The sequence below is a fragment of the Pseudomonas fluorescens genome (assembly GCF_001307275.1).
Taxonomy (GTDB): Bacteria; Pseudomonadota; Gammaproteobacteria; order Pseudomonadales; family Pseudomonadaceae; genus Aquipseudomonas; species Aquipseudomonas fluorescens_AA.
Map to the genome: position 1 here is coordinate 2,472,501 of NZ_CP012831.1, position 456,800 is coordinate 2,929,300.

At 61.2% G+C, this 456,800-nt stretch carries 408 protein-coding genes and 6 pseudogenes (1 of these 414 only partly in view); 227 read left to right on the forward strand and 187 right to left on the reverse strand.

All coding sequences use genetic code 11. From position 1 onward, the window contains the following. Positions 1-43: 43 nt before the first annotated feature. A complete protein-coding gene (locus AO356_RS10860; protein WP_060739786.1) occupies positions 44-1,264 on the reverse strand; it encodes a CaiB/BaiF CoA transferase family protein in 1,221 nt (406 codons plus the stop codon). Between the two features lie 13 nt (positions 1,265-1,277). Then, positions 1,278-2,459, reverse strand: a complete 1,182-nt coding sequence (locus tag AO356_RS10865; RefSeq protein ID WP_014335919.1) for an acyl-CoA dehydrogenase — start codon at positions 2,457-2,459, stop codon at positions 1,278-1,280. A 156-nt stretch (positions 2,460-2,615) separates the two neighbouring features. Between AO356_RS10865 and AO356_RS10870 the strand changes: the two genes are divergently transcribed. The 10 genes from AO356_RS10870 to AO356_RS10920 all read left to right on the forward strand — a co-directional run bounded on the left by AO356_RS10870 (position 2,616) and on the right by AO356_RS10920 (position 12,431). Next, on the forward strand, positions 2,616-3,512 hold the full coding sequence (locus AO356_RS10870; RefSeq protein ID WP_060739787.1) for a LysR family transcriptional regulator: 897 nt from the start codon (positions 2,616-2,618) through the stop codon (positions 3,510-3,512). A gap of 434 nt (positions 3,513-3,946) precedes the next feature. Continuing rightward, positions 3,947-5,068 (forward strand): Re/Si-specific NAD(P)(+) transhydrogenase subunit alpha, encoded by a 1,122-nt coding sequence (locus AO356_RS10875; protein WP_060739788.1) that lies wholly within the window; start codon positions 3,947-3,949, stop codon positions 5,066-5,068. A gap of 15 nt (positions 5,069-5,083) precedes the next feature. Continuing rightward, positions 5,084-5,407 (forward strand): NAD(P) transhydrogenase subunit alpha, encoded by a 324-nt coding sequence (locus AO356_RS10880; protein ID WP_003187010.1) that lies wholly within the window; start codon positions 5,084-5,086, stop codon positions 5,405-5,407. Continuing rightward, positions 5,407-6,843, forward strand: a complete 1,437-nt coding sequence (locus AO356_RS10885) for an NAD(P)(+) transhydrogenase (Re/Si-specific) subunit beta (RefSeq protein ID WP_025216189.1) — start codon at positions 5,407-5,409, stop codon at positions 6,841-6,843. Before AO356_RS10880 ends, AO356_RS10885 begins: the two co-directional genes overlap by 1 nt. A 198-nt stretch (positions 6,844-7,041) precedes the next feature. Further along, positions 7,042-8,535, forward strand: coding sequence for an acetyl-CoA hydrolase/transferase family protein (locus AO356_RS10890; protein ID WP_060739789.1), 1,494 nt, complete (start codon positions 7,042-7,044; stop codon positions 8,533-8,535). 319 nt (positions 8,536-8,854) lie between these two features. Continuing rightward, positions 8,855-9,070, forward strand: coding sequence for a DUF1127 domain-containing protein (locus tag AO356_RS10895; protein WP_003187014.1), 216 nt, complete (start codon positions 8,855-8,857; stop codon positions 9,068-9,070). 322 nt (positions 9,071-9,392) lie between these two features. Beyond that, positions 9,393-9,710, forward strand: a complete 318-nt coding sequence (locus AO356_RS10905; protein WP_003196441.1) for a DUF2388 domain-containing protein — start codon at positions 9,393-9,395, stop codon at positions 9,708-9,710. Positions 9,711-9,816: 106 nt separating this feature from the next. Then, entirely contained in the window at positions 9,817-10,125 is a 309-nt protein-coding gene (locus AO356_RS10910; protein WP_060739791.1) for a DUF2388 domain-containing protein, read from the forward strand. 27 nt (positions 10,126-10,152) lie between these two features. Continuing rightward, positions 10,153-10,473 carry a DUF2388 domain-containing protein gene (locus AO356_RS10915; RefSeq protein WP_003187020.1) on the forward strand — a complete coding sequence of 107 codons (321 nt, stop codon included), beginning with the start codon at positions 10,153-10,155 and terminating at the stop codon, positions 10,471-10,473. Further along, a complete protein-coding gene (locus AO356_RS10920; RefSeq protein WP_060739792.1) occupies positions 10,470-12,431 on the forward strand; it encodes a DUF4105 domain-containing protein in 1,962 nt (653 codons plus the stop codon). Before AO356_RS10915 ends, AO356_RS10920 begins: the two co-directional genes overlap by 4 nt. A gap of 99 nt (positions 12,432-12,530) precedes the next feature. On the opposite strand, the gene trpA is transcribed toward AO356_RS10920, so the two are convergent. Together trpA and trpB are read right to left on the reverse strand one after the other, a co-directional pair. Next, a complete protein-coding gene (gene trpA / locus AO356_RS10925) occupies positions 12,531-13,343 on the reverse strand; it encodes a tryptophan synthase subunit alpha (protein ID WP_060739793.1) in 813 nt (270 codons plus the stop codon). Beyond that, positions 13,343-14,575 (reverse strand): tryptophan synthase subunit beta, encoded by a 1,233-nt coding sequence (trpB, locus tag AO356_RS10930; RefSeq protein WP_053127073.1) that lies wholly within the window; start codon positions 14,573-14,575, stop codon positions 13,343-13,345. The genes trpA and trpB overlap by 1 nt, the downstream gene beginning before the upstream one ends. A 112-nt stretch (positions 14,576-14,687) precedes the next feature. Here trpB and AO356_RS10935 point away from each other — a divergent pair, with 112 nt between their 5' ends. After that, a complete protein-coding gene (locus tag AO356_RS10935) occupies positions 14,688-15,605 on the forward strand; it encodes a LysR family transcriptional regulator (RefSeq protein WP_060739794.1) in 918 nt (305 codons plus the stop codon). Here the strand turns inward: AO356_RS10935 and AO356_RS10940 are convergent. Next, positions 15,578-15,904, reverse strand: a complete 327-nt coding sequence (locus tag AO356_RS10940; RefSeq protein WP_025211165.1) for a DUF883 family protein — start codon at positions 15,902-15,904, stop codon at positions 15,578-15,580. The genes AO356_RS10935 and AO356_RS10940 overlap by 28 nt on opposite strands. Positions 15,905-16,060: 156 nt before the next feature. Here AO356_RS10940 and AO356_RS10945 point away from each other — a divergent pair, with 156 nt between their 5' ends. Beyond that, the gene (locus AO356_RS10945) at positions 16,061-16,276 is read left to right on the forward strand and encodes a dodecin (protein WP_003177209.1); all 216 of its coding nucleotides are present in this window, start codon (positions 16,061-16,063) and stop codon (positions 16,274-16,276) included. A gap of 116 nt (positions 16,277-16,392) precedes the next feature. Continuing rightward, complete coding sequence (locus AO356_RS10950) at positions 16,393-16,614, forward strand: DUF1161 domain-containing protein (protein ID WP_060739795.1); 222 nt, start codon at positions 16,393-16,395, stop codon at positions 16,612-16,614. Positions 16,615-16,668: 54 nt separating this feature from the next. On the opposite strand, the gene AO356_RS10955 is transcribed toward AO356_RS10950, so the two are convergent. Next, positions 16,669-17,670 carry an LLM class flavin-dependent oxidoreductase gene (locus AO356_RS10955; RefSeq protein WP_060739796.1) on the reverse strand — a complete coding sequence of 334 codons (1,002 nt, stop codon included), beginning with the start codon at positions 17,668-17,670 and terminating at the stop codon, positions 16,669-16,671. Positions 17,671-17,908: 238 nt separating this feature from the next. On the opposite strand from AO356_RS10955, the gene AO356_RS10960 reads away from it, so the two are divergent. Then, the gene (locus tag AO356_RS10960; RefSeq protein ID WP_060739797.1) at positions 17,909-18,340 is read left to right on the forward strand and encodes an OsmC family protein; all 432 of its coding nucleotides are present in this window, start codon (positions 17,909-17,911) and stop codon (positions 18,338-18,340) included. Positions 18,341-18,486: 146 nt separating this feature from the next. Further along, on the forward strand, positions 18,487-18,720 hold the full coding sequence (locus tag AO356_RS10965; RefSeq protein WP_060739798.1) for a DUF1161 domain-containing protein: 234 nt from the start codon (positions 18,487-18,489) through the stop codon (positions 18,718-18,720). A gap of 6 nt (positions 18,721-18,726) precedes the next feature. On the opposite strand, the gene AO356_RS10970 is transcribed toward AO356_RS10965, so the two are convergent. Together AO356_RS10970 and AO356_RS10975 are read right to left on the reverse strand one after the other, a co-directional pair. Then, a complete protein-coding gene (locus AO356_RS10970; protein ID WP_060739799.1) occupies positions 18,727-19,152 on the reverse strand; it encodes a hypothetical protein in 426 nt (141 codons plus the stop codon). A gap of 40 nt (positions 19,153-19,192) precedes the next feature. Then, positions 19,193-19,606 carry a hypothetical protein gene (locus AO356_RS10975; RefSeq protein ID WP_060739800.1) on the reverse strand — a complete coding sequence of 138 codons (414 nt, stop codon included), beginning with the start codon at positions 19,604-19,606 and terminating at the stop codon, positions 19,193-19,195. Between the two features lie 57 nt (positions 19,607-19,663). Here AO356_RS10975 and AO356_RS10980 point away from each other — a divergent pair, with 57 nt between their 5' ends. Further along, on the forward strand, positions 19,664-20,755 hold the full coding sequence (locus tag AO356_RS10980) for an aminopeptidase (protein ID WP_060739801.1): 1,092 nt from the start codon (positions 19,664-19,666) through the stop codon (positions 20,753-20,755). A gap of 277 nt (positions 20,756-21,032) precedes the next feature. On the opposite strand, the gene AO356_RS10985 is transcribed toward AO356_RS10980, so the two are convergent. From AO356_RS10985 to AO356_RS10995, 3 genes are all read right to left on the reverse strand, one after another. Then, positions 21,033-21,308, reverse strand: coding sequence for an HU family DNA-binding protein (locus AO356_RS10985; protein WP_060739802.1), 276 nt, complete (start codon positions 21,306-21,308; stop codon positions 21,033-21,035). A 191-nt stretch (positions 21,309-21,499) separates the two neighbouring features. After that, the gene (locus tag AO356_RS10990) at positions 21,500-22,648 is read right to left on the reverse strand and encodes an NAD(P)/FAD-dependent oxidoreductase (protein WP_060739803.1); all 1,149 of its coding nucleotides are present in this window, start codon (positions 22,646-22,648) and stop codon (positions 21,500-21,502) included. Positions 22,649-22,672: 24 nt separating this feature from the next. Then, positions 22,673-22,840 carry a rubredoxin gene (locus tag AO356_RS10995; RefSeq protein WP_003177199.1) on the reverse strand — a complete coding sequence of 56 codons (168 nt, stop codon included), beginning with the start codon at positions 22,838-22,840 and terminating at the stop codon, positions 22,673-22,675. 176 nt (positions 22,841-23,016) lie between these two features. On the opposite strand from AO356_RS10995, the gene AO356_RS11000 reads away from it, so the two are divergent. Beyond that, positions 23,017-23,580, forward strand: a complete 564-nt coding sequence (locus AO356_RS11000) for a chorismate--pyruvate lyase family protein (RefSeq protein WP_060743098.1) — start codon at positions 23,017-23,019, stop codon at positions 23,578-23,580. Then, positions 23,580-24,470, forward strand: a complete 891-nt coding sequence (gene ubiA / locus AO356_RS11005; RefSeq protein WP_060739804.1) for a 4-hydroxybenzoate octaprenyltransferase — start codon at positions 23,580-23,582, stop codon at positions 24,468-24,470. Before AO356_RS11000 ends, ubiA begins: the two co-directional genes overlap by 1 nt. Positions 24,471-24,622: 152 nt before the next feature. Here the strand turns inward: ubiA and AO356_RS11010 are convergent, their stop codons facing one another. Continuing rightward, a complete protein-coding gene (locus tag AO356_RS11010) occupies positions 24,623-25,003 on the reverse strand; it encodes a hypothetical protein (protein WP_060739805.1) in 381 nt (126 codons plus the stop codon). Positions 25,004-25,155: 152 nt separating this feature from the next. Between AO356_RS11010 and phoB the strand changes: the two genes are divergently transcribed. The 3 genes from phoB to AO356_RS11025 all read left to right on the forward strand — a co-directional run bounded on the left by phoB (position 25,156) and on the right by AO356_RS11025 (position 28,666). Beyond that, entirely contained in the window at positions 25,156-25,845 is a 690-nt protein-coding gene (gene phoB / locus AO356_RS11015; protein ID WP_003177195.1) for a phosphate regulon transcriptional regulator PhoB, read from the forward strand. Between the two features lie 80 nt (positions 25,846-25,925). Further along, positions 25,926-27,212, forward strand: a complete 1,287-nt coding sequence (phoR, locus tag AO356_RS11020) for a phosphate regulon sensor histidine kinase PhoR (RefSeq protein ID WP_219734551.1) — start codon at positions 25,926-25,928, stop codon at positions 27,210-27,212. Positions 27,213-27,325: 113 nt separating this feature from the next. Then, on the forward strand, positions 27,326-28,666 hold the full coding sequence (locus tag AO356_RS11025; RefSeq protein WP_014335895.1) for a hemolysin family protein: 1,341 nt from the start codon (positions 27,326-27,328) through the stop codon (positions 28,664-28,666). A gap of 270 nt (positions 28,667-28,936) precedes the next feature. On the opposite strand, the gene AO356_RS11030 is transcribed toward AO356_RS11025, so the two are convergent. From AO356_RS11030 to AO356_RS11065, 8 genes are all read right to left on the reverse strand, one after another. Beyond that, on the reverse strand, positions 28,937-29,833 hold the full coding sequence (locus AO356_RS11030) for a peptidoglycan DD-metalloendopeptidase family protein (protein ID WP_060739807.1): 897 nt from the start codon (positions 29,831-29,833) through the stop codon (positions 28,937-28,939). A 219-nt stretch (positions 29,834-30,052) separates the two neighbouring features. Beyond that, positions 30,053-31,006, reverse strand: a complete 954-nt coding sequence (locus AO356_RS11035) for a response regulator (protein ID WP_060739808.1) — start codon at positions 31,004-31,006, stop codon at positions 30,053-30,055. A 169-nt stretch (positions 31,007-31,175) separates the two neighbouring features. Next, positions 31,176-31,937: a phosphate signaling complex protein PhoU gene (gene phoU / locus AO356_RS11040; protein ID WP_060739809.1), complete on the reverse strand. Its 762-nt coding sequence runs from the start codon at positions 31,935-31,937 to the stop codon at positions 31,176-31,178. A 97-nt stretch (positions 31,938-32,034) separates the two neighbouring features. Next, positions 32,035-32,868: a phosphate ABC transporter ATP-binding protein PstB gene (gene pstB / locus AO356_RS11045; RefSeq protein ID WP_058544183.1), complete on the reverse strand. Its 834-nt coding sequence runs from the start codon at positions 32,866-32,868 to the stop codon at positions 32,035-32,037. A gap of 156 nt (positions 32,869-33,024) precedes the next feature. Then, positions 33,025-34,695 carry a phosphate ABC transporter permease PstA gene (gene pstA, locus AO356_RS11050; RefSeq protein ID WP_060739810.1) on the reverse strand — a complete coding sequence of 557 codons (1,671 nt, stop codon included), beginning with the start codon at positions 34,693-34,695 and terminating at the stop codon, positions 33,025-33,027. A 15-nt stretch (positions 34,696-34,710) separates the two neighbouring features. After that, on the reverse strand, positions 34,711-36,744 hold the full coding sequence (locus tag AO356_RS11055; protein WP_177431712.1) for an ABC transporter permease subunit: 2,034 nt from the start codon (positions 36,742-36,744) through the stop codon (positions 34,711-34,713). A 473-nt stretch (positions 36,745-37,217) separates the two neighbouring features. Further along, a complete protein-coding gene (locus AO356_RS11060; protein ID WP_053127032.1) occupies positions 37,218-38,216 on the reverse strand; it encodes a phosphate ABC transporter substrate-binding protein PstS in 999 nt (332 codons plus the stop codon). Positions 38,217-38,453: 237 nt separating this feature from the next. After that, positions 38,454-39,752, reverse strand: a complete 1,299-nt coding sequence (locus tag AO356_RS11065) for an MFS transporter (RefSeq protein ID WP_060739812.1) — start codon at positions 39,750-39,752, stop codon at positions 38,454-38,456. A 375-nt stretch (positions 39,753-40,127) separates the two neighbouring features. On the opposite strand from AO356_RS11065, the gene AO356_RS11070 reads away from it, so the two are divergent. Beyond that, positions 40,128-40,532: an acyl-CoA thioesterase gene (locus AO356_RS11070; RefSeq protein WP_003177184.1), complete on the forward strand. Its 405-nt coding sequence runs from the start codon at positions 40,128-40,130 to the stop codon at positions 40,530-40,532. A 57-nt stretch (positions 40,533-40,589) separates the two neighbouring features. After that, complete coding sequence (locus tag AO356_RS11075; protein WP_060743099.1) at positions 40,590-41,489, forward strand: D-hexose-6-phosphate mutarotase; 900 nt, start codon at positions 40,590-40,592, stop codon at positions 41,487-41,489. Between the two features lie 121 nt (positions 41,490-41,610). On the opposite strand, the gene AO356_RS11080 is transcribed toward AO356_RS11075, so the two are convergent. From AO356_RS11080 to AO356_RS11100, 5 genes are all read right to left on the reverse strand, one after another. Then, a complete protein-coding gene (locus AO356_RS11080; RefSeq protein ID WP_013691991.1) occupies positions 41,611-42,147 on the reverse strand; it encodes a DUF3299 domain-containing protein in 537 nt (178 codons plus the stop codon). Between the two features lie 89 nt (positions 42,148-42,236). Then, a complete protein-coding gene (locus tag AO356_RS11085) occupies positions 42,237-42,482 on the reverse strand; it encodes a GlsB/YeaQ/YmgE family stress response membrane protein (protein WP_003187057.1) in 246 nt (81 codons plus the stop codon). Positions 42,483-42,585: 103 nt separating this feature from the next. Next, entirely contained in the window at positions 42,586-43,671 is a 1,086-nt protein-coding gene (locus tag AO356_RS11090) for a 5-(carboxyamino)imidazole ribonucleotide synthase (protein ID WP_060739813.1), read from the reverse strand. 12 nt (positions 43,672-43,683) lie between these two features. Next, positions 43,684-44,175 (reverse strand): 5-(carboxyamino)imidazole ribonucleotide mutase, encoded by a 492-nt coding sequence (gene purE / locus AO356_RS11095; RefSeq protein ID WP_003196369.1) that lies wholly within the window; start codon positions 44,173-44,175, stop codon positions 43,684-43,686. Positions 44,176-44,508: 333 nt separating this feature from the next. Continuing rightward, positions 44,509-45,426: a LysR substrate-binding domain-containing protein gene (locus AO356_RS11100; protein ID WP_060739814.1), complete on the reverse strand. Its 918-nt coding sequence runs from the start codon at positions 45,424-45,426 to the stop codon at positions 44,509-44,511. Positions 45,427-45,606: 180 nt separating this feature from the next. On the opposite strand from AO356_RS11100, the gene aspA reads away from it, so the two are divergent. The 4 genes from aspA to AO356_RS11120 all read left to right on the forward strand — a co-directional run bounded on the left by aspA (position 45,607) and on the right by AO356_RS11120 (position 51,286). Continuing rightward, positions 45,607-47,031, forward strand: a complete 1,425-nt coding sequence (aspA, locus tag AO356_RS11105; RefSeq protein ID WP_003196363.1) for an aspartate ammonia-lyase — start codon at positions 45,607-45,609, stop codon at positions 47,029-47,031. A gap of 487 nt (positions 47,032-47,518) precedes the next feature. Then, positions 47,519-48,970: an alanine/glycine:cation symporter family protein gene (locus tag AO356_RS11110; RefSeq protein ID WP_060739815.1), complete on the forward strand. Its 1,452-nt coding sequence runs from the start codon at positions 47,519-47,521 to the stop codon at positions 48,968-48,970. Between the two features lie 135 nt (positions 48,971-49,105). Further along, positions 49,106-50,110: an asparaginase gene (locus AO356_RS11115; RefSeq protein WP_060739816.1), complete on the forward strand. Its 1,005-nt coding sequence runs from the start codon at positions 49,106-49,108 to the stop codon at positions 50,108-50,110. A 183-nt stretch (positions 50,111-50,293) separates the two neighbouring features. Continuing rightward, positions 50,294-51,286, forward strand: coding sequence for an AraC family transcriptional regulator (locus AO356_RS11120; protein ID WP_060739817.1), 993 nt, complete (start codon positions 50,294-50,296; stop codon positions 51,284-51,286). Between the two features lie 184 nt (positions 51,287-51,470). Here the strand turns inward: AO356_RS11120 and AO356_RS11125 are convergent, their stop codons facing one another. After that, complete coding sequence (locus AO356_RS11125) at positions 51,471-52,121, reverse strand: HAD family hydrolase (RefSeq protein ID WP_060739818.1); 651 nt, start codon at positions 52,119-52,121, stop codon at positions 51,471-51,473. Between the two features lie 80 nt (positions 52,122-52,201). Next, entirely contained in the window at positions 52,202-52,747 is a 546-nt protein-coding gene (locus AO356_RS11130) for a gamma carbonic anhydrase family protein (protein WP_060739819.1), read from the reverse strand. 72 nt (positions 52,748-52,819) lie between these two features. On the opposite strand from AO356_RS11130, the gene prlC reads away from it, so the two are divergent. The 3 genes from prlC (at position 52,820) to AO356_RS11145 (ending at position 57,341) form a co-directional block, all read left to right on the forward strand. Then, complete coding sequence (prlC, locus tag AO356_RS11135) at positions 52,820-54,898, forward strand: oligopeptidase A (protein ID WP_162491244.1); 2,079 nt, start codon at positions 52,820-52,822, stop codon at positions 54,896-54,898. Beyond that, the gene (locus AO356_RS11140; protein WP_060739820.1) at positions 54,895-55,173 is read left to right on the forward strand and encodes a YheV family putative zinc ribbon protein; all 279 of its coding nucleotides are present in this window, start codon (positions 54,895-54,897) and stop codon (positions 55,171-55,173) included. Before prlC ends, AO356_RS11140 begins: the two co-directional genes overlap by 4 nt. Positions 55,174-55,289: 116 nt before the next feature. After that, positions 55,290-57,341 carry a M3 family metallopeptidase gene (locus AO356_RS11145; protein WP_081015345.1) on the forward strand — a complete coding sequence of 684 codons (2,052 nt, stop codon included), beginning with the start codon at positions 55,290-55,292 and terminating at the stop codon, positions 57,339-57,341. Here AO356_RS11145 and AO356_RS11150 read toward each other — a convergent pair. Continuing rightward, positions 57,283-57,963, reverse strand: coding sequence for a tyrosine-protein phosphatase (locus AO356_RS11150; RefSeq protein WP_060739821.1), 681 nt, complete (start codon positions 57,961-57,963; stop codon positions 57,283-57,285). The genes AO356_RS11145 and AO356_RS11150 overlap by 59 nt on opposite strands. A gap of 182 nt (positions 57,964-58,145) precedes the next feature. Between AO356_RS11150 and AO356_RS11155 the strand changes: the two genes are divergently transcribed. From AO356_RS11155 to AO356_RS11165, 3 genes are all read left to right on the forward strand, one after another. Beyond that, positions 58,146-59,204, forward strand: a complete 1,059-nt coding sequence (locus AO356_RS11155; protein WP_060739822.1) for a PA0069 family radical SAM protein — start codon at positions 58,146-58,148, stop codon at positions 59,202-59,204. A gap of 205 nt (positions 59,205-59,409) precedes the next feature. Then, complete coding sequence (locus AO356_RS11160) at positions 59,410-60,141, forward strand: carbonic anhydrase (RefSeq protein ID WP_060739823.1); 732 nt, start codon at positions 59,410-59,412, stop codon at positions 60,139-60,141. Positions 60,142-60,233: 92 nt separating this feature from the next. After that, complete coding sequence (locus AO356_RS11165) at positions 60,234-61,763, forward strand: SulP family inorganic anion transporter (protein ID WP_060739824.1); 1,530 nt, start codon at positions 60,234-60,236, stop codon at positions 61,761-61,763. Positions 61,764-61,890: 127 nt separating this feature from the next. Here AO356_RS11165 and AO356_RS11170 read toward each other — a convergent pair whose 3' ends face one another. Next, complete coding sequence (locus tag AO356_RS11170) at positions 61,891-62,541, reverse strand: hypothetical protein (protein WP_060739825.1); 651 nt, start codon at positions 62,539-62,541, stop codon at positions 61,891-61,893. A 373-nt stretch (positions 62,542-62,914) separates the two neighbouring features. On the opposite strand from AO356_RS11170, the gene coxB reads away from it, so the two are divergent. The 4 genes from coxB (at position 62,915) to AO356_RS11190 (ending at position 67,302) form a co-directional block, all read left to right on the forward strand. Then, positions 62,915-64,042 (forward strand): cytochrome c oxidase subunit II, encoded by a 1,128-nt coding sequence (coxB, locus tag AO356_RS11175; protein ID WP_060739826.1) that lies wholly within the window; start codon positions 62,915-62,917, stop codon positions 64,040-64,042. 82 nt (positions 64,043-64,124) lie between these two features. Next, positions 64,125-65,717, forward strand: coding sequence for a cytochrome c oxidase subunit I (ctaD, locus tag AO356_RS11180; protein WP_060739827.1), 1,593 nt, complete (start codon positions 64,125-64,127; stop codon positions 65,715-65,717). Positions 65,718-65,838: 121 nt separating this feature from the next. Further along, the gene (locus AO356_RS11185; protein ID WP_060739828.1) at positions 65,839-66,390 is read left to right on the forward strand and encodes a cytochrome c oxidase assembly protein; all 552 of its coding nucleotides are present in this window, start codon (positions 65,839-65,841) and stop codon (positions 66,388-66,390) included. Positions 66,391-66,414: 24 nt separating this feature from the next. Beyond that, positions 66,415-67,302 carry a cytochrome c oxidase subunit 3 gene (locus tag AO356_RS11190; RefSeq protein WP_060739829.1) on the forward strand — a complete coding sequence of 296 codons (888 nt, stop codon included), beginning with the start codon at positions 66,415-66,417 and terminating at the stop codon, positions 67,300-67,302. A gap of 8 nt (positions 67,303-67,310) precedes the next feature. On the opposite strand, the gene AO356_RS11195 is transcribed toward AO356_RS11190, so the two are convergent. After that, positions 67,311-67,514 (reverse strand): twin transmembrane helix small protein, encoded by a 204-nt coding sequence (locus tag AO356_RS11195; RefSeq protein ID WP_060739830.1) that lies wholly within the window; start codon positions 67,512-67,514, stop codon positions 67,311-67,313. Positions 67,515-67,584: 70 nt separating this feature from the next. Between AO356_RS11195 and AO356_RS11200 the strand changes: the two genes are divergently transcribed. The 10 genes from AO356_RS11200 to AO356_RS11245 all read left to right on the forward strand — a co-directional run bounded on the left by AO356_RS11200 (position 67,585) and on the right by AO356_RS11245 (position 74,456). Then, positions 67,585-68,322: an SURF1 family protein gene (locus AO356_RS11200; protein WP_060739831.1), complete on the forward strand. Its 738-nt coding sequence runs from the start codon at positions 67,585-67,587 to the stop codon at positions 68,320-68,322. Beyond that, the gene (locus tag AO356_RS11205) at positions 68,288-68,881 is read left to right on the forward strand and encodes a hypothetical protein (protein ID WP_060743101.1); all 594 of its coding nucleotides are present in this window, start codon (positions 68,288-68,290) and stop codon (positions 68,879-68,881) included. The genes AO356_RS11200 and AO356_RS11205 overlap by 35 nt, the downstream gene beginning before the upstream one ends. Before the next feature lie 10 nt (positions 68,882-68,891). Beyond that, complete coding sequence (locus tag AO356_RS11210) at positions 68,892-69,971, forward strand: COX15/CtaA family protein (RefSeq protein ID WP_060739832.1); 1,080 nt, start codon at positions 68,892-68,894, stop codon at positions 69,969-69,971. After that, positions 69,959-70,858, forward strand: coding sequence for a heme o synthase (cyoE, locus tag AO356_RS11215; RefSeq protein ID WP_060739833.1), 900 nt, complete (start codon positions 69,959-69,961; stop codon positions 70,856-70,858). Before AO356_RS11210 ends, cyoE begins: the two co-directional genes overlap by 13 nt. Then, positions 70,855-71,490 (forward strand): SCO family protein, encoded by a 636-nt coding sequence (locus tag AO356_RS11220; protein WP_060739834.1) that lies wholly within the window; start codon positions 70,855-70,857, stop codon positions 71,488-71,490. The genes cyoE and AO356_RS11220 overlap by 4 nt, the downstream gene beginning before the upstream one ends. Before the next feature lie 62 nt (positions 71,491-71,552). After that, positions 71,553-72,086 (forward strand): hypothetical protein, encoded by a 534-nt coding sequence (locus AO356_RS32710; protein ID WP_160320215.1) that lies wholly within the window; start codon positions 71,553-71,555, stop codon positions 72,084-72,086. 351 nt (positions 72,087-72,437) lie between these two features. Further along, positions 72,438-72,941, forward strand: coding sequence for a hypothetical protein (locus AO356_RS32715; protein WP_160320216.1), 504 nt, complete (start codon positions 72,438-72,440; stop codon positions 72,939-72,941). Between the two features lie 83 nt (positions 72,942-73,024). Continuing rightward, positions 73,025-73,387 carry a DUF6124 family protein gene (locus AO356_RS11235; protein ID WP_060739837.1) on the forward strand — a complete coding sequence of 121 codons (363 nt, stop codon included), beginning with the start codon at positions 73,025-73,027 and terminating at the stop codon, positions 73,385-73,387. Positions 73,388-73,947: 560 nt separating this feature from the next. Beyond that, positions 73,948-74,130 (forward strand): hypothetical protein, encoded by a 183-nt coding sequence (locus AO356_RS11240; RefSeq protein ID WP_060739838.1) that lies wholly within the window; start codon positions 73,948-73,950, stop codon positions 74,128-74,130. A gap of 74 nt (positions 74,131-74,204) precedes the next feature. Then, complete coding sequence (locus tag AO356_RS11245) at positions 74,205-74,456, forward strand: hypothetical protein (protein ID WP_060739839.1); 252 nt, start codon at positions 74,205-74,207, stop codon at positions 74,454-74,456. Positions 74,457-74,546: 90 nt separating this feature from the next. On the opposite strand, the gene AO356_RS30835 is transcribed toward AO356_RS11245, so the two are convergent. Then, entirely contained in the window at positions 74,547-75,182 is a 636-nt protein-coding gene (locus AO356_RS30835; protein ID WP_203225779.1) for a hypothetical protein, read from the reverse strand. A gap of 1,282 nt (positions 75,183-76,464) precedes the next feature. After that, complete coding sequence (locus AO356_RS11255) at positions 76,465-77,304, reverse strand: SDR family oxidoreductase (protein WP_060739841.1); 840 nt, start codon at positions 77,302-77,304, stop codon at positions 76,465-76,467. 86 nt (positions 77,305-77,390) lie between these two features. On the opposite strand from AO356_RS11255, the gene AO356_RS11260 reads away from it, so the two are divergent. Beyond that, the gene (locus AO356_RS11260) at positions 77,391-77,801 is read left to right on the forward strand and encodes a winged helix-turn-helix transcriptional regulator (protein WP_060739842.1); all 411 of its coding nucleotides are present in this window, start codon (positions 77,391-77,393) and stop codon (positions 77,799-77,801) included. Positions 77,802-77,877: 76 nt separating this feature from the next. Here AO356_RS11260 and AO356_RS33370 read toward each other — a convergent pair. Further along, a pseudogene (locus AO356_RS33370) lies at positions 77,878-78,000 on the reverse strand (hypothetical protein); the annotation flags it as partial. Positions 78,001-78,428: 428 nt separating this feature from the next. Here AO356_RS33370 and AO356_RS11265 point away from each other — a divergent pair. The 3 genes from AO356_RS11265 to AO356_RS11275 all read left to right on the forward strand — a co-directional run bounded on the left by AO356_RS11265 (position 78,429) and on the right by AO356_RS11275 (position 81,776). Further along, the gene (locus AO356_RS11265; RefSeq protein WP_060739843.1) at positions 78,429-79,403 is read left to right on the forward strand and encodes an aKG-HExxH-type peptide beta-hydroxylase; all 975 of its coding nucleotides are present in this window, start codon (positions 78,429-78,431) and stop codon (positions 79,401-79,403) included. A gap of 3 nt (positions 79,404-79,406) precedes the next feature. Beyond that, positions 79,407-80,315: a DMT family transporter gene (locus AO356_RS11270; RefSeq protein ID WP_060739844.1), complete on the forward strand. Its 909-nt coding sequence runs from the start codon at positions 79,407-79,409 to the stop codon at positions 80,313-80,315. Between the two features lie 288 nt (positions 80,316-80,603). Further along, entirely contained in the window at positions 80,604-81,776 is a 1,173-nt protein-coding gene (locus AO356_RS11275; protein ID WP_060739845.1) for a hypothetical protein, read from the forward strand. 157 nt (positions 81,777-81,933) lie between these two features. Here the strand turns inward: AO356_RS11275 and AO356_RS11280 are convergent, their stop codons facing one another. From AO356_RS11280 to def, 5 genes are all read right to left on the reverse strand, one after another. Continuing rightward, positions 81,934-82,245, reverse strand: a complete 312-nt coding sequence (locus AO356_RS11280; protein WP_060739846.1) for a tetratricopeptide repeat protein — start codon at positions 82,243-82,245, stop codon at positions 81,934-81,936. A gap of 177 nt (positions 82,246-82,422) precedes the next feature. Then, on the reverse strand, positions 82,423-83,796 hold the full coding sequence (gene trkA / locus AO356_RS11285) for a Trk system potassium transporter TrkA (RefSeq protein ID WP_060739847.1): 1,374 nt from the start codon (positions 83,794-83,796) through the stop codon (positions 82,423-82,425). Positions 83,797-83,820: 24 nt separating this feature from the next. Then, positions 83,821-85,131: a 16S rRNA (cytosine(967)-C(5))-methyltransferase RsmB gene (gene rsmB, locus AO356_RS11290; RefSeq protein WP_060739848.1), complete on the reverse strand. Its 1,311-nt coding sequence runs from the start codon at positions 85,129-85,131 to the stop codon at positions 83,821-83,823. Continuing rightward, a complete protein-coding gene (gene fmt, locus AO356_RS11295) occupies positions 85,128-86,087 on the reverse strand; it encodes a methionyl-tRNA formyltransferase (protein ID WP_060739849.1) in 960 nt (319 codons plus the stop codon). Before fmt ends, rsmB begins: the two co-directional genes overlap by 4 nt. A 70-nt stretch (positions 86,088-86,157) precedes the next feature. Further along, positions 86,158-86,664: a peptide deformylase gene (gene def / locus AO356_RS11300; RefSeq protein ID WP_003196300.1), complete on the reverse strand. Its 507-nt coding sequence runs from the start codon at positions 86,662-86,664 to the stop codon at positions 86,158-86,160. Positions 86,665-86,834: 170 nt separating this feature from the next. Between def and AO356_RS11305 the strand changes: the two genes are divergently transcribed. The 3 genes from AO356_RS11305 to AO356_RS11315 all read left to right on the forward strand — a co-directional run bounded on the left by AO356_RS11305 (position 86,835) and on the right by AO356_RS11315 (position 89,654). After that, positions 86,835-87,860: a LysM peptidoglycan-binding domain-containing protein gene (locus tag AO356_RS11305; RefSeq protein WP_060739850.1), complete on the forward strand. Its 1,026-nt coding sequence runs from the start codon at positions 86,835-86,837 to the stop codon at positions 87,858-87,860. An 80-nt stretch (positions 87,861-87,940) separates the two neighbouring features. Next, on the forward strand, positions 87,941-89,035 hold the full coding sequence (gene dprA, locus AO356_RS11310) for a DNA-processing protein DprA (RefSeq protein WP_060739851.1): 1,095 nt from the start codon (positions 87,941-87,943) through the stop codon (positions 89,033-89,035). Between the two features lie 61 nt (positions 89,036-89,096). Continuing rightward, positions 89,097-89,654 (forward strand): L-threonylcarbamoyladenylate synthase, encoded by a 558-nt coding sequence (locus AO356_RS11315; protein ID WP_060739852.1) that lies wholly within the window; start codon positions 89,097-89,099, stop codon positions 89,652-89,654. A gap of 423 nt (positions 89,655-90,077) precedes the next feature. On the opposite strand, the gene AO356_RS11320 is transcribed toward AO356_RS11315, so the two are convergent. After that, positions 90,078-91,055, reverse strand: a complete 978-nt coding sequence (locus AO356_RS11320) for a quinone oxidoreductase family protein (RefSeq protein WP_060739853.1) — start codon at positions 91,053-91,055, stop codon at positions 90,078-90,080. 163 nt (positions 91,056-91,218) lie between these two features. Here AO356_RS11320 and hemF point away from each other — a divergent pair, with 163 nt between their 5' ends. Together hemF and aroE are read left to right on the forward strand one after the other, a co-directional pair. Continuing rightward, a complete protein-coding gene (gene hemF, locus AO356_RS11325) occupies positions 91,219-92,133 on the forward strand; it encodes an oxygen-dependent coproporphyrinogen oxidase (RefSeq protein ID WP_060739854.1) in 915 nt (304 codons plus the stop codon). 13 nt (positions 92,134-92,146) lie between these two features. Beyond that, positions 92,147-92,968: a shikimate dehydrogenase gene (gene aroE, locus AO356_RS11330; protein WP_060739855.1), complete on the forward strand. Its 822-nt coding sequence runs from the start codon at positions 92,147-92,149 to the stop codon at positions 92,966-92,968. Between the two features lie 112 nt (positions 92,969-93,080). On the opposite strand, the gene AO356_RS11335 is transcribed toward aroE, so the two are convergent. The 3 genes from AO356_RS11335 to betC form a co-directional block, all read right to left on the reverse strand. Next, complete coding sequence (locus AO356_RS11335; protein ID WP_060739856.1) at positions 93,081-94,649, reverse strand: SulP family inorganic anion transporter; 1,569 nt, start codon at positions 94,647-94,649, stop codon at positions 93,081-93,083. 208 nt (positions 94,650-94,857) lie between these two features. Further along, entirely contained in the window at positions 94,858-95,778 is a 921-nt protein-coding gene (gene choX / locus AO356_RS11340) for a choline ABC transporter substrate-binding protein (RefSeq protein ID WP_060739857.1), read from the reverse strand. Positions 95,779-95,793: 15 nt separating this feature from the next. After that, the gene (gene betC, locus AO356_RS11345; protein WP_060739858.1) at positions 95,794-97,308 is read right to left on the reverse strand and encodes a choline-sulfatase; all 1,515 of its coding nucleotides are present in this window, start codon (positions 97,306-97,308) and stop codon (positions 95,794-95,796) included. Positions 97,309-97,422: 114 nt separating this feature from the next. Here betC and AO356_RS11350 point away from each other — a divergent pair, with 114 nt between their 5' ends. After that, positions 97,423-98,373: a choline sulfate utilization transcriptional regulator gene (locus AO356_RS11350; protein WP_060739859.1), complete on the forward strand. Its 951-nt coding sequence runs from the start codon at positions 97,423-97,425 to the stop codon at positions 98,371-98,373. An 84-nt stretch (positions 98,374-98,457) separates the two neighbouring features. Here AO356_RS11350 and AO356_RS11355 read toward each other — a convergent pair whose 3' ends face one another. After that, positions 98,458-99,117: an NAD(P)-dependent oxidoreductase gene (locus tag AO356_RS11355; RefSeq protein ID WP_060739860.1), complete on the reverse strand. Its 660-nt coding sequence runs from the start codon at positions 99,115-99,117 to the stop codon at positions 98,458-98,460. Between the two features lie 84 nt (positions 99,118-99,201). Here AO356_RS11355 and AO356_RS11360 point away from each other — a divergent pair, with 84 nt between their 5' ends. The 10 genes from AO356_RS11360 (at position 99,202) to AO356_RS11405 (ending at position 110,573) form a co-directional block, all read left to right on the forward strand. Continuing rightward, positions 99,202-99,540 carry a DOPA 4,5-dioxygenase family protein gene (locus tag AO356_RS11360; RefSeq protein ID WP_060739861.1) on the forward strand — a complete coding sequence of 113 codons (339 nt, stop codon included), beginning with the start codon at positions 99,202-99,204 and terminating at the stop codon, positions 99,538-99,540. A gap of 383 nt (positions 99,541-99,923) precedes the next feature. Continuing rightward, positions 99,924-101,231, forward strand: coding sequence for a CitMHS family transporter (locus AO356_RS11365; protein WP_060739862.1), 1,308 nt, complete (start codon positions 99,924-99,926; stop codon positions 101,229-101,231). Positions 101,232-101,306: 75 nt separating this feature from the next. Further along, positions 101,307-102,074: a TerC family protein gene (locus AO356_RS11370; protein ID WP_060739863.1), complete on the forward strand. Its 768-nt coding sequence runs from the start codon at positions 101,307-101,309 to the stop codon at positions 102,072-102,074. Between the two features lie 324 nt (positions 102,075-102,398). Continuing rightward, positions 102,399-104,057 carry a Na/Pi cotransporter family protein gene (locus AO356_RS11375; protein WP_060739864.1) on the forward strand — a complete coding sequence of 553 codons (1,659 nt, stop codon included), beginning with the start codon at positions 102,399-102,401 and terminating at the stop codon, positions 104,055-104,057. Positions 104,058-104,242: 185 nt separating this feature from the next. Beyond that, positions 104,243-105,634: a M16 family metallopeptidase gene (locus tag AO356_RS11380; protein WP_060739865.1), complete on the forward strand. Its 1,392-nt coding sequence runs from the start codon at positions 104,243-104,245 to the stop codon at positions 105,632-105,634. Positions 105,635-105,977: 343 nt separating this feature from the next. Then, complete coding sequence (locus AO356_RS11385; RefSeq protein WP_060739866.1) at positions 105,978-107,003, forward strand: DUF5924 family protein; 1,026 nt, start codon at positions 105,978-105,980, stop codon at positions 107,001-107,003. A 52-nt stretch (positions 107,004-107,055) separates the two neighbouring features. Continuing rightward, positions 107,056-108,204: an ABC transporter permease gene (locus AO356_RS11390; protein WP_060739867.1), complete on the forward strand. Its 1,149-nt coding sequence runs from the start codon at positions 107,056-107,058 to the stop codon at positions 108,202-108,204. After that, a complete protein-coding gene (locus AO356_RS11395) occupies positions 108,201-109,004 on the forward strand; it encodes an ABC transporter ATP-binding protein (RefSeq protein WP_060739868.1) in 804 nt (267 codons plus the stop codon). The genes AO356_RS11390 and AO356_RS11395 overlap by 4 nt, the downstream gene beginning before the upstream one ends. Position 109,005: 1 nt before the next feature. Next, positions 109,006-109,944 (forward strand): MlaD family protein, encoded by a 939-nt coding sequence (locus AO356_RS11400; RefSeq protein WP_060739869.1) that lies wholly within the window; start codon positions 109,006-109,008, stop codon positions 109,942-109,944. Next, a complete protein-coding gene (locus tag AO356_RS11405) occupies positions 109,941-110,573 on the forward strand; it encodes an ABC-type transport auxiliary lipoprotein family protein (protein ID WP_060739870.1) in 633 nt (210 codons plus the stop codon). The genes AO356_RS11400 and AO356_RS11405 overlap by 4 nt, the downstream gene beginning before the upstream one ends. Positions 110,574-110,578: 5 nt before the next feature. Here AO356_RS11405 and AO356_RS11410 read toward each other — a convergent pair whose 3' ends face one another. From AO356_RS11410 to AO356_RS11425, 5 genes are all read right to left on the reverse strand, one after another. Beyond that, a complete protein-coding gene (locus tag AO356_RS11410; RefSeq protein ID WP_060739871.1) occupies positions 110,579-111,808 on the reverse strand; it encodes a nucleoside recognition domain-containing protein in 1,230 nt (409 codons plus the stop codon). Positions 111,809-112,123: 315 nt separating this feature from the next. Continuing rightward, positions 112,124-113,455: a glutamate/aspartate:proton symporter GltP gene (gene gltP, locus AO356_RS11415; protein WP_060739872.1), complete on the reverse strand. Its 1,332-nt coding sequence runs from the start codon at positions 113,453-113,455 to the stop codon at positions 112,124-112,126. A gap of 702 nt (positions 113,456-114,157) precedes the next feature. After that, a complete protein-coding gene (locus tag AO356_RS11420) occupies positions 114,158-114,622 on the reverse strand; it encodes an inhibitor of vertebrate lysozyme family protein (protein WP_060739873.1) in 465 nt (154 codons plus the stop codon). Between the two features lie 2 nt (positions 114,623-114,624). After that, positions 114,625-114,789: a DUF1328 domain-containing protein gene (locus AO356_RS30845; protein ID WP_003177151.1), complete on the reverse strand. Its 165-nt coding sequence runs from the start codon at positions 114,787-114,789 to the stop codon at positions 114,625-114,627. Between the two features lie 80 nt (positions 114,790-114,869). After that, the gene (locus AO356_RS11425) at positions 114,870-115,154 is read right to left on the reverse strand and encodes a hypothetical protein (protein WP_060739874.1); all 285 of its coding nucleotides are present in this window, start codon (positions 115,152-115,154) and stop codon (positions 114,870-114,872) included. A 435-nt stretch (positions 115,155-115,589) separates the two neighbouring features. On the opposite strand from AO356_RS11425, the gene algB reads away from it, so the two are divergent. Together algB and AO356_RS11435 are read left to right on the forward strand one after the other, a co-directional pair. Further along, a complete protein-coding gene (gene algB, locus AO356_RS11430) occupies positions 115,590-116,936 on the forward strand; it encodes a sigma-54-dependent response regulator transcription factor AlgB (protein WP_053126909.1) in 1,347 nt (448 codons plus the stop codon). Between the two features lie 10 nt (positions 116,937-116,946). Beyond that, positions 116,947-118,737, forward strand: a complete 1,791-nt coding sequence (locus AO356_RS11435) for an ATP-binding protein (protein WP_060739875.1) — start codon at positions 116,947-116,949, stop codon at positions 118,735-118,737. A 19-nt stretch (positions 118,738-118,756) separates the two neighbouring features. On the opposite strand, the gene AO356_RS11440 is transcribed toward AO356_RS11435, so the two are convergent. The 7 genes from AO356_RS11440 to AO356_RS11470 all read right to left on the reverse strand — a co-directional run bounded on the left by AO356_RS11440 (position 118,757) and on the right by AO356_RS11470 (position 126,083). After that, positions 118,757-120,370, reverse strand: a complete 1,614-nt coding sequence (locus AO356_RS11440) for an EAL domain-containing protein (RefSeq protein WP_060743102.1) — start codon at positions 120,368-120,370, stop codon at positions 118,757-118,759. A 75-nt stretch (positions 120,371-120,445) separates the two neighbouring features. Further along, entirely contained in the window at positions 120,446-121,225 is a 780-nt protein-coding gene (locus AO356_RS11445; protein ID WP_060739876.1) for an N-acetylmuramoyl-L-alanine amidase, read from the reverse strand. Between the two features lie 103 nt (positions 121,226-121,328). Next, the gene (locus AO356_RS11450; RefSeq protein ID WP_060739877.1) at positions 121,329-123,416 is read right to left on the reverse strand and encodes a GGDEF domain-containing protein; all 2,088 of its coding nucleotides are present in this window, start codon (positions 123,414-123,416) and stop codon (positions 121,329-121,331) included. Next, positions 123,413-124,291: an endonuclease/exonuclease/phosphatase family protein gene (locus AO356_RS11455; RefSeq protein WP_060739878.1), complete on the reverse strand. Its 879-nt coding sequence runs from the start codon at positions 124,289-124,291 to the stop codon at positions 123,413-123,415. The genes AO356_RS11450 and AO356_RS11455 overlap by 4 nt, the downstream gene beginning before the upstream one ends. A gap of 15 nt (positions 124,292-124,306) precedes the next feature. Beyond that, positions 124,307-124,948: a thiol:disulfide interchange protein DsbA/DsbL gene (locus AO356_RS11460; RefSeq protein ID WP_060739879.1), complete on the reverse strand. Its 642-nt coding sequence runs from the start codon at positions 124,946-124,948 to the stop codon at positions 124,307-124,309. A gap of 186 nt (positions 124,949-125,134) precedes the next feature. Then, complete coding sequence (locus tag AO356_RS11465) at positions 125,135-125,746, reverse strand: c-type cytochrome (RefSeq protein WP_060739880.1); 612 nt, start codon at positions 125,744-125,746, stop codon at positions 125,135-125,137. A 46-nt stretch (positions 125,747-125,792) separates the two neighbouring features. Further along, complete coding sequence (locus tag AO356_RS11470) at positions 125,793-126,083, reverse strand: c-type cytochrome (protein WP_003196231.1); 291 nt, start codon at positions 126,081-126,083, stop codon at positions 125,793-125,795. 191 nt (positions 126,084-126,274) lie between these two features. Here AO356_RS11470 and yihA point away from each other — a divergent pair, with 191 nt between their 5' ends. Continuing rightward, complete coding sequence (yihA, locus tag AO356_RS11475; RefSeq protein WP_003196227.1) at positions 126,275-126,916, forward strand: ribosome biogenesis GTP-binding protein YihA/YsxC; 642 nt, start codon at positions 126,275-126,277, stop codon at positions 126,914-126,916. 436 nt (positions 126,917-127,352) lie between these two features. Here yihA and polA read toward each other — a convergent pair whose 3' ends face one another. Beyond that, positions 127,353-130,121: a DNA polymerase I gene (gene polA / locus AO356_RS11480; protein WP_060739881.1), complete on the reverse strand. Its 2,769-nt coding sequence runs from the start codon at positions 130,119-130,121 to the stop codon at positions 127,353-127,355. Between the two features lie 74 nt (positions 130,122-130,195). On the opposite strand from polA, the gene AO356_RS11485 reads away from it, so the two are divergent. Next, positions 130,196-130,483 carry a DUF2782 domain-containing protein gene (locus tag AO356_RS11485; protein WP_060739882.1) on the forward strand — a complete coding sequence of 96 codons (288 nt, stop codon included), beginning with the start codon at positions 130,196-130,198 and terminating at the stop codon, positions 130,481-130,483. A gap of 59 nt (positions 130,484-130,542) precedes the next feature. Further along, positions 130,543-131,493, forward strand: a complete 951-nt coding sequence (locus AO356_RS11490) for a homoserine kinase (RefSeq protein ID WP_060739883.1) — start codon at positions 130,543-130,545, stop codon at positions 131,491-131,493. A gap of 163 nt (positions 131,494-131,656) precedes the next feature. Here the strand turns inward: AO356_RS11490 and znuA are convergent, their stop codons facing one another. After that, on the reverse strand, positions 131,657-132,598 hold the full coding sequence (znuA, locus tag AO356_RS11495) for a zinc ABC transporter substrate-binding protein ZnuA (RefSeq protein WP_060739884.1): 942 nt from the start codon (positions 132,596-132,598) through the stop codon (positions 131,657-131,659). Positions 132,599-132,664: 66 nt separating this feature from the next. On the opposite strand from znuA, the gene zur reads away from it, so the two are divergent. The 4 genes from zur to AO356_RS11515 are packed head-to-tail and all read left to right on the forward strand — an operon-like array spanning position 132,665 to position 135,461. Beyond that, a complete protein-coding gene (zur, locus tag AO356_RS11500) occupies positions 132,665-133,147 on the forward strand; it encodes a zinc uptake transcriptional repressor Zur (protein ID WP_060739885.1) in 483 nt (160 codons plus the stop codon). Then, positions 133,147-133,929, forward strand: coding sequence for a zinc ABC transporter ATP-binding protein ZnuC (gene znuC, locus AO356_RS11505; protein WP_060739886.1), 783 nt, complete (start codon positions 133,147-133,149; stop codon positions 133,927-133,929). Before zur ends, znuC begins: the two co-directional genes overlap by 1 nt. After that, the gene (gene znuB / locus AO356_RS11510) at positions 133,922-134,710 is read left to right on the forward strand and encodes a zinc ABC transporter permease subunit ZnuB (RefSeq protein WP_003196213.1); all 789 of its coding nucleotides are present in this window, start codon (positions 133,922-133,924) and stop codon (positions 134,708-134,710) included. Before znuC ends, znuB begins: the two co-directional genes overlap by 8 nt. 37 nt (positions 134,711-134,747) lie before the next feature. Then, positions 134,748-135,461 carry a PA5502 family lipoprotein gene (locus AO356_RS11515; RefSeq protein ID WP_060739887.1) on the forward strand — a complete coding sequence of 238 codons (714 nt, stop codon included), beginning with the start codon at positions 134,748-134,750 and terminating at the stop codon, positions 135,459-135,461. A gap of 169 nt (positions 135,462-135,630) precedes the next feature. Here AO356_RS11515 and katE read toward each other — a convergent pair whose 3' ends face one another. Next, complete coding sequence (gene katE, locus AO356_RS11520; protein WP_060739888.1) at positions 135,631-137,769, reverse strand: catalase HPII; 2,139 nt, start codon at positions 137,767-137,769, stop codon at positions 135,631-135,633. Between the two features lie 262 nt (positions 137,770-138,031). Here katE and AO356_RS11525 point away from each other — a divergent pair, with 262 nt between their 5' ends. From AO356_RS11525 to AO356_RS11540, 4 genes are all read left to right on the forward strand, one after another. Further along, positions 138,032-139,039 carry a methionine ABC transporter ATP-binding protein gene (locus AO356_RS11525; RefSeq protein ID WP_060739889.1) on the forward strand — a complete coding sequence of 336 codons (1,008 nt, stop codon included), beginning with the start codon at positions 138,032-138,034 and terminating at the stop codon, positions 139,037-139,039. Next, on the forward strand, positions 139,039-139,713 hold the full coding sequence (locus AO356_RS11530) for a methionine ABC transporter permease (RefSeq protein WP_003196204.1): 675 nt from the start codon (positions 139,039-139,041) through the stop codon (positions 139,711-139,713). The genes AO356_RS11525 and AO356_RS11530 overlap by 1 nt, the downstream gene beginning before the upstream one ends. A 79-nt stretch (positions 139,714-139,792) precedes the next feature. Then, positions 139,793-140,566, forward strand: coding sequence for a MetQ/NlpA family ABC transporter substrate-binding protein (locus AO356_RS11535; RefSeq protein WP_060739890.1), 774 nt, complete (start codon positions 139,793-139,795; stop codon positions 140,564-140,566). A 249-nt stretch (positions 140,567-140,815) separates the two neighbouring features. Next, positions 140,816-141,187, forward strand: a complete 372-nt coding sequence (locus AO356_RS11540; protein ID WP_081015347.1) for a DUF3800 domain-containing protein — start codon at positions 140,816-140,818, stop codon at positions 141,185-141,187. Positions 141,188-141,280: 93 nt separating this feature from the next. Here the strand turns inward: AO356_RS11540 and AO356_RS11545 are convergent, their stop codons facing one another. Continuing rightward, positions 141,281-141,640 carry a DUF6124 family protein gene (locus AO356_RS11545; RefSeq protein WP_060739891.1) on the reverse strand — a complete coding sequence of 120 codons (360 nt, stop codon included), beginning with the start codon at positions 141,638-141,640 and terminating at the stop codon, positions 141,281-141,283. A 637-nt stretch (positions 141,641-142,277) separates the two neighbouring features. Here AO356_RS11545 and AO356_RS11550 point away from each other — a divergent pair. Then, positions 142,278-142,652, forward strand: coding sequence for a lysozyme inhibitor LprI family protein (locus AO356_RS11550; protein ID WP_081015348.1), 375 nt, complete (start codon positions 142,278-142,280; stop codon positions 142,650-142,652). A gap of 228 nt (positions 142,653-142,880) precedes the next feature. Here the strand turns inward: AO356_RS11550 and AO356_RS11555 are convergent, their stop codons facing one another. Beyond that, positions 142,881-143,576, reverse strand: a complete 696-nt coding sequence (locus AO356_RS11555; RefSeq protein WP_060739892.1) for a glutathione S-transferase — start codon at positions 143,574-143,576, stop codon at positions 142,881-142,883. Between the two features lie 150 nt (positions 143,577-143,726). On the opposite strand from AO356_RS11555, the gene AO356_RS11560 reads away from it, so the two are divergent. The 4 genes and pseudogenes from AO356_RS11560 to AO356_RS11575 form a co-directional block, all read left to right on the forward strand. Continuing rightward, positions 143,727-144,290, forward strand: a complete 564-nt coding sequence (locus tag AO356_RS11560) for a TetR/AcrR family transcriptional regulator (protein ID WP_060739893.1) — start codon at positions 143,727-143,729, stop codon at positions 144,288-144,290. A gap of 186 nt (positions 144,291-144,476) precedes the next feature. Next, positions 144,477-145,601 (forward strand): sensor domain-containing diguanylate cyclase, encoded by a 1,125-nt coding sequence (locus AO356_RS11565; protein WP_060739894.1) that lies wholly within the window; start codon positions 144,477-144,479, stop codon positions 145,599-145,601. Between the two features lie 404 nt (positions 145,602-146,005). Beyond that, complete coding sequence (locus AO356_RS11570) at positions 146,006-146,425, forward strand: organic hydroperoxide resistance protein (RefSeq protein ID WP_003196182.1); 420 nt, start codon at positions 146,006-146,008, stop codon at positions 146,423-146,425. A 31-nt stretch (positions 146,426-146,456) separates the two neighbouring features. Next, a pseudogene (locus AO356_RS11575) lies at positions 146,457-146,741 on the forward strand (hypothetical protein); the annotation flags it as partial. A gap of 121 nt (positions 146,742-146,862) precedes the next feature. Here the strand turns inward: AO356_RS11575 and AO356_RS11580 are convergent. Continuing rightward, complete coding sequence (locus AO356_RS11580) at positions 146,863-147,651, reverse strand: SDR family NAD(P)-dependent oxidoreductase (protein WP_060739896.1); 789 nt, start codon at positions 147,649-147,651, stop codon at positions 146,863-146,865. Positions 147,652-147,922: 271 nt separating this feature from the next. Further along, a complete protein-coding gene (locus tag AO356_RS11585) occupies positions 147,923-148,648 on the reverse strand; it encodes a hypothetical protein (RefSeq protein WP_060739897.1) in 726 nt (241 codons plus the stop codon). A gap of 329 nt (positions 148,649-148,977) precedes the next feature. On the opposite strand from AO356_RS11585, the gene AO356_RS33030 reads away from it, so the two are divergent. Both AO356_RS33030 and AO356_RS11595 read left to right on the forward strand, forming a co-directional pair. Next, a complete protein-coding gene (locus tag AO356_RS33030; RefSeq protein WP_060738273.1) occupies positions 148,978-149,283 on the forward strand; it encodes an IS3 family transposase in 306 nt (101 codons plus the stop codon). Further along, positions 149,280-150,116, forward strand: coding sequence for an IS3 family transposase (locus AO356_RS11595; protein WP_060738274.1), 837 nt, complete (start codon positions 149,280-149,282; stop codon positions 150,114-150,116). The genes AO356_RS33030 and AO356_RS11595 overlap by 4 nt, the downstream gene beginning before the upstream one ends. A 134-nt stretch (positions 150,117-150,250) precedes the next feature. Here AO356_RS11595 and AO356_RS11600 read toward each other — a convergent pair whose 3' ends face one another. Both AO356_RS11600 and AO356_RS11605 read right to left on the reverse strand, forming a co-directional pair. Next, on the reverse strand, positions 150,251-151,138 hold the full coding sequence (locus AO356_RS11600) for a lysophospholipid acyltransferase (protein ID WP_060739898.1): 888 nt from the start codon (positions 151,136-151,138) through the stop codon (positions 150,251-150,253). Positions 151,139-151,181: 43 nt separating this feature from the next. Beyond that, complete coding sequence (locus tag AO356_RS11605) at positions 151,182-151,739, reverse strand: DNA-3-methyladenine glycosylase I (RefSeq protein ID WP_060739899.1); 558 nt, start codon at positions 151,737-151,739, stop codon at positions 151,182-151,184. 81 nt (positions 151,740-151,820) lie between these two features. On the opposite strand from AO356_RS11605, the gene glyQ reads away from it, so the two are divergent. The 4 genes from glyQ (at position 151,821) to AO356_RS11625 (ending at position 156,222) form a co-directional block, all read left to right on the forward strand. After that, positions 151,821-152,774, forward strand: coding sequence for a glycine--tRNA ligase subunit alpha (glyQ, locus tag AO356_RS11610; protein WP_003177094.1), 954 nt, complete (start codon positions 151,821-151,823; stop codon positions 152,772-152,774). Continuing rightward, entirely contained in the window at positions 152,771-154,825 is a 2,055-nt protein-coding gene (gene glyS, locus AO356_RS11615; RefSeq protein WP_060739900.1) for a glycine--tRNA ligase subunit beta, read from the forward strand. Before glyQ ends, glyS begins: the two co-directional genes overlap by 4 nt. A gap of 3 nt (positions 154,826-154,828) precedes the next feature. Next, complete coding sequence (gene gmhB, locus AO356_RS11620) at positions 154,829-155,362, forward strand: D-glycero-beta-D-manno-heptose 1,7-bisphosphate 7-phosphatase (RefSeq protein WP_060739901.1); 534 nt, start codon at positions 154,829-154,831, stop codon at positions 155,360-155,362. An 80-nt stretch (positions 155,363-155,442) separates the two neighbouring features. Next, positions 155,443-156,222: a lysophospholipid acyltransferase family protein gene (locus AO356_RS11625; RefSeq protein WP_060739902.1), complete on the forward strand. Its 780-nt coding sequence runs from the start codon at positions 155,443-155,445 to the stop codon at positions 156,220-156,222. A 190-nt stretch (positions 156,223-156,412) separates the two neighbouring features. On the opposite strand, the gene AO356_RS11630 is transcribed toward AO356_RS11625, so the two are convergent. After that, the gene (locus AO356_RS11630) at positions 156,413-157,930 is read right to left on the reverse strand and encodes a sensor histidine kinase (protein ID WP_060739903.1); all 1,518 of its coding nucleotides are present in this window, start codon (positions 157,928-157,930) and stop codon (positions 156,413-156,415) included. Positions 157,931-158,163: 233 nt separating this feature from the next. Between AO356_RS11630 and AO356_RS11635 the strand changes: the two genes are divergently transcribed. Then, positions 158,164-158,898 (forward strand): response regulator transcription factor, encoded by a 735-nt coding sequence (locus tag AO356_RS11635; RefSeq protein WP_060739904.1) that lies wholly within the window; start codon positions 158,164-158,166, stop codon positions 158,896-158,898. A gap of 128 nt (positions 158,899-159,026) precedes the next feature. Here the strand turns inward: AO356_RS11635 and gabP are convergent, their stop codons facing one another. The 5 genes from gabP to dnaA all read right to left on the reverse strand — a co-directional run bounded on the left by gabP (position 159,027) and on the right by dnaA (position 166,941). Then, entirely contained in the window at positions 159,027-160,421 is a 1,395-nt protein-coding gene (gabP, locus tag AO356_RS11640; RefSeq protein WP_060739905.1) for a GABA permease, read from the reverse strand. Between the two features lie 303 nt (positions 160,422-160,724). Next, positions 160,725-163,142: a DNA topoisomerase (ATP-hydrolyzing) subunit B gene (gene gyrB / locus AO356_RS11645; protein WP_060739906.1), complete on the reverse strand. Its 2,418-nt coding sequence runs from the start codon at positions 163,140-163,142 to the stop codon at positions 160,725-160,727. 5 nt (positions 163,143-163,147) lie between these two features. Beyond that, positions 163,148-164,251, reverse strand: coding sequence for a DNA replication/repair protein RecF (gene recF, locus AO356_RS11650; RefSeq protein ID WP_003196148.1), 1,104 nt, complete (start codon positions 164,249-164,251; stop codon positions 163,148-163,150). Positions 164,252-164,271: 20 nt separating this feature from the next. After that, the gene (gene dnaN, locus AO356_RS11655) at positions 164,272-165,375 is read right to left on the reverse strand and encodes a DNA polymerase III subunit beta (protein ID WP_003196145.1); all 1,104 of its coding nucleotides are present in this window, start codon (positions 165,373-165,375) and stop codon (positions 164,272-164,274) included. Positions 165,376-165,414: 39 nt separating this feature from the next. Beyond that, positions 165,415-166,941 carry a chromosomal replication initiator protein DnaA gene (gene dnaA, locus AO356_RS11660; protein WP_060739907.1) on the reverse strand — a complete coding sequence of 509 codons (1,527 nt, stop codon included), beginning with the start codon at positions 166,939-166,941 and terminating at the stop codon, positions 165,415-165,417. A 567-nt stretch (positions 166,942-167,508) separates the two neighbouring features. On the opposite strand from dnaA, the gene rpmH reads away from it, so the two are divergent. From rpmH to AO356_RS11765, 23 genes are all read left to right on the forward strand, one after another. After that, the gene (rpmH, locus tag AO356_RS30850) at positions 167,509-167,643 is read left to right on the forward strand and encodes a 50S ribosomal protein L34 (protein WP_003213577.1); all 135 of its coding nucleotides are present in this window, start codon (positions 167,509-167,511) and stop codon (positions 167,641-167,643) included. 16 nt (positions 167,644-167,659) lie between these two features. Continuing rightward, the gene (gene rnpA / locus AO356_RS11665) at positions 167,660-168,061 is read left to right on the forward strand and encodes a ribonuclease P protein component (protein WP_060743105.1); all 402 of its coding nucleotides are present in this window, start codon (positions 167,660-167,662) and stop codon (positions 168,059-168,061) included. Next, positions 168,054-168,299, forward strand: coding sequence for a membrane protein insertion efficiency factor YidD (gene yidD, locus AO356_RS30855; RefSeq protein WP_010465488.1), 246 nt, complete (start codon positions 168,054-168,056; stop codon positions 168,297-168,299). The genes rnpA and yidD overlap by 8 nt, the downstream gene beginning before the upstream one ends. A 2-nt stretch (positions 168,300-168,301) precedes the next feature. Further along, complete coding sequence (gene yidC / locus AO356_RS11670; protein ID WP_060739908.1) at positions 168,302-169,984, forward strand: membrane protein insertase YidC; 1,683 nt, start codon at positions 168,302-168,304, stop codon at positions 169,982-169,984. A gap of 79 nt (positions 169,985-170,063) precedes the next feature. Beyond that, a complete protein-coding gene (gene mnmE, locus AO356_RS11675) occupies positions 170,064-171,434 on the forward strand; it encodes a tRNA uridine-5-carboxymethylaminomethyl(34) synthesis GTPase MnmE (RefSeq protein ID WP_060739909.1) in 1,371 nt (456 codons plus the stop codon). Between the two features lie 566 nt (positions 171,435-172,000). Beyond that, positions 172,001-173,899 (forward strand): tRNA uridine-5-carboxymethylaminomethyl(34) synthesis enzyme MnmG, encoded by a 1,899-nt coding sequence (mnmG, locus tag AO356_RS11680; RefSeq protein WP_060739910.1) that lies wholly within the window; start codon positions 172,001-172,003, stop codon positions 173,897-173,899. 5 nt (positions 173,900-173,904) lie between these two features. Next, entirely contained in the window at positions 173,905-174,540 is a 636-nt protein-coding gene (rsmG, locus tag AO356_RS11685; RefSeq protein WP_170842301.1) for a 16S rRNA (guanine(527)-N(7))-methyltransferase RsmG, read from the forward strand. Positions 174,541-174,558: 18 nt separating this feature from the next. Continuing rightward, positions 174,559-175,356: a ParA family protein gene (locus tag AO356_RS11690; RefSeq protein ID WP_003207100.1), complete on the forward strand. Its 798-nt coding sequence runs from the start codon at positions 174,559-174,561 to the stop codon at positions 175,354-175,356. A 9-nt stretch (positions 175,357-175,365) separates the two neighbouring features. Next, positions 175,366-176,238, forward strand: a complete 873-nt coding sequence (locus AO356_RS11695; protein ID WP_060739912.1) for a ParB/RepB/Spo0J family partition protein — start codon at positions 175,366-175,368, stop codon at positions 176,236-176,238. A gap of 148 nt (positions 176,239-176,386) precedes the next feature. Beyond that, the gene (locus AO356_RS11700) at positions 176,387-176,794 is read left to right on the forward strand and encodes a F0F1 ATP synthase subunit I (protein ID WP_053126821.1); all 408 of its coding nucleotides are present in this window, start codon (positions 176,387-176,389) and stop codon (positions 176,792-176,794) included. 16 nt (positions 176,795-176,810) lie between these two features. After that, positions 176,811-177,680 (forward strand): F0F1 ATP synthase subunit A, encoded by an 870-nt coding sequence (gene atpB / locus AO356_RS11705; RefSeq protein ID WP_039593180.1) that lies wholly within the window; start codon positions 176,811-176,813, stop codon positions 177,678-177,680. A 131-nt stretch (positions 177,681-177,811) separates the two neighbouring features. Continuing rightward, entirely contained in the window at positions 177,812-178,069 is a 258-nt protein-coding gene (atpE, locus tag AO356_RS11710) for a F0F1 ATP synthase subunit C (RefSeq protein ID WP_003097235.1), read from the forward strand. A 58-nt stretch (positions 178,070-178,127) separates the two neighbouring features. Continuing rightward, complete coding sequence (locus tag AO356_RS11715) at positions 178,128-178,598, forward strand: F0F1 ATP synthase subunit B (protein WP_047230097.1); 471 nt, start codon at positions 178,128-178,130, stop codon at positions 178,596-178,598. Between the two features lie 12 nt (positions 178,599-178,610). Next, positions 178,611-179,147: a F0F1 ATP synthase subunit delta gene (locus AO356_RS11720; protein ID WP_060739913.1), complete on the forward strand. Its 537-nt coding sequence runs from the start codon at positions 178,611-178,613 to the stop codon at positions 179,145-179,147. 21 nt (positions 179,148-179,168) lie between these two features. Then, the gene (gene atpA / locus AO356_RS11725; RefSeq protein ID WP_053126819.1) at positions 179,169-180,713 is read left to right on the forward strand and encodes a F0F1 ATP synthase subunit alpha; all 1,545 of its coding nucleotides are present in this window, start codon (positions 179,169-179,171) and stop codon (positions 180,711-180,713) included. Between the two features lie 50 nt (positions 180,714-180,763). Beyond that, entirely contained in the window at positions 180,764-181,624 is an 861-nt protein-coding gene (gene atpG / locus AO356_RS11730; protein ID WP_060739914.1) for a F0F1 ATP synthase subunit gamma, read from the forward strand. A 27-nt stretch (positions 181,625-181,651) separates the two neighbouring features. Continuing rightward, a complete protein-coding gene (gene atpD / locus AO356_RS11735; RefSeq protein WP_003187186.1) occupies positions 181,652-183,028 on the forward strand; it encodes a F0F1 ATP synthase subunit beta in 1,377 nt (458 codons plus the stop codon). A gap of 45 nt (positions 183,029-183,073) precedes the next feature. Continuing rightward, on the forward strand, positions 183,074-183,499 hold the full coding sequence (locus AO356_RS11740) for a F0F1 ATP synthase subunit epsilon (RefSeq protein WP_060739915.1): 426 nt from the start codon (positions 183,074-183,076) through the stop codon (positions 183,497-183,499). 114 nt (positions 183,500-183,613) lie between these two features. Continuing rightward, a complete protein-coding gene (glmU, locus tag AO356_RS11745; protein WP_060739916.1) occupies positions 183,614-184,981 on the forward strand; it encodes a bifunctional UDP-N-acetylglucosamine diphosphorylase/glucosamine-1-phosphate N-acetyltransferase GlmU in 1,368 nt (455 codons plus the stop codon). 206 nt (positions 184,982-185,187) lie between these two features. Then, entirely contained in the window at positions 185,188-185,964 is a 777-nt protein-coding gene (locus tag AO356_RS11750; protein WP_060739917.1) for a DeoR/GlpR family DNA-binding transcription regulator, read from the forward strand. Between the two features lies 1 nt (position 185,965). Further along, positions 185,966-187,798, forward strand: coding sequence for a glutamine--fructose-6-phosphate transaminase (isomerizing) (gene glmS, locus AO356_RS11755; RefSeq protein ID WP_060739918.1), 1,833 nt, complete (start codon positions 185,966-185,968; stop codon positions 187,796-187,798). A 327-nt stretch (positions 187,799-188,125) separates the two neighbouring features. After that, on the forward strand, positions 188,126-188,584 hold the full coding sequence (locus AO356_RS11760) for a helix-turn-helix domain-containing protein (protein WP_060739919.1): 459 nt from the start codon (positions 188,126-188,128) through the stop codon (positions 188,582-188,584). Next, positions 188,577-189,833: a type II toxin-antitoxin system HipA family toxin gene (locus AO356_RS11765; protein WP_060739920.1), complete on the forward strand. Its 1,257-nt coding sequence runs from the start codon at positions 188,577-188,579 to the stop codon at positions 189,831-189,833. The genes AO356_RS11760 and AO356_RS11765 overlap by 8 nt, the downstream gene beginning before the upstream one ends. A 3-nt stretch (positions 189,834-189,836) precedes the next feature. On the opposite strand, the gene AO356_RS11770 is transcribed toward AO356_RS11765, so the two are convergent. Beyond that, positions 189,837-190,544 (reverse strand): NUDIX hydrolase, encoded by a 708-nt coding sequence (locus AO356_RS11770; protein WP_060739921.1) that lies wholly within the window; start codon positions 190,542-190,544, stop codon positions 189,837-189,839. Continuing rightward, a complete protein-coding gene (locus AO356_RS11775) occupies positions 190,534-191,091 on the reverse strand; it encodes an adenylyltransferase/cytidyltransferase family protein (RefSeq protein WP_060739922.1) in 558 nt (185 codons plus the stop codon). Before AO356_RS11775 ends, AO356_RS11770 begins: the two co-directional genes overlap by 11 nt. Before the next feature lie 182 nt (positions 191,092-191,273). Between AO356_RS11775 and AO356_RS11780 the strand changes: the two genes are divergently transcribed. The 3 genes from AO356_RS11780 to nadE are packed head-to-tail and all read left to right on the forward strand — an operon-like array spanning position 191,274 to position 193,992. Then, positions 191,274-191,921, forward strand: coding sequence for a nicotinamidase (locus AO356_RS11780; protein WP_060739923.1), 648 nt, complete (start codon positions 191,274-191,276; stop codon positions 191,919-191,921). A gap of 9 nt (positions 191,922-191,930) precedes the next feature. After that, positions 191,931-193,160 carry a nicotinate phosphoribosyltransferase gene (pncB, locus tag AO356_RS11785; protein ID WP_060739924.1) on the forward strand — a complete coding sequence of 410 codons (1,230 nt, stop codon included), beginning with the start codon at positions 191,931-191,933 and terminating at the stop codon, positions 193,158-193,160. Between the two features lies 1 nt (position 193,161). Further along, positions 193,162-193,992, forward strand: a complete 831-nt coding sequence (gene nadE, locus AO356_RS11790; RefSeq protein WP_060739925.1) for an ammonia-dependent NAD(+) synthetase — start codon at positions 193,162-193,164, stop codon at positions 193,990-193,992. Positions 193,993-194,054: 62 nt separating this feature from the next. Here the strand turns inward: nadE and AO356_RS11795 are convergent, their stop codons facing one another. After that, the gene (locus tag AO356_RS11795) at positions 194,055-195,944 is read right to left on the reverse strand and encodes a methyl-accepting chemotaxis protein (protein WP_060739926.1); all 1,890 of its coding nucleotides are present in this window, start codon (positions 195,942-195,944) and stop codon (positions 194,055-194,057) included. Between the two features lie 187 nt (positions 195,945-196,131). On the opposite strand from AO356_RS11795, the gene nudK reads away from it, so the two are divergent. Beyond that, a complete protein-coding gene (gene nudK, locus AO356_RS11800) occupies positions 196,132-196,728 on the forward strand; it encodes a GDP-mannose pyrophosphatase NudK (protein WP_060739927.1) in 597 nt (198 codons plus the stop codon). Between the two features lie 13 nt (positions 196,729-196,741). Here the strand turns inward: nudK and AO356_RS11805 are convergent, their stop codons facing one another. Next, positions 196,742-198,955: an LTA synthase family protein gene (locus AO356_RS11805; RefSeq protein ID WP_203225780.1), complete on the reverse strand. Its 2,214-nt coding sequence runs from the start codon at positions 198,953-198,955 to the stop codon at positions 196,742-196,744. A 335-nt stretch (positions 198,956-199,290) separates the two neighbouring features. Between AO356_RS11805 and AO356_RS11810 the strand changes: the two genes are divergently transcribed. Together AO356_RS11810 and AO356_RS11815 are read left to right on the forward strand one after the other, a co-directional pair. Further along, on the forward strand, positions 199,291-200,193 hold the full coding sequence (locus AO356_RS11810; protein WP_060739929.1) for a LysR family transcriptional regulator: 903 nt from the start codon (positions 199,291-199,293) through the stop codon (positions 200,191-200,193). 125 nt (positions 200,194-200,318) lie between these two features. Next, entirely contained in the window at positions 200,319-200,945 is a 627-nt protein-coding gene (locus tag AO356_RS11815; RefSeq protein ID WP_060739930.1) for a glutathione S-transferase family protein, read from the forward strand. 154 nt (positions 200,946-201,099) lie between these two features. Here AO356_RS11815 and AO356_RS11820 read toward each other — a convergent pair whose 3' ends face one another. Genes AO356_RS11820 through AO356_RS11855 form a run of 8 tightly spaced genes read right to left on the reverse strand, consistent with a single transcriptional unit; the run spans position 201,100 to position 210,103 of the window. Beyond that, positions 201,100-202,230, reverse strand: coding sequence for a glycosyltransferase family 4 protein (locus AO356_RS11820; protein ID WP_060739931.1), 1,131 nt, complete (start codon positions 202,228-202,230; stop codon positions 201,100-201,102). Further along, entirely contained in the window at positions 202,231-203,361 is a 1,131-nt protein-coding gene (locus AO356_RS11825; RefSeq protein ID WP_060739932.1) for a glycosyltransferase family 4 protein, read from the reverse strand. Further along, positions 203,352-204,719: a glycosyltransferase family 4 protein gene (locus AO356_RS11830; RefSeq protein WP_060739933.1), complete on the reverse strand. Its 1,368-nt coding sequence runs from the start codon at positions 204,717-204,719 to the stop codon at positions 203,352-203,354. The genes AO356_RS11825 and AO356_RS11830 overlap by 10 nt, the downstream gene beginning before the upstream one ends. Beyond that, positions 204,716-205,981, reverse strand: a complete 1,266-nt coding sequence (locus AO356_RS11835) for an ABC transporter ATP-binding protein (RefSeq protein ID WP_060739934.1) — start codon at positions 205,979-205,981, stop codon at positions 204,716-204,718. The genes AO356_RS11830 and AO356_RS11835 overlap by 4 nt, the downstream gene beginning before the upstream one ends. After that, positions 205,981-206,778, reverse strand: coding sequence for an ABC transporter permease (locus AO356_RS11840; RefSeq protein WP_060739935.1), 798 nt, complete (start codon positions 206,776-206,778; stop codon positions 205,981-205,983). The genes AO356_RS11835 and AO356_RS11840 overlap by 1 nt, the downstream gene beginning before the upstream one ends. Then, positions 206,778-208,220: a mannose-1-phosphate guanylyltransferase/mannose-6-phosphate isomerase gene (locus tag AO356_RS11845; RefSeq protein WP_060739936.1), complete on the reverse strand. Its 1,443-nt coding sequence runs from the start codon at positions 208,218-208,220 to the stop codon at positions 206,778-206,780. Before AO356_RS11845 ends, AO356_RS11840 begins: the two co-directional genes overlap by 1 nt. Positions 208,221-208,223: 3 nt before the next feature. After that, positions 208,224-209,192, reverse strand: coding sequence for a GDP-mannose 4,6-dehydratase (gene gmd, locus AO356_RS11850; protein ID WP_060739937.1), 969 nt, complete (start codon positions 209,190-209,192; stop codon positions 208,224-208,226). Further along, the gene (locus AO356_RS11855; RefSeq protein ID WP_060739938.1) at positions 209,189-210,103 is read right to left on the reverse strand and encodes a GDP-mannose 4,6-dehydratase; all 915 of its coding nucleotides are present in this window, start codon (positions 210,101-210,103) and stop codon (positions 209,189-209,191) included. The genes gmd and AO356_RS11855 overlap by 4 nt, the downstream gene beginning before the upstream one ends. A gap of 426 nt (positions 210,104-210,529) precedes the next feature. Between AO356_RS11855 and AO356_RS11860 the strand changes: the two genes are divergently transcribed. The 7 genes from AO356_RS11860 to AO356_RS11890 all read left to right on the forward strand — a co-directional run bounded on the left by AO356_RS11860 (position 210,530) and on the right by AO356_RS11890 (position 219,774). Then, positions 210,530-212,149, forward strand: a complete 1,620-nt coding sequence (locus AO356_RS11860) for a glycosyltransferase (protein ID WP_060739939.1) — start codon at positions 210,530-210,532, stop codon at positions 212,147-212,149. Next, positions 212,143-213,435, forward strand: a complete 1,293-nt coding sequence (locus tag AO356_RS11865; protein WP_060739940.1) for a glycosyltransferase — start codon at positions 212,143-212,145, stop codon at positions 213,433-213,435. Before AO356_RS11860 ends, AO356_RS11865 begins: the two co-directional genes overlap by 7 nt. Then, on the forward strand, positions 213,432-214,301 hold the full coding sequence (locus AO356_RS11870) for a class I SAM-dependent methyltransferase (protein WP_060739941.1): 870 nt from the start codon (positions 213,432-213,434) through the stop codon (positions 214,299-214,301). The genes AO356_RS11865 and AO356_RS11870 overlap by 4 nt, the downstream gene beginning before the upstream one ends. After that, a complete protein-coding gene (locus AO356_RS11875) occupies positions 214,298-215,452 on the forward strand; it encodes an acyltransferase family protein (protein ID WP_060739942.1) in 1,155 nt (384 codons plus the stop codon). The genes AO356_RS11870 and AO356_RS11875 overlap by 4 nt, the downstream gene beginning before the upstream one ends. Further along, the gene (locus tag AO356_RS11880; RefSeq protein WP_060739943.1) at positions 215,446-216,270 is read left to right on the forward strand and encodes a class I SAM-dependent methyltransferase; all 825 of its coding nucleotides are present in this window, start codon (positions 215,446-215,448) and stop codon (positions 216,268-216,270) included. The genes AO356_RS11875 and AO356_RS11880 overlap by 7 nt, the downstream gene beginning before the upstream one ends. A 173-nt stretch (positions 216,271-216,443) precedes the next feature. Beyond that, positions 216,444-217,637 carry a DUF3142 domain-containing protein gene (locus AO356_RS11885; protein WP_060739944.1) on the forward strand — a complete coding sequence of 398 codons (1,194 nt, stop codon included), beginning with the start codon at positions 216,444-216,446 and terminating at the stop codon, positions 217,635-217,637. Next, a complete protein-coding gene (locus tag AO356_RS11890; protein WP_060739945.1) occupies positions 217,624-219,774 on the forward strand; it encodes a hypothetical protein in 2,151 nt (716 codons plus the stop codon). The genes AO356_RS11885 and AO356_RS11890 overlap by 14 nt, the downstream gene beginning before the upstream one ends. Before the next feature lie 182 nt (positions 219,775-219,956). Here the strand turns inward: AO356_RS11890 and lpdA are convergent, their stop codons facing one another. Next, entirely contained in the window at positions 219,957-221,357 is a 1,401-nt protein-coding gene (gene lpdA, locus AO356_RS11895) for a dihydrolipoyl dehydrogenase (protein ID WP_060739946.1), read from the reverse strand. Between the two features lie 221 nt (positions 221,358-221,578). On the opposite strand from lpdA, the gene AO356_RS11900 reads away from it, so the two are divergent. From AO356_RS11900 to cfaB, 5 genes are all read left to right on the forward strand, one after another. Beyond that, entirely contained in the window at positions 221,579-223,540 is a 1,962-nt protein-coding gene (locus tag AO356_RS11900; RefSeq protein WP_060739947.1) for a protease modulator HflK, read from the forward strand. Then, entirely contained in the window at positions 223,537-224,568 is a 1,032-nt protein-coding gene (gene hflC, locus AO356_RS11905) for a protease modulator HflC (RefSeq protein WP_060739948.1), read from the forward strand. The genes AO356_RS11900 and hflC overlap by 4 nt, the downstream gene beginning before the upstream one ends. Then, positions 224,565-225,617, forward strand: a complete 1,053-nt coding sequence (hflK, locus tag AO356_RS11910; RefSeq protein WP_060739949.1) for a protease modulator HflK — start codon at positions 224,565-224,567, stop codon at positions 225,615-225,617. The genes hflC and hflK overlap by 4 nt, the downstream gene beginning before the upstream one ends. Next, positions 225,614-227,533 (forward strand): heavy metal translocating P-type ATPase, encoded by a 1,920-nt coding sequence (locus AO356_RS11915; RefSeq protein WP_060739950.1) that lies wholly within the window; start codon positions 225,614-225,616, stop codon positions 227,531-227,533. The genes hflK and AO356_RS11915 overlap by 4 nt, the downstream gene beginning before the upstream one ends. Before the next feature lie 181 nt (positions 227,534-227,714). Continuing rightward, positions 227,715-228,902 (forward strand): C17 cyclopropane fatty acid synthase CfaB, encoded by a 1,188-nt coding sequence (gene cfaB, locus AO356_RS11920; protein ID WP_060739951.1) that lies wholly within the window; start codon positions 227,715-227,717, stop codon positions 228,900-228,902. Here cfaB and cls read toward each other — a convergent pair. After that, positions 228,899-230,338 (reverse strand): cardiolipin synthase, encoded by a 1,440-nt coding sequence (cls, locus tag AO356_RS11925; RefSeq protein ID WP_060739952.1) that lies wholly within the window; start codon positions 230,336-230,338, stop codon positions 228,899-228,901. The two genes, cfaB and cls, sit on opposite strands and share 4 nt — an antisense overlap. A gap of 141 nt (positions 230,339-230,479) precedes the next feature. Here cls and AO356_RS11930 point away from each other — a divergent pair, with 141 nt between their 5' ends. Then, complete coding sequence (locus tag AO356_RS11930; protein ID WP_060739953.1) at positions 230,480-231,001, forward strand: DUF3617 domain-containing protein; 522 nt, start codon at positions 230,480-230,482, stop codon at positions 230,999-231,001. 120 nt (positions 231,002-231,121) lie between these two features. Here the strand turns inward: AO356_RS11930 and AO356_RS11935 are convergent, their stop codons facing one another. The 5 genes from AO356_RS11935 to AO356_RS30865 form a co-directional block, all read right to left on the reverse strand. Continuing rightward, positions 231,122-231,997 (reverse strand): metal ABC transporter substrate-binding protein, encoded by an 876-nt coding sequence (locus AO356_RS11935; protein ID WP_060739954.1) that lies wholly within the window; start codon positions 231,995-231,997, stop codon positions 231,122-231,124. Positions 231,998-232,008: 11 nt separating this feature from the next. Continuing rightward, a complete protein-coding gene (locus AO356_RS11940; protein WP_060739955.1) occupies positions 232,009-232,875 on the reverse strand; it encodes a metal ABC transporter permease in 867 nt (288 codons plus the stop codon). Beyond that, positions 232,875-233,543 (reverse strand): metal ABC transporter ATP-binding protein, encoded by a 669-nt coding sequence (locus AO356_RS11945; protein WP_060739956.1) that lies wholly within the window; start codon positions 233,541-233,543, stop codon positions 232,875-232,877. Before AO356_RS11945 ends, AO356_RS11940 begins: the two co-directional genes overlap by 1 nt. Next, positions 233,540-234,436 (reverse strand): GTP cyclohydrolase FolE2, encoded by an 897-nt coding sequence (gene folE2 / locus AO356_RS11950; RefSeq protein WP_060739957.1) that lies wholly within the window; start codon positions 234,434-234,436, stop codon positions 233,540-233,542. Before folE2 ends, AO356_RS11945 begins: the two co-directional genes overlap by 4 nt. A 115-nt stretch (positions 234,437-234,551) precedes the next feature. Next, positions 234,552-234,944: a glutamine synthetase gene (locus AO356_RS30865; protein ID WP_081015350.1), complete on the reverse strand. Its 393-nt coding sequence runs from the start codon at positions 234,942-234,944 to the stop codon at positions 234,552-234,554. A 127-nt stretch (positions 234,945-235,071) separates the two neighbouring features. On the opposite strand from AO356_RS30865, the gene zigA reads away from it, so the two are divergent. Further along, entirely contained in the window at positions 235,072-236,280 is a 1,209-nt protein-coding gene (gene zigA, locus AO356_RS11955) for a zinc metallochaperone GTPase ZigA (protein ID WP_060739958.1), read from the forward strand. Then, the gene (locus tag AO356_RS11960) at positions 236,280-236,930 is read left to right on the forward strand and encodes a DUF1826 domain-containing protein (RefSeq protein ID WP_060739959.1); all 651 of its coding nucleotides are present in this window, start codon (positions 236,280-236,282) and stop codon (positions 236,928-236,930) included. The genes zigA and AO356_RS11960 overlap by 1 nt, the downstream gene beginning before the upstream one ends. On the opposite strand, the gene AO356_RS11965 is transcribed toward AO356_RS11960, so the two are convergent. After that, entirely contained in the window at positions 236,927-237,280 is a 354-nt protein-coding gene (locus AO356_RS11965) for a hypothetical protein (protein WP_060739960.1), read from the reverse strand. The genes AO356_RS11960 and AO356_RS11965 overlap by 4 nt on opposite strands. Positions 237,281-237,307: 27 nt before the next feature. Between AO356_RS11965 and AO356_RS11970 the strand changes: the two genes are divergently transcribed. After that, a complete protein-coding gene (locus tag AO356_RS11970; protein WP_060739961.1) occupies positions 237,308-238,273 on the forward strand; it encodes a CobW family GTP-binding protein in 966 nt (321 codons plus the stop codon). Between the two features lie 12 nt (positions 238,274-238,285). On the opposite strand, the gene AO356_RS11975 is transcribed toward AO356_RS11970, so the two are convergent. Beyond that, complete coding sequence (locus tag AO356_RS11975; protein ID WP_060739962.1) at positions 238,286-238,708, reverse strand: DUF3301 domain-containing protein; 423 nt, start codon at positions 238,706-238,708, stop codon at positions 238,286-238,288. A gap of 119 nt (positions 238,709-238,827) precedes the next feature. Between AO356_RS11975 and pdxY the strand changes: the two genes are divergently transcribed. Then, positions 238,828-239,700, forward strand: a complete 873-nt coding sequence (gene pdxY, locus AO356_RS11980; RefSeq protein ID WP_060739963.1) for a pyridoxal kinase PdxY — start codon at positions 238,828-238,830, stop codon at positions 239,698-239,700. A gap of 122 nt (positions 239,701-239,822) precedes the next feature. Here pdxY and AO356_RS11985 read toward each other — a convergent pair whose 3' ends face one another. Next, complete coding sequence (locus tag AO356_RS11985) at positions 239,823-240,308, reverse strand: acyl-CoA thioesterase (RefSeq protein ID WP_060739964.1); 486 nt, start codon at positions 240,306-240,308, stop codon at positions 239,823-239,825. A gap of 279 nt (positions 240,309-240,587) precedes the next feature. Between AO356_RS11985 and AO356_RS11990 the strand changes: the two genes are divergently transcribed. Continuing rightward, a complete protein-coding gene (locus tag AO356_RS11990) occupies positions 240,588-242,351 on the forward strand; it encodes a cation:proton antiporter (RefSeq protein ID WP_060739965.1) in 1,764 nt (587 codons plus the stop codon). Between the two features lie 13 nt (positions 242,352-242,364). Here the strand turns inward: AO356_RS11990 and AO356_RS11995 are convergent, their stop codons facing one another. From AO356_RS11995 to uvrD, 3 genes are all read right to left on the reverse strand, one after another. After that, positions 242,365-242,772 carry an SMI1/KNR4 family protein gene (locus AO356_RS11995; protein ID WP_003187120.1) on the reverse strand — a complete coding sequence of 136 codons (408 nt, stop codon included), beginning with the start codon at positions 242,770-242,772 and terminating at the stop codon, positions 242,365-242,367. Positions 242,773-242,912: 140 nt separating this feature from the next. After that, positions 242,913-243,788, reverse strand: coding sequence for a Tim44 domain-containing protein (locus AO356_RS12000; protein WP_060739966.1), 876 nt, complete (start codon positions 243,786-243,788; stop codon positions 242,913-242,915). 235 nt (positions 243,789-244,023) lie between these two features. After that, positions 244,024-246,207, reverse strand: coding sequence for a DNA helicase II (gene uvrD, locus AO356_RS12005; protein WP_060739967.1), 2,184 nt, complete (start codon positions 246,205-246,207; stop codon positions 244,024-244,026). Positions 246,208-246,469: 262 nt separating this feature from the next. Here uvrD and AO356_RS12010 point away from each other — a divergent pair, with 262 nt between their 5' ends. Then, positions 246,470-249,343 carry a putative bifunctional diguanylate cyclase/phosphodiesterase gene (locus tag AO356_RS12010; RefSeq protein WP_060739968.1) on the forward strand — a complete coding sequence of 958 codons (2,874 nt, stop codon included), beginning with the start codon at positions 246,470-246,472 and terminating at the stop codon, positions 249,341-249,343. 68 nt (positions 249,344-249,411) lie between these two features. On the opposite strand, the gene AO356_RS12015 is transcribed toward AO356_RS12010, so the two are convergent. Then, on the reverse strand, positions 249,412-249,726 hold the full coding sequence (locus tag AO356_RS12015) for a hypothetical protein (RefSeq protein WP_060739969.1): 315 nt from the start codon (positions 249,724-249,726) through the stop codon (positions 249,412-249,414). 423 nt (positions 249,727-250,149) lie between these two features. Here AO356_RS12015 and hexR point away from each other — a divergent pair, with 423 nt between their 5' ends. Together hexR and AO356_RS12025 are read left to right on the forward strand one after the other, a co-directional pair. Beyond that, positions 250,150-251,016 (forward strand): transcriptional regulator HexR, encoded by an 867-nt coding sequence (hexR, locus tag AO356_RS12020; protein WP_003187110.1) that lies wholly within the window; start codon positions 250,150-250,152, stop codon positions 251,014-251,016. 249 nt (positions 251,017-251,265) lie between these two features. Then, on the forward strand, positions 251,266-251,475 hold the full coding sequence (locus AO356_RS12025; RefSeq protein ID WP_060739970.1) for a PA3496 family putative envelope integrity protein: 210 nt from the start codon (positions 251,266-251,268) through the stop codon (positions 251,473-251,475). Here the strand turns inward: AO356_RS12025 and AO356_RS12030 are convergent. Further along, complete coding sequence (locus AO356_RS12030; RefSeq protein ID WP_060739971.1) at positions 251,417-252,379, reverse strand: LysR family transcriptional regulator; 963 nt, start codon at positions 252,377-252,379, stop codon at positions 251,417-251,419. The two genes, AO356_RS12025 and AO356_RS12030, sit on opposite strands and share 59 nt — an antisense overlap. A 187-nt stretch (positions 252,380-252,566) precedes the next feature. Here AO356_RS12030 and AO356_RS12035 point away from each other — a divergent pair, with 187 nt between their 5' ends. Together AO356_RS12035 and oadA are read left to right on the forward strand one after the other, a co-directional pair. Then, entirely contained in the window at positions 252,567-253,982 is a 1,416-nt protein-coding gene (locus AO356_RS12035) for an acetyl-CoA carboxylase biotin carboxylase subunit (protein ID WP_025216234.1), read from the forward strand. A 13-nt stretch (positions 253,983-253,995) separates the two neighbouring features. After that, positions 253,996-255,804 carry a sodium-extruding oxaloacetate decarboxylase subunit alpha gene (gene oadA, locus AO356_RS12040; protein ID WP_060739972.1) on the forward strand — a complete coding sequence of 603 codons (1,809 nt, stop codon included), beginning with the start codon at positions 253,996-253,998 and terminating at the stop codon, positions 255,802-255,804. Between the two features lie 146 nt (positions 255,805-255,950). On the opposite strand, the gene AO356_RS12045 is transcribed toward oadA, so the two are convergent. From AO356_RS12045 to AO356_RS12055, 3 genes are all read right to left on the reverse strand, one after another. Beyond that, entirely contained in the window at positions 255,951-258,071 is a 2,121-nt protein-coding gene (locus AO356_RS12045) for an autotransporter outer membrane beta-barrel domain-containing protein (RefSeq protein ID WP_060739973.1), read from the reverse strand. Between the two features lie 421 nt (positions 258,072-258,492). After that, on the reverse strand, positions 258,493-259,326 hold the full coding sequence (locus AO356_RS12050) for an amino acid ABC transporter permease (RefSeq protein WP_060739974.1): 834 nt from the start codon (positions 259,324-259,326) through the stop codon (positions 258,493-258,495). Continuing rightward, the gene (locus AO356_RS12055) at positions 259,323-260,144 is read right to left on the reverse strand and encodes an ABC transporter substrate-binding protein (RefSeq protein WP_060739975.1); all 822 of its coding nucleotides are present in this window, start codon (positions 260,142-260,144) and stop codon (positions 259,323-259,325) included. The genes AO356_RS12050 and AO356_RS12055 overlap by 4 nt, the downstream gene beginning before the upstream one ends. Before the next feature lie 113 nt (positions 260,145-260,257). On the opposite strand from AO356_RS12055, the gene AO356_RS12060 reads away from it, so the two are divergent. Next, on the forward strand, positions 260,258-261,157 hold the full coding sequence (locus tag AO356_RS12060; protein ID WP_060739976.1) for a homocysteine S-methyltransferase family protein: 900 nt from the start codon (positions 260,258-260,260) through the stop codon (positions 261,155-261,157). Between the two features lie 283 nt (positions 261,158-261,440). Next, entirely contained in the window at positions 261,441-266,393 is a 4,953-nt protein-coding gene (locus tag AO356_RS33035; RefSeq protein ID WP_237140811.1) for an OTU domain-containing protein, read from the forward strand. Between the two features lie 60 nt (positions 266,394-266,453). Here AO356_RS33035 and AO356_RS12070 read toward each other — a convergent pair whose 3' ends face one another. The 3 genes from AO356_RS12070 to AO356_RS12080 are packed head-to-tail and all read right to left on the reverse strand — an operon-like array spanning position 266,454 to position 268,226. Beyond that, positions 266,454-267,125: a GNAT family N-acetyltransferase gene (locus AO356_RS12070; RefSeq protein WP_060739977.1), complete on the reverse strand. Its 672-nt coding sequence runs from the start codon at positions 267,123-267,125 to the stop codon at positions 266,454-266,456. A 10-nt stretch (positions 267,126-267,135) separates the two neighbouring features. Then, positions 267,136-267,582: a GNAT family N-acetyltransferase gene (locus AO356_RS12075; protein WP_060739978.1), complete on the reverse strand. Its 447-nt coding sequence runs from the start codon at positions 267,580-267,582 to the stop codon at positions 267,136-267,138. A gap of 2 nt (positions 267,583-267,584) precedes the next feature. Next, positions 267,585-268,226 carry an FMN-binding negative transcriptional regulator gene (locus AO356_RS12080; protein ID WP_060739979.1) on the reverse strand — a complete coding sequence of 214 codons (642 nt, stop codon included), beginning with the start codon at positions 268,224-268,226 and terminating at the stop codon, positions 267,585-267,587. A 100-nt stretch (positions 268,227-268,326) separates the two neighbouring features. On the opposite strand from AO356_RS12080, the gene AO356_RS12085 reads away from it, so the two are divergent. Next, positions 268,327-269,871 carry a PLP-dependent aminotransferase family protein gene (locus AO356_RS12085; protein ID WP_060739980.1) on the forward strand — a complete coding sequence of 515 codons (1,545 nt, stop codon included), beginning with the start codon at positions 268,327-268,329 and terminating at the stop codon, positions 269,869-269,871. Between the two features lie 219 nt (positions 269,872-270,090). On the opposite strand, the gene AO356_RS12090 is transcribed toward AO356_RS12085, so the two are convergent. The 10 genes from AO356_RS12090 to AO356_RS12135 all read right to left on the reverse strand — a co-directional run bounded on the left by AO356_RS12090 (position 270,091) and on the right by AO356_RS12135 (position 285,773). After that, positions 270,091-274,704: a dermonecrotic toxin domain-containing protein gene (locus AO356_RS12090; protein WP_060739981.1), complete on the reverse strand. Its 4,614-nt coding sequence runs from the start codon at positions 274,702-274,704 to the stop codon at positions 270,091-270,093. A gap of 245 nt (positions 274,705-274,949) precedes the next feature. After that, the gene (locus AO356_RS12095; protein ID WP_060739982.1) at positions 274,950-276,050 is read right to left on the reverse strand and encodes a polyamine ABC transporter substrate-binding protein; all 1,101 of its coding nucleotides are present in this window, start codon (positions 276,048-276,050) and stop codon (positions 274,950-274,952) included. 11 nt (positions 276,051-276,061) lie between these two features. Then, entirely contained in the window at positions 276,062-277,093 is a 1,032-nt protein-coding gene (locus AO356_RS12100) for a histone deacetylase family protein (RefSeq protein WP_060739983.1), read from the reverse strand. Positions 277,094-277,281: 188 nt separating this feature from the next. Further along, positions 277,282-277,869 (reverse strand): hypothetical protein, encoded by a 588-nt coding sequence (locus AO356_RS12105; RefSeq protein WP_060739984.1) that lies wholly within the window; start codon positions 277,867-277,869, stop codon positions 277,282-277,284. Between the two features lie 64 nt (positions 277,870-277,933). Then, a complete protein-coding gene (locus tag AO356_RS12110) occupies positions 277,934-278,962 on the reverse strand; it encodes a hypothetical protein (protein ID WP_060739985.1) in 1,029 nt (342 codons plus the stop codon). Between the two features lie 73 nt (positions 278,963-279,035). Continuing rightward, positions 279,036-279,599: a hypothetical protein gene (locus tag AO356_RS12115; protein ID WP_060739986.1), complete on the reverse strand. Its 564-nt coding sequence runs from the start codon at positions 279,597-279,599 to the stop codon at positions 279,036-279,038. Between the two features lie 315 nt (positions 279,600-279,914). Then, positions 279,915-282,092, reverse strand: coding sequence for a lipase family protein (locus AO356_RS12120; protein WP_060739987.1), 2,178 nt, complete (start codon positions 282,090-282,092; stop codon positions 279,915-279,917). A gap of 11 nt (positions 282,093-282,103) precedes the next feature. After that, the gene (locus AO356_RS12125) at positions 282,104-282,877 is read right to left on the reverse strand and encodes a hypothetical protein (RefSeq protein ID WP_060739988.1); all 774 of its coding nucleotides are present in this window, start codon (positions 282,875-282,877) and stop codon (positions 282,104-282,106) included. Then, positions 282,874-283,728: a DUF4123 domain-containing protein gene (locus tag AO356_RS12130; RefSeq protein WP_060739989.1), complete on the reverse strand. Its 855-nt coding sequence runs from the start codon at positions 283,726-283,728 to the stop codon at positions 282,874-282,876. The genes AO356_RS12125 and AO356_RS12130 overlap by 4 nt, the downstream gene beginning before the upstream one ends. Then, positions 283,725-285,773 (reverse strand): type VI secretion system tip protein VgrG, encoded by a 2,049-nt coding sequence (locus AO356_RS12135; protein WP_060739990.1) that lies wholly within the window; start codon positions 285,771-285,773, stop codon positions 283,725-283,727. Before AO356_RS12135 ends, AO356_RS12130 begins: the two co-directional genes overlap by 4 nt. 447 nt (positions 285,774-286,220) lie before the next feature. On the opposite strand from AO356_RS12135, the gene tssA (AO356_RS12140) reads away from it, so the two are divergent. From tssA (AO356_RS12140) to AO356_RS12215, 16 genes and pseudogenes are all read left to right on the forward strand, one after another. Further along, positions 286,221-287,777 carry a type VI secretion system protein TssA gene (gene tssA, locus AO356_RS12140; RefSeq protein ID WP_060739991.1) on the forward strand — a complete coding sequence of 519 codons (1,557 nt, stop codon included), beginning with the start codon at positions 286,221-286,223 and terminating at the stop codon, positions 287,775-287,777. 32 nt (positions 287,778-287,809) lie between these two features. After that, positions 287,810-288,313, forward strand: a complete 504-nt coding sequence (tssB, locus tag AO356_RS12145; protein WP_060739992.1) for a type VI secretion system contractile sheath small subunit — start codon at positions 287,810-287,812, stop codon at positions 288,311-288,313. A 25-nt stretch (positions 288,314-288,338) separates the two neighbouring features. Beyond that, entirely contained in the window at positions 288,339-289,814 is a 1,476-nt protein-coding gene (gene tssC / locus AO356_RS12150; RefSeq protein ID WP_060739993.1) for a type VI secretion system contractile sheath large subunit, read from the forward strand. A 6-nt stretch (positions 289,815-289,820) separates the two neighbouring features. After that, positions 289,821-290,234, forward strand: a complete 414-nt coding sequence (gene tssE, locus AO356_RS12155) for a type VI secretion system baseplate subunit TssE (protein ID WP_060739994.1) — start codon at positions 289,821-289,823, stop codon at positions 290,232-290,234. Then, complete coding sequence (gene tssF, locus AO356_RS12160) at positions 290,234-292,021, forward strand: type VI secretion system baseplate subunit TssF (protein WP_060739995.1); 1,788 nt, start codon at positions 290,234-290,236, stop codon at positions 292,019-292,021. Before tssE (AO356_RS12155) ends, tssF (AO356_RS12160) begins: the two co-directional genes overlap by 1 nt. Then, positions 291,985-292,989 carry a type VI secretion system baseplate subunit TssG gene (gene tssG / locus AO356_RS12165; RefSeq protein WP_060739996.1) on the forward strand — a complete coding sequence of 335 codons (1,005 nt, stop codon included), beginning with the start codon at positions 291,985-291,987 and terminating at the stop codon, positions 292,987-292,989. The genes tssF (AO356_RS12160) and tssG (AO356_RS12165) overlap by 37 nt, the downstream gene beginning before the upstream one ends. An 11-nt stretch (positions 292,990-293,000) precedes the next feature. After that, positions 293,001-295,586, forward strand: coding sequence for a type VI secretion system ATPase TssH (tssH, locus tag AO356_RS12170; protein ID WP_060739997.1), 2,586 nt, complete (start codon positions 293,001-293,003; stop codon positions 295,584-295,586). 10 nt (positions 295,587-295,596) lie between these two features. Continuing rightward, positions 295,597-297,114 (forward strand): sigma-54 interaction domain-containing protein, encoded by a 1,518-nt coding sequence (locus AO356_RS12175; RefSeq protein WP_060739998.1) that lies wholly within the window; start codon positions 295,597-295,599, stop codon positions 297,112-297,114. Between the two features lie 62 nt (positions 297,115-297,176). Next, the gene (locus AO356_RS33040; RefSeq protein WP_060739999.1) at positions 297,177-297,317 is read left to right on the forward strand and encodes a hypothetical protein; all 141 of its coding nucleotides are present in this window, start codon (positions 297,177-297,179) and stop codon (positions 297,315-297,317) included. A gap of 20 nt (positions 297,318-297,337) precedes the next feature. Further along, positions 297,338-298,117: pseudogene (gene tagH / locus AO356_RS12185) on the forward strand (type VI secretion system-associated FHA domain protein TagH); the annotation flags it as partial. A gap of 59 nt (positions 298,118-298,176) precedes the next feature. Then, a complete protein-coding gene (gene tssJ, locus AO356_RS12190) occupies positions 298,177-298,680 on the forward strand; it encodes a type VI secretion system lipoprotein TssJ (RefSeq protein ID WP_060740001.1) in 504 nt (167 codons plus the stop codon). Next, positions 298,677-300,008 carry a type VI secretion system baseplate subunit TssK gene (gene tssK, locus AO356_RS12195; RefSeq protein ID WP_060740002.1) on the forward strand — a complete coding sequence of 444 codons (1,332 nt, stop codon included), beginning with the start codon at positions 298,677-298,679 and terminating at the stop codon, positions 300,006-300,008. Before tssJ (AO356_RS12190) ends, tssK (AO356_RS12195) begins: the two co-directional genes overlap by 4 nt. 5 nt (positions 300,009-300,013) lie before the next feature. After that, positions 300,014-300,877, forward strand: a complete 864-nt coding sequence (gene icmH / locus AO356_RS12200; RefSeq protein WP_060740003.1) for a type IVB secretion system protein IcmH/DotU — start codon at positions 300,014-300,016, stop codon at positions 300,875-300,877. A gap of 13 nt (positions 300,878-300,890) precedes the next feature. After that, positions 300,891-304,364: a type VI secretion system membrane subunit TssM gene (tssM, locus tag AO356_RS12205; RefSeq protein WP_060740004.1), complete on the forward strand. Its 3,474-nt coding sequence runs from the start codon at positions 300,891-300,893 to the stop codon at positions 304,362-304,364. Beyond that, entirely contained in the window at positions 304,361-305,089 is a 729-nt protein-coding gene (locus AO356_RS12210; protein WP_060740005.1) for a PP2C family protein-serine/threonine phosphatase, read from the forward strand. The genes tssM (AO356_RS12205) and AO356_RS12210 overlap by 4 nt, the downstream gene beginning before the upstream one ends. Further along, on the forward strand, positions 305,086-306,018 hold the full coding sequence (locus tag AO356_RS12215; protein ID WP_060740006.1) for a serine/threonine-protein kinase: 933 nt from the start codon (positions 305,086-305,088) through the stop codon (positions 306,016-306,018). The genes AO356_RS12210 and AO356_RS12215 overlap by 4 nt, the downstream gene beginning before the upstream one ends. 528 nt (positions 306,019-306,546) lie before the next feature. Here AO356_RS12215 and AO356_RS12220 read toward each other — a convergent pair. The 18 genes from AO356_RS12220 to tssA (AO356_RS12305) all read right to left on the reverse strand — a co-directional run bounded on the left by AO356_RS12220 (position 306,547) and on the right by tssA (AO356_RS12305) (position 332,181). Then, complete coding sequence (locus AO356_RS12220; RefSeq protein ID WP_060740007.1) at positions 306,547-307,752, reverse strand: hypothetical protein; 1,206 nt, start codon at positions 307,750-307,752, stop codon at positions 306,547-306,549. 181 nt (positions 307,753-307,933) lie between these two features. Further along, positions 307,934-308,950: a hypothetical protein gene (locus AO356_RS12225; protein ID WP_060740008.1), complete on the reverse strand. Its 1,017-nt coding sequence runs from the start codon at positions 308,948-308,950 to the stop codon at positions 307,934-307,936. A gap of 128 nt (positions 308,951-309,078) precedes the next feature. Continuing rightward, positions 309,079-309,549 (reverse strand): hypothetical protein, encoded by a 471-nt coding sequence (locus AO356_RS12230; RefSeq protein ID WP_060740009.1) that lies wholly within the window; start codon positions 309,547-309,549, stop codon positions 309,079-309,081. Continuing rightward, positions 309,550-313,959 carry an RHS repeat-associated core domain-containing protein gene (locus AO356_RS12235; RefSeq protein ID WP_237140812.1) on the reverse strand — a complete coding sequence of 1,470 codons (4,410 nt, stop codon included), beginning with the start codon at positions 313,957-313,959 and terminating at the stop codon, positions 309,550-309,552. A gap of 82 nt (positions 313,960-314,041) precedes the next feature. Continuing rightward, positions 314,042-314,320 carry a hypothetical protein gene (locus AO356_RS12240; protein WP_060740010.1) on the reverse strand — a complete coding sequence of 93 codons (279 nt, stop codon included), beginning with the start codon at positions 314,318-314,320 and terminating at the stop codon, positions 314,042-314,044. Between the two features lies 1 nt (position 314,321). Beyond that, on the reverse strand, positions 314,322-318,761 hold the full coding sequence (locus AO356_RS12245; RefSeq protein ID WP_060740011.1) for an RHS repeat-associated core domain-containing protein: 4,440 nt from the start codon (positions 318,759-318,761) through the stop codon (positions 314,322-314,324). Between the two features lie 12 nt (positions 318,762-318,773). Continuing rightward, entirely contained in the window at positions 318,774-319,208 is a 435-nt protein-coding gene (locus tag AO356_RS12250; protein ID WP_060740012.1) for a DcrB-related protein, read from the reverse strand. Positions 319,209-319,226: 18 nt separating this feature from the next. Next, positions 319,227-321,164, reverse strand: a complete 1,938-nt coding sequence (tssI, locus tag AO356_RS12255; RefSeq protein ID WP_060740013.1) for a type VI secretion system tip protein TssI/VgrG — start codon at positions 321,162-321,164, stop codon at positions 319,227-319,229. A 158-nt stretch (positions 321,165-321,322) separates the two neighbouring features. Next, the gene (tssH, locus tag AO356_RS12260) at positions 321,323-324,001 is read right to left on the reverse strand and encodes a type VI secretion system ATPase TssH (RefSeq protein WP_060740014.1); all 2,679 of its coding nucleotides are present in this window, start codon (positions 323,999-324,001) and stop codon (positions 321,323-321,325) included. Then, positions 323,994-325,046: a type VI secretion system baseplate subunit TssG gene (tssG, locus tag AO356_RS12265; RefSeq protein WP_060740015.1), complete on the reverse strand. Its 1,053-nt coding sequence runs from the start codon at positions 325,044-325,046 to the stop codon at positions 323,994-323,996. Before tssG (AO356_RS12265) ends, tssH (AO356_RS12260) begins: the two co-directional genes overlap by 8 nt. Continuing rightward, on the reverse strand, positions 325,010-326,869 hold the full coding sequence (tssF, locus tag AO356_RS12270) for a type VI secretion system baseplate subunit TssF (RefSeq protein ID WP_060740016.1): 1,860 nt from the start codon (positions 326,867-326,869) through the stop codon (positions 325,010-325,012). Before tssF (AO356_RS12270) ends, tssG (AO356_RS12265) begins: the two co-directional genes overlap by 37 nt. Beyond that, a complete protein-coding gene (tssE, locus tag AO356_RS12275) occupies positions 326,866-327,378 on the reverse strand; it encodes a type VI secretion system baseplate subunit TssE (protein WP_058542707.1) in 513 nt (170 codons plus the stop codon). The genes tssF (AO356_RS12270) and tssE (AO356_RS12275) overlap by 4 nt, the downstream gene beginning before the upstream one ends. Then, on the reverse strand, positions 327,372-327,797 hold the full coding sequence (locus tag AO356_RS12280) for a hypothetical protein (protein WP_060740017.1): 426 nt from the start codon (positions 327,795-327,797) through the stop codon (positions 327,372-327,374). Before AO356_RS12280 ends, tssE (AO356_RS12275) begins: the two co-directional genes overlap by 7 nt. After that, entirely contained in the window at positions 327,797-328,252 is a 456-nt protein-coding gene (locus AO356_RS12285) for a type VI secretion system amidase effector protein Tae4 (protein ID WP_060740018.1), read from the reverse strand. Before AO356_RS12285 ends, AO356_RS12280 begins: the two co-directional genes overlap by 1 nt. Positions 328,253-328,333: 81 nt before the next feature. Beyond that, a complete protein-coding gene (locus AO356_RS12290) occupies positions 328,334-328,822 on the reverse strand; it encodes an Hcp family type VI secretion system effector (RefSeq protein ID WP_025216165.1) in 489 nt (162 codons plus the stop codon). Between the two features lie 228 nt (positions 328,823-329,050). Next, positions 329,051-330,547: a type VI secretion system contractile sheath large subunit gene (tssC, locus tag AO356_RS12295; protein ID WP_060740019.1), complete on the reverse strand. Its 1,497-nt coding sequence runs from the start codon at positions 330,545-330,547 to the stop codon at positions 329,051-329,053. Between the two features lie 2 nt (positions 330,548-330,549). Beyond that, a complete protein-coding gene (tssB, locus tag AO356_RS12300; protein WP_003206923.1) occupies positions 330,550-331,056 on the reverse strand; it encodes a type VI secretion system contractile sheath small subunit in 507 nt (168 codons plus the stop codon). An 81-nt stretch (positions 331,057-331,137) separates the two neighbouring features. Continuing rightward, complete coding sequence (gene tssA / locus AO356_RS12305; protein WP_060740020.1) at positions 331,138-332,181, reverse strand: type VI secretion system protein TssA; 1,044 nt, start codon at positions 332,179-332,181, stop codon at positions 331,138-331,140. Between the two features lie 415 nt (positions 332,182-332,596). On the opposite strand from tssA (AO356_RS12305), the gene tagH (AO356_RS12310) reads away from it, so the two are divergent. The 12 genes from tagH (AO356_RS12310) to tagQ all read left to right on the forward strand — a co-directional run bounded on the left by tagH (AO356_RS12310) (position 332,597) and on the right by tagQ (position 349,999). After that, a complete protein-coding gene (gene tagH, locus AO356_RS12310; RefSeq protein WP_060740021.1) occupies positions 332,597-334,114 on the forward strand; it encodes a type VI secretion system-associated FHA domain protein TagH in 1,518 nt (505 codons plus the stop codon). Positions 334,115-334,182: 68 nt separating this feature from the next. Then, complete coding sequence (gene tssJ / locus AO356_RS12315) at positions 334,183-334,689, forward strand: type VI secretion system lipoprotein TssJ (RefSeq protein WP_060740022.1); 507 nt, start codon at positions 334,183-334,185, stop codon at positions 334,687-334,689. A gap of 15 nt (positions 334,690-334,704) precedes the next feature. Beyond that, complete coding sequence (gene tssK / locus AO356_RS12320; RefSeq protein ID WP_060740023.1) at positions 334,705-336,039, forward strand: type VI secretion system baseplate subunit TssK; 1,335 nt, start codon at positions 334,705-334,707, stop codon at positions 336,037-336,039. 6 nt (positions 336,040-336,045) lie between these two features. After that, on the forward strand, positions 336,046-337,359 hold the full coding sequence (locus tag AO356_RS12325; protein WP_060740024.1) for a DotU family type VI secretion system protein: 1,314 nt from the start codon (positions 336,046-336,048) through the stop codon (positions 337,357-337,359). Beyond that, on the forward strand, positions 337,356-340,856 hold the full coding sequence (gene tssM, locus AO356_RS12330) for a type VI secretion system membrane subunit TssM (protein ID WP_060740025.1): 3,501 nt from the start codon (positions 337,356-337,358) through the stop codon (positions 340,854-340,856). Before AO356_RS12325 ends, tssM (AO356_RS12330) begins: the two co-directional genes overlap by 4 nt. After that, positions 340,853-341,506, forward strand: coding sequence for a type VI secretion system-associated protein TagF (gene tagF / locus AO356_RS12335; protein WP_060740026.1), 654 nt, complete (start codon positions 340,853-340,855; stop codon positions 341,504-341,506). Before tssM (AO356_RS12330) ends, tagF begins: the two co-directional genes overlap by 4 nt. Next, entirely contained in the window at positions 341,507-342,238 is a 732-nt protein-coding gene (locus tag AO356_RS12340; protein ID WP_060740027.1) for a PP2C family protein-serine/threonine phosphatase, read from the forward strand. Beyond that, complete coding sequence (locus AO356_RS12345; RefSeq protein WP_060740028.1) at positions 342,235-345,339, forward strand: serine/threonine-protein kinase; 3,105 nt, start codon at positions 342,235-342,237, stop codon at positions 345,337-345,339. Before AO356_RS12340 ends, AO356_RS12345 begins: the two co-directional genes overlap by 4 nt. Then, a complete protein-coding gene (locus tag AO356_RS12350) occupies positions 345,339-346,055 on the forward strand; it encodes an ABC transporter ATP-binding protein (RefSeq protein WP_060740029.1) in 717 nt (238 codons plus the stop codon). The genes AO356_RS12345 and AO356_RS12350 overlap by 1 nt, the downstream gene beginning before the upstream one ends. Continuing rightward, positions 346,055-347,251: an ABC transporter permease gene (locus tag AO356_RS12355; protein WP_060740030.1), complete on the forward strand. Its 1,197-nt coding sequence runs from the start codon at positions 346,055-346,057 to the stop codon at positions 347,249-347,251. The genes AO356_RS12350 and AO356_RS12355 overlap by 1 nt, the downstream gene beginning before the upstream one ends. After that, the gene (locus AO356_RS12360) at positions 347,244-348,971 is read left to right on the forward strand and encodes a formylglycine-generating enzyme family protein (protein WP_060740031.1); all 1,728 of its coding nucleotides are present in this window, start codon (positions 347,244-347,246) and stop codon (positions 348,969-348,971) included. Before AO356_RS12355 ends, AO356_RS12360 begins: the two co-directional genes overlap by 8 nt. Before the next feature lie 86 nt (positions 348,972-349,057). Beyond that, entirely contained in the window at positions 349,058-349,999 is a 942-nt protein-coding gene (gene tagQ / locus AO356_RS12365) for a type VI secretion system-associated lipoprotein TagQ (RefSeq protein ID WP_060740032.1), read from the forward strand. Between the two features lie 1,097 nt (positions 350,000-351,096). Here tagQ and AO356_RS12370 read toward each other — a convergent pair. Beyond that, positions 351,097-351,480: a DUF6124 family protein gene (locus AO356_RS12370; RefSeq protein WP_060740033.1), complete on the reverse strand. Its 384-nt coding sequence runs from the start codon at positions 351,478-351,480 to the stop codon at positions 351,097-351,099. Positions 351,481-352,004: 524 nt separating this feature from the next. Here AO356_RS12370 and AO356_RS12375 point away from each other — a divergent pair. From AO356_RS12375 to AO356_RS12385, 3 genes are all read left to right on the forward strand, one after another. Continuing rightward, a complete protein-coding gene (locus AO356_RS12375; RefSeq protein ID WP_060740034.1) occupies positions 352,005-352,388 on the forward strand; it encodes a hypothetical protein in 384 nt (127 codons plus the stop codon). A gap of 142 nt (positions 352,389-352,530) precedes the next feature. Next, positions 352,531-353,895 carry a delta-60 repeat domain-containing protein gene (locus AO356_RS12380; RefSeq protein ID WP_060740035.1) on the forward strand — a complete coding sequence of 455 codons (1,365 nt, stop codon included), beginning with the start codon at positions 352,531-352,533 and terminating at the stop codon, positions 353,893-353,895. A gap of 224 nt (positions 353,896-354,119) precedes the next feature. After that, the gene (locus AO356_RS12385; RefSeq protein WP_060740036.1) at positions 354,120-355,427 is read left to right on the forward strand and encodes a hypothetical protein; all 1,308 of its coding nucleotides are present in this window, start codon (positions 354,120-354,122) and stop codon (positions 355,425-355,427) included. Positions 355,428-355,495: 68 nt separating this feature from the next. Here AO356_RS12385 and AO356_RS12390 read toward each other — a convergent pair whose 3' ends face one another. From AO356_RS12390 to exbB, 6 genes are all read right to left on the reverse strand, one after another. Next, positions 355,496-356,893, reverse strand: coding sequence for an aminoacyl-tRNA deacylase and HDOD domain-containing protein (locus tag AO356_RS12390; protein WP_060740037.1), 1,398 nt, complete (start codon positions 356,891-356,893; stop codon positions 355,496-355,498). 79 nt (positions 356,894-356,972) lie between these two features. Then, entirely contained in the window at positions 356,973-359,048 is a 2,076-nt protein-coding gene (gene recG, locus AO356_RS12395) for an ATP-dependent DNA helicase RecG (protein ID WP_060740038.1), read from the reverse strand. Between the two features lie 9 nt (positions 359,049-359,057). Then, positions 359,058-359,978, reverse strand: a complete 921-nt coding sequence (locus AO356_RS12400; RefSeq protein WP_053126577.1) for a hydrogen peroxide-inducible genes activator — start codon at positions 359,976-359,978, stop codon at positions 359,058-359,060. A 312-nt stretch (positions 359,979-360,290) separates the two neighbouring features. Beyond that, a complete protein-coding gene (locus AO356_RS12405; RefSeq protein ID WP_060740039.1) occupies positions 360,291-361,049 on the reverse strand; it encodes an energy transducer TonB in 759 nt (252 codons plus the stop codon). After that, a complete protein-coding gene (gene exbD / locus AO356_RS12410) occupies positions 361,046-361,474 on the reverse strand; it encodes a TonB system transport protein ExbD (protein ID WP_060740040.1) in 429 nt (142 codons plus the stop codon). Before exbD ends, AO356_RS12405 begins: the two co-directional genes overlap by 4 nt. A 6-nt stretch (positions 361,475-361,480) precedes the next feature. Continuing rightward, a complete protein-coding gene (exbB, locus tag AO356_RS12415) occupies positions 361,481-362,452 on the reverse strand; it encodes a tonB-system energizer ExbB (protein WP_060743107.1) in 972 nt (323 codons plus the stop codon). A gap of 187 nt (positions 362,453-362,639) precedes the next feature. Here exbB and AO356_RS12420 point away from each other — a divergent pair, with 187 nt between their 5' ends. Continuing rightward, positions 362,640-363,497: an SDR family oxidoreductase gene (locus AO356_RS12420; protein ID WP_060740041.1), complete on the forward strand. Its 858-nt coding sequence runs from the start codon at positions 362,640-362,642 to the stop codon at positions 363,495-363,497. A gap of 142 nt (positions 363,498-363,639) precedes the next feature. Here the strand turns inward: AO356_RS12420 and argJ are convergent, their stop codons facing one another. Genes argJ through AO356_RS12455 form a run of 7 tightly spaced genes read right to left on the reverse strand, consistent with a single transcriptional unit; the run spans position 363,640 to position 370,932 of the window. After that, entirely contained in the window at positions 363,640-364,797 is a 1,158-nt protein-coding gene (argJ, locus tag AO356_RS12425; RefSeq protein ID WP_060740042.1) for a bifunctional glutamate N-acetyltransferase/amino-acid acetyltransferase ArgJ, read from the reverse strand. Further along, entirely contained in the window at positions 364,794-366,251 is a 1,458-nt protein-coding gene (locus AO356_RS12430) for a class I adenylate-forming enzyme family protein (RefSeq protein WP_060740043.1), read from the reverse strand. The genes argJ and AO356_RS12430 overlap by 4 nt, the downstream gene beginning before the upstream one ends. Before the next feature lie 19 nt (positions 366,252-366,270). Continuing rightward, on the reverse strand, positions 366,271-367,098 hold the full coding sequence (locus tag AO356_RS12435; RefSeq protein WP_060740044.1) for a GNAT family N-acetyltransferase: 828 nt from the start codon (positions 367,096-367,098) through the stop codon (positions 366,271-366,273). A gap of 15 nt (positions 367,099-367,113) precedes the next feature. Further along, entirely contained in the window at positions 367,114-367,857 is a 744-nt protein-coding gene (locus AO356_RS12440) for an NRDE family protein (RefSeq protein WP_060740045.1), read from the reverse strand. A gap of 2 nt (positions 367,858-367,859) precedes the next feature. Further along, positions 367,860-368,723 carry a TauD/TfdA dioxygenase family protein gene (locus AO356_RS12445; protein ID WP_060740046.1) on the reverse strand — a complete coding sequence of 288 codons (864 nt, stop codon included), beginning with the start codon at positions 368,721-368,723 and terminating at the stop codon, positions 367,860-367,862. Positions 368,724-368,734: 11 nt separating this feature from the next. Continuing rightward, positions 368,735-370,123 (reverse strand): asparagine synthase C-terminal domain-containing protein, encoded by a 1,389-nt coding sequence (locus AO356_RS12450; protein WP_060740047.1) that lies wholly within the window; start codon positions 370,121-370,123, stop codon positions 368,735-368,737. Then, positions 370,120-370,932, reverse strand: coding sequence for an enoyl-CoA hydratase/isomerase family protein (locus AO356_RS12455; RefSeq protein WP_060740048.1), 813 nt, complete (start codon positions 370,930-370,932; stop codon positions 370,120-370,122). The genes AO356_RS12450 and AO356_RS12455 overlap by 4 nt, the downstream gene beginning before the upstream one ends. A 220-nt stretch (positions 370,933-371,152) precedes the next feature. On the opposite strand from AO356_RS12455, the gene gntB reads away from it, so the two are divergent. From gntB to AO356_RS12470, 3 genes are all read left to right on the forward strand, one after another. Then, positions 371,153-372,127, forward strand: coding sequence for a guanitoxin biosynthesis L-arginine gamma (S) hydroxylase (gntB, locus tag AO356_RS12460; protein WP_060740049.1), 975 nt, complete (start codon positions 371,153-371,155; stop codon positions 372,125-372,127). Continuing rightward, positions 372,117-373,016, forward strand: coding sequence for a DMT family transporter (locus tag AO356_RS12465; protein ID WP_060740050.1), 900 nt, complete (start codon positions 372,117-372,119; stop codon positions 373,014-373,016). Before gntB ends, AO356_RS12465 begins: the two co-directional genes overlap by 11 nt. Before the next feature lie 143 nt (positions 373,017-373,159). Next, positions 373,160-373,876, forward strand: a complete 717-nt coding sequence (locus AO356_RS12470) for a helix-turn-helix transcriptional regulator (protein ID WP_060740051.1) — start codon at positions 373,160-373,162, stop codon at positions 373,874-373,876. Positions 373,877-373,879: 3 nt separating this feature from the next. Here AO356_RS12470 and AO356_RS12475 read toward each other — a convergent pair whose 3' ends face one another. Beyond that, positions 373,880-374,110 carry a hypothetical protein gene (locus AO356_RS12475; protein WP_060740052.1) on the reverse strand — a complete coding sequence of 77 codons (231 nt, stop codon included), beginning with the start codon at positions 374,108-374,110 and terminating at the stop codon, positions 373,880-373,882. Positions 374,111-374,246: 136 nt separating this feature from the next. Here AO356_RS12475 and AO356_RS12480 point away from each other — a divergent pair, with 136 nt between their 5' ends. Next, a complete protein-coding gene (locus tag AO356_RS12480; RefSeq protein ID WP_060740053.1) occupies positions 374,247-374,873 on the forward strand; it encodes an acyl-homoserine-lactone synthase in 627 nt (208 codons plus the stop codon). Between the two features lie 266 nt (positions 374,874-375,139). On the opposite strand, the gene AO356_RS12485 is transcribed toward AO356_RS12480, so the two are convergent. The 6 genes from AO356_RS12485 to AO356_RS12510 all read right to left on the reverse strand — a co-directional run bounded on the left by AO356_RS12485 (position 375,140) and on the right by AO356_RS12510 (position 380,443). Beyond that, complete coding sequence (locus tag AO356_RS12485; RefSeq protein WP_060740054.1) at positions 375,140-375,880, reverse strand: hypothetical protein; 741 nt, start codon at positions 375,878-375,880, stop codon at positions 375,140-375,142. Positions 375,881-375,935: 55 nt separating this feature from the next. Further along, a complete protein-coding gene (locus AO356_RS12490) occupies positions 375,936-376,316 on the reverse strand; it encodes a RidA family protein (RefSeq protein ID WP_014340863.1) in 381 nt (126 codons plus the stop codon). 35 nt (positions 376,317-376,351) lie between these two features. Next, the gene (gene spoT / locus AO356_RS12495) at positions 376,352-378,457 is read right to left on the reverse strand and encodes a bifunctional GTP diphosphokinase/guanosine-3',5'-bis pyrophosphate 3'-pyrophosphohydrolase (protein ID WP_053126562.1); all 2,106 of its coding nucleotides are present in this window, start codon (positions 378,455-378,457) and stop codon (positions 376,352-376,354) included. 60 nt (positions 378,458-378,517) lie between these two features. After that, complete coding sequence (rpoZ, locus tag AO356_RS12500; RefSeq protein ID WP_003177259.1) at positions 378,518-378,781, reverse strand: DNA-directed RNA polymerase subunit omega; 264 nt, start codon at positions 378,779-378,781, stop codon at positions 378,518-378,520. A 167-nt stretch (positions 378,782-378,948) separates the two neighbouring features. Next, positions 378,949-379,569, reverse strand: a complete 621-nt coding sequence (gene gmk, locus AO356_RS12505) for a guanylate kinase (protein ID WP_053126561.1) — start codon at positions 379,567-379,569, stop codon at positions 378,949-378,951. A gap of 10 nt (positions 379,570-379,579) precedes the next feature. Next, positions 379,580-380,443 (reverse strand): YicC/YloC family endoribonuclease, encoded by an 864-nt coding sequence (locus AO356_RS12510; RefSeq protein WP_060740055.1) that lies wholly within the window; start codon positions 380,441-380,443, stop codon positions 379,580-379,582. Between the two features lie 275 nt (positions 380,444-380,718). Here AO356_RS12510 and rph point away from each other — a divergent pair, with 275 nt between their 5' ends. The 3 genes from rph to gltS all read left to right on the forward strand — a co-directional run bounded on the left by rph (position 380,719) and on the right by gltS (position 383,416). Next, the gene (gene rph, locus AO356_RS12515; protein ID WP_060740056.1) at positions 380,719-381,441 is read left to right on the forward strand and encodes a ribonuclease PH; all 723 of its coding nucleotides are present in this window, start codon (positions 380,719-380,721) and stop codon (positions 381,439-381,441) included. A gap of 34 nt (positions 381,442-381,475) precedes the next feature. Then, positions 381,476-381,844: a DUF4870 domain-containing protein gene (locus AO356_RS12520; protein WP_060740057.1), complete on the forward strand. Its 369-nt coding sequence runs from the start codon at positions 381,476-381,478 to the stop codon at positions 381,842-381,844. A 363-nt stretch (positions 381,845-382,207) separates the two neighbouring features. Next, positions 382,208-383,416, forward strand: a complete 1,209-nt coding sequence (gene gltS / locus AO356_RS12525) for a sodium/glutamate symporter (RefSeq protein ID WP_060740058.1) — start codon at positions 382,208-382,210, stop codon at positions 383,414-383,416. A 95-nt stretch (positions 383,417-383,511) separates the two neighbouring features. Here gltS and AO356_RS12530 read toward each other — a convergent pair whose 3' ends face one another. Then, complete coding sequence (locus tag AO356_RS12530; protein ID WP_013694557.1) at positions 383,512-384,291, reverse strand: exodeoxyribonuclease III; 780 nt, start codon at positions 384,289-384,291, stop codon at positions 383,512-383,514. An 82-nt stretch (positions 384,292-384,373) separates the two neighbouring features. On the opposite strand from AO356_RS12530, the gene pyrE reads away from it, so the two are divergent. Next, positions 384,374-385,018, forward strand: coding sequence for an orotate phosphoribosyltransferase (pyrE, locus tag AO356_RS12535; RefSeq protein ID WP_060740059.1), 645 nt, complete (start codon positions 384,374-384,376; stop codon positions 385,016-385,018). Positions 385,019-385,190: 172 nt separating this feature from the next. Here the strand turns inward: pyrE and argB are convergent, their stop codons facing one another. The 4 genes and pseudogenes from argB to coaBC all read right to left on the reverse strand — a co-directional run bounded on the left by argB (position 385,191) and on the right by coaBC (position 389,449). Next, positions 385,191-386,096, reverse strand: coding sequence for an acetylglutamate kinase (gene argB, locus AO356_RS12540; protein ID WP_025216133.1), 906 nt, complete (start codon positions 386,094-386,096; stop codon positions 385,191-385,193). Between the two features lie 27 nt (positions 386,097-386,123). Then, positions 386,124-387,527, reverse strand: a pseudogene (locus AO356_RS12545) (phosphomannomutase/phosphoglucomutase); the annotation flags it as partial. 252 nt (positions 387,528-387,779) lie between these two features. After that, positions 387,780-388,235: a dUTP diphosphatase gene (gene dut, locus AO356_RS12550; protein WP_053126549.1), complete on the reverse strand. Its 456-nt coding sequence runs from the start codon at positions 388,233-388,235 to the stop codon at positions 387,780-387,782. A 5-nt stretch (positions 388,236-388,240) separates the two neighbouring features. Then, positions 388,241-389,449, reverse strand: a complete 1,209-nt coding sequence (gene coaBC, locus AO356_RS12555; RefSeq protein ID WP_003206865.1) for a bifunctional phosphopantothenoylcysteine decarboxylase/phosphopantothenate--cysteine ligase CoaBC — start codon at positions 389,447-389,449, stop codon at positions 388,241-388,243. A gap of 144 nt (positions 389,450-389,593) precedes the next feature. Here coaBC and radC point away from each other — a divergent pair, with 144 nt between their 5' ends. Then, positions 389,594-390,268, forward strand: coding sequence for a RadC family protein (gene radC / locus AO356_RS12560; protein WP_060740061.1), 675 nt, complete (start codon positions 389,594-389,596; stop codon positions 390,266-390,268). Between the two features lie 141 nt (positions 390,269-390,409). On the opposite strand, the gene AO356_RS12565 is transcribed toward radC, so the two are convergent. After that, entirely contained in the window at positions 390,410-391,996 is a 1,587-nt protein-coding gene (locus tag AO356_RS12565; RefSeq protein WP_060740062.1) for an ABC transporter substrate-binding protein, read from the reverse strand. Positions 391,997-392,433: 437 nt separating this feature from the next. On the opposite strand from AO356_RS12565, the gene rpmB reads away from it, so the two are divergent. After that, positions 392,434-392,667 (forward strand): 50S ribosomal protein L28, encoded by a 234-nt coding sequence (rpmB, locus tag AO356_RS12570; RefSeq protein WP_003177273.1) that lies wholly within the window; start codon positions 392,434-392,436, stop codon positions 392,665-392,667. A gap of 11 nt (positions 392,668-392,678) precedes the next feature. Continuing rightward, a complete protein-coding gene (rpmG, locus tag AO356_RS12575) occupies positions 392,679-392,834 on the forward strand; it encodes a 50S ribosomal protein L33 (RefSeq protein WP_003177274.1) in 156 nt (51 codons plus the stop codon). An 88-nt stretch (positions 392,835-392,922) separates the two neighbouring features. Here the strand turns inward: rpmG and AO356_RS12580 are convergent, their stop codons facing one another. The 3 genes from AO356_RS12580 to AO356_RS12590 all read right to left on the reverse strand — a co-directional run bounded on the left by AO356_RS12580 (position 392,923) and on the right by AO356_RS12590 (position 394,025). Then, the gene (locus AO356_RS12580; protein ID WP_060740063.1) at positions 392,923-393,141 is read right to left on the reverse strand and encodes a peptidase inhibitor; all 219 of its coding nucleotides are present in this window, start codon (positions 393,139-393,141) and stop codon (positions 392,923-392,925) included. Between the two features lie 232 nt (positions 393,142-393,373). After that, on the reverse strand, positions 393,374-393,577 hold the full coding sequence (locus tag AO356_RS12585) for a hypothetical protein (RefSeq protein WP_060740064.1): 204 nt from the start codon (positions 393,575-393,577) through the stop codon (positions 393,374-393,376). Between the two features lie 85 nt (positions 393,578-393,662). Further along, entirely contained in the window at positions 393,663-394,025 is a 363-nt protein-coding gene (locus AO356_RS12590; RefSeq protein WP_060740065.1) for a cupin domain-containing protein, read from the reverse strand. A gap of 234 nt (positions 394,026-394,259) precedes the next feature. Here AO356_RS12590 and AO356_RS12595 point away from each other — a divergent pair, with 234 nt between their 5' ends. Beyond that, entirely contained in the window at positions 394,260-395,753 is a 1,494-nt protein-coding gene (locus AO356_RS12595; RefSeq protein ID WP_060740066.1) for an aldehyde dehydrogenase, read from the forward strand. A gap of 324 nt (positions 395,754-396,077) precedes the next feature. Further along, positions 396,078-397,220 carry an MFS transporter gene (locus tag AO356_RS12600; protein ID WP_060740067.1) on the forward strand — a complete coding sequence of 381 codons (1,143 nt, stop codon included), beginning with the start codon at positions 396,078-396,080 and terminating at the stop codon, positions 397,218-397,220. Positions 397,221-397,257: 37 nt separating this feature from the next. Here the strand turns inward: AO356_RS12600 and AO356_RS12605 are convergent, their stop codons facing one another. Then, positions 397,258-398,823 carry a phospholipase D family protein gene (locus AO356_RS12605; RefSeq protein ID WP_060740068.1) on the reverse strand — a complete coding sequence of 522 codons (1,566 nt, stop codon included), beginning with the start codon at positions 398,821-398,823 and terminating at the stop codon, positions 397,258-397,260. A gap of 61 nt (positions 398,824-398,884) precedes the next feature. Then, a complete protein-coding gene (locus AO356_RS12610; protein ID WP_060740069.1) occupies positions 398,885-400,318 on the reverse strand; it encodes a PLP-dependent aminotransferase family protein in 1,434 nt (477 codons plus the stop codon). A 179-nt stretch (positions 400,319-400,497) separates the two neighbouring features. Between AO356_RS12610 and AO356_RS12615 the strand changes: the two genes are divergently transcribed. Then, positions 400,498-400,743, forward strand: coding sequence for a DUF1127 domain-containing protein (locus AO356_RS12615; RefSeq protein WP_060740070.1), 246 nt, complete (start codon positions 400,498-400,500; stop codon positions 400,741-400,743). Between the two features lie 113 nt (positions 400,744-400,856). Here the strand turns inward: AO356_RS12615 and AO356_RS12620 are convergent, their stop codons facing one another. Then, positions 400,857-402,170: an NAD(P)/FAD-dependent oxidoreductase gene (locus tag AO356_RS12620; RefSeq protein WP_060740071.1), complete on the reverse strand. Its 1,314-nt coding sequence runs from the start codon at positions 402,168-402,170 to the stop codon at positions 400,857-400,859. A gap of 145 nt (positions 402,171-402,315) precedes the next feature. On the opposite strand from AO356_RS12620, the gene AO356_RS12625 reads away from it, so the two are divergent. Beyond that, positions 402,316-402,669, forward strand: a complete 354-nt coding sequence (locus AO356_RS12625) for a YkgJ family cysteine cluster protein (RefSeq protein WP_018602566.1) — start codon at positions 402,316-402,318, stop codon at positions 402,667-402,669. Between the two features lie 134 nt (positions 402,670-402,803). Here AO356_RS12625 and AO356_RS12630 read toward each other — a convergent pair whose 3' ends face one another. After that, a complete protein-coding gene (locus AO356_RS12630; protein ID WP_003206849.1) occupies positions 402,804-403,292 on the reverse strand; it encodes an Lrp/AsnC ligand binding domain-containing protein in 489 nt (162 codons plus the stop codon). Between the two features lie 156 nt (positions 403,293-403,448). On the opposite strand from AO356_RS12630, the gene dadA reads away from it, so the two are divergent. From dadA to AO356_RS12660, 6 genes are all read left to right on the forward strand, one after another. Next, positions 403,449-404,753 (forward strand): D-amino acid dehydrogenase, encoded by a 1,305-nt coding sequence (gene dadA, locus AO356_RS12635; RefSeq protein ID WP_060743108.1) that lies wholly within the window; start codon positions 403,449-403,451, stop codon positions 404,751-404,753. Beyond that, positions 404,725-405,078: a RidA family protein gene (locus AO356_RS12640; protein ID WP_060740072.1), complete on the forward strand. Its 354-nt coding sequence runs from the start codon at positions 404,725-404,727 to the stop codon at positions 405,076-405,078. The genes dadA and AO356_RS12640 overlap by 29 nt, the downstream gene beginning before the upstream one ends. A gap of 94 nt (positions 405,079-405,172) precedes the next feature. Then, on the forward strand, positions 405,173-406,246 hold the full coding sequence (alr, locus tag AO356_RS12645; RefSeq protein ID WP_060740073.1) for an alanine racemase: 1,074 nt from the start codon (positions 405,173-405,175) through the stop codon (positions 406,244-406,246). Positions 406,247-406,374: 128 nt separating this feature from the next. After that, on the forward strand, positions 406,375-406,923 hold the full coding sequence (locus AO356_RS12650; protein ID WP_003206841.1) for a cupin domain-containing protein: 549 nt from the start codon (positions 406,375-406,377) through the stop codon (positions 406,921-406,923). Positions 406,924-407,106: 183 nt separating this feature from the next. Continuing rightward, a complete protein-coding gene (locus AO356_RS12655; protein WP_060740074.1) occupies positions 407,107-407,529 on the forward strand; it encodes a c-type cytochrome in 423 nt (140 codons plus the stop codon). Positions 407,530-407,664: 135 nt separating this feature from the next. Next, a complete protein-coding gene (locus tag AO356_RS12660; protein WP_060740075.1) occupies positions 407,665-409,599 on the forward strand; it encodes an acetyl-CoA hydrolase/transferase C-terminal domain-containing protein in 1,935 nt (644 codons plus the stop codon). 108 nt (positions 409,600-409,707) lie between these two features. Here AO356_RS12660 and AO356_RS12665 read toward each other — a convergent pair whose 3' ends face one another. Together AO356_RS12665 and rep are read right to left on the reverse strand one after the other, a co-directional pair. Next, the gene (locus AO356_RS12665; protein WP_014340844.1) at positions 409,708-410,280 is read right to left on the reverse strand and encodes a xanthine phosphoribosyltransferase; all 573 of its coding nucleotides are present in this window, start codon (positions 410,278-410,280) and stop codon (positions 409,708-409,710) included. A 58-nt stretch (positions 410,281-410,338) separates the two neighbouring features. Continuing rightward, a complete protein-coding gene (rep, locus tag AO356_RS12670; protein WP_060740076.1) occupies positions 410,339-412,348 on the reverse strand; it encodes a DNA helicase Rep in 2,010 nt (669 codons plus the stop codon). 272 nt (positions 412,349-412,620) lie between these two features. On the opposite strand from rep, the gene AO356_RS12675 reads away from it, so the two are divergent. Beyond that, positions 412,621-414,294 carry a putative bifunctional diguanylate cyclase/phosphodiesterase gene (locus tag AO356_RS12675; protein WP_060740077.1) on the forward strand — a complete coding sequence of 558 codons (1,674 nt, stop codon included), beginning with the start codon at positions 412,621-412,623 and terminating at the stop codon, positions 414,292-414,294. A 111-nt stretch (positions 414,295-414,405) separates the two neighbouring features. On the opposite strand, the gene AO356_RS12680 is transcribed toward AO356_RS12675, so the two are convergent. After that, the gene (locus AO356_RS12680; RefSeq protein ID WP_081015468.1) at positions 414,406-415,800 is read right to left on the reverse strand and encodes a NorM family multidrug efflux MATE transporter; all 1,395 of its coding nucleotides are present in this window, start codon (positions 415,798-415,800) and stop codon (positions 414,406-414,408) included. A gap of 158 nt (positions 415,801-415,958) precedes the next feature. On the opposite strand from AO356_RS12680, the gene AO356_RS12685 reads away from it, so the two are divergent. From AO356_RS12685 to AO356_RS12695, 4 genes and pseudogenes are all read left to right on the forward strand, one after another. After that, complete coding sequence (locus tag AO356_RS12685; protein ID WP_060740079.1) at positions 415,959-416,879, forward strand: LysR substrate-binding domain-containing protein; 921 nt, start codon at positions 415,959-415,961, stop codon at positions 416,877-416,879. Positions 416,880-417,224: 345 nt separating this feature from the next. Further along, positions 417,225-418,139 (forward strand): annotated as a pseudogene (locus tag AO356_RS33375) (Cache 3/Cache 2 fusion domain-containing protein); the annotation flags it as partial. A 180-nt stretch (positions 418,140-418,319) separates the two neighbouring features. After that, a complete protein-coding gene (locus tag AO356_RS33380; RefSeq protein WP_404942927.1) occupies positions 418,320-419,042 on the forward strand; it encodes a methyl-accepting chemotaxis protein in 723 nt (240 codons plus the stop codon). 505 nt (positions 419,043-419,547) lie between these two features. Continuing rightward, positions 419,548-420,762 (forward strand): aldose 1-epimerase family protein, encoded by a 1,215-nt coding sequence (locus AO356_RS12695; protein ID WP_060740081.1) that lies wholly within the window; start codon positions 419,548-419,550, stop codon positions 420,760-420,762. Positions 420,763-420,768: 6 nt separating this feature from the next. Here the strand turns inward: AO356_RS12695 and AO356_RS12700 are convergent, their stop codons facing one another. Further along, positions 420,769-422,262 (reverse strand): YifB family Mg chelatase-like AAA ATPase, encoded by a 1,494-nt coding sequence (locus AO356_RS12700; protein ID WP_060740082.1) that lies wholly within the window; start codon positions 422,260-422,262, stop codon positions 420,769-420,771. A 259-nt stretch (positions 422,263-422,521) separates the two neighbouring features. On the opposite strand from AO356_RS12700, the gene AO356_RS12705 reads away from it, so the two are divergent. Beyond that, positions 422,522-423,799 carry a sensor histidine kinase gene (locus AO356_RS12705; protein ID WP_060740083.1) on the forward strand — a complete coding sequence of 426 codons (1,278 nt, stop codon included), beginning with the start codon at positions 422,522-422,524 and terminating at the stop codon, positions 423,797-423,799. An 18-nt stretch (positions 423,800-423,817) separates the two neighbouring features. Here the strand turns inward: AO356_RS12705 and AO356_RS12710 are convergent, their stop codons facing one another. Further along, positions 423,818-424,078, reverse strand: coding sequence for an accessory factor UbiK family protein (locus tag AO356_RS12710; RefSeq protein ID WP_060740084.1), 261 nt, complete (start codon positions 424,076-424,078; stop codon positions 423,818-423,820). A gap of 415 nt (positions 424,079-424,493) precedes the next feature. Here AO356_RS12710 and glnK point away from each other — a divergent pair, with 415 nt between their 5' ends. From glnK to sutA, 4 genes are all read left to right on the forward strand, one after another. Further along, a complete protein-coding gene (gene glnK, locus AO356_RS12715) occupies positions 424,494-424,832 on the forward strand; it encodes a P-II family nitrogen regulator (protein WP_002555808.1) in 339 nt (112 codons plus the stop codon). A 33-nt stretch (positions 424,833-424,865) separates the two neighbouring features. Then, positions 424,866-426,200, forward strand: coding sequence for an ammonium transporter (locus AO356_RS12720; RefSeq protein ID WP_060740085.1), 1,335 nt, complete (start codon positions 424,866-424,868; stop codon positions 426,198-426,200). Positions 426,201-426,412: 212 nt separating this feature from the next. After that, positions 426,413-426,838: a secondary thiamine-phosphate synthase enzyme YjbQ gene (locus AO356_RS12725; RefSeq protein WP_060743109.1), complete on the forward strand. Its 426-nt coding sequence runs from the start codon at positions 426,413-426,415 to the stop codon at positions 426,836-426,838. A gap of 102 nt (positions 426,839-426,940) precedes the next feature. Continuing rightward, positions 426,941-427,264, forward strand: coding sequence for a transcriptional regulator SutA (gene sutA, locus AO356_RS12730; RefSeq protein ID WP_060740086.1), 324 nt, complete (start codon positions 426,941-426,943; stop codon positions 427,262-427,264). A gap of 338 nt (positions 427,265-427,602) precedes the next feature. Here sutA and AO356_RS12735 read toward each other — a convergent pair whose 3' ends face one another. From AO356_RS12735 to lptM, 6 genes are read right to left on the reverse strand one after another with little or no spacing between them, the layout of a single operon-like run. Further along, entirely contained in the window at positions 427,603-428,307 is a 705-nt protein-coding gene (locus AO356_RS12735) for an HAD family hydrolase (protein ID WP_060740087.1), read from the reverse strand. Beyond that, positions 428,304-429,203, reverse strand: a complete 900-nt coding sequence (xerC, locus tag AO356_RS12740) for a tyrosine recombinase XerC (RefSeq protein ID WP_060740088.1) — start codon at positions 429,201-429,203, stop codon at positions 428,304-428,306. The genes AO356_RS12735 and xerC overlap by 4 nt, the downstream gene beginning before the upstream one ends. A gap of 2 nt (positions 429,204-429,205) precedes the next feature. Further along, entirely contained in the window at positions 429,206-429,928 is a 723-nt protein-coding gene (locus tag AO356_RS12745; RefSeq protein ID WP_060740089.1) for a DUF484 family protein, read from the reverse strand. Between the two features lie 13 nt (positions 429,929-429,941). Continuing rightward, positions 429,942-430,772: a diaminopimelate epimerase gene (dapF, locus tag AO356_RS12750; RefSeq protein WP_060740090.1), complete on the reverse strand. Its 831-nt coding sequence runs from the start codon at positions 430,770-430,772 to the stop codon at positions 429,942-429,944. Between the two features lie 4 nt (positions 430,773-430,776). After that, positions 430,777-432,024, reverse strand: a complete 1,248-nt coding sequence (gene lysA / locus AO356_RS12755; RefSeq protein WP_060740091.1) for a diaminopimelate decarboxylase — start codon at positions 432,022-432,024, stop codon at positions 430,777-430,779. A gap of 9 nt (positions 432,025-432,033) precedes the next feature. Next, positions 432,034-432,204, reverse strand: coding sequence for an LPS translocon maturation chaperone LptM (lptM, locus tag AO356_RS30890; RefSeq protein WP_072406122.1), 171 nt, complete (start codon positions 432,202-432,204; stop codon positions 432,034-432,036). Between the two features lie 185 nt (positions 432,205-432,389). On the opposite strand from lptM, the gene cyaY reads away from it, so the two are divergent. The 3 genes from cyaY (at position 432,390) to rnk (ending at position 433,646) form a co-directional block, all read left to right on the forward strand. Continuing rightward, positions 432,390-432,722 carry an iron donor protein CyaY gene (cyaY, locus tag AO356_RS12760; protein ID WP_060740092.1) on the forward strand — a complete coding sequence of 111 codons (333 nt, stop codon included), beginning with the start codon at positions 432,390-432,392 and terminating at the stop codon, positions 432,720-432,722. Positions 432,723-432,726: 4 nt separating this feature from the next. Continuing rightward, positions 432,727-432,945, forward strand: coding sequence for a DUF1289 domain-containing protein (locus AO356_RS12765; RefSeq protein WP_060740093.1), 219 nt, complete (start codon positions 432,727-432,729; stop codon positions 432,943-432,945). A 290-nt stretch (positions 432,946-433,235) separates the two neighbouring features. Continuing rightward, positions 433,236-433,646: a nucleoside diphosphate kinase regulator gene (rnk, locus tag AO356_RS12770; RefSeq protein ID WP_060740094.1), complete on the forward strand. Its 411-nt coding sequence runs from the start codon at positions 433,236-433,238 to the stop codon at positions 433,644-433,646. A 13-nt stretch (positions 433,647-433,659) separates the two neighbouring features. Here the strand turns inward: rnk and AO356_RS12775 are convergent, their stop codons facing one another. The 3 genes from AO356_RS12775 to AO356_RS12785 form a co-directional block, all read right to left on the reverse strand. After that, the gene (locus AO356_RS12775; RefSeq protein WP_060740095.1) at positions 433,660-436,500 is read right to left on the reverse strand and encodes a class I adenylate cyclase; all 2,841 of its coding nucleotides are present in this window, start codon (positions 436,498-436,500) and stop codon (positions 433,660-433,662) included. Positions 436,501-436,668: 168 nt separating this feature from the next. Further along, the gene (locus tag AO356_RS12780; RefSeq protein ID WP_060740096.1) at positions 436,669-436,917 is read right to left on the reverse strand and encodes a TIGR02647 family protein; all 249 of its coding nucleotides are present in this window, start codon (positions 436,915-436,917) and stop codon (positions 436,669-436,671) included. Between the two features lie 237 nt (positions 436,918-437,154). Then, positions 437,155-437,439, reverse strand: coding sequence for a hypothetical protein (locus AO356_RS12785; protein WP_060740097.1), 285 nt, complete (start codon positions 437,437-437,439; stop codon positions 437,155-437,157). A gap of 124 nt (positions 437,440-437,563) precedes the next feature. Here AO356_RS12785 and AO356_RS12790 point away from each other — a divergent pair, with 124 nt between their 5' ends. Continuing rightward, complete coding sequence (locus AO356_RS12790; protein WP_060740098.1) at positions 437,564-438,223, forward strand: glutathione S-transferase family protein; 660 nt, start codon at positions 437,564-437,566, stop codon at positions 438,221-438,223. Positions 438,224-438,354: 131 nt separating this feature from the next. Here the strand turns inward: AO356_RS12790 and argH are convergent, their stop codons facing one another. Together argH and AO356_RS32720 are read right to left on the reverse strand one after the other, a co-directional pair. Next, positions 438,355-439,749, reverse strand: coding sequence for an argininosuccinate lyase (gene argH, locus AO356_RS12795; RefSeq protein ID WP_060740099.1), 1,395 nt, complete (start codon positions 439,747-439,749; stop codon positions 438,355-438,357). A gap of 36 nt (positions 439,750-439,785) precedes the next feature. Next, positions 439,786-439,962 carry a hypothetical protein gene (locus AO356_RS32720; protein ID WP_158249665.1) on the reverse strand — a complete coding sequence of 59 codons (177 nt, stop codon included), beginning with the start codon at positions 439,960-439,962 and terminating at the stop codon, positions 439,786-439,788. A 249-nt stretch (positions 439,963-440,211) separates the two neighbouring features. Between AO356_RS32720 and AO356_RS12800 the strand changes: the two genes are divergently transcribed. The 7 genes and pseudogenes from AO356_RS12800 to AO356_RS12825 all read left to right on the forward strand — a co-directional run bounded on the left by AO356_RS12800 (position 440,212) and on the right by AO356_RS12825 (position 446,676). Further along, positions 440,212-440,958 carry a LytR/AlgR family response regulator transcription factor gene (locus AO356_RS12800; protein ID WP_060740100.1) on the forward strand — a complete coding sequence of 249 codons (747 nt, stop codon included), beginning with the start codon at positions 440,212-440,214 and terminating at the stop codon, positions 440,956-440,958. A gap of 138 nt (positions 440,959-441,096) precedes the next feature. Then, a complete protein-coding gene (gene hemC / locus AO356_RS12805; RefSeq protein WP_060740101.1) occupies positions 441,097-442,038 on the forward strand; it encodes a hydroxymethylbilane synthase in 942 nt (313 codons plus the stop codon). Beyond that, positions 442,035-442,733: pseudogene (locus tag AO356_RS33045) on the forward strand (uroporphyrinogen-III synthase); the annotation flags it as partial. The gene hemC and the pseudogene AO356_RS33045, both read left to right, overlap by 4 nt. Positions 442,734-442,817: 84 nt before the next feature. Then, positions 442,818-443,951 (forward strand): uroporphyrinogen-III C-methyltransferase, encoded by a 1,134-nt coding sequence (locus tag AO356_RS33050; protein ID WP_060743110.1) that lies wholly within the window; start codon positions 442,818-442,820, stop codon positions 443,949-443,951. Further along, on the forward strand, positions 443,948-445,195 hold the full coding sequence (locus AO356_RS12815) for a heme biosynthesis protein HemY (RefSeq protein ID WP_060740102.1): 1,248 nt from the start codon (positions 443,948-443,950) through the stop codon (positions 445,193-445,195). The genes AO356_RS33050 and AO356_RS12815 overlap by 4 nt, the downstream gene beginning before the upstream one ends. Before the next feature lie 304 nt (positions 445,196-445,499). Beyond that, positions 445,500-446,042 (forward strand): disulfide bond formation protein B, encoded by a 543-nt coding sequence (locus tag AO356_RS12820; RefSeq protein ID WP_060740103.1) that lies wholly within the window; start codon positions 445,500-445,502, stop codon positions 446,040-446,042. A 175-nt stretch (positions 446,043-446,217) separates the two neighbouring features. Next, positions 446,218-446,676, forward strand: coding sequence for an Rsd/AlgQ family anti-sigma factor (locus AO356_RS12825; RefSeq protein WP_060740104.1), 459 nt, complete (start codon positions 446,218-446,220; stop codon positions 446,674-446,676). A gap of 70 nt (positions 446,677-446,746) precedes the next feature. On the opposite strand, the gene AO356_RS12830 is transcribed toward AO356_RS12825, so the two are convergent. Continuing rightward, on the reverse strand, positions 446,747-447,412 hold the full coding sequence (locus AO356_RS12830) for an FKBP-type peptidyl-prolyl cis-trans isomerase (protein WP_060740105.1): 666 nt from the start codon (positions 447,410-447,412) through the stop codon (positions 446,747-446,749). 191 nt (positions 447,413-447,603) lie between these two features. Between AO356_RS12830 and AO356_RS12835 the strand changes: the two genes are divergently transcribed. Continuing rightward, the gene (locus tag AO356_RS12835; protein ID WP_060740106.1) at positions 447,604-448,809 is read left to right on the forward strand and encodes an AlgP family protein; all 1,206 of its coding nucleotides are present in this window, start codon (positions 447,604-447,606) and stop codon (positions 448,807-448,809) included. On the opposite strand, the gene AO356_RS12840 is transcribed toward AO356_RS12835, so the two are convergent. Next, the gene (locus AO356_RS12840; protein ID WP_060740107.1) at positions 448,806-449,270 is read right to left on the reverse strand and encodes a TIGR02444 family protein; all 465 of its coding nucleotides are present in this window, start codon (positions 449,268-449,270) and stop codon (positions 448,806-448,808) included. The two genes, AO356_RS12835 and AO356_RS12840, sit on opposite strands and share 4 nt — an antisense overlap. Before the next feature lie 50 nt (positions 449,271-449,320). Here AO356_RS12840 and AO356_RS12845 point away from each other — a divergent pair, with 50 nt between their 5' ends. The 3 genes from AO356_RS12845 to rhtB all read left to right on the forward strand — a co-directional run bounded on the left by AO356_RS12845 (position 449,321) and on the right by rhtB (position 452,546). Continuing rightward, positions 449,321-451,231 (forward strand): ATP-binding cassette domain-containing protein, encoded by a 1,911-nt coding sequence (locus AO356_RS12845; RefSeq protein ID WP_060740108.1) that lies wholly within the window; start codon positions 449,321-449,323, stop codon positions 451,229-451,231. Next, complete coding sequence (locus AO356_RS12850; protein ID WP_060740109.1) at positions 451,231-451,812, forward strand: mechanosensitive ion channel family protein; 582 nt, start codon at positions 451,231-451,233, stop codon at positions 451,810-451,812. The genes AO356_RS12845 and AO356_RS12850 overlap by 1 nt, the downstream gene beginning before the upstream one ends. A gap of 101 nt (positions 451,813-451,913) precedes the next feature. Beyond that, positions 451,914-452,546, forward strand: a complete 633-nt coding sequence (gene rhtB / locus AO356_RS12855) for a homoserine/homoserine lactone efflux protein (protein WP_060740110.1) — start codon at positions 451,914-451,916, stop codon at positions 452,544-452,546. 84 nt (positions 452,547-452,630) lie between these two features. On the opposite strand, the gene AO356_RS12860 is transcribed toward rhtB, so the two are convergent. The 4 genes from AO356_RS12860 to AO356_RS12875 all read right to left on the reverse strand — a co-directional run bounded on the left by AO356_RS12860 (position 452,631) and on the right by AO356_RS12875 (position 455,904). Next, on the reverse strand, positions 452,631-453,374 hold the full coding sequence (locus tag AO356_RS12860; RefSeq protein ID WP_060740111.1) for a hypothetical protein: 744 nt from the start codon (positions 453,372-453,374) through the stop codon (positions 452,631-452,633). Between the two features lie 3 nt (positions 453,375-453,377). Continuing rightward, positions 453,378-453,965, reverse strand: coding sequence for a penicillin-binding protein activator LpoB (lpoB, locus tag AO356_RS12865; protein ID WP_003177333.1), 588 nt, complete (start codon positions 453,963-453,965; stop codon positions 453,378-453,380). 154 nt (positions 453,966-454,119) lie between these two features. Next, positions 454,120-454,491, reverse strand: a complete 372-nt coding sequence (locus AO356_RS12870) for a YcfL family protein (protein ID WP_003206754.1) — start codon at positions 454,489-454,491, stop codon at positions 454,120-454,122. A gap of 18 nt (positions 454,492-454,509) precedes the next feature. Next, positions 454,510-455,904, reverse strand: coding sequence for a COG3014 family protein (locus AO356_RS12875; protein WP_060743111.1), 1,395 nt, complete (start codon positions 455,902-455,904; stop codon positions 454,510-454,512). Between the two features lie 144 nt (positions 455,905-456,048). Between AO356_RS12875 and AO356_RS32725 the strand changes: the two genes are divergently transcribed. Together AO356_RS32725 and AO356_RS12880 are read left to right on the forward strand one after the other, a co-directional pair. Continuing rightward, a complete protein-coding gene (locus AO356_RS32725; protein ID WP_160320217.1) occupies positions 456,049-456,210 on the forward strand; it encodes a hypothetical protein in 162 nt (53 codons plus the stop codon). Positions 456,211-456,219: 9 nt separating this feature from the next. Next, positions 456,220-456,800: the 5' portion of an FTR1 family protein gene (locus tag AO356_RS12880; protein ID WP_060740112.1), read on the forward strand. 1,318 nt of this gene lie beyond the right edge of the window; 581 of the gene's 1,899 nt are visible here — the first part of the coding sequence; the start codon lies at positions 456,220-456,222; the stop codon falls past the right edge of the window.

Genomic DNA, 456,800 nt, shown 5'->3' on the forward strand with positions numbered 1-456,800 from the left:
CGCTTTTGCCCTTTAACACGCTCCTCTATATAGAAGAGAAGACTCACAGCACCCCAGCCTCTCTGAACGCCATCACCGCAGCCTCGTCCAACCCCAACACTCGCTGCAGCACCTCCAACGTATGCTCTCCTAATAAAGGAGGCGCATTGCGATACTCCACTGGCGTCTCGGACAGTCGAATCGGACTGGCCACCTGCGGCACTTTACCCGCCAGCAGGTGAGGCAATTCCATCGCCAACCCACGAGCCTGTACCTGAGGATCGGCAAACACCTGGGCCAGGTCGTTGATAGGCCCACACGGCACACCCGCCTGCTCCAACTGAGTCACCCATTCAGCGGTGGTCTTGAACACCGTCGCCTGGCGAATCAACGGAATCAGCACCGCCCGGTTCGCCACCCGCACCTTGTTAGTGGCAAAACGCGGATCATCAGCCCACTGCGGTTGACCGGCAACCTCAGCGAACTTTCGGAACTGGCCGTCATTACCCACCGTCAGGATGAAATCGCCATCCGCCGTCGGAAAATCCTGATAAGGCACGATATTCGGATGAGCATTACCCAAACGCTTCGGCGCATTGCCCGTGGTCAGGTAGTTCATCGCCTGGTTGGCCAGGCAAGCCACTTGAACATCCAGCAGGGCCATATCGATGTGCTGACCGCCGCCGACATGATCACGGTGGGCCAACGCCGCCAGAATGGCAGCGGTCGAATACAGCCCCGTGAGGATGTCCGTCAACGCGACCCCTACCTTCACCGGACCCGCACCCTCATCGCCCTCAGGGCGACCGGTCAGGCTCATCAAGCCCCCCAGCCCCTGAATCATGAAGTCATACCCGGCGCGCTTGGCATAAGGGCCGGTCTGGCCAAACCCGGTTATCGAGCAATAGATCAATTGCGGATTGATCGCCTTTAGCGAGTCATAGTCCAAGCCATACGCCGCCAGGCCGCCCACCTTGAAGTTCTCGATCAGGATGTCGGACTTGGCTGCCAGCTCTCGCACCAGCCGCTGCCCCTCTGGCCGCGTGAAGTCGATGGTCACCGACTGCTTGTTGCGATTGGCTGAAAGATAATAAGCGGCCTCGGTCGTGTTCTCGCCTCGGGCATCCTTCAGGAAGGGCGGCCCCCAGGCGCGGGTATCGTCGCCATTGCCGGGACGCTCGACCTTGATGACATCAGCCCCCAGGTCCGCCAGGATCTGTCCGGCCCAAGGCCCGGCCAATACCCTCGATAAATCCAATACCCGCAGATGCGAAAGCGCGCCCATGACCGTTCTCCTATTAGTAGAACGCCTGGATACCGGTTTGCGCACGCCCCAAAATCAGCGCATGCACATCGTGCGTGCCTTCATAGGTGTTCACGACTTCCAGATTCACCAGATGACGCGCGATGCCGAACTCATCGGAAATACCGTTGCCGCCCAGCATGTCCCGCGCCATGCGGGCAATATCCAGGGACTTGCCGCAGGAGTTGCGCTTCATGATCGAGGTAATCTCGACCGCCGCCGTGCCCTCGTCTTTCATACGCCCCAGACGCAGGCATCCCTGCAGGGCCAGCGTGATTTCAGTCTGCATATCGGCCAGTTTCTTCTGGATCAACTGATTCGCAGCGAGCGGGCGACCAAACTGCTGGCGGTCCAGCGTGTACTGGCGTGCGGTATGCCAGCAGAATTCGGCCGCTCCCAAGGCGCCCCAGGAGATGCCGTAGCGTGCCGAGTTCAGACAAGTAAACGGGCCTTTCAGGCCACGGACATCCGGGAAGATGTTCTCTTCCGGAACGAATACGTTGTCCATGACGATTTCGCCAGTGATTGAGGCGCGCAGCCCGACCTTGCCATGAATGGCCGGCGCACTCAGCCCCTTCCAGCCTTTTTCGAGAACGAAGCCGCGGATGTCACCGGCGTCGTCCTTGCCCCAGACGACAAATACGTCAGCGATCGGGCTGTTGGTGATCCACATCTTGCTGCCCGTCAGGCTGTAGCCGCCTTCCACTTTGCGCGCACGAGTGATCATCGCACCCGGGTCGGAACCATGGTTCGGCTCAGTCAGACCAAAGCAGCCGATCCATTCACCCGACGCCAGCTTCGGCAAATACTTCTGTTTCTGCGCCTCAGTCCCGAATTCGTTGATCGGCACCATGACCAGCGAGGATTGCACGCTCATCATCGAGCGATAACCGGAATCGACCCGTTCGACCTCACGAGCGATCAGGCCATAGCTGACGTAGTTCAACCCACTGCCGCCGTACTGTTCAGGAATGGTTGCCCCCAGCAGGCCGACTTCACCCATCTCGCGGAAAATCGCCGGGTCGGTTTTCTCATGACGGAACGCTTCCAGCACTCGCGGGGCGAGCTTCTGCTGGGCAAACTGCTCGGCAGTGTCGCGAATCATGCGTTCTTCTTCGGTGAGCTGCTGATCCAGCAACAACGGATCGATCCAGTTGAAGCTCGCTTTACCGGCCATGAAAGAGTCCTCGCCAATTAAATGAAAATCGTGGATTGATCCTAGGCGCGGTTTCCTACAAGGGCAAACGAGGATTACGCACTAACCTGTGCTAATTTCTCACTCCGTAAACGCCATTAACCCCGTTTACACAGTTATTGAGTGAGGCTTACGTACATGCGTCGTAAAATCCCCAGCACCGCCGCCCTGGTCAGTTTCGAGGCTGCCGCGCGCCATGAAAGCTTTACCAAGGCGGCGCAGGAGCTTTCTCTCACGCAAGGCGCTATCTGCCGACAGATCGCCAGCCTGGAGGACTTCCTCAGCGTGGAGCTTTTCCGACGCTCGCGCCGCGGCGTCAAACTGACCGAAGCAGGTCTTTCCTACAGCCGACGCGTTGCCACCCAACTGGATGCCGTCGAGCGCGACACACTTTCAGTGATGGGGCACACCGGTGCGAACGTGATCGAACTGGCCGTGGTTCCGACCTTCGGCACCCAATGGTTGCTGCCACGCCTCAAGGACTTCCAGCAGCAGCACCCGGAAGTCACCGTCAACCTGACCAACCGCACGCGCCCCTTTCTCTTTGCCGATACGGAATTTGATGCCGCCATCTATTTTGGCGATGCGGACTGGTCCGGTACCGAATCCCACAAGCTGATGGGCGAAAATCCGATGCCTGTATGCAGCCCCGCCTTGCTAGACGGTCGCAAGGGCCTGACACCAGAGGAAATCGCCGAACTGCCCTTGCTCCAGCAGACCACTCGTCCATATGCGTGGCGCCAGTGGTTCAACGCCCAGAACCTGAATATTGCGCGAGACCTGACAGGGCCGCGTTATGAACTATTCTCCATGCTCGCCCAAGCGGCTATGCACGACATGGGTATCGCGCTGATTCCGCCCTTTTTGATTCAACGCGAACTGGCAGAGAAACGACTGGTCGTGGCCAACCGTAACGCGCTGTCGAGCATCAAGGCCTACTACCTGATGATTCCGGAGCGAAAAGTCGAATCCGCCTCCCTTCGGGCTTTTCGTGACTGGCTCGTGAAACAAGCCGACAACTATCTTCTTGATTAATAAGAAAAAAACAAAAACTGACTTAGGTAGTAAACTAACAGAAGTCGCTACAGATATAAGTTTATGTCGCATTCAGTCAATCTGTTATCAAGCCCGTGCAGTAGTCTCCAAAGCGTCTAAATACATGGCTTCGAGCCATATCACGCAACGCATCAGCGCTTATTCATCTGGCCGATGGGAAAAATTGTCAATTTGAACCTGAATCCTTGGAAAGCACGGCCCACAAGGGCTGCCGATCGATAATCGCGACATTCGGTCACAGGGTGACTTGTAGTTAATTTTCCGTCACCCGTCATAATCTCTTGAAGGGCTGAATTTTCGCCTGCAAAATGCCGCGCCCCGCCTGGTTTGGTGGGACCGTGCTGATCGGCCGCCCCAGCCGCACCATCCGAAGTGCCTGGGTTTACTCAATAAGATCACGCAGGAGATTTGACGTGCACATTGGTGTTCCCCTCGAAACCCAAACGGGTGAAACACGGGTTGCTGCTACCCCGGAAACCATCAAGAAGTTGATCGGCCAAGGCCATAAAGTCACTGTTCAAAGCGGCGCCGGTATCAAGGCCAGCGTTATCGACAGTGCCTATGAGGCAGCGGGCGCAACCATTGGCAGCGCCAGTGATGCATTCGGGGCCGAGCTGATCCTCAAGGTGGTGGCTCCCAGCGACAGCGAACTGACGCTGATCAAGAGCGGCACCGTTCTGGTGGGCATGCTCAATCCGTTCAACAACGAAACCATCGCCAAGCTGGCCGAGTGCGGCATTACCGCTTTCGCCCTTGAGGCCGCGCCACGCACTTCCCGAGCCCAGAGCCTGGATGTGCTGTCGTCTCAAGCGAACATCGCCGGTTACAAAGCCGTGTTGCTGGCCGCCCATTACTATCCGCGCTTCATGCCGATGCTGATGACTGCCGCGGGTACCGTGAAAGCGGCGCGCGTGCTGATTCTCGGCGCGGGCGTGGCCGGGTTGCAGGCGATCGCCACGGCCAAGCGCCTGGGCGCGGTGATCGAGGCTTCGGATGTGCGTCCGGCGGTCAAGGAGCAAATCGAGTCCCTCGGCGCGAAGTTCGTCGATGTGCCTTACGAGACCGACGAAGAGCGCGAGTGCGCCGTCGGCGTCGGCGGTTACGCCCGGCCGATGCCGGCCAGCTGGATGCAACGCCAGGCCCAAGCCGTGCACGAGCGCGCCAAACAGGCTGACATCGTCATTACCACCGCATTGATTCCGGGCCGCAAGGCACCGACGTTGCTGAGTGCCGAAACCGTCGCGCAGATGAAACCCGGCTCGGTGGTCATCGACCTCGCGGCAGCCCAGGGTGGTAACTGCCCGCTGACCGTGGCTGATCAGGTCGTGATCGAGAATGGCGTGACCATTTGCGGCCCGACCAACCTGGCCGGCGAAGTCGCAGCCGACGCGTCGGCGCTGTATGCCCGTAACCTGCTGGACTTCCTGAAGCTGGTCTTCACCAAGGAAGGTCAGTTCGACGTGAACCTGGAAGACGACATCGTCGCCGCGTGCCTGATGTGCCGCGACGGCCAAGTCATCCGCAAAAACGCCTAAGCAGGGATTCAGACAATGGAAGAGCTTATCTCCCCCGGTATCTACAACCTGATCATCTTCGTGCTGGCGATTTATGTCGGTTACCACGTGGTCTGGAACGTAACGCCCGCGCTGCACACACCGTTGATGGCGGTGACCAACGCCATTTCGGCGATCGTGATCGTCGGCGCCATGCTCGCCGCCGCGCTGACCGTGACGCCGCTGGGCAAGACCATGGGCACCCTCGCCGTGGCCCTGGCCGCGGTGAACGTCTTCGGTGGCTTCCTCGTGACGCGCCGCATGCTTGAGATGTTCAAGAAAAAAGCCCCGAAAGCCGTAAAAGAAGAGGCGCCCAAGTAATGAGCATGAACCTGGTAACGACGCTCTATCTGATCGCGTCGATCTGCTTCATCCAGGCCCTCAAAGGCCTGTCGCACCCCACCACCTCCCGCCGAGGCAACCTGTTCGGCATGCTCGGCATGGCGCTGGCGGTGCTGACCACTGTGGGCCTCATCTACAAACTGGGGGCCGAACTGGCGACCGCCGGCATCGGCTACGTGATCGTCGGCCTGCTGGTCGGCGGTACCGCCGGCTCGATCATGGCCAAGCGCGTCGAAATGACCAAGATGCCGGAACTGGTGGCGTTCATGCACAGCATGATCGGCCTGGCGGCGGTGTTCATTGCCATCGCGGCTGTCGTCGAGCCGCAGTCCCTGGGTATCGTCAAGCAATTGGGTGATTCGATTCCAGCCGGTAACCGTCTGGAGCTGTTCCTCGGCGCAGCCATTGGTGCAATCACCTTCTCCGGTTCGGTGATCGCATTCGGCAAGCTCTCGGGCAAGTACAAGTTCCGTCTGTTCCAGGGCGCACCAGTACAGTTTGGTGGCCAGCACAAGCTCAACCTGATCCTGGGCCTTGCCACGCTGGGCCTGGGCCTGATGTTCATGTTCACCGGCAACCTCGGCGCGTTCGCCTTGATGCTGGCCCTGGCCTTTGTCCTGGGCGTGCTGATCATCATCCCGATCGGCGGCGCGGACATGCCGGTAGTGGTGTCGATGCTCAACAGCTATTCCGGTTGGGCCGCAGCGGGTATCGGCTTCTCGCTGAACAACTCGATGCTGATCATTGCCGGCTCGCTGGTGGGCTCGAGCGGTGCGATCCTCTCGTACATCATGTGCAAGGCGATGAACCGTTCGTTCTTCAACGTGCTGCTCGGTGGTTTCGGCAATACCGCAGATGCTGCTGGCCCGGCTGGCTCCAAAGAAGCCCGTCCGGTGAAATCCGGCTCGGCTGACGACGCGACTTTCCTGCTGACCAACGCCGATACCGTGATCATCGTGCCGGGCTATGGCCTGGCGGTGGCCCGGGCGCAGCACGCGCTGAAAGAACTGACCGAGAAGCTGACCCATCGCGGCGTGACCGTTAAATACGCGATCCACCCGGTGGCCGGTCGCATGCCTGGACACATGAACGTCCTGCTGGCCGAGGCCGAAGTGCCTTACGACCAGGTGTTCGAAATGGAAGACATCAACTCCGAGTTCGGCCAGGCCGACGTGGTGCTGGTGCTGGGCGCCAACGACGTGGTAAACCCGGCGGCGAAGAACGATCCGAAGTCGCCGATTGCCGGCATGCCGATCCTCGAAGCGTTCAAGGCCAAGACCATCATCGTCAACAAACGCTCGATGGCCAGCGGCTATGCGGGCCTGGACAACGAGCTGTTCTATCTCGACAAGACCATGATGGTGTTCGGTGACGCCAAGAAGGTCATCGAAGACATGGTCAAAGCGGTGGAATAACCTCGCCGCTTCACCCAAAACGCCCCGACCTGTCGGGGCGTTTTGATTTGTATCAAGGCAAAATGTTACCGATCCGGTAATGATGTTTTGCCTGAGACCCTCGTAATAGACGCCTGAAATGCGACCTTTGTAGCGGGTCGGGCACAGCGCTAATTCACTAGACTGCGCATCTTGCTTTCCAGCCCGAGATAACCACCTATGTACCGTGATCGCATCCGCTTGCCTTCGTTATTGAATAAAGTGATGAGCGCTGCCGAAGCAGCCTTGTTGATTCAGGACGGCATGACCGTCGGCATGAGCGGCTTTACCCGCGCCGGAGAAGCGAAAGCAGTGCCCCATGCCCTGGCTGAACGCGCCAAGGTCACCCCGCTGAAAATAAGCCTGATGACCGGTGCAAGCCTGGGCAATGACCTCGACAAGGAGCTCACCGAAGCCGGCGTACTGGCGCGACGCATGCCGTTCCAGGTCGACAGCACGCTGCGCAAGGCGATCAACGCAGGCAAGGTGATGTTCATCGATCAACATCTCTCGGAAACGGTCGAGCAACTGCGCAACGGCCAGCTCAAACTGCCCGATATTGCCGTGATCGAAGCCGTGGCCATTACCGAGCAGGGACATATCGTACCCACCACATCGGTGGGTAATTCAGCCAGCTTCGCCATTTTCGCCCGACAAGTGATCGTCGAGATCAACCTGGCTCACAACCCGAATCTGGAAGGGCTGCACGACATCTATATCCCGACCTATCGCCCCACCCGTACACCCATTCCCCTGGTGAAAGTCGACGACCGTATTGGCAGCCCCGCCATTGCGATCCCGCCGGAAAAAATCGCCGCCATTGTCATTACCAACCAAGGCGACTCGCCTTCGACCGTCGCGCCACCGGACAGCGACACCCAGGCCATTGCCGATCACCTGATCGATTTCTTCAAGCAGGAGGTTTCGGCCGGACGCATGACCAACAAGCTCGGGCCGTTGCAGGCTGGTATCGGCAACATCGCCAATGCCGTGATGTGCGGGCTGATCGATTCCCCGTTCGAAGACCTGACCATGTATTCCGAGGTTTTGCAGGACTCGACATTTGACCTCATCGACGCCGGCAAGCTGAGTTTCGCCTCCGGCAGCTCGATCACGCTGTCGGATCGACGTAATGCCGATGTGTTTGGCAACCTGGAAAGGTACAAGGACAAGCTGGTCCTGCGCCCACAAGAGATCTCCAACCATCCCGAGGTCGTGCGTCGCCTGGGCATCATTGCTATCAACACCGCACTGGAGTTCGACTTGTACGGCAACGTCAATTCCACCCATGTCTGCGGCACGCGGATGATGAATGGCATCGGCGGCTCGGGGGATTTCGCCCGCAATGCCCACCTGGCGATTTTCGTCACCAAGTCGATTGCCAAGGGTGGGGCCATTTCCAGCGTCGTGCCGATGGTCAGCCATGTGGACCATACCGAACATGACGTCGACATCCTGGTCACCGAGATCGGTCTGGCCGACCTGCGGGGCCTGGCGCCAAGGGAACGCGCGCGAGTGATCATCGACAATTGCGTGCACCCCACCTACCACCAAGCCTTGAATGAGTATTTCGACGCCGCGTGCGCCTTGGGCGGACATACCCCGCATATCCTGCGCGATGCACTGAGTTGGCACCTGAACCTCGAAGAAACCGGGCGCATGTTGGCCGTCTGATACAGCTGGATCACCGTTATCGCAAATACAGTTTTGGTTGAAGACCGTCATTCAAGCCTTATCCGTCAAAAACTGTACTGCTGTACCGGTATTTTCTTACAGTCTTTTCCCACAAAGCTACCCCCAACACGCAAAAATGCACCAACATCGTGCAGACAGGTACAGTTGCCTCAATATTGACCAGTACACCGCTCTTTAACAGTTAACTGGTCTCTCACAATACAGGTGAACTGTATCTAGAGAGACTGGCCAAACGAGAGGATCATGGGCACCAGTCAAACCACTACCTAATCCCGCCACAAGCGGAAGGATGTCAACCATGGAACGTACACTCAGTTCCGAGCTGTTTTTCGAAGACAAAGCTGAAAAAAACCAGGCTTCCCTGCCTCTTCGCGTTATCGCCAACCTGATGTTGTGGCAGCGCCGCATCGCCAGCCGTCACCAACTGGCTCGTCTGGATTCGCGCCTGCTGGCTGATGCCGGTATCAGCGAAGCACAACGCTACGAAGAGCTGAGCAAGCCGTTCTGGCGCTAACTCAGCGTCGCTGGCCCTGACCCACCGGGTCCACCGCCAGCACCGAATTGAACACACAAGACCCGTCGCGGGTAACCGCGACGGGTCTTGTCGTTTCGGGGGCCTGATTTTGACGAGAGCCTTGGAGACATAACAGTTTAAACAAGATATAAAACACACCAGTACAGTACGTCGACCCCATGCAGTCAATGAGCACCGCAAGGGCTGTCAGCCAACGCGTTCCTGTCCTAATATCGAGGCGAACGTGGCGAAGCGAGTCGAGCATGCGTCTCCTCTTCCAGCTACACGCACCTGCATCACCCATCATTCAAGGAGTTTCATCATGATCCGTCTTCGCCTGCTCAGCGCAGTTGCCCTGCTGGCCGTAGCCGCCCACTCCAACGCCAGCAGCTTCATCGTCACCACCGACTCCATCGTCGGAGCACTCAAGGCCACCTCCGACGTGACCTCCGATGCAACCTCATCCCTGCGTGACAACAAGATCGTTCAAGCCGCCCGTGATGACGCCGCCAGCTTCGTCGCCAGCGAAGGCGCCATCCGTGGTGTGAAACTGGAAAGCGCCCTGGATTACATCCGCCAGCAGGCACCACAGCTCAACGCCACCGATGCGCAATTGGCCCAGGCCATCCTGGTGATCTGACGCAACATGAAACATCGGGCGCCAAATGGTGTTCCGATGTTTCAGCGCTGGCTCTGGCCCGCAGGTTTGCGCTAGCCTTCAAACTCGCCATCAACCGTCGAGTCCCATGCGTTTCTACTCAGATCTGTTCATCGCGTCTTTCTTCATCGTTTTTTGCTGGTCTGCTCCGGCCCATGCCTTCGATGTGTCCACCCAGCAAGTGGTGGTCAGCGGCTATGCCACGAGCATGGTGACCTCCGCGCCCTTCGACCATAAACTGATCGTCGCCGCTCACGATGACGCTGCGGCATTCGTCGCCAGCGACGGGCAACTGCGAGGAGCACAACTGGAATCGGCCCTGGATTACCTGCGCCGGGCCCAGCCAAAACTTCACGTCAGCGACCTTGAACTGGCACAGGCAATTCTCGTCCAATAGTTATCCTCATTTTTCCGGAGTCGTTCCATGCGTAGCCCGCTGATTGCTGCCGCCTTAGGCCTGCTGGTGTTGGCCGATGTGGCCCAGGCACATACCCTGGTAGCCACCAGTAACATCATCGTTCGCGCTTCCCAGCGCACGATCGATTTCACTTCCGACACCACCACGTCCATCCGTGATTCGAAAATCGTCCGCGAAGCCCATGACGATGCGGCCAGTTTTGTCGCCAGCAATGGTGAAATTCGTGGCGCTCATCTCGAGGCCGCCTTCGACACCTTGCGCACCCGCGTGCCGGAAGCCCGCGACGCCAGTGACCAGGTTCTCGCCGAAGCCATCCTCGCATTGTGAGGCGGTTCGCCGCCTGGCTGGCGGCCGGGGTCTTGCTGCTCACGGGCAGCATGGCCCAGGCCGGCCTGCAATTGCACCTCAACGTCGAAGGCCTGAGCCCGGCGCAACAGCAGGCCAGCCAGGCACTGCTCGATGAAGCCATGCAGGCCCTGCCGCCGCGCTTCATCGAGCGGCTGGACCGGCGCATCGATGTCGGCTGGACCGACCAGATGCCGGCCAATGCCTACGGCCAGGCCTCGCTGGTGTCGCAACTGGACCTCAATAGCAACCTGCTCGACAGCCTTGTCGACGGCAGCGCCGCGACGCAAAAGACCCATCGCCCCCACGGCACCGTGCGCCGGGAAATGCTCGCCACGGTCCTGCACGAACTGACCCACATCTATGATCGCTCGCGTCTATGGCCAGAGACCGAACGCGCACTGATCCAGCGTTGCACTCGACGCAACAGCAGCGCCGGGTTGATCGGTCTTCCCGATGAATGCCGGGGCCAGAACGACCGCCGTTTCACCCTCAGCGATGATCCTCGCTTGTTGGACCTCGCCGGCTGGCCACAATACGTCGGCCGTCGCGGCGAACGGGAACAGCACAACCGCCAGGTCGCCCGCAGCCCGGATCTCTATGAAACGAGCAGCCCCAAGGAGTTCGTCGCGGTCAACATGGAGTACTTCCTCCTGGACTCCAGCTATGCCTGCCGACGCCCCGCCCTGTATCGCTATTACCAGGAACACTTCGGTTGGGCCCCCGCCGCCAAGGACACCTGCGCCCAATCGTTCGCCTTCCTCAACGCCGGAAACGATTTCGCCAAGACACCGCTGGGCAAGGTCGATCCGGAACGGGTCTATGCCATCGATTACCTGCTGGCCGAGGCCAATCAGAACTGGGTGAGCCGCTGGGGCCACAGCATGCTCCGGCTGGTGATCTGCGCACCGGGCCGCCCACGTGGCCCGGACTGCCGACTGGATCTGGACCAACACCTGGTGCTGTCATACCGCGCCTTCGTGGGCGATGTGCAGTTGTCGAGCTGGGACGGGCTGGTCGGCAAATACCCGTCGCGCCTGTTCGTATTGCCGTTGGCCCAGGTGATCGACGAATACACCAAGACCGAGCTGCGCAGCCTGGCATCGGTGCCGCTGAACCTGTCACGCACCGAGATCGAGGAAACGGTCGAGCACGCCGCCGAAATGCACTGGAGCTACGACGGCAACTATTACTTCCTGTCCAATAACTGCGCCGTGGAGAGCTTGAAACTGTTGCGCAGCGGCAGCAATAACGAGCAACTCAAGGGCCTGGACAGCATCATGCCCAACGGCCTGCTGGAGGTACTCAAGGGCCGGGGCCTGGCGGATACCAGCGTGCTGGATGATCCCAAGGAAGCCTTGCGGCTGGGCTACCGCTTCGACTCATTCCGCGAGCGGTACCAGGCGATGTTCGATGTGCTGAAGAAGTATCTGCCGATCAAGCAACAAACGGTGGAAGACTGGCTGGCCCTCGACGCCGCCGAACGCCGGGTCTGGTTCGAACAGGCCGACCTGCGCACCAGCGCGGCGTTGTTGCTGCTGGAACAGGCCAGTTATCGCCGGCAATTGTTGTTGGCGCAGGATGAAGTCAAACAGCGCTACCTGGGTGCCCGTGAATTGCAGAACGGCGGGATGGAAAGGGCCAATGCGACGCTGCAGCAGATCCTCGCCAACAGCGGTTTCCTGAGCCGTCCGGCCGAACTGTTGGGCAGCAGTGGCTACGGCTTGCCGCAACCCAGCGAATGGCAACGCTTGGAATCGGAAAGCAGCTTACGGCAGAAACAACTGCAAACGCTGACAGGCGATCTGGACAAGGAAGTCCGGGCATTGCTCGAACCGAGCCGCGCGGCTGAAATTGCGGCGAGCGAGGCCAATGTGAAAGAGATTGGCGAGCATTTGCGCAAGCTGCACAAGGCCGGGGGCGGGTTGGAGCTGCCTTGACCCTGCAAAGAGCAGCGCCAAGACTGCTCCAGGTGGAATAAAAAAAGGGTTCAGAACCCCGTTCTGAACCCTTTTTTCGTGGCTGTCAGCTGAATCAAATCAGCTGAGACGCGCCTTGCGCACACCATCGGCCAGGGCGGCACACAAGCTCAACACCCCATCAATTGCCTGTTCCGATGTTTCGGCGCTGGCGATATGGTCGATCAGCGCCGAGCCCACCACCACCCCATCAGCCAATCGTGCGATGGCGGCAGCCTGCTCCGGCGTACGAATACCGAAACCAATGCTGATGGGCAGATCGGTATGGCGACGCAGACGCGCCACGGCCTCTTCCACATGCTCCAGCGTCGCGGCACCGGCCCCGGTCACGCCCGCCACCGACACGTAGTACACAAACCCCGAACTGCCGTTAAGCACCGTCGGCAAGCGCACATCGTCGGTGGTCGGCGTCGTCAGGCGGATGAAGTCCAAGCCAGCCGCCTGGGCCGGTTCGCACAGTTCGCTGTTGTGCTCGGGCGGCATGTCCACAACGATCAGGCCATCGACACCGCAATCCAGCGCTTCGTCAATGAAACGTTGCACGCCATAACGGTGGATCGGGTTGAAGTAGCCCATCAGCACCAGCGGCGTCTCGGTATTGTCCTGACGGAACTCGCGAACCATCTGCAGGGTTTTCGCCAGGTTCTGCTGGGCGCCCAAGGCACGAATATTCGCTAACTGGATCGCCGGGCCGTCGGCCATCGGGTCGGTGAACGGCATGCCCAACTCGATCACGTCGGCACCGGCCGCCGGCAGCCCCTTGAGAATCGCCAGCGACGTGTCGTAGTTCGGGTCGCCGGCCGTGACGAAAGTGACCAGGGCGGCGCGGTTCTGTTCCTTGAGTTCGGCAAAACGGGTTTGCAGGCGGCTCATCAGTGTTTCTCCTGCTGGGACTGTTCCATGTGGTGCATCACGGTTTGCATGTCTTTGTCGCCACGGCCGGACAGGTTGACCACCATCAGGTGATCTTTCGGCAAGTTGGGTGCGCGTTTGAACACTTCCGCCAGGGCGTGGGCGCTTTCCAGTGCAGGAATGATCCCTTCCAGGCGACAGCATTTGTGAAAGGCTTCCAGGGCTTCGGCGTCGGTCACCGAGGTGTACTGGACGCGACCAATGTCGTGCAACCAGGCATGTTCAGGGCCGATACCGGGGTAGTCGAGACCTGCGGAAATCGAATGGGCATCGATGATCTGGCCGTCGTCGTCCTGCAACAGGAAGGTGCGGTTGCCGTGCAGTACACCCGGAACGCCGCCGTTCAGGCTCGCCGCGTGCTTGCCGGTCTCGATGCCATAACCGGCGGCTTCGACGCCGATGATCTCGACACTCTTGTCGTCCAGGAACGGGTGGAACAGGCCCATGGCGTTGGAGCCACCGCCGATGCACGCCACCAGGCTATCCGGCAGGCGACCTTCCTGGGCTTGCAGTTGATCGCGGGTTTCCTTGCCGATCACGGCCTGGAAGTCGCGCACCATGGCCGGATACGGATGCGGGCCTGCCACAGTGCCGATCAGGTAGAACGTGCTGTCGACGTTGGTGACCCAGTCGCGCAGGGCCTCGTTCATGGCGTCCTTCAGCGTGCCGGTACCGGCGACCACCGGGATCACTTCGGCACCCAGCAGCTTCATGCGGAACACGTTGGCCTGCTGACGCTCGATGTCGGTGGTGCCCATGTAGATCACGCAATCCAGACCGAAACGCGCGGCCACGGTGGCGGTGGCCACGCCGTGCATGCCGGCGCCGGTCTCGGCGATGATGCGTTTTTTGCCCATGCGCCGCGCCAGCAGGATCTGGCCGATGCAGTTGTTGATCTTGTGCGCGCCGGTGTGGTTCAGCTCTTCACGCTTGAGATAGATCTTGGCGCCGCCGCAGTATTCGGTCAGGCGCTCGGCGAAGTAGAGCGGGCTTGGGCGACCGACGTAGTCGCGCTGGAAGTAGGCCAATTCCTCAATGAAGGCCGGATCTTCCTTCGCCACTTCGTATTCACGGGCCAGATCAAGGATCAGCGGCATCAGGGTCTCGGCCACATAGCGGCCGCCGAATGCACCGAACAGGCCGTTGGCGTCGGGGCCGCTGCGCAGGTTGAAAGGGGTCGTAGGCTGGGTCATCGGGCGCTCCAGGCAAATGCGTTGAAAGACTATGAGGTTCACTCTACCCCTGACATCCCCCAGTGAAAACCGATAAGATCGCCACAACCTGTCAGGAAAACTCACAGATAAAATGAGCCATGATCTTCCCCCGCTCAACGCCTTGCGCGCCTTCGAGGCTACCGCCCGCCTGAATAGCGTAAGCCAGGCGGCCGAACAGCTGCATGTCACCCATGGGGCCGTGAGTCGACAGCTGAAGGTGCTGGAAGAGCATTTGGGCGTCAGCTTGTTCATCAAGGACGGGCGCGGCCTTAAACTCACAGATGCAGGCATGCGCCTGCGGGACGTCAGCGCCGATGCGTTCGAGCGGTTGCGCGGCGTTTGCGCGGAGCTGATGCAAAGTACGGCAGATGCCCCGTTTGTCCTGGGCTGCTCGGGAAGCCTGCTGGCGCGCTGGTTCATTCCCCGCCTGGGCAGGCTCAACGCCGACCTGCCGGATTTGCGCCTGCACCTGTCCGCCGGCGAAGGCGACCTGGACCCCAGGCGACCGGGGCTGGACGCCTTGCTGGTCTTCGCCGAGCCGCCGTGGCCGGCCGATATGCAGGTGTACGAACTGGCGAGCGAGCGGATCGGCCCCGTGATGAGCCCCCACTACGCCGGATTCGCCCGCTTGCAAGCCGCACCGGCCAACGCGCTGCTGGACGAGCCGTTGCTGCACACCACGTCCCGCCCCCAGGCCTGGCCGACCTGGGCACGACAAAACGCCCTGGAACCCCAGGCCCTGAAGTTCGGGCAAGGATTCGAGCATTTGTATTATTTGCTGGAGGCCGCCGTCGCGGGGTTAGGCGTGGCGATCGCGCCCGAGCCGCTGGTGGCCGAGGACGTACGCGCCGGTCGCCTGGTCGCGCCATGGGGCTTCGATGAAACCGCGGCGCGACTGGCGTTGTGGCTGCCCAAGCGCGCCGCAGACGGGCGCGCTCGGCAATTGGCCCAGTGGCTCAGGCATGAGCTGAGCCAACCGACTCAGTCACCGCGCTTGCACAGCAGGTAAGCAGCCAGCAGACCCAGTGCACCGACTGCGACACCGGCCGTGGTCCATGGGTGTTCCTGCGCGTAGTCGCGTGTGGCGATCCCGGTTTCACGGGTTTTCACCTTGACCTCTTCATAGGCATCGCTGAGCAGATGACGAGAATGTTTCAGCGCGCTCTCGGCATTGGCCTTGAGCGACTTGAGGGTCTTACGCGACTCGTCAGAGGCGTCGTCCTTCAGGCTTTCCAACGACTTGAGCAGACTCTCGATCTCCGCTTCCATGCTTTGCAACGAGGCTTTGCGTAACGAATTGCTGGCCATGGTGGCTCTCTCCTGCAGTGGTTGAGTGGCGTGTGTGAATTGGGACTCCAGTCGTTTCTGAAAGTGCAGTAAATCTGAACTTCAGCGCGCGAACGACGACACACGTAAGGCGAAAAATCGCTGCTAGGCTGTTAAACACAACCAAGGAGAATCCCCATGAGTGATCACCACACTTACAAAAAAGTCGAGCTGGTCGGCTCGTCTCCCACCAGCATTGAAGACGCCATCAACAATGCCTTGGCCGAGGCCAGCAAAAGCCTCAAGCATCTGGAATGGTTCGAAGTCACGGAAACCCGCGGCCACATCGAAAATGGCCGGGCCGCGCACTTTCAAGTGACCATCAAAGTCGGGTTCCGGATAGCCAATAGCTGAGGTTCTTTTGAACTTGCACGCTGGCGGAGTGCCATAGGGAGTGGCGATGCGCTATGGTCTGCGCATGACGTTTTTCCAATACCTGCCCTATTTGATCCGACCAAGGAGTGCGAGCGATGAAAAAGTTGATGGTGGCCCTGGGTTTGCTGAGCCTTGCCGGTGGTGCGTTTGCGGCCGGTAAGCCCTGCGAAGAGCTGAAAAGCGAGATCGCAGCGAAGCTGGACGCCAAGGGCGTGTCAGGTTATTCGCTGGAAATCGTCGATAAAGGCACAGCGACTGACGGAAAAGTCGTCGGCAAATGTGAGGGCGGTGCGAAAGAAATCATCTATAAAAAATGATTCTTTTCGAACATCAAAGCCGACGCATCGCGTCGGCTTTTTCATGGGCGTCATTCAGCCTTTCATGACCTGCGCCAGCAACTCGTAGGAGTGCAAGCGATCGGCGTGTTCGTACAGGTCACTGGTGAAAATCAGCTCATCGGCCTGGGTTTGCTCGATCAATACCTGCAGCTTGGCGCGAATCTTCTGCGGACTGCCGACCATGGCCAGGCCCAGGAAATCGCCAACCGCCTCTTTCTCATGGGGCAGCCAGAGACCGTTCATGGTTTCCACCGGCGGACGCTGCACCAGGCTCTGGCCACGCATCAGCGCCAGGATCCGCTGATACACCGACGTCGCCAAGTAGTCGGCCTGTTCATCGGTATCCGCCGCGACCAGCGGCACGCCGAGCATCACATAAGGCTTGTCGAGCACCGCTGACGGTTTGAAGTGGTTACGGTAGATGCGAATCGCCTCGTGCATGAAGCGTGGTGCGAAATGGGAGGCGAATGCGTAGGGCAAACCGCGCTCACCGGCCAATTGCGCACTGAACAGGCTCGAACCCAGCAGCCATACCGGCACGTTGGTCCCGGTGCCGGGCATGGCGATGATGCGTTGATCCGGGGTGCGCGGGCCGAGATAGCGCATCAGCTCGGCCACGTCCTCGGGGAAATCGTCCGCACTGCCGGAACGCTCGCGACGCAGCGCCCGCGCGGTCATCTGGTCGGATCCTGGCGCACGTCCCAGGCCCAAATCGATTCGACCCGGGTAGAGGCTCTCCAGCGTGCCGAACTGCTCGGCAATGATCAACGGCGCATGATTGGGCAGCATGACGCCCCCGGAGCCGACGCGAATGGTCGAAGTGCCCCCCGCCAGATAGCCCAGCAGCACTGCCGTCGCCGAACTGGCGATACCGTCCATGTTGTGGTGTTCGGCCACCCAGAAGCGGGTATAGCCGTACTTTTCCACGTGCTGCGCCAGATCCAGCGAGTTGCGCAAGGACTGGGCGGCATTGCCATCGGCGCGGACAGGCACCAGGTCGAGGGTTGAGAATTTCACGTCGGACAGCTGTTTCATGGGCCGGGATCTCCAACGGCGTTCCGGGCTTTTCCTACGGGCAAAAGCCTGCCGTTTCTATAGGTGTGTTCCATGCAATGTGGGCATATACCCGAGTTTCAATAGCAGCGACGAAATTTCCTACTAAATTCGTCGGCTAATCGACAGGGTGAACTTTTACAGGCGGTCTATCCTCACAACCCAGACAGCTAAAAAACACACAGGCGCGGCTTTCGCGCCGACTCTTCAGGAGGCAGACATGGCTATCATCAAGAAAGCATCGGCTCATTGGGAAGGTGACCTGAAAACCGGTATCGGCTCCATCTCCACGGAAACCGGTGTGTTGCGCGAAGCGCCGTATGGCTTCAAGGCACGATTCGAAGGCGGCAAAGGGACCAACCCCGAGGAGTTGATCGGCGCGGCCCATGCTGGCTGCTTTTCCATGGCCTTTTCGATGATCCTCGGCGATGCCGGGCTCAAGGCCGACAGCATCGACACCAACGCCGAAGTGACCCTGGACCAGGTCGAGGGCGGTTTTGCGATCACGGCGGTCAAGCTGGTGCTCAAGGCGAAAATCCCCGGTGCCAGCCAGGCGCAATTCGATGAGCTGAGCAAGAAGGCCAAGGAAGGGTGTCCGGTTTCCAAGGTGCTGAACGCCAACATCACCCTGGATGCGACGCTGGTGAGCTGACGCATGCAAGGATCGCAGCCTTTGCAGCGTTGGCGAAGGCTGCGTTTTTTGAATGCGGTCGAGCTGTTTACCCTGGCGCAATTATGGTCGAATGAAGCCGCAGTTTCAGCGCACAGGCAGTGCGCGCTGCCATGAGGAATTCGAACATGAAACGATCAGCCCTGGTGGTCATCGGCTGCGCATTCGCGACATCAGCCCTTGCCGCCCCCAAATCCTGTGAAGAGCTGAAAGCGGAAATCGAAGCGAAGATCCAGGCCAATAACGTATCGTCCTACACGCTGGAAATCGTCACGAATGACGAAGTCCACGACCAGAACATGGTGGTGGGCACTTGCGAAAACGGCACGAAGAAAATCATTTACCAGAAGAACGACCGCTAGGGCGTCCTACGGAACACAGTTGACTTGTCGCTCTTCGGCCACGATTTGACGCTTGGCATCATAGAGCCGGGCGCTGGGTGTGAATGCCAGGTTGCGAGCCTCCAGCCGATAGCGTTGGCCGGCCTCGAAATGGTCGTAACGCACGAGCATGTAGCACAGCCGTTCTTGCGGTTCGGCTTGCATGCCCAGGCCACCGCCACTGAACACTTCGAAGTCGAAGCGCACTTTCAATTCGTGGCTGCCCGGCGAAACCTGAAAGATCCGTCCGTCTCGCAATCGCTGGCCGTCCAGGCTTTCAGCCATCAGCATTTTTCCGCCCGGCATGGGGGTCGCGAAATCAACCCACGCCATGTTCGGGTCGACCTGGGGCAGCGGGCTCGTTGCACAACCGCTCATGGAGACCAGGGCCAGTAACAGCAAGGATAAGCGCATCGTGAGTTTCCTTAAAACCGGACACTGAGCATAGCGCCAATCACGTTTGTTGGCAGCCCGCCGGCGTACCTTGCCCCACCACTTTGCGCTGCTGATCGTACAGCTTGGCCCACGGTCGGAAACCAATGCTGCCGGCCTGCAGCTGGTAACGTTGGCCGGCGTTGAAGTCCTTGAATTTCAGGTTCAACCGGCAATCGCGCCACAGCGGCTCGGCATCCGGGCCGATGTTGCCGGGCTCGACGGCAAATTGATAACGCACCGTCAGCTCATGGCTGCCGGGTTGCACTTCGAAATAACGCCGGTCAATGGACATCTTGTCATCGACTTCCAGCGCTTGTAGCGCGGTGTCCTGCTGGTTCCCCAGGTCGATCCACGCCTGGGAGGGATCAGGATCAGGCAAACCGGCGCAACCGGTCAGCAGCAACAGGCCACTCGTCAGCATCAACACGCGCATAGCGAAGCTCCAGGCAAGCGAGATAGTCTGTGGGCAGACTTCCCAGGGTGATTCCAATTGATCAGGCCGCGTTCAAGCCATCGGTTACTCGACCGTGTTTTCCAGATTTTGTTTCCAGGCCTCCTGCTTTTGTTACTGAACGGTTGCAGTAGCGTCGGTTACTACAGCCAGCTCGTCGGCGGACAGCTGCGGTTGTTGCAAGCCCGAGAGCCTATCGACCAAGTCATCGCCGACCCCGCTCGCGATCCCCAACTCAAGGCGCACCTGGCCCAGGCGCGCGAGGCACGGACGTTTGCCAGCGATCACCTGCATTTACCGGACAATCGAAGCTATCGCCTGTATGCGGATATAGGCCGGCCATTCGTCGTCTGGAATGTCTTTGCCACGCCAGAATTTTCCCTGGCGCCGCAGAATCATTGTTTCCCCATTGCCGGTTGCGTGGCTTATCGCGGTTATTACAGCCAGGGCGCCGCCCGTGGCGAGGCCGCGTTGCAGCGCTTGCAGGGCATGGACGTGGCAATTGGCGGTGTGGAGGCCTATTCGACGCTGGGCTGGTTCAACGATCCGATCCTGAGCTCGATGATGCACTGGGGCGACGAACGCCTGGCGACGCTGATCTTTCATGAACTGGCGCACCAGCGGTTTTATGTAAAGGACGACACCGAATTCAATGAGTCCTTCGCCACCTTCGTTGAACAGGAAGGCACCCGGCAATGGCGTGCCAGTCGTGGGTTGGCGCCGGATAACGGCAAGCAGGTGCGCCAGCGCGACCAGTTCATCCAACTGGTCCTCGACACCCGCCAGCGCCTGGAAACCCTCTACGCCCAGCCCCTGACAGCCGAACAGATGCGCCAACGCAAAGCTGAGGAGTTCGAGCGCCTGCGTGCGGACTATGTGCAAATGCGCGACACCCAGTGGGCGGGCGACAAACGCTATGACGCCTGGGTCTACGCGCCACTGAACAATGCGCGACTATTGCCGTTCGGGCTGTATGACCAGTGGGTGCCGGCATTTGCGGCGCTGTTCAGGCGCGAGGGCGGTGATTGGGTTGCCTTTTATGCTGCGGTGGAAAAGCTGGGCGAATTGCCGATCGAAGCGCGCAAGGCGGCCTTGAAGGTATTGGCGCAGCCGAAGACTTCCGCTGACTAGGCGGACGTCATCGCGAGCAAGCTCGCTCCCACACTTGTTCGTCGTTATGCATGCCATCAGGCTTGACGCCGTTCCTACGTGGGAGCGAGCTTGCTCGCGATGACGACAGTACCGACACCATTGAAGCAAGCTGACTCACCGCTATCGCGAGCAAGCTCGCTCCCACATTGGATGCCTGGCTACAGCCAGCAACCCCGCACAAAAAAGGGCATACCGACTCATCGATATGCCCTTTTGATTGCCGCTTTCTTCCCCCCGGCCGAGGTACTCGTAGCGATTATGGGTTGACGCTTTCTTTCAAGGACTTGCCTGGTTTGAAGGCAACGGTGTTGCTGGCCTTGATCTTCACCGGCTCACCGGTCTGTGGGTTTTTGCCAGTGCGGGCGCCGCGGTGGCGTTGCAGGAAAGTGCCGAAGCCCACCAGGGTAACGCTGTCCTTGCGGTGCAGGGCGCCGGTGATTTCTTCCAGGACGGCGTTGAGGACGCGGTTGGCTTGTTCTTTGGTGAGGTCTGCTTTTTCCGCGATAGCGGCGGCGAGTTCTGGTTTACGCATGAATGAAGCCCCTTTGACGGTTTTTTTGTTGTTATGTCCGTGCTGCTCTCTTTGGAACAGCCCCTAAGGCGCCGCAGGCTCTACTCTGCGGCAGACGGAAGTGAGGATGGCACGGTGCCGAAAACGGCGCCAGTGTCCGGGCGACCTTTGTGGGACCAAAAGTAGGGTTTTTGCGACAGAACGACCAGTATTTACGCCAGCAGGGCTGGAAGCTCCTTGTTCAGCGCCAGTTTCTCCATCACCGCCGTGCCTGTCAGGGCATAACCCAACAGGTTGCCTTGAGCGTCGCGGCACAGCGCCTTGATGTCCGCCCCCTGCCCCTCGACGCTCCACACGCCCTCGCGGCCTCGCGGTGGCGGCGACACCACCAAGGGGCACACCGGGGTTTTTACGGTAATCGGCATGGGGCCGTAGCTGACGGCAGTCGGGTTGCCGGCCAGGGTTTGGGCCAGGGCCCTGGCGCAACTCATCAGCGGCATGACATACAGCAGGTTCAAGCCGTCGACCTCGGCGCAGTCGCCCAGGGCGTAGATATTGGCGTGAGAGGTCTTCAGGTGACGGTCGACCACGACACCACGGTTGACCACCAGGCCGGCCGCGGCTGCCAGGTCGATACGGGGACGCAGGCCGATGGCCGAGACCACCAGGTCGCAGGCAATCACCTGGCCGTCGGACAGATGCGCCTCCAGACCGTCGGCGACCTTCTGCAAGCGGTTGAGCACAGGGCCCAAGTGGAAGCGCGCACCGAGGCTTTCCAGCCCGGCCTGGACCGCTGCCGCGGCGGCCGGGTGCAGCAGCGTCGGCATGACTTGCTCGCACGGCGCCACCAGTTGTACTTCGTAGCCACCCAGGCTCAGGTCGTTGGCGAACTCGCAGCCAATCAGGCCGGCACCCAGCAACAACACCCGACGCTTGCCGGCCGCCGCGGCCCTGAAGCGTGCGTAGTCTTCCAGGTCGTTGATGGGGAAGATCAGGTCCGCGCCATCGCCCTGTACCGGCACGCGCACGGTTTCGGCGCCCCAGGCCAGGATCAGGTCGCGGTAGTTCACCGCCTCTTCGCCGATCCATAGCCGTTTGTGGCCCGGATCGATGCCGCTGATGCGGGTATGGGTGCGCACTTCGGCCTTGAGTTGCTCGGCCATGGCCCCCGGCTCGGCCATGCTCAGGCCGTCGGCGTCTTTGTTCTTGCCAAAGCCTGTGGAGAGCATCGGCTTGGAATACGAGCGACCGTCGTCCGCAGTGATCAGCAGCAACGGGGTTTCGCTGTCGAGCTTGCGAAACTCCCGGGCCAGGTTATAACCGGCCAGGCCTGTACCGACGATGACGACAGGTGCGCTCATGTTGCTCTCCATTTGATGAAACGATCAGTTGATTTCGATCATTTCGAAATCCATTTTGCCGACGCCGCAGTCCGGGCACAGCCAGTCTGCCGGTACATCCTCCCAGCGGGTGCCGGGCGCGATGCCATCGTCAGGCCAGCCGTCAGCTTCGTTGTAGATCAGGCCGCAGACGATACATTGCCACTTCTTCATTCCAATACTTCCTCAAGATGTCAGGCCTTGGCCGGTATTTTCCGGCTCAGGGCCGTTTTGTACTGATCGGTTGCGACAGATGCAAGCACGATCAGCAGGGCAGCCGGCCGGGCCCGTCAAAACCCGCGACCGACATGGTAAGCTCGCGGCCTCATTTGCTGCCATTCAAGACCTCTGTGCCGCATACAAATTCGATATTTCCTACACTCCAATGGCTGCCCCAGCACCTGCTGTCGCCCCGCCCCGATGCGGGTGTGCTCGATTGGCTGTTCGACGAAGGCTCCCTGACCCGGCGCCTCACGCGCCTGTCGGACGGCCATTTCAGCGTGACGCCGCTGTTCGAAGGCTGGCAGCCGTTACGCGCCGACGAATGTGCCGCCCTGGACCTGGCCGAGGGCAGCGAGGGCTGGGTACGCGAAGTGTATCTGCGCGGCCGCGACCAGCCTTGGGTGTTCGCCCGCAGTGTGGCGGCGCGCAGCGCCTTGCAGGGTGACGGGTTGCAGATGGACGAACTGGGCAGCCGCTCCCTGGGCGAATTGCTGTTTTGCGACCAGGCGTTCCAGCGCCGGGCCATCGAGGTTTGCCATTACCCCGAGGCCGGGTTGCCGGAAGACGTCCGCGCCAGCGGGCTGTGGGGTCGCCGTTCACGTTTCGATCGCGGTGCGTTGAGCGTGCTGGTGGCGGAAATCTTCCTGCCACGCTTGTGGACCGTCGCCCGCGCCTATTCGGAGAATTTCTGATGTACGTGCAACTGCTCAAATCCTTGAATCGCCTGAATCCACGGGCGTGGGACTTCGTGCAACTGACCCGTATGGACAAGCCCATCGGCATCTACCTGCTGCTGTGGCCGACGCTGTGGGCGTTGTGGATTGCCGGTGAAGGCTCGCCGTCCATCGCCAACGTGGTGATTTTCGTCCTCGGCGTGGTGCTGACCCGCGCCGGCGGCTGTGTGATCAATGACTGGGCCGACCGCAAGGTCGACGGCCACGTCAAACGCACCGAGCAGCGCCCGCTGGTGAGCGGCAAGATCAGTTCGAAAGAAGCGCTGGTGTTCTTCGCCGTGCTGATGAGCGTGAGCTTCCTGCTGGTGCTGTGCACCAATGCACCGACCATCCTGTTGTCCCTCGGGGGCCTGGCGCTGGCGTTCAGCTACCCGTTCATGAAGCGCTATACCTACTACCCGCAAGTGGTGCTGGGCGCGGCATTCTCCTGGGGCATGCCGATGGCGTTCACTGCCGAAACCGGACATCTGCCGGCGGCCGCGTGGTTGCTGTACATCGCCAACCTGCTGTGGACGGTGGGCTACGACACCTATTACGCCATGACCGACCGGGACGATGACCTGCGCATCGGCGTGAAGTCCACGGCGATCCTGTTTGGCGATGCCGATCGGGTGATCATCCTGACGCTGCAAGGCCTGGCCTTGGCTTGCCTGCTGCTGGCCGGATCGAAATTCCAGCTGGGCGGCTGGTTCCACCTGGGGCTGGTGGCCGCTGCCGCATGCTTCGCCTGGGAATTCTGGTACACCCGTGGCAGGGACCGGATGCGTTGCTTCCAGGCGTTCCTGCACAACCACTGGGCCGGGTTGGCGATTTTCGTGGGGATTGTGCTGGATTACGCGTTGCGCTGAGACCGCCGGTCCAACACTGAACCTTGGGTCATGAAAGGCTTTGTGGCGAGGGAGCTTGCTCCCGCTCGGTTGCGCAGCGACCGCAAGATTTTGGGACTGCTTCGCAGCCCAGCGGGAGCAAGCTCCCTCGCCACAAAAGCGTTTCGGGGTGGTCAGTCGGGCTTGGCGATATGCCAAACGCCGCCTTTCCCATCACCTTTCTTGTCGCCCGCCTTCTCGTCGTCGGCATAGGTGTACAGCGGATCGCCATCATAGGCCCATTGCGAAGCTCCATCGTCACGGGTGATAACGGTCCATTCTCCCGAAGGAGTGGCGGTACTTTCAGCCTTAAGCGGCGGCCACTTGACCGCGCATTCGCCATTACACGCAGACTTGCCATCCTTGTCCTTGTCAAATGTGTACAGCGTCATGCCTTTGTGATCGGTGAACATGCCGTCTTTTTCCATCGCCGGTTCAGCCGCGAACGCCCAGGTCGGCAGCGCCAGTGCAGCCGTGACCGCCAGAACCTTGATGGATTGGGTGAAGTAAGTCATGGAAACCTTCTTTTGTGGTTGTCAGGATTCGGACTGAAAAGCTTAGTCCAGGATCCCCCTTGCTGCCGGGCCAGGAAATAACTGTCACACGACTGCAATAATTCCGTTATCTAATGCGGCGCAAGACAGTTAAATGACAAGAGGATTACCCCATGGTTGGCAGGAGCATTCTGATCGTCGACGACGAGGCACCCATCCGCGAGATGATCGCCGTTGCGTTGGAGATGGCCGGCTATGACTGCATGGAAGCAGAAAACTCTCAACAGGCCCACGCCATCATCGTCGACCGCAAGCCCGACCTGATCCTGCTGGACTGGATGCTTCCCGGCACGTCAGGTATCGAACTGGCGCGACGCCTCAAGCGCGACGAGCTGACCGGGGATATCCCGATCATCATGCTCACCGCCAAGGGCGAAGAGGACAACAAGATCCAGGGCCTGGAAGTCGGCGCCGACGACTACATCACCAAGCCGTTTTCCCCACGGGAACTGGTAGCGCGCCTGAAAGCCGTGCTGCGCCGCGCCGGGCCGACCGATGGCGAAGCGCCGATTGAAGTCGGTGGCCTGCTGCTCGACCCGATCAGCCACCGCGTGACCATCGACGGCAAACCCGCCGAGATGGGGCCGACCGAATACCGCCTGCTGCAATTCTTCATGACTCACCAGGAACGTGCCTACACCCGCGGCCAATTGTTGGATCAGGTCTGGGGCGGCAACGTCTACGTCGAGGAACGCACCGTGGACGTGCACATCCGGCGCTTGCGCAAGGCCCTCGGCGATGCTTATGAAAATCTGGTACAAACCGTGCGCGGCACCGGTTATCGTTTTTCGACCAAGGCCTGATCCGAGCCCTTACCGCCCGACAAGCTGACAAGGACGCGCGTCACGTGAATCAAAACTGGCATGGCACCCTGATTCGCCACATGTTGTTGCTGGTGACCGGTTGTTTGCTGATCGGCCTGATCAGCGGTTATTACGGCTGGAGCCTGGCTGCCGGGCTGGGGCTTTACCTGGCCTGGACCCTCAAGCAATTGCTGCGCCTGCATGAATGGCTGCGCCTGCACCAACCCGACGAAGCCCCGCCCGACGGCTATGGCCTGTGGGGTGAGGTGTTCGACAGCATCTACCACCTGCAACGGCGCGACCAGCGCGTTCGCGGCCGCCTGCAGGCGGTGATCGACCGGGTCCAGGAGTCCACCGCCGCGCTGAAAGACGCGGTGATCATGCTCGACAGCGACGGCAACCTGGAGTGGTGGAACCGCGCCGCCGAGACCCTGTTGGGCCTCAAGACGCCCCAGGACAGCGGCCAGCCGGTGACCAACCTGGTGCGTCATCCGCGCTTCAAGGAATATTTCGAGCAAGCCAACTACGCCGAGCCGCTGGAAATCCCTTCGCCCACCAACGATCGGTTGCGCATCCAGTTGTACATCACCCGCTACGGCAACAACGAGCACCTGATGCTGGTGCGCGATGTCACGCGGATCCATCAGCTGGAACAGATGCGCAAGGATTTCATCGCCAACGTATCCCATGAACTGCGTACGCCATTGACGGTGATCTGCGGTTACCTGGAAACCCTGCTCGACAACGTCGAGGAGGTGAACCCGCGCTGGACCCGGGCCTTGCAGCAGATGCACCAGCAAAGCGGGCGCATGCAGACCCTGCTCAACGACTTGTTGCTGCTGGCGAAGCTCGAAGCCACCGACTACCCGTCGGACAACCAGCCAGTGCCCATCGACGACCTGCTGCAAACCATTGCCGAAGATGCGCAGGAACTGTCCGGCCCCAAGCAGCAGACCATTACCCTGGAAGCCGACCCGGCCGTGCAGCTCAAAGGCAGCGAGGCGGAACTGCGCAGTGCGTTTTCCAACCTGGTGTTCAACGCGGTCAAGTACACACCGGAGCAAGGTCGGATCCATGTGCGCTGGTGGGGCGATGAGCAAGGCGCGCACCTGAGCGTGCGCGATTCGGGCATCGGTATCGACAGCAAGCACCTGCCGCGCCTGACCGAACGCTTCTACCGCGTCGACTCCAGCCGCAACTCCAACACGGGGGGCACCGGGCTGGGCCTGGCCATCGTCAAACACGTCCTGCTGCGCCATCGTGCCCGCATGGAAATCAGCAGCGTACCCGGCCATGGCAGCACCTTTACCTGCCATTTCGCCCCGGCCCAGGTGGTTCGCGCACGCCTCGCCCGCCCCGCTGATTGAGCACGCCCCCTAGGCAATCGCCGAGTCAGCCGCTACATTGACTGGCTTGCGCCTGCCTTTTCGGGCGCCCATTTCCAATTCCTACGACTATTCGGAACCCGCAAAACCCCATCATGGACCCTTCCCCTGGCTTGTCCCTCGTTACACTCTTCGCCGAATTCGGCATGATTCTTTTCGCTCTGATCCTGGTTTTGCTCAACGGCTTTTTCGTTGCGGCCGAATTCGCCATGGTCAAGCTGCGCTCGACCCGGGTCGAAGCCATTGCCGAGCAGAACGGCTGGCGCGGGCACATCCTGCGCACCGTCCACAGCCAGCTCGACGCTTACCTGTCGGCATGCCAACTGGGTATCACCCTGGCGTCCCTGGGACTGGGCTGGGTCGGCGAGCCGGCGTTCGCCCACATCCTCGAACCGTTGCTGGGCGCGGTCGGAGTACAGTCGCCAGAAGTGATCAAGGGCGTGTCGTTCTTCACCGCATTCTTCATCATTTCGTACCTGCACATCGTGGTCGGTGAACTGGCGCCCAAATCCTGGGCCATCCGCAAACCCGAGCTGCTGTCGCTGTGGACCGCCGTGCCGCTGTACCTGTTCTACTGGGCCATGTACCCGGCGATCTACCTGCTCAACGCCAGCGCCAACGCCATCTTGCGCATCGCCGGCCAAGGCGAGCCCGGGCCCCATCACGAACACCATTACAGCCGCGAAGAACTGAAACTGATCCTGCACTCCAGCCGTGGCCAGGACCCGAGCGACCAGGGCATGCGCGTGCTGGCCTCGGCCGTGGAGATGGGCGAGCTGGAGGTGGTGGACTGGGCCAACTCCCGGGAAGACCTGGTGACACTGGAATTCAACGCGCCGCTCAAGGAAATCCTGGCGATGTTCCGTCGCCACAAGTTCAGCCGTTATCCGGTGTACGACAGCGAGCGCCAGGAGTTCGTCGGCCTGCTGCACATCAAGGACCTGCTGCTGGAACTGGCGGCCCTGGATCACATTCCCGAGTCGTTCAACCTGGCCGAACTGACCCGGCCGCTGGAGCGAGTGTCGCGGCACATGCCGCTGTCGCAGTTGCTGGAGCAGTTCCGCAAGGGCGGCTCGCACTTCGCCTTGGTCGAGGAAGCCGACGGCAATATCATCGGCTACCTGACCATGGAAGACGTGTTGGAAGTGCTGGTGGGCGACATCCAGGACGAACACCGCAAGGCCGAACGCGGCATCCTGGCCTACCAGCCGGGCAAGCTGCTGGTACGCGGCGACACACCACTGTTCAAGGTCGAGCGCCTGCTGGGGATCGACCTGGACCACATCGAAGCCGAAACCCTGGCCGGCCTGGTCTATGAAACCCTCAAGCGCGTGCCAGAAGAGGAAGAAGTGCTGGAAGTCGAAGGCCTGCGGATCATCATCAAGAAGATGAAAGGACCGAAGATCATCCTGGCGAAGGTGTTGATGCTCGATTGAGTCGTTGACAGAAGGTCGGCGGTGCTGCCTTCGCGAGCAAGCTCGCTCCCACAGGGGATCGCATTTCGGTCTGGAACAGCCAGCCTCTATGGCGAGGGAGCTTGCTCCCGCTGGGTCTGTAGGAGCTGACGAGCGAAGCGAGGCTGCGATCTTTCCACTGCCCGTTGAGTCTGGAGCGAAAGATCAAAAGATCGCAGGCTTCGCCAGCTCCTACAAAGCCGAGCGGGAGCAAGCTCCCTCGCCACAAAAGCGCCTTGGCTTGTGCAGAGGCTACTGCTTGCCCAACGCAAAGTTGGGCAAGTCGCCCACCGGCTGATTGAACTGGTAGGGAATCGACACCAACCCCAACCCGGTATTGCGCTGCACCACGAAATGCAGGTGCGGGCCTGAGCTGTTGCCGGTGTTGCCCGACAACGCCAGCGGCGTGCCCACCCCGACCCGCTGCCCTTCCCGTACGCTCACCGAGCCCTTCTGCAGGTGCAGATAGACACCCATGGTGCCGTCATCGTGCAGCACTCGCACGAAGTTGCCCGCGGGATCGTCCCCGCGGCCGGTCTGCTCGTTTTCGGTCTTGATGACCACGCCGCCCCGCGCGGCGATGATCGGCGTACCCACGGGCATGGCGATGTCCATGGCGTAGCGGTTCTTCGGGCCGTAATGGCTGTATTGGCCGTTGGCCCCCTGGCTCAACCGGAAAGGCCCGCCGCGCCAAGGCAGCGGGTACCGATAGGCCTCGGCGGCGCCTGCAGGGTCGCCCAGGGAATATTCGAACCTTGGGGTATACACCAGCGGCCTGCCGGGCCGGGTGGCCGTGAGCAGCGCCAGGCGCAGGTTGCTGCGCGCCGGCAGCACCCGACGAATCGGCCGGCTCGGCGCCCCGCTGACATTGCGCAGCCCGGCGAAACTCAACTCGATCTCCACCGGCGCGTACAGATCGTTGCGCACGAACACCGCGTCCGCGCCGTTCTGCTTCTTGATATCCAGAAACACCTGCCGCTCCAGACGTTCGACCATGCGGTCGCGGAACACGAACACCTGGGCGCCCTTGCTGGGGCGGTCGCTATAGGACACCACACCATTGGCATCGGTGGATTTGTAGATCGTCATGGCCACGGCCGAGGTGGAGGCCAGGACAAGACCACAGGCAAACAGCAGGGGCACGAGCATGGGCAAAGGTTCTGTCGAAAATGAAGGCCTGCACAGCAGCCTAGCAGCTGGGATGGACCAGCGTAGTCGACGGATGTTTCAAAATTGGATCAGCGATCGGTGTTGGATCTTATGGCCCCATCGCGAGCAAGCTCGCTCCCACACGGGATCTTCAGTATTCACTGGATCGAGTGTGGGAGCGAGCTTGCTCGCGATAGCGGACTCAAAGTCGCCGCCGGATCAGGCACCCGGCACGAAATGTTTCTGCGCCGTGCCGCGAGCGATCAGGCGGGAGATGTAGTCGAGTTTCTGCGGGTCTTTGTCGACGAAGCGGAACGTCAGTTGCAGCCATTCGCTGTCGGGGGTCTGCTCATGGGCGACGATGGCATGCAGGTAGCCGTTGAGACGGGCCGTTTCGGCGTTGTCGCCCTGTTCCATGTCCAGCACTGCGCTTTCGAGCACTTGTGGCAGGGTGTCGGTGCGCTTGACCACCAGCAGCGCTTCCTTGAGGCTCAAGGCCTTGATCACGCATTGCTGGGTGCCGCTGGACAGGCGCAACTGGCCTTGGCCACGGTTGGTCGTCGAAGCGGCGGCTACCGGCGCCTTGACCGGTGGGCTGTTGAGCAGTCCACGGGCCGGGGCAGCAGCGGCTGCGGGAGCGGGAGCGGCCGCCGGCTTGGCAAACGGATTCGCCGCTGGCGCCGAAGCAACAGCCGCAACCGGCGCCTTATTGCCCGTCAGGGCGCTGAGGGAATCATTACCGAACGCCGAGTTCATCTTGGTCGGGGCACTGTTCATCAGCGTGTCGAGCTTGCCGACCTTGTGCAGGGCCTGCTTGACCTTGGTCAGCAACTGTTCGTTGGTGAACGGCTTGCTGACGTAGCCGGAAACGCCGGCCTGGATCGCCTGGACCACGTTTTCCTTGTCGCCGCGGCTGGTGACCATCACGAAGGGCATGCCCTTGAGGGTGTCCTGCTGGCGGCACCAGGTCAGCAGTTCGAGGCCGGACATTTCCGGCATTTCCCAATCGCACAGCACCAGATCGAATGCCTCGCGAGCCAGCAGGGCCTGGGCTTTCTTGCCGTTCACCGCGTCTTCGATACGCACGCCCGGGAAGTAGTTGCGCAGGCACTTCTTCACCAGGTCACGAATGAACGAAGCATCGTCCACGACCAACACACTGACCTTACTCATCCAGATACACCTCTAAAAAATCCCGGCAAGCATACCGCTTTTACTGATGGCATATTGCCAAAAAAACCGTCAGTCACGCCGGGACTTTTCGTTCGCGGGGTGCTGCTTTCGATTAAAAAAAACCCAAAAAAAAGCCCGACCAAAAGGCCGGGCGCTTTTCTTGGCAATCTTACTTATCGTCAGTTTCGCCCGGAACATTAGCGGTTTCGGACGGGGTGCCCTGAACTTCTTCCTTCATCCGCTTGAGCCCCAAATGGCGCACATCGGTACCGCGCACCAGGTAGATGACAAGTTCCGAGATGTTGCGCGCATGATCGCCGATACGCTCCAGAGAACGCAGCACCCAGATAATGCTCAACACCCGGGAAATGGAGCGCGGGTCTTCCATCATGTAGGTCGCCAGCTCGCGCAGGGCGGTCTTGTATTCGCGGTCGATGATCTTGTCGTACTGGGCCACCGACAACGCCAGGTCGGCGTCGAAGCGGGCGAAGGCGTCCAGTGCGTCGCGGACCATGTTGCGCACCTGGTCGCCGATGTGGCGAACCTCGACGTAGCCGCGCGGCGCCTCGCCTTCTTCGCATAACTGAATGGCACGACGGGCGATCTTGGTGGCTTCGTCGCCGATCCGCTCAAGATCGATCACCGACTTGGAGATGCTGATGATCAGACGCAGGTCGGACGCAGCCGGCTGACGACGGGCCAGGATCCGCAGGCACTCCTCGTCGATGTTGCGCTCCATCTGGTTGATCTGGTCATCGATTTCGCGCACCTGCTGGGCCAGGCCGGAGTCGGCCTCGATCAGTGCGGTCACCGCGTCGTTGACCTGTTTTTCCACCAGCCCGCCCATGGCCAGCAAGTGACTGCGCACTTCCTCCAGCTCGGCGTTGAACTGTGCGGAAATATGGTGAGTAAGGCCTTCCTTCGAAATCATCTTGTTCGCTCCGCGAAAGTTGCAAGCTTCAAGCTGCAAGCTTCAAGCAGTTAAATGTTGATCCTGATAGCGCAGTGCGGCTATGCAGTTGCCTCGACTAGCCGTAGCGACCGGTGATGTAGTCTTCGGTCTGTTTCTTCGCCGGATTGGTGAACAGCGTATCGGTATCGCCGAATTCCACCAGTTTGCCCATGTACATGAACGCGGTGTAGTCGGAAACCCGCGCCGCCTGTTGCATGTTGTGGGTCACGATGACGATGGTGAACTTGGACTTGAGCTCGTAGATCAGCTCTTCGACTTTCAGCGTCGAGATCGGGTCGAGGGCCGAGCAGGGTTCGTCGAGCAGCAGCACTTCCGGTTCCACGGCGATGGTGCGGGCGATCACCAGACGTTGCTGCTGGCCGCCGGACAGACCGAGGGCCGACTCATGCAGACGGTCCTTGACCTCGTCCCACAGCGCGGCGCCCTTGAGGGCCCATTCCACGGCTTCGTCGAGGATGCGCTTCTTGTTGATGCCCTGGATGCGCAAGCCGTAGACCACGTTCTCGTAGATGGTTTTCGGGAACGGGTTCGGCTTCTGGAACACCATGCCGACGCGACGGCGCAGCTCGGCCACGTCTTCGCCCTTGCGGTAGATGTTGTTGCCGTAGAGGTTGATTTCACCTTCGACGCGGCAGCCGTCCACCAGGTCGTTCATGCGATTGAAGGTGCGCAGCAAGGTTGACTTGCCGCAACCCGATGGACCGATGAACGCGGTGACGCGCTGTTTCGGGATATTCAGGCTGACGTCATACAGCGCCTGCTTCTCGCCGTAGAACAGGCTCAGGCCGGGTACTTCGATGGCGACGGTTTCCTGCGCCAGATCCAGGCTCTGCTTGTCGCGGCCCAGGGCCGACATGTTGATGCCGTGTGTATGTGCTTCGTGTTGCATGGGAGGCTCCCTGTGCTAACAAATTCGGTTCGGAACGCCTGTGTGGCGGCCCCATGAAATTCCAGTGAACGCCGATCAGTGTGGGAGCGAGCTTGCTCGCGAAGGGGCCCTCGAGGCCGCCAGAAGCTTCGCGAGCAAGCTCGCTCCCACAGACCATCAACTATCCAGTGCCTTGTACTTCTCGCGCAGGTGGTTACGGATCCACACGGCCGACAGGTTGAGCGTGGCGATCACCAGCACCAGCAGCAGCGCCGTGGCATAGACCAGCGGTCGCGCCGCTTCAACGTTCGGGCTCTGGAAACCGACGTCATAGATATGGAAGCCCAGGTGCATGATCTTCTGGTCCAGGTGCAGGTACGGGTAGTTGCCGTCCAGCGGCAGCGACGGGGCCAGTTTCACCACGCCCACCAGCATCAACGGCGCCACTTCACCGGCGGCGCGGGCCACGGCGAGGATCATGCCGGTCATCATTGCCGGGCTGGCCATGGGCAGGACGATTTTCCACAGGGTCTCGGCCTTGGTCGCACCGAGGGCCAGGGAACCTTCGCGCACGGTACGCGGGATCCGCGCCAGGCCTTCTTCGGTGGCCACGATCACCACCGGCACCGCTAGCAGCGCCAGGGTCAAGGACGCCCAGAGCAGGCCCGGGGTGCCGAAGGTCGGTGCCGGCAAGGCTTCGGGGAAGAACAAGCGATCGACCGAACCACCCAGCACGTAGACGAAGAAGCCCAGGCCGAACACGCCGTAAACAATGGCCGGAACGCCCGCGAGGTTGTTCACCGCGATGCGGATCAGGCGGGTCATCGGGCCCTGGCGGGCGTACTCACGCAGGTAGACCGCCGCCAGCACGCCGAACGGCGTCACGATCATCGCCATGATCAGGGTCATCATCACGGTGCCGAAAATCGCCGGGAAGATGCCGCCTTCGGTGTTGGCTTCACGGGGGTCATCGCTGAGGAATTCCCAGACCTTGCTGAAGTAGAAACCCAGCTTGGTGAACGTGCCCATGCCGTTTGGCTGGTAGGCGTGCACCACTTTGCCGATTTCGATCTCCACTTCCTTGCCGTTGGCATCGCGGGCCGTCAGGCTGTCGCGGTTGAACTGCGCGTGCAGGTCGGCCAGGCGCGCTTCGATGTCCTTGTAGCGGGCGTTGAGTTCGGCGCGCTCGCTTTCCAGGTCGGCCTGGGCCGAAGCATCGAGCTTGCCGTCCAGCTCCAGCTTGCGACCGTGCAGGCGGATACGCTCCAGACCGGCGTTGATGGCGCCGATGTCGACTTTTTCCAGGGTCTTGAGTTCGGCGGCCAACTGATTGACCCGCTGTACGCGAGCCTGCAGTTGCGGCCAGGCAGCCTCGCCTTCGGCGATGACCTTACCGCCTTCCTTGACGTTGACCAGGTAACCGTAGAAGTTGCCCCACTCACGACGCTCGATGGCCATCAGTTCCGGCGGCGTGGTCTGGTTGGTCAGCCAATCGCCGACGATCCAGGTGAAGTCAGTGCCGTTCAGGTCTCGGTTGCCGACCTTGATCAGTTCGCGGGTCATGAACTCGGGGCCTTCATCCGGCACCGGCAGGCCGGCGCTTTTCAGGCGCTCGCGAGGTACTTCTTCTTTCTGCACGACTTCGCCGACCACCAGGTGCGCAGGCATGCCCGGCACGTTGTAGTTGGCGTGGATCAGGTCTGCCGGCCAGAAGTGGCCCAGGCCGCGCACAGCGATCACCGCCAGCAGGCCAATGGTCATGATGACCGCGATGGACACCGCGCCACCGCTGATCCAGACGCCGGGGGCGCCGCTCTTGAACCATCCTTTCAGGGAGTTCTGTTTCACAGACTTCTACCTTTCTTAAAGCGACGAATATTTCTTGCGCAGACGCTGACGGATCAGCTCGGCGAGGGTGTTCATGACGAAGGTGAACAACAGCAACACCAGGGCCGACAGGAACAGCACGCGGTAGTGGCTGCCGCCGACTTCCGACTCGGGCATCTCCACCGCCACGTTGGCCGCCAGGGTGCGCAGGCCTTCGAACAGGTTCATTTCCATGACCGGCGTGTTACCGGTGGCCATCAGCACGATCATGGTCTCGCCCACCGCACGGCCCATGCCGATCATCAGCGCCGAGAAGATGCCCGGGCTGGCCGTGAGGATCACCACGCGGGTCATGGTCTGCCACGGCGTGGCACCCAGGGCCAGGGAGCCCAGGGTCAGGCCGCGCGGCACACTGAACACGGCGTCTTCGGCGATGGAATAGATGTTCGGGATCACCGCGAAGCCCATCGCCAGGCCCACCACCAGGGCGTTGCGCTGGTCGTAGGTGATGCCCAGGTCATGGGAGATCCACATGCGCATGTCGCCGCCGAAGAACCAGGCCTCCATGTACGGGCTCATGTACAGCGAGAGCCAGCCCACGAACAGGATCACCGGGATCAACAGGGCGCTTTCCCAACCCTCGGGCACTCTCAAGCGAATGGATTCCGGCAGGCGGCTGAAGGCGAAACCGGTGACCAGGATGCCGATCGGCAGCAACATCAACAGGCTGAAGATACCCGGCAGGTGCCCTTCGACATACGGCGCCAGGAACAGGCCGGCGAAGAAACCGAGGATCACCGTCGGCATCGCCTCCATCAGCTCGATCACCGGCTTGACCTTGCGGCGCATGCCCGGGGCCATGAAGTAGGCGGTGTAGATCGCTGCGGCAACCGCCAGCGGCGCGGCCAGCAGCATCGCGTAGAACGCCGCCTTCAGGGTACCGAAGGTCAGCGGCGAGAGGCTCAGCTTGGGTTCGAAGTCGGTGTTGGCGGCGGTCGATTGCCAGACATACTTAGGTTCGTCGTAGTTTTCGTACCAGACCTTGCTCCACAACGCGCTCCACGACACTTCCGGGTGCGGGTTGTCCAGCGTCAACGGTTGCAGCTTGCCGCCCTGTTCAACGATCAGGCGGTTGGCCCGTGGCGACATGCCGAACAGACCCTGGCCGTCGACCACCTGGTCCACCAGCAGGGTGCGGTGGGCGGTGCTGTGGAACACGCCGAGCTTGCCGGCGGCGTCGAGCGCCACGAAACCCTTGCGACGTTCTTCGGCGCTGATCTCGACGATGGGCGCGCTACCCATCTGGAAGGTTCGAATCTGCTTGAAGCGCAGCTCACCGTCCGGATCCCGGGCCATGAACCATTGGGCCAGGCCGCCCTTGGAGTCGCCGATGATCAGCGAGATCCCGCCCACCAACTGGGTGGCGGCGGTGACTTGGGCGTCGGCGTTTTCCAGCAGTTTGTAACGGCCGTTGAGGCTCTTGTCCCGCAGGCTGAACACATCGGCCTGGGCACGTCCGTTGACCACATACAGCCATTGCTGGCGCGGGTCGACGAAGATGTTCTTCACCGGCTCGGTCATCTGCGGCAGGTCGATACGCGTCTGCTCGCTGGTGACTTCACCGGTCATCATGTTTTCTTCGCTGGTGAGCGACAGCACTTGCAGCTGGGCGCCGCTGGAGCCGGCCAACAGCAGGGTCGAATCCGTGGCGTTGAGGCTGACATGCTCCAGGGCCGCGCCCTGTTCGTTCAAGGCCATCGGCGTCTCGCCGTAAGGGTATTCGACGGCGGGCGAGATGGTTTTCTTGCCGTCCGGGTAGGTGACCTTATAAGTGTGACGGAACACCAAGGCCTGGCCGTTGGAGAGACCGATCGCCACCAATGGGCTGCCGGGCTGGTCCTCGCCAATGGCGGTCACGCTGGCACCGGCCGGGATCGGCAGGTCGACACGGCGCAGTTCGGCGCCACTGCTAACGTCGAAAAACAGCGCCTGGCCCTTGTCGGAAACCCGCATGGCGACCTGGTTCTGTTCTTCGATAGAGATCATCAGCGGTTTGCCGGCGTCTTGCATCCAGGCCGGGGTGATCGAGTCCTTGGCGGTCAGGTCCGCGCCCTGGAACAGGGGCAGCACCACGTAGGCCAGGAAGAAGAAAATCAGCGTAATGGCCGCCAGGACGGCGAGGCCGCCGACCAGCACGTACCAGCGGGTCAGGCGATCCTTGAGCGCGCGGATGCGACGCTTGCGTTGCAACTCAGGCGTATTGAAATCAATGCGCTTGGGAGGGGAAGTCGTAGTCATTGTGGAGTTGGCCAGATCATTCATGCGCACACCCTAGCGATCCTGTATGACAGAAAGATGACAGTGAAGTGACGCAACAAATCCGCCGCCAGCTAGAAGCGGCAGCGGACGGAAAATTCGTGTCTGTGGGAGCGGGCTTGCTCACGAAGGGGCCAGCGCATTCGACATGGATGCCGACTGATCCACCGCATTCGCGAGCAAGCCCGCTCCCACAGAGAGCCCGGGCGTTGGCCCGGGCTCAGGTATTACTGCTTGGCGACGTTGCCGCCTTCCTGCAGACCCAGGTCAGCCAGTGCCTTGGCGGCGACTTTGGCAGGTACCGGGATGTAGCCGTCCTTGACCACGACTTCCTGGCCTTGCTTGGACAGGATCAGCTTCACGAACTCGGCTTCCAGCGGGGCCAGAGGCTTGTTCGGCGCCTTGTTGACGTAGACGTAGAGGAAACGCGACAGCGGGTACTTGCCGTTCAGGGCGTTTTCTTCGGTGTCTTCAATGAACTCGCCGCCTTCTTTCTTGGCCAGAGCAACGGTTTTCACGCTGGCGGTCTTGTAGCCGATACCCGAGTAGCCGATGCCGTTAAGCGAGCTGCTGATCGACTGCACAACCGAAGCCGAACCCGGCTGTTCGTTGACGTTTGGCTTGTAGTCGCCTTTGCACAAGGCTTCTTCCTTGAAGTAGCCGTAGGTGCCGGACACCGAGTTGCGACCGAACAGTTGGACCGGCTTGTTGGCCAGGTCGCCGGTCACGCCCAGGTCGCCCCAGGTCTTGACGTCAGCCTTGGCGCCGCAGAGGCGAGTCGAGGAAAAAATGGCGTCGACCTGAGCCATGGTCAGGTGCTTGATCGGGTTGTCCTTGTGCACGAATACGGCCAGGGCGTCCACGGCAACCGGAATAGCGGTTGGCTTGTAGCCGTACTTCTGTTCGAAGGCCTGCAGTTCGTTGTCCTTCATCTTGCGGCTCATCGGGCCCAGGTTGGCGGTGCCTTCGGTGAGCGCGGGCGGCGCGGTGGAGGAACCGGCGGCCTGAATCTGGATGTTTACGTTCGGGTATTCTTTCTTGTAGTTCTCGGCCCACAAGGTCATCAGGTTGGCCAGGGTATCGGAGCCGACGCTGGAGAGGTTGCCCGACACACCAGTGGTCTTGGTGTAGCTCGGGATCGCAGGGTCAACAGCGGCAACCGCGTTGGCAGTCGCAACGCCAGCAGCGACAAAAGTCATTGCCGCCATCAAACGCTTCAGTTTCATGCCTTACTCCTAGCAGAGAGGTGTGTTAAGTCGGCCAAGTATTGGTAAGCCGTGTGAACACTCTATGGCTGAAATATGACAATTGGATGAAAGGCCAGCATTGAGTTTTACAGGATGATTCATGCCGGCCCAATCGCGAGCAAGCTCGCTCCCACAGTGGATTTGCGGTGAACGCAGCCCTCTGTGGGAGCGAGCTTGCTCGCGATGAAGCCCGTGCAGTCAGCGAAAGATTCGGACCTAGCGCCCCTTCTTCCAGAGATAACCGCCCACAGCAATCCCGATACCGCAGATCACCGCCACGTAATAGGCCGGTCCCAGCGGGCTTTCCTTGAGCAGCAGGGTAACGATCATCGGGGTCAGGCCGCCGAAGATGGCGTACGCCAGGTTGTAGGAGAACGACAGGCCGCTGAAGCGCACCACGGCCGGGAACGCCTTGACCATGACGTAAGGCACCGCGCCGATGGTGCCCACCAGCAGGCCGCTCAGCGCATAGAGCGGGAATAGCCAGTCGGGGTGGTCGAACAGGCTGTGATAAAAGGTCCAGGAGGTGATCAGCAGCAACGCGCTACCGAAGACAAATACCCGCCCGGCGCCGAAGCGGTCGGCCAGCACGCCGGAGCCAATGCAACCAAAGCTCAGGAACACGATCGCCAGGCTGTTGGCCTGCAACGCGGTGGTCGGGCTGAAGTGGTAAACGGTCTGCAACACCGTCGGGGTCATCAGGATGATCACAATGATGCCGGCCGACAGCAGCCAGGTCAGCAGCATCGAAATCGCGATGGCGCCGCGATGATCGCGCAGCACGGCCCGCAGCGGTATTTCCTCGGCCAGGGCCTTGCGCAGTTGCAGCTCGGCGAACACCGGGGTTTCGTGGAGCCAGCGGCGCAGGTACACCGAAAACAGACCGAACACACCGCCCAGCAGGAACGGGATCCGCCAGGCGTAATCCGCCACTTCCACCGGCGTATAAAGGCTGTTGATGGCTGTGGCGACCAGCGACCCCAACAAGATCCCCGCCGTCAGGCCGCAGGTCAGGGTGCCGCAGGCGTAGCCGATGTGGCGCGCCGGAACATGTTCAGAAACGAAGACCCAGGCCCCCGGCACTTCCCCGCCGATGGCCGCGCCCTGGATCACCCGCATCAGCAACAGCAGGATGGGCGCCCACATGCCGATCTGCGCATAGGTGGGCAACAGGCCCATGATCAGGGTCGGCACAGCCATCATGAAAATGCTCAGGGTGAACATTTTCTTGCGCCCCAGCAGGTCGCCGAAGTGGGCCATGATGATCCCGCCCAGCGGCCGGGCCAGGTAACCGGCGGCAAAAATGCCGAAGGTCTGCATCAGGCGCAGCCACTCAGGCATTTCGGCAGGAAAGAACAATTTGCCGACCACGGTGGCAAAGAACACGAAGATGATGAAATCGTAGAACTCCAGCGCACCGCCCAAAGCTGAAAGCGACAGGGTCTTGTAATCGTTGCGGGTCAGTGGACGTGCTGGTTGTGCGGGCGTCGCCGTGCTCGAAGGCGCAGTGGTCATGGCAAGGGCTTCTCTTATAGTCAATTCTGCAACCCTGGCAATACGGGTTAGGGCCTGGGCAGGTCCGGCACGATAGCAAATTGTTCGAAAAAGCACATAGAGGCGCGTATTTGATAGTCGAAATCAGAACCGAGTGGTCGTCTCGACGTCTATCGCCCGATATACTCGCAACCTTGCAGTACCCTGTAAGGGGTTGCTGTGCGAAAACGTCGTTGGTGGCGTAATACCAGAACCAGCCGGTTTCGCAGAGTTTCCCTTTGGCACGCCTTTACGAAAAACGTGACGAACGCAGTATGTTCGGGCTGAATCGTTTTTTTCAAAGACGGCTATTCACCTGAAGTACCAGACAGCGTTACGGGTCAGAGGCCCCCCGGCATGATAGAGCTCGAACAAGAAGATCCAATCCCGCAAGGCGACCTGGCCCTGCAAATCACCGCGCTCCCTCGCGAGACTAACGGCTTCGGCGATATTTTCGGTGGCTGGCTGGTGTCCCAGATGGACCTGGCCGGCACCGCCATGGCCAGCAAAGTGGCCGGCGGACGCGTGGCCACCGTGGCGATCGATCGCATGGCGTTCCTGGTGCCGGTGGCGGTGGGTGCGCAGCTTTCCTTTTATACCCAGGCGCTGGAAATCGGCCGCAGCTCGATCCAGATGATGGTCGAGGTCTGGAGCGACGACCCGCTGTCCAGTGAATGGCGCAAGGTGACCGAGGCGGTCTTTGTCTTTGTCGCCATCGACGGCAGCGGTCGTACCCGCTCGGTTCCGCCGCGCGCCCGTTAAACACGGCGGCCGTTTTGCGGTCCATTGCAGTCCCTGTTCCCGAGCGAGATTTGCAACATGCCTACGCCCAACGTCGAAGCGGTCAAACTGGATGAACTGAACGCCTGGCGCATCCGTCACGGTCAGGCCGAGTTGCTGGTAGCCCAGCAAGGCGCGCACATCCTCAGTTATCAAGTGGACGGCCAGCCGCCACTGATCTGGCTCAACGACCAGGCCACGTTCAAGACCGGCAAGAGCATCCGCGCGGGCGTGCCGGTGTGCTGGCCGTGGTTCGGCAACCTGACGCGCAACCCCGACAGCGTACAGGCCATGCGTGTGAGCGACGCCCCCGCCACGGCCCACGGCCTGGTGCGGGCGATGGATTGGGAATTGAAGGGCATCGAAGCCGAAGGCGAAAGCCTCAAGGTGGAGTTCGTGCTGCCCTACCCCGAGAATGGCCTTGCGGGCTGGCCTCACCAGGTGGACCTGACGCTGACCATCGTGATGGACGAGCAGCTGCACATCCGCCTCACCAGCCATAACCGTGGCAGCGAAACCGTCAGCCTCAGCCAGGCGCTGCACAGCTACTTCGCCGTGAGCGACGTACGCAACGTGCGGGTCGAAGGGGTGGATGGCTTGAGCTACATCGAGACCCTGGACGACTGGAATACCCACACCCAGGCCGGCGACCTGACATTTGCCAGCGAGACCGACCGCATCTACCTCGACACCCCGCCGACGCTCAGCATCATTGACCCGCACTGGGAACGACGGATCGAACTGAGCAGCAGCGGTTCGCGCTCGGCGGTGATCTGGAACCCCTGGACCGAACGCGCCAAGGCCTTCAGCGACATGGCCGACGATGGCTGGCAGCGCATGTTGTGCATCGAGACGGCGAATGTGATGGACGACGTGGTGACGTTGTTGCCACAGGCCAGCCATACCCTTGGCGTGAGCATCTGCAGCAAGCCCCTCTAAACCCCACCACAAAAACCACTGTGGGAGCGAGCTTGCTCGCGATAGCGGACGGACAGTCAACCTCAGCGTCGACTGACACACCGCCATCGCGAGCAAGCTCGCTCCCACATTGGGTTTCGCCCTACAAATCCGCTTCCTGCACCACCCTCACCTTCTCCGCCTCCAGCGCATACGCCGCGCTCGCCAGGTCGTTGTCGACCTTTTCGATCTTCAGCGTGCCCGTCACCCAGAGCGGCGTGTAGATGTCGTCCAGCTTCAGGCCCTTGGGATAGCGCACCAGCACCAATTGGTTAGGCGGCGGTGGCGGGACGTGGATGCAGGCGCCAGGGTAGGGCACCAGGAAAAACAGCGTGCTGCGGCCCTTGGCGTCGGTTTCCAGCGGCACCGGGTAACCGCCGATGCGGATGTGCTTGTCGTTCATCGCCGCCACGGTCTTGGTCGAATACATCACCGCCGGCAAGCCCTTGCTTTGTTTCAGGCCGCCTTTTTCAGTGAAGGTGCCGTTGGCTTCCGGGGAGTTGTGGTCGATCTCGGGCATGGCCTCGAGGGCTTTCTGGTCCGACTTGGGCATCAGTTCGAGCCAGTCGGTTTCCGGCAGCTCGGCGGCATGGGCCAGGCCACTGCCCAGCAGAAGAAGGGTCAATACTAGACGGCGCATGAAAGGGCTCGGCAATGAATGAAAAGTGAAACGCCGAGCATTCTAGCCCCCTCGGCTCGCCACGCGGAGAGGGCCTTGCTGCATTTGGATCAGTTTCTTTTGATCAGGCCGTAGATCACCAGCAACACGATCGCGCCCACCAGGGCACCGATGAAACCTGCGCCTTGGCCGGCCTGGTAGATGCCCAGGGCCTGGCCGCCGTAAGTGGCCGCCAACGAACCGCCGATACCGAGCAGGATGGTCATGATCCAGCCCATGCTGTCATCGCCCGGTTTCAGGAAGCGCGCCAGCAGGCCAACGATCAAGCCGATAAAGATGGTTCCGATGATACCCATGGCATTTCCCCTCTCATTGAGTCGCTAAGCCAAAGCCCGGTCAGGCTTTGGCACTTAGCCATGAGAAAGATTAGCCGACGAATGGTTCCACCGCCGTTCCAGATTATTGTTCGGCGATCAGCGTCTCGACCTTGATGATCTGCTGGGCCAGCGTGGCCCGGTCAGCGCAGCGCAAGTTGGCGTGACCGACCTTGCGCCCGACCTTGAACGCCTTGCCATAGTGATGCAAATGGCAGTCGGCAATCGCCAGGACCTTGTCGCTGTCCGGGACCTTGCCGATGAAATTGAGCATCGCGCTTTCACCGACCTTGGCGGTCGACCCCAGTGGCAGCCCGGCCACCGCCCGCAGGTGGTTTTCGAACTGGCTGCACTCGGCGCCTTCGGTGGTCCAGTGCCCGGAGTTGTGTACCCGCGGTGCGATTTCGTTGGCCTTGAGGCCGCCGTCCACTTCGAAGAACTCGAACGCCATCACGCCGACATAGTCCAGTTGCTTGAGCACCCGGCTGGAGTAGTCCTCGGCCAGGGCCTGCAGCGGATGATCGGTGCTGGCGACGGACAGCTTGAGGATGCCGTCCTTGTGGGTGTTGTGCACCAACGGATAGAAGCGGATTTCACCGTCGCGGGCACGCACGGCGATCAGCGAGACTTCCCCGGTGAACGGCACGAAACCTTCCAGCAGGCAGGCCACGCTGCCAAGCTCGGCAAATGTACCGACCACGTCTTCAGGCTTGCGCAGGACTTTCTGGCCCTTGCCGTCGTAACCCAGGGTACGGGTCTTGAGCACGGCGGGCAGGCCGATGGCGGCGACAGCGGCGTCCAGGTCGGCCTGGGACTGAATGTCGGCGAAAGCCGGCGTGGGGATGCCCAGGTCCTTGAACATGTTCTTTTCGAACCAGCGGTCACGGGCGATCCGCAAGGCTTCGGCGCTCGGGTAGACCGGGACGAACTGGGACAGGAAGGCCACGGTTTCGGCCGGGACGCTTTCGAATTCGAAGGTCACCAGATCGACTTCATCGGCCAATTGGCGCAGGTGATCCTGGTCGCCGTAGTCGGCCCGCAGGTGTTCACCCAGCGCCGCGGCACAGGCGTCAGGCGCCGGGTCCAGGAAAGCGAAGTTCATCCCCAGCGGCGTACCTGCCAGAGCCAACATGCGACCCAACTGGCCGCCACCGATTACACCGATCTTCATTCGTCAACAACCTCAGGCAATGCGTGGGTCTGGATTGTCCAGGACGCTGTCTGTCTGCTCAGCGCGGAATTTTTTCAGCACGGTATGAAACTGTGGGTGCTTGGCGCCCAGGATGCTCGCCGACAGCAGGGCCGCGTTGATCGCGCCGGCCTTGCCGATGGCCAGGGTCGCGACCGGGATACCGGCCGGCATCTGCACGATCGACAGCAACGAGTCGACGCCCGAGAGCATCGACGACTGGACCGGCACGCCCAGCACCGGCAGGTGGGTCTTGGCCGCGCACATGCCCGGCAGGTGGGCCGCGCCACCGGCACCGGCGATGATCACCTCGATGCCACGTGCCTCGGCCTCTTCGGCGTACTGGAACAGCAGGTCCGGGGTACGGTGGGCGGAGACCACTTTCACCTCGTAAGGGATGCCGAGCTTTTCCAGCATATCGGCGGTGTGGCTAAGGGTGGACCAATCGGACTTGGAGCCCATGATCACGCCAACCAGTGCACTCATCGTCGTGCCTCTTCTCTCTGGGCGCCCGCAGGCGCGTCAAAAAACAACAAGCCACGCAGGAAACCGGCGTGGCTTGTTGTACGAATTATGGCCGGGCGAACCGACCGAAGGCCGGGCAGTATACCGAAAACGGTGCGTTAAACGCACTTTCGCCGACCATCTGTCATTTGGGGTGAGGTGGCGGTTTTATTGACTCGCAGGTCAGCGAGGGAACAACCTAAATCCCTGTGGGAGCGAGCTTGCTCGCGATAGCGGTAGGTCAGTCTATGCAACTGTGAATGTCAGGTCGTCATCGCGAGCAAGCTCGCTCCCACAAGGGGGTCCGCGTTGTTTTCAGGATCCGATGGCGCCCTGCGCCGCACCGCCTTCGAGCTTGCGCCACAGCAACCGCACATTGGCCTTGCGCACCAGGGCGCAGCGGTACAGGCGGATCTCCAACGGCACGTGCCATTGCGTGCCACCACAGATCACCAGTTCGCCCCGGGCCAGTTCGGCGCGTACGCTCAGGTGCGGTACCCAGGCGATGCCCAGGCCTTCCAGGGCCATGCTTTTCAGGCTGTCGGCCATGGCCGTTTCGTAGATCGTGGTGAATCGCAGCGCCCGCTGGCGCAACAACTGGTTGACCGAGCGCCCGAGGAACGCCCCGGCGCTGTAGGCCAGCAGCGGCACGCTGGCCTCGCCTTCAAGGTCGAACAGCGGGTTGCCGTTGGCATCGGCGGCGCACACTGGGAGCATTTCGGTCTGGCCCAGGTGCAGCGACGGGAAGATCTCCGGGTCCATCTGCATGGCCGAATCCGGATCGTAGAAGGCCAGCATCAAATCGCAGCCACCTTCACGCAGGGCGTGGACAGCGTCGCCGACGTTGGTCGCCACCAGCCGCGTGGCGATGTTCATCCCTTCGTTGCGCAGTTGCGCGATCCAGCGGGGGAAGAAGCCCAGCGCCAGGGAGTGGGCGGCGGCCACTTGGATGACTTCGCCCTGCCCGCCTTCCAGGTGATGCAAATGGCGCAGCACTTCGCCCAATTGCTCCACCACGGTACGTGCCGTCACCAGGAACAACTGCCCCGCCGCCGTCAGCTCGACGGGCGTACGGGAACGGTTGACCAGGGTCAGCCCCAGCGCAGCCTCAAGGCTGCGAATTCGCCGGCTGAATGCCGGTTGCGTCACGAAACGCCGCTCGGCCGCCTGGGAGAAACTGCGGGTCGCGGCCAGGGCACTGAAGTCCTCGAGCCATTTGCTTTCAAGATTCATCACGTCCTCCCCTACACGCACCAAAACAGGTCACACGTTCGCCGCACCGTCGGCGTCACACCGGCATTATGCCGAATATGCATAGGCCAGTGTTTAACAGCATTGGCCCTATTTTTTCCCAGAGCCTAGGATCCACAGCGTTCCGGCTCAGACCGGGTCCTTATCGAGATGATTTCCGTCATGTCCTCCGCTGCATCATTCCGCACAGAAAAAGACCTGCTTGGCGTACTCGAAGTACCAGCGCAAGCGTATTACGGCATCCAGACCCTACGAGCGGTAAACAACTTCCGTCTCTCCGGTGTCCCGATCTCGCATTACCCCAAGCTGGTGGTCGGTCTGGCAATGGTCAAACAGGCCGCCGCTGACGCCAACCGCGAACTGGGGCAGCTCAGCGAAGCCAAGCACGCCGCCATCAGCGAAGCCTGTGCACGATTGATCCGCGGCGACTTCCACGAAGAATTCGTGGTGGACATGATCCAGGGCGGCGCCGGCACGTCGACCAACATGAATGCCAACGAAGTCATCGCCAACATCGCGCTGGAGGCCATGGGCCACCAGAAAGGCGAGTACCAGTACCTGCACCCCAACAACGACGTGAACATGGCGCAGTCCACCAACGACGCCTACCCGACCGCGATCCGCCTGGGCCTGCTGCTGGGTCACGACGCGTTGCTGGCCAGCCTCGACAGCCTGATCCAGGCGTTCGCGGCCAAGGGTGAAGAATTCAGCCACGTCCTGAAAATGGGCCGCACCCAGTTGCAGGATGCTGTGCCGATGACTCTCGGCCAGGAATTCCGCGCCTTCGCCACCACCCTGAGCGAAGACCTGGCACGCCTGAAAACCCTGGCGCCTGAACTGCTCACCGAAGTGAACCTGGGTGGCACCGCCATCGGCACTGGCATCAACGCCGATCCGCGCTACCAGGCCCTGGCCGTGCAGCGCCTGGCGACCATCAGCGGCCAGCCGCTGGTTCCGGCCGCCGACCTGATCGAAGCCACCTCCGACATGGGCGCCTTCGTGCTGTTCTCTGGCATGCTCAAGCGCACCGCGGTCAAGCTGTCGAAGATCTGCAACGACCTGCGCCTGCTGTCCAGCGGCCCACGCACCGGCATCAACGAAATCAACCTGCCGGCCCGCCAACCAGGCAGCTCGATCATGCCCGGCAAGGTCAACCCGGTGATCCCGGAAGCGGTCAACCAGGTGGCATTCCAAATCATCGGCAACGACCTGGCCCTGACCATCGCGGCCGAAGGCGGCCAACTGCAACTGAACGTGATGGAGCCGCTGATCGCCTTTAAGATCTTCGACTCGATCCGCCTGCTGCAACGGGCCATGGACATGCTGCGCGAGCACTGCATCGTCGGCATCACCGCCAACGAAGCGCGCTGCCGTGAACTGGTCGAGCACTCGATCGGCCTGGTCACCGCCCTGAACCCGTACATCGGCTATGAAAACGCCACCCGCATCGCCCGTGTTGCCCTGGAAAGTGGCCGCGGCGTGCTGGAACTGGTGCGCGAAGAAGGCTTGCTCGACGACGCCATGCTCGACGACATCCTGCGCCCGGAAAACATGATTGCTCCGCGTCTGGTCCCGCTCAAAGCGTGATCGACACGGCCACCGCTCACCAGGTCGAGGGACTAGACACCTCTCACCTTTTGAGGGCTTGGGGATCTTCCCCAAGCCCTTTTTTTAATGGATAGCAGCCAGGGATGACCGAACCTGTGGGAAGGAACCTGCTCGCGATAAACGACGACGCGCTGCCCGTTGTAAACCGTGTCGCCAGCCAACGCGAGCAGGCTCGCCCCACAAGAACCTGACCGTAAGGCCAGGTGTTTCAAAGGGTCCGCTTCGTCGGACGCACCACAACTGTGCAGACGGGCACCGCACTGATAGGTATAGTGCCGCCCCTCTTCGCATGAGCGGTCGTCCGCAACGAGACCCTTAAACATGCGAAAACCGAACTAATAACAAACCCGCGAAAATGGACCGGGACGAAACTTCGCCTCACCTGTCGGGCCGCGCGCCGACCGATGTAACGCGATATTTCCAAATGGCCAGCATTTGCTTAAACAAAAAACAGCGAGGAATACTCATGCTCGAAGTCATCAACGACTTCCTATCAGGGAAAGTGCTGATCGTGCTCATTGTCGGGCTCGGTGGCTACTTCACGATCCGCTCGCGTTTCGTCCAGTTCCGTCACTTCTTCCACATGTTCACGGTGTTCCGTGACAGCCTGAAAAGCAGCACCGACCAGCTCAGTTCCTTCCAGGCCCTGATGCTCAGCCTGGCCGGTCGTGTCGGCGCGGGCAACATCGCCGGTGTCGGCATCGCCGTGACCCTCGGTGGGCCTGGTGCGGTGTTCTGGATGTGGGTAACCGCCCTGGTCGGTATGTCCAGCAGCTTCTTCGAGTGCTCCCTCGGCCAGCTCTACAAGCGCTGCGACTCCGAAGGCCAGTACCGTGGCGGCCCGTCCTATTACATCCAGCACGGCCTGCAGAAACGCTGGTTGGGCATGATCATGGCGTTCCTGCTGCTGGTCACCTTCGGCTTCGCCTTCAACGGCCTGCAAGCCCACGCAGTGACCCACTCCCTGAACAACGCTTTCGGCTTCGACACCACCTACACCGGCCTTGGCCTGGCGGTGCTGCTGGGCCTGGTGTTCATCGGCGGAATCAAGCGCATCGCCAAGGTTGCCGACCTGCTGGTACCGGTCAAGACCCTGGCGTACATCGCCGTGACCCTCTACGTGATCGTGCTGCAGTTCGAACATGTACCGGGCATGCTGGTGACTATCGTCAAGAGCGCCTTCGGTCTGGACCAGGCCTTCGGCGGCCTGATCGGCAGCGCCATCGTCATGGGCGTCAAGCGTGGCGTGTTCGCCAACGAAGCCGGCCTGGGCAGTGCGCCTAACGTCGCCGCCGTCGCGTCGGTCGAGCACCCGGTCGCCCAGGGCGTAGTCCAGGCGTTCAGCGTGTTCCTGGACACCTTCGTGATCTGCACCTGCACCGCGTTGCTGATCCTGCTGTCGGGCTTCTACACCCCGGGCTTCGAAGGCGACGGCATTGCCCTGACCCAGAACTCCCTGGCGGCCGTCGTGGGTGACTGGGGCCGGATATTCATCTCCGTGGCCCTGTCGTTGTTCGTGTTCACCTCGATCCTCTACAACTACTACCTGGGCGAGAACAACCTGCGTTTCATGATCGGTGACAATCGCAAGGCCCTGATGGGCTACCGCGCGCTGGTCCTGGCCCTGATTTTCTGGGGTGCCATCGAAAACCTCGGCACCGTGTTCGCTTTCGCCGACATCACCATGACCCTGCTGGCGTTCGTGAACCTGATCGCGCTGTTCCTGCTGTTCAAGGTCGGCATGCGCATCCTGCGCGACTACGATGACCAGCGTTCGGCCGGCATCAAGGTTCCGGTGTTCGACTCCAGCAAGTTCCCGGACCTGGATCTGGACCGCAAGGCCTGGCCTGCCAACCCATCGGCGCCCGTTGCCCAGCCTGACGCCGCTTCGGCTGGCGTGACCGCAGCGCAACGCTGATCGGTAACAAGCTGCCTGGAAAAAACCGGACGCATCCCCTGCGTCCGGCGTGACACAACCTAAGGTCGGCGTCATGCTCGGCCTTATGTTGTGGCAGCGAAGTAACGCTGCCGTTTTCGTCCTCGGAGAACAACCATGAACCCCTCGACCTACCCTGCCGCCCAGCACGTCATGGTGCTCTACACCGGCGGCACCATCGGCATGCAGGCCAGTGCCCACGGCCTGGCCCCGGCATCCGGTTTCGAAGCGCGGATGCGCGATTACCTGCACAGCCAACCCGAACTCGTCGTGCCGCAATGGCGCTTCCGGGAAATGTCGCCGTTGATCGACAGCGCCAACATGACCCCGGCCTATTGGCAGCAACTGCGCGAAGCGGTGGTCGATGCCGTGGACGTGCAGGGCTGCGACAGCGTACTGATCCTGCACGGCACCGACACCCTGGCCTACAGCGCCGCAGCGATGAGCTTCCAACTGCTGGGCCTGCATGCGCGGGTCTGCTTCACCGGCTCGATGCTGCCCGCCGGCGTGACCGACAGCGACGCCTGGGAAAACCTCAGCGGCGCCCTGGTCGCCCTCGGCCAGGGCCTGGCGCCGGGCGTGCACTTGTACTTCCACGGTGAGCTGCTGGCACCAACCCGTTGCGCGAAGGTGCGCAGCTTCGGTCGTCATCCGTTCAAGCGCCTGGAACGCCAGGGCGGCGGCACCCCGGCGCCGACCCTGCCAACGCAGTTGAACTACAACCAGCCCAAGCAACTGACGAACATCGCGGCGCTGCCGCTGTTTCCCGGCATCAGTGCGCAGATCCTCGATGGCCTGCTGGGCAGCGGTATCCAGGGCCTGGTGCTGGAATGCTACGGCAGCGGCACCGGGCCGAGCGACAACCCGGCCTTCCTCGCCAGCCTCGAGCGGGCGCGGGACAGCGGCGTGGTGGTCGTGGCGGTGACCCAATGCCACGAAGGTGGCGTCGAGCTGGATGTGTATGAAGCCGGTAGCCGCTTGCGCGGTGTCGGCGTGCTATCCGGCGGCGGCATGACCCGCGAGGCCGCGCTCGGCAAGTTACAGGCGCTGATTGGCGCCGGCCTGCCGGTGGAAGAGGTTCGGCGGCTGGTAGAGCTGGATCTGTGTGGCGAGCTTATCTGACACCGGCAATCCCTGTGGGAGCGAGCTTGCTCGCGATAGCGGGCTGACAGTCGACTTCAGCGGCGACTGACACACCGCCATCGCGAGCAAGCTCGCTCCCACATTGGGTATTGTATTGAGCTTCCTATTTTCATCCGGCATATAACTTGCTCCGTTTCCAGCTTCCCCAGGCTGGAAACGGACATGCTTCATTCCCACCTCACCACCCTCAACGCCGTCTCGCTGGTACTGAGCACCTTTAAAAGCGAAGGCTTGCCCAGTGATGCCTTGTTGGCCGGCAGCGGCATCAGCGCGGCGGACCTGAGCCGGGCCGATACGCGTATCACCACCAACCAGGAGATGCAGGTCTGCGCCAACGCCGTGGCTCTCAAGCGCGACATCGGCCTGGAATTGGGCCTGCGCATGCACGTTTCGTCCTACGGCATGCTCGGCTATGCCCTGCTCACCAGTGCCACCTTAGGTGACGCTTTGCGCTTGGCACTGTGCTATCCGGCGCTGTTGGGAACACTCTACGAGCTGAATCTGGACGACGATGGCGAGCACATCTGGTTCAGCGCCAGCGATTATCGGGAGAACCCGGCCCTGGCGGTGTTCAATGCCGAGTTCTGCATGGTTTCGCTGAAGGTGATCTGCAATGACCTCCTCGGCCATGCACTGCCGTTGCACGCCGCACGCTTCGAACACCCGGCGCCCGATTACCAGGCGCGCTACACCGCGCTCTTCGACTGCTCGGTGCGCTTCGACAGCATCGATAACGCTTTCGCCTTCGACCGTCACTGGCTCGAGCAACCCTTGCCCCTGGCCGACCCCATCACCCATCACGCCATGGCCGAACGCTGTCGCCGGCAGAACACCGAATTCACCGGACGCCAAGCCTGGCTGGGACGGATCCGCCAATTGCTCGACGCCCAACTGGACGCCGCCCCCGGCCTGGAAGGCCTGGCCGAACAGATGAATTGCTCGGCGCGCACCTTGCGCCGCCACCTCAAGGACCTGGGCTGCAGCTACCAGGAGCTGCTGGACGAACTGCGCTTCGAGCGGGCCAAGCAGATGCTCTGCGAGGACCAATTGCCGATCTATCGAATCGCCGAACGACTGGGCTTCAGCGAAACCGCCAGCTTCCGCCATGCCTTCGTGCGCTGGAGCGGCGTGGCACCCAGCCAGTTCAGGGCCTGAATCAGCGCGTTCGTATACAGCGAGCCCCGTTTGGACCGGGACACGGCTACACCTTGAGGCCGGGGGTGTCTGTGCTGACGCCATCGCGAGCAAGCTCGCTCCCACAGGGGTTGGGGCTGCTCGCAACATTTGTGAACACTGGCAATCCTCTGTGGGAGCGAGCTTGCTCGCGATGGCGACCCGGTCAGCGCCGCAAAAACGCCTGATGCAACGCTTCCACCGTCTGGAAGTGATACGCCGGGCGCTCGGTGCTGAGTTCTTCGTGGCTGCCAAACCCATACCCGACCGCTGCCGCATCCAGGCCATTGCTGTGGGCACCGATCAGGTCGTGTTTGCGGTCGCCGATCATCAGGGTGCTGGCCGGGTCGAGGCCTTCTTCGGCCAGCAGGTGGGCGATCAGCTCGACCTTGTTGGTACGGGTGCCGTCCAGTTCGCTGCCGTAGATCACCTTGAAATGCCGGGCGAAGTCGAAGTGGCGGGCGATTTCCCGGGCGAAGACCCAGGGTTTGGACGTGGCGATGTACAACTGGCGCCCTTGGCCGCCCAAGGTTTCCAGCAGCGGCATCACGCCGTCGAAGACACGGTTCTCATAAAGGCCGGTGACCTTGAACCGCTCACGATAGAAATTCACCGCCTCCCAGGCCTTCGCTTCGTCGAAGTCATAGAACTGCATGAAGGCCTGCAACAGCGGCGGGCCGATGAAGTGCTCGAGGCGGGTGAGGTCGGGCTCGTCGATGCCCAATTTGCTCAGGGCGAACTGGATCGAACGGGTGATGCCCTCGCGCGGGTCGGTGAGGGTGCCGTCGAGGTCGAAGAGTACGGTTTGGTAATGCATGGCAGTTCCTGGGGAATATCACTGACAAGCGGGAGCAAGCTCCCTCGCCACGATGAATGAGGGGATGGCAGGCGACCCCATCAGGCCTGGTCGTAACCTTCGGCCAGATGCAGGTCCTTGAGCTTCACGTAGTTCGCCGCGCTGTAGGTGAAAAACGCGCGTTCCTTGTCTGTCAGCGGCCGGACCTGTTTCACCGGGCTGCCCACGTACAAAAAGCCGCTTTCCAGGCGCTTGCCCGGCGGTACCAGGCTGCCGGCGCCGATGATCACGTCATCTTCCACCACCGCGCCGTCCATGACGATGCTGCCCATGCCGATCAGGATCCGGCTGCCCACCGAACAACCATGGAGCATGACTTTGTGGGCAATGGTCACGTCGTCACCGATCAGCAACGGGAAGCCATCCGGATTGAAGGGCCCGGCGTGGGTGATGTGCAGCACACAACCATCCTGGACGCTGGTACGCGCACCGATACGGATGCGGTGCATGTCGCCGCGAATGACCGTCAGCGGCCAGACGGAGCTGTCTTCGCCGATTTCGACGTCGCCGATCACCACCGCGGTGCTGTCGACAAAAGCGCCACGGGCTAGCCGCGGGCTGTGGTTCTGGTACGTGCGAAGGGTCACGATAGGCTCTCTCTTATCCGGTGATAGGCGCTGCTAGCTGCGGTGAGCGCCGATTGTAATTAAGATGGGCCAATGTTTCTTCCAGCCAAGGTGTCGACCGTGAGCGTGAACAACCCTCTTTTGCAGCCCTATGACCTGCCGCCATTCTCGGCGATCCGTGCCGAGCACGTGCAACCGGCCATCGAGCAGATCCTGGCTGATAACCGTGCGGCCATTGCCGAAATCCTCAAGACCCAAGTCCAGCAGCCTACCTGGGCCGGCCTGGTTTTGGCGATGGACGAGCTCAATGATCGCCTGGGCGCCGCCTGGAGCCCGGTCAGTCATTTGAACGCCGTGCGCAACAGCCCGGAACTGCGCGAAGCCTACGAGGCCTGCCTGCCGGCGCTGAGTGCCTACTCCACCGAACTGGGCCAGAACCGCGAACTGTTCCAGGCCTTCGAAGCCTTGGCGAACAGCCCGGAAGCCGCCGGCTTCGACGTGGCGCAGAAAACCATCCTCGAACATTCCCTTCGTGATTTCCGCCTGTCGGGTATCGACCTGCCGCCCGAGCAGCAGAAGCGCTACGCCGAGGTGCAGAGCAAACTGTCCGAGCTGGGCAGCCGCTTCTCCAACCAACTGCTGGACGCGACCCAGGCCTGGACCAAGCACGTCACTGACGAAGCCGCCCTCGCCGGCCTGACCGATTCGGCCAAGGCACAAATGGCCGCGGCCGCCCAGGCCAAGGAGCTGGACGGCTGGCTGATCAACCTGGAATTCCCCAGCTACTACGCGGTGATGACCTACGCCGAAGACCGCGCCCTGCGCGAAGAGGTCTACGCCGCCTACTGCACCCGCGCCTCGGACCAGGGCCCGAATGCCGGCCAGAACGACAACGGCCCGGTGATGGAACAGATCCTCGACCTGCGCCAGGAGCTGGCCCAATTGCTCGGTTTCGCCAACTTCGCCGAGTTGAGCCTGGCGACCAAGATGGCCGAGTCCAGCGATCAGGTCCTCAGTTTCCTGCGTGACCTGGCCAAGCGCAGCAAGCCGTTCGCCGCCCAGGACCTGGAACAGCTCAAGGCCTATGCCGCCGAACAGGGCTGCCCCGACCTGCAAAGCTGGGACAGCGGCTTCTACGGTGAAAAACTGCGCCAGCAGCGTTACAGCGTGGCCCAGGAAGCCCTGCGCGCCTATTTCCCGATCGACAAGGTGCTGAGCGGCCTGTTCGCCATCGTCCAGCGTCTCTATGGCATCGAGATCGCCGAACTGAAAGGCTTCGACAGCTGGCACCCAGACGTGCGCCTGTTCGAAATCAAGGAGAACGGCCAGCACGTCGGCCGCTTCTTCTTCGACCTCTATGCCCGCGCCAACAAGCGTGGCGGCGCCTGGATGGACGGTGCCCGCGACCGTCGTCGCACCTTCGAAGGCGTCCTGCAAAGCCCCGTCGCGAACCTGGTGTGCAACTTCACCCCGGCCGACAGCGGCAAGCCGGCGCTGCTGACCCACGATGAAGTCACCACCCTGTTCCACGAGTTCGGCCATGGCCTGCACCACCTGCTGACCCGCGTCGAACACGCTGGCGTGTCCGGCATCAACGGCGTGGCCTGGGATGCGGTGGAACTGCCGAGCCAGTTCATGGAGAACTGGTGCTGGGAACCCGAAGGCCTGGCGCTGATTTCCGGCCACTACGAAACCGGCGAACCACTGCCCCAGGACCTGCTGGAAAAAATGCTCGCGGCGAAAAACTTCCAGTCCGGCCTGATGATGGTCCGTCAGCTGGAGTTCTCGCTGTTCGACTTCGAGCTGCACGCCACCCACGGCGATGGCCGCAGCGTGCTGCAAGTGCTCGAAGGCGTGCGCGACGAGGTGTCGGTCATGCGCCCACCGGCCTACAACCGCTTCCCCAACAGCTTCGCCCACATCTTCGCCGGCGGGTACGCCGCGGGCTATTACAGCTACAAGTGGGCGGAAGTGCTGTCGGCCGATGCCTTCTCCAAGTTCGAAGAGGACGGCGTGCTCAACGCCGACACCGGGCGTGCCTTCCGTGAGGCGATCCTGGCCCGTGGCGGCTCCCAGGAACCGATGGTGCTGTTCGTCGACTTCCGTGGCCGTGAGCCATCGATTGACGCACTCTTGCGCCATAGCGGCCTGAGTGAGGACGCGGCAGCATGAGTGAAGGGCCTGTGATTACCAAACGACGCTTCATCGCCGGGGCGGTCTGCCCGGCGTGCAGTGAGCCGGACAAGTTGATGATGTGGAACGAAGACGGCGTGCCGCACCGCGAATGCGTGGCCTGCGGTTATGCCGACACGCTCAACGAGCAAGGCCTGTCGGTGCCCAAGGAATTGGGCACCCGTGTGAACACCCCGGCGCCCAAGGTGCCGGACGCCAAGGTCCAGGCGGTGCAGTTTTTCCCCAACCCCAAGTTGAAGAAAAAGACCGACTGACATCTGCGGCATCACCTTCCGGGCCGCCCGGCCCGGAAGCGATACATATTTACCGCCGGGCCCGGGCCCTTCCTTTACAGACTGTCCAGCCAGTACAGACTGACAGGAAGGTTCCCATGCTCGACGCTGACAATCCGCTGTTGCAGGCCTATGACCTGCCCCCGTTTGCCCACATCCGGGCCCGGCATTTCTCCCCGGCCCTGGACCGGATCCTGGTGGAAAGTCGCGCTCAAGTGGCCGACATCATCAAGACCCAGACCCCCTTTCCCACCTGGGATGACCTGGTGCTGGCCATGGACGAAATCCATGGGCGCCTGGAGAGTTTCGGCTACCTGCTGCATCTCCTGACCACGACCAGGCCAGGAGCGGCCTGGGCGCAGGCTTCCCTGGAATGCACTGAGCGGCTGCATGACTTCCAGGTTGAACTCAAACAACACCCCACGCTGTTCACGCTTTACCAGCGCTTGGCAGATAGCCAGATCGCCGAGCATTTCACCCCGGCTCGCAAACGGGTCCTGAAGAAAATCCTCGGCCAGTTTCACCAGAACAGATCGGCAGAACACCTGTCGGCCGACCTGAATCTGTTGAAGTTGCGCATCAACGAGCTCCAGGGGTTGTTCCTGGAAAACCTGCACATGGCCAATCAGGCCTGGAGCAAAGCGTTTGACGATAAAGCCCCGCTGAGCGGCCTGCCGTCGCGCTTCAAACAGCAGATGGCCCAGCGGGCACGCGACGCCGGGCGCACGGGATGGTTGCTGACGCTCAGCGAGGAATCGTTTGGCGTCGTCACTCAATACGCCGACAACCGCGCCCTACGTCAGCAGATGTACGAGGCCTACAGCACACGCGCATCGGATCAGGGCCCCCAGGCGGGCCATTTCGACAACAGCGACATCCTCAGGCAGTTGTTGGAAGACCGTTATCGCTACGCCACCGTCCTGGGCTATGGGGATTTCGCTCAAATGGCGATCGAGCCCGAGCAAGCCGTGTCGACCGAAGAAGTCCTGGCGTTCCTGCGGGCCCAACTCAAACGACAGCACGGCGCTTTCGAGCGGGACGCGCGCCAGCTCAAGGCCTTTGCCACGCAACAGGGTTTCAACGAACTCCAGCCGTGGGACTACCCCTACCTGGCGAATCAACTTCGCCAACAGGCAGCGGGCCTTTCCAAGGAAGCGCTGAGCGTCTGGTTCCCCTTGGAATCCACCTTCGCACAGCTATTGTTGATGGCGACGGAGCTGTTCGGAGTGAGCTTCGCCGAGCGACATGACGTGACGACCTGGCACCCGGAGGTGCGTCTTTTCGAAGTCAGCGAATGGGGAGCGGTCATCGGCTACCTCTATTTCGATCCGTTTGCGGATTCAAGCCGAGACGGTTACCCCCATACCACCACCCTGCGCAGCCGCCGCATCACCGCCGAGGGACGCCCGCGACACCCCATTGCGACGCTGCATGGCTGGCTGCCGCGCGGCGTAGGGGCGGACCCGGTCCTGCTCGATCATCTGCAACTGCGGATTCTTTTCCATGAGTTCGGCCATTGCCTGCAGCATGTCCTGACCCGTGCCGAATACCGTGACCTGTCGGGCATCTCTGGCCTGTCCCGCGATACTGCCGAGTTTGCCGGGGTATTGTTCGAGCAATGGTGCTTCTCCAGGCAATGCCTGATGCGTGTCTCCAGGCACTATCAAACCGGGGCGACGATGCCTGACAAGGTCGCCGATCAACTGCTGACCTTTGCCACCACCCAGGCCAGTTGGGAAACCGCCGTCCTGTTGCGCAACGCGTTATTCGATATGGAGCTGCACCGCACCCACGGCGATGGGCGGACCGTCCAGCAGGTGTTCGATCAAGCCAGTGCGCAGGTGGGGCATTTGCCGGTGTCCGCGAACGAGCGCTGGCCCAATGGCCTGGATTACCTGGTGACCGGCTATGGCGCGCGGATCTACGCCTATGCCTGGTCGAAGGCACTGGCCGCAAAAGTATTCCAGCGATTCCATCGGGACGGGCTGTTCAACCCGGCAACAGGCCGGGCACTGCGCGAAACCGTTTTTGCCCCGGGGGACTTGCGACCGTTGTCCGAATCCATCGCCGCCTTTACCGGCACGCCGCCGATCAATGCTGCGGCAGCGCCACCTGGGGGTCGAGGTGCTGCGCCGGCGTCGTTGAATTGACCCAGCTTTCCAAGGAGCAAAGAGCAAAGACGCTGGTGCTGCAATCGCCGTTCGCCAGCGCCGTGCGGAGTTTGTCGATGTCGGCCTGCATCATGTAGCGCACCCCGTCCTTGAAGTGATGACTGTCACCGAAGCCACCTTCGGTCATTTCATTCAGGGCGTCTTCTTTGCTCCAGCCCTGGACCACCACCCGGTACATGGCGGCCACCAGCCCGGTGCGGTCCGAGCCGTGCTTGCAGTGCATCAGCACCGGCCCCTTGGCTTCGGCCGCCTGGACGGCGCGCAAGGCCCTGAGTATGTCGCTGTCATCGACGTGATTGGTGCGATAGGGCAACTGCACTTGCTCGATGCCGGGGGTGGACAGCCAGCGCTTGTCCGACTCCGGCAGGAAGGTGATGACCGTGCCGATCCTGAGCTTCGTCAGCAAGGGCACTGCCCCGCCGTCCGGCAGGGAACTGCGGTAGAGCGTCGGTGACATCTGGTAGAGGTTGTAGTCCTTTTCCACCGACTGTGCCCATTCAGCGGGCCTCGCCTCAGGGGAATCGGCCGCTTGAGCGGGTACCTCGGCCAGCCCGGTGAACAAGGCCAGGCAGAGCAACGAACGGGAGCAGAACTTGAGCATGCACGGACGACCGAAAATGAAGAAATACGAGAGGCTCAGTCTCGTCTCGCTGCGGTTAAAAGCCTGTGAGGAGAACGTCAAAGCCGTGTGAACGCCGATCCGGTATTTGAGCTGCTGAATGGCACTGGCCTTAATTGAACACAGCGAATACTGTATGTACATACAGCTTTCGGAGTATTCCCATGCCAGCCCCCCTTCCACCGCGCGGCCGCGGCACCGCGACCAACCCGCACAACCGCTTCGCCCCGAGTCGCTCGGTGGCCGAAGATGACGGCTGGTATCAGGAAGTCCCGCAGACCCAGGGCACCGAAGTGCGCATCGAAACGGCGAAGACCATCATTACCCGCAACACCTCGTCCGATATCCCGTTCGACCGCTCGATCAACCCGTACCGAGGCTGCGAGCACGGCTGCATCTACTGCTATGCACGACCCAGCCATGCCTATTGGGACCTGTCGCCGGGGCTTGATTTCGAAACGAAGCTGATCGCCAAGACCAATGCCGCCGATGTGCTGGAAGAGCAATTGTCCCGGCGCGGCTATCAATGCGCACCGATCGCACTGGGGTCCAACACCGATCCCTATCAGCCTATCGAGCGCGAACAACGGATAACACGCCAGATTCTCGAGGTGCTGCTGCGTTATCGGCATCCGGTGACCATTGTCACCAAAGGTTCGCTGATCCTGCGCGACCTGGACCTGCTGACCGAGCTGGCGCAACAACGCCTGGTGCACGTGATGATCAGCCTCACCACCCTGGACGATGAACTCAAGCGCATTCTCGAACCCCGCGCGGCGGCGCCCAAGGCGCGGCTGCGGGCGATCAAGGTCATGCGCGAGGCGGGGATTGCCGTGGGAGTGCTGTGCGCACCGATGATCCCGATGATCAACGACAGCGAGATCGAGAGCCTGCTGGCCGAAGCCCACGCCGCTGGCGCGCAGAATGCCGCCTACGTCATGCTGCGCCTGCCGCTGGAAGTCGCGCCGCTGTTCGAGCAGTGGTTGCAGGCGCATTACCCGCAACGCGCCGCCCACGTGCTGAGCCTGGTGCGCCAGAGCCGCGGTGGCGAACTGTATGACAGCCGCTTCGGTGCGCGGATGCGCGGCGAAGGCCCGTTCGCCGACCTGCTGGCCCAGCGATTCGCCAAGGCACTCAAGCGCCTGGGACTGGAGCGCCGCGACGGATACAATCTTGACTGCGATGCCTTCTGTCCGCCGGGCCGACAGATGTCGTTGATTTGATTAAAGTTGACCCTGGAACGGCGACTGGACATGAACTGCGCCAGCGTTTCGCCACCCCTGAAATCGTTGTCCTAGAGCCTTCGATTTCAGTTTGAGTTAAGTTTCGGCCGCTACCTTGTTCAGCGAGTGACTGACAGGTCGGGGATTACGACCTGGACGTATTTTAACCAGCCACTGGCGTCATACCGTCAAAAGAGGATGAATCATGAGTGACAAGGATAAACAGCCGTTGGCTGCGTCGGCTTCAGCCCAACCCGAGGCGGAAACCGCCGATGCAGCGCTGCAGCATATTGTTGACGGCTTTTTGCATTTCCATCACGAGATCTTTCCGCAACAGGAAGAACTCTTCAAGAAACTCGCCACCGCCCAAGCGCCCCGGGCGATGTTCATCACCTGCGCCGATTCGCGCATCGTGCCCGAATTGATCACCCATAGCTCCCCCGGCGACCTGTTCGTGACCCGTAACGTCGGCAACGTCGTGCCGCCTTATGGACAGATGAACGGCGGTGTCTCCACCGCCATCGAATACGCCGTGCTGGCCCTCGGTGTGCAACACATCATTGTCTGTGGCCATTCCGACTGCGGCGCCATGCGTGCCGTGCTCAACCCCGACACCCTGGAAAAAATGCCCACGGTCAAGGCCTGGCTGCGCCATGCCGAAGTGGCCAAGACCATGGTCCATGACAACTGCCCGTGCGGCGACGAAAAACAGACCATGCCCATCCTCACCGAAGAGAACGTGATCGCGCAGCTGCAGCATTTGCGAACGCATCCCTCGGTAGCGTCGCGCATGGCCAGCGGTCAGTTGTTCATCCATGGCTGGGTGTACAACATCGAGACCAGCGAGATCAAAGCCTTTGATGCGGACCAGGGACGTTTCCTGCCGCTCGATGGCAGCCATCCGATACCGGTGGCGACGCCCAAAGCGCGCTTCTAACCACTCCTAATCATCCTTGCATGGTTCAAGCCTTACCGCTGTTTGCGCGGTAGGGCCTCGCCATGCCTGAAGAAAACTTCGGGAGAGTCGCCATGCGTGCTGCTCAATTAAAAGCTGTACTGCCACGGGAGCTATTGGCTTCGGTGGTTGTGTTTCTGGTGGCCCTGCCTTTGTGCATGGGCATCGCCATCGCCTCTGGCCTGCCACCGGCCAAAGGTTTGATCACCGGCATCATCGGTGGTTTGGTGGTGGGTTTCCTGGCCGGCTCGAAGCTGCAAGTCAGTGGCCCGGCCGCCGGCTTGGCGGTGTTGGTCTTCGAGCTGGTGCGCCAACATGGCGTGGCGATGCTCGGGCCGATCCTGTTGCTGGCCGGTCTGCTGCAATTGTTGGCCGGGCGTTTTCGCCTGGGCTGCTGGTTCCGGGTCACCGCGCCGGCCGTGGTGTACGGCATGCTCGCAGGTATTGGCGTGCTGATCATACTGTCCCAGGTCCATGTGATGCTCGACGCCGCGCCCAAGCCTTCCGGGCTGGATAACCTGGCGGCGTTCCCGGCGGCAGTGGCCCAGGCCTTGCCGTCCTTCGGCTGGCAGGCGGGCCTGCTCGGTCTGTCGACGATTGCGGTGATGTGGCTGTGGGAAAAGTTTCGCCCCCACAGTCTGCGCTTCGTTCCCGGTGCTTTGCTGGGTGTCGGCCTGGCAACCGTCGCCAGCCTGCTGCTGGCCTTGCAGGTCAAGCGGGTGGAAGTGCCGGAGAACATGGCTGAAGCCATTGATTGGCTGCGCCCGGCGGACCTGCTGAACCTGGCCGACCCCACACTGCTGATCGCCGCGTTCGCGGTGGCTTTCATCGCCAGCGCCGAAACCCTGCTGTCAGCGGCCGCTGTCGATCGCATGCACAGCGGTGAACGGGCGGACTTTGACCGGGAACTGTCGGCACAAGGTATCGGCAACATGCTCTGCGGCCTGCTCGGCGCCTTGCCGATGACCGGGGTGATCGTGCGCAGCTCGGCCAACGTCCAGGCCGGGGCCACCACGCGGATGTCGACGATTTTCCACGGCCTGTGGTTGCTGCTCTTCGTCTTGTTGCTGTCCAGCGTGCTGCAAAGCATTCCGGTGGCGAGCCTGGCGGGTGTGCTGGTCTACACCGGTTTCAAACTGGTAGACCTCAAGGCGTTTCGCAGCCTGGGCCGTTATGGCCGGATGCCGATGTTCGTTTACGCCGCGACGGCGTTGGCGATCATCTTCACCGACCTGCTGACCGGTGTGCTGATCGGCTTCGGCCTGACCCTGGCGAAACTGGCCTGGAAAGCCTCACGCCTGAAAATCAGCCTGATCGACCTGCCCCAGGAAGGCGAGATGGAACTGCGCCTGGTCGGAGCCGCCACCTTCCTCAAGGTGCCGGCATTGACCCAGGTACTGGGCACCATACCGACCGGCGCCACCGTGCATGTGCCGCTCAATAACCTGAGCTACATCGACCACTCGTGCCTGGAGTTGCTGGAAGAATGGGGCCGGGCGAATGCCAGCAAGGGGTCGAAGCTGCTGATCGAATCCCGTGGGCTCAAGCGTAGGTTGGAGGGGCGGTTGCGCACGACCGTGGGGGTTGGCGCGGCGTCCGCCTGACACCCAAGAAACCCTGTGGGAGCGAGCTTGCTCGCGATGGCGGTGTATCAGCCAACTGTGATGTTGCTGGTCCAATACAATCGCGAGCAAGCTCGCTCCCACAAAGGTTTTAAGTTGTTCTGATGGATCAAGCCGCCGGCTGATCCAGCTCCAGTCCCACGCCCAGACGACGGGACATGCACGGCCAGCGCTTCCAGGCCGCGCCGGTTTCCGGGCTGCTGAGCTTCTCGCGGTAGGTTTCTACCGACTCCAATGCAAACGTCTCGTCGTTGAGCATCTCATCGAACGTGTGATGGACCACTTCATCGAGTTGATTGGCAAATGCCTCACCGATCAACTGGTGAGCGATCAGATTGGCGACCGTCATGTCCAAGGGGATCAATGGCTGGCCGAAATGCTTGATGTACAGGTCGTTGACCTCTTCGACGAACCGATGGGCCAGGTAGGCTTCGTCCAGGAGGCTGTCGAGCCCGACATGCCCGGCCATGATGGTCGGCGGCTGGAGGAAGTACTGTTCGGCAATCTTCAGTACCGGTTTGATCTGCGACTCGATACCCGCCTCCCTGGCGACATCATTGGCGGCATCCAGCAGGTCGGGGACTTCATCAATGTAGGCGGCGACAAAACGCGCCAGGACGTCGTTGGCGTTCGCGTCCGGCAATTGAATGGCTCGGTGCAGGTTCGGCAGTTGGGCCGTCAACTGACGGCTCAACTGGCCGGTCTCGGCTTCGTGTTGTTGGGCTTTTTGGATCTGCTCGCGCAATGCGGCGGTGTTCATGACAACTCCAGGAAACAAAGGCAAAGAAATAGGGAAGACATAACTTAGCTGGCCCAAAAACACTCCTAAGACCTATTTTTCATAACCGCCTCATCCTTGCTGCGTCGCAGTTATATCGGTTTGCCATCACTCAGGCTCGCATCCTTCTCCATTCGTGGGCTCTAGCGCAAGCCCCGGCTGTTTCAAACGATTTACGCCATCGCGTTGCGAGGTTGCAGGTGCTGTCTATACTCGGGTTGGAATGGAGTTAGCTGATGAACCCGATACATAGGCAGCAAGGCACGGCGGTCGAGTTCGTAGTCTGATGTAGCCGCTCTCCCTTGCCGCAGGCGTTACGCCTACGGGATAACAAGAACGATAAGGGGAACCCGCAATGACGCGACATCCACACGTATGGATGGGCCTCCTGTTGTGGTCGATTTTCAGCCAGGCGCAAGCGGCCTGGACTGTGAATATGGCGCCTGGAGCGACACAGATCAGCAACGCAGTGTTCGACCTGCACATGACCATCTTCTGGATCTGTGTGGTCATCGGCATCATCGTCTTCGGCGCCATGTTCTGGTCGATGATGATGCACCGCCGTTCAACCGGCCAGAATGCCGCGCATTTCCACGAAAACACTCGCGTCGAAATCCTCTGGACCATCGTGCCCTTCGTGATCCTGGTGCTGATGGCGATTCCCGCCACCGCCACCTTGATCAAGATGTACGACTCCAGCGAGTCGGACATCGATATCCAGATCACTGGCTATCAATGGAAGTGGCACTACAAGTACCTGGGCCAGGACGTCGAGTTCTTCAGCAACCTGGCGACCCCCGCCGAACAGATCCATAACCAGAGCGCCAAGGGCGAGCATTACCTGCTGGAGGTCGACAAGCCGCTGGTGCTGCCGGTCGATGCCAAGGTGCGCTTTCTGGTGACCTCCGCCGACGTGATCCACTCCTGGTGGGTGCCGGCCTTCGCGGTCAAGCGCGATGCGATCCCCGGGTTCGTCAACGAAGCCTGGACCCGTGTCGACAAGCCCGGCCTGTACCGCGGCCAATGCGCCGAGCTGTGCGGCAAGGACCACGGTTTCATGCCGATCGTGGTGGAGGTCAAGAGCAAGCCCGACTATGAAAAATGGCTGGGCGAACGCAAGGCCGAAGCCGCGCAGCTCAAAGAGCTGACCAGCAAGGAATGGACGCTCGAAGAACTCAAGGAACGTGGCGACAAGGTCTACCACACCACCTGCGTGGCCTGTCACCAGGCCGAAGGCCAGGGTCTGCCACCGATGTTCCCGGCGCTCAAGGGTTCGAAGATCGCCACCGGGCCCAAGGCTGATCACCTGAGCCTCGTCTTCCACGGCAAGCCCGGCACGTCCATGGCCGCGTTCGGCAAGCAGCTGTCGGAAGTCGATATCGCCGCGGTCGTGACCTATGAACGCAACGCCTGGGGCAACAACAAGGGCGACATGGTTACGCCTAAAGAAGTGCTGGAACTCAAACAGGCGGAAAGCAAATGAGCCGGCCTGACGTGTGTTCCCGTAACCGGTCGGGGCTCATCGCCCCGCGCCGTCCAGCCCACTCGTTCGAAGGAGACAGGACATGAGTGCTGTGATCGATGACCACGGTCATGCCGGTGCCGACCACGCCCACGGCCCCGCCAAGGGCCTGATGCGCTGGGTGCTGACCACCAACCACAAGGATATCGGCACGCTGTACCTGTGGTTCGCTTTCTCAATGTTCCTGCTGGGCGGTTCGTTCGCCATGGTGATCCGCGCCGAGCTGTTCCAGCCCGGCCTGCAGATCGTGCAGCCGGAATTCTTCAACCAGATGACCACCATGCACGGCCTGGTGATGGTCTTCGGCGCGGTGATGCCGGCGTTCGTCGGCCTCGCCAACTGGATGATCCCGCTGATGATCGGCGCGCCGGACATGGCCCTGCCGCGCATGAACAACTTCAGCTTCTGGCTGTTGCCGGCGGCGTTCCTGATGCTGGTGTCAACGCTGTTCACCCCGGGGGGCGGGCCGAACTTCGGCTGGACCTTCTACGCACCACTGTCCACCACCTATGCGCCGGAAAGCGTGACGTTCTTCATCTTCGCCATCCACCTGATGGGCATCAGCTCGATCATGGGCGCGATCAACGTGATCGCCACCATCCTCAACCTGCGAGCCCCCGGCATGACCCTGATGAAAATGCCGCTGTTCGTCTGGACCTGGCTGATCACCGCGTTCCTGCTGATCGCGGTGATGCCGGTGCTGGCCGGCTGCGTGACGATGATGCTGATGGACATCCACTTCGGCACTAGCTTCTTCAGTGCCGCCGGTGGCGGTGACCCGGTGCTGTTCCAGCACGTGTTCTGGTTCTTCGGCCACCCCGAGGTGTACATCATGATCCTGCCGGCCTTCGGTGCCGTCAGCTCGATCATCCCGGCGTTCTCGCGCAAGCCGTTGTTCGGCTACACCTCGATGGTCTACGCCACGGCCGCCATCGCGTTCCTGTCGTTCATCGTCTGGGCGCACCACATGTTCGTGGTCGGCATTCCGCTGGTGGGCGAGCTGTTCTTCATGTACGCCACCCTGCTGATCGCCGTGCCCACCGGGGTGAAGGTGTTCAACTGGGCCAGCACCATGTGGCAAGGCTCGCTGACCTTCGAGACGCCGATGCTGTTTGCCGTGGCGTTCGTGATCCTGTTTTCCATTGGTGGTTTCTCCGGGCTGATGCTGGCCATCGCCCCGGCGGACTTCCAGTACCAGGACACCTACTTCGTGGTCGCGCATTTCCACTATGTGCTGGTGCCCGGCGCGATCTTCGGGATCTTCGCCTCGGCCTACTACTGGCTGCCGAAATGGACCGGCCACATGTACGACGAAACCCTCGGCAAGCTGCACTTCTGGCTGTCGTTCATCGGCATGAACCTGGCGTTCTTCCCGATGCACTTCGTCGGCCTGGCGGGCATGCCCCGGCGGATTCCCGACTACAACCTGCAGTTCGCCGACTTCAACATGGTCTCGTCCATCGGCGCGTTCATGTTCGGCACCACGCAGATCTTCTTCCTGTTCATCGTGATCAAGACCATCCGCGGCGGCCCACCCGCACCGGCCAAGCCTTGGGACGGTGCCGAAGGGCTGGAGTGGAGCGTGCCGTCGCCGGCGCCGTACCACACCTTTACTACGCCGCCGGAAGTGAAATAGATGACACCGGGGCCTTATGTGGGAGCGAGCTTGCTCGCGATGGCAGCGACTCGGTGTGTCAGACACACCGCTATCGCGAGCAAGCTCGCTCCCACAGGGTTCTTGGTAGGGACTGGAAATCATGGCTGATTCGATTTCGCTGAAGAAACTGGTCACCCGCCTGCTGCTGGTGGTGGTGGCCATGTTCATCTTCGGGTTTGCCCTGGTGCCGATCTACGACGTGATGTGCAAGGCGTTCGGCATCAACGGCAAGACCGCCGGGCAGTACGAAGGCGAGCAGACCGTCGATGAGTCGCGCCAGGTTCGCGTGCAGTTCCTGTCGACCAATTCGGTGGACATGCCCTGGGACTTCTACCCCAAGGGCGATCAGTTGGTGGTCCAGCCGGGGGCGGTGAACGAAATGGTCTTTGTCGCCCACAACCCCACCGACCGGCCGATGAGTGCCCAGGCGGTGCCGAGCATCGCACCGAGCACCGCGGCGGCGTATTTCCACAAGACCGAATGTTTTTGTTTTACCCAGCAAGTGCTGCAACCCGGCGAACGCATCGAAATGCCCATGCGCTTCATCGTTGACCGGGACATGCCCAAGGAAGTGAAGCACCTGACGCTGTCCTACACGCTGTTCGATATCACCGCTCGTCATCCACCGGTGGCTTTAAACACTGACCGATAGCGTGCCCGATAAGGAGAACAATAAATGGCAACTCACGAACACTATTACGTTCCGGCCCAGAGCAAATGGCCGATCATCGCCACGGTCGGGATGTTCGTCACGGTGTATGGCCTGGCGACCTGGTTCAACGACCTGAAAGCCGCCCGGCCCGAATCCCACGGCCCGCTGATCTTTTTCGTCGGCGGCCTGCTGGTGGCCTACATGCTGTTCGGCTGGTTCGGCGCGGTGATCAAGGAAAGCCGCGCCGGGCTGTACAGCGCCCAGCTTGACCGCTCGTTCCGCTGGGGCATGAGCTGGTTCATCTTTTCCGAGGTGATGTTTTTCATCGCGTTCTTCGGCGCCCTGTTCTATGTGCGCATGATCTCCGCGCCCGGCCTGGCGGGTGAAGGCACCAAGGGCCTGTCACACATGCTCTGGCCGAGCTTCGAGTTCGCCTGGCCGTTGCTGAACAACCCCGATCCAAAACTCTTCCCGGCGCCCAAGGACGTCATCAGCCCCTGGGGCTTGCCGCTGCTCAACACGGTGCTGCTGGTCAGTTCCAGCGTCACCGTCACCATCGCCCACCATGCCCTGAAAAAAGGCCATCGTGGCGCGTTGAAACTCTGGCTGGCGATCACCGTACTGCTGGGTTGTGCCTTCCTGGGCTTCCAGGCCGAGGAATACATCCACGCGTATAAAGAGCTGGGCCTGACCCTGGGCTCCGGCGTCTATGGCGCGACCTTCTTCATGCTCACCGGCTTCCACGGCGCCCACGTCACCATCGGCACGATCATTTTGTTCGTGATGCTGATGCGGATCATGCGCGGGCACTTCGACAACGAGCACCAGTTCGGCTTCGAGGCGGCGAGCTGGTACTGGCACTTCGTCGATGTGGTGTGGATCGGCCTGTTCATCTTCGTCTACGTGCTCTGAGGCAAACGCTACCAGGGCGCGTGGGACACCAACTGGCCGCTGAAGAAACCCCAGGCGATCAGGCCGACGGTGACGGCGGCCAGGCTGACCCGGATCGCCAGGGCGATGACCAGGCGATTGGAACTGCTGTCGTCCTTGACCAGAAAAAACAGGCCGCTGAACAGGCTGGCAATCGTGGCAATCAGCATCAGGACGATGGCTGCTTTTAGCATCAGGAACACTCCGGGGGGACGCGATGCACGTGAGTATAGCTATCCCGTTCGATGGCTTTCGGACGGCACCATGAAAGGTTTCCGGCCAGGCATCGTGCCGTCTTTGGTGGTGGCCGTGCTGGTGCCGGTGATGGTGTGCCTGGGGTTCTGGCAATTGAGCCGGGGCGAACAGAAGCGTGTGCTCATGGACACTTACGCCGAGCGCCGCGTGGCGCCGCCGTTGGACAGCACCGAGCTGGCGCACACCAGCGACCCGGCCTTTCGAGCGGTCACGCTGCAGGGCCAGTTCGACGCCGAGCACAGCATCCTGCTGGATAACCGCCAACACGACGGCAAGGTCGGCGTCGAATTGCTGCAGCCGTTCCTCGACCACCGCACCGGGCTGTGGCTGCTGGTCAATCGCGGCTGGCTGCCCTGGCCGGACCGGCGCACCCCGCCGGTCTTCGACACGCCGGAACAACCCGTCAACCTCCAGGCCTGGGTTTATGTCGCACCGGGCGCGACGTTCCAGCTCCACCCCGACCCGGCGGGCGCCCCCTGGCCGCGACTGGTCACTGCCATCGAGCCGGACAAGCTCTGGGCCGACCTGGGCCGCAGCGGCTTCGCCTATGAAATGCGCCAACAAAGCGGCCCCGGCGCCTACCGGACCGATTGGCCGGTGGTGGCCATGGGGCCGGAAAAACACCTCGGTTATGCCGTGCAGTGGTTCGCCATGGCGGCGGCCCTGTTCGGCCTTTTTCTTTATCTCGGATGGCACAACGCAGGGAGACACCATGGGAAGCACCATGAATCCAACCAACACGTCTGAGGCGCCCGCGGCACACAACCGTCGCAAGGGCCGCGTGCAATTGCTGCTGATCGTGCTGGGGGTGATCGGCCCGATGATCCTGGCCACCGGCATGTACAAGTTCCAGTTCTGGGTGCCCGACAGCCGCAGCTACCACGGCGAACTGATCGGCACCGGCCAGACCCGCGCCGAGATTGGCGTGCAGGCCGATGAACAGCGCTGGCAGATCCTGGTCACGGCGCCACAGGAATGCTCAGTGGATTGCCGGCAACTGGTGTACCTGGCCCGGCAGGTGCAGATCGGCCTCGGCCGCGACGCCTCCCGCGCCAGCCACGCCTTGGCTATCGCACAACCGCTGGACGCTGAATATGACGGGCAATTGCAGCGCGAATACCCGCAATTGCAACGTTATCCACTGGACCTGCCGGCCTATCAGAAAGGCGCCCAGGGCTCCGGCGGCGCCCAACTGTGGATCATCGACCCCCACAGCAACCTGGTGCTGCGCTACGACGCCCGGGTCAAGGGCAAGGACCTGCTCAACGACCTGCGCCATTTGCTGAAACTGTCGAACATCGGATGAGGGCATCGACATGGCCAAACCTGGATTTCGCCTCGCGCTGTTTGCCACGCTGCTGGCATTGATCGTCGTCCTGCTGGGCGCCTACACCCGGCTGACCCACGCCGGTCTCGGCTGCCCCGACTGGCCCGGTTGCTACGGGTTCATCAGCGTGCCCAAGAGCGAAGCCCAACTGGCCCATGCCGAGTTGCACTTTCCCGACACCCCGGTGGAAGCCCACAAGGGCTGGAACGAGATGGTCCATCGCTACTTCGCCGGGGCCTTGGGCTTGATGATCGTAGCGTTGGCGGCACGGTCCTGGATGAACCGCCACCGCCCGGGCCAACCATTGAAGTTGCCGCTATTTCTGCTGGCGGTGGTCTTCGCGCAAGCGGCATTCGGCATGTGGACCGTGACCCTCAAGCTGTGGCCCCAAGTGGTCACCGGGCATTTGCTGGGCGGCTTCGCGACGTTGAGCCTGTTGTTCCTGCTGACCTTGCGATTATCCGGCGTGCTGCCGGCGCTGACCGTGCCCAAGCGCCTGCAACATTGGGCCACCGCCGGGCTGCTGCTGGTGATCGGCCAGATCGCCCTCGGCGGCTGGGTCAGCTCCAATTACGCCGCCGTGGCCTGCATCGATTTCCCCACCTGCCACGGCCAATGGCTGCCACCGGCCGACTTTGCCAACGGTTTCCACCTGACCCAGCACATCGGCCCCAACTATCTGGGCGGGCAACTGGACAGCGACGCCCGCACCGCCATCCACCTGACCCACCGCATCGGTGCCTTACTGGTGACCGTGGTGCTGCTGGGCCTGGCCTGGCAATTGAAGACCGTCGGCATGACCCGGCTGGCCGGCCTGGTGTTGATCGCACTAGGAGCGCAAATCACCCTGGGCATCAGCAACGTGCTGTTCCATCTGCCGTTGCCGGTGGCCGTCGCCCACAACGCCGGGGGCGCCGCACTGCTGCTGACCCTGGTCTTGGTCAACTATCACGCCCGTACCAGCCTGGTCCGGGTCAAGCATCAAGTCCCGCTGCGCTGGCGGTTCAACCCGCATAAACACGGCGCCAGCCCCCTAACAATAAAAGGAGAGATGCCATGGCAACCTTGACCGGTGAACGCCACAGCCAAGCGATATGGCGCGATTACCTGGAGCTGACCAAGCCGAAAGTGGTGGTGCTGATGCTGATCACCTCGCTGGTGGGCATGTTCCTCGCCACCCGCGCTGGCGTGCCGTGGACGGTGCTGGTGTTCGGCAACCTGGGCATCGCCCTGTGTGCCGGCGGCGCGGCAGCGGTCAACCATGTGGTGGACCGGCGCATCGACGCAGTCATGGCCCGCACCCACAAACGGCCACTGGCCGAAGGGCGGATCTCCCCCGCCGCCGCGCTGACCTTCGCCCTGGCCCTGGCCGTGATCGGCCAAGCCTTGCTGCTAGCCTTCACCAACCCACTGACGGCCTGGCTGACCCTCGCCTCACTCCTGGGTTATGCGGTGGTCTATACCGGCTTCCTCAAGCGCGCAACGCCGCAGAACATCGTCATCGGCGGCCTCGCCGGCGCGGCGCCGCCATTGCTGGGCTGGGTGGCGGCCACCGGGCATGTCAGCGCCGAACCGCTGTTGTTGGTGCTGATCATCTTCGCCTGGACCCCACCGCACTTCTGGGCCCTGGCGATCCACCGCAAAGAGGAATACGCCAAGGCCGACATCCCGATGCTGCCGGTGACCCACGGCGAGCACTACACCAAGATCCATATCCTGCTCTACACCCTGGTGCTGCTGGCGGTGAGCCTGATGCCGTTCGTGATCCATATGAGCGGGATGCTCTATCTTGTCTGCGCGCTCGTACTGGGCGCCAGGTTCCTGCAATGGGCCGTGGTGTTGTACCGTGGCAGTCGGCCGCACGCGGCGATCAATACGTTCAAGTACTCTATCTACTACTTGTTCCTGCTGTTCATCGCCCTGCTTGTAGATCATTACTTACTGTTGAGCCTATGACTCGAACCCAGAAAACCGTCTTCATCCTCGTGGCCGTGATCGCGTTGATCCTCGGCCTGACCATCAACAAGGTGCTGTCCGGCAAAGGCCAGGGCGACCCGACCGCGCTGATCGACGCCGGCATCATCCTGCTGCCCCAGAGCCGCAACCTGCCGGACGTGAAAATGACCGACCAGGACGGCCAGCCCGTAGCGATGGACGGACTGAAAGACAAATGGAGCCTGCTGTTCTTCGGCTACACCTTCTGCCCGGACATCTGCCCCACCACCCTCGCCCAACTGCGCCAGATCAAAAGCGAGTTGCCGAAAGAAGCTGTGGATAAGTTGCAGATCGTACTGGTCAGCGTCGACCCGAACCGCGACACGCCCAAGCAGTTGAAGCAGTACCTGGGGTACTTTGATCCGCAGTTCGTGGGGTTGACGGCTTCATCGGTCGAAGACCTGCAGAAACTGGCGAATGCGGTGAGTATTCCGTTTATTCCGGCGGATACCAGTAAGCCCAATTACACGGTTGATCACAGCGGCAACCTCGCCGTGATCGGGCCGGACGGTACTCAACGTGGGTTTATTCGGGCGCCGTTGAATAATCAGAAGTTGGTGGCGCAGTTGCCGGAGATGCTGAAGCGTAAATAGCGCCTCCAGAGGCACACCGCTCAGCTAAGCCATGCCGATTCCTTGTGGCGAGGAAGTCCCTTGTGGCAATGAAATTGTGGCGAGGGAGCTTGCTCCCGCTGGGCTGCGCAGCAGCCCCCCAAAAGGCTGAATGCGATCTACATGGCACAACGCGGCGGCGGCTCGGTAGATTTAGCTTTGCTCATAGCAAGAACCAAAAAAACCGCCCATGTGGCGGTTTTTTTGTGTCGACAAAAGCTCAGCTTCTGACGCCGGCCATTAGGCCAACGGGTTCAAGCTCCTTACCTTTGGCGAGGCTGACCGACAAGAACTGGCGCTCGATGCTGGACGGGCAACCAGCCAGACGGCGGGCCTCTGCCTGGTACCGGGCAGCAAGCAACGGCTTTGGAGTACGCTTTGAAGTTTTCATGGAAAACTCGGCAATAGAATTGGGGTTGATGTTATGCCTCGTCTACCGCTATGACAAGGCGCCGCTGATCGTCGAAATCGAAGCCCAGATGCCGGTACCACTGGACGGCCCCAGGGTCAGGCTCAAAAATCTCAATCTCGCGAAGCTTCAGCATCCGCGCGTATCGGCTGATCGCGATCAAGACTAAACCGGCAACCTCACCCTTCAAAGGATGAGTAACGTCAGGCTTGCCCTCTAGGAGGACTACCTTGATGGACAAGGTGCTTGATTTTGGAGTCGCAAAGCAAAGTCCACATAGCTCATGGTCATACCACAGAGAAAGGTCAAACGCTTTCCCGTCGCGATTCTTCCAGCCAGGTATATCCTCCCATGGATAAAGTTGGGCCTCTGAGCCCCACAAATAGCATTGATCCAATGCCACTTGCGTTATCGGCTCGTACCTTATCCGTCCAGCATCAATTCCCCTCTCCGCCAGTACCCACGGATCATCCAACAAATACTCTTTGGCGAGTTGCATTGCGGTCGAACGGAACATCTGATGTTTAAAGTCGCTAATACGCGGTCGTTTCATGTGGCGAATACGATGGGAGGTGACGACAAAACGATAGGGCTCGGGGGCGAGGCGCACAATCAGGCCGGTTCCGGTTTAGTTGTAGGTAAAGTCGCAAGGATGTGTGGTCTGGCGGGGGCGTTTGATCCTGCTGCCATTCTCTGTGGGAGCGAGCTTGCTCGCGATGAAAACGACGCGATTCCAGAGAAAACGAACCGCCTGTATCGCCGGCGCGCCATACTCCTACAGCCCCAACCCACACCCCACCACCAACCCACGCATCCTTGCGCCTTTGCCTACAACTACGCCAGAATCCGCCCGCTTGTGCGCCTTGTTCCGGGGCTCTATCGTTTCCTTGCCACTGCCCATCAGTGGTCGGGTTTAGTAGCCCGGTTCACACCTCGGTTGTACAAGTCTCATCAGTCAGGCATTTGCCTGTTCTTGATGGTGGCTGTGCGCATGGCGCCTTCGGGCGCGCCGGTTTTGGTGTGATTCGCCGGTCTACTAACTTGCGCACAGCCGCCACCCTTCCGTTTAGTAGCGAGATGGAGCGGCTCCTTACGAGGATCACACCAATGTTCAAAGCTACTCCGAATCCCCCAGAAGTAGACTCCACCGCACAATCCGCAAAATCCAAAGCCAAGCAGCAAGACGAAACCACCAAACGCGTGCTCGATCACTACTTGCTGCCGAAATCTGAAAAATCTAAAGATGAACCAAAACCGGGGCAGCTATTCACCGTCGTGAAAGGCCTCGATAACGAATGCTTGCTCGCCAACCTCAGTGAGACGCTGGCTTCGGCTGATGCGATGGTGAGTGACCTCGCGTTCGAACTGGATGGATCGCGGCGTCATGTGGCGCTGGGGATTCAGCAGTTGATTGAGCTGGGTTCGTTGTTGGCGAATCGGGTGTTGGATAATGTGGAGCCGAGGCAGTAGATAAAGATTTGCCGATGAAAAAACCCGACGTTTTGCGTCGGGTTTCTTTTTGCCTCCGTCCTCCTAGAGTGGCCGAAAACGGCCGATTCTGTTGAAAAAGTCGGCTTCGAATTCCACGGCAGAAAAGTACGCGCGTGAGATTGAAATCTGAAATTTGGGCAGGCGGTTCAGGACTCGGATTTGACGTAGCAGCGTGCAACAGGGGTGTTTTCATCCATCAATATTCGAGCGTCTTGGGAAAACCGACTTTTTCAACAGAATCGGCAAAAAGCAGACGCTCAGCCGACAGACTACTAGCGGCCAATCCCAGTCTATCTCTCGCTTTAGCTCCGATAAATTAATAGTTACCGTTGCATTCGTTGAGAGCTAAAATTTTTTCCTTCACCGCCAAAATTAAAACTCAAGCCATTGATTTATATAGAGAACGTCTATGTCTTGTGGTTTTTGGCGTCTGAAAAAGAGCTGTATGGGACAGATGGGTGGTTTTCTCACCTGGAAGTGAACCTCCACGCTGGCCTCTGCTGTGTCTACAATGGGCCACTACTCAAGGAGTGACATCAATGGCTATTGAAGATACCCGCAAGCTAATTAAGGTCACCAACGAAGGGCCAGCAAATGCGCTGATCGCCCTGGGTTGGACTCTGCTCGCCGTATGCGTATGTCAGGACGGTACGAGTCAATATGCCGAGTTTCACCTTGGTTGGCAGCAGGAAGGCGAGCCCGCCGAGTTGCCGCGCTACTGATCGAAAGGAATCTCAGCGGGTTGGCTGGTCCACTACGCTGAACTTAAGGCCACACTCAATCACAAGGAATAGCGATGAACCTCGAAAACTACCAAGATCCCGTTAAATTTAAGGCCATTGGTCGTCCGAAGTGCCCAAATCAGGAGTGTAAAAGCACCAACCTAGATGTATCGCTCAGCGAGCATTTGTTTGGTCCGTGCAATGGCCAATACGAAGTGGTCTATTGCGCAGATTGTTTGACATTCCTGAGTGCTCATCCGATAGCAATCATGAACGTGATGACCGGCATCAAGGAAGACGAGAAAATTCCTTACGTTCGAGCGTAATGCAGCGTTAGCAGTTCATGTAAAAAGCCCCACTCGGTGGGGCTTTCTAGTTCCGAGCATATAAAATCAAAATCAGCGCCATTGGCGGAACTATGCTTCGGGAAAGAATGAACGTGCCGGCAATGGTGGAATTGACGGCAACGGTGGCAAGGATGGTGCCGGCATCGTTGGGAAGGGGTTTGGGTAGCGTTTTTGAGTAAAAGGCTTTGTGCCAAGTCCCCAAAGCGAGTCAATGTTTCGGAGATACGTGATCACGCGGTGTTCCTCGGCGCTGATCAAACCGTGTAATTCCGTCTGATGTGGTGATCCAGGTGAACGGTCAAACATACCTACTTCAAGTTCCCAGTTGTCACCATGACCCGGGTTTTCGCAAATTTTCTGTAGCTGCCGTTCATAGGAATTGAGATCGGCATCACTCCCCCAGAAATAAAACTTCGCGGCGACTATTACCGTCAGTGTCCCCTTACGCTCACCAATGAACTGTATTGGTGACAATAAGCCCGCCATATATATGGCTTCGATAGTTTCAATAATCCGAGTATCATGGTCGTCATCCCAAATCACTGCAAAGTCGTGTATTTGAGGAAGCGGGACGGGGGTGCGAGTAACGTCTAGCCATTCTACAGATCGGAATACTGAGTAATGCGTACCGCAGCCCAAGTGCCCGATCGGGCTAGGTTCGTCATAAAGACAGGAGAATAAGGTTGTATAGGTTGGTAGTTGCATGGTTAGTCACTCTGATTTCGTCAGATAAAGTGGAACTCATCCACTGTGAACAAGCTTTCGACTCGCTCACGGCTCACCCAGAACCATAGCATCTTTACTGGGTTAAGCAATCTAGGCACTGCAGAAACAAGGGGACAGATTCTGAGGGATCCCCACAAATCTACTCCAATGCCTGCGCCTCTTGATGTACCTCTGCGCGCAGCGCGTGCTCAAGCCTCTCCTACAGATAAGGGGACGGATTTATTTTAAAATCACACAGTCTGCTCCCTTATCCACCAACCGGACGACAGTCAGAGGATGGCAGGCAGTGGAGCAACTCCCCCGTCATGTAATCAAACCAACAGACGGATCTATCGAAATCGACTGCTTCGATATAGTCGGACAATAATCTAAAACTCTCGGAAAATATCTCCGCGCCAGACACTTGCCAGATTATGTCGCCATCAATGGAGAGGCGAGTAATCTCCAGCTCACCGTGTGAGAGGAGAACTCGATGCTGATTTTCCCAGTAGATACCAAAGCAAGTCGCAGTATCGACCTTAGCGGTCCACAGAGTCTGATCGAGATGCTCTAGCGACAAGCAGGCTACTCGGTCGCCGACTGCTATATAGAGTTTGTCATCGACCGCTGTCGCCGAATGCTCATGGATTGCGGTGCAGCCGCCTCCGGCACCTATCACTAGGATATTTTCACCATTCAGTTTCACCCCATGGACTGACGTGACCGACCCGTCCGTAAGGAGCAACTGGTGCGCATAGGCGTGCGTGTTGTCCGTGGATTTAAACGAGTACGTCGGCTCGTCAATGATCGTGATGAGCCCATATGGGGTTTGGATGTCCATCGGATTGCTGTTTTCTGACCCGTTTGCGATCAGAGTATGCCTCAGGTTTCACCTCGGGACAGAACACCTGCTTCGAGCGCCGCCGTCCTGGTTGGGAGATTAGGGGGCATGAGGCATCGCACCGCTGGCCTAAGGGCATCCCTGAATCCTGATTATCTCTATGCACCAGGATGATCGTATTGACTGTTTTAGGGCTGCTTCGCACCCCAGCGGGGATAAATCCCCTCGCCACAGAGTTTTTGTGTGTCGACTGCTTGGCGTTCGGGCTGCGGACCTTTTATGAGTGCTTCGTACTCAAGCGGGAGCAAGCTCCCTCGCCACGGGCGTCCGAGCCGCTGTCGGGGGCTCAGGTAGCTTTTGTCCTTGGGTCTCATCACGCGCTGCGTGCCGGTTTATCTCGACCGGCACGCGAGTCCATTGTCCCTGCCTTGGTTCGGCTACTTAACCCAAAGACTCCCCAACCGACACAGTCCCCCGCCCAATCAACCGCCCCAACCCCCCACTCTCATCAAACAACGCCCCTTTCGCCGCCGCCGCATCAGAATCCGCCAGCAACGCCGCCAACCCCGCTGGTAACCCCACACTGATCAACACCGCCTCAAACTCAGCCTGCGGCAGGTTCTGATAAACCACTGGCTTGCCGGTTTTCTGGCTGATCAACGCAGCCAGCTCGGTCAAGGTGTAGCTGCTATCCCCCGCCAGTTCATAGACTTTGCCCGCCTGCCCTTCAGTGGTCAGCACCACCGCTGCCGCTTGGGCGTAGTCGGCACGGGGCGCGGAGCTGATTCGGCCCTCGCCGGCGCTGCCGAGCAGGACGCCATGTTCCACGGCGCTCGGTACGTTCGCCAGGTAGTTTTCGCTGTACCAGCCGTTGCGCAGCAATACGTGGGGCACGCCCGAGGCTTTCAAGGCGGCTTCGGTATCGCGATGTTCAGCGGCCAAGCCCAAGGTGGAGGTGTCGGCGTGCAGGACGCTGGTGTAGGCCAGGAGCGTGACACCTGCGGCCTTGGCGGCATCGATCACGGCGCGGTGTTGGGCGACGCGGTTGCCCAGTTCATTGGAGGAGATCAACAGCAGTTTATCGACGCCTTTGAGCGCGGCAGTCAATGTGGCCGGTTGGTTGTAGTCGGCGGTGCGTACCACCACGCCCCGGGCGGCCAGGTCCTGGACTTTGCCGGGGTCTCTGACCAGGGCGACGATTTGCTCGGCTGGCACGCGTTCAAGCAGGGATTGGATAACGAGACGGCCCAGTTGGCCGGAGGCTCCGGTGATGGCGATCATGACAAATACCTTGATGGGAAAAGGAGGTGAAGTCATCCTAGGGCCCTAAGTAACTTTTTGTAAGTACGTACATAAAGGTAAGTATCGTGGACATCACCACCGAAATTTCCGAGCCGTTTAGCGCCGCTGTTCGACGCGGCGATGTACTGAGCGCCGATTGCCCTTCTCGGGAGGTCCTCAAGCACATGACCAGTCGCTGGGGCGTGCTGGTGCTGGTCATTTTGCTGGGCGGGATGCACCGCTTCAGCGAGCTGCGCCGCAAGATCGGCGGGGTCAGCGAGAAGATGCTTTCGCAGACGTTGCAGGAGCTTGAGGCGGATGGGTTGGTCGACCGCAAGTCGTTACCGGTGGTGCCACCGCATGTGGAGTACCGCTTGACGCCGTTGGGTCGGGAGGCGGCTGAGCATCTTGAGGTGATGGTGAATTGGATTGAGGAGAAGATCCCGCAGATTATGGCGGTGCGGCGGGGTCGGTTGGGGGGTGAGGCGCAGGAGTGATTGGGGCTGCTCCGCGACAAGAGACAGGTCTATATTCAAGGGGGGGGCCCCCTTCAATAACATTCGCGTGGATGCTTGCTTGTTTGTCGCCGTGGGCTCGGGCGGCTTCAAGGCCTTGTTCCCAGGCTTGGCGGGCTGCCGGTAGGTCGCCCTGACCTAGGTAGGCCTTATCCAATAGTTTCCATGCCGCCGAATACTTGCATTGAATAATGGGGGAAAATTTATTTCCAGCCAATAACTCCCCCTTTTCATCATTGTCCCCTTTTCATGTCTTCGACGGCCAAGCGACAACCTATATTCCTACAAATTGGATCCAATATAGCAAATGAGTATATGGAGCGAAGAAATAATAGTGTCATTTCTCAAAATGGCTATGTTAGTTTCGCTCTGCCTTGCAATGAAATGCGAATGGCATAACCTTTCAAAAAGATGGAGCTTTTTTATGAAACTCGATATGTCCAAACTGATCGTATCTCAATCCGCACTGAGCCTGACTGCAATGGTTGCGCTGTCGAGCGTAAATAAATCTATCGGCGAATAAATTTCGACGGTGATTTATTAGAAGGACTGCCATATCGCTATGGCGGTCCTTCTTTTTATGGAGAGTCCGTTTCAAGGAGAAATCAATTGAGCATCTTAATCACAAATGAAGAGTATCGCCAAGATTCCTACGCATTGCTCAATCAATACAAAGAGTCGATGACCTACTTGGCAAGCGTGTTTAATGATGACTATCAAAAATCCGACTCTGTAACCAAGCTGCCTTGGAAGTCTTTCGCATTCTACAATAAGTGCATCAAAAGCTTGCAAGCTAATGATGCAGCTTCAGGCTTACATTTTTTTCAAGAAGCCAAGCAAAACGAAAGGCAAGGATCTGAAGGATTCAGGGTTTCTGGATTCTCTGAAAACAACCGAAAAGAAGAAATTGACCTGGTTGTCGATGAAATAAGAGAAGAGGCGTCTGGTAAAATCAGCATTGGTTTCATCGGCGCTGATGTTGTCGAGATCGAGAAAGCCAAATTAATCACAGGAATAGAACTTCTTAAGGCCCAATCGATAGACCTATACAATGAGGCTGAGATCTTAATAGATGAAATAGTCTTGACGGGGCCGGGTGATGAATACCATATCAGATCGGCCAGCAGTTACAATTTATTAGGGCTGGTTTTGATATGGGCCGATGAAGTCCATAGCCCCATCTATTACGCACAACAGGTAGTCCACGAGGCCGCCCATTTAAGACTGTTTTTAAAAAGCACAGACGACAGGTTTGTCTTGAATCCAGAGAGTGAATTATACACAGCGCCATTCAGGCCTGATGCACGTCCCATGCTAGGTATATTTCACGCACTTTTCGTACTGGCTAGAATTGCACTCGCGATGTCTGGCTTGGGAAAAATAGCGCCTGGAAAACTAGCAGAGGAGGCGCTTGAGAAAGGTCGGGTGGCTGAGAAGAGATTTTTCGCGACTGCCGCTCAGATCAAGCGGGACGGGGTGTTGACGCCCATGGGACAACAGATTTTCGATGAGTGCTTGCAGGAAATCACCAAAATATCGCCTTTTCGCAATGTCTATGATGACATGCTAAAAAGTGGATTCTGACCAATGAACAGTTCTAAAAGAATTGCCCCACATGATTACGCATTTTTATTGCTAGTGGCGCTGATCTGGGGCGGGAACTTCGCCCTGATCAAAGTAGGGCTGGAACAAATCAAACCATTCGTGATGACATTCATCAGGTTTTCGCTTTGTGTCTTCCCGTTTGTATTTTTCATGCCAAGACCTAAGATTCCAGCTTATGTACTCGCCGCATATGGAATATTGTTTGGGGGCGGAATATGGGGGTGCGCCAACATTGCCATATATACAGGCACCTCCCCCGGCACGGTATCCCTCATCATTCAGCTCAGCGCATTCATTACATTTATCATTGGCCTGATTGCCTTTAAGGAAAGAGCTTCCAACATCAGTATTATCGCCCTCGCAATATCGCTCTCTGGTCTTTTCTTGATGCTTATCAAAAACAATCAGGGTTCAGGCCCGTTGGGCGTCGCTATCTGCTTGCTCGCAGCTTTCTGCTTTAGCTTGTGTACGTTCATTATTCAAAAGTACAAACCTAAAGACCTGCTGCCATTCATGATTTGGAGCTTATTATTCAGCCTTCCAATTCTATTTATTCTTGCCTTGTACTTTGAAGGGGCCGACGCATTCTATAGCCTGAGGGATGCAATAAACTACAAAGTCATAGTGTCGCTGGTCTCACAGTCTTACGTGACTACTCTGCTGGGCTACTGGATATGGAACTACAATATAAGAAAATATTCCGGATCCACCGTGGCCCCCATAGGCTTGCTGGTTCCATTTTTCGCCATAATCATTTCCTACCTGTTCTTTAGCTACCCGATAAACGGAACAGTCATTCTATCGATAGGCTTGGTTTTCTGCGGCGTCATCTTGTTCAACCTACGACATAGCATTGAGCAGTTGTTCAACAAGACCGCCATACACAGATAACACGACCTTGCTCAGGTTTAAAATTTGCCGCAAGAGCGCATGCACCACTTCAATGCCGGCGCAGCCAAACCGCCCAAAAAAAGTGCGTTTCGTTTGTCATTTAGGAACGCTTTTTTTGCTCGTTGATGCAGTTGCAAAGTTTAACTTTCAAAGCGTCTTAAAAACGGGGTTCTAGCGTGCACAAAAACGCTATGGCCAGCATTTATCACGGCCCAGGCGGTAGTTCACAGCGCTCAAGGATGCCGTTCACTTCCGTCATGCCGAAACGCTTACGATAGGGAAATCATCATGAAGAATTTTTCAAAAGAATTAGCTATTTTTTTAGTCTGCTCAACGGCTTACCGCCTATGTTCCGGGGCACTGGTGGTCTCCCTGACGTGGACCATCCTCAACCAGAACGAAGGTGGTTATTTGCCTTTGGCATTGGCGATTTTTTGCTCCTTCATTCCGGCCTTCATCACGCCGGTGGTTATCAAGCGGCTGTCGGCGCGAATGAACGGCCGGAAAATGAGCAGCTGGTTTACGTTTTGTCTGGCCGGTCTCAGCCTGGTGGTAGGGGCAAGCCGAGACATCACCCTTGCATTGCTAGCCGCCAACCTTTTTGTCTGGCTGGTTTTCATGCTGCTCGAAGCCAGCTTGGATATGTGGTTCACCCAGGTTCAGCGCGGTATGGATGAAGCCTCTGTCAGACGAATCAGTGGTGCCACAACTGCAACCGGTCAAGCGGCCCTGATGATTGGACCGTTGTTGGCAGCCGGCTTGATGCCGATCCTGCCGGGCATGGGGTTCTTTATTTTTCTGGGCGCTGGATTCCTGCTGGTATCAGCGATTTGTTACATCCGCCATGGTCTCTCGGTGGTGGCACAAGAGGCTAGCGAGACAGTTGCGCCAGCCAAGCTTCCACTCACCCTGTTTGTGCCAATGGTGCTGATCTGGCCAATCCTCGGGGCCTTCAACTTCATGCTTCCAGTGTATGTGTCGAGCCATGGCTGGGCGCTATTTGAGCTTGGTGTGCTGGATGCAGTGTTTGGCATGGGGATGGCGTTGGTGGGAGTACTGATCATTCTGAGTAATACCGGTCGCAATCTATCGGTATTTCTCTCGGGGCTGATCGGGCTGGCCGTCATTTCAGCAGCGGTATGGTTTATGGTGCCAGATACCCTAGTGCTCAAGGCTCTAAGCCTGCTGATCCTTGGCATGGCCTTTGGCGGTGCGCGGGTGCATATCCGAGCTGCGATTGCCTACCGCTACAGCGAGGCTGCCGTTGGTGCCTGTGTTAGCCGGGCGAACGCCCTCGCAACGCCGGTCTTGCTGTTAATCCTAAGCCTGCAGCTGGCATTAATCGAGAGCGCGTGGCTGATACCGTTTCTGATGATTACCTTGTCCATTGTTCTATTGCTACAGACATCGGCGACTCGCTTTGCCCAGGGGCACACGAGCCCGGTAACAGCAGGTGCCTGATAGTCCTTATCCGGGGGCAACATAGCCCCTTAATGCCGGAGTTCAGTGTTGGCTGGTTGGCGGGCTGGTCTTGAGAACGTGGTGGGGCTTTTTTGTGAGTGCTTCGCACTCAAGCGGGAGCAAGCTCCCTCGCCACAAAAAGCGGTTTTGTGCGAAGTCAGTGGTGGCGATCCAGCTTTTTGAGGAACACGGTCATTTCTTTTTCCGCCTGCTTGTCGCCGTGGGCGCGGGCAGCTTCGAGGCCTTGTTCCCAGGCTTGACGGGCGGCTGGTAGGTCGCCTTGGCCTTGGTGGGCCTTGCCCAGTAGTTTCCAGGCGGCTGAATACTTGGGGTCGAGTTCGACGCAGCGTTGGAAGTGTTCGGCGGCGCGGGGGAATTCGCCGAGGTCCAGGTAGCCTTTGCCCAGGCCGAAGCGCAGCAGGGCGTTATCCATGCCTTTGGCTAGCATTTTTTCCAGGGAGTCGAGCATGACGGCGTCCTTATCTGTTGTGTCAGGGGTTGATCGGTTGGCTGCTAGAGAGCTATCGCGAGCAAGCTCGCTCCCACAGGGGGTTGGGGTTGCTCACTGCATTTGTGAGCAATGGCGATCCTCTGTGGGAGCGAGCTTGCTCGCGATGAGGCCCTTTCTGTCACTGCACATCCCAGATCAGAAGAAACTCAACCCCACATGGAACAGCTTCTCGACATCGCGAATGTGCTTCTTGTCCACCAGGAACAGGATGACATGGTCGCCGGTCTTGATCGTGGTGTCGTCGTGGGCGATCAGGACTTCTTCGTCGCGGATGATTGCGCCGATGGTTGTGCCGGGTGGCAGGCCGATGTCGCGGATGGCTTTGCCGATCACTTTGCTGGACTTGGCATCGCCGTGGGCAATGGCTTCGATGGCTTCGGCCGCGCCGCGGCGCAGGGAGTGGACGCTGACGATGTCGCCGCGGCGCACGTGGGCGAGCAAGGTGCCGATGGTTGCCAGTTGCGGGCTGATGGCGATGTCGATGTCACCGCCCTGGATCAGGTCGACGTAGGCCGGGTTGTTGATGATGGTCATCACTTTCCTCGCACCCAGGCGCTTGGCCAGTAGCGACGACATGATGTTGGCTTCGTCGTCGTTGGTCAGGGCCAGGAAGATGTCGGCGTCGGCGATGTTTTCTTCCAGCAGCAGGTCGCGGTCGGAGGCGCTGCCTTGCAGCACCACGGTGCTGTCGAGGGTGTCCGAGAGGTAGCGGCAGCGGGCCGGGTTCATCTCGATGATCTTGACCTGATAGCGGCTTTCGATGGCTTCGGCCAGGCGCTCACCGATCTGCCCGCCGCCGGCGATGACGATGCGCTTGTAGTTCTCGTCGAGGCGGCGCATTTCGCTCATGACCGCGCGAATATTCGCCTTGGCGGCGATGAAAAATACTTCGTCGTCGGCTTCGATCACCGTATCGCCCTGGGGCAGGATCGGCCGGTCCCGGCGGAAAATCGCCGCGACCCGGGTCTCCACATTCGGCATGTGCTCGCGCAATTGGCGCAGTTGCTGGCCCACCAGCGGCCCGCCGTAGTAGGCCTTGACCGCCACCAGTTGCGCCTTGCCTTCGGCGAAGTCGATCACCTGCAGGGCGCCAGGATGCTCGATCAGGCGCTTGATGTAGTTGGTCACCACCTGCTCGGGGCTGATCAGCACGTCCACCGGGATCGCTTCGTTGTCGAACAGGTCGGCACGGGTCAGGTAGGCGGCCTCGCGCACCCGGGCGATTTTGGTCGGGGTGTGGAACAGGGTGTGGGCGACCTGGCAGGCGACCATGTTGGTTTCGTCGCTGTTGGTTACGGCCACCAGCATGTCGGCATCGTCGGCACCGGCCTGGCGCAGCACCGTGGGCAACGAGCCCCGGCCTTGTACCGTGCGTATGTCGAGGCGATCGCCAAGGTCGCGCAGGCGTTCGCCGTCGGTGTCGACCACGGTGATGTCGTTGGCCTCGCTGGCCAGATGTTCCGCCAGCGAACCGCCGACCTGCCCTGCGCCGAGGATGATGATTTTCATCCAGTCACTCCTATCGAATCGGTCTTAACCGCGTGCGGCGGCGATCTTGATCAGCTTGGCGTAGTAGAAGCCGTCGTGCCCGCCTTCCTGGGCCAGCAACTGGCGGCCATGGGGCTGCTTCAGGCCGGCCTGGCTGGCGATGTCCAGTTCCCGGGCGCCCGGGGTGCGGGCGAGGAAGGCCTCGATCACTTCGGTGTTCTCGGTGGGCAAGGTCGAACAGGTGGCGTAGAGCAACATGCCGCCCACTTCGAGGGTTTGCCACAGAGCATCGAGCAGTTCGCCTTGCAACGTGGCCAACGCGACGATGTCGTCCGGCTGGCGGGTGAGCTTGATGTCCGGGTGGCGACGGATCACCCCGGTGGCCGAGCACGGCGCGTCCAGCAGGATGCGCTGGAACGGTTTGCCGTCCCACCAGGTTGCGGTGTCGCGGCCGTCGGCGGCGATCAGTTGGGCGTCGAGGCCCAGCCGTTCGAGGTTTTCCTTGACCCGCACCAGGCGCTTGGCCTCCAGGTCCACCGCCACCACGCCGGCCAGCTTCGGCTCGGCCTCGAGGATGTGACAGGTTTTGCCGCCGGGCGCGCAGCAGGCGTCCAGCACCCGTTGCCCGGGCGCCAGCTCCAACAGGTCGGCGGCCAGTTGCGCGGCTTCGTCCTGGACGCTGATCCAGCCTTCGGCGAAGCCCGGCAACGCACGTACGTCACCCGGGGTTTCCAGCACGATGCCGTCGCGGCTGTACTGGCACGGGATGGCCGGGATGCCCGCCTCGCCCAGCAACGCCAGATAGGCATCGCGGGTATGGTGGCGGCGATTGACCCGCAGGATCATCGGCGGGTGGGCGTTGTTGGCCGCGCAGATGGCTTCCCATTGTTCGGGCCAGAAGGCCTTCAGGGATTTCTGCAACCAGCGCGGGTGGGCGGTGCGCACCACCGGGTCGTGTTCCAGCTCGGCCAGCAGGGTTTCGCTTTCCCGTTGGGCACGGCGCAACACGGCATTGAGCAGGGCCTTGGCCCAGGGCTTTTTCAGCTTGTCGGCGCAGCCCACGGTTTCGCCGATGGCAGCGTGGGCAGGGACGCGGGTGTAGAGCAGTTGATAGAGCCCCACCAGCAGCAGCGCTTCGACGTCGGCATCGGCGGCCTTGAACGGCTTCTGCAACAGCTTGGCCGCCAGGGCCGACAGCCGCGGCTGCCAGCGGGCGGTGCCGAACGCCAGGTCCTGGGTGAAACCGCGATCACGGTCTTCCACCTTGTCCAGTTGGGTCGGCAGGGAACTGTTCAGCGAGGCTTTCCCGCTGAGTACCGCGGCAAGGGCCTTGGCGGCGGCCAGACGCGGATTCATGAGGCGTCCGTCGCTTGGCCGAGGACGGTGCCGACGGCAAATTTCTCACGGCGGCTGTTGAACAGGTCGCTGAAGTTCAGCGCCTTGCCACCGGGCAGTTGCAGGCGCGTCAGGCACAGCGCCTGCTCACCGCAGGCAACGACGAGACCGTCCTTGCTGGCGCTGAGGATTTCACCCGGTGCGCCCTTCCCTTCGGCGTAATTGGCCGCCAGCACTTTCAGGGCTTCGCCGTTCAAGGTGCTGTGGCAGATCGGCCACGGGTTGAAGGCCCGCACCAGGCGCTCCAGCTCGATGGCTGGGCGGCTCCAGTCGATACGGGCTTCGTCCTTGTTCAATTTGTGCGCGTAGGTGGCGAGGCTGTCATCCTGCACTTCACCTTCCAGCGTGCCGGCAGCCAGGCCGGCAATGGCCTCGACCACGGCGGGCGGGCCGATGAGCGCGAGGCGGTCGTGCAGGCTGCCACCGGTGTCGTCGGCGCTGATGGGGGTGCTGACCTTGAGCAGCATCGGCCCGGTGTCCAGGCCGGCTTCCATGCGCATCACCGTCACGCCGCTCTCGGCATCGCCGGCTTCCACCGCACGCTGGATCGGCGCGGCACCGCGCCAGCGCGGCAGCAGCGAGGCGTGACTGTTGATGCAGCCCAGGCGCGGGATATCCAGCACCACTTGGGGCAGGATCAGGCCGTAGGCGACCACCACCATCAAGTCCGGCTGCAGCGCGGCCAGTTCGGCCTGGGCCTGCGCGTCGCGCAGGGTCGGCGGCTGCAACACCAGGATGCCGTGTTCCAGGGCAAGCTGCTTGACCGGGCTGGGCATCAGTTTTTGCCCGCGACCGGCCGGCCGGTCCGGCTGGGTGTAGACCGCGACGATGTCGTGGGGGCTGGCCAGCAGGGCCTTGAGGTGTTCGGCGGCAAATTCGGGAGTGCCGGCAAAGACGATGCGCAGGGGCTCAGTCATGGGAAGCTCTCAATTACAAAGCAGTCGCAAAAAGAAAAAGGCTTGCCGCGGCAAGCCTTTGAAGGGGGCATCAAGCATTCTGGCGATGGAGTTTTTCCAGTTTTTTCTTGATCCGGTCACGCTTGAGGGTAGACAGGTAATCCACGAACAGCTTGCCGTTGAGGTGGTCGCACTCGTGCTGGATGCACACCGCCAGCAAGCCTTCGGCGATCAGTTCATACGGCTGGCCGTCACGGTCCAGGGCCTTGATCTTGACCTTCTGCGGACGGTCGACGTTTTCATAGAAGCCTGGCACCGAAAGGCAGCCTTCCTGATACTGGTCCATCTCGTCGGTCAGGGTTTCGAACTCGGGGTTGATGAACACCCGCGGCTCGCTGCGGTCTTCGGAAAGGTCCATCACGACGATACGCTTGTGCACGTTGACCTGGGTCGCGGCGAGGCCGATGCCTGGCGCCTCATACATTGTTTCAAACATGTCATCGACCAACTGACGCACTTCGTCGTCCACTACGGCCACCGGTTTGGCGATCGTGCGCAGGCGCGGGTCCGGAAATTCGAGAATGTTCAAAATGGCCATAAGCTTGATAAATGCACGTGTGAGGTAAAGTCGGGTGGCTGGCCTGGCGTGTCTTGGGATGCAGGCTACCGTTGTAAAACGTTGCCCTTGGGGAAAACAGCTCCGCAGGGCAGCGAGCCACGGGGGCTCTGGCGTTTTACGCGAACGCACATAATAAAGGGATTCACCGCATGAGGAAATCACTACTCGCCCTGCTGCTCCTGGCTTCGGCCGGTATCGCGCATGGGCAAGTGCAACTTCGGGAAGGTTTTCCCCAGCAATACACGGTGGTGACGGGGGACACATTGTGGGACATTTCCGGCAAATACCTGCGCGAGCCGTGGAAATGGCCCGAACTCTGGCAGGCCAACCCGCAGATCGAAAACCCCAACCTGATCTATCCGGGCGATACCCTGTCGCTGGTCTACGTCAACGGCCAGCCGCGCCTGACCCTCAATCGCGGCGCCTCCCGCGGCACCATCAAGCTGTCGCCACGCATTCGCAGTTCGCCGGTGGCCGACGCCATCCCGAGCATTCCGCTGCAAGCCATCAACAGCTTCCTGCTGAGCAACCGCATCGTCGATACGCCTGAGGATTTCGACAAGGCGCCCTACGTCGTCGCCGGCAATGCCGAGCGGGTGCTCAGTGGCATGGGGGATCGGGTCTTCGCCCGTGGCACATTCGACTCGAACCAGTCGGCCTACGGCATCTTCCGCCAGGGCAAGGTCTACACCGACCCCGAGACCAAGGAATTTCTGGGCATCAACGCCGACGACATCGGCGGCGGCGAAGTGGTCGCCACCGAGGGCGATGTCACCACCCTGGCCCTGCAGCGCACCACCCAGGAAGTGCGCCTGGGTGATCGCCTGTTCAGCGGCGAAGAGCGCTCGATCAATTCGACCTTCATGCCCAGCGCGCCAAAATCGGACATCAACGGGTTGATCCTGGACGTGCCCCGGGGCGTGACCCAGATCGGCGCGCTGGACGTGGTCACCCTGAACAAGGGCCGCCGCGATGGGCTGATCGAAGGCAACGTACTGGCGGTGATGAAGACCGGTGAAACCGTGCGCGACCGCATCACTGGCGAGCCGGTGAAAATCCCCGATGAGCGGGCCGGCCTGCTGATGGTGTTCCGCACTTACGACAAGCTCAGCTACGGCTTGGTGCTGTACGCCTCGCGCTCGCTGTCGGTGCTGGACAAGGTCCGTAATCCATAACGGGTCTCACAAGTTACCAACAGAGTTATCCACAGTTTGTTCCCGTTTGTACGGGGCTCATAACGGTCAAGGATGATCGCATGTCATTACCTGAATCTGCTCCGGTTTCCCCTGCGGAACTGGAGGCCCGGCTACGTCTTCACCGCTTGCCGGAACTCGGTCCCAAGCGTTTCATGACCCTGATGGAGGCCTTCGGCTCGGCCTCCAAAGCCATCAGTGCACCGGCCAGCGCCTGGCGAGCACTGGGCCTGCCGATCGCCTGCGCCGAGGCGCGACGCAACCCGGATGTGCGTGACGGCGCCGCCCATGCATTGGCCTGGCTAGAGCGTGCGGGCCAGCATTTACTGATGTGGGACCAACCCGACTACCCGGCGCTGCTGGCACAGATCAGCGACGCGCCACCGCTGCTGTTCGTCGCGGGCGACGCCACCATTCTGGAAAAACCGCAGCTGGCGATGGTCGGCAGTCGCCGGGCATCGCGACCGGGCATGGACACCGCGGCGGCGTTTTCCCGCAGCCTGGCCGGGGCCGGTTTTGTCATCACCAGCGGCCTGGCCTTGGGCATCGATGCGGCGGCCCATCAGGCGGCGCTGGACGTTGGCGGGCGCACCGTCGGCGTGTTGGGCACCGGCCTGGAAAATTTTTATCCACAGCGCAATCGTCGGCTGGCGGACGCGATGATTGCCCAAGGCAGCGCGGTGCTGTCGGAGTTTCCGTTGGACGCGCCGCCTCACGCCAGCAACTTTCCGCGTCGCAACCGGATCATCAGCGGTTTGTCCCTGGGGGTGCTGGTGGTGGAAGCCAGTGTCGCCAGCGGCTCGCTGATCACCGCCCGACTGGCGGCGGAACAGGGCCGCGAGGTGTATGCCATTCCTGGATCGATCCATCACCCCGGCGCCCGGGGCTGCCATCAGCTGATCCGCGACGGTGCGGCGCTGGTGGAAACCGTCGAGCACATCCTTGAAGCGTTGCGCGGTTGGCAGCAGTTGCCGCTGGCCGCGACGCCTGAGCCGGTGACCCATCCGCTGCTGCGCCTGCTGCACGCCGCGCCGCTGAGCAGCGAGGCCTTGGCCGATGCCAGCGGCTGGGGCTTGCCCAAAGTGTTGGCAGCGTTGACCGAGCTGGAAATGGAAGGACGCGCGACCTGTGACAACGGGCGCTGGTTTGCACGCTAGGTTTTATGGGGAAGATCGGTAAACTGCCCACAGCCTTATTTGCGTTGCGGGAGAAACTTTCATGGTCAACAGTTGGCGTGTGCAACAAGCCGCGCGAGAAATTCGCGCCGGGGCGGTGATTGCCTATCCAACCGAAGCGGTCTGGGGCCTGGGTTGTGACCCGTGGAACGAGGAGGCGGTGGAGCGCCTGCTGGCGATCAAGTCGCGGCTGCCCGACAAAGGCCTGATCCTGGTGGCTGACAACATCCACCAGTTCGACTTCCTGTTCGAAGACTTCCCCGAAACCTGGATCGACCGCATGGCCAGCACCTGGCCGGGCCCCAACACCTGGCTGGTGCCGCACCAAAACCTGCTGCCGGAATGGATCACCGGGGTACACGACACCGTCGCGCTGCGGGTCAGCGATCATCCCACCGTGCGCGATTTGTGCTCGTTGGTCGGGCCGCTGGTGTCCACCTCGGCCAACCCCCAAGGGCGCCCGGCGGCGCGCACGCGGATTCGCGTCAAGCAATATTTCCGTGGGCAGATCGATCTGGTGCTCGGCGGCAACCTGGGCGGGCGCAAGAACCCCAGCGTGATTCGTGACCTGGCTACCGGGAAAGTGGTGCGACCGGACTGAGCCCGCCCCCCATTCTGCATCTTGCATAAAACCCCTGTGGGAGCGAGCTTGCTCGCGATGGCGTCAGGTCAGCCAGCATTGATATTGACTGACACACCGCTATCGCGAGCAAGCTCGCTCCCACAGGGATTTGTGGCGAATGCCAGATCTGTGGACACCGCAAAACCTTTGTGGGAGCGAGCTTGCTCGCGATGGCGACAGGTCAGCCAGCATTGATATCGACTGACGCACCGCTATCGCGAGCAAGCTCGCTCCCACAGGAATTTGTGGCGAATGCCAGATCTGTGGACACTGCAAAACCTTTGTGGGAGCGAGCTTGCTCGCGATGGCGTCAGGTCAGCCAGTATTGATATTGACTGACACACCGCTATCGCGAGCAAGCTCGCTCCCACAGGTTCTGCTGGACACCTTCGTCCCTGTAGCTCAAGGCAGGAGAATGGTCGACCCCGTCGTGCGCCGCGCCGACAGCTCGGTCTGGGCCTTGGCCGCTTCCGCCAGTGGATAACGCTGGTTGATGTCCACCGTGAGCTTGCCGCTACTGATCATCCCGAACAGTTCATCGGCCATGCGCTGCAGGTTTTCGGCATTGTTGGCGTACGTCGCCAGGGTCGGGCGAGTGACGTACAGCGAGCCCTTGGCCGAAAGAATCCCCAGGTTCACACCCTCCACCGCACCCGAGGCATTGCCGAAGCTCACCACCAGGCCACGGGGGGCGACGCTGTCCAGGGAGGTCAACCAGGTGTCCTTGCCAACCCCGTCGTACACCACGGGCACCTTCTTGCCGTCAGTCAATTCCAGCACGCGCTGTGCGACGTTTTCCTTGCTGTAGTCGATGGTTTCCCAGGCGCCGTGGGATTTGGCGATGGCGGCTTTTTCCGGCGAACTGACGGTACCGATCAGCTTCACGCCCAAGGCCTTGGCCCACTGGCAGGCCAAGGAGCCCACGCCACCGGCGGCGGCATGGAACAGGATGGTTTCGCCACCCTTGAGCTCATAGGTCTGGCGCAACAGGTATTGCACGGTCAGGCCCTTGAGCATCACGCCGGCGGCCTGTTCGAAACTGATGGATTCGGGCAGATGCACCAGGTTGGCTTCGGGCAACACATGCACATCGCTGTAGGCCCCCAGCGGTCCGCTGCCGTACGCCACCCGGTCACCGACCTTGAACCGCGTGACACCGGGACCGATGGCCTCGACCACGCCCGCACCCTCGGCGCCCAGGCTCGAAGGCAGCGCCGGTGGCGGATAAAGACCGCTGCGGTAGTAGGTGTCGATGAAATTCAGGCCGATTGCCTTGTTGCTGACGCGTACCTGCTGCGGGCCCGGCTCGGCCGGCTGATAGTCGACATACTCGAGTACTTCGGGACCGCCGTGGGAACGGAACTGGATACGTTTGGCCATCTTCACTTTCTCCTTGTCGCAGACTTTTTACCAAGCCTGCTATCGGACTCCTAAGCTTGACCGTCGTCAACTGTGGCGTGGGCAAGTGCGGTGGTATCCTGTGCGCCCATTTGCCACCGGCCCGCTATACGCCGCGTAGCGTAGCCCTGATCAAGGTGACGTCATGTCCACTCGTACCGAGGCCGTGAAAGCCTATCTGCTCGACCTGCAAGACCGAATCTGCGCCGCCCTGGAAGCCGAGGATGGCGGCACGCGCTTCGTCGAAGATGCCTGGGCCCGGCCCGCCGGGGGTGGCGGTCGCACGCGGGTGATCGAAAACGGCACGGTGATCGAAAAGGGCGGTGTCAACTTTTCCCACGTCTTCGGCAGCGGCCTCCCACCCTCGGCCAGCGCCCATCGGCCGGAACTGGCCGGGCGCAGCTTCGAAGCCTTGGGCGTGTCGCTGGTGATCCACCCGCACAACCCCCACGTACCAACCTCCCACGCCAATGTGCGTTTCTTCATCGCCGAAAAGGAAGGCGAAGAGCCGGTCTGGTGGTTTGGCGGCGGCTTCGACCTGACCCCTTACTACGGCGTAGAAGAGGATTGCGTGCATTGGCACCGCGTCGCCGAGCAAGCCTGCGCGCCGTTCGGCCCCGAGGTGTACCCGCGCTACAAGGCCTGGTGCGACAGCTACTTCCACCTCAAGCATCGCAACGAGCCCCGGGGCATCGGCGGCCTGTTTTTCGACGACCTGAACGAGTGGGGTTTCGACACCTGCTTCGCCTTCATTCGCGCCATCGGCGACGCCTACATCGATGCCTACCTGCCCATCGTGCGTCGCCGCAAGCATGACGCGTTCACCGCCAAGCAACGGGAATTCCAGGAATTTCGCCGTGGGCGCTACGTGGAATTCAACCTGGTCTACGACCGCGGCACCCTGTTCGGGCTGCAATCGGGCGGACGTACCGAGTCGATCCTGATGTCCCTGCCGCCGCAAGTACGCTGGGGCTATGACTGGAAAGCCGAGCCGGACAGCGAAGAGGCGCGGCTGACCGAGTACTTCCTGCAGGATCGCGATTGGCTGGCGAAGGCCTGAACGGGGATATTCCATGGATCGCTACGTTGTAATGGGTAACCCGATCGGCCACAGCAAGTCGCCGTTGATCCATCGCCTGTTTGCCGAGCAGACCGGGCAGGTGCTGGACTACACCACGCTGCTGGCACCGCTGGAGGATTTCGCCGGTTGCGCCCGGGCATTTTTCCGCGAGGGGCGTGGTGCGAACGTCACCGTGCCGTTCAAGGAAGACGCCTTCCGCCTGGCCGACACCCTGACCGAGCGGGCCCAGCGGGCCGGGGCGGTCAATACGTTGAGCAAACTGGCCGACGGCCGCCTGTTGGGTGACAACACCGACGGTGCCGGGCTGGTCCGGGACCTGACCGTCAACGCCGGCTTCAGCCTCCAGGGCAAGCGCATCCTGTTGCTAGGGGCCGGCGGCGCGGTGCGCGGCGCGCTGGAGCCGCTGCTGGCCGAAGCGCCGGCCTCGGTGATCATCGCCAACCGCACGGTGGAAAAAGCCGAAGGGCTGGCCAAGTCGTTTGCCGACCTGGGCCCGGTCTCGGCCAGTGGCTTCGATTGGCTGCAAGAGCCGGTGGACCTGATCATCAACGCCACCTCCGCGAGCCTGTCGGGGGATGTACCGCCGATTGCCGCCAGCTTGATCGAGCCCGGCAAGACGGTCTGCTACGACATGATGTATGGCAAGGAACCGACCTCATTCTGCCGTTGGGCCAGCGAACACGGTGCGGCGGTGGCGATGGATGGCTTGGGCATGTTGGCCGAGCAGGCGGGCGAAGCGTTCTACCTGTGGCGCGGGGTACGCCCGGACACCGCGCCGGTGCTGGCCGAGTTGCGCCGCCAATTGGCGCTGTAGGAACTGCGTAGGAGCTGTCGAGTGCAACGAGGCTGCGATCTTGCCCCAGACAATTGAGTCGCACATGAAAGAAGATCGCAGCCTTCGGCAGCTCCTACAGGGTTGAATCAGTTCAATCCTCAAAATGGATCGGGCAATGCTCCGGTCCTTCCAGCTTCAACAACTCCTCCACCACCTGGGGCCGGGCCTTGCGCAAGGTCAGGCTACGCCCCTGGCCACGCAGGCGCCGGGCTTCCTGGTGGAGCATTTCCACCCCGGAATAATCGATGAAGTTGATCTGCTGGGCATCGATGACCACCCGCTGCGCCTGCAGCCGTTGCAGGCGTACTTGCAGGTAATGGCTGGCGCCGAAAAAGATCGAGCCTCCCACCCGCAGGATCTCCGCCTCCCCCTCGCGAAAGTGCTGCACCCGCGGCTGTGAGGTGCGCTTGAGGTAGAAAAACAGCGAAGCCAGTACACCGGCGTAGATGGCGGTTTGCAGTTCCAGCAGCAACGTGGCCAGGCAGGTCAGGCTCATCACCATGAATTCGGCGCGGCTCACGCGGTACAACGCCCGGATACCACGGTGGTCCACCAGCCCCCAGGCGATCAGCAGGATGCTGCCGGCCATGGCCGGAATCGGGATGTGCGCGATCAGTTTCGCCCCGGCGACCGCAAACAACGCCACCCACAAGGCCGAGAACACCCCGGCCAGGGGCGAGCAGGCCCCGGCTTCATAGCTGAGGCCGGAACGGGTGAAGGAACCGGCCGACAAGGATCCGGAGAAAAATCCGCCAACGAGGTTGGAAAGCCCCTGCGCCCTCACCTCCTGATTCGCATCGAGCAATTGCCCGGAACGTACCGACAACGAACGGGCGATGGACAGGCTGGTGACCAGCCCGAGCATGCCCACCGCGACGGCCCCGGGCAGCAAGCGCAGGATCAGTTCCAGGTCCAGCGGCAGCAGCGTGAGCGGCGGCAGGCGCCCGGCGAAGGCGCTGACCAGCGCCACATGCCCGAACATCGCCGGCCACAGCCAGACCACCAGGCTGCTGATGATTAAAGTTATCAACAGGCTCGGCCAGCGCGGCAGCAGGCGCTTGAGCACCACGCCCAGGAGCAGCGTGCCCAATCCCAGCAGCAATGACGGTTTATCCACAGCCTCGATATGGCTGACCAACATCAGCAGGCCCTTCAATGCCGTGGCTTCATTGGGCAAATCGAGGCCCAGCAGGTTCGGCAACTGCCCCAATGCGATCACCACCGCCGCCCCCAGGGTGAAACCCAGCACCACCGAGTGGGAGACGAAATTCACCAGCGCGCCGAAACGCAACAGCCCCAGCAGCCACTGGAAAATCCCCGCCAGGACGGTCAGCAGCAGGATCAAGGTGATGTAGTCCTGGCTGGCGGGCACGGCCAGCGGACTGACGGTGGCATACAGGACGATGGAAATCGCCGCCGTAGGGCCGCAGATCAGGTGCCACGACGAACCCCAGAGGCAGGCGATCAGCACCGGAACGATCGCTGCGTACAAGCCATATTCAGGCGGCAAACCGGCAATCAGGGCGTAGGCAATGGATTGCGGCAACGCGAGAATCGCGCCGCTCAGGCCGACGATCAGGTCGCGGCCGACACTCTGGCGGGTCTGTCGGGGCAGCCAGCTCAGGAACGGAAAGAGTGAATGGCGCGTGGGGATTGCCATGGGGCCTCAAGGATGGGGGAATGGGGCAAGGGTATCAGGACCGGGCACCGTTCTCCCTGTGGCGAGGGGATTTATGTGGGAGCAAAGCTTGCTCGCGAAACAGGCACCTCGGTCTCTGAAAGACCGAGTCGTCTTCATCGCGGGCAAGCCTTGCTCCCACATGGATTTCCTCTCTACAGTGCTCCGCGCCCGCAAAGCAGCGGGGCTGTCAGAGCTTGGCCTTCACCGCCGCCAACGCATCCTTGCCATCCAGGGTCTTCACGCCGTCCAGCCACTTTTCCAGCACTGCCGGGTTGGCCTTGATCCAGGCCTTGGCCGCATCGGCGTTGCTGACTTTGTTGTTCACCACCTCGGCCATGATGCTGTTCTCCATTTCCTGGGTGAAGCTCAGGTTGGTCAGCAGCTTGCCAACGTTCGGGCAGGCCTGTGCATAACCCTTGCGGGTCAGGGTGTAGACGCTGCCGGTGTCGCCGAAGTATTTCTCGCCACCCTTGAGGTAGTGCATTTTCAACTGCACGTTCATCGGGTGCGGCGTCCAGCCGAGGAAGGTCACGAACTTCTGTTTTTTCACCGCCCGGGAGACTTCCGCCAGCATCGCCTGCTCGCTGGACTCCACCAGTTTCCACTCGCCCATGCCGAAGTCATTGGTCTTGATGATTTCTTTCAGGGAGAGGTTGGCCGGGGCGCCGGAACCGATGCCGTAGATCTTCTTGTCGAACTTGTCGGCGAATTTGTTCAGGTCGGCAAAGTTATGCACACCGGCGTCCCAGACGTAGTCCGGGACCGCCAGGGTGAACTCGGTGCCGTCGAGGTTCTTGGCCAGTTGCGTGACATCGCCAGTGGCCACGAACTTGTCATAGAAACCCTGCTGCGCCGGCATCCAGTTACCCAGGAACACATCCACCTGGCCGTCCTTGAGGCCACCGAAGGTGATCGGCACCGCAAGGGTATCGACCTTGGCCTTGTAGCCCATGCCGTCCAACAGGAAACCGGTGATGGCGTTGGTCGCGGCGATGTCACTCCAGCCCGGGTCAGCCATCTTCACGGTCTCGCAGCTCTGCTCGGCCCAGGCCGAAACACTGCTCAACGCCAACAGCCCAGCGGTCAGTACTGTGGATAACTTTTGCATGTGCTTCCCCTTACGTTATTGGTTTTGGCAGGGTTGTGGATAACGGGCCTTGCGCTCCAGATCGTCGAGATCGATGTGGTTACGCATGTACTGCTGGCTGGCGTCCACCAGCGGCTGGTGGTCCCAGCTCTTGAGTTTGCCCAGGGTCAGCGCCTGGGCGACAAAACGGCGGCGGCGCTGGCTGGCGAGCACCTGTTGGTGAATAGCCGGAATATCCCACTTGGCCCGCGCCTCGACGAGAAAATCGGCGAAGAGGGTTTGATGCTCGGGAGATTGGCTGAGATCTTCCAGCTCCTTGGGATCGTTGCGCACGTCGAACAGCAGGCATGGGTCATCTTCGCTGTAGATGAATTTCCACGGGCCACGACGGATCATCATCAAGGGGCTGATGGTGCCTTCGGCCATGTATTCACCGAAAACTTCGTCATGCCCGCCCTGCCCTTGCAGATGCGGCACCAGCGAACGGCCATCCAGTGGCAAGCCGGGTTCCAGGGTACCGCCGGCCAGTTCCACCAGGGTCGGCAGCAGGTCGGCGGTGGACACCGCCGCCCCCACCCGGCCGCTGGCGAACTGCCCCGGCGCGCTGATGAGCAACGGTACGCGGGCAGCCATTTCAAACCAGTGCATTTTGTACCACAGGCCCTTTTCGCCGAGCATGTCTCCATGATCGCCAGAGAAGACGATGATCGTGTCGTCCAGCAGACCGGTATCTTCCAGGGTTTGCAGCAGCTTGCCGACGTTGCTGTCAATGTAGCTGCACGCGCCGAAATAGGCGCGGCGGGCATCACGAATTTTATCCACAGGCAGTGGTTTGTCCCACAGGTCATAGACCTTCAGCAGCCGCTGGGAATGTGGATCGAGGTCCGTTTGCGCCGGGGTCTGCGGCAACGGAATGTCGTTGTCGCCATACAAATCCCAGAACGCCTTGGGAATCGTGTACGGGTCGTGTGGGTGGGTCATCGACACGGTGAGGCAGAACGGCTGGTCACCGTCTTCGCGGATGTGGTCGAACAGGTACTGTTGGGCCTTGAACACCACTTCTTCATCGAAATCCAGCTGGTTGGTGCGCACGCAAGGGCCGGCCTGCAACACCGACGACATGTTGTGGTACCAACTCGGCCGCACGTCCGGCTCGTCCCAGTTCACCGACCAGCCGTAGTCGGCCGGGTAAATGTCGCTGGTCAGGCGCTCTTCGTAGCCGTGCAGTTGGTCGGGACCGCAAAAGTGCATCTTGCCGGACAGCGCCGTGCGATAGCCGAGCCGACGCAGGTAATGGGCGTAGGTCGGCACGTCCGCAGGAAAATCCGCCGCGTTGTCGTAGGCGCCGATCTTGCTGGGCAACTGGCCGCTCACCAACGTGAAACGCGACGGCGCGCACAACGGGCTGTTGCAATAGGCGGCGTCGAACACCACGCCCTCGGCGGCCAGGCGCGACAGGTTCGGCAGCTTGATCGGCGAAGGACCGTAGATCGGCAACATTGGCGCGGCCATTTGATCGGCCATGATGAAAAGAATGTTCTTGCGCTTCATGTATTCGCGGCATTCCATAGTAGACAGTTATGCGATATTGCTGCGATCGAGCATGTAGCCCCCGGGTTTTGGGGTAAAGCCCATGCAGGATAATGACTAGGATAAGCACAGCTTATGTATGACGCCTTGGGTGACCTGTCCCTGGAACTGTTCCGTGCCTTTGAAGCCGCGGCCCGCCAACAAAGCTTTACGGCGGCGGCGATTGAGCTGGGCACCACGCAACCGGCCATCAGCCAGCAGATCAAGCGCCTGGAAGAGCAATTGGGTACACGGTTGTTCGACCGGATCTATCGCGGCATCGAGCTGACCGAGGCCGGGACGATCCTGTTCGAACAAGTGCAGACCGGTTTGCAAAGCATCGATGCCGGGCTGAGCGCGATCACCGCCCAACACCAGCATGAGGTGCTGCAGGTCGCCACGGACTTCGCCTTCGCCGCTTACTGGCTGATGCCGCGCCTGCATCGCTTTCACGCCGCCAACCCCCAGGTGGACGTGAGCCTGGTGACCAGCGAACGCAATCACAACATGTTGCGGACCGATATCGACGTTGCCGTGCTGTTCGGCGACGGTCGCTTCAAACAAGGTGAAAGTCGCTGGCTGTTCAGCGAAGAAGTCTTTCCGGTGTGCAGCCCGCTGCTGCTCAAGGATCGCCCCCTGCCCTTACCCGCCCAGGCCTTGGCGGAATTTCCATTGCTGCACCTGCGCGCGAGCAACAGCAACAGCTGGTTCGACTGGAGCGGCGTATTCCGCGAGCTGGGCATCACGTCGCCGCCCGCCCCCGGGCAATTGCGCTTCGACAACTACACGCTCCTCATCCAGGCGGCGATTGGCGGCCAAGGCGTCGCCATCGGCTGGCGACACCTTGTGGATAACTTATTGGCCCAGGGGCTGCTGTGTCGTCCCATCGCCGAAACAGTGCTGTCGCGGCTGGGGTATTACGTGGTCTTGCCCCAGCGTAAACGACGCGGGGGGTTGATCCGGCTGTTTGTGGACTGGTTGATGGAAGAACAGACCAACAGTGCTGAATCGCTCACGGGGTTGCCGTTGCCTTCAATTGCGGTTTGAGGCCGTGGCGAGCACCATGTTTTTGGGGCTGCTTCGCAGCCCAGCGGGAGCAAGCTCCCTCGCCACGGATGTGGATGTCGACAGCTAGTGGGCGGCGACAAAGCTGACATGCTCGCCCACATGCAGCTTCAGGCGTAGCTCATCGGCGATGCCGACCGCCACGCGGTTGAGCCGCTCCAGGGATTCGGCCAGGCCGGGTTCGAGGCTGGTGCTGACCTGGCTGAAATGCTCGATGCCCAGGCCAGGCGCCGCGTAAGGGGCGTTGACCAAGGTCCATTGCAAGGTGCTGTTCTTGAGGGCGTCGAGCACTTCTTCGGCGGCATGGCGTTGCAAATCGTCGTCGGCCTGCTCTTCGTCGAGCACGGCGAAGTCGCCGATCAGGAACAACCGGGGCACGTTCACCACCTGCATGCCGGCGATCAGTGCATCCACCGCCAGGACTTGCTCCACCGGGCCGGGAATCAAGGTGCGCTCCACTTGTTCGCTGTTCATCGGCAACCCCGGCGCGTTCAACAGGCACACCACGGCGCTGGCGCCGGCAACGCTTTGCTTGACCCGCTCCGGGTCGAAAAGATCGCCGGTCTTGGTCCGCAGGCCCGGGCGTGGAGCCAGGGCGGTAAGATCGTCGAGAATCGCAATGACCTCATGCTGGCGCCGCAGCATTTCAGCCATCAACGCACTGCCGAGGCTGCTCATGGCACCATAGAGCACCACTTTGATGACCGGGGTTTCAGCGTTTTTCATGGCTGTTTTCCTCTTTAACGCGCATGTAAAGGCTCTGACCCGCGGCAAACGGCGAGGGTTCGGCCTCTTTTCCAAGGAGTACAGATGCAGCGGATCAAGGGCTACCACGCCCACGTGTATTTCGACGCCAGCACCCTCGACCAGGCGCGGGCCCTGTGCGAGGAAGCGGCGCAGCTGTTCCCGCTGAAAATGGGCCGTGTCCATCAACGTCCGGTCGGCCCGCACCCGGACTGGAGCTGTCAGTTGGCGTTCGATCCGCAGTACATCGGCGTGGTCCTGCCGTGGCTGGCGCTGAATCGCAAGGGCCTGGTGATTTTCCTGCACCCGGAGACCGGCGATGACCTGACGGACCACACCGAGCATGCGATCTGGATGGGCGCGGTGCGGCCGTTGAATCTTTCAGCGTTTAAAGCAAGCACCTGATTGCTGTTGTGGCGAGGGAGCTTGCTCCCGCTCGGTCGCGCAGCGGCCGCAAAATCCTGGGGCCGCTTCGCAGCCCAGCGGGAGCAAGCTCCCTCGCCACAACAGCAACACAGACCCGCTTGACCAACCATCAGCCATTGCAACGGCGAAAGCTTGCTGAAAGCTAGCGCGATTAGGATCACCTCACTTCCGGCAAAAGACCGGTCGGCCAAAAGCGAGTTTTCAAGGCTCGTTCGGCCCTTTTAACAACAACAATGGTGATTCTGATGTCCGCTGCTACCCGTCCCGCTGCACCCACTCCATCCGTCCCCCTCGTGCTTTGCATTTCGCGCTGACCTGTCCGGTTCGCCTTTCATAGCCGCGCCACGCCTGGAGTATTTCCCATGCTGACTTTCCTTGGCTTCGCCATGGTCATCACGTTCATGTTCCTGATCATGACCAAGCGCCTGTCCGCGCTGATCGCCCTGATCATCATCCCGATCCTGTTCGCCCTGTTCGGAGGCTTCGCGCCGAAGATCGGCCCGATGATGCTCGAAGGCATCACCAAGCTCGCCCCGACCGGGGTGATGCTGATGTTCGCGATTCTGTATTTTGCCCTGATGATCGACTCCGGCCTGTTCGACCCGGCCGTGCGCAAGATCCTCAAGCTGGTCAAGGGCGACCCGTTGAAAGTTTCGGTCGGTACCGCCGTTCTGGCGCTCGTCGTTTCCCTCGATGGTGACGGCGCGACCACTTACATGATCTGCGTGGCCGCGATGTTGCCGCTCTACAGCCGTATCGGCATGAGCCCACGCATCATGGCCGGCCTGATCATCCTCGCCGGTGGCGTGATGAACATGACCCCGTGGGGCGGCCCGACGGCCCGGGCGGCCAGTGCGCTGCATGTGGACCCGTCCGACATCTTCGTGCCGATGATTCCCGCCATGCTGGCCGGCGTCGTGGCGATCCTGGCGATCTCCTACATGTACGGCAAACGCGAACGCGCACGCCTGGGTGAATTGCACCTGGCGGGCGACGAGATCGACCACAGCGAAATCAGCGTGTCCCAGTTCCCCGACGCTCGCCGTCCGAAGCTGATCTGGTTCAACGGCGCGCTGACCCTGGCCCTGATGTGCACCCTGATCGCTGGCCTGTTGCCGCTGCCGGTGCTGTTCATGGTGGCCTTCAGTATCGCGATGATCGTCAACTACCCGTGCCTGCAACAGCAGAAAGACCGCGTCGCAGCGCACGCCGGCAGTGTGTTGGCGGTGGTCGGGCTGATTTTCGCCGCGGGTATCTTCACCGGCATCCTGTCTGGTACCGGCATGGTCGACGCCATGTCCAAGAGCCTGCTGGCGGTCATTCCGGAGTTCCTCGGGCCTTACCTGGCAGTCATCACTGCGCTGGTGAGCATGCCCTTCACCTTCTTCATGTCTAACGATGCATTTTATTACGGGGTGTTACCGGTTTTGGCCGAAGCCGCCAGCCACTACGGCATCACCGCCGTTGAAATGGCCCGTGCCTCCATCGTCGGCCAGCCCGTCCACCTGTTAAGCCCGCTGGTTCCGTCGACCTACCTGCTGGTAGCCTTGGCCGGGATCGAGTTCGGCGATCACCAGCGCTTCACCTTGAAGTGGGCAGTACTGGTTTGCCTGTGCATAATGTTCGCCGCCTTGCTGATGGGGATTTTTCCGCTGTTCAGCACTCTATAAAAGCAACGCTCGCCCTGCCGTGCCGATCTGACAAGAAGGCGCGGCTCGGCCTAACACTCGCTCAAAGGAACTCACATGGAATGGCTGACCAACCCCGAAATCTGGGTTGCCTTCTTTACCTTGACCGCCCTGGAAATCGTCCTGGGCATCGACAACATCATCATGATCTCGATCCTGGTCAGCCGCATGCCCAAGCACATGCAGGCGCGCACCCGGATCTTCGGCCTGGCGCTGGCCATGATCACGCGGATCCTGTTGCTGTTGTCCATCACCTGGGTCATGCGCCTGACGGCGGATTTGTTCGAAGTGTTCGGCCAGGGTATCTCCGGTCGTGACCTGATCCTGTTCTTCGGTGGCCTGTTCCTGCTGTGGAAAAGCTCCCAGGAGATGTACCACGCGCTGGAAGGCGAAGATGAAACCAACGACGAACCTTCGGGCAAGGGCGGCAACTTCATCTACACCATCATCCAGATCGCGATCATCGACATCGTGTTCTCCCTGGACTCGGTCATTACCGCGGTCGGCATGGTCTCCCATGTACCGGTGATGGTTGCCGCCATCGTCGTTGCCGTACTGGTGATGATGCTGGCTTCGGGCACCATCAGCACGTTCATCGACAAGCACCCGTCGCTGAAGATGCTAGCGCTGTCGTTCCTGCTGGTGGTCGGTACCGTGCTGATCGCCGAATCGTTCGACGTGCACGTGCCAAAAGGCTACGTCTACTTCGCCATGGCGTTCTCCCTGGCGGTGGAAGCGGTCAACATCAAGATGCGTACCGCGATTGCACGCAAGCGCAAACAGCAGGATCCGGTGAAACTGCGCAAGGATGTTCCGGGCCAGTAATGGCATCGGGCATTTGAATGAAGGGGCTCTTTGGAGCCCCTTTTTCATGCCCCGAGAAAGGCCGGTGCGCATAACCCTGCGGGAGCGAGCTTGCTCGCGATAGCGGTCTGTCAGCCAAAGAAGATGTTGAATGTCTGGGCCCCATCGCGAGCAAGCTCGCTCCCACAGGGGCTGCGGGTGTTTTTTATGACAGTTTTGTTTCAAACGATTCTTTAGCTGTGCAATGCTGGCGCCCGAACCGTTCGCCAACTACAGCTTAAATACAAGAACGAAGAATGTGGCATCGTCAATTTGTTCCTTTGGGACGCTAACAGGGGGCCTCTCATGCTGACCCTGCTGAATTTGCTCTCCGCCGTGGCCCTGCTGATCTGGGGCACGCATATCGTGCGTACCGGCATCTTGCGGGTCTACGGCTCGAACCTGCGCCATGTCATTGGCCAGAACATGTCCCAGCGCTGGCTGGCGTTTATCGCAGGGATCATGGTCACGGCCATGGTCCAGAGCAGTAACGCCACGGCCATGCTCGTCACCTCGTTCGTCGGCCAGGGCCTGATGGCGTTGACGCCGGCCCTGGCGACCATGCTGGGCGCCGATGTCGGCACCGCGCTGATGGCCCGGGTGCTGACCCTCGACCTGTCGTGGCTGTCGCCGCTGCTGATTTTCCTCGGGGTGATTTTTTTCCTCTCGCGCAAACAGACCCGCGTCGGACAAATGGGCCGGGTCGGCATCGGTCTGGGCCTGATCATCCTGGCCCTGCAATTGATCGTCGAAGCCGCCGCGCCCATCACCCACGCCCAAGGCGTGAAAGTGATCTTCGCCTCACTGACCGGCGATATCCTGCTCGATGCGCTGGTCGGCGCGCTGTTCGCGATGATTTCCTATTCCAGCCTGGCCGCCGTGCTACTGACCGCGACGCTGGCCGGTGCCGCGGTGATCAGCCTGCCGGTGGCCATCGGCCTGGTGATCGGCGCCAACATCGGCAGCGGCGTATTGGCGTTCCTCAGCACCAGCATGCAGAACACCGCCGGACGCCAGGTGGCGCTGGGCAGCCTGCTGTACAAGCTGATCGGGCTGTTGTTGATCATTCCGGTGCTCGATCCGCTGGTGGGCTGGCTCGACAGCCTGGATTTCAGCCCCCAGGAAACGGTGATCGGTTTTCATCTGCTCTACAACACTGTGCGGTGCCTGGTGCTGCTGCCCAGCGTCGGCCCGATGGCCAGGCTCTGTGCCTGGCTGCTGCCGGAACGGCCCGAGACCAACGGCACGGCCAAGCCCCGCCACCTGGACCCCACGGCCCTCGCCACCCCGAGCCTGGCGCTGGCCAACGCGGCCCGTGAAACCCTGCGCATTGGCGACCTGATCGAGAACATGCTCGAAGCCATGCTGGACGTGCTGCGTGGCCAGCAGACCGCGGTGACCCAGGAAGTGCGGCGCATGAGCGATGACGTCGAGGCGCTGTGCAGTGCAATCAAGTTGTACATGGCGCAAATGCCCCGTGAAGACCTCAGCGAACAGGACAGCCGCCGCTGGGCGGAGATCATCGAACTGGCGATCAACCTCAAACTCGCCAGCGACCTGATCGAGCGCATGTTGCGCAAGGTCCAGCAGCAGAAGACCTCGCAGCGCCGCTCCTTTTCCGATGTGGGCCTGGAAGAGTTGGCGGGGCTGCACAGCCACTTGATCGCCAACCTGCGACTGGGGTTGTCGGTATTCCTCAGCGCCGACCGGGAAAGCGCCCGCCAGTTGCTACGTGAGAAACGTCGTTTTCGGGCGCAGGAACGGCGCATGGCCCATGCCCATGTCAGCCGCCTGCAACGCAAAGTCGTCCAAAGCCTGGAGACCAGTTCCCTGCACCTGGAGCTGATTGCCGACATGCGGCGCCTCAATTCGCTGTTTTGCGGCAGCGCCTATGTGGTGCTGGAGACGGCCGAGATCGGTGCGCTGGCGGCGGATGAAATTAGCGACATTACCCATTCGCCTTGAACAACTGGCGCATTGGTCAGTCAGTAACAATGGCCTGGGCCTGAAACCGTTCAGCGGCCCGCCTGCTCCCGTTGTCATGAATACTGCATAGATTCGATAGGGGGAGCGAGCCAACTTCGGGCGCGATCCGCCGATGACGGCCTGCCCAACACCATGGACCTCCACCCAGCCGCCAGGAAGCCCTTATGCGTTGTCTGTTGCTCGCCTTTCTTTTGCTCGGCTCACTGCCCGTGGTTGCCCTGGACCGGTTCCAGGTCGAAGGCTATACGCTGCCCAACGGCATGCAGCTGATGCTCAAGCCCGGCACCGAGCGCGGGCATGTGGCGATCCGGCTGGTGGTCGGCGTGGGCCTGGACGACTTCAGTTGCGCCGACAAGGAACTGCCGCACCTGCTCGAACACCTGCTGTTCAGCGGCGTCGACGACAGTGGTGAAGGCGGCCTGGAAGAGCGCATGCAGGCCTTGGGTGGCGAATGGAATGCCTTCACCAGCAACGCCGACACCACGTTCGTCATCGAGGCGCCGGCGCGCAATCAACGCAAGGTGCTGGACCTGCTGCTGACGCTGTTGACCCGCACCCGTATCGACGAAAAAGCCCTGGAGGCGGCCAAGCGGGTGGTGGAACGCGAAGACGGTGGTCACTACACCCACCTGCAACGCTGGCTCGATCACCAGGACCTGGGCCACAAGGCCAGCAACCAACTGGCGGTCGAGTTGGGCCTGCGCTGCGCGGAGCGGGCCGAGGTCCAGCGCCATACCCTCGCCCGCCTCGAACAAGTGCGCAAGGCCTGGTATGCGCCGAACAACATGACGCTGATCGTGGTCGGGGATCTCGACCGACTGCTGCCCGCCTACCTGGAACGCGCCTTTGGCGAACTCGAGCCGGTGGAACCCAGTGCCCACGAGGCGCTGCCGCAGATCCGCTACAAGGCAGTGACCAAGCGCAACCTGATCCGTGGCCTGGCCGGCGACAGTGCCAAGCTTCACTGGCTGTTCCCGGAACCGGTGCTGGACGAGCAGCATGACGAAACCTTCGACCTGCTCAAGGACTACCTGGATTGGGCACTTTATCGCCAACTGCGCCTGGCCCGCGGCCTGTCCTACGGGCCATGGACCGAGCGCGAAGTATTCGGCGGCGTCGGCTTCTTCAGCCTGAACGCCGACCTGTCCCGCGAAGACCTGCCCGAAGCCGAACAGGCGCTGGAAGAACTGCGCAAGACCTTGCTCAAGGATGGCCTGGACCCCGCCAGTTTCGTGCGCATCAAACGCGCGGCCATCGCCCATCAGTCCTGGGCGGTTCAAGGTAACAGCGCGCTGGCCGATTACTACTGGGGCGCCTTGGGCGATTACGAAGACGGTCGCTTCGCCAACCCGGCCGTGCGCCTGCAGGAGGTGAGCCTGGAACAGGCCAACGTGGCCCTGCGCGAACTGCTCAAGGACCCGGGTTACCTGCGCATCGAGAAGCCTTTGCTCAGTGACGATGAGCTCGTCTGGGGGCTGGGCGGCTTGCTGGGGTTGCTGCTGCTCGGCTTGGTGATGTGGCAGGTACGCCGGCGGGCCCGACCGAAAGCAGACTGAAAGAGCGCATCGCGCCCATCGCGGCCAAGCCTTGCTCCCACAGGTTGGGGGAGTCTTCTGTGGGAGCAAAGCTTGCTCGCGAAAACAGGCCCCTCGATTTCTGAAAGACCGTATCGAGTCCATCATGGGCAAGCCTTGCTCCCACAGGTTGGGGGAGTCTTCCGTGGGAGCAAAGCTTGCTCGCGAAAACAGGCCCCTCGATTTCTGAAAGACCGTATCGCGTCCATCATGGGCAAGCCTTGCTCCCACAGAAAAATCCCTCAGCACAAGAGTGCTCGTCACATCGATGCCCTGGCGATACTCTGTCAGGGATATTTCCTACGACTTACTGTGAAACTACCGAATGCAAAACCTGACGGTCTATATCCAGCGCATCCTTGAATTGATGAAGCGCTATCCAGGGGTCATTGCGCTCGGTGGTTTCATCTCCGGGGTCGGCAGTTTCATGCTGGTGGACCGCCAGCAGGGCCTGGCGACCTGGATCGCCATCATGATGCTGGTGAGCTGGCTCTGGCTGATGGTCGAGAACAGCATGACCCGGCTGTTCACGCGGATTTTCAAACGGGAGATCCCCCAGCCGCTGTTGCGCTACGCCACGCAGATGATTCACCAGGAAAGCCTGTTTTTCGTCCTGCCGTTTTTCTTCATCACCACCACCTGGAACAGCAGCCAACTGATTTTCACCGGCCTGCTGACGATCGCGGCGCTGATCTCGATCACCGATCCGCTGTACTACAAATGGCTGGCGCCACGGCGCTGGGCGTTCCTGGCGTTGCACACGCTGACCCTGTTCGCCGCCCTGCTCACCGCGTTGCCGGTCATCCTGCACCTGACCACCGACCAGAGCTTCAAGCTGGCCCTGGGCATTGCCATGCTGCTGTCGTTCCCGAGCCTGGCCTCGATCTTCCCGATCCGCACCGTACGCAACGCCCTGGCCATTCTGTGTATCACCGTCGGGATTGGTGCCGCCGGCTGGGTGCTGCGCTCCTGGGTGCCGCCAGCGACATTGTGGATGACCGAGGTGGCGATCAGCACCCAACTGGAAGACCGCACCCCCGGGGCCAGCCTCAAGGAAGTCAGCGCCGCCCAGATTCGCGGCAACGGCCTGTACGCCTACACCGCGATCAACGCGCCACGTGGGCTCGACGAGCGGATCTATCACGTCTGGCAGTTCAACGGTAAGGAAGTGGATCGTATCGCCCTGGACATCCATGGCGGGCGCAAGGAAGGCTATCGCGCCTGGACGCACAAACAGAATTTCCCGGACGACCCGACCGGCAAATGGCAGGTGCGGGTGCTGACGGAAAATGGCCAGATGATCGGTGTGCTGCGTTTCAACGTGAGTGCCGCTGCACCCGAAGCAAAATGATGGCGATTGTGCTATCAGGTAGCGCTGTTCAAGCCGAACGAGCATGGAGCTTATGACCCCCAGCCCCCACATGGGCAGTGCCCGACTCGACACGTCCGGCTCGCCGGCGCAGCTGTGGATCAGCGGCGACTGGACGCTGGCCCATTACCCACAGCTCAAGCGCCTGGGCGAATCGCTGCGCGGCCGGTACGACGAAAACACCCGGATCGACCTCAACGGCCTCGGTGCCCTCGACACCGCCGGGGCCTCGTTACTGGTGGAACTGCTGGGCTCCGAACGGCTGGGCAAGACCACCGAACACCCGGACTGCAGTTTGCCGGCAGCCGAGCGCGCGTTGTTGCAGACGGTGTACTGCTCGCTGACGGATTTCTGCGTACCGGACAAAGAACCGAAAGTCAGCGTCGTGACCCAGTTGCTGACGCGCATCGGCCGCGCCGTGGAGAAGGTCTGGCAGGACACCCTGCAATTGCTCGGTTTTGTCGGCCTGATCCTGGAAACCCTGGCCCGCGGGCTGTTTCATCCGCGGCGCTGGCGCATCACGCCAATGGTCGTGCACATCGAGCAGACCGGCCTGGACGCGGCGCCCATCGTGGCCTTGCTGACGTTCCTGGTGGGCGCGGTGGTGGCCTTTCTCGGGGCGACGGTGCTGGCGGATTTCGGCGCCAGTATCTTTACCGTGGACTTGGTGGCGTTCTCGTTCCTGCGGGAATTCGGCGTGTTGCTGACGGCGATTCTCATGGCGGGCCGCACTGCCAGCGCTTTCACCGCGCAGATCGGCTCGATGAAGGCCAACGAAGAAATCGACGCGATCCGCACCCTTGGCCTCGACCCCGTCGAGTTGCTGGTGGTGCCGCGGGTGCTGGCCCTGCTGGTGGCGCTGCCCATGCTGACGTTCGTGGCCATGCTCTCGGGCATCATTGGCGGCGGTGTCGTGTGTGCGCTGTCGCTGGGCATCTCCCCGGCGATGTTCCTGTCACTGCTGCAATCGGACATTGGCGTGCAGCACTTCGTGGTGGGGATGGTCAAGGCGCCGATCTTTGCCTTCCTGATCGCTGCCGTGGGCTGCCTGGAAGGCTTCAAGGTCAGCGGCAGCGCCGAATCGGTCGGGGCCCACACCACCTCCAGCGTGGTGCAGTCGATTTTCGTGGTGATTATGCTGGATGCCGTGGCCGCGCTGTTTTTCATGGAGATGAGCTGGTGAGTCGACCTTCCAGGACGCCCGCCGAGGCGGTGATTCAGGTGCGTGGCCTGTGCAACCGCTTTGGCCGCCAGAGCGTGCATGAAAACCTCGACCTGGACGTCTACAAGGGCGAGATCCTCGCCGTGGTGGGTGGCTCCGGCAGTGGCAAGTCGGTGCTGCTGCGCAGCATCGTCGGCCTGAACCAGCCCAGCGAGGGTTCAGTGCGGGTGTTCGGCCAGGACTTGCCGAGCCTGTCCCAGGAGCAGCGTTCGCGGGTGGAACGGCGCTTTGGCGTGCTGTTCCAGAAAGGCGCGCTGTTTTCATCCCTGACCGTGACAGAAAACGTCGCCCTGCCCCTGATCGAGCACGCCGGCCTCAGTCGGGCCGATGCCGAACACCTGGCGGCGGTGAAACTCGCCCTGGCCGGGCTGCCGCTCTCGGCCGCGGACAAGTACCCCGCCTCGCTGTCCGGCGGCATGATCAAGCGCGCCGCCCTCGCCCGTGCGCTGGCCCTGGACCCGGACATCCTGTTTCTCGACGAACCCACCGCCGGCCTCGACCCCATCGGCGCGGCGGCGTTCGACCAGTTGATCCTGACGCTGCGCGACGCCCTGGGCCTGAGCGTGTTCCTGGTCACCCATGACCTGGACACCCTCTACACCATCACCGACCGGGTGGCAGTGCTGGCGCAGAAAAAAGTGCTGGTGGCCGATGTCATCGACAAGGTGTCGGAAACCGACGACGCCTGGATTCATGAATACTTTCATGGCCCTCGCGGCCGCGCGGCTTTATCCGCCGCTACACAGTCCAACGAGGTTTGACATGGAAACCCGAGCCCATCATGTGCTGATCGGCCTGTTCACCGTCATTGTGGTGGTCAGCGCCCTGCTGTTCGGCCTCTGGCTGGCCAAGTCCAGCGTGGACAGCGAGTTCAAGGATTACGAAGTGGTGTTCAACGAGGCCGTCAGCGGCTTGTCCAGGGGCAGCTCGGTGGAATACAGCGGCATCAAGGTCGGCGACGTGGTGAACCTGCGCCTGGACCCGAACGACCCGCGCCGGGTGCTGGCGCGGGTGCGCTTGAGCGGTGAGACCCCGATCAAGCAAGACACCCAGGCCAAGCTGGCGCTGACTGGCATCACCGGCACCTCGATCATCCAGCTCAGCGGCGGCACGCCCCAGAGCCCGCCATTGACCGGGCACGACGGCGAACCGCCGGTGATCATCGCCGCGCCCTCGCCGATCGCCCGCCTGTTGAACAACAGCGATGACGTGATGACCAGCATCAACCTGCTGCTGCACAACGCCAATGAGGTGTTTTCCTCGGACAACGTCCAGCGCCTGAGCAATACCCTCGATCATCTGGAGCAAACCACCGGGGTCATCGCCGATCAGCGTGGCGATATTCGCCAGGCCATGCAGCAATTGGCGGCCGTCGGCAAACAGGCCAACGCCACGCTGGAACAGACCACGGCGTTGATGCGCAATGCCAATGGGCTGCTCAACGACCAGGGCAAACAGGCCTTCGGCAGTGCCGGCCAGGCCATGGATTCTCTGGCCCGCAGCACCGCGACCCTCGACAAACTGCTGAACGACAACCGCGATTCGCTGAACAACGGCATGCAGGGCCTCAATGCCCTGGCGCCAGCCGTGCGCGAGCTGCGCGAAACACTGAGTGCCCTGCGCGGTATATCCCGACGCCTGGATGCCAACCCCAGCGGCTATTTGCTGGGCAATGACAAGGACAAGGAATTCACGCCATGAAACCGTTCCATCGATTCGTCTGTCCGGGCCTGGTGCTGGCGGGGTTTATCCTGTTGGCCGGTTGTTCGATCCTGCCCAAGGCCGAGCCTTCGGACATCTATCGCCTGCCCGCCGCCCAGGCACCGGCCTCCGCCGGCACGCCGGTGAGCTGGTCGTTGCGCCTGGCCAGCCCGCAGGCCAGCGAAGTGCTCAACAGCCCGAAAATCGCGGTCATTCCCCAAGGCAACCTGTTCAGCAGCTACGCCGCCTCGCGCTGGAGCGACCCCGCCCCGGTATTGGTGCGCAACCGCTTGCTCGACGGCTTTGCCCAGGACGGGCGGGTCCGGCTGTTGAGTGTCGCTGACAGCAACCTGCAAGCCGACCTGGAGCTGGGCGGGCAATTGCAGGCGTTCCAGACCGAGTACCAGGGCAGCGCCGCCAGCGTGGTGGTCCGCCTGGACGCGTTGCTGGTGCGAGGATTCGACCAGCGCATCCTGGCCAGCCGCCGTTTCGAAGTGCGCCAGCCATTGAACGACGTGAAGGTGCCAGCGGTGGTGGACGGCTTCGGCCGGGCCAGCGACCGGCTGACCGCCGAGGTGGTGAACTGGACGTTGGAGCAGGGCCAGCGTTTCGCCACGCCGGCCCCCTGACGGCCTCAGCCAAAGAACCAGTAGCAGACCCCGATCGCCGACAGGACGCCCGCCAGTTCGGCCAACAGCGCGCAACCCACGGCGTGGCGCGCCCGCTGGATGCCGACGGCGCCGAAGTACACCGCCAGCACGTAGAACGTGGTCTCGGTGCTGCCCTGGATAGTCGCCGCTACCAGGGCCGGAAAGCTGTCCACGCCGGAAGTCTTCATGGTCTCGATCAGCATCGCCCGGGCGGCGCTGCCAGAGAACGGCTTGACCATGGCGGTCGGCAAGGCATCGACGAACCGCGTATCCCAGCCGGCCCATTGCACCAGGTGGCGGATGCCGTCCAGGCCGAAATCCAGCGCCCCCGAGGCTCGCAGCACGCCGACGGCGCAAAGCATCGCCACCAGGTACGGCAACAGGTTCTTGGCAACGTCGAACCCTTCTTTCGCGCCTTCGATGAAGGCCTCGTACACCTTGACCTTGCGCAGGGCGCCTACCACCAGAAACATAATGATCAGGCCGAACAGGGTCAGATTACCGAGGATCGATGACAACCCCGCCAGGGCCGTGGCCGAGAGCGTCGCCAGCAACGCCATGAAGCCGCCCAGCAGCAACGCCCCCGGGATCAGATAGGCCAGCACCACCGGGTCCCAGAGGCGCAGGCGCTGCATGAATGCCACGGACAACAACCCCATCAGGGTCGAGCCGCTGGTGGCGATCAGGATTGGCAGGAACACCAGGGTCGGGTCCGGCGCGCCTTGCTGGGCGCGGTACATGAAGATGGTCACCGGCAGCAGCGTCAACGACGAGGCGTTGAGCACCAGGAACAGAATCTGCGCATTGCTGGCGATGGTCGGGCTGGGGTTGAGGTCTTGCAGGGCACGCATGGCCTTGAGGCCGATGGGGGTGGCCGCGTTGTCCAGCCCCAGGCCGTTGGCGGCGAAGTTGAGGGTGATCAGGCCGATCGCCGGATGGCCGGCCGGCACTTCCGGCATCAAGCGCAAGAACAGCGGGCCGAGGGCCTTGGCCAGCCAGTCGACGATGCCGGCCTTTTCGGCGATGCGCAGGAAGCCCAGCCAGAGGGTCAGGGTGCCGAACAGCAGGACCATGACCTCCACCGACAGCTTGGCCATGGCGAAAATACTTTCCACCATGGCCGCGAAGATCCCGGCGTTGCCACCGATCAGCCACTGCGCCAGCGCCGACACGGCTGCCACGATAAAGAAGCCAAGCCACAGGCCATTGAGCATCGGTTAAATCCCCCGGAAGATGCGGCGAATGATAGCGGGGCTGGCAGAAACGACAAACCCCGGATTTCTCCGGGGTTTGCTTGGCACTGCGCAGGGACTGACAGAAGTCCTATGGCAGATCCTGTGGGAGCCGGGGTTGTTCAGAATCTTTGCGCCTGACAAAAATTCCTGTGGGAGCCGAGCTTGCTCGCGATAGCGTCGGATCAGTCAGCATTGATGTTGGCTGACACACCGCAATCGCGAGCAAGCTCGGCTCCCACAATGGCCGGGGTTGTTCAGGCACTTGGCTGCTGGCCCAAACTCCCACAATGGATCTCAATGGCTGGAAGGTTCCCCCGCCGGCAGCGGCTCCTTGCTGCGCCAGTGCGGCAGGGAGTTCCAGTAGCGCTGGCCCTTGGCATCGTCGTACATGCCTTCCCAACGGGCGATGACCAGCACGGCCAGGGCGTTGCCGATGACGTTCAGCGCGGTACGGGCCATGTCCATGATGCGGTCGACACCGGCGATGAAGGCCAGGCCTTCCAGGGGAATACCCACGCTGCCCAGGGTAGCCAGCAGCACCACGAACGACACGCCTGGTACGCCGGCGATGCCTTTGGAGGTGACCATCAGGGTCAGCACCAGCAGCAATTGCTGGCTGATGGACAGGTCGATGCCGTACAGCTGGGCAATGAAGATCGCCGCGATGCTCTGGTACAGCGTCGAACCGTCGAGGTTGAACGAATAACCGGTGGGCACCACGAAACTGCAGATGGCTTTCGGAGCGCCGTAGGCTTCCATCTTCTCGATCACACGCGGCAGCACGGTTTCGGAGCTGGCGGTGGAGTAAGCCAGCACCAGCTCATCCTTGAAGATGCGCATCAGCTTGAGCACCGAGAAGCCGAACAGGCGGGCGATCAGACCCAGCACCACGAAGGCGAAGAAGGCGATAGCGACATAAACCAGGATCACCAGTTTCGCCAGCGGCAGCAGGGATGCGAAGCCGAAGTTGGCAACCGTCACCGCGATCAGGGCGAACACACCGATCGGCGCGTATTGCATGATCATGTGGGTGACCTTGAACATGCTTTCCGACACGCCCTGGAACATCTTCACCAGCGGTTCGCGCAGGTCCGATTGCAGGCTGGACAGACCCAGGCCGAACAATACGGAGAAGAAGATGATCGGCAGCATCTCGCCACGGGCGACCGCTGCGAAGATGTTCGACGGGATCAGGTTGAGAATGGTCTCGATGAACGCATGCTCATGCTGGACTTCAGCGGCGGTGGCCTGGTACTTGGAAATGTCCACCGTGCCCAGGGTGCTCATGTCGATGCCGCTGCCCGGCTGGAAGAAGTTGGCCAATAGCAGGCCGACGACGATGGCGATGGTGGTGACGATTTCAAAGTAAAGGATGGTCTTGAGGCCGATACGCCCGAGCTTCTTGGCATCACCGACCCCGGCAATGCCGACGATCAGCGAGGAAATCACGATCGGGATCACGATCATCTTGATCAGACGGATAAAGATGTCGCCCGCCGGTTGCAGCACATTGCTGATCCACCAGGCCTTTTCGGCACTGAAATGGTTGAGCAGCGCGCCCAATGCAATCCCGAGCACCAGACCGATGAGGATCTGCCAGGCGAGGCTTAGTCGTGCCTTCTTCATATCGTTACCCTTACTTCAGTTGGACTCGGGCAGTGGCACGAACGGCTCGTCGATGACGAAAAACGTTCGCGCCACTGCCCCCGTATAAGGTCACCCCGAGCGCATTAGCGGCTTACTGGCAGGCGAAAAAAGGCGCAACTATTGCGATGCCAGGGGGGCTCGTCTAATGCCGTAAACGCCTACCCCATGCCGAATCGGCATGAGAATTTCCAAACGAAACCCGCATTACAAGCGGTTCGAATGCGACATTTTTGCAGGCATAAGTGCCGTGAACCGGCCATTTCAGCGTAGCTGGGCTTTTTCTTCCAAGCATGAGGATTCGATGAAACGGCAACGGGTCGAGACGCGATCCACGAGAGAAATCGTCTCGCTATTCTCCGATATACGGTCAGGGAAAGGGTAATAAATTGGCGAGAGGAGACAAAATGCCGCATCGCGGCCTGCTTGCGACGCCAGAATCGAGCAACCGCTCTGGCCCACGCAGGGTGCGACACGAAGCTCTACGCAAGTTCGCCAAGCCGGGAGGGCTTTGCGAACTTGCGTCACAGCTTTTTACCTGACCCGGCCCTTTCGCAGGCACCCCTTGTGCCCGTAGGTCACTCCGACGCACATCCGCCAGAACGTCCCAGCCCCTTGGTCATGCACTGGCCCTCCTCGGGCTGTGCAACAGGAAAAAACAGGGCTGCTTTTTCCATTTCAGAATCAGTACCAGTTCGGATCTTTCTTGAGTTGTTCCATTAACAGTTTTTGCATACCGTCATCGGGATTACCGAGAAAACGGTAGTCGGCATGACGGGTCGGCGACTTGTCGGCCGGCAGTCCGGCAGGGACTTCCACCAACATGGCGTAGGCCTCGTCCTTGTCGAAACTGAAGGCGACGATCAGGCGCTTGCTGCGACACGTGGCCTGGGTTTCACACAGCGGTCCCACCAAGTACTTGTCGCCGTCCTCCTCGACAGCATTCATCTGTTCCGAATCGCCTGACAGGTTCATCACCCATTCGGGCAGGCGTTCTTCTTTTTTGACGACATGCTGCCAAGTCTCGCGGTATTGCGGGTCCGCCTCCAGCAACTGGTTGGCGCGCATCTGCCCGTCATTGGCAGCCATTGCCATGGCACTGCCGCCCAACAGCAGGGCGGCGGCCAGTCCTTTGAATGAAACGCTCATGGTCAGCCTCGGCCACGACGGCCAAAGAAGAAGGAAGCGATAAACATCACCAGGAACACGACAAAGAGAATCTTGGCGATGCCCGTGGCGGTGCCTGCGATACCACCGAAGCCCAGTACGGCGGCGATGATGGCAATGATCAGGAAGGTAATTGCCCAGCTCAACATGGTGATTCTCCTTACGCTTTTCTATTTAGTGAGGGTCTCGCGGTGATGGTTCCGGCACAGTGGACGACCGGTACATCGGGTTAAAACACCCAGCGCTCTTCACGCGGCATGTCGGTCACTGGCTGAGCCTGATCGACATCCATCATGCGCATGGAAGCGGAAGCTTCTGCGACGCTGACGGCGGTGAAATGGGTTTGTGGGGCACGGGAAATGGAGACCTGTGGCGCCTCTGGCTGTTGACGTTCGTGCCAAAGCAGCCATTGCTGGCCGATCACGAGCGTGACCAGCAATGCCAGGGCAGCCCATAAGCCCTGCTGGATGTTCAAGGAAGAGAGTCGAAACTGCGCGGCACATTGACGATTCATCCTGAAATTCCTCCCACCCGGGTGTGGTGATCTGGTTGAGGCGCTCTTACGCCACGTTGACCAGAGCATTGCAGCCGGCGTGCCAGGATTTTTTAAGAGCTAAATTCCTTTAAAATCAAATAGTTAATAAATGATTGCGAGACATGGGGAACGCATCCTGCACGATGGCCCATGCGCACGTCGTGCGTATTGCACGAATGGAAGGGAAAAGGCGTAAGGTTGTTTTGGAATTTCCTGTCAGACGCAGCCGTCGGAATCAGCGATGCGAACCGTCCGCACCGTAAGAATCATAAAAAAAGGAACTCAAATCAGTCTTTTAGGAGTCAGACGTCTACAGAGGCAGGTTCGATGGGTAATATCCCCTCAGAATCGACCATGCAACTTGCCCGATTTTTCTGACACTAACCAACATCATTCATTAAGGAGCGTAGGAAAATGGAATCCGCCACTGAGCACCAAGGCCGCATTCTGCTGGTAGACGATGAGTCCGCCATCCTGCGTACGTTCCGTTACTGCCTGGAAGACGAAGGCTATACCGTCGCCACCGCCAACAGCGCCGCCCAGGCCGACACACTCCTGCAACGCCAGGTGTTCGACCTGTGTTTTCTCGACCTGCGCCTGGGGGAGGACAACGGCCTGGATGTCCTGGCACAAATGCGTATCCAGGCGCCCTGGATGCGGGTTGTCATCGTCACCGCCCACTCGGCCGTCGACACCGCAGTCGATGCGATCCAGGCCGGGGCCGCCGACTACCTGGTCAAGCCTTGCAGCCCGGATCAACTGCGCCTGGCCACCGCCAAGCAGTTGGAAGTGCGCCAGCTGTCGGCAAGGCTCGAAGCCCTGGAAGGGGAAGTGCGCAAGCCCAAGGACGGCCTCGATTCCCACAGCCCGGCGATGAAAGTCGTCCTGGAGACCGCCCGCCAGGTCGCCAGCACCGACGCCAACATCCTGATCCTCGGCGAATCCGGTACCGGTAAAGGTGAGCTGGCCCGGGCGATCCATGGCTGGAGCAAGCGGGCGAAAAAGTCCTGCGTCACCATCAATTGCCCGTCGCTGACCGCCGAGTTGATGGAAAGCGAATTGTTCGGCCACAGCCGTGGGGCCTTCACCGGTGCCAGCGAAAGTACCCTGGGACGGGTCAACCAGGCCGACGGCGGCACGCTGTTTCTCGACGAGATCGGCGATTTTCCCCTGACGTTGCAGCCCAAGTTGTTGCGGTTCATCCAGGACAAGGAATATGAGCGGGTAGGGGACCCAGTCACCCGCCGCGCCGACGTGCGGATTCTCGCCGCCACCAACCTCAACCTCGAGGACATGGTGCGCGACGGGCGCTTTCGCGAAGACCTGCTGTATCGCCTGAACGTCATCACCCTGCATCTGCCACCGTTGCGTGAGCGCGCCGAAGACATCCTGACCCTGGCCGACCGCTTCCTGGCCCGCTTCGTCAAGGAATATGCGCGCCCGGCCCGGGGCTTCAGCGACGAGGCTCGCGAAGCGCTGCTAGGTTACCGATGGCCCGGCAACATCCGCGAACTGCGCAACGTGGTCGAGCGCGCCAGCATCATCTGCCCGCAGGAAAAAGTCGAAATCAGTCACCTGGGCATGGCCGAGCAGCCGGTCAACAATGCACCGCGCATCGGTGCCGCACTGAGCCTCGACGAGTTGGAAAAAGCCCACATCGGGGCGGTGCTGGCTACGGCTGACACGCTCGATCAGGCGGCCAAGACCCTGGGTATCGATGCCTCCACCCTGTATCGCAAACGCAAGCAGTACAACCTGTGAGCGACACCTTATGAAACTGGCGATGAAGCTGCGCACACGGCTGTTTCTCAGTATCTCGGCCCTGATCACCGTGGCATTGCTGGGATTGGTGCTTGGCTTGGTCAGCGTCATGCAAATGGCCAATACCCAGGAACAATCGGTACGCGACAACTTCATCCTGTTGGACCTGGGTCTCAAGCTGCGCCAGACCCTCGGCGATCAGCTGATCATCATGCTCGACGACAACCCTGACCTGGCCGCTCTGGAGGCATCCGAGCGGCAATACCTGGCGTTGATCGACCAAGGGATCGCCCACGAAAGAAAGCTGGACAACACGGCCGCCAGCTTCAGCAGGGCCAAGGCCGACTACGTTGAATTTCTCGAGGCCTTCAGCGCGTCTCGCCAGCAACCGAGACAGCTCACGGGCATCAAGGACCTCACCGAAAAATTCAACGTGCTGCGCAATGGACTGATCGAAGGTTATCGCCAGGCCCTGACCAAGATCGGTGAAACCCAGGACCGCGCGCGCGAACGCGCCTTGTGGATTTCCGGGCTGCTGGGGCTGGTGGGGTTTGCGGTCCTGGTCATCGGTTTTATCACGGCCCATGGCCTTGCCCGGCGTTTCGGCGCACCGATCGAGGCGCTGGCCGCGGCGGCGGATGACATCGGCCAGGGCAATTTCGAGGTCACGCTGCCCGTTTCTTCCGCCGCCGAGTTGAATTTGCTGACCCGTCGTTTCGGCGTCATGGCCCAGGCACTGCGCGAACATCAGGCCACCAATGTCGATGAACTGCTCGCCGGCCAGCAGCGTTTGCAAGCGGTGCTCGACAGTATCGACGACGGCTTGCTGATGATCGATCGCCAAGGCCAGCTGGAGCACCTCAACCCGGTGGCCCAGCGTCAATTGGGCTGGGATGAGGCGCGCCTGGGCCAAGGGCTCGGCGAGGCGCTGGGACGCCTGGAACTGGATGAAGAATTGCACCTGGTACTGCGCGGTGGAACCCTGGAGCGGGCGCCGGAAGACCTGACCATCGAGGTCGATGGCGAGTCGCGGGTGCTGACCTACAGCCTCACGCCGGTCAGCCACACCCAGGGCCACATCCTCGGCGCGGTCATGGTGCTGCATGACGTCACCGAACAGCGCGCCTTCGAACGGGTGCGCAGCGAGTTCGTCCTGCGAGCCTCCCATGAGCTGCGCACGCCGGTGACGGGCATGCACATGGCATTCGGCCTGTTGCAGGAGCGCCTGCACTTCCCACCGGAGTCCCGCGAGGCGGACCTGCTCAACACCGTCACGGAAGAAATGCAGCGGCTGATGCAACTGATCAACGACCTGCTGAATTTCTCTCGCTACCAGAACGGCCTGCAAAAGCTGACCCTGGCGCCTTGTTCCATTGACGACCTGTTGGAAGAGGCCCGTCTGCGGTTCGCCGAACAGGCCCAAGCCAAGGGTATCGAGCTGCTCGTGGCGATCCAGGGCCCATTGCCACGGCTGCATGCCGACGCTGCGCAACTGGATCGGGTGCTCGATAACCTGATCGACAACGCCATGCGCCACACCGGCGAAGACGGCCAGATCCGCTTGCAGGCCCGACGCCACGGCGAGCGGGTGATCATCAGTGTCGAAGACAACGGCGAAGGCATTGCCTACGGCCAACAGGGAAGGATCTTCGAGCCTTTCGTCCAGGTCGGACGCAAGAAGGGTGGCGCCGGCCTCGGTCTGGCCCTGTGCAAGGAGATCGTCCAGCTCCACGGTGGCCGCATGGGCGTTTATTCAAGGCCGGGGCAGGGCACGCAGTTCTACATGGCGCTGACGGTTTGAGTGCACGGCCTGGGGCAACCTAGGCTTCATCATCAAGACGGCGCCCACGCAGGCGTCGGCCACGGGTGATCAATTCGATGAGTTGCACCGCGCTGAGGGCATGGGCGAACAGCCAGCCCTGGCCGAACCTCACCCCTTCGCTGCTCAAATAAGAGGCCTGGGCTTCATGCTCGATGCCTTCGGCGATCACCTTGAGCTGCAGCGCGTGGGCCATGCGGATGATGTGCGGGGCCACGCCGCTGCTAGCGGCATCGTGGCCCAAGGCGTCGATGAAGGCCTTGTCGATTTTCAGGCAGTCCACCGGCAGGGTTTGCAGGTAGGCCAGGCTGCAATAACCCGTGCCAAAATCGTCGATCAGCACCTGATGCCCGACGTCGCGCAGCGATTGCAGGTTATCCCGGGCAACCAACACGTCGATCAGCCCGCGCTCGGTCACTTCGAAGGCGATCTGATGCGCCGAGACCCGATGCAATGCCAGCAGGCGAGCGATCACTTCGCCAATACGCGGCACCATCACATCGCAGGCCGCCAGGTTCACCGAGATATACAGTTGTGGATTGGCCCGCAACAGCTGGCCCAATTGATCGAACAGCCGCTGCAGCACGAAATCGGTGATCTGGCGGATCTGCCCGGTGTTCTCGGCCATCGGGATAAACAAGTCCGGGCTGGTCAGGGTGCCGTCCGGTCGTCGCCAGCGCAGCAAGGCTTCGGCACCGACGCAGTTGCGGCTGTCCAGGTCGAAAATCGGCTGGTACAGCACCTGCAATTCACCGCGCCGGATGGCCCCGTGCAGCTCAGCATCCATGGACTGGCGATGGCGCGCCAGCAGAAACACCTGGAAACCAATCCCCAGGCCCAGCACCAGGCTGATGGGCAGCATCCACCAGGCATTGGCCGGGATCTTGAAACCGTTGCGCTGGGCGATCAGCACCAGTTGATATTCCGGGCTGTCGGTGGGCATCCGATAAATCAGCCGGGTCTGCGTCACCTGCAAGGCATTCTGGCTCTTCGGTGGCCAAGGCTCTGTGGGCGGCCAGTATTGTTGGGTGCCCAACACGGGAATGGCCCGCGTGCCATGATCCAGGACCACCAGCAGGCTGCTGCCCGGTGGCAGGTCGACCACGTCGGCCAAATGCCCCCGGGAGGTGGCGACTCGGAAATTGCCACGGCCCAGCATCAACGCAGCGCGGTCTTCGTTGGGTTCGGTGGTGGTATTGAGCCAATAGCTGTAGGTCGGGCCTCGAAGATCGGGCGGACGGGCCACCGACAGCCCGCTTTGGCGCGGACGATTGGAACAGACGCCGCTGCCATCGATGTACACCGCTTCATAAACGAAACGGTAATTGAAGCTGACCTCTCGCAAGGTCGCGATCATGTCATCGTCGCAGCCGCGCAACGGCTGGTTTTGCAGGTCGTCGAGGCTTTCCCGCAATTGCCCGAAAAGCTGTTCCAGCCGTTGCAGGAAGCGCTCGCCCTGGGCATTCATCTGATCACTTTCTCGCTGCTGGATCTGCTGCACGACCACAAACAGACTGCCCGTCAGCAGTAGGAAGGTACTCAGGGCAGCCGCCATCATCGCCAGGAACAGGGGGCGATGGAGCCAGCTCTGTAAGGTTTCGCGGGCAGCCGTCATCATGGGTAATCCGAAAGTTACCAATGAGTTATAGCTTCTGATTTGGATTTGGCCCGATTCGTCGGACGGGCGTCATTATTTTGTCTGGTTGAGCACCTGCAGAATCGCCGCGCTTTGCGGGTCCGGCATGCCATCGAAGCGGGTCGGCCGGTAGTGCATCTGAAACGCGGCCAGCACGTGGTGGGTGGCTACGTCCCATTCGCCGGTCTGGGGCGTCGGGTAGCCCAGACGGGCCAGCTCGGCCTGGAACCAACTGGCAGGCGGTAGCTGTGTTGCGAAGAAAACCTGCTGGCGTGCGACGGCCTGTTCATCCGGCCACACCCCCAGGCCCGCTTGCGCCAGACGCTTCCAGGGGAACAGCGGCCCCGGATCGAGCTTGCGCAGGGGCGCGATGTCGCTGTGGCCGATGATGCTGCGCGGGCTGATCCCGTTGCGCTGGATGATGTCCTTGAGCAAGACGGTCAAGGCCTGGACCTGAGCTTCGCTGTAGGGATACCAGAGGCGCCCGGTGGGCGTGTCGAGGAAACCCGGATTGACGATTTCGATGCCGATGGAACTGGAATTGAGCCAGGTCCGGCCTTCCCATTCACTTTCCCCGGCGTGCCAGGCGCGCCGGCTTTCATCCACCAGCTTGTAGATGGTCGCGTCTTTATCGTCGCCAATCAGGTAATGGGCACTGACTTCGCCATGGGTCAGCAGGGCCAGTGAACGCTCCAGGGACGCCGAGGTGTAATGCACCACCACGAATTGGATGCGGTTGTCATGGTTGACGGAGGGGTGACTGGTGTCGAACCGAGGGCCGCTGGTGCAGCCGGCAAGGATAAATAAAGAAACAATGAGCGAGAAAAATTTCATGGCGGAGGGCATTACGCGCTGGAAGTAATGCAACAGTGTAACGTATCGCCCCGCGATGATCCGGTGCGCGGGACGATATTAAACAAATTGGAACAATTAGCCCTCAGCCCAGCTCCACGCGGTTGCGTCCGGCATTTTTGGCCCGGTAGAGCGCCTGATCGGCTCTTTTAAGTACCAAATCGCTGTGTTCACCTGGCTTGAAAGCCGTCATGCCCACCGATACCGTCACCGTCACCGGTTCGCCCTTGAAATGAAACGGGCAGGCTTCGATGGCCAGACGCAGCGCCTCGGCCAGCTTGGCGCCAGCCGCCAGGGGGGTATCCGGCACCAGCAGGACAAACTCCTCGCCACCAAAACGCGCAATGAAATCGCCGCCACGCAGGCGTTTGCGCAGGACCGAGGCGATCAGCTTCAACACCCGGTCACCGGCCAGATGGCCGTAGTTGTCATTGATGCGCTTGAAATGATCGAGATCGAGCATGGCCAGCAGCAAGCTGTTGCCGTGCTGCTGCCACTGGACGACTTCATGCTCCAGACGCTCGGACCAGGCGGCGCGGTTGGGCAACCCGGTGAGCGGATCGACCAACGCTTTCTGCCGCTGTTCCTCGAGATTTTCCCGCACGACCTGGGCGTCCTGCTCCATCAGCGCGACACGATCGGCCAGGCTTTTGAGGCGCACCGAGACTTCCTGCTCGCGTTGATCACGTTGCCGGCGGTGTTGGTCCATTGTCCCGAGCAAGCCTTCGAGGTGATTCTCAAGCACCTGCTTGAGGCCTTCCAGGTCATCGGCTTGTTGCACGCTGCTTTGCAGGCCATCCACCTGTTCGCGAATCTGGGTGTCCATTTCCCGGGAGGCCGACAGGTTGTCGGCGTGGTCTTCACTGGCGGCCTGCAGGCTGCTCTGGAAGGACTCGAGACGATCATTGAGGCGTTGCAGGTACGCTTCGAATTCATGCTGGCCGGTGTCGGTGATGGCCAGCATCAGCACCGCCAGATCATCGAGGATCGGCAGCAGTTCGTACCAGTTCAAGCCATTTCGCAACCGCTCACCCATGGCCTCGGCTTGTGGTCGATGACGCTCGGGTAAGGTCAGGTCGCCCAACAGGCCCAGCAAAGTGTCTTCGATGTGCTTGGCGACCGAGCTGTAGGACGGTTCCGGCGAATCGGGCAGGGCGTATTGGGCATCAGCCAAATCGGCGGCGGCCAAAGGCTCGTCAGGCTCGGCTTCAACTGGAGGCGGCGAGGGGTCGGGGAGGGTCTGTGACACCTCTTCGGACATCAGCTCGTCGGGATTTTCCAGGGCGGGTGTCGCTACCGGGAGTTCGTCGGCGGCCACCGTCTGCAAGGGGGCGGGCTCGGCGGCTTCGTCCGGCTCGCTGATCGGCTTAGCCACTTCAGCGGCTGGTGCCGGAGCGGACGTCGGCGCAGGTTCGGTCTGCGGGGTAACCTGGCCGACCGGTTCGGGCGTTGCCTCCAGCGTGGGAGCTTGCTCCGCTACCGACGGGACGGTTGCTGGTGCTGGTGCTGGTGCTGGTGCTGGTGCTGGTGCTGGTGCGATGGATGCTGTGTGAACTGCCGGCTCAACGGCGACTGGCAGGGCCGTGTCTGCCAGAGGCGCCACGCTGGCCTGGGCAGGCTCGTGAGGCTGGGGCGTCGCTTCCTCATGGCCTTGGCCACCAAACAGCCGTTGCAGCAATCCGGGGCGGCTCGGTTCGACAGGGGCGTCCAGGGCACTCAGTGCCTTGCCTTGCAAACCGCTCAATTCGCTGAGCAGCAGCGGAATCTCCCGGGCCTGGCCGACCCGCTCTTCCAACTGCTTGGAAAATTTCTTCAGGGGCCGGCTGACTTCCTTCGGCAGCGGCAGGCTTTGCAGCTGGGCCACCAGGGCCGTCAATGCAGTGCTCATCTGCTCGATGCGGGTTTCGCGGCGCTGCTCGGAATCGAGTACGGCTTTCTCCAGACGCGGCAGCAGGGCGGCGAGGCCGGCGTCCATGTCATCGGTGCGCACCACCTCGCGCATCTCTTTCATGCATTGGTCGACGACCCGATCAGTGCCCTCGGCGGCCAGGGTGCTGCGCACCAGGCCACGACGCAGCAAGTCGAGTCGAGCATCCCAACGGCGCTCGAGCTTTTCCTGCTGTTCGATACTCTTGAGGTATTTCTCTCTCCAGCGTTCGGCTTCGTCGCTCATTCATCGGATCCGCGAGGGGCAGTACTCAGCGCGGGGAATGCATCGGCCGTGAGCGAACCCGGCAAACGAATTTCTACCGCGACCGGCAGGTGATCGGAAATGGGTTGGGCCAACACCTCGACACGTTCGAGGGTCAGGGTCGGGCTCAACAGGATATGGTCCAGGCAGCGCTGGGGGCGCCAGCTGGGGAATGTCGCTTCCAGTTGTGGTGCGAGCAGACCGAGATCGCGCAGGGGCGAGGTTTGCAGCAGGTCGGTGGCGTGGGTGTTCATGTCGCCCATCAGTATCTGGTGCTTGTAGCCGCCGATCAGCTCGCGAATGTACGCCAGCTGCATCGTCCGGGTACGCGCCCCGAGTGCCAGGTGCATCATGACCACGACCAGCGCTTCCGGACCTTCGCCAAAACGCGCAAGAATCGCCCCGCGCCCCTTGGGGCCCGGCAGCGGATGGTCCTCGATCGCCCAGGGACGCAAACGACTCAACACGCCATTGCTGTGCTGGCCGAGACGTCCGAGGTTGCGATTGAGTTGTTGGTACCAGTAGGGGAAGGCGCCCAATTGGGCCAGGTGTTCCACCTGATTGACGTAGCCTGACCGCAGGCTCCCGCCGTCGGCCTCTTGCAGGGCCACCAGGTCGAAGTCCTTGAGCAGGTCGCCGATTTTCTGCAGGTTGCCGGCACGCCCGGTGTGCGGCAGCAAATGCTGCCAGCCGCGGGTCAGGTAATGCCGGTAGCGTTCGGTGCTGATGCCCACCTGGATATTGAAGCTGAGCAGCCGCAAGCGGCTGTCGCCAGGCAGGCCCGTGGACGTGACATGGTGCTCGTTGACCCGTGGTTCATGCAGGCCAACGATGCGTTCGGTACTCCAGCGGGCCATGGGCGTGGGCCGCGCTTAGTTGGCGACAGCCTTGGTGGCCGCTCGCTCTTTGGCGATCAGTTGGTCGGCCAGTTGCAGCGCTTGTTCGGCCCCGCCGGCAGAGCCGATGTCAAAGCGATATTTGCCGTTGACGATCATGGTCGGCACGCCCGTGATCTCGTATTTCTTCGCCAGGTCACGGGCCTTCTTGATCTGGCCCTGGATGGCGAAGGAGTCGAAGGTGGCCAGGAACTTGTCCTTGTCCACGCCTTGGGTCGCCAGGAAATCGGCCATGTCTTGTTTGTCGGTCAGCTTCTTGTGTTCTTTCTGGATCGCGTTGAAAACGGCTGCGTGAACCTGGTGCTCGACGCCCATGGCTTCGAGGGTCAGGAACATCTGGCCGTGAGCGTCCCATGGGCCACCGAACATGGCGGGGATGCGAACGAAGTTAACGTCCGACGGCAGTTTCTCGACCCATGGGTTGATAACCGGTTCGAACGCGTAGCAATGCGGGCAGCCGTACCAGAACAACTCCACGACTTCGATCTTGCCAGGCGCTGCCACCGCAACGGGGTTGGTCAATTCGACATAGGGTGCGGCGGGCTTTTCAGCCGCTTGGGCAGTCATGCCGAACAGGCTGGCGGCGACGAGCGCGGCGCTGATGATCAGATTACGCATGCTTTACTCCTGGACAATGAGGGGGCCTCGCAAGACCTGCTTCTAAGACAGACCGTGGCGGGTTCAAGTTCTCTAGTGTAACGGCAGCGGCCACAAAAAAGGGCGGCCAAAGCCACCCTTTTGATGCTCGCATCGACAGATTAATCGAGCGTTAACGTTGCAAGAGGTGTATCCCCCTCAACGGCCTTAGTGCAAGCCCTGAATGTAGGCGGAGACTGCCGCGATATCTTCGTCGCTCAGCTTTTTGGCGATGCTCTGCATGGGCTTGGTGTCGCCATCGTTGGTCCGGCCGCCTTCTTCTTTACGGAAGTCGGCCAGTTGCTTGCCGACGTACTGGGCATGCTGGCCGCCCAGGTGTGGGAAACCGGCAGCCGCGTTGCCTTTGCCATCCGGGGAGTGGCAACCGGTGCAGGCTGGCAAGCCTTTGTCGAGGTTGCCGCCGCGGAACAGCGCTTCACCGCGAGCCACGAGTTTTGGATCGGCGGCGCCGACGCTGCCCTTCTGGCTGGCGAAATAGGCCGCGATGTCCGCCAGGTCCTGATCGCTCAGGTTGGTCAGCAGGCCGGTCATTTCCAGCACCGTGCGCTTGCCGGACTTGATGTCGTGCAGTTGCTTGTTCAGGTAACGCTCGCCCTGGCCCGCCAGTTTCGGAAAGTTGGGCGCCATGCTATTGCCATCCGGGCCGTGGCAGGCCCCGCATACGGCCGCTTTCGCCTGACCGGCAGCGGCATCGCCAGCGGCGTGGGCTACGCCGGATATCCCCAAGGTCAACAGCAGACTCACGATCAGTTTGTTCATCAGCTAATCCAACTACGGCTAAGGGTTAAAGAGTTATGGACCGGGTTTACTCGCTCATCCACTGGATGATGGCTCGGTAATCCTCGGCACTGCAGTCCATGCACAAACCACGCGGCGGCATCGCCTTGAAACCCTGGGTCACGTGTTGCACCAGCGTCTCCATACCTTTCGCCAACCTCGGCGTCCAAGCTTCCTGATCGCCCTTGCGGGGCGCCATGGGGAGTTGGCCGGAATGACAGGCACCACAAACACGGTTGTACACAGCTTCCGGATCCTGTGTAGCCTGAGCGCTGTAAAGCGGCATCAAGACACCGGCAGCTAGCAGCCATTTCGTCATAAAACGACCTTTTCAGGGTTGGGAACGAGCTGCGTTCTAATGCGCAATTTCGGTCGGTCGCTCCCGTGAGCTTCATCCTACGCTGGGACAAAGCGCACACAAAATCTGCGGCATTATATACTGGCGTCACTGAAACGGAAACGACACAGCTTGCCGCGTCCATTCCCGACGCCGCCCACATCGGAAATCCCATGCAACTGAAGAACCCCATCCTTGGCCTGTGCCAACAGTCCACCTTCATGCTCAGCGCCGCCAAAGTCGATCAATGCCCAGACGACGAAGGCTTCGAAGTGGCTTTTGCCGGGCGTTCCAACGCCGGCAAATCCAGCGCGCTGAACACCTTGACCCATGCGAGCCTGGCACGCACCTCGAAAACCCCGGGTCGCACGCAGCTCTTGAACTTCTTCAAGCTAGACGATGAACGGCGTTTGGTCGACCTGCCCGGCTACGGCTACGCGAAAGTACCGATCCCGCTCAAGCAACACTGGCAGCGCCACCTGGAAGCGTACCTGGGCAGCCGCGAGAGTTTGAAAGGCCTGATCCTGATGATGGACATCCGCCATCCGATGACCGACTTCGACCTGTTGATGCTCGATTGGGCGGTCGCCAGCGGCATGCCGATGCACATCCTGCTGACCAAGGCCGACAAGCTCACCTACGGCGCGGCGAAAAATACCTTGCTCAAAGTGCAGTCGGAAATTCGCAAGGGCTGGGGCGACGCGATCACCATCCAACTGTTCTCGGCGCCCAAGCGCATGGGCCTGGAAGAAGCCTACACGGTGCTGGCCGACTGGATGGAATTGGCGGACAAGGGCAGCGAAGAGGCCGAATAAGCCAAATCGCAGGCAAAAAAAACCCCGGACTTCTTATGGGGAGGGGGAAGTTCGGGGTCCAAGTTCCGGACCGCTAGGGCGGGGTCCAGATATCTGCCAACACTTAACACAACATAGGAGCATTGAAGGGCTTCACCAGCCATTCAGAATCTCTGAGTGGCGATTCACGGGTTTAGTTCAGATTATTTTTGGAAATAACCGTAGGAATTTTCCGAGCTAATGAGGCCGCACCTGGGTTTTCGGTGACTCAATGGAGCATGGGTGTCTGGGCCGACGCTATCGCGAGCAAGCTCGCTCCCACAGGGAATGGGTGTTGGGCTCGGTATTCGGCTCGACACAAAACCATTGTGGGAGCGAGCTTGCTCGCGATGACCATATTTCATTCCCCGCAGATTTATCAGCCGCCACAAGAGCCCTCGACCTCAGGGCTTGGGAATCAGTGCGCCTCGTCCCAGTTATTGCCCACACCCACTTCCACCAACAGCGGCACGTCCAGCGTGGCGGCGGTGCTCATGTGCTGGCGGATTTCTTCGCGCACCTGATCGACCAGGTCTTCACGCACTTCCAGCACCAGTTCGTCGTGGACCTGCAGGATGACCTTCGCATCCAGCCCGGACGCCGTCAGCCAGCGGTCCACGGCGACCATGGCTTTCTTGATGATGTCGGCCGCCGTGCCCTGCATCGGCGCGTTGATGGCGGTGCGCTCGGCGCCTTTGCGCAGGGCCGGGTTTTTCGCGTTGATGTCCGGCAGGTACAACCGGCGACCGAAAATGGTTTCGACAAAACCTTGCTCGGCCGCCTGGGCGCGGGTGCGTTCCATGTATGCCAGCACACCCGGGTAGCGAGTGAAGTAACGGTCGATGTAGGCCTGGGACTGCTTGCGATCGACGCCGATCTGCTTGGCCAGGCCGAACGCGCTCATGCCATAGATCAAACCGAAGTTGATCGCCTTGGCGCTGCGGCGCTGGTCATGGGTAACCGCGTCCAAATCGACGCCGAACACCTCGGCCGCCGTGGCCCGGTGCACGTCCAGGTCATTACGAAACGCATGAAGCAACCCTTCGTCCTTGGCCAGGTGCGCCATGATCCGCAGTTCGATTTGCGAATAGTCCGCCGCCAGCAGTTTGTAGCCTTTCGGCGCGACGAACGCCTGGCGGATGCGTCGGCCTTCGGCCGTGCGAATCGGGATGTTCTGCAGGTTCGGGTCGATGGATGACAGGCGCCCGGTCGCGGCGACGGCCTGCTGGTAATTGGTGTGGACACGGCCGGTGCGGCTGTTGATCTGTTCCGGCAGGCGATCGGTGTAGGTGCTCTTGAGCTTGCTCAGGGAGCGGTACTGCATCAGCACCTTAGGCAGCGGGTAATCCTGCTCAGCCAGCTCGGCGAGCACCGCTTCGGCGGTGGACGCCTGGCCCTTGGCGGTTTTGCTGAGCACCGGCAAACCGAGCTTTTCGTACAGGATCACGCCCAATTGCTTCGGCGAACCCAGGTTGAATTCCTCGCCGGCGATGGCAAACGCCTCACGCTCCAGCGCCACCAGTTTTTCGCCCAGCTCGACACTCTGTACGCCCAGCAGGTTGGCATCGACCAACGCCCCCTGGCGCTCGATGCGCGCCAGGACTGGCATCAGCGGCATTTCGATATCGTTGAGCACCGGCCCCAGGCTTGGCGTGGCGGCCAGCTTTTCCTGCAAGGCTTGATGCAGGCGGAAAGTCACGTCGGCGTCTTCGGCGGCGTAAGGGCCGGCCAGTTCCAGGGAGATCTGGTCGAAGGTCAGTTGCTTGACCCCTTTGCCAGCGATGTCCTGGAAATCGGTCTTGCTCTGGCCCAGGTACTTGAGCGCCAGGCTGTCCATGTCGTGGCGGGTCGCGGTGGAGTCCAGCACGTAGGATTCGAGCATGGTGTCGAAGGCAATGCCCTGGACCAGGATGCCGTTGTTCTGATCGCCACCGATGGCGCAGTTGGCCAGGATGTTGGTTTCGAACTTGGCGTGCTGGCCGATCTTGAGCTTGTTCGGGTTTTCCAGCAGCGGTTTGAGCGCCTTGAGCACCGTGTCGCGGTCCAACTGCTCCGGCACGCCCATGTAGGAGTGGGTCAGCGGGATGTAGGCCGCCTCGAAAGGAGCCACGGCGAACGACAAGCCGACCAGTTGCGAATGCTGGGCATCACCGCCGTTGGTTTCGGTGACAAAAGCGAACAGCGGCGCTTTGTCCAGTTTCGCCAGCCACGCCTCGAAGCGCGCCTGATCGAGAATGACCTCGTACTTGGCCTCGGCGGCGCCAGGCTGTTCTTCGGCCACTTCGACGATCTCCTGGCCGGCACGCTTGGCGTCCCGCTGGTTTTCCTCGAACCAGCTCTTGAACTCCAGCAACGTGTACAGCTCGGCCAGCTTCTCGTGATCGGGTGCGCCCATTTGCAGGTCGTCCAGGCCGACATCCAATGGCACGTCGGTCTTGATGGTCGCCAGCTCGTAGGAAAGTAACGCCATTTCCTTGTGCTCTTCGAGCTTGGCGGCCAGGGTCTTGGCGCCACGGATCGGCAAGGTGGCGACGATATCCAGTTGCGCGTACAGCTCGGTCAAGCCGCCATTGACGCCCACCAGCAGGCCGGAAGCGGTCTTCGGTCCGATGCCCGGAACGCCGGGGATGTTGTCGGACGAATCGCCCATCAACGCCAGGTAATCGATGATCTGCTCTGGAGCGACGCCAAACTTCTCCTTCACGCCAGCCACGTCCAGGGCGCTACCGGTCATGGTATTGACCAAGGTAATGTGCCCATCGACCAACTGCGCCATGTCTTTGTCGCCGGTGGAGATCACCACCGGGCGGTCGGCCGCCGCGCTGCTGCGGGCCAGGGTGCCGATCACGTCATCGGCTTCGACGTTGTCCACGCACAGCAGCGGGAAGCCCAGGGCCTTGACGCTGGCATGCAGCGGCTCGATCTGCACGCGCATGTCGTCGGGCATGCTCGGGCGGTTGGCCTTGTATTCGGCGTACAGCGCATCGCGAAATGTCCCACCCTTGGCGTCGAACACCACGGCGAACGGACTGTCCGGATACTGCTTGCGCAGGCTCTTGAGCATGTTCAACACGCCTTTGACCGCACCGGTCGGCAGGCCTTTGGACGTGGTCAGCGGTGGCAGCGCGTGAAAGGCGCGGTACAGATAAGAAGAACCGTCCACCAGGACGAGGGGGGCTTGGCTCATGAGCAGGATCAACCTTTTCGGCGGGTCCGGGGCTAGAATAGCGGGACCGTTGACGACAAAGGGACAAGGTTATCATGCGTACACTAAATCGCCTGTTACTGGCTGGCTTGTTTGCAATCACCCCGTTGGCCGCCATGGCAGCGGATGACGCACCCTCGGCGGACCCGGATGTCACCATCCGCACCGAAGGCGATAAAACCATTCAGGAGTATCGGCAAAACGGATTTTTGTACGCGATCAAGGTCACGCCCAAGAACGGCAAGCCTTATTTCCTGGTACGCGCCGATGGCACTGATGCAAACTTCATCCGCTCGGACCAGCCGGATATGCTGATCCCTTCGTGGAAAATCTTTGAGTGGTAGCCCCACTCTGCACTTCAACCGGCGCCCGCTGAAGGGCGCCCGTACTGGCAGTTTTAACCATGTCTGTGTTCACGCCCCTGGCTCGGCCCGAGCTGGAAACCTTTCTCGCCCCTTACGGGCTTGGCCGTCTGCTTGATTTCCAGGGGATCGCCGCCGGCAGCGAAAACACCAATTTCTTCATCAGCCTGGAGCAGGGCGAATTCGTCCTGACCCTGGTCGAGCGCGGCCCGGTGCAGGAAATGCCGTTCTTCATCGAACTGCTGGACGTGCTGCATGACGCCGACCTGCCGGTGCCTTACGCCTTGCGCACCACCGACGGCGTCGCGCTGCGGGAGCTGGCGGGCAAGCCGGCGCTGTTGCAACCGCGCCTGGCGGGCAAGCACATCAAGCAGGCCAACGCCCAGCACTGCGCCCAGGTCGGGGAGCTGCTGGCGCATCTGCACTTGGCGACCCGCGACAACATGATCAAGCGCAAGACCGATCGTGGCCTGGACTGGATGCAGGAGGAGGGCGCCAAGCTGCTCTCGCACCTGGATACCGCGCCGCGTCAGTTGCTGGAGGCTGCGCTGGATGAAATTTCGTTGAAGAAGGTAGGCATCCTGGCGCTGCCCCGGGCCAACATCCACGCGGACCTGTTCCGCGACAACGCGATGTTCGAGGGCACGCACCTGACCGGGCTGATCGACTTCTACAACGCCTGCTCCGGGCCGATGCTGTATGACGTCGCCATCGCCTTGAACGACTGGTGTTCGGATGACAACGGTGTGCTCGATGGCCCTCGGGCGCGAGCTTTACTGGGTGCCTATGCGGCGCTGCGGCCGTTCACCGCCGCCGAGGCCCAGCTATGGCCAACCATGCTGCGCGTGGCGTGCGTGCGGTTCTGGCTGTCGCGGTTGATCGCCGCCGAGTCGTTCGCCGGGCAGGATGTGTTGATTCACGATCCGATGGAGTTCCAGCAGCGCCTGGCGCAGCGGCAGACGGTTCACGCGTTGCTGCCGTTCGCCCTCTAAGTACCAATAGAAGGCTTTCGCCGAACGCTGCTTTTGTGGCGAGGGAGCTTGCTCCCGCTGGGGTGCGGAGCAGCCCCAAAATCTTGCGGTCGCTGCGCAACCGAGCGGGAGCAAGCTCCCTCGCCACAGGATCCATGTTCGGCAGGAGCGCGCGGGGCTGGGGTCATAGCGACTCCAGGCACCCCGCCAGATCATTCCCCAGCTTCTCCAACAACTGCTCATACCCTTGCGCCGTCGCCGGGGTATAACCGCCCAGTGCATCCAGCTCCGCCAGTTTCACCGGCAACCCGGCCACCAGGGTTTCGGCCAGGCGCGGGCGCAACGGCGGTTCGCTGAAGACGCAGGTCTTGCCCACCGCTTGCAAGCGCGTGCGCATCGCCGCCACATGCTGGGCGCCGGGCTGGACTTCGGCGGCCACGGCGAACACCCCGGCGTGCTTGAGGCCGTAGTTGTCTTCGAAATAGTCGAACGCTTCGTGGAACACGAAATACGGTTTACCCGCGACCCCGGCCAGACGCGTCTTGAGGCGCGCGTCCAAGGCGTCGAGACGCTGGTTGAAACCCGCGAGGTTGCTCTGGTAGCGGGCCGCATTCGCCGGATCCGCCGCGCTCAGGTCGGCCGCCATTTTCGCGGCGATCACCCGCGCATTGTGCGGCGATAGCCACAGGTGGGCATCCACGGTGCCGGGGCGGTGGTCGTGGTCGTGGTCGTGATCGTGCTCATCGCCGTCATGGTCATCGTCCTCGTGGGACGCGCTGTCCTGGGCGAAGTGACGCAACTTGAGCCCCGGCAGCGCCTGCACCGCGACCGACGGCAGCGTACGACCGTTCAACACGCGCGGTAGGAAACCCTCCATGTCCGGCCCAATCCAGTACAGCAGGTCCACCGACTGCACCTTGCGCACGTCCGATGGGCGCAATGCATAGTGATGCGGCGAAGCCCCTGGCGGCAGCAACACTTCCGGGATGGCCACGCCGTCCTGCACGGCGGCGGCAATCAACTGCAACGGCTTGATGCTGGTGAGGACCTTGACCTCGGCCTGGGCCGGGCCAATCAGTAGAAAACTTGCGACAAAAGCGACAAAGAGCGAAAAAAATCGGGACACGATGACCACTCGAAGAGGCGAGAACGGGTAACATAATAACGTCTCTCACTAAACTCGTCGCTGCCCATGCCTATTACGCCCCTTGCCAGTCGTCCCCACGATCACTCCCACTGCGTGCACACCGCGCTGTCCGAGGCCGACGCCATCTGCGCGCGCCAAGGGTTGCGCCTGACCGCCCTGCGTCGGCGCGTGCTGGAATTGGTCTGGCAAAGCCACAAGCCGCTGGGCGCCTACGACATCCTGGCCGTGCTCAGCGAACAGGACGGCCGCCGTGCCGCGCCGCCAACGGTCTATCGGGCGCTGGATTTCCTCTTGGAAAACGGCCTGGTGCATCGCATTTCGTCGCTGAACGCCTTCGTCGGCTGCAACCATCCGGAGCACGCCCACCAAGGCCAGTTCCTGATCTGCCGCGAATGCCACGCCGCCATCGAGCTGGAACAGAAGTCCATCAGCGATGCCATTATCGCCAGCGCCCAGGAGGTCGGCTTCGTGGTCGACACCCAGACCGTCGAGGTGGTCGGTCTCTGCTCCGGCTGCCAGGGGGCCTGATGAGCAATGCGTTGATCCGTCTCGAGCAGGTGGCCGTGACGTTCGCCGGGCAGAACGTGCTGGACAACATTCACCTGAGCGTCGAGCCGGGGCAGATCGTGACCCTGATCGGCCCCAATGGCGCCGGCAAGACCACCCTGGTGCGCGCCGTGTTGGGTTTGCTCAAGCCCGACAGCGGCAGCGTCTGGCGCAAGCCCAGGTTGCGCGTCGGCTACATGCCGCAAAAACTTCACGTCGATCCGACGCTGCCGCTGTCCGTGCTGCGCTTCCTGCGCCTGGTGCCGGGCGTGGACCGCGCACGGGCCTTGGCCGCGCTCAACGAAGTCGGTGCCGAACAGGTGATCGACAGCCCGGTGCAAAGTGTCTCCGGGGGCGAGATGCAACGCGTGCTGCTGGCCCGCGCCCTGCTGCGCGAGCCTGAACTGTTGGTGCTCGACGAGCCGGTACAAGGCGTCGATGTGGCGGGGCAGGCCGAGCTGTACAGCCTGATCACCCGCCTGCGCGACCGTCACGGCTGCGGCGTGCTGATGGTGTCCCACGACCTGCACCTGGTGATGAGCACCACCGACCAGGTGGTCTGCCTCAACCGCCACGTCTGCTGTTCCGGGCACCCTGAGCAGGTCAGTGGCGATCCGGCCTTTGTCGAGCTGTTCGGAAAAAACGCACAAAGCCTGGCGATTTATCACCACCACCATGACCACGCCCATGACCTGCATGGCTCGGTGGTCAGCGCCCCTTCCGCTTCCAATCATGTTCATGGAGATGGCTGCAAGCATGGCTGATTTTCTGTTGTACGCCCTGCTCGCAGGCCTGGCACTCGCCCTGGTCGCCGGCCCCCTGGGTTCGTTCGTGGTCTGGCGGCGCATGGCCTATTTCGGCGACACCTTGTCCCACGCCGCCTTGCTCGGCGTGGCCCTGGGGTTTCTGCTGGATGTCAGCCCGGCGGTAGCAGTGACCGTTGGTTGCCTGTTGCTGGCGGTGGTCCTGGTGACCCTGCAACACCGCCAGCCGCTGGCGTCCGACACGTTGCTGGGCATCCTCGCGCCGAGCACCTTGTCCCTCGGGCTGGTGGTGCTGAGCTTCATGCATGACGTGCGCATCGACCTGATGGCCTATCTGTTCGGCGACCTGCTGGCGATCAGTCCGACGGACCTGTCGTGGATCCTGGGCGGTAGCGCGGCGGTGCTGCTGTTGCTGGTGGCGCTCTGGCGACCATTGCTGGCCGTCACCGTGCACGAAGAGCTGGCCCGGGTCGAAGGCTTGCCTGTACTGGGTTTGCGACTGGCGCTGATGCTGCTGATTGCGGTGGTCATCGCCGTGGCGATGAAAATCGTCGGTGTGTTGCTGATTACGTCATTGCTGATCATCCCGGCGGCTGCGGCACAGCGTCACGCCCGCTCGCCCGAGCAGATGGCGCTCGGCGCGAGCCTGCTGGGCATGCTCGCGGTGTGTGGCGGCCTGGCGCTTTCCTGGTTCAAGGACACCCCGGCCGGCCCGTCGATCGTGGTCAGCGCCGCGGCGTTGTTTCTGCTGAGTTTTGTCCTGCCTCGTCGAGGGGTGTAGACTTGCTCGCTTTTTGCGCAAATAGAGAGTCGCAGGAATGAAGCCGTTCGCCTCCCGTTATCTGCTCCTTGTCGCATTTTCCCTGCTGCTGGGCGCTTGCCAGAGTACACCGCCGGTCACCCAGGCTCCCGATACGCGGGGCCCGGCCATCGCGCAGCTCGAGCAAAGCCTGGCCAGCAATGAGCTGGCCACCGCTGAAGACCAGCTGGCCGCCTTGCAAGCCCAGTCGCCCGAAGACCGGTCGCTGGAACCCTACCAGCGGCAATTGGCCGAGGCGTATTTGCGCCGCAGCCAGATCGACTTGCAAAAAGGCGACGTAAACGCCGCCGCCACCGCCCTGAGCCGTGCCCGGGCGTTGATGCCCAAGGCCCCGGCCCTTACCGGCGAGGTCAACAGCGCCATCGCCGAAGCCCGCAAGGCCGACCTGGAAAAAGCCGAGGCCGACCTCAAGGCCGCCGAAGCCAAACCGGTCGCCAAGGTGATCGACCCGAGCGCCCCCAGCACCACGGTTGCGCTCAACCTCGCCGATATACAGCAAATGCGTCGGCAACTGGATGCCATTGCCGCGGATGTGGTGAATTACCAGTGCGACGTAAGCATTCAGGCGCCGCGCACCGATGATTATCCGTGGTTGGCGACGTTGCTGACCAAGCGGGTCAAGAAACTTGATCCCGGGTTTGATCTGAAGCTGCAGAAGCAGATTGTGCGCAGTGTGCCGGCGCAGATCGTGCTGACTCCGCGCAAACCCTAAAAGCACCGCGGGCAAGCCTTGCTCCCACAGGGCAATTCCCACAGCTCAATGTGTTCCCTGTGAGAGCTGCCCCCATAGGTCAATATCTTCCCTGTGAGAACTGATCTGTGGGAGCAAGGCTTGCCCGCGATAGCGTCCGATCAAGCAACCAAGCTCTTTCAGACACTCATCAAGCCGGAATCGCCTTCGCCTTAGGCTCCCGCGCCCACACCCGATGCTGGGCAATCGCGTCGAAGAACGCCTGGAACTTGCCAGCATCCACGTCAGGAATCAGCCCCGCATCCGCCTCCAGTTTCAACAACACCAGCAACTGCCGCGCTTCGCCATTCAGAGCGATGGCCTTGAGGTGCTTATAGGCTTCCAGCAAGTAATGCAGGGCCACGCCGTCGGTACTCAAGGCCTTGATCGACTCCGCGCCACCCGGCACGAACACCGCATCAAAGGCAATAGACGGCAACCCTTCCATGGACGCATCCACCGGTAGCGTTTTCCCATCAGCGGTGGTCACTGGCGCAGAAGTCGGCCCCAGCACCTTGGCGTGGGCGCCCTTCGCTTTCAAAGCCTTCTTGAGCGCATCGATGATCGCCCCATCGACGCCGTTAGCCACCAGCACGGCCACTTTTCGCGTCTTGATGTCCCCAGACAGCAGGTTCGCCTGACTCAAGGCCGGGGATTGCTTCAGCGAGGGTTTCGGCACATCGACGGTGCCGGCGGTGGGGGCGGGCAGGCCCAGGTTTTTCGCCACCCGCGCGGCCAGTTCCAGATCGATGTTGGCCAGGATCTCGTTGACCTGCCGCGCCCGGATGAACTCACGCTCTACCTTGCCCAGCTCGAAGCTGTAGGCCGCGATGATGTGCTCTTGCTCGTGGGCGCTCATGCTCTTGTAGAACAAGCGCGCCTGGGAGAAATGGTCGGAGAACGACTCACTGCGCTGGCGGATCTTGTAGGCATCGATGCGCTCTGGATAACTTTCGAAGCCGCCATCTTCCGGGCCAGGTGGGGTTTCCTTCGGCCAGCCACCATCGATGGAGTTCGGCTCGTAGGAGGTGCGGCCCTTGTCGATGGTGGTGCGGTGCATCGCATCGCGCTGACCGTTGTGCACAGGCGTGATGGCACGGTTGATCGGCAGCTCATGAAAATTCGGCCCACCGAGTCGGCTGATCTGCGTATCGGTGTAGGAAAACAGCCGACCTTGCAGCAATGGGTCGTTGGAAAAGTCGATGCCCGGCACGATATGCCCGGGGCAGAAGGCAACCTGCTCGACTTCGGCGAAGAAGTTGTCCGGGTTACGGTTCAACACCATCTTGCCCAGGGGTGTGATGGGCACCAGCTCTTCAGGGATGATCTTGGTCGGGTCGAGCAGGTCGAAGTCGAACTTATGCTCGTCTTCCTCGGCAACGATCTGCACGCCGAACTCCCATTCCGGGTAGTCGCCCATCTCGATCGACTCCCAGAGATCGCGACGGTGGTAGTCCGTATCCTTGCCGGCCAGCTTCTGGGCTTCGTCCCAAACCAACGAGCAGGTACCGACTGTTGGCCGCCAATGGAATTTGACGAAGCTGCTTTTGCCTTCGGCGTTGATCATGCGAAAGGTGTGCACACCGAAGCCCTGCATGCTCCGCAGGCTTTTAGGAATGGCCCGGTCGGACATCGCCCAGATCACCATGTGCGCCGATTCCGGCACCAGCGAGACGAAATCCCAAAACGTGTCGTGGGCTGAACCGCCCGTAGGGATTTCATTGTGGGGTTCGGGCTTCACCGCGTGGACGAAGTCGGGAAACTTGATCGCATCCTGGATGAAAAATACCGGCATGTTGTTGCCCACCAGGTCGAAGTTGCCCTCATCGGTGAAGAACTTGACCGCAAAGCCACGAACGTCCCGCACGGTGTCGCCGGAACCCCGTGGACCTTGCACGGTGGAAAAACGCACGAACACCGGGGTTTTCTTGCTCGGGTCCTGTAGGAAACCAGCCTTGGTCAGCGCCGAATGCGCTTCATAGCTCTGGAGGTAGCCATGGGCGCCGGTCCCACGGGCGTGAACGATGCGTTCCGGGATGCGTTCATGGTCAAAATGCGTGATTTTTTCACGCATGATGAAGTCTTCCAGCAGCGACGGGCCCCGGGCGCCGACCCGGAGGGTGTTCTGGTTATCGGCGATCTTCACACCCTGATTGGTGCGCAACGCCTGTTCGGTGGCATCGGAGCGGAACTGTTCCAGGCTTTCGAGCTTGGCGTTGGTGTTGCCGCGATCCAGGGTGTCGGTCCCGGCCAGTTGGCTCTTGTTGGCCGTGGGTTTTTTGGTACTCATCAGGCATAACTCCTCTTTGCGATCCCGGAGGCCAGGACTCTTGAGTTCGATACCGCAGGTTCCGTACCCGGGCATTTTCGAGTGGCTTAATGAGTGACCCATGCCGTTTGGCCGTGTTCCTTTTTTATGGCCTTTGATCGCGTTATTGCCAAATGACTGGTCTGATCGCAAATAAATGCTAAGAACCTCTATACGGACAGGCTAAAATGCGCGCCCGGCTAACCGCTGATCCTTTTCCAACGCGCCCCACAAGGTTCGCTACGTGATCGAGTTTCAAGACGTCCATAAAACCTACCGGGTCGCCGGTAGGGATATCCCCGCCCTGCATCCGACCAGTCTGACGATTGAGAACGGCCAGGTCTTCGGCCTGATTGGCCATTCCGGTGCGGGAAAAAGTACCCTGCTGCGCCTGATCAATCGCCTGGAAGACTCCACTGGCGGCAAGATCATCGTCGACGGCGAAGAAGTCACCGCCCTGGACGCCAGCGGTCTGCGCCGCTTCCGCCAGCAAGTCGGGATGATCTTCCAGCACTTCAACCTGCTGGCGTCCAAGACCGTGGCCGACAACGTGGCGCTGCCACTGACGCTGGCGGGTGAATTGTCCCGCAGCGAAATCGACCAGCGCGTCGCCGAGTTGCTCGCCCGCGTCGGCTTGTCCGACCACGCCAAGAAGTACCCGGCGCAATTGTCCGGCGGCCAGAAGCAGCGCGTCGGCATCGCCCGCGCCCTGGCGACCAAACCCAAGATCCTGCTGTGCGACGAGGCCACCAGCGCCCTCGACCCGCAGACCACCGCCTCGGTCCTGCAACTGCTGGCGGAAATCAACCGCGAGCTGAAACTGACCATCGTACTGATCACCCATGAAATGGACGTGATCCGCCGTGTTTGCGATCAAGTGGCGGTGATGGACGCCGGTGTGATCGTCGAGCAAGGCCCGGTGGCCGAGGTGTTCCTGCACCCCAAGCACCCGACCACCAAGCGTTTCGTCCAGGAGGACGAGCAGATCGACGAAAGCGAACAGCGCGACGATTTTGCCCACGTGCCCGGACGCATCGTGCGTCTGACGTTCCAGGGCGACGCGACCTACGCGCCATTGCTCGGCACCGTCGCCCGGGAAACCGGTGTGGACTACAGCATCCTGGCCGGTCGTATCGACCGCATCAAAGACACCCCCTACGGGCAACTGACCCTCGCCATCACCGGCGGTGACATGGAGGCGGCGTTCGCCCGCTTCACCGCGGCCGATGTCCACATGGAGGTGCTGCGCTAATGGAACTGTTGAGTTCGTTCTTCTCCAACATCGACTGGCTGGAAATCTGGCTGGCCACCGGCGACACCTTCCTGATGCTGTTCGGTTCGCTGCTGTTCACCGTACTGCTCGGCTTGCCACTGGGGGTGTTGCTGTTCCTCTGCAGCCCGCGCCAGTTGCTTGAGGCCCGCGGTGTGTACGCGCTGCTGTCGCTGATCGTGAACATCCTGCGTTCGCTGCCGTTCATCATCCTGTTGATCGTGATGATCCCGTTCACGGTATTGATCACCGGCACCTCCCTGGGCGTGGCCGGCGCGATCCCACCGCTGGTGGTCGGCGCGACACCGTTCTTCGCCCGCCTGGTGGAAACGGCCCTGCGCGAAGTCGACCGCGGCATTATCGAAGCGACCCAGGCCATGGGCGCCACCACGCGGCAGATCATCGTCAATGCCTTGCTGCCGGAAGCCCGTCCAGGCATTTTTGCAGCGATTACGGTGACAGCGATTACGCTGGTGTCCTACACGGCCATGGCCGGTGTGGTCGGCGCCGGTGGCTTGGGCGACCTGGCGATCCGCTTCGGCTACCAGCGTTTCCAGACCGATGTGATGGTGGTCACGGTGGTGTTGCTGCTGGTGCTGGTCCAGGTGCTGCAAACCGTGGGCGACAAACTGGTTGTGCATTTCTCTAGAAAATAAGGCCTCGCGGCCAATAAACCATGAGCCGGCCATTCGCTGGCAGGCGCCGAGAGCAGGCGCCTCACAAGGAGTTAGCTGAATGAAAAAACTACTGGTTGCCTTCGCTGCCGCCGCAGCGTTTTCCGCCCACGCCGCCGACACCCTGACCGTCGCCGCAACGCCGGTGCCGCACGCGGAAATCCTCGAATTCGTCAAACCGGCCCTGGCCAAAGAAGGCGTCGACCTGAAGGTCAAGGTCTTCACCGACTACATCCAGCCGAACGTACAGGTCGCGGAAAAGCGCCTGGACGCCAACTTCTTCCAGCACCAGCCGTACCTGGATGAGTTCAACAAGGCCAAGGGCACAAACCTGGTGAGCGTGGCCGGTGTGCACCTGGAACCCCTGGGCGCGTACTCCAGCAAGTACAAGAAGCTCGACGAACTGCCAGGCGGCGCCAACGTGGTGATCCCGAACGACGCTACCAACGGCGGCCGTGCGTTGTTGCTGCTGGCGAAGGCTGGGGTGATCAAGTTGAAGGATTCGAGCAACATCCTGTCGACCACCAAGGACATCGTTGAGAACCCGAAGGACCTGAAATTCCGTGAGCTGGAAGCGGCGACCATTCCGCGGGTACTGACCCAGGTGGATCTGGCGTTGATCAATACCAACTATGCGTTGGAGGCGAAGCTTGATCCTTCCAAGGATGCTTTGGTTATCGAAGGTAGCGACTCACCGTATGTGAACATCCTGGTGGCTCGTGAGGATGACAAGGACAGTGAGGCGATGAAGAAGCTGGTTGCTGCGCTGCATACGCCGGAAGTGAAGGCTTTTATTCTTGAGAAGTACAAAGGCGCGGTTTTGCCGGCGTTTTGATCTGATCGGGTGGTGAAAAAACGGGGCTGCGTGGGAATGCAGGCCCGTTTTTTTTTGCTCGGAAATATGCGGCGTTAAGGAAAGGCCCTCAAGATCATGGGCATCCATCAACGTGATTGACATAGCGATTGTCCCGCAACAATACTTATCCCAACGCATGAGGGGTGACTCTCGTGCCTACCTTCCGAGGCCCGCTTGAGAGAAATCTCTGCGGGCTTTCGTGTTTCTATGGCAAGGAATCCGGTCACTATGACGCATTACGTCGTGTACCTGGACAAATTCGGGCACGTCGGCCAGTACGTCTCACGTCACCATCCAAGGTACAAAACCCATCCCGCTTTCGGATTTGCTGGCCTGATTCTTCCGGCTACCGAAAGCCACTTGTTCCAAACCATCCAGTGCGCCGACTGGATCTGCGGCCTTATCGGGCGCCTGACAGCCTTGTTGGTTGCACCTGATGAATATCCGGAATTGGAACCGTTCGACAAGTATTTTTCAGATCGTATCGCCAAAGTCACAATGCCCAGCAGCGGCCTAGAACATCAGAAGACCGCTGAGGTACCCGCCGAGCGGGCCGGAGAGGCCATACCCGACGCAACTGGTGCCCTCGCAGGCAACTAATGTCCCTCATGATTGTTGTTCCCTTGAAACAAGCACAAATAAAGCAAACCCGACACGGGTGCCGGATTTGCTTTTTAAGAGGATGCTTACCCGCTATCGCGGATCAACGTTATCCAACACCCGATTCGCTAGCAATGAACTCAATTCGATCAATTGCTGGATACCGAGAGCAATATGACGGCGGGGGCCTTCCAGGTCGAAGGCGAGGTTGCTGACCATCGCGTCGGCTGCCGCCAGGGTTTCGGTGAGGTTTGCGAGAAGGGATTCGTTGTCGGCGTTTTTTGCGACGGTGAAGAGCTGACCCGGTTGGGACGTATCTTCTGATTTTTCCGGTTTTGGTAGCAGGTAGTAATCCAAGGCGCGATTGGTGACTTCGTCGTGCTTTTTGGCCTTGGATTTGGTGTGCGGGGAAGTACGGTCCGCCTCTGGCGGATTCGGTGTAGGTTTGAACATGTACTAAGTCCTATAGGTGAAGCCGCAACCCTCTAGCTACTAAACAAGGGGAGGCAGCTGTACGCAGGTTAGTAGACCGGGGACTTAGCAAGCCGGCGCGCCCGAAGGCGCCCTGCGCACAACCGCCATCAAATACAGGCATGGAGACGCCTGTCTGACGGAGCTAATGCACCTACTAAATACCTCGGGCTACTAAACCCGACCACTGATGGGCAGTGGCAGGGAAACGATAGAACCCGGGGACAAGGCGCACAAGCGGGCGGATTCTGGCGTAGTTGTAGGCAAAGGCGCAAGGTTGGGTAGCCTGGTGGAAGGGTTGGGGTTGGAGGATAAACAGGTTGCGTTTATTACCTGTAGTTCGGGGATAGAGGGGTGCTTGCGAATGGGCGGCGTGGCTGGTGGGGTTGGTCTGTAGGAATGTATTTGGCTGGTTTGGGGGGTAGAGGAAGTGGGGGCAGTCGCTCGGCGGGAGCGATGCAGCCTTTTTCAGCAATCACTTGCTCCCACCCCCCTATCAGCATTTGCCCATTGTTCGGGCCGAATGAACCTTAGGATCTGCTTCATTGTTCAACAACCCTCATGATAAATTCCCCGCCGCGACCTCTAATCAATAGAGGGCATTCAGGGAGAGAAGTAAGTGATCAAGTCTTTGTTGGTTGGGGCATTTCTGGCAATGGCATCAGCATCGGCATCGGCGATGAGTTGCGATAACCCTAGAAACGCCTATGACAGAACCTATTGCGCGTCGCTGAAAATGGTTCAGTCGGATCAGGAAATCAACGAGCAGTACAAGAAGACGATGAGTGCCCTGAACCCGGATCAAAAGAAAAAAGTGAAAGCCGCTCAGATCCAGTGGATCAAAAATCGTGACAGCGCCTGCTCCAACGATGGCCTGCTCTACTTGGACTGTGCCAATGAGAAGACCGAGGCGCGTATCGTCATACTCAAAGCTGTCGAGCGCGAGTGCCGTGCTGCCGGTTGTGACGACGCCAAGCTGTCGCAAGTCGAGTAACCCGTAAACATTGAGCACGTCGGGCTTGCCCTAACGCCAGTCAGTTAAGCCCCGTGGGAGCAAAGCTTGCTCGCGATTGGGGTGAGCCAGTCGACAACGCTTTTGACTGGTCTGCCGCCATCGCGAGCAAGCTTTGCTCCCACTGGTTTGTGTCGTTTTGATCCTTAACTGACTGGCATTAGCCCTTCCCCCTTTTTCATGCCTGGCGCTGGCTAGTCACTCTCAGTGCTACGCAGCGCCACGCTCGACCATGGCACGCCATGTCTGGACGCTGGAGCGCTCCTGCATCCTGGCGTGCCATGCTCGAAGCGCCACGCACTCTTCAGGCACGGGGAGTTGCACCAGCGAGGCGAAGATCATGCCGCCCAGTACCGCAATGTCGGCCATCGAAAACTTGTCGCCCGCCACAAAGGGCCGGTCTTTGAGAAGGTTGTCGAAATAGCGCATGCCCCTGATCGCCTTATCGCGCATCCGGGCGCCCCACTCGGCATTCTGGTACAGCTCGACATCGGGGCCGAGGCCCGGCGTGGCATGGTGGAAGTACGCGCTGACGGCGTCGAGAAACTCGATCTCGGCACGTTTGGTCATCATATGGATGATGCCTTTTTCAACAGGCGTTTCGCCCGTCAACGTCGGATGACCGTCCAGGCTATCCAGGTACTGGGTGATCGCCGTGCACTCCGCGATCCGCGTCCCATCGTCCAGCTCCAGCACGGGCAGTGTCCCGGAGTAATTGATGGCCAGAAACTCGGGTTTCTTGTGCTCGCCGGCCCAGAGATTCACCGGTACGAATTCGATGTTCGGCAGCAATCCTTTTTCCGCCAGCGCAATGCGGACGCGGGCGGGGTAGGGGCCGTTGAACCAATCGTAGATTTTCATCGTAGGAACAGTGGAAACATCAACGCGCTGTTGTGGGGAAGTCATGATTCAAGCACCTGCCTGTCAATTGGTAGGTAAAGATTGAGCCGCCGATTTAGTGCTGTCAATCCCCTACCTGACAATTGGCAGGTAAACGGATCTGCGCGTAGAATCGCCGTTACCTGAGTGAGTCGAATCTCGAAACGAGGCTGCAACGTGAACGAAAATGCTCGAGAAGCCATCTTGGCGGCAGCGAAAGCCGCTGCCCAATTGCACGGTTACAGCGGTATCAATTTCCGTAGCATTGCCGACCAGGTGGGCATCAAGAACGCCAGCATTTACTACCACTTTCCGAGCAAGGCGGGCCTGGCTGCGGCAGTTGCTGAACGCTACTGGCAGGACGCGCTGCGCATGCTTGAAGCGATACGCGCCGCCCATACCGATCCGAAGGCGTGTGTACGGCTGTACCCCTCCATTTTTCGAAAGTCGCTCGAGGACGGCAACAGGCTTTGTCTGTCCAGCTTCATGGCAGCCGAATACGAAGACCTTCCCGATGAAGTGTCGCGAGAGATCAGGGCTTTTGCGGACGTCAACGTGGCGTGGCTCGCCCAGGTACTGGCAGATGCTGGAACAGGTAGCGCAGAAGAATGTGAACGCCGAGCCCGCGCCATTTACACCGCTGTTGCGGGTGCCCAGTTAATCGCGCGGACGCGGGCGGATGTCGGGCTGTTCGATGATCTGATTTTGAGCTACCGGGAAGCAGGGTTGATTCCAGCCTGATCCTGTAAAGCCAGATGATGCCGTTTGGCTGTAGGAATGGTTGGGGCTGCTTCGCAGCCCAGCGGGAGCAAGCTCCCTCGCCACGGGGTTTTGTTCAATTGGGGCCGTGGGTGTAATTCAGTTGTTTGCATTGGTGGCCGGGTGCCACAATCGCCATTTTAGTTGCATCACGATCAGGTGGATCAAATGGATGGCCCAAGATCTCGGAACGGCCAAGCTTTTTTCATAGCCGAGCAGGTGCGAACTGACCGATTGCAGCAACTGTTTCGCCAATCCGTTTCTGCGGTTTTCGGCAGTTACCTGGCTGCCATCATGTTGAGTTGGCTGTGTTGGGATCGGTTTGAGCACAGCGCTATTCTTTGGTGGCTGGGCATCCTGACCGCATCGACGCTGTTGCGTATCGCGATGTTCGTCGCCTATTTTCGCAGCCCCGAAAGTGAGCGTACGCCTCAACGCTGGGAGCGCCGATACTGGGTCACGCTGGTGTTATCCGCCAGCATCTGGGGCGGTGGTGCGTTTGTGGTCATGCCGGCGGACGATCTGTTGTCCCAGGCATTGGTCATGCTCTTTACCGTCGGGATGACCGTCAGCGCGGTGTCCTGCTATTCGGCCTACCGCGATATGACGCTGGTCTCCATTGGCCTGGTGCTGTTTCCATGCACCGTCTGGCTGCTGTTTCAACCGTCCCCGATCCAAGTCGGCATGGCCCTTTCGATCCTGGTGTTCGCGGCATTTGCGGCCCGCGCCACGCACAAAATGTCCCAGGCACTGGAAGTCGCCTTTCGTCTTACCCGTGAAATGGAACAGGCGAACAGCATTTCAACCCGCGCCGCACAAACCGATGAACTGACCGGCCTGAAGAGTCGGCGGGCTTTTTTCGAGCATGCCCAGCAGCTCTATGACGAATGCAAGACCAACCGGTTAGGGTTGTGCGCCGTCATGTTGGACATGGATCACTTCAAGCACATCAACGACACCTATGGCCATCAGGTCGGGGATCAGGTTTTGCGCGAGATGGGGCTGGTCATCAGTTCGTCGTTTCGGGCGACGGACATTCATGGCCGGCTGGGTGGGGAAGAGTTCGCCATTCTGCTTCCGGACACGTCCATCGAGGTTGCTACCCAGATTGCGGAACAGCTCATCGATACGATTGCGGGTTTGATGATCGAGCCTGTTCACTGCATAACCGCCAGCCTTGGCGTCGCGTCTACGGAGGCCTGTAATAAGGATCTTCACAGCTTGATGAACGATGCGGATAAGGCCCTGTATCGAGCGAAAGCGTTGGGGCGTAATCGGGTCGCTGTTGCTTAGTCGGGTTGGCTTTGCATCATTAGCCAGAATTTGATCACCCCCACGCTACATCACATTCCAGAAGCGGAACGCTGAGCGTCCCGTCCCCGGCGGCGTTCCCACGCGGGAGCGTGGGAACGATCGAGAAACCCTGAACGCCCTCTCTTCAAAGGCCTGCAATTACGCAGGCACTGCCCCCTGGCACCTCCTTCTCCTTGGCTCACCTCGCGGCGGGTGATACTGCGCGGCCCCGAAAATAAATTCCTTTTTAGATCAACTGGTTAATTCAAAAGTGATAATTTTTTGAAAATTTATCTTGCGCGCAAAGTATTTGAACGTTAACTTTATCTCAACTGGTTAGCGCACAAACATTTAGCGCAGACCAAACCCGAACTCGATCAGCCCATTCAGCAAGAGGAAACACCATGAACGTTCTCTATACCGCAGTCGCAACCTCCACCGGTGGCCGTGATGGCCGTGCTGTTTCCAGCGACAAGATTCTCGACGTGAAACTGGCCACGCCAAAAGCCTTGGGTGGTGCCGGTGGTGAAGCCACCAACCCTGAGCAACTGTTCGCAGCCGGCTACTCGGCCTGCTTCATCGGCGCACTGAAGTTTGTCGCCAGCCAGAGCAAACGCAGCATTCCTGCCGACGCCTCGATCACGGCACACGTTGGCATCGGCCAGATCCCTGGCGGTTTCGGTCTGGACATCGACCTGCACATCAACCTGCCAGGTCTGGATCAAGCCGATGCCCAAGCGCTGGTCGACGCGGCTCACCAGGTTTGCCCGTACTCCAACGCGACACGCGGCAACGTCGACGTCCGTTTGCACGTCACCGTCTAACTCACTCACATACGAATAAAAGGATCAGGACATGAACACTTTCCACAAGACTCTCGTTGGCTCGCTTCTGGCACTGTCCCTTGGCAATGCGTTCGCGACTTCTTTTGATCAACCCTCGTTTGCTGAAGGTGGTTCGGATCGACTGATCGAAAAACGTGTCGCTGAAGGCGGCTCGGATCGCCTGATCGAAAAACGCGTCGCTGAAGGCGGTTCGGATCGACTCATCGAAAAACGCGTCGCTGAAGGCGGTTCGGATCGGCTCATCGAAAAACGCGTCGCTGAAGGCGGTTCGGATCGCCTGATGGAAAACAGAGTGGGCTGAACCATCCCTTCACCACTCCAACGCCGGTCGAATCAACCCATGTTGCTTCCAAAACAAAAAACGCCGCTTATCTCTCATGAGGAAGCGGCGTTTTTTTTCAACGTGTCGTAGGCCTCTAAACGATGCTATCCACCACACCACCATCGACACGCAGCGCCGCCCCCGTGGTGGCCGAGGCCTGCTCCGAGCTGGCGTAGATGATCATGTTGGCAACTTCCTCGACGCGTGCCGCACGCTGGATGATCGAGGTGCTGCGGTGCTCGTTGACGAAATCCGCCGCGACCTTTTCCAGGCTTTCCCCACTGCGCTCGACGTCTGCCTGGAGCATCTGGGCAACGCCTTCGGAAAGCGTCGGCCCAGGCAGCACCGAGTTCACCGTCACGCCCGTGCCGGCAAGGCGCTTGGCCAAGCCGCGAGCGATGGACAGTTGGGCGGTCTTGGTGAAGCCGTAGTGGATCATGTCGGCGGGAATGTTCACGCCCGATTCCGACGAGATAAACACAATCCGCCCCCAACCGCGCTCGACCATGCCTTGCGCGTAGGCCCTGGAAACACGCACGCCCGACATCACGTTGGTTTCGAAGAAGCGTTGCCATTCGCTGTCCGGTGTTTCGAAGAAATCCTCCTGTTTGAAAATGCCCAGGTTGTTGATGACGATATCGAAGCTGGGATGCTTGGCGACCAATGCCTGGCAGCCTGATTCATTGCTCAGGTCGCCAACGAAACCGACGGCACTTGAAGCAAGGGCGCCCAGGCGCTGCAATGCGTCGTCCACGCTGCTCTGGCGGCGACCGTTGATGACTACATGAGCGCCGGCTTCGAGAAAGCCTTTGGCGGTCGCGAAACCGATACCGCTGGTGGACCCGGTGACCAGGACCTGACGTCCGGTGAAATCGATGTTCATGAGGGGGACTCCTTGATTAATGAACCAGAGGAAGTGCGATATTTCTGACTGGACGGTAGTCCGACGGATTTAGAGATGGCTTTGCCATCCCAACGTCGCCGATATCGCAGGCCCTTAATCATGGACACAATTGAGGCTTTGCGCCTCCTCGTGGTCAATCAACCATCAGGAAGCCGACCGCACGCCAGCTCATAGCCGGTCATGGGGAAGGGCTGCTGCGCAGCCCGGCGGGAGCAAGCTCCCTCGCCACACGGTTCGGTAGAGCCGGCTTTCAGGCCTGCGCGCTGAATCGCTGCGCGGCACGCCGTTCAAGCATCGCGGCTTCCGTCTCTTGGGTCGCCAGTTCGCCTTTGTGCGCCAGTTGGTTGAAAAACAGCCCGTCCGAAAATTCCTGGGGCGGCACCGAGCCGGCGCGCTTGAGCATCGGCGCCAGATCGATGGTGCTGGCGAAGTTTTCCTTGGTCAGACTGTAGCGGCCCAGGTAGCTGCCAGACCAAGGCGAGTCGGCATCCACCATGTCGATGGAGGCGTCGCGGAAGGCGCTGGCTGCGGCTTTCAAATCAGTGGATTCATTGAGCAGATCGGTGAGGCGCTGGGTCTCCGAGGTGCTGAGCTGCCCGGCGGTGTTGAGCACTTTCAGCTTGCCATCGGCCTCGACGGTGAAGCCGTATTTCTTGCTGGCCAAATCCGGGTGGGTTGCCGACAGCGTTGACTGGAATGCCTCGAAGGAGGTTTTCAACGTGTTTTTTGCGCTCTCGGTGATCGCGGCATAGCGAGGAAAATCTGGCGATTGGGATCGACCGACCCAGGTGGTAATGGCCACCAGTGGTTGCTCCACGGTCTGGGTTTCTTCACTGGGGTGGTAGATGGCTGCTGGGCCAGCGCTTGCCAGTTCCTTTACAGAGCCTGTTGGAGGATGAGTGACCAACTTCTGGTCGGAGCGGGTGAGGTGGGTGTTGGCGGGTGCAATAGAGGCAGCGCTAAGGGAGAGTTCCATTTCATCGGTCCATGATTGGCGGATACATCGGGTTATCGACAGCCGGGGACCGAGCTTTAGGAGGGGAGATGGCGTGGGGTGAAGTCAGTTAGTTATGTGGCGGCTGTTAGGGCGCTATCGCGAGCAAGCTCGCTCCCACAGGGATTTATGATGGACGCAATGCCTGTAAACAGCCCGGAAAAACTGTGGGAGCGAGCTTGCTCGCGATAGCGGTGGGTCTGCTTGCATCGATGTTGAGTGTGCCGCCGTCATCGCGAGCAAGCTTGAACTGGCCTAATAATTCCGGACACCTCTTAAGGGCGATATGATTTCGCCAACTTGGAGGTTCCATGAACGAAAGAAAGGTCTATACCCGCGAGTTCAAGCTGCATGCTGCCAGCATGGTGCTTGATGATAACTGCCCGGTACCAGAAGTTTGTGCATCTCTGGACATCGGACCCACCGCTTTACGGCGCTGGGTTGATCAGGTTCGTAAGGAACGCGAGGGCCAGCCAGTTAAAGGCACCAAGGCGATTACTGACGATCAGCGCCAGATCCAGGAGCTAAAAGCCAAGATCAAGCGCATGGAGATGGAAGCTGAAATCCTAAAAAAGGCTACCGCTCTCTTGATGTCGGATCCCGATCGTTTCCGATGATCGCAGAGCTAAGAGAGTCATTTCCGACGGCCGTGGTGTGTCGTGTGTTCGGCGTGAAGCGCAGCAGCTTTTATGAGTGGATTCAGCGGCGATCCAAGCCGCGGATCAGACGTGAAGAACTCAGGCTGAAAGTCGTTGAACTGCACAGTGAAAGTCGCGAAGCCATGGGCTCCAGGATGATCAGCAAGGGCCTGAAATCGCAAAATATTGCAGCGGGAAGAAGCCTGGTCAGAGCGCTGATGAGGGAAGCCAACATTGTCAGTAAACAACGCCAGCCGCATCCATTTAGATCCAAAGGCGTGGAGGCATTTGTCGCGCCTAATCGGCTCAAACGCAACTTCAAACCGACTGCAATCGATCAGGTTTGGTGTGGCGACGTTACCAGCCTGATGGTGGGTAAACGCTGGATTCATCTGGCCATCGTGATCGATTTGTTTGCTCGCAGGGTTATTGGTTGGGCTTTTTCTCTGGTTAATGAGGCCAACCTAGTCAGCAAAGCGCTACGCATGGCGACAGCTGTACGAACGTGTCCTCCAGGGCTGATGTTTCACTCAGACCAAGGATGTCAGTACACCAGTCGCAAGTTTCAAGAAGAACTGACCCGCCACGGCATTGTGCAAAGCATGAGTCATCGGGGACAGTGCTGGGACAACGCTCCAATAGAGCGTTTTTTCGGCACACTGAAGTCAGAGTGGGTACCTCGCAACGGCTACAGCCTGATCGAGGAGGCAAAAACGGACATGGTGCGTTTCTTCATGTACTACAACCGCACCAGGCTCCACAGCTACAACAACTACCTGTCGCCAATAGCCATGGAGCAAAAAGCGGCATAAACACCGTAATCGGTGTCCGGGATTACTTGACCAGTTCAGCTCGGCTCCCACATAGGTACTCCCACATAGGGACTTGGGTGTTCACAGATCCTGCATTCACCACAAATCCCCGGCGCATATGAAGCAACAGATCTTCAGTACCACCGCGCCTCACCCGGCGGGCGCTTCTTGAAACGTTTCATGCTCCACATGTACTGGCTCGGGTAGGCCCGCACGTAGCGCTCCACCACTTGGCTCATGGCCGCGCAGGAGGTTTCAGTGTCGGTGCTGTACATCGCGTCAGGGGCAGCTTCGAGGATGACTTTGTAGCCGGAGCCGTCGGGCAGGCGCAGGGCGTGGAGGAAGACGCCGACCGCTTTGCCGCCAGCGAGCATGTTCGGCACGAACTTGCTGGTCAGGGCCTGGGTAGCGAAGAAGGGTACGAAGATGCCGGCGGATTCGGCCGGTTCCGGGTCGGCGGGGATGCCCACCTGGCCGCCCTTGCGCACTTCCTTGATGACGCTGAGGATGCCTTCCTTGGTCGACGCCGCGACCTTGTTGCCCAACTGGACGCGTTGCTTCTGCAGCAATTCATCCACCGCCTTGAGCTTGGGCGGGCGGTAGAAAATGATCGGTTTGCACTGGCTGCAATAGAAGTGGTTGAGCACTTCCCAATTGCCCAGGTGGCTGGTGATACCCACCACGCCTTTACCGGAGGCCAGGGCTTCTTTCAGCACCTCCAGGCCTTCGACTTCGCGCACCAGGTCGATGGAGCGCTGGGCCGGCCAGATCCAGGCGCAGGCGCTTTCGGTCAGGGATTTGCCGATGTCCTTGAGGCTCTGGCCCACCAGGCGTTCGCGCTCGGCCGGGTCCATCTCGGGAAAGCACTTGGCAAGGTTGATCCGCACCACGTCGCGGGAACGGTTGGGAAATTTCCACATGAGCCAGCCAATCGCCGAGCCCACTGCCTGCACCGCTCGCCAGGGCAGCAGCGCAAACAACCGCAGAGCGCCGACCAGCAAGGCGCCTTTCAACTTATCCACAGGTCACTCCTGAATGTATGGGCCGTGTTGCGAGCCGGCTATTCTAACCGCCGTTTACCAACTCGGCGTAGCGGTCGCAGTCCTGGGTGTGGTCCATGACCATGCCCGAGGCCTGCATCAAGGCGTAGCAAATGGTCGGCCCGACGAAAGTGAACCCGGCTTTTTTCAGGCCTTTGCTCATCGCCAGTGCCTCGGGCGTGATAGCCGGCACTTCGCTGCGGTCCTTGAAATGGTTGATGATGGGTTTGCCGCCCACGAACGACCAGAGGAACGCCACCGGGTCTTCCAGCGCCAGCCAGGCCTGGGCATTGCGACGGGCGGCCTTGAGCTTGAGGCGGTTGCGGATGATGCCCGGGTCGAGCATCAGCTCGTCTATTTCCGCGTCGCTCATCTGCGCCACGCGCTGCACATCGAAGCCGTACAACACTTCCCGGTAGCGCTCGCGTTTGCGCAAAACGGTGATCCAGGACAACCCGGCCTGGAACCCTTCGAGCAAAAGCAACTCGAACAAACCCTGCGCATCGCGCAGCGGCGTGCCCCACTCCTGATCGTGATAAGCCATGTACAACGGATCGTCAGAACACCAAAAGCAGCGTGGCATAAGGCTCCAGGGGGCGTGCGCACGAACGAATCGGGTATACTCCCGCTCTTTAAATCGCAGCCCAAGAAACAGGTGAATTTCGTGAGCCAGCCTACGCCAGCCGTGCGTACCTTCCAAGACTTGATCCTCGCCCTCCAGCAATACTGGGCCGAGCAAGGTTGCGTGGTACTTCAGCCCTACGATATGGAAGTAGGCGCCGGCACTTTCCACACTGCCACGTTTCTGCGTGCCATCGGCCCGGAAACCTGGAACGCCGCTTATGTGCAGCCCAGCCGCCGCCCGACTGACGGCCGCTACGGCGAAAACCCGAACCGCCTGCAGCACTACTACCAGTTCCAGGTGGTCCTGAAGCCGAACCCGGAAAACTTCCAGGAACTGTACCTGGGCTCCCTCAAGCACGTCGGCCTCGACCCACTGGTGCACGACATTCGTTTCGTCGAAGACAACTGGGAGTCGCCAACCCTGGGCGCCTGGGGCCTGGGCTGGGAAGTCTGGCTCAATGGCATGGAAGTGACCCAGTTCACCTACTTCCAGCAAGCGGGCGGCATCGAGTGCTACCCGGTCACCGGCGAGATCACCTACGGCCTGGAACGCCTGGCCATGTACCTGCAGGGCGTGGATTCGGTCTACGACCTGGTATGGGCCGACGGCCCGTTCGGCAAAGTGACCTATGGCGACGTGTTCCACCAGAACGAAGTGGAGCAGTCGACCTACAACTTCGAACACGCCAACGTCGAGAAGCTGTTCGAGCTGTTCGATTTCTACGAGAGCGAAGCCAAGCGCCTGATCGAGCTGGATCAGCCGCTGCCGTTGCCGAGCTATGAAATGGTGTTGAAGGCGTCCCATACCTTCAACCTGCTGGATGCACGCCGGGCGATTTCCGTGACCGCGCGCCAGCAATACATCCTGCGTGTACGCACCCTGGCGCGTTCCGTTGCGCAAGCCTACCTGCTGGCCCGTGCCAAGCTGGGCTTCCCGATGGCGACCCCGGACCTGCGTGATGAAGTGTTGGCTAAGCTGGAGGCTGCACAATGAGTGCTCAAGATTTTCTGGTTGAACTGGGCACCGAAGAACTGCCACCCAAAGCCCTGAACACCCTGGCCGATGCGTTCCTGGCCGGTATCGACAAAGGCCTGCAAGCCGCTGGCCTGAGCTACGAAGCCAAACAGGTGTACGCCGCGCCGCGCCGCCTGGCCGTGCTGATCACCGCCCTGGCGACCCAGCAGCCGGACCGCAGCATCAACCTCGACGGCCCGCCACGCCAGGCCGCGTTCGATGCCGACGGCAACCCGACCCAGGCCGCCCTGGGCTTCGCCAAGAAGTGCGGCGTGGACCTGAGCGAAATCGACCAGAGCGGCCCGAAGCTGCGCTACAGCCAGAGCATCAAGGGCAAGCCGACCGCCAGCCTGTTGCCGACCATCGTCGAAGACTCCCTCAATGACTTGCCGATCCCCAAGCGCATGCGCTGGGCCGCGCGCAAGGAAGAGTTCGTACGTCCAACCCAGTGGCTGGTGATGTTGCTCGGTGACCAGGTCATCGATTGCACGATCCTGGCCCAGAAGGCCGGTCGCGACTCCCGCGGTCACCGCTTCCATCATCCACAGAGCGTGCGCATCACCTCGCCGGCCAACTACCTGGCCGACCTGCGTGCGGCCTACGTACTGGCCGACGCCAACGAGCGGCGCGAGCTGATCAGCAAGCGCACCGAAGAGCTGGCCACCCTGCAGGAAGGCACCGCCATCGTGCCGGCCAACCTGCTGGACGAAGTGACCGCGCTGGTGGAATGGCCAGTGCCGCTGGTGTGCTCGTTCGAGGAACGTTTCCTTGAAGTGCCGCAGGAAGCGCTGATCACCACCATGCAGGACAACCAGAAGTACTTCTGCCTGCTGGACGCCGAAGGCAAGTTGCTGCCGCGCTTCATCACGGTTGCCAACATCGAAAGCACGGACCCGCAGCAGATCATCGCCGGTAACGAAAAAGTCGTTCGCCCGCGCCTGACCGATGCCGAGTTCTTCTTCAAGCAAGACAAGAAACAGCCCCTGGAAAGCTTCAACGAGCGCCTGCGCAACGTGGTGTTCCAGGAAAAACTCGGCAGCGTCTACGACAAGGCCGAGCGCGTTTCGAAACTGGCGGCATTCATCGCCCCACGCATCGGCGGCGACGCCCAGCGCGCGGCCCGTGCCGGCATCCTGTCCAAGTGCGACCTGTCCACCGAAATGGTCGGTGAGTTCCCGGAGATGCAAGGCGTCGCCGGTTACTACTACGCCCTCAACGATGGCGAACCGCAGGACGTGGCCCTGGCGCTGAACGAGCAGTACATGCCCCGCGGTGCCGGCGCTGAACTGCCAACCACCCTGACCGGTGCGGCCGTGGCGATCGCCGACAAGCTCGACACCCTGGTCGGCATCTTCGGCATCGGCATGCTGCCCACCGGCAGCAAAGACCCGTATGCCTTGCGTCGTGCGGCCCTGGGCGTGTTGCGGATCCTGATCGACAAGCAACTGGACCTGGACCTGAACGACGCCGTGGCATTCGCCGTCAACGCGTTCGGCAGCAAGGTCAAGGCTGCCGGCCTGGCCGATGCGGTGCTGGAATTCATCTTCGACCGCCTGCGTGCGCGTTATGAAGATGAAGGCGTCGACGTCGCCACCTACCTGTCGGTGCGAGCCCTGAAACCGGGTTCGGCCCTGGACTTCGACCAGCGCGTACAAGCGGTGCAAGCCTTCCGCAAATTACCGGAAGCCGCCGCACTGGCAGCGGTGAACAAGCGGGTATCGAACCTGCTGGGCAAGGCCGAAGGCAACATCGCGGCCACCGTCGAAGCCAAGTACTTCGACAACGCCAACGAGTTTTCCCTGTACTCGGCGATCCAGCAGGCGGACCAGGCGGTCCAGCCAATGGCGGCGGCGCGTCAGTACAGCGAAACCCTGGCGCGCCTGGCGGCACTGCGCGAGCCGGTGGATGCGTTTTTCGAGGCGGTGATGGTCAACGCCGAAGATGCCAAAGTACGGGCCAACCGTTACGCGCTGCTGGCGCGTCTGCGTGGGCTGTTCCTCGGCGTCGCCGATATTTCGTTGCTGGGGTAACGCTTGAAACTGCTGATTCTCGATCGGGACGGGGTGATCAATCACGACTCCGACGCTTACATCAAATCGGTGGAGGAATGGTTGCCACTGCCCGGTTCGATCGAAGCCATCGCGCAGTTGAGCAAGGCCGGCTGGACGGTGGCGGTCGCCACCAACCAGTCGGGCATTGCCCGCGGTTATTACGACCTCACCGTCCTGGACGCCATGCATGAGCGCCTGCGCGCCCTGGTGGCGGAGCAGGGCGGGGAAGTCGGCTTGATCGTCTATTGCCCGCATGGGCCGGACGACGGCTGCGATTGCCGCAAGCCCAAGCCGGGCATGTTGAAAACCATTGCCGCGCATTACGATGTGGCCTTGGCAGGTGTGTGGTTCGTCGGTGACAGTCTCGGTGACCTGGAAGCGGCCAAGGCCGTCGATTGTCAGCCAGTTTTGGTAAAGACCGGGAAAGGCGAGAAGACTCTGGGCAAGACCCTGCCGGTGGGCACCTTGATTTTTGACGACCTGGCGGCGATTGCCGCTGAACTTATCCACAATTAGAGCTCCCAAGACATCCTGATCAAGGACTGTTCGGGAAGCGCTTGAACAGGCGGGCATTGCCCGCAACGGTAAACGCCGCTATGTCGATATTGCAGGCCATCAGAAGCTTTCTCTTTTACCTGCTGCTGGGCACCAGCTCCTTGCTGTGGTGCACCCTGAGTTTTTTTATCGCGCCCTTCCTGCCGTTCAGGGCGCGCTACCGTTTCATCAACGTGTACTGGTGCCGCTGCGCACTGTGGCTGAGCAAGGTGTTCCTGGGCATCCGCTATGAAGTGAAGGGCGCCGAGAACGTGCCGGACCGGCCCTGCGTGATCCAGTCCAACCATCAAAGCACTTGGGAGACGTTCTTTCTCTCGGCCTATTTCGAGCCGTTGAGCCAGGTCCTCAAGCGTGAGCTGCTGTTCGTACCGTTCTTTGGCTGGGCCATGGCCATGCTGCGCCCGATTGCCATCGATCGCGACAATCCCAAAGTGGCGCTCAAGCAAGTGGCGAAAAAGGGCGACGAACTGCTCAAGGACAACACCTGGGTGCTGATCTTCCCCGAGGGCACCCGTGTTCCTTACGGGACGATTGGCAAGTTTTCCCGCAGCGGTTCCGCATTGGCGGTGAACGCGAACCTGCCGGTGCTGCCGATTGCACACAATGCTGGCAAATTCTGGCCCAAGGCAGGTTGGATCAGAACACCTGGCGTCATCACCGTGGTGATCGGCGCACCGATGTATGCCGAAGGCACTGGGCCCCGCGCCATCGCCGAGCTCAATGACCGCGTACAAGCCTGGAATGAACAGGCACAACGGGAAATGGGCTCGCTTCCTCCAGGCCCTGTCGCGGAAGTCCCCACGGAACAAGCCGCTGTTTGAGATCTGTGGATAACCTGTGTACCGTTTTTTCGAAATCCGTTGTTTTTATGTCGTAAGCCTATGTTTTTCATACATATTTCATAAACACATAAAACCCACGTTCAGGTGCATAAGTTTTTATAGCAGCAAAATATCGTAGCCTTCGGGGGTTGGAAACGTCCTGTAGGAGCTGCCAAAGGCTGCGATCTTTTCAATCTTCCAATAACGGGAAGCGCAGGCTGAAGGTCGTGCCTTTACCCACCACGCTACGACACTCGATTTTCCCCTCGTGATGGTCGACCACGGCCTTGACCATCGATAATCCCAGGCCAATTCCATCGACCCCTTGAGCCGAGGAAAACCGCCGGTACTGACTGAACAGGTCCGGCAGTTCTTCGGCGCTGATGCCCTTGCCTTGGTCGGCGACATTGCAGATCAACCAACCCGAGATGCAATGAACCTGCAGGGAAATACAGGCGTCGGACGGGCTGTACTTGATGGCATTTTCCAGCAGATTGAACAGGGCACGGGTCAATAACGATTGATCCGCCCGCACCATCGCATCTTCATCCTCTATTTCGTGAACCAACCGAATACGCTTTGCCTGGGCGATGGGCAGCGCCTGATCGAGCACGTCCAACACCAGCATGGCGAACAGCGTCGGCTGGAATTGATAGGCCTCGGATTCGGCCTTGGCCAGTTGTACGAAGCCCTCGGTCAGGTCCAGGGCGCGCCGTACCTGGCGCTCGATCTGGTCGAACAGCGGATGATCGCCACCCGCCTGATGCCGCTGCACATCGAGCAGCGCAAGGATCGCCGAGTGAGGGGCGCGCAAGTCATGGGAGAGGAACCGCAGCATGACGCTGCGCTGCTCTTCCGCCTCACGTTCGGCGCTCAGGTCCGTGAGGCTCAGCAACCAGCCAATCGGCGCATCGCCATCCACCGGCAACAGTGCAGCCCGCTCCAGGCGCAAGCTACGCTCGCGAATGTCGCGAAACTCCACCAAGGGCAATGTGGATAACCGGTGATGCGCCCCGTGCTCCAGCCCCGGATAACCCAATTGCCCAAGGTGCTCCAGCACATCGCCGCCCGCCAGGCCATGGCCGAACAGCTCGCGTGCCTTTCGGTTACCCAGCAGCAGCTTGCCTTGGGGATCGCTGATCATGGTTGCCACCGGCAAGTATTCCAAGCCATCGGCAATGAAGCGCCGGGTGTCGCGGGTTCGACTCATGGCTTGTTCCAGGGCCATGATCTGGCCCTGCAAACGGTCGCTGCCGGCGTAGGAGGCGCGACGACGCTCCGGGAAGACCTTGGGCTCCGCGTCCAGGCGTGCCAGCTCCCAACCGAAATAGGCCAACACCACGCTCAGCCGTCGCCAGTTCCAGATCAGGTAGCCGAACATGATCCCCAGCACGCTCGCCACGGGCGACCACCACCACCCCCGCGCACCCAACATGGCGCTGATCAACAGGGCCAGGCTCATACCACCTACCGTTGTCCACAGGGCCAGGCGCGGGCGCAACAGCAGCAAGCCCAATACACAACCCACCAGGCACACCGACAACAACGCGGCGCCTGAATGGTTATCGGTGGATTGACTGCTCAATGACAACAAGGCCGTCAGCGGCAACAGCAGCAGACTTATCCACAACCACTCCCGCACCAACTGTCGAAACAACCGCTGAACCTGGGTGGGTTCACGACTTTCACGGCGACGCTGGTTACTCATAGGCCTCCTGGCCGAACTCAAGGACTGTGGATATCTTCACTGGCCTGCGTAAGTCGACAGGCTTGAAAGCCCACGACTATAACGGACTCGATGGGTGGCGCGCTGCTGCCTTTCCCTCTGTGTCGCGAGCCGGTATTGTCGCAGCCAGCGACAGGTCAATGAATCAGCCACTGGCTGCCTTTCATTGCCACCTGAAGATGTCCGTTACTCTCGAGATCAAGGAATCGCATTCCATGCGTGTCGCCATACTGGACGATGAACCGGCCGAGTTGCGCCGGGTAGAACAGACGCTGCAACAAATCCCCGGCAGAGGCGAGCAAGCCTGGACCCTGCACAGTTTCGAACGTGGGGAAGACTTGTTGCGGCAACTGCGGCGGGAAACCTTCGACTTGTTGATCCTCGACTGGCAACTGCCCGACATCAGCGGGCTTTCCTTGCTGCGCTGGACCCGCGAGCACATGGATTCGCCACCGGCCGCCATCATGCTGACCAGCCGCGACGGCGAGCACGACATCGTCCAGGCCCTCAACGCCGGCGCCGACGACTATGTGAGCAAACCCTTCAGGCCCAACGAGCTCAAGGCCCGGGTCACAGCCGTGCTGCGCCGTCACAACCTGCAACGCGCGCCTGCCAGCGACGTGCTGGTGTTCAACGACCTGGCGTTCGACGACGCCGAACTGACCATCACCCGCGCCGGCATCCCCATCAGCCTGACCGAACGGGAATACCGCCTGGCCCGGTGCCTGTTCGCCAACCTGGGCCGGCCGCTGTCCCGGGAATACTTCTACGAACGCTTCTGGACCCACGAGGAAATGACCTCGTCCCGCCCACTCGACACCCATATCTATCGCCTGCGCAACAAGCTCGGGCTGACGGCGGATCGGGGTTGGCAGTTACTGACGATCTACGGGTATGGGTATCGGTTGGAGAGTGTGCTGGCGGGGAGTGAGGCGTCGGTGGCCAGTTAGGGAACCGACTGCTCATATTGAATGGCATCTGTGGCGAGGGAGCTTGCTCCCGCTGGGCTGCGCAGCAGCCCCTTTTGTGAGCGCTTAGCACCCAAGCGGGAACAAGCTTCCTCGCCACCCAATGGATATCACCCGATCGTCGGTACCGGGCTTCCTGCTTTTACGATCCGCCGACGCTGTATCAGCACGCCGGATATCACCACCAAGACACTCAGCAGACCGGTCGCAAGGATCTCCACGCGATGGGCTTCCTGGAACAGCATGATGGTCAAGGCCCCGACGATGAAGACAATCACCGCGTAGGTCAGGCCGGGAAACAGCCACATGCTGAAAGCGATTTTTTCCCCGCGAGCCATGCGTTGTTTGCGCATACGCAATTGCGAAACCGCAATGACCAGGTACACCAGCAACGCAATGGCGCCAGAGCTGGCCAGCAGGAATTCGAAGACCGCCGCCGGTGCCACGTAGTTGGCGAACACCGCCAAAAAGGCCGCACCGGTCGACAACATCACCGCCCAGTGAGGTGTGCCGCTCTTGTTGGTGCGCTGGGAAACGGCCGGCGCATCACCGCGCTTGCCCAACGAGAACATCATGCGCGAAGCCGTGTACAGCGCCGAGTTCAGGCAACTGGTGACCGCTACCAGGACCACGATATCGACGATCAGCTTGGCATTGGGGATGCCCATGCGCTCCAGCACCGTCTGGTAGGAGCCAACACTGGCCAGGAGCGGGTCGTTCCATGGCACCAGGGCGACGACGATGAAAATGGAGACGAGGTAGAACAAACCAATCCGCCAGATCACCGAGTTGGTTGCCTTGGAAATCTGCTGGCCCGGGTTCTTCGATTCGGCCGCCGCGATGGTCACGATCTCGGTGCCCATGAACGAAAACATGGTGGTCAGGATCGCCCCCAGCACCGCGCCCATGCCATTGGGCAGGAAGCCCTGGGTGTCGAACAGGTGCGAAACACCGCTGACCTGGCTGGTTGGCAGAACACCGAATATCGCCATCAGACCCAGCCCGATGAAGCCGATGATCGCCACCACCTTGACCAGGGCGAACCAGAATTCGAACTCTCCGTAATTCTTCACACTGAACAGGTTGGTGACCGTCAGCAGGAGGGTGATGACCAACGTGAAGACCCAGATCGCCACGTTCGGGAACCAGGCGTGCAGGATCGTTGCGGCAGCGTTGGCCTCCAGTGGAATCACCAGGACCCAGAACCACCAGTAGAGCCAGCCGATGGTGAAGCCCGCCCAATGACCAATCGCCCGGTCCGCATACGTCGAGAAGGAACCCGTGTCCGGCGACGCCACCGCCATTTCCCCCAGCATCCGCATCACCAGCACCACCAAGGCACCCGCGGCAGCGTAGGCCAACAACACGGCTGGACCGGCCGCTGCGATCGCATGGCCGGAGCCGACGAACAGACCGGCGCCAATCACACCGGCTATGGAAAGCATCGTCACATGACGGGGCTTGAGCCCTTGCGCCAGATTATCGGAAGTTTGCGTACCGCTCATTGAGACTACCCTTGGCATTTGGATTTATTCGTACCACCTCGACCCATCGCTTTCTGTAAATTTAAAAAAACGATGTGTAAGTTATTAAACACGCAAGTTTTGCGCCAGGAAATCCAAAGTCCCCGGTATCCGGGGCCTTCATCCAATTCCTAACCCATTGACAATGAAGGCTTTATGCCAGGGTGTTACCCAGTTACACCGTTTTTGACCGATGGGTCTTAGAAGGAGTGGGTATTTTCCAGCGTAAAAAAAAGCCAACGCATGTGCGTTGGCTTTTTTGCTGGAGCAGGTGCTGCAGAAGGATCAGAAATCCAGATTGGACACTGCCAACGCATTGCTCTCGATGAAGTCACGACGAGGCTCGACCGCATCACCCATCAGGGTGTTGAAGATCTGGTCCGCGCCAATGGCGTCTTCGATGGTGACTTTCAGCATCCGGCGCGAGCTTGGGTCCATGGTGGTTTCCCACAGCTGATCCGGGTTCATTTCACCCAGACCTTTGTATCGCTGGATGGTGTGGCGCTTGGTGCTTTCCGCCATCAGCCATTCAAGGGCTTCCTTGAACTCGGTCACGGCTTTCTTGCGCTCACCCCGTTGGATGTACGCACCTTCGTCCAGCAGCGTGCTCAGTTGCGCGCCAAGGGATACGACGGTCTTGTAGTCGTTGCTGCCGAAGAAGTCGCGGTTGAAGGTGACGTAGTTCGACAGGCCGTGGGAGATCAGTTCGACCTCCGGCAGCCAGACGTTACGCTCACGGTCTTCGCGCAGGCTGGCTTTGTAGACCAGGCCGGATTTTTCGACGGTGCGCAGGCGTACTTCGTACTGGGCCAGCCAATCCTGCATCGCTGCGTGATCGGACAGTTGCTCCAGGCTCACGGCTGGCAGGTAGATGAAGTGTTCGGTCAGTTCCTGTGGATACAGGCGCGACAGGCGTTTGAGGGTCTTCATCACCAGGCGGAAGTCGTTGACCAGGCGCTCGAGGGCTTCACCGGAAATACCGGGGGCGTCTTCGTTCAGGTGCAGGCTCGCGTCTTCCAGGGCCGACTGCGTCATGTACTCTTCCATGGCGTCGTCGTCTTTGATGTATTGCTCTTGCTTGCCTTTCTTGACCTTGTACAGCGGCGGCTGGGCGATGTAGATGTAGCCGCGCTCGATCAGCTCCGGCAACTGACGGAAGAAGAATGTCAGCAGCAGGGTGCGGATGTGCGAACCGTCGACGTCAGCATCGGTCATGATGATGATGTTGTGATAGCGCAACTTGTCGATGTTGTACTCTTCGCGGCCAATGCCGCAGCCCAGCGCGGTGATCAAGGTGCCGACTTCCTGGGAGGAAATCATCTTGTCGAAGCGCGCCTTCTCGACGTTGAGGATCTTGCCCTTGAGCGGCAGGATGGCCTGGGTGCGACGGTTGCGGCCCTGCTTGGCGGAACCGCCAGCAGAGTCACCTTCCACCAGGTACAGCTCGGACAGGGCAGGGTCCTTTTCCTGGCAGTCGGCCAGTTTGCCCGGCAGGCCGGCGATATCCAGCGCGCCTTTGCGGCGAGTCATCTCACGGGCCTTGCGCGCGGCTTCACGGGCACGGGCGGCGTCGATCATCTTGCCGACCACCAGCTTGGCTTCGTTCGGGTTCTCCAGCAGGAAGTCGGAGAAATACTTGCCCATTTCCTGTTCGACCGCGGTCTTCACTTCGGAAGACACCAGCTTGTCTTTAGTCTGGGAGCTGAACTTCGGATCCGGTACCTTCACCGAAATGATCGCCGTCAGGCCTTCGCGGGCATCGTCACCGGTGGTGGCGACTTTATGCTTCTTCGCCAGGCCTTCCTGTTCGATGTAGTTGTTCAGGTTACGGGTCAGCGCCGAACGGAAGCCCACCAAGTGGGTACCGCCGTCGCGCTGTGGAATGTTGTTGGTGAAGCACAACAGGTTCTCGTTGAAGCTGTCGTTCCACTGCAGGGCGATTTCCACGCCGATGCCGTCTTCACGCTGGATGTTGAAATGGAACACCTGGTTGACCGCAGTCTTGTTGGTGTTCAGGTACTCAACGAACGCCCGCAGGCCACCTTCGTACTTGAACAGCTCTTCCTTGCCACTGCGCTCATCCTTGAGGACGATGCCGACACCGGAGTTGAGGAAGGACAGTTCGCGAATCCGCTTGGCCAGGATGTCCCAGCTAAAGTGGATGTTCTTGAAGGTTTCGCTCGACGCCTTGAAATGGATCTGGGTGCCGGTGGATTCGCTGTCGCCAACGATCGCCATCGGTGCCTGAGGCACGCCATGGACGTAGGTCTGTTCCCAGATCTTGCCACTGCGGCGTACCGTGAGCACCAGCTGTTCGGACAGCGCGTTCACCACCGATACACCTACGCCGTGCAGACCGCCGGAGACCTTGTAGGAGTTATCGTCGAACTTACCGCCAGCGTGGAGGACGGTCATGATGACCTCGGCGGCGGAAACGCCTTCCTCTTTGTGCACGTCTACCGGGATGCCACGGCCGTTGTCGCGAACGGTGATGGACTCATCCGGGTGGATGATGATGCTGATGTCGTCGCAATGGCCGGCGAGGGCTTCGTCGATGGAGTTGTCGACCACCTCGAACACCATGTGGTGCAGACCGCTGCCATCGTCGGTGTCACCAATGTACATACCGGGACGTTTGCGTACGGCATCCAGGCCTTTCAGCACTTTAATGCTCGTTGAGTCGTACGTATTTTCTTCGCTCAATGCCTTCACTCCCGATGGTCGTGGGTCTGGGTGATACGGCCCTGTTCCACGTGGAACAGGGCGACTGGCGTTTCCGTCTGCCAGCCTTCCCTCAATAATTCGTGGTCTACACAGGTGATGAACACCTGGCAGCGTAAGTCTTCCAGCAAGCGGCACAGCGCGCGGCGGTGGGCTTCGTCCAACTCGGACGGCAAGTCATCCACCAGATAAATACACTGACCGCGCCGGGCCTGGCTGACCAGATGCCCCTGGGCGATACGCAAGGCACACACCACTAGCTTCTGCTGCCCCCGGGACAAGATGTCCGCGGCGTTATGTGCGCCCAATCTGAGGCGCAAGTCAGCGCGTTGTGGTCCAGCCTGGGTATGGCCCATCTGCTGGTCCCGCTGCAGCGAGCCAGCCAGCACGGTGCTCAGTTCCCGGTCCTTGTCCCAGCCTCGGTAATAGCTGAGCGTCAGGCCCTCAAGCTCAACCAGTTCGCTCAAGGTCTGCTCGAAGACCGGTTTCAAGGCTTTGATGTAAGCGCGGCGGTATTCATCGATTTCAGCGCTGGCCTGGCACAGTTCCCTGTCCCAAACCGCTTGCGAAACGGCGTCAAGTGTACCATGTCGCAGCCAAGAGTTTCGCTGGCGCAGCGCCTTCTGCAAGCGCTGCCAAGTCGTCATGAAGCGCGGTTCCACGTGGAACACGCCCCAGTCGAGAAATTGCCGGCGAATCTTCGGCGCGCCTTCCAAAAGGCGGAAGCTGTCCGGATTGATCAGCTGCAACGGCAGGATCTCGGCCAGCTGTGCAGCACTGCGGGCGTTCTGCCCATCGATGCGGATCTGAAACTCCCCTTGCCGGTCCCGCGAGATCCCCAAGGCGCTATGGCCACCTTCCGCCAGTTCCACCTGCCCGAACACCGTGCACGCCAGTTGATCGTACTGGATGACCGGTAACAGCCGGGTGCTGCGGAACGAACGGGCAAGCCCGAGCAGGTGCACGGCTTCCAGCACGCTGGTTTTGCCGCTGCCGTTGGCGCCGTAAAGGATATTGATGCGGGGGGAGGGGGAGAAGGTCACCGGGTGCAGATTGCGCACCGCGGTGACCGAGACGCGACTTAAGGACATCTAGCTTCTGCTGGGCATGATTACAGACGCATCGGCATGACGACGTAAGCCGAATCGTCGTTATCAGACTCTTGCACCAGCGCACTGCTGTTGGAGTCAGACAGGATCAGACGCACTTGCTCGGTGGTCATCACACCCAGCACGTCGAGCAGGTAGCTGACGTTGAAGCCGATTTCCAGGGAGCCACCGTTGTACTCAACGCCTACTTCTTCTTCCGCTTCTTCCTGCTCCGGGTTGTTCGCCTGGATCTTCAACTGCCCGTTGGCCAGTTGCAGACGAATGCCGCGGTACTTCTCGTTGGACAGGATCGCGGTACGGCTGAAGGCTTCGCGCAGGGCCTGGCGATCGCCCAGAACCAGCTTGTCACCGCCTTTTGGCAGCACGCGCTCGTAGTCAGGGAACTTGCCGTCTACCAGCTTCGACGTGAAGGTGAACTCACCGGTGGTGGCGCGGATGTGGTGCTGGCCCAACACGATGCTGACGTTGCCGTCGGGCTCGGTCAGCAGACGGGCCAGCTCCAGGATACCTTTACGCGGCACGATCACCTGGTGGCGATCCGGCTGACCGATATCGGCCTGCATCGAGCACATGGCCAGGCGGTGACCGTCGGTGGCGACGGCGCGGATAACGCCGGCCGACACTTCCAGGAGCATGCCGTTGAGGTAATAACGCACGTCCTGCTGGGCCATGGCGAAACTGGTGCGTTCGATCAGGCGACGCAATTTGCTCTGGTCCAGGCTGCAGGTCAGCGAGCCCGGGCCTTCTTCGACGGTCGGGAAATCGTTGGCGGGCAGTGTGGACAAGGTAAAGCGGCTGCGACCGGCCTTGACCACGAGCTTCTGCTCATCGACCTTGATGTCGATCAGCGCGTCGTTGGGCAGGCTCTTGCAGATGTCCATCAGCTTGCGCGCCGGCACGGTGATGGAACCCGGATCGGCCGGTTCCTCAAGTTGCACACGACCGACCAGCTCGACTTCCAGGTCGGTACCGGTCAGCGACAATTGCTGGCCTTCGACAACCAGCAGCACGTTGGAAAGTACCGGCAAGGTCTGGCGGCGTTCGACGACGCCTGCGACCAGTTGCAGGGGTTTCAACAGGGCTTCGCGTTGAATGGTGAAATGCATGGTCTAGTCCCTTGCCTTAATAAGCTGCGCTGGTGGTCATCAAGTGGTCAGTGTACGCAGCAGGTTCTTGTAGTCCTCGCGGATGTCCGCGTCGGATTCCTTAAGTTCGTTGATCTTGCGGCACGCGTGCAGCACGGTGGTGTGATCGCGTCCGCCAAACACATCGCCGATTTCCGGCAGGCTGTGGTTGGTCAGTTCCTTGGACAGGGCCATGGCCACCTGGCGCGGACGTGCCACCGAACGGGAACGGCGTTTGGACAGCAGGTCGGAGATCTTGATTTTGTAATATTCAGCAACCGTTCGCTGAATGTTATCCACAGAAACCAATTTGTCCTGGAGCGCCAACAGGTCCTTCAAGGATTCGCGAATCAATTCGATGGTGATATCGCGGCCCATGAAGTGCGAATGGGCGATGACCCGCTTGAGGGCACCTTCGAGCTCACGCACGTTCGAGCGGATACGCTGGGCGATGAAGAATGCCGCGTCGTGAGGCAGCTCGACCTTGGCCTGGTCAGCCTTCTTCATCAGGATCGCGACCCGGGTCTCCAGCTCCGGCGGCTCGACGGCCACCGTCAGGCCCCAGCCGAAACGCGACTTGAGGCGTTCCTCGAGGCCTTCGATCTCTTTCGGGTAGCGGTCACTGGTGAGAATGACCTGCTGCCCGCCCTCAAGCAATGCGTTGAAGGTGTGGAAAAACTCTTCCTGGGAACGTTCCTTGCGGGCGAAGAACTGAATGTCGTCGATCAGCAAGGCGTCCACCGAACGGTAGAAACGCTTGAACTCGTTGATGGCATTCAGTTGCAGCGCCTTGACCATGTCGGCCACGAAACGCTCGGAATGCAGGTACACGACCTTGGCATTCGGGTTCTTCTTTAATAGATGGTTGCCCACCGCGTGCATCAAGTGGGTCTTACCCAAGCCAACGCCGCCATAAAGGAAGAGCGGGTTGTAACCGTGCTTGGGGTTGTCCGCGACCTGCCAGGCCGCCGCGCGGGCCAGTTGGTTGGATTTACCTTCGACGAAATTCTCGAAGGTAAAGGTCCGGTTCAGGTAGCTGGTGTGCTTGAGCGCGCCTTCGACCTGGACGGTGCGCTGTTCGGCCCGCACCGGAGCCTGCTGGGAGCTGGCACCGGCCATGGGGTCGAAGCTGTCCCGGGAAGGTTCTTCGCTGACTTCGGCGACTTTTTGCGTGTTGCGTTTGCTCGGGGCAGGCGCGGGCGCCGGGGCGGCATGATTGTTCACAGGAGCCGGGGCAGCCTGCTGGGCCTGTGACGCTGCGGCGGCCAGCGGCGCATTGGGCGCGGCGCGGGGTGCCGAACTGCGTTTGCTGCCTATTAATAAGGACAACGCAGGCGCCATGCCATTGCCATGCTCGTCGAGCAGTTCCATGACCCGGCCCAGGTACTTTTCGTTGACCCAGTCGAGAACGAAACGGTTCGGTGCATAGACACGCAACTCGTCGCCTTCGGCTTCGACCTGTAGTGGACGGATCCAAGTGTTGAATTGTTGGGCAGGCAGCTCATCGCGCAAAAGCTCCACGCACTGCTGCCAAAGTTCCACTGACACGGATATCCCCTAAGTTGAAAGCCGGTGAGGCAAAAACAAGCGGCCATTGTAGCGAGCGGACGTGCACTTATCCACACGCAGGTTGCTCATCGCCCATGATTTATCAATGCGTTAACCGAGAGAAAGACGACCGACGGTCGGTGGATAAGCTCTGTGGATAACCGAGCCTGAGGTCGTTGCACAAGTGGGGGCGAAACTCGGTGGATAACCGCCCTGTGGATAACCAGCCATTCCACCCACAGCTTATCCGACAGCGCAGCACAGGCTGGCCACTGCTTTCCCCTGTAGTTGTCATTCTCTGTACATGGCGGATTATAAGGCCTTGGGATGGTTATCCACAGACAGGTGGCGACCTTGCTTTTATAAGCTTTACAGAAAAGCTTTAAATAATTCCCTTCTTTATTTCTATATCTAGCGCTGTGTGATGAATCCGCCGAAAGCGGCTGGATATCTATTTAAAGGAAACGCTGGTTGGAAATTGACCTAGAGGCTTGCTTTCTCTAGAATCCCCGGTCTCTTAAAACGGGGGCCATTCCGGCCCGTTGTGGACGAACCAGGTAACACGACATGAAACGTACTTTCCAACCAAGCACTATCAAACGCGCTCGTACCCACGGTTTCCGTGCTCGCATGGCTACCAAGAACGGTCGTGCCGTCCTGTCGCGTCGTCGCGCCAAAGGTCGTGCGCGTCTGGCAGTTTGATAATCCGGCACTGGAGGTGAGTCAGGACTTCAGTCGGGAAAAGCGTCTGCTTACACCCCGGCATTTCAAGGCAGTCTTTGACTCCCCTACCGGCAAGGTTCCGGGGAAAAATCTCCTGCTCCTTGCGCGCAGTAACGATCTCGATCACCCCCGACTAGGGCTGGTTATCGGGAAAAAGAGCGTCAAGCTCTCCGTTGAGCGCAATCGCCTCAAACGTCTGATGCGCGAATCGTTTCGCCTGAACCAGGATTCACTGGTTGGATGGGACATCGTTATCGTCGCGCGCAAAGGTTTGGGTGACGTAGAAAACCCCGAATTGATTCAGCATTTCGGCAAGCTCTGGAAACGTCTGGCACGCAACAAGCCAGTACCGGCAGTCAACACCGAAACTGCAGGGGTAGACAGTCCCGATGCGTAAACTGGCACTCGTTCCGATCCAGTTTTATCGCTACGCCATTAGTCCTTTGATGGCCAGTCACTGTCGTTTCTACCCCAGTTGTTCCTGCTACGCGTACGAAGCCATAGAAAATCATGGCCTCCTGCGCGGTGGCTGGCTGACCTTTCGTCGTTTAGGTCGCTGTCATCCGTGGAATCCCGGCGGTTATGACCCGGTTCCGCCTATCCCTACCTCCCGTTCTTCTTCGATGGCCGAGTAATCATGGATATCAAACGCACGATCCTGATCGTCGCCCTGGCAATCGTGTCCTACGTCATGGTCCTTAAATGGAACCAGGACTATGGCCAGGCTGCCCTGCCGACTCAGAATGTTGCAGCCAGCAATACCGCACCGAGCCTGCCGGATGCTCCCGTTGGCAACAACGCTGCCAACAATGACGACATCCCACGCGCGGCAAGCGATACCAGCGCTCCTGCCGAAGCCCCTGTGGCCGCAAGCAAAGATCTCATCCAGGTCAAGACGGACGTGCTCGAGCTGGCAATCGATCCACAAGGTGGTGACGTCGCCCAGCTGAAGCTGCCGCTGTACCCGCGTCGCCAGGATCATCCGGACATCCCGTTCCAGTTGTTCGACAACGGTAACGAGCGCACCTATCTGGCCCAAAGTGGCCTGATTGGTAGCAACGGCCCGGATTCGAACCCGGCCGGTCGCCCGGTCTACTCTGCCGAGAAGAAGACTTATCAACTGGCTGACGGTCAGGACCAATTGGTCGTGGACCTGAAGTTCAGCAAGGACGGCGTCAATTACATCAAGCGTTTCACCCTGAAACGTGGCCTGTATGACGTCACCGTTTCCTACCTGATCGACAACCAGAGCGCCCAGCCTTGGTCCGGTGCGATGTTCGCGCAACTCAAGCGTGACGCCAGCGACGATCCTTCCTCCAGCACGGCCACCGGCACCGCGACTTACCTGGGCGCCGCCCTGTGGACAAGTTCGGAGCCGTACAAGAAAGTGTCCATGAAAGACATGGACAAAGGTCAGCTCAAGGAAACCGTACAAGGTGGCTGGGTTGCCTGGCTGCAGCACTATTTTGTAACGGCCTGGATCCCGCAGAAGGGCGACAGCAACGTTGTCCAGACGCGTAAAGACAGCAAGGGCAACTTCATCATCGGTTACACCGGCCCGACATTGACTGCCGCGCCAGGTGCGAAAGCCGAAACCAGCGCCATTCTGTATGCCGGTCCAAAAAGCCAGGCGGTGCTGAAAGAGTTGTCCCCAGGCCTGGAACTGACCGTGGACTACGGTTTCCTGTGGTTCATTGCCCAACCGATCTTCTGGCTGCTGCAACATATCCACAGCATCGTCGGTAACTGGGGCTGGTCGATCATTTTCTTGACCATGCTGATCAAGGGGATCTTCTTCCCATTGTCGGCCGCCAGTTACAAATCCATGGCGCGCATGCGTGCAGTGGCGCCGAAACTGGCCGCCCTGAAAGAACAGCATGGCGATGACCGGCAGAAAATGTCCCAGGCCATGATGGAGCTGTACAAGAAAGAGAAGATCAACCCGCTGGGTGGATGCTTGCCGATTCTTGTGCAGATGCCAGTGTTCCTGTCGCTGTACTGGGTGTTGCTGGAAAGCGTGGAGATGCGCCAGGCACCGTTCATGCTGTGGATTACCGACCTGTCGATCAAGGATCCGTTCTTCATCCTGCCGATCATCATGGGCGCGACCATGTTCATCCAGCAGCAACTGAACCCGACGCCTCCGGACCCGATGCAGGCGAAGGTCATGAAAATGATGCCAATCATCTTCACCTTCTTCTTCCTGTGGTTCCCGGCGGGTCTTGTGCTGTACTGGGTTGTGAACAACGTGCTGTCCATCACGCAGCAGTGGTACATCACGCGTAAGATCGAAGCGGCGACTAAAAAAGCCGAGGCGTAACTTGCTCTGTGGATAACCACACAAAACGCCCCCTAGTGGGGCGTTTTGCTATCTGCCACTTTTGTCTGGATACCGGTTTATGAGCGCACTGCGTGAAACCATCGCCGCCGTTGCCACCGCCCAAGGTCGCGGCGGTGTCGGCATCGTCCGTATTTCGGGGCCCTTGGCCAGTGCCGCGGCCAAGGCTATCAGCGGTCGTGAACTCAAGCCGCGGTTCGCCCATTACGGCCCGTTTTTCAGTGATGACCAGCAGGTGCTCGACGAAGGGCTGGCCTTGTATTTCCCGGGGCCAAACTCGTTCACCGGCGAAGACGTACTGGAACTGCAGGGACATGGCGGCCCCATCGTGCTGGACATGCTGCTCAAGCGCTGCCTGGAATTGGGTTGTCGACTGGCCCGGCCGGGGGAATTCAGCGAGCGGGCGTTCCTCAACGACAAGCTCGACCTGGCCCAGGCTGAAGCGATCGCCGATTTGATCGAAGCCAGTTCTGCACAGGCTGCACGCAACGCGTTACGTTCCTTGCAGGGAGCGTTTTCCCAGCGTGTGCATAACCTCACCGAGCAATTGATCGGCCTGCGGATCTACGTCGAGGCCGCGATCGACTTCCCGGAAGAGGAAATCGACTTCCTCGCCGATGGCCACGTGCTGAGCATGCTCGATAAAGTGCGCGATGAGTTATCCACAGTACTGCGCGAAGCCGGGCAGGGTGCCTTGTTGCGCGATGGGATGACCGTGGTGATCGCTGGCCGACCGAATGCCGGCAAATCCAGCCTGTTGAATGCCCTGGCCGGCCGCGAGGCGGCGATCGTCACCGAGATCGCCGGCACCACCCGGGACATCCTTCGTGAACATATCCACATCGACGGCATGCCGCTGCACGTGGTGGATACAGCCGGTTTGCGCGACACCGACGATCATGTGGAAAAGATCGGGGTTGAGCGGGCACTGAAAGCTATTGGCGAGGCCGATCGTGTGTTGCTGGTGGTCGATGCCACCGCACCGGAAGCGGACGATCCGTTTGCGTTGTGGCCGGAGTTCCTCGAGGTCCGCCCGGATCCCGCGAAAGTCACCCTGATTCGCAACAAGGCCGACCTGACTGGGGAATCGATTGCCCTGCAAGTCAGCGATGACGGGCACGTGAGCATCAGCCTGAGCGCGAAGTCGGCAGGCGAAGGCCTGGAACTGCTGCGCGAGCACCTCAAAGCCTGCATGGGCTACGAACAGACCTCGGAAAGCAGCTTCAGCGCTCGCCGGCGGCACCTTGAAGCGTTGCGCCATGCCAGTGCCGCCCTGGAACACGGTCGCGCGCAGCTGACCTTGGCGGGGGCTGGTGAGTTGTTGGCCGAAGACCTGCGCCAGGCGCAACAGTCCCTTGGGGAAATTACCGGCGCCTTCAGCTCCGATGACTTGCTGGGGCGGATCTTTTCCAGCTTTTGTATCGGTAAATAGCCCCTCCTTTGCAACCGGGTTTGTCCTCGACAATCTGACGAGCGCAACGCAAACCCGGTTCCCCCTCTCTTTTTTTGAACCGATTGCCCCTGATGGCGGCTTGCCTGTGGGCGCTGATGCGACCCGTAGCGGCGGTTTTCTGTGGATTAAGCCCTGTGAATAACTGCCATTGAGGTCGGTTGATAAGCGGCCTTCAAAACTGAAGATAACCGCCTCTGTGGATAACCACCTCATTCATCCACAGGCTTACACCGGTTATCCAAGCCCCTCAATGCCACATGACCACAGGGTTTTGAATCTCTGTACACAACGTAAATAAAGGCCTACAGAACGTTATCCACAGATAGGTGGGGCAGTAAGAATAAACATAAAAACAAAGATTTTATAAATTTCTTTCTTTTTTATTTTTTTAACCGCGAGTTCTCCACAGCTGGTTAAATTTTGTGCAAAGGGTTCTTTAGAAAGGATGAAGTCCCTATACTTGCCGACCTGGCTCGAAAAACGCCCAGGGCCAGACTCAAAACCTATTTCCGAATTACCTGAATAAAGCAGGCACGAGGTGCGTGGTGGATTTCCCTTCCCGTTTTGAAGTGATCGTCATCGGCGGCGGTCATGCCGGTACCGAGGCAGCACTTGCATCAGCGCGCATGGGAGCAAAAACCCTGTTGCTGACGCATAACGTGGAAACCCTCGGCGCCATGAGCTGCAACCCTGCCATTGGTGGCATTGGCAAAAGCCACCTGGTCAAAGAGATCGATGCCCTTGGGGGCGCGATGGCCATGGCCACCGATAAGGGGGGGATCCAGTTTCGCGTATTGAACAGCCGCAAAGGCCCAGCCGTGCGCGCTACTCGCGCCCAGGCCGACCGCATCCTGTACAAGGCCGCTGTCCGCGAAATCCTGGAAAACCAGCCGAACCTGTGGATATTTCAACAAGCGGCCGATGACCTGATCGTCGAGCAGGATCAGGTACGCGGTGTCGTGACGCAGATGGGCCTGCGTTTCTTCGCCGATTCCGTGGTGTTGACCACCGGGACCTTCCTCGGCGGACTTATCCACATTGGTTTGCAGAACTTTTCCGGCGGGCGCGCGGGTGATCCGCCGTCGATCGCTCTGGCTCACCGTTTGCGTGAGCTGCCATTGCGTGTCGGGCGCTTGAAAACCGGTACGCCACCGCGTATCGACGGTCGGTCTGTGGATTTCTCGGTGATGACCGAGCAGCCTGGCGATACGCCGATCCCGGTAATGTCGTTCATGGGCAACAAGGAACAGCATCCACGGCAAGTCAGTTGCTGGATCACCCACACCAATGCCCGCACCCATGAAATCATTGCGGCGAACCTCGATCGTTCGCCGATGTATTCCGCTGCCGGTGAAATCGAAGGCATCGGCCCACGTTATTGCCCGTCGATCGAAGACAAGATCCATCGCTTTGCCGACAAGGAAAGCCACCAGGTCTTCATTGAGCCGGAAGGCCTGACCACACATGAGCTGTACCCGAACGGGATCTCCACCTCCCTGCCGTTCGATGTGCAACTGCAGATCGTGCAATCGATTCGCGGCATGGAAAACGCCCATATCGTTCGCCCTGGCTACGCCATCGAATACGACTATTTCGATCCGCGTGACCTGAAGTACAGTCTGGAAACCAAAGTCATCGGCGGCCTGTTTTTCGCCGGGCAGATCAACGGCACCACCGGTTACGAAGAGGCCGGCGCCCAAGGGTTGTTGGCCGGTGCCAACGCGGCACTGCGGGCCCAGGGCAAAGACAGCTGGTGCCCGCGCCGCGATGAGGCATACATCGGTGTGCTGGTGGACGACCTGATTACCCTGGGTACCCAGGAACCGTATCGGATGTTCACCTCCCGCGCCGAATATCGCCTGATCCTGCGTGAAGACAACGCCGACCTGCGCCTGACCGAGAAAGGTCGCGAGCTGGGTCTGGTGGATGACGTGCGCTGGGCCGCTTTCTGCACGAAACGCGAGCGTATCGAGCTGGAAGAGCAACGCCTGAAAAGCACCTGGGTTCGTCCCGGTACCGAGCAGGGCGATGCCATCGCGGCGAAATTCGGTACCCCGCTGACCCACGAATACAACCTGCTCAACCTCTTGAGCCGTCCGGAAATCGATTACGCCGGGCTGGTGGAAGTGACCGGCCAGGGCGCGGAAGATCCGCAGGTGGCCGAACAGGTCGAGATCAAGACCAAGTACGCCGGTTACATCGACCGCCAGCAGGATGAAATCGCCCGCCTGCGCGCCAGCGAAGACACCAAGCTGCCTGTGGATATCGATTACACCGGCATTTCCGGGTTGTCGAAAGAAATCCAGAGCAAGCTCGGTGCGACCCGTCCAGAGACCCTGGGCCAGGCCTCGCGCATTCCCGGCGTCACGCCGGCGGCGATTTCCCTGTTGATGATTCATTTGAAAAAACGCGGCGCGGGCCGCCAGTTGGAGCAAAGCGCTTGAGTTCGATGGTCACCTCGCAACACGCTGAAGAATTATCCACAGGTGCCCGTGAACTCGGCGTCAGCCTGAGCGAAGCCCAGCATGCGCAATTGCTGGGATATCTGGCGCTGTTGATCAAATGGAACAAGGCCTACAACCTGACCGCCGTGCGCGATCCGGATGAAATGGTCTCGCGGCATTTGCTCGACAGCCTCAGCGTCATGTCCTTCATCGAAAATGGTCGTTGGCTGGACGTTGGCAGTGGCGGTGGCATGCCGGGAATCCCGCTGGCGATCCTGTTTCCCGACTCGCAAGTGACCTGCCTGGACAGCAACGGCAAGAAAACCCGCTTCCTGACCCAGGTCAAACTCGAACTCAAACTGGATAACCTGCAAGTTATCCACAGCCGCGTCGAAGCGTTCCAGCCTGCCGAGCCGTTCAACGGGATCATTTCCCGGGCGTTCAGCAGCATGGAGAACTTCAGCAACTGGACTCGCCACCTGGGCGACGCCGATACGCGCTGGCTGGCAATGAAGGGCGTTCATCCGGCCGATGAGCTGGTAGCATTGCCGGCAGACTTCCACCTCGATAGCGAACACGCCTTGGCCGTACCCGGTTGCCAAGGCCAACGCCATCTGCTGATACTGCGCCGCACGGCATGATTGGGAACACAAGCAAGAATGGCTAAGGTATTCGCGATAGCGAACCAGAAAGGTGGTGTGGGCAAGACCACCACCTGCATCAACCTCGCAGCATCCCTGGTCGCGACCAAGCGCCGGGTGCTGTTGATCGATCTCGATCCACAGGGCAACGCCACCATGGGCAGCGGTGTGGATAAACATGGCCTGGAAAACTCCATCTACGACGTCCTGATCGGCGAATGCGATCTGGGCCAGGCCATGCACTTCTCCGAACATGGCGGTTATCAACTGCTGCCGGCCAACCGTGACCTGACGGCGGCCGAAGTGGTGCTGCTGGAAATGCAGATGAAGGAAAGCCGCCTGCGCAGCGCCTTGGCGCCGATCCGGGAAAACTACGATTACATCCTGATCGACTGCCCGCCGTCGCTGTCGATGCTGACCCTCAACGCCTTGGTGGCCGCCGATGGGGTCATTATCCCCATGCAGTGCGAGTACTTCGCCCTGGAAGGGTTGAGCGACCTTGTGGATAACATCAAGCGCATCGCCGAACTGTTGAACCCGGACCTGAAGGTCGAAGGGCTGTTGCGGACCATGTACGACCCGCGCCTGAGCCTGATGAACGATGTCTCGGCCCAGCTCAAGGAACATTTCGGCGAGCAGCTCTACGACACCGTCATCCCCCGTAACATCCGTCTGGCCGAAGCGCCGAGCTACGGCATGCCGGCCCTGGCCTACGACAAACAATCCCGTGGTGCGCTGGCTTACCTGGCCCTGGCGGGCGAGATGGTTCGTCGTCAGCGTCGCAACCCACGCACCGCTGCAGCCCAGCCAACTTAAGGAAACCCCATGGCCGTCAAGAAACGAGGTCTCGGACGTGGACTGGATGCACTGCTCAGCGGTCCGACTGTCAGCTCGCTGGAAGAACAGGCCGTACAGGCCGACCAGCGCGAGCTGCAGCACTTGCCCCTGGACCTGATCCAGCGCGGCAAATACCAGCCGCGTCGGGACATGGACCCGCAGGCGCTGGAAGAATTGGCCCAATCGATCAAGAGCCAGGGCGTGATGCAGCCGATCGTGGTCCGGCCGATCGCCAATGGACGCTTCGAGATCATCGCCGGCGAACGTCGCTGGCGCGCCAGCCAGCAGGCCGGCCAGGAAACCATCCCGGCGATGGTCCGCGATGTGCCGGATGAAACGGCCATCGCCATGGCGCTGATCGAGAACATCCAGCGTGAAGACCTCAACCCGATCGAGGAAGCCGTGGCCTTGCAGCGCTTGCAGCAGGAATTCCAGCTGACCCAGCAACAGGTTGCCGAGGCGGTGGGCAAGTCCCGCGTGACCGTGGCCAACCTGCTGCGCCTGATTGCGTTGCCGGAAGTCATCAAGACCATGCTGTCCCATGGCGACCTGGAAATGGGCCATGCCCGTGCATTGCTCGGTTTGCCGGAAAATCAACAGGTTGAAGGGGCGCGACATGTTGTCGCACGGGGGCTCACCGTGCGCCAAACCGAGGCACTGGTTCGCCAGTGGCTCAGTGGCAAACCGGCACCTGTGGAGGCACCCAAGATCGATCCGGATATCGCCCGCCTCGAACAACGCCTGGCCGAGCGCCTGGGCTCTGCGGTGCAGATTCGCCACGGGAAGAAGGGCAAGGGCCAACTGGTGATCGGTTATAACTCCCTCGATGAGTTGCAAGGTGTCCTTGCACACATTCGCTGAAACAATTGCTCTTGTAGCGCGCAGTCGGAAATCACTACCTGACAGTTGAATAGGGGCAGAACCGCCCCTATACTCTGCGCGCATTTTGTCGGCACAAATTATGCCAAGTTATTGAATTATGGCGGCCGACTATTGGAGAGCAAAAGCGATGGAAACCCGCACGCCAAACCGCTTGCCGTTCCATCGTCTGGCAGTTTTCCCGGTTCTGATGGCTCAATTCACCGTCGTACTGATCGCCACATTGGCGCTCTGGCAATGGAAAGGAGTCGTCGCCGGATACTCAGGCCTTTGCGGAGGCCTGATAGCCTTGCTTCCCAATATTTACTTCGCTCACAGGGCCTTTCGGTTTTCCGGCGCCCGAGCAGCCCAGGCTATCGTCCGGTCTTTTTATGCCGGCGAGGCGGGGAAACTGATTTTGACGGCAGTGCTGTTTGCACTGACGTTCGCAGGTGTGAAGCCATTGGCGCCGCTGGCTGTATTCGGCGTCTTCGTGCTGACCCAACTGGTCAGCTGGTTCGCTCCCCTGCTAATGAGAACAAGACTTTCGAGACCTTAGGGCGTTTGAGGCAACCATGGCAGAGACAACCGCTTCGGGCTATATCCAGCACCACTTGCAGAACCTGACCTTCGGTCAGCTACCCAACGGCGGCTGGGGCTTTGCCCACACCGCAGCAGAAGCCAAGGAAATGGGCTTCTGGGCTTTCCACGTCGATACCCTCGGCTGGTCGGTCGCACTGGGCCTGATTTTCGTTCTTCTTTTCCGCATGGCGGCCAAGAAGGCGACCTCCGGTCAGCCAGGTGCACTGCAGAACTTCGTTGAAGTACTGGTCGAATTCGTCGATGGCAGCGTGAAAGACAGCTTCCATGGCCGCAGCCCGGTGATCGCACCGCTGGCACTGACCATCTTCGTCTGGGTGTTCCTGATGAACGCCATCGACCTGGTACCGGTCGACTGGATTCCTCAGCTGGCCATCCTGATCTCCGGCGATGCACACATCCCCTTCCGCGCCGTGTCGACCACCGACCCGAACGCGACCCTGGGCATGGCGTTCTCGGTTTTCGCACTGATCATTTTCTATAGCATCAAGGTCAAGGGCATCGGCGGCTTCATCGGCGAACTGACCCTGCACCCGTTCGGCAGCAAGAACATCCTCGTTCAGGCCCTGCTGATTCCGGTGAACTTCCTGCTGGAATTCGTGACCCTGATCGCCAAGCCGATTTCCCTGGCACTGCGTCTGTTCGGCAACATGTATGCCGGCGAACTGGTGTTCATCCTGATCGCTGTGATGTTCGGCAGCGGCCTGCTGTGGCTCAGCGGCCTGGGTGTAGTTCTGCAGTGGGCGTGGGCTGTGTTCCACATCCTGATCATCACCCTGCAGGCGTTCATCTTCATGATGCTGACCATCGTCTACCTGTCGATGGCGCACGAAGAAAACCATTAAGGCCAGTCTCGACTAGTCTGATGTCCTTCCCGGTCAAACGGGAAGGAGCCCGAACCGGGCTGAGAAACGATTTGTTTTACCGCTTTAATCTAAAAAACCTAAACCATACGACGTAAAAGTCGGGAGGAAAGATGGAAACTGTAGTTGGTCTAACCGCTATCGCTGTTGCACTGTTGATCGGCCTGGGCGCACTGGGTACCGCAATTGGTTTCGGCCTGTTGGGCGGCAAGTTCCTGGAAGGCGCAGCGCGTCAGCCAGAAATGGTTCCAATGCTGCAAGTCAAAATGTTCATCGTGGCCGGTCTGCTCGACGCCGTGACCATGATCGGTGTTGGTATCGCGCTGTTCTTCACCTTTGCGAACCCGTTCGTTGGTCAAATCGCTGGCTAATTACTCGGATTTCTCGAGTAGATTGGTGTGATGGACAACGTAACTGCGAGGTGTTGGCGTGAACATTAATGCGACCCTGATTGGCCAGTCCGTTGCGTTCCTGATTTTTGTACTGTTCTGCATGAAGTTCGTATGGCCTCCGGTCATTGCGGCATTGCACGAACGTCAAAAGAAGATCGCTGATGGTCTGGACGCTGCCAGCCGTGCAGCTCGCGACCTGGAGTTGGCCCATGAGAAAGTGGGTCAGCAACTGCGCGAAGCGAAAGCTCAGGCAGCTGAAATCATCGAGCAAGCCAAGAAACGCGGTACCCAGATTGTCGACGAAGCCCGTGAACAGGCTCGCGTCGAAGCTGACCGTGTGAAGGCTCAGGCTCAAGCCGAGATCGAACAGGAACTCAACAGTGTCAAAGACGCGCTGCGTGCCCAAGTGGGTGCTCTGGCCGTTGGCGGTGCTTCGAAGATCCTGGGTGCCACAATCGATCAAAACGCGCACGCAGAGCTGGTAAACAAACTGGCTGCTGAAATCTAAGCGAGGGCGATCATGGCAGAACTGACCACGTTGGCCCGACCTTACGCTAAGGCGGCCTTCGAGCACGCTCAGGCCCACCAGCAACTGGCCAATTGGTCAGCCATGCTCGGCCTGGCAGCAGCGGTGTCGCAAGACGGCACCATGCAGCGCGTGCTCAAGGCCCCGCGACTGACGAGCGCAGAAAAGGCCGCCACGTTCATTGACGTGTGCGGCGACAAGTTCGATGCCAAGGCACAGAATTTCATCCATGTCGTTGCCGAAAACGACCGTCTCCCGCTTCTGCCGGAGATCGCCGCTCTTTTCGACCTGTACAAGGCCGAGCAAGAGAAATCGGTAGACGTGGAAGTCACCAGTGCTTTCGCATTGAACCAAGAACAGCAAGACAAACTCGCCAAGGTTCTCAGTGCACGACTCAACCGGGAAGTGCGCCTGCAAGTCGAGGAAGACAAGTCCCTGATTGGGGGCGTTGTCATCCGCGCCGGCGACCTGGTTATCGATGGCTCGATTCGCGGCAAAATCGCGAAACTTGCCGAAGCATTGAAATCTTGAGTTTGAAGGGGCAGCAGAGCAATGCAGCAACTCAATCCTTCCGAAATAAGTGAAATTATCAAGGGCCGCATCGACAAGCTCGATGTGACCTCCCAAGCCCGTAACGAAGGCACTGTCGTCAGCGTATCTGACGGCATCGTGCGGATTCACGGTCTGGCCGACGTCATGTACGGCGAGATGATCGAGTTTCCGGGCGGCGTCTACGGTATGGCCCTCAACCTGGAGCAAGACTCTGTAGGTGCCGTGGTACTGGGCGCATACACGACGCTGGCTGAAGGCATGAGCGCCAAGTGCACCGGCCGTATCCTCGAAGTTCCGGTAGGTAAGGAACTGCTGGGTCGCGTTGTCGACGCACTGGGTAACCCTGTTGACGGCAAAGGTCCGCTGAACAACACCGAGACCGACGCGGTCGAGAAAGTTGCTCCAGGCGTGATCTGGCGTAAGTCGGTAGACCAGCCTGTACAGACTGGCTACAAGGCTGTCGATGCCATGATCCCTGTCGGCCGTGGCCAGCGTGAGCTGATCATCGGCGACCGTCAGATCGGTAAGACCGCTCTGGCGATCGACGCGATCATCAACCAGAAAAACAGCGGCATCTTCTGCGTCTACGTGGCAATCGGTCAGAAGCAATCGACCATCGCCAACGTGGTTCGCAAGCTGGAAGAAAACGGTGCACTGGCTAACACCATCATCGTTGCCGCCAGTGCTTCCGAATCGGCCGCACTGCAGTTCCTGGCACCGTACTCCGGTTGCACCATGGGCGAATACTTCCGCGACCGCGGTGAAGACGCGCTGATCGTTTATGACGATCTGTCCAAGCAAGCAGTGGCCTACCGCCAGATTTCCCTGCTGCTGCGCCGTCCACCAGGCCGTGAAGCCTACCCAGGCGACGTGTTCTATCTCCACTCCCGTCTGCTGGAGCGCGCATCCCGCGTTTCGGAAGAGTACGTAGAGAAGTTCACCAACGGCGCAGTGACTGGCAAGACCGGTTCCCTGACCGCGCTGCCGATCATCGAAACCCAGGCTGGCGACGTTTCCGCGTTCGTTCCGACCAACGTGATTTCCATCACCGACGGTCAGATCTTCCTGGAATCGGCCATGTTCAACTCGGGCATCCGTCCTGCTGTGAACGCCGGTGTTTCGGTATCCCGTGTGGGTGGTGCCGCTCAGACCAAGATCATCAAGAAGCTGTCCGGTGGTATCCGTACCGCCCTGGCCCAGTACCGTGAACTGGCGGCATTCGCCCAGTTCGCTTCTGACCTGGACGAAGCGACCCGTAAGCAACTTGAGCATGGTCAGCGCGTTACCGAGCTGATGAAGCAGAAGCAATACGCACCAATGTCAATCGCTGACATGGCGCTGTCGCTGTATGCCGCTGAGCGTGGGTTCCTGACTGACATTGAAATCGCCAAGATCGGCAGCTTCGAACAAGCGCTGATCGCTTTCTTCAACCGCGATCACGCCGATTTGATGGCCAAGATCAACGTTAAAGGTGACTTCAATGACGAAATCGACGCTGGCCTCAAGGCCGGTATCGAGAAGTTCAAGGCCACCCAAACCTGGTAAGCCGCAGCGGGAGCCGCAAGGCTCCCGCTTGCTAACCTGATAGGTGTTACATGGCAGGCGCAAAAGAGATTCGCAGTAAGATTGCGAGCATCAAAAGCACGCAAAAGATTACCAGCGCCATGGAAAAAGTGGCGGTCAGCAAAATGCGCAAGGCACAAATGCGCATGGCTGCTAGCCGTCCTTATGCGGAGCGCATCCGCCAGGTGATTGGTCATCTGGCCAACGCCAACCCGGAATACCGCCACCCGTTCATGATCGAACGCGCCGTCAAGCGCGTCGGTTACGTTGTGGTGAGCAGTGACCGTGGTCTGTGCGGCGGCTTGAACACCAACCTGTTCAAGGCCCTGGTCAAGGACATGGCGGCAAACCGCGAACAAGGCGTCGAGATCGATCTGTGCGTGGTCGGTAGCAAGGGTGCGGCTTTCTTCCGCAACTTCGGCGGCAACGTCGTCGCTGCTATCAGCCACCTGGGTGAAGAACCGTCGATCAATGACCTGATCGGCAGCGTCAAGGTGATGCTGGATGCTTACCTGGAAGGCCGGATCGACCGCCTGTCCGTGGTATCCAACAAGTTCATCAACACCATGACGCAACAGCCGACCGTGGAGCAGTTGATTCCACTGGTGGCGACCCCGGAACAGGAACTCAAGCACCACTGGGACTATCTCTACGAACCGGATGCCAAGGAGCTGCTCGACGGCTTGATGGTCCGCTACGTGGAGTCGCAGGTCTACCAGGCGGTGGTCGAGAACAACGCAGCTGAACAAGCGGCGCGGATGATCGCGATGAAGAACGCTACCGACAACGCCGGTGATTTGATCAGCGATTTGCAGCTGATCTACAACAAGGCGCGTCAGGCTGCGATCACCCAAGAGATCTCGGAAATCGTCGGCGGCGCTGCCGCGGTTTAACGGTTCAAATATTCAGAGGATCCAGCTATGAGTAGCGGACGTATCGTTCAAATCATCGGCGCCGTTATCGACGTGGAATTCCCACGCGACAGCGTACCGAGCATCTACGACGCCTTGAAGGTTCAAGGCGCCGAAACCACCCTGGAAGTTCAGCAGCAGCTGGGCGACGGCGTGGTTCGTACCATTGCGATGGGCTCCACCGAGGGCTTGAAGCGCGGTCTGGACGTCAACAACACTGGCGCAGCCATCTCCGTACCGGTCGGTAAAGCGACCCTGGGCCGGATCATGGACGTACTGGGCAACCCGATCGACGAAGCTGGCCCGATCGACACCGAAGAGCGCTGGGGCATTCACCGTCCTGCGCCAACCTTCGCTGAACAGGCTGGTGGCAACGAGCTGCTGGAAACCGGCATCAAGGTTATCGACCTGGTTTGCCCGTTCGCCAAGGGCGGTAAAGTCGGTCTGTTCGGTGGTGCCGGTGTAGGCAAGACCGTAAACATGATGGAACTGATCCGTAACATCGCCATCGAGCACAGCGGTTATTCCGTGTTCGCCGGTGTGGGTGAGCGTACTCGTGAGGGTAACGACTTCTACCACGAGATGAAGGATTCCAACGTTCTGGACAAAGTGGCACTGGTCTACGGCCAGATGAACGAGCCGCCGGGAAACCGTCTGCGCGTAGCCCTGACCGGCCTGACCATGGCCGAGAAGTTCCGTGACGAAGGTAACGACGTTCTGCTGTTCGTCGACAACATCTACCGTTACACCCTGGCCGGTACCGAAGTATCCGCACTGCTGGGCCGTATGCCTTCGGCAGTAGGTTACCAGCCGACCCTGGCTGAAGAGATGGGCGTGCTGCAAGAGCGCATCACTTCCACCAAGCAAGGCTCGATCACCTCGATCCAAGCGGTATACGTACCAGCGGACGACTTGACCGACCCGTCGCCAGCGACCACCTTCGCCCACTTGGACGCCACCGTCGTTCTGTCCCGTGACATCGCTTCCCTGGGTATCTACCCAGCGGTAGACCCACTGGACTCGACTTCGCGCCAACTGGACCCGAACGTGATCGGCCAGGAGCACTACGACACCGCTCGCGGCGTTCAGTACGTGCTGCAGCGTTACAAGGAACTGAAGGACATCATCGCGATCCTGGGTATGGACGAGCTGTCGGAAGCCGACAAGCAGTTGGTAAACCGTGCTCGTAAGATCCAGCGCTTCTTGTCGCAGCCGTTCTTCGTGGCTGAAGTCTTCACCGGTGCCTCGGGTAAATACGTTTCCCTGAAAGACACCATTGCTGGCTTCAAAGGCATCCTCAACGGTGACTACGACCACCTGCCAGAACAAGCGTTCTACATGGTCGGCGGCATCGAAGAAGCGATCGAGAAAGCCAAGAAACTGTAATCCCGGCGCCCGGCAACGGGCGCTAATTTAGGTTGAGGCAATCAGATGGCTATGACAGTCCATTGCGATATCGTCAGTGCGGAAGGGGAAATCTTCTCCGGTCTGGTCGAGTTTGTGGTTGCGCACGGTGAGCTGGGTGATCTTGGTATCGCCCTGGGTCACGCACCGCTGATCACCAGCTTGAAGCCAGGTCCGATTACTCTGACCAAGCAGGGCGGGGAACGGGAGGTGTTCTACATCTCCGGTGGTTTCCTCGAGGTTCAGCCGAACATGGTCAAGGTCCTTGCCGACACCGTGCAACGTGCTGCCGACCTGGACGAAGCTTCCGCTCAGGAGGCCGTCAAGGCCGCCGAGAAGGCCCTGCACGAGCGCGGCGCGGAGTTCGACTACGGTTCTGCTGCCGCACGTCTGGCCGAGGCCGCAGCCCAGCTGCGTACCGTCCAGCAGATCCGCAAGAAGTTCGGCGGCTAAGCCGTCTGCTTCTGTGCGATTGATTAAAAAGGGTAGCCTCGGCTACCCTTTTTTCTTTTCCCCCTATTCATTACCTGGTCGCAGCCGCTGACCACCCAGGATTGGTAGCCAGTCATGTCTCTTGAAATCGTTATCCTCGCGGCCGGCCAAGGCACCCGCATGCGTTCGGCGTTGCCCAAGGTCTTGCACCCGGTCGCCGGCAATTCCATGCTCGGTCATGTTATCCACAGCGCGCGGCAACTTGATCCACAGCGCATTCATGTGGTCATCGGCCACGGTGCCGATGCGGTACGCGAACGCCTGGCGGCGGATGACCTGAATTTCGTGCTGCAGGACAAACAACTGGGCACCGGCCATGCCGTGGCCCAGGCCGTGCCGTTCATCACGGCCGATACGGTGCTGATTCTCTACGGCGATGTGCCGCTGATCGAAGTCGAGACCTTGCAGCGCCTGCTCAAGCACGCCGCCCCGCAGCAGTTGGGCCTGCTGACCGTCGAGCTGGATGACCCCACCGGTTACGGTCGCATTGTGCGCAACGCCGACGGCCAGGTGACGGCGATTGTCGAGCAAAAGGACGCCAACGAGGCACAGCGCGCGATCACCGAGGGCAACACCGGAATTCTTGCCGTGCCGGCCGAGCGCCTGGGCGACTGGATGAGTCGTCTGTCGAACAACAACGCCCAGGGTGAGTACTACCTGACCGATGTGATTGCCATGGCCGTTGCCGATGGGCTGGTGGTCGCCACCGAGCAGCCGCTGGATGCCATGGAAGTGCAGGGCGCCAACGATCGCCGGCAACTGGCCGAGCTGGAGCGCCACTATCAATTGCGCGCCGCCCGCCGCCTGATGGCCCAAGGCGTGACCCTGCGCGATCCGTCCCGTTTCGATGTGCGTGGTGAAGTCAGCGTGGGTCGCGACGTGGTCATCGATATCAACGTCATCCTCGAAGGCAAGGTCGTCATCGAAGACGATGTGGTCATCGGCCCGAACTGCGTGATCAAGGACAGCACCCTGCGCAAAGGCGTGGTGATCAAGGCCAACAGCCATCTCGATGGCGCGGTCATGGGCGAAGGCAGCGATGCCGGCCCGTTTGCGCGGTTGCGTCCAGGCTCCGTGCTGGAAGCCCGTGCCCATGTGGGTAACTTCGTCGAACTCAAGAACGCTCATTTGGGCGAAGACGCCAAGGCCGGTCACCTGACCTACCTGGGTGACGCTGAAGTCGGCGCCCGCACCAACATTGGCGCCGGCACCATCACCTGCAACTACGATGGCGCCAACAAGTGGAAAACCGTAATGGGTGACGATGTCTTCATCGGCTCCAACAACTCCTTGGTGGCGCCTGTGGATATCTCCAGTGGTGCGACCACGGCGGCCGGTTCGACCCTGACCCAGAATGTGGATAACGGCCAATTGGCGGTGGCGCGCGCGCGCCAACGCAACATCGACGGCTGGAAGCGGCCGGAAAAAATCAAGAAGCCCTAAGTTATCCACAACCCCTGTGGGAGCGAGCTTGCTCGCGATAGCGGTGTATCAGGTAAAGCTGTATTGCCTGGCCTGGCCCCTTCGCGAGCAAGCTCGCTCCCACAGGGATGAGAGGATTTCTGAATTTTTCTTCTGGCGCCTTGACGATATCGTTGCAATAGGTTTTGATTGCTTACGTTATCTTTCGAATCGAAACTTAAGCCGCCATGTCGAAACGCAATACGCCACAGCGCCGTCACAACATCCTTGCTTTGCTCCAAGAGCAGGGCGAGGTCAGTGTGGATGAGCTGGCCAAGCGCTTCGAAACCTCGGAGGTTACGATTCGCAAGGACCTCGCCGCCCTGGAAACCAATGGCCTGCTGCTGCGTCGCTACGGTGGCGCGGTGCCGATGCCGCAGGAGTTGGTGGCCGATAACGGGCAAACCGTTTCCAAGTACAAACTCGCCATTGCCCGGGCCGCCGTGAAGCGGATCCGCGAACACGCGCGGATCATCATCGACAGTGGCAGCACCACCGCCGCCATGATCCCTCAACTCGGCCAACAGCCGGGCCTGGTGGTGATGACCAATTCCCTGCACGTCGCCAATGCCTTGAGCGAACTGGAGCACGAGCCGGTGCTGTTGATGACCGGCGGCACCTGGGACCCTCACTCCGAGTCGTTCCAGGGCCAGGTGGCCGAGCAGGTTCTGCGCTCCTACGACTTCGACCAGTTGTTCATCGGCGCCGACGGCATCGATCTGGTTCGAGGTACCACCACCTTCAACGAACTGCTGGGCTTGAGCCGCGTGATGGCTGAGGTTGCCCGGGAAGTGATCGTGATGGTGGAGGCCGACAAGATCGGCCGCAAGATCCCCAACCTGGAGCTGCCGTGGAGCAGCGTCCATACCCTCATTACCGATGATCGCCTGCCCGTAGAGGCCCGCGATCAGATTCAGGCCCGCGGCATCACCGTGATCTGCGCGCCTGTCAGCCAGGAGAAATAGCATGTGTGGAATTGTCGGCGCCGTTGCTGAACGCAACATCACAGCAATCTTGCTCGAAGGCCTCAAGCGCCTGGAATACCGCGGCTACGACAGCGCCGGTGTGGCGGTGTTCACCCACGACGAGAAGCTCGAGCGCATGCGTCGTCCGGGCAAGGTCAGCGAGCTGGAGCAGGCGCTGGACGCCGAACCGCTGCTCGGTCGCCTGGGTATCGCCCACACCCGTTGGGCCACCCATGGCGCGCCGTGCGAGCGTAACGCTCACCCGCATTTCTCCGGCGATCTGGCGGTGGTGCACAACGGCATCATCGAAAACCACGAAGCCCTGCGTGAACAGCTCAAGGCGCTCGGTTATGTGTTCACTTCGGACACCGACACTGAAGTCATCGCCCATCTGCTCAACCACAAGCTCAAGGACCTGGCGGACCTGACCGTGGCCCTCAAGGCCACCGTCAAGGAACTGCACGGCGCCTATGGCCTGGCGGTCATCAGCGCGAAACAACCTGATCGCCTGGTCGCAGCCCGCAGCGGCAGCCCATTGGTGATCGGCCTGGGCCTGGGGGAAAACTTCCTGGCTTCCGATCAGTTGGCGCTGCGTCAGGTCACCGACCGCTTCATGTACCTGGAAGAAGGCGATATCGCCGAGATTCGCCGCGACAGCGTGCAAATCTGGGACATCGACGGCAAAGCCGTGGAGCGCGAGACCGTTCAATACCGCGACGGTGCCGAAGCCGCCGACAAGGGCGAGTTCCGCCACTTCATGCTCAAGGAAATCCACGAACAACCGGCCGTGGTGCAGCGCACCCTGGAAGGCCGCATGAGCCAGAGCCAGGTGCTGGTCCAGGCGTTCGGCCCACAGGCCGCCGAACTGTTCGCCAAAGTACGTAACGTGCAAATCGTCGCCTGCGGCACCAGCTATCACGCCGGGATGGTCGCCCGTTACTGGCTCGAAGAACTGGCTGGTATTCCGTGCCAGGTCGAAGTGGCCAGTGAGTTCCGTTACCGCAAGGTGGTGGTGCAGCCGGACACCTTGTTCGTCACCATTTCCCAGTCCGGGGAAACCGCCGACACCCTGGCGGCCCTGCGCAACGCCAAGGAACTGGGTTTCCTCGCCAGCCTGGCGATCTGCAACGTCGGCATCAGCTCGCTGGTGCGCGAGTCCGACTTGACCCTGCTGACCCAGGCCGGTCGTGAGATCGGCGTGGCGTCGACCAAGGCGTTCACCACGCAATTGGTGGGCCTGCTGCTGCTGACCCTGTCCCTGGGCCAGGTCCGCGGCACGCTGGACGAGGGCGTCGAGGCCAAACTGGTGGAAGAACTGCGCCGCCTGCCGGCCCGCCTGGGCGAAGCCCTGGCCATGGACAGCACCGTGGAAAAAATCGCCGAACTGTTCGCCGAGAAGAACCACACCCTGTTCCTCGGGCGTGGCGCGCAATTCCCGGTGGCGATGGAAGGGGCCTTGAAGCTCAAGGAAATCTCCTATATCCACGCCGAGGCCTACCCGGCCGGTGAACTCAAGCACGGCCCGCTGGCGCTTGTGGATAACGACATGCCGGTGGTCACCGTGGCGCCGAACAACGAGCTGCTGGAAAAGCTCAAGTCCAACCTGCAGGAAGTGCGCGCCCGCGGCGGCCAGTTGATCGTCTTTGCAGACGAGCAAGCCGGCATGACCAACGGTGAAGGCACCCACGTGGTGCACATGCCGCACATCCACGACATCCTGTCGCCGATCCTCTACACCATCCCGTTGCAGCTGCTGTCGTACTACGTCGCGGTGCTCAAGGGGACTGATGTGGACCAGCCGCGGAATCTGGCGAAGTCTGTGACGGTGGAGTGAGTCGTCCACCAAGGGCCAGGCTTCTTGGTGATCCTAGGTAATGAATCTGGTCGGGTTTAGCACTGCTAAACCCGCTCATTCGTTCAGCCGCCTCGGTCCCTACAAATGGATGACACCTATCCCGACCCTTCACCGAACAGCTGAAGAAAAAACCGACCTGACATCTGCGCTGATCTTTGAGTAACCAAGATTTGGCTTGGAAGGTATTTTTCGATTTTCTTTATGAATATGAAAAAATACTTTCATTTTTTCTCGTTGTTGGCAGATTCCGATCATCCATGTGCTAGTATTTTTTCAAATCCTCAAAGAAATTGAAAAAATACTGCCATGCCGAAAAAAACAGCACCCCTCATGCCATCCGCTGAGCGGCTCCTGCGCCAGCTTGGCGAACGGATCGAGCTGGCTCGTAAGCGCCGTAAGATCACTGCGGCGCAAATGGCTGCGCGGGCGGGCATGAGCGCTCCCACGTTGAGGGCGCTGGAAAGTGGCAGTCCTGCTGTGACCATCGGGGCCTACGTTTCGGTATTGGTAGCCTTGGGGTTGGAGAAGGACCTTGAATTGCTCGCACGCACGGATGAATTAGGCCGTGATCTGCAAGATGCCGAATTGAAAGGGCGTTCTGCAGTCGAGCACATCAAGCCAAAAGTACGGCTGCCCCAGTTTCATTGGGACAATCTGGTCAGCGTCTCGGCAAAAGAGAACAGTTCTACCTCACCAGCCGCTGACAGCCGAAGCCAGACAAGCTCTGAACTGGCTAAGAAGCTTTTAGGGGACGACGATGCCTGAAAGGATTTTCGTCTACGCAGACTGGAATGAAACAGCCCCCGTACTGCTTGGAACCCTTCATTCCCGCAGATTGGCAGGATCCGAGCGTATGGAGTTCGAGTACGCGCGGGCTGTTCTTCAAACCCTTCACACTCAGATTGCGATCGACCCTCGGATTCAGCCTTACGAAGGGCGGCAATATCCAACGAGAAATTGCTTTGGGTGCGTATCGGACTCCTCGCCTGATCGATGGGGGCGACTGTTGATGGATCGTCGCTTGGAGCGGGACAAAAGAGCAGGAGTCGTACCGCAGGACGCACGGCTGTTTGACTCGGACTATCTCATCGGGGTTCACGACGCCTACCGGGTAGGGGGACTGCGTTTCAAAGTCGAGGAAGAAGGAGCGTTCCTTGACGACCATGTGGAGCATGCCGCTCCCCCGATGGCCCGCATGCGTGAGCTTGAAGAGGCTTCGCGTCGATTTGAAGCTGGAGAGGATCGGGGGGCTCAGGGTCAGGACTGGATTCGAATGCTCATTGCTCCAGGTGGCTCTCTGGGTGGAGCGAGGCCCAAGGCAAGTGTAGTAGATGACGAGCACGCGCTCTGGATAGGAAAATTTCCCAGTAATAGAGACACCCACGACGTGGGCGGCTGGGAGATGGTCGTCAACACATTGGCCCAAGGCTGCGGGCTCTATGTGGCTGAAGGAAAAGCGCAACGGTACGCGAGTGAGTACCACTGTTTCATGGTTAAGCGCTTTGACAGAACAGCAACGGGTGGTCGACTTCACTTTGCTTCAGCGATGACCCTGACGGACCATCAGGATGGTGATGGGCATGAGACAGGGGCCAGTTACCTGGAGATTGCAGAGGTATTGGTCAGGGAGGGGGCCGCTGCCGACGTGGATCTTCCCGAGCTTTGGCGAAGAATTGTCTTCAACATGCTGGTTTCGAATACTGATGATCATCTACGAAACCACGGCTTCCTATTGGAGCCAGGGCGCGGTTGGCGTCTTTCGCCTGCGTATGACATGAACCCTGTCCCTGGTGACACTGGCTTGAGGCTCAACGTTTCAGAGGCCGATAACGCCATAGACCTTGATCTGGCAATGAGCGTGGCCGGTTATTTCCGCGTCTCCGCTGACGATGCCAGACAAACCATCGAGAGGTTCCAGGGCGTCGTCAGAAAATGGCCCAGGGTCGCACGGTATCTGGGCATCTCAAGCAATGAGCAGGAGCGGATGGCGCCAGCATTTGCGCTGGCCCCCTAAGCACTATTCCAGAAAGCAACGATCAAAAAGATAAACGGCTCCCGGCTTGAGGTTTTCCACCGTGCGTTGCGGGCGGCCGCCGTCGCCGCTTTTCTTGCGGCCGGTTTCCTGCAAATAACCCGCCTCGGTCATCTTCAGCAAACGCTGGCGCATGCTGGTCTTGAGCACCGGGCGGTCGAGTACCACGGAGAAAATGCTCACCGCTTCCGGCGCGCTGAATTCCGGGCCCAGGAACATCAGCGGCAGGCTGCTGTAGAGGGCTTTGGACAACAACCGTTCCTGGACGGCGGCCACCAGGCTGTTGTGGTCGAAAGGGAGTTTGATCGAGGCGTCGGCGACATCCTTGAGGGGGAAAAACCCCTGGTGTTCGGCGAGCTGGACCGCCTCGCTGACAATCGCCAGGTAGAACGTCGAGGATGACCAGCAGCGTGGGTCGCGGAAGGCGTCGCCGACGGTACCCACCTGTTCGATCCAGGCCAGCGGCATGCCCACTTTGCTCGAGCTGCGCAGGCGCTCCACGGCGTCGTTCAGCGTGAGATCTTCGACGTCACCATTGACCACGATCCCGGGCAGCGCCCAATGGCCGGCGAACGGCTCGGCTTCCCGTCGGTTCAGGAGGATTTCCAGCGCCTGGGTCTCCCGGCAGAAGCGCAGCACACAGAGGTCGATGGTGTGCAGGTAACCGCGGGCGGGGGCTGTGCTAGTGGGCATGTCGATTTCCGTGGGTAGCGTAAAGGTCATAGTTTAACGGGTTCATGCCGGGTGCCATCCAGTCGCTGGGAAGCGGCTCGCCCAAGGCCAGCCGTTCGCGAACCACGGTGCTGCGCACGTGGATCTTTTCCTCCACGCGAAGGATGGAAAAACGCTCCAGCAATTCCTGCCCGCGATAGAAGGTCGGCAGCAGGTCCGCGACATCCTGGCCCACCACCAACGCGATCCGCTTGCCGTCCAGGGCCAGGCTGTCGGCGAGGTGGGCGAGCAGGGTGTAGCTGTAGATCGCGCCTTCAACGCCGCGGGCCACGACCTGTTCCACCCGGCTTGCACGCACTTCGGCGCGGCACAGCGGCTGAACGTTTTCGACGATCGATTCCAGCCAGTTCAGGCGCACCTCATAGTCAACCATTTGCTTGCCGTAGGGATGCCGCAAGCTTGGGACCACCAGCACGCGTCTGGCCTGGCATGAGGCCTCGATCATCACCTGGGCATGACCGGCGTGAGGGGGATTGAAGGCGCCGCCATAAAGGGCTATCTCGAACATGGCTCATCCTCTGTTAGTACATGACATGTACTCTATCAGCAAAATCTTTTTTGTGAAAACCCGCTTTCTGTTTAACCAATTGGTTTGGATAGAAAGGGCACGTCAAAAATATTTTCTACGGATGGCTTGTTATGAAAGTACACCTTGTGTACTCTCGTGGCCATGAAGAGGAGAAACCCAGCATGAACAGCCTGACCCGGAAAACCGCTTCCTTCGATGTCGATGCGCAAAAGAGCTTCACGCCGCTATGCCCCGATGAGCTTCCGGTGCCGGGTGGTGATCAGATTGCCGGTGAGCTGAATTTCATCGCGTCCCTGGCCAGCCTCCGTATCGGCAGCAAGGACGCCCATTCGCCCCTGGCCCCGTGGGTGGTCGCCGATCACGCACAGATGTTCGTGCCGACCGGGCTCGAGCACGCCGACATCACCTGGGTCAGCCACTGCGTCCCTGGTACCGAAGGTTTCGCCCTGCTGGATCAACTGCCGACCCCGTACGACTACGACTATTTCGTCTGGAAGGGGGTCGAGCCGGATTTGCACCCGTACGGCGCCTGCTACCACGACCTGCACGGCAAGCTGTCCACCGGGGTGATCGAGTACCTGAGGGGCCTGGGAGTGGAGCAGGTCATTGTCGGCGGGCTGGCGCTGGATTTCTGCGTCAAGACCACCGCCCTGCAACTGGCCGCCGCCGGCTTCAAGGTGATCATTCACCTCCCGGCCTGCCGGGCCATCAGTGAGGAGGGGGCGATTCAAGCCATCCAAGACATGCAGCAAGCGGGGATCTCGGTTGCCGCGACCCGCGAAGAAACCATCCGCCTGGCAAACCCATAAGGAAAAGACATGGACAGTGCATTCGATTCAAGCAGTGGCACCATCCAGAGCCTTCTGGATACCGACTACTACACCTTCACCATGATGCAGGCGGTCTTGCACCAGCACCCGAATGTCGAGGTGGAATACCAGTTCATCGTGCGTTCCAAGGAGCGGCTCGGTCACCTGATCCCGGACATCCGTGTCGAACTGGAGAAGCTCGCCGGGTTGCAGCTGCGCGAAGGGGAGCAGCGGTTCCTGTTCAACAAGCGTTTCCGTGAGTACCTGACCCCGGACTTCGAACAGTTTCTTGGCCTGTTTCGCTTCAATTTGCGTTACATCCACGTTGCGGAAGTCGATGGCCAACTTCACATCCGCGTCCGTGGCCCGATGCTGCACTGCATCATGTTCGAGCAACCGGTATTGGCGATGGTCAGCGAACTGCGCAACCGCGAGAAATACCCCGAGGTCGAGTTGGCCGACGTCACCCGCAAGTTGTACCAGAAGTTCGAATGGCTGGAGAAAAATGCCAGCCGTGAAGAACTCGCCGAGTTTCGCGTTTCAGACTTCTCCACCCGGCGGCGGCTGTCGTTCAGGGCCCAGCGTGAAGTGGTGAATGTGATGCGCAGCGATTTTCCTGGGGTCTTTGTCGGCACCAGTAACGCTCACTTGGCCTACGAGTTCGATCTGCCCCTGATTGGCACCATGGCTCACCAATGGCTGATGGTGCACCAGCAACTCGGGCGCTTGCGCGAGAGCCAGAACGCGGCGTTGGAAAACTGGGTGCGCGAGTATCGCGGCCGCCTTGGTATCGCCCTGACGGACTGCATCAGCACCGACTTTTTCCTCAAGGATTTCGACCTGTACTTTGCCAAGCTCTATGACGGCCTGCGCCAGGATTCCGGTGATCCGATCGTCTGGGCCGACAAGGTGCTGGGGCGCTACCAGGAACTGGGCATCGATCCGCGTACCAAGGACCTGATGTTCTCCGATGGCCTCAATTTCGAAAAGTGCCTGCCGATCCTGCGTCATGTTCGCGGCAAGGCCAAATTCGGCTTTGGCATGGGCACCAGCCTGGCTTGTGATGTCGACGGTGTCGAACCGCTGAGCATCGTCATGAAACTGGTGCGGGTCCACGGCGAACCGGTGGTGAAGTTCTCCGACGACCCGATCAAGAACGTCTGCGAGGATGTCTCGTTTCTGCGGTACGCCGCCCAAGTGTTCAACGTCGCCCTGATCAATCCACAGTTGGGAGCTTGATATGACTTCGTTTCAGCAAGAGAGCATTGCCCAGGAGCTGGGCATCGACCGCCAACTCACGCAGGGCGGCGAAGCAACCGAGATTGCCCGCCGCGTCGAGTTCATAAAGCAGATCTTGCGCGAGTCGGGTTGCCAGTCCCTGGTCCTGGGGATCAGTGGCGGCGTCGACTCCCTTACCGCCGGTCGCCTCTGCCAGTTGGCGGTGGAGCAACTGCGGGGTGAAGACTACGCGGCGCGGTTTATCGCCGTCCGGCTGCCGTACAAGGCCCAGGCCGACGAGCAAGACGCCCAGGCTTCCCTGGATTTCATCCGGCCGGACGTGATCACCACCAGCAACATCGCCGCGTGTGTCGACGGGCTGATGGGCAGCATCGCCATCGATGGCTTGCAGCCTTCGGCCGAACTCACCGACTTTGCCAAAGGCAACGCCAAGGCCCGGGCACGGATGCTGGCGCAATACGCCATCGCCAACTTAAGCAACGGGTTGGTGGTGGGCACCGATCATGGGGCAGAGGCGGTGATGGGGTTTTTCACCAAGTTCGGCGACGGCGCGTGCGACCTGGCACCGTTGTCCGGGCTGACGAAGACCCAGGTGCGATTGTTGGCCGACGCGATGGGCGCCCCCGCGCACCTGGTGCGCAAGGCGCCGACCGCGGACCTGGAAGACCTGGCGCCCGGCAAGTTGGACGAAGTGGCGTATGGCTGCAGCTACGAGGAAATCGACGCGTACCTGATGGGCCAAGAGGTGTCGCCCCAGGCGCGACAGATCATCGAGCACGCCTACATCAAGACGGCCCACAAGCGCGCATTGCCCCGCGTTCCGGCCTTGTAGTTGGAGCCCTTTATTCGTGCCAGGACCGGAGCGATCGCCGCCAATCCGGTCCTGGATGACGTTCAGATCTTGAAGGTATTGACCATTTGTTGCAGGCGGCGTGACTGATCTTCCAGTTCTGTGCAGGCCTGCAAGGTGGATTGCAGGTTGCCGACCATTTCCTGGTTCAGGTCATTGATGTGGCTGATGTCGCGATCGAGGTTATCCACCACTGAGGTTTGCTCTTCGGTGGCGGTGGCCACCGACAGGTTGATCTCGTCGATCTCGCCAATACCTAGCAGCACGCGATCGAGCCGTTCGCCCGCGAGCTTGGCAGTATTGACGTTGTCGTCGCTGTAACGCTGGCTTTCGAGCATGGCGCTCACCGCGTTGCCGGCATTTGCTTGCAACGCCTCGATCATGCCGTGGATTTCCTGGGCTGATTGTTGGGTGCGATGGGCGAGCGTGCGCACTTCGTCCGAGACCACCGCAAAACCGCGTCCGGCATCTCCGGCGCGGGCGGCCTCGATGGCAGCGTTAAGGGCCAGCAGGTTGGTCTGGTCAGAGATGCCTTTGATGACGTCGAGAATACGTCCGATCTTCAGCGTTTTTTCATTCAGGCTTTCGATGTCCTGGCGCGTATTGACCACTTGCGACGAGAGTTGCGACATGGCACTGATACTTTGCTGCACCACAGACTGGCCTTCCCGGGTCCGATCTCTGGTGTCAGAGGCGCGGCTTGACGCGTGAGCGGCGCTACGAGCGATTTCCTGGGCAGCGGCCCCCAGTTCATTGATCGCCGTGGCAACGTTATGGGTCAGCGCCGCTTGAGTGTCAGAGCTTTTCAGGGAAGAGTTGGACGCCTGGCTGACCTGTGATGCCAATTGAGTGAGCTGGATACTGGACGCCAGGACTTCTCGGATCGATTGTTGGATCCGTTCGACGAAGCGGTTGAACCCTGCTGCCATCAGGCCGAACTCGTCCCGGGACAGGCTGTGCAGGCGTTGGGTCAGGTCACCTTCGCCATCGGCTATGGATTGCATGGCTAAGCCCATGCTGCGTAAAGGTCGCATCAGGGCGTTGATCAGCAGGCCGAGCAAGCCGACCATGACCAGCATCGCGATCAGGGTGGCGATCAGCGCCGAGGTGCGAAACTCATGGAGTGCGGCGTAGGCTTTGTCTTTATCCACGGAAAGTCCGATGGACCAGTGCAGCGAGGGTAGGCCGTCGATCGGCGTAAAAGTGACGATCCGCGCCTGACCGTTTTCCTGCACTTCATTCAAGGCCCTGTTGATACTCGGCGGGCCTTCGGGGAACGCTTGCGCCAGTGTCTGGGTAACCCGCGTGCTGTCCGGGTGCACCAGGATCTTGCCGTCGTCGCTGACCAGGAAGGCATAGCCTATGCCGTTGAGGTCCACGGCATTGATGATTTTCGCGAGTTGTTCCAGGCTCAGGCTCGCACCCAGTACCCCAACGGCTTTGCCATTGACCTTGATCGGAGCCGCTTGGGTCATGATCAGATAATCGATACCCGCACCGATGTAGGGTTCGGTGAGCACGGGTTGAAGGGTGCGAGCCGCGTCTTTGTACCAAGAGCGTTGGCGGACATCATAGCCATCGGGCATCACCCGTTCGGGATGAATAAAGAACCGACTGTCTTCAAGACCGACGTAGCTGGCTATGAAGGTCTTTGTAATGATGTCCTGGGATAGAACGCGGCTGATGGTGTCCGGCGTGGGATGAGCGGCGACGGTTTCGGCGGCACCTTCGATCAACAGGATCCGGCCGGCCAGCCAGCTGCCGAGGTTCGCACCCAGCAACTGGCCCGTGGCCTGCAGATTGCTGTGCAGTGCTTCGCGGGTGCTGGCTTCCTGGCGATGGTCGTTGAACAAAGAGAAAGACAGAAATACCGTCATCACGATGGCGCAGGCACCAAGAAGAATCTTGTGACCGAATTTCAGATGGATGCCCATGAGGAGTTCTCGTCTGGCTTGTTTTTATTTATGCATCCCCGCAGGCCCAGGGCTGGTCGAAGAGTTAACGAGCGGGCAGGTTTTGTCGAACGAGAAAAGACGATGGGCCATCGTGGTTTTTTTTATGGGCACCGAACACCCGAACAGGATTTTTATGCCGGGCCCCGGGGCCGGAATGGAGTGATGAATGACACAGGCAATCAGCATCAAGGATCGCGTACGCATCAAGCACGTCGAAGTCCTCTCGGACGATTGGTACGTGCTGCGCAAGACCACCTATGACTACCTCGGCCGCAACGGCCAATGGCGCGAACTGACGCGCGAGACCTATGACCGCGGCAACGGCGCCACCATCCTGCTGTACAGCAAGGCCAAGCAAACGGTGGTGTTGACCCGGCAGTTTCGCTTTCCGGCTTTCGTCAACGGGCATGATGACCTGTTGATAGAAACCTGCGCCGGCCTGTTGGACAACGACGACCCGCACACCTGCATCCGCAAGGAAACCCAGGAGGAAACCGGCTACATCATCCAGGACGTGCGCAAGGTGTTCGACGCCTTCATGAGCCCAGGCTCGGTGACTGAGCGGGTGCATTTTTTCGTCGGCGAATATTTCGACGAAGACAAGCAGCACGAAGGCGGTGGCCTTGAAGCCGAGGGCGAAGAGATCGAAGTGCTGGAGCTGTCCCTCGACCAGGCCTTGGGCATGATCGAGAGCGGGGAGATCTGCGACGGCAAGACCATCATGTTGTTGCAGTACGCCAAGCTGCATCGGTTGCTGGATTAGCCGCGTTTTTTGTTCAACTGGATTGGGCCTCGCTGTCTTCCTGCATATCGTCCAGGTATTGCGGCTGGTCCGTCTGGTCCGGCAGTTCGGTCACGACGCTGAAGTCGCTGATCTCGATGGCGCCGACGCCATGGCCGAGCAGATGGAAGGAAAACGCCTTGCGCTGCTGTGGGTTGTCGAAACTGATGTTCATTACCAGCGGCTGGTCGGGTGTCACCGCCACCTCGGTCGGCAGGTCCATTGGCACATCCTGCTCGAACTCCTTGGCCTTGAGGGAGATGTAGGCGGCATGGTCGGCCTCTACCGCACGGATGGTCAGGCTGACGCGGGTCTGTGAACCCTTGGGCATTTCCAGGTATTGGGCACCGATCAGGTTGTCGGTCCAGTCATTGGTGACCTGGGCCGGCAGCGGGATTTTATCGGCGCTGCCGAACTGATAGTGCTGGTTCAGGGGCGTGCGCATCAGGGTCTGGTCCAGGGCCGTGGCCCGGGCGCTGATCAATCGGGCGCGCTGGCCGCTGTATTGCCCGCCATAGGTGGCGCGGTCGGCGATGAAACCTTCGCTGCTGTAGTAACGGCAATGCTGGAGGAAATCGCATTCGGTGAATGTGCCCTTGCCGTCGTGGTAGCGCAGCTTGCCATTGGTGAACGACATGATTTCCCGGCCCGTCGGGTAGTCCCTGAACATCGAGCGACCGGACAACGACGTGGGCACCGTGAAGCCGAAGTAATCGAGGATCGAGGCGGTCAGGTCCACATGCCCGTAGGTGCCTGACTTGATCCGGGGCAATGGTTCCGGCGCCAGCGTCAGGTTGAACCCCCAGGACGAGGCCAGCCGCACATCGTCGATGCCATGGGATTCGTCCGAGGTGATGACCACCAGGGTATTGTCCAGGATGCCCTGGCGTTCCAGGCCCGCCAGGAAGCTCGCCAGTGCGTCGTCCAGGTAACCCACCGCCGCCTGCTTGGCGGTGTCGTAGCGTTGCAGGTAGTCATCCGGCGCCGAGTAGGGCTGGTGCGTGCCAACGGTCAGCAAGGTCAGCATCCAGGGCTTGTCCGCTTGTTGCAGTTGCCCTACGTAGTCCAGCGCGCCTTCGAAGAACGTCTTGTCGTCCTTGCCCCAAGGGAATTCCAGGTAGGCGGGGCGAGTGAACCACTCCATGCCCAGGGTCGTGTCGAAGCCGATGTGCGGCATGATCCGGTCCTTGGCCATGAACCGCAGGCCCGCGCCCTGGAGGAAATGCGTGGAAAAGCCGTTCTGGCGCAACTGGGCCGGGAGGCAGGCCTGGTTGCGCTGGGTCTGGTTGAGCATTTCGACGCCTTTGGGCGTGCCGTCGTCGAGTTTGTCGTAGTCGCCACACAGCATCGCGTACAAGCCACGAATGGTCTGGTGGCTGTGCAGGACGTAATCGGGGGTGTTCATGCCTCGCTCGGCCCAGGCGCTGAGGTGTGGCATCAGGTTTTCCTGATAGCGGCTGTTCAAGGCCTGGCGGTTGGCACTCACGTAGGCGCCGGGAATGCCCTCCAGGGCGATGACCAGGACGTTGCGCGCACGCCCCGGTTCGGCCAGCAGCCTGTTGCCATCGAGGTCCAGGCGGGTCAGCCCCGCCATGGGCGGGGCGGGGTCCACGGCATCGCCGTCGAGCCATTGCCGGGCTTGGTCCTGCCCGGCCGCGACACCTGCGGTGACGAGTTGGTGAGGCAGGTTGAACACGTTCCATTGGTCCGCCTCACTGGGGCGCCAGGTTTGCAATGCGCCGTGGCTCAACAGGAGCAACACGGGCACGGCCCAGGCGTGGCGAGGCAAGCGTGGCGTCAGGTGTGGGCGGCTGGTCCATTGGGTCATCAGCCAGAACGCCAGCGCGGCCAACTGGATCGCGGCCAGCCACGGATGGGCGAAGCCGCCGCTGGTGGAGTTTTCAACGAACTGCGGGTCGGTCAGGTAATGAATGTCCGAAGGATTGGGCATCCGCCCCACCGCACTGACCAGCTCGATGCTAGCCAGCGTCAACGCACTCCAGGCCAGCAATACCGGCAGCACCAGCCACCAGGGGCGACGATAAAACAACGCGATCAGTAACCCACCGACGCCCAGGTCCGACAGATAGCCCAGCGGGTCGGACCAACCCAGGGCGAGACGCAGGCCCATGGGGACGAGTAATACGCAGCCAATCAGGGCGATGAGGGCGGCGCGGGGGTGGGTTGAAGCGCGATAAAGAATATTCACGAGAAACGGGCCTTTCTGTTGAAGCCAATCCATTGAACGACACACCCACCCTGTAGGAGCGAGCTTGCTCGCGATAGCGGTGTATCAGTCCATATGGCATGTGACTGACTGACGCCATCGCGAGCAAGCTCGCTCCCACAGCAGGTTCTTCCTTCGGTCATGAAACTGTCATGAGGAGGGATGGTACCAAGGGCAATCGCCCCTGGCCGAGCCAATGTCCCGGTGTCCGGCTGCGCTACGCTGTGGTTCACTGGCGCAGGCCTCTACAATGGCGGCGCAGCGCTGCTTTTGAGGCGCGCGGAAAACTTGTATCAGGATTTCTCATCGGGGGATGGATGGACAGGTTCCAGGAAATGCAGGTTTTTCTCGCCGTGGCCCAAGAGTCGGGTTTTTCGGCGGCGGCGCGGCGCCTGGGCCTGTCGGCGGCCAGCGTCACGCGGGCGGTGGCAGGGTTGGAACAACGCATCGGCACGCCATTGCTGGTGCGCACCACCCGCAATGTGTACCTGAGTGAAGCCGGTCAGCGCTTTCTCGAGGACTGTCGGCGGATCCTGAGCGATTTGCAGGAAGCCGAGGATTCGGCGGCCGGTAGTCACGTTCAGCCCCGTGGGCAATTGACGATCACCGCGCCGGTGCTGTTCGGCCAGTTGTTCGTTACGCCGCTGCTGGTGGATTACCTGCATCGGTTCCCAGAGGTCAGCATCAACGCTTTGCTATTGGACCGTACGGTGAGCCTGGTGGAGGAGGGCATCGACGTTGCCCTGCGCATCGGCGAGCTGCCGGACAGCAACCTACACGCCGTTCGGGTCGGTGAAGTACGGCGAGTGGTGTGCGGCTCCCCGGATTTCTTCGCCCGCCACGGGCGGCCCCGGCATCCGGATGACCTGGAGCGAATGCCCGTGGTGGCGTCGTCGGCCATTGGCCAGGTCAAAAGCTGGACCTTCATCGACTCAGGCCAACCGTTGGCCGTCCGGCCCGTGCCTCGGCTGGTGGTGACGGCCAACCAGGCGGCGATCACCGCCGCTTGCCAGGGGTTGGGAATGACGCGAGTCCTGTCTTATCAAGTGGCAGGCAACGTGGCCGCCGACGAACTGGAAATCGTCCTGGCCGATTTCGAATTGCCGCCTCTGCCGATCCATGTGGTGTACCAGGGCGGACGCAATGCGCCGGCGCGGGTCCGCAGTTTTGTCGATTTTGTCGTCAGTGCATTGCGCGAACATCCAGCCTTGAGCGGCTGACGCATTGTTTCTCTGGCTGAAACAATGGATTGCATTTCTGGGTGATTCTCTTGTTTTGGCCCGGAGCGGAAGATGACCCCATCGACGCCGTTGTGCTGATGGCGTCACTTCCTGCGGAGTCGACCATGAACCCTATCAAGCACTATCACTTCCCGCTTTCCGGCCATTCCCATCGCGTTCAATTGATGCTTTCGTTGCTCGGGCTACCGGTCGAGGAGGTCTTCGTCGACTTGGCCAAGGGCGCGCACAAACAGCCGGGTTTCCTCGCGCTCAATACGTTTGGCCAGGTACCGGTCATTGACGATGACGGTGTGGTGCTGGCGGACTCCAACGCAATCCTGGTGTACCTGGCGCACAAATATGGCAAGGGCCGTTGGCTGCCCACCGATCCAGTCGGCGCCGCGCGGGTGCAGCGCTGGTTGTCGGCGGCGGCCGGGCCGATCCATGCGGGGCCGGCAACGGCGCGACTGATCACGGTGTTTGGCGCGGCCTACAACGCCGAGGACGTGATTGCCCGTTCCCACGCTGTGCTGAAAGTCATCGATCAGGAATTGAGCCGTCGTGATTTTCTGGCGGGTGATACGGCGACCGTCGCGGACATCGCCGGCTACAGCTACATCGCCCACGCACCGGAAGGCAATGTGTCGTTGGAAGACTATGTCCATGTGCGGGCCTGGCTGGCGCGGATCGAAGCCTTGCCCGGGTTCGTGGGCATGCCGCGTACGGTTGTCGGGTTGCAAAAGCACGCCTGAAACAGACCCGGTGGTGAGGGGGGTATCTTCACTGTGGGAGCAAGGCTTGCCCGCGATGAAGGCCCTGCGGTCTTTCAGAGATCGAGGCGCCTGTTTCGCGAGCAAGCTTTGCTCCCACACGGCAGAGATTTCGTCGCTCTATCGTGATTTGGTATCAGGCGTAGGAAAGTGCCTTTTCCTCCAGCAGTTCCTCGTACAACTGCACCCACTTTTGGCCCATCTCTTCGGAGGTGAACAACTGGCGGTAACGGGCTTCGGCCTTGATGCCCATTGCCTGGGCCTGGGCCGGGTTTTCCCACAGGGTGCGCATCGCCTCGCGGAAGGCCTCGGGGTTGCTGGGGGGCACCACCAGGCCGGTTTCGTCGTGGATGTTGATGTAGCTGGTGCCGGTGCCGATTTCGCTGGAGATCATCGGCTTGCCGAACATCGCGCCTTCGAGCAGGGAGATGCCAAAGGCTTCGGAGCGCAGGTGTGAAGGAAACACGATGGCATAACTCAGTTCCAGCAATGCGACCTTGTCTTCGTCCCCCAGGCGCCCGAGGAAATGCAGGTTACGCAGGCCCAGTTTCGTGGCCTGGGCATGCAGTTGCTTTTCCAATGGGCCGGCGCCCAGGATGACGACGGGGTAATCCACGCCTTTGAGGGCGTCGAGCAGAATGTGCAGGCCTTTGTAATAACGCATCACCCCCACGAACAAAAAGAAGCGCTCGCCCAGTCTTGCCTTCCATCCCGCCATGCGTTCGGCGTCAGCCTGTGGATAACTGGTCTTGTTCAGGCCGTAGGTGATGATCCGGGTCTTGGCGCTGTATTCCTTGAGCACATCGCTGGTTTGAACATAGTTCGGCGAGGCCGCGACGATACGGTCAGCGCCGTCCAGGAAGCGTCGCATCAGCGGCCGATAGAGCTTGAGCAGGTGCCGTTGGCGGACGATGTCCGAATGATAGGTCACCACGTAGGGTTTTTTCACGGCACTGCAAAAGTGCACCAGGTCCATGAACGGCCAGGGGAAGTGGTAGTTGATCACGTCCGCTTCGGCGGCCAGCTCACGGAATTTCTTGAACACGCTGTAGGAGAAACCGGTGGACGCCACTTGGAAGTCCATTCGAGCTTGATGAACGATATGCTGTCGGAGCTGGATCGGACCGGGTGCGGGATGTTCGCTCAACGTCAGCACGGTGTTATCGATACCCAATCGGTCGCTGCTGTCGCAAAGCTGGAAAATGACCTGTGCGATGCCGCCCATGGAGTCAGTCAAATAACTTTTGTAAAAGTGCAGGACTCGCATTCAACCTCCCAAGACCTGGCGATACGCGTGGGCAGTGACCTTTGCACAGCGTTCCCAGGAAAACAGCGCGGCCTGTTGTAATCCCGCTTCCCGATGCGCCTGCCAATGCAGGCGATCTTCGATCAACCGCTCCATGGCGTCGCGCATGGCATGCGGATCGTCGGGTTCGCAATAGATACCGGCCGGCCCGGCCACTTCCGGCATCGCCGAGCAGCGGGTGGTCATCACCGGCGTGCCACTGGCCATGGCTTCGAGCACCGGCAGGCCAAAGCCTTCGTAGTACGACGGGAACACCAGTGCCCGTGCCCCCGCCAACAATTGGGCGACCTGTTCGTCAGGCAGGTAACCCGCCAGACAAACATGACCGCCAGCCAGGGCGCGTTTCAACTCATCATTGAGCTGTGCCTGTTGCCATCCGCTCATTCCTACAATGAACAAAGGAAAAGCCTGACGTAGGGATTCAGGGAGCCCGGCATGGGCGCGCAGGGCCAACGACAGGTTCTTGCGTGGCTCCAGGGTGCCGACACAGAGGAAGTATCGGCCGTGCTCCAGGCCATGGGCTTTGAGCACGGCGTCGATCGCTTCCGGTTCGCGCGGGTGGAAACGTGCCGCGACCCCCAGTGGCGCGACCCTCAGGCGCTCGGCGGGCAGGCCGAAATACTGCTGGGCTTCATCGGCGATGAACTGCGAGTCGGTCAGGATCAGCTGCGCCTGCTCCACTGCGCGGCTGAGTCGTCGCTCGATTTCCTTCAGGCGTGCCGGTGGTTGCGTCTCGGGGTAGCGCAGGTGCGTCAGGTCATGAAGGGTGATCACCGTCGGCCCTTCGAAGGCCAGCGGCCACAGGCTGGGCTCGTGATACAGGTCGATAGCTTTTGAACGACCTTGATCGAAGCGTTTCTGCTCCAGCCAGCGCCGCGCCTGGTAAGCGCCCGGAACCCGTCGCAGCAAGGGGCTCAGCCTTGAATAGCCAGGCTTGGCGGTTGGCGGCAATTGCGGGCTCCAGCCCCAGCCGTGGAATAGCGACAGCTGTACATCCGGTTCCCGGGCCAAGGCCGTCGCCAGTTCCGCCACGTAGTGGCCGATGCCAGTGCGTGGCGCCTGGAGAATGCGTGCGTTGAGGGCTATCCGCATGCTGTTTCCCTGTCGACGATCACTTCGTCGACGTGTCGCTCGATCCGCTCCACCAGTTGCGCGCTGGCCTGGCGCCAACTCAGCCATTGCCATTGCTCCAGGTTGCGCCTGGCCGGGAATACCCCGGTGTGTTCCATGTCGATGACCAGGTTCGCCAGGCTTTGGGGATCGTCGAGATCGAAGTAGACCATGAAGTCACCGCCGATTTCCCGAAACACCGGAATGTCGCTGCCCATCGCCGGCAAGCCGCGTTGCATGGCCTCCACCAACGGCAGGCCGAAGCCTTCCACGTAGGACGGGAACACCAGTGCAGTGGAGTGTCGATAGGCGTGTTCCAGGCTTTGGTCCGCCAGGTTGTTGAACATGAACAGGCGGCTGTCGAGTTGTGGATGACGCTGGATACGTTCGATCAGGGCTTCGCACTTCCAGCCGATTTTCCCGACGATGCATAACCGTGCTTGTGACCCGGCGGCCCAGGCCCGCTCGAACGCATCGATCAGGTAGGCATGGTTTTTCCGCGGTTCGATGGTGCTGACCATCAGGAACACCGGCTCGGGGCGCTTGAACAGCCGCAGCAAGTTCGGGTCGACGGCGTGAGTGGCGTCGATCAGGTCCAGTTCGCTGCCCAAGTGGAAATAGTCGAACCAGCGCTCGCGCACCTGTTGCTCGCCAATACGCCGGACCATTTCCTGGCGAAGCTGGTCGCGGATGGTGGTGGAGATGGCGATGTAGCCGTCGGCGGTGCGGGCAATCCAGTCGAACCAATGGTTGAACACCTTGACCAGTCCGGCGTCGCAGAATTGTGGGTGGGTCAGGGGAATCAGGTCATAGATCACCGAGATGATCCCGACGCCATCACGCTTGAGCTGTTCGGCCAGGGGAAAGAAACCTGAGTGCCAGGAAGAGTCCAGCAATACCAGTTGATCGCCGGCTCGATGTGCCAGCGGTACGCTGCGCGCCGGGGCAGGCTTGCGTTTGAGCAGACGATCGAGGATTCGAATGGGCAGGCTCAGGCACCCCAGGGCGAACAGTCGGCAAGCAACGTACAGGAAGCGGCGCGCCCAGACCGACTGGCTGAAGGGGCGCCGCCGTTCGAGGGTCCGCTGCCTGAGCCAGAACAGATTGGCGAACTGGACCAGGCGTGCTCGCAGGCCGGCCAGATCCCATCCATTCGTGGGCAGGGGGGCCAGGCTTTTCACCTCGTACAGCTTGCCTTGCAGCATCACCACGGGAATGCATTCGCGCTCCTGGTCCTTGGCCGGTAATTCGCGAATGACGTTGCGCACCACTCGCTGAATGCCGGAGTTGTCATTCGGGTGGTCGTATACGTAGGTGCAATCCACCAGCAAACGGCTCATGGCAACTCCTTTTGCGGCAACGCCTCGACGGCCGTCTGGCTCGAACGCTGGATACTGGTCCGGGCCTGGAGCCAGGAACAGCCGACGAAATCCTCCTGGCGATTATTGATGACGTGAAACACCAACCCATAGTCGCGCCATTCGAAATTACGGTCCAGGTGCGAGTCCAGCCGCGACAGGCTGAGCGCGACGGAGTAATTGCCCTTGCCCAGGCGCATGTCGAAACTGAAACGGAAGGTGATCTGTTCGCCGGCCTTTAGGTCGGTCACGGCTTTGTCCTGGCGATGGGTGTTGATGCCGTACATGGGCTGGCCAAGGCGGTCCTTGATCAAAAAGCCCAGCACCAGCCGCTCGATGTCCTGGCGGATTTCGACCCGCACTTGCAACACCATCGGCTGGCCGATCTCGGCCACTTCCACCGGCTGCCCCTGGCTGTTGAGCAATTGCACATCGACGATGCCGGCCTCGCCGGTACCGGAAATCGTGCGTATCTGGCCGTTGGCGAGCATCTCCTGGCGAACCACCTGGCCCTCGCGCTGGGCCAGCATCGCGTTGTAGTAATCCATCACCTCTTCCGGCTTGCCGCGCATGGCCATGCGCCCGTGTTCGAGCAGGATGGCGGTGTCGCAGATCGACTGGATCGCCGAGCGATCGTGGGACACGATCAGCAGCGTGGTGCCGGCCTTGCGGAAGCTGCGGATGCGCTCGAAGCTCTTGTGCTGGAAGTAGGCATCGCCCACCGACAGCGCTTCGTCGACGATCAGGATGTCCGGGCGTCGGGCGGTGGCAACGCTGAACGCCAGGCGCATCTGCATGCCGCTGGAGTAAGTGCGTACCGGCTGGTCGATGGCCTCGCCGATTTCGGCGAACCCCTCGATCTCGGGCATCAACGCTTGTATTTCCTCTACGTGCATCCCCAACAACTGACCGGCCATGAACGCATTCTGGCGGCCGGTGAAGTCTGGATGAAAGCCCATGCCCAATTCCAGCAACGCGGCGACGCGGCCTTGCAAGTGGATGTGGCCGCAGGTGGGTTGGGTGGTGCCGGTGATCATCTTGAGCAACGTGCTTTTGCCGGCACCGTTGACCCCGACGATGCCGACGGCTTCGCCGGGCTGGATCTCGAAATCCACGCCTTGCAGGATCCAGTGCAGTTGATGGCGCTGGCGGGAAAAGGGGATCAACCACTCGAACAGCCGGCTCCAGCGGTTCGGATACTGCTTGTAGGCCTTGCCCAGGCCGGTGACGCGCAAATGTCCCATCAGAGTTCATCCACCATTTCACCGCCGCGCCGGCGAAACATGCGCAGGCCCAAGGCACACAACAACAGGGCCACCACCAGCAACGGCACCAGCGAACTCCAGACCGGCCACTGGTTGTAGAGAAACAGGTTCTGGTAGCTCTGCATCAGGGCGGTCATGGGGTTGAAGGCGAGCAGTTGCTGGATCGATGGCGGCAGGATCGTCATCGGGTAAACGATCGGCGTGAGCCAGAACCAGAATTGCAGGCAAATGCCGAACAACTGCCCGACATCGCGGAAAAACACATTGAGAATCCCCAGCAGCATGCCCAGCCCGGCGGCGAACATCACTTGCAGGGCCAGCAGCGGCACCAGGGCCAGCAAGGTCATGCCTGGCCAGCGCCCGGTGATCAGCAGGAAACCGAGAAAGAGCCCGAGGATGATCGCGAAGTTGATCCCTGCATTGAACAGCACGATCACCGGCAGGCAGATCCGGGGGAAGCTGATCTTTTTCAGCAGGTTGGCGTTTTCCAGGAACATGCCCTGGCTGCGGGTGGTGATTTCCGCGAACAACCCCCAGGTCAGCAGCCCGGCACAGAGGTAGACGCTGTAGGCCATGCCATCTTCGACCCCGGGCAGGCGGGCACGCATGATGTGGGAAAAAATCACCGTGTAGACGAGGATCATCGACAACGGGTTGAGCACCGTCCACAACGCGCCGAACAACGAGTTGCGATAGCGTGCCTGGAACTCGCGCTTGACGCTGCCCAGGACGAAGCCGCGATAGCTCCACAGTGAGCGTTGCAAGGCCAACAGCATCAGACGGCCCTGCCGTAGTGGTCTTCGAAGCGGACGATGTCGTCTTCCCCGAGGTATTCGCCGCTCTGGACCTCGATGATGACCAGGTCGATGACACCGGGGTTTTCCAGGCGATGCTTGTGGCCGGCGGGAATGAAGGTCGATTCGTTCTTGGCGACCAGGTGCGAGCCCGAGCCGTTATTGGTGACCTTGGCCATGCCTTCGACGACTACCCAATGTTCGTTGCGGTGATGGTGCATTTGCAGCGACAGCGATGCGCCAGGCTTGACCACGATGCGCTTGATCTTGAAACGTGGACCTTCTTCGAGGACGGTATAACTGCCCCATGGACGGCTGACCGTGCGATGCAGGCGATAGGCGTCGTGGTCCTTGTCCTTGAGTTGCCGGGCGACGCGGCGAACATCCTGGGCGCGGTCGGCATGGGCCACCAGCACGGCGTCGGCGGTGTCGATGATGATCAGGTTTTCCACGCCCAGGGCGGCCACCAGGCGGCTGTCGCTCTGGACGAAGGTGTTCTGGCTGTCGATAAACAGGGCTTCACCGGTGGCGCGGTTGTTTTGCCCGTCGGCGGGTACCAGGCTGGCGACGGCGCTCCAGGAACCGATATCGCTCCAGTCGAAGGCGGCCGGGATCACCACGACATTGGCTGAGCGCTCCATCAGGGCGTAGTCGATGGAGATGTCCGGCATTTCGGCGAAATGCGCCGCGGACAATTCCTGCTGCACACAACCTGAGGTTTCCACCGCCGTGCTGGCCGTGACACAGGCGCGCGCCTGTTCCAGCAGCTCGGGGGCGTGGGCGTGCAGCTCCGCCAACAGGGTCTTGACCGAGAAGCAGAACATCCCCGAATTCCACAGGAAACGGCCACTTTCCAGGTACTGCGTGGCGGTCTGCAAGTCGGGCTTTTCGACAAATCTCACGACCTTGGCCGCGCCCTTGGTATCCAGGGGCTGGCCCCGTTCGATATAGCCGAAGCCAGTTTCCGGCGCCGAGGGCAGCACGCCGAAGGTCACCAGATGGCCGTTTTTGGCCAGCTCCACGGCGTGCTCAACGGAGGCCTTGAAGGCCGCCTCGTCCTTGATCAAGTGATCGGCAGGCATGACCACCAGGATCGCCTCGTCACCGTGCAGGGCCTGTACCGCGAGGGTGGCCGTGGCAATGGCCGGCGCGGTGTTGCGGCCTGTCGGTTCCAGAACGAAGTGACCGCGATAACGCTCCAGGTGGGCGCTCTGATAGTGGTCGCGGCTCTGGAAGTAGTACTCGCGATTGGTGACGGTGACGATGTCGCCTCGACCGTCGAACAACCCCGCCGCCCGCCGATAGGTCTTGCTCAGCAGCGACTGGCCGTCGGGCAAGAGCATGAAAGGCTTGGGATGGCCCTCGCGGGACACCGGCCACAACCTCGTCCCGGCACCGCCGGAAAGAATCACGGGAATGAGCATGGCCTACTCCTTGGCGACGCGTTTCATGTCCGCATCCATCATCATGCGGATCAGGGTGTCGAGGTCGGTCCGAGGCTTCCAGCCCAGGACGCGTTGTGCCTTGGCCGGGTTGCCGAGCAACACCTCGACTTCGGCCGGGCGGAAAAACGCCGGGTCGATCTTGACGAAGTCACGGTAGTCCAGGCCCACGTGTTCGAAGGCAATCCTGCACATCTCGCGCACGGTGGTGGTGACGCCGGTGGCCACCACGTAATCATCGGGGCTGTCCTGTTGCAACATCAGCCACATGGCTTCGACGTAATCGCCGGCAAAGCCCCAGTCGCGCTTGGCGTCGATATTGCCCAGGCGCAATTCCTGCTGCTTGCCCTGCTTGATGCGCGCAGCGGCATCGGTGACCTTGCGAGTCACGAACTCGATGCCGCGCAGCGGTGATTCGTGGTTGAACAGGATGCCGCTGCTGGCATGCAGGCCGAAGCTTTCCCGGTAGTTGACGGTGATCCAGTGGCCGTACAGTTTCGCCACGCCATAGGGGCTGCGCGGATAGAACGGGGTGTGCTCGTCTTGTTGCTCGGCCTGGATCAGGCCGAACATTTCGCTGGTGGAGGCCTGGTAGAAGCGGGTCTGCACACTGAACTGGCGAATGGCTTCGAGCAGGTGGGTAACCCCCAGCCCGTCGACGATGCCGGTGGTCACCGGCTGGTCCCAGGAGGCCGCGACGAAACTTTGCGCGGCCAGGTTATACACCTCGTCCGGCGCCGACTTGATCACTGCCCGTTGCACCGAGCAGGCATCGGCCATGTCACCGTCCAGGTAAACGATGTCCTGTTCGATGCCCATCTCTCGCAGCCGCCAGCGCGAATCGCTGCTGCGTCGCGCCACCAGGCCGTGGACTTTGTAACCCTTGTCGAGCAGCAACTTGGCCAGATACGCGCCGTCCTGGCCGGTGATCCCTGTGATCAATGCACTTTTCATTCTTGTTGTACCCGTATCTCCCAGTCGGACAGGATCGTCCGCAAGGATTGTTGTGTTGTTGTTTCGGGCGTCCATCCGGTGGCCTGTCGTAGCTTGGCTGGGCTACCACAGACGCGACGCTGTTCTGCGCGGCGAAGACGCGCAGGGTCCTGGATAAGTTGCACATCGACCTGGGCGAGATCGCCCAGTTGTTCGATCAGGTTGCGAATGCTTTGCTCGCGCCCCGAGCAGATGTTGTAGACCTGCCCCGGGGTGCCTTTTTCCAGCAGGGTCAGGTAGGCCGAAATCACATCGCCGACATCGAGGAAGTCGCGGGTCACGTCGATATCGCCCACTTGCAGCCGGGCCGGTTGCAGGCCCAGCTTGATCCGGCTGATCTGCCGGGCGGCGCTGGCAATGACGAAGCTGTCCTTCTGGCCGGCACCGATGTGATTGAACGGGCGGGCCACCAGCACCGGCCAGCCTTCGCTCATGCCCCACTGCAGGCTCAGCAGTTCGGCCGACAGCTTGCTCACGGCATACGGGTTGCGCGGGGCGGGCGGTTGCAGTTCGGTAATCGGCAGTCGGTCTTCGCCGACCTGGCCATAGACGTCACCGGAGCTGACATACAGGAACGTTCCGGTGAAACCCCGGGCCTTGAGGGCCTGGAGCAGGTTCAAGGTGCCCATCAGGTTGATGTGCAGGGTGCGCGCCGGATCGCGGAAGGCTTCGGGCACAAAGGTCTGGCCTGCCAGGTGGATCACGGCGTCGGGAAGCTCGGGCCAGAGGCCCTCCAGGGTCTTGGCGTCCGTCAGGTCGTAGCGTGCGGCGACAGGCATCACCTGCCACGTCGAATCATGACCGTTCAGTCGAGATTTGAGGTGACGTCCAACGAAACCGCTGAGGCCCGTAACGAACAGACGTTTTTTCAAGCACCAGCTCCCCTGATGGTTGCTTCGTCTATTGCGAACTGAGTGGGAAATTTCCGTAAGATCGGGGAAAAGCCACTCAACGATTAGCCTAGAGAAGCGTTTGTTGTAGTTGTTTGGTTGCCAATCTGTGCCAATTTTGCAGCAATTTCAACAGCGCAAACCGTGACTGGTCAGTTCTCATATTTATAGCTGGTTTATTCTCGCCGGGCGGTTCACGAACCCTTGGCGGATGTGTTTAGAATGCCCCTCGTCAGGCTGTCCCTGGTTTCGATCTTCGAGAGGAACCCCAGGAGCAGGACCATAAAAAAACAAGAACGAGACGGGTAGCGAGATGAACGACGCGTGGCGGCCCCCGGGCCGGCTCGATGCGTGACTCGACCGTCATGAAGTGGGGCTGCCGGGACGGCGGCGCCATGATGGGATGCCATGAATTTCATTCTTTACTCGGACGTAAACGACCACTCCATCAGCCAGAGCCTCGGCCGCCCTGAGTACAGCTATTACTTCGTGCTCAAGGCCTATCGTCCCGTGCTGGAAAGCCTGGGGCCGGTGCATGTGGTGTCGTCGGTCGCCGAGGTCGATCCGCTGTATCAGACACTGCAGCAGGCCGGGCAGGACTGCTTGTTCCTTTCATTTTCCCCCCCGCACAAGACGCCGCTGGACCTGCTTTGCCCGATGGTCTGCGTGGTGGCCTGGGAGTTCGATTCGATCCCGGCCGAGCACTGGGACGACGACCTGCGGCATGACTGGAGTCGCACGCTGGCCCGTCATGGCCGGGTGATTACCCTGTCCAGCCATACGGCCGAGGCGATCCGTCGGACCTTGGGCGAGGATTTCCCGGTATTGGTATTGCCCACGCCGTTGTGGGAGCGTTTCGCGGCGGTTCGCGAGCAATACCCGAGCCTGCCGATCAACCCGGGAACGACCTTGCAGATCAAGGGCTGCATCATCGACAGCCGGCCCCTCGGGCTGTCGGCCGATGGCTTGATCGCACCGATCCTCGAAGAAGTGCCGGAACCGGAACCAGAGCCGGAACCGATCATTGAGCCACCCCCTCTGACTTGGCGGCGGCGCGCATTCATTTCCCGCCATTACCTGCGCGAAGTCATCCGCGCCTTCACCGGCAAGCACGAGCAGGGCCCCGTGTGGCTGTGCAAGCACAACCTGCTGTGCTGGTATCGCGAGGCGGTCCGCGACCTGGTCCCCGTGCCGGTGCGCGTTGCCATCAGCAGGATCCTGAGAGGGCCGGCACCGCTGCCGGTGGCCGTCGAGCCCGTTCCAGAGCCTGCCCCCGAACCGGCGGCGCCGGCACATCCCCAGGCCGTGCTGCCGGACACCCACCAAGTGGTGGAAACTGAAGTCAGCGGCGTGGTGTACGTCAGCGTGTTCAACCCCGATGACGGGCGCAAGAACTGGCATCAGTTGGTCACCGCATTCTGTTGGGCCCTGCGTGACGTCGAGGACGCCACGCTGGTGCTGAAAATGACCCAGAACGACCTGTCGACCTACTACGTCGAACTGTTGACGCTGCTGTCCCAACTGTCGCCGTTCAGTTGCCGGGTGGTGGTGATGCACGGTTACCTGGAGGACGAACAATTCGCCCGGCTGTATGGCGCGGCGAGTTTCTACGTCAATGCGTCCCGCTGCGAGGGCCTGTGCCTGCCGTTGATGGAGTTCATGTCCTGTGCACGCCCCGTCATTGCGCCGGACCACACGGCAATGCGCGATTACATCGACGCCGAGGTGGCCTTCATCGTCAAGTCCAGCCGCGAACCGACCATCTGGCCGGAAGACTCGCGCATTTTGTATCGTACCCTGCGCCATCGACCCGACTGGGGCTCATTGAAACTTGCCTATCAGCAGAGCTACGCCATGGCCAAGCACCAGCCGCAGGCCTACCAGGCCATGGCGGTTGCCGCGAACGAGCGGATGCGCCGCTATTGTGCGTTCGCCCCGGTGCAGCAGCGCCTGGCGGATTTCCTGGCTGAGCCAGGTTGTGACGAAGGGCTGCCGCTGGCGGTCCAGGCAGGTACCGCCTCATGTTGATCATCATTTATTCGGAAACCAACCAGAGCAACATTCTGGAAAACCTCGGTAAGCCCGAGTACAGCTATTACTTCGTGCTCAAGGAGTTTCGCCCGGTGCTGGAGCGGTTGGGGCGGGTGGTCGAAGTGACCCGGCCTGACGAAGAGGTCGATCAGCTGTACGCCGATTGTCTGGGGCGTGGCGAGGATTGCGTATTCCTGTCGTTTTCACCGCCTCATCGCACCGCTGCCCACTACGCTTGCCCGACGATTCCGGTGTTCGCCTGGGAATTCAGCACCATCCCTACCGAAAGCTGGCAGGGCGAGGCCCGGCACGACTGGCGAGTGGTCTTGGGCGCGACCGGCATGGCGATCACCCATTCCAGCTTCACCGTCAACACCGTTCGTGAGGTGATGGGCGCGGACTTTCCCATCGCCGCTGTCGCCGCGCCGGTATGGGACCGCTTTGCCGCCCGTGGCGCGGTGCTGGCCCAGCGGCCGACCGTGGATCACATGCGCCTGCAATTGCGTGGCCTGCTGATTGACAGTCGCACCACCGACCTGCGGCCTTATGGCCCACCGGTGCACCAGGCCGGCACGCCGCTGGTGCTGGACGGCCCGGCCGAGGATTGCGAGTTACTGCTGGACGGTGTGATCTATACCTCCGTGTTCAATCCCTACGACGGGCGCAAGAACTGGAAGGACATGATCAGCGCATTTTGCGCGACGTTTCGCGATGTTCCTGACGCTACCCTGGTGCTCAAGCTGACCCACCACGATGTCACCGCCGCGCTCACCGACATGCTCCACCACGTCTACAAGAACCAGTCGTACCGCTGCCGCATCGTGCTGATCCACGGTTACCTGGCGGACGCGGACTACGAACGGCTGGTGGAAGCCACCCGGTACGTGGTCAACAGTTCCTATGGCGAAGGGCAGTGCCTGCCGTTGATGGAGTTCATGTCCTGCGGCCGTCCGGCAATTGCGCCGCTGAACACGGCGATGGCCGACTACATCGATCACGACAATGCCTTCGTGGTGGATTCGACCGAGGAATTGACCGCCTGGCCCCACGACCCGCGTGCGGCTTACCGGACCCTGCGTTATGTCACCGATTGGGACTCGCTGTGCTCGGCCTACCGCGCCAGCTACGACGTGGCTACAAATGATCCCGAGCGGTATCGCCGCATGTCGGCCCATGCCGTGCGCAGCCTGGAGAAATTCTGCAGCCAGGCCAACGCCGAGCAGCGCTTGCGGGCGTTTTTCGAACAACTGTCCGAGCGTCGCCGGAACGCGACGCAGCCATGATCCGGCGATGGCTGGCCGGGCGCAGGCCTGTGGCGCCTTCGCCAGCGCCGACGGTGGCCGTTTCGCCCCGGGATGCCGGCCTCTACGACGCGATGCTCGACGGCTGGTTTCGCAGTGAAACCGGCGAATTGCTCAAGGGCTTTGCCATCACGGCCGACGATACCTTGCTGGATGTGGGCTGCGGAGAAGGTGTGGCGACGCTGTTTGCCATGCGCCAGGGTGCGTCCGTGATCTTTACCGACAGCGAACAGGACAAGGTGCGCGACCTGGCTCGCCAAGTCGAAGCCCAGGCCGCCGCGCCGTTCCTGGGGTTGGTCAGCAACAGCTTGCCGCTGCCCCTGGCCGATGGCTGTGCGAACAAGATCGTCTGCATGGAGGTGCTCGAGCATATCCATGAGCCTGAGCCGTTCATGGCCGAGCTGGTGCGCATGGGCCGACCCGGGGCGCAGTACCTGCTCAGCGTGCCGGCCTCGGTGGGCGAGCATTTGCAGCAAGGCATCGCGCCGCCGGGCTACTTTCAAGCGCCCAACCATGTGCAGATTTTCAGTGCCGAACGATTCGCCGCGTTGGTGGAGGACGCCGGGCTGGTGATCGAGCATCGCCAGGCCAGCGGGTTTTTCTGGGTCATGGGCATGATTTTCTTCTGGGCCAGCGAACGAGCGGCCGGCCGGGACCTCGAGGGTGCCGTGCGTGACCGTATCCAGGCGCCGTATCCACCCTTGATGGAGCGCTGGGCGAGCCTCTGGCAGGACTTGCTGACGCAACCCGACGGCCTGGTGATCAAGCAGGTGCTGGACCGGTTCATGCCCAAGAGCCAGGTCATCATCGCGCGTAAGCCCGATCCTTCTTCCGGGAGTACTTCATGAGCGGCAAGCGGATCCTGGACATCGAATTGCTGCGCGCCGTTGCGGTGATCGGCGTGCTGTTCCATCACCTGCAAGGCATGCCGTTTCCTGGCGGATGGCCGCGCCTGGCGGCCCTGGCCGACAGTTTCCAGCTGTGGTGGGGCGTGGACCTGTTTTTTGCGATATCCGGGTTCGTCATCGGGCGCAGCCTGATCCCGCAATTGCGTCGCTGCGACAGCCCCCGGCAATTCTGGGCCGTCACCCGGGATTTCTGGATTCGCCGGGCGTTTCGCCTGTTGCCGTCGGCCTGGCTCTGGCTGCTGCTGGTGTTGTTCGCGGTGTTTTTCCTGAACCGTTCCGGTGCGTTCGGCAGCGTGCAGGCCAACCTGCAGGCGACCCTGGCCGGTTTCCTGCAATTCGCCAACCTGCGTTTTGCCGATGCCTTCATGCAGTATGAATACGGCGCGAGCTTCGTGTACTGGACGCTGTCGTTGGAAGAACAGTTCTATCTGATCCTGCCGCTGCTGGTGTTCGTCTCGCGCCGCTATTTGGTGTGGGTGCTGCTGGCGGTGGTGCTCGTGCAGTTTTTCACCTGGCGGGCGCTGTGGCTGTCGGTGATCCGTACCGATGCCTTGGCGCTGGGTGTGTTGTTGTCGATCTGGAGCCTGCGGTCCAGCTACTGGCGCTTCGAGCCCACGTGGCTGTGCCGCCCGCCCCTGGGTGTGCTACTGGTGCTGGGCCTTGGCAGCGTGATGGCCTGGATCGCGACCGAGCACTTCAATTTGTCGTTCTACCGTCTCGGGGTCATTGCGGTGCTCAGTGCCGTGCTGGTCTGGGTGGCCTCTTACGATCGGGATTATTTGTTGCCCCGCGGTCGGCTGAAAACGGCGCTGACCTGGGTGGGCAGTCGTTCCTATGGGATCTACCTGATCCACATCCCGGTGTTTTTCCTGCTGCGCGAGTTGTGGTTTCGTTTCGCCCCCTTGGGCTCGCCGGACCCGGCAAGCCATCCCTGGCCGGCCCTGGCGTGTGCGTTGTTGCTGATCGGGCTGTTGAGCGAACTCAACTACCGTTGGGTCGAAATGCCCATGCGCAATCGTGGCGCCCGGTTGGTTGAACGCCTGTCCGCCGCCCGAACCGTCCTTCCTGTTTCTGGAGCCCCGTCATGCTGAGCCTTTTGAAGAAACTCACCACGGGCACGCCCTCGCCCGCCGAACCGGTGGCCGAGAAAGTCGACCCGTACATGCTTGGGCTGCACGATGCGATGCTCAGCGGCTGGTTCAACCAGCAAACCGGCGAACTGTTCACGGGTTTCCCTGTGACGCCTGAGGACACGTTGCTGGACGTGGGATGCGGCGACGGCGGCAACGTGCATTTTTGCGGAATGCGCGGGGCGAAGATCATCATCGCCGACATCGACGCGGCCAAGGTCGAAGCCACGCGCCAGCGCTTGAGCGACACCCCTGCGCGCGACGTCGAGTGCCATGTGACCGACTGCAATCCGCTGCCCATTGCCGATGCCACGGCCACCCGGGTGGTGTCCACCGAAGTCATCGAGCACGTCGACGACCCGGCGCAGTTCCTCGCCGAACTGGTACGGGTCGGCCAGCCCGGCGCGCTGTACCTGCTGAGCGTGCCGCACCCCAGTTCCGAAGACCTGCAAAAAGACATCGCCGCACCGGAGTACTTCCGCAAGCCCAATCACATTCGCATCATCAGTGAAGAGCAGTTCAAGGCGATGGTCAGCGAGGCCGGGCTGGAGGTGTTGAGCCACAGCCAATACGGGTTCTATTGGTCGATGTGGATGCTGTTGTTCTGGGAGGCCAAGGTCGATTTCAGCAACGCCGACCACCCGTTGCTCAATCACTGGGCCGACACCTGGCAAGCGGTGCTGAACTCACCGCGCGGGGCGCAGATCAAGCAGGCGCTGGACGCGGTGGTGGCCAAGAGTCAGGTGATTATTGCGCGTAAGCCGGGTGGGCTTTCATAGCGTCCATTGCGGCCATGGTACCTACTGTGGCGAGGGAGCTTGCTCCCGCTTGGGTGCGCAGCGCCCACCAAAAGGGGTCGCTGCGCAACCCAGCGGGAGCAAGCTCCCTCGCCACGGGTGTTCGCCAGGATACGGGTGGCGTAATCTGCCGGGTTTTATGGGCGGAAGGTTTCATGACTGTTTTTTTCCGGCTCTCCCTGGCCCTCGCCGTGTTGCTTTTGGCGGGCTGCGAACAACCGCCACCCCCAGCCCTGGATCAGCAGTTGTATATCTGGCAGCGCCAATGGACAAAGGCTCATGAGCCGGCGCTGCGCCAGAGCCGAGGCGATTTCTCCACGCTGCGGGTACTGGCGTTGCAGGCTTTTCCCGGGGCGGGCTGGCGCCGTGCGCGGATCGACCCGGACCTGCTCAAGGCGGACGGCCGTCCGCTGATCGCCGTGATTCGCCTGGACGGCCAGCTCAAGGCCTTGGACCAGGACGAGGTCATTGCGCAAATCCAGCAAGTGTTGGGCGAATGGCAAGCCCAAGGCCTGACCCCGGTGGGCGTGGAGGTCGACCACGATGCTGGCAATGCGCGGCTGCCGGCCTATGGAAACTTCCTCGGCCAACTGCGGCACAGTCTGCCGGCCAACCTGCGGCTCAGCATCACGGCGCTACCGGCCTGGCTCGACAGCCCCGCATTGCCGGGATTGTTGGAGGCGGTGGACAGCAGCGTGCTGCAGGTCCACGCGGTGAGCGATCCACGGCAAGGGCTGTTCGATCCGAAACAGGCCCGGCACTGGGCACAACGCTGGAGCGAGGTCACCACGGGGCCGTTTTATCTGGCCCTGCCAGCCTACGGTGTGGCGCTGCTGACCCAGGAGAGCGGCGTACCGGTGGTGGAAAGCGAAGTGCCGATCGATCGCGGTGGCGAGCGTCGGGAGTTGCTGGCCGATCCGCAACAAGTGGCCGGGCTTGCGGCGGATTTGCGGGCTGATCCGCCGAAACATCTCGCCGGGCTGATCTGGTTTCGCCTGCCTCTGGTCGGCGACCGGCGAGCGTGGAGCCTGACCACGCTCGGCGCCGTCGCCCGGGGCGATCACCTGGACAGTCGCCTGGCATTGCAGTGGGAGGAGCAGGGCGGTTTGTACGATATCCGCCTGGTCAACCAGGGCAATCTCGACCGCCCCTGGCCCCAGCGCCTGACGTTGGCGGTCGGGGCGTGTGACGGTGTCGATGCCTTGGCCGGTTACACGTTGCAACAAACTCCCGGACTGCTTACCTTCACCCGCATTCAGGAAGGCCGCTTGGCGGCTGGTAGCCAACGAGCAATTGGCTGGGCGCGCTGTACGAAAATCGACCAAGGAGGTTTCAATGTTTACCCGTAAGTGGCCTCGTCACCTGCTGTGCCTGAGTCTGTGCCTGCCGCTGGGCCCGGCGTTGGCCTGCGGTCCGGATTTCCCGATGCGCCTGCTGGATAACCGCGCCCAGACCCTGTCGGAGTTGCCCGAAGGCAGCTTTCGCTTCGAGGTCAGCCGTCTCGGCCAGGCGATTGCCGGGCTCAAGCCGGCCACCGAGGCGACGCGCAACCCGGACTACAGCTATGACGACCTGCCTTCCTACGTTGAACAACGCAGCCAGGCCGAGCAGATTGGCCTGACCCCGCCGCAACAAGCGGTGGTGGAGCGCCTACGGGCGCTGACCGATATCGACCAGGTAGCGGCCGAGGCAGCCAACCTGCCCGATGAGCTGCGCCTGTATGCGCTCGGCGCGACGGCTTTTAACGTCGGTGAGCATCAGCGCGCCGTGGAGGCGTTCCAGCAATTGCTGGCATTACCGGCTGACCAGCGACGGTTGCGCAGCACCTGGGCCGCGTATTCCCTTGGGCGGGCATTGTTTGCCGTGAGCACCGAGGCGGGCAGCGGCGACCCTGTGGCCTTGCAGGATCAGGCGCGAGCAGCGTTTCGCCAGGCTCGGGAAATGAGCATCGCCGGGTTCAGCGATCCGCTGGAACTGGGCATCGCCAGCCTCGGCGAAGAAGCCCGGGTGGCCTACACCGCCGACGACTGGGAGAGCGCCATCGGTCTGTACGCGATCCAGAACCTGCTAGGGTCCCCGGTCGGCTACAGCTCGTTGCTGCAATTGGCACAACGCCTGAGCGTCGAGTCGGATGAACGCTTGAGCGAGCTGCTCAAGACCCAGGCGGTGCAGCGACTGGTCACCGCCTACCTGCTCAGCCGAGTTGGCTGGTGGGACGGTGAAGAACCTTCGGGTGAGAAAAGGTTGGTCAAACTGTTGCAGACCAACGCCCGGGACAACCTGGACGATGCTGACCGTTTGGCGGCGGTGAGTTACCAGCACGGCGATTACGCCAACGCCCAGGCGTTTGTGCAAAAGGCTTCCGGCACAGGCCTGGCCTGGTGGGTGCGCGCCAAGCTGGCCTTGCGCGACGGCGACAAGGTGGCCGCGGCGGCGGCCTATGCCAAGGCTGCCCAGGCCTTTCCGAACGATGAGTCCTGGGGCAGCCGGCGCACACCGGATTGGAATTACGAATCGGTGCAACCCAAGTGCCGGGTCGAAGGGGAAAGCGCGATCCTGGCCTTGCAGCGCGGTGATTACCTGCAAGCCTTCGATCAGCTCTATCGCGGCCAGAGCAACTATTGGTACGACGCTGCCGCCGTCGCCGAGCGGGTGCTCACAGTGGATGAGCTCAAGCAGTACGTCGACGCTCAAGTCCCGGCGCCACCGGCGTTGAGCCAAGAGGACCGGGACAACTACGTGCCGCTGCCGGTGGCCGCCAGCTTGCGCAATCTGCTGGGCAGGCGTTTGCTGAGGGAAGGGCGCTTTGATGAGGCGCCGGCTTATTTCGATAACCCGGACCTGCAGAACAAGGCCCGTGCCTATGGGCAGTTGCGCCAGGACGCCGAGTCCAAGTGGTGGCCAACCCGGCGGGCCGAGGCGTATTTCCATGCGTCGTGGATGGCGCGCAAATGGGGTATGGAACTGCTCGGCTATGAGATGGCACCGGATTACGCCAGCCTGGGCGGCAATTACAGCTTGGAACCGGTCGAGCTGAACGTCGGGCCACTGGTGGCCGAAGGTGAAGTGCAACGCCAGCAAGCCAGCGTCGCGCAGCCGGACGTGCGTTATCACTATCGGTTTGTCGCCACGGCGCTGGCGAGCCAGGCGGCGGATTACCTGCCCCATACCAGCCAGGCGTTTGCGGCGGTGCTGTGCAAGGCGGTGGGGTACAACTCCAGCCTTGAAGAGCAAAGTGCATTGTACCAGCGCTATGTGAAGGACGGCCCGTACGTGGATTGGGCTGGGGATTTTGGTCATCAATGCCAGGAGCCGGACTTCGGCAAGGCGAACAAACGCTACGTGACCCAGGCCCTGGACCCGATCCGCTCGACGCTGCGACCTTACAAGGTTTGGCTGGAAGTGGGCGGGCTCGTGCTGGTGGTGGCGGTGGGGTTGGGGTTGATCAGTCGTCGGCGGCGCAAGGCCCGGATGTCGGCCAGCTAAATGGATGGTCGGACGAACACCGATTGTGGCGAGGGAGCTTGCTCCCGCAGGGTGGCGCAGCCGCCCCAAATGGGCTGACGCGATTTTCGGGCAAATCGCATCAGCCGATTCTACGACGGCTTCGCCGCCGAGCGGGAGCAAGCTCCCTCGCCACAGGTGTTCATTCCCGCTTTGCGTCGTTCCTACATCTGCGTCGCCATCCCCTCCACATTCATGGCCGCCTGGCGCAACGCCTCCGAACGGGTAGGGTGCGGGTGGCAGGTCAGGGCGATGTCCTCGGCCGAGGCGCTGAACTCCATGGCCACGCAGTACTCCCCGATCATCTCACTGACGCTCGGGCCCACCAGGTGCACGCCAAGGATTTCATCGGTGCGCTCATCGGCCAGGACCTTGGCGAACCCTTCGGTCTCGTGGTTGATCTTGGCCCGGCTGTTGGCCGTGAACGGAAACTTGCCGACCTTGTAGGCGCGGCCTTCGGCCTTGAGCTGTTCCTCGGTCTGGCCGACGCTGGCCAGCTCCGGACGGGTGTAGATGACGCTGGGGATCAGCGCATAGTTAACCTCGGCGGCCTTGCCGGCGATCTGTTCGATGCAGGCCATGGCTTCGTCTTCGGCCTTGTGGGCCAGCATCGGTCCGGCCGTCACGTCGCCGATCACCCAGACGCCGGGTGCTTCGGTACGGTGATGCTGGTTGGCGAGCATGCCGCGTTTATCGGTGCTCAACCCGACGTTCTCCAACCCCAGTCCTTGCGTGTAGGGCCGTCGACCAATGGCGACCAGCACGTAATCGGCGTCCAGTATCTGTGCTTCGCCGCCCGCCGCCGGTTCGATCTGCAATTGCACACCGCTGGCCGAGGTCGTGGCACCGGTGACCTTCGAACTCAACTTGAACTGGATACCTTGTTTAGCCAAGGCCCGTTGCAAGGTCTTGCCGGCCTCACCGTCCACGCCCGGGCAGATGCGATCGAGGTATTCCACCACGGTCACCTGGGCGCCCAGGCGCCGCCAGACCGAGCCCAGCTCGAGGCCAATGACGCCAGCGCCGATCACCACCAGATGCCGGGGCACCTCACTCAGGGACAAGGCGCCGGTGGAGTCGAGGATGCGCTGGTTGTCGATGGTCACGCCTGGCAGCGGCATGGGTTCCGAGCCGGTGGCGATGACGATGTCCTTGGCGGTGAGTTCGGTCTTGCTGCCATCGTCACCGGTGACGGTCACCTTGCCCGGCCCGTCGATGTGGCCCCAGCCTTTGATCCAGTCGACCTTGTTCTTGCGAAACAGAAACTCGATGCCCTTGGTCAGGCCCGTCACGCTTTCGTCTTTCTGTTTCATCATTTGCGCAAGATTGAGGGTAGGGCTGACTTCAATGCCCAAGTTGGCGAACTCCGTGCCCGTGGCCGCTTCGTACAATTCCGAAGCGTGCAGCAAGGCCTTGGAGGGCATGCAGCCGACGTTCAGGCAGGTGCCGCCCAGGGTGGCTCGACCTTCGACACAGGCCGCCTTCAACCCTAACTGCCCGGCCCGAATCGCCGCGTTGTACCCGCCGGGTCCACCGCCCAGAATGACCACGTCGTAGTTGCTCATCGCTGTTCTCCCGCTTGGCCTGATAAAAAATTATGAGCGTAATATGAGCGTTTCCAGAGATTCCGGTCAAGGCTTAAGTCAAGAGGTCGGCGTGGGCCTTGTCATGAAGAATTCAAAACGGAAATTTCACAGTAATCGTTATAAGGTAACGGCATGTAACGGAGCGGCGGTGGCGTCTGCCCACAGGCCCGGATTTTGATCGCCACGAAAGCTGGGGTGGTATGCAAGTCGATCTAGATATCGAGGGGGCACAAGTGGCCGAATGGCCGCGTTTCCAGCGCGCGTCGTTTCAAGGGCGCCGCTTGAAGCTTATCGCCTGCGTCTTGGGAAGCGTGGCGGGATTGGGTCTGGTCCTGGCGTTTTTTATCGGGGTGTTTTCGCCGCAATCGCTGTGGCCGGTCTTGCTGGTCAGCCAAGGTGCGGGACTGTTGGTGTTGGTGGCCGGCTTGCAATCCGCCTGGTGGGTGACGCAATGGCGCAGCAGGGCATTGTTGCCGGCTGTGGATAACCTGCCGACGGAAAACGAGCCTGTTGATAACTTGGGTTGGTATGAGCGGCTGCTGGACCGCATCGGTGCCCGTTCGGTCGGCCTGCTCAAGCAAATCGGTGCGCCCGCGTTGTGGCTGGCCGGTTGGGCCGTGCTGGTATTGCTGGGCCTGGAGCACGCCTGGGACTTGCAGTTGCCGGCTGCCGCCCTCGGTGTTTCCGCCAGCGTGGGGGCGGTGCTGTCGTTGTTGTTGGCGTTCGGGTTATTGGTGTTCGAGCGGCAATTGGCCCAGCAACCCCCCGTGGAGTGGCCGGAAGCGCCAGCGCTGGCGCAACTGACCCGGGTGGCGATCATCGTGCTGGTGCTTGGCGCCTTGTGCTTGCTGTTCGCTGCAGAAACGTCCATCTGGCCGGTGCGCCTGGCGGTGCTGATGGGGCTGTTGCCGGGGCTGGTGGCGGCGGAGTTGTTGTTGCGCGCGGTGCTATCGTTGTTCATCCCGCGCCGGGACGCCCTGGAGCCGACGCTGCTGGGCCGCAGTGTCATCGCCGATCTGTTGCGCTGGCCGCCGCAACCGTGGCTGGCCTTGCAGCATGAACTGCATAACCGTTTCGGCATCGACCTGCGCCAGATCTGGGCCTTCAGCTACATGCGTCGGGCTTTCTTGCCGGTGTTGGCGTCAGTGGCGCTGGTGGGCTGGTTGCTGACAGGTGTGCACGAAGTGCCGCTGCAGGGGCGGGGCATCTATGAGCGCTTCGGTAAACCGGTAGAGGTGTTCGGTCCCGGTTTGCATGTCGCGTTGCCTTGGCCGTGGGGCAGGGTGCTCAATGTCGAGAATGGCGTTGTGCATGAACTGGCGACCAGCGTCGCGCAGAGTCGTGCAGAGGTCGAGGCTGAACCGGCGGAGGGGCCGGCACCGGCCATTGCCAATCGGTTGTGGGATGCCAGCCATGTGAACGACAAATCCCAGGTCATTGCCAGCCGTCGTGCCGACCAGCAGAGCTTCCAGATCGTCAACATGGATGTGCGTTTTGTCTATCGCATCGGCCTGACGGATGCCGCGGCGCTGGCGGCGACTTACAACAGCGCCGATGTGCCGACGCTGATCCGCAGCACCGCCAGCCGCATCCTGGTGCATGAGTTTGCTTCGCGTACGTTGGATGGTTTGCTGGGTGCCGACCGCGTGAGCCTGGCCGACGAAATCGGTCGCGCTGTCCAGGCTGATCTGCAATCTGTCGACAGCGGTGTGGAAATCCTGGCGACGGTGGTGGAGGCGATTCATCCGCCGGCCGGTGCGGCCAATGCCTACCACGGCGTGCAGGCCGCGCAGATCGGCGCCCAGGCATTGATCGCCCGGGAGCGTGGCGCGGCGGCGGAACAGACCAACCAGGCGCAATTGCAAGCCAGCATCGCCCATGACCGGGCCAGTGCCACGGCGCGGGAAATCAACGCGACCGCCCAGGCTGCCGATTTGCGTTTCAACGCCGACCGCAAAGCCTACGCCACGGCGGGGCACGCTTTTGTGCTGGAACATTATTTGAGCCAACTGAGCCAGGGCCTCGGCAATGCCCAGTTGCTGATTCTCGATCATCGCCTGGGCGGTAGCAGCAACGCGCCGACCATCGACTTGCGAACCTTCACGCTGCCGGCCGACCCCGCGTCGCCGCGTAACCCTGTCCCGCCAGGAGCTGCCCATTGAGCCAGTCCTCTTCACACGATCACGCCGGTCACGATCACGGCCATGCCGGTCATCACCATGGTCATCATCACCACCATCACGGCGACCCGCAGCAAGCCGGGCCGTTTCCTTGGCGGCGGATGGGCTGGGCCGTGTTGTTGGTGGCATTTGCCGTCGCGGCCGCGAGCCTGGTGCAAGTGCGGTCGGGGGAGGCCACGGTCATTACCCGTTTCGGCAATCCGGCCCGGGTGCTGCTGCAACCTGGCCTGGGGTGGCGCTGGCCGGCGCCGTTCGAGGCGGCGATCCCGGTGGACCTGCGCTTGCGCACCACCTCAAGCGGCCTGCAGGATGTCGGTACCCGCGATGGACTGCGGATCATTGTCCAGGCCTACGTGGCCTGGCAGGTCCAGGGCGACCCGGACAACGTGCAGCGTTTCATGCGCGCGGTGCAGAACCAACCGGACGAAGCTGCGCGGCAGATCCGCACATTTGTCGGCTCCGCGCTGGAAACCACGGCCGCCAGTTTTGACCTGGCGAACCTGGTCAACACCGATGCCAGCCAAGTACGCATTGCCGATTTCGAAGCGCAGTTGCGTCAGCAGATCGATCAACAGTTGCTTGCCACTTACGGTGTACGGGTGTTGCAAGTCGGTATCGAACGCCTGACTTTGCCATCGGTAACGCTGACTGCAACGGTCGACCGCATGCGAGCCGAGCGCGAAACCATCGCCACCGAACGCACCGCCATCGGCAAGCGCGAAGCGGCGCAGATTCGCTCCGCCGCAGAACGTGATGCCCGCGTCGTGCAAGCCGATGCCACGGTAAAGGCCGCTGATATCGAGGCGCAATCCCGGGTAGACGCGGCCGAAATTTATGGCCGGGCATACGCCGGCTCTCCCCAGCTCTACAACCTGCTCCGTTCGCTGGACACCTTGGGCACCATCGTCAGCCCAGGCACCAAGCTGATTTTGCGCACCGATGCCGCACCATTCCGTGTCCTGGTGGACGGTCCTGCCTCCATGGACGGCAAAGGTGGAACACAACCATGAGTTTGGTTCCACGTGGAACAAATGCGTTATCCAGTCCGTGGATCCAGGCCGGGCGTTTGGCGTTTCTAGCGCTTTACGCTGTCACGGTGTTGGCGGCGTTGGCCTGGGTCTTTTCCAACGTGCGCCAGATCGACCCGCAGAGTCGTGCGGTGGTGCTGCACTTCGGCGCCTTGGATCGTATCCAGAATGCCGGCCTCTTGCTGGCTTGGCCGCGCCCCGTGGAACAAGTGATCCTGCTGCCAGCAGCGGATCGGGTGCTGGAACGGCGGGTGGAAAACCTGCTGCGCTCGGACGCGGCCTTGCAGGCTGATCGTGTGGCCAGTTTCGCCACGCCGGTCAGCGATGCATTGGCCGGCTCTGGTTATTTATTGACCGGTGATGCCGGTGTGGTGCAACTGGATGTGCGGGTGTTCTATAAGGTCACGGACCCTTACGCTTTCGTCTTGCAAGGCGAACATGTCCTGCCGGCACTGGACCGACTGGCGACTCGCAGTGCCGTGGCCCTGACCGCGGCCCGGGACCTGGACACCATTCTGGTGGCTCGCCCCGAACTGATGGGCAGTGACAACCAGGCGGCCGAGCGCCGCGAACGCTTGCGAGGCGATCTGGTTCAGGGGCTTAACCGACGCCTGGCTGACCTGGCGGCGACGGGGCAGGGGCTGGGCATCGAAGTGGTGCGGGTCGACGTGCAATCGAGTCTGCCCGGGCCGGCGGTGAGTGCTTTCAATGCAGTATTGACCGCCAGCCAGCAGGCCGACAAAGCCGTGGCCAACGCACGGACTGAAGCGGAAAAACTCACCCAGGTCGCCCGCCAGGACGCTGACCGTGCCGTGCAAGTCGCCCATGCCCAGGCCAGCGAGCGGCTTGCCAAGGCTTCGGCCGACACGGCCACGGTACTCGGGCTGGCGAAGACCCAGGGCAGCGATCCCCAAATGCTGCTGCGCCTGTATCGCGAACGCATGCCTGCCATCCTTCGCCAGGCCGGTTCAGTGACCACGGTCGACCCGAAAGACGACTCTCGGCTGATCATCCAGGGAGCCGGCCAATGACCGCTCGAACGCCTGCTGTACCGATGCTGTCCTCGGCGGAGCAACGCATCGCCGCCCGGCAACTGACCTTGGCGATGCTCGCTCTTGGCTTGCTCGCATTGGGCCTGGCATGGCGCGGCTGGTCGCCAGAGCAGAGCGGCGTCAGCCAACTGCTGTTGGGGTTCGCCTCGCTGTTGGTGGCGGTGCCGGTGATGCGTTCGGCCTGGTACAGCTTGCGGTACCCAAGCCTGCACGGAATCACTGACCAACTGATCGCCCTGGCGATGCTCGGCGCCTGGGCCACCGGCGATCTGCTGACCGCGGCGTTGCTGCCGATCATCATGATCTTCGGCCATGTGCTGGAAGAGCGCAGTGTCATCGGTTCCCAAGAGGCGATCCATGCCCTTGGCCAACTGACCCGTAGCCAAGGTCGCAAGGTACAGGCCGACGGCTCGATCATCGACGTCGACAACGCGACGCTCCAGGTCGGCGATGTCGTGGAGGTGCGCGCCGGTGACCGGGTGCCGGCCGATGGTCGGGTGTTGTCCGGCCAGGCCAGCCTCGACACCGCGCCCATCACCGGTGAGTCGGTGCCGCTGGAGGCGGTGGTTGGCACGGAAGTCTTCGGTGGTGCGATCAACCTCGATGGCCTGCTGCGCCTGGAGGTGACCCGTACTGGCGAAGAGTCCACCTTGGGCAAGGTCATCGCCCTGATGCAAAACGCCGAACGCTCCAAGCCACCCATCACCCGTTTGCTGGAACGCTACGCCGGCAGTTACCTGGTATTGGTGTTGTTACTGGCGGCAGTGACCTGGTTCGTGACCAACGATGCCCAGGCGATGTTGGCGGTATTGGTGGCGGCGTGTCCCTGCGCGTTGGTGCTGTCGGCGCCGGCCACCGCCATTGCCGGGATCGCGGTGGCGGCGCGCCACGGGATCCTGATCCGCAGCTCGGCCTTTTTGGAAGAACTGGCGGACCTGACCTCGTTGGTCGTCGACAAGACTGGCACCTTGACCTATGGCGTGTTGCGCCTGCAATCCATCGAACCTGCCCAGGATGCTCACGCGTCGTTGTTGCTGCCGCTGGCTGCCAGCCTCGGGTCGGCCAGCAGTCATCCGGTCAGTCGTGCCTTGGCGGGGCTGGTGGAACAGGACAACTGCCTGGCCCTGACGGACATTCGTGAGCGCCAGGGGTTGGGTGTGGTCGCGATGACGGCTCAGGGCGAAGCGGCCCTCGGTCGGCCGGAGTTGTTTGCACAGTTGGGCATTCAAACCCCAGCGGTTCCTGAGCACGACGGCCCGATTGCCGGTCTGGCGCTGGATGGGCAGTTCCTCGCCTGGTTGCTGTTGGCCGACAGCGTCAAGCCGGAGGCACAGGTGGCCATGGCCGAGTTGCGCGAGTTGGGTCTGGGCCGTCAGTTGCTGTTGACCGGCGACCGCCAGAGCGTGGCCACGACCCTGGCCCGGGATGTCGGCATCGGCGATGTGCAAGCCCAGGCCTTGCCGGAAGACAAACTCAAGCGGGTCATGGCAGAAATCGACCATGGGTTCCGCCCGATGGTGGTGGGCGATGGCATCAACGATTCCCTGGCGCTCAAGGCCGGGGTGGTGGGCGTCGCCATGGGAGCCGGTGGTGCAGACATCGCCCTGGCGTCAGCAGACATCGTGCTGATCGGCAGCGACCTGCGGCGCCTCGGCACCTGCGTACGATTGAGTCGCCAGTGTCGGCGCACGTTGCAGGTCAACGTGATCATTGGCCTGGGCTGGACGCTGGCCATCGTTGCCTTTGCCGCCTTCGGCTGGCTTGGCGCGGCGGGGGCGATGATCGCTGCGCTGCTGCACAATCTCAGTACCCTGCTAGTGTTAGGTAATGCCGGGCGCTTGCTGCGGTTCCAGGAGCCACTGCTCAAGATCCAAGCGAAGGGCACCGTTGGGTAGGGTCAGCGAACTGCGCGTTGTACTTGCAGTCTGCTATTGGAGAGGGCGTGCCAGCGCAGGAGTTACCCGCCACAGGAGTGATTTGGGACAGCGATAGAAAAAGGCTATAAATTCGATAGCCTGCTATTTTTCTAGCATGGTCTACCCTCATTTCAGACGTCTGAAACAAGGGGGATTTTCCATGCTCGCGCAACTTCCACCGGCCTTACAGAATCTGCATTTACCGCTTCGGCTGCGGCTCTGGGATGGCCATGAATTTTCACTGGGGGCCGACCCCAGCGTCACGATTGTGGTCAAGGACCCACAAATGGTCGCGCAATTCACCCACCCCAGCCTGGACGCATTGGGGGCGGCGTTTGTCGAAGGTAAACTGGAACTCGAAGGCCCGATCCACGAAGTCATTCGGGTCTGCGATGAATTGAGCCAGGCCTTGGTCGAGGACGATCCCGACAACCAGCCGGTGCGCTCGGTCCACGACAAGGAAACCGACGCCAAGGCGATCTCCTACCACTACGATCTTTCCAACGCGTTTTATCAGCTATGGCTCGACAGCGACATGGCCTATTCCTGTGCCTATTTCGAGACGGGCAGCGAAACCCTCGAGCAGGCCCAGCAAGCCAAGTTTCGCCACCTGTGTCGCAAGCTGCGATTGCAACCGGGTGACTACCTGCTGGATGTCGGTTGCGGATGGGGCGGCCTGGCGCGTTATGCCGCGCGGGAGTTTGGTGCCAAAGTCTTCGGCATTACCCTGAGCAAGGCGCAGCTGGCGTTGGCCCGGGAACGGGTCAAGGCCGAAGGCCTGGAGGATCAGGTCGAGTTGCAACTGCTGGACTACCGCGACCTGCCCCAGGACGGCCGCTTCGACAAAGTAGTCAGCGTGGGTATGTTCGAGCATGTCGGCCACGCCAACCTCGAGCAGTACTGCAAGACGCTGTTCGGCGCCGTGCGCGAAGGTGGGTTGGTGATGAACCATGGCATCACCGCCAAGCACACCGACGGGCGTCCGGTCGGTCGCGGCGCGGGCGAGTTCATCGAGAAGTACGTATTCCCCAACGGCGAGCTGCCGCACCTGTCGATGATTTCCGCGCAGATCAGTGAAGCGGGGCTGGAGATCGTCGATGTGGAAAGCTTGCGCATGCACTATGCACGCACGCTCGATCACTGGAGTGAACGCCTGGAGGACAACCTCGAGGCAGCGTCGAAGGAAGTGCCGGAGCAGGCATTGCGGATCTGGCGTCTGTACCTGGCCGGGTGCGCCTACGCGTTCGCCAAGGGCTGGATCAACCTGCATCAGATCCTGGCGGTGAAGGCCCATGCCGACGGTAGCCATGAGCTGCCATGGACCCGCGACGACATCTACACCCCTTAGAGAATCGGGGAAATAAGCCGGGCGATCCGCATGCCGACCTTCTGCAGGCGGTGGGTCTCCCGGCTTTCCTGTTTGTCGATTTCCTGGGCTTGGGCGAAGTCCTCTTCAAGCATTTGCTCGACCTCACTGGCGAACGGGATATCCACGGTGAGCAGCATGACTTCGAAGTTCAAGCGGAACGAACGGTTGTCCAGGTTCGCACTGCCAATGGCGCTGATTTCCCGGTCGATCAACACCACTTTCTGATGCAGGAAGCCCGGCCCATAACGGAACATCCGCACACCGGCCCGTACCGCTTCAAACGCGTACAGGCTGGACGCTGCGTAGACGATCTTGTGGTCGGGCCGCGAGGGCAGCAGGATGCGCACATCCACGCCGCGCAGTACCGCCAGGCGCAAGGCTGCGAACACCGCTTCGTCGGGGATGAAGTAGGGCGTGGTGATCCAGACGCGCTCGCTGGCGGCGTGAATGGCCTCGACGAAAAACAGCGAGCAGGTTTCATAGGCGTCGGCCGGGCCGCTGGCCAGCAACTGGCAAAGCACACCATCGTCCGGATAGCTGTCCGGCAGGATCAGTGGGGGCAGGGAACGGGCCGCCCAGAACCAGTCTTCGGCGAACGACTCTTGCATGCTCGCCACCACCGGCCCGCACACTTGCACATGGGTGTCGCGCCAGGGCGCCAAGGGTGGTTTATCGCCCATGTATTCGTCACCGACGTTGTGCCCGCCGACGAAGCCTTGCACGCCGTCCACCACCACGATCTTGCGATGGTTGCGAAAGTTGACCTGGAATCGGTTGAGCCAGCCGCTGCGGGTGGCGAACGCTTTTACGTGGACGCCACCGTCGCGCAAGGCTTGCACGTAGCGGTGGGGCAGGGAGTGGCTGCCAATGCGGTCATAGAGCAGGTACACGGCCACGCCTTCGGCGGCTTTCTTCAAGAGCAGCGTGTGCAGGCGTTGACCGAGGCGGTCGTCATGGACGATGAAGAACTGGATCAGCACGGCCTCTCGTGCCTGCTCGATGGCCTGGAAAATCGCCTCGAACGTGGCGTGGCCGTTGACCAGCAAACGCACCTGATTATTGGCCAGGCACGGTGTGCGTCCGAGTTTCGGCATGGCCCGTAACGAGGCATAGGCCTGGGAGGCGCGAGCGGTCAGGGCTTCTTCGACCCAGGGGCGCCAGTTCAACTCGGAGATTGCCTTGCGCATTTCTTCGTTGGCTTGCCGGCGAGCCTTGATGTAACCATCGAACGTGCTGCGGCCGAACACCAGGTAAGGAATCAACGTCAGGTAGGGAATAAAGGTCAGCGACAGGGCCCAGGCAATCGATCCTTGGGCGGTGCGCACCGTCAGCACGGCGTGGACGGCGGCAATGGAACCCAGGGTGTGGAGCAGCGCGATCAGGTAACCGAAAACATGCGGGCCGAAATAATCCATGGGGCAGCCTTGCTCCTGAAGTTTCAATGCTTAACAGACCATGTTCCGTGACGAATGTCGCTATTTAATTCACAGGTCCGGGCCCTGAACCGAACCCCGTGGAAGGCGTCTAACGGCCACTTGTCCTCTGGAGTTCGTGTAATGAATGTTCGTCTGCTGGGTGTGGCCTTGGCGATGGGTTTGTCGGTTCCGATGGCGGCTCAGGCGCAGATGCTCCAGCCGGGTTTGTGGGAATTGACCACCAGCAATATGAAGGTCGATAACCAGAACCTGCCGGACCTGCAACTGATCCTCGGCCAGTTGCAAACCCAGATGACCCCGGAGCAACGGGCGATGCTGGAAAAGCAGGGGATTACCATGGGGGGTAAAGGCATTCGCGTGTGCCTGACCCCGGCGCAGGTGCAAACCAATGACATTCCGCTGCAAGACCCGCAATCGGGTTGCAAGCAGCAGATCACCGAGCGCACCGGCAATCAGTGGAAGTTTCGCTTCAGTTGCCCGAAAGCCCAGGGTAATGGGGTCGCGACATTCCAGAGTGATCGTGAATTCACCACCAAGGTCAACGGCACGTTCAATGCCACCGGCATCCAGCAGAACGGTAGCCTCGACACTCGCGCGGTCTGGCTGGGGCAGGATTGCGGGACGGTCAAACCGAGGGCTTGAAGCTCATTTGAAATAATCGCTTGGTGAGCCTGTGGGAGCCAGGCTTGCTCGCGATGCAGACAATTCGGTGAGTCGCCAAGGACGTCACCGTTCATCGCGAGCTTTGCTCCCACACAGGCTCTAAGGCCGACTCAGTGCCTCGTACAACGTATTGAGGTTGTATTCGAACAGGCCGGTGAACGTGCTCGCCGGTCCGCTGGCGGCGAGTGCGTCGGAGTACAGCGTGCCGCCGATGTGAGCGCCGCTCTCGTCGGCGATCTGCTTGAGCAGGCGCGCGTCCTTGATGTTTTCCATGAACACCGCTTTGACTTTCGCCTGACGGATCTGGGTAATCAGTGCCGCGACTTCTGCCGCCGACGGTTCACGTTCGGTGGATAACCCCTGGGGCGCCATGAACTCGATGCCATAGGCCTGGCCCAGGTAACCGAATGCATCGTGGGACGTCACGATCTTGCGATTACCGGCAGGCAATGCGCCGAGCTTGGCCTTGGCTTCGGCGAGTAGGGCGTAGATTTTCTTCAGGTATGCCTGGCTGTTGCGTTCGTAGTCGGCCTTGTTGGCCGGGTCGGCAGCTTCCAGTGCCTTGGTGATGTTGCTGACATACAGCTCGGCGTTCGCCAGGTTGTGCCATGCGTGCGGGTCGGGGATGGTCTCACCGTCCTCATCCAGTGACCGGGGGATGACGCCACGGCTGGCGCTGATCACCGGGACGCTGGTTTCGGTGCTGGTCACCAGGCGGTCCAGCCACGGCTCGAAGCCCAAGCCATTCTTGATGATCAGTTTCGCCCTGAGCAATGCCTTGGCGTCGTCTGGGGTGGGTTCGTAGGTGTGTGCATCGGCGTCCGGCCCGACCATGTTGGTGATTTGAATATGCTCACCACCGACCTGTCGGGTCATGTCGGCGAGGATGCTGAAGCTGGTCACCACCTGGAGTTTTTCGGCGGCGGACAGGGACATGGACAGCATCAGACTGATTAGCACGAGCAGTACGCGCATCGGGAAACACCTCATTGGGATGTGAGCAAGGGCGGGCGGCGCAGCAAACCGTGCACCGGCCCGAATACCACCGACAGCAGATACGACACGCCCGCCACCAGAACGATGGACGGTCCGCTGGGCAGTGAGTAATAGAACGACAACAGCAGGCCGAGCCAAACCGAGAGGCAACCGAGCAGCGCGGCGATTAGCATCAGCAGCGGCAGGCGACGGCTCCAGAATCGCGACGCGGCGGCCGGCAGCATCATCAGGCCGACGACCATCAACGCGCCGATGGCCTGGAAACCGATCACCAGGTTCAGCACCACCAAGGTCAGGAACACGCCGTGGGCCAACGGGCCGAGACGACTGACGGTTTGCAGGAACAGCGGGTCGAGGGTATCGAGCAGCAGCGGTCGATAAATCAACGCCATCGCCACCAGGCTGGCGCCGGAAACCCACAACATGCCGGTGAGTGTGGGGCCGTCCACCGCCAAGGCCGAGCCAAACAGCAGGTGCAGCAAGTCCAGGCGTTTGCCGGCCATGCCGAGGATCAACACGCCGGCCGCCAGGGAAATGGGATAAATCGCCGCGAGGCTGGCGTCCTCTCGTAGGCCGGTGCGCCGGGTAATCCAGGCGGCAAGCCCGGCCATGCTCAGGCCCGCGCCCAGGCCGCCCAGGGTCAAGGCGGGCAGGCTCAGCCCGGCAAACCAGAAGCCCAGGGCGGCGCCGGGCAGGATGCCGTGAGCCACGGCGTCACCGATCAGGCTCATGCGCCGAAGGATCAGGAACACCCCCAACGGCGCCGTGCTGCACGCCAACACCAGGCCACCCAGCAGGGCCCGACGCATGAAGACGAACTCTTGAAAGGGTTGCCAGAAATGCGTGGCCGTGAGCATCAGGCCACCCACGCATGGGGTTGTTGGGCGATCAAATCGACACTGCGGCCCAGCACGCAGCCGGTGTTTTTGATCAGCAGCGTATGGGGGACATGTTGGCGTACCGCTGCCAGATCATGACACACCACTACGAGGGTTCGGCCTGCTGCGTGCCAGCGATGGATGTGTTTCCACAGTAGCGCCTGGCCTTGTTCGTCGAGGGCGGCGTGGGGTTCGTCGAGCAACAGCAAGGGCGCTTCGGCCAGGCTCAGGCGAGCGAGCAGGGCGCGTTGCAGCTCGCCTCCCGACAGCGCCATGAGCGGACGCTGCTCAAGGCCGTTCAATGCCCAATCGTCCAGTACGGTCTGCAGTAACTGTCTACGCATGGCTGGCGTGTGGCGATTGCCCCAAGAACCGGCCGCCACCAGGTCTTGCAAGTTGATGGGGAATTGCCGATCCAGATGTTGCTGCTGGGGCATGAATGAGACGCCACCACGTCGTGGAACATTCAAGGCGACTTTGCCGGCCAGCGGCTTTTGCAGCCCCGCGAGCACTTTCAACAGGCTGCTTTTGCCCGAGCCGTTGGCACCGATGATGGCGGTGAGGCTGCCTGCCGGTCGCTCCATGGCGAGGGGCGGGGTGAGGGGTTGTCCGGGTGCACCCCAGCGCAGTGCTTGGCAGTCGATCATGATGGCTCCCGGGTCCAGCGGCTTTGCGCCACGGCGTCGTGGGCATGAAGGCTTTCGGCGTGAACGACGCGTACATCCAGGGCGGTGATCTCCGATGAGCGGGCCAGGGCCGTGCTCAATCGCCGCGCGGCGTCTTCGCAGAACATCAGGTTTTGCCCGTTGGCCAGGGCGAAGGCTTGTTCATCGGCGCGTTTCACGGCGGTCTGCACGGCGGTGCCAAGGGCTGCTTCGGCTTGGTTGATGAATGACTGCAGTGGTAATTCGTCGACAGCGGTGTCCAGACGCAGGGTCAAAGTCGCCGTGCTGCGCTGGCTATGCGGGGTGGCAACAATGCCGTTCGATGAGCCCAGCCAGGCGAGAATTTCGGCATGCTCAAGTTTCTTGTTAGCGAAGTCGTCGACAAATTGCTGTTGGATCAACTGCCGGGCAAGGGCTGCCGAACAAGGGCAAGTCGAGGAATAGGGGATCTGAATTTTCAGTTCCACGTGGAACATTGTGTTTTTCAACTGAGCTTCGATGCTCACCGGATAACCTTTCCAGCCTGCCAACGGGCTGATTAGCGCCGGACGTTTGAGCAGTAGATTGGTATGCACGCTGAGCGAAGCCGCATGGGATAAGCCTTCATGGCTATCAAGAAATTGCTCCAGGATTCGGCGCAATAGCGCTGGAGAAAGTGGCGTCTCTTCCAGTAACCCCAGCGCCAGATATAAGCGCGACATATGAATGCCGCGTGCCTCGCTGTCATCGAGGCTCACACCGGCGTCGACCGTTGCGCTGAGGCGCTGGCCATCAATCAACACCGGCGTTGCGATACCACACATGCCTACCCAATCAAGGGGTAGGGTTTGATGTGAAACCTGCGCAGCCACATCGGGCAGCGTTAACGCATTCATGGTCAAGGCCCATCGAAGGTTAAAATTAGATGTTATAGTATAACAGTTAATTTCAAGAAACCTTTTCCATGAAAGGAGTTTCATCTCCCCGCATGTTCACGTTCCACGTGAAACATTAACGCGATGAATCCTGGCACCCGTTCATGCGGCCGCATGTAAATGCACCGGTGCTACCGCCCGAGCTGGAAAAACGATTGAGGGTTGTCCAGCCCACACGCCGGCTGTATCCAACCCAACTTTCTCCATCCGACGCCAGTCCGGTAAAGAACGTGAGCTGACCATAACGGCTGTTCGTTTGCGCCCAATAGCGGCGACTGGCTGCTTCAAAGCCGCGTAAGTAAATAGTGTTTCCAGCCGTCGCAACGCTATAGGCATTGCCTTGCATATCCACACACGCCAGCAAATTCGCGCTACGGGTGCAGTTTGCCAAGAGCGGACTCTGGGCAGCAGCGCCTGACGCCCACAGCAACAATGAGCCCGCAAAAACAAATTTCAGAGGATTGCGCATGGATGGAACTCAGACGAATGAGGAGCGGCGGGGCTGGTTGAACTGTATTGTTATACTATAACATAAAAACAACCAAACCCTGAAAACGAGCCGTCATCGAAGCGGCCGCCCGATGAGGATATACCTGATGCCCAATCGTCTTCCCGTCACCGTACTTTCCGGATTCCTCGGTGCCGGTAAAAGCACACTGCTCAATCACGTCCTGCGGAATCGCGACAACCTGCGGGTTGCTGTGATCGTCAACGATATGAGCGAGATCAACATCGATGGCAGCGAAGTCCAGCGAGATGTCACCCTGAGTCGTTCCGAAGAGAAACTGGTGGAAATGAGCAACGGCTGCATCTGCTGTACGTTGCGCGAGGACTTGCTCGAAGAAGTCGGGCAACTCGCCAGGGAAGGGCGTTTCGACTACTTGCTGATCGAGTCCACCGGTATTTCCGAACCGCTGCCAGTGGCGGAAACCTTCACGTTTCGGGATGAAGAGGGCCGAAGCCTGGCCGATGTGGCGCGACTCGATACCCTGGTCACGGTGGTCGATGGGGTGAATTTCCTGCTGGATTACCAGGCCGCCGAAAGCCTGGCGTCACGGGGCGAAACCCTGGGTGAGGAGGATGAGCGCTCGATCACCGATCTGCTGATCGAACAAATCGAGTTTGCCGACGTGATTCTGATCAGCAAGATCGACCTGATCAGCCAGCATGAGCGGGAAGAGTTGACCGCGATTCTGCAGCGTCTCAACGCCCAGGCGCAGATCATTCCGATGGTCATGGGGCAGGTGCCACTGGGCAGAATCCTCGACACAGGCCTTTTCGACTTCGAACGCGCCGCCCAGGCACCTGGCTGGCTACAGGAACTGCGCGGTGAGCACGTGCCAGAAACCGAGGAATACGGCATCGCCTCGACTGCTTATCGGGCTCGCCGACCGTTTCATCCCCAGCGGTTCTTCAACTTCATCGACCGGCCGTGGCCCAATGGCAAACTCCTGCGCTCCAAGGGGTTCTTCTGGCTGGCCAGCAAGCCTGAGGAGGCGGGCAGCTGGTCTCAGGCTGGCGGCTTGATGCGACATGGCTTCGCCGGGCGCTGGTGGCGGTTCGTGCCGAAAAACCAATGGCCGCAGGATGAAGAGAGCACCGCGGCGATCATGAAGAACTGGCTGGCTGCCACAGGCGATTGCCGCCAGGAGCTGGTCTTCATTGGCCAGGACATTGATTTTGGCCAACTCGCCGCTGAACTGGACGCTTGCCTGCTCACCGATGCGGAAATGGCCCTCGGGGTCGAAAATTGGCGCTTGTTGCCGGATCCGTTCGGGCCGTGGCATGAAGAGGTTGCAGCGTGATGCTGGCGCCCAGTCTGAAACGAGCGACGCAGGTACGACAGGTCCAAGGTGATGCGCCAGGGGTATTCACGCAGATCCTGGACGACGGCACCAACCTGGCGGTCTGGCAGCGTCAGCTTCCCGCCCACATCAGCGATTTTGCGGCCATGGTGCTGGCGATGGACCAGCCGCTGGCTGAATCACGGGTGCTCGATTTGCCAGAGGAAGACACCCAGCCAGCGCTGCACGGTCTGGCCGCGGGTTTCGGTGACCTGCAGGGCTATGAGGGCTTTATCGCCGATGTTTCCTGGCTGGTCTGTGCGTTTGCCTGCCTGTTGGGCGCGCAACGTGTCGGTCTGCGCCTGCGCACGCTGGACAAGGCCATGTGCCCGCGCTTCCACGTTGACCACGTACCGGTGCGGCTGCTGACCACTTATGCGGGCGTCGGCAGCCAGTGGCTCAAGGAAGAGGCGATGGACCGTCGGCACCTGGCGCAGCCAGAGGCAGAGCCGGTTGATCCGCGCGTGATCCAGCAGTTTGGTTGCGGTGATGTCGGCTTGCTTAAAGGCGAGAAATGGCACGGTAATGAGGGGTTCGGCCTGATCCATCGCTCGCCGGCGCCTGCGCCGGGAGAGCGTCGCCTGATTCTCACGCTGGATTGGCTGGCTTAGGGCTTGAGCCAGGTGCCTTGGCTTTGCCCTTCGCAAAATGGCTGCAGGTACGCGGCATCGGTCGCCACGCCGTAATAGTGAATATCCTGGCGGTAAGGCATATTGGCGACCTGGGCGTTGCTGCACACGCCGAACGCGCCGCCAGGGCATTGATCGACGTATTGCACCTCGACCTTCTGGCCGGCAAGGTTTGGCTGGCAGAAGCCATCGGCAAACAGCTTCTGCGGAATGCTGCGGTTCTGTTGGCAGACTTTCACATCGAGTCGCTCCGCCTGGCTGTGAACCACGCAGGCCTGGGCCAGCGCCTGGTCCGACGTCAGTGCCAGTAACAACCAGCCGATCAATCGCATGTTCACCTCCTTCGAAAGCCGTCGATTATGTTGCAGCACATTCCCACCCATGTCATCGCCGGCCCCTTGGGCGCCGGCAAGACCAGCCTGATCAAGCATCTGCTGGCCCAGCGACCGGCCAATGAACGCTGGGCGGTGCTGATCAACGAGTTCGGCCAGATCGGCCTGGATGCCGCGCTGCTGACCCAGGCTGGCGATGGTATCGCACTGGGCGAAGTGGCCGGCGGCTGTTTGTGCTGCGTCAATGGCGCGCCGTTTCAGATCGGTCTTGGGCGTTTGCTGCGCAAGGCCCGGCCGGATCGGCTGTTCATCGAACCCTCGGGCCTGGGTCATCCGGCACAGTTGATGCGGCAACTGAGTGAAGCGCCCTGGCTCGGCGTGCTCGCGGTACAACCCTGTGTGCTGGTGTTGGATGCCCGGGCGATGGCGGACGGCAAACCCTTGCCCGATGCGCAGCGACAAACCCTGGCGGATGCCGGACTGCTGGTGCTGAACAAATCCGAGCGCCTCACGCAAGCCGATCGCGAACGGGTGACGGCGCAACTGTCAGGGTCTGCGTTGTACTGGACGCAACACGGGGCATTACCGATCGATCGATTGCCAGGCCTGGCGGCTCGGGGCAGCGGGTCTGTGGATAACGTGAACCTGCCCAAGAGTCTGGGGCAGATCCCGGCCATCTGGACCGACCCGACGCAACCCATCTGCCTGTATCAGCAGCAGGACGGAGGCTGGAGTATCGGCTGGCGCTGGCACCCAAGCCAACGATTCGACGCGGCGGCGCTGACGCGATGGCTACAAGACCAGGGCTGGAAACGGGCGAAGATGGTTATCTACAGCCGCGACGGTTGGGTTTCAGCCAATGCGTTGGAGGGGGAGGCGCTGGGCTGGCAAACCAGCGAGTGGCGCCAGGATTCTCGGGTCGAGCTGATTTTCCATCAGCCGCAAGACGTCGATCGCCTGAAAGCCGGTCTGGTGAGTTGTCGATGTTCCTGAATCAGCCTTGTTTCAAGGCTTCCACTTGTTGTGTTCCTGGCGCCACTGGCTCAATTCGATGACTTCAGCCCTGGGCCTGGTCTGGACCGGTTCGATGGGCGCTGGCGGTGTTTCTTCGAAGGGCATCGGGTAGGGCGCCAGCTCTATGTGTGCGCTGTGGGCACCAAATTGGGTGATGGTGCCCGAATGGCGGCTTTCGCCGGTGACGGTGAACTCGAAGTTGTAGACGCGAGCCAGGCGTCGTCGTCCATTGGCGTCCTTCACGAAGCCGATTTTTTTCAGCGCTACATTGCCGTCCAGCAGCTCGATCTTGAGGTTGGCGCAATGCTGCATGACCCTCGCCAACGCCCGTTCGCGCAAGCCATGGTTGTGCCACAGCCAGGCGCCGCCGGTAGCCAGCAGCATCAGCACGAAGATGTTTCCAAGGGTCAGCATGAACGAAGTGCTCCAACAAGTTGCTGTCAGCTTAACTGTCTCGCCGGTCTGTCGTACAGGCTGTGTTTAGTCGCATACTGCGCGGCTTGAATTTCAATCGTTTTACGGAAACTTCCCGCATGAAACGTACGCCTCATCTGCTTGCCATTCAGTCCCACGTGGTGTTCGGTCACGCTGGCAATAGCGCCGCGGTGTTTCCGATGCAGCGGGTCGGCGTGAACGTCTGGCCTCTCAATACCGTGCAGTTTTCCAATCACACCCAGTACGGCCAATGGGCCGGTGAGGTGTTGGCGCCAGAGCAGATACCGGCATTGGTAGATGGCATTGCCGCTATCGGTGAGCTGGGGCATTGCGATGCGGTGTTGTCCGGTTACCTGGGCAACGCGGCTCAGGGGCGGGCGATTCTGACGGGCGTGGCGCGGATCAAGGCCGACAACCCCAAGGCGCTGTACCTGTGCGACCCGGTCATGGGGCACCCTGAGAAGGGCTGCATCGTGGCGCCCGAGGTGAGCGAATTTCTCCTGGAAGAAGCCGCTGCCGTGGCGGACCTCATGTGCCCGAACCAACTGGAGCTGGACAGTTTTTCGGGGCGCAAGGCGCAGTCGTTGCTGGACTGCCTGGCCATGGCCCGCGCGTTGCTGGCCCGTGGCCCGAAGGCGGTGCTGGTCAAGCACCTGGCCTACCCCGGCAAACCCGATGACAGTTTCGAAATGCTGCTGGTGACCGCCAATGACAGTTGGCACCTGCGTCGTCCACTGCTGGCTTTCCCGCGCCAGCCGGTGGGGGTGGGCGATCTGACGTCGGGGCTGTTCCTGGCGCGGATTCTGCTGGGGGACAGTTTGGTCGCGGCATTCGAATTCACCGCCGCGGCGGTGCACGAAGTGTTGCTGGAGACCCAGGCCTGTACCAGCTACGAGCTGGAACTGGTCCGCGCCCAGGACCGGATCGCCCATCCACGGGTGCGCTTCGAGGCTGTGCCAATCAGCCTCTGATCGCCCGTGGAGATGCTGCAAATCCCTGTGGGAGCGAGCTTGCTCGCGATGAGGCCATCACACTCAACATCGATGCTGGCTGTGACACCGCCATCGCGAGCAAGCGCGCTCCCGGCGGCCGATTAAGGCCCGTCCGCCTTGATCTCCTGGTAGCGCCTCTCCAGTTCCTGGCGGATCTGCCGGCGTTGCTGGGCTTGTTCGTAGCGGCGTTTTTCTTCGCTGTTTTGCGGCTGCAAGGGCGGCACGGTCGCGGGTTTGCGTTGGTCATCCACCGCAACCATGGTGAAGAAGCAACTGTTGGTGTGGCGCACCGAGCGCTCGCGAATATTTTCGGTCACGACTTTGATGCCCACTTCCATCGACGTGTTGCCGGTGTAGTTCACCGAGGCCAGGAAGGTCACCAGTTCGCCGACATGAATCGGCTCACGAAAGATGACCTGGTCGACCGACAGGGTCACCACGTAGCGTCCGGCGTAGCGGCTGGCGCAGGCGTAGGCGACTTCGTCGAGGTATTTGAGCAAGGTGCCGCCATGGACATTGCCAGAGAAGTTGGCCATATCGGGGGTCATCAACACCGTCATCGACAGCTGGGCGTTTCCGGGTTCCATAACGTACTCACGGTTCAAGGCAGTCATTCGGGAGGCACCTCTGCGGGTGCTAGGGGTGGCCTGCGAACAGGTCACCAGGTTTTAAAAACCACACGATATCGGGACGCTGCGCCTGTGGTTGCCGTCACGCGCCGATGGATCTGTTTCCATATATTGCACCGTCTTTTTGTCGGAAGTCGCGGTGTTACCCTTCAAAAGCCCGTTGCGAGGGCAATTCCTACAGAGGAAACGGATTTCTCCAGCTCTGCAGTGAGTCATTTTTGAACAGGGAGCCCCGACATGCATGCCATCAGTTTCATCCAGGATTTGGCGATCATCATGATGGCGGCGGGGTTGGTGACCGTACTCTTTCATCGTTTCAAACAACCGGTGGTATTGGGCTACATCGTGGCCGGCTTCATCATTGGTCCGCACACGCCACCGTTCGGCTTTATCCATGACGAAGACACGATCAAGACCCTGGCCGAGCTCGGGGTGATCTTCCTGATGTTTTGCCTGGGCCTGGAATTCAGCCTGCGCAAACTGTTCAAGGTCGGCGCCACGGCCTTCATCGCGGCGTTCCTCGAAATTGTGCTGATGATCTGGATCGGCTACGAAATCGGCCGCTGGTTCGACTGGAGCACCATGGACTCGCTGTTCCTCGGCGCCATCCTGGCCATTTCCTCCACCACGATCATCGTCAAGGCGCTCAATGACCTGAAGATGAAAAACGAGCGCTTCGCCCAGCTGATTTTCGGGGTGTTGATCGTCGAGGACATCCTGGGCATTGGCATCATCGCCTTGCTGTCGAGCATTGCCGTCAGCGGCACCGTGAGCTCCGGCGAAGTGTTTTCCACCGTCGGCAAGTTGTCGCTGTTCATGATCGTCGCGTTGGTCATCGGCATTCTGCTGGTGCCGAGGGTGCTGGCCTACGTGGCGAAGTTCGACAGCAACGAAATGCTGCTGATTACCGTACTGGGCTTGTGTTTCGGCTTCTGCCTGCTGGTGGTGAAACTGGAATACAGCATGGTGCTCGGGGCGTTCCTGATCGGTGCGATCATGGCTGAGTCCCGGCAACTGCTGAAGATCGAGCGCCTGGTGGAGCCGGTGCGTGATCTGTTCAGCGCGATCTTCTTCGTCGCCATCGGGTTGATGCTCGATCCGGCGATACTGCTGCAGTACGCCTGGCCGATTGCGGTGATCACGGGCGCGGTGGTGCTTGGCAAGATGTTGTCCTGCGGCCTTGGTGCCTTTATCGCCGGCAATGACGGACGCACCTCGCTGCGCGTTGGGATGGGGCTTTCCCAAATCGGCGAATTTTCCTTCATCATCGCTTCGCTGGGGATGACCCTGCAGGTCACCAGCAATTTCCTCTATCCGGTCGCGGTCGCCGTCTCGGTGTTGACCACGCTGCTGACACCGTACCTGATCCGGGCTGCCGACCCGCTGTCCGTCAAGCTGGCAACGGTCATGCCGCAGCGCCTGACGCGGGTGCTGGGGATGTACGGGGAATGGCTGCGTAGCATCCAACCCCAGGGTGAAGGGGCGATGGTGGCGTCGATGATCCGGCGGATTTTGCTGCAGGTCGGCGTCAACCTGGCGCTGGTGATTGCGATTTTTGTCTCGGGTGGTTTTTTTGCCGAACGGATGTCGGCTTACCTGCAAGCCTGGATCAGCGACCCGAGCTGGCAGAAAGCACTGATCTGGGGTGGGGCGTTGCTGCTGTCGCTACCGTTCCTGATCGCCGCGTACCGCAAACTCAAGGCGCTGTCGATGCTGCTGGCGGAAATGGGCGTGAAGCCGGAGATGGCTGGCCGCCACACCCAGCGTGTGCGTCGGGTGATCGCCGAAGTGATCCCGATTCTCTCGCTTTTGGTGATTTTCCTGCTATTGGCGGCCTTGTCGGCCAGCATTCTGCCGACCAACAAGTTGCTCGTACTGATCGCCGTGGTGGCGACTGCCGTGGCGGCACTGCTCTGGCGCTGGTTCATCCGCCTGCATACGCGGATGCAGGTGGCCTTGCTTGAAACCCTGGACAACCACAAGGAGTCGTCCGGGCATTGACCGGCGGCGGGGCTCAGCTTTCCAGCCAGACGTCCCGGGCCCAGTGCCAGACCGATTCCCAGGTTTCCTCGGCGATCAGTTCTTCTTCGGCCTGCCACAGCACCACCGTGCCGTCCTCTTCGACGCAGTAATAATCGTCGCCGTCCTGGCAGATCGGGATCAGGCTGCGGTCGACACCGGCATCCCAGGCGTTGGCGGCCACGTCCGGCAGGTAGGTGTGGGATTGTGGATCGGTGACGGTCACCGGCTCCAGGCTGCCGTAGACGACATCGCTGACGGTCAGCAAAAACTCCCTGAAGACGAATGGGATATCGATGAACAGCTGCTCTTCGATCTCTACCAGCAAATCTTCGTCGGGCAATTCCAGCGGGACCGGTACGGGTTCGTTGGCTTCACGCAATTGTTCGATGATTTCTTCCACGTCCGGGGATCCTCTTTCTCGATGGCGCGGTTTTATATGAAGCGGTTTATACAGTAGCTCGCTATAGATGCAACCGCGAAATAGAAAACCCCGGCCTGGGCCGGGGTTCTTTTATTTCAACATGCAAAACGGGCAAAGGTTCAACCGTTCTGGCGGATACCTGCCACCAGCCAAGGCTGGTCATCGCCCTGGGCGCGTTCCATGTTCCAGCTTTCGCTGAACGCTTCGCCCTTGTCGAAGCGAGAATCCTTCGACACACCGATGAAGGTCAGGGTGGCGATGGTCTTGTCGGCGCGATCGTCGACACCGTCCAGTTGCACCTGCAGGTTATCGATGTAGGTGGACTGGAAGCCATCACCCAGCTCGGCTCGCTCGCGCTTGAGGAACTCCAGCAGTTGCGGGGTCACGAACTCGGCGATCTTGTCCATTTCGTTCGCGTCCCAATGCTGCTGCAGGGCCATGAAGTGGTTGCGCGCGGCTTCGATGAAGCGCTGCTCGTTGAACCAGGCCGGCGCATTGATGACCGGACGAGCGGCCACAGGCGCTGCCGAACCACCGAAGATCGAACCACTGGCAGGCTGCTGGTTGAACACTTCACGCTGCATCGGCGCGTGGCCGGCTGGAGCGAGTTGCTCCTGCTGCTTGCGACGACGAGCGGCAATGAAGCGGAAGACCAGGAAGGCGATGACCGCCATGATCAGGATGTCGAAGATCTGCATGCCCTGGAAGCCGTCGCCCATGAACATGGAGGCGAGCAAGCCACCGGCGGCGATGCCGGCCAGGGGGCCGAGCCAGCGCGAAGCGCCGCTGGCCTTGGTGGCAGCGCCAGCGGCACCGGCCGCGCCTGCGGTGGCAGCGGTGGAGCCGGCGGCAGAAGACGGCGCCATCTGGCTGGTCTGGTGAGTCGGGGCTGCCCCCGAGCTTTTACCACCGCCAAAGCGCTTGGCGGCATTGGCATCGATGGCCATCGTCAGGCCGATGCACAACGCCATGGCGACGCTAAGAAAACGTTTCATATAAAGGCATTCCCATTTGTGGATAGCACGCGGGCCATGTTGCACAGCTGAACTGTTGCTGGCTAGCGGCAGAGTGTTTCTGGCTTTTGCATGACAGGTGAGGTTCAGCTTCAGCTGTGCAAGAGGGCCTGTTCGCTTTGGGCTGTAGGAAAGAGGAACAAGTTCTATCGGAAATGTTTCCCAAAACAACTGTGGGAGCGAACTTGCTCGCTCCCACGGGGGCCTACACAAATCTCTAGATCGCCTCGAGCTTGGCATACCCCAGCATCAGCCACTTGCTGCCTTCGCTGAAGTTCACCTGCACCCGGGCCTGGGCGCCGGCGCCTTCGAAGTTGAGGATGACGCCGTCGCCGAACACCGAGTGCCGCACGGTCTGGCCGAGGCTGAAGCCGGTTTCCGGGATGTCGCTGCCGCCGAACAGGCTGCTGGTGCTTTGTTGCTGGCCGCCGCCGAACGGTCGGCTGACACTGTTGGACAGCCGAACTTCCTGGATCAGGCCCTTCGGCACTTCACGTACGAAGCGCGACACCTTGTTGTAGGTCTCGCTGCCATAAAGGCGTCGGGTTTCGGCGTAGGTCAGCACCAGATTCTGCATGGCACGGGTGATACCAACGTAGGCCAGGCGCCGTTCTTCCTCCAGGCGTCCCGGTTCTTCCAGGCTCATCTTGTGGGGGAACAGGCCTTCTTCCATGCCCACGAGGAACACGTAGGGGAATTCCAGGCCCTTGGCGCTGTGCAGGGTCATCAGCTGGATGCTGTCTTCATGTTCGTCGGCCTGGGTGTCGCCGGCCTCCAGGGAGGCGTGACCCAGGAAGGCCGACAGCGGCGACAGGTCTTCGTCTTCTTCGGTGTTCTCGAAGTTGCGCGCGGCGCTGACCAGCTCCTCGAGGTTTTCCACCCGGGCCTGGCCTTTCTCGCCTTTTTCCGCTTCGTGGTAGGCGATCAGGCCGGACTGCTCGATGACGGTCTGGGTCATCAAGTGCAGAGGCATCTCCCCGCACTTGGCGGCCAGGTCTTCGATCAGGTCCATGAAGGCCTTCAGGGCGCCGGCGGCGCGACCGGTCACGCCTTTGTTGGCCACCAGTTGGCGCATGGCTTCCCACATGGACACGTGGCTGTGGCGCGCGTGATCGCGAATCGCTTCGACGGTTTTCTCGCCGATGCCTCGCGTCGGCACGTTGATCACCCGCTCCAGGGCCGCGTCGTTGCCACGACCTTCGAGCAGGCGCAGGTAGGCCATGGCGTTCTTGATTTCAGCACGTTCGAAAAAGCGCTGGCCGCCATAGATGCGGTAGGGGATCCGTTCGCGCAGCAACGCTTCTTCCAGCACCCGCGATTGGGCGTTGGAACGGTACAGGATGGCAATGTCGCTGCGGGCCAGGCCGGTTTTCAGCGCGCTCTCGATGGTTTCCACCACGTAGCGGGCTTCATCGTGTTCGTTGAAGGCGGCGTAGAGGTTGATCGCCTCGCCTTCGCCGCCGTCGGTCCACAGTTCCTTGCCCAGGCGCCCGGTATTGTTGGCGATCAGGGCGTTGGCGGCCTTGAGGATGCCGGCGGTCGAGCGGTAGTTCTGTTCCAGGCGGATGACTTCGGCGTCAGGGAAGTCCGCCGAGTACTGGTGAATGTTCTCGATCTTGGCGCCGCGCCAGCCGTAGATCGACTGATCGTCGTCACCCACCACCATCAGGCTGTCGCCGCCCTTGGCGAGCAAGCGCAACCAGGCGTATTGCACGGCGTTGGTGTCCTGGAATTCGTCCACCAGTACATGCCGGAAGCGCTTCTGATAGTGGGCCAGCAGGCCTGGATGGTCGCGCCACAGGTCCAGGGCCCGTAGCAGCAGCTCGGAAAAGTCGATCACCCCGGCACGCTGGCACGCCGCCTCGTAGGCTTCGTAGATGCTGCGCATGGTCGCCAGGAACAAGTCGCCGCTGGCCTGGATGTGCTGCGGGCGCAGACCTTCGTCTTTCTGGCCGTTGATGAACCATTGGGCCTGGCGCGCGGGCCAGCGTTGCTCGTCCAGGCCCAGCTCGCGGATCACCCGCTTGACCAGGCGCTGCTGGTCGTCGCTGTCCAGGATCTGGAAGGTCTGGCTCAGCCCGGCTTCCTGCCAATGCGCCCGCAACAAGCGGTGCGCCAGGCCGTGGAAGGTGCCGACCCACATGCCGGCGGGATTGATGCCCATCAGTTGTTCGATGCGATGGCGCATCTCGGCCGCGGCCTTGTTGGTGAACGTCACCGACAGGATCGAATGGGGCGAGGCGTTCTCGACCTGGATCAACCAGGCGATACGGTGCACCAGCACTCGGGTTTTACCGGAGCCGGCACCGGCCAGGACCAACTGACGACCCACGGAGGCAGCTACGGCCTGACGTTGGGCATCGTTGAGGGAGTTCAGCAGAAGGGAGAGATCATCGCGCATCGGGGCATTCTAGGGTGCGGCGTCACCCCGGGCAAACCGAGCTTTGCATCAGCCGATAGAAAGACCGCTTGGTGATGACCGGCGGGTCACAGGCTACAGGCGTTGGCGGGACTCGCTCGGGAGTGGCGCCACCCAATGAAATAGCGACTTTTTTCCTGGTTTTTATGAGCTGGGGCAGTGTGGGATGGCCCATGGCTTGTGTATGCTCGGTGCTCGTTTCGGGTTCTCCACGCTTGACTGAATAAGAACAAGAACAGTGCCAATGACCCTCAATTCCGATCCGGCGGGCCCCTGTGTGGAACCGCGGGTCATCTGCAAGCAGTACGCCACGGAGATGGCGGTCGAGCGAACACGTCTGTTGTATCAAGGCTCACTGCTGCCTACGCTGTTCATGCTGCTCAATGGCCTGGTCTGCGCCGCGCTGTTATGGGAGCCGCGGCGCTATTTCCTGGTCAGCGTCTGGCTCGTCTGGTTGTTGTCGCTGGTGGCGCTGCGGGTGATCCAAGTGGCAGCTTTCGATTCGGCGATGCCAAGCCGCCAGGCGCATCCGATCTGGTTGCGCATGTTTTTGCTGGGCTCGGCGATGACCGGCCTGACGCTGGCCGGGGCGGGCATCGCGCTGGTCCCGGCCGACAGCTTCCAGCAGCAGGCCTGGGTGTTCGGCCTGATTGGCGCGGCGGTGCTGTCGGCCAGTGTGGCCTATGCCGTGAGCCTTCCAGCGTTCCTGTCCTTCACCTTGCCCTGCCTGTTACCGGCCATCGGTTATCTCTTCTGGGGCGGCGATGAGCAGCAACATGGGTGGGGCTGGCTGGGGCTGATCGTGCTGGTTTCCCTGAGCGTAGTGGCCTGGCAAGTCAATCGCTTGATCCAGAGTGGCATGCTGCGCCGCTTCCAGAACCAGGCCCTGATCGAGCATCTGCAGCAAACCCAAACCCGCAGTGCGTTGCTCAACGAGGCACTGGCCCGGGAGGTCGAGCAACGTCGCTCGGCCGAGGAGAAACTGCGGGCGGCCCAGGTTGGCCTGGAGGCGCGGGTCGCGCAACGCAGCCTTGAACTGGAGGTCGCCAGCCAGGCCCTGAGCAAGAGCGAGGCGCGCCTGGCCCTGGCCCTCAAGGCCAGTGAGCTGGGGTTGTGGGACTGGAACCTGCAGACTGACGAAGTCCATCACACCCAGCTCAAGGAGTTGTTCGGCCTGGAGCCCGAATACGTCACGGCGATGCTCAGCCACCTCACCCCGCGCCTGCACCCCCAGGACGTGCCGGCGCTCAAGCGGGCCCTGGTCGAACACCTCAAGGGTCGCAGCGAGGATTACCAGATCGAATACCGTGTGCGTCATGGCGATGGTCACTGGGTCTGGATCGAAGACCGCGGCCGGGCCGTGGAGCGGAGCGCGAGCGGACGGGTGCTGCGCATGGTCGGCACCCGGCGCGACATCAGCGCCAGCAAGGAACTCGAGCAGCAACGCCAGCTGGCGGCCACGGTGTTCGAGGCCGCCAGCGAAGGCATTGTGATTTTCGACCCCAACTACCTGTTGCTCGCCGCCAATCAGGCGTTCACGCGGGTCACCGGTTTCAATATCGAGGACATGCTCGGACGCAACGTGGTCGACCTGCCGTGCAGCCGCGATGCGCGCCGGCACTACCCCGTCATTCGCCAATCGCTCAAGCAGCACGGCACCTGGCAGGGTGAGTTGGTGGAGGCGCGGGCCAACGGCGAGCTGTATCCGCAGTGGCTGCAACTGAACGTCGTGCGCGATGCTCGGGGAAATGTCAGCCATATCGTAGGCTTCTTCGCCGATCTTTCGGCACGGCGCGAATCCGAAGAGCGGATGCGCTACCTGACCCACTACGACGAATTGACTGGGTTGGCGAATCGTTCGCTGTTTCGCGAACGCCTGAACGAAGCGCATCAGCGGGTGCGCCAGGGTGGACGGCGCAGCCTGGCGTTGCTGCATATCAACCTGGACCGTTTCAAATTGCTCAACGACAGCCTCGGCCATGACATCGCCGACCAGTTGTTGCAGAAAATGGCGCGACGCCTGATCAATGCACTGCCCGAGGCGGATACCATCGCCCGGTTATCCGGCGATGAGTTTGCGGTGTTGTTCGATGCCTACGGCAACCTTTCAAGCCTGGCGCGGGTGGCGACCCGATTGGCTTCCAAGCTGCGCGTGCCGCTGACCATCGAGGGCCATGAGCTGGTGCTCAGTGCTTCCATCGGCATCAGCCTGTTGCCTGACAACACGCGGGAAATTGCCACGCTGGTCAGCCAGGCGAACATGGCCATGCAGCACGCCAAGCATTTGGGGGGCAACAACTTCCAGTTCTACACCGAGAGCCTCCAGGCCAGCACGCTGGAGCGCCTGCAACTGGAAAACCAACTGCGCAAGGCCTTGGAAGAGCAACAACTGACGGTCTTTTATCAGCCGAAACTGTGCCTGGCGACCGGTCGCCTGAACGCCGCCGAGGCGCTGGTGCGCTGGGATCATCCGGCCATGGGACGGGTTCCGCCGGGGGATTTCATCGGCCTGGCCGAAGAGACCGGGCTGATCGGGCCGATTGGCGAGTTCGTGTTGCGCCAGGCCTGTTGGCAGGCGTGCGAATGGCAGCGCCAGGGGCTCGAGCCGATCAGGGTGTCGGTCAATCTGTCGGTGCATCAATTGCGCCAGGGCAAGCTGGTCAGCCTGGTGCGACAAGTGCTGGAAGAAACCGGTCTGGCGCCCCAGTACCTGGAGCTGGAGTTGACCGAGAGCCAGTTGCTCGACAGCGTCGAACACATCATCGCCACATTCCAGCAATTGCGTGATCTTGGGGTCAAACTGGCGATCGACGATTTTGGCACCGGCTACTCATCCCTGAGCTACCTCAAACGTATCCCGGTGGACTACGTGAAGATCGACCAGGCATTCATTCGCGGGCTGGGCGAGGGCAGCGTGGATACCGCCATTACCCGGGCAATCATTGCAATGGCCCATGGGCTGTCGCTCAAGGTAGTGGCCGAAGGCGTCGAGCGGCAGGAGCAGCTCGATTTCCTCAGGAACGAGCGATGCGATGAGGTGCAGGGGTATCTGATCAGTCGGCCAGTGGAAGCTGATGGGCTGGCCGGGTTGTTGCGGATGCAACACTTGACTGAATGAGTCAGATCCTCGATTGGAACTTCCCGCCAGACGCTTTTAGTGTCTGGCGGGAAGTTATTAACATGCGCTTAGTTGGTCACGAGTACGTCATCAATGTGATGCAGCAACTGCCCTTCGAAAAAAATGCTCACGCCGGTGACATGAGACTCGCCGGGTACTTTGTATTCGACGACTTTGTCGGTTATGACCGGCAGCGAAACTTCAGTGGAAGATTCAAGTTTCAATTCCAGTCGCAGATCAAAGGACTTGTCCTGCATTGGGCTTCGTACCAGCGTTGGCGTAATGCCGGTGTGGGGTACGGTTACAGTGCCAAAGGTACGGAACGACGCGGCACCTGGCATGCGATCGATTTGTGCGGTCCAATCTTTAGTTGTGATTTTCATGATAGTAACTCCTGTAGTTAGTTGATTGCGTCCTGCGGGAGCCAATATATCGACTTTGACTTGATAGTGTCTGGGAAATTGCGATTGGGATTGTAAGAAGACGTTAGTTGTTGAGTGAGTTGTCAGGTTTTTCGTGGGTCATATTATCGATGACGGCCGGAGTATGTTGTTGGGGAAGTAGTCAGTGATTGAATAGATGGTTTTCCCCCAGCCAGAGGCTCAGGTCGCGTCTGGGGATCAACCGATCGGCAGCGCAGAGGGTTGGCGCTACGGCCCAGGCTGCTACATCTGGTGATCCTCGGCCAAAACAAAGGGGCGGCGCGGCAATCCAGTTACGTTTTGGACGGGCAAAGCGCCAATTCTTGTAGTATAACTACAAGCTTGCTACATCCCGGCATTTGCCCATAACAAGAGTCCAGCCCCTTGAACCTGTTGCAACACATCGCCCAGTCACGCCACTTGCTGCGCAAGTCGGAGCTGAAAGTTGCCGATCACGTACTGCTTGATCCCGCGGCCGTGATGCATAGCTCCATGGCCGATCTTGCCCACAGCGTCGGCATCAGCGAACCGACCATCGTGCGCTTCTGCCGGGCCATCGGTTGCTCGGGTTTCCAGGACCTGAAACTCAAGCTGGCGCAAAGCCTGGCCGCCGGGGCGAGCTTCGGTCAGTTTGCGATCCATGAAGATGACTCGGTGGCGGACTACAGCCTGAAAATCTTCGACACCACCCTGCATACGCTGATGGAGGTTCGCGAGAAGCTTGACCCGGTGGCGTTGCAAAAAGCCGTCACGGCCATGTCCCAGGCCCAGCGTGTCGAATTCTATGGTTTCGGCGCTTCGGGCGCGGTGGCGGCCGATGCCCAGCACAAGTTCTTCCGGTTGCTGCTCACGGCGGCAGCCTATTCCGACCCGCACATGCAAGCCATGTCGGCGGTGACGTTGAAACCCACCGATGTGGCGATCTGTATTTCCCAGTCGGGGCGTTCCAAGGATCTGCTGATCACCGCGAACCTGGTGCGTGAAAGCGGTGCCTCGTTGATCACCTTGTGCCCGAGCCAGACGCCACTGGCGGAGCTGTCCACGGTGAACCTGGCCATCGACGTGCATGAAGACACCGAGATCTACACGCCGCTGACCTCGCGCATCGCCCACCTGGTGGTGATCGACGTCTTGGCAATGGGCGTCGCCATGGCCCGTGGCCCGAGCCTGGTCAACCACCTCAAGAGCGTGAAGCGCAGCCTTCGCAGCCTGCGGCTGTCGCCCAAGTCGGTGAAGGCGCTGGACGACTGAGCCCCGGTCTCGAAACTCGGGGCTTCTGTGGCGAGGGAGCTTGCTCCCGCTGGGTTGCGAAGCGACCCCCAACGCTTATCCAGACACGCCGCATTGGCAGGTGCGACTGCTGCGCAGCCGAGCGGGAGCAAGCTCCCTCGCCACAGGGTGTCATCCGCCCGAATTCATCGTTCTGTAACCCCCGCGCCGCCAAACGGTCATCGCGCGCCTTCATCGTGAAACTCCCGTATACGTCTTGGGAGTCTCGACATGACCCAGTCCTACGAAGAACGCAGCGCCGTCAAAACCCGTCGTCAGCAGGAAGATCAGCGCCGCATGGCGTTCCGTCGCGCCATCGAAGACCGCTATGAGCAGCGTCAGCTCCTGGCCGAGATCAGCGAATTTCCTGACGCGGCAGAATTCAATTACTGGCAGGCATCGTCGGCGGTTTCCCGTCGAAACGCTCAACCAGGCCAATGATCTGAGCGCGCTCGCCGCGCACGAACGCCAGGAAGGCGTGGGCCACCGGTGACAGGCGCTTGGCCCTGGCCTGCACCAGGCACCAACTGCGGTACAGCGGCAACTCCTCCACCGGCAGCTCGATGAGTGCGCCGGACGACAGCTCCCGGCTCACGGCGTGGCGCGTCAACAGCGCCACGCCCAGCCCGGCCACCACGCATTCGCGCTGGGCCTCCGCCGACGCCACTTCCAGCGTCTGGGTGAAGTGCACCCGTTTCTCCTTGAAGTATTCCTCGCAGGCCAGTCGTGTGCCGGACCCCGGTTCGCGCAACAGCAGCGTGTAGGGCTCCAGGTCCTGCAAGCGCAGCGGACCCAGGTGGCTCAGCGGATGATCGGGCGGCGCCACGGCGACGATCGGATTGTTGAGGAAGGGCAGGAACTCCAGGCCCATGTCCTGGGGCACCATGGACATGATCACCAGGTCGTCACGGTTGTCCGAGAGGCGGCGGATGACCTGGCCCCGGTTGACCACCGTGAGGTTCAGATTGACCTCCGGATGCTGGCGCTTGAACGCGGCGAACAGGTGCGGGACGAAGTACTTGGCGCTGGATTCCACCGCCAGCTTCAATTGGCCTTGCAGCGACCCCTGCATGTCCGAGAGCTGCATATCGAGGTTTTCCAGGCGCCCGAAGATGTCTCGGCTGGCACGTTGCAGGGCTTCGGCGGCTTCGGTCATGTAGAGTTTCTTGCCGACATACTCGAACAGCGGCTGGCCAATCAGCTCTTCCAGGGATCGAATCTGTAGGCTAACGGCCGGTTGTGTGAGAGACATTTCGTCGGCTGCACGGCTGTAAGACCTCAGGTCGCACACCTCGTTGAAAATCTGCAATTGACGCAATGTCATACGCATCAATGACTTACGCATTTTCTAAGCACTCTGGGGTGGGGCGGGTAACGCAACTATAAGTCTTTGCTTATGCATGACCCAATAATTATTCATTTTTGTTAATCCACAGCCAGGACTAGTGTGGAGCTGCGACCAATTGTTACATCTGGTCACGCGTCGGCCTGGACCTCAGGCCGTGGTATCACCGGCTCAAGGGAACCTCCAATTGATAACAAAGATCCTGATCGCCAACCGTGGTGAGATTGCCGTCCGCATCGTGCGCGCTTGCGCCGAGATGGGCATTCGCTCGGTCGCGGTCTACTCCGACGCGGACCGTCATGCGTTGCATGTCAAGCGTGCGGACGAGGCCCACAGCATCGGCGCCGATCCGCTGGCCGGCTACCTCAACCCGCGCAAACTGGTGAACCTGGCGGTGGAAACCGGCTGCGATGCCTTGCACCCCGGTTACGGTTTCCTTTCGGAAAACGCCGAACTGGCGGACATCTGCGCTGAACGCGGCATCAAATTCATTGGCCCGTCGGCGGAAGTCATTCGCCGCATGGGCGACAAGACCGAAGCGCGCCGCAGCATGATCAAGGCCGGTGTGCCGGTCACGCCAGGCACCGAAGGCAACGTATCGGGCATTGAAGAAGCGCTGACCGAAGGTGATCGGATCGGTTACCCGGTGATGCTCAAGGCCACGTCTGGCGGCGGCGGTCGCGGCATCCGTCGCTGCAACAGTCGGGAAGAACTGGAACAGGCCTTCCCCCGGGTCATCTCCGAAGCCACCAAGGCATTCGGTTCGGCGGAAGTGTTCCTGGAAAAATGCATCGTCAACCCCAAGCACATCGAAGCGCAGATCCTGGGGGACAGTTTCGGCAACGTGGTGCACCTGTTCGAGCGTGATTGCTCGATCCAACGCCGCAACCAGAAGCTGATCGAAATCGCCCCGAGCCCGCAGCTGACCCCCGAGCAGCGCGCCTACATCGGCGACCTGTCGGTGCGCGCGGCCAAGGCCGTGGGCTACGAGAATGCCGGCACCGTGGAGTTCCTGCTCGCCGAAGGCGAGGTGTACTTCATGGAAATGAACACTCGGGTGCAGGTGGAACACACCATCACCGAAGAAATCACCGGTATCGACATCGTTCGTGAACAGATCCGCATCGCTTCCGGGCTGCCACTGTCGGTCAAGCAGGAAGACATCCTGCACCGGGGTTTCGCGTTGCAATTCCGGATCAACGCCGAGGACCCGAAAAACAACTTCCTGCCCAGCTTCGGCAAGATCACCCGCTACTACGCTCCTGGCGGCCCGGGTGTGCGTACCGACACGGCGATCTACACCGGCTACACCATTCCGCCGTTCTACGATTCGATGTGCCTGAAACTGGTGGTCTGGGCGTTGACCTGGGAAGAAGCGATGGACCGTGGCCTGCGAGCCCTGGATGACATGCGCCTGCAGGGGGTCAAGACCACCGCCGCGTATTACCAGGAGATCCTGCGCAATCCGGAATTCCGCAGCGGCCAGTTCAATACCAGCTTCGTTGAAAGCCACCCTGAACTGACCAACTACTCGATCAAGCGCAAACCCGAAGAGCTGGCCCTGGCCATCGCCGCCGCCATTGCCGCCCACGCAGGCCTGTAAGGAAAGTATGACCATGTCCAAGAAGATCTTTGTTACCGACACAATCCTGCGCGACGCCCACCAATCGCTGCTCGCCACCCGCATGCGCACCGAAGACATGCTGCCGATCTGCGACAAGCTCGACAAAGTCGGCTATTGGTCGCTGGAAGTCTGGGGCGGCGCGACATTCGACGCCTGCGTGCGCTTCCTCAAGGAAGACCCGTGGGAGCGCCTGCGCCAACTGCGCGCGGCGCTGCCCAACACTCGCTTGCAGATGCTCCTGCGCGGCCAGAACCTGCTGGGCTACCGCCATTACAGCGATGATGTGGTCAAGGCGTTCGTGGCCAAGGCCGCCGTCAACGGCATCGACGTGTTCCGTATTTTCGATGCGATGAACGACGTGCGTAACCTGCGGGTCGCCATCGAAGCGGTGAAGGCCGCCGGCAAGCACGCCCAGGGCACCATCGCCTACACCACCAGCCCGGTGCACACCATCGAGGCGTTCGTGGCCCAGGCCAAGCAGATGGAAGCCATGGGTTGCGACTCGGTGGCGATCAAGGACATGGCCGGCCTGCTGACCCCGTATGCCACTGGCGAACTGGTGAAAGCGCTGAAGGCCGAGCAATCGTTGCCGGTGTTCATCCACTCCCACGACACCGCCGGCCTGGCCGCGATGTGCCAGCTCAAGGCCATCGAAAACGGTGCCGATCACATTGACACTGCGATCTCCAGCTTCGCCTGGGGCACCAGCCATCCGGGCACCGAATCGATGGTCGCGGCCCTTAAAGGCAGTGAATTCGACACGGGTCTGGACCTGGAGCTGTTGCAGGAAATCGGCCTGTACTTCTACGCCGTGCGCAAGAAGTACCACCAGTTCGAAAGCGAGTTCACCGCCGTGGACACCCGCGTCCAGGTCAACCAGGTACCAGGCGGGATGATCTCCAACCTCGCCAACCAGTTGAAAGAGCAGGGCGCACTGAACCGGATGAACGAAGTGCTGGCGGAGATCCCGCGGGTGCGCGAAGACCTCGGCTTCCCGCCGCTGGTGACCCCGACCTCGCAGATCGTCGGCACCCAGGCGTTCTTCAACGTGTTGGCCGGTGAGCGCTACAAGACCATCACCAACGAAGTGAAGCTCTATCTGCAGGGCGGCTACGGCAAGGCGCCGGGTTCGGTGAGTGAAAAGCTGCGTCGCCAGGCCATCGGCAGCGAAGAGGTGATCGACGTGCGTCCGGCTGATTTGCTCAAGCCGGAAATGACCAAGCTGCGTGGCGAAATCGGTGCGCTGGCCAAGTCCGAAGAAGACGTGCTGACCTATGCCATGTTCCCGGACATCGGTCGCAAGTTCCTCGAAGAACGCGACGCCGGCACCCTGACCCCGGAAGTGCTGCTGCCGATCCCCGAGGCGGGCAGCGTCAGCTCCGCGGGCGGCGAAGGTGTGCCGACCGAGTTCGTCATCGACGTTCACGGTGAAACCTACCGCGTCGATATCACCGGTGTGGGCGTCAAGGCCGAAGGCAAGCGTCACTTCTACTTGTCCATCGATGGCATGCCGGAAGAGGTCGTGTTCGAACCGCTCAATGAGTTTGTCAGCGGCGGCAGCAGCAAGCGCAAGCAAGCCACTGCGCCGGGCCATGTCAGCACCACCATGCCGGGCAACATCGTCGATGTCCTGGTCAAGGAGGGCGACGTGGTGAAGGCCGGCCAAGCGGTGCTGATCACCGAAGCCATGAAGATGGAAACCGAAGTGCAGGCGGCCATCGCCGGCAAGGTCACCGCCATTCATGTGGCCAAGGGCGACCGGGTCAACCCGGGCGAGATCCTGATCGAGATCGAAGGCTGACTGAACAGCCTCGATACAACGTTTTAACCTCGGGGGGGCATGTGCTCCCCTTTTTTTTTGCCCATTTTCCGCAGTCCTTTGTGGGAGCGAGCCTGTGGGAGCAAGCTTTGCTCCCACAGGGGAGGGTGGTGTCTGCCGAAAATGAGTCAGAACATCATCCGCCACTGCCCCATCAGCGCGCCGTTGCGATTGTCCTGGCCGGTTTCACCCTGGTAGCTCACCCCCAATGTGTGTCGTGGCGAAACGGCCAGGTCCAGGCCGGCTTCCAGGAGCAAGCTGTCCCGGTCCAGCTCGATGCCCTCGACGGTATAGGCCTTGCCGCCGTCGACCAGGCGTTGCCGAGAACTGCCTCGGACGTCGCCATAGAGGTGTTTCCAGCCGACATTCAGGCGCGGCGTCAACCGCGCTCCCTGGTCAAGAACGAAGGGGCGGGCGAGGTGCAGGCCCAGCTCGCTGGTGTAGTGGTCTTGGGTCTGGCTCTCGAACCGCAGCGCCGCGTCGCCACCTTTCTCCGTGAAGCGATCGCGTTGGTAGCGCTGGTAACCCAACTGGACATAGGGCTCGATATCGAAATGCCCGACGTCCAGGTTGTAGCCGACTTGCCCGAAGACCTGCTGCGTGTTGGCGTCGTAACGACCTTTGAGTCGATCGCTGAAACCGTTGAAAGCCACGTGGCGCTTGGTGCTGCCGTCGTGATCGCCATACACCGCGCCCAGGCGTAGCGCCAGCGGCCCATCCTGGCGCAAGGCATAGGCGCCGACATGCCAACTGTCGAGCCGGCCATCGAATCGATGACCGTCCAGCCGGGTCTCGCTCTTGGCGCCGATGACCCCCAAGCGCCAAGTCGGGTTGATCGCCCAGTCGGCTCCCAGCAGCAAACCGGTTGTCGAATGCTTTAGCGCGTAGTCGTCCAGATGCTTACCAATGCGGCCACTGTTGCCGATGGCCTGGACCCAGACCTGCCCATTGCCATGGGCGCTCTGCGAAGTGTTCTGGCCCATGGCCGCGAGTATCCCGGTGCTGATGGGCGCGACACTGCTCAGGGTAGCGTTGCCCAGGTCAGCTGTGTCGTATCCGCTCAACTGGTCGAGGGCATCGGCGGCGGTGACCCGGTTGCTGCCGAGCAGGGCGTTGATGGCGGCGTTGGGTTTGGGGCCCGGTTGGGTGGTTTGCGCTTGGCTGGCGGGAGTGGGCGTGGCGCGGGCGATTTTTGCGGGTTCCGCGGGCTTGGGTGTGACGTGATGGGGTGGCGGCTCGGTGGCAGGCGGTTGTGGGGCTGTTGCCGTGACGACGTGTTCTGAGGCCGGCGCCAGGATGCTGGCTGCAAGTGCCTGGCCGCTATCAGTGGTCGCGGCCTGTTCGAGCGGGACATTGTTACGTGTGTAGGTCAGGCCGACCTGTTTTCCTGTGGTGTAGTCCACTGTAGCCGTCATGTACGCAAGGTCATTGACGATCTTCCCGAATTCCCCCTCGACCGTATCCGCGTCGATCACGATGTGTCTGCTCGTGTCGATGTATTCGCCCGGTACGGCTGCGATTTTCAAGATGGCATTGTCCAGGGTGGCGGTGCCGCCGACCTTGATCGTGGCGCTGCCTTTCTTTGCGTCGATGCCATAGACCAGCGTCGCGCCCTTGGAAAACCTGAGGTCGTTGACCACTGAAGGGGCGCCCATGTCAGGGCCGACTTCCAGCGAGCCCGCTACGTCCAGCGCGTCGACCGTTCCGCTGCCGCTGAACCTGGCCTTTTTCCCCACGAAGACCGGCCCGGCGACGAAGCCCTGGTTCGCGAACTCACCCAGGACGTGAACCGCACCACCGATACGGCCGGTGTTGATCAATTTGGCGTTCGAATCAATCAGGCTGCGGCTGTCGAAATCCTTGCCGTTCGACCATTCGCCTCGCTTCAAATACACATCCTGGATATTGCGTATCTCGCCTAACTCGCCGCCCTTGGCGATCTCCAGTTGCAAGACATTGGCACCGCCGCCACCGTCGGTGAGCCCGATGAGTTCGCCTTGCCTGCTGACAACCACCAGATCATTGCTGTCGTCCTTGGACAGGGGCGTTTCCCGGGCTTTGATGACTCTATCGATATTTGTATCCGGCTTATCCGCGAACGCCTTGAGACGAGCCTGCATCTCGGCGGTTGTTTCGAAGGGGCGGGTTTCCCCGGTAACTGGCTGAGCTGTCGAAACCTCGGCACAGCCAAGTACCAAGGCTATGGCCAGCGCGAGGTGTTGGGGCAGGAACAGGTGTTGGGTAGGCATCGAATGCGACCTCTCATGAAGGAGGTCGCACTTTAAAAATTTCACCCTGGGCGGCGATGCCAGCCACTTTCTCGCCGTGGGAAAGATTCGGCGGATGAAATCTGTAGGCTGCTTGTGCTGCGATCAGCGTGGCGGTTCGTTGGCTTTCATGGTTCGAAGCTTTGCCTTACAGCCCGTACGGACCTTTCTATTTGACCGGCATTTGACGGAGCAATGCCTCACCACTCGGCACCTCGCCTAGGCTCGGTGTGCATGGTTAGAAATGAACGCGTATCTCCTGTGGGAGCGAGCTTGCTCGCGATGGCGGTGAGGCAGCTTGCGATGATGTTGGCTGTGCCTACGTCATCGCGAGCAAGCTCTCTCCCACAGGTTTTTGTACCGTGCCATGTGAGTGAGTCATACCGGCAACGCTGGCAACGGCTCAGCGGTTATTCAGATACGCCTTCCCATAATGCCGCTCCATCCGCGCCTGGATCAGCTCCAGCGCAATGGACATCAACCAGTAAATGATCGCCGCCGTGGTGAGCATTTCGATGTAGCGATAGCTGGAACGACCATAGGACTGCGCCAGGAACATCACCTCCCAGACCCCCATCACCGAGATCAGCGAAGAATCCTTGAGCATCGAGATGAATTGGTTGGTGGTCGGCGGGATGATGGTGCGCATGGCCTGGGGCAGGGTGACGCGCCAGAAGATCACGGTTTCGCTCAGGCCCAGGGCGAGGGAGGCTTCGCGTTGGCCGTTGGGGACGCCGAGGATGCCGGCGCGGAAGATTTCGCTCAGGTAGGCGCCGTAGTTCAGCGACAGGGCGATGATCCCGGCGGCGATGGCGCCCGGGACCACGCCCAGTTGGGGCAGGCCCAGGTAGATCAGCAGGATCTGGATCAGCAGGGGCGTGCCGCGAAAGAACGACGCGTAGAAACTGGCGATGCCGAACGCCACCGCACTGCTGGACAGCCGCGCCAGGGCGGTGATGAAGCCCAGCAATGACGAGGCGACGATCGAGCACAGGCACAGGAACAACGTCAGCACCGCACCCTGCAAAAAGCCATTGGGCGCCAGGTGCACACCCAACAGGTTCGGCAGTTTGTCGAGGATGATGGAGAACTTCAGGTCGAAGCTCAGGAAGAAGCTCGCGAACAGCACCAGCATGGCCGCCCAGGTCAGGTACAGCCGGGTGCGAAAACCGAAGATTTTTTGCAGGCGTGACTCAGCCACCGATGGCGGTGGCTGAGGGGGTGGAAAAGAAGTCATTGGGTGATGTCGGCGCCGATCCATTTTTGCGAGAGTTTGCTCAAGGTGCCGTCCTGTTTCAACTGGGCGAAGACTTCACGCACCTTGCTGTCCCATTGGGCGTCGCCTTTTTCGATGGCCACCGAGTTCGGTTCTGAATAGAGCGGCTCGCCGGCCAGCTTGAAGCGCTTGTCTTCGGTCAGGCGCGGCTGTGCCGTCACCAGGTTGGTCAGCACTGCGTCCAGGCGCACCCCGGCGCCCAGGCCCAGGTCCTGGAACGCCACGTTGTCGGTGTCGTACGGGGCGATCTGCACGTCCTCGAACGGATAGCTCAGTTGGGTATCCTCGGCGCCTTCGATCACCAGGTTCTTGTTCAGGTAGCTTTCGTAGCTGGAGGCGCTGGTGAGGCCGACTTTCTTGCCACTCAAGTCCTTGGCGCCGTGGATACGGTCGTCCTTGGCGTTGACCACGATCACCGCGGGCGAAGCGTAGTACTGCACCGGGAAGTCGAACACTTCGGCGCGGGCCTTGCTCGGCGTCATGGAGCAGATGCAGATGTCATAGCGCCCGCTCCAGTGACCGGCCGCGATCACGTCCCAGGACGGCGTCTCCAGGCGCAGCTTCACCCCCAGTTTCTGCGCCACGGCCTTGGCCACGTCGACGTCGAACCCGTCGAGCTGGTTCTGATCGTTGAGGAACGAGAAGGGCGGATAGCTTTCCATCAATACGCCGACCAGTTCTTTTTTCTGTTCGATGCGATCCAGCGTGGCACCGGCAAACGCTTGCGAAGAGGCGGCCAGCAGCGTCAGGCCCAGGGCCAGCAATGGTTGTCGTTTCATGTGAGGGCCCTGTTAGAAAAATAAGTTGTAGTTCTCTGAATGGTGCGTATTAAATAGTTATAAGAACAACTCTGGTAGTGAGTATTTTTCATAAGCTTATGAGTGAATCGCATATGGGCGCAGCAACGACAGTCATTCTCGATGGCGGCATGGGCCGCGAACTGCAACGCCGGGGCGCGCCGTTCCGCCAGCCCGAGTGGTCGGCCCTGGCCTTGAGCGAAGCGCCCCAGGCGGTAGAAGCCGTGCACGCGGCCTACATCGCCAGCGGCGCCAACGTGATCACCAGCAACAGCTATGCGGTGGTGCCGTTCCATATTGGCGAAGCGCGTTTCGCCGCCGAAGGCCAGGCCCTGGCCGCATTGGCTGGCGAGTTGGCGCAACGGGCGGTGCAGGCCTCAGGCAAAGCGGTGCGCGTGGCCGGGTCGCTGCCGCCGCTGTTCGGTTCCTATCGGCCGGACCTGTTCGACGCTTCCCGCGCCAGTGAACTGTTGGCGCCCCTGGTAAACGGTTTGGCCCCCCATATCGATTTGTGGCTGGCCGAGACTCAAAGCTCGACCGTTGAAGCGCGGGCGATACACGCCGGGTTGCCGAAGGACGGCAAGCCGTTCTGGCTGTCGTTCACCCTGAAAGACGAAGACACCGATGAAGTGCCGCGCCTGCGCTCCGGCGAACCGGTGGCAGACGCCGCGGCAGTGGCGGCCGAACTGGGCGTCGAAGTGCTGTTGTTCAACTGCAGCCAACCGGAAGTGATCGGCGCGGCGATTGACGCTGCCCGTGAAACCTTCGAGCGCCTGGGCGTGGCGATCCACATCGGCGCCTACGCCAACGCCTTTCCGCCGCAACCCAAAGAAGCGACCGCCAACGACGGGTTGGACCCGCTGCGCGAAGACCTCGATCCACCGGGTTATCTGCAATGGGCGGCGGACTGGCGCAAGCGCGGGGCCAGCCATTTGGGCGGCTGCTGCGGGATCGGGCCGGAGCATATTGCGGTATTGGCACAGCAACTGGGTTGAGCCGTCTGGCGATGTCGGCAGATGAATGAATCAATCGTCAAAACGATGCAAAGCTTGTGGGAGCAAAGCTTGCTCGCGAGTGGATAAGTCAGTCGACACCGGTACTGGCTCGTGCCCAGCAATCGCGAGCAAGCTTTGCTCCCACGGGGCTGTGGCTTAGCTGAGCGACATCCGCGATTACGTTTTTCGTTGAATGACGTAGCCAAGCCATACATATGTATGCCGTTTCGGGTCGAACGGCGCGATAGGGTCCGGACTCTTCAATCAGAACCGGACCATTCAGATGGCTACTTTCTCCAAAGGCGACCCGGCCAACGCCGTCGTCCCCCAGGGCGAACCGCTCAGCGCCCAGGCAAAGGTGCAACTCAGGCAACTGGAGTTGCTGGACACCAACCAGATTCAACTCACCCGGTTGTTTGCAGGCCTTCCCACGTTCGACGGGGTGCTTGGGAACCTGCTGGTCAGCCTGCTCAAGGCGAAGATTCCCGCCGACAGATTCCGCCCATCGCTGCTCGCGGATATCGATCCGGATAACTGCTACGTGAACCGCTTCACCAAGGACCAGGCCGGTGGCCGCACCCTGACGTCCTCGGAGCGTTTCACCGATGTCCTGCACAACGGTTTGCTCAGCGACACCGCGCCTGACTTCACGAACGGTGGCGTCGGCTTCTTCACCCGTCCGGACTCGCTGGAGGAGGCCGACAGCGTATTCGCCCGGCAACCGGACGCGCAGATGCGACGGGCCTTGGAGTCGGTGTTCCATTTTCCCCGGCCCACCGCGAACGAGCGGGTAATACGTCAGTTCCGTGACGAGCTGGCGCGCTTTCGCCAGGGCAAGAACCGGGGCGACACCAGCGAGGCGACCGCACCGTCCACGGCTGAAGCGGTCCTCGCCCAATTGCTTTCCCAACGATTCCTGCACCTGTTCAACTTGTATAAAGCCGATCGGGATCCTGCCGCTCCACTCACCCAAGCCGCGCGAATCCAGCAGGCCGATGACGATCGCCTGCTGGACCTCATCACCACCCATCCTTCCCAGGCTGACAGGAACCGGCTGCTACGGGCGCCCATTCCCCATGTCTATGCCGTCCTGCTCGACCAGGGCATGGCCTCACCGCAGAAATGGCCCGCGGCGATGGTGATCAAGTTCACCGACAGGCAGTCGCTGTTCCTGTACTCCCTGGAGCACGGGCTGCAGCGATTTCGTTCATTCCAGGATCTGGTCGCTCACGTGCGGCCCAGCGTCCAGGGCCAGGAACGCACGATCCTGGATATCTCCGTGGAGCTGTCCGGGCATGTCTTTGAAGTGGCGTCGGCGGACCTGTTGCAGAGCCAAAGCGCTGCGCTGGACAGGGCCCTGAATGCGCCAGGCAACGAAACCCTCGCCGTGCGCGTGTTCGCTCAACGAGCCGAAGACGCCTTGGGTTTGCCCATGTTGTCCTTGGCCGGGCCACTGGCGACTCGTCAGGAAACCCTGGCGGAGAACCGTCGCCCCGGCTTCTACAAAATGGCGACGTTTGCCGAGCAGGCCCGCTATCGCCGTCTGGAAGGGCAGGTATTCCAGGCGGTCTATGCACTGGGCAGCGATATTCCGACGCTGGTGCAATTCACTCGCCAGAAGATCAGGCAATACCTGCAGCGAACCATCCATCCGCGCCTGGACCTGGATCCTGATCGAACCATGATCCGGTTGTCCTTCGGTGATGCAGCCAACCCGAGACAGTCGCGGGTCAGCAGCCTGACCCAGTTGATGCTCGATAACCTGCGCCCGCCGCAGTACCCCAACGCCATGCGCGAAGTGCTGGCGGTCCAGCTGGTCGATAAGCATGGACAACGCGTGCGCCACCCGGCGAGCGGTTTTCTGATCACCTTGACGGGCGGTGAGCTGGCGAAGATGGCGTCGAGCATCGATGCCGGTGGCAACTACGAAATTCTGCTTCGCGAGCAAATGAACCAGCCTCGATACAAGGCTGCTTGGCAGACCGCCTACCGCGCCAGTCTGGAGTTCAAAGGCTACGAGGCGGTGCTCAAGGGCGACGAAGTGTTCAAGGCCACTGTGATCGATGAAGTTTGCGACCCACCCAAATCGCAAAAGCTGGTCGCGCAATGGCTGGAAGCGGTCTTGCAAGCGCCCAGCGCTGCGAAACGTGCGCTGGTAGGTGGGCGCAGGGTGCACGTCCATGGCCTGCTGCTGGGCGGAACCGTCGGTTTGCAACGTGGCACCATCGGCAACGCGGTCACCATTGACGGCGCGCTGATCCTTTCAGACCAGAGCGGGCCGGACATCAAGGGGACCGTGGGCGTTTACTTCCCGGACAGTCCTCATGGCAATGACCTTCACGAATTCGCCGACCTGAGCGATGGCGTCACAGGGTTGCTGCAAGAGCAAGAGTGGCGAGCGTATTTCCGCTCGCGCATTTCGACCCTCGACCAGGAGGAGATCAAGCGTGCGCTGGGCCAGCACCGCGGTCGGCCACTGATCCGTGGCTATCTGCTCAACGGCGATGTACTTGAAGAGCTTCACCGGGCCCACGTCAATTTCCACAGTGCCTACGCTGACCACCGCTCCAACAGCAACCGCGATATCGGCCTGCAAACCGCGGCGCGGATCGTGATGATGGTGGTGGAGATCGTCATGGACCTGGCCGGCCTGCTGCTGATTCCCGGGTTCCAGCTGCTCACGCGTGCCATCCGCACGGGCCTGTTGGTGGTCAAGACCGGCGGGGTTCCGACGGACCTGGCAACGCTGGTATTCGTCCATCGGGTGGCAAACACCCGCACCACGACAGGCTTCGGCGGCGTGAGCGTCAACTTGCGAGGGCAGGCCTCATTCCGGGCAATAACGGCGCAGCAGAGCCAGGCTGAAGCATCGATCGGATTGCCCCTGGAAGAGGCGCTTTATCGCCGTTATGCCGTGGCGGATACCACGCTGATCCAGAGCCTGCCAGCCGATGCCCAGGGCTTCTATCGACCGGTGATTACCGATGGCGCCACCGGCAGCGTGACCCGGCCTGTGTTCGTACGCCAACCTGATGGGACGGTGTTCCGGGTCCACGACAACACGCCGATCAGGGCTACCGAGGCCAACATCGTCGACCCTGTCACGGGGGTGAACATTCGCTCCAGTGGCGTGATGCGCAGCACCGTGGCGCGCGCGCCCGATGGTGAGTGGCGTGCCGTAGGGTTTGGCATGGGCGGGGGCAAACGGTCGCAGCCAGGTTCCCCTGAAGCGGGCCCGTCGGCACCCAAGCGACCTGCCACATCGTTGCTTCGCGCCGTTTCCGACCTGATCCGTACGCCCAACCAATGGGACGTAGAGATCATGGATCTGGTGCCGTCCGTCATCACCCGCCTTCCGAATTGGCCGCAGAACCGCAGTCTGTTGATCATCGATCAAAGGCGCGGGCACCAGGACTGGTCCGTACGCTTTACGCCGGGACAGGATGAAGTCGGCTATCCGATGCGCACCCATCCGCTTAGATCGAGCACCGACGTGGTGCTGCTGCGCACGGGTGAAAACCACTACACGTTGATGCTGGACCAGGATCATGAAGTCTTGTTCCCGGCCGACGGCAATTGCTTCTTCAACGCGGTCGCCCGGGGCCTGAACGAGGGGCCGGTGCAACGAAGATTCACGATGCAGCGACTGCGCAATGACATTGCCGACTACATCGACCAGCATCCGGAGATGGGGAACTACCTGGTGGCGCAGCCCACTGCGATGCAACAGGCACTGGCTTACAACGCCCCGGCGCTGGAAAATTTGTTGGGCGAGTCGGCGGTATTGGACCTGACGCAAATCGTCTTTGGGTCGCCCAATCCCCAGGGTCTGTTTCAACCGGTCTTGAACCGCCTGAATCAGTATGCCCTGGACATGGGGCGCCGCTACTTGAATCAGGCCGAAGGCGCCAACCTGCCACCGGAGATGCTGCGCCTGATCGGCAGCTATCTGTCGCCGCGCACGCCCGTTCGCCTGCCATTGAGCAGCACGCCTTTTTACTCGTTGAAAGATCAAGCACTGCGAACCTTCTTCGAGGACACGTTGTTGGGACCGGTCCTGCACCAGGAGGTCACCGAACTGCTCAACAATGAGTATTTGATGCTGTCCCAGGACGTGCTCCATATCATGCTCGAGTACGGCGTCCGGGCCCGGGAGCTGACCGATCACCACCCCAAGAACCACCTGGGCTATGTTGAGTACGACCAGGCCTTGCATGGTCACCTCAGCTACGAGCAAATGGAGGAGCAGCTCAATGGCGCGCTTCTGGTGGAAAGCGACGATCTGGCAAAAGTGAAGACGCGATACGAGCGCGAGACCGGCGATGTCATGGACGACGCTTCGGACCTGTTGGATCAGTTTATCTATTACGACCGGGCTGAAGACCTGGTCGATCTGTTGACCGTTGTCCTTGGGCGTTACCCGATCTTGCTGCGGCGGGCCAATATCCTGCTGCAGTCTCCGGTGATTGCTTCCAACCTGGGCGGGCTGCTGCCCTTGAATGTCGTTTCGCAATGGATACGCACCCCGGCGTTGTCCGATGCGCGCCTGCAGGTGATCGCCGAGTATGCCGGCAGCCGGTATCAGGAAGTGGCGAACCGGGGCCGCATTGATATCGATTGGATGCGGCGGTTCAATGACCGGAACCTGCGTCGCCTGTTCAATCAGCGCTCGGCATTGTCGAACTTCTTCACCTTTCTTGGCGGTACCCGGTATGTCGAGGACAGTGACATGGCGGCGATCGCCAGGCTGTTCAGCGTTGCCGGTGGGCCCGTTCCCAATAGCCGGATCGCCATCGTGCTCGATACGCCGGATATAGGGGGCTCTCTACAGAATATGCCCGGTATCACGCTCCAGAGCGCCAGGGGCATCTGGGAAGACCTGATGGGGCCGCAGTTCACCGATGAAAACATTCGCTTCGCCCTAGGGCGGGCGGGTTCGCTAAGTTCCGAGGCGGCGTTTACCCGAGCCTTGATCGACAGCCTGGTCGAGGAAGAAGCCCTGGCGCACCAGTTGATCATGGACGCGTACGTCGTGACCCAAAGACAGGCCCAGCACTTTCTCCACAACTTTCAATTCACTAACCATCGTGCCGATCACAGCCGGTTGAACCTGGCTCGCTATGTGAATATCAATGGCGAGATACCACAATGGGCATGGCCCTACGCCCGCCCCGGGGTAAGCGACGAAACGCTCGCAGGGTTCCTGGAGCGCAGGAAGCCGTCCAAGCCGAAGTAGCGCGTCCTGATCGATCGCCAGCGCGAAGCGGTTCGCGCTGGCGATCATCCGTCACTTAGCCTATGCGCGGCATTGCGCCAGGCTGCGCACCTGTCCGCCGTCGCGCTGATTGGCCTCGCTCAACCACTGCTCGAACCCGGCGCCAATGGCCGGCCACTCCGAATCCAGCATCGAATACCACGCGGTGTCGCGGTTCTGGCCCTTGACCACCATGTGCTGGCGGAACACACCCTCGAACGTGAACCCCAGCCGCTCGGCGGCGTATTTGGAGCGAGCGTTGCCGTTGTTGCACTTCCACTCCAGCCGGCGGTAACCCAGGGCGAAAGACTCCTTCGCCAACAGGTAGACCGCCTCGGTGCTTTTCGGCGAGCGCTGCATCGGTGCGCCGAAGGTCACGTGGCCGATCTCGATACGGCCCTGGGCCGGGACGATGGACATCAGGCTGAGAATGCCCTGCACCTCGCCGCTGGCGCGGTCGATCACGCTGAAGAAATACGGGTCGGTGTTGGCGGCGTGGTTGTTCAGCCAGGCATCGAACGCGCCGCGATCCTTGAACGGGCCATAGGGCAAGTAATCCCAGAGTTTCGGGTCGGCCCCGGGCCCTTCAAGGGCTTGCCACAGGCCGTCGGCATGCCGCGCCGGATCGAGTTTTTCCAGGCGGATGAAACGCCCTTCGAGCAACTGCGCAGACGGCGCCGGGACACCTTTCCAATCAGCGAGTGAAGACGACATGGGGTGCTCCTTAAAGGGCTTTGCGAAATTGAATGAAGCCTGGGCGCTCGGCGATGCGCTCGTACAGCTGGATCGCCGTGGCGTTGGTTTCGTGGGTCAACCAGTGCACCTTGCAGCAGCCATCGGCCTTGGCGGTGGTGTAGACGAATTCGATGAGCTGGCGACCCACACCGGTGCCACGGCTCTGTTCTGTCACCAGCAGGTCTTGCAGGTAGCAGGAGTTCTCGATGCTCCAGTTCGAGCGATGGTAGATGAAATGTACCAGGCCGACTGCCGTGTCGCCGTTCCAGGCCAGGGCAGCGTGGGTGGGCTCGCGGTCGTCGAGCAAGCGCTGCCAGGTGCTTTGGCTGACCGCGTCCGGCAGCTCGGTGTTGTAGAAACGCAAGTAGGCCTGCCACAGCGGCAGCCACGCGGCGTGATCGTTGGCGCTGACGCGGCGGATTTCAATCTGGCTCATATTCACTCCTTGGACGATGGATCAGGCATCAGCCGCGCGAGCGTCTGGTCCTGCGGGTCGGGGCTGGCGGCAAGGCCGTTGCGTACCCCGGCGACATCCGCGGGGCTGCGGTTCTGGCTGAGCTTGCGCTTGCCTTCCAGGCGCTGGATGGGCAGGGCGAAGCCGACGATGGCCTTGAGCATGCTGTCGATGTACTCGGCGGGTGCATCGTCGATTTTCCACGGCTGCTCGCGAGCGGTTTCGTGGCGGTCGGTGAGGGCGCCGACCAGGTTGCGCAGGCGCTGCGCGTCGCTGAACACCTCTGCGTTGCCGTAGGCGTGGACGGCCACGTAGTTCCAGGTCGGCACGACTTTGCCGTGTTCGGCTTTGCTCGGGTAGAAACCCGGGCTGACGTAGGCCTCGGCACCGGCGAATATCACCAGGGCCTCGGCGCCGGCTTCCAAGTCGCGCCATTGTGGATTGGCCCGGGCCATGTGCCCGTAAAGGGTGCCGTTCGGCCCCTGTTGCGTGTCCAGCAACAACGGCAAATGGCTGGCCTGCACACCGTGTTCACCGTGGGTGACGAGCACGGCCAGGCGGCAATCGCCCATCATCTGGTGCAATTGGGGCAAGTCTTCGACGGCAAAGGCTTTGGGGGTGTACATGATGATTTTCCTTGGCGAATGCGAGCATCCTAGGCAGGCTATTGGTCTGTTGTAAGAGCCACTTCCGGCCAATTCGATAGGTCCATTCGTGAGGGCTGCCATGCACAACGTCGTGCCGCCACTGTCGTTCAACCCCGCTGGCATTGAGCTGGACCGCCGCCAGGGGCTCAGCCGCCAGCTTTACCAGGCGTTGCGCACCCGGGTGCTGGACGGACGCCTGGCCAGCGGCACGCGCCTGCCGGCCAGCCGTGACCTGGCGGCGGCCTTGTCGATCTCGCGCAACAGCGTGGTGCGGGCCTACGACCAGCTCTACGCCGAAGGTTTCATCGAAGGGCGGGTAGGGGACGGTACTTACGTGGCGAAACTGTCCTCGACGACCCTGCCGCTGAAAAACATATCCACAAAAGTATCCACAGGGTTTTCAACAGGCTTACCCACAGCCTTATCCACAGATTGGCTCGATTTGCCTGTGGTTCCATCCAGTAAAGTTATCCACAGCGATGGGTTGAATCGTGTCGAAAACCACCATTTACCCCAGCCGCCTGGTGGCCCGCCGCGAGCATTCAGGGTCGGTGTGCCGGCGTTCGATCTGTTCCCTTTCGACGTGTGGGCCAAGCTGAACGCGGCTTTCTGGCGCAAACCGGATCTGCAGCAGTTGTGTTATGGCGACCCTCAAGGGGATGCGCGCTTGCGCGGGCTGATCGCCGCTTACCTGCGCAGCTCCCGGGGGCTGCACTGCACGGCTGAACAAATTGTGATCACCAGTGGCGCACAGCAGGGCATCAGCCTTTGTGCACAGCTGCTGGTGGACCCGGGTGACGTCGTGGCGGTGGAAAATCCCGGGTATCGAGCGGCCGGGCATGCGTTCGCCGTCGCCGGTGCCGACGTCAGAGGCGTGCCGGTCGATGGTGATGGCCTGGATTGCACGGCGCTCGGTGGGTTGAGCCATTGCCGGCTGGCCTACGTCACCCCGTCCCATCAATACCCGACCGGGGTGGTCATGAGCCTGCCCCGGCGCCTGGAACTGCTGGCCTGGGCCGAACGCAACAACGGCTGGATCGTCGAGGACGACTACGATGGCGAGTACCGCTACAGCGGCGCGCCCCTGGCGCCCTTGGCGGCATTGGATCGCCAGGGGAGGGTGCTCTACGTCGGTACGTTCGGCAAAGTGGCGTTCCCGGCCTTGCGCCTGGGCTACCTGGTGCTGCCGCCGGGCCTGGTCAACGCCTTCGCCCGGCGTCGCGCCGTGGACGTACGCCATTCCGAAGTCAGCACCCAGGCGGTAATGGCCGAGTTCATGGCCGCCGGGCATTTCCAACGGCACATCCGGCGCATGCGGCGGGCCGCGCTGGTCCGACGAGACGCGCTGCTGGCGGGTTGGCCCAAAGACATTCCAGGGGTTGGCAGCTTGCCGACCGTCGTGGCCGGGCTGCATGTCACGGTGCCGGTGGACAGCCTCGCCCGGGAACGCGAACTGATCGCCCAGGCGACGGCGGCAGGGGTCGAAGTCAATGGTTTGAGCAGCTACTGGTTGCCCAGCACCACCACGCCTATCCACGGCGGGTTGGTGCTGGGATTCGCCGCGGTCCCGCCCACGGCGATCGCGACCGCGCTGGCGAGCCTAGCCCAAGCCTGGAGGCTCTGACGCCCCGTGTGCATGACCGTAATACGGTTCACTTAAGGCAATCGACAAACCCGTGGCGAGGGAGCTTGCTCTCGCTGGGCCGCGAAGCGGCCCCAAAACCTGCCAAATGCGCAGCATCAGACACACCGCACCCGCCGGTTTACGACTGCTTCGCAGCCGAGCGGGAGCAAGCTCCCTCGCCACAGGTCCATCATTTTTCTTAAATGAACCGCATTGGGTTCATGAGCGGGCTTTTTGAAAGAACACCTCCTTGGCCTGGTCCACGGCAATTTCGCTGCGATAACGGTCGACCAGCTGGCGCTGGCTGAGGGTTTGTGTGGCATCGGCGGCAGTGGCTTCTCGGCTGGCTTGCTCAATGGTTTTCAAGCGCGCCGAAAGGAACGCATAGGCGGGCACCCAGTTCGTCGAATAGCGGAAATCGGCAAACCAGAGGGTCTCACCGCTTTTCACGTCCCTGATCTCATACCGGTCAAGGTAGCCGTAGGGCGGAGTCTTGATGCGCTGCCGGCTCTTTTGTTTGGTAATGGAAATCTGGTTCCGGCTTTTAAGCCACAGGATGCTGCTCATGGTCGGCGGGCGTTGCTTGATGACATTCAACACGGTGTCGAACCCCAGGACATACAACGCGCTCGCTTCCCGCTGAAGCTGCGCGCGCAGGGTCTCGGCCGAGCGCCGCTGTGCTTCTGGCAGCTCGAAGGTTTCATTCGAAGCCACACCTTGCGCCTGGTCGAGGGCCTTTTGGATGGCCGCGCTGATTTTCTCCATCCTGCCGGCATGGGCATTGAGGATCATCCCGATCCCGGCAGGTGTATGGCTGGGCTGTTTGACGGTGGCTTGCATCTGCGCCTTGAACGCCGTCAGGCCGTTGATCAGGTCCTGGCCCTTGGTGACGCTGACGTCCAGGGGCGGGACGGCGGGCGGCGTCGCGTCGGGTTTGACATGAGGGATCCACTCGCCGGTTTCTTTGCGGTGGAACGTAATGATGATCTCCCCGGAAAACGGGTTCTTCACATCGACCCAATCGGTTTCCTCCATCAACCGAGACAGGCGCGGCTCGCCGCTGACCAGGCCCCAGAAGCGCGCCCGGATGAATTTTTTCCTCGGCCGAGGGCGTTGCACGTAAGGGGAGCCGGCGCTGCGCTGGTCCCTGCGTTCTTCGAGGGCCGCCGCCAAGTGCCGCATCGTCGATTGTTCAAGCGTGCCAATCCCCTTGCGCAGGCGGGCGAGCTGGGGCGCACGCACGCTGCCCTTGTACTCGTTGCCCAGGTAGTTGAGATGTTCGTCGATGGCGGCGAACTGTTCGGCCAGGCTGCCGAAGGCGTCGATGCGCTCATCGAGCCGGATCACGCTGCGTTCATCGATCGCGTCGCGCAGGCTCTGGTAGGCGACCGTGGCGTTGTCCACGATCTGGTTGATCGCTTCCCAGCCTTCGGGCATCGACTCGACGCTGTCGAGTGTCAGGCACAAGTGACGGAACATATCGAGCTTGATCAGGCGCAGGTCGGCGCCGGTGTAGAGCGGCATCTTCTTGCGATGCCGTCGGATGAATTCGAAACCTTCGTAGCCAAGGCTCTTCAGTTCGGTGAAGCGCGTCTCCATGTAGTCCAGGCGTTCGGTCATGTCGTCGCCGACGCTGATCATGCTTTCGGCCGCGTCGATGTGCGCTTGCTCCAGCACCTTGATCCCAGAGGTGATCATGCCCTTGGCTTTGTCCATGGCCGGGGCGAACCGATCCTCCAGGGCTTCCATCTCGGCAAAGGTGAAGTTGATCTGCGCATTCAGGTAACCGAGCCGAGTGCGGGGGTAGTCGGGCCTGGACTGGAAGAGCGGCCATTCCAACAGCAGCGCCAGTGCCTGCTCGTAGTTTTCCCGCTGCGTCTTCAGTGCCGCGACATAGGCGTCGCGTTTCACCTCCTTGGCAGCGCCCGAGGCCACGTCCATTTCCACCGCTTGCATGGTCAACAGTTTCTGGTTCTGCGGTTTCTTCGCTTCGAATTGATTGAGCGAGGCAAGCAGATCGATCCGGCGCCGCTGCGCATCGGCGATGACTTTTTGCCGGATGCCCTTGGACCCGCTGCCACGTACGCGCAGGCGCGTGTCGATGTGCCATTTGCCGTGGGTGTCACTCATCAGCGGAGGGCCTTCACGCGTGGGATCCTTTGCGTCGACGATAGAAACCAGCTCGCCTTCGACCTGCACCTTGAACCACTTGCCGGCCATTTTTGCGTGCCAGACGCCGTCCTTTTCGTAGAGCCCCTTGAGGGCCCCCCAGGTTCGGAACTGTCCGGGGTCTTCGGGTTCGGCGATGCTGAAGGTGTCGAGAAACCGGGCGCTTTCTTTCGATTTGCCCATCAAGGCACCGCTGGAGCGAATGGCTTCGTAGTGTTCGGTCGGCAGCGAAGCGCCGGGAAGCGGTGGGAGTCGCTCGATCACCAGCTCATGGGGGGGCTTGGGCAGGCTTTCCAGTTCCCTTACTTCTTGCGAGGCCTGGAGCCGGTGGGGGCTCCTGGCTGACCTGGCGCGATCGATGGCATGGGTGATGATCGCCAGCGCAACGTTCAGCAGCAGGTCGGTGAACGCCTCCCACTTGGCCGGTTTGTCGGCGCCTTCCTTGCCCTGCGTGAGCTTGTCGATGTCGTCCAGGATCTGCCAGAGCCAGCCGGCCGTGCCTACGGCGGTGCCGAGGTACGGCAGGGCCAGGTTGAACAGCAGCCAGCCTGCCCGTTTGAAGGTCTCCCAGCGGTTTTCCCGATTGGACACCGATTGACGATCGGCCAGTTCGACCAAGGCGTTGGCATTGGCCTTGAACAGCTGCGGCAAGAAATTCGCCCCCAGGGTCTTGTCGGTCAAACTGACAGGACCGCTGTTGGCCAAGGAACTCAACGGATCGACCACGAATGCCACGATGCTCCAGGGGGAGGGCAGCAGGTCCGGGAAGACAAACCGGCCGTAATCGTCCCGTACCCCATCGGGCAACCAGGCCAGTACCGACTGGCGTAACGACGGGGTTTGCCTGATGGCGTACAGCAGGTTGCTGAAGGAGGGGTACTGGCTCAACTGTGGTTCCAGCAGGGGCCGATACAACAGGCAGGGCCCGGCGCTGGAATCCTCGGGGCCGATGATGAACATATTGCCCACCACGTCTTGCGCATCGCCCAGTTGCAGTTCCGGCACGAAGGCCAGTTGGCGCAGGACAATGGTTTTTCCGTCCACCTTGCGATCCGCCTCGGCAGGTTCCATCAGCGCGGCGACGTAGCGGTAACCCGTATCGTCCAGGTGGTCCTCCCTGCGGATCTTGCGTTCCAACGCCAGCATCGGCAGCTGGATGCGCAACTGAGAGGTGTACAACTGTTCGCGGCGGCTCGATTCGGTTGGATCGTCGAGCAGCGTGCGCTGGATCAGCTCGGGATAGACACGACCGATATCGGCCTGGGTGATGAGGTTTTCGATGTACTCGACGGTCATCCATCCGGGCAGTTCCGTGTCGTCCCGAAACTTGACGGTCTTGTCGCCAAGGGGCAGGGCGATCAGGTTCTGCAAGGCCAGTTCGACGAGGCTGAACCGGGTGGTCTCGATCTTGCCGGGCAGCACGAAGCTTCCCCAGACCACGGGGCTGCGCACCTCGATCTCGATGTTCTCCAGATCGAATGTCGAGGCGTCGGCATGGTCCGAGACCATCTGCTGCTTCAGCAGGTTCAAGGTGAACGTCTTGATCGGCACGATTCCGTCCAGGTAGGTCTTGCCGGCATGCTCCTGGTTCAAGATCGAGAGGTTTTTCATGTGCTGGGCAAACAGGATCTGATCGGACGGCGAGGCGTCCAGCAACCAGTGGGGCATCTGCCTCTGGAACCAGGCCACGAGCGCATCTTCGTCGCTTTCTTCACCGCTGGCGGGGGGATCGTAGGTCGCCCATGTCTGCGGGGAGGAACCGATGATCTTGACCTGCTCGGCAATCATCCCGCAGGCCTTGTGATCGAAGAGATTGCCCTCGGGCTCATACAGTCGCCACTGGATCTTGCGGTAGGTGGCCGTACCGAAATGGGTCGTGAGGGATTGACCAAGGGCCTGCTGTGAATCGAATTTCTGGTAGCCGTTGGCGATCGAGTACTTGAGGATGACCTCCTTTTTGTCGATGGTACCGATCAGCACGACGATGGAATTGTCGCCCAGGCGCTTCACCTCGGAACCGTCGACGTTATCGATGTCGATCAGATAACCATGGCTATCGTAGGGGTCGTTCTCCTTGCGGTCCTTGCGGTCGGGGTGGTGGAACAGTTGCCGGGCCATGTCGCATTCGGTCGTCGTCCAGCCGCGGACGTGCCCGACGTTCCAGGCTTGACGCAGCGCACTGGAAAGCTGATGCCAGCGGGGCCCGGACTCGCCGAGGGAGGCATTCCAATAGGCCAACTGTTGCTCCTGGCAAGCCGTCAGCATGGCCGGCACCAGCTCGTTGAGCAGGTGCCCGATCTGGTCGATGCGCACCGGTAAATGCACATCGGGAGAGGTGAGCGGCAGTCGGGTGAGGAAATGCAGGCCTTCGATCAACAGCATCGAATTACCTTCCTCGTTCACCAGCCCGGCCAGCATTTCACTGAGGGTTTCGTAGCGGGTGGGCCGTCGCACGATTTCATCGTCGACAATCTCCCAGTCCGGCTCGCCCACCACGGTGTTGTGTGGATCGAGGTTCAGCGTGGGGTAGAGCTTCTTGAGGGCATCGCGCAAGAGAATGGACGCGACCTCCGGATACGTGGGCCCTGCGAGCAACTGATTGAGGATTGCATCTTTGGGATTGGCATTGGCCCTGGGGGCCGTGATAGGGGGCGTGGGTGTCATCTGAGTCTTCCTGTCTCTCGCGACGAATGGAATGGCGAAGCTGAACGCTTCGGGATAGCCATACTAGTGAGGCGAAAAACAGGGAAGGTGGTAACTATGTATGGGACGTGGGAGGTGACGGGGATGGCGCCTATGGGAGCGAGCTTGCTCGCGAAAGCGATGTATCAGGCGCCGGTGATGTTGAATGTGCCGGCGTCTTCGCGAGCAAGCTCGCTCCCACAGGTTCTCTGTTTAGCTTGATGAACTCACTGACCGGACTTGATCCGCGTCCAGGCCCGCGTCCGCGCCCGTTCGGCATCCCGTGGCAAGGGTTGCAAGGTGTAGAGCGTGGTCATGGCCGCCTCGGTCGGGTACAGGTTGGGGTTGTTGCGGATCGCCGGGTCGACCATCTCGGTCGCGTCCTTGTTCGGGTTCGGATAGCCGACAAAATCACTGACCGGCGCGATCACCTGCGGTTGCAGCAAATAGTTGATGAAGGTGTAGGCGTCCCCTGGGTTGGCGGCGCCTTTGGGAATGGCGAGCATGTCGAACCAGATCGGCGCGCCTTCCTTGGGCAGGCGCATGTCCACCGTCACGCCGTTCTTGGCCTCCTTGGCGCGGTTGGCCGCCTGGGAAAAGCTGCCGGAGTAACCCACCGCCACGCAAATGTCGCCGTTGGCGATGTCGGCCATGTACTTGGACGAGTGGAAATAGGTGATGTGCGGGCGAATCTTCATCATCAGCGCTTCGGCCTTGGCGTAGTCCGCCGGCTTCTTGCTGTTGGGGTCCAGGCCCAGGTGCTGCAAGGCCAGGGGCAGGATCTCCGACGGCGAATCCAGCAGCGCCACGCCGCACTGCTTGAGCTTGCTGATGTTCTCTTCCTTGAAGATCAGGTCCCAACTGTCCACCGGCGCGTTGTCGCCCAGGGCGGCCTTGATCTTGTCCGGGTTGAAGCCGATCAGGATGGTGCCGTACATGTAGGGCACGGCGAACTTGTTGCCTGGGTCGTTGGCTTCGATCAGCTTCATCAGCTTGGGATCGAGGTGGTTCCAGTTCGGCAGCTTGCTGCGGTCCAGGGGTTGGAACACCCCGGCCTCGATCTGCTTGGCCAGGAACACGTTGGACGGCACCACCACGTCATAGCCGGAGTTACCCGTCAGCAGCTTGGCCTCCAGGGCTTCGTTGGTGTCGAAGATGTCGTAGACCAGCTTGACCTGGCTGTTCTGCGCCTTGAAATCCTCCAGGGCCTTGGGCGTGATGTAGTCGAACCAGTTGTAGACGCGCAAGGTGCGCTCCTCGGCCTGGACAGCGCCGCAAAGCAGCGCGGCGCACACGGCTGGAGCCATAAAACGCTTGAGTCTGTTCATGCTGTGATTCCTCATGGGGCGCTTTGGAAACCTTCAAGAACGTTCACGGCATTGATGCCGATTTCTGCCACCGCGTAGCCGCCTTCCATCACGAACAGCGTCGGCTTGCCGAGCGCCGCGATGCGCTTGCCCATCGCCAGGTAATCCGGGCTGTCGAGCTTGAATTGCGAGATGGGGTCGTCCTTGAACGTGTCGACACCCAGGGACACGACGATGACATCGGCGTCGTAACCCCGGATTTGCCCGCAGGCCTGCTCCAGCGCCGCGCTCCAGGTATCCCAGCCGGAGCCGGCTGGCAAAGGGTAGTTGAAATTGAAGCCCTCGCCGTCGCCCTCGCCATGCTCGTCGGCATACCCCAGGAAGAACGGAAACTCCGCCTCTGGGTGACCGTGGATCGAGGCGAACAACACGTCGCTGCGCTCATAGAAAATCGATTGGGTGCCGTTGCCGTGGTGGTAATCCACATCCAGAATCGCGACCTTCTGATGGCCCTGGTCGAGAAAGGCCTGGGCGGCGATGGCCGCGTTGTTGAGGTAGCAATAACCGCCCATCAAATCGCCAGCGGCGTGGTGCCCCGGTGGGCGGCACAACGCAAAGGCACTGCGCGCCCCGCGCTGGATGTCCGCCTGAGCGGTGAGGGCCACTTGCGCGGCGCTGTAGGCCGCCTGCCAAGTGCCGGCGGTAATCGGCGCACCGCCGTCGAAACTGTAATAACCCAACTGGCCGTGCAGGCTCGTGGGGATGACCGAGCGCAGCGTTCGCGCCGGCCAGGTGAAGGGCAACAAATCGCCGTCGCGGTTGTACTTGGCCCAGCGGTCCCAGGCGCCTTTGAAAAACTCCAGGTACGCCGCACTGTGGATGCGCTGGATCGGCCCCAGGCCAAAATCCTGCGGCGCCTCCACCGGCCCCAGCCCCCGCGCCTTGACCCGCTCCAACACATGATCGGCCCGGGACGGCATCTCGAAGCAGGGCATCAATTGCCCATCCATCAACTCGCAGCGCCCGTGGTGCAGGTGGTGATCGTCTGAGTAGATCGTCAGCATTTTTTTGTTCTCCGCAAGGCTGATTCGGTTGAACACAGTCTTGCGGCGTGGGGCGTTTCAGAGAACGGCAGGAGAGGCCAAAAGGGGATCGAAATGGCCAAAAGGTTTGACCGTAAATCGCCCCTTGTTGGCGCGGGTGTGCGCGGGGTTGGGGCATGGGGAGCGGTCAGAGCCGGGGGCCAATCAGCTTAGAGATTATGGGCATAGCCGCGTTTTTCCTTGGTTGATTTGGAGTAATAAGCCAGATCGATTTTAAAAAGAGCGCGGATGTGGGTGAGCTGTGCTTTAAGATGTGATTTATCCATGCCGTCAGTGTTTTCTGAAAACATAAGGTGGTAAATGGCAGGCCAAGTGACAGCTGCGTCCGAAAAATAGATGTCCTCACGAGGGCCCACGACTGAGATGCACTTTGTAGTAGAGAAAAGTGCAGATAAAAATTTGTCATGGATCATGGAGCAAGCGGATAGGAACAGGCGACGTTTTTTCAGGTGAGGTTCTAGGATTTTTGCAAGATCCGTATAGCCGATCTCATTCTGATTGGTCGTGAACAATCCATCTTCATTCCCATGAGCAGAGATGTGCAGGTACCGATATCCCGACTTCCCGAACTCTGTAACGGCTTCGATGAACTGATCTCGTGTCCTGACATAGCGGTATATTGGTTTTTTTTCGTGTAGCCTCAAAACTGAAGAAATCACGCTGCCTTCGAAGCGACCATTGCCTTCATCGTCAGGGTCGAGTGTTTCAATAATGAAAACGTCAGGGATAGAGGCCATCTAGAGGTGCTCAAGTGGTTTTGCTTGTAATGGATAATACTTTTGATCATGCAAGATTTTTTGATCAGCTCTGTTGAAAATAGAAAACACCGTTGGTCTTGAATTTGTCGGCGTACCAAGCAACGCCGAGAACATGCTTCATTGCTTCATTTTCTCCGGAAGGAACATCGTCCCGGTTTTTTAGGAAGTCTTCAAACTTTACATTGTGGTTGGGAAATATCTCATTTAACTCATTTAATTTTTTCCGTCCATTTTCTTTGGTTATGGACTTGCTTTTCTTTGAAAATCTATTGGGGTACAACAGATTGAAAGAGGACGAAAGGCGCCAGTGATTGGATACCCTGAGGTCATTGAAGTAATTGAAATGCCGGTTGTAGATGTTGGTGAGCAAGACAAAATCCACGAGATCGAAGCGTTCATGCCCAATTGGACTGTCTTCGGTAAAAAAACCACCCTCACCAAACAGGTAGCCACGCCACAGTTGCATGTCGATCTCTTCGTGACAGCACACAATCAATATGTTGGTGTCTTCGACTCTGCATTGCTTGACTTTTGCTTGGGTGGATTCCAGAAAGTCCTTCATTACGTTATCTAGATTTTTCCCTTCTTTCACTGTCTTGCCTTGTGGCGTTAAGCGCTCACGCGCGTCCTTAAGCGCCTGCTCGCGGAGTGCGTTGTGGGGCATTCTGTTTGAAAAGGTAAGCGTCACTTCGTCAGGGGAGCGTACTTCATCTTTGTAAGAGGCACATTTTACTTCGAGATTATATTTTTCCCCTTTTACAGTTACGCTGAAGTCAACATCTTTAGGCGACGTGACTTTATCTTCGTAGACGAATGCCGCATTGGGGTAGTCGATAAATTCATTCATGGCTGTTAGCTCGCAAGCAGCCTGTATATATTGACTTTTGTTAAAAGCCCCGGCGCGAACTTGCAATTTATCTCGGATGAGACGCTTGACTTGTTTCTCACCTATCTTAGCTTGAAGCGAGTTGAGGATTTTATTCAGCGCGTGTAGGTACTCGTCGTAATGAATGCTGGTTTTTACAAGGTAGTGCTGGTTGTCAGTAATTTCACTCAGGTGATCGAGGAGCATGCGTCATATTTCCTTGTTCATTTGTTAGCTGAACGAATGCGCGGGTTAACGGGGGGAGCCCCCTGGGCATTGGCTATTCAGGTTTGATAGCGGGAAGCGAAAGGGCTGAACGTATTGCGTTCAAGGACGCGTAGAAATCCTCAGTGTTGCCGAACGCCCCTCTGTAGATCTTGTGAACGAGAGCCTCATCTTGCTTGGCGATCTCAATGAACACGGCAAACGTCAAAGAGATGCCCCGTGGCAGCCGGAAGTAACCTTTGTCTATAAGTTGCTTGGCACGCAGTTCAAGCAATGGGAGGTTCGCCTTGAACATAGCATCCACCTTATCGATGCTGTCCAGTTTGAGTTCGCCGCTGAGGTAGCGGTCGTACCGAATGGTGTGGTCGCTTTCATACCATTCCGAAAGAATCTCGATGCCGAACTTTTTCGCCAGCTCGGCATCCATCGCCGAAACCAACAGATTCGACCGGGCGTAGGTGGAGATGTAGGCGTAGAACTCCCGCTCCAAGGTCTCCAGGATCAAGGCGTTTTTCGATTTGCCAAGGGTATTGGCGACAGCGGCAATGGTCCTGTCCAGGCTGCTGCTCAAATTACGCAGCGTGTAGGAGACCGTTTCGGCCTTTTCAACATCGTTCATAGGGAATGACTCTGGGAAAGCTCCTCCGAAGTAGAAGAGATGGAACCATCGTCTACCTGAAAAACCATTTAGTCAATTGTGGTTCATAAAATAGAATATGGTTATTTTGTTGCGATGTGAATTTCGATGGTTCTAGGACGTGCCTTATTCCGAGGCGATCACAGAGCGGGCACCCACCACCAATCCCCTGTGGGAGCGAGCTTGCTCGCGAAGCGGCAGCACGTAACATACCCGGATTAAAGGGTGTACACGGTCCGTGGCGAGGGAGCTTGCTCCCGCTCGAGGGCGTGGCCGTCGTATTGGCGGTGGTGCCGGTCAAACGATTGAATCGAGATCCAGCGTATACGGTTCACCAATGGCGTACCCGTGAGCACCACGGATCAATTCACTGTCGTCATCCCGGGTCGGTGCCATCGCCAGTTGCTCCGCCTCCCTGTTTTCCGGGTGTGCCTGCCAGCGGGCCAGGTCTTGTGCCAGTTGCTCGGGGTGTTCCGACAAGCTCCCATAGACGTCTTTTTCGCTGACCGACGCAGTGCGCAGCGTCGCCAGGCGCGCGCGTGTGCTGTGCAGCTTGTCGACCTCGCGAATGAGCGCAATGTTGATATCGCTTTCGCTACGTCCATTGGGCGCGTCCCGTCTCGCCAGGGAGCGCTCTTCATCACGCAGCTGTTGGGTAATGCGTGCGAGCGCATTGTCGATCCATTCATATTCGCGTTTTGTCGCCAGTGGGCTTCCGGTTATGTGCGCTTCCTGCCAGCGCCGCAAGGTCGCCCAGCAAGCGGGGATGTAGCTGGGGAGCATGAAATGGTTGCCGGTCTGGATGAGTTGGGCCAGTAAGGCCGGGCGGTCCGGTAGGCCATGTTTATGCTCGAGGGCCACCTCGCAGGCGGCGTGTTGGGTGATGGTGTCGCAACGGGGCATCCACAAGATCGAAGAGCGCTCCTTGCGATCGAACTCCACCGGTAGGAAATGTCGCAAGATCCCATGGTGTTCATACGGTTCGCCCGTCCAGCGATTGATGCCCGCGACGAACACGGAAAGGCCGACCGGTACGTTGGCGAATGCAAGGGCCAATCCTGTTCCATAAACGTTTCCCTTGGTATTCATCCAACTGCCGGGCACGCTGGGTATCGGGTCGTTGTGGTTGACCATTCGGTAGTGCACAAGGGGTTCGGCGTTTTTTGTGAAGGTGGCATCGGCGGCGCGAGGTGCACCATAAGTGTAGAGCTGGAGGGTGTATCCTTCCGGTCGGCGCCGCAGCATTTCTGCCAGCAGCAATGCTACTGCGCCGCCCAGGCTGTGACCGCAGATCAGCAGTTTCTGCCCGGCGTAGAACCGGTCCAGATAACTCGTCACGAAGGCCGCAGTTTTTTTGGCGGCGCCATAGAAGCCTCGATGCACCTGGCCGACACCTTCCTCAAACGGCACTTGGCGTGCATCGGCGTCGCGCAGGAAGTCGGCGAGTTGCTGGGTGCCGCGCACGGCTATCAGGATCAGCTCGTCGTTGTGGGTGATGTAGGCCTGGGTGTCCGTGCTGTCTTCTTCGCCGGTGTCGTCAAGAAAATGGACGTTGGCGGGATGCTCTTGATGTATGCCCAATTCAGGATCGTTGACCGCGTAGAGGGCAGGGTCGAATGGCACGATCTCCAGGCGTCTGGAGTAGGGCATGTCTTCATACAGCGGGTAGTAGGGTTTTCTTTGCCCTGGATAGCACTCCCCGAGTTCCTCGGACTTGGCCAGTGCATCGGCGAACCAGTTACCCACGCTTGGCTGTCGAGTGAAGCTCACCGCTGTTGTGATCGGAGCCTTGTCGGGTTTCTGGCCGAAGGCACAATAGGTCAGTGTCGACATCAGGGCCAACTGGTACAAGTTGAGCGCGCAGAATGCTGAGGCGGTGGACAGCATGGGCCGCAGGGCACGCAACGGCCGTATTTCTAGCACCGTGTGTTTTTGCGGCATCACAGCCACGCCGAGCTTGCCATGTTCGCCCATCAGTCGTGCCGGCCCTGCCGGGTGCGGGTAATGGCGGTACACCTCGGGTGGCAAATGGGCGACGTGCTCGACCAGATGCCGCACTTCCACCTGGAAAAAGTCGTCTGCGCAGGCTTGTGCCGGGTTTTCCCGGGTGCGGGTGGCGTTTGGGTTCAGGTAGCGGGTTTGCTCGGCGCGAACTTGCAGTTCAGTGATCTTGAGGGGGTAGTGAGCTCTGCGTTGAAGCTCGATATAGAGTTTTTCCTCCCCTTGATACGGTTGCTCAAAGGTAAGGGCAATGGGCCCGGCATAGTGGTTGTTGACCTTACCGATACCCCTGGTATCCAGATTGCCCGAATATCTTTGTCCTTCCGAATCGATAGTGACATAGGCCAGCCCCGCATAAGGCTCACCAGAGCCCCATTCATCGACGAGCTGAAAGCTGGTCCATCTACCCCCTACAGGGCAGGTCAGATTGCGGCTGCTCAGCCTTGATTCCAATTCCTTTTGAAACGACGTCATACGTGATCTCCTTATTCCGTACAACCGGGGTAAATAGTGCATTTGCGTCCGTCGGGCATCTGAAAACCGCTGAAGTCTTTGTGATTACCGAAACAAAATGCGTATGGGTCTTCGAAACTATCGCCCATGCAGCGCTTCCAGCCGTTGGGCACCTTTACCCAGGTATCACCCATGTAGGGTCTTTCTTCGCGGGCCAGCTTGATTTTCATCCTCACGGTTTTACCCGGGAGCTGAGCAAGGGTGTACGCCGAGAAAGGACGCCCGCGCCCGAGCTCGCCCTGTGGGTTGGTTTTTTTGCAGTCGAGGATTTTCCTGAGGATTCGAGGCTTGCCTGAGGTGCGGAACAACCATTGGCATTGGCCGTAAAAAGTACTTTCACCCGCTTCGCTGAAAACACCTTTGTAGTGTTCTTCCAGGGCATCGTGAATCAAGACCGTGGCCGAGTCCTGACTGATATCGCTCCAATCCTTGCCGTAGGCGGAGTGGATTTGGAGTTCGATGCGATTGATCACCAACGGGCAGCCCATGCGGGTGCGGCGAATGACGATTTCGGAGTCAGGTTTGTAGGCCTCGCGCCACGCCCTGTTGAACACCGGTGCTTTGTTATATCGGGTCTCGACGGTGCAGGTTTCGCCTGGGGCGGGGACGTAGTACACCGCCGCACGATAGGCAAAGTCAGGCGGCAAATCTGCCGTGAAAATAAACGTGTTCGGTGGTTTGTCGGCACAACCTGTCGCCATCGCCAGGCAGCCGTTCAAAGCGGCAATTCGCAGGGCAAGTTTCATAGCGGCGCGTCTCCTTGGCAGAACGCCGTCATCAGGCGCACCCGTTCAAAATGCTCGTCAGGTTTTTCGGCCGGGCGTACTTGCCAGTACGACGCCCGACTATAGGCGGGAGCTTGCAGGCCTTGGGTCAGCAAAAACTCCAACTGCTCAGGCGTCTGCCAGTGCCATGCCCCGGCCTGATCAAGCGTGGCGCGCAACCACATTTCCGGGTCCTGTTGTTCGGCAAGTGTGGCGAAGGCCTGGACATGCTCGGCCAACAGGAAACGGCGGGCATTGAGCAGGCGAGCTTGCGTTGCTTGTTGCGGGGTAGCAGGCATCTGCAACCAAAGAGGTGAATCTGGCACCGGATATGTCCCAGGTGCCGGGTTGCCCGTGCTTGCCCAACCCGTGTCCTGCCAATAGCAAACACTGAGCGCCGGTCCGAGGTAAGCCGGATAGGCTTCAACGGGCAAATGTTTGAGCGCCCGGGCCAGGACTCGATTGTCATGGAAGCGATACAGCACCTGATGAGGACGTTCTCCAATGATCAACCGCTCACGCCAGTGCTCCACCAGTCTTGGCAGGCCCCCTTGGGGAAGGCTGGCAAGCCATCCCCAGTGGTTGTCCGGTCGGTTGAGCAATTCATTGATAGGTTCGTCGCCGGGCCGCTCGACGCTGAACACAAAGGGCCCGGAGTCACCCAGCTCGGCAACCGGGGTTTGGGCGTAGATGCTCAGGTATTGGTCGGGACGACGGCTCTTGAGCAGTGTCTGGCGCACGGAGTGCTCATTTTCTGAGTCCAGGACGACGCACAAGGCATGCCCGAGACGTTGCTGTTCGATCAACCAGCGGTGCGGGAGTGGGTGAGTCATGCGGTGGCTTCCGTTGGGCAGAAACCCTCACGGCAAGCCTCGCAGACAGGGCAGAAATCCAGTCCCGCTGCTTTGCTGGCCGCCATCAGGGCACGTTGGGTGGGGGCGAGCTCCGGCGAGGGATCCGTCGAGCCTGGCGTGAACGACGATGCGGTGATACTGGCCATGGGCGCGCCGCCGAGCTGGATTGCACTGCTGCTGTAGACGCCGCTGTGGTCGATCACGATGTGCTCGCCACCGGCTTTCAAACTGAGGGTCGCACCTGCTTCAAGGACCAGATGGGCACCCGCCTTGATATGCACGTGTTGCCCGGCCTCGACGACCATTGTCTGATCGACGCGGGTGTGTCGGTTGGTGACGCGCAGGTAATCATTGCCTTTGACCTGGACCGAGCGGTCGGCGGCCGTGGTCCGATGTTCCTCGGCGTGCAGCACGGTGATGCTGTTACCCTTGATGGTTTCCCGCCGTTCGTTGCCAATCTCCAGGCGGCTGTCGTTCTCGATTTTCTGTTCCATGTCGCGCTGGGCCCGCAGATAGATCAGCTCCTGACCTGCACGATCTTCCAGATGCAACTCGTTGAAGCCTTGGCTGCCCGGCGAGCTGCAAGAACGAAACACCGAGCGGGTCTTGTGCGCCGGCAACGGGTAGGGCGCGGCATTGGCGCTATTGGTCAGGCACCCGCTGATCAAAGGCTTGTCGGGATCGCCTTCCATGAAGGTCACCAGCACCTCCATGCCCACCCTCGGGATCGTGACGCCGCCGTAGCGGTTGCCTGCCCAGTTGGAAGCAACTCGCAACCAACAACTGCTGCCGTCGTCGAAGTGTCCCGCACGATCCCAGAAAAACCGGACCTTGACCCGGCCGTACGGGTCGCAGTGGATATCTTCACCCTTGGGCCCCGTGACGATTGCCGTCTGGCTGCCCGATATACATGGTTTTCGATAAACCCGCTGCGAGCGGAAGATCGCGTTCCAAGGCGTGGCAACAAAGCGATTGCGATAGCCCTGGTTGAAGTGGTCTTCATGTCTACCTGTGTCGCAAGGGGCCATTTCCTCCAGCACCTGCGGCTGCTTGCCCTCGTGATTCACCTGGGTCAGGAGCCATAGGTCATTCCATTCCTGGCGAGGGTGCTCACTCAATGCCAGGAAGTGTCCCGTCGTCAGTGCCGGCTGATTGCTCTTTCCTTCAGCCTGGACGTAGTCGGCGCGATGGCGCTCCAAGGTCCTCTGGCTCAATAACTTGCCGCGTTTTTCCTGGGTAAAGTCACCCGGATATTCATAGGCCTCCACGTCTGGCCGGAGCGCTTCGAGGCTGGGCTGGCAACTGCTCTCCAATAGGTGTGTCGACTTCTTGAAGTCGTAATCACGGCGCGTGACGCGGCTGGTTCGGGGTTCCAGCCGCAGGCCGAACCGATGGATAACCGGTTCGTCGTAAACCATCCCGTTGCCGTGTTTATAAACAGTGCGCTGTTCAAGTCGAGGAAACACGGTCTGGTCATCACCCAATACCAACTGATGGCCCGACTCACTGTGCTGGAAGTGGTAATGCAGGCCTTCTTCGTGACACAGGCGTTCAATGAAGTGCAAATCGGACTCTCCATATTGCACGCAGTAATCACGAGTCGGGTAACTTGCACTTAACTGGAAATGATGAGCGTCCGTGAGAATGCCGTGCTCCTTGAAAATCGTTGTGATGATTTGCGGCACACTGGTTTGTTGAAAAATTCGCTGATTGGTGCGGTGTTCCAAGTAAGCCAGTCGTGGCACTAATCTTACTTTGTAGTAAGTCAGGCGATTGCAGGTGTCGCCTTGTGCAACGCGATAAATCAGGCCGTGAACACCGCTTCCCTGTTTATCGAATGTTAGAAAGGCTTGCCTGTTTAATAAATGTTCCAGATTCATGTCGCTTTGTTCGCTGACGAGTTCAATGTCGAACGAATAAGGTGCGCTGATGGCTTCGTAACCTTTGAAGGCCACGACTTGGAGATCATGTTTGAGATCCGTAATCGTGAGATGGAAGCTGGGCAAATCAAGGGTATGGAACATGCGAACGTCCTTGGGCTGTGGCTTTGACTCCTGCTCTCAGTGAAGCAGCCTTGCTGGATGCGCGCGCCGGCGCTGGTAAAAAAAGAAAAGGATGTAGGACTTTTCTCTGTAAGAGAAAGAGGTTGCGAATGAAATAATTTGAAGTGGTTTTCGTTGCCTGGACTGGAGGGTCAAATGTTGTCAACGACCGTTTCGTCTTCGGATGTTTCAGCGAATATCTATTTGGATTTGTTTCTTTGAAAAAAGGAAAGCTCCTACTTTTTTATCCTGAAAACCTTGGCATTCTTCGCGGCGTTCGGCTGGTAAAAAAGCGGTGTGAGTTCAGGGGAAGTGGTTGGATGATGTTTGGCGAAACTTCCTACAAGCGAAGCTGAATATTTACCACTCAATAACCATGTCGTCCAAACAACCCATGCCACAAACCGAATTGTCTCAGCAGGGGCGTGAATGTCGTATTCCGAAAAACTGTCCGTCCATTATCTGGCGCTCGCCAAAACTCCTGTGTCCAAGGAAAGTTTTGCGGGTGCGGATGTGCGTTTTTCAAATGAATACGAAGCCTTGGAGCGCGAGGTGAGCAAAACCCAGTCGATGCACGAAAGTGGCCATGTCGACTGGCTGAAGGTTCTTGAGGCAAGTGAAGCGTTGTTGCGCACCCAGTCGAAGGATCTGCGGGTGGTGGCCTGGCTGGTGTGGGCGCTGTATCAGTGTGAGTCGTTCCAGGGGTTGCTGGCGGGTCTCGGTCTTTTGCAGCACTTATGCAAGCACCATTGGCTGGACATTCATCCGCTCAAAAATCGAACCCGTGCCGCCAGCATCAATTGGTTGATGCCTCGCCTTGAGCAAGCGTTCGGCGATGACATTGCGATCAAGGAGCAATTGCCGATATTCCGTCATCTGGCGGCGCAACTGGAAGGCCTCGACGCTGCTTGCACCGCCCACTTGGGTGATGACGCGCCTCTACTGCTGCCGCTGTGTCGGCGCCTCAACACCATGATCCAGCGGGCCACCGAAAACCTGCCGCAAACGGGTGCCATTGGAACGGTTGTGGCCCAGGTAAAGCACGTTGCCACCCAGCTGTTCACGCCTGGCACTCCGATCGAAAACGAAAAAGAAGCCCACAAGGCCCTGCGCGTCCAGCAGGAAGGTGCGCGGCCGTTATGCACCTGGTGGCTCAAACAAAAAGCGACTGACGCTCGTGCCCTGCGCCTGAATCGCACCATGCTCTGGCTGGCCATCGATGTATTGCCCGAGCGCAACGCCGAGCAGGTCACCCAGTTACGTGGCCTGCCGGCGGACAAACTCAAGGCTTATCAGGACCGACTCCAACAGGGCGATTACGCAGACCTGCTTGTGGATATCGAGGCGAGCCTGGCGACGGCGCCGTTCTGGTTCGATGGCCAGAGGCTTGCCTGGGAATGCCTGCAAGGGCTGAACGCCGAATTGGCCATGTGTGAGGTGGAAATCCACTTCGCGTTATTCATCCAGCGCCTGCCGGGCATTATCGAGTTGCGCTGGCATGACGGTACACCGTTCGCCGACTCGGCCACCCGGGGTTGGATCGCTGCCCAGGTCATGCCTCACCTGCAAAGCCCCGGCGGGGCACCCACAGCCGATGTCGCCGACAACCAGGCGCCTTGGGAACTGGCGCTGGAGGAGGCCGAGGCGATCCTGCGCAAGGACGGTCTCAAACCTGCCGTTCAGTTGCTCAGGCAAGCCATGCAAGGCGCCCATAGGACACGCGAGCGATTCCTCTGGCAGTTCGCGCTGGCTCGCCTGTGCTTTTCAGCCAGGAAATACGAACTCACCAAGGTTCAACTGGAGGTACTCGATCAGACGCTACGAAACGCAGGTCTGAACGCCTGGGAACCCCTCCTGGAGCTGCAGGTGCTGCACCTGTTGCACAGTTGCTGCGAGTTGTTGCCACAGAACCACTCTGTACGTGAGTGCAAGGAAGAGACCCATCGCAGGTTGTGTCACCTCGATCTGGAACGGGTCATTGAATAGGTCTCAGAGTCCCAAACTGTAAGGAGAAAGTCATGGCCAAAGAAGGCTCGGTCGCCCCTAAGGAACGCATCAACGTCACCTTCAAACCCGCCACCGGCGGTGCTCGGGAGGACATTGAACTGCCGTTGAAATTGTTGGCGCTCGGTGATTACACCCACCGCAAGGACGAACGCAAGGTCGAGGATCGCAAGCCGATTGGCATCGACAAAATGACCTTCGACGAAGTGCTGGCCAAGCAAGCGCTGAGCCTGACCCTGAGCGTACCGAATCGTCTCCAGGCACAGGACGGTACTGAGGAATTGGCGGTACAGCTGCGCTTGAACTCGATGAAAGACTTCAACCCGGCGAGCCTGGTCGAGCAAGTACCGGAACTCAGCAAACTGATGGCGTTGCGCGACGCGTTGGTGGCGCTCAAGGGCCCATTGGGCAACGCGCCGGCGTTTCGTAAAGCCATCGAAGGCGTACTCGCCAATGACGATTCCCGCCGTCGCGTCCTGGATGAGCTGGGTCTGGATACCACCGCGAAGAGCGCTTGATTCTTTCAGCCAAGGAAGCCGAAACATGAGTACCCATGCAGTACAGCAGCAGAGCCAGGACAACGCGGATTACAGCATTCTGGAACGCATCATCGCCCAGACCCGCCTGACCCCGGACGATGAGGCCTACGACATTGCCAAGCGCGGTGTATCCGCGTTCATCGAAGAGTTGCTCAAACCGCAAAACAGCGGCGAACCGGTCAAGAAAGCCATGGTTGATCGCATGATCGCCGAAATCGACGCCAAGCTCAGTCGCCAGATGGACGAAATCCTCCACCACCCGCAATTCCAGGCGTTGGAGTCGGCCTGGCGCGGCTTGCAGTTGCTGGTGGACCGCACTGACTTCCGTGAAAACATCAAGATAGAAATGCTCAACGTGTCCAAGGACGATTTGCTGGACGACTTCGAGGACTCGCCGGAAGTCATGCAATCGGGCCTGTACAAGCATATCTACACCGCAGAGTACGGCCAGTTCGGTGGACAGCCGGTGGGTGCGGTTATCGCCAACTACTTCATGTCCCCAAGCTCGCCGGACGTGAAATTGATGCAGTACGTGTCCAGTGTCGCCTGCATGTCCCATGCACCATTCATCGCCGCGGCCGGTCCGAAATTCTTTGGCTTGGAGAGCTTCACCGGACTGCCGGACCTCAAGGACCTGAAAGACCATTTCGAAGGCCCGCAATTCGCCAAGTGGCAGAGCTTCCGTCAATCGGAAGACGCCCGTTATTTCGGCCTCACCGTACCGCGCTTCCTGTTGCGCAACCCATACGACCCCCAAGAGAACCCGGTCAAGTCGTTCATCTACAAGGAAACCGTTGCCAACAGCCACGAGCACTACCTGTGGGGCAACACGGCGTATGCGTTCGGTACGAGGCTGACCGACAGCTTCGCCAAATTCCGCTGGTGCCCGAACATCGTCGGTCCCCAAAGCGGTGGCGCGGTCGAAGACCTGCCGTTGCACCACTTCGAAAGCATGGGCGAAATCGAAACCAAGATCCCGACCGAAGTGCTGGTGTCCGACCGTCGCGAATACGAATTGGCCGAGGAAGGCTTCATCTCCCTGACCATGCGCAAAGGCAGTGACAATGCCGCGTTCTTTTCCGCCAGCTCCGTGCAGAAACCGAAGTTCTTCGGTAACAGTGCCGAGGACAAGCATGCCGAGCTGAACTACAAACTCGGCACCCAGTTGCCGTACATGATGATCGTCAATCGCCTGGCTCATTATCTGAAGGTGCTGCAGCGCGAGCAATTGGGATCCTGGAAAGAGCGTACGGACCTGGAGCGTGAGCTCAACAACTGGATCCGCCAGTACGTGGCCGACCAGGAGAACCCGAGTGCCGAAGTCCGTGGCCGCCGTCCATTGCGTGCGGCGAAGGTCATTGTCAGTGACGTGGACGGTGAGCCGGGCTGGTACCGCGTTGGCCTCAACGTTCGGCCTCACTTCAAGTACATGGGCGCCGATTTCACGCTGTCGTTGGTTGGCAAATTGGACAAGGCGTAAGCACTCATGACTTACGGCAGCCTTTTCGAGCGCCTGGCCGGTGATTCCAAAAAGCGCGCGGGTTTGAGCCGCGAGGTCTGCATCGTCACATCCGTGGCTGCGCATCTGGCCAAGATGCTCAGCACCCGGGCGGGTAGCGTGCAGACGCTCGTGGATTACGGGCTGCCGGACCTCAATGACATGCGCTTGAGCCTGCACGACGCGAGGAGCCAGGCCCGCATGGCGATCGAGACCTTTATCAAGGCCTACGAGCCACGTCTGCGCAATGTCTGTGTCGTTTCAATGCCGAGTAACGCCGATCAGCTTCGCCTGTCCTTGCGCATCGACGCCTTGCTGGATGTGGAGGGGATCAAGCGGCAGGTCAGTTTTTCCGCGTGCCTGGACGGCAGCGGTCAGGTCAAGGTCAAGGATAGCCCCTGATGTCGTTCAATCATTACTACCAGAGCGAGCTGACGGCGCTCCGCCAACTGGGTCGACGTTTCGCCGAGCGTAACCCGGCGTTGGCTCCCTTCCTGGGACAGGCCGGACGGGATCCGGATGTAGAACGGCTGCTGGAGGGGTTTGCATTTCTGACCGGGCGACTGCGCCAGAAGCTCGATGACCAGTTGCCGGAGCTGAGCCATTCGCTGATGCAGCTGTTGTGGCCGAACTACATGCGGCCATTGCCAGCCTTCGGCATTTTACAGTTCGATCCGCTGCAGCGATCCGGCCCGGCGCTGCGGGTCGAGCGCGATACGCCGGTCGAAAGCAAGCCTGTCCAGCAGGTGCGTTGTCGTTTCCTGACGTGTTACCCCACGCAAGTCCTGGCGCTTGATCTGACTCGGTTGAGTTACTCCGTGAAAGGGGAGGGGTCGCTGTTGAGCCTGCATCTGGAGATGTGTTGCGACGGTCATTTAGGCGAGCTGCAACTGAGCCGTTTGCGCCTGCACTTGACCGGCGAGCGTTACATCAGCCAGATGCTCTATCTCAGCCTGTTACGTAATCTCGAGGTTATCGAGCTGATCCCGCTGGACGGCACTGGTGTGGCCCTGCGGGCTGCGGATGGCAGTCCAATGACATTCAGGCTCCCCGCCGACCGTGTTCAGCCGGTAGGGTTTGCCGAAGAGGAAGCGCTGGTCCCGTATCCTCTGAATACCTTTCGCGGCTATCGCTACCTGCAAGAATATTTCGCTTTCCAGGACAAGTTCCTGTTCGTCGACATCGATGGCCTGGACGTGATCAACGCCCTGCCGCACGGCAACATCGAACAGATACGTGGCCTGGAGCTGCGCTTCGATATTGGCAAAAGTGGTATCCAGCGGATGCGCCCGACGCTGGATAACATAAAGCTGTACTGCACGCCGATCGTCAATCTGTTCAAGCATGACGCCCAGCCGATCCGCCTGGACGGCAAACAGGATGAGTACCTGCTGTTGCCGGCCGATTACGACCAGGCGCACTGCGGCGTGTTTTCGGTCGAAAGCGTCACTGGCTGGAGCCCCGGAGGCCTGGGTTATCAGGCTTATGTGCCGTTCGAGTCTTTCGAGCACGATTCAAGCTTCGATGTGCCCCACAGCCGCCCCTACTACAGCGTTCGTCAGCGACCTTCGTTGTTGCACGGCGGTCTGGACACTTGCCTGGGCTTTGGTGTCCGACACACTCACCCGCATGAAACCCTGTCCATCGAGTTGATGTGCACCAACCGGAACTTGCCGCGCCAGCTCAAGCCGGGTGACATCGACCAACCCGGCGAAAAAAGCCCCGAGGGGCTGAGTTTCCGCAACATCGGCCCCGTCACGCCAAGCTTCGCGCCGCCACTCAATCACGACTTCCTCTGGAAGCTGATCAGCAACATGTCGCTCAACTACCTGTCACTGGCAGACGTCAATGCGCTCAAGGTGATTCTCGAAAGTTACGATTTTCCGCGTTACCACGACGAGCAGGCAGAGAAAGTCAGCAAGCGTTTGCTGGAGGGGCTCAAGTCGATCCGGCACCAACACGTCGACCGCCTGCACCGGGGCTTGCCGGTGCGTGGCTTGCGCACCGAACTGATCGTCGACCCGCAGGGTTACATCGGCGAGGGCGACCTGTTCGTCTTCGCCTCGGTCCTCAACGAGTTCTTCGCGTTGTATGCCAGCCTCAATTCGTACCACGAGCTGCGGGTGAACAGCACACAGGGAGAGGTGTACCAATGGACACCCCGCATGGGCCAACAGCCGCTTCTCTGAGCGTGCTGACACGAGGAATACGCGAGTACTCGTTATTCCAGGCTGTGTTGCTGGTCATTGATCGGCTACGCGAGGCTCACCCTGGCCTGGATGATGACGCGCTGTACGACCAGTTGGAATTCCAGGCCAATCCAAGCCTGGGGTTCCCGGCCAGCGACATTGATCGCGTGGAGTTTTTCGAAGAACACGGCCAGGTGCGGGCGCGTCTGTGCTTGAACCTGATCGGACTGGTGGGGGCGGGGTCGCCGCTGCCGGCGTTCTATGGTGAGCAGGCCCTGGGGGATGAAAAGGACAACCCGACACGGGACTTCCTCGACGTCTTTCACCATCGTCTCCAACGGCTGATGTTGCCGATCTGGCGCAAGTACCGTTACTGCGCAAGTTTTCAGAGCGGTGCCCGAGATCCGTTTTCCGAACAGTTGTACGCGTTGATCGGTTTGGGGGGCGAAGAGATTCGCAAGGCCAGCCAACTGAACTGGAAACGTCTGCTGCCATACCTGGGCTTGCTGAGCCTGCGTGCCCATTCGGCGGCGCTGATCGAAGCCGTACTGCGTTATTACTTCAAGCACGCCGAACTGAACCTCGAACAGTGCATCGAGCGGCATGTGGACATCCTTGAGGAACAGCGCAATCGCCTGGGAGGCGCCAATAGCCTGCTCAGCCAGGACCTGGTGCTCGGTGAGCGGGTGCGAGACCGCAGCGGCAAGTTCCGGATCCATGTCTGCGAGCTGGACTGGCAGCGTTTCCACGAATTCTTGCCCATCGGAAGCGGTTACCAGCCGTTGTGCTCGCTGGTGCGATTCACCCTGCGTGATCCCCTTGAATATGACATTCGCCTGGTCCTGCGCCAGCAGGAGATTCGTCAGCTGTGCATCGGTGAACAGAACACCTGCCGCCTGGGATGGACCAGTTGGCTGGGACACGAGCGCGCCGATGGGATGGTGACCCTTGGCAGCAAAATTCATTAGGAATGGATGACATGATCAACGTAGACCTTCAACAATTGATCCAGGCGTTGGACGCCGAAACCAGGCGTGATCTGGAGCGCGCGGCCGAGCAATGCGTGGCCCGTGGCGCAGACAAGGTCCTGGTGGAGGACTTGATGCTGGGCTTGTTGGAGCGTCCGCAGGGGCTGCTCGCGCGTGCCTTGCAGGATGCCCAGGTCAGTGCCGGCGAACTGGGCGCGGCCCTGCAACCGCGGATGGGGCACAGTGCTTCGCGCAACCCGGTATTTGCCCCGGAACTGGTGCAGTGGTTGCAGGATGCGCTGCTGGTGGCCAATCTCGAGCTCGGCCGCGGCCAGGTCGGACAAGCCGCGTTGATCCTGGCGTTGCTGCGCAATCCGCTCCGCTACGCCGGGAGTGCTTACCTGGCGCTGCTGACCCGACTGAATGTCGATCGGCTGAAAGCGTTCGCCTTGTCGCAACAGGCTCAACCGGTTGCCGACCAGCCCACCACGCCGGACGACTCCCTGCTGGCGCGCTTTACCCATGACCTGACCCGACAGGCCCGCGAAGGCCAACTCGACCCGGTGCTGTGTCGCGATGACGAAATCAGGCAGATGATCGATATTCTCGTTCGTCGCCGCAAAAACAATCCAATCGTGGTCGGTGAAGCAGGGGTGGGCAAGACCGCCATCGTCGAGGGGTTGGCGTTGCGCATCGTCGCCGGGAACGTACCCCCGGCGCTTGAGGGCGTTGAACTGCTTTCGCTGGATATGGGACTGCTGCAGGCCGGTGCCAGCATCAAAGGGGAATTCGAGCGTCGTCTCAAGGGGGTGGTCGACGAGGTCAAGGCTTCGTCCAAATCCATCATCCTGTTCATCGACGAGGCCCATACCTTGATCGGCGGGGGTAACAACGCCGGGGGTGCCGATGCGGCGAACCTGCTCAAGCCAGCCTTGGCCCGGGGCGAGCTGCGTACGATCGCGGCCACCACCTGGACCGAGTATAAAAAATACTTTGAAAAAGACCCGGCCCTGGCCCGTCGTTTCCAACCGGTGCAATTGCACGAGCCGACCGTCAGCGAGGCGGTGACCATCCTGCGTGGCCTGGCCCGAATCTACGAGAACAGCCACGGCATCTACCTGCGTGATGATGCGGTGGTCGCGGCGGCGCAATTATCGGCCTGCTACCTGGCCGGTCGTCAGTTGCCGGACAAGGCCGTGGACGTGCTCGACACCGCCTGCGCTCGCGTGCGTATCAGCCTGGCCGCTGCCCCGCAAAGCCTGGAGCGATTGCGCGGCGAGCTGGCCGAAGGCGAGTGCCAACGCCGGGCGCTGCGGCGTGATGCCGAGGCGGGCCTATCCATTGACCTTCAGGCGCTGGAAACGTTGGAGGCAGGTCTGGCGGCCATCGAAGACGAGTGCCAAACGCTGGAAATCCAATGGACCGAGCAACGTATCCTCGCGGAGCGTTTGCTGTCGCTGCGTCAGCAATTGGCCAGGGCACGGGAAAGCGCAGTGGATCAAGACCTCAGTATTGAAGCCCTGGAAGCAGCGGTGGAGCAAACATACGGCTCGCTGGTGGCTGCGCAAACCCAGGAGCGTCTGGTCAGCTTCGAAGTTTGCCCGCGACTGATAGCCGAGGTGATCAACGCGTGGACCGGGGTACCGCTGGCGCAATTGGCACGCGAGCACAATCTGAAAGTCGCCAGTTTCGCCACGGACCTGCGTGCGCGCATTCGTGGTCAGGAACCGGCTGTGCAGGCCCTTGATCGTGCGATGCGCGCCGCCGCCGCGGGCTTGAACAAACCCGATGCCCCGGTGGGCGTATTTCTGTTGGTAGGCCCCAGTGGCGTTGGCAAGACCGAAACGGCACATGCCCTCGCCGACCTGCTCTATGGCGGTGAGCGTTTCATCACCACGATCAACATGGCCGAGTTTCAGGAGAAACATACCGTTTCCCGGCTGATCGGCGCGCCGCCGGGCTACGTCGGTTTTGGCGAAGGTGGCATGCTCACCGAAGCCGTGCGGCAAAAGCCCTATAGCGTGGTGTTGCTCGATGAGGTCGAAAAAGCCGATCCCGATGTGTTGAACCTGTTCTACCAGATCTTCGACAAGGGCCTGGCCAACGATGGGGAAGGGCGGGAGATTGATTTTCGCAACACCCTGATTCTGATGACGTCGAACCTGGGCAGTGAACGTATCGACGCACTGTGCGAAAACGGCGCACAACCGAGTGCCGAGCGCCTTGAAGAATCCATTCGCCCGATCCTCAGCGAGCATTTCAAGCCAGCGCTGCTGGCCCGTATGTGCGTGGTCCCGTATTACCCGGTCAGCGGGCCGGTGTTGCGTGAGCTGGTGGAAATCAAACTCGACCGCCTGGGCGAGCGGTTGCGTCGTCGGCAGTTGGGCTTCAGTTATTGCGGGCATCTGGTGAGCCATCTGGTCGAGCGCTGCAGTCGCAATGACCGTGGTGCGCGGCTGATTGACCAACTGCTCGACCAGCACCTGATGCCGCTGGTGGCCGACCGCTTGCTCGCGGCCATGGCCGGTGGCGAACCGCTACGGCATGTACACGCGGTGCTCGAGGGTGAAGCCCGCGTCGCGTGCGAGTTCTCCTGAGGTGGGCGCCATGTTCAAGACGCTCTCGCAGCCGCTGGACTATGCCGAAGCACTCTTGGCGCAGTTCTTCAGCCTCTCGCGTTTGGCGGACGGTGCGGTGTTGGTGGGGGATTTCCTTCAGGGCGTGGCGCGGCTCAGCGGCTGTGAGCTGGTGCAGTTGTACGTGCTCGATGCCACCGGTACCCGCCTGGAAATGAACACCGAATGCCTGGAAGGCCAGTTGCAGTTTCGTGACCCGCAAAGCCTGCCTTCCGATTATCGCGCTGAGCAATTGCTGCAGTTTTCCCTGGGCCAGAACCGTGTGGTGTGTCTCGGCGCGTTGGGCGACAGTGTGCACGAAACCCGCTTCCTGCCAGCCCGGGCCACACCCTGGCAGTCACTGCTGTGTGTACCCCTGGTCGACCCGCAGGGTCGTGTCGGGGGCCTATTGCTGTGTGCCAGCGATCAGCATCTCGACCTGCATGGGGTTGCTGAATCCCTAGGACAGCTCGGGGCTTTTGCCCTTGGCCAGATGCATCTGCTGCAGCGCCTGCAGCGCCCTGTCGACGAGCCCGTATCCGTTACCTCAAGCCTGCCGAGTGGCATCAGCTATGGCCTGATCGGCAAGAGCGTGGCGATGCGCAAGACGTGCTCATTGATCAGTAAAGTGCTGCACAGTCCCTATACCGTCTTGCTGCGGGGTGAGACCGGCACCGGCAAGGAGGTGGTGGCCCGGGCCCTCCATGACCACGGCCCGCGTCGATCCAAGGCGTTTATCGTGCAGAACTGTGCGGCGGTTCCCGAGAATCTGCTGGAGAGCGAGCTGTTCGGCTATCGCAAGGGTGCGTTCACCGGTGCCGATCGGGACCGTGCCGGGCTGTTCGACGCGGCCAACGGTGGCACGCTGTTGCTCGATGAAATTGGCGACATGCCGCTGTCCCTGCAAGCCAAGTTGCTACGCGTGTTGCAGGAAGGCGAAATTCGTCCGTTGGGGTCCAACGACACTCATCACGTCGACGTGCGCATCGTTGCCGCCACTCACCGCGACCTTAAGCAGTTGATGGAGGAGGGCAAGTTCCGCGAAGACCTGTATTACCGCCTGGCACAATTTCCGATCCAGTTACCGGCGTTGTGTCAGCGCGATGGCGACATCATTGAACTGGCGCGGCATTTTGCCGAGAAGGCTTGCGCGCTCCTGCAGCGTGATCCTGTGCGTTGGTCAGAGGCAGCGCTCGATCACCTGGCTGCCTACGGTTTCCCGGGCAACGTCCGTGAACTCAAGAGTGTCGTGGAAAGGGCAGTGCTCCTGTGCGAGAGCGGCGAACTGCTCATCGAGCATTTTGCGCTGCACATCGAGCCCCCCTCCGAGCGCGGCCGCATCAATCTGCGTGAGCGAATGGAACAGATCGAACGAGGTTTGTTGATCGATTGCCTGCGCGAGCATTCGGGTAACAAGACCCGCGCCGCCCGCGAACTCGGCCTGCCGCTGCGCACATTGATCTATCGCCTTGCGCGCCTGAACGTCCAGCGCAGTGATTTCAATGATTGACCCTGTCCTCGCCCTATTCGCAGCCGTTCCAGCCCGATCCTTTCATTCCTGGAGACTTTTCGATGCCTGTCTTTTCCTGGCGAGCAGTCCTGTTGATGGTTCTCGTGTCACTCACCCTGGGCGGTTGCAACGCCAATTACACATTCAACGACAGTGGTTATCGCCCTTTGGGTGATCCACAGGCGGTTAATCGCGGCAAGTGATCCCAAGGAGCCTTTGATAGATGGAACTTGTTTTCGAAATGCTGAACGCCAACCAGTTCGTCCCGTCACGGCTGTGCCAAAAGACCTTTGGGCCGGCCGGCGGCGTGATTGGGCGGGGCGAGGGCTGCCACTGGGTCATCCATGACCGCGAGCGCCTGCTGTCCAAGCGTCATGCGCAGGTCAGTTTCCGTGACGGTGTGTTTTTCCTGACCGACACCAGTGGCAACGGTACGACTCATCGCCAAAGCGGCGCGCGTCTGCCCAAGGGCGAACCGGTACGGATACAGGACGGAGATGCCTACATCATGGGCGATTTCGAGGTCCTCGCACGGCTGGTCTCCAGGCCGGCGGGCCAGCTTGCCGAAGCGAGCCGTTCGATGCCGGTCGACAGCCTCATTCCGGATGACGCCTTTCTGGAACTCGACCCGCTGAAGGCGCTGGATCAGCAGGAGCGGGCCGTTTTGGACGTCGATGAACTGATAAATCCCGCTGTCGTGCCGCCGGATGCCCTTGGGCGACCGGATTATGCGCGTATCGACATGGAAAACCTGCCCTGGCCGGAGCTGGTCGAAGCCCCCCTTGAACCGGGCCCGCCCGCCGACGTTATCGATCACCCTCACGAAGGCTTTTGGCAGCGCTTCGGTACCGCCCTGGGCATGGATCTCGAAAGCCTGGATGGCGAGGCCCGTGAGGCCCTGGCGATCAACGCCGCGCTGCTGCTCAAGCAAAGCATCCAGGGTTTGCAACAGAGCCTGCGTACTCGCTCGGAATTGAACAGCGAATGGCGTCAGGCCCAGACCTATGAAGAACGGGTTCGCTTGATTGCCGGCCTGCAAATCGACCACCACGGATGATGTCCATGCCGCACTGCACGATGCACTTATCCAAGATTTTGCCGGCGTTCGCCACGACCCTGCTGCTGGCCGGTTGCTCCGCGTTGTCGCCCTTTTCGACGATGACCAAGCTCAACCTCACCCTGACGGCCAGTGATCGACTCAACCCCGACCTCAATGGACGACCATCGCCCGTGGTGGTGCGGTTGTTCGAACTCAAGCACCCCGTGGCTTATGAAAACGCAGATTTCTTCAGCCTCTATGAGCGCGCGAGGGAAACACTGGCCCCTGATCTGGTTTCCAGCGAGGAGCTGGAACTGCGCCCAGGCGAAACCGTCGAGCTCAGGCTCGCTATCAGCGGGAATGGCCGTTACGTGGGCGTACTCGTGGCGTACCGTGACCTGCCACACGCTCGCTGGCGCTACACACTGCCGGTGGCGACGACGCAGTTGACTGAAGCGAACCTGACACTCGACGAAAATGGGATCGCCAACACGCTTGAGCGGCTGGCCAAGGTGGATGACCGATGAATCACGATAAGGTCATCTGGCAGGAAGGCATGCTGTTGCGCCCACAACATCTGCAACACAACGATCGCTACTTCGACCACCAGTTGAAGGTTCGCACTCGGTTGCTGGCCAGCTACGCCTGGGGATTCCTGGCGCTGGAGATCGATCTGCAATTCCTCAACATGGGGCAACTGGTGGTCAGCCAGGCCAGTGGGGTCCTGCCGGACGGCAGTCTGTTCGAGTTGGGCGGCAACGCCGAGCCGCTGGCCTTGGAAGTACCATCCAATACCCGCAACACACCGATCTACCTCGCGCTGCCATTGGTGACCGGCAATCACATCGAGTCCCGTCGTCCGGAACAGTCTGATGTATTGGCACGCTACACCCTCTACGACGCGCAAGTGACCGACTCCAACGCCGGGGATGCCGGTGCAAGCCAGATCAGTTGCGGCCGCCCGGACCTGCGCCTGCTGTTGGGCGAACAGCAGAGTGACCATGCGTTTGTGAAGCTCAAACTCTGCGAGGTGCTCGATACCACGGCCGATGGCGTCATCAGGCTGGATCCGAACTTTGTGCCGACCTTCATCCAGGCCCGCTCCTCCCATTATTTGCTGGCGTGCCTCAAGGAGATCATCGGCATGCTTGCCCATCGGGGCGATAGCCTGGCCGAGCGAGTCCGCTTCAATGGCAAGGCCGGTGGTGCGCAAGTCGGCGATTTCATGATGCTGCAACTGATCAACCGCAGCGAACTGTTGCTGCGTCATTACCTGGACCTGGAGCAGGTACACCCCGAAACACTGTACCGAGCGCTGCTGGCCTTGCTGGGTGACTTGGCAACGTTCTCCAGTGACAGCAAGCGCCCGCCGCTCAACAACCGCTACCGGCACAGTGACCAAGGCGCGTGTTTTCGAACCCTGATGCAAGCGATCCGCCAGGTTCTATCGATGGTGCTCGAGCAACACGCTATCGAGCTGCAACTGCAGCGGCGCCAATACGGAATCATTGTCTCGCCGGTGCAGGATCTGTCACTGCTGGACACCGCTTCATTCGTACTGGCGGCAAGTGCCCACTGTGACGGCGAAGAACTGCGCCATCGATTGCCTGCACACCTCAAGGTCGGTTCGGTGGAACGCATTCGCCAGTTGGTCAACCTGCATCTGCCCGGCATCAAGATCAGGCCTTTGCCCGTGGCCCCTCGGCAGATTGCATTCCATGCCAACAAAACCTATTTCATTCTCGAGCCCAACGCCGAAGACCTGGCGCAACTGAAGCGCTCCGCAGGTTTTGCGTTCCATGTCAGCGGTGATTTCGCCGAGCTTGAACTGAATTTCTGGGCCATCAGGAACTGAACCAAATGGATAAGGAAAGTCCTCAGGACGAAAAAACGGTCCTGCTCGACCACCATGGACAACGCCCTGTTTCAGGGCCCTTGACCGACGCTGCCGCGCCACCGCGTTTCGAACAGTTGCAAGAGCGAATGATCTACGCCGCGCACCTGCCGCAGCCACAGATATTCACGGTCAGCCTCAATCCGCTGGTGGCGGCGGCGTCCGGATTGCTGTCGCACATGGTGCAGCTCAAGCACGGTCGCGAACGCGAGGACCTGCACGCCCTTAAAGGTGAGCTGAAGCGGGGCCTGGAGCAGTTCGAAGCCTGTGCCTTGCAGGGCGGTGTTGAAAACAGTCAGCTGATCGCCGCGCGTTACGTGTTGTGCACGGTGATCGATGAGGCGATTGTCACCACGCCGTGGGGCCACGGAGGTGGTTGGTCACAGATAAGCCTGCTCAGCACCTTCCACAATGAAACCTTCGGCGGCGAGAAAGTCTTTCAATTGCTCGAGCGCTTGTCAAAGAGCCCCATCAAGCACCTGCCGATGCTTGAGTTGCTGTACCTGTGCCTGTCCCTGGGTTTCGAGGGTAAATACCGGATTCAGACCCGCGGGATGCTCGAACTCGAAAGACTGCGCGACGCCCTGTATCGGCTGATTCTCCAGACCCGCGGCGACACCCCGCGTGAACTGTCGCCTCACTGGGAAGGCTTCGACGGTGCGCGACGTCGTCCGGTGCGCATTGTCCCGACCTGGACGGTGGCGGTGTTCACGCTGGCCTGCCTGGGGGTGATGTATGCGAGTTTCGCCTGGGTATTGGACGAGCAACGCAAAAGCGTATTGAAACCTTATCAACTGTCAGAACCGGTCGCTGCTCAGCCGCTACCGTAAACAGGGACGTGTCATGAAATTGCTTTTCAGGAAAGCCGGCGCCTGGGTGCGCCAGACCTGGGTTTGGACGCTGCTGCTGGTGCTAGGTGTCACGCTGTTGGTGTGGTTCGCCGGGCCATTCGTGGCCGTCAATGAGTACAAGTTCTGGGCGAGTCCGACGGCGCGATTGCTGACCGCCAGCGTGCTGGCGCTGGGCTGGGGCCTGGGCATGGTTTTCGTCAATGAGCGTGCCGCTTCCAACACCAACGCCCAACAAAACGTCCCCGATCAGACTCGCGCCCTGCACCAAGCCAGGATCGACGATGAGCGGCGCGAAGTGCGCTCGCGCTTCAAGCAAGCCTTGACCAGGTCAAGGTCCTCGAACCTTTATGCCGGTCGCAGCGATTTGCCCTGGTACCTGCTGATAGGCCCGCCTGCCAGCGGCAAGACCCGTCTGCTGGAGTGCTCGGGCCTGGAGTTTCCTCTCAACAGGCTAGATCGCAGCCCTGTCAGCGACGCATCTGGCACTCGGTATTGCGATTGGTATTTTGCCGAGTACGCCGTGCTGGTCGATACCGCCGGGCGCTACCTGACTCAGGCGGACAGTGAGGTCGACGGCCGTGGCTGGGCCGTATTGCTCGAACTGTTGCGCAAGCGTCGCCGCAGTCGTCCGTTGGGCGGTGTACTGGTGACGGTGCCGGCCGAGTTGCTGTTGCGGGGCAGTGAGGACGAAGTGACCACGCTGGCCCGTCAGATTCGTGGTCGCCTGCAGGAGCTGCAACAGCGACTGCACATCGATGTCCCGATTTACCTGGTCTTGAGCAAAGCGGACAGCGTGCCCGGTTTCGATGAGTTCTTTGATTCGCTGACGCGTGAGGAAAACGACCAGGTGCTGGGGGCGAGTTTCAGCCGGGACCCACGCGGCAGTGACATCACCGTGTTACGTGCCGAGTTCGAGGCGCTGCTGCAGCGGCTCAATAGCCAAATGATCATGCGCATGCATCAGGAGCGCGACACGCTACGCCGTAGCCGTATGCTTGATTTCCCTCATCACCTTGGCCAGCTCGGCACCAGCCTGTGCCTGCTGGTCGAACAGGTGTTCGGCGGTAACGTCGGAACGTTGCGTGGTTTCTATTTGACCTGCGCATCGTCGCCGGACCGCACGGCAACCCCGACCGCCGAACCTGGCTACGCGGGGTTGGGAGTCAGCCATACCGCACCTGGCCGGCGCTCGCGGTTCATTCATCACTTGCTCAGCCGGGTGATCTTTCCGGAAGCTGATTTGAGCGACCTCGTTCAACGCGAACGCCGCCGTATCCATTGGAGGCAGCGGGCCCTATACCTTGGAGCGCTGGCAGTCGTTGGTCTGTGCGGGTTGTTGTGGGCGAAGGGTTTTTCAACCAACCACGAGCGCCTGGACAGCTTGCGTACGCTGGCGCAACGCTGGGACCAGCAGCAATCGACCCAGATGAACGCTGATGACTGGAGCGCGCTGCTTGAATCACTGGATACGCGTTTGGAGGCCACTCGGGTTTTCCCACCCTACAGTGCGGTGCCGTTGCATGAGCGTGTCGGCTTGTATCAGGGGGAAGCGATCAAGGCTGCGGTGATCGACGCTTACGAGCGTGAGCTTCAGGCGCAACTGCTACCGAAGATTGCGCAGAGGCTGGAAGAACATGTCCGCAACAGCCGGGCTGACCGCGAGCAACTGCTCAACAGCCTGCGTGCGTACTTGATGCTGGGCCTCAAAGAGCGTCGCGATATCGCCTGGCTCAAGGATCGGGTGGCCAACGACGAATCGCTTCGTTACCCCGGCAACACGGCGCGACAAGAGCGCTTGAATGCCCACTTCGCGCGCCTGTTGGAGCTGCCCTTCATCCATGAGCTCAACGAGCCGCTGGTGGCCCAGGCTCGGGAGGCGCTTCGCCGTGAGTCCTTGGCCGCCGTGGTGTACAGGATGCTGCACGAACAGGCCAATCATCTGCCGCTCTACCGACTCAGCCAACACCTGGGTTCACAAGGTGCGCTGCTGGTTGGCACCGACCGTATGATCCCCGGTTTCTACACCCGCCAGGGTTACGAACGCTACTTTTCGGTCCAGGGCGTGGCCCTGGTCACCGAATTGCTGCGGGACAACTGGGTATTGGGTGAAGGCGATGGCCTCAGCGGCATGGACATGCGGCGCCTGATGGTCGAACTGGAACAGCTGTATTTTCGTGATTATGCCGACCACTGGAGCGAAGCCGTCGGTCAGGTCGGCCTGCAAACCATCAGCCATCCGGGTGAGGGCGCCGAGCAACTCGCGGGCCTGACCTCGGCACATTCGCCGATTCTGCGGCTGCTGGTACAAGTGCGCGAGAACACTCGACTCCAGGGGGGTGCCGAGCAGCTCGACGATCTGGCGCCAGCGGTCGGGAAGGGTGGACAAGCCGTGACAAAGCTCGTCGCCGTAGCTGGGAAAACCGCTGCGTCTCTGACCGAGCATCTGCCGGACACCGCGCAAAAATCCCTGCGACGGCGTTTCGAACCGCTGCATCGTCTTCTGGATAGGGATGGCGGCCCCACGGCTGATCTGCTCCAGGCCTTGCGGGCCCTTGATGAGGTGCAATTGCAACTGGCGAACCTGGCTCGGGCCAGTGCACCGGAACAAGCGGCGTTCGAACTGGCCAGGCACCGCATGGGCGGGCAGCGCGATGCGCTGAGCAGCCTGCGCGACGCCTCTGCTCGGCTTCCGCGTCCGGTCAAGGCATGGTTCAACGTGCTGGCCGAGGATAGCTGGCGCTTGGTGCTCAACGACTCGTACCGCTACCTGAACCAGCGTTATCAAAGCGAGCTGTACAGTTTTTACGGCAAGGCGATCAACAAGCGGTATCCGTTCAGCGCCCACAGTGCCAGCGACGTCGCGCTCAACGACTTCCGGGAGTTTTTCAAGGAGCAGGGCATCGTCGATCGATTCTTCGAACATTACATGCAGCCCTTCGTCAGTGGCCCTGCGGGACACTATCGCTTGCGTAGTATCGACGGCCAGAGCTTGCCGATGTCTCGGGTCTATCTTGATCAGATGGCGACAGCGCATACCATCCGCCGGAGCTTTTTCGCCGAAAACCCGACCGAGCCGCAAGTGCAGTTCAAGCTTGAACCGTACACCCTGGATCCGGCGGTGAGCCGTGCTGAATTCCGCTTTGGCGACCAGACGCTTGAGTACCGCCACGGTCCGATCCTGCCGGTGGCATTTACCTGGCCAACCGACGCGCAGAACGGTCGGACCGCCCTGGTGCTGGATAAAATGATCGGTCGTGGCGTCGGCATTGAGAAGAATACCGGGCCGTGGTCGCTGTTTCGTTTGTTCGACCTGATGCAGAGCGAATACCTGACCGGGCGCGATGTCCGTGTATTGAAGGCGGACCTGGGTGGCCTGCGCGCCAATTACTTACTGACGAGCCAGCGCACGCCGAACCCTTTCGACATGAGCGTGCTGCGCACATTTCGCCTGCCGGTGCAGCTTTGAAACAGGAGCCCGGCCCCTGGCGCAGCGCCGCGCGCACGGACCCTGGCAAGACCCGGGCACGTAACGAGGATGCCTTTCTCGACTGCCCGCGACAGGGAGTGTGGGCGGTCGCCGATGGCATGGGCGGCCATTCGGGCGGCGACATCGCCAGCCAGTTGATCGTTGCCAACCTGACGACACTGCCCTTGTACCAGGACTTGGATGAGCGTTCGAAAGCGGTGCGCCAATGCCTGCGCTGGACCAACCGCCGGTTGAGCCAGGAGCTTACCGTCACCGAAGATCATCCCGGCATTACCGGCAGCACGGTGGTGGCGCTGTTGCTGGAAGGGAACCGTGGGGTCTGCATCTGGGCGGGCGACAGCCGTTGTTACCTGTGGCGCGGTCGTCGGTTGTACCAATTGACCAAGGATCACTCACTGCAACAGCAACTGATCGACACGCAACACATCAGCCGCGATGAAGCCGGTGCCCATCCTGCGGCCAAGGCATTGACGCGCGCGGTGGGCGCCGCAGCAGAACTGACGTTGGAGGTGCTGGAGCTGGATGTTCACCCGGGCGACACATTTTTGCTGTGCAGTGACGGTCTGTACCAAGGCCTTGGTGCGCAAGCCCTTGGCAATGCCTTGGGCCTGGCATCGCCACCTAGGGTGTTGGAGCAGCTTTTCGATGACGTCTTGCGTGGCCCGGCGCGGGATAACCTGACGGCCGTAGTGATCCGACCGTGAATGAAGAGGCTGGTCATCCCACGTATTTCGCCTTCGCCAACGCGGCACCCGTTGTGAAATCCAACCCGAGTAGCGCCAGCGAAGTACCGGACATACTCGCAGGGCGCTATCGCCTCGAACGCTTGCTTGGGGCCGGCGGCATGGGCGTGGTTTACCGTGCGCGGGACCTGTTGCACGAACAATACGCCGATCCCGATCCGTACCTTGCGCTGAAGATGCTCAGTGAGGCATTCGATGAGTCAGCCGATGGGAGTGCGCTGCTCTACAGCGAGTTCGCCCTGACGCGGCGATTGCACCACCCGAATATTTTGCGTCCGTACACCTTCGAGGTGGATGCCGGCCAACGGCGAGCGTTCATCACCATGGAGCTGATGCGCGGCTTGACCCTGGACCAACTGCTTTGCGAACGGCCCCTGGGGCTGCCTTGGCCTGAACTGAAGGCGATCGCCGTGCCGCTGCTCGATGCTTTGGCGTACGCCCACAGCCGTGGCGTGCTGCACGGAGACATGAAGCCGAGCAACGTCATGTTGAGCGAGGAAGGCCTGCGTCTGTTCGATTTCGGCTTGGGCCTGGCCGAGGAAGGCCCCTCGCAGCACCTGCCGAACCTGAACCGTGAGCGCCTCAACGCTTGGACGCCAGGTTACGCGGCACCTGAATTGCTTGAAGGTGCACGCCTGTCAGCGGGTGCCGATGTCTATGGTGTGGCTTGCGTGCTGTATGAACTGGCGAGCGGCCAACACCCGTTCCGACGGTTACCCGCCACCCAGGCTCGCGATGCCCGGTTGGAGCGCGGGCTCAAGGCACCGCGCCACCTGCCCAGGCGTTGCTGGCCGGCGCTGCGAATGGCGTTGGCGCTTGATCCGGGGCAGCGGCGTATTGGTGCGGCTCAGTTGCGTGATGCCTTGGGTGATGTTTCGTCTTGGTGGTGACATTCCCCTGTGGGAGTGAGCTTGTCTGACCCGGTGATGTTGAAGGTGCCGCCGTCATCGCGAGCAAGCTCGCTCCCACAGTTTTTTCCGAGTTGTTCATAGGCATTGCGTTCACGCAAATCCCCTGTGGGAGCGAGCTTGCTCGCGATGACGGCAGTACATTACACACCTAAGTCCGGCCCTTCTCGATCTGAGGGTGTACGCGATCCGTGGCCAGAGATCGCTCCCGCTGGGTGGCGCAGCCGACGTAAACCGGCTGATGCGGTTTTTCCGGAGAAATGCGTCAGCCTGTTTTGGGGCGGCTTCGCCGCCCAGCGGGAGCAAGCTCCCTCGCCACAGGGTTGGTGGTGTTGCGGCTATCGTGGGTCGGCGTTATCCAGTACTCAGTTTGCCAGCAATGAATTAACTTTTCTGGAACAGCTAAGCGCGATCAATAAAGAAGCGTCGAGACAGTGCTGTCCCGACGCTTCATAGTTTCTTCGTCTACGCCGGTAAATAACGATGGATACGCGGCGTTCTTTAATTGCATTATTTATCAACGGAAGGTCTGGTTACGTTGTATTGCCTTATGCCCTTCCCAGCACCATCAAATGTATCTTGGAGATCGGCAAGTTTATTACTTGCCTTTTCTTTTTCTTTTGGACTGGCTCCGCTTCGCAAAATTGCTTGTTCTTGTTCCATCTGGAGTTTTGCGTTTTTCAGCGAGGCATCCCGGGCTTCAGCCTGGGTTTCCAATATTTTGACGCACCAATCCGAGAATTTTTTCTGGCCCTCATTCGGGTCTGGCAATAAAAGAGCCGACATGCACAATTGCTGTTCATCATCGGCAAGCACAACGTTATTCACAATCCCTTCGACTGTTTTTGCTATTTGTTGTATGTGGGCGTCTGATCGTTGGCTACCCATGCCAGTGGTTTCTATTTTTACCTTTATTTCCCCGTCTGCAATGACGCCTTTTGTATCGGCTATTGCGCTGTCGATAACGGTTCTATCGTCTTTCAGGTTTTTGATTTTTTCCGCCAGGTCCGATGCGGTTTGATCCATTTCCGACGTATCAGCCTTGGCGTCCGCTTTTTTTGCGTCACTGATTTTTTTGTCTACGGCCGTCTTCTCTGTTTCCAGGGCAGAAATTCTATCGCTGACCTTTTCTCTCTCTGCTCTTTGTTCGGAAAGTGATTTTGTCGCTTCGGCCCGCCCACTGGTCGTGAGGGCTATTGGAGGGGCCTTCACCGTTCCTGTCAGTTGCTCAATCGCCAAAAGGGCCACTGTATTTTTTTGGAAGCGCCTCATGAGAAGGTCATATTGAGCGGCGCTTATCGCGCCAGACATGTAGCTCTCACACAAGCGATAGCCGAAATCACGGAGCAACTGGATGCTTTGTGTGCGTATGCCTGTGAATGCGGCTCCATCCTGCATGGCGAAAGCCAATTCACCGCTTGCCTTACCTGGATACCCCCCTTTTGCCGCCAACTCATAAGCAAGGGAGGCCATTGCATCGGGGCTGGGTTCTGCACAGACAAACACCCCGTTCTTTTTGTGCTCCTCCGAAACGAGCTTTCCGGTGGTGTCGTATTTTCTGGTTACGTTCTCATTGGGGGCTACCAGTATGGCTCTCTGTCGAATATCGCTCAGGGAGCTTTCCCCACGAGAAACATCAAAAGTTCGGTAGATGCTGTTCAGGTTGGCGCAGCCGGCGATAGACATAATGATGAAAGCTAATAAGGTCCCCTTCATGGCGCATGGCTCCCTTTGCTTGGCGATGATGGCACTCTGGTATAGCTCATGGAGTCGATGTCCGCGACTGAGCCGAGCAAAAGAATGTTGGGAGACCAAGCCAAAGCGCTTTTTTTTTCGGCAAGCGGGGGCGGCTTCGCCACCCAGCGGGAGCAAGCTCCCTCGCCACGGGGATTTGTGCTTAGCCTGCGTGGCTGTACAAGATGTTGTAGAACGAGGTGTGCTCATCGTTGATCAAGGCAAGATCCTGCCCCGTGGGAATTTTTTCGAACAGCGCTTTGTCGACCCCCATCCGACGCCGGATGATCACTTCCAGCAATTGGCCGAACAACGCTTCATCACGGACGTGTTTTTTCAGTTTTAGAACGTCGCGAGGTTTGTCTTTCAGGATGTGAAAGGCGTAATTCATCACAACCATATTGGAGACGAACAGGTTTGCCGTTGACTGAAGCGGATTGACCGCATCGATCAACGCATCAAATATTTTTTTCGGGTCCTGAGCGTACGTGAGCAGAAATACATCGGGGTACATAAGCTCGCTGTGGCGATCATTGATCGCGAAGCGGTAATGAGTCTCGTCGGGCTCGGTGAGTAATCTGACGGTGCTTGTTTGAAAGGTTTTCAACGTCCTGAGCAGTTCATGCTCTTTCCTGCTGTCGGCCTTGATCGTTTTGTAGACCCGATCAATCACATCCAGAAAAGCCACGGGCCCCAGCCCGTCGGTCGCCATCATCAGTTGATTACCTTCGATGCTGAACCGGCGATAAGCCTCGTCATCAATGCTCAATTCGAAAAGCAGGAACCTGAGCATGTAGTTCCTCAGGTGCGCGTCCGCATCCAGGGCGCTGTTCTTCAAGCTGATCAGTTGGATCAGGTAGAAGAAAATAAAGTACTGCTTGTTGGTTCGTTGACGGTTGTCGATTTCAAGCAGGTAGCCAAAACGTGACAGGACCAGCAGCAGGGCGTAGCAGTCGGGTTCCGTGAAGCCGTTCTTCAACATGGCTTTTTCGAAAGCGCTGACGGAAAACAAATCATGCCAGCGGCTAACGCTGAAGGGCGCGCCATTGCGTTTTCTGGCGACAGCGGTCAGCAGCGCAGGCTCGTCTTCTTCGTAAAAAACAGCACCCAACGCCTTCGGATACGGCCGGACGTTCAGGAAGTTTTCAAGCTTGTATGAGAGCAGATCGAGTACATCCATTGCTTTAAGCCTGCCGTCTCGTATTGCGAGGTAGATATTCGTTGCTGTATTTGGCCTTGTGCTTGTTGCGGTATGTAGGTTGTGCTTCTTTCCAGGTGTATGTCAGAGGGATAGTTTGATGGTTTATGTTATTGCGGTTTATGAAGCCAGGAAGAAAAATCGGATATGTAAATTTCATCCAGCGTTAGCGTCGACGGTATGTTTTCGATGCTGTCAGCTATCTCGTCATAAGGTGTTGGCAAGACGTAGCAGAAGCCGAAATCCTCGTTGAGGATTATGACGCCATTAAATATACGCTGGCGTTCAGTCAGCTTTTTTATTTGGTCAAAACGCATCCCTGTAGAAAGTGTGTTTTGATAAAGCCCTGTGTATCGCGCGTTGCAGCCGATTGAAAAAATTGTTCCGTCAGGAAGGGTCGAGAGAGTGAGCGTACTATCGATTACGTACGCTGTTCTTGTTTCGCCGTCAGGTAGCGTGTAGCTCTTTATCTCGACTTTATGATGCTCATAGAGCTCATTCATGTAGGTCGAGATATTGTCTTGCAATAAGATGTTCGCAATTGAATGCTTGGATTTTATGTCGGCTGCAAAATCAATCATTTAAATTCCACCGTTCATTAGCGTGCCGTTTACGTAGACGGGTGAGTCTTTTATAAGGTCATAATTTTTAAAGTCACCATGTCCAATCCTACCGAATACAACATCTTCACCGGATTTATTGACTTTATAGACCTTCCAGTAATCATTGCCATGAATGTTGGGTTGGGTAGGGCTGCCGCCTGGATGGTAGTCAAGCTTGTAGGTGGCCCCGGATTTTGTACTGCGCACATACTGGACGTGCTGAATCGCATCCGGTCTGCCGGCTTGTGGATAGGTTTTGGTCCATCCTCGCGATGTCAGGTAGCCGTCGACGTCAGCAGGTTTTTTCCCGGTTAGTTTTCCAGTCCATCGCTGGGTTATCGTATTTTTTCTGGCAAAGCCTTTGGCCGAGGTACAGCTCAGTCCTAGTGGGTCGGCATACCCTGCGGGATTCGGCGCATAAGCATAGAAATTAATTCCCCCCGCCAACCCAATCGGATCCGGCGTAGTAAACCGCCCGACATCCGGATCATAAAACCTGAACGTATTGAAATGCAGCCCGGTTTCCCGGTCCAGGTACTGCCCCTGGAACCGCAAATTCTGCTCTTCGATGTAATACGGCTCGCGCACCTCTTCCAGCGTGTTGCCCCAAACCCGATACGTGGCCTGCCAAACGTTGTGCCCGTCGGCTTCGGTGAGTTGTTCCGGCAGGCCGTTGAGGTCGTTGTGGTAGTAGCGGATCTTTTGCAGCGGGCCGCTTCCATCGACGCGGGCCAGGGGTTCGTAGCCGTCGTCTTCGTAGAGGTAGAGGCTGGTTTGCTGGTGGCGGTGTTCCTGCAACAGGCGCAGGCCGTCCCAGGTGAAACGGGTTTCGCCCAGCGGGTAACCGTGGTTGTCGTGTTCGGTTTTTTCGATGCGCCGGCCCAGCGGGTCGTAGGCCATGTTGACCACGCTGCCGTCGTCGTTGCGCACCTCGATCAAGCGGCTTTCGGCGTCATAGGTGAAGTGTTGCACGCCGAGTTTGGCGCTGCGTTTTTCGATCATCCGGCCGAAGGCGTCGTAGCGGTAGCGCTTGTCCTGGTAGGTCAGCAGTTTGTTGTGCACCACCAGCCCGGCGCCGGGGGCCGGGCCGTCCAGCAGGTTGGCGGCGGCGTCGTAGGTGAAGGTCTCGCGTTGGCCGTGCAGGCTGTCCTGGCTGGCGATGATGCGGCCTGTGGCGTCGTAGTGCAGTAGCTGGCGCTGTTGCGTGGTGGGTTGCTGGTCGAGTTTGCCGATCAGGTTGTTGGCGGGGTCGTACTCGAAGTGTTGTTGCACCGCCGCCGGCAGCAGCGAGGGTTGGCTGCTGTGGCGGCGTTGACGCGTGCGCAGGCGGCCGCTGCGGTCGTATTCGCTGCGGGTGCTGATCTGGCCTTGGGTGCGCAGCACTTCGCGGTGCAGGCGGTCGCGTTCGAAGTCGCTGATGACCTGGCCGTCGAGGTTGATCTGGTGCAGGTGGCCGCTGCCGTAGTACAGGCGGTTGACCCAACGGCCGTCGGGCAGTTGACTCTGGATCCGGTTGCCGAGTTCGTCATAGCGGTGTTGCAGGCTGCCGGCGGCGCTGTTTTCGGCGAGCAACTGGCCGAGGGCGTCGTAGGCGAAGCTCAGGGTCTGGGCGTTGCCCTGCAGGTCGGTGAAGGTGACGGCGGTGAGTTGGTCCAGCGGGTCGTAACTGTATTCAGTGCGGCCATCGTCGGTGACTTTGGCGATCAGTCGGCCCGCGGCGTCGCGTTCCAGGCGATGGACGATGGTCGCCGGCGGTGTTTCGGGAATAATCGCCAGGCCCGTGCCGTAAGGCGCGGGAATCGCCGTCACCGCCGCGACGTTGTCGAGGCGGTCGTAGTCGTAGCGTTTGGCGCTGCCGTCCAGGTCCTGTTGTTCGGCCAACCGATCCCCTGCATCCCAGGCAAACCGGTAGCTTTCGCCATTCTCGTTGGTCAGCGCTTGCAGCCGGCCGAAGCTGTCGTAGACAAACTGCACCTGCCGGCCCTGGGCGTCGGTGCGTTGGCGGACCTGGCCGCGGCGGTTGTGTTGGTAGAGCGTGGTGTGCCCGGCCGGGTCGGTGTAGCCGGTGAGCTGGCCGGCGGTGTCGCGTTGGTAACGTTCGGTGCGGCCGTCCGGCAACTGGCTGCCGAGCAAACGCCCCTGGGCGTCGTAGCTGAATTGGGTGCGCTCGCCGAGGGCGTCGGTGATGGTCTGCAAATAACCGCGGGCGTCGTAGCTGAAGCGTGTCGGGTAACCCGAGCAATCGACGTGTTCCACCAATTGGCCGAACGGGTTCCAGCGCAGTTTTTTGCTTTTGCCGGTGGCGTCGATGATTTCCACGACCTGGCCGTGGGCGTCGTGGCGGTAGCGGGTGACGTGGCCCAGCGGGTCGATTTCCGCGGTGCAGTTGCCGCGTTGATCGTAGCGGTATTTCCAGCTGTGGCCGGCGGGGTTGGTGTCCACCAGTGGCAAGGCCCAGTGTTCGAGCCAGAGGGTGGATTCGCTGCGGCCCAACGGGTCGGTTTCGCTGAGCAGGTTGCCGGCTTCGTCGTAGCTGAATGAGTACTGGCCGCCTTGTGGATCGGTGGCGCTGAGCAACTGGCGTTCGTCGTTCCATTCGAACAGCCAGGTCTGGCCGAGGTTGTCGGTGTAGTGGGTGATCTGGTGCTGGCTGTTCCACTGCCGGGTGCTGACGCGTTGCAGGCTGTCGCTGATGCGGGTGGTGCCGGCCTCAAGGTCATAGTCGAACTGGTAGGCGTCGCCTTCGTCGGTCCAGTGCCGGACCACGCGCCATTCCTGGTCGTCGATCAGGGCCCATTCGTAGAAGCAGTGCAGGCCGGTGGGCAACTGGTGCTCGACCATCCGTTGCCCGGCGTCGTAGCGGAAGCGCCGTTGTACCTGGCCGCTGGCGTCGCGCACTTCGGCGAGGGTGTTGGCCGCGTCGTAGGCGTAGCTGACCAGCACCTCCCGCGTTTGGTCGGGGTAGAGGCGCTCGATGTGGGTGACGCGTTCGCCTGCGCGGATCAGCTCGACGTGCACCAAGTCGAAGGTGTCGCGCAGCCGCACCAGGCGTCCGGCGTCGTCGTAGTCGAGGTGGATGCGGTTGTCGTTGCGGTCGCCCAGTTGGTTCAGGCGCAGGTGTGAGGGGTTGGCGGGTGAAGGTTCGAACAAACGGTACAGGCCGTCTTCGCTTTCGATCAGCAATTGCCCGTTCACGTGGCGGCGCACGGCCAGGCCTTCGCCGGCGCTGAACACCGCGCCGCCCAGCGGGATGGAGCCCATGTCGATGGGCCGGCCCTGTTCGTCGGTGTAGACCAGGGTTTCGCCGCCCTCGGGGTGGGGCTGGATTTCCACCTGCACTTCGTAGGCGACGCTCCAGCCGGCGCCGAACAAACTGTCGCGGCGTTCGTCGCGGCTGTTGTAGATGCGCTGCCAGTCAATCGGCAGGATGCCGGGCAAGACGAAATCCAGGTCCTCGTCAGCGCCCAGCACCTTGGCCCCGGTGGCGGCATGCACCGGGTTCGACGAACCCATGGCCGCGTTGGCGGCCGCGTTCGCTGCGCTGCTGGCGGCCATGGACACCGCGCCGCCCACCAGCATGCACGGCAGTTTGCTGAAGAACTTGCCCTTGCCGCCCTTGAGCATCAGCAGTGCGGTGACCGCCAGGCCCACGCCCGGGGTCTTGCCGCTGCGAATCTCGCGCACCACCACCGAGCCGCCGCCAATGGTCACGTCAGGGGAAATCAGCCCGGCCGACACCACCGTCGCATCGCAGGTGCTGCGGTCGCCGCTGCGCACGGCGGGCTGGCCGTTGATGGTGACCTTCTCCGAACCTTCGGCCATGAACTGCGGAGGCATGGGTGGGTGCTTGGTGCAGATCACCAGGTCTTCCGGGCGGGTCTCCGTACCGGGGGCGGGCGAGGCGACAGTGGGGCGCCACATTTGCGAGAAGAAACTCCCGGCCATGTCCAGGTAACTGGGTTCTTCTTCCGGCTCGGGCATTTCCAGTTCGGTGCCGGCCGGCGCCACATGGGAAACCACCGCGCCGGCGGCCCGGGCCGAGGGGATGTTGTTGGTGAAGGTGTCCTTGGAGCCGGTGAGGATGTTGGCCTGCACCGTGGGCGGAAAGAGGGCGTTGCCGATGCCCTCGCATAAATTGCTCAGGCCTTTGTCGGCCCCGGTCTTGCTCATGGCCAGGCCGACGATGGTGCCCACCACCAGGCCCAGGACGAAGCAGCCCAGGCCGCCGGTGACCACGGTGATGCCCGTGGCCGCGACCACGGCGGCGGTCGCCAGGGCGGTGATCGCAATGTTGGCCGCCACCTCCAATACACCGCCCAGGATGTCGGCCATCATCGAGGTGTGGTTGAGTGCATCGCCCAGGCGGGCGGCCCAGAGCGCGTCAGACATGCACGTTGCTCAGGCGGGTAGGGTGGTTGGGGAGCGTGTGTTCAAGCAGTTGGATGCCTTCCATTGCATCTGTCCTTGTGGGTTAGGGCATGCTCATCAGGGCCATTCTCAGGCGCTTGATCAGTTTCGGGGTCTTGAGGCAATCGGCCGGGCGTTTGTTACCCAGGGCGGGCACGGTCTGTTCCAGCCACCATAAGCCTTCCTTGAGCCCCCTTTTGCCATAGAGCACCACGGCCATGTCGAGGTTGTCATCCATGGCCTTGGCCAGCACGCGGGCGTTGTCGTCGAGGTAGTCCTCTTCGTACAACCGCACGAAATGCTGCCAATCGGCATCGCCGACGTATTCGTCTTCCAGTCCCATTTTAAAAACCTGCAAACGAAATCAAGTTGCTGCCGGTCGGGTTTCGCGCCGACGGCGCCAGGATCCCATCATAACCATTAGCCTTGGCCCAGGCGCCGATTTGATGGGTCTGGGTGTATTTGTCGCCGGTAATGCTCTTGAGGGAGACCCCCAATTGTTTGCGCACATCGGCCCGGGTCAGGTCCAGGACGTTGTTGAGCTGCACTTTCTTGCTGACCAGCACCCGTGTGGACAGGTCCACGCCCCAGTGATTGACTTCGCCCATGGCTGTCTTGCGTGAGTTGGCGCCATAGACACCGCCCAGGCCGGGGGCGGTGTAACGGTGCCTGGAGGCGACGTTCCACTTGTGCGCCGTCCAAGTCGTGCTGATCCGCCCCGGCTCTTCAAAGCGATACACCGTTCGGTTGACCTTGCGACCCTTGGGCGGCGTCGAGCATTTCATCAGCCCGAAGGGGTCGATCCAACTCACCGGGTTCGGCGCATACTGGTAGAGGTTCAGCCCACCGGCTAGGCCGATCGGGTCCGGTGTGGTGAAGCGGCCGATGTCCGGGTCGTAGAAACGCAGGGTGTTGTAGTGCAACCCGGTTTCGCGGTCCAGGTATTGGCCCTGGAAGCGCAGGTTCTGCTCTTCGATGTAGTACGGTTCGCGCAGCTCTTCGGCGGTGTTGCCCCACACTTGGTAACGGGCTCGCCAGAGTGTGTGGCCGTCGGCTTCCGAGAGCTGTTCGGGCAGGCCGTTGAAGTCGTTGTGGTAGTAGCGGACCTTCTGCTGATCGCCCAGGCCGTCGACCCTCGCCAGGGGGTCGTGGCTGTCGTCGGCGTAGATGTAGAGGCTGGTCTGGCTGTCGCGGTGTTCCTGCAAAAGTTGCAGCGCATCCCAGGTGAAACGGGTGCGGCTGAGCAGCGTGGCGTTGCGGTCGTATTCGGCTTTTTCGATGCGTCGACCCAACGGGTCATAGGTCATTTTTACGACCGAGCCGTTATCGTTGCGCACTTCCACCAGGCGTTGTTCATCATCGTAGCGAAAACGCTGGACGCCACGTCGGGCGCTGCGTTTTTCCACCATGCGACCGAAACCGTCATAGCGGTAGCGCTTGTCCTGGTAGGTCAACAAGCGGTTATGCGCGACCTGGCCTGTGCCCAGGCCGTCCAGCAGGTTGGCGGCCGGGTCATAGGCGAAGCTTTCACGCTGGCCTTGAAGGTTGTCCTGGCTGGCAAGAATGCGGCCGGTGGCGTCATAGTGCAGTAACTGGCGATGGGACGCTTCGGGCTGGCTGTCGAAGCGCTCCACCCGTTGATCGCTGGCGTCATAGCCAAACAGCGATTGCGCCACAGGCTGCAGCAGCGTGGATTGACCCTGTTGCCGCCGCTGGCGGGCCCGCAGGCGGCCACTGCGGTCGTATTCGCTGCGCGTACTCTGGCGCCCTTGGGTGCGCAGCACTTCGCGGTGCAGGCGGTCGCGCTCGAAATCGCTGATGACCTGGCCGTCGAGGTTGATCTGGTGCAGGTGACCGCTGCCGTAGTGCAGGCGGTTCAGCCAACGACCGTCGGGAAGCAGCGTCTGGTTCAGGTTGCCCAGTTCGTCATAGCGATGCTCGAGGTTCCCCGCCCAGCCTTGCTCGGTAATCAATTGCCCCAGGGCGTCGTAATGCAAGCCCAGGCTTTGTACTTCACCGGTCTGGCTGGTGAAGGTGATCGCGTTGACCTGGTCGAGCGCGTCATAGCGGTACTCGGTGCGCCCGTCTGCGGTGACTTTCGCCACCAGTCGCCCCATCGCATCGCGCTCCAGCTCATGAATGATGGGGGCTTGGGGGGCGAGGTCCAGGTCGGTGCTGCCAGGCACCGCGAGCGCTTCCACGCGGGTGACGTTGTCCAGCGGGTCGTAGGCGTAGCGCTTGAGGCTGCCGTCCAGGCTGTGTTGGGCGGTCAAGCGGTCGGCGGCGTCCCAGGCAAACCGGTAGCGCTCACCGTTTTCGTTGGTCAGGGCCAGCAGGCGCCCGTAGTTGTCGTAGCTCAGCTCCACCCGGCGACCGTGGGCGTCGGTGCGCACCCGCAGTTGACCGCTTAGGGTGTGTTGGAAAGTTGTCGTATGCCCGGCCGGATCGCTATAGCTGATCAACTGTCCGCTTGCGTCACGCTGATAGTGCTCGGTGCGCCCGTCCGGCAGTTGCTTGCTCAGCAGTCGACCCTGGTCGTCGTAGCTGAAAAGCGTCCGCTCTCCCAGTGCGTCGGTGCTGCTGAGCAACAGCCCTCGCTCGCAATAGCTCAACCGTGTGGTGTAACCGGAACAGTCGGTGTGTTCGCTGAGTTGCCCAAGCGCCGTCCAGCGCATGCGCTTGCTTTTGCCGGTGGCGTCGATGACCTCCACCACTTGGCCGTGGGCGTCGTGGCGATAGCGGGTGACGTGGCCCAGCGGGTCGGTTTCGCGAATACGGTTGCCCCGCGCGTCATAGCGGTACTGCCAGGTATTTCCCGCGGCATCGGTTTCAGCCAGGGGCAGGGCCCAGTGTTCGAGCCACAGGGTTGACTCGCTGCGCCCCAGCGGGTCGCGGGTTTCGCAGAGGTTGCCCGCTTCGTCATAGCTGAACTGATGTTGTCCGCCGTTGGGATCGGTCGCCCCCAGCAACTGGCTTTCGTCGTTCCACTGGAAGGTCCAGGTGCGACCCAGCGCGTCGGTGTTTTCGGTAATCTGATATCGGGTATCCCAGCGACGGGTGCTGATGCGCTGCAAACCGTCGGTGATGCGCGTGGTCCCGGCGGCCAGGTCGTAGTCGAAGGTGTAGGCGTCGCCCGCGTCGGTCCAGTGGCGAACCACGCGCCATTCCAGGTTTTCAACCAACGCCCATTCATAGAAACAGCGAAGCCCGGTAGGCAGTTGGTGTTCCACCATTCGCCGCCCGGCGTCGTAGGCGTAGCGACGTTTTACCTGGTCGTTGGACTGACGGACCTGCGCCAGATCGCCCTGGCCGTCGTAGCCATAGTGCATCAGCACTTCCCGGCGTTGATCGGCATAGAGGCGGTCGATCCGGCTGACCCGTTGTGGCCAGCGCTCGTCATACGCCAGTGCGATGCGGGTCAGGTCGAAGGTGTCACGCAGTTGCGCCAGGCGTCCGTTATCGTCGTATTCCAGGTGGATACGGTTGTCGTTGCGGTCACCCAGTTGGTTCAGGCGCAGCAACGCTGCATTGGCTGGCGTGGGTTCGAACAAGCGGTACAGCCCGTCCGCGCTCTCTATCAGCAACTCGCCGTTGGCATGCCGGCGCACGCTGAGGCCTTCACCGGCACTGAACACGGCACCGCCCAGGGGGATCGAGCCCATGTCGATGCGGCGGCCCTGTTCGTCGCTATAGACCAGGGTTTCGCCGCCGTCTGGATGGGGCAGGATTTCGACGCGCACCTCGTAGGGCACGCTCCAACCGGCACCAAACAATCCGTCGCGGCGTTCGTCGCGGCTGTTGTAGAAGCGTTGCCAGTCGATCGGCAAGATGCCGGGCAGGACGAAGTCCATCTCCTCGACATCGCCCAACACTTTGGCCCCGGTGGCGGCGTGTACGGGGTTCGACGAGCCCATCGCGGCGTTGGCCGCGGCGCCCATCGCGCTACTGACCGCCATCGACGCCGCACCGCCGATCAACATGCAGGGCAGGTTACTGAGGAATTTACCCTTGCCGCCCTTGAGCATCAGCAGCGCCGTGACCGCCAGCCCGACGCCCGGGGTCTTGCCGCTGCGGATCTCGCGCACCACCACCGAACCGCCACCGATGGTCACGTCAGGTGAAATCAGCCCGGCTGATACCACGGTCGCATCGCAGGTGCTGCGGTCGCCGCTGCGCACGGCGGGCTGACCGTTGATGGTGACTTTGTCCGAGCCTTCGGCCAGGAACTGCGGCGGCATCGGCGGGTGTTTCATGCAGGTGATCATGTCCAGCGGCTTGGGCACGGCACCGGGGGCGGGTACGGCGACGGTGGGACGCCACATCTGCGAGAAGAAATTCTCGGCCATGTCCAGGTAGCTGGGTTCGGCTTCGGGTGCTTCAAGTTCGGTGCCGGCCGGCGCGACATGGGACTCGATCGCCCCGGCGGCGCGGGCGGCAGGGATGTTGTTGGTCAAGGTGTTGGTGGAGCCGGTGAGGATGTTGGCCTGCACCGTGGGCGGGAAGAGGGCGTTGCCGATGCCCTCGCATAAGTCGCTTAGCCCCTTGTCGGCCCCGGTCTTGCTCATGGCGAGGCCGACCACGGCGCCCACCACCGCGCCGAGCAGGAAGCAACCCAAGCCGCCAGTGGCAACGGTAATGCCCGTGGCCGCGACCACGGCAGCCGTCGCCACCGCGGTGATCGCAATGTTCGCGGCCACTTCCAGGACGCCGCCGAGGATATCGGCCATCATCGAGGTGTGGTTCAGCGCGTCGCCTAGCCGAGCGGCCCAGAGTGCGTCAGACATGCAAGGTGCTCATCAAGCCAGAGCGTCGAACAGCAGCGAACCCTTGATCGTTGCCCAATGCGCCGCTTCGGCATCGCCCAGTTTCTCGGCTTTCACGTAGCTGAGGGCAAGCATTTTGCGCGTGCCGGGCAGCACCAGGGCCAGTTGGAACTGGAAGACCTTTTCATTGCCTTTGTTGAACTGGCTGCGCAGTTCGATGGCTTCGACTTCCTGGTTGGCGCCTACGCGCACGGTGGCGCCCGGTTGGCAGCGCAGGTCCTGGACCTGTTTTTCCAGGCGCTTGAGCTGGTCGTCGAGGTTGCTTTGCAGGGTCTCGCCCTCGGCCAGCAAGCTGCGGCTGACGATCAAGGACGTGCCCAGTTCGGGGAACTTGAGGATGTTGATTGTCGCGTCCAGCAATTCGCTGGGCGGCAGCTGGAACTGGAATTCATTGAGGCGGTAAGTCATGGCGCGAAAATCTCGAGGTTAGCCCTTGGGTGCAGGGAACGCGGCTTGGATGTTGGCATCGATGCTGCCCTTGACGCCCTGGCCGTCCGGCGTGGCTCCGGGGCCGCCACCGTTGTTCAGGTGCAGCACGCCGCCGGTGTTGAACTCGGCATCGCCGCTGGCGTAGAAGCTGATCTGTACGCCGGTCAGGTTGATCTGGCCGCTGGCGTTGAGCTCCAGGATGCTTTCGCCACATACCAGGCGCAGGTTTTCGCCCACTTCAATCACGTAGCTCTGGCTGATGCTGTCGGTCTTGCGCTGGCCGACGGAGAGGATGTCCTCCTGCTTGACGATGCGCAGGCGGTTGTTGCCGATGGTCACCGTCTCGTTGTGGCCGATGCTCTTGTTGCGGTCATGGCCCACCGAATGGCTTTCATCCACCTCGACCACGATGTCCTGGTTACGCTCGGCGTGGATGTACAGTTGCTCGGCGCCTTTCTTGTCTTCCATGCGGATTTCGTTGAAATTCGCTGGCGTGCCGCCCTTGCTCGAACGGCTTTTCATGCCGCTCTGGGTGGCATTGGCGGGCAAGTCATAGGGCACGGTCTGTTCGGCGTTGTAGACGCGACCGGTGATGATCGGCCGATCCGGGTCGCCTTCGAGGAAACTGACGATCACTTCCTGGCCAATTCGCGGGATCTGCATCGAGCCCCAGTTTTTCCCGGCCCATGCCTGGGACACGCGAATCCAGCACGAGCTGTTTTCGTTGGATTGGTCGTGACGGTCCCAGTAGAAATGCACCTTCACCCGGCCGAACTGATCAGTCCAGATTTCCTCGCCCTTGGGACCCACCACTAACGCAGTCTGCGGGCCTTTGACGATAGGGCGATGGGTGATGGGCAGTGGCCGATAGCTTTGCTGGGCGTCGATACAGATCAGGCTGCTTTCGAACTGCGCCGAAGGCGCGCCACCGCCGGTTTCGCCGCTTTCCTGGGAAATGTAGTAGCGGGCGCCGACGATCAGGTATTCGCGGTTCTGGTCCTGGCGGGTGAAGCCGGTGAGGCTGAACAGATGCCCCGAGCCCAGGCCCCGAGCGTTACCGGCCAGCTCGACCTGTTCGTGCTGGGTCTGCAAGGCTTCGATGCGGGTGCGGGCGTAGTGTTCGCCGTCCTGGCTCTGCACGTAGGTGCCAGGGTAGTCGTACAGGGGATAATCGCCGGCCGTGTGCGGGCGGGGCATGGCCGAGCGCACGTCGATGCGCGCACTCGGGCGCTGGAAGTCGTAGTCGTTGAGCTCCAGGGAGCCTGGCTGGACTTCCTGGGCCAGGTGCCAATTGTGAATATGGTCACGCTCGCGCTGCTGCTCGTTCTTCGGGTAGTACGGTACTGAGCCGTAGCCGGGGGCCGTGGAGTGGGCGCCATAGGCATCGGCCAGCACCAGCACATGCCGGCCCTGCTCATGGCGGAAGAAGTAGTAGATGCCTTCCTGTTCCATCAAGCGGCTGACGAAGTCGAAGCTGGTCTCGCGATACTGCACGCAGTATTCCCACTCGCGATACGTCTGGCTCAAGGCGTCTTCGAAATCGGAAAAGCCCAGGTCGCGGAACACCTGCTTGATGATCTGCGGGATGGTCAGGTTCTGGAAAATCCGGCAATCGGAGGTGCGGGTCAGCAGCCAAAACCACGGGCGCAGGGTGGCCTGGTAACTGGCGAACTGGCCCTGGTCGACGTTCTGGCTGAAACGGGCGACGATGCCATGGAAATAACGCTCGCCACCGCCATCGAGTTGCAGGCTCACGCACATGGGCTTGCCGAGCACCTGATTGAGGTCGATGGCGTTGTCCAGCGAGTGCAGCTGCAGCTCATAGTTGAACAGCCGCCCCAGTTCTTCGCCGCCGCCCATGTCCTTGAGCAGCAGTACCTCAGGTCCCAGGGGGCTGGTGATCTTGGCCAGGCGTGAGGCTTGGTTGAATAACATCGCTCATCTCATCGTTGTAATGGCTGCGCCGCTGATTGGAACAACTGTGGGAGCGAGCTTGCTCGCGATGGCGGTATGTCAGTCAACACGGATGTTGAATGTGACTGCGCTATCGCGAGCAAGCTCGCTCCCACGGGGTCTTGCAGTGTTCCTTACCGTCAGGCCGCGTCGCTGAAATCGTACTGCAATTCGTTGTCCACCGCGCTGATCCGCACCCCGGCCAAGGCCTTGCCTTCGAGCATGCGGGTCAGGAACTCGCGGCTCATGTCCGGCAGCAGGCTGTTGGTCAGGATGGTGTCGATCATACGCCCGCCGCTTTCGGTTTCGGTGCAACGCGAGACGATCAAATCGATCACCGCGTCGTCGTAGTCGAAGGCCACTTTGTGGGTGCTCTCCACGCGCTTCTTGATGCGGTTGAGTTGCAGGCGGGTGATGGCCTTGAGCATCTCGTCGCTGAGCGGGTAGTACGGGATCGTCACCAGGCGGCCGAGCAGGGCCGGCGGGAAAATCTCCAGCAGCGGCTGGCGCAGGGCCTTGGCGATTTCTTCCGGCTCGGGCACGTTCTGCGGATCCTTGCAGACGTCGGCAATCAGTTCGGTGCCGGCGTTGGTGGTCAGCAGGATCAAGGTGTTCTTGAAGTCGATCACCCGGCCTTCGCCGTCCTCCATCACGCCTTTGTCGAACACCTGGAAGAAAATTTCATGCACGTCCGGGTGGGCTTTTTCCACCTCGTCCAGCAGCACCACGCTGTACGGTTTGCGCCGCACGGCTTCGGTCAGCACGCCGCCTTCGCCGTAGCCGATGTAGCCCGGTGGCGCACCCTTGAGGGTGGACACGGTGTGGGCTTCCTGGAACTCGCTCATGTTGATGGTGATGACGTTCTGCTCGCCGCCGTACATGGCTTCGGCCAGGGCCAGGGCGGTTTCGGTCTTGCCCACGCCGGAGGTGCCGGCGAGCATGAACACGCCAATCGGCTTGCTCGGGTTGTCGAGGCCGGCGCGGGAGGTCTGGATGCGCTTGGCGATCATCTGCAAGGCATGGTCCTGGCCGATGATGCGTTTTTTCAGGTGCTGGTCGAGGTTGAGCACGGTTTCCAGTTCGTTGCGGGCCATGCGGCCCACCGGGATACCGGTCCAGTCGGCGACCACCGAGGCCACGGCCTGGTAATCCACGGTGGGCAGGATCAGCGGGGTTTCGCCTTGCAGGGCGGTCAGGCGCTGTTGCAGGTCTACCAGTTTCTCGCGCAGGGCGTGGCTGGCTTCGCTGCCGTCCTCGCTGTCCACCACGCCGACGCGCTCGCGCAGGGTGGCGCGGGTGGCGAGCAGCTCGTCCACCAGGGTTTTCTCTTCGGCCCAGCGGCTTTCCAGCTCGGCCAGGCGCTCGCGTTCGGCGCTCAGCAGGCTTTCGGTCTGGGTCTGGCGAGTGCCGATGACCACGCCAATGGCGTGCTCACGGGCGATGATTTGCAGCTCGGTTTCCAGCGCTTCGATGCGCCGACGGCTGTCGTCCACTTCGGCCGGCACGGCGTGCAGGCTGATGGCGACGCGGGCACACGCGGTGTCCAGCAGGCTCACGGATTTGTCCGGCAGCTGGCGCGCGGGAATGTAGCGGTGGGACAGCTTGACCGAGGCTTCCAGGGCTTCGTCGAGGATCTGCACCTGGTGGTGTTTTTCCATGGTCGAGGCCACGCCGCGCATCATCAGCAGGGCTTTGTCTTCCGACGGTTCGGCCACTTGCACCACTTGGAAACGGCGGGTCAGGGCCGGGTCTTTTTCGATGTGTTTCTTGTACTCGGCCCAGGTCGTGGCAGCCACGGTGCGCAAGGTGCCACGAGCCAGGGCCGGCTTGAGCAGGTTGGCCGCGTCGCCCGTGCCGGCGGCGCCACCGGCACCCACCAGGGTGTGGGCTTCGTCGATGAACAGGATGATCGGCTTGGGCGAAGCCTGGACGTCTTCGATGACCTGGCGCAGGCGCTGTTCGAATTCGCCTTTCATGCTCGCGCCGGCCTGCAACAGGCCCACGTCGAGGCTGCGCAGTTCCACGTCCTTGAGGGCCGGCGGCACGTCGCCGGCGACGATGCGCAGGGCAAAGCCTTCGACCACGGCGGTCTTGCCCACACCGGCTTCACCGGTGAGGATCGGGTTGTTCTGCCGGCGGCGCATGAGGATGTCCACCAGTTGGCGGATCTCTTCGTCACGGCCGACGATCGGGTCGAGCTTGCCGCTGCGGGCCTGCTCGGTGAGGTCGACGGTGAAGCGCTTGAGGGCTTCCTGCTTGCCCATGGCGCTGGGGGCCATGGCGCCGCTGGCTTCGCCCGGCACGGCGCCGGCATTGAAGCCGTCGCTGGCGGTCAGGGCGTTTTCCGGCGAGTCGCCGACGTATTCGTCAAAGCGCTCGCTCAGGGCTTCGACCTTGACCTTGTCGAACTCCGACGACAGGCCCAGCAACGCGTGGCGCAGGCTCGGCGTCTTGAGGATGCCAAGCACCAGGTAACCGGTGCGCACCTGGCTTTCGCCGAACATCAGGCTGCCGTAGACCCAGCCGCGTTCCACGGCTTCTTCGACGTGGGAGGACAGGTCGGTGATGGAAGTCGAACCCCGTGGCAGGCGGTCGAGGGCTTCGGTGAGGTCACGGGCCAGGCGCGCCGGCTCGATGTTGAACTGGCGGATGATGCGATGCAGGTCCGAGTCCTGCAGTTGCAGCAACTGGTGAAACCAGTGGGCCAGTTCCACATAAGGGTTACCACGCAACTTGCAGAACACGGTGGCGGCTTCGATGGCTTTGTAGGCCACGCTGTTGAGTTTGCCGAACAACGCGGCGCGACTGATTTCACCCATGCTCATGGCTCCTTGAGGTCTGTGAGGTGTTGGCCTGTTCGGCGTAATGCCGGGCCAGTATTAAATCGTTGGCATCTGTTTCGGGGCGGCCCAGCCAGGTATTGAACCCCAGGCGGAAGCGACCATTGAGTTGCAGTGCCGGGACTTCGGGTTGTTCCAGGACCAGGTTCAGGTCCCAGTCCAGCTCATGGCCCAGGTATTCGGCGACCCAGGCCACCAGCTCGTTGAACGGTTGGCTGCCGGGCAGCATGCCCATGTAGTCAACGAGCTTGAGTGGCCCCAGGCGAATGCGGAATTTGTGCTGGCGATCCCACACGAAGCGGCCCAGGCAGAAGTCCACGCCCAATTGATGGGCGCTGACCCCGACGCGGCTGCGTTCGGGCAGCTCCAGCCATTGGCCGACGTATTCTTCGATCTCCACCGGCAGGCCGAAGTACTCGCTGAGAATCGCCTTCAAACCGTCCGGGTAACGGGTCTGTGCCGACAGGTGGCCGCTGTAATGGAGTTTCGCCGTGTCGGGGATCAGCCCCTGGTTGAGCAGGCTTGGCATGCCCCGGCCGCTGAGCGCCGCCAGGCGCGCCGACCAGTAGTCATCGTCCGGGCGGTCATGGCTGACGGTCGGCCGTGCTTCGGCCCAGGCCCGGTAGAACAGGCTGAGCAGGCGATGGTGAAACACATCGAGGAAGCGCTTGCTGGTGCTGTCGGCGTTGTTGCGCTGGCGTTCGCGCACGTATTCGGTGATGTGCAGCGGCATCGGGCCGTTGGGGCCGCCGAGGCCGAAGAAGAATTGCTCCAGGCGCGCCGGCGTACCGTCGCCGCCCGGTTGCACCGAGGCGAGGGTGGCCGGGGCGAAGGTGCAGTCGGCCTGTTGCCCGAGGCGCAACGGGTCATCGGCCAGGCGCAGGGAATGGCCCAGGCGCGGCAGCTCGGGGGATTCGCACTCGATGCGCCGCAACGCCTGGAAGAAGTCGTATTCCCAGGGTTCCTGGTGCATCGCTTCCAGGGTACTCACAGGGTCGGACGACGTCCGGGCTTGGCTTTCCATCGCATGATCTCGCCGCGTTCGGTGGTACGGATCACCGTCTCGGTAAAACTGTTGATCGACACGTAGCGTGCCAGGAAGCGCTCGAACACCGCACCGAGCAGGAACACCCCGGTGCCGCGAAACGCGTTTTCATCGAATTCCAGGGTGATCTCCAGGCCCCGACCGAACACGATCGGGCCGGGCATCGGCAAGCGCCGGGTGCAAGCCTTGCTGCTGACTTCCCGCAGGCCTTCGATCTGCAATTGCAGCGCCGCGTCGTTGCTGTCGCCGTACAGGCGCAGCAGTTCACGCAGGGCGGCGGCGCCTTGGCCTTGTTCGCTCAACGACAAGTAGTTCAGCGACAACTGGCTGATCAGCCGCCAGGCCTTGGCATCGTGGGCATGGCTGGCCCGTGGGCGACTGGGACCTGCCACGCAACGCACGGCGCCAACCGGCGCACTGTCGGCCAGGGTGAAGTCGGTCTTGCCGTTGCCCACGCCCATGAACAGCGGCAGGTCGCGGTTGGTGCACAACGCCGTCACGCCCAACTGGCGCAGGTCGTGGCGGTAGGGCGCTTGCTGGCTGTCCACCAGGCTGACGAAGGTTTCGCTGCCGATGTAGGTCGAGCGCGGGCCGTTGCGTCGTTGGTCGCTGGACAGCACGCGTGGTTCGCGGCGCACGGTGTAGTAGGCCTGGTCGCGGCCATAGCGGGACGGATCGCGCACGGCGTAGAACGGCAAGAACGGCTGCTCCGGCCCGGTGCCGTGGCCGGTGAGGCCGCTGAGCGAATGCACTTCGAAATCCATCGGCCGGGTGCGGTCGGCGATCACGTGGTGTTCGTTGACCCGCTCCGACAAGTGAATGCGATCCAGACGCTTGGGGAACAGGTTGATGGCCGGGGTGCAGAACGGCAGGAATTGCGAAGCGCCGACGCTGCCTTCCAGGCTTGGATCGTGACGGTCGAACAGCACGATCAACTCCAGTTCCTGGCCGTCGCAGCGTTTGACCGCGCGGCTCAACTGGGTGAAGTCGACAAACAGGAAGCGGTGGGGCAGGGCGAAGTATTCCTGCAACAGGCGATAGCCCTGGAAGGCCCGGGACACCACCGGCAGCGCGGCGTCGGCATCGTCGAAGCCGCGCGAGCGCAACGCATCCTGGGGCAGCCGCTCCACCCAGTCGCCGCCGGGCTTGCGGGCGAACACCGCGCAGGCATTGCCCAGCAGTTGTTCGTAGAGGCGGAAGGGCTGTTCGTCGGCGCCGCTCAAGTACAGCGGCAGGTTGTCCAGGGCCAGGCTGTTGAACGGCAGTTCGGCGCCGGTGCGCAGTGTGATGCGCAGCCCGGCCTTGGCCTTGGGCTCGCTGGCGGCCAGGCGCCCGAGCACCACGGACGGGTTGCCGAAGTATTCGGCCTGGCTGACCTGCAACGGCCACAACGTCACCGCGTGGGCGGTGCGGTACTCGCAGCAGGTCTGGGTTTCGCGACCCAGGGCGGCGCGCAGGACGGTATCGCGGGGCAGCGGGAAGCCACTGCTCAGCGAGCCTTCGTCCGGGTCGGCCTGCATCTGCACCACGGTCATCGACGGTGTCGGTGCCAGGTAATGGGGGTAGGCGATTTCCAGCAGGTTGTGGGTGAAGGTCGGGTACTCGGCGTCGAGCTTGAGCTGCACCCGCGCCGTCAGGTAGGCGAAACCTTCCAGCAGGCGCTCGACATACGGGTCGGCGCAGTCCATGCCGGACAACGTCAGCCGACTGGCGATCTTCGGGTATTCCTTGGCGAACTCCGCTGCGCTTTCGCGCACGTGGTGCAGTTCCTGGTTGTACAGCTCCAGCAGGCGCGGGTTCATGAGCGTCTCCGCTGGTCGGCGTTGACCACGCGCACATGGCCGGTTTCCAGGTCCAGGTCGGTCTGCAGCATCAGGCGCAGGGGCACCGGCTGGGCCCAGAGGTCGCCCTCGATCTCGAAACTCAAGGCGTTGTGGTTCATCTCGGCGGTCGCCCGGGCGCGTACCCGCAGGGTGTGGCGCAGGATGCGCGGTTCGAAGGTGGCAATGGCCTGGTGGATCAAGGTTTCCAGGGCCGAGACATCGACGTTCGACGCGCTGTTGCCGGCCAGCGCCGGCAGGCCGAAATTCACCACCGAGGTGCCCGCCGGGGTGTGCAACGTGGCATCGGCGTCGAGCAATGAGGTGGTGTTGAGCAGCCACGCCAGGTCACGCAGCACCGAGGCTTTCAATTGGGTCAGGGACAGCACGCGTTTGTCGGCGCTTTCCTTGGGGTTGGTCGGATCGTCGTCGGTCAACCGGTCCAATAGGGAGGGCTGGAGGCGATCGCGGGTGGCGATTTCGGTTACCACGTAAAGGGCGCCACGTACATTTTCTGGTCTCCGCCGGAGCCGCAAGCTGCATACAGGCTGACCGTTCCCGCCTCAAAACCTTCCGGCATCTGACGAATAGCCTGCATTTTGCTCAGACAATCGCGGCTGGGGGCGGGCATGTGTTCGCTGCGCCAGACCGCAAAAATCGGGATGTTGTTGAACATTTCCACGCGCAGTTTCTGCTGTTTATCCAGGCTGAAGCCGCACGGCCATTCCATGTCCAGCTTCATGCGACTCTGGTCGGGTTTGACCAGCGTGCATTGGCCCTGATCGTCAACCAGGCTGAGTGACTGGCCCTCGAAAACCGCCTGGGTCGTTGGCGCCCCGGCATGCTCGGCGCACGCGCTCAGGCTGATCAGGCTAGTCGTCAGGCATAAGGCGAGCAGGGGCTTGTTCATTAAATGAGCTCCCAGAACCAGACCTTCTTGGATCGATAGAAAAGATCGCTGGTTTGGGTCAGGCCACGATTCCATAGATCGATGTGGTCGCCGCTACGACCTTCGGCAGTCTCTCCTGATTGCTGAAAGCAGTCCTTGAAGAAAATCAGGCCGGTCTTGCCCATCAATGTCTTTCGGTCTTCGGGGCTGTTACTGAGAATAGTTGGATGGCCCAGATGATGTTTCCACAACCAATTCGCCAATGACTCGGCGCCCCTGGCGTGTTCATGCTTACACAGGGGGTCTTTGGTGTAGGTGGATTTGTTGACCTTGATGGTTTTCTCCGCATTGAGCGTCAGGCTCATGCGTATGGCGCATTGGTTTGCCCAGGGACCGTCACAGGGTTTTGCGTCAGGATGGGCAATCAGCAGGTCGGAATAGGCTTTCCACAAATTGATAAACGAAGGCTTGGCCATGACTCAGACACCGAAAGGGAAAAGATTGGATTCGAGCAAGCACCAAACACCCCCGGCGCGTGGCACCGGGGGTATTTTCGATTACACCTTGACGTTCTGACGGATGTTCCAGCCGAACTTGACCGGACCGCCTTCCTTGGTGCCGTCGGCTTTCTGTGGCTGGTAGTCCACCAGCACCTTGGCGAAGTTCAGGGTGACGTTTTCAGTCAGGCGATCATCGCCGCCCGAGCCGCCGGTGCTCAGGGAAGTGACCAGCACTTCTTCCAGGTTGATGATCATGTACTCGACCTGGCTTTCACCGCCGGCCTTGCGCACGGTCAGCTTGACCTTGTCGATGTGCTTGCCGCTGGCGCAGTGCATCATCAGGTTCGGCGAAGCCTTGTCGACGAACTTGGTCAGCGACAGGTCCTGGACGTTGACCTTGCCGGCACCGCCGCCGCTGCCCACGTGCATGTTGCCGGACTGGGACATGCCCCAGCTCCAGTTCAGGACGTCGATCTCGTCCTTGTGGGCCTTGTCCATGGACTCGCCCTTGATGTCGCCGATCTTGATGAAAATATCAACAGCCATGTTTTCTCCCTGTGTGGTTTCTAACCACATTGTTTGGTTGACGCTGACCTTGCGAAATTACGGGTGCTGAACGGGGTGGAAGACGATCTCCAGCCTGCTGGAGATCCCCTGTGGGAGCGAGCTTGCTCGCGATGGCGGCGTCACATCCGACATCAATGCAAGCTGATCCACCGCTATCGCGAGCAAGCTCGCTCCCACAGGGTTACCGCCACCCGTTTCAATAAGTTTTTACGCGCCCTTGGCCGACGGCAGTTTCGATACCAGGCGCAGCGACACGGTCAGCCCTTCGAGCTGGTAGTGCGGGCGCAGGTAGAACTTGGAGTTGTAGTACCCCGGGTTGCCTTCGACTTCTTCGACGATCACTTCGGCGGCAGCCAGTGGATGCTGGGCCTTGGTGGTCTCGGTGGAGTGCGCCGGGTCACCGTCGACGTAGTTGAGGATCCAGTCCTGCAACCAGCGCTGCATCTCGTCCTTCTCTTTGAAGGAACCGATCTTGTCGCGCACGATGCACTTCAGGTAATGGGCGAACCGGCAGGTGGCGAACAGGTACGGCAGGCGCGCGGCCAGGTTGGCGTTGGCGGTGGCGTCCGGGTCGTCGTATTCGGCCGGTTTCTGCAACGACTGGGCGCCGATGAACGCGGCGAAGTCGGTGTTTTTCTTGTGCAGCAGCGGCATGAAACCGTTCTTCGCCAGTTCCGCTTCACGGCGGTCCGAGATGGCGATTTCGGTCGGGCACTTCATGTCCACGCCACCGTCGTCGGTCGGGAACGTGTGGGCTGGCAGGTTTTCCACTTCGCCGCCCGATTCAACGCCACGGATGCGCGAGCACCAGCCGAAGTGTTTGAACGAGCGGTTGATGTTCACTGCCATCGCGTAGGCGGCGTTGGCCCAGGTGTACTTGGAGCTGTCGGCGCCGTCGGTGTTTTCTTCGAAGGCGAAGGCTTCCACCGGGTCGGTCTTGGCGCCATAAGGCAGGCGCGCCAGGAAGCGCGGCATGGTCAGGCCGATGTAGCGCGAGTCTTCCGATTCACGCAGCGAGCGCCAGCCGGCGTATTCCGGGGTGGTGAAGATCTTGGTCAGGTCGCGCGGGTTCGACAGTTCCTGCCACGAGCCCATGCCCATCACGGTTGGCGATGCCGCGGCGATGAACGGGGAGTGCATGGCCGCGCAGACTTTCGACAGCTCGCCCAGCAGCTCGACATCCGGTGGCGACTGGTCGAAGTAGTAGTCGCCCACCAGGCAGCCGTAAGGCTCGCCGCCGAACTGGCCGTATTCTTCTTCGTACATCTTCTTGAAGAGCGGGCTCTGGTCCCACGCGGTGCCCTTGAATTTCTTCAGGGTCTTGTGCAGGTCGGTCTTGGAGATGTTGAGCACGCGGATCTTGAGCTGCTCATCGGTCTCGGTGTTGTTGACCAGGTAGTGCAGGCCACGCCAGGCGCTTTCCAGTTGCTGGAAGTCGGGGTGGTGGATGACCTGGTTGACCTGGGCGGTGAGCTTGGCGTCGATGGCGGCGATGATCGATTCGATCGACTTGATGGCGTCGTTGGACACCAGGTCGGTCTGCGCCAGGGCCTGTTCGGCCAGGGTACGCACGGCGGTCTCGACGGCTTCGCGGGCGCGCTCGGTCTTGGGTTTGAATTCTTGCAGCAGCAGGGACGCGAACTCGCTGGTTTCTTCTGTCGCGCCGAGGTTCTGTGCGCCTTCGCGGGCTGTATTGTCAGTCATGATCATTGGTCCTGTGCTGGCTTCGGCGCGCTCGCCAGGGCCTGCAACAGCGCTGGGTCCTTGATCGCCTTCATGATGATTTCTTCGGCGCCGGTCTTGCCGTCCATGTAGGTCAGCAGGTTGGCCAACTGGGTGCGCGCTTCGAGCAGCTTGTTCAGCGAGTCGACCTTGCGGGCCACGGCCGCCGGGCTGAAGTCGTCCATGCTTTCGAACGTCAGGTCCAGGCTCAGGTTGCCTTCGCCGGTCAGTTCGTTAGGCACATGGAACGCCACGCGCGGCTGCATGGCCTTGAGGCGCGAGTCGAAGTTATCGACGTCGATCTCGAGGAACTTGCGGTCGGCTACCGCAGCCAGAGGCTCGGCAGGCTTGCCGGCGAGGTCGGCCATGACGCCCATGACGAAGGGCAACTGGACCTTTTTCTCGGCGCCGTAGAGCTCGACGTCGTACTCGATCTGCACTCGAGGCGCGCGGTTGCGCGCGATGAATTTCTGAGAACTTTGCTTCGCCACGTTGCTGCTCCTGGTCGCTTGAGCGACGGTGTTGGCGTCATCGGGGGTGCCGGTGACGTGACTGCGTGATCCGCTCGCTTTTTATTCGCTGTCTGGGCCGCGCAGGTTTTCAAATTGACTCATGCCGTCGGGAATCAGGTTGCGCACAATGGCCGCGAAATCGGCGTGCACCAGATGCTTGGCCCGGTTCAACAGCACCGGCAGCGGGCTGGAGGGCTCATGACGGGTGTAGTACGCGAGAATCCGGTCCAGGCTGCGCAGCACGTCGTCGCGGTTGTTGATGTCGCCGCTGACGGTGTTGGTGCTGTTATTGGTATTGCGCGGTGAGCTTGTGACATTTACATGCTCAGCGGGCGCTACGCTGTTGTCGCTGACGGGATCGGCCTGGGCGTCGTCGCCACTCTGCGGGGCGAACTGGCCGAGAATCTGCAGGGCCATCTTCAACGGTTGCTTCAACGGGCCGAGGTCCACGCCTTGGGCGGAACCGACCTGGTCGCTGACCTGCTGCTCGATGGCTTCGGCGGCGCTGCGGGCTTCGAGCAGGGCGGCGCGGATGACTTCCAACTGTTCGGGGTCGCTGTCGAGCAGGGCCCCGGCGAGCTGTTCGGCACCGAGGTTTTCATCCGGGAAACTTTGCAGGCCACTGGCGTTGGCGGCGGCGCGCAGGCTGACGGCACCGAAGGTCCGCGAACGGGTCAGGATGCTTTCGCGCAGCAGGCGGATGGTGACATCGGACGTCAGGCCGGCGAGGGCATTGATGCGCACGGTGGGGTCGTTGTCGTCATCGGCGTCCAGGCGCGGATGCAGTTCGGCCCAGTATTGCTTGAGCAATTCGCTGATCAGCGTCAGCACACGGGCCATGCCCGGCAGGCCTTCGAGGGCCAGGGAGCTCTGCATCAGGAAATGGGTGATGCGCAGGTCTTTGCTGCGCTGCAGCAAGTCCAGGCTCTGCTGTTGGATGCTGCGCCATTCAGGGGGTTCGGCAGGCAGGATCGAATCGCCCATGCTGCGCTCGGGTTGGCCCCGGGAGTCACGTTCCAGGCGCAGGAAATCCGCGTCATATTCCAGATCTTCACCACACGGCGAAGTCGCGGAAACGGCGGCGAGCAGCAAAGGCACATCCACTTGGATCGATCTCCCTATCACCCGCTTGATAGAAGTCGGGCAGTTCACACGCAAGTTTCGGATGAAACTTCACATGTTCCTTGACGGTAATGGCCCTTTAGATCTGCGATGATCCTAAAGTGCCATCATGTATATTCAAGAAGTTGTGCATTTTTGGTGTAGTACTTATCGCTTGTCAAGGTAAGCTATTTCGCCTGTGTATGCCCTATGTAACAGTTGTGATGCGCTTAACAGCCTGTCCGACCTACCGGTCGAAGCGGCAACTCACGTGGGGTTTTTGTCACGCAAGCCGGTTATGATCAGCGATCATGCTGGCAAAAAGCCGTTTTTACGGTTGTTGGCAGGTTGCCGGCGGGTGGTCAAGGTCTGAACCTTCACTCCCGCCCGCGCGCGAAGTATTCAGCAAGGAGGCAAGATGCCGCTGTGTTTGACTATCACTAGTTATCACAAAATTACCCCAGGCCAGTGTTCTGAAAAGTCCATGGATCAGGGGGTGATGGCAATTGGCCGTAATTCCGATAATGACTGGGTATTACCGGACCCCGAGCGCCTGGTTTCCGGTAAACATTGCGTTATCCAATACAAAGACGGGCGTTATTATTTGACCGATAACAGCACCAATGGTGTGGAATTGGTCAAGGCTGGCGTTCGCTTGCGCAAGGGCAACAGCGAGCCCCTGCAAGACGGCGAAGTGATCCGCATTGGTGATTATGAAATCCAGGCCCGCGTCGATTTCAACCTGCCGGTCACCGACAGCAATCCGTTCGCCGAATCGCCCAGCAGTTTCGAGGCCTTGATGGGGCAGCAGAGCGCCGCGGCGCATGTGCCGTCGCCGATCCAGGTGGCCTCGCCTGCGCATTTCCAGGGCGTGTCGGCCATGGACACCCTGCCGGACCTGTTCGACTTCTTGGCCCCGAGCAGTGTCCCGCCGGCCACCCAGCCTGACCATGTCCCGGCCGAGCAACACAATTTCCGCCCGCCGACGCCAATTGCCCGGCCGAGCCCGCCCTCCGTGGTCGAGCCGGTTGTACCGCCGTCTGCCTCGGTGATTCCGGACGACTGGGACCCGTTCAGCGACAAGCCTGCACCGGTGGCGGTTGCCCCGCTGCCCGTGGCCCCGCCGCCGGTGCCGCTACCGCCAGTGGTTGAGCCGATCGCGACCCCGGTTTCGCAGCCTCCGCTCGTCGACATCTTTGCTGAAATCAGTGCACCGCCGCCGGCACCCGTGCGTGAAGCACCGGTGACCCGCGTCGAGACCCCGGTCGCACCGCCAGTTGCTCCTCCAGTTGCCCCGGTTGCTCCAGTTGCTCCAGTTCCTCCGGCCGCGCCGGCCGAGGCCGCCCAACCCGACTTGCTGCAAGCCTTCCTGCGCGGCGCCGGGCTGGATCAGTTGCGCCTGGACAAGGCCAATGCCGAAGCACAGATGGAAAGCATCGGGCGCAGTTATCGCTTGATGGTCGAAGGCCTGATCGATGTCTTGCGCGCCCGCAGCAGCCTCAAGGGTGAGTTCCGCATCCAGCAGACGATGATCCAGCCGGTGGAAAACAACCCGCTGAAGTTCGCCCCCAATGTCGATGAAGCCTTGCTGTTGCTGTTGCGCCACGGCAACCAGGCGTTCATGGCCCCGGACGCGGCGGTGCGTGACAGTTTCGATGACTTGCGGGCCCACCAACTGGCGGTAATGGCCGGTGTGGAAGCGGCCATCAAGCATTTGCTGGGGCGCTTCGAGCCGGCGCAACTGGAAGAACGCATGGCCAAGCCCGGCGGGCTTTCGGGGATTTTCAGCGGCTCGCGGCAGGCCCAGTACTGGCAGCAATTCACCGAGCTCTACAGCAACATTTCCCGGGAAGCCCAGGAGGATTTCCAGGACCTGTTCGGTCGCGAGTTCAGTCGCGCCTACGAAGAACACAGCACACGACAGCGACGCCGTTGAGCGGCGCTGTCCTATAACAATATTGATCAGCCAACAACGGATAGCTCAAACGTCATTGAGGACGCAGGATGATTCCCAGGTTTTTACTCGCAGTCGCCACCGCGCTTCTGCTGACGGCGTGCGCCAAGGATGCGGCCAACCCCCAGCCCGAAGAAGCTGAGGCCGACACCGCCGCCATCGAGTTGCATTTCCATGCCATTGCCGGCCTCAACCCCGGCGCCACCGGCCAGCCGGCCCCGGTCCGGGTGCGCATTTTCGAACTGAAAAATGCCGCGACCTTTGGCCGTTCCGATTATTTCGCCCTGGCCGAACGGGCCCAGGCCACGCTGGGCGCTGACCTGATCGACCAGGACGAGGTGCTGATCCAGCCCGGCCAGCAACTGAGCCTGCAACGCGACCTCGACCCGGCCACGCGACACATCGGAATACTGGTGGGCTATCGCGAGCTGGACCAGTCGTTGTGGCGCACGGTGATGAATGTCCCGGCGCGCGAATACACCGAATACCAGATCAGCCTCGATGTGCGCGCCGTGCGCAGCGCCGTCGTCGTTCCCCCATCCAGCCCTGCCCAATAAGCAATCGGAGCCCCCATGTCCTGGAACAATCGCGTGGTCTGGTCGGAAGGCATGTTCATTGGAACGCAGCACTTCCAACAGCATGACCGTTACCTGGAAAACCTCATCGACGCACGCAGCCGCCCATTGTCGGCCGGCGCCTGGGGTTTTTCCGAATTGCTGATCGACCAGGGCCTGCTGGCCCAGGGCAAGCTGGCGATCATCTCGGCGCGGGGCCTGTTGCCGGACGGCACGCCCTTCAACATTCCCCAGGATGACCTGGCGCCCACGCCGCTGAACGTCGATGACAACCTGCGCGATGGCCTGGTGTACCTGGCCTTGCCGCTCAAGCGCGCCGGCGCCCGTGACACCGTGGACGAAGGCGAAGACCTCGGCGCCGCGCGTTATGTGAGCCAGGTGTGCGAAGTGCGCGACGACAACGCACCGTTCGAAAACCGCGCGCCGGTGGCCCTTGGCTCCCGGGCCCTGCGGTTGTTGACCGAACAGGATGGCATCGGCGACTACGCCGCCATCGGTGTGGTGCGCATCAAGGAAAAACGTGCCGACCGTGCCTTGGTGCTCGACGACACCTACATCCCGTCACTGCTGGATGTCATCGCCTCCAAACCGCTGGCGGCGTTTCGCAGCGAACTGCTGGGCCTGCTGCATCAACGCGGCGAAGCCTTGGCCGGGCGGGTGGTGGCGTCCGGTGCCGGTGGCGCCTCGGAGATTGCCGACTTCATGCTGCTGCAACTGGTCAACCGCGCCCAGCCGCTGATCCAGCACCTGAGCCAGTTGAGCCCGCTGCACCCCGAGCGTTTCTACAGCGAACTGGTGAGCCTGGCCGGGGAGTTTTCCACGTTCACCGCGTCCGGGCGACGACCGCAGCAATACCCGCCGTACCAGCACGATGACTTGGCGCTCAGCTACGCGCCGGTGATGCAGGCCCTGCGCGAAGCCCTGTCGATGCTGATCGACAGCAAGGCGACGCCGATTCCGATTGTCGAGAAAGCCTACGGCATCCACGTGGCGATGCTGGCCGACAAGACCCTGCTCGACAGCGCCAGCTTCATCCTGGTGGTGCGTGCCGATGTGCCGGCCGAAACCCTGCGCAGCCGCTTCGGCCAGCAGAGCAAGGTCGGCTCGGTGGAGCACATCCGCGACCTGGTCAACCTGCAACTGCCGGGCATCGGCCTGCTGCCGTTGCCGGTGGCGCCACGGCAACTGCCGTACCACGCCGGCTCCACCTACTACGAACTCGACCGGGGCAGCGACCACTGGCAGCAGTTGAGCAACTCCGGCGGCTTTGCGTTCCACATCGCCGGCCAGTTCCCAGGGCTGAACCTGGCTTTCTGGGCGATCCGAGGATAAACCGCGATGAGCAACGACGATCGTACCCAATTCATGCCGACGCCCGGTGGCCGTGGCGCCGATCCATTCCGCCCGGACCCTGGCCGTCCGGATCCGGCTCGTCCACAGCCGGCACCGCTGTCGATGCCGGCCGCGCCGGTCCTGACCGGCAAGGCCGAGGGCCTCAACCCGTTGGAAAGCGCCGCCGGCCCGCTGTTGGCCCTGCTGACGCGCCTGCGCAACACCATCGCCCACCCGGCGCCGGCCAGTTTGCGCGCGCAGCTGCTGGCCTACCTGCGCCAGTTCGAAGAGCGCGCCGAGGCCGCCGGTGTGGTGCGCAACGATGTGCTGCTGGCCCGCTACGCCTTGTGCACCGCGCTGGACGAAGCGGTGTTGAGCACGCCGTGGGGCGGCACCAGTGACTGGGGCAAGCAAAGCCTGTTGATCACCGTGCACAACGAAGCCTGGGGCGGTGAGAAGGTGTTCCAGTTGCTGGAGCATTGCCTGCAAAGCCCCCGTGAGCGCCTGTACCTGCTGGAACTGTTGTACCTGTGCATGTGCCTGGGTTTCGAGGGGCGCTACCGGGTGATGAACGACGGTCGCAGCCAACTGGAAGCGTTGCGTGAGCGCACCAGCGCGGTGATCCGCAGCGCCCGGGGCGACTACGAGCGCGAGCTGTCGCCGCACTGGCGTGGTGTCACTGTGGCCCGTGATCGACTGGCGCAATTCATGCCGCCGTGGATCGCCGTGGCCATCGGCGCGGCCTTGCTGCTGGCGCTGCTGTTCGGCCTGCGCATGAAACTGGCCTCCGATGCCGAACCGGTGTTCAAGAACATTCACTTCCTGGGCGAAATCCCGGTGCAGACCATCGACCGCCCCGTGGTGCAGCCCAAAGTGGTCGAGCGCCCACGTCTGGCAGGCTTTCTGGCCGATGAAATCCGCGCCAACCGGATTGCCGTGGAAGACGCGGTCGACCGCTCGGTGGTGACCATCCGCGGCGACGAACTGTTCGCTTCGGGCAGCGCCAGCATCAAGGACGATTTCCAGCCGCTGATGCTGCGCATCGCCGATGCGGTGCGCAAGGTCAAGGGCCAGGTCCTGGTCACCGGCCACAGCGACAATCGGCCGATCGCCACCCTGCGGTTCCCGTCCAACTGGGCGTTGTCCGAAGCGCGGGCCCAATCGGTGCTGCAAATTCTTTCGGCCAAGACCGGCCAGCCCGAGCGCTTCAGCGCCGAAGGCCGCAGCGACACCGAGCCGTTGGCGTCCAACGCCACCCCAGAGGGGCGTGCGCGCAATCGTCGGGTTGAAATCACAGTATTGGCGGAGGGGGTCGAGTGAAGGCGTTTTTCAGTTTTATGACCCGCTGGGTCATCCCATTGCTGGGGCTGATCGCCCTGAGCCTGATCATCTGGTTCGTCGGCCCGCTGCTCGATTGGCTGGTGCCTGAAGGCCGCCGCTGGGCCTTGATCATCCTGGTGTTCGCGGTGTGGATCGCCTACCGGGTGTTCCGCATCATCCAGGCGCGCCGTCAGGCCGCCGAAGTGATGCGCAGCCTGGCCGCGCAAACCCCGCCCGACCCCACCAGCATCGCCACCGCCGAAGAGCTCGAAACCCTGCGCCAGCGCATGGACGAAGCCTTGGCCCTGCTCAAGAAAGCCAAGCTGGGCGGGGACGAGCGTCGCAACCTCTACGAGCTGCCGTGGTACGTGATCATCGGCCCGCCGGGTTCGGGCAAGACCACCGCGCTGGTCAACTCCGGGCTGCATTTCCCACTGGCCGCGCAACTGGGCGCCGGTGCCGTGCGCGGTGTTGGCGGTACGCGCAATTGCGATTGGTGGTTCACCGATCAGGCGGTCCTGCTCGACACCGCTGGCCGCTACACCACCCAGGACAGCGACGCGACCATCGACAAGGCCGCCTGGCTGGGCTTCCTGGGGCTGTTGAAAAAGCAACGGGCCCGCCGCCCGATTGACGGCGCGTTCATCGCCATCAGCCTGTCCGACCTGCTGCTGGGCAGCGACGCCGAGCGCGCCGCCCATGCCGCGGCGATTCGCTTGCGGATCCAGGAGCTGTACACCCAACTGGGCGTGCGCTTCCCGATCTACCTGATGCTGACCAAGCTCGACCTGGTGCCCGGGTTCATGGAGTATTTCGATACCCTGAGCAAGGAAGAGCGCGCCCAGGTCTGGGGCATGACCTTTGCCCTGGACGACGGCAAGAGCAACGACAGCCCGCTGGCGCACCTGCAAAGCGAATTCACCGGCCTTGAGCAACGCCTCAACGACCGCCTGGTGGAGCGCCTGCAACAAGAGCGCGACCCGGCGCGGCGCGACCTGATCTACGGCTTCCCGCAGCAGTTCGGCGCGCTGAAAGATTGCCTGCAAAGCTTCCTCGAAGGGGTGTTCAAACCCAACGCCTTCGAAGAGCGCGTGTTGCTGCGCGGTGTGTATTTCACCAGCGGCACCCAGGAGGGCAGCCCGATCGACCGCCTGATCGGCTCCATGGCCCAGAGCATGAACCTGGACCGTCAACACCTGGCGCGTCAGACCGGCACCGGGCGCAGCTACTTCATCGAAAAACTCTTCACCGCCGTGGCTTTCGCCGAGCGCGGGCTGGTGGGCGTCGACCCGAAAGTTGAGCGTCGACGCAAGTGGATCGCCCGCGGCGTATTGGCCTCTACGGTGGTGCTGGTGCTGGTGGTCAGCACGTTGTGGTGGGTCAGCTACCGTGCCAACCAGGCCTACATCGCCCAGGTCGATCAGAAGGTCGCGCCCTTGGGCCAGACCGTGCAGAACCTCAGCCCGGCGCAACGGGATGTGCTCGCGGTGTTGCCATTGCTCAACGCCGTGAAACACCTGGCCGACGACGCCCCGAGCTGGGCCGAAGGCCTGGGCCTGTACCAGGGCGACATGCTCGAAGCCGAGTCCGGCAGCGTCTACCGCAAGCTGCTGATCGCGGTGTTCGCGCCACGCCTGCTGACGCGCATCGAAGAGCAACTGCACAGCGGCGGCAATTCGGATTTTCTCTACGAAGGCTTGAAGGCCTACCTGATGCTCGCCGACACCGAGCATTACGATGCCGACTTCATCAAGGCCTGGATCGCCCTGGATTGGGACCGCAGCCTGCCGCGGGACTTGCCGGCCGAGCAGCGCCAGGCCCTGGCCGCGCATTTGCAGGCACTGTTCGAGCGGCGTCCGCCCCTCGCGCGCCTGGACCAGCGCCTGGTCGAAGACCTGCGGCGCCAGTTGCAGCAATTGCCGGTGGCCCAGCGGGTCTATGACCGGATCAAGCGCCAGAAACTGCCCGAAGGCATCCCGGACTTCCGCATCAACGAAGCCGCCGGGCGTGACGCGGCGCTGGTGTTCAGCCGCAAGAGCGGCAAGCCGCTGGGCGAACCACTGAGCGGGTTTTTCACCGTCAAGGGTTACCGCCAGGGCTTCTTGCTCACCAGCCTGAGCCAGACCGGCACCCTGGCTGAAGAGCAGTGGGTGCTGGGCCATGAACAGGCCGATCAGCAGAACGTCGCCAGCCTGGCTGCCGATGTGCGTCGCTTGTACTTCCAGGATTACCTGCGCCAATGGGACGCCTTGCTCGCCGACATCGACTTCGTGCCGATCACCAGCGTGGCCCAGGCCGCCGATGTGCTGCGGGTGATTTCCGGGCCGACCTCGCCGCTGAAAAAACTGCTGGTGGCGGTGGCGAAGGAAACCGATCTGCAACAGGATGAACGCTTGCTGGCCGCCCAAGGTGCGCCGGTGGAAGGCGGCGTGGACAAGCTCAAGGAGCGTTTGGGCAGCTTGCTCGGCCAGGAGCAGGCGACGCCAAACGCGCCGGCGGCGAGCGATGACCCGATCACCGCGCACTTCGCCGAGCTCAACAGCATCGTCAGCAAAAGCGAAGGCGAGCCGGCGGCCATCGACGGTCTGTTGGCCGACATGAACGCTCTGTACGTGCAGGTCAGCGCCATGGTCGGGGCCAGCGGCGATGCCTTGCTTGGCGAAGCCAAGAACCAGGCCACGGCCGCCGCCACTCGCGTCAGCCTCAACGCCGAACGCCAGCCGCCGCTGGTGCAGGGCCTGGTCAAGTCGGTGGTCAACTCCACCACCAACAGCATGATGGGCGGGGTGCGCAACCAACTGAACGCCGCCTGGACCAGCGAAGTGGTGAACATCTATCGCCAGTCCCTGGCCGGGCGCTATCCGATGTCGCCGGGCAGTGCGCGAGACGCGACCCTGGACGATTTCGGCCAGTTCTTCGGCGTCGGCGGGGTGATGGACAACTACTTCCGCAAGTACCTGCAACCCTACGTCGACACCTCGACGCCGACCTGGCGCTGGCAGCCGGGCGCGGCGCAGAAGCTCGGCATCGCCCCCGGTGTACTGCAGACCTTCCAGCGCGCGGCGACCATCCGCGATGCGTTCTTCCGCTCCGGCGGCACCCAGCCGATGGTGCGCTTCGAACTCAAGCCGGTGGCGATGGACTCGACCATCACCCAGTTCCTGCTCGACCTCGACGGCCAACAGCTGAGCTATGACCACGGCCCGAGCCGCCCGACCGCCATGCAGTGGCCGAACCCGGGCAGCATCGGCGTGGTGCGGATTTCCATCATGCCGCCGTCTTCCAGCGGTCGTTCCGGCATCACCCTGGACGGGCCGTGGGCCTGGTTCCGCTTGCTGGAGCAATCGGACCTGACCGCCGGCAACTCGCCGGATCGCTTCAACCTGCGGCTGCGGGTCGATGGTGCCAGCGCCTCTTACGAGTTGCGGGCCAACAGCGCCTTCAACCCGTTCAAGAGCCGGGTGCTCAGCGGCTTCAGCCTGCCGGAGCGGCTATGAGTACGCCGGGCTTCTACGGAAAGTTGGCCAGCCGCGGCGACTTCGTCAGCCGTGGCTTGCCCCAGGGGTTCATCGGCCCGTGGGATTCGTGGTTGGCGGCGGGTCTGCTCGCCAGCCAGAGCAGCCTCGGCGAGCGCTGGCTGGATGCTTATCTGGTCAGCCCGCTGTGGCGCTTCATGCTCGCGCCGGGGGTGTGTGGCCCGGACGCCGCCGTCGGAGTGGTGATGCCGAGCATCGACCGGGTCGGCCGTTATTTCCCGCTGACCGTCGCGGTGCTGCTGGAGCCCGATGCGGACCCGGCGTCCGTGGTGGGCGGTGCGGACGAGTGGTTTGAGCGGGTCGAAAACCTGTTGCTGAGCACGTTGAGCGTGGAGGCCAGTTTCGAGGCGTTCAACGAACAGCTGGAAACCCTCGGTAGCCCGATGTACCTGCCGCGCACGTCGAGCAGCCGTTTCGCCAGCCTGCATCGCTTCGATGCCACCGACCCGCAGCGGCGCATGAGCGCCTTGGCCGAGGCGGCCTGCGAAGGCGTGAGCCTGTGGTGGGGCCAGGGATCGGAGCGCATTGCCCCGGGTTTGATGCGCTGCCAGGGATTGCCGGCAGCCGCTGATTTTGCGCAATTTTTGCTCGGCCAAGAAGGTGTTGTGTAGATGCGTCCAAGTGCCGGAAAAGCAATCAAGTCTGCAAGCAAGAGCCATGTCGGGATGGTCCGCCAGGTCAACGAAGATGCTTGCCTGGACCTGCCGGAAAACGGCCTCTGGGTGGTGGCCGACGGCATGGGCGGGCACGCGGCGGGCGATTACGTCAGCAGCCTGATCGTCGACAGCCTGCGCGGCATCGCCGTGGGGCGTTCGCTGGACGAATACGTTGCGGCGCTGCAAAGCGACCTGCTACGGGTCAACGCCGCCGTGCGGGAAGAAACCGCCAACCGTGGCGTGACCATGATGGGCAGCACCGTGGTGGTCCTGGCCGTCCGTGACCTGCGGGGCATGTGCCTGTGGGCCGGTGACAGCCGCCTGTATCGCCTGCGTGACGGCGTGCTCGAAGGCATCTCCCGGGACCACAGCTACGTCCAGGATCTGCAGGACAGCGGCCTGCTCAGCGAAGCCGAGGCGCGGGTGCACCCGCGGGCCAACATCGTCACCCGGGCCATTGGCGTCGAGGCGCAACTGAACCTGGCGTTGACCGAACTGCTGCTGGTGCCTGGCGACAGCTACCTGTTGTGCAGCGACGGGCTGACCAAGACCGTCGAGGACGAGGAGATCCGCGAAGTACTGAGCCACGACGAGCCCGGCGAAATCGCCAGCAGCCTGGTGTCCCTGGGCCTGATGCGCGGCGCGCCGGACAACATCACCGTGGTGGTCGTGAAGGTGCCGTCATGAGCTTGACCCTGAACATTGTCATCCCCGGCTACGACATCGAAGGGCCGATCGGCGAAGGCGCGATGGCCAGCGTGTACCTGGCGACCCAGCGTTCGCTGGAGCGCAAGGTGGCGTTGAAAGTGATGGCGGCAGCCCTGGCCGCCGACCCGACGTTCTGCGAGCGGTTTTTGCGCGAAGGCAAGACCCTGGCGCGCTTGTCGCACCCGCACACCGTCACCATCCATGACATCGGCAACGTCGGTGAGCTGTATTACATGGCAATGGAGTACCTGCCCAACGGCACGCTCAAGGAACGCATCGCCGCGGGCCTGACGCCGGAGCAGGGCCTGACCTACATCCGCCAGATCGCCTCGGCCCTGGGGTATGCCCACGGCTTGGGCCTGGTCCACCGCGACGTCAAGCCGGCCAACATCCTGTTCCGCGCCGATGGCACGGCGGTGCTCTCGGACTTCGGCATCGCCAAGTCCCTGGACGACCGCACCCAGTTCACCCAGGCCGGCTTTGCCGTCGGTACGCCCAGCTACATGAGCCCGGAACAGGCCCGAGGGCAAGACATCGACGGCCGCGCCGACCTGTACGCCCTGGGCGTGGTGCTCTACGAAATCCTCGTCGGCAAACTGCCGTATACCGGCAATGACGCACTGTCCACGGCCCTGGCGCACCTGACCGAACCGTTGCCGGAGTTGCCGGTGCACCACGGCCGTTATCAGGACGTGTTGCGCAAACTGTTGGCGAAGGACCCGGCGGAGCGTTTCCCGGACGCGGCGGCATTGCTGCGGGCGCTGGATAACCTGCCTGAGGAATCGTCGGAAGCGACGCTGATCCGGCCGTTGTCGTTGCAACTGCCGACCACGTCGCCTGCGGTGGATGACTTGGCGGGCTTGACGCCCATGTCCATCGACATTCCCAGCGGCCCGGCTTATTCACCACCGCAGTCACAGTCGAAGCCACAGTCCAAGCCCGTTCCGCCGCCGATAAAACCGACGGCTCAATCCTCGGTGTCGGAGCAACGCAAGGGCCCGGTGTTCGCCCTGGCCGCCGTTGCGGTCGCCGTGGCGCTGGCGTTGGGCGGCGCGGGTTATTGGTGGTTGGCCGGTGACGACGGCAAAGAAGTGAAGACGCCGGTGGCCACGACCACCTCGGTCAAGCCATCGGAAGTGAAGCCGCCGAAGGCCCCGGACGTGCCGGCGGTCAAGCCACCCGTCGCCCCGCCGGCCCAGCCCCCCGTGGCGACCGAGGCCGACGGTGGCCAGCGTCCGCTATTAATGGCTGGCAAGAAAACCCTGTTCCAGCGTGTGCTCAGCAAGCCGGGGGCGAAACTCGCCGAGGCGCCGGGTGCCGCACTGGGCAAGGCACTGCCGGCGTTTTCGGTGTTGTACGTGTATCAGCGCAAAGACCTCGATGGCAGCGCCTGGGTACGGGTCGGCGCGGCCACCGACGGGCGCAGCGACGGCTGGTTGCCCGCCGCCCAGGTCAGCGACTGGAAGCAAAGCCTGGTGCTCAAATTCACCGAACGTTCCGGCCGTGCGCCAGTGATGTTCCTGCGTCAGCCTGGCGAAGTGGAAAAGCTCCTGGCTAACCCATCGGCCGCCAAGAACGTGTTGCTCAAGGCCCAGCAGAGCCCGCAGGACGACCAGCAAGTGCTGGCCCTTGAACCGGCCGCCAGCGCGGTGCCGCAGAGCCAGTTCTATCTGTTGCCGATCTTCGACTCCCGCGAAAGCCTCGATGAAAACGGCCAGCCGGTGCAGTTGCTGAACGTGGCGTCCATCGACCCTGGCAACACCCCCAAGGCGGCGGGCAATACGCCGATCACCACCGCCAACGCCGACGCGTTCCGCACCGCCGTGGTGCTGGTGGTGGACACCACCGTGTCGATGCAGCCCTACATCGACCAGGTGCGCGACGTGGTCCACGAACTGCAAACCCGCATCGCCGAGCGCGGCGAGTTGGACAGCGTCAGCTTCGGCATGGTGGGTTTCCGCAGCAGCATCAAGAAAACCCCGGGCCTGGAATACGTCGCCAAGACCCTGATCACCCTCGAGCAGGGCCGCGACCCGCAGCGCTTCATGGACCTGGCGCGGCAGGTCAAGGCATCGACGGTGTCGAGCCATTCGTTCAACGAAGATGCGTTCGCCGGGGTCATGGAAGCCGTCGAAGGCATGGACTGGTCCGGTTACGGTGGGCGCTTGATCCTGTTGGTCACCGACGCCGGTGCCCTGCGCAAGAACGATCCATTTGCCGCCACGCAAATGAACGAGGCCGAAGTGCGCCAGGCGGCGCTGGGCAAGCAGATCAAGATCTACGCCTTGCACCTGCTCAGCGACGCGGGCAAGAAAACCCATGCCGGCGCCCAGAGCCAGTACCGCACCCTGACCGCCGACGCCAACCCGCAGATCGGCGACCTGTACATTCCGGTGCCGGGCGCCGACGTGCGCAAGTTCGGCGAGCGGGTCGACGAGATCGGTTCGGTGTTCGCCGACCTGGTGCATCAGGTGCGCAGCAACAAGGCGCAAAGCGTGCCGCTGCTCAGTGCCGCGCCGAGCCTGGCCGACAAGTCGGCCGCGGTCGGCTACGCGATGCACATGGATTTCCTGGGGCGCAAATCCGCCAGCCAGGCGCCGCAACTGGTCAGCGCCTGGACCGCCGACCGCGACCTGACCAACCCGGCGCTGCCGGCGTTCCAGGTCTGCGTGATGCTGACCAAGCTGCAACTCAACGACCTGCAGCAGTCGCTGAAACTGATCGTCGACGCGGCCCGCAAGACCCAGAGCTCGCCCAAGGATTTCTTCCAGGAAATCGCCAGCGCCAGTGCCTACATGAGCCGCGACCCGTCGGCCCTGCGCAAGGGCGGCAACCTGGCCGACGGCGGGATTCTGGGCGAGTACCTGGAAGGGCTGCCGTACCGCAGCAAGTCGCTGAACATGACCCAGGACTTGTGGCTGTCCTTGAGCGTGGCCGAGCAGGAAGATTTCATCGACGAGCTGGATTCGAAAATCCGCCTCTACGAAACCTTCCACAACGACCTCGCCAACTGGGTGCGCTTCGGCGACGCCGAGCCGGGCGATGCCTTGTACCGCGTTCCGTTGTCGACGCTGCCGTGATGCTGACCCTCAACGCCGTGCACAAAAGCCGGGGCGCCGGCAGCCAGCGCTACAGCCTGGTGATTCCACGGCTGCAATTGCGCGGCGGTGAACAACTGGCGGTGGTCGGCCCCAGCGGTTGCGGCAAGAGTACGTTGCTGGACCTGCTGGCGCTGGTGTTGGCACCGGATCAGGCCGGACAGTTCGACTTCACGCCCGCCGACACGCCGCTGGACATCGCCAAATTGTGGCGTGCGTCGCAACAGGGCACCTTGGCCGAGCTGCGCAGTCGTTACCTGGGTTATGTTCTGCAAACCGGCGGCCTGTTGGGCTTCCTGGATGTGCGCGGCAACATCGCGTTGTCGCGCAAATTGCTGGGCTTGAAGGATGACGCAAGCGTGACGCGCCTGGCTGGGCAGTTGGACATCGCCGATCAACTGGACAAGAAACCGGCGGACTTATCCGTCGGCCAGCGCCAGCGGGTCAGCTGTGCCCGGGCGTTGGCCCATGGGCCGCGCCTGCTGCTGGCCGATGAGCCGACCGCCGCCCTCGACCCGCTGAACGCCGAGCGCGTCATGCACTTGCTGGTGGCCCAGGCTCGCGAACATGGGGTGTGCTGTGTGGTCGCCACCCACGACGAGGCGTTGGCTCGCGCCAGCGGCTTGCAGGTGCGGCGCATCAGTTGCCGTCGCGATGCCGACGGCGGTGTCACCGCCACCCTCGGGGAGGCTTGCTGATGCGAGGCGCGCTGGTGGCTTCCCTGGCCTGGCAGGATTACCGCAACGATGCCTGGCTGTCGGCCTGCTCGGTGCTTGCTCTGGTGGCTGTGGTGGCGCCGTTGCTGGTGTTGTTCGGCCTGAAGTTCGGCCTGGTCAGCAGCCTGACCGAGCGCTTGCAGAACGACCCGGCCACCCGGGAAATCATCCCCTTGGGCGGCGGTCGCTTCAGTGCCGAATTCATCGAACAATTGAGCCAGCGTGGCGACGTGGCCTTTGCCTTGCCGCGCACCCGCCAGATCGCCGCCACGGCGGATCTGAGCAGCGATGCTTCGGCTGTCACGGTCGAGATGATTCCCACCGCGGCCAACGATCCCTTGTTCGAGCATTTGCCGGTGCCGCAAGGCTTGGATCAAGTGGTGCTCAGCCAGACCGCCGCTGAAAAGCTCGGCGCCAAGGCTGGCGATTGGGTGCAAGCCAGTTTCGGCCGGCAGGTGGCCGGTCGCAGCGAGGCGCAGCGCACCCGCGTTCAGGTATTGCATGTGCTGCCCTTGGAAGCCTTTGCCCGGGATGGCCTGTTTGCACCGCTGGCCTTGCTGGAGGCCGCCGAGGATTACCGCGACGGCCGTGCCGTGCCCGCGTTCGGCTGGCCGGGCGATGCGGTGAGTGTGGCCGGGCAACGGGTCTACCCGGCGTTTCGTTTGTATGCTCGCAGCCTCGGCGACGTCGAGCCACTGCGTCAGTATTTCGCCGGGCAGAACCTGCTGGTCTCGACCCAGGCCCAGACCATCGCACAAGTGCAATCGCTGAGCCGCAATCTGTCGATCGTGTTCTGGATCATCGCCGGGTTGGCCTTGGCCGGCGCGTTCGCGGCGATCTTTGCCGGCGCCCTGGCGGCGGTCGAGCGTAAGCGCCGGGAGTTGTCGGTGTTGCGCCTGCTGGGGGTTTCCACCGCGGCGCTGTTGCTGTTCGTGGTGTTGCAGGCCCTCTACAGCGCCACGTTCGCGGCCCTGCTGAGTGCCGGCCTGTATGGCCTGGCGCAGTCGGGCCTGAATTATTTATTTGCACAGATGCCCGGCGAATACGCCAGCCATCTGTTGGTGCGTCACTACACTTTGGCCCTGGTGGCCGTGCTCGGCGTCAGCGCCGTCGCGGCGGCTTGTGGTGGCTGGCGGGTGGCGCGCATCCAGGCGTGTGAAGGAATTCGCGATGTATAAGTTATTGGGCGCCGCCGTGGCGCTGAGCCTGGCCAGCATGGTCTGGGCTGATGAAAGCACGGACAAACTGGACAACCCCAAGCCGTTGCCCGACGACGTCAGCCTGCCGCTGCCGTGCGAAGGCCAGATGGTGTTCCGCTACGTCTACATCCTCGCCCAGGGCACCCTGGACGATCGCGAGATCAGCCTCGGTTACCCGTTCAGTGAAGGCGAGGCCGGTTACCAGCAGTCGTTCATTTCCGGCTACCGGCGCGACTTCATCAACGGCCAGTTCACTCTCAAGGACTTGCCCAAGGACTGGAACAAGACCATCACGCCGTTGATGCCCAAGACCGACGCCAAGACGCCGCTCAAGCCGATGCTGTATTTCATCGGCAAGTACGAGGTCACGGCCCGCCAATACGCCCAGGTCATGGCCCAGGCGCAATCGCTGGCCAGCGGCGAAGCGGCGCCGGCCTGCGAAACCCTGCAAGCCGATTTGCCCCAAGGGGTGGCGGGGCGTTTGCCCAAGGTGAAACTGTCGAAGTTCGAGGCCGAGCGCTTCTCGGCGGTGTACAGCGCCTGGCTGATGAAATACCACAAGGACCTGCTGCCGGTGAGCGGTCGCGGCACCTCCGCCGAAGACGGCGGGTTGGGTTTCGTGCGCTTGCCGACGGAAGTCGAATGGGAATTCGCCGCCCGCGGCGGGCAAGCCGTCAGCCGCCAGGACCTGGAAGGGCGCCTGTTTCCCCGGCGCCTGGAGGGCAGTGAGAGCGACGGGCCGCTGGCCGATTGGGCGGTGTTCAACCAGGTCGCCGGTGGCACCGGTCAGGCGGCGCGGCTGATGCCCATCGGCACCAAGTTGCCGAACCCCATCGGTCTGTTCGATGTGGTGGGCAACGCGGCCGAGATGGTCCAGGAGTCCTTCCAGTTGGTGCATGCCGGTCGCCGCCAGGGCGCTTATGGCGGCTTCGTGGTCAAGGGCGGCAACTACCTGGAAGGCGAGGGCACGCTGTTCACCGGCATGCGCCGCGAATACCCGTTGTTCGCCGCCGACGGTACCGAGCAGAGCAACGAAACCACCGGCTTTCGCGTGGCCGTCGGGGCACTGTCGGCGCCGCGTTCGCGCTACAAGGAACTGTTCGCCCAATGGCAGAAAGAAGGGCGGCTCGCGTCGCTGACCGACGCCATCGATGACGCTGACGATCCGACCAAGCGCCTGGACAGCATCATCGCCGCCAGCGTCGATCCGCGCCTGCAAGCCGAACTGGGCCTGGTCAACGAAGAGCTCAAGCGCAACGTCTCGCTCATCGCCCAGCAGCGCGAGGAAGCGGCGGGCAACCTGATCCAGTCGTCGGCCCTGGTGGCCGAGACCGTCAACAACTACAACATTCGCCTGACCAATCTGCAGAACAGCCGGCAAGCCGCGCTGGATGCCAAGGATGAGGCCAGCGCCACGCTGTTCGCCACGGCCATCGACAACGGCCGCAGCGCACTGGATGGCGCGGTGGCGATCTACATCGACAACCTGGCCACCGGCACGCGCTACACCGATGCCGTGATCCAGGCGCAGTTCCAGCGCATCAAGGAAGAATTGGAGCGCAAACCGGTACTGGGCAAGAGCCTGGTGGCGCGTGCAACGTTATTCGTTCGTCATGTCGGGGATTATCGTCAGCAAAAACGAGCCGACCCGGCGGCGATATTGAAGGAATTGCTCGCATCGAACGCTCAGCGGTCTTGAGTGTTCGTTGTCAGCGAGCTTGGAAGGGACTCAGGCGGCGATAGCGCCGTGCTGAGCTTGGTCAACACTTAAACGAGAACACAACTATGCTTTTCTCCCGTAAACCATTTGCTTCGGTTTCCAAGCGTCACTTGCTGATGGTCGCTGTCGGCTTCAGCACCGTACTGACCGGCTGCGCCACGTCGCCGACCTCCAAGGTCGCCTCGAGCACCAAGGTCGAGTACTACCCGAACTGCTACGAGCCGGTGCAGCACCTGCGCTCCACCGAAGGCAACATGACCAAGTCGGTCGTTACCGGTGCCGCTGTCGGCGCTGTCGGTGGTGCACTGCTGGGCGCCCTGACCGCCGACAAGGAAGACCGTGGCCGCAACGCCGCCATCGGTGCCGCGGGCGGTGCATTGGCCGGTGGCGCAGCCGGTTACTACACCGAGCGCCAGAAGCAGATCGCCGATGACAACCAGCGCATCGCCTCCTACGCTGCCGACGTCAACAAAAGCGTCTCCGACATCGACCGCAGCACCGCTTACGCCAAGACTTCGCAGCAGTGCTACCAGAATGCGTTCAGCAAACTGGTTGCCGACCGCAAGGCCAAGACCGTCAACGACACCGAAGGCCGCAAGCGCCTGGCGGAAATCGTTTCCGGCCTGAAAGAGTCGAATGACCTGATCGTCGCGGTCAACGGCAAAGCCTCGGAAGACCTGAACAACTACACCCAGGCCTACGAGAAAGACCTGCAGCAGGTGGGTGTGCAGCGTACTGACGTGGTGACTGTGGCCACTGCTGATACCCCGGCGGTCGTGGCTCAGACCACCAACAACAAGAAAATCAAGAAAGTGCAGCCGGCGAAGAAGAAAGACCTGCCGACCGTGCCGAAAGAAGCGGTGACCACCGAGAAAACCCTGCAGACCGCCAAGGTCAAGCAGGATGAAAGCAAGCAGGTTGCCAGTGCCGGTACCACTCAGGTCAACAGCATGTGCAAAAACCCGGACCTGGGCGACTGGGCACCGGTTCCTTGCCCGAATGTTTGATTGAGTGAGGGCTGCTGATCTTTGGTCAGCAGCCAAAACCTGTGGGAGCGAGTCTGCTCGCGATAGCGTCCGTTCAGTTGGCATCCATGTCGACTGACCCGCCGCCATCGCGAGCAAGCTCGCTCCCACAGTTGTTTTGTGTTGCCGGTGATATCTGCGACACCTCCAATCCCCTGTGGGAGCGGGCTTACAGCTGGCCTGTCTCTTCCGGTTTTACTTCGATCAAACTGTGGGAGCGGGCTTGCCCGCGAAGGCGGCCTAGTAGCCGGCCGATCTCTTGCGGTTGTACCCGATCCAATTGTGGGAGCAAAGCTTGCTCGCGAGGCGGCCTTATAGCCGACCTGGCTCTTTGGCCGTCCCCGATCCAATTGTGGGAGCGGGCTTGCCCGCGATGGCGGCCTGACAGCCGGCCAGGATGTTGTTGACTGAGTACATATCCGTTGCTGCGGTAACGGCGGCTGGCGGTTCCGCTCTTACAGCGGGTCACTTTTGGCAAACGCCCCAAAAGTAACCAAAAGGTCTTTGCCCCACCACTCGGCACCTCGCCTAGGCTCGGTGTGCCCTCACTCCGGCATTGCTCCGTGGGCCCGCCGCGAAGGGCCATCCATGGCCCAGCGCGGCTATCCCGGCATCCATGCCGGGATGCCCACTGCGCAATACCTGCGTTCGGCCAGCGTGGTCAACGGGGCCCCCAGATCAAAAGCCCGCCGAGGCGGCCTTATAGCCGGCCTGGCTCTTTGGCCGTCCCCCCGATCCAATTGTGGGAGCATAGCTTGCTCGCGAGGCGGCCTTATAGCCGACCTGGCTCTTTGGTCGTCCCCCGATCCAACTGTGGGAGCAAAGCTTGCTCGCGAGGCGGCCTTATAGCCGACCTAGCTCTTTGGTCGTCCCCGATCCAATTGTGGGAGCAAAGCTTGCTCGCGAGGCGGCCTTATAGCCGACCTAGCTCTTTGGTTGTCCCCCGATCCAATTGTGGGAGCGGGCTTGCCCGCGAAGGCGGCCTAGTAGCCGGCCTATCTCTTGCGGTTGTACCCGATCCAATTGTGGGAGCGAGCTTGCTCGCGATGGCGTCGGCTCAGCCTGCATCAATGTAAGCGCTATCCCTTGGCATCAGGCGCCGCTATCTCCCTGGTTTCCAGATGATCCAACGCCCGCTCGACCAACAACTGCACCCCATCGGCCATGCGGCTGATTGCCAGGGCGATGCAGCGGCGTGAGTCATCCACGTCGTCAGCCAGGTCGGCGGCGATGGTGCTGATGGACAGCAGGTCTTCGGAGGCGTTGGCGAGCAGGGTTTCGGTGTCGATGTGGGGAGCGACGATGAAGAGCTGGCTTTTGTCGGTTTCGGGTGGGGCAGAGGGTTTGGGGTTGAGGTAGTAGTCGAGGGCGCGGGTGGCGGCGTCTTCGAGCTTTTTTTCTTCCTGCGCTTCGACGCGGGATTTGTGGCCGCTTTGTGGCGGATTTGGAGTGACCTTGAACATATCTATGTACCAGAGTTGGGGTCGACATCCTTTCGCTTGCATTCGAAGAGGTGGCAACTGTGCGTAGGTGTGCAAGACCGGCTGGTACCCCCGGCAGACCCGAAGGTCTCCCACGCACAATCGCCATAACGGACGCGAGCATAAAAAAATGCTCGGTCAATAGCCATGACCAATTGCGTACCAATCCGGACTTGCACGTCCGTGTCACCGTTTTTTGCGATGACGAACAAAGGTTAGCGGTGCCCCAGAGCCCTGCCTAGTTCACGAACAGCCCGGCGTGTTGAAGGAAATGTCCGAGGGTTGGGCAGGGGAAAGGGATCAAAAAATCGCAGCCTTCGGCAGCTCCTACAGAAACCGATGTAGGAGCTGCCGAAGGCTGCGATCTTTTGATTTCAGGTTTTGTGACTTGGCAGTCATCTTTCGCGAAAACCAGCTTATCTTCCGACAAAGCGATCCGATGATGGCGTTGTGCCGAAGAATCGCTAAACTGCCAGCCATTGATCTTTTCTCACGAGGCTGTGCCCATGAAATTTCGTTTTCTGCTGTGGATGCTGGGGTTGTTGATGGGCAAGGCCAGCCGGACCAATCCGGCGTTCCAGCAGCAGTTGGGCGACAAGGAATTGGTGTTCCAGCTGCAAACCCTGGACGGCAAGGTCGCCCGGCATTTCACCGTGAAGAACCAGCGCATCACCAGCCAGTCCGGTACTTACCCGGAGCCTGCCTTCGCCATCGCCTTCAAGGACGCCGCCTATGGCTTCGCCACGATGCAGGCCAAGAACAAGCAGTTGGCGTTCATGACAGGGATCCAGGACAAGTCGATCCAGATCAAGGGCAACCCGGCGCTGGTGATCTGGTTCCAGGGGCTGACCAAGTATCTGAAGCCGAAGAAGGCCAAGCCGAAGGCTTGATCGGGTTTGGCCTGAAAGGCCATTGATTTGGCCGTCAAGGATCATGGTGACTGTCAGCTCTGACAGGTGTGCGGATCGGTGTTTGGGTGCTCCATTGTGATGAAACCCGCGTGGTTTCATACACCTTGATGGAGTGACGATCATGGCCCAGGCACCAAGCGCCGTTCAGGCTGGCACGCTCGACCCGACCTTTGCCGAAGAGGGGGTACTGACACTGCCGACCCCCGATTTAACAGGCTATCGCACGCTAGCCATCCTGCCGCTGGCTGAAAACAAACTGCTGATCACCGTGCTTCTACCGGGAGACCCCGCCCCTATCAGACTGGCGAAAGTGAACGAGGATGGATCGCTCGATATGGCGTTTGGTGGCGCCGGGACGGGCTTGGTGGAGTTCTCCATCAAAAATACAGACTTGGAGGTCTACCAACTCAGCGGCCTGGACGATGGTGGATGGTTGGTGATCGGTCAATTTTCATCGTTCGAGCAGAGCGGCGCTTATGTCGTGCGATTCCTGGAGGATGGGCGGCTGAATACGCTCTTTGGCGAGGACGGTGTGCGTTTGCTTCCGTATCGTAGTGAGCCAAGGGCTGAAGATAGGGAAGATGGCCCGGCGACTTTCAGTCGGCGGGACCGAGAACCTTCCGCAGGGGATGCGCGATCTTCAGGCAATCAGGGCGTCTCTGCGGTTGTGCAGTCGGATGGGAAGATCGTTCTGCCCAGTTGGGTAGAGTTCGGCACGTCACCAGGGCAGTGGGCGGTGCTTCGTCTTAACCCGGATGGCTCTACTGACGACACGTTTAACGGGAGTGGATTCGTGGTTATCGAACTCCCCGGTATTCCCCGTACCCCTACCAGTATCAGAAGTGTTGTCCTTCAAGCGGATGGCCAGGTGCTGGTTTGCGGGGAGTATTCTTCCCAAGACACTCCGGATTCCAACGGTATCTATGTGATACGTCTGGATGTAACGGGGCGTCTCGATACCAGTTTCAATGGCGGCGTCGGCGTTGTGACCGTTGCAAACCCCACTTTCATGAATGCGAATGCGATGGCGCTGAGAGAACGCGACGACGCGATTGTTGTTGTCGGGGATGTTTGGCGCGACCAATACAGGCACGGGCTGATGTTCGTGTTGAGTCGCGATGGATTCTTCGATTTTGCGTTCAATAGCGGGCAGCCACTGTTCTCTAAGTGGGTGGATCAGGGGCATGACTGGTATCGCTGCGCATGGCAGGCAGACGGTTCCATTCTTGTCGGGGGCAGTACCGGCAGAGGGGTTGTGGAAGAGGGCGTGTCAGCGCTCACCGCACGGTTCCGTTCCGATGGTTCGCCGGACCTGACCTTCAACGACGTTGGCTTTGTGCTTTTTGACGAAGAAGGACAGTACGAGACGGTCGAGGATATGGCGCTAATGCCAGACGGACGGATCGTCGTTGGCGGTTTTGCGCGGCTACCCGGCCCGGTTTGGTCCCGTATCGTTGGAAGCTGGATCATTCGCTATCTGGCTTGAGTAACCATGGGATTGGGGGCGAGGGGGCACGCCCTGCCCTTGGCGCAAAGGCACCGTCATCTCCTGGCGCTTGAGCCATTCAGTGTCTGCAATGGCCGGTCAGCTCAGCACGTTGTCTGTACGGGCAATCAGAACTGTCATCTCTGACAGGTGTGTGATCGCGGGTTGAGGTGTCTACTCAACATCGTTGTTGGATTCCCCACGCACCGATGGAGCACAAAATCATGACTCATCCTGCAGGCAGTCTTAAAGCGGGCACCCTCGACCCATCCTTTGGGGAAGGGGGCGTGTTGCATCTTCCCATACCAGAAGTTTCCGCGGCCGGAGCACCCGGTATATTGGCACTTCCTAACGGCAAATTGCTTGCAGTCATGCCGTTACTGGGAGTGGGGGCTCCTATGGTGGTCTTGCGTTTGAACGAGGATGGAACACTCGACAGCACATTTGGCAATTCGGGAACGGGTTATATTGAATTGCCAGAGAGAGGGATGCACCCCAATTTACTGGGTATTAATTCATTGTCTGACGGCGGATCGATTATAGGTGGCCGATTTGGTAACGACGATGATTTCGGCACCATTATCATAAAGTTGCGTGAGAATGGCGAGTTCAATAGCGAGTTTGGAAATAATGGTGTCGTCCGTCTGCCTATTTGGGGGCGCAAGCAACAGAGCGAGCAGGGTTCAGAAGGTGAAAGTGATTCAGGCAAGGCGGAGGGGAACTGGAGATATTCTGCGATTGAGGACGCAAACGGCAAGATTGTATTGGTAGATCAAACTTATCTTACGCAAGGTATCAGAGCCATTGCTATTCGTTTGAACGTAGATGGTTCGTTGGATGACACTTTCGACAGGCGCACTTCAATTGTTGAACTCCCTGGCGTCGAGTACAGATGGACTACTGCTTCAGGTGTCACCGTTCAGTCTGATACAAAAGTGCTGGTCTGCGGTCATTATGGTGATGAAATACAGTACGGGCTTTATGTTGTACGTTTCGACAGTGAGGGGCGAGTGGATCCAGATTTCAATAACAACCGTCCCATCGTAATCCCCCTCGCCAACACGGCAAGATTTTTTTCAATAGCGATAGGCAGAAGTGCGGGTTTTGAGAAAATCCTTGTTGTCGGTGAATCTGTAGAGAGTGACGGCACAAAAGGAGTGCTTGTTGTTTTGAATGAGCAAGGATCCTACGATTCCGCTTTTAATAATGGAGCTCCCTTGTTTGCCACGTTGTATGCCAGGAATCTTACTTGGACAAAATGCGATTGGCGACCTGATGGCGCGATAGTTGTTACAGGCGCCGTGGGGCATCTCGATACTTCTCGTAATGGAGTGCTGACAGCGCGATACCGTCCTGATGGCTCTTTAGACCCGCAATTCAACGATGGCGTAGGCTATGTTGTTTATGAGGGGATCGATGGGGCGAACGTACCGGAAGATATGGTTGTCATGGCGGATGAACGGATCGTGATCAGTGGCTTTCGAGTTTCCGGTAGTTCCAGACAAGACTGGATTCTACGTTACTTGGGCTAAACCGCCTGCGGTGTCCGTTGCGAGCGAAGCCGCTCTCACTGGGTGGCAAAACCCAATGAGAGCGGTGCTCAGCTGTGAAACTGCGAAGCCAGTTCCCGCAGCAGTACTTCTGCTTCAAGCACCTTGCTGACCACGTCGTTGGCCTTTTCCCGGGTCAGGCCCACGCGTTCGAGCAGGGCATCCGGGATGTCTTCGTCCGGGCCGGAGCCGATGCTGCGGGCGCGCAGCAGGCGCACGGCCAGGCACACCAGGTTCGGGTAGGCGGCGTATTCACCGTCGTAGTTGGGGTCGTGCTGGAAGCGCAGGGCGGTGGCCAGTTCGTCGGGCATGTCCCAGTAGCGCATCAGCCAGGCGCCGATCTGCTCGCGGCTGATGCCCAGCAGGTGCTGTTCCACGTAGCTGTGGCACAGGTGCGGGTTGACCTCCAGGTGTCGACAGATCAGCGAGAAGTGCGGTGGGAACACGTGGGCCAGCAGGAGGTAGCCGAAGTTGTGCAGCAGGCCCGACAGGTAGGTCAGGCCACCCTCGGGACGTTGCGCGCGCGGCATGGCGCGGGTCAGGCCTTCGATGACGGCGGCGGTGTAGATCGACTGGTGCCAGTACGGCGTGGTGTGTTGCGGATGGTCCTTGGGCAGGCTCAGGGTCTTGCCCAGGGCCAGGCCCAGTGCCAGGTTGATCACTAGGTCGAAGCCCAGTACCCGCACGATGGCGTCTTCCACTGAGCGAATCTTGCCCGGCGACGCGTAGTAGGGTGAGGCGGCCCAGCTCACCACTTGCGCGGCCAGGGCCGGGTCGGTTTCCACCACGCCGGTGATGTCGTCGATGGTGGCGTCGGGGTCGACCCGCAGCTTGATGATTTTTTGCGCGGTTTCAGCCAGCGGCGGGATCTCGATGGTTTCTTCCAGCCGTTGCTGGATACGCCGGGCGGTGAACGCCTGCACAGCCTGGGTGATTTCCGCGCGGTCGTCGTGGGGGCGGTCCAGGTTGGGGGTGATGTTGCTCACGGCTTCGCCGAACGTCGCGGCGCTGGCCTTGGTGAGCATGGTCTTGAACGCTTCGCTGGTCACTTCCAGCAGCAGCCCCGGCTCGCCGGAGTTGATCAGCAGCTTCGGTTCGCGCAGCAGGCTTTCTTCGTACAGGCACGGTGAGCTGGTCAGCGCCGGCAGCCCGGGCAGCAGGCTCAGGCTGTGTTTGCCAAGCATGCGCTCCAGGCGTTCGGTCGGCACCGCCGTGAGCTTGCGGCCGGTGAGTTCGGCCAGGCGATTGAGGTCCAGCAGCTGGCTTTGTGGAAACAGCACCATGAGCGCGCCAACGGCATCGTGCAACAACACCGCCTGCACTTTGCGGGCGGGGTTCAGGCCGGGTCGTTCGAGTACTTCGTCATAGCCGATGCCCAATTTCTCGAGCAACAGCCGAATAACAGACGGAGCGTGCGGGGCTTCGGGGACGAGGGCAGCTTCTGTCATGGTCTGTATCCGTTTTCCTACAAGTTGGTCAGTATAACCAGCTTGTCCTGCACGCGGGGCTTGAAAACTGAGCGCGTGCTCACACTTGGCCGTATTGCTGCCCATGACGCAGCCAGCGATCCAGCAGCGGGCTGACGTGGTCGGGCCAGCGTTCCAGCAGGGCCTGGGCGGCATCGCGTACGGCGGGGAGCAGATCGGCGTCGCGCATCAGGTCGGCTACCTTGAATTGAAGCAGACCTGTCTGGCGTGTGCCGAGCATTTCACCGGGGCCGCGCAATTCGAGGTCTTTTTCGGCGATGACGAAACCGTCGTTGGTTTCGCGCATGATCCCCAGCCGTTGGCGGCCGATCTGCGACAGCGGCGGGTGATAGAGCAAGACGCAATGGCTGGCGGCGCTGCCCCGGCCCACCCGGCCGCGCAGCTGGTGCAACTGTGCCAGGCCCAGGCGCTCGGGGTTTTCGATGATCATCAGGCTGGCATTGGGCACGTCGACGCCCACCTCGATCACCGTGGTGGCGACCAGCAGTTGCAGGGCGCCGGCCTTGAATTCAGCCATGACCGCGGCTTTCTCGGCGGGCTTCATGCGACCGTGGATCAACCCGACTTTCAACTCGCCGAGGGCGGCGGTGAGGTCCTCGAAGGTGGTTTCGGCCGCCTGGCAGGTCAGTTCTTCCGACTCTTCGATCAACGTACACACCCAATAGGCCTGCCGGCCCTCGGCACAGGCGCTGCGCACGCGCTCGATCACTTCCACCCGTCGGGTATCGGTGACCAACACGGTATTGACCGGCGTACGGCCGGGAGGCAGTTCGTCGAGGATCGAGGTGTCGAGGTCGGCGTAGGCGCTCATCGCCAGGGTCCGCGGGATCGGCGTGGCGGTCATGATCAGTTGATGGGGGCACATCCGCCCGCCGACGCCTTTCTGCCGCAGGGCCAGGCGCTGTTGCACGCCGAAGCGGTGCTGTTCGTCGATGATCACCAGGGCCAGGTTCTTGAACTGCACTTCGTCCTGGAACAGCGCATGGGTGCCGACCACCATCGGTGCGCCCTCGGCGATCTGCGCCAGGGCGGCGGCGCGGTTCTTGCCCTTGAGCTTGCCGGCCAGCCAGGCGACTTCGATGCCCAGCGGTTCGAGCCAGCGCTGGAAGGTGATGAAGTGTTGTTCGGCGAGGATCTCGGTGGGCGCCATCAGCGCCACCTGATAACCCGCCTCCAAGGCCTGCAGCGCGGCGAGGGCGGCGACCACGGTCTTGCCGGCGCCGACATCGCCCTGGATCAGCCGCAGCATTGGCTCGGGCTGGCTCAGGTCGTAGGCGATTTCGTTGCCGACTCGTTGCTGCGCGCCTGTGGGGGTGAAGCCGAGGTTGGCCAGGTAGCGGGCCGGCAGGTCCCTGGCCTTGGGCATGGCCGGGGCGCGCAGGGAGCGCAGGCTTTCGCGCAGGCGTTGCTGGGACAGTTGATGGGTCAGCAGCTCTTCGAACGCCAGACGATGCTGGGCCCAGTGATGGCCCAGGGCGAGTTCGTCCACGTCGGCGTCGGCGGGCGGATGATGCAGGTAGCGGATCGCGTCGGCCAGCGGCGCCAAGTGGTAATCCCGGGCCAGTTCCGTGGGTAGCCAGTCGGGCAGGCTGCTGGGGCCGAGCAACGTCAGGGTTTGCTGGCAGAGCTGGCGCAGGCGTTGCTGGGTCAGGCCTTCGGTGAGCGGATAGACCGGGGTCAGGGTTTCATCCACGGGCGGCGGTTCGTCGCCGGTAATGCTGCGGTATTCCGGGTGGTAGATTTCCAGTCCCGACGCCCCGGGCCGCGCTTCACCGTAGCAGCGCACGCGGGTGCCACGCTTGAGGCCTTCCTTTTGCGCATTGCTGAAGTGATAGAAGCGCAGGCTGAGTCCGCCGGTGCCGTCCTGCAGGCGCACCACCAGGCTGCGGCGGCGGCCCATGACCACGTCGGCGCCGCTGACGGTGCCTTCGATCACCGCATCCTGTCCCGGGCGCAGATGGCCGATGGGCACCACGCGGGTGCGGTCCTGATAGCGCAACGGCAGGTGGAACAGCAGGTCCTGGAGGTTTTCCAGGCCGACCTTGGCCAGTTTCTCGGCCATGGCTTCACCGACACCCTTGAGTGTCGTGACCGGCACCTTCGACAGCTCAGTCATGACCGCGGCTTACTTGCCAGCGGGCGGCTTGGCCACGGAGCACAGGCGGATCGAGTCGGCGAGGATTTCGATGGCCTTGGGCCGCGGGAAACTGGCGCGCCAGGCGATGGCGACGGTACGGAACGGCACGGGCGGCGTCAGCGGGCGGACTTCGATCACCCCGGGGGAGTAATGATGGCTGTCCACTGCCGACAGCGGCAGGATCGAGATGCCCAGGCCGGATGCGACCATGTGGCGAATGGTTTCCAGGGAGCTGGATTCCACCGTGGTGTGCTTGGCCCCTTCGCTGCCCTTGGTCAGGGTCGGGCAGGCTTCGAGCACCTGGTCGCGGAAGCAATGGCCTTCGCCGAGCAGCAGCAGGCTCTTGTCGTTGAGCAGGGCCGCGTCGATGGTTTTTTTCTGGGTCCAGGGGTGCTCTGCCGGCATCAGGACGTAGAAGGGTTCGTCGTAGAGCGGCAGGGTCAGGACGTCGGCTTCGTTGAACGGCAGGGCGATGATGATCGCGTCCAGCTCGCCGTTGCGCAGCTTGTCGCGCAGCACGTGGGTGAAGTTTTCTTCGATGTACAACGGCATCTGCGGGGCGACCCGGTGCAGTTGTGGAATCAGGTGGGGGAACAGGTATGGGCCGACGGTGTAGATCGCGCCGACTTTCAGCGGGGCGGTCAGTTGGTTCTTGCCGGCCTGGGCCAGCTCGCGAATGCCTTGGGCCTGCTCCAGGACTTTCTGTGCCTGGGCGACGATGCCTTCACCCACCGGGGTCAGGCGCACGGCGCTTTTGCTGCGCTCGAAAATCAGTACACCGAGTTCGTCTTCAAGTTTTTTCACGCCCACCGATAGCGTCGGCTGGCTGACGTGGCAACGCTCGGCCGCATGGCCGAAATGCTGCTCTTGGGCGAGGGTCACGATGTAGCGTAATTCTGTGAGGGTCATGGCGAGCGTCCGTGAAGTTGCGAGCCAAGCATACCGGCTGCAATCGATAGACGCACGTTATCAGACTGGGGGCGCGGTGTGACACTGTCGAATGTCTGTGTGGCGAGGGGATTTATTCAAGAATGTGGAATTGTCTGTGGGAGCAAGGCTTGCCCGCGATGAAGTTAACGCGGTGTTCACTGGAACCGAGGTGCCTGTATCGCGAGCAAGCTTTGCTCCCACAGATGCCCTGGTTCCCACATTGCCTTTGCTCCAAAAGGCCTCTTCACCAGAAATAAAAAGCCCCTGTTACAGGGGCTTGCAAATTTGCGATCAGCGCCGGCGCTTGTCGATGGAGTACACAAACGGTGCCGTCAGTTCGATGGTGCCGTTGGTCAGCAACTCCGCCGGTGGCTTGGGCAGCGGTTGGGCGCGGCGGATCATTTCCAGGGTGGCCCGGTCCAGCAACTCCGTGCCGGAACTGCCCACCAATTCGAATGACAGCACGTTGCCGTCGGCATCCACCACGAAACGCAAGCGGTTGGTGCCTTCCTTGTTCATTTGCTGCGCCCTGGGCGGGTACTTCTTGTACTTGCCCAAGTGCGCCAGCAGCGTGCCCTGCCAATTGGCCTTGGCGGCCGTCTGCGCAGGTGACGGGCCGGGCGCCGGTTGCGCGGACTTCTCGGTCGGTGCCTGGGTCGGCTGAGTGTCGCTCGGTTTCTGCTCCGACGGCTGTTCCTTCGGCGGCTCCGGCTTTTTCTCGACCACGGGCTTGGGTTTGGGCGGTTGAGGCTTGGGCTTGGGCTTGACCGGCTTGGGCACGGCGATTTCCGGCGTCGGCGCTTCGGCAAGCTTGGGCAGCGGCAGCTCTTCGACCGGCTCGGGCGGTTGCGGCGGTGTGACGACTTTCGGCGGTGCCGGCGGTGGCGGGGCTGGCACTGGCGCCAGTTCGACCATCATCGCCTGGGGCGGCAATTCGATGGGCGCGCGCGAGGTCCAGTTCAGCGCCAGGGCGATGGCGAGCGCATGCACGCCCAATACCACCATCAGGCTACCGCTGTAACGCGTCAGCTTTTGGCGCGTCGTGATCATTTCTTGGGCGCCGTCTCGAGTCCGACCAGGCCGACCTTCAGGTAGCCGGCGCTTCGCAGCGCATCCATCACGCTCATCAGGTCGCCGTAGTCCACGCCTTTATCGGCCTGGAAGAAGATCGTCGTGTCTTTCTTGCCCTGGGTCTTGGCGTCGAGGGTCGCACCGAGGGTGTCGGCCTTGACCTCGTCTTCACCCAGGAACAGGCGTTGGTCGGCCTTGACGCTGAGGAATACCGGTTTTTCCGGGCGCGGCGAAGGCTTTGCCGTCGACGCCGGCAGGTCGACCTTGATGTCCACGGTGGCCAGCGGGGCGGCCACCATGAAGATGATCAACAGCACCAGCATCACGTCGATGAACGGCGTGACGTTGATTTCGTGGTTCTCGGCCAGATCGTCGTCTGCGCCTTCTTTCAAATGCAGGCCCATGGCCGATTACCCCACTTTCACCATGTGCGGTTGCGAGCTGCGCTCGGACGGCAGGTGATCGAGGTCACGGCTGACCAGCAGCAGGACTTGCGCCGAAGCGTCGGAGACCTGGGCCTTGTAGCCGGCAATGGAGCGGGCGAAGACGTTGTAGATCACCACGGCTGGAATGGCCGCGACCAGGCCCAGTGCCGTTGCCAGCAGGGCTTCGGCGATGCCTGGGGCGACGACGGCGAGGTTGGTGGTCTGGGTCTTGGCGATGCCGATGAAGCTGTTCATGATGCCCCACACGGTGCCGAACAGGCCGACGAAGGGGGCGGTGGAGCCGATGGTGGCGAGCACGCCGGTGCCGCTGCTCATGTTGCGACCGCAGGCGGCAACCAGGCGCTCCAGTCGGAAACTCACGCGTTCCTTGATGCCTTCTTTCTCGCGGCTGTTGGCCGACAGGCGCATCTCTTCGAGTGCGTCATGCACCAGCAGGTTGGCGAGGGTGCCTTCCTTCGCGGCGGTGGCGCTGGCGTCCTTGAGGGTGGCGGCTTTTTTCAGGGCGGCGATTTCACCGCGCAAGCGACGCTTGGCCCCCAACAGCTCGAAGCCTTTGGCAATCCAGATGGTCCAGGTGATGATCGACGCGATGGCCAGGCCGATCATCACGATTTTCACGATGATGTCGGCGTTCTTGTACATGCCCCATGGCGACAGGTCGTGGGCCATGCCCAGCGAGTTGTCGGCTTCGAGTGCTTCAGGTGCCTGGGCCTCGACGGCTTGGGCCGGATCGGTGGCGACCGGCGTCGCAACGGGAGCGGCCGGGTCTGCCGGTGCCTGGGCGGCGGCCGGGGTTGTGGCTGGGGCCGTGGCGGGCGTCTGTGCATCAGCGAGCGCGGCGACAGGTGCCAGCAGCAGGCTGAACAGCAGGGCGGCTACCGTGCTCCAGGCACGAGGTCGGTTGGTTGGCGAAGCGGGGGATAGAGAGCGTTTCATGCTGGCCGGACCTGAGAAAAAAAGAAGGTTGATGTTCTTCCAGGCCTCGTGGGCCGAGAACAAAAGTGGCGGGCATTATTGCAAGTAATTCTTGTTAACAAAAGTAATACAGTTACTTTTTTTGTCCCATGGCTAGCCGCTCGTCCCCCTCGGAGGCTAGTCTGGGGCTTTGCCAGAGGAGTTCTTGATGTCCGCGCCTTCTGTTTTGATCGCCGGCTGCGGTGATATCGGCGGCCGCCTGGCTCGCCAGTTATTGGCCGAACATTGGCAGGTCCATGGCCTGCGGCGTACGGTTTCGAGCCTGCCGGCCGGCGTCATCGGGGTGGCGGGGGATTTGTTCGGCGAGCAATGCCCGGCCGACTGGCCCACCGGCTCGCTGGATTACCTGGTGTACAGCGCCGCGGCCACCGACCATGACGAAGCGGGCTATCGCACGGCGTATGTCGAAGGCTTGCAGCATGTGTTGGGCTGGCTGAAGCAGCATGGGCAGCGGCCCAAGCGCCTGCTGTTTGTGTCCAGCAGCAGTGTGTATGGGCAGCAGCAGGGCGAATGGGTGGATGAAACCTCGCCCACCGTGGCCGGCGGGTATTCCGGCCGGCTGATGCTCGAAGCCGAGCAAGTGGCCCTGGACAGTGGCATCCCCGCCAGCCGCGTGCGCCTGACCGGCATCTATGGGCCGGGCCGCGAATGGCTGCTGAACCAGGTGCGCCAGGGCTACAGCGTGGTGGAAGATCCACCCCTGTACGCCAACCGCATCCACGCCGACGACGCGGCGGGACTGCTGGCCTTTCTGCTGGAAGCCGATCGCCAGGGCAAACCCCTGGAAGACTGCTACATCGGTGTCGACGACACGCCCGCCGCGCTGGCCGACGTGGTGGGCTGGCTGCGCAACTACATGGGTGTCACCCAATGGGCCGAAAACGCCAGCGTCCGCCGCGCCGGTAGCAAACGCTGCAGCAACGCCCGGGCCAAGGCCCTGGGCTGGTCGCCGCGGTATCCGAGTTTTCGCGAGGGGTATGCGGCGATTCTGGAAGGGCGCTGCTGACACGGCATCAACGATGCCCTCGGGGCCTAGGCTCGCTCGTTGGCCGTGAGCCGCTATTGCTGTGGCCCGCACAGGATCCGTGGTGCCCATTGAATGCACGGGCACCACGGTTCCACCCTCGAACTCCAGCCCACGCCGGTACTCAGGTCGTGTAGTCGGCGTTGATGCGGATGTAACCCTCCGAAAGATCGCACCCATAGACGGTGAACTGCCCTTGGGCGATGTTCAGGTCTACCGAGATCAGCACTTCCTTGCCCTGCAGGTAACCCTTGACCGCCAGTAGCCCGGCCTCGTCCAACTGCTGTGGATACGCCTCGGTCTCACCAAAAACGATGCGTACCTTGTCCGGGTCGATGTCCTGTTCTGCCTCGCACTTGCCGATTGCCATGGCTACGCGCCCCCAGTTCGGGTCCGCGCCATGGACAGCGGTCTTGACCAGCGGCGAGTTGACGATGGCCTTGGCCACACGCTTGGCCTGCGCATCATCACGCGCCCCCGTGACGTGCACCTCCAGTGCCTTGCTCGCGCCTTCGCCGTCCGAGGCGATCATGCGCACCAGCCCAAGGGCGATGTCATAAAGCGCTTGCTCGAATTCGACCATGTCCACTTCGCCCGCCAGTCCGTTGGCGAGGATCGCCGCCGAGTCGCTGGTGGAGGTATCGGTATCGATGCTCAAGGCATTGAAGGTCTTGTCGATCACCCGACGAAACAGCGCATCCAGCACATCGGGGGCGATGCGGGCATCGGTAAAGAAGAACGTCAGCAGGGTCGCCATGTTCGGCTCGATCATCCCCACGCCCTTGGCGATGCCAACCAGGCTTGCGCTGCCGACCTGGCGTGCTGCGTACTTGGTGTGGGTGTCGGTGGTCATGATCGCCGCCGCGCAGCGTTGGAAGTCGGCGGGTTGCAGGGGCGGTACGTTGCCCAGGAAGGTGCGGATCTTCTCCATCGGATACTGGCGACCGATCACGCCGGTCGAGGCGATCACCAGCGCCTGCGGGTCGACGTCCACGGCCCGGGCCAGCCCCGCGCGAACTTCCTGGGCATTGGCCAGGCCCTCTGGGCCCGTGGCGACGTTGGCGTTGCGCGCGATCACCACCACGCCTTGTGCGGTATCACGTTGGGCGACCTCGCGGGACAGCGTCACACTCGGGCCGGCAAAGCGCGACTGAGTGAACACGGCACTGATGCTGGCCGGCACGTCGGAGATGACGGCCATGAAATCGTCGCGGCTGTCCTTGATGCCCAGGTTGGCGATGATGCTTCGAAAGCCTTTTGGCTGAATGTGCGTGGCGCTCATGTCAGGTCCTTCAGATGAATGATTGATTCCATGCCTGTGTGCCTTGTGCCGAGCAGCATGCGCAAGCGCATGCGGTCCGGCTTGCCGGTCGGTGTCAACGGTATCCTTTCGATTGCCGCGATGCCAGCGGCAACACCCAGTCGCTCCAGTAGCATGACCAGCGTCGACCGCTTTTGAGCAGCGATGACGGGGCTGGCTTGCAGCACCACGTGGGCGCGACGGCGATCCTGTTCGTCGACAAGCACGACCACCCGTTCGAGTACCAGCGACTGTGCAAGACGTCCTTCCAGGGCGGGCGTGAATTGTGTCCCCTGTGCGGTCAGCAGGGCGTCGTTCGTGCGTCCCAATGGCATCAGGCTGCCATCGTCCAGTCTTCGTGCGACATCCCCGGTGGGATAGGCGTCGTCCTCGACCGGGTTGGCCGGGAGGGGGAAGTAACCGGAGCCCCGATGCGCGGAGCGAGCGACGATTTCGCCGACCTCCGGCTGCGCGGGGTCGAGCACCGCCAGCGTCACCTCGACATCCCCCACCGCACGCATGCCGCAGTTGACCTGCAGGCCGGGGGCGAAATTGGCCAGGATCATGCCGAACTCGGTGGAACCATAGATTCGCTTGATGTGTATGCCCAGACCGCGCTCGGCTTCGAGCACCACCTGATCGTCCAGGTAGGCGCCGCCGCAGAACGGCCGGGTCAGCGCCGGCAACCGGGTGCCGAGCCGTTGCGCGGCTTGCGCCAGCGCCAGGTATTGCGAGGGCAACGCGCTCATCACGCTGATGCGCTGCTCGTCGAGGGTGCGCAGGGTGTCCTCGATTCGGGACGCTTCGCCCAGGTAAAGCGTGGCGCCCGTCAGCAAGGCAGGGAACACATGGAGGTCGACGGCATGGCCGCCATCGAGGGTGTGGATGTTCAGGTAGCGCGCGCTGTCATCGAGGCCGGCGCACTCGACCCAGTGCAGGATCTCCCGAAACAGGCGGTCCTGTCGCCATAGGGCGAGTTTCGGCGTACCCGTGCTGCCGGAGGTCTCCTGCATGCGCATCAGCCCGGTTCGCTCCTGCCAGGCGGGAGCTTCCTGGTTGACGGGGATCGAGGAGTGCAGGGCGAAGCCGGGTACATCGATGCCGTCGGGTACGATGCCCCGTTCATTGACCAGCACGGTGGCACCGACCTGGGTCAGGCGCATCGCCCGGTGCTCGGCACTGCTGGCCAGATTGATCGGGCAATGGACCAGGCCCAGGCTGGCCATGGCGAACAAGAGCGCCACATAGCCGGTGCTGTTGCCAAGTTGGGTCGCCACCACATCGCCTTCTCGCAGGCCCGCCGCCTGCAAGCGGGCGCGCAACAGGTCGATGGCTTGCAGCAGGTCGCCGTAGGTGCTGGACGTGCCGTGGCTGTCGATGACGGCCGGACGGTCTCGATGATGCGCAACCATGCTGAGGAACTGGCGCTGGAACATTCGTTGGATTCCTTGGTGATCAGCCGAAATACAGCTTCAAATGTTCGCCCACTGTGCGAAAGCCGATCTCACCCAGGCGATGACGCAACGGGCCGCCGCTGCAGGTAAACGTCAGCGGCTTGCGCTGGCGGCGGTGGATGCCGGCACAGACGTCGCTCAGCAGCCTGTCCGAAACGCCACGCAGCCGGTGACGGGCCTCGACGAAGATGAAGCCCAGTTGCTCGTGCTGTTCGTCCCGGCTGGTCAGGGCCGTGCAGCCGCCGAGCTGGCCGTCCACCTCGACCACATGCAGCGCCTGGCGCTGGGTGAGCTGGCGGACGGTATGCGTGGCCTGTTCGCGACTGGACACGAGCTTTACGCCGGAATCTTTCTCCATCTGGATCCGGTAGCCAACCAGGGTGGCTTCGTCCTCAGGCCCGGCCAGGCGGGTGCTGAGTGCCGGTATCGATTCGACCGGGAAGGGGGCGAACTGTTTGAGCAGCACTTCGTCGCGCCGCCCGATCAGCGGCAGCCAGGCGGCCGGCCAGTGTTCCAGCAAGCGCTCCAGGACGGCCTTGGGACCGATTGCCATCTGCGGGCTGACATGCCCTGCGGCAACGTGTGCCAGCAACGCTGCGTCCGGCTCGCCGGCAACGAGGATGACCGGCACGGCGAACGGCGGCAGGCTGGGCAACAGGGCGACGGCACCGAGCAGGTGGTCGCCCGCCTGACGCACATAGACCTGCAGGCCCTCGGCGCGATTGCTCAGTGCGCCGGCGAGGAACAACTGGGCGTCGGCATCGTTCGACTGGCCGATGAAAGCCAGCAACTGGGGGTATTGATCCGGCGCGAGGAGGTGGATGTTCAAGGCAGCATTCTCGTTCTAATGGGATAAAGGGGACGGCAAGTTGCGCCAACTGGTCGGGTCCAGTGGCGAGGCGCTGAAGTCCAGTCGCGACTGTTGTTTGCCCAGCGCCAGGCAAGCGGCCGATTGAGAGGCCCAGGGGCCGCCTTCAACGTCGCGCCGCCACATCAGCGCATCGTCGGCGCTGCTGTACTGGCCGCCATCGGCCAATAGGTGCAGCCAGCGACCCCAGGCTTGCGCCGGGGAGGCCGTCGCGAGAGGCCGAGGCAGCGGGCTGGCGGCGAAACGGGGCAGGTGCCGTGCCAGGCGTGGGTGATCCTCGCCGATGCCGCGGTAGCACAGGCCGTGGAGACCCTTGCCCAGATGCACCGAGCGCAGGGTGCGGGTGTCCCATTGATGGAGCACCAGGCCGTTGGCATCGGCCAGTCCTAGGATGAAGCCGTTGTACTGGCTCAGGCTGTCGGCGTCCCAGCGCTGCGCGGGTGCTTGCAATGCGATGAGCGGCAGGTCGCCACGGCTGCGGGTTTTACCGGCGAGGTGCTCTGGGCGGTTGACCAGAAAACTCGCGCGGTGCTGGTGAACGTCAAGCGCCAGCCAGGTGCCGCCGGATTGCAGGTCCAGGCCGCCGATCACCTGTGGATGCTGCTCGGGCCAATGCGCGGCCGGGGCTTGCCATGGCCGCGCGACCGACTCGTCCCGCACCGTGGCCAGCATCACCGGCCACTGCGGTGAAAGGCCGAGCGCGGCAATGATCGTGCACACGCTCAGGCACTCTCCAGCGCCGCGCCGGGTGCCGAGGCGATGGCCTCGAACGTTACCTGGCCGCGTAGCAGCTTGCGGCAGGTATTGGGCAACAGCCCGCGCCGGCCGTGCAGGGTGCGCTGGTTATCGATGATCAACAGGTCACCCTTGCGCCAGCGATGGCAGTACAGGTACGGGTCGGCTGTCAGGTGTCGTTCCAGTTCCGCGAACCAGGCAGCCGATGCGTCCTCGCTCAGCCCCGGCACGCGAACATCCCAACTGGCCTTGACCTGGCTGTCGAAAGGCAACGCGAGGTTGAGCGAGCGGACACGGCCGTAGTCGCGGAACGTGGATATCGGATACCAGCCCTCGGGCACCGTGGCGAAATAGCCTCGCTCGAAGGCCAGGTATTCGAGCCGGCCGTCCAGCAGCGGTTGGCGCAACGAATCGGGCATGTCCTTCCAGGCCGCGAGCTGGTCGCACACGACGGTTGCGCCATCTTCGTCAATGTTCGCAACGTCGGCGGCATACAGGATGATGAGGTCGACCTGGGTGCCGAGCAGGATGCCGTCCGTATGCAGCGGCAGGCTGCCCCGGCCGGTAATGACCTTTTCCTTATCGTGGGTGCCGTCGAGCTTGAGGATGTCGGCGAAGCCGTAGCCAACGTTGGCGTTGCCCTCGTCGTAGGACACCTTGTCCCCCAGGCTTTCGACGAACTGCCGGAAGCTGTCTTCGTCGAAGTGGACGTTGCGCAGCAGGGTCACGCCATGGTCGAGCACCGCCTGGCGAACGGCCGCCAGCGGTGTTTCGTCCGGCAGATGGACGCCCAGGCCAGAGGCGGTCAGGGTCTGGCCGCGCAGGTCGCGCAAGGAAACGGATGAGTTCATGGGCGGTTCCTTCAGCGGCAGTGAGCGAGTGAGTGCAGGGCGCGGTCGAGTACTTCTTCGGCACACAGCGGCGCCAATGGGGCTCGTACGGCCTGGTCCAGCTGGGTCGCCAGGATCTGGCGGTACAGCGCCGGCGCGCTGGCGGACTGGTGGGTGGTGACGTCGATCAACTGCGACAGCGCCGTGCCCAACCCATTGCCGTGGTGGATGGCGGTCTTCTTGCGCCAGGCGACCTCGGCAGGCAGCCATTGCTCGGCGGCAAGGCGCAGGTGGCCCTTTTCGCGGCCGCGGGTGGTCTTGACCGACGGACACGTGTCCAGCGCGCTACGCAGCACCGGCAGGTCCCAGTAGGGATGAACCAGTTCGCTGCCGCAGGCTTGGGCCGCGATGCCTGTGAGTTCGCTGGAGTAACGGGTCTTGTCGACCTCGACCGCGATACTGCTGCGGATATCTTCAGCCAGGCCGTCACCCGTGGCCATGCCGGAGTTGATCAGATCCGAGCCATAACCGGTGAAAATCGTCCGGCCTTCTTCCAACTGCCGACAGAACGCGGTGATTGCCACGCCGATCTCTACGGCTTGGGGCTGCGGATGGCCAAAGGCACGGATGGTCTGGGGCAGCGCCAGCAGGATCGATTGCGGGTCGAGTTCGACACGGTTCAACGGGCGTCCGAGTGCGTCGGCCAGTTGCTGGGCGTCATCAAACTCGTTGCCCCAGGGGGTACCGATGCTGAAGGCTTCGAAGTCCGGGCACTGCGCGGCGAGCAGGGCGGCGACCAACCCGGAGTCGACACCACCGGAAACCAGTGCGGCGACCTTGCCGGGCCGCTGCAGATGGCCGGCGATACTTTCCTGCAACGCCCTGATCTGCGTCTGTCCGGCGAACAGGGCGTCGCCGTAGCGGTCGCTTTGCAGGGCCAGGGTGTCTTGCATTGCGTCACGTCCGACGCGCACCTGGTTGCCCTGCAACACAACCTCAAGGCGGCTGCTGTGCAACAACCGGCCGATGCCATGGATGCTCGAGCGATCGTCCAGGTGCACGCCCGCCTGTTCGCGCACGCCCAACTGGCAATCGGTCAGGCTCATCCAGGCGCTGGCAGCGATCAGCAGGTCGGTCGACAGGACGAAGTTGCCTTGATGGTCGGCGCTCCAGTACAGCGCGCAGGTGTTGCGGCTGCTGGTCGTCACGGTCAGCTGGTCGCCTTGCACCTCGATCAGGTTGTCTCCCCCTACGTGCAGGCGCGTGCGAGGCCGGCCAGACGCATCGTGACGGTCGTCGGGCGCGGGGACCGGCCAGGCCGAGGCATAGCCGTGGAAAGCCGAGGCGGCCAGCGGCACGTGGGCGGATTCGAAGCGGTCGAGGGGGCGGCTGGAAAGCAGCAACCAGGGTTGTACGGTCATGGGGTCGCCTCCAGGCTCGGTTGCACACTGGAGCGGTTGAGGATCGTCTTCATCCGGCCCTGTGCCTCGCCAGCGGCGAAGGCCGCGCGATGCGCCTGTTTGCCGGCGATGCGGGTCTGCTCCAGCCCGGCGATGAAGTCTCGGTTGAGGTAGGCCTTGGTATTGCGGAACGCGGCATCGGTGAACGCGGCGGCGCGGTGGGCCTGTTCCAGGGCGCTGGCGCGCAGTTGTCCGGCATCGGCCACTGCATGCAGCAGCCCGTCGGCCATGGCGCGCGGTGCTGGCCACTCGGCACAGGACATCAGCATGTTCTGCATCAGGCTGCGACCGACGATCTTCTCCAGCATGAAGCCACCAAAGGTGCAGGCGATGCCCAGTTCGAACTCGGGCATCTTCAGCACGCAGCGATCGCTGCCGATCCGGTAGTCGGCGGTCAGGGCTATCTGCAGGCCGATGCCGATGGCGTAGCCATCGATGGCTGCGATCAGCGGACGGTTCAACTGCAGGGCTGCGATGTACAGGTCGGTGACGTGGTCGATCCAGACATCGACCTCGTTGCCACCGGTGAATGTCGAGGTCTCGTGGAAGCTGCCGCCGGCACCGAACGATCGGCCCTCGCCGCTGTGCAGCAGCACTGCACCTACCGCGTCATCCTCGTTCAACTGTCTCAGCAGTCGGGTCAGCTGGGCCATCCGTGGCATCGACCACAGGTTGTGCCGGTGCGAGTCGGTGAAGGCCACCAGCGCGACGCTGTTTTCGAAAGTAATGTCGAAATCGTAAGTGAGGTAATCGTTTTCAAGACCTGGCATCGCTAACTTCCCGTGGCGTCCTTGGTGCGAAGTGGTGCTGTCGGGCCCGATAGCGCCCGGCACTGCCTAGTAGATAGGGCGCGCGTACGGCCTGGTACCTCCCGGAACAGGGAGGTTGTTAGCGTCGTGGCAACTCACTAGTTTCTGCGGCCGCTCGAAGGCTGGCGGACGCCCTATCCGCAGGGCCCGAGTCTCCAAGGCGAATGAAACAGGATCATCGATGTTACCCAGACACCGGTTCTCGAAAGAGATCAAGGACCAGATCAAGCAGTTGTACCGCTACGACAATTACCATGGCCCCCTCGCGTTGCTGCAGAACCTGTTCTGGATCAGCCTGGCGATCTACCTGGGCGAGTCCAGTCCCTGGCTGCTGCCGTTGTCCATCCTGCTGATCGGTTCACGACAACGGGCATTGGCCACGCTGCTGCACGAAGCGGCGCATGGTGCGCTGTGTCGCAGTAAGCGGCTGGAAAAATTCCTCGGCACCTGGTGCTCGGGTTACCTGATTTTCCAGGGCTGGGCCAGCTACAAGCGCTCCCACACCCTGGATCACCACCACAAGTTGGGTGACCCGGAGCGCGATCCCGACTATCGGTACTATCAGCAGTCCGGGGTGTTCGAGGTGCGCTCGACGGCCAGGTTCGCGCTTGCGCACCTCATCAGGCCGCTGCTATTCCTGGGCGCACCGCAGAGCTTGAAGTATCTGCTGGTCAACCGACTGATCCGCAGCCCCAGCAAGCGTGAGCTGTTTGCGGTGCTCGCCTGCCAGGGCCTGCTCGGCGTGGGCCTGACGATGCTGTTCGGCGCCAAGGGCTATGTTCTCTACTGGCTCTTGCCCTACCTCAGTACTTTCCAGGCCTTGACTTGGTTCATCGAGCTCGCCGAGCATTACCCGATGATCGCCCAAGCCAAGAGCGATCTGCAGGCCACCCGAAACCGCTTCAGCCATCCGCTCGAGCATTTCTTCACGGCCATGCATGGAGAGAACTTCCACCTGATCCACCATCTCTTCCCTGCCATTCCGTACTGGAACCTCAAGAAGGCTCATCGGATCCTGCTCTGCGACGCGGCATACGCCACAACGAATGCGGGGTTTGGCGGGATCTTCATATCCTCCAATTTCGCGCCGTCGATGTGGGCCGACATTTTATCGAACGACCTACCAGCGACAGGGACCGTCATCAATGCAAGCTAGTTTCAGCAAAGGCGTTATCTTTGCACTCTCCGCTGCCGCACTTAACGCCACGATCGGCGTGCTCAGTAAAGTGCTCATGAGCAATGGCTTTACCGCCAGCAGTGTCGCCGTCATAAAGACGGTCCTGGGTTGTCTGCTGCTCTCGGCTTTGCTGCTGTTTCTCAAGCGTCCGGCGACGACAGCCAAATGGACCCAGGCGGCGATCTGTGCGTTCCTCGGTATCTTCGTGCTGTTCCACTTCGAAACATCTGCCTATCGGCATTACGCCGCGGCGGGCGTGGTCGTGATGTTGATGGCCAGCGCATCCATCTCCTCCATCGTGCTCGGCCGCATATTCCTCAAGGACGCCATCACCGCCAACGCCACCGTGGGCGCGGCCCTGGCTATCGCCGGGATCGCGGTGATCTTCGGTGCCGACCTGCGGCAGGGCTTCACTCTCCAAGGCGCTGCACTGGCTTCCATGGCGGGCTGCGGCTACGGGGCATTTTCGGTTGCCATGAAGCGAATGGGCGTGTCCGGTGGGTTGCACTTCACCCGTCAACTGCTGTTTTTCGGCAGCCTGTACTTGTTGATGCCAGCCGCAGCCGATGGTTTCGTGATCGGTGAGCTGTCGTCCCTGGCGGTTGCCGCGCTGCTGGCGCTGGCTGCGCTGCCGACCATTCTCGGCTTTTTCTGCACCACCAAGGCCATCGAATACCTCAAGCCCTCCCAGGTGCAGGCCTTGGAGCTGACCGAACCGCTGTTCGCCGCCCTGCTGGCGTTTGTGGTGCTCAATGAGGTGCCTCGCGAAAGTCTGTACGCGGGCGCGGCACTGATCATCATCGGTTTGTGTTTCTCCAACGAGCTGATCCGCCTGGGCAGAAAAACGCCTGTCCCGTCTCGCGCGTGAGCCTTTGCCAGAGGGCCTCGCTCGCACATTGATTTCAAAGCGCCATATCTCTATCTTATCGCCCCACTTTTGCGAGGGGGGCGGTTTCCCTCACGTGCTGTCTCAGGATGAGAGCACCGTCGAGCGGTGTCACAAGGAAGGGAATGGCTGTGCTGGCAATGGATGAGCTGATACAACTCAGCGAAACGGAGTGCTTCGAGGATTGGCTGGCAGGGTTGAAAACGCTGACCCGCAAGCTGGGCTACGCGAACTTCCTGTTGGGCCTCAAGCCCGGCCCCGCTGCCATGAACCAGCAGGTGCTGATCCACAGTGACTATCCCGGCGCCTGGCGCAAACGTTACGACGCCCAGGGCTATGTGGCGGTTGACCCGATCGTCCAGCATTGCCTGAACCTGAACCAGCCGTTGCTCTGGAACCGTGAAAATTACCGTCGGCCCTCGGAATCGGCGTTCTTTGAAGAGGCTGCCATGTATGGGCTCCAGCGCGGACTGGCGCTGCCCCTGCATGGCCCACGGGGGGAGGCGGGTATGCTCTGTCTCAAGCACTCCGAACACGGCGCCCGAGCCACCCTTGCCATGATCGAAACCTTGCCCCTGGCGACAATGCTGCGTGACTACGTCATCGAGCGGGTCCTCAAGGCCCAGGCTGAACACCATGCACCGGTGCATGTGACGAAACGGGAGAAAGAGGTGCTGCAATGGAGCGCGGCGGGCAAGACGACTTGGGAGATCGCGATGATCCTCTCTTGTACAACCTCGGCAATCGACTTCCATTTCAAGAACATTCGCCGCAAGTTTCAGGTCAGCTCGCGCCAGATGGCAGTGCTCAAGGCTATCCAGCAGAAATCGATCACGCCTTGAGCGTCACTGTGGACGCTGGGCCAGGTCGCTCTCCTGCAGGCGCCCGCTCAAGTAGAGGCGCAACAGAATGTAAACCGGGGCGGGGACCTGGCTGGTGCATTCGATACGACTGGCGCAGGCCTGGCTGATGCCGAACCTTGACCAGAACTCGGTCTGGCTCTGCTTTTGATCCAGGCGCAGGCTGATGGCTTGGCGCGCAACCTCGCGCACGGTCGAGGTGTTGAGTAGCTTCATCGGGCTGAGTCCTTCAAAAGGCAAAAACTAGCAAATCCGTCCGGCCCGAACTACCTCCCGGATCGGGGAGGGTCTCATTTATTCATTGCGAATATACGCTGTGCGACATATTTCACTCCGCCGGTATATACCCGTCATGTTTATTTCCATTGGCCGTCGCCACAAGATCAATCCTCAAGCGCTGAATAACATGCACAAACTTCGGGCGCGTATCTTCAAGCAAAAGAAGATGTGGGATATACCGCTGATCAATGACATGGAAATCGATGGATACGATGCACTCGATCCTTATTACATGATTATCAATCGGAGCGCGGAGCAGGCATACGTCTGCGGTTGCTGGCGGATCCTTCCCACCACCGGGCCGAACATGTTGGCGCATACATTTCCCGAACTGCTGCACGGACAACCGGCGCCGTGCTCCGATTCGATCTGGGAGTTGAGCCGGTTTGCCATCGAGATGCCCCATGACAACCGCTTCGGTTTCTCCCAAGGCACTGTCCAGGCGATCCACGCCATTGTGAATTTCGCCCTCGGGTGTGGGGTGAAGCAGTTCGTGACGGTTACCACCGTCGGTGTCGAGAAGATGCTCATCCGTCTGGGATTGGACACCAGCCGCTTCGGCCCGGCCCTGCAGGTTGGCGTGGAACGGGCGGTGGCGTTGCGCATCGAGCTGAATGATCGAACCACGGCCGCGCTGGAGCGAGCGATCGAGGTCTACATATACAGATCCCAACGTCTTGGAGACGCTGCCGATTTTTAGCATCGCCGTTTTGCTGGCGAAGCCGCCGAAGCGCCAAGCCTGATTGAACACGAGGACGTTCAGACCGCCGGTGTCATGTTCCAGAGCTTCGCAATTGTGAACTCAATTGTGCTGCCAGATGAAACCACTCTCTTCGGTAGGTTTATAGAAGTTGTCCGATACCTTGGAGCGGTCAGGTTTCTTCGAGGCAAGACGGGCGTCGTTCGGCGCTGCTTCACCGCGCTATCGCGAGCAGAGGATTTCGGTCTGAAGGGCTCAGATCCGACTTACTGCTTTTCCAACACCCACTGCCGGTTGCCCGGCGTGAACGACGGCATTTCATCCGCCAGCGCCGCATTCACGGTCTGGAAAATCTCCAGCTTCTTGCCATCACGGGCAAAGATCCAGGTGTTGCCCTGGCCGTTCTGTTGCAGCCAGATATTGTCGTTGCCGCCGCTCATGGAGGCGCAATCGCCGGCCAGGCACAGGGCGTAACGGTCGGCGCCCGGCAGGCCGCTGACCTGGCCGTCGGGCTGGAATTGCACGGTGGCGCCCTGGCCGGGGCCGCTGGCGATGTTCCAGGTGCCGCCCAGGTAGGCGGCATACAGCGCGCGTTCGAAACTGGCGCCGATGGGTGCGCCTTCCGGTACCTGGACTTGCGCGCGGTGGAACACCTGCTGCGGTTCGTTCTCGGTGGCGGCCTGGCTCAACTGGTCGCCGTCGCGCTTGAGCTCGCTGGCGGAGCTGCCGTAGAAGTCGACTTTCCAGGCGCCGTCTTCTTCGCCCAGCAGTTTGCCTTCGACGTTTTCAAAACCATTGGTGTAGCGTGCCTGGCCGGCCCGGGTATTGACGTCCCATTCCAGGTTCGGACCATAGCCTTGCAGCGCTTCGCGCAGCGGGCCGCCCTTGGCGGCAGCGTCGATGGCCGCCTGGTTGATCCAGGTGCCGCTGATGTCACGGTCGGCAGGGTCGCTGGCGCAACCGCCCAGAAAAAGGGCGAGCAGCGAGAAAGCAAGCGCTTTGCGCATGGTGGAATCCTTTCAAGACGAAAACGGCGCAGCGGGGGAGGCTGCGCCGACCTTATTACTCGATGACCAGGATGGCATCCATTTCAACCTGCGCGCCCTTTGGCAGGGCCGCCACGCCAATGGCGGCGCGGGCAGGGTAAGGCTGGTCGAAGTACTTGCCCATGATCTCGTTGACCTTGGCGAAGTGGCTCAGGTCGGTGAGGAAGATGTTCAGCTTGACGATGTCCTTGAAGGAACCACCGGCGGCCTCGGCCACGGCCTTGAGGTTTTCGAACACCTGCACGGTCTGGGCTTCGAAGCCTTCCACCAGCTCCATGGTCTTCGGGTCCAGCGGGATCTGGCCCGACATGTACACGGTGTTGCCGGCCTTGATCGCCTGGGAGTAGGTGCCGATGGCGGCTGGGGCCTTGTCGCTGGTGATAACGGTCTTGGTCATTGATGACTCCTTGTAAGGAATAGGCTATTGAGGCGCTATGCGCGCATGCGGGTGATGCGGATAACGCCGGTCAGGGCGCGCAGTTTCTTGATCACGCGGGCCAGGTGCACACGGTCGTGCACGCTGACCACCAATTGGACGACGCTGATGCGGCCATCGCGCTCGTCCATGCTGATTTTTTCGATATTGCCGTCGGCGGCGTTGACGCTGCTGGCCAGCAGCGCGATCAGGCCGCGCTGGTGTTCCAGCTCGACCCGCAGCTCGACGTTGAATTCGCCGGTGACATCCTTGGCCCAGGAGAGCTGGATGCATTTTTCCGGGTTGTGACGGATTTCGCTGATGTTGCGGCAGTTGTCCAGGTGCACCACCATCCCCTTGCCAGCGGACAGGTGGCCGACAATCGGGTCGCCCGGGATCGGCGTGCAACACTTGGCATAGCTGAGCACCAGGCCTTCGGTGCCGCGAATCGCCAGCGGGCCTTCGGGGCTTGGCAGTTGTTCGCCTTCGCCGAGCAGGCGACGGGCGACGACATAGGCCATGCGATTGCCCAGGCCGATGTCTTCGAGCAGGTCTTCGATCAATTCGAGGCGGTATTCGTGGAGCATCACCTGCACGCGCTCGCCGGGGATCTTGTCCAGGGAGCTGTCGAAACCGTTCAGGACCTTGTTCAGCAGGCGTTCGCCGAGGCTGATGGATTCGGAGCGGCGTTGCAGTTTCAGCGCATGCCGGATGTGCGTACGGGCCTTGCCGGTGACCACGAAGTTGAGCCATGCCGGGTTGGGCCGTGCGCCGGGGGCACTGACGATTTCCACCGTGGAGCCGCTTTGCAGCGGCTCGGACAACGGTGCCAGGCGCCGATTGATGCGACAGGCGATGCAACTGTTGCCGACGTCGGTGTGCACCGCATAGGCAAAGTCCACGGCCGTGGAGCCTTTGGGCAGCTCCATGATCCGGCCTTTGGGCGTGAAGACATAGACCTCGTCCGGGAACAGGTCGATCTTCACGCTCTCGATGAATTCCAGGGAGTTGCCAGCGCGCTGCTGCATTTCCAGCACGCCCTTGACCCACTGCCGGGCACGGGCGTGGGTGCTCTTGGGTTGTTCGTCACCGCTGGATTTGTAGAGCCAATGGGCGGCAATGCCGTTGTTGGCCATCTCTTCCATTTCACGGGTGCGGATCTGGATTTCGATCGGGACGCCGTGCATGCCGAACAACGTGGTGTGCAGCGACTGGTAGCCGTTGGCCTTGGGGATCGCGATGTAATCCTTGAAGCGCCCCGGCAACGGTTTGTACAAATTATGTACAGCACCCAGCACGCGATAGCAGGTGTCGACCTTGTCGACGATGATCCGGAACGCATAGACGTCCATGATCTCGTTGAAGGCCCGCCGCTTGCCGCGCATTTTCTTGTAGATGCCGTAGAGGTGTTTCTGGCGCCCGCTGACTTCGCCTTCGATGCCGTCGATGGCCAGGCAGTGGCTCAGGGACTCTTCGATCTTGTTGACGATTTCCTTGCGGTTGCCCCGGGCGCGCTTGACGGCCTGGTTGATCCGCGCCGAACGCATCGGGTGCATGGCCTTGAAGCCGAGGTCTTCGAACTCGATGCGGATCGCGTGCATGCCCAGGCGATTGGCGATGGGGGCGTAGATTTCCAGGGTTTCCTTGGCGATGCGCCGGCGTTTTTCGCCGGACAGCACTTCCAGGGTGCGCATGTTGTGCAGGCGGTCGGCGAGCTTGACCAGGATCACGCGGATGTCGCGCGCCATGGCCATGGCCATTTTCTGGAAGTTCTCGGCCTGGGCCTCGGCCTTGGTCTCGAAGTTCATCTGGGTCAGTTTGCTGACCCCGTCGACCAGTTCGGCCACGGTTTCGCCGAACTGCGCTTGCAGCGCTTCCTTGGCAATGCCGGTGTCTTCGATCACGTCATGCAGCATCGCCGCCATCAGGCTCTGATGGTCCATGTGCATGTCGGCAAGAATATTCGCCACGGCAAGCGGGTGCGTGACGTACGCCTCGCCGCTGCGGCGGCGTTGGCCGTCGTGGGCTTGTTCGGCGTAGAAATAGGCTCGGCGGACCAGGTTGACCTGGTCCGTGCCGAGGTAGGCCGATAAGCGATCGGCGAGGGCGTCTATGCTCGGCATGATGATGACTCCTGCCGTTTGCTGTGACCCCGCGCCGTGCTACGTCGACCAGGCATAGGCTTAGACCGCCTCGTTGGACTCGTCCTCGAACGCTGCGAACAGCGGTTCGTCTTCGACGATTTCAGCGTTGGCGATGAACTCGTAGCTCATCAGGCCCTCGGCGATTTCACGCAGCGCTACCACGGTAGGCTTGTCGTTTTCCCACTGGACCAATGGCTCTTTGCCGCCGGTGGCCAGTTGACGGGCACGCTTGGTAGAGAGCATGACCAGCTCAAAGCGGTTTTCCACGTGTTCTAGGCAGTCTTCAACGGTTACGCGGGCCATGGTATTCCTCGGAGCGAATGCAATATGCGCGCTGCCCGGTTGGGCGAGCGGACTCGACAGTTTAAAAAAACACCAGCGTTTAGGGAAGCGCTGATTTTTTAACCAAACCCCTCGGCGCGCTGCGAGTACCAATGTAAAGCCGTCGCAGCGGTTTTGGGAAGGGCTGTTCAACCCAACAGTTCGGCCAATAATTTACCGAAACGTTGCTGCTGGCGTTTCTGCTGCAGCTGGCTGGCGCGGAAAATCGCCTTCAGATCGTCCAGCGCATGGGCGAAATCGTCGTTGATGATCAGGTAATCGTAGTCGACGTAGTGGCTCATTTCGCTGACCGCTTCACGCATCCGGCCTTCGATGATCTCGTCGCTGTCCTGGCCGCGATTGGTCAGGCGCTGGCGCAACGCCTGCTGGCTCGGCGGCAGGATGAAGATCGAACGGGCCTGGGGCATCAGCTTGCGCACCTGCTCGGCGCCTTGCCAGTCGATTTCCAGGATCAGGTCATGGCCTTCGTCGAGGGTCTGCTGCAGATAGCTTTGCGAGGTGCCGTAGAGGTTGCCGAAGACTTCGGCGCGCTCCAGGAAGTCGCCGTGTTCGGCCATCTTCACGAATTCTTCGCGGTCGACGAAGTGATAGTTCACGCCGTTCACTTCGCCCGGGCGCATGGCACGGGTGGTGTGCGAGACCGAGACGCGGATCTGCGGCTCGGCGTCGATCAGGGCCTTGACCAGGCTGGTCTTGCCGGCGCCCGAGGGCGCGGAAATGATGTAGAGAGTGCCGGTGCTGTGGGTCATGTTGTTAGCCTTACTCAATGTTCTGCACTTGTTCGCGCATTTGCTCGATCAACACCTTGAGGTTGACCGCCGCCTGGGTGCTGCGCGGGTCGAAGGCCTTGGAGCCCAGTGTATTGGCTTCGCGGTTGAGCTCCTGCATCAGGAAGTCGAGGCGGCGACCGGCCGCGCCGCCGGACTTGAGCACCCGGCGAACTTCGATGATGTGGGTGCTCAGGCGATCCAGTTCTTCGGCCACGTCGCTCTTTTGCGCGAGCATGACCATTTCCTGTTCCAGCCGTTGCGGGTCCAGCTCGGCCTTCATATCGGCGAAGCGGTCGAGGACTTTCTGACGCTGGGTGGCGAGCATCTGCGGGACCAGCTCGCGCAGGGTACTGACGTCTTCTTCAATGGAGGTCAGGCGCTCGTTGATCAGCCGGGCCAGCTCCGCGCCTTCACGCTCGCGACCGGCCTTGAGTTCTTGCAAGCCTTGGTTGAACAGCGCCAGCGCCTCGGCGTTCAGCGCTTGCGGGTCGCTCGCGTCACCCACCAGCACGCCGGGCCAGGCCAGGACTTCCAGCGGGTTCAGGGCGGCGGGGTTCTTGATCAGGCTGGCGACGGTTTCGGCGGCAGCGACCAGTTGCGCGGCGCGCTCGCGGTCCACTTGCAGGGTCTTGCCGGTATTTTCTTCGGTGAAGCGCAGGGTGCATTCCAGTTTGCCCCGGGACAGGCCCTGGCGCAGGGCTTCGCGCACGCCGCCTTCCAGGTCGCGGAAGGACTCGGGCAAGCGCAGGTGCGGCTCCAGGTAACGGCTGTTGACCGAGCGCAGTTCCCAGCTCAGCGTGCCTTGGGCCCCGGCTTTTTCGACGCGGGCGAAGGCGGTCATGCTGTGCACCATGGAGGTTCCTCGCAATGCAGGCCGGCACGACGGTGGTCGTGGGCCTGGGATCTGTAGATAAAAGCCCGAGGGCAGCAAAGGCGCAGGATTGTAGCGCAGTGGGACGCAAGCGCCCAAACAGCTCCGGTAACAAAGCGCCGCAGCCCGTCGGCCGGGGCTTTGAGGGCGCTCACCCGCGCCAGCTTTTTAGCGCTGCACGACGTTTTAACTGCCCTCTGACGGTTCACGGCTCTATAATGCCAGGCAGTTTTCCGTCCTCTGTACAGGTGTTCCCTATGAAACGTCCAAGTGGTCGCGCTGCCGATCAGCTTCGCTCGATCCGCATTACCCGCAACTACACCAAACACGCCGAGGGATCTGTACTGGTCGAATTCGGTGATACCAAGGTCATCTGCACCGTCAGCGTCGAAAACGGCGTGCCACGGTTCCTCAAGGGCCAGGGCCAGGGCTGGCTGACCGCCGAGTACGGCATGCTGCCGCGCGCCACCGGTGAGCGGAACCAGCGTGAGGCCAGCCGTGGCAAGCAGGGCGGTCGTACCCTGGAAATCCAACGGCTGATCGGCCGTTCGCTGCGCGCGGCGCTGGACATGTCCAAGCTGGGCGACGTGACGCTGTATGTCGATTGCGACGTGATCCAGGCCGATGGCGGCACCCGTACGGCCTCCATCACCGGCGCCATGGTTGCGCTGGTCGATGCCTTGAAAGTGATCAAGAAGCGCGGCGGCCTCAAGGGCGGCGACCCGCTCAAGCAAATGATCGCCGCTGTGTCCGTGGGCATGTACCAAGGCGAGCCGGTGCTGGACCTGGATTACCTGGAAGACTCCGCCGCCGAGACCGACCTGAACGTGGTCATGACCAGTGCCGGCGGTTTCATCGAAGTCCAGGGTACCGCCGAAGGCGCGCCGTTCCAGCCGGAAGATTTGAACGCTATGCTGGAGTTGGCGAAGAAAGGCATGAACGAGATCTTCGAATTGCAAAAGGCCGCGTTGGCCGACTGATCGATCCCTGCTTCAAGACAACAAGGAGAGCGTCATGAGTGATGAACAAATCCTGCTGCCCCAGCCGAGCAAAGAGGCGCGTCAATGGGCAATGTTTTGTCACCTGTCCGCCTTGTTGGGGATCTGGATTCCGTTTGGCACGTTGATCGGGCCGTTGGTGCTCTGGCAGCTCAAGCGTGAATCCGACCCGTTCATCGATGCCCAGGGCAAGGAAGCGCTGAACTTCCAGATCACCGTGGCGATTGCTTCGGCGATCTGCCTGCTGCTGATGATCGTGGTGATTGGCTTCTTCCTGTTCGGCCTGGTGGCCATCGGTGCGCTGGTGCTGACCATCATAGGTGGCGTGAAGGCCAATGAAGGGCAGCCGTATCGGTATCCGTTCACCTGGCGGTTGGTCAAATAACGATCAGTTCTGTGATTCATAAGAATGCCCCGATTTATCGGGGCATTCTTTTTTAAATAAAAATGTTTCTATCCCTGTCGGGCATCCAATTGCCTGGCGCGTTATCGTGCGCATCCATGTAGTACTCTTAAATTTTTAGTCACAACTCACGAAGTTTCAAGGCGATCTATGTTCTTGGCAATAACACGCATCGATTGATAGAGTTGCCCCAAGTTATATTCCTTTAGAAATATTTCGATATATTCAGACCATTGAAGGTCCTTGAATTCAAAGTCAATCAGTGTTGAGGCAATCAACCTGTTCAAGCGGCGTGCCCAGGTAAAAAGTTCGCCCTGAATAGATATATTCAAAGAATAAACACTTATGTTTCAGCTCGACTTCTACGGAACCCTTGTCGCCGCCTCTCTAGTGCTTTTGCTGGGGCGCGGTCTTGTTAAACGTGTCGGTTTTCTACGCGTCTACAATATTCCCGAACCCGTGGCGGGTGGGTTGGTAGTTGCCTTGCTGCTCCTGGCTTTACGGGGGCTTGAAGTTGAAGTGCGTTTTGATACTTCATTGCAAACACCCTTGATGCTGGCGTTTTTTGCCACGATTGGCCTGAGTGCGGATTTCGCCAGCCTGAAGAAAGGTGGCCGCGTGGTGGGGATTTTCCTGTTGGCGGTCACCGGCCTGTTGGTGGTCCAGAATGCCATGGGCATCGGACTCGCAAAAGCACTGGGGCTCGATCCGTTGATGGGATTGCTGACCGGCTCGATTACCTTGGCGGGCGGTCACGGCACCGGTGCGGCGTGGGGAACGGTGTTCAGCGAGAAGTTCGGTCTGGCTTCCGCCTCCGAGCTTGCGATGGCTTCTGCGACGTTTGGCTTGGTGTTGGGTGGCTTGATCGGTGGGCCGGTTGCGCGCCTGCTCATCAAGCGTGTCCAATCGCCCGGCGGCCTTGAGCCAGAAAAGCCCCGCGTGCCCAAGGGCTTCGAACAGCCAAACAAGGAGCGCTCGATTACGCCATTTTCGTTTATCGAGACGCTCGCCTTGATCGCGGTCAGCCTGTTGGCCGGTACGCTCCTGAATGGACAGCTCCACGACACCGCATTCGAGTTGCCGACGTTCGTTTGTGTTCTTTTCGTGGGCGTGATCCTGCGCAACGGGCTTTCGGCACTTGGCCTGTATCAGGTATTCGAGCGAGAAGTGTCCGTGCTCGGCAACGTCAGCTTGTCACTGTTCCTGGCGATCGCCTTGATGTCACTCAAGTTGTGGGACCTGGCGTCATTGGCCTTGCCGATCTTCATCATTCTGGCGGCCCAGACATTGGTCATGGCCCTGTTTGCGATTTTCGTGACGTTCAGGCTCATGGGCAGTCACTACGATGCCGCGGTATTGGCGGCAGGGCATTGCGGTTTTGGACTGGGCGCCACGCCAACGGCCATCGCCAACATGCAGGCCGTGACGCAGCGCTACGGACCTTCGCAGATAGCGTTTCTGGTGGTGCCGATGGTAGGGGCGTTCTTCATCGACCTCATTAACGTCATCGTCATCAAGTTGTATCTGGCCCTGCCGTTTTTTGCCGTGGCTTGATGCTCGAGGCGGTAGCGCGCTCCATGAAAAATGCCCGTATCTTGCGATACGGGCATTTTTTGGGGCGGTCGGCCTGAAGGCTGTCGCCGATACGCTTAGATGGTCAGCGTCCAGTCGTAATCCACGATCAGCGGCGCATGCTGCGAGAACCGTGGCTGGCGCGGCAGGCGGGCGCTGCGTACGAAGCGGCGCAGCCCAGGCGTCAGCAACTGGTAGTCGAAGCGCCAACCGAGGTTGAGCATTTCGGCCTGCTCGTTGTCCGGCCACCAGCTGTACTGGTCGCCTTCGCGGCTGACTTCACGCAGGGCATCGACATAACCCATGTTGCCAATGATCTCGTCCATCCAGGCCCGTTCCGGCGCCAGGAAACCAGGAGATTGCTGGCTGTCGCGCCAGTTCTTGATATCCAGCTTCTGTTGCGCCACGTACAGCGAGCCACAATAGATGTACTCGCGACGTTTGCGCCGCTGTTTATCCAGGTAACGGGCGAAGTCGTCCATCAACTTGAATTTCTGATTCAAATCTTCATCGCCGTTCTGCCCCGAAGGGAGCAGTAAGGTCGCGATGCTGACCTTGTCGAAATCGGCTTGCAGGTAGCGCCCGTAGCGGTCCGCCGTCTCGAAACCGAGACCGTTGATGACAGCCTTCGGTTGCAGCCGCGAGTACAAAGCCACGCCACCCTGGGCGGGGACTTCGGCATCGCAGGCATAAAGGAAGTAACCATCCAGTTGGAAGGCTGCATCGTCCAGTTCAAAGGCGGAGGCGCGGGTGTCCTGCAGGCAGATGACGTCGGCATTCTGTGCTTGCAGCCAACTGAGCAAACCACGCTCCACTGCAGCCTGAATACCATTGACGTTCACACTGATGATCCGCATAAATGGCCCCAAAAATCACGTGCGTGTATGATACACGCCGTGTACCTATTTAGCTAAATCCGCGGTATTTGAGGCTTTTTTCATGCAGGCGTATCAGCGCGATTTCATTCGCTTTGCCATCGATCGCGGGGTTTTGCGCTTCGGTGAATTCACCCTCAAGTCCGGGCGCACCAGCCCGTACTTCTTCAATGCGGGCCTGTTCAACAGCGGAACCGCCCTGGCGCAGTTGGGCCGTTTCTATGCGGCGGCCATCGTCGAGAGCGGCATCCCGTTCGACGTATTGTTCGGCCCGGCCTACAAAGGCATCCCGCTGGCCGCCACCACCGCCGTCGCCCTGGCCGAACACCACGGCCGCGACCTGCCCTGGTGTTTCAACCGCAAGGAAGCCAAGGCCCACGGCGAAGGCGGCAGCCTGGTCGGCGCGCCGCTGACCGGCGATGTGTTGATCATCGACGACGTGATCACCGCCGGGACCGCCATTCGCGAAGTGATGCAGATCATCGCTTCCCAGGAAGGTGCCAAGGCGGCCGGCGTGCTGATCGCCCTGAACCGTCAGGAGCGCGGCAACGGTGAGTTGTCGGCGATCCAGGAAGTGGAGCGCGATTTCGGCATTCCGGTGATCAGCATCGTGTCACTGAACCAGGTGCTGGAGTTTTTGGCCGACGACCCGCAGCTCAAGCAGCATTTGCCGGCGGTTGAGGCTTATCGCGCGCAGTTCGGTGTCTAAAAGGCCTGCGCTAAACCCCTGTGGGAGCGAGCTTGCTCGCGATGGCGGCTTACCCTCAGCATTACTATTGACTGACCCACTGCTATCGCGAGCAAGCTCGCTCCCACAGTAGCCAGACAAAAAAAGACCCCGCTCAACCAGGTTGAGCGGGGTCTTTTTTTACCGGTATCGCTTAAGGACGCTTGCGATTGCTGATCAACGTACCCACACCCGTATCGGTGAAGATCTCCAGCAGAATCGCATTCGGCACCCGACCGTCGATGATCAGCGAGCTGCCGACGCCGCCCTGTACCGCTTCCAGCGCGCAACGGATCTTCGGCAGCATGCCGCCGTAGATGGTGCCATCGGCGATCAGGTCATCTACCTGCTGGGTCGACAACCCGGTCAGGACCTTGCCGGTCTTGTCCATCAGGCCGGCGATGTTGGTCAGCAGCATCAGCTTTTCAGCTTTCAGTGCCTCGGCAACCTTGCCCGCCACCAGGTCGGCGTTGATGTTGTACGACTCACCGTTGGCGCCCACGCCGATTGGCGCGATCACCGGGATAAAGTCGCCCTTGACCAGCAGGTTCAGCAGGTCGGTGTTGATGCCGACCACTTCGCCCACATGACCGATGTCGATGATTTCCGGCTGGGTCATCTCCGGCGTCTGGCGGGTGACGGTGAGTTTCTTCGCCCGGATCAGCTCGGCGTCCTTGCCCGTCAGGCCAATGGCGCTGCCGCCATGGCGGTTGATCAGGTTGACGATGTCCTTGTTGACCTGGCCGCCGAGGACCATTTCCACCACATCCATGGTCTGTGCGTCAGTCACGCGCATGCCGTCGATGAAGTGGCTCTCGATGGACAGGCGCTTGAGCAGGTCGCCGATTTGCGGGCCGCCGCCGTGGACCACCACCGGGTTGATGCCCACGGCCTTCATCAGCACGATGTCGCGGGCGAAGCCGGTTTTCAGCTCCTCGCTTTCCATCGCGTTGCCGCCGTATTTGATCACCAGGGTCTTGCCGACGTAGCGTCGGATATAAGGCAACGCTTCGGACAGGACCTTGGCGGTGTTGGCGGCGGCTTCGCGTTCGAGGGTCATTCAGGGCTCCGGTAGTGCTTCAAAAAATCAAAACGGTAGTTGGAGATCAGGTGCAACACGTTTGAGTTGGGTGTGGAACACGTCCTTGATGCGCTGCAGTTCGGCCTCGTTGTCGGCCTCGAAACGCAGCACCAGCACCGGGGTGGTGTTGGACGCGCGGACCAGGCCCCAGCCTTGTGGGTAGTCGACCCGTACACCGTCGATGGTGGTCAGTTCGGCGCCTTCGCCCCACTGGGCGTCGTGCAGTGCATCAATGATGCTGAATTTGCTCTCTTCGGTCACATGGATATTGATTTCCGGCGTAGAAATATCGTTCGGGAAGGTCGCGAACAACTCTTCGGCCGTGGATTTTTCCTTGCTGAGGATCTCCAGCAGGCGCGCGGCGCTGTAGATACCGTCGTCGAAACCGAACCAGCGCTCCTTGAAGAAGATGTGGCCGCTCATTTCACCGGCCAGCAGGGCGCCGCTCTGTTTCATTTTCTTCTTGATCAACGAATGACCGGTTTTCCACATCAGCGGGCGACCGCCATATTCCTTGATCAGCGGGACCAGGCGACGGGTGCACTTAACGTCGAAGATGATTTCGGCGTTCGGATTGCGCGCCACCACGTCGCGAGCGAACAGCATCAACAGGCGGTCGGGGAACACCACGCTGCCGGTATTGGTCACCACGCCGACGCGGTCGCCGTCGCCGTCGAAGGCCAGGCCCAGGTCGGCGTTGGTTTCCTTGACCTTGGCGATCAGGTCTTGCAGGTTTTCCAGTTTGCCCGGGTCCGGGTGGTGGTTAGGGAAGTTGCCGTCCACGTCGCAGAACAGCGGGATGACTTCGCAGTTCAGGGCTTCGATCAGTTGCGGAGCGATCACGCCGGCCGCGCCGTTGCCGCAGTCGACCACCACTTTCAGGCGTCGGGCGAGCTTCACGTCCTTGACGATCTCGTCGTTGTAGCGCTCGAGGATGTCGACCTTGGTCACGCTGCCCTGGCCGCTGCTCAGGTCGTTGGTCTTGAGGCGGGTGTGCAGGGCCTGGATCTGCTCGTTGGCGAGGGTGTCGCCGGCGATGACGATCTTGAAGCCGTTGTAGTTCGACGGGTTGTGGCTGCCGGTGAGCATGACCCCGGACTTGCCGGCCAGCACGTTGGCGGCGTAGTACAGCGCAGGCGTGGGCACCAGGCCCACGTCACTGACGTGGCAGCCGCTGTCGGCAACGCCTTTGATCAATTGTTCGACCAGCTCGGGGCCCGACAAGCGGCCGTCGCGGCCGACGCACACGTTCGGTTCACCCTGGGCCAGACTCTGGGAGCCAATGGCGCGACCGATCCAGTAGGCGGTTTCGGCTGTGAGGGTTTCCGGTACCACGCCACGGATGTCGTAGGCGCGGAAGATGCTATCAGGGAAGATCGGGGCGATTGCGGCTGGGGTGTTCATGGGCGGGGCGCTCTATCAGGAAAGTGACTGGACAGGCCGACGCTGGGCGTCGGCAGGCTCAAGCTGAAGGGTATGACGGCGTTTTTGACAGAGAGTTCGTGGTGGGAAATTGCCATGAGACAGCGTTACCCCGGCCTCGCTCGCCTAATACATTGATTCCGGATGGGAAACCTAGCAGAAAGCCATTGCGCATTTTTTGTCCTGAAACAGAAGCTTAACAAACGGGCCGGGCAGAACGCCCGGCCCGGAACTGCACGGTCAATGGCTGCCGGAGTGCCCGAAACCACCGGCGCCGCGCTGGCTCTCGTCGAACTCCTCGACCAGTTCGAAGTGGGCCTGGACCACCGGCACCAGCACCAACTGCGCGATGCGCTCGCCCACGGCAATGTTGAAAGCCGTTTGGCCGCGGTTCCAGCACGACACCATCAGTTCGCCCTGGTAGTCGGAATCGATCAGGCCCACCAGGTTGCCCAGCACGATGCCGTGCTTGTGGCCCAGGCCCGAGCGCGGCAGGATCAGCGCGGCCAGGCCCGGGTCGCCGATGTACACCGACAGGCCGGTAGGAATCAGCAGGGTCTGGCCTGGTTCCAGGATCGTGTCCTGCTTGAGCATCGCCCGCAGGTCGAGGCCGGCGGAGCCCGGTGTGGCGTATTGCGGCAGCGGGAATTCGCTACCGATGCGTGGATCGAGAATCTTGGCTTGTAAGGCGTGCATGAAAATTAAACCTGGTTCAGACGTTCGGCGATAAAAGTGATCAGCTGGCGGGCAATCTTGCTCTTGCTGGTCTGGGCGAAAAGCGTGGCGTGCAACTGGCGGTCGATCACGCTGCAGGCGTTTTCTTCGCTGTTGAAGCCGATGCTCGGATTGGCGACGTCGTTGGCGACGATCAAGTCGAGGTTCTTGTCCTTGAGCTTGCGGGCAGCGTAATCGAGCAGGTGTTCGGTCTCGGCGGCGAAGCCGACACTGAACGGACGGTCGGGGCGGGTGGCGATGCTGGCCAGGATGTCCGGGTTGCGCACCATTTGTAGTAGCAGGCCGTCGCCGCTTGTAGGGTCTTTCTTCAATTTTTGCGGGGCAACGACTTCGGGGCGGTAGTCCGCTACCGCAGCCGAGGCGATGAACAGGTCGCAGGGGATGGCCGCTTCACAGGCCGCGAGCATGTCCCGGGCACTGACCACGTCGATGCGCGTGACCCGGTCCGGGGTTGGCAGGTGCACGGGGCCGGTGATCAGCGTCACCCGGGCGCCGGCTTCCACGGCGGCTTCGGCCAGGGCGAAGCCCATTTTCCCGGAGCTGTGGTTGGTGATGTAGCGCACCGGGTCGATGTTTTCCTGGGTCGGCCCGGCGGTGATCAGCACGTGCTTGCCGGTCAGGGCCTGGCGCTGGAAGCAGTCGGCGGCGCACTGGGCCAGGTCCGTGGCTTCGAGCATGCGCCCCATGCCGACATCGCCGCAGGCCTGGCTGCCGGAGGCCGGGCCAAAGACTTTCAGGGCGCGGCTTTCCAGCAGTTGCAGGTTGGCCTGGGTGGCCGGGTCGCGCCACATGGCCTGGTTCATGGCGGGTGCGACGGCGACCACGGCGTCGGTGGCGAGCACCAGGGTGGTCAACAGGTCGTCGGCGATGCCTTGGGCCAGGCGGGCGATCAGGTCGGCCGTGGCCGGGGCGATCAGCACCAGGTCGGCCCACTTGGCCAGTTCGATATGGCCCATGGCGGCTTCGGCCGCCGGGTCGAGCAAGTCCAGGTGGACCGGGTGCCCCGACAGGGCTTGCATGGTCAGTGGGGTAATGAACTCGCTGCCGCCACGGGTCATGACGACCCGTACTTCCGCGCCCTGGTCGATGAGTCGGCGAACCAGCTCGGCGCTCTTGTAGGCGGCAATGCCGCCGCCGACGCCCAGAACGATGCGTTTCCGATACAGCCGCTGCATAGGCCTGCCTTTCGATTTCAGTGGTCAGTGCAAGGCGAACCCCTTGGCAGCAGCTGCCAGGGTGCAAATCACCTGCAAAAAAGATGGGCTACGATATCACAGCGACCGCTACGGAACAGCGGCGCCCACAATCAGGGAGATGCCATGAGTATTCGCGATTGGCCTGTGGCCGAGCGGCCGCGGGAGAGGTTATTGGCGCTGGGGGCGGGGAGTCTTTCGGACGCCGAGCTGCTGGCGATTTTTTTACGAACCGGCGTGTCCGGCAAAAGCGCGGTGGATCTGGCGCGACAACTGTTGATTCAATTTGGCAGCCTGCGCGCGCTGCTTGAAGCGGATCAGATCACATTCAGTAACCACATGGGGCTCGGGCCGGCGAAGTTTGCCCAACTGCAGGCGGCTCAGGAAATGAGTCGGCGGCATTTGGCTGAACGGGCGCGGGAAAAGACCATGCTGGAAAGCCCGTTCGCGGTTCGTGAATACCTCAAGTCCATGCTGCGTCACGAACCCCACGAGGTGTTCGGTTGCCTGTTTCTCAACGCCAAGCACCAGGTGCTGACCTTCGAGGCGCTGTTTCGCGGTTCTATCGACAGCGCCAGTGTCCATCCCCGGCAGGTGGTCAAGCGCGCCCTGGCCCACAACGCCGCCGCGTTGATCCTGTGCCACAACCACCCCTCCGGCAACACCGAGCCCAGCCAGGCCGACCGGGTGCTCACCGAGCGGCTCCAGGAGGCCCTGGAACTGATCGACGTGCGGGTGCTCGACCACTTCATTGTTGGCGATGGGGAGCCGCTGTCGATGGCGGAGTATGGGTGGATGTAGCCAGGGTCATGCTTGAATAATCCCTTGTGAGAGCAAAGCTTGCTCGCGATGACGTCGACACAGACAACACTTCTGTTGGCTGTAAAACCGCTATCGCGAGCAAGCTTTGCTCCCACAGGCTCCCACAGGAGGGGACTGTGGTTACTTGAGGCTGACCTTGGAGTAATCCTGCCGTCCAAACGGGCTCACCGCATAACCCTGCACATCCTTGCGGGTCAGTGCGAAGGCGGTGGGGTGCGCCAGGGGCAGCCACAGGGCCTGCTGCTGGATCTGGGCCTGGGCCTGCTCGTAGAGCTTGGCGCGCACGCCTTGTTCGCCGGTGGTCTTGCCGGCGCTGATCAGTTTGTCCAGGTCCGGGTTGCAGTAGCGGGCGAAGTTGGTGCCGGACTTGAGTGCCGCGCAGGAAAACTGCGGAGTGAGGAAGTTGTCCGGGTCGCCGTTGTCGCCGGCCCAGCCCATGAACAGCAGGTCATGTTCGCCGGCCTTGGCGCGGCGGATCAGTTCGCCCCATTCGATCACGCGGATTTCCGCCTGGATGCCGATCTGCGCCAGGTCGGATTGCAGCAGCTGGGCGCCAACGCTGGGGTTGGGGTTCAGCAGGCTGCCGGAAGGGCGGGTCCAGATGGTGGTCTGGAAGCCTTCCTTCAAGCCGGCCTTGGCCAGCAGGTCGCGGGCCTTCGCTGGGTCGTGGGCGTAGCCGGGCAGGCTTTTGGCGTAGCTCCAGGTGTTGGGCGGGTAGGGGCCGTTGGCGGCTTCGGCGGTGCCTTCGAAGACGGTCTTGAGGTAGCTGGCCTTGTCGAAGGCCAGGTTGATGGCTTGTCGCACCTCAGGCTTGTCCAGTGGCGGATGTTGGCTGTTGATCGCCACGAACGCGGTCATGAAGGCGTCGGTCTGGGCCACGCTCAGGGTCGATTCCTGCCGGGCGGCCTGGACGTCCAGCGGCTTGGGCGACAAGGCGATCTGGCATTCGTTGCGGCGCAGTTTCTGCAGGCGCACATTGGCATCCGGCGTGATAGCGAAGACCAGCGGGTCCACTTTGGGCTTGCCGCCGAAATAGGCGTCGTTGGCCTTGTAGCGGATCGAGGCATCCTTCTGGAACCGGCTGAAGATGAACGGGCCGGTGCCGATCGGCTGATTGTTGAGTTTTTCCGGCGTGCCGGCCTGCATCAGTTGATCGGCGTATTCGGCCGAATAGATGGAGGCAAAGCCCATGCTCAACGTTGCCAGGAAGGTCGAATCGGCGTGATCGAGGGTGAAACGCACGGTCAGCGGGTCCAGGGCGTCGATTTTCTTGATCAGCGCCGGCAATTGCATGGACTGGGCGTGGGGGAAGCCGCTTTGCGCAACCTTGTGCCACGGGTTCGCCGGGTCGAGCATGCGCTCGAAGCTGAACTTCACGTCCTCGGCGGTCAGGTCGCGGCGCGGCGTGAAGTACTCGGTGTGATGGAACTTGACCTGTGGCCGCAGCTTGAACACGTAGGTCAGGCCATCGGTAGAGATTTCCCAGCGCTCGGCCAGGCTGGGGACCACTTTGCCGCTGGCGGTATCGAAATCCACCAGGCGGTTCATCAGCACGTCGGCGGAGGCGTTGGTGGTGGTCAGGGAGTTGTACTGGACGACATCGAACCCTTCCGGGCTGGCTTCGGTGCAGACGCTCAGGGCGGCGGCCCAAGCCTGCGGGGTGATCAGCAGAGGGGCGAGCAACAACGGTAGGGCAGCGAGGCGCATGGTCGGTTTCCTGTGCAAGTCGAAGGCCCATCTGCGAGTGCAGTCTGGAAAAGGCCTACCCTAGTGGGCTCGCTGCCAAATGACTATCCCCTTTTTGCATTTTCCGGCACTCTGCGGCGACGGGATGGGTGGCCAGAACCTACCGCACGTGAAAAAAACCTGCGTGCAGCGACGAGCGGTCAGGGGCCGTGCCAGCCTCTGCCCCAGCCGTCCGAGGCGGTTAACCGATGTTTCTTCAGAAAGACAAATCACATCGGCTGTTGTTGCGCTGTGGTCTTTCTGGTATAAAGCAGCGCTCTTTTCTAGGGGCCCGGTTCCTTCACTGTAGGTGTAGCCGGTAAGACCCTTAAAGAAACGCGGCGCCTGGCGCCAAATGACTGAGAGATTAAGCGGCCAACCCATGCCGGGTTGGGCATGTGGTTTTAGAGGGCTGAGGCATGTCGAGAGTCTGTCAAGTTACCGGTAAGGGTCCGGTGACTGGGAATAACATTTCCCACGCAAACAACAAAACCCGTCGTCGTTTCCTGCCGAACCTGCAGCATCACCGCTTCTGGGTTGAAGAAGAGAAACGTTTTGTGCGTCTGCGCGTATCTGCCAAGGGCATGCGTATCATCGACAAGCGTGGCATCAGTGTCGTGCTGGCCGAACTTCGTCGCGATGGCAAGGTTTAAGGGAGCTAATCATGCGTGAATTGATTCGTTTGATCTCGAGCGCCGGTACTGGTCACTTCTACACTACCGACAAGAACAAGCGTACTACCCCGGACAAAATCGAGATCAAGAAATATGATCCGGTTGTTCGCAAGCACGTGATCTACAAGGAAGGCAAAATCAAGTAATTGATTTTTCCCTCTTACGAAAAAGGCCCGTATCGCGAGATACGGGCCTTTTTTGTTGCTCAGGTTTCGTGGTCAGCAACGAGAGGGATCAACCGCAGTGGATGCTGACAATGATCCTGTTGGCATCGGTGTGCAGGTTGATGCGTCGCGGACGCAGGTCCCAGCTCGAAGGATACTTCGGCCCCGTAGCGCGTACGGGAGCCCCATTGGCCAAGGCGCGAACCTCTTCAAGCAGCTCGGGGGTGCATTTTTGGCCGATGGTGTATTGGGCGATGGTCAGGTCGCATTGATCGGGTAAGACGGGCATGTTTGCCTCCTTGCAAATAGTTATGGGGTCGGGGCGCTCACTTGTCGGGTTGACCGCACGTCCTGTGCGTTGTCGTTGCGACAATAAAGTGCGTGACGCCCGTGAGCAGTCTTATCTGTGGTGGGAGACATTGGCCAGCGATAGAGTGTCAGCTTCTTTTTCGGTGGCTAAAAAAGGGCCCGTATCGTGAGATACGGGCCCTTTTTTGTTACTTGTTCGATGTGTCTTGTTTTCAGCCGAAGCGGAACGATTCAATGGTCCCACAAGCATTGGCGACGACGCGAATTCGATTGGGATCCCATTCCCTGGAAGCCCCTTCATTAGGGCCTACGACGTGTGCACGCCCGGTCAGCTCGCTGATGTAAGCCTTCAGGGAGGATACATAAGAGCTGCCAATCAGGTAGCGGAGCTTGTGTTGGACCTCGTCATTGGTCATGGTCATTAATCCTTTGAGTAAGAAGTGATGTCCGGATGGACAACTCGATCTTCTTCCTCGGCGCCACACGCTGTGCGGTACATATTTATAGCTTTGCTTCAAACACCACGTAGATCTTGCGGCATGGCTCGAGCACTTCCCAGGTGCCCTTGAATCCGGCCGGGATCACGAAGCGGTCGCCGGCCCGCAGGGTCTTGGCGTTGCCATCGTTGTCCCGCAGCACCGAGACGCCCTGGACGATCTCGCAGTATTCATGTTCGGTGTAATTGACCGTCCACTGGCCGACGGCGCCTTCCCATACGCCAGCGTTCATTTGCCCACAAGGGCTGCTGTAGTGGTTGAACACGGTTTGCTCGGGATCGCCCTTGAACACCTTGGCCGGGTCCGGGCGATAACGTTCGGCGGTGGTATTGGCCTGGCTGAAGTCGACGATGTCCTGAATGCTCATGCGGGTGATCCCCAGTGATCGCTTGGAAGGCCTCGAGTCTATGTTTATTAAAACGAACATCGCAAGGTCGTTTGCCACTGTTGTGTCAAATATATTGAAACATGACCGGCCGCTGGTTTAGGGTGGCGGGTGCCCTATGCCGAAAACAGCGCCGAAAACAGGCTGGCCGGGCAGAATTCTTTTGAGCGCTGCGCATTGCGCGGCGTTCGTACTCAATAAGAGGAGGACACACGCATGACCACCCTGACTCGTACCGATTGGGAACAACGCGCCCGCGACCTGAAGATCGAAGGCCGCGCCTTCATCAACGGTGAGTACACCGATGCGGTGTCCGGCGAAACGTTCGATTGCCTCAGCCCGGTCGATGGCCGCCTGTTGGGCAAGATCGCCAGCTGCGACGTGGCCGACGCCCAGCGTGCTGTCGAAAATGCCCGCGCCACCTTCAACTCCGGCGTCTGGTCGCGCCTGGCGCCAAGCAAGCGCAAAACCACCATGATCCGTTTCGCCGGCTTGCTCAAGCAGCATGCTGAAGAGCTGGCCCTGCTGGAAACCCTGGACATGGGCAAGCCGATCAGCGATTCGCTGAACATCGACGTGCCCGGCGCGGCCCAGGCGTTGAGCTGGAGCGGTGAAGCCATCGACAAGCTCTACGACGAAGTGGCGGCCACCCCGCACGATCAACTGGGCCTGGTGACCCGTGAGCCGGTGGGTGTCGTGGGGGCTATCGTGCCCTGGAACTTCCCGTTGATGATGGCCTGCTGGAAGCTCGGCCCGGCGCTGTCCACCGGTAACTCGGTGGTGCTCAAGCCGTCGGAAAAATCCCCGCTGACCGCCATCCGTATCGCTGCGCTGGCGATCGAGGCCGGCATTCCGAAAGGCGTGCTGAACGTGTTGCCAGGCTACGGCCACACCGTTGGCAAGGCCCTGGCCCTGCATATGGACGTCGATACGCTGGTGTTCACCGGCTCCACCAAGATCGCCAAGCAACTGATGATCTATTCCGGCGAATCCAACATGAAGCGCATCTGGCTGGAAGCCGGCGGCAAGAGCCCGAACATCGTGTTCGCCGATGCCCCGGACCTGCAAGCCGCCGCCGAATCCGCTGCCAGCGCCATCGCCTTCAACCAGGGCGAAGTCTGCACCGCCGGCTCGCGACTGTTGGTGGAGCGCTCCATCAAGGACACGTTCCTGCCGCTGGTGATCGAAGCCCTCAAGGGTTGGAAGCCGGGCAATCCCCTGGACCCGGCCACCAACGTCGGTGCCCTGGTCGATACCCAGCAGATGAACACCGTGCTGTCCTACATCGAGGCGGGCCATAGCGACGGCGCCAAACTGGTGGCCGGTGGTAAGCGCATCCTTGAGGAAACCGGCGGCACTTACGTCGAGCCGACGATTTTCGACGGCGTGAGCAACGCCATGAAAATTGCCCAGGAAGAGATTTTCGGCCCGGTGTTGTCGGTCATCGCCTTCGACACCGCCGAGCAGGCCATCGAGATCGCCAACGACACGCCATATGGCCTGGCCGCAGCGGTATGGACCAAGGATATCTCCAAGGCTCACCTGACCGCCAAGGCCCTGCGTGCCGGCAGCGTATGGGTCAACCAGTACGACGGCGGCGACATGACCGCACCGTTCGGTGGTTTCAAGCAGTCGGGCAACGGTCGCGACAAGTCGCTGCATGCATTCGACAAATACACCGAACTGAAGTCGACCTGGATCAAGCTTTGACAGTGACGGCCCCGGATCTTGTCCGGGGTCTCATGCAGCGCTGATTCCCTCTGTGGGAGCGAGCTTGCTCGCGATAGCGGTACGACAGTCGACGACTTTGTTGAATGTTACGCCGCCATCGCGAGCAAGCTCGCTCCCACATTGGTCGGGGATGAGCGGAAGATTGGCGGTCAACACACATCCCCTGTGGGAGCGAGCTTGCTCGCGATAGCGGTACGACAGTCGACGACCTTGTTGAATGTTGCGCCGCCATCGCGAGCAAGCTCGCTCCCACAGTGTTTTGGGTGATGGTTGAGATTGATAACTGTCCACAGGAGCGTGGAAATGCGTTGGGCAACCTATTTCGCCGTGCTGGCGTCTGTCCTGAGCGTCGGCCTGGCCCTGGGCGTGAGCATGCCGTTGGTGTCGCTGCGCCTGGAGGGCTGGGGTTATGGTTCGTTTGCCATCGGTGTGATGGCGGCCATGCCGGCGGTGGGGGTGTTGCTCGGGGCCAAGGTGTCGAGCCGGCTGGCGGCGCGGTTCGGCACGGCGGCGTTGATGCGCCTGTGCCTGTGGGGCGGTGCGGTGTCCATCGGGTTGCTGGCGCTGCTGCCCAGCTATCCGGTCTGGTTGCTGCTGCGCCTGATGATTGGCGTGGTCCTGACCTTGGTGTTCATTCTGGGTGAGAGCTGGATCAACCAACTGGTCATTGAAAAATGGCGTGGACGGTTGGTGGCGCTGTACGGCAGCAGCTACGCCCTGAGCCAGTTGTCCGGCCCGCTGCTGCTAGGCGCGCTGGGGACCGATCATGACTACGGGTTCTGGGTGGGCGTCGGCCTGCTGTTGGTCGCACCCTTGCTGTTGCTGGGCCGTAGCGGTGCGCCGAGCAGCGAGGCCGGCAACGTTACGTTCGGCGATTTGTGGAGGTTTTGCCGTGGCTTGCCGGCGATTGCCTGGGCGGTCTCGTTGTTCGCTGCGTTCGAGGCGATGATCCTCACGTTGTTGCCGGTGTATTGCCTGCGCCAGGGTTTCACGGCCGACATTGCGCTGGCGATGGTCAGCACCGTGGTGGTCGGTGATGCCTTGCTGCAATTGCCCATCGGCGCCCTGGCCGATCGCGTGTCTCGCCGGTCGTTGTTCACCGGATGCGCGGTGGCGCTGACGTTATCGAGCCTGGCGGTACCCCTGCTGATCGATACGTTGCTGATTTGGCCGCTATGGGTGCTGTTTGGTGCCAGCGCAGGCGGGTTGTTCACCTTGTCGCTGATCCTGATCGGCGAGCGTTACCGCGACGATGCGCTGGTGCGGGCCAATGCCCATATCGCGCAGTTGTGGGGGATCGGCTGCCTGGTCGGCCCGCTGGTGGCGGGAGCGGGCAGCCAATGGGTCAGCGGACATGCGCTGCCGTTGTTCATGGCGGCCGGGGCGTTCGGGTTGGTGATCCTGCTGTTGCGCCAAGGGGCGTTCGGGGCAACCCAAGCGGCCTGAGCACACCCAAATCCCTTGTCACAAAAGCGGGCTGCCTCTAAAGCATCCGCTCCAACCCGACAGTCGTGGCGAACCAGGCATTGAACCGGCGCCACCAACTGCCCGGTTCGCGGTCCAGGTCGTGGATCTTGCCGTTGTCTTCGGTGGTCCATACAAGCTTTCCATCTTTCAGCCTGGCCTGGTAACTCAGGGCCGGCGCCATGCCTTGCAAGGCCAGCTCGCGGACTTGGCCGGCGAGTTCCGGGCTGTCCACCAGCACGCCGACTTCGGTGTTCCACAGCACTGAGCGCGGGTCGAAATTGAACGAGCCGATGAAGGATTTCTGCTGGTCGAAGATGATCGCCTTGCTGTGCAGGCTGGAGTCCGATTCGCCGTAGGATTTGCTGTAGAACAGATGCGGGCTGCCACCGGTGTCGCCCGGTTGTCGTCGCAGTTCGAACAGGCGCACGCCATGTTGCAGCAGGGCCTTGCGGTACGGTGCATAGCCGCCGTGCACGGCGGGCACGTCGGTGGCTTCCAGGGAGTTGGTCAGCAGGCTCACCGACACGCCGGCATCGGCGCGACTGGTCAGGTACACCAAGCCTGGCTGGCCGGGGACGAAGTAGGCGGAAATCATGATCAATTCTTTGCTGACGCCCGTCAGCTCGGGGGCCAGTTGGGTGGTCAGCAACAACTGAGGGTCCGGTTCGTCCTTGGCCAGCACTTTGCTGGGCGCGTCCCACAGCGCCTGGTTCCAGGCCCAGATCAACTGGTCGCGCCAGGTGTCCAGGCGCGGTTGGGTCTTGTAGGCGGTCAACTGCTGGTAGAGCGCGTGGTTTTCCTTGTGGGTCTGCTCCAGGGACTCTTGCAGGCGCAGGCGGCTGTTGGCCAGGTCCTTGGGCGTGGGGCGATGGGACAGGAACTGTTCGATGGGTTTGCTCAGGGCGCTGTTCCAGTACTGGTCGAAGCTGTGGCCCAATTGTTCGGCCACCGGACCGACACTGAGCAGGTCGATGTCGGTGAAGTTCAGGTTGGGTTCGGCGTCGAAGTACTCATCGCCCAGGTTGCGACCGCCGACGATGGCCATGCTGTTGTCCGCCAGCCACAGCTTGTTGTGCATCCGGCGGTGTTGCAACGACAGGTCGAACAGGCGTCCGAGGCCGCGAGTCACGCCGGTGGCGCGTCCCAGGTGCAGCGGATTGAACAGGCGGATCTGGATCTGCGGATGGGCGGCGAGGGTGGCGATGATCTGATCCTGGCCATCGCTGGTGGTGTCGTCCAGCAGGATCCGCACGCGTACGCCCCGGTCGGCAGCCTTGAGCAGTTCATCCACCAGCATCCGCGTGCTGATGCCGTCATGGACGATGTAGTACTGCAAATCCAGGCTGCCTTGGGCATGGCGAATCAGCTCGGCCCGGGCAGTGAAGGCCTCGGTGCTGTCCGACAGCAGCCGAAAGCCCGAGCGCCCTTCATGGGCGGCGGCCTGGGCCTGGACCGAGCGGCCGAACGAGGATTCGGTGGCCGGCAGGGCCTGGGACGGCTCGCGGGTGACATCAAGACCGGCGCAGCCGCTCAGCAGTGAGCCGACTAACAGTAGCGCAGGCAGGATCGGTCTGGATCTCACGTAGGATCGTTCCGCTTGTTCACGTTGATCGGCTATTGGGTGCTGCTTCCCTGGGTAAAGTTCAGACGACGTCGCGCTGGGTTTCGTTCAACAGCGCGATAGCGGCGGCCCCGACCTTGCGCACGGCCTCTTCGATCTGAGCCGTTGGCTTGGCAGCGTAGTTCATCCGCAAGCAGTTGCGGTACTTGCCCGATGCCGAAAAAATACTGCCGACGGCCACCTGCACGCCTTGGTCCAGCAGAGCCCGATTGAGCTTCAGCGTGTCGAAGCCGTCGAGCAATTCGATCCACAGCATGAAACTGCCCCGTGGGCGACTGGCACGGGTGCCCGCTGGAAAATAGCGGCTGACCCAGTCGATCATCACGTCGCGATTGCGCTGGTATTGCGTACGCATCCGCCGCAAATGGGGTTCGAAATGCCCGCCCTTGAGAAACTCGGCAATGGCAATCTGCGGCTGTGGCGCGGTAGAGCCGGTGCTGATGTATTTCATGTGCAGCACCCGCTCCAGATACCGGCCTGGCGCAACCCAGCCAATGCGCAGGCCAGGCGCCAGGGTCTTGGAAAACGAACTGCAGAGCAGGACGCGACCGTCTTCATCGAAGGACTTGATGGTGCGTGGGCGGGGGTATGTGTAGGCCAACTCCCCATACACATCATCTTCGATGATCGCCACGTCGAAGCGCTGTGCCAGGTTCAGCAGCGCGCGTTTATTGGCGTCGGGCATGATGTAGCCCAGCGGGTTATTGCAGCTGGGGGTCAACTGTATGGCCTTGATGGGCCATTGCTCCAGGGCCAGCTCCAGTGCATCCAGGCTGATGCCGGTGAGCGGGTCGGTGGGGATTTCCAAGGCCTTCATGCCCAGGCCCTTGAGGGTTTGCATGGCCCCGTGAAAGCTGGGTGAGTCCACTGCGACGATGTCGCCTTGTTCGCAGGTGGCGCGGATGCTGACCGACAGGGCTTCATGACAGCCGGTGGTGACGATCAGGTCGTTGGGGCCCAGTTGGCAGCCGGAGTCCAACGACAGTCGGGCGATCTGTTCACGCAGTTCGAGGTTGCCGTAGATGTTGTCGTAATACAGGCCGGGCATGTCTTGCCGGCGGCTGATCTGCGCCAGGCTGCGCAGCAGCGGTTTCATGGTCGGCGAGTTGATGTCCGGCATGCCGCGTCCCAGTTGCACCACATCCGGGCGCGGTACGGCGCGTATCAGCTCCAGCACCTGGTCCCACTGGGAAATATCCACGGGGCGCTGGGCCGGACGGCCTACTACCGGCAGGTCTGGCAATTCGCGGCCCACGGGTACGAAGTAACCGGACTTGGGTCTCGGCATCGCCAGCCCACTGTCCTCCAGCACCCGATAGGCCTGCTGCACCGTACTCAAGCTGACCCCATGTTCGGTGCTCAATGCCCGCACCGACGGCAGCCGGTCGCCGGGGCGGTAGAAGCCCTGTTCGATGCGGGTGCCGAGCAGTTCGGCGAGGTTCACATAGAGGGTCATGGTGCGCTCCCGATGAGATGGACAACTGCGACCGATACAGTTGGATTGGAAAATGACAATTCAGTGGCGGAAATACCGAATCTGTATGCTTATAAAAGGAATAGGTTGAATCTGTATTGCTTTTAGCCGTTCGCGCATCATGAAACCTCTGGCTACCCAAGTAAACAGGAGCGATCAAAATGAACGGCTTGAGCGATGTGCGGCTGACGTTACACAGTCAGGAACTGGCGGCAGGGCAGGAGAAGGGGCTGCGCAGCGCGACATTGCGCAATTCGCCGTCCGGCCTGAGCCGCTGGGCCCTGTTCTGGCATCGTCTGCATACACGCAGGGCCTTGTTGGAACTTACACCCGAACAGTTGCGTGACGTCGGGCTGAGTCGGGAGCAGGCGTTGGAGGAGGGGCTCAGGCCGTTCTGGCGGCTTTGAAGTGGTGCCGGCCCGGAGATGGCTATCGCGGGCAAGCCTTGCTCCCACAGATTGAAATGGCCTGTGGGAGCAAGGCTTGCCCGCGATCGCGTCGTCAGTCCTGGTGAAGCTCTTTAAACCAACTCTTTCAACCGATGCCACAACATCCCCAGCGCCAACAGCGGTGAGCGCAAGTGCTTGCCCCCCGGGAAGGTCATGTGCGGGACCTGGGCGAACAGGTCGAAACCGCTGCTGTGCTGCCCGCTGATGGCTTCGGCCAACAGTTTGCCGGCCAGGTGCGTGGCATTCACCCCATGGCCGGAATAGGCCTGGGCGTAATACACATTGGGCTGGTCCTTCAGCCGGCCGATCTGCGGCAAACGGTTGGCACCAATGCCGATCATCCCGCCCCATTGATAATCGATTTTCACATCCGCCAATTGCGGGAACACCTTGAGCATTTTCGGACGCATATAGGCGCCAATGTCCTGCGGGTCGCGGCCGGAATAGTGACAAGCCCCGCCGAACAGCAAGCGGCGATCCGCCGAAAGCCGGTAGTAATCCAGTGCGACCCGTTGATCACAGACGGCCATGTTCTGTGGCAACAGCGCTTGTGCCTGGGCCTGGCTCAAGGGCTCGGTGGCGATGATGTAGCTGCCGGCCGGCAGGACTTTGCCGCCGAGTTGCGGATTGAGTCCATTGAGGTAGGCATTGCAGCCCAGCACCAGCGTCTTGGCACGGACCGAGCCCCGTTGGGTGTGCACGTTCACCTCAGGGCCGTAGTCGATGCGCGTGACCGCCGATTGTTCGAACAGCCGGACCCCCAATTGCTGCGCCGCGGCGGCTTCGCCCAGGGCCAGGTTCAACGGATGCAAATGGCCCGAACCCATGTCGATCAGTCCGCCGACGTAGCGATCCGAACCCACGACGCTGTGCATTTCGTCGGCTTGCAGCAGTCGGGTCGGGTGGCGATAACCCAGGCTGCGCAATTCTTCGGCGTCTTCGGCGAAGCCTTCCAGGTCGCTGGGTTTGTTGGCGAGGTCGCAGTAGCCCCAGGTAAGGTCACAGGGGATTTGAAAACGCTCGACGCGCTGTCGGACGATTTCCACGGCCTCAAGCCCCATGAGTTTCATCTGGCGCACGCCGTCGGTGCCGATGATCGGCGCGAACTGGTCGAGACCATGACCGACGCCACGGATCAATTGGCCGCCGTTGCGCCCGCTGGCCCCCCAGCCGATCCGGTGCGCTTCCAGCAGCACCACGCTCATGCCGCGTTCGGCCAGTTCGATCGCCGTGTTCAACCCGGAGAACCCGCCGCCGACGACGCAGACATCCGCCCGCAACTCACCCAGCAGCAGCGGATGGTCCGGTTGCGGCAGGCTGCTGGCGGCGTAGTAAGAGGCGGCGTGCGCGTGGTTCGGGACCGGTTGCTGAACACGGGCGTTCATGTGCGTAATCCTGATTGTTGTGTTTGAGAAATTTTACGGAGCATAAGCCGGGGCTTCCTTCCTGGGCAACACCGGTCGGTTGGCGCTGTCTGGCACGCGGCCTTTAAGGCAGAATCCCGGTTTGTCCCTCTCGGTAAACGCCTCGATGAGCTGCAACAGTCAGAAGATCCGCACGCTACGCCAGCAGATTCCCTCGTTCGAGTGCGTACCGGGCTGCCATGACTGCTGCGGTCCGGTCACCACCTCGCCCGAGGAAATGGCCCGCTTGCCCCGCAAGACCCGCGCCGAACAGGACGCGGCCATGGACGCCTTGGACTGCGTGCACCTGGGGCCCAACGGTTGCACCGTCTACGACGAGCGACCGCTGATCTGCCGGCTGTTCGGCACCACGGCGACCTTGCCGTGTCCCAATGGCCGGCGGCCAGTGGAACTGATTCATCCACGGGTCGAGAAGCAGATTCATGAGTACATGGCCAGCACCCGGCAGGTGTTGGTCTAGTCGCCAGGAGACCGAGTCGCGGCCTTCGCGAGCAAGCTCGCTCCCACAATGGATCTCGGTTCGTTCGCAAGAACGTGCTCACCCCTCACCTGTTTGGGAGTGAGCCTGCTCGCGAAAGCGGTCCGGAGCCAGGCTCAATCCGGAATCGGCAGGTTCAAGCTTTCCTTCACTTCTTCCATCACGATGTAGCTCTTGGATTCGCGTACGTGGGGCAGCTTGAGCAGGATGTCCCCCAGCAGCTTGCGGTACGAAGCCATCTCGGAAATCCGTGCTTTCACCAGGTAGTCGAAATCCCCTGACACCAGGTGACATTCCAGCACGTGAGGCAGTTTCAGCACGGCGCGTCGGAACTCTTCGAAGGTGTCGCCGGATTTGTAGTCGAGGCTGATCTCGACAAATACCAGCAGGCTGCCCTTCAAGTGCTGCGGATTGAGCCGGGCGTTGTAGCCCATGATGATGCCCTCGCGCTCCAGGCGCCGAACCCGCTCGGTACAGGGCGTGGTGGACAGGCCGACCTTTTCCCCCAGCTCGGTGAAGGAGATCCGCCCGTCCGCCTGGAGAATGCGCAGGATGTTGCGGTCGATCTTGTCCAGCTCGCGTTTGGTCTGGGTGTTGGTACGCACAGGTGATGCGCCTCCATGAAAAGGGGTTTTGCCGAGAATTCTCGCCAAATATAGGTGTTTATATAGTGAAAAGCACTGGCTGATCTTTTTTACACTGCGCCCATCAAAGCTTTGTACAACAAACGTCAGCGGTTCATCCGCGATGAGGGCATCAACATGCGCGTTCTGGTCTTGGGTAGCGGCGTCATCGGTACCGTCAGTGCTTATTATCTGGCTCGTGCCGGGTTTGAAGTGGTGGTGGTCGACCGTCAGCCAGCACCTGCCATGGAAACCAGTTTCGCCAACGCCGGCCAAGTGTCGCCGGGTTATGCCTCGCCATGGGCCGCGCCGGGCGTGCCGCTCAAGGCCATCAAGTGGCTGCTGCAACGGCATGCGCCACTGGCGATCAAGGCCACGGCCGACATCGATCAATACCTGTGGATGGCGCAGATGCTGCGCAACTGCACCGCCAGCCGCTATGCCATCAACAAGGAACGCATGGTGCGCCTGTCCGAGTACAGCCGTGATTGCCTCGACGAGCTGCGCGCCGAAACCGGCATTGCCTACGAGGGCCGTAGCCTGGGGACTACACAGTTGTTCCGCACCCAGGCCCAGCTCGATGGCGCGGCAAAAGACATCGCCGTGCTGAAGGAGTCCGGCGTACCGTTCGAAGTGCTCGACCGCGAAGGCATTGCCCGGGTCGAGCCGGCGCTGGCCAATGTCACCGACATCCTGGCCGGTGCCTTGCGCCTGCCTAACGACCAGACCGGCGACTGCCAGATGTTTACCACGCGCCTGGCGGAAATGGCGGTGAAGCTGGGTGTGCAATTCCGCTTTGGCCAGGATATCCAGCGCCTGGACTTCGCTGGCGACCGCATCAACGGTGTCTGGATCGACGGCAAGCTGGAAACCGCCGACCGCTATGTGCTCGCCCTGGGCAGCTATTCGCCGCAATTGCTCAAGCCCCTCGGGATCCGCGCGCCGGTGTATCCGCTCAAGGGTTACTCCCTGACCGTGCCGATCACCAACCCGGCGATGGCCCCGACCTCGACCATTCTCGACGAAACCTACAAGGTCGCGATCACTCGCTTCGACAATCGCATTCGGGTGGGCGGCATGGCGGAAATCGCCGGTTTTGACCTGTCCCTGAACCCGCGTCGGCGTGAAACCCTGGAGATGATCGTCAACGACCTTTATCCTCAGGGCGGCGATCTGGCCGAGGCCAGTTTCTGGACCGGCTTGCGTCCGACCACCCCGGATGGCACGCCCATCGTCGGTGCCACGCCCTTCAAGAATCTGTTCCTGAACACCGGCCACGGTACCCTCGGATGGACCATGGCCTGTGGTTCCGGTCGCCTGTTGGCCGACCTGATGGCGAAGAAAAAGCCGCAGATCAGCGCCGAAGGCCTCGATATTTCCCGTTATGGCAGCAAAACCCAGGAGTCTGCAAAACATGTCAATCCAGCGCCAGCTCACCAATGACCGCATGAGCCAGGTTGTCGTGCACAACGGCACCGTTTACCTGGCCGGGCAGGTCGGCGACGACATGAACGCCGGTATTGAACAGCAGACCCGCGAATGCCTGGCCAATATCGAGCGTTTGCTGGAGTTGTCCGGGACCGACAAGACGCGGCTGTTATCGGTGACGATCTACCTGAAGGACATCGAGGCTCACTTCGCAGGCATGAACGCGGTCTGGGATAAGTGGTTGCCCAAAGGCGTCGCCCCGGCCCGGGCCACGGTGGAGGCCAAGCTGTGTGAACCGCAGATCCTGGTGGAGCTGTCCGTCGTGGCTGCGCTGCCTTAATACCTGCCTAAACGATCCCTCTTCCGGCGCTGGGTGGTTCACCCTGCCAACCTGCGCCGGTTTTTTATTCATGACCGCCTAGAAGCCTGCCGCCATGCGTCCTGCCCGTGCCCTGATCGATCTCCAAGCCCTGCGTCACAACTACCAATTGGCCCGCGAAGTCACGGGGGCCAAGGCCCTTGCGGTGATCAAGGCCGACGCCTACGGGCACGGTGCGGTGCGGTGCGCCGAGGCGCTGCAGGCCACGGCGGACGGGTTCGCCGTGGCCTGCATCGAAGAAGCCCTGGAGCTGCGGGCCGGTGGGATCCGTGGGCCGATCCTGCTGTTGGAGGGGTTTTTCGAAGCCGATGAGCTGCCGTTGATCGTCGAGCATGATTTCTGGTGCGTGGTGCATTCGTTGTGGCAACTCGAAGCGATTGAAAAAGCCGCGCTGAGCCAGCCGATCACGGTCTGGCTCAAGCTCGATTCCGGCATGCACCGGGTCGGCCTGCATCCGGCGGATTACCAGGCGGCCTACCGTCGCCTGCTGGCCAGCGGCAAAGTGGCGAAGATTGTCCTGATGAGCCACTTCGCCCGTGCCGATGAACTGCACGATCCCAGCAGCACCGAGCAACTGGTCGTGTTCGAGGCGGCCCGTCAGGGGTTGGCGGCAGAGATCAGCCTGCGCAACTCCCCAGCGGTACTGGGCTGGCCGCAGATGCCGAGCGACTGGGTGCGGCCGGGCATCATGCTCTACGGCGCGACCCCCTTCGACGAACCCAACACTGTCGCCTCGCGCCTGCAACCGGTGATGACCCTGGAATCGAAGATCATCTGCGTGCGTGAATTGCCCGCCGGTGAGCCGGTGGGCTACGGTGCTCGCTTCGTGACCACGCAACCGACCCGGGTCGGGGTGGTCGCCATGGGCTATGCCGACGGCTACCCGCGCCAGGCGCCGAACGGCACGCCGGTGCGGGTGGATGGGCAGCGCAGCCAGTTGGTCGGGCGGGTGTCGATGGACATGTTGTGTGTCGACTTGACCCATGTCCCCCAGGCCGGGCTCGGCTCGACCGTGGAGTTGTGGGGCAAGAACATCCTCGCCAGTGATGTCGCCAAGGCCGCCGACACGATTCCTTATCAGATTTTCTGCAACCTGCGGCGGGTGCCACGGCTCTATTCCGGGGGCTGAGACGAAGCGCCACCTACCGAAAGTCGCTTCACCGCACAGGATTCGGGTCAAAGTGTTGTAAATACTGAACGCTGTCGCCATGATAACGCTCACTTTCCTCACAACCTGATTCCCTGGAGGCTCCAGCATTGGACGTCGGTGAACGACTGCAATCCATTCGTAAACTCAAAGGCCTTTCCCAGCGTGAACTCGCCAAGCGCGCGGGCGTCACCAACAGCACTATTTCGATGATCGAGAAGAACAGCGTCAGCCCCTCGATCAGCTCGCTGCGCAAGGTCCTTGGCGGGATTCCCATGTCCATGGTCGAGTTTTTCTCCGAAGAGATCCTTCAGGAAAAACCGACCCAGATCGTCTACAAAGCCAACGAACTGATCGACATCTCCGATGGTGCCGTGACCATGAAGCTGGTGGGCCGGGCGCATCCGAGCCGGGCGATTGCCTTCCTCAACGAGATCTATCCGCCGGGTGCCGATACCGGTGAAGAGATGCTCACCCATGAGGGCGAGGAGACCGGGATCCTGGTGGAAGGACGGCTGGAACTGGTGGTCGGCGTCGAAACCTTCGTGCTCGAGGCTGGCGACAGCTACTATTTCGAAAGCACCAAGCCCCACCGTTTCCGTAATCCGTTCGACGTGCCGGCGCGACTGATCAGCGCAGCCACGCCGGCCAATTTCTAGACCAAGAGGCGCCAGGCCCGCGTGGCAAAGGCGCCCACCTGTTGGGCTGTCATGACAAACAAGACCCTTGCGACTTTGGGGTTGTTTCAGAGTGACAGGCTTACCGCTATACTTGCGCCCGCCTGCAAACCGTGGCCGCAGGCGTGACTAGCCACCATTGAGGGTGTACGCGTGAACCTAATTATGAAAATGCTGGCTGCACCAGCAACCGTATTGGCCCTATGGGCTGCGACCGCTCAAGCGGCGCCGAACGACGAAATCGCCAAGCGCCTTGAACCCGTCGGCCAGGTCTGCGTCCAGGGCAAGGAATGCAAGGGTATGGAAGTCGTGGCCTCGGCCGGCGGCGCCGGCGGCGCCGGCGGTGCCAAGGCGCCGAAAGATGTAATTGCAAAGCATTGCAACGCTTGCCACGGCACGGGCCTGCTGGGCGCGCCGAAAATTGGTGACAAGGCTGCGTGGAAAGAACGCGCCGATCACCAGGGCGGTCTCGACGGCATCCTGGCCAAGGCCATTACCGGCATCAACGCAATGCCGCCTAAAGGCACCTGCGCCGATTGCTCGGATGACGACCTCAAGGGCGCCATCAAAGAGATGTCCGGTCTGTAATACGCCGGCATCCTTCACAAAAAAGCCGCTTACGAGCGGCTTTTTTGCGCCTCGGATTTTTCGGGACTGTTCATCGCAACCAAGACCCGGCAAGCTCGGTCCAACCCACATTCATGGAATGTCCTGGAGGGTCCGATGGTGCAGTTGTGTTCAATCGAACAGGCGGTGGATGACGTGCTCGAGCGCCTGCCCGCGCATATTCACCTCGGCATGCCCCTGGGGCTGGGCAAGCCCAACCTGTTCGCCAACGCGTTGTACCGGCGCATCGCACAGCTGCCCGAGCGACAGCTGACGATCTACACCGCCCTGAGCCTGGGCCGGCCCAACCTGGGCGATGGTTTGCAGAAGCGCTTCCTCGAACCCTTTGTCGAACGGGTCTTCGGCGACTATCCCGAGCTGGATTACCTGGTCGACCTGCACCAGGACAGTCTGCCGGCCAACATCCGCGTCCAGCAGTTCTTCATGCAGCCCGGCAGCCTGTTGCACAGTGCGTCGGCCCAGCAGGACTATGTCAGCAGCAACTACAGCCATGCGGCCCGGGACATCAACGCCGCCGGCTTGAACCTGGTGGCGCAACTGGTGGCGAGCGCCCCGGAACACCCGGACCGCCTGAGCCTGAGCTGCAACCCGGACATCACCCTCGACCTGCTGCCGATGATCGCCAAGCGCCGGGCGGCCGGGGAAACCATTCTCCTGGTCGGCCAGGTGCACAACGACTTGCCTTACATGCCGGGCGACGCGGAAGTCGGCATCGACACTTTCGACCTGTTGATCGACGAGAAGGACAGCCACACGCTGTTTTCCACGCCGAACATGCCGGTGGGTTTCCAGGATCATCTGATAGGCCTGCACGCCAGTACCCTGGTGCGTGACGGCGGGACATTGCAGATCGGCATCGGCGCCATGGGCGACGCGTTGACGGCGGCGCTGCTGGCACGCCAGGCCGATAACGCCGGTTACCAGGCGTTGCTGGCGGACCTGAACCTTAGCCAGTGGGCGCAACTGATCGAGCGCGAGGGCGGGGTCGAGCCGTTTGCCAAAGGGCTGTACGGTTGCAGTGAAATGTTCGTCAACGGTTTGCTGGTGCTGACCGAGGCCGGGATCATCCGGCGCAAGGTCTACCCCGACGAGCCGACCCAGGAACGAGCGAACGCCGGAACCCTCGACGAGGCGGCACAACCCGACGGCATCTGCATACACGGCGGCTTCTTCCTCGGCCCGCGCAGTTTTTACGAGCGCCTGCGCGAGTTGCCGCAGAGCCGTCGTCTCGAATTCAACATGACGCGCATCAGTTACATCAACGAGCTCTACGGCCAGGAGCCGCTCAAGCGCCTGCAGCGCCTCGATGCCCGCTTCATCAATACCGTCTTCACCATGACCCTGATGGGGGCCGGGGTGGCCGATCAGTTGGAGGACGGGCGGGTGCTCAGCGGCGTGGGCGGGCAATACAACTTCGTTGCCCAGGGCCATGCGCTGGAGGGCGGGCGCTCGATCCTGCTGCTGCGCAGTTGGCGCGAGGCCGGGGGCGAGATCAGCTCGAACATCGTCTGGGAGTACGGCCATTGCACGATTCCCCGGCACCTGCGCGACATCGTGGTGACCGAATACGGCATCGCCGACCTGCGCGGCAAGACCGACGCCGCGGTGATCGAGGCGTTGCTGAACATCAGCGACTCACGCTTCCAGCCCGGGCTGATCGAGCAGGCGCAGAAGGCTGGCAAATTGCCGAAGGATTTCCGCCTCGATCCGCGGTTCGCCGACAACACGTCGGAGCGGTTGCAGGCGATCCAGGCTCGGCATCCGAATCTGTTTCCCGAATACCCGCTGGGCTGTGATTTCGACGGGGTCGAGCGGGACCTGTTGCGGGCGCTGAACTGGCTCAAGAGCAAATTCAAGCTCACCGAGATCCTGGAGTTGGGCAAAGCCGCGCTGGATGCGCCGGAGCCCTGGGAATTTGCCGGGCATCTGGAGCGGATGCAGCTGACCAGTCCTGAAGGGCTGAAGGAGGAGCTGTTCCAGCGGTTGCTGTTGGCCGGGCTCAAGGCTACTGCACAACAACAATCAACCTGAAACCCCTGTGGGAGCGAGCTTGCTCGCGATGGCGATCTGTCAGACACCTTTTATTTGACAGATACACCGCTATCGCGAGCAAGCTCGCTCCCACAGGGGGGGATTGGGTCAGTCGATGAAGGTCACGACCCCACCCGCCAGCGACTGCACCCGGGCCAACGACTCGACGCGATAACCCTGGGCATCCAGTTCCGCGCGGCCGCCCTGGAACGACTTCTCGATCACGATCCCCAGCCCGGCGACGGTGGCGCCGGCCTGCTTGATGATGGAAATCAGCGCCTGGGAGGCTTTGCCGTTGGCCAGGAAGTCATCGATGATCAGCACCCGATCGCTGCTGGTCAGGTGACGCGGGCTGATGGCGACGGTGCTTTCGGTTTTCTTGGTAAACGAATACACGGTGGCCGACAGCAGGTTCTCCGTCAGGGTCAGGGATTGTTGCTTGCGGGCGAAGATCACCGGTACGCCAAGGTTCAGCCCGGTCATGATCGCCGGGGCAATGCCCGAGGCTTCGATGGTGACGATCTTGGTGATGCCCGAATCCTTGAACAGCGCGGCGAATTCGTCGCCGATCAGCTTCATCAATTGCGGGTCGATCTGGTGGTTCAGGAAAGCGTCGACTTTCAGGACCTGATCGGAAAGCACGATGCCTTGTTCACGAATTTTCTGGTGCAGGGCTTCCATGAAGCCTCCTCTGATGACGCCTTCAGCGCCTGAAGTCGTTGAAAAAAAGTAGTCGATTCTAGCGCTTTAGCATCGCGCGTATATCCGCCAGGGCACTGTTGCCGCGAACGACTTTGACTTCCGTGGGCGTGTCGTCGTTGCCTTCCCAGGCCAGGTCGTCCGGTGGCAGCTCATCGAGAAAGCGGCTGGGGGCGCAGTCGATCACTTCGCCGTACTGCTTGCGCTTGGCGGCGAAGGTAAAGGCCAGCGTCTGGCGTGCCCGGGTAATGCCGACATAGGCCAGGCGCCGTTCTTCCTCGATGGTGTCGGCCTCGATGCTGGAACGGTGCGGCAGGATTTCCTCTTCCATGCCCATGATGAACACGTAGGGAAATTCCAGGCCCTTGGAGGCGTGAAGGGTCATCATCTGCACGCCTTCGGCGCCGTCTTCCTCTTCCTGCTGGCGCTCGAGCATGTCCCGCAAGACGAGTTTGCCGATGGCGTCCTCGACCGTCATCTCGCCGTCTTCGTCCTTTTCCAGGGTGTTCTTCAACGCCTCGATCAGGAACCAGACGTTACCCATGCGGTAATCGGCGGCCTTGTCGCTGGAGCTGTTGGTGCGCAGCCAGTTCTCGTAGTCGATGTCCATGACCATGCTGCGCAGCGCCGAGATCGGATCTTCCCCGGCGCACTGCTCACGGACCTTGTCCATGAAACGCTTGAAGCGCGCCAGGCGATCGGTGAAGCGGCTGTCCAGATGTTCGCCCAGGCCGATTTCATCGGTGGCGGCGTACATCGAGATCTTGCGCTCGGTGGCGTAGTTGCCGAGTTTTTCCAGGGTGGTCGAACCGATTTCCCGGCGCGGCACATTGATCACCCGCAGGAAGGCGTTGTCGTCGTCCGGGTTCACGATCAGGCGGAAGTAGGCCATCAGGTCCTTCACTTCCTGGCGCCCGAAGAAGCTGTTGCCCCCCGACAGGCGATAGGGGATCTGATGATGCTGCAATTTCAGCTCGATCAGCTTGGCCTGGTAGTTGCCGCGGTACAGGATCGCAAAGTCGCTGTACGGCCGGTCGGTGCGCAGGTGCAGGCTGAGGATTTCCATGGCCACGCGCTCGGCTTCGGCGTCTTCGTTGCGGCAACGGATCACGCGGATCTCGTCGCCGTGGCCCATCTCGCTCCACAGTTGTTTTTCGAACTCGTGGGGGTTGTTGGAAATCAGCACGTTGGCGCAGCGCAGGATGCGGCTGGTGGAGCGGTAGTTCTGCTCCAGCATCACCACTTTGAGCGACGGGTAGTCGTCCTTGAGCAACATCAGGTTTTCCGGCCGCGCGCCGCGCCAGGCATAGATCGACTGGTCATCGTCGCCCACCACGGTGAACTGGTTGCGTTTGCCGATCAGCAGCTTCACCAGCAAATACTGGCTGGCGTTGGTGTCCTGGTATTCATCCACCAGCAGGTAGCGGACCTTGTTCTGCCATTTTTCGAGAATGTCGGCGTGGTCCTGGAACAGCTTGACCGGCAACAGGATCAGGTCGTCGAAGTCCACCGCGTTGAACGCCTTGAGGGTACGCTGGTAGTGGGTATAGACGATGGCGGCAGTCTGTTCCTTGGGGTTGCGGGCGTTCTCCAGGGCTTCGGCGGGCAGGATCAGGTCGTTTTTCCAGGAACCGATCATGTTCTTGATCTCGTCCACGCCGTCGTCGCCCGAGTATTCCTTTTGCATGATGTCGGTCATCAAGGCCTTGACGTCGGTCTCGTCGAAAATCGAGAAGCCCGGTTTGTAGCCCAGCCGCGCGTGCTCCTTGCGGATGATGTTCAGGCCCAGGTTGTGGAAGGTACACACCGTCAGGCCGCGGCCTTCGCCGGCGCGCAACAGGCCGCCGACCCGCTCTTTCATTTCTCGGGCGGCCTTGTTGGTGAACGTCATGGCGACGATGTATTGGGCGCGGATGCCGCAATTCTGGATCAGGTGCGCGATCTTGCGGGTGATTACGCTGGTCTTGCCGGAGCCTGCACCGGCGAGCACCAAAAGAGGGCCGCCGACATAGTTCACGGCTTCTTGCTGCCGGGGATTGAGTCGGGACATGACAGAGTCAGGGAGTCGTTTGCGAAATGGGCCGGCATTTTAACAGGCTCAGAGAATTGTGCTGCTCTGTCCGACTTGTGACGCACACAGGATTGTCATTTGCCGCTTCTGCCACTTTCACGCAGGATGTGGAACCAATTGGGTCCCGCGCAGCATTTCGAGCGGGAAAAACCACCGAAAGCGCGTGTTTGAGAACCGTTGGCATTGGTCATTGCCCATCGGCAGGTCATAATGCCCGGCGCCTACCACCTTGCAGAGTCTAGGGAGTCAGCTTGTCAACGCCTGTCGAACCCTTGCGTTTGCTGTTATTGGCCCAAGAGCCAGAGTGGTCAGCAATACTGCGCGAGTGCCTGGTGCCCATGGGGCCCTCGGTCGTGTTGATCAGCGCCCCGAGCTGGGAGTCCGTCAGCAGCCTGTTCGAAGACAATCGCAACGCGGTGTTGCTGACTGTTGCGGCGTTGCAGCCGACGCCGGGCCGTTGCAGCCTGCCGACCATCCTGTTGCTCGAGCACGAGCCGGCGGTTGCCCCCGACGGTGCCAGCGACTGGTTGGTGCGCGATGTCCTCGACAGCGCGACCCTGCGTCGTTGCCTGCGCCATGTGCGCGAGCGCGGCGTGCTGGAAAACACCCTGCAGCGCCTCGCCGAGCAGGATCCATTGACAGGCATCGCCAATCGCCAGGGTTTCCAGACATTGCTGGCGGCGCGCCTGGCGGAAAATGACGGCCGAGGCCTGGCCCTCGGTCACTTGGACCTGGACAACTTTCGCCACGCCAACGACGCCCTCGGTCACCAGGCCGGCGACCGTTTGATCCTGCAAGTGGTGTCGCGGCTCAAGGGGTCGCTCGAAGCCGGCGATCAATTGGCGCGGCTGGGCAGTGATGAATTTGCCTTGCTGATCGACACCCGCCGCGCACCGCAGCGGGCCGAATGGATGGCCGAGCGTATTACCGAAGCCTTGGCCGAACCCTATTGGGTGGACGGCGAAAGCCTGCTGATCGGTTGCAGCCTGGGCGTCGCCCATGCTCGCGCCCAGGCTGGCGCCGATCCGCTGATGTGGCATGCCCACATCGCCATGCAGCAGGCCAAGAGCACCCAGGGCTGCACCTTTCATATCTTCAACGAGCGCATCAATCGCAATGCCCGCAGCCTTGCCGACCTGGAAAGCGAACTGCGCCGGGCACTGCGCCGTGACGAGCTGGAATTGCATTACCAGCCGCGCCTGGACCTCGATGGCGGCCACATCGTCGGCCTCGAAGCCCTGGTGCGTTGGCGCCATGGCGAACGCGGCTTGTTGCCACCGAGTGAGTTCGTGCCGCTGGCCGAACAGAGCGGCCTGATCGTGCCGTTGGGCTACTGGGTGATTTCCCGGGCGCTGCGGGACATGCAGGCCCTGCGCGAACGGGGGCTGGCGCCGTTGCACATGGCGGTCAACCTGTCGTTCCGGCAGTTCCAGGACAGCCAGTTGCTGCCGACCTTGAGCCGACTGATTGCCGAGCGGGGTGTCGAGGCGCAATGGCTGGAGTTCGAACTCACCGAAACCGCGGTCATGCGCCGCAGCGAACTGGTCAAGCAGACCATGGATGCCCTGGGCCGCCTGGGGGTGCGCTTCTCCCTGGACGACTTCGGCACCGGGTTCTCCTCGTTCGTGCACCTCAACAGCCTGCCGATCGCCTTGCTCAAGATCGACAAGAGCTTCGTCGGCGGCATGGAGCAGCGCGAAGAGAACCGCAAATTGGTGCACGCCATGATCAACCTGGCCCACAACCTCAACCTGGAGGTGGTGGCCGAAGGTGTGGAAACCCAGGAGCAACTGGACCTGCTACGCGGTTTCGGTTGCGACCAGGTGCAGGGCTTCCTGATCAGCAAGCCGTTGCCGTTGCCGGAATTGGTTGAGTACTTGACGTTCGAAGGTGATCAGCACTCCACACACGACGTCGTGGTCTGACGCAAAACCTTGTGGGAGCGAGCTTGCTCGCGATAGCAATAGGTCTGTCACATCGATTTTGACTGACACACCGCTATCGCGAGCAAGCTCGCTCCCACAAAGGCATGGACTTCACTTGGCCTGAATGGCTTCGAAACCGGGCTGCCCAGCTTCACTGCGAATCATCCGCTTCATCTTCCATTCAAACGCCAGGGTCAGGCTCACGGCCGCGCAGGCCAGCCCCAGGGCCAGGCCCCACCAGACACCGGTCGGTCCCCAGTTCAGGTGGAACGCCATCCACCACGCCGACGGTGCCCCGATCAGCCAATAGCAACCCAGGCCCACCAGGAAGGTGGTCTTGGCGTCCTTGAGCCCGCGAATGCAGCCCATGGCGATGGTTTGCGTGCCGTCGAACAGCTCGAACCACGCCGCCACCGCCAACAGGCTCACGGCCAGGTTGATCACGTCGCGGAACGCCGGGTCATCGTGGTCCAGAAACAAGCCGATCAATTGATGGGGCAGCAGCCAGAACACCATGGCGAACGCCAGCATCGCGGCCGCGCCAAAGCCAATGCCGACCCGACCGGCCAGGCGCGCCCTCAACAGCTGCCCGGCGCCGTAGTGCTGGCCGATGCGCATGGTGATGGCGTAGGACATTCCGGCCGGCACCATGAACGCCACCGAGACGATTTGCAGGGCGATCTGGTGGGCCGCCAACGGCGTGCTGCCCATGGTGCCCATGCACAGCGCGGCGAACGCGAACAGCCCGACTTCCACCGCATAGGTGCCACCGATCGGCAGGCCCAGGCGCCACAGCTCCTTGAGGTATTGGCGATTGGGCCGCGACAGCCCATCCAGCAGCGGATAGGCACGGTAGGCCGGGTGCCGATGGATGTGCCAGGCCAGGGCCAGGGCCATGCAGTTGGCGACAATGGCCGTGACCAGGCCGATGCCCATCAGGCCGAGTTTTGGCAGGCCGAACATGCCGGTGATGAGCGCGTAGTTGAGCAGGAAGTTGGCCACCGTGCCGCCGAGGCTGATCACCATGACCGGCGTGGCCCGGCCGATGGCGCTGGTGAAGCCGCGCAGGGCCATGAAGCTCAGGTAGCCGGGCAGGGCGAACGGCAGCGCCAGCAGGAACTGGCCGGCGGACAACACGTTGGTTTCGGTCTGGCCGAACATCAGCAGTACGGGCTTGAGATTCCACAGCAGCAACCCGGCCATCAACGCCATCAACCAGGCCAGCCAAAGCCCTGCCTGGGTCAGCCGGGTGGCGCCTTCGACATCGCCCGCGCCCTGGCGGATCGCGACCAGGGTGCCCACCGCGGCGATCACGCCGATGCAGAAGATCGACACGAACGAATAGGTGGCCGCTCCGAGCCCGCCCCCGGCGAGGGCTTCGGGGCTCAGGCGCGCCATCATCACGGTGTCGGTGAGCACCATGAGCATGTGCGCCAACTGCGAGGCAATCAACGGCCCCGCCAGCCGCAGGATGGCCCAGAGTTCGGTACGCACCGGATGCCGCATGATCATCACGCTCCATGTTCAAACAAGGCAGTAAAGCGACGATTCTCGGCGCTCTTGGCGGATTGCACAAAAGGATAAAAAAGATCGCTGGCATGATTAAAACTCATGCTGGATGGGTTTCTGGTAGGGTTTGCAGACCAAGCCATGGAGCTTTTGCGATGTCCCGTCGTCTTCCTCCTCTTTATGCGTTGCGGGCATTCGAAGCCGCGGCGCGCTATAGCTCGTTCACCCGGGCCGCCGAAGAGCTGTCGATCACCCAGAGCGCCGTCAGCCGGCACATCCGCACGCTGGAAGATCACTTTGCCTGCCGGCTGTTCCTGCGCAGCGGCCGCAACCTGCAGTTGACCGAGGCGGCGCGGTTGCTGCTGCCGGGCGTGCGCGAGGGTTTCATGGCGCTGGAGCGGGCCTGCCACACCTTGCATGGCGAAGACGGCATCCTGCGCATGAAAGCGCCTTCCACGCTGACCATGCGTTGGTTGTTGGCGCGCCTGAGTCGCTTCCGGCATTTGCAGCCCGGTAACGAGGTGCAACTGACCAGTGCCTGGATGGACATCGATTCGGTGGACTTCAACGTCGAGCCCTTCGATTGCGCCGTATTGCTGGGCAACGGGCATTTTCCGGCGGACTGGGAGGCCAGTTTGCTGTTTCCCGAGGAATTGATTCCGGTGGGCGCGCCGAACCTGTTGAACGATCAGCCCTGGGATGTGGCGCGGCTGGCCAGTGCTGAGCTGTTGCATCCGACGCCGGATCGCCGGGACTGGCGCAACTGGCTGCAACGCATGGGCCTGTCCGACAAGGTCTCGCTCAAGGGGGGGCAGGTGTTCGATACCCTGGAGCTGGGCATGATCGCGGCCGCACGTGGCTATGGGGTCTCCATGGGCGACCTGCTGATGGTGGCCGAGGACGTTGCCCAAGGGCGCCTGAGCCTGCCATGGCCGACAGCTGTCGCCAGTGGGGAACACTATTACCTGGTCTGGCCGAAAACCCGGCCGGGAGGTGAACGTTTGCGCCGGCTCAGCGACTTTCTCCAAGGCGAGGTCAAGGCCATGCAACTGCCTGATGTACAACGTCTAAGCTGAAACGTTGAAGTTGGCGTGCTAGCCACTTGGCACTAATCCGTGCAAACCGCTCAAGTATTTGGCTTTGCCGCCGAATCCGTGAACATGGAACCCTCGTTCAGAAAGGGTCTACTTACACCTCACCCGAATAAAATGCCGAGCGTGCGACGTGATCAGGATGATCCGGTCTCTCGGCCAGGAGCCGTCATGTCTCAACCCCGCGCCCGGATCGCCTCACAGCTAGGCCTTGCCCTTGCCGTGATACTGGCGATCGTGATCTCCGGCAGTACCGTCTTCGCCTTGCGTTCGCTGGACGCTGCCAACCTTGCCACCCGTGAAGAGCACCTGGCCAGCGAAGCGCGCCTGATGGCCGATCAGCTCAATACGTTCCACGGCACTTTGCGCGAGAGCACCCAGCGCTTGGCCGGTCTGTTCGAAAAGCGCTTCAGCGCGGGCCTGAGCGTGCATCCGGACCAGCCGGTGACGGTGGCGGGCGTACAAACCCCAGGCTTGAGCCTGGGTAGCGAAGTGTTGAACAACAACTTCAAGGAAGTGGATGACTTCAAAGCGATGACCGCTGGGGTCGCCACGGTATTCGTGCGCAGCGGCGACGATTTCATCCGAGTCAGTACCTCCGTCAGCAAGCAGGACGGTACGCGGGCCATCGGCACCGTGCTCGACCGTGCCGGCCCCGCCTACGGTCCGGTGATCAGCGGGCAGAGCTACATTGGTCGGGCCCTGCTTTTCGGGCGCTTCTACATGTCGCAGTACACGCCTGTGCGCGACAGCAGCGGCAAGATCATTGCCGTGTTGTACGTAGGCTTCGATTACACCGATGCGCAGAACGCACAGTTCGAGAACCTCAAGCGCTTCCGTATCGGTCAGACCGGCTCCCTGGCGCTGCTGGACGAACAAAACAAATGGCTGGTGCCGCCCGCCGGCGTGCAGGCGCTGGACAACGCTACCACCGCCATCACCGGCTTGATCAAAAAGCCGGGCAAGGGCGCGTTCTGGGCCGATACCGCCGAAGATTTCTACAGCGTTGCCGTACCGTTCGAGGGTGGGCCGTGGGCGGTGGTGGCGAGCATGCCGAAAACCGAGATCCGCGCCGTGACCTGGAGTGTCGGTACGCAATTGGCCATTGGCAGCCTGCTGGCGATGCTGTTGGCGGTCGGTTCGGCAATGTGGTTGTTGCGTAGCAAACTGGCGCCACTGGGGGATCTGGTGCGCCAGGCCGAAGCGTTGGGTGCTGGCGACCTGAGCGTGCGCCTGAACGTGTCGAGCCATGACGAAATCGGTCAGTTGGCCCGTGCCTTCAACCAGATGAGCCAGGCGCTGTCGACCATGGTCGAGCACATCCGCAAGGCCTCCCAGGAGGTCAACAGCCGCGCCCAGGCCCTGTCCGGGTTGTCCAGCGGGGCGTACGAAGGCATGGAGCAGCAATCCGGCGAAATCACCAGCATGGCCGGCGCGGTGGAAGAGTTCAGTGCGACCTCCCTGAACATTGCCGACAACATGGGCAACACCGAGCGCCTGGCCCAGGAAAACGCCCAGCAAACCCGCATTGGCCGGACCTCGATGGATGAAGCGTCGTCGTCCCTGGAACAAATCGCCGGCGCGCTGAACAGCACGGCCACGGTCATCAATACCCTGGGCCAGCGTTCCCAGGAAATCGGCGGCATCGTGGGGGTCATCACCTCGATTGCCGAGCAGACCAACCTGCTGGCCTTGAACGCCGCCATCGAAGCTGCCCGCGCCGGCGAGCAGGGCCGTGGTTTCGCCGTGGTGGCCGATGAAGTCCGCAGCCTGGCGTCCCGCACCCGCCAGGCCACTGACGAAATCTCCAGCATGATCAACAGCATCCAGCAGGAAACCGGCAATGCCATCAGCACGATGGAACAGGGCAACCTGTTGATGCAGGAAGGCCTGTCGCGCAACGCCAATGTGGCCTCGGCCCTGGCGCGAATCGATGAGCAGAGCCGTTCGGCTGGCCAGCAATTCGCGGCGATCACCACCGCCACCCAGGAACAAAGCAGCACCGCGACCCTGCTCAGCAGCAACCTGCAGAGCATCGCCATGGCCAACAGCGAACAGCGCCAAGTGGTCTCGAACCTGGCGGTCACCGCCAAGGAACTGGAAAAACTGGCCCAGGACCTGCGCCAAGAGGTTGATCGGTTCCGCTGAAGCCTCTCACAAGCCCGCTCCCAGAGATTCCCTGTGGAAGCGGGCTTGCTCGCGATGACGGCTGCGCAGCCAACATCATCTCAATCTGACCCACCGCCATCGCGAGCAAGCTCGCTCCCACAGTTTGATTCCGAGTGAATACGAACCCGGGCCACCCTCGATTCCCTGTGGGAGCGAGCTTGCTCGCGATGACGGCTGCCCAGCCAGCATCATCCCAATCTGACCCACCGCTATCGCGAGCAAGTTCGCTCCCACAATTTGATTCCCAGTGCATACCAAACCCGGGCCACCCTCGATTCCCTGTGGGAGCGAGCTTGCTCGCGATGACGGCTGCCCAGCCAACATCACTTCAATCTGACCCACCGCTATCGCGAGCAAGCTCGCTCCCACAAATCGCTGTCGATCATGTAGCCGTGATTTTTTAAGGGTATTGCTGTTTTTAAGCTTGCTGAAACGTTTCTTCAAGTCTATAAAAACCGCACAACTCCAATAAAAGGTCGCGTCCATGACTCCGCTCAAACTCCTCATTACCCTTGGCGCCTTGGGCGCTGCCTCCCAGGCGATGGCTTGGGATTACGTCCTGCTGGATACCGACAAAGCCGCCCAACCCTGGCAAATCACCAGCCAGCAGCTCGGCGTGAAAACCGACAAACCTTTCTCTGTGACGATGCGCACCCTGCACGGTGGCCGGCAAGAGGGCGTCAGCATCGTTGATATCGACAACGGCACCCTGAAGCTTTCAGTCGTCCCAACCCGTGGCATGAATGTGCTGCAGGCGTCGGTCGGGAATGTGCGCATGGGGTGGGATTCGCCGGTCAAGGAAGTGGTCAACCCGGCGTTCATCGAGCTCAACGGTCGAGGCGGCTTGGGTTGGCTCGAAGGCTTCAACGAGTTGGTCACCCGCTGCGGCTACGAATGGGTCGGCCATCCCGGCATGGACAATGGCGAGCTGCTGACCCTGCATGGCCGCGCCGCCAATATTCCGGCCAACAAAGTCACCTTGCACATCGATGAAAAACCGCCCTACGCCATCACCCTGCGGGGCGAGTTGAAGGAACAGGCGTTCAAGAAGGTCGATTTCTCGGTGCAGACCGAACTGGTCACCGAGCCTGGCAGCGTGACGTTCGCGCTCAGCGACACGCTGACCAACAACGGCGATTACCCGAAGGAGTACCAAGCGCTCTACCACAGCAATTTCAGCACGCCTTTCCTGGAACAGGGCGCTCGTTTCGCGGCACCGGTCAAGCAGGTCTCGCCGTTCAACGACAAGGCCAAGGGCGACTTGCCCGATTGGCAAACCTACCGGGCCCCGACCAAGGATTACGACGAAACCGTCTACAACGTCGTGCCCTACGCCGACGCCAAGGGCGACACCCTCACCGTGCTGCACAACAAGGCCGGCAGCCTCGGTGTGTCGGTAGGCTTCAACACCAGCACGCTGCCCGTGTTCTCCCTGTGGAAAAACACTGATACCCAGGGCCAGGGCTACGTGACCGGGCTGGAACCAGGCACCAGTTTTTCCTACAACCGCCGGTACCAGCGCCCCCTGGGCCTGGTGCCCACGATCGGGCCGAAGGAGCACAGGCAATTCCAGATCCACTACAGCCTGTTGGCGGACAAGGGCGCTGTGGATAAAGCGCTCAAGCGCATCGATGCGATCCAGAACGGTCAAAAAACCGAGGTCCGGGAAACACCGTTGGTAGACCTGAGCAAACCGTAACGCGGTTCACGCCGTAGCCGGCCGATACTGCAGCGCTTCGGCCAGGTGCTCGCGGCGAATGTTCCCCGCTTGCTCCAGGTCCGCCAGTGTCCGGGCGACCTTGAGCAGGCGGTGGGCGGCGCGCAGCGACAGGGTCAGCCGCTCGCAGGCGGTTTCCAGCCAGGTTTCATCGGTTGTGGATAACGTGCAATGCCGGCGCAACCCCGGTAGATCAAGGAAGGCGTTGGCGCAGCCCTGGCGGTCGTGCTGGCGTTCCCGGGCTTCGGCCACGCGCTCGGCGACCGTGGCCGTATCGTCCCCGGGTTCGAGCCTGGGGTTCAATGCCGTGGCTTCCCGGGCGACGGTCAGATGCAGGTCGATACGGTCCAGCAGCGGGCCGGAGAGTTTGTTGCGGTAGCGCTGCACCATATCCGGTGTGCAGGCGCAACGGCCGCTGGGCTCGCCAAGATAGCCACAGGGGCAGGGGTTCATCGCCGCCACCAACTGGAAACGGGCAGGGAAGCGTACTCGGTCCCGGGCGCGCGAGACCACGATGTGCCCTGACTCCAGCGGTTCTCTCAAGACCTCCAGCACCTTGCGGTCGAACTCCGGCAGCTCATCCAGAAACAGCACGCCATGATGGGCGAGGGTGATCTCCCCTGGCTGCGGTTTTGACCCGCCACCCACCAGCGCCGGACCGGAAGCCGAGTGGTGCGGCTGGCGAAACGGACGTTGCGGCCAATGGCTCAAGGGTACGCAACTGGCCACCGACTGGATGGCTGCGACCTCCAGGGCTTCGCTCTCGGCCAGTGGCGGCAACAGCCCTGGCAAACGGCTCGCCAGCAAGGTCTTGCCGGTACCCGGTGGCCCGCTGAACAGCAGGTTGTGGGCCCCCGCGGCGGCAATCAGCAAGGCCCGCTTGGCCCCGGCCTGGCCTTGTACTTCATTCAGGTCGGGGTAGGGCTTGCTGGCCGAGAGCAGCCCATTGGAGACGAATGGCTCGACCGGCGTGTGGCCGTTGAAATGCGCCACCGCTTCGAGCAGGTGATCCACGGCGATCACCTTCAGCCCCGAGGCCAGGCAGGCTTCCTCGGCATTGGCCCGTGGTACCACCAGCATGCGCCCGGCCTTGCGCGCCGCCAGCGCCGCAGGCAATACCCCACGCACCGGACGTACCGCGCCGGACAAGGCCAGTTCACCAAGGCATTCCACGTCGTCCAGCGTCAGGGTCGGCACCTGCACGCTGGCCGACAGGATCCCCAAGGCGATGGCCAGGTCGAAGCGGCCGCCGTCTTTTGGCAGGTCCGCCGGCGCCAGGTTCAGGGTGATGCGCCGCGCCGGAAAATTCAGCCCCGAGTTGATGATCGCGCTGCGCACCCGATCCTTGCTTTCCTTCACCGCCGCCTCCGGCAGGCCAACCATCGTCAGTGACGGCAAGCCATTGGCCAGGTGGACTTCAACGGTAACGGCAGGAGCCTCGACCCCCACTTGGGCGCGGCTGTGGACAATGGCGAGCGACATAAATCGTTCCTTGAGTGAATGAGAGGCCGCGTCCTGCGACTTTTGAAGGGTAGTCGTGGGGATGAACTTGGGCGCAGCAATTGAGGGGAGAAAATTTGGCAGGATGTTTCGACTGTCAGTGACAGCCGAGGCGGCAAGCGCGATACGGTTCAGCCGACGCCATCCTTCACCCGCCCAAGCGAAATGCCCGGGACCGGCCTAGACTCCGACTTGCCCAGTCGGCACTTGGCGGTATCAACGGCACAGGGAGGAAGTGGCCATGAATGATCTGCTGGCTCTGTTAACTGACAAGCGCTTCATGCCCCACGGGCATTGCTACATGTGGCGTCCGGATCTGCTGTGGACGAATGTGATCGCCGATAGCTTGATCGCCCTGTCCTACGTCACCATCCCCTTCACGCTCCTGTACTTTATCCACAAGCGCAAGGACGTGCCGTTCGACTGGATGCTGGCGGCCTTTGGCGTGTTTATCCTGGCCTGCGGGACCAGCCATGTGATGGAGATCCTGACCATCTGGCAGCCTTATTACTGGTTGATGGCGCTGGTCAAGGTCATCACCGCGATTGCTTCGGTGATTACCGCCATCCTGCTGGTCCGGCTGGTGCCGGCGGCCCTGAAGATCCCCAGCCCGCAGCAATTGGCCAAGGTCAACGACGAGTTGCGCGAGGCCCAGGCCGAACTGGTCACCACCGCCCGCCGCGCCGGCATGGCGGAGATCGCCACCAATGTGCTGCACAACGTGGGCAATGTGCTCAATAGCGTCAACGTGTCAGCCCAGGTCCTCTACGAGAAGGTGCACACCTCCAAGGGGCCAGGGGTGGCCAAGGTTGTCCAGTTGATGAAGGAGCATCCCGACGACCTCGGCGACTTCATCAGCAGCGACCCGAAAGGACGCGCGCTACCGGACTATCTCGACAAGCTGGCCGACGCGCTGGCCGTCGAGCAGCAGGGCATGATCGCCGAGTTGGCACAGTTGACCCGCCGCATCGACCACATCAAGGAAATCGTCGCCACTCAGCAATCCTACGCCGGCAACGCCAGCGTGCTGGAGCCGGGCTCGTTGCGTGAGCTGGTCGAGGATGTCGTGCGCATTTGCGATGTGTCCCTGGCCCGTCACCACATCACGCTGATCAAGGAGTTCAGCGATATACCGCAAATGCCACTGGACAAGCACCGCGTGCTGCAGATCCTGGTCAATCTGATCAATAACGCCAAGCAGGCGCTGGACGCGGGTGTGAACCGGCCACCGCGGATCGTCCTGCGCCTGAAGGTGGTTGATGATGGGCGCGTGCGGGTCGAGGTCGAGGACAATGGCGAGGGGATTGCGCAGGACAATCTTGCGCGGGTGTTCGAGCACGGCTTCACCACGCGTGTCGATGGTCACGGCTTTGGTTTGCACAGCTGCATTCTGGCGGCGCACGAGATGGGCGGCGAGCTGACGGCGCAGAGCGCGGGGCCGGGCCAGGGCGCGCTCTTTATCCTGGAGCTGCCGCAGGCACAGACCCCGGAGCAGTCTCAACACGCTGCGAGTGGTTGAGTGGCCCGCAGGGGCTGCTTATTCCTGGGCTGGAGCCAGTCGTGCTTCCAGCTCAGCGACCTTGGCCTCCAGGCTTTCGAGCCGTGCTCGGGTCCGGGCCAGCACGACCATCTGGCTGTCGAATTCTTCCCGGCTTACCAGGTCCAGCTTGCTGAAGCCGCTTTGCAGCAGGGCCTTGAACTGGCTTTCGATTTCGCTTTTGGGCAGCGGCGTGTCGCCACTCAAGATACGGGAGGCGTGGCCGCTCAGGGCGTCGAGGAGGTCTTTGGGCGCAAGCATGTGCAGGTGTCCTGGAAACGATGGCGGGCAGTGTACCACGCAGTGTCTATAGTCAATTCGCCAGCCAGGGATGCACGCTTTTCGCGCATGAGGCCGGGCGGCGCTGCACTGTTGTTGTGCGTATCGCTGCGGTTCGTGGTGCGGTGCACGTCGAGCCGGTGGCCAAGGGACTGAAATCAGAGGGTTTGGGTGCAGATGGCAAGGTTTCTGCTTAGAGGCTGATGACCCATGCACTGATGCAGTCGCTGTGACGAATGCAGTGCAGCAGGCGGAACGGGGAGTTTCGTCAGGATCGGTTAACTGGCACCTGTCGGGCAACTTGGGCCGACGACGCGTTACAAAGCCAGGCACTGCGCTTAGACTTGAGTCGGGTTTGTTTTCCTGGGGCAAGTCCACCAATTCGGGAGAAAGTTTCATGAAGCTAGTCACTGCCATCATCAAGCCGTTCAAGTTGGACGACGTGCGCGAGTCGTTGTCCGAGATCGGCGTGCAGGGCATTACCGTTACTGAGGTCAAAGGCTTCGGTCGGCAGAAGGGCCACACCGAGCTGTATCGCGGCGCGGAGTACGTGGTCGATTTCCTGCCCAAGGTGAAGATCGATGTCGCCATTGACGACAAGGATCTGGACCGGGTGATCGAGGCAATCACCAAGGCCGCCAACACCGGCAAGATCGGTGACGGGAAGATCTTTGTGGTCAATCTGGAACAGGCTATCCGCATCCGTACCGGCGAAACCGATACCGACGCTATCTAAGCCGCCAAACCCAACGCCCCAGGAGAAAACAATATGACTCTGCGTAAATTCGCAGGGCTAGGAGCCCTGTTGTCCTTCGCAATGCCTGGCCTGGCCATGGCAGAAGAAGCGGCAGCCCCTGTCCTGAACTCCGGCGACACCGCCTGGATGCTCACGGCCACGATTCTTGTACTGTTCATGACCATTCCAGGATTGGCGCTGTTCTACGGCGGCATGGTCCGTTCGAAGAACATTCTTTCCGTGATGATGCAGTGCTTTGCCATTACCGGTCTGATCAGCATCCTGTGGGTCATCTATGGCTACAGCATCGCGTTCGACACCACCGGCATGGAGCAGGGCGTCGTCAACTTCAACTCCTTCATTGGCGGTTTCGGCAAAGCGTTCCTGGCAGGTGTCACGCCAGCCAGCCTGACCGGCCCGGCGGCGCTGTTCCCTGAAGCGGTGTTCATCACCTTCCAGATGACGTTCGCCATCATTACCCCGGCCCTGATCGTCGGTGCATTTGCCGAGCGGATGAAGTTCTCCGCCATGCTGATCTTCATGGGCGTGTGGTTCACCCTGGTGTATGCACCGATTGCGCACATGGTCTGGTCCGGCAACGGCGGCCTGATGTGGGACTGGGGCGTGCTGGACTTCGCTGGCGGCACCGTGGTGCACATCAACGCCGGTATCGCCGGTCTGGTGGCGTGCCTGGTATTGGGCAAGCGCAAAGGCTTCCCGACTACGCCAATGGCACCCCATAACCTGGGTTACACCCTGATGGGCGCGGCCATGCTGTGGGTCGGCTGGTTCGGCTTCAACGCCGGTTCCGCTGTCGCCGCCAACGGCACTGCCGGCATGGCGATGCTGGTGACCCAGATCGCTACCGCTGCGGCGGCGCTGGGCTGGATGTTTGCCGAGTGGATCACCCACGGCAAGCCAAGCGCGTTGGGCATTGCCTCGGGCGTGGTGGCCGGCCTGGTTGCAATCACCCCGGCTGCCGGCACCGTGGGCCCGATGGGCGCCCTGGTCATCGGCCTGGCGGCGGGCGTGGTGTGCTTCTTCTGCGCCACCACCCTCAAGCGCAAGCTCGGTTATGACGACTCCCTGGATGCCTTCGGCGTGCATGGCATCGGCGGTATTCTCGGCGCGATCCTGACCGGTGTGTTCGCCGCACCGGCCTTGGGTGGCTTCGGCACCGTGACCGATATCGGCGCGCAAGTGTGGATTCAATTCAAGGGCGTGGGTTTCACGGTGGTCTACACCGCGATCGTCACCTTCATCATCCTCAAGGTCCTGGACGCCGTAATGGGTCTGCGTGTCACCGAGGAAGAAGAAGCTGTGGGCCTGGATCTGGCCCAGCACAACGAGCGTGGCTACAACCTGTAAGTACGCGCAACAAAAAATGCCCGGTTCGCCGGGCATTTTTTTGTCTGGAGTTTGTCATTGCTCACAAGGTGTGGCGGTTTTTCCGACGCCTTTTGTTGTGGATGCGACATGGGTTTTTATACCGCCAAAGGCTTACACCGAAGCAAGAATATTAGGGCCTTTGTTTTTTCCCAGAGCGCGCTAGAATGCGCGCCGAACGTGCGGAGATCTGTATGTGGCAACAGACGCTGATAACCCTGCGGGCAAGGCCCCGGGGCTTTCATCTGGTGACGGACGAGTTGCTGGCCGGCCTGCCTGAAGTCCAGGCGTGTCGTGTCGGTCTGTTGCATCTGTGGCTGCAGCATACCTCGGCCTCGTTGACCATCAACGAGAACGCCGATCCGGCGGTACGTCGAGACTTCGAACGATTTTTCAATCGGCTGATCCCACAAGGAACCGCCGGCTATGAGCACAACGACGAAGGCTTGGACGACCTCCCGGCGCACTTCAAGGCCAGTGTGCTCGGTTGCCAGCTCAGCCTGCCGGTTACGGCGGGACGGCTGGCATTGGGAACCTGGCAAGGTGTTTATCTGGGCGAGCACCGTGATCACGGCGGTGCTCGTAAAGTCCTCGCCACCTTGTACGGTGAAGGGGCATAACCGCTGATTGCCAGCGGATGTTGAATTTTTTCTGGCAGCCTTCGAACAGATGGCGAAGCTGGGCTATAACTAATCTGCTTTTCGCAAGTCATGAGGTAGAACATGAGCGACGATGATCTGGAAAACGACGACCTCGAAGTAGGCGACGAAGACGAGACCGAAGAAGGCCTTGAAGTGGCGGCTGAAGACGTTGCCGAAGACGATGGCGCCGACGTTCCGACGCCTACCGCCAAGGGCAAGGCCAAGGCCGCGGTGTCGGTCGACGAGTTGCCGAGCGTAGAGGCCAAGAACAAGGAGCGTGATGCCCTCGCCAAGGCCATGGAGGAGTTCCTGGCCAGGGGCGGTAAGGTGCAGGAAGTGGAAGCCAACGTGGTCGCTGATCCGCCCAAGAAGCCTGACAACAAGTACGGCAGCCGCCCTATCTGAGTATCGGCTTCTTGCTTGCTGAAAAAGCCCGCCGTCGCTGCGGGCTTTTTCATGGGCGCGATTCTACTCCGGGCCAGGCGCAGTCCCTGTGGGAGCGAGCTTGCTCGCGAAAGCGGTGGGTCTGTTGGCATTGATGTTGGATGTGCCGCCGTCATCGCGAGCAAGCTCGCTCCCACAGGTTTTTTGGTGGGCGGGGAGCTGCGGGCCACAGCCGCTCCAGGGTGGGAGCGAGCTTGCTCGCGATAGCGGTGGGTCTGTTGGCATTGATGTTGGATGTGCCGCCGTCATCGCGAGCAAGCTCGCTCCCACAAAGGGCTTTGGCGGTTGCGAAGCAGGGTTCAGGGTTGGCTATGCCAACCCGCCAACAGCCCCGGCAGTTCGGTCAGGCTGCGAATTTCCGCGTCCGGCGCATGGTCGGCATTCCAGGGCTTGCCTGCCGGGTTGAACCACACCGCGCGCAGGCCGGCCTGTTGGGCGCCAGCGATGTCGTCGCCCGGGTGATCGCCAACGTGCACGGCGGTCTGTGCCGTGGCGCCGCCGCGCTGCAGGGCTTCGTGGAACAATCGGGCGTCAGGCTTGGCGATGCCGATGTCTTCGGCGCACAAGGCGAACTTGAAGTAGTCCGCCAGCCCCAGGCGTCGCACGTCGGCGTTGCCATTGGTGACCACGCCGAGGGCGAAATGATTGGCCAGGATTTCCAGGGTGGGCTGCACCTCGGGAAAAATCTCCAGCTGATGACGGGCGTGCAGGAACGTCTCGAAGGCCTGGTCCGCCAGTTCAGAGGCGTGCCACTGGTCGTAGCCGGCTTCCTGCAAGGCACGGAACAGCACCCGCCGGCGCAGCGCACTGATGCGATGCTTGAGGTTGGGTTCTTCGCGCAACACTTGCTCGCGGATCGAAAAAAGATGCTCCACCGGCAGCCCGCCCAGGTTCGGTGCGTTGTCGCTCAGCCATTGGCGGAGTATGGCTTCGGCGCTGGCGATTACCGGGGCGGTGTCCCACAGGGTGTCGTCCAGGTCGAAAGTGATGAGTTCGATGGTCATGATTCGTCGCCCTTGATGCGTTTGGCCCTGGGGTGGGCACTGTCGTAGACCGTCGCCAGGTGCTGGAAGTCCAGGTGGGTGTAGATCTGGGTCGTCTTGATGTCCGAGTGGCCCAGCAGCTCTTGAACGGCGCGCAGGTCCTGGGAGGATTCCAGCAGATGGCTGGCGAAGGAGTGCCTGAGCATGTGCGGGTGCAGGTTCTGCCCCAACTCGCGTTCGCCGGCGGCCTTGACCCGCAGCTGAATCGCCCGCGGGCCGAGGCGCCGACCGCGTTGGCTGACGAATACCGCGTCGTCGGCGGGGTTGGCCAGGGCCCGCAGGGGCAGCCACAGCTCCAGGGCTTCACGGGCCTTGCGGCCGACAGGCAGCAGGCGGGTCTTGCTGCCCTTGCCAAGCACCTGGACCATGCCGTCGGCCAGGTCCAGTTGATCCAGGTTAAGCCCCGTCAGCTCCGAAAGCCGCAGGCCGGAAGAATAGAACAGCTCGAGAATCGCCTGGTCGCGCCGGGCCAGGAAGTCATCTTCGACGGCGCCTTCAAGCAATTGCAGGGCGCGGTCGGTGTCGAGGGTCTTCGGCAGCCGGCGTTCGCCCTTGGGCGGTGCCAGGCCGGTAGCCGGATCGTGATCGCACAGGCCTTCGCGATTGAGGTAGTGATACAGGCCGCGCACCGCCGACAACAGTCGCGCCAGGCTGCGGGAGGACTGTCCCTGTTGATGCAGGCGGGCGATCAGGCTGCGCAAGCGCTGGATGTCCAGGGCCGACCAACTGCCGATGTTCTGCTTCTGGCACCAGCCCAGTACTTTTTCCAAGTCGCGGCGATAGGCCAACAACGTGTGGGGCGACACCTGGCGCTCACTGCGCAGGTGTTCGCAGTAGGCGTCCAGTTGCCGCTCCATCATCAGCGTACCGAGCGCAGCGAACCGGCGACTCTTGGCAGCACCCGGCCGGTGACTTCGGCGATGTAGCTCAAGAACAGCGTGCCCACCGAACTCTTGTAGTGCTGCGGATCGCGGCTGGCGATGGCCAGTACGCCATGCACGCCCTGGTGGGCGATGGCGACGACGGCAGTGGAGCCGATCTGCTTGCGCTGTTCTTCGCCGAACAGGAAGTCCAACTCATGTTCGCGCAGGCTGCCGCTGACGCTTTTGTTTTCCGTGAGCAGGCCGCCGATGGCCGTCTGCGCTTCGGCGTGGGTCACCCAGCGGCCCACCGGCATGGCGTTGTCGCCAAACAGGATCAGGCTGACAAAGGGCACCTGGAAGTCCTGGCGCAGGCTGTCTTCGACGCTCATGACCAGGTCTTCGAGGGTGCTGGCGTCCATCAGGGCCAGGATCAGCCGACGGGTCTTGTCGAAGAGCCGGTCGTTGTCCCGGGCCACGTCCATCAGGTGCGAAAGACGATGGCGCATTTCGATGTTGCGCTCGCGCAGGATCTTCATCTGGTGCTCCACCAGCGACACGGTGTCGCCGCGCCGGTGGGGGATGCGCATCGTCGCAAGCAGTTCTTCATGCTCGACGAAGAAGTCCGGATGAGCCTCCAGGTAAGCGGTCACCGCCGCGACTTCTGGAAGGCTGGGAGATTCGTCGGGCTGTGGGGCTGGAACCTGTGGCTGATCGGTCATGGGTTTGGCTCACTCAAAGACGAACTTGTCCTTCGTATACGCGCACTGCCGGGCCGGTCATCATCACCGGTTGGCCAGGGCCTGCCCATTCGATGGACAGGCGCCCGCCGGGCAGGTCGATCAACAATGGCGAATCCATCCACCCCTGGCTGATCGCAGCGACGGCAGCGGCACAGGCGCCGGTACCGCAGGCCTGGGTTTCCCCGGCACCGCGCTCCCAGACGCGCAATTGTGCGCGGTGACGGTCGATGACTTGCAGGAAACCGACATTCACCCGCGCGGGGAAGCGCGGATGGTGTTCGATTTTCGGCCCCAGCTCATGCACCGGGGCGCTGTTGATATCGGCCACTCGCAGCACGGCATGGGGGTTGCCCATGGAGACTGCCGCCAGTTCCACCGTGTTGCCATCGACTTCCAACGGATAGCTCAGGGCCTGGGCCGGCGCTTCGAATGGAATGTCCGCCGGTACCAGGCGCGGAGCGCCCATGTTGACGCCGATCTGGCCGTCGCTGCGCACATCCAGTTCGATGATGCCGCTCTTGGTCTCGACGCGGATCTGCCGCTTGGCGGTCAGGCGCTTGTCCAGCACGAAGCGGGCGAAGCAGCGCGCGCCGTTGCCGCATTGCTCCACTTCCGAACCGTCGGCGTTGAAGATCCGATAACGGAAATCCACGTCCGGGTTGTTGGGCGCCTCGACGATCAGCAACTGGTCGAAACCGATACCGGTGTGCCGGTCTCCCCATTGCTTGGCATGCTTGGGCAGGATATGCGCGTGCTGGCTGACCAGGTCGAGGACCATGAAGTCATTGCCCAGGCCGTGCATCTTGGTAAAACGCAGCAGCATGGTTTTACTCCGGCAGCAGGCTTTCGCCGGCAAACAACTCGGCTACCGTCTCGCGGCGACGCACTTCGAATGCCTGATCACCGTCCACCAGCACCTCGGCGCAACGGCCGCGGGTGTTGTAGTTGGAACTCATGACAAACCCGTAGGCACCGGCCGAATGCACGGCCAGCAAGTCGCCTTCTTCCAGCGCCAGCTCCCGACCCTTGGCCAGGAAGTCACCGGTTTCGCAGATCGGCCCGACGATGTCGTAGGGGCGGGCCGCGGTGGCGCGAGGGCGCACGGCGGTGACGTCCATCCACGCCTGGTAGAGCGCCGGGCGGATCAGGTCGTTCATCGCCGCATCGACGATGGCGAAATCCTTGTGCTCGGTGTGCTTGAGGTATTCGACCTGGGTCAGCAGCACGCCGGCATTGGCCACGATATAGCGGCCGGGCTCGAACATCAGCGCCAGGTCACGGCCTTCGAGGCGCTCGCGCACCGTCTTGATGTAGTCGGCCACCAGCGGCGGCTCTTCATCGCGATAGCGCACGCCGACACCGCCACCCAGGTCGATGTGGCGCAGGTAGATGCCGCAGTCGCCGAGGCGATCGACCAGCGCCAGCAGGCGGTCGAGGGCATCGATGAAGGGTTCGAGGGTGGTCAGTTGCGAGCCGATGTGGCAATCGACGCCCAGCACTTCCAGGTTCGGCAGCTGGGCGGCGCGTACGTACACGTCCTCGGCGTCGGCAATGGCGATGCCGAACTTGTTTTCCTTCAGGCCGGTGGAAATGTACGGGTGGGTGCCAGCGTCGACGTCCGGGTTCACGCGCAGGGAAACCGGCGCGCGAACGCCCAGCTCGGCGGCGACAACCTGCAGGCGCTCCAGCTCATCGGTGGATTCGATGTTGAAGCAGTGCACGCCGACTTCCAGGGCGCGGCGCATGTCTTCGCGGGTCTTGCCGACACCGGAGAACACGATCTTGTCGGCGCTGCCGCCCGCGGCCAGTACGCGCTCGAGCTCGCCACCAGAGACGATGTCGAAACCGGCACCCAGGCGCGCCAGGACATTGAGCACGCCCAGGTTGGAGTTGGCCTTGACGGCGAAACATACCAGGTGCGGCATGCCGTCGAGAGCATCGGCGAACGTCCGATACTGGGCTTCGATGTGGGCACGGGAATAGACATAGGTCGGCGTGCCGAAACGTTCGGCGATCGCGGACAGGGCAACTCCTTCCGCGAACAGCTCCCCGCCACGGTAGTTAAAAGCGTCCATGGCGTTCCCTTAGTAAGTGGTGTGGGTGTCGTGCGAGTGTGTCTTGGATTGCGACGACTTGGCCTGTTCTTCAGGGGACTTGCTGTCATCAGGCAGGTACAGCGGACCTTTTTGACCACAGGCTGTCACGAGGCAGGCAACCGCGACGAGCGCAGCAAGGGAAGAGATCAGGCGCTTCATGGCGAAATCCTTGAAAATGCGTTAATTGCGCCGGAGTATACCGGCCACCCGTCAGCTTGCCTATGCAACGGGGCGCCCGTCCGGCGGCACTGTTGTCGTTGATCGGTATATCCTTTGCAATCGCCGGGCGGCGTCCGTATCTTGCGGCGCTTGAGCATGAGCAGACATTTTCGAGGTTGCCGCAAATGAGTTTGAGTGAAGCCCGTTTCCACGATCTGGTCGATGCGACCCAGCAAACGCTGGAAGATGTGTTCGATGACAGTGGCCTGGACATTGACCTGGAAATCTCCGCCGGTGTACTCACCGTCAAGTTCGAAAACGGCAGCCAACTGATCTTCAGTCGCCAGGAGCCGTTGCGGCAGCTGTGGCTGGCGGCGGTCTCCGGTGGCTTTCATTTCGACTACGACGAGGAAAGCGAGCGCTGGATGTGCGACAAGAGCGAAGAGCAACTGGGCGAGATGCTCGAGCGCATCGTCAAGCAGCAGGCGGGCGTGGAACTCGAGTTCGAAGGCCTGTGACGGCGTGATCCAGACCGCCCCGCCACGGCCCCCCAAGCCGCTCTACAGCAACGTCAGCCCCGCCGTGCCGTCGCCGTGCACCAGCGTGTGCAAGCTGGATGAACAGAAGGTCTGCCTCGGCTGTTTCCGCCATGTGGAGGATATCCGCGAATGGCGCTCGGCCGATGATGAGCGCCGGCGGGTCATCTGTGCCGAGGCGGCTAAGCGCAAATCTCTGAGGTAACCATTGGCCTTGGAAGTTTTTGTGGCGAGGGAGCTTGCTCCCGCTCGGCTGCGCAGCAGTCGCAAGATATCGGGGTCGCTTCGCAACCCAGCGGGAGCAAGGGTTCGGCATCTCACATTCGTTTGTTCGTGAACGACCTATTGGTACGGCTAGACCCCGCCCGTCTTGTTTATTTATTGAGCTGTGATAGTGTCCGGCTACGCCTCAATTCGTCGAGGCCCGTGAAAACCCCGCCTTTTTGTGGCGGGGTTTTGCTTTTTTTGTGCAGAAGAAAGGAGTCTGCCTGGATCATGACCGCACCTTCCATCACCCTTACCCGCCTGGACGTACAGCGTCTGGAACGCCTGATCGACAGTCTTGATGAAACGCTGCCAGGCGTGATTGCGTTGCAAACCGAACTGGATCGCGCCGAGAACGTGGTGGGCCACGAAGAAGTGCCTGCCGATGTCGTGACCATGAACTCGCGTGTGCACTGCCGCGAAGAAAGCAGCGGCAAGGACTATCACCTGACGTTGGTTTATCCACAGGACGCCAATGCCGACGAGGGCCGGATCTCGATCCTGGCGCCGGTGGGCAGTGCCTTGCTGGGCCTGAAGGTCGGCCAGCACATCGACTGGCCGGCCCCGGGCGGCAAGACGTTGAAGCTGACCTTGCTGGACGTCGAGTACCAGCCCGAAGCAGGCGGCGACTTCCACCTCTGAGTGCCCGGGTGCTTCAGACCAGGGCCAGCGCCTCGTTCAGGGCGCGTTCCAGGTCGGCCTTGTAGCGCAGGTACAAATTGCTTGAGCAGGCCCCATCGCCCACCAGCCCCGAGAGGTCCAGGTCGGTGATGTAGCAGCGATAGCGCTGGGCTTCGCGGCGCTGTTCGACGATCTCCCTGGCGACCACGCGGAACAGTTGGTCGCCATGCTCCAGTTCGGAAAACTCCTGCTGATCGCAGTACAGGGTGACGTGCACCTGCCCGTGCGCCGCCTTGCCGATGATCGCCTGCACGTCATAGAACGGCTTGTTGACCGGTGTCTGTGGGGCTTGCCGCGCTTCGATCCGGCGCGCCCGGCCACCTGACGGCAGCAACTGGTAGTAGAGGGTTTCCAGGGTCAGCGGCTGGGTGGCGTCCAGCGGCAGCAGGGCGTCGCGGCGGTACAGCACCGATTGCAGAAAGCGCTGCAGCGGCACCAGCAGGCTTTGTTCGTCGTGATAGGGCAGGTGTTGTTGCCACAGCGCGTTGAATTCATCGAGCACGTACAGATCGGCTTCGTCCTCGTTGGTCCGGTAGAACACCTGGATGCACTCGGGCTGGCCCATGGGCAGGATCAGCGCCAGGTCGTGGTCTTCCAGGGCCATCGGGTCCAGGTGCAAGGGGCTGTAGGCCGTCAGTTCCTCGCCCAGGTAATCCATCAGCGCCGACAAACTGCCCAGGGCCACGTGATTGACATGACCGGGCACCAGTTCCAGCACGTGGTAATGCTGCTGGACCTGAAGCAGGTAGCGGTGATTGAGCCTGCTCAACAGCAGGGTCTGCGCCGTTTCGATGACTTCCTCGACACGCCGCGCAATGAATTGGGCGCGGTTGTGGCAGAAGCAGCGCACCTGCAAGCGCGGCTGGCGCTGGGTGACAGGCAGGTCGTTGAGGTAGTCGCGCAGGCAGTCGAGCAGGGCGTGTTCACCGTCGAAACGGTTGACCAGCACTTCATTCCAACTGTTGAGCGTAACCTGGTCGAGGGTCAGCACCAGGTTTTCCCGGACCCCGGCATAGCTCAGGGAGTCGGTACGCTCGGTGGTCATCAGGATATTCAGGTCGCGATGGTGCTTGAGCGGATCGACGCCGACGTTCACCAGGATCAGCACTTCGCTGGGCACGCTGGCGCGCAGTAACTGCGCTTCATCCACCGTGACCAGGGGCAGGGCGATGGACTGTTGCAGGCTGCCCAGCAGGTTGAACAGTTCGAACTCGCTCAGGTCGCTGTCACCTGGGTGCAGCGCCAGGCGCGTGCTGCTGTCGATCACGCCGTTGCGATGGCACCAGGTCAGCAGCTCCAGCAACTCGCGGCAACGCTTGATGGGCGCGAAGTTCTCCCACTCCAGGGCGTTGAGGCTGCCGTTGTACAGGCCCCACTGGTTCTGCCCCGGTTCCTTCTTGTTGGGTGACTGGACCAGCGTCAGGGTGTCTTCGGCCAAGTCCGGCGCGATACCAGGGTTGATGAACTCGACCTTGTCGGCCTTGCGCTCGAAGGCGGCATACAAGCGCCGGCCAAGCACGTTGAGATCGCGCTTGTTGATCAGGCTGACGGTTTTCTCGGTGCGGGCGAACTGGGTCAGGAAGCGGTAGCTGTGGGTGAGTTCGTTGACCAGTGCGCGCCGCTCGTGGCTGACCTGGCGGACTTTCCACTGGCTGCGGCTGTCCAGTAATGCCAGTTGACGCTGGTCCCAGCCCCATTCCCGGGCCAGTCGCTCAAGCAGCACCCGTTGCCAGCCACTGCTGCGCGCCTGGCCGGTGAGTTTGCGATTGACCTTCAGGTACAGCGCACGGCGGATCAACTCCAGGCGTTCGGGTTCGCCACGGGCATCGAGGTATTCCTCGATGCGGCGGTAAACCAGCATGTACGGGTCCAGCTCTTCCAGGTCCAGGCGATTGGCGAACACGGCCTGTTTGAAGCGCAGGCTCAGGCAGCGCACGTTCGGGTGTTCGCTGGCATAGACCTCGGTCAGCAGCAGCTTGAGCACGGACTTGTAGGGCGATTCGATACCCTTGAACAGCTGCCAGAGCCCGGCGCCGACGAATTCGCCCGGCGGAATGTAGGCCAGGTGTCCCAGGTCCAGGGTTTCATCTGCGCGAATGAAGCGCTTGGACATCAGCGTATGGGTGTACTGCTCGTAGTTCTCTTCTTCATAGACCGGCACCAGCCACCAGATCGGCGTGCGCCCGGCCAGCCATATCGCGGTGCGGTAGAACTCGTCCAGCAGCAGGTAATGCTGGGTGGTGCCGCAATCGTCGGAGCTGAGCTGGTTGTCCCGCTCGCCCCGCACGAAACGCGCCGGGTCGATCAGGAAAAAGTGGGCTTCGGCGCCCTGGGTCGCGGCCCAGATCTCCAGCAACTGGCATTTCTTGCGCAGCTCGGCCAGTTCATCGTCGCTCAGGTCCGGCCCGTGGCACACCCACACGTCCATGTCGCTCTGGTCGGCCTGGGCCAGGGTGCCGAGGCTGCCCATCAGGAACAGGCCAAGGATCGGTCGCGGCGGGTTGCTGCCGTGCCGGGGCTTGTAGGAAAACGAACGGGTCAGCCGCTGGGCTTCGGCAAGGACGTTGGCGTCAGGCTCGTAGTTCGACAGCCCGGCGGGCGTGCTGCCGGAGACGTAGCCGGGCAGCAGCGGATGGTTGACGTGGAAAAACAGCGGCAGCAGCGTCAGTACGCCTTGCTGGCGGGGCGACAGGCCTTCGAGGGCGCGCTCCAGCCGCACGGTGTTGAGCTTGAGAAAACGTGCGCGCAACTGGCTCAGCACCTTGCGGTCGATTCCCTCGTCCAGATCGGGGCGTATTTCGTGATTGCGGGTCATGTCAGCTCAAACCGGCTCGCGGCGTCGAACGTGGGGTGATGGCAGGTTAGCGCCCGGTCTTGGGAATACTTAAGCTGAAAACAGGATTTTTGATGCCGGTTCTTTACGCCGGGCGCCAGTGCGCCTGCGGAAATCCCGTAGAGGAGATTTCCGTGGGCGGCAGGGGGATCAGGCGGCTTCTTGTTGAACGCTGAGTATCGTCAGGACGGTTTGGACATTTTGGGCGGCATCCCGTCCCAGGCTGGTCAGGTAACCACCGTCGGGCTGGGTGATCAGGTCTTTCTCGTACAGGCGTTGGGCAGCGGCAATCGCTTTAGGGGCAGCGGTCTGATGAATTTTCAGGCCTTCCTGGGAACTGTCCAGGTTGAAGAGTGCAAGGATTTCCAGTTCGGCAACCAGCTCAGGGGTAAGCGACATAAGGACTCCAGACTTTCTAGGAATTTGGTCGACAGCGTCACTAAGGTGAGCGCACTCGGCCGAGCTGTCCAGTGTCAGTGTCATGGTTTTTTTGTTTTGGGTGGCAAGAGAAGCCATTTGTCGTGGCGAGGGAGCTTGCTCCCGTTCGGCTGCGCAGCAGTCGTTAAGCTATTAGGGCCGCTTCGCGCCCCAGCGGGAGCAAGCTCCCTCGCCACAGAAGCAACTTTGCCTGTCGGTTCAGTTCTTTTCCGGCGGCAACTCAGGCAGGGCGCGCAATGCGGCTTCGTACCATTGGGTATCGAACGGGCGATCTTCTTCCAGGATCGCATCGATCTCCACCGCCAGCACATGGGCCATCAGATTGAGGATTTCTTCGCGCTCATAACCGACCAGGGTCAACTTGTTGAAAGTGGCCTTGGCCGCAGGCGGATTGTCACTTTCGATCTGGTTTTCGATGGCTTGGATCAGCGTGTTCTCGACGAATTCTTCTTCGTCGTTGTCGATGTCGGTTGGCTCGCTCATGGCAGGCTCCTGTAAGAAAGGTCGCCAGTTTACCTGCATTCAGCGGCGTGATGCGCCTGGCAAGAACCCCCTCGACGGTCTATAACGCAAGGCTGCCAACCCCGCACGGCCTGGAGGCTTTGTAATGCTCAAGCTTTATGGTTTCTCTGTCAGTAATTATTACAACATGGTCAAGCTGGCACTGTTGGAGAAGGGCGTGCCCTTCGAAGAAGTGCAGTTCTTTGGTAGCCAGACCCCGGAAGCCCTGGCCATCAGCCCGCGCGGCAAGGTGCCGGTGTTGAAGACCGAGCAGGGTTTTATCAACGAGACCAGCGTCATTCTCGAATACATCGAGCAAACCCAATCGGGTAAAGCCCTGCTGCCGACTGACCCGTTCGAGCGCGCCCAGGTGTTGGCCTTGTGCCGGGAAATCGAGCTGTACATCGAGCTGCCGGGGCGGGCCTGCTATGGCGAGGCGTTTTTCGGCATGACAGTGGCCGATGCCATCAAGGAAAAGTCCAAGTCCGAATTGCTGCTGGGGTTCGCCTCGCTTGGCCGGCACGGCAAATTCTCGCCCTATGTGGCGGGCGACAGCCTGAGCATTGCCGACCTGTATTTCTACTACAGCCTTTCGCTGGCCTTGCAAGTGGGCAGGAAGGTCTTCGATATCGATTGGCTGGCGGACATGCCGGCGGCCAAGGCGCTGATGGAGCGCTTGGAGCAGAACCCGAACGTGCGGCGGATCGCTGCGGACAGGGAGGCAGAGATGCCGGCGTTTTTGGCGATGATTGCCGCCAAGAAGTGAGCTTTTCGGTGATTTGAAGTCAGCTATCGCGAGCAGGCTCGCTCCCACATCTGAATCTCTGAATGTTCACAAAGGGTGTGTTCACCGTAGATCCATTGTGGGAGCGAGCTTGCTCGCGATGCTTCTGGCTTTTAGCGGCTGGCGAGCAACGCCTGGCCGCGCACAACCGCTGCCTTGACCTGCGCCGGCGCGGTGCCGCCGATGTGGTCACGGGCATTGACCGAGCCTTCGAGGGTCAGCACGGCAAACACGTCCTGCTCGATCTGATCGCTGAACTGGCGCAGTTCGTCCAGGCTCATTTCCGCCAGGTCCTTGCCGGTGTCCACGCCGTACTTCACGGCATGGCCGACAATTTCGTGGCAATCACGGAACGGCAGGCCACGGCGCACCAGGTAGTCGGCCAGGTCGGTGGCGGTGGAGAAGCCACGCAGGGCCGCTTCGCGCATCACCGCGTGCTTGGGCTTGATGGCCGGGATCATGTCGGCGAAGGCCCGCAGCGAGTCGCGCAAGGTGTCGGCGGCGTCGAACAGCGGTTCCTTGTCTTCCTGGTTGTCCTTGTTGTAGGCCAGCGGCTGGCCTTTCATCAGGGTCAACAGGCCCATCAGTGCGCCGAACACCCGGCCGCTCTTACCGCGCACCAGTTCCGGCACGTCGGGGTTTTTCTTTTGCGGCATGATCGAGCTGCCGGTGCAGAAGCGGTCGGGCAAATCGATGAATTGGAACTGCGCGCTGGTCCACAGCACCAGCTCTTCGGAGAAGCGCGACAGGTGCATCATCGCGATGCTCGCGGCGGCGCAGAATTCGATGGCGAAATCGCGGTCCGAGACGTTATCCAGCGAGTTGCCGCCCACGGCGTCGAAGCCCAGCAGTTGCGCGGTGTATTCACGATCGATCGGGTACGTGGTGCCGGCCAGCGCAGCGCTGCCCAGGGGCATGCGGTTGGTGCGCTTGCGGCAGTCCACCAGGCGCTCGTAGTCGCGGCTGAGCATTTCGAACCAGGCCAGCATGTGATGCCCAAACGTTACAGGTTGAGCGGTTTGCAGGTGCGTGAAGCCCGGCATGATGCTTTCGGCCTCGCGCTCGGCCTGTTCCAGCAGGCCTTTTTGCAAGCGCGTGATTTCGCCCAGGATCAGGTCGATTTCATCCCGCAGCCACAGGCGGATGTCGGTGGCGACCTGGTCGTTGCGGCTGCGGCCGGTGTGCAGCTTCTTGCCGGTCACGCCAATGCGGTCGGTCAGGCGTGCTTCGATGTTCATGTGCACGTCTTCAAGGTCGACGCGCCAGTCGAACTGGCCGGCCTCGATTTCCGTCTCGATGGTCTTCAGGCCATCAATGATGCTGTCGCGCTCGGCATCGGTCAGCACGCCGACCTTGGCCAGCATGGTGGCGTGGGCGATCGAGCCCATGATGTCGTGGCGATACAGGCGCTGGTCAAAGTTGACGGAGGCGGTGAAGCGGGCGACGAAGGCGTCGACGGGTTCACTGAAGCGGCCGCCCCAGGACTGATTGGTCTTGTCAGTGCTCATGAATTCGCTCGTGATCGGCTGTGGAAAAAGTAGCGGTTAAAGGCTGCGGCGGATGATAGCAGGGTTGCCGGGACTGGCGCTGGCACTGGTCGGCAGGTTTTTTCGATCGAGGCCTGGGATCCAACCGGGTTTTCGCACAACGATATTTTTCAATTGAGCAATATCGTCGTGGCAACCGTCTACAGTGGACGGTAGGACTTTTGCTTTTTCCATCCATGGCGCACCGGACACATAGAAAAAGGGGGAGCTCATATTGGTCAGATCGACAGTTAACAATCCCTACGGCAACGCCGTGCGACAACGGGCCTCGGGCATCGGTCGGCAAGCGCTGGTAAAGATAGGCAACCGCCTCGCGGCACTTTTTGGCCCTCGAGCGAGTCTTAGCGTGGATCGCGGTGACGGATGTCACTTCCCCTGTCTACGCTATCCTTGTGCGAGACTCACGCAGGAATCCAGCGCAATATGAATGTCCTGATCGTTGATGACGAACCACTGGCCCGCGAGCGCCTGAGCCGAATGGTTGGCGAGCTCGAGGGTTACAGTGTCCTGGAGCCGAGCGCCACCAATGGCGACGAGGCATTGGCCCTTATTGACAGCCACAAGCCGGATATCGTGCTGCTCGACATTCGCATGCCTGGCCTGGATGGCCTGCAGGTGGCGGCGAAGTTGTGCGAACGAGAGTCGCCGCCCGCCGTGGTGTTCTGTACCACCCGGGACGACTTTCCACCCGAGGTGTTGCAGGCCGGTGCCGTGGGTTACCTGGTCAAGCCGGTGGCGTCCGAGGCGTTGCTCGAAGCCTTGCGCAAGGCCGAGCGACCCAACCGCGTGCAACTGGCGGCGCTGACCCGTCCGGCCGCCGAAAGCGGCAGTGGCCCACGCAGCCACATCAGCGCGCGCACCCGCAAAGGCATCGAGTTGATCCCCTTGAACCAGGTGGTCTATTTCATTGCCGACCATAAATACGTGACCTTGCGCCATGAGAGTGGCGAGGTGTTGCTGGACGAACCTCTCAAGGCCCTTGAAGACGAGTTCGGCGAACGCTTTGTACGCATCCACCGCAACGCCCTCGTGGCCCGCGAGCGCATCGAGCGTTTGCAACGCACCCCCCTTGGGCATTTCCAACTGTTCCTCAAAGGCCTCAATGGCGACGCGCTGATTGTCAGCCGGCGGCACGTGGCCGGCGTGCGCAAGATGATGCAGCAGCTTTAAGCCAGGCGGTCCAAGGCGTTCAACGCGTTTCATTTCCAGGATCTGGCGGCCAGGGAGGCCTTGGGGTCGTGATTCAAATCAAAGCGGTTTTGACTGAGCTGTTATTATCTGCCGTATCTTTTAAGTACGGATTGATCCATGTCCCCTCGCGAGATCCGCATCGCCACCCGTAAAAGTGCCTTGGCCCTCTGGCAGGCCGAATACGTCAAAGCCCGCCTGGAATCGGCCCATCCCGGCCTGATCGTGACCCTGGTGCCCATGGTCAGTCGCGGTGACAAGCTGCTGGACTCGCCCCTGTCGAAAATCGGCGGCAAGGGGCTGTTCGTCAAGGAGCTGGAAACCGCGCTGCTGGACAACGAAGCCGACATCGCCGTGCATTCGATGAAAGACGTGCCCATGGACTTTCCCGAAGGCCTGGGCCTGTTTTGCATCTGCGAGCGGGAAGACCCGCGCGATGCGTTCGTCTCCAACACCTTTGCCAGCCTTGAGGCGTTGCCTGCCGGGAGCGTGGTCGGTACGTCCAGCCTGCGTCGCCAGGCCCAATTGCTGACGCGTCGTCCGGACCTGCAAATCCGTTTCCTGCGCGGCAACGTCAACACGCGCCTGGCCAAGCTCGATGCCGGTGAGTACGACGCCATCATCCTCGCCGCCGCCGGCCTGATCCGCCTGGGCTTCGAAGACCGCATCACCTCGGCCATCAGCGTCGACGACAGCCTGCCGGCCGGTGGGCAAGGGGCGGTGGGTATCGAGTGCCGCAGCGCCGACAGCGACATCCACGCCCTGCTGGCGCCGCTGCACCATGCAGACACCGCCACGCGAGTATTCGCCGAACGCGCGCTGAACAAACACCTCAATGGCGGCTGCCAAGTGCCGATTGCCTGTTACGCCGTGCTGGAAGGCGAACAGGTCTGGTTGCGGGGCCTGGTGGGGGATCCCAACGGGGGCCGGCTGCTCAGCGCCGAAGCCCGGGCACCGCGCCAGGATGCCGAGGCGTTGGGCGTGCGGGTGGCTGAAGACTTGTTGAGCCAGGGCGCCGCCGACATTCTCAAGGCGGTCTACGGCGAGGCCGGCCACGCGTGACGGGTTGGCGGCTGTTGCTCACCCGGCCGGCGGACGAGTCGTCGGCGCTGGCGGCTGTCCTGGCCGAAGCGGGGGTCTACAGCAGCAGCCTGCCGTTGCTGGATATCGAGCCGGTCCCGCTGTCCGAGGCCGGGCGGACGATATTCCAGGCTCTGGATCAATACTCTGCGGTGATCGTGGTCAGCAAGCCGGCCGCACGCCTGTGCCTCGAGCTGCTGCGCCAATACTGGCCCCAGCCTCCGGACCAACCCTGGTTCAGCGTGGGCGCGGCCACCGGACAGATCCTTGCCGATGCCGGCCTCACGGTGTTTTATCCCGATAACGGCGACGACAGCGAAGCCTTGCTGGAACACTTGGTCTTGCGCCAGGCTGTTTCGCGGCCCGACCCCAAGGTCTTGATCGTGCGGGGCGAAGGCGGGCGTGGCTTGCTGGCAGAGCGTTTGCGCGAGCAAGGTGCTAGTGTCGATTATCTGGAATTGTACCGCCGCCACCTGCCCAGTTACGGTGAAGGGGCGTTGCCGGCGATAGTCGAAGCGGAACGCTTGAACGCACTGGTGGTCAGCAGTGGGCAGGGCTTCGAGCATCTGCAGCGGCTGGCCGGCGAAGCGTGGCCGGCCCTGGCGCGGTTACCGTTGTTTGTTCCAAGCCCAAGGGTTGCCGAGATGGCGCGTGCCGCCGGAGCCCGAACAGTTGTGGATTGCCGTGGCGCCAATGCCGCGGCTTTGCTGGCGGCGTTACGGGAACACTCCGTGCCGTTTTCTAATGCAAAGGATGGATACGTGAGCGAAACAGCCTTGCCAAAAGAAGATCTAGACCAGCCAGCGATCGATGCGCCGGTTGAACCCCCGGCCCCAGTGGCGCCGCGCCGCGGCAACGGGCTGGCCATTGTTGCCTTGCTGCTCGGCGCCGCCGGTGTCGCCGTGGGCGGTTGGGGCGTGTGGCAGGTACGTCACCTGCAAACCAATAACCAGCAGCAGTCCGCCCAGGTCCAGGCGCTGAACGACCAGGCCCAGGCCCTCAAGCTCAACGAGCAACGCCTGAGCGAGCGCCTGGCGCAATTGCCCCCGGCCGAAGAGCTGGAGGAGCGGCGGCGCCAGGTGGCCCAGTTGCAAGGTGATCAGCAGCACCTGAGCCAGAGACTGGAAACCGTGCTGGGTGCCAGCCGCAAGGATTGGCGCCTGGCGGAGGCCGAGCATCTGTTGCGCCTGGCCAGCCTGCGTCTTTCCGCCCTGCAAGACATCGACAGTGCCCAGGCGCTGGTCCAGGGCGCTGACGAAATCCTGCGCGAACAGAACGACCCCGGTTCGTTCGCGGCCCGCGAGCAATTGGCCAAGACCCTCGCTGCGCTGCGCAGCACCGAACAACCGGATCGTACCGGGCTGTTCCTGCAACTGGGTGCCTTGCGTGACCAGGTGCTGCAACTGACCGAACTGGCACCCGAGTACAAGGATCGGGGCGAGTCGCTGCTGGGCCTGACCGCCGATGGCGATGGGGCCAGCCGGTGGGCGCAGTGGTGGGACCAGATCTCGCGCTATATTCGCATCGACTTCAACGCCGACGAGAACGTCCGTCCGCTGCTGGCCGGACAAAGCCTCGTGCAAGTGCGCCTGGCCTTGAGCCTGGCGCTGGAGCAGGCGCAATGGGCTGCCCTCAATGGTCAGGCGCCGGTATACACCCAGGCGCTGACCGAGGCCCGGGACGTGTTGAAGAACAACTTCAACCAGGACAATCCGCAAAGCAAAATCATGCTCGAACGCGTGGGTGAGCTGTCCAAGCAGCCGGTGACGGTGGTCACCCCGGACCTCACGGGCACGCTGAGCAGCGTCCAGGCCTACCTTGAACGCCGCAACCTCAATGCCCAGGAATCGGTCAAGCCGCTGCCCGCGCCAGGCGCGCAGGAGGCCACGCCATGAAGCGTCTCTACGTGATTCTGTTCGTGGTCATCGCTGCCGCAGCTTTGCTCGGCGTAGCGATTGCCGAGCATTCGGGTTACGTGCTGGTGGCGTACAAGAACTTCCGTTATGAAGCTGGCCTGTGGGTCACCCTGGCCCTGGTGGCGGTGCTCTGGCTGGTGTGGCGAGGCCTGAGGGCGCTGATCGGGTTGGTGACCACGTCCAGCGGCGTGGTCAACCCGTGGTCGCGGCGCAACCGCAGCCGTCGGGTGCAAGTGGCGATCGAACACGGCCAGTTGGACCTGGCCGAAGGTCGCTGGGCCAGTGCCCAACGCCATCTGCATCGTGCCGCCGAAGCCGAGCGCCAGCCGCTGCTGTATTACCTGGGGGCCGCCCGCGCGGCCAACGAACAAGGGCTTTACGAACAGAGCGACAGTTTGCTCGAGCGCGCCCTGGAGCGTCAGCCCCAGGCGGAACTGGCCATTGCCCTGACGCATGCGCAATTGCAGATGGATCGAGGTGACACGGATGGCGCATTGAGCACGCTGCAAGCCATGCATGAGCGTCACCCCCATAACGCCCAGGTCCTGCGCCAATTGCAACGGCTACATCAGCAGCGCGGCGATTGGTCGGCGGTGATCCGGCTGTTGCCGGAGCTGCGCAAGGATAAAGTCCTGCCGCCGGCCGAACTGGCTGAACTGGAGCGGCGTGCCTGGGGCGAAAACCTGACCCTGGCGGCCCACCGCGAGGAGGACGGCAGCGTCGGTTTGCAGTCGCTCAATCGCGCCTGGCAACAACTGACCTCCGCACAGCGCCAGGAGCCGGCGCTGGTGCTGGCCTATGCCGAGCAATTGCGCCAGTTGGGCGCCCAGGTCGAAGCCGAAGAGGTGCTGCGCAGCGCGCTCAAGCGTCACTATGACAGCCATCTGGCGCGCCTGTACGGGCTGGTGCGAGGCAGTGATCCGATCCGCCAGTTGCAAGCGGCCGAAGGCTGGCTCAAGGACCACCCTGCCGATCCGAGCCTGTTGCTGACCCTGGGGCGCCTATGCCTGCAGAACAGCTTGTGGGGCAAGGCGCGGGATTATCTGGAAAGCAGTTTGCGCGCCCAGCGCAATCCCGAAGCCTGCGCCGAACTGGCGCGCCTGCTGGCGCAACTGGGGGATGCCGAGCGCAGCAACCAGTTGTTCCAGGAGGGGTTGGGGCTGTTGGATGAGCGCCTGCTGGCCGCGCCGTTGCCGGTTCCGGCTCAGGTCTTGTCCACTTGAGATGAGTCATTGTGGCGCTCCCGCATGGGTGGGAGCAAAGCTTGCTCGCGAACAGGCACCTCGGTTTCTCAAAAGACCGCGTCGTCTTCATCGCGGACAAGCCTTGCTCCCACCGGTGACACCCGTTTGTTTTTGGGGCTTTGGTCATACCTTCAGCAAAGTCCTACAGCTGACCGCGCCGAATCCTCTTCGACCTGTCGGGAATTCCCTACACCCCTGATGAAGTGTCTGCGCGGGGCTGCCTTGAAAGGCCCGAGGGCTTTCCTCTACCGTAACTGCTTGTCTCTTCTGTTACGGAATCGCCATGTCTTTGGCCAGCTCACGCTTCTCGTTTCTCATGGCTTCCATCGCCGCCGCCCTGGCTTTGGGCATCAGCACTTATCTGGAGTATTCGGCCGGCCTGACGCCTTGCAGCCTGTGTGTCTTGCAGCGGTTGTGCCTGATGCTGTTCCTGGCGAACAGCCTCGTAGCGTGCGTACACGGTCCAGGCCAACGAGGCAGTCTCTTCTATGGCACCGCAGGATTGGTTTTTGCGACCGGGGGCATGACCCTGGCGTGGCGTCAGGTCCTGATGCAAAGCCACTCGTTCGAGCCGTTATCCGATTGTGCGGCACAGCTCAACCCGACGGGTTCGTGGTGGTGCGCGTTGCATCGTGTCCTCGACGGCACCGTCGACTGCGCGAATATCACGTGGACGTTGTTCGACCTGAGCATCCCCGAGTGGAGCCTGTTGTTTTTTCTCGCGGTGTCCAGCGCCATGACTTACCTGCTGCTGCGCCTTGCCTGGAGTGCTCTGGTACGACCGCTCAGCGGCGAGACGTCGCAGTTGGTCCGGGCCCTGGATTAAACACTTGTATGAACTTTATCTCCTGCGTACCTTGAAGCCGTTGTCGTGCGGGCATAATCTGGCCCGCACGTGTTATTGGAATTGTGCCGCTCGATCATGTTGTGTCTGGCTTGTCCCTGGTCATCAGGCGTGCACAAGCTGCGAGGGGGCATGACTCACAAGGGAAGAAATCACCATGCTCGAAAGTTGTCAGAATGCTCAGGAACGCTGGGGTGGAGTGCATCTGCTGATCGATCGCTGGCTGCAGGAGCGTCACGAACTGGTTCGGGCCTACGATGATCTCGGTGCCAAGCCTGAAGCCCTGAGCGAAAGCCGCAAACCCTTGCAGGATTTCTGCGGCGTGCTGGTCGACTATGTGTCTGCCGGTCATTTCGAGATATACGAACAACTGACGGGCGAGGCCAAGGCCTTCAACGACAAGCGCGGCCTTGAACTGGCCGAGACGATCTACCCGCGCATCGATGTCATCACCGAGAAGCTGCTGGCGTTCAACGACCTGTGCGATGAAGGCAAGTGCGTAGCGGAAAAATTCAAGGAGCTGGGCGGCTTGTTGCACGAGCGTTTCGAGTTGGAAGACTGCCTGATCGAAGTGCTGCACAACGCTCACAAGGAAGAAGCTGCGGTCCAGGCTTGAGGGTTCGCGGTCATGAAAAAACGGTGCGCATTGCGCACCGTTTTTCGTTGGGCCAGGGCCAGGGCCAGCGTCAGGTCGTCGCGCCCAGCAACTCGATTTCAAACACCAACGGTGTGTACGGCGGGATCACATCCCCGGCCCCTTCAGCGCCATAGGCCAGGGACGACGGAATCACCAGCCGCCATTTCGCGCCGACCGGCATTTGCGGCAATGCAGTGCGCCAACCGTCGATCACACTGTCAAGATTGAACCACTGTGCCTGGCGGTTTGAATCGAAGACGGTGCCGTCTGGCAATCGACCGGTATACAGCACCTGGACCTTGCCGTGAGGGCCGGCTTTGGCGCCATGGCCCGGCTTGATTTCGGTCAGCAGAATGCCGTCGGCCAGTTGCTGGACACCGGGCCGGTTTTTTTCTTCGGTGAGAAATTTCTGCTCGGTTTTCAACGCGGCTTCGTCCTGCGGCGTTGTCGATGGCGCGTTCAGTTGCGCCTGGTGCTCGGCCAGGATCTGTTCGATGCGTTCATCTTTCAGGGCCAGCGGTTTGCCCAGGTAGGCCTGTTGCAAACCTTCGACCAAGGCTTTGATCTGCAAGTCCGGCACGTCCTGGCGCAGGCGTTCGCCGAGGCTGGCGCCCAGGCTGTAAGCCAGATCGTGGGCATCGTTTGCGCTGGTTTTTTCAACGGCCTGGACCGTGGCGCAAGCCATGCACAGGAATAAAAACAGGTGACGCGACATGTGTGCTCTCCGGCCTCGAATCGAGGAATTATGCCAGTGTCGATATCTGTAGAAGTGGATTGCCAAGGCTCTGGCGCAGAAGATTTTTCGTCCCTTGCAACGCAACGTCTTGTGTACTGTCAACATGCCCTAGCGGCGGTTGCAGCAGAGGTCTAGTATGAGCCGCACTCACGTCAGTCAGGAGGTAAACCATGTCGGCCACCAAGAAGCCTGTAAACACTCCGTTGCACTTGCTCCAACAACTCTCGGGCAGCTTGCTCGAACATCTGGAAAACGCCTGCTCCCAAGCCCTGGCTGATGCTGAAAAACTGCTCGCCAAACTGGAAAAGCAACGCGGCAAAGCGCAGGAAAAACTGCACAAGTCGCGCACCAAATTGCAAGACGCAGCCACCGCTGGCAAGGCCAAGGCACAAGCCAAGGCCAAAGATGTCGTGAAAGAGCTCGAAGACCTGCTCGATGCCCTGAAGGATCGTCAGTCCGAAACCCGCGCCTACATTTTGCAACTCAAGCGTGATGCCCAGGAAAGCCTGAAGCTGGCCCAAGGCGTCGGTCGCGTGCAAGAAGCCGCGGGCAAGGCGCTGTCGCTTCGTGCTGCCAAGCCTGCCGCTGTATCGGCCAAGAAGCCGGCGGCTAAACCCGCCGTGGCAAAAGCACCGGCCAAAGTCGCAGCCAAGCCTGCCGCCAAAGCACCGGCCAAGGCGGCCAGCAAGCCGGCTGCCAAACCCGTCGCTGCCAGCGCTGCAAAACCTGCGGCAAAAAAACCAGTCGCCAAGGCTGCTGCTGCCAAGCCTGCCGCAAAAACGGCGGCCGCTAAACCTGCCGCTGCCAAGCCTGCTGTAAAAGCCGCTGCTAAGCCTGCCGCTAAGCCTGCAACAAAAGTTGTAGCCAAGCCTGCCGCTAAAACCGCCGCCGCAAAACCTGCCGCGACGAAAACCGCTGCTGCTAAACCGGCTGCCAAAGCGGCGGTAAAAGCCACTGCCAAACCTGCTGCCGCCAAACCTGCTGCCAAGCCTGCGGCAACCAAAACGGCCGCGGCCAAGCCTGTTGCGAAAACGGCTGCCAAGCCCGTCGCTGCCAAAGCGCCTGCCAAAGTGGCGGCTAAACCCGCTGCCAAACCAGCCGCTGCCAAGCCTGCTGCCGCGAAGCCTGCTGCAGCGAAGCCAACGGCTGCCAAACCCGCCGCTACGGCCAAGCCAGCTGCCGCCAAGCCCGCCGCTAAACCGGCCGTGAAAAAGCCAGCCGCTGCAAAACCTGCGACTGCGCCAGCCGCCAAGCCAGCGACACCGGCTCCGGCTCCGACCGCGACGCCTGCGCCTACCGCCAGCACTCCGGCCTCGGCGACCAGCCCAGCCGCCGTTGCGCCGACCACTAGCAGCACCCCAACCAGCGCTTCCTAAGTGCCGGACACCGCGACGCGTAGCTGATGCAGCGCGTCGCGGTTCGCTGGGTCGGCACTCGCCACCAGCCCTTGCAGCCATAGCGCTGAATCATTCCATTGTTCCTCAGGCCAATCCTCGGCCGCCGCCTGCAATCGTTCCAGCAATCGTCGTTCGGCTTCCAATTCCAGTCGCTTGACCTGTTCGCGCAGGCTATCGAGTGCCGTGTCTTGCCGGGCACTGGTCTTCCACTGGCTGCGAAGCACGCGCAAGGGCCTTACCACCTCTGCCTCCCAAGGCTCGGTCAATTGTCGAAGCTGTTGCAGCCGTTGTTCATTGCAGGCCACGCCGCGTCGTTCCAGCCACAGTCCGCAAAGCAGCAGGCAGACATTGACGCCGGCGCTCTGCAGCGTCAGGCACGCAGGCTCCACGCCAGGCTTGGCATAGAGGTCGAGGGAGAAACTCCACAGGTCAGGGGACATCGTGCTACTCGCGCCAGTTGCGAGCGAAGCTGGTAGACTCCGCCGCCATTATGATCCGACTTCAGAACCTGACTTTACAGCGTGGCCCGCAACGTCTGCTAGAAGACGCCGAGCTGACCCTGCACGCCGGCCACAAAGCCGGCCTCATCGGTGCCAACGGCGCCGGCAAATCGAGCCTGTTCGCCTTGCTGCGAGGCGAGCTGCACCCGGACTCGGGCGATTGCCTGCTGCCGGCAGACTGGCGTATCGCTCACATGCGCCAGGAGGTCGACACCCTCGATCGTCTGGCGGTGGACTACGTGCTCGATGGCGACCTGCGCCTGCGCCAGGTGCAACACGACCTGGCGGCGGCCGAAGCGGCCCACGACGGTGCCGCACAGGCCCGCCTGCACGCGGAGCTCGACAGTGCCGACGGCTATACCGCCGATGCCCGCGCGCGCAAGTTGCTCGCTGGCCTGGGCTTTACCAATGAACAGATGGACCGCCAGGTCGGGGACTTCTCCGGTGGCTGGCGGATGCGCCTGAACCTGGCGCAGGCCCTGATGTGCCCTTCGGATCTGCTACTGCTCGATGAGCCGACCAACCACTTGGACCTCGACGCCATCATCTGGCTCGAAGACTGGCTCAAGGGTTACCCGGGTACGCTGCTGCTGATTTCCCACGACCGCGATTTCCTCGACGCGGTGGTGGATCACGTGGCCCATGTCGACCAGCGCAAGCTCACCTTGTACCGCGGCGGCTACAGTGCCTTCGAGCGCGCCCGTGCCGAACGCCTGGCCCAGCAACAACAGGCCTACGAGAAGCAACAGGCGCAACGTGCGCACATGGAAAGCTACATCGCCCGCTTCAAGGCCCAGGCCACCAAGGCCCGTCAGGCCCAGAGCCGGATCAAGGCGCTGGAGCGGATGGAAGAGCTGTCGGCGGCCCACGTCGATTCACCGTTCGATTTTGTCTTCCGCGAATCGACCAAGATTTCCAGCCCGTTGATCGACCTGTCCGACGCGCGCCTGGGTTATGGCGACAAGACCGTGCTGGAGAAGGTCAAGCTGCAACTGACCCCGGGTGCACGGATCGGTCTGCTGGGCCCCAACGGTGCCGGTAAGTCGACCCTGATCAAGAACCTTTCGGGCGAACTCCAGCCATTGGTTGGCCGCCTGACCCGAGGCGAGAACACCGTCGTTGGCTATTTCGCCCAGCACCAGCTCGACTCCCTGGACTCCAAGGCCAGCCCGCTGCTGCACCTGCAACGCTTGGCGCCAACCGAGCGCGAGCAAACCCTGCGCGATTTCCTCGGTGGTTTCGATTTCCGCGGGGCGCGCATCGACGAGCCGGTGTTGAATTTCTCCGGTGGCGAAAAGGCGCGTCTGGCGCTGGCGTTGATCGCCTGGGGCCGGCCGAACCTGTTGCTGCTCGACGAACCGACCAACCACCTGGACCTGGAAATGCGCCTGGCCCTGACCATGGCCTTGCAGGAATTCACTGGCGCGGTGCTGGTGGTGTCCCACGATCGGCATTTGCTCAAGAGCACCACGGATAATTTCTTCCTGGTCGCCGACGGCAAGGTCGAAGAGTTCGACGGTGACCTGGAAGACTATGCCCGTTGGCTGGTGGAATACCGCCAGCGCAACGCGCTGGTCAGCAACACGCCGGTCAACCCGGACAAGACCGACAAAAAGGCCCAGCGCCAGGCCGCCGCCGCATTGCGCCAGCAACTGGCGCCGCACAAGCGTGAGGCCGACAAGCTCGAAGCCGAGCTGGGCAAGCTGCATGAAAAGCTGCAGAAAATCGAAACCAGCCTGGGCGACAGCGGTCTCTACGAGGCGGCGCGCAAGGATGAGTTGCGTGACCTGCTGGCCGAACAGGCCAAGCTGAAGGTTCGGGAAGCGGAGCTCGAGGAGGCGTGGATGCAAGCGCTGGAACTGCTGGAAAACCTGCAAGCGGAGTTGGAGGCGTTGTCCTGATGGAAGCGTTGGCGTTGCCTGTTCCTGTCATGTGGATCGAGCCGATCTGGCTCGGTGTGCAAATCCTGCTGATCCTGGTGGCCGGTTATGTCTCGCAGCGCTTCGTCGCGCGTGCGCTCACGGGCCTGGGTGAGCGTTACCCGCTTCCACCCCAACTGGTGATTATCCTGCGGGGCGTGCTGCGCTGGCTGATCATGGGGACTGCGGTGCTGGTGGTGCTCGAACGCCTGGGCGTCTCGGCCACGGTGCTGTGGACGGCTCTGTCGGGTTTTGTCGCGGTGGCAGCGGTGGCGTTCTTCGCCATCTGGAGCGTGCTGTCCAACCTGTTCTGCGCCGTGTTGATCTACACCGTCGGACCGTTTCGCCTGGGCGATGTGGTCGAGCTGGTGGACACCACCGACAAGCCCGGCATCAAAGGGCGCGTGGTGGCGATCAATCTGCTGTACACCACGCTGATCGAGCCCGAGGAGCTCGGCACCGGCAGCGCCATGGTGCAAGTGCCCAACAGCCTCTTCTTCCAGCGCTCGGTACGGCGCTGGCGTGGCAGCGAAGCGTTTCCGGTGGGTGGGTTCGTCGAATAACCTGGCCTCGCCGATTGGCTTTTTTTGCAAAAAAGCGATGGTCAATCCTGCGGCGGCGCATTAGCTTAGTCGTTTTCGACGAATCCGAGCCGAGGTGTGCAATGGTGCTGGAAACATGGCTGGCGTTTTTCGCCGCCTGTTGGGTGATCAGTCTTTCCCCGGGCGCCGGCGCCATTGCATCGATGTCCAGTGGCTTGCGCTACGGTTTTTGGCGCGGGTACTGGAATGCCCTGGGCCTGCAATTGGGCCTGGCGCTGCAAATCGTGATCGTCGCCGCCGGTGTTGGCGCGATCCTCACGGCGTCGGCCACCGCGTTCTATGCGATCAAGTGGTTCGGCGTGGCCTACCTGGTCTACCTGGGGGTCAAACAGTGGCGAGCCATTCCCGGTGACATGACTGATGACGCGGCCCCGCGGCCCATCGGCAAACCCCTGGCACTGGTGTTTCGCGGCTTTCTGGTCAACGTCAGCAACCCCAAGGCGCTGGTGTTCATGCTGGCGGTGTTGCCGCAGTTCATCAATCCCCATGCACCGTTGATCCCGCAATACCTGATCCTGGGCGTCACAATGATCGTCGTCGATCTCATCGTCATGGCCGGGTACACCGGGCTGGCGTCCAAAGTCCTGCGCCTGCTGCGCACACCGAAGCAGCAACGGCGGATGAACCGCGCCTTCGCGGGTATGTTCATTGGCGCGGCGGGTTTGCTCGCGACGATTCGCAAGGCTGCGGTGTAAAGCAAAACCTGTGGCGAGGTTACTTTGTGGGAGCAAGGCTTGCCCCCACAAGACCTCTGCGCCACAGAGCATTCGCTCAGCTATTCAGCGCAGGATCACCGGCGCGGTATCCCGGGGCAGGTTATTGCGCTGCATCGGCTCGCCGGGCTGTTGGTAGCTCGGGCCACCGAGCTGTTCGCTCAGCTGCCGCGCCACGTCTTCACCCAGGGCCTTGGACACTTCGCGCACCACCCGTGGACGGTTGAGGCTGATGCGCACGTCCCGGTGGTTCAACAACTTGGTGTCCTGGCCTTCGCCCATGGCCGTAAAGGCCGAGGTGATTTCGTAGGTCTTGGTGTTGATCAGGCTGAAGTCCGCCACCAGGGTCAGCGCCAGCACGGCCGAGTAGCTGTCGGTATTGGCCAGCTCGTTGATGTCGCGGGTGAAGTCGATGTCCGACACCGTGCCGAACAGAACGTAGTCGGCACCCTTGAAGTTCCCGGCCTTGATGCGCTTGATGACGTCATAGACGTCGCCACTGGACGCCGCCGTGTGGGGCGTGCCCTGGGTCAGCTGGAACATCCCGCTGCGCAGGATCTCGCCCTTGATGTCGCCGGTGAACTTGCGCAGTTCGCCCTGCTCGATGTAGCTGCTGGTGGCTTCCATCTCGTCGTAGCTCGAGGAAGCGCTGGCACTGTAGGGGTTCGCCTGGAAGTTGCTCTGCGCTGAAACGGTGTGGATGTATTCCTCCACCCGCTCCTGGTACGCCAGGTCGGTCACCGCGACTTTTGGGGCCGCCTGCGCGCTGAATGCGCAGGCCAGGGCCATGATGCCTATCCATGTGCGCATGGCTTAGCGCTCCGTGGTCTTGCGGATTTCTTTTTCGTCCATCCACTCGGCCAGACCGCTCTCGACGTCGATCAATTGCAGGCTGAATTTGTAGAAGACGTCCTTGTAGTCGCTGCTGCGCTTGACGATCGAGCTGATGGAGCCCTCGAGACGGTACTTGGCCGCGATCATGTTGCCGGTCTTGGCCACGGTGCTTTTCTTGTACAGGCCGCTCTGGTTCTGCAGCTTGAGCTGGTCGACCTGGCTGTCCATGGCGGTGTTGTCGCTGGCGAAACGGGCGGCGCCAGTCTTCATCAACTGGGTCTTGATGCTGGTGGTGATTTCGCGGGTGTCGATGTATTCGCTGGTCTTGTTCTTCACGTCATAGACCTGGACCACCGGGCGACCCTGCAGGATGCCGGACTGGGCCAGGGAGCGGGTCATGGACTCGGCGATCATTTGCAGGTCGGTGGAGCCGAACTCGTTGGTCACGGTTTCCACGGCCTTGGTATCGCCGTAGCTGATGTTCTTGTTGCCCAGGACCGGCGAGTTGTTGGCACAGCCGCTGACCAGCAGGGCGGCGAGGGCGAGGGATGAAATGCGTACGAACATGTAAGGGCTCTCGAAAACTGAAAAAGGGATAACGCGTCACTCGGGCGTTTGTTGTGGGAGCGAGCTTGCTCGCGATAGCCGTGTGTCAGTCACATCATGGCTGGCTGATCCAGCGCTATCGCGAGCAAGCTCGCTCCCACAGTTTTTTGCGTTTTTAAGGGGTATTGATTTCCAAGCGGAAGTCCACGGCCTTGGGCGTCGGGGCGATGGCCGGCAGGAAGCTGGTCTGTTCGCCGTACAGCGTCAGGCTTTTCCAGGTTTCTTCCTCGGCGATCGGAAAACCTTCCGGCCCCAACCAGGCAAAGCGGTAGTACATCGTCTTGTTGTTGTAGCTGGTGTTGCTCAACTGGACATTGACGGTCATGTAGCCGTTTTCCCGGGCCACGCGCATGGCGCCGACCACGATGTTCTTGGTCTTGCCCATCGCCACGACCTTGCTGGCGGCGCTGCCCGGCTCTGGTGGCGGCGGGGTGGCGCAACCGGCCAGCAAGGCCAGGGCGCCGACGGCGATCAGTTTTAAACGCATGTGAACAAGACTCCGTTCTTAAGGTTGCTTGAGGGCAATGGCGGTCGGGTTGGCGCTTGGCATCACCTGGGCCGCGAGGCCACCGGCGAACACTTGGTTACCCACCGCGCGAAGGCTGATGACCTGGTAGCGCTGGTCGACGGTGACCTTGACCACCGAGCCGCCCACGGCACTTGGCAAGGTGACCTGGTGCTCGCCTTTCTTCAGGCGCAGGCGCACCACCTGGGTGTAGTCGGGCAGGGTGCGCCAGGTCCGGGTGTCGGCCCCTTCGAATACCGCCGAGGTCAGGCCGACGGCCAGGCCGGCCAGGGGATTGGTCTCGTTGATCTGCTTTTGCGCCACGCCACGGGTGACGGCGCGCACGGTGGTGCGCAGGATGATGCCCGGCATGTCGTCGCGCAGGGCCCGACGGGACATGGCGGTGGTGCTGTTGAGTTGGGTCAGGTCCAGCTGACGGCCGTCGACACCGATCTGGCCGAAGGTGGCCGTGGAGGTGTCAGGCTTGATCAGTGGGAACGACAACGGCGTGATGACCAGGTTGCCGCTGATTGGCAAAGGCAAGGGAATGCGGATCGAATCCCGGGACGGTGCCAGGCCACTCTGCACCACAATCAGGATGTCGCTGTCGTCGCTCTTGGCGGCGGGCTTGTCGAGGTCACGCAGGGCCTGCTCCAGCAACGGTGTGTTGGGGCGCAGTTCGGCGGCCTTGCGATAACCCGGTGCGGCCAGGTCCTTTTCACCCAGGGCTTCGTAGACGAAACCGGCCAGGTAATGGCTGAACGCGCTCTGGTAGCTGTTCTTGAGGCTGACCACTTCCGGGGCGTCGAGGCTGGCCACCGGGTAACCCTGGAGGTCCTTGTATTCGGTCTTGACCCCTTGTTTCTCGGCTTCTTCCTCGCGCTTGAGGTATTCCTTGTCCCGCAGGTCGGCGATCACCGCTTCGCGTTCGTGGGTCTTCTTGATCTGGGTCCGCGCGCCGTCGAAGTCATTCACCGCCAGCAGATTCAGGGCCATCTGCGTGGTCAGCATGACCTTTTCGTAATCGTAGCCTTCGTAGCGGCGGACTTTATCGTTGACCAGGAAACTGCCGAACTGGGCCAGGTACTTGGCCGTGTCGAGCTTGACCGCATCTTCCCACTGGGCAACTTGTTGGTCGGCGCTGCTCCAGGCGGTCTGGCTGCCGGACAAGTCGCCCTTGGCACGCAGCAGTTCACCTTTCTCGAAGTAATACAGCAGGTCCTTGTCTTGGCTGGAGTTGTTCTTTTCCAGCAGGGTCAACGCGCCGTCGACATTGCCGGACGCCAACTGCTGGTTGGTCTGGGCCAATTCGCTGTCATAGTTGCGAAAGGCCGAGCAGCCGGACAACAAGGTGATCGCGCCGAGGGCGACCGAAAGAACGGCACGGGATGCCATGAACATTTTCTTCCCTGATAGCAGCCGTGGTGTGCGGGTCGGGCTGGGGCGATCCCACGGACAAGCGTCGGTACGCTGTCGGTTCCTCATAAAAAGAGGAGCTTTTATGCCATCGAATGATAAGAAGGCGGCGGGATTATAAACATGGCGCTTGGCTATGTAATGGCTTTTCAATTCCTAAATGCTGTTTTTGTGACATCACCTCCAAAGCATGAAAATCCGATGAAAATCGGCTCCCAAGCCACATCCGCCCTTGAGCCGAAGCCATTGGAAGTGAACAATGTGTTACTTCTTATTACCAACTGAGAGTCATTCATGACTGCGCCGTACCGTTTCCTGGCCTGGCTTGTACTGCCATTGCTTGCTTTGTGCAGCACTGCGCTGCAGGCCGACACCCTCGAGAGTGCCCCCCAGGCGCTGCATTTATTGGATTACATCGGGGCGGATTACCCGGCGACGGTCGAGGCGGGCAAGGTCATCGGCGAGGCGGAGTACCGCGAGCAGTTGGAATTTACCCAGGCGCTGGAAGGGTTGGTCGCCGGGTTGCCGGCCAAGCCGGAAAAGACTGAACTGGTCCAGGGCATCGGCACCTTGCGCACGGCGATCACCCAGCGCCAGGACGGCGGCGATGTTGCGCGCCTGGCGCGGCAACTGGGGGCCAAGCTGGCGGTAGCGTATGAAGTCAGCCAGGCACCGGTGATCACGCCCGACCCCACCCGCGGCGCGCCGCTGTATGCGCAGAATTGCTCGGTGTGCCACGGCGCCAACGGTGCCGGCGACGGTCCTGCCGGTGTTGGCCTGGAACCGCCGCCCGCCAACTTGCGCGACGCCCAGCGCCTGGATCGCCTGAGTCTCTACGCGATCTACAACACCCTCGGCATGGGCATCGAAGGCAC

Excerpts from the sequence above, each read along its gene's own strand:
- AO356_RS10860 (WP_060739786.1), bottom strand. The coding sequence starts at position 1,264 with ATGGGCGCGCTTTCGCATCTGCGGGTATTGGATTTATCGAGGGTATTG.
- AO356_RS10865 (WP_014335919.1), bottom strand. The coding sequence starts at position 2,459 with ATGGCCGGTAAAGCGAGCTTCAACTGGATCGATCCGTTGTTGCTGGAT.
- AO356_RS10870 (WP_060739787.1), top strand. The coding sequence starts at position 2,616 with ATGCGTCGTAAAATCCCCAGCACCGCCGCCCTGGTCAGTTTCGAGGCT.
- AO356_RS10880 (WP_003187010.1), top strand. The coding sequence starts at position 5,084 with ATGGAAGAGCTTATCTCCCCCGGTATCTACAACCTGATCATCTTCGTG.
- AO356_RS10885 (WP_025216189.1), top strand. The coding sequence starts at position 5,407 with ATGAGCATGAACCTGGTAACGACGCTCTATCTGATCGCGTCGATCTGC.
- AO356_RS10890 (WP_060739789.1), top strand. The coding sequence starts at position 7,042 with ATGTACCGTGATCGCATCCGCTTGCCTTCGTTATTGAATAAAGTGATG.
- AO356_RS10895 (WP_003187014.1), top strand. The coding sequence starts at position 8,855 with ATGGAACGTACACTCAGTTCCGAGCTGTTTTTCGAAGACAAAGCTGAA.
- AO356_RS10905 (WP_003196441.1), top strand. The coding sequence starts at position 9,393 with ATGATCCGTCTTCGCCTGCTCAGCGCAGTTGCCCTGCTGGCCGTAGCC.
- AO356_RS10910 (WP_060739791.1), top strand. The coding sequence starts at position 9,817 with ATGCGTTTCTACTCAGATCTGTTCATCGCGTCTTTCTTCATCGTTTTT.
- AO356_RS10915 (WP_003187020.1), top strand. The coding sequence starts at position 10,153 with ATGCGTAGCCCGCTGATTGCTGCCGCCTTAGGCCTGCTGGTGTTGGCC.
- trpA (WP_060739793.1), bottom strand. The coding sequence starts at position 13,343 with ATGAGCCGCCTGCAAACCCGTTTTGCCGAACTCAAGGAACAGAACCGC.
- trpB (WP_053127073.1), bottom strand. The coding sequence starts at position 14,575 with ATGACCCAGCCTACGACCCCTTTCAACCTGCGCAGCGGCCCCGACGCC.
- AO356_RS10935 (WP_060739794.1), top strand. The coding sequence starts at position 14,688 with ATGAGCCATGATCTTCCCCCGCTCAACGCCTTGCGCGCCTTCGAGGCT.
- AO356_RS10940 (WP_025211165.1), bottom strand. The coding sequence starts at position 15,904 with ATGGCCAGCAATTCGTTACGCAAAGCCTCGTTGCAAAGCATGGAAGCG.
- AO356_RS10945 (WP_003177209.1), top strand. The coding sequence starts at position 16,061 with ATGAGTGATCACCACACTTACAAAAAAGTCGAGCTGGTCGGCTCGTCT.
- AO356_RS10950 (WP_060739795.1), top strand. The coding sequence starts at position 16,393 with ATGAAAAAGTTGATGGTGGCCCTGGGTTTGCTGAGCCTTGCCGGTGGT.
- AO356_RS10955 (WP_060739796.1), bottom strand. The coding sequence starts at position 17,670 with ATGAAACAGCTGTCCGACGTGAAATTCTCAACCCTCGACCTGGTGCCT.
- AO356_RS10960 (WP_060739797.1), top strand. The coding sequence starts at position 17,909 with ATGGCTATCATCAAGAAAGCATCGGCTCATTGGGAAGGTGACCTGAAA.
- AO356_RS10965 (WP_060739798.1), top strand. The coding sequence starts at position 18,487 with ATGAAACGATCAGCCCTGGTGGTCATCGGCTGCGCATTCGCGACATCA.
- AO356_RS10970 (WP_060739799.1), bottom strand. The coding sequence starts at position 19,152 with ATGCGCTTATCCTTGCTGTTACTGGCCCTGGTCTCCATGAGCGGTTGT.
- AO356_RS10975 (WP_060739800.1), bottom strand. The coding sequence starts at position 19,606 with ATGCGCGTGTTGATGCTGACGAGTGGCCTGTTGCTGCTGACCGGTTGC.
- AO356_RS10985 (WP_060739802.1), bottom strand. The coding sequence starts at position 21,308 with ATGCGTAAACCAGAACTCGCCGCCGCTATCGCGGAAAAAGCAGACCTC.
- AO356_RS10990 (WP_060739803.1), bottom strand. The coding sequence starts at position 22,648 with ATGAGCGCACCTGTCGTCATCGTCGGTACAGGCCTGGCCGGTTATAAC.
- AO356_RS10995 (WP_003177199.1), bottom strand. The coding sequence starts at position 22,840 with ATGAAGAAGTGGCAATGTATCGTCTGCGGCCTGATCTACAACGAAGCT.
- ubiA (WP_060739804.1), top strand. The coding sequence starts at position 23,580 with ATGTACGTGCAACTGCTCAAATCCTTGAATCGCCTGAATCCACGGGCG.
- AO356_RS11010 (WP_060739805.1), bottom strand. The coding sequence starts at position 25,003 with ATGACTTACTTCACCCAATCCATCAAGGTTCTGGCGGTCACGGCTGCA.
- phoB (WP_003177195.1), top strand. The coding sequence starts at position 25,156 with ATGGTTGGCAGGAGCATTCTGATCGTCGACGACGAGGCACCCATCCGC.
- phoR (WP_219734551.1), top strand. The coding sequence starts at position 25,926 with ATGTTGTTGCTGGTGACCGGTTGTTTGCTGATCGGCCTGATCAGCGGT.
- AO356_RS11025 (WP_014335895.1), top strand. The coding sequence starts at position 27,326 with ATGGACCCTTCCCCTGGCTTGTCCCTCGTTACACTCTTCGCCGAATTC.
- AO356_RS11030 (WP_060739807.1), bottom strand. The coding sequence starts at position 29,833 with ATGCTCGTGCCCCTGCTGTTTGCCTGTGGTCTTGTCCTGGCCTCCACC.
- AO356_RS11035 (WP_060739808.1), bottom strand. The coding sequence starts at position 31,006 with ATGAGTAAGGTCAGTGTGTTGGTCGTGGACGATGCTTCGTTCATTCGT.
- phoU (WP_060739809.1), bottom strand. The coding sequence starts at position 31,937 with ATGATTTCGAAGGAAGGCCTTACTCACCATATTTCCGCACAGTTCAAC.
- pstB (WP_058544183.1), bottom strand. The coding sequence starts at position 32,868 with ATGCAACACGAAGCACATACACACGGCATCAACATGTCGGCCCTGGGC.
- AO356_RS11055 (WP_177431712.1), bottom strand. The coding sequence starts at position 36,744 with ATGCAAGACGCCGGCAAACCGCTGATGATCTCTATCGAAGAACAGAAC.
- AO356_RS11060 (WP_053127032.1), bottom strand. The coding sequence starts at position 38,216 with ATGAAACTGAAGCGTTTGATGGCGGCAATGACTTTTGTCGCTGCTGGC.
- AO356_RS11065 (WP_060739812.1), bottom strand. The coding sequence starts at position 39,752 with ATGACCACTGCGCCTTCGAGCACGGCGACGCCCGCACAACCAGCACGT.
- AO356_RS11070 (WP_003177184.1), top strand. The coding sequence starts at position 40,128 with ATGATAGAGCTCGAACAAGAAGATCCAATCCCGCAAGGCGACCTGGCC.
- AO356_RS11075 (WP_060743099.1), top strand. The coding sequence starts at position 40,590 with ATGCCTACGCCCAACGTCGAAGCGGTCAAACTGGATGAACTGAACGCC.
- AO356_RS11080 (WP_013691991.1), bottom strand. The coding sequence starts at position 42,147 with ATGCGCCGTCTAGTATTGACCCTTCTTCTGCTGGGCAGTGGCCTGGCC.
- AO356_RS11085 (WP_003187057.1), bottom strand. The coding sequence starts at position 42,482 with ATGGGTATCATCGGAACCATCTTTATCGGCTTGATCGTTGGCCTGCTG.
- AO356_RS11090 (WP_060739813.1), bottom strand. The coding sequence starts at position 43,671 with ATGAAGATCGGTGTAATCGGTGGCGGCCAGTTGGGTCGCATGTTGGCT.
- purE (WP_003196369.1), bottom strand. The coding sequence starts at position 44,175 with ATGAGTGCACTGGTTGGCGTGATCATGGGCTCCAAGTCCGATTGGTCC.
- AO356_RS11100 (WP_060739814.1), bottom strand. The coding sequence starts at position 45,426 with ATGAATCTTGAAAGCAAATGGCTCGAGGACTTCAGTGCCCTGGCCGCG.
- aspA (WP_003196363.1), top strand. The coding sequence starts at position 45,607 with ATGTCCTCCGCTGCATCATTCCGCACAGAAAAAGACCTGCTTGGCGTA.
- AO356_RS11110 (WP_060739815.1), top strand. The coding sequence starts at position 47,519 with ATGCTCGAAGTCATCAACGACTTCCTATCAGGGAAAGTGCTGATCGTG.
- AO356_RS11115 (WP_060739816.1), top strand. The coding sequence starts at position 49,106 with ATGAACCCCTCGACCTACCCTGCCGCCCAGCACGTCATGGTGCTCTAC.
- AO356_RS11120 (WP_060739817.1), top strand. The coding sequence starts at position 50,294 with ATGCTTCATTCCCACCTCACCACCCTCAACGCCGTCTCGCTGGTACTG.
- AO356_RS11125 (WP_060739818.1), bottom strand. The coding sequence starts at position 52,121 with ATGCATTACCAAACCGTACTCTTCGACCTCGACGGCACCCTCACCGAC.
- prlC (WP_162491244.1), top strand. The coding sequence starts at position 52,820 with ATGTTTCTTCCAGCCAAGGTGTCGACCGTGAGCGTGAACAACCCTCTT.
- AO356_RS11140 (WP_060739820.1), top strand. The coding sequence starts at position 54,895 with ATGAGTGAAGGGCCTGTGATTACCAAACGACGCTTCATCGCCGGGGCG.
- AO356_RS11145 (WP_081015345.1), top strand. The coding sequence starts at position 55,290 with ATGCTCGACGCTGACAATCCGCTGTTGCAGGCCTATGACCTGCCCCCG.
- AO356_RS11150 (WP_060739821.1), bottom strand. The coding sequence starts at position 57,963 with ATGCTCAAGTTCTGCTCCCGTTCGTTGCTCTGCCTGGCCTTGTTCACC.
- AO356_RS11155 (WP_060739822.1), top strand. The coding sequence starts at position 58,146 with ATGCCAGCCCCCCTTCCACCGCGCGGCCGCGGCACCGCGACCAACCCG.
- AO356_RS11160 (WP_060739823.1), top strand. The coding sequence starts at position 59,410 with ATGAGTGACAAGGATAAACAGCCGTTGGCTGCGTCGGCTTCAGCCCAA.
- AO356_RS11165 (WP_060739824.1), top strand. The coding sequence starts at position 60,234 with ATGCGTGCTGCTCAATTAAAAGCTGTACTGCCACGGGAGCTATTGGCT.
- AO356_RS11170 (WP_060739825.1), bottom strand. The coding sequence starts at position 62,541 with ATGAACACCGCCGCATTGCGCGAGCAGATCCAAAAAGCCCAACAACAC.
- coxB (WP_060739826.1), top strand. The coding sequence starts at position 62,915 with ATGACGCGACATCCACACGTATGGATGGGCCTCCTGTTGTGGTCGATT.
- ctaD (WP_060739827.1), top strand. The coding sequence starts at position 64,125 with ATGAGTGCTGTGATCGATGACCACGGTCATGCCGGTGCCGACCACGCC.
- AO356_RS11185 (WP_060739828.1), top strand. The coding sequence starts at position 65,839 with ATGGCTGATTCGATTTCGCTGAAGAAACTGGTCACCCGCCTGCTGCTG.
- AO356_RS11190 (WP_060739829.1), top strand. The coding sequence starts at position 66,415 with ATGGCAACTCACGAACACTATTACGTTCCGGCCCAGAGCAAATGGCCG.
- AO356_RS11195 (WP_060739830.1), bottom strand. The coding sequence starts at position 67,514 with ATGCTAAAAGCAGCCATCGTCCTGATGCTGATTGCCACGATTGCCAGC.
- AO356_RS11200 (WP_060739831.1), top strand. The coding sequence starts at position 67,585 with ATGAAAGGTTTCCGGCCAGGCATCGTGCCGTCTTTGGTGGTGGCCGTG.
- AO356_RS11205 (WP_060743101.1), top strand. The coding sequence starts at position 68,288 with ATGGGAAGCACCATGAATCCAACCAACACGTCTGAGGCGCCCGCGGCA.
- AO356_RS11210 (WP_060739832.1), top strand. The coding sequence starts at position 68,892 with ATGGCCAAACCTGGATTTCGCCTCGCGCTGTTTGCCACGCTGCTGGCA.
- cyoE (WP_060739833.1), top strand. The coding sequence starts at position 69,959 with ATGGCAACCTTGACCGGTGAACGCCACAGCCAAGCGATATGGCGCGAT.
- AO356_RS11220 (WP_060739834.1), top strand. The coding sequence starts at position 70,855 with ATGACTCGAACCCAGAAAACCGTCTTCATCCTCGTGGCCGTGATCGCG.
- AO356_RS32715 (WP_160320216.1), top strand. The coding sequence starts at position 72,438 with ATGTTTAAAGTCGCTAATACGCGGTCGTTTCATGTGGCGAATACGATG.
- AO356_RS11235 (WP_060739837.1), top strand. The coding sequence starts at position 73,025 with ATGTTCAAAGCTACTCCGAATCCCCCAGAAGTAGACTCCACCGCACAA.
- AO356_RS11240 (WP_060739838.1), top strand. The coding sequence starts at position 73,948 with ATGGCTATTGAAGATACCCGCAAGCTAATTAAGGTCACCAACGAAGGG.
- AO356_RS11245 (WP_060739839.1), top strand. The coding sequence starts at position 74,205 with ATGAACCTCGAAAACTACCAAGATCCCGTTAAATTTAAGGCCATTGGT.
- AO356_RS30835 (WP_203225779.1), bottom strand. The coding sequence starts at position 75,182 with ATGCAACTACCAACCTATACAACCTTATTCTCCTGTCTTTATGACGAA.
- AO356_RS11255 (WP_060739841.1), bottom strand. The coding sequence starts at position 77,304 with ATGATCGCCATCACCGGAGCCTCCGGCCAACTGGGCCGTCTCGTTATC.
- AO356_RS11270 (WP_060739844.1), top strand. The coding sequence starts at position 79,407 with ATGAACAGTTCTAAAAGAATTGCCCCACATGATTACGCATTTTTATTG.
- AO356_RS11275 (WP_060739845.1), top strand. The coding sequence starts at position 80,604 with ATGAAGAATTTTTCAAAAGAATTAGCTATTTTTTTAGTCTGCTCAACG.
- AO356_RS11280 (WP_060739846.1), bottom strand. The coding sequence starts at position 82,245 with ATGCTCGACTCCCTGGAAAAAATGCTAGCCAAAGGCATGGATAACGCC.
- trkA (WP_060739847.1), bottom strand. The coding sequence starts at position 83,796 with ATGAAAATCATCATCCTCGGCGCAGGGCAGGTCGGCGGTTCGCTGGCG.
- rsmB (WP_060739848.1), bottom strand. The coding sequence starts at position 85,131 with ATGAATCCGCGTCTGGCCGCCGCCAAGGCCCTTGCCGCGGTACTCAGC.
- fmt (WP_060739849.1), bottom strand. The coding sequence starts at position 86,087 with ATGACTGAGCCCCTGCGCATCGTCTTTGCCGGCACTCCCGAATTTGCC.
- def (WP_003196300.1), bottom strand. The coding sequence starts at position 86,664 with ATGGCCATTTTGAACATTCTCGAATTTCCGGACCCGCGCCTGCGCACG.
- AO356_RS11305 (WP_060739850.1), top strand. The coding sequence starts at position 86,835 with ATGAGGAAATCACTACTCGCCCTGCTGCTCCTGGCTTCGGCCGGTATC.
- dprA (WP_060739851.1), top strand. The coding sequence starts at position 87,941 with ATGTCATTACCTGAATCTGCTCCGGTTTCCCCTGCGGAACTGGAGGCC.
- AO356_RS11315 (WP_060739852.1), top strand. The coding sequence starts at position 89,097 with ATGGTCAACAGTTGGCGTGTGCAACAAGCCGCGCGAGAAATTCGCGCC.
- AO356_RS11320 (WP_060739853.1), bottom strand. The coding sequence starts at position 91,055 with ATGGCCAAACGTATCCAGTTCCGTTCCCACGGCGGTCCCGAAGTACTC.
- hemF (WP_060739854.1), top strand. The coding sequence starts at position 91,219 with ATGTCCACTCGTACCGAGGCCGTGAAAGCCTATCTGCTCGACCTGCAA.
- aroE (WP_060739855.1), top strand. The coding sequence starts at position 92,147 with ATGGATCGCTACGTTGTAATGGGTAACCCGATCGGCCACAGCAAGTCG.
- AO356_RS11335 (WP_060739856.1), bottom strand. The coding sequence starts at position 94,649 with ATGGCAATCCCCACGCGCCATTCACTCTTTCCGTTCCTGAGCTGGCTG.
- choX (WP_060739857.1), bottom strand. The coding sequence starts at position 95,778 with ATGCAAAAGTTATCCACAGTACTGACCGCTGGGCTGTTGGCGTTGAGC.
- betC (WP_060739858.1), bottom strand. The coding sequence starts at position 97,308 with ATGAAGCGCAAGAACATTCTTTTCATCATGGCCGATCAAATGGCCGCG.
- AO356_RS11350 (WP_060739859.1), top strand. The coding sequence starts at position 97,423 with ATGTATGACGCCTTGGGTGACCTGTCCCTGGAACTGTTCCGTGCCTTT.
- AO356_RS11355 (WP_060739860.1), bottom strand. The coding sequence starts at position 99,117 with ATGAAAAACGCTGAAACCCCGGTCATCAAAGTGGTGCTCTATGGTGCC.
- AO356_RS11360 (WP_060739861.1), top strand. The coding sequence starts at position 99,202 with ATGCAGCGGATCAAGGGCTACCACGCCCACGTGTATTTCGACGCCAGC.
- AO356_RS11365 (WP_060739862.1), top strand. The coding sequence starts at position 99,924 with ATGCTGACTTTCCTTGGCTTCGCCATGGTCATCACGTTCATGTTCCTG.
- AO356_RS11370 (WP_060739863.1), top strand. The coding sequence starts at position 101,307 with ATGGAATGGCTGACCAACCCCGAAATCTGGGTTGCCTTCTTTACCTTG.
- AO356_RS11375 (WP_060739864.1), top strand. The coding sequence starts at position 102,399 with ATGCTGACCCTGCTGAATTTGCTCTCCGCCGTGGCCCTGCTGATCTGG.
- AO356_RS11380 (WP_060739865.1), top strand. The coding sequence starts at position 104,243 with ATGCGTTGTCTGTTGCTCGCCTTTCTTTTGCTCGGCTCACTGCCCGTG.
- AO356_RS11385 (WP_060739866.1), top strand. The coding sequence starts at position 105,978 with ATGCAAAACCTGACGGTCTATATCCAGCGCATCCTTGAATTGATGAAG.
- AO356_RS11390 (WP_060739867.1), top strand. The coding sequence starts at position 107,056 with ATGACCCCCAGCCCCCACATGGGCAGTGCCCGACTCGACACGTCCGGC.
- AO356_RS11400 (WP_060739869.1), top strand. The coding sequence starts at position 109,006 with ATGGAAACCCGAGCCCATCATGTGCTGATCGGCCTGTTCACCGTCATT.
- AO356_RS11405 (WP_060739870.1), top strand. The coding sequence starts at position 109,941 with ATGAAACCGTTCCATCGATTCGTCTGTCCGGGCCTGGTGCTGGCGGGG.
- AO356_RS11410 (WP_060739871.1), bottom strand. The coding sequence starts at position 111,808 with ATGCTCAATGGCCTGTGGCTTGGCTTCTTTATCGTGGCAGCCGTGTCG.
- gltP (WP_060739872.1), bottom strand. The coding sequence starts at position 113,455 with ATGAAGAAGGCACGACTAAGCCTCGCCTGGCAGATCCTCATCGGTCTG.
- AO356_RS11420 (WP_060739873.1), bottom strand. The coding sequence starts at position 114,622 with ATGAGCGTTTCATTCAAAGGACTGGCCGCCGCCCTGCTGTTGGGCGGC.
- AO356_RS30845 (WP_003177151.1), bottom strand. The coding sequence starts at position 114,789 with ATGTTGAGCTGGGCAATTACCTTCCTGATCATTGCCATCATCGCCGCC.
- AO356_RS11425 (WP_060739874.1), bottom strand. The coding sequence starts at position 115,154 with ATGAATCGTCAATGTGCCGCGCAGTTTCGACTCTCTTCCTTGAACATC.
- algB (WP_053126909.1), top strand. The coding sequence starts at position 115,590 with ATGGAATCCGCCACTGAGCACCAAGGCCGCATTCTGCTGGTAGACGAT.
- AO356_RS11435 (WP_060739875.1), top strand. The coding sequence starts at position 116,947 with ATGAAACTGGCGATGAAGCTGCGCACACGGCTGTTTCTCAGTATCTCG.
- AO356_RS11440 (WP_060743102.1), bottom strand. The coding sequence starts at position 120,370 with ATGACGGCTGCCCGCGAAACCTTACAGAGCTGGCTCCATCGCCCCCTG.
- AO356_RS11445 (WP_060739876.1), bottom strand. The coding sequence starts at position 121,225 with ATGAAATTTTTCTCGCTCATTGTTTCTTTATTTATCCTTGCCGGCTGC.
- AO356_RS11450 (WP_060739877.1), bottom strand. The coding sequence starts at position 123,416 with ATGAGCGACGAAGCCGAACGCTGGAGAGAGAAATACCTCAAGAGTATC.
- AO356_RS11455 (WP_060739878.1), bottom strand. The coding sequence starts at position 124,291 with ATGGCCCGCTGGAGTACCGAACGCATCGTTGGCCTGCATGAACCACGG.
- AO356_RS11460 (WP_060739879.1), bottom strand. The coding sequence starts at position 124,948 with ATGCGTAATCTGATCATCAGCGCCGCGCTCGTCGCCGCCAGCCTGTTC.
- AO356_RS11465 (WP_060739880.1), bottom strand. The coding sequence starts at position 125,746 with ATGAACAAACTGATCGTGAGTCTGCTGTTGACCTTGGGGATATCCGGC.
- AO356_RS11470 (WP_003196231.1), bottom strand. The coding sequence starts at position 126,083 with ATGACGAAATGGCTGCTAGCTGCCGGTGTCTTGATGCCGCTTTACAGC.
- yihA (WP_003196227.1), top strand. The coding sequence starts at position 126,275 with ATGCAACTGAAGAACCCCATCCTTGGCCTGTGCCAACAGTCCACCTTC.
- polA (WP_060739881.1), bottom strand. The coding sequence starts at position 130,121 with ATGAGCCAAGCCCCCCTCGTCCTGGTGGACGGTTCTTCTTATCTGTAC.
- AO356_RS11485 (WP_060739882.1), top strand. The coding sequence starts at position 130,196 with ATGCGTACACTAAATCGCCTGTTACTGGCTGGCTTGTTTGCAATCACC.
- AO356_RS11490 (WP_060739883.1), top strand. The coding sequence starts at position 130,543 with ATGTCTGTGTTCACGCCCCTGGCTCGGCCCGAGCTGGAAACCTTTCTC.
- zur (WP_060739885.1), top strand. The coding sequence starts at position 132,665 with ATGCCTATTACGCCCCTTGCCAGTCGTCCCCACGATCACTCCCACTGC.
- znuC (WP_060739886.1), top strand. The coding sequence starts at position 133,147 with ATGAGCAATGCGTTGATCCGTCTCGAGCAGGTGGCCGTGACGTTCGCC.
- znuB (WP_003196213.1), top strand. The coding sequence starts at position 133,922 with ATGGCTGATTTTCTGTTGTACGCCCTGCTCGCAGGCCTGGCACTCGCC.
- AO356_RS11515 (WP_060739887.1), top strand. The coding sequence starts at position 134,748 with ATGAAGCCGTTCGCCTCCCGTTATCTGCTCCTTGTCGCATTTTCCCTG.
- katE (WP_060739888.1), bottom strand. The coding sequence starts at position 137,769 with ATGAGTACCAAAAAACCCACGGCCAACAAGAGCCAACTGGCCGGGACC.
- AO356_RS11530 (WP_003196204.1), top strand. The coding sequence starts at position 139,039 with ATGGAACTGTTGAGTTCGTTCTTCTCCAACATCGACTGGCTGGAAATC.
- AO356_RS11535 (WP_060739890.1), top strand. The coding sequence starts at position 139,793 with ATGAAAAAACTACTGGTTGCCTTCGCTGCCGCCGCAGCGTTTTCCGCC.
- AO356_RS11540 (WP_081015347.1), top strand. The coding sequence starts at position 140,816 with ATGACGCATTACGTCGTGTACCTGGACAAATTCGGGCACGTCGGCCAG.
- AO356_RS11545 (WP_060739891.1), bottom strand. The coding sequence starts at position 141,640 with ATGTTCAAACCTACACCGAATCCGCCAGAGGCGGACCGTACTTCCCCG.
- AO356_RS11555 (WP_060739892.1), bottom strand. The coding sequence starts at position 143,576 with ATGACTTCCCCACAACAGCGCGTTGATGTTTCCACTGTTCCTACGATG.
- AO356_RS11565 (WP_060739894.1), top strand. The coding sequence starts at position 144,477 with ATGGATGGCCCAAGATCTCGGAACGGCCAAGCTTTTTTCATAGCCGAG.
- AO356_RS11570 (WP_003196182.1), top strand. The coding sequence starts at position 146,006 with ATGAACGTTCTCTATACCGCAGTCGCAACCTCCACCGGTGGCCGTGAT.
- AO356_RS11580 (WP_060739896.1), bottom strand. The coding sequence starts at position 147,651 with ATGAACATCGATTTCACCGGACGTCAGGTCCTGGTCACCGGGTCCACC.
- AO356_RS11585 (WP_060739897.1), bottom strand. The coding sequence starts at position 148,648 with ATGGAACTCTCCCTTAGCGCTGCCTCTATTGCACCCGCCAACACCCAC.
- AO356_RS33030 (WP_060738273.1), top strand. The coding sequence starts at position 148,978 with ATGAACGAAAGAAAGGTCTATACCCGCGAGTTCAAGCTGCATGCTGCC.
- AO356_RS11595 (WP_060738274.1), top strand. The coding sequence starts at position 149,280 with ATGATCGCAGAGCTAAGAGAGTCATTTCCGACGGCCGTGGTGTGTCGT.
- AO356_RS11605 (WP_060739899.1), bottom strand. The coding sequence starts at position 151,739 with ATGCCACGCTGCTTTTGGTGTTCTGACGATCCGTTGTACATGGCTTAT.
- glyS (WP_060739900.1), top strand. The coding sequence starts at position 152,771 with ATGAGTGCTCAAGATTTTCTGGTTGAACTGGGCACCGAAGAACTGCCA.
- AO356_RS11625 (WP_060739902.1), top strand. The coding sequence starts at position 155,443 with ATGTCGATATTGCAGGCCATCAGAAGCTTTCTCTTTTACCTGCTGCTG.
- AO356_RS11630 (WP_060739903.1), bottom strand. The coding sequence starts at position 157,930 with ATGAGTAACCAGCGTCGCCGTGAAAGTCGTGAACCCACCCAGGTTCAG.
- AO356_RS11635 (WP_060739904.1), top strand. The coding sequence starts at position 158,164 with ATGCGTGTCGCCATACTGGACGATGAACCGGCCGAGTTGCGCCGGGTA.
- gabP (WP_060739905.1), bottom strand. The coding sequence starts at position 160,421 with ATGAGCGGTACGCAAACTTCCGATAATCTGGCGCAAGGGCTCAAGCCC.
- recF (WP_003196148.1), bottom strand. The coding sequence starts at position 164,251 with ATGTCCTTAAGTCGCGTCTCGGTCACCGCGGTGCGCAATCTGCACCCG.
- dnaN (WP_003196145.1), bottom strand. The coding sequence starts at position 165,375 with ATGCATTTCACCATTCAACGCGAAGCCCTGTTGAAACCCCTGCAACTG.
- rpmH (WP_003213577.1), top strand. The coding sequence starts at position 167,509 with ATGAAACGTACTTTCCAACCAAGCACTATCAAACGCGCTCGTACCCAC.
- yidD (WP_010465488.1), top strand. The coding sequence starts at position 168,054 with ATGCGTAAACTGGCACTCGTTCCGATCCAGTTTTATCGCTACGCCATT.
- yidC (WP_060739908.1), top strand. The coding sequence starts at position 168,302 with ATGGATATCAAACGCACGATCCTGATCGTCGCCCTGGCAATCGTGTCC.
- mnmE (WP_060739909.1), top strand. The coding sequence starts at position 170,064 with ATGAGCGCACTGCGTGAAACCATCGCCGCCGTTGCCACCGCCCAAGGT.
- rsmG (WP_170842301.1), top strand. The coding sequence starts at position 173,905 with ATGGTCACCTCGCAACACGCTGAAGAATTATCCACAGGTGCCCGTGAA.
- AO356_RS11690 (WP_003207100.1), top strand. The coding sequence starts at position 174,559 with ATGGCTAAGGTATTCGCGATAGCGAACCAGAAAGGTGGTGTGGGCAAG.
- AO356_RS11695 (WP_060739912.1), top strand. The coding sequence starts at position 175,366 with ATGGCCGTCAAGAAACGAGGTCTCGGACGTGGACTGGATGCACTGCTC.
- AO356_RS11700 (WP_053126821.1), top strand. The coding sequence starts at position 176,387 with ATGGAAACCCGCACGCCAAACCGCTTGCCGTTCCATCGTCTGGCAGTT.
- atpB (WP_039593180.1), top strand. The coding sequence starts at position 176,811 with ATGGCAGAGACAACCGCTTCGGGCTATATCCAGCACCACTTGCAGAAC.
- atpE (WP_003097235.1), top strand. The coding sequence starts at position 177,812 with ATGGAAACTGTAGTTGGTCTAACCGCTATCGCTGTTGCACTGTTGATC.
- AO356_RS11720 (WP_060739913.1), top strand. The coding sequence starts at position 178,611 with ATGGCAGAACTGACCACGTTGGCCCGACCTTACGCTAAGGCGGCCTTC.
- atpA (WP_053126819.1), top strand. The coding sequence starts at position 179,169 with ATGCAGCAACTCAATCCTTCCGAAATAAGTGAAATTATCAAGGGCCGC.
- atpG (WP_060739914.1), top strand. The coding sequence starts at position 180,764 with ATGGCAGGCGCAAAAGAGATTCGCAGTAAGATTGCGAGCATCAAAAGC.
- atpD (WP_003187186.1), top strand. The coding sequence starts at position 181,652 with ATGAGTAGCGGACGTATCGTTCAAATCATCGGCGCCGTTATCGACGTG.
- AO356_RS11740 (WP_060739915.1), top strand. The coding sequence starts at position 183,074 with ATGGCTATGACAGTCCATTGCGATATCGTCAGTGCGGAAGGGGAAATC.
- glmU (WP_060739916.1), top strand. The coding sequence starts at position 183,614 with ATGTCTCTTGAAATCGTTATCCTCGCGGCCGGCCAAGGCACCCGCATG.
- AO356_RS11750 (WP_060739917.1), top strand. The coding sequence starts at position 185,188 with ATGTCGAAACGCAATACGCCACAGCGCCGTCACAACATCCTTGCTTTG.
- glmS (WP_060739918.1), top strand. The coding sequence starts at position 185,966 with ATGTGTGGAATTGTCGGCGCCGTTGCTGAACGCAACATCACAGCAATC.
- AO356_RS11760 (WP_060739919.1), top strand. The coding sequence starts at position 188,126 with ATGCCGAAAAAAACAGCACCCCTCATGCCATCCGCTGAGCGGCTCCTG.
- AO356_RS11765 (WP_060739920.1), top strand. The coding sequence starts at position 188,577 with ATGCCTGAAAGGATTTTCGTCTACGCAGACTGGAATGAAACAGCCCCC.
- AO356_RS11770 (WP_060739921.1), bottom strand. The coding sequence starts at position 190,544 with ATGCCCACTAGCACAGCCCCCGCCCGCGGTTACCTGCACACCATCGAC.
- AO356_RS11775 (WP_060739922.1), bottom strand. The coding sequence starts at position 191,091 with ATGTTCGAGATAGCCCTTTATGGCGGCGCCTTCAATCCCCCTCACGCC.
- AO356_RS11780 (WP_060739923.1), top strand. The coding sequence starts at position 191,274 with ATGAACAGCCTGACCCGGAAAACCGCTTCCTTCGATGTCGATGCGCAA.
- pncB (WP_060739924.1), top strand. The coding sequence starts at position 191,931 with ATGGACAGTGCATTCGATTCAAGCAGTGGCACCATCCAGAGCCTTCTG.
- nadE (WP_060739925.1), top strand. The coding sequence starts at position 193,162 with ATGACTTCGTTTCAGCAAGAGAGCATTGCCCAGGAGCTGGGCATCGAC.
- AO356_RS11795 (WP_060739926.1), bottom strand. The coding sequence starts at position 195,944 with ATGGGCATCCATCTGAAATTCGGTCACAAGATTCTTCTTGGTGCCTGC.
- nudK (WP_060739927.1), top strand. The coding sequence starts at position 196,132 with ATGACACAGGCAATCAGCATCAAGGATCGCGTACGCATCAAGCACGTC.
- AO356_RS11810 (WP_060739929.1), top strand. The coding sequence starts at position 199,291 with ATGGACAGGTTCCAGGAAATGCAGGTTTTTCTCGCCGTGGCCCAAGAG.
- AO356_RS11815 (WP_060739930.1), top strand. The coding sequence starts at position 200,319 with ATGAACCCTATCAAGCACTATCACTTCCCGCTTTCCGGCCATTCCCAT.
- AO356_RS11820 (WP_060739931.1), bottom strand. The coding sequence starts at position 202,230 with ATGCGAGTCCTGCACTTTTACAAAAGTTATTTGACTGACTCCATGGGC.
- AO356_RS11825 (WP_060739932.1), bottom strand. The coding sequence starts at position 203,361 with ATGCGGATAGCCCTCAACGCACGCATTCTCCAGGCGCCACGCACTGGC.
- AO356_RS11830 (WP_060739933.1), bottom strand. The coding sequence starts at position 204,719 with ATGAGCCGTTTGCTGGTGGATTGCACCTACGTATACGACCACCCGAAT.
- AO356_RS11835 (WP_060739934.1), bottom strand. The coding sequence starts at position 205,981 with ATGGGACATTTGCGCGTCACCGGCCTGGGCAAGGCCTACAAGCAGTAT.
- AO356_RS11840 (WP_060739935.1), bottom strand. The coding sequence starts at position 206,778 with ATGCTGTTGGCCTTGCAACGCTCACTGTGGAGCTATCGCGGCTTCGTC.
- AO356_RS11845 (WP_060739936.1), bottom strand. The coding sequence starts at position 208,220 with ATGCTCATTCCCGTGATTCTTTCCGGCGGTGCCGGGACGAGGTTGTGG.
- gmd (WP_060739937.1), bottom strand. The coding sequence starts at position 209,192 with ATGAAAAGTGCATTGATCACAGGGATCACCGGCCAGGACGGCGCGTAT.
- AO356_RS11860 (WP_060739939.1), top strand. The coding sequence starts at position 210,530 with ATGAATTTCATTCTTTACTCGGACGTAAACGACCACTCCATCAGCCAG.
- AO356_RS11865 (WP_060739940.1), top strand. The coding sequence starts at position 212,143 with ATGTTGATCATCATTTATTCGGAAACCAACCAGAGCAACATTCTGGAA.
- AO356_RS11870 (WP_060739941.1), top strand. The coding sequence starts at position 213,432 with ATGATCCGGCGATGGCTGGCCGGGCGCAGGCCTGTGGCGCCTTCGCCA.
- AO356_RS11875 (WP_060739942.1), top strand. The coding sequence starts at position 214,298 with ATGAGCGGCAAGCGGATCCTGGACATCGAATTGCTGCGCGCCGTTGCG.
- AO356_RS11880 (WP_060739943.1), top strand. The coding sequence starts at position 215,446 with ATGCTGAGCCTTTTGAAGAAACTCACCACGGGCACGCCCTCGCCCGCC.
- AO356_RS11885 (WP_060739944.1), top strand. The coding sequence starts at position 216,444 with ATGACTGTTTTTTTCCGGCTCTCCCTGGCCCTCGCCGTGTTGCTTTTG.
- AO356_RS11890 (WP_060739945.1), top strand. The coding sequence starts at position 217,624 with ATGTTTACCCGTAAGTGGCCTCGTCACCTGCTGTGCCTGAGTCTGTGC.
- lpdA (WP_060739946.1), bottom strand. The coding sequence starts at position 221,357 with ATGAGCAACTACGACGTGGTCATTCTGGGCGGTGGACCCGGCGGGTAC.
- AO356_RS11900 (WP_060739947.1), top strand. The coding sequence starts at position 221,579 with ATGCAAGTCGATCTAGATATCGAGGGGGCACAAGTGGCCGAATGGCCG.
- hflK (WP_060739949.1), top strand. The coding sequence starts at position 224,565 with ATGAGTTTGGTTCCACGTGGAACAAATGCGTTATCCAGTCCGTGGATC.
- AO356_RS11915 (WP_060739950.1), top strand. The coding sequence starts at position 225,614 with ATGACCGCTCGAACGCCTGCTGTACCGATGCTGTCCTCGGCGGAGCAA.
- cfaB (WP_060739951.1), top strand. The coding sequence starts at position 227,715 with ATGCTCGCGCAACTTCCACCGGCCTTACAGAATCTGCATTTACCGCTT.
- cls (WP_060739952.1), bottom strand. The coding sequence starts at position 230,338 with ATGGATTATTTCGGCCCGCATGTTTTCGGTTACCTGATCGCGCTGCTC.
- AO356_RS11930 (WP_060739953.1), top strand. The coding sequence starts at position 230,480 with ATGAATGTTCGTCTGCTGGGTGTGGCCTTGGCGATGGGTTTGTCGGTT.
- AO356_RS11935 (WP_060739954.1), bottom strand. The coding sequence starts at position 231,997 with ATGCGCGTACTGCTCGTGCTAATCAGTCTGATGCTGTCCATGTCCCTG.
- AO356_RS11940 (WP_060739955.1), bottom strand. The coding sequence starts at position 232,875 with ATGCTCACGGCCACGCATTTCTGGCAACCCTTTCAAGAGTTCGTCTTC.
- AO356_RS11945 (WP_060739956.1), bottom strand. The coding sequence starts at position 233,543 with ATGATCGACTGCCAAGCACTGCGCTGGGGTGCACCCGGACAACCCCTC.
- folE2 (WP_060739957.1), bottom strand. The coding sequence starts at position 234,436 with ATGAATGCGTTAACGCTGCCCGATGTGGCTGCGCAGGTTTCACATCAA.
- AO356_RS30865 (WP_081015350.1), bottom strand. The coding sequence starts at position 234,944 with ATGCGCAATCCTCTGAAATTTGTTTTTGCGGGCTCATTGTTGCTGTGG.
- zigA (WP_060739958.1), top strand. The coding sequence starts at position 235,072 with ATGCCCAATCGTCTTCCCGTCACCGTACTTTCCGGATTCCTCGGTGCC.
- AO356_RS11960 (WP_060739959.1), top strand. The coding sequence starts at position 236,280 with ATGCTGGCGCCCAGTCTGAAACGAGCGACGCAGGTACGACAGGTCCAA.
- AO356_RS11965 (WP_060739960.1), bottom strand. The coding sequence starts at position 237,280 with ATGCGATTGATCGGCTGGTTGTTACTGGCACTGACGTCGGACCAGGCG.
- AO356_RS11970 (WP_060739961.1), top strand. The coding sequence starts at position 237,308 with ATGTTGCAGCACATTCCCACCCATGTCATCGCCGGCCCCTTGGGCGCC.
- AO356_RS11975 (WP_060739962.1), bottom strand. The coding sequence starts at position 238,708 with ATGCTGACCCTTGGAAACATCTTCGTGCTGATGCTGCTGGCTACCGGC.
- pdxY (WP_060739963.1), top strand. The coding sequence starts at position 238,828 with ATGAAACGTACGCCTCATCTGCTTGCCATTCAGTCCCACGTGGTGTTC.
- AO356_RS11985 (WP_060739964.1), bottom strand. The coding sequence starts at position 240,308 with ATGGAACCCGGAAACGCCCAGCTGTCGATGACGGTGTTGATGACCCCC.
- AO356_RS11990 (WP_060739965.1), top strand. The coding sequence starts at position 240,588 with ATGCATGCCATCAGTTTCATCCAGGATTTGGCGATCATCATGATGGCG.
- AO356_RS12000 (WP_060739966.1), bottom strand. The coding sequence starts at position 243,788 with ATGAAACGTTTTCTTAGCGTCGCCATGGCGTTGTGCATCGGCCTGACG.
- uvrD (WP_060739967.1), bottom strand. The coding sequence starts at position 246,207 with ATGCGCGATGATCTCTCCCTTCTGCTGAACTCCCTCAACGATGCCCAA.
- AO356_RS12010 (WP_060739968.1), top strand. The coding sequence starts at position 246,470 with ATGACCCTCAATTCCGATCCGGCGGGCCCCTGTGTGGAACCGCGGGTC.
- AO356_RS12015 (WP_060739969.1), bottom strand. The coding sequence starts at position 249,726 with ATGAAAATCACAACTAAAGATTGGACCGCACAAATCGATCGCATGCCA.
- AO356_RS12025 (WP_060739970.1), top strand. The coding sequence starts at position 251,266 with ATGACCCAGTCCTACGAAGAACGCAGCGCCGTCAAAACCCGTCGTCAG.
- AO356_RS12030 (WP_060739971.1), bottom strand. The coding sequence starts at position 252,379 with ATGCGTAAGTCATTGATGCGTATGACATTGCGTCAATTGCAGATTTTC.
- oadA (WP_060739972.1), top strand. The coding sequence starts at position 253,996 with ATGTCCAAGAAGATCTTTGTTACCGACACAATCCTGCGCGACGCCCAC.
- AO356_RS12045 (WP_060739973.1), bottom strand. The coding sequence starts at position 258,071 with ATGCCTACCCAACACCTGTTCCTGCCCCAACACCTCGCGCTGGCCATA.
- AO356_RS12050 (WP_060739974.1), bottom strand. The coding sequence starts at position 259,326 with ATGACTTCTTTTCCACCCCCTCAGCCACCGCCATCGGTGGCTGAGTCA.
- AO356_RS12055 (WP_060739975.1), bottom strand. The coding sequence starts at position 260,144 with ATGAAACGACAACCATTGCTGGCCCTGGGCCTGACGCTGCTGGCCGCC.
- AO356_RS12060 (WP_060739976.1), top strand. The coding sequence starts at position 260,258 with ATGGGCGCAGCAACGACAGTCATTCTCGATGGCGGCATGGGCCGCGAA.
- AO356_RS33035 (WP_237140811.1), top strand. The coding sequence starts at position 261,441 with ATGGCTACTTTCTCCAAAGGCGACCCGGCCAACGCCGTCGTCCCCCAG.
- AO356_RS12070 (WP_060739977.1), bottom strand. The coding sequence starts at position 267,125 with ATGTCGTCTTCACTCGCTGATTGGAAAGGTGTCCCGGCGCCGTCTGCG.
- AO356_RS12075 (WP_060739978.1), bottom strand. The coding sequence starts at position 267,582 with ATGAGCCAGATTGAAATCCGCCGCGTCAGCGCCAACGATCACGCCGCG.
- AO356_RS12080 (WP_060739979.1), bottom strand. The coding sequence starts at position 268,226 with ATGTACACCCCCAAAGCCTTTGCCGTCGAAGACTTGCCCCAATTGCAC.
- AO356_RS12085 (WP_060739980.1), top strand. The coding sequence starts at position 268,327 with ATGCACAACGTCGTGCCGCCACTGTCGTTCAACCCCGCTGGCATTGAG.
- AO356_RS12090 (WP_060739981.1), bottom strand. The coding sequence starts at position 274,704 with ATGACACCCACGCCCCCTATCACGGCCCCCAGGGCCAATGCCAATCCC.
- AO356_RS12095 (WP_060739982.1), bottom strand. The coding sequence starts at position 276,050 with ATGAACAGACTCAAGCGTTTTATGGCTCCAGCCGTGTGCGCCGCGCTG.
- AO356_RS12100 (WP_060739983.1), bottom strand. The coding sequence starts at position 277,093 with ATGCTGACGATCTACTCAGACGATCACCACCTGCACCACGGGCGCTGC.
- AO356_RS12105 (WP_060739984.1), bottom strand. The coding sequence starts at position 277,869 with ATGGCCTCTATCCCTGACGTTTTCATTATTGAAACACTCGACCCTGAC.
- AO356_RS12110 (WP_060739985.1), bottom strand. The coding sequence starts at position 278,962 with ATGCTCCTCGATCACCTGAGTGAAATTACTGACAACCAGCACTACCTT.
- AO356_RS12115 (WP_060739986.1), bottom strand. The coding sequence starts at position 279,599 with ATGAACGATGTTGAAAAGGCCGAAACGGTCTCCTACACGCTGCGTAAT.
- AO356_RS12120 (WP_060739987.1), bottom strand. The coding sequence starts at position 282,092 with ATGACGTCGTTTCAAAAGGAATTGGAATCAAGGCTGAGCAGCCGCAAT.
- AO356_RS12125 (WP_060739988.1), bottom strand. The coding sequence starts at position 282,877 with ATGAAACTTGCCCTGCGAATTGCCGCTTTGAACGGCTGCCTGGCGATG.
- AO356_RS12130 (WP_060739989.1), bottom strand. The coding sequence starts at position 283,728 with ATGACTCACCCACTCCCGCACCGCTGGTTGATCGAACAGCAACGTCTC.
- AO356_RS12135 (WP_060739990.1), bottom strand. The coding sequence starts at position 285,773 with ATGTTCCATACCCTTGATTTGCCCAGCTTCCATCTCACGATTACGGAT.
- tssA (WP_060739991.1), top strand. The coding sequence starts at position 286,221 with ATGTCGTATTCCGAAAAACTGTCCGTCCATTATCTGGCGCTCGCCAAA.
- tssB (WP_060739992.1), top strand. The coding sequence starts at position 287,810 with ATGGCCAAAGAAGGCTCGGTCGCCCCTAAGGAACGCATCAACGTCACC.
- tssC (WP_060739993.1), top strand. The coding sequence starts at position 288,339 with ATGAGTACCCATGCAGTACAGCAGCAGAGCCAGGACAACGCGGATTAC.
- tssE (WP_060739994.1), top strand. The coding sequence starts at position 289,821 with ATGACTTACGGCAGCCTTTTCGAGCGCCTGGCCGGTGATTCCAAAAAG.
- tssF (WP_060739995.1), top strand. The coding sequence starts at position 290,234 with ATGTCGTTCAATCATTACTACCAGAGCGAGCTGACGGCGCTCCGCCAA.
- tssG (WP_060739996.1), top strand. The coding sequence starts at position 291,985 with ATGGACACCCCGCATGGGCCAACAGCCGCTTCTCTGAGCGTGCTGACA.
- tssH (WP_060739997.1), top strand. The coding sequence starts at position 293,001 with ATGATCAACGTAGACCTTCAACAATTGATCCAGGCGTTGGACGCCGAA.
- AO356_RS12175 (WP_060739998.1), top strand. The coding sequence starts at position 295,597 with ATGTTCAAGACGCTCTCGCAGCCGCTGGACTATGCCGAAGCACTCTTG.
- AO356_RS33040 (WP_060739999.1), top strand. The coding sequence starts at position 297,177 with ATGCCTGTCTTTTCCTGGCGAGCAGTCCTGTTGATGGTTCTCGTGTCA.
- tssJ (WP_060740001.1), top strand. The coding sequence starts at position 298,177 with ATGCCGCACTGCACGATGCACTTATCCAAGATTTTGCCGGCGTTCGCC.
- tssK (WP_060740002.1), top strand. The coding sequence starts at position 298,677 with ATGAATCACGATAAGGTCATCTGGCAGGAAGGCATGCTGTTGCGCCCA.
- icmH (WP_060740003.1), top strand. The coding sequence starts at position 300,014 with ATGGATAAGGAAAGTCCTCAGGACGAAAAAACGGTCCTGCTCGACCAC.
- tssM (WP_060740004.1), top strand. The coding sequence starts at position 300,891 with ATGAAATTGCTTTTCAGGAAAGCCGGCGCCTGGGTGCGCCAGACCTGG.
- AO356_RS12220 (WP_060740007.1), bottom strand. The coding sequence starts at position 307,752 with ATGAAGGGGACCTTATTAGCTTTCATCATTATGTCTATCGCCGGCTGC.
- AO356_RS12225 (WP_060740008.1), bottom strand. The coding sequence starts at position 308,950 with ATGGATGTACTCGATCTGCTCTCATACAAGCTTGAAAACTTCCTGAAC.
- AO356_RS12230 (WP_060740009.1), bottom strand. The coding sequence starts at position 309,549 with ATGATTGATTTTGCAGCCGACATAAAATCCAAGCATTCAATTGCGAAC.
- AO356_RS12235 (WP_237140812.1), bottom strand. The coding sequence starts at position 313,959 with ATGTCTGACGCGCTCTGGGCCGCCCGCCTGGGCGATGCACTCAACCAC.
- AO356_RS12240 (WP_060740010.1), bottom strand. The coding sequence starts at position 314,320 with ATGGGACTGGAAGACGAATACGTCGGCGATGCCGATTGGCAGCATTTC.
- AO356_RS12245 (WP_060740011.1), bottom strand. The coding sequence starts at position 318,761 with ATGTCTGACGCACTCTGGGCCGCTCGGCTAGGCGACGCGCTGAACCAC.
- AO356_RS12250 (WP_060740012.1), bottom strand. The coding sequence starts at position 319,208 with ATGACTTACCGCCTCAATGAATTCCAGTTCCAGCTGCCGCCCAGCGAA.
- tssI (WP_060740013.1), bottom strand. The coding sequence starts at position 321,164 with ATGTTATTCAACCAAGCCTCACGCCTGGCCAAGATCACCAGCCCCCTG.
- tssH (WP_060740014.1), bottom strand. The coding sequence starts at position 324,001 with ATGGGTGAAATCAGTCGCGCCGCGTTGTTCGGCAAACTCAACAGCGTG.
- tssG (WP_060740015.1), bottom strand. The coding sequence starts at position 325,046 with ATGGAAAGCCAAGCCCGGACGTCGTCCGACCCTGTGAGTACCCTGGAA.
- tssF (WP_060740016.1), bottom strand. The coding sequence starts at position 326,869 with ATGAACCCGCGCCTGCTGGAGCTGTACAACCAGGAACTGCACCACGTG.
- AO356_RS12280 (WP_060740017.1), bottom strand. The coding sequence starts at position 327,797 with ATGAACAAGCCCCTGCTCGCCTTATGCCTGACGACTAGCCTGATCAGC.
- AO356_RS12285 (WP_060740018.1), bottom strand. The coding sequence starts at position 328,252 with ATGGCCAAGCCTTCGTTTATCAATTTGTGGAAAGCCTATTCCGACCTG.
- AO356_RS12290 (WP_025216165.1), bottom strand. The coding sequence starts at position 328,822 with ATGGCTGTTGATATTTTCATCAAGATCGGCGACATCAAGGGCGAGTCC.
- tssC (WP_060740019.1), bottom strand. The coding sequence starts at position 330,547 with ATGACTGACAATACAGCCCGCGAAGGCGCACAGAACCTCGGCGCGACA.
- tagH (WP_060740021.1), top strand. The coding sequence starts at position 332,597 with ATGCCGCTGTGTTTGACTATCACTAGTTATCACAAAATTACCCCAGGC.
- tssJ (WP_060740022.1), top strand. The coding sequence starts at position 334,183 with ATGATTCCCAGGTTTTTACTCGCAGTCGCCACCGCGCTTCTGCTGACG.
- tssK (WP_060740023.1), top strand. The coding sequence starts at position 334,705 with ATGTCCTGGAACAATCGCGTGGTCTGGTCGGAAGGCATGTTCATTGGA.
- AO356_RS12325 (WP_060740024.1), top strand. The coding sequence starts at position 336,046 with ATGAGCAACGACGATCGTACCCAATTCATGCCGACGCCCGGTGGCCGT.
- tagF (WP_060740026.1), top strand. The coding sequence starts at position 340,853 with ATGAGTACGCCGGGCTTCTACGGAAAGTTGGCCAGCCGCGGCGACTTC.
- AO356_RS12340 (WP_060740027.1), top strand. The coding sequence starts at position 341,507 with ATGCGTCCAAGTGCCGGAAAAGCAATCAAGTCTGCAAGCAAGAGCCAT.
- AO356_RS12345 (WP_060740028.1), top strand. The coding sequence starts at position 342,235 with ATGAGCTTGACCCTGAACATTGTCATCCCCGGCTACGACATCGAAGGG.
- AO356_RS12350 (WP_060740029.1), top strand. The coding sequence starts at position 345,339 with ATGCTGACCCTCAACGCCGTGCACAAAAGCCGGGGCGCCGGCAGCCAG.
- AO356_RS12355 (WP_060740030.1), top strand. The coding sequence starts at position 346,055 with ATGCGAGGCGCGCTGGTGGCTTCCCTGGCCTGGCAGGATTACCGCAAC.
- AO356_RS12360 (WP_060740031.1), top strand. The coding sequence starts at position 347,244 with ATGTATAAGTTATTGGGCGCCGCCGTGGCGCTGAGCCTGGCCAGCATG.
- tagQ (WP_060740032.1), top strand. The coding sequence starts at position 349,058 with ATGCTTTTCTCCCGTAAACCATTTGCTTCGGTTTCCAAGCGTCACTTG.
- AO356_RS12370 (WP_060740033.1), bottom strand. The coding sequence starts at position 351,480 with ATGTTCAAGGTCACTCCAAATCCGCCACAAAGCGGCCACAAATCCCGC.
- AO356_RS12375 (WP_060740034.1), top strand. The coding sequence starts at position 352,005 with ATGAAATTTCGTTTTCTGCTGTGGATGCTGGGGTTGTTGATGGGCAAG.
- AO356_RS12380 (WP_060740035.1), top strand. The coding sequence starts at position 352,531 with ATGGCCCAGGCACCAAGCGCCGTTCAGGCTGGCACGCTCGACCCGACC.
- AO356_RS12385 (WP_060740036.1), top strand. The coding sequence starts at position 354,120 with ATGACTCATCCTGCAGGCAGTCTTAAAGCGGGCACCCTCGACCCATCC.
- AO356_RS12390 (WP_060740037.1), bottom strand. The coding sequence starts at position 356,893 with ATGACAGAAGCTGCCCTCGTCCCCGAAGCCCCGCACGCTCCGTCTGTT.
- recG (WP_060740038.1), bottom strand. The coding sequence starts at position 359,048 with ATGACTGAGCTGTCGAAGGTGCCGGTCACGACACTCAAGGGTGTCGGT.
- AO356_RS12400 (WP_053126577.1), bottom strand. The coding sequence starts at position 359,978 with ATGACCCTCACAGAATTACGCTACATCGTGACCCTCGCCCAAGAGCAG.
- AO356_RS12405 (WP_060740039.1), bottom strand. The coding sequence starts at position 361,049 with ATGATCACGACGCGCCAAAAGCTGACGCGTTACAGCGGTAGCCTGATG.
- exbD (WP_060740040.1), bottom strand. The coding sequence starts at position 361,474 with ATGGGCCTGCATTTGAAAGAAGGCGCAGACGACGATCTGGCCGAGAAC.
- exbB (WP_060743107.1), bottom strand. The coding sequence starts at position 362,452 with ATGAAACGCTCTCTATCCCCCGCTTCGCCAACCAACCGACCTCGTGCC.
- AO356_RS12420 (WP_060740041.1), top strand. The coding sequence starts at position 362,640 with ATGTCCGCGCCTTCTGTTTTGATCGCCGGCTGCGGTGATATCGGCGGC.
- argJ (WP_060740042.1), bottom strand. The coding sequence starts at position 364,797 with ATGAGCGCCACGCACATTCAGCCAAAAGGCTTTCGAAGCATCATCGCC.
- AO356_RS12430 (WP_060740043.1), bottom strand. The coding sequence starts at position 366,251 with ATGTTCCAGCGCCAGTTCCTCAGCATGGTTGCGCATCATCGAGACCGT.
- AO356_RS12445 (WP_060740046.1), bottom strand. The coding sequence starts at position 368,723 with ATGAACTCATCCGTTTCCTTGCGCGACCTGCGCGGCCAGACCCTGACC.
- AO356_RS12450 (WP_060740047.1), bottom strand. The coding sequence starts at position 370,123 with ATGACCGTACAACCCTGGTTGCTGCTTTCCAGCCGCCCCCTCGACCGC.
- AO356_RS12455 (WP_060740048.1), bottom strand. The coding sequence starts at position 370,932 with ATGCCAGGTCTTGAAAACGATTACCTCACTTACGATTTCGACATTACT.
- gntB (WP_060740049.1), top strand. The coding sequence starts at position 371,153 with ATGTTACCCAGACACCGGTTCTCGAAAGAGATCAAGGACCAGATCAAG.
- AO356_RS12465 (WP_060740050.1), top strand. The coding sequence starts at position 372,117 with ATGCAAGCTAGTTTCAGCAAAGGCGTTATCTTTGCACTCTCCGCTGCC.
- AO356_RS12470 (WP_060740051.1), top strand. The coding sequence starts at position 373,160 with ATGGCTGTGCTGGCAATGGATGAGCTGATACAACTCAGCGAAACGGAG.
- AO356_RS12475 (WP_060740052.1), bottom strand. The coding sequence starts at position 374,110 with ATGAAGCTACTCAACACCTCGACCGTGCGCGAGGTTGCGCGCCAAGCC.
- AO356_RS12480 (WP_060740053.1), top strand. The coding sequence starts at position 374,247 with ATGTTTATTTCCATTGGCCGTCGCCACAAGATCAATCCTCAAGCGCTG.
- AO356_RS12485 (WP_060740054.1), bottom strand. The coding sequence starts at position 375,880 with ATGCGCAAAGCGCTTGCTTTCTCGCTGCTCGCCCTTTTTCTGGGCGGT.
- AO356_RS12490 (WP_014340863.1), bottom strand. The coding sequence starts at position 376,316 with ATGACCAAGACCGTTATCACCAGCGACAAGGCCCCAGCCGCCATCGGC.
- spoT (WP_053126562.1), bottom strand. The coding sequence starts at position 378,457 with ATGCCGAGCATAGACGCCCTCGCCGATCGCTTATCGGCCTACCTCGGC.
- rpoZ (WP_003177259.1), bottom strand. The coding sequence starts at position 378,781 with ATGGCCCGCGTAACCGTTGAAGACTGCCTAGAACACGTGGAAAACCGC.
- gmk (WP_053126561.1), bottom strand. The coding sequence starts at position 379,569 with ATGACCCACAGCACCGGCACTCTCTACATCATTTCCGCGCCCTCGGGC.
- AO356_RS12510 (WP_060740055.1), bottom strand. The coding sequence starts at position 380,443 with ATGGTGCACAGCATGACCGCCTTCGCCCGCGTCGAAAAAGCCGGGGCC.
- rph (WP_060740056.1), top strand. The coding sequence starts at position 380,719 with ATGAAACGTCCAAGTGGTCGCGCTGCCGATCAGCTTCGCTCGATCCGC.
- AO356_RS12520 (WP_060740057.1), top strand. The coding sequence starts at position 381,476 with ATGAGTGATGAACAAATCCTGCTGCCCCAGCCGAGCAAAGAGGCGCGT.
- gltS (WP_060740058.1), top strand. The coding sequence starts at position 382,208 with ATGTTTCAGCTCGACTTCTACGGAACCCTTGTCGCCGCCTCTCTAGTG.
- AO356_RS12530 (WP_013694557.1), bottom strand. The coding sequence starts at position 384,291 with ATGCGGATCATCAGTGTGAACGTCAATGGTATTCAGGCTGCAGTGGAG.
- pyrE (WP_060740059.1), top strand. The coding sequence starts at position 384,374 with ATGCAGGCGTATCAGCGCGATTTCATTCGCTTTGCCATCGATCGCGGG.
- argB (WP_025216133.1), bottom strand. The coding sequence starts at position 386,096 with ATGACCCTCGAACGCGAAGCCGCCGCCAACACCGCCAAGGTCCTGTCC.
- dut (WP_053126549.1), bottom strand. The coding sequence starts at position 388,235 with ATGCACGCCTTACAAGCCAAGATTCTCGATCCACGCATCGGTAGCGAA.
- coaBC (WP_003206865.1), bottom strand. The coding sequence starts at position 389,449 with ATGCAGCGGCTGTATCGGAAACGCATCGTTCTGGGCGTCGGCGGCGGC.
- radC (WP_060740061.1), top strand. The coding sequence starts at position 389,594 with ATGAGTATTCGCGATTGGCCTGTGGCCGAGCGGCCGCGGGAGAGGTTA.
- AO356_RS12565 (WP_060740062.1), bottom strand. The coding sequence starts at position 391,996 with ATGCGCCTCGCTGCCCTACCGTTGTTGCTCGCCCCTCTGCTGATCACC.
- rpmB (WP_003177273.1), top strand. The coding sequence starts at position 392,434 with ATGTCGAGAGTCTGTCAAGTTACCGGTAAGGGTCCGGTGACTGGGAAT.
- rpmG (WP_003177274.1), top strand. The coding sequence starts at position 392,679 with ATGCGTGAATTGATTCGTTTGATCTCGAGCGCCGGTACTGGTCACTTC.
- AO356_RS12580 (WP_060740063.1), bottom strand. The coding sequence starts at position 393,141 with ATGCCCGTCTTACCCGATCAATGCGACCTGACCATCGCCCAATACACC.
- AO356_RS12585 (WP_060740064.1), bottom strand. The coding sequence starts at position 393,577 with ATGACCAATGACGAGGTCCAACACAAGCTCCGCTACCTGATTGGCAGC.
- AO356_RS12590 (WP_060740065.1), bottom strand. The coding sequence starts at position 394,025 with ATGAGCATTCAGGACATCGTCGACTTCAGCCAGGCCAATACCACCGCC.
- AO356_RS12595 (WP_060740066.1), top strand. The coding sequence starts at position 394,260 with ATGACCACCCTGACTCGTACCGATTGGGAACAACGCGCCCGCGACCTG.
- AO356_RS12600 (WP_060740067.1), top strand. The coding sequence starts at position 396,078 with ATGCGTTGGGCAACCTATTTCGCCGTGCTGGCGTCTGTCCTGAGCGTC.
- AO356_RS12610 (WP_060740069.1), bottom strand. The coding sequence starts at position 400,318 with ATGACCCTCTATGTGAACCTCGCCGAACTGCTCGGCACCCGCATCGAA.
- AO356_RS12615 (WP_060740070.1), top strand. The coding sequence starts at position 400,498 with ATGAACGGCTTGAGCGATGTGCGGCTGACGTTACACAGTCAGGAACTG.
- AO356_RS12620 (WP_060740071.1), bottom strand. The coding sequence starts at position 402,170 with ATGAACGCCCGTGTTCAGCAACCGGTCCCGAACCACGCGCACGCCGCC.
- AO356_RS12625 (WP_018602566.1), top strand. The coding sequence starts at position 402,316 with ATGAGCTGCAACAGTCAGAAGATCCGCACGCTACGCCAGCAGATTCCC.
- dadA (WP_060743108.1), top strand. The coding sequence starts at position 403,449 with ATGCGCGTTCTGGTCTTGGGTAGCGGCGTCATCGGTACCGTCAGTGCT.
- AO356_RS12640 (WP_060740072.1), top strand. The coding sequence starts at position 404,725 with ATGTCAATCCAGCGCCAGCTCACCAATGACCGCATGAGCCAGGTTGTC.
- alr (WP_060740073.1), top strand. The coding sequence starts at position 405,173 with ATGCGTCCTGCCCGTGCCCTGATCGATCTCCAAGCCCTGCGTCACAAC.
- AO356_RS12655 (WP_060740074.1), top strand. The coding sequence starts at position 407,107 with ATGAAAATGCTGGCTGCACCAGCAACCGTATTGGCCCTATGGGCTGCG.
- AO356_RS12660 (WP_060740075.1), top strand. The coding sequence starts at position 407,665 with ATGGTGCAGTTGTGTTCAATCGAACAGGCGGTGGATGACGTGCTCGAG.
- AO356_RS12665 (WP_014340844.1), bottom strand. The coding sequence starts at position 410,280 with ATGGAAGCCCTGCACCAGAAAATTCGTGAACAAGGCATCGTGCTTTCC.
- rep (WP_060740076.1), bottom strand. The coding sequence starts at position 412,348 with ATGTCCCGACTCAATCCCCGGCAGCAAGAAGCCGTGAACTATGTCGGC.
- AO356_RS12680 (WP_081015468.1), bottom strand. The coding sequence starts at position 415,800 with ATGCGGCATCCGGTGCGTACCGAACTCTGGGCCATCCTGCGGCTGGCG.
- AO356_RS12685 (WP_060740079.1), top strand. The coding sequence starts at position 415,959 with ATGTCCCGTCGTCTTCCTCCTCTTTATGCGTTGCGGGCATTCGAAGCC.
- AO356_RS33380 (WP_404942927.1), top strand. The coding sequence starts at position 418,320 with ATGGCCGGCGCGGTGGAAGAGTTCAGTGCGACCTCCCTGAACATTGCC.
- AO356_RS12695 (WP_060740081.1), top strand. The coding sequence starts at position 419,548 with ATGACTCCGCTCAAACTCCTCATTACCCTTGGCGCCTTGGGCGCTGCC.
- AO356_RS12700 (WP_060740082.1), bottom strand. The coding sequence starts at position 422,262 with ATGTCGCTCGCCATTGTCCACAGCCGCGCCCAAGTGGGGGTCGAGGCT.
- AO356_RS12705 (WP_060740083.1), top strand. The coding sequence starts at position 422,522 with ATGAATGATCTGCTGGCTCTGTTAACTGACAAGCGCTTCATGCCCCAC.
- AO356_RS12710 (WP_060740084.1), bottom strand. The coding sequence starts at position 424,078 with ATGCTTGCGCCCAAAGACCTCCTCGACGCCCTGAGCGGCCACGCCTCC.
- glnK (WP_002555808.1), top strand. The coding sequence starts at position 424,494 with ATGAAGCTAGTCACTGCCATCATCAAGCCGTTCAAGTTGGACGACGTG.
- AO356_RS12720 (WP_060740085.1), top strand. The coding sequence starts at position 424,866 with ATGACTCTGCGTAAATTCGCAGGGCTAGGAGCCCTGTTGTCCTTCGCA.
- AO356_RS12725 (WP_060743109.1), top strand. The coding sequence starts at position 426,413 with ATGTGGCAACAGACGCTGATAACCCTGCGGGCAAGGCCCCGGGGCTTT.
- sutA (WP_060740086.1), top strand. The coding sequence starts at position 426,941 with ATGAGCGACGATGATCTGGAAAACGACGACCTCGAAGTAGGCGACGAA.
- AO356_RS12735 (WP_060740087.1), bottom strand. The coding sequence starts at position 428,307 with ATGACCATCGAACTCATCACTTTCGACCTGGACGACACCCTGTGGGAC.
- xerC (WP_060740088.1), bottom strand. The coding sequence starts at position 429,203 with ATGGAGCGGCAACTGGACGCCTACTGCGAACACCTGCGCAGTGAGCGC.
- AO356_RS12745 (WP_060740089.1), bottom strand. The coding sequence starts at position 429,928 with ATGACCGATCAGCCACAGGTTCCAGCCCCACAGCCCGACGAATCTCCC.
- dapF (WP_060740090.1), bottom strand. The coding sequence starts at position 430,772 with ATGCTGCTGCGTTTTACCAAGATGCACGGCCTGGGCAATGACTTCATG.
- lysA (WP_060740091.1), bottom strand. The coding sequence starts at position 432,024 with ATGGACGCTTTTAACTACCGTGGCGGGGAGCTGTTCGCGGAAGGAGTT.
- lptM (WP_072406122.1), bottom strand. The coding sequence starts at position 432,204 with ATGAAGCGCCTGATCTCTTCCCTTGCTGCGCTCGTCGCGGTTGCCTGC.
- cyaY (WP_060740092.1), top strand. The coding sequence starts at position 432,390 with ATGAGTTTGAGTGAAGCCCGTTTCCACGATCTGGTCGATGCGACCCAG.
- rnk (WP_060740094.1), top strand. The coding sequence starts at position 433,236 with ATGACCGCACCTTCCATCACCCTTACCCGCCTGGACGTACAGCGTCTG.
- AO356_RS12775 (WP_060740095.1), bottom strand. The coding sequence starts at position 436,500 with ATGACCCGCAATCACGAAATACGCCCCGATCTGGACGAGGGAATCGAC.
- AO356_RS12780 (WP_060740096.1), bottom strand. The coding sequence starts at position 436,917 with ATGTCGCTTACCCCTGAGCTGGTTGCCGAACTGGAAATCCTTGCACTC.
- AO356_RS12785 (WP_060740097.1), bottom strand. The coding sequence starts at position 437,439 with ATGAGCGAGCCAACCGACATCGACAACGACGAAGAAGAATTCGTCGAG.
- AO356_RS12790 (WP_060740098.1), top strand. The coding sequence starts at position 437,564 with ATGCTCAAGCTTTATGGTTTCTCTGTCAGTAATTATTACAACATGGTC.
- argH (WP_060740099.1), bottom strand. The coding sequence starts at position 439,749 with ATGAGCACTGACAAGACCAATCAGTCCTGGGGCGGCCGCTTCAGTGAA.
- AO356_RS32720 (WP_158249665.1), bottom strand. The coding sequence starts at position 439,962 with ATGGAAAAAGCAAAAGTCCTACCGTCCACTGTAGACGGTTGCCACGAC.
- AO356_RS12800 (WP_060740100.1), top strand. The coding sequence starts at position 440,212 with ATGAATGTCCTGATCGTTGATGACGAACCACTGGCCCGCGAGCGCCTG.
- hemC (WP_060740101.1), top strand. The coding sequence starts at position 441,097 with ATGTCCCCTCGCGAGATCCGCATCGCCACCCGTAAAAGTGCCTTGGCC.
- AO356_RS12815 (WP_060740102.1), top strand. The coding sequence starts at position 443,948 with ATGAAGCGTCTCTACGTGATTCTGTTCGTGGTCATCGCTGCCGCAGCT.
- AO356_RS12820 (WP_060740103.1), top strand. The coding sequence starts at position 445,500 with ATGTCTTTGGCCAGCTCACGCTTCTCGTTTCTCATGGCTTCCATCGCC.
- AO356_RS12825 (WP_060740104.1), top strand. The coding sequence starts at position 446,218 with ATGCTCGAAAGTTGTCAGAATGCTCAGGAACGCTGGGGTGGAGTGCAT.
- AO356_RS12830 (WP_060740105.1), bottom strand. The coding sequence starts at position 447,412 with ATGTCGCGTCACCTGTTTTTATTCCTGTGCATGGCTTGCGCCACGGTC.
- AO356_RS12835 (WP_060740106.1), top strand. The coding sequence starts at position 447,604 with ATGTCGGCCACCAAGAAGCCTGTAAACACTCCGTTGCACTTGCTCCAA.
- AO356_RS12840 (WP_060740107.1), bottom strand. The coding sequence starts at position 449,270 with ATGTCCCCTGACCTGTGGAGTTTCTCCCTCGACCTCTATGCCAAGCCT.
- AO356_RS12845 (WP_060740108.1), top strand. The coding sequence starts at position 449,321 with ATGATCCGACTTCAGAACCTGACTTTACAGCGTGGCCCGCAACGTCTG.
- AO356_RS12850 (WP_060740109.1), top strand. The coding sequence starts at position 451,231 with ATGGAAGCGTTGGCGTTGCCTGTTCCTGTCATGTGGATCGAGCCGATC.
- rhtB (WP_060740110.1), top strand. The coding sequence starts at position 451,914 with ATGGTGCTGGAAACATGGCTGGCGTTTTTCGCCGCCTGTTGGGTGATC.
- AO356_RS12860 (WP_060740111.1), bottom strand. The coding sequence starts at position 453,374 with ATGCGCACATGGATAGGCATCATGGCCCTGGCCTGCGCATTCAGCGCG.
- lpoB (WP_003177333.1), bottom strand. The coding sequence starts at position 453,965 with ATGTTCGTACGCATTTCATCCCTCGCCCTCGCCGCCCTGCTGGTCAGC.
- AO356_RS12870 (WP_003206754.1), bottom strand. The coding sequence starts at position 454,491 with ATGCGTTTAAAACTGATCGCCGTCGGCGCCCTGGCCTTGCTGGCCGGT.
- AO356_RS12875 (WP_060743111.1), bottom strand. The coding sequence starts at position 455,904 with ATGGCATCCCGTGCCGTTCTTTCGGTCGCCCTCGGCGCGATCACCTTG.
- AO356_RS32725 (WP_160320217.1), top strand. The coding sequence starts at position 456,049 with ATGGCGCTTGGCTATGTAATGGCTTTTCAATTCCTAAATGCTGTTTTT.